Genomic DNA, 461373 nt, shown 5'->3' with positions numbered 1-461373 from the left:
GGAAGACCGCGAAGAAGGCCGCCGTGAAGACCACCCCGGAGATCGTGGCGACCTCCTTGGTCAGCAGGTTGGCCATGGAGGCCATCGCCAGCACCAGGAAGATGAGCGTCATGCCGACCGGGACGTCGACCCGGCCGATCCGGATGTTGAACGGCACCTCGTATTCGCGCTCGCCCGGCCGCCGGAACCGCAGGATCAGCATCGACAGCGACATGAAGACGAAGCTCCAGATCACGCCGAAGGCGTACGCCTCGCCGAGCGTCAGGACGTGGCCCCGGCTCAGCAGGATCGTGACGATCTGGAGGACGCCCACCAGGTTGATCAGCCGCGAGGTCGTCCCGTACCGGGGGTGCGGCTTGAGGAACCAGTCGGGCAGCACGCCGTCCTCGGAGACCCGGTTGAGGATGCCGTTGGAGCCGATGATCGCCGTGTTGACCGCGCCCGAGAGGATCAGGAAGCCGACCACCACCACCAGCGCGTTGAGCCCCAGCCGGGCCCACTGGGGCCCGATCACGTGCATCGCCAGGCCGCCGATCAGGTTGCCCGAATACTGCGACATCCGCACGTCGTCGGGGATGATCATCACGGCGAAGAAGCTGATCAGCGACGTCAAGAGCAGGCTGTAGACGAAGACGATGAACGCCGCCTTCTTGAAGTTCTTGAGCTTCGGGCTCTCGACCTCCCGGTAGACCTGCGCCAGCGTCTCCTCGCCGCTCATGGCGAGCACCGAGTGGCCGAAGGCGACGACCAGGCCGAAGACGCCGACGAGGCTCCACCAGTGGCCCGTGATCGCCTCGGGCCGCAGCGCCTCGGCGACCGCCGTGTGGCCCAGGAAGCCCAGGGGGTCCACCTGCCGCTCGAACGGGTCGAGCACCGGCTTGCCCTGCGCGTCGACCTTCCGCGAGAAGTCGGGCGTGACCGGCGGCAGGTGCCGCTTCGAGCCGTCGACCGCCATCGTCGCCAGGCACCAGACGATCAGGACCACGGCCATCACGGTCGTCGCCCCCATGATCTTCAGCGCCTGGTCGCTCGACTCGTGGATCCCCTTGATGTTCACCCGCCAGAAGTAGACCGTCACCGCGATCGCGATCAGCGACGAGAGCAGGTCCTGGTTGGCGATAATCGGGCTGGCCGGCCCCAGGTTCAGCAGGTCGTTGACGAGGCCGATGATGTACTGGCCGGCCGTGACGCCGCTGATCGGGCCGGTCAGGATGAAGTCGAACAGCAGGGCCGAGACCGCCAGCCCCGCCGCCTGCCGCCCCATCGCCTCCTTGACGATCCGGTAGACGCCGCCGCGCACGAACATGGCGCAGCTCTCGATGTAGACGTTCCGCACGGCGTAGCTGAAGAGCATCACGCCGAGGATGAACCAGGGGGCCGCCCGGCCGATCTGCGACTCGACGATGCCGCCGATGTAGTACGCGGTGCTCGCCAGGTCGCACAGCACGATCGCCGCCGTGCGCCAGTACGAGATGAAGGTGAACATCACGCTGGTGACGACCAGCACCTGGCTCGCGCTCGGCCTCGGCTTCGAGGCGGGCTGCGCCGAATCGTCTCCGACGGGCATGGGGGGCCGTTCTCGGGAAGGGCGGCCCGCGGGCCGGGGGATTCGTCCCCCTCTTCGGCCGCGGGCTCGTGGGCCGTCGCCCCGCGACGTCGGCCTGGGGCCGGCGGGCGTGCGCGAGACTCGATTACAAGGTGTGAAGGGCGGGCCGTCAAGTGGGCCGCGGCGCACCCGGCGGCGGGGCGGTCAGGCGGCCGGCGGCGGCCCGGCCTTCTCGCCGACGCGGCGGGCGACCTCCTTCGCCACGGCCTCGGTGAACGACTCGGTCGACTCGCCGCCGCCCAGGTCGGGCGTCCGGACCCCCTCGCGCAGCAGGTCGAGCGTCGCGTTCTTCACGGCCTGGCCCAGGCCGATCTCGCCGAGCTGATAGAGCAGCATCGAGAACGCCAGGAAGATGGCCGTCGGGTTCGCCAGGTGCTTGCCGGCGATGTCGGGCGCGGTGCCGTGGGCGGCGTCGAACAGGGCCACGCGGACGACGGCCGAGGCGTCGAACGCCAGGTTCGAGCTGGCCCCGATCCCCAGCGAGCCGGCCAGGCCGCAGGCCATGTCCGAGAGGAAGTCGCCGTACTCGTTGAGCACCAGCACGATCTGGAACTTCTCCGGCGCCATGATCACCTTGCCGAGCAGGGCGTCGAACAGCTCGACCGAGTGCGGCACCTCGGGGAACTGGCCGGCGACCTCCTGCGCCACCTTCTCGAACAGGCCGTCGGTCGCCTTCTGGATGGTGTACTTCGACGCGCTGGTGACCCGCTTGCTCGTCTTACGCGCCAGGTTGAACGCGTAGCGGGCGGCCTCGCGGACCGGCCGCCGCTCGACGATCCGCAGGCTCACCGCGCCGTCGTCGCCGATCATCCGGCCGGGGTCGTCGTAGGTGCCGCCGGTGGCGATCCGCACGATGTCCAGGTCCAGCTCGCGGCGGAAGTTGGTCGGCACGCCGGGGATCGTGTAGACCGGCCGGTGGATGACCGAGAGGTCCAGGCGGCGGCGGAGCACCGCGTTGGGGCTCTCCTCGGTGGTCGCCGTCGGGTGCTTGAGCGCCACCTTGGTCTCGAGGATCGTCGCCACCGCCTCGTCGTAGAGCGCCTTGCCCCGCGCGCGACGGTTCTCGACGCGGAGGTCGACCGGGACGAACTCCAGCTGGACGGGGAGCGCCTCGGCCAGGCGGTGCACCGCCTCGGACAGCTCGGCCCCGATGCCGTCGCCGAGCAGCTCCGTGACGCGATAGGACGGACGGTTCATCGACTTCCTCTCTCGCTGCGGCCTCTCGGATGCGGGATCGACTTCCCACCCGATTATATCCGCGGGCCGCGCCCCGCCGTAGCCTGCGCCCCCCCCCGGCCGCGCTCAGCGCGGCAGTTCGAGGACCTCCAGCCGCGAGGGGGCGGCGGGCTCGTGGAAGACGCGCTGGACGGCCTTCTGGAAGTCTTCCGGCTTGGCCGCGTAGACGTCGACGTACTTCTGCGGGTTGCGGTCGACCAGCGGGAACCAGGTGCTCTGGACCTGGATCATCAGCCGGTGGCCCGAGCGGAACGTGTGGTCGACGTCCTGCATCGTGAAGTTCACCGCGGTCGGCTGGTTGGGGACGAAGGGCTCGGGGGCCGAGAGGCTGTTGCGGTAGCGGCCCCGCATGACGTCGCCGCGGACCAGGCCCTGGAAGCTCGCCAGGGGCGTCCCGGCCGTGGTCTCGCCGGCGTGGTCGTCGGGGAAGACGTCGACCAGCTTGACGACCCAGTCGGAGTCGCCCCCCGAGGTCGAGACGTGGATCTTCACCTGGATCGGCCCCACGAGCGTGAGGTCTTCGGCCAGGGGCCCGGTCTGGTAGACCAGAACGTCGGGCCGGCGCGAGGCGAACCGCTGGTCCTGGATCATGTAGTCGCCGGTCATCCGGTTCGAGACGGCGTCGATGAACGGGACGGGCTTGGCCGGGTCGCTGACGTACTCGTCGAACGACGGCGAGGCCGCCGACTCCGGCGGCGAGAACGCGACGCCGCCCCCGGCCGCCAGGTAGAGCGTCTTCGGCTTGGCCGCCTTGGGGGGCCAGGCGTCGAACGTCCGCCACTGGTTCGTCCCGGTCTCGAAGACGCGCGCCTCGGGGAGGGCCGCCGGGCCGTCGCCCCCCTTCAGGATCGTCTGGAAGAAGGGGAACTCGATCTGGTCGCGGTAGTACTCGGCCGTGTTCGAGTGGAAGGCGATCGGCCCCAGCGACGCGCCGTCGCCGCCCGACCAGCTGCCGTGCGACCAGGGGCCCATCACCAGGACGTTCGTCGCCTTCGGGCTGGACGCCTCGACGGCGCGGTAGGTCTCCAGCGGGCCGTAGAGGTTCTCGGCGTCGTACCAGCCGCCGACGTTGAGGACGGCCGGCTTGATGTTCTTGAGGTGGGGGCGGATGTTGCGGGCCTTCCAGAAGTCGTCGTAGTCGGCGTGCTTCATCATCTCGTTCCAGAACGGGACGTCCCCCTTGTAATAGCGGGCGTCGGCGTTCGCGAGCGGGCCCAGGCCGAGGAAGAAGGCGTAGCCGTCGGGCTTGTCGTTGTACATCGTGCGGTCGAACGCGTTCTTCTTCACCGGGGCCGGCCGGGGGTGGCCGAAGCTCGACATGAAGTTGAACGCGTGGGCCAGGAAGAGGGCCCCGTTGTGGTGCCAGTCGTCGCCGGCGAACCAGTCGGCGATCGGGGCCTGCGGCGACGACGCCTTGAGCGCCGGGTGGGCGTCGATCATCCCCATCGAGGTGTAGAAGCCCGGGTACGAGATCCCCCACTGGCCGACCTTGCCGTTGTGGCCTCCGACGTTCTTCAACAGCCAGTCGATCGTGTCGTAGGTGTCGGTGCTCTCGTCGATCTCGTTGGCGTCGGTCTTGATCGCCAGGTGCGGGCGCATGTTGACGTATTCGCCCTCGGACATGTACCGCCCGCGGACGTCCTGATAGGCGAAGATGAAGCCGTCGTCGCTGAACCTGGGCGAGGGGCCGAGCGCCGCTCGATAGGCGTCGGGGCCGTAGGGGGCGACGCCGTAGGGGGTCCGGTTGAGCATGATCGGGTAGACGCGCGAGCGGTCCTTGGGGACGTAGACCGCCGTGAACAGGCGGACGCCGTCGCGCATCGGGATCAGGAACTCATACTTGGTGTAGCTCGCCTTGACGTCGACGGCCTCCTCGCCGATCGCCGTCGCCGCGGGGAGGAGGAACGCCGCGGCGCAGGCCGCCAGCAGGGCTCGACTCGTACGGACCGACATCATGCGATTCTCCCCGCCCGGGGGCGGATCCGGTTCCTTGGACGGCGCGCCGACCCGTCCGTGGAGGGGGCCGGCGCGTTGGGCCAGGGAACCAGCGTACGAGAATCGCCCGGCCGGTGTCAGCGCCCCAGTCCCAGCCGGTCGCGATGGTACGCCAGCCGGTCCGAGGGGCTCATCCGCGCGAAGTCGGGCCGCCCGTCCGGGGCCTCGGCGGCCGCCGAGACGCCGTTGCGGGTCTCGCGCGTCGACCGCGACTCCGTCACCAGCGGCCGGGCCGGCGCGTGGAAGCCGTCGCCGTTCGTACCGGCCGAGCCGTTCGTCGCGTGGAAGCCGTTCGTCGAGGGCTTCGCCGCGAACAGCGAGGGCGCCGCGGTCGGCGCGGCCGCGGGGGCCGCCTGCGGGGGCGGGACGGTTACGCTCTTGCCGCCGGCGTAGCTCATCGACTGCTCGGTGACCTTGAGGTCGTCCTCCAGGGGCCGATGCGGGGCCACGCCCAGCTTGCCGAGCACCGCGTGGTACGCCTTGACGGCGTCGACGGGCTGGATGACGCCGTCGACGATCAGCCGCAGGAACTGCACGAACGCGAGCTGGTTCTCGGCGTGGTTGATCTTGCGGCCGAACAGGGCGACCTTCGCGCCGTGCTTCTGCGCGTCGTGCAGGAGCTGGAAGGCGTCGCGGGTGGTCCCCGACGAGCCGCCCAGGATGCCGACGACGAGCTTGCGGTCGAATCGAACCAGCTCTTCCATGGCCTTGGGGCCGTGGTAGACGATCTTGAGGAAGACGGGCCGGCCGGCCGGGGCGACGCCCGCGAGCATCCGGGTGATCATGTCGTTGAGGTAGAACGGCAGGACGTCGGGCGCCAGGCCGGTGGCGACGTTGGGGTCGAAGACCTCCAGGAAGTAGCGGAAGCCCTTGCGCTCGGCCTCCTCGCGGAAGGCGTGGAAGCGTTCGAGCGTCTCCAGGTCGCGCCTCAGGTCGTTGTTGAAGGTGACGCTGTAGAGGCCCAGATTCGAGCCCAGCGTCCGCTCCTCGGGCTTGCAGTCGAGGTGGCCGCACATCGCGTGGTCGAGGCTGGCGGTGCGGAAGGGGAGGGCGGGCTCGGCGGCGTACGACGAGCCCCGCGCCAGGTGGATGTCGGTCGTGTCGTTGGCGCGGATGGCGGGCGTGACGGCCGAGCCGTCGAACAGCCGTTCGCCGAACGTCAACGCATAGTTGGAACTGGCCGACATGAGCATGATGTCGACGAGCCCCTGGCGGGTGATGAGCCGCATCTGGTCGCGGTACTCTTCGAGCGTCTTGAACCGGACCTCGCCGGCGTGCAGCTCGGGCGACTTGCCGGGCGCGCCCAGGCCCAGGGCCATGTCGGCGTCCTTGGCGTCGGCCAGGATGAACTCCCGGCAGTCGGGATTCGCCAGGATCGCGGCGAGCTTTCTGTCGAGCGACTTCACCATCTCAGCGGCCCCCTCGGCCGTAGCCGTTCCCGTTGCCATTGCCGCTCCCCAGGCCGGAGACCGTCACGCGCGACGCCGCGCCGACGATCGGGCCGCCGCCCCCGCCCCCCATCGTGACCCGCACCGGCCGCGGGCCGGACTCGGCGGGCTTGCCGGCCGCGGCCGGGGCCTTACCGGCCGCCTTCGGGTTGCCCTTGAGCACCAGGTCGATCGTCTCGCGGAGCACCTGCGCCGAGCGCTGGAGCGACGCGGTCTCCTTCGTCCACAGCTCGATCTCGCGCTGGGCGACGACCCCCGAGCGGCCGACGACCGTGGGGATCGAGATGCAGACGTCGCGGATGCCGTAAGGCCCGTTCACCAGCGACGACACCGGCAGGATGCGGCCGGAGTCGAGCGCGATCGCGTGGACGACCTCGCGGATCGACAGCCCGACGGCGAACCCCGCGCCCCCCTTGAGCTTGATGACCTCGGCCCCGCTCGCCTTGGCCCGGGCGAAGAGCGACTCGCCCAGCGCGGCGGTCCAGCCCGGGAACTTCTCCAGCGGCAGCCCGGCGGCCTGGGCGGCCGACCAGATCGGCACCATGCTGTCGCCGTGCTCGCCCAGGATCGTCGCCGTCACCTGCGTCGGCGGCAGCTTGAGCGCCTCGGCGATCAGGCTGCGGAACCGCGCCGTGTCGAGCTGCGTCCCCAGGCCGATGACCTGCGAGGCGGGCAGGCCCAGCCGGTTCGTCGCCAGGTACGTCAGCACGTCGACCGGGTTCGAGACGACCAGGACGATCGCCTCGCGCTTCAGGCCGGCGGCCTTGACGTCGTCGAGGATCTTCAGGAACAGCTCGACGTTGCGGTTGATCAGGTCGAGCCGGCTCTCGTCGGGCTTGCGGCGGAGCCCGGCCGTGATCATGACGAGGTCGCTCTGGGGGATCGCCTCGTACCCCGTCGCCCGGATCACCTGGTCGGCCGTCAGCGACGCGCCGTGGAGCAGGTCGAGCGCCTGCCCCTTGCACAGGTCGCCGTTGACGTCGATCAGGTCGAGCCCGGCGACCACCCCGCCGCATTGCAGGGCGAACGCCGCGCACGAGCCGACCAGGCCGCCGCCGCCGATGATGCTGACTTTCAAGGGTTCGTCCTCCCGGACGCTGACTACGATCGCCTACGTGAAGATAATTGGGACGGCTTACTTCGCCGAGCCGTTGAGGGCGCTCATGACCTGGTCGGTGATCGACTGGACGAGGGCGTCGACGTTCGGGCCGGCGGGGGCGCCGTTGCCGTTGGACGACGTCCGGCCGTGGGCCGAGGAGCCGTTGCCGGCGCGGTCCTCGCCGGTCGAGCAGCCGCAGGCCGAGGTCTCGCCGCCCTGGGCGGCCTGGTCGATCAGCTTGGGGTGGAGGAAGACCTTGGGCTCGGGGCTGAACGAGCCGTAGCCCTCGCGGAAGAGGCTGTTGCCGCAGAGGTCGCAGTTCTCCAGCCCGCGGGTGAGCCGGGCGTCGGGGATGCCCAGGCCCGGCTTGAGCTTGATCAGCTCGGCGGCCTTGTCGTCGCCGTAGTAGTTCACCCGGCCGAGTTGCTTGGCCAGCAGCAGGATCCGGCAGTAGGCGTCGATGATCTCGGTCTTGAAGTACGCGTCCTCGAGGTCGACCCCCAGGGTGATCGTGCCGTGGTTGGCCAGCAGGATCGTCTCGGTGTCCTTGACGTAGGGGAGGATCGTGTCGGCGAACTTCTGGCCGCCGGGGGTCTCATAGGGCGAGATGGCGACCTCGCCCAGGAAGACCTCGATCTCGGGCAGGACGCACTTCGGGATCGGCTCCTTGGCCACCGCGAAGGCCGTCGCGTGGGGCGGGTGGCAGTGGACGCACGAGCGCATGTCGGGGCGGGCCTTCAGCGCGGCGAGGTGCAGCAGCATTTCGCTGGAGCGCTTGCGCTTGCCGGAGATCTGCTTGCCCTCCATGTCGATGATGCAGAGGTCGTCGGGCTTCATGAAGCCCTTGGAGACCCGCGTCGGCGTGCAGAGGACGCGGTCCTCGCTCAGGCGGTAGCTGATGTTGCCGTCGTTGGCCGCCGCGAACCCCTTGTCGTAGATCCGCCGGCCGATCTCGCACATCATCTCCCGCAGTTTCCACTCGTTCATCGCGCTCATGGCCGCTCCTCGCTTCGCCGTCGTGGGATGGTCGTTTGGGTCGAATTCGTGTGAATGCGTATATGGGTTAGAAGGAGATCGCGTCGAGCAGGCAGGCGCAGTAGGCGTCGACCGGGGTCTTCACCTTGCCGAAGGGGTTGGCCGCCTCGCCCCCTTCGCTCAGGCCGACCAGGTCGCCGGGGCCCACGCCCAGCTTGTCGTAGGCGACCAGCTCCTCGCCGCGGTCGGGCGCGCCGTCGCGGAGGGCCGTCAGGGTCATCGGCAGGACGATCGGGAACCGGGCGCCGGTCAGGCTCGGGTGCATCCGCGACAGCGTCACGCGGCCCACGACCTCGACGATCCTCATGACGTCCCCCCGTGTGCGAGTTCCAGGCCCATCACGTCCCGCGGGGCGCCGGCCCGGCGGAAGGCGGTCGCGAGCTGCTTGATCCAGGCGATCGACTTGCCGGCCGGGTCGACGACGATCAGGTTGGCGCCCAGGGAACGCGTGGCGCGATGGACGTCGGCCGGCTCGCTCGCGAAGGCCGCCCGAACGCCGTGCGCCCGGCACGACCGCCAGACCGCCGTCGCGCCGTCGGTCGTGACGAGCAGGGCCCCGCGGCCTTCGCCCGCGCCGAGCCACGCGACGACCGCGTCGACCGACGGCTCCAGCTCGTTCCACAGCCCGCCGTCCTCGAGGAACGACCGCTGCAGGGCGTGCAGCCAGCCCGCCGCGGCCTCGACGGCGAAGGCCCACTCGCCCCGGGCCGTCGCGGCGACCTCGGCCATGCCGGCGAGCCGGACGACGACGCCTCGCCGCTTGAGGAGGTCGCGGGCCAGGGGGGTGACGACGGTCCCCGCCGCGACCCGGATCGACGTCGCGCCGGGCGCGAGCGCCTCGGCGTGCTTCAGGCCGAACAGGCGGTCGGCGAAGACCGCCTCGGCGGCCGCCGTCGTCGCCCGCCGCGTGGCCGTCCCGAACAGCTCGGCCAGCACGGACCGCACGGCCTCGTCCACGGCGCGGATCGGGTCGAGCACGCGCGAGGGGGCGAAGGCCGCGGGGATGATCCCCGGGGCCGTCGCCCGCCGCATCGCCTCGTATCCGTTCCAGGTCGCCTGGGTCATCGCCTTCGTTCCCGCCTTGGCTTGGACTTCGGATTCACCGCGCGTCGGGCACGCCCATGACGCTCCAGCGCCCCGGGGTGTCGCGGCCGAGCAGCTCTCGCAGCAGGGCCCCGTCGCTGGTCAGGACGACCCGGTCGCCCTTGCCCGCGCCCAGCCGGTCGAAGGCGAGGACCGGCTCGCCGTCGGGCCGGCCGTCGACGCCTTCGAGCTGGACGACCAAAAGCCGCTCCTTCTCGAACGACGGGTGCTTCACCGTGGAGGTCGCCGTGGCGACCACGCGGCCGATCTGCATCGGGGCGGCCTCCTCGATCGAACGGGTCAGGAGAACCGGAAGCCGCCGGCGATGGCCGTCCGGCGCTGGCGGGTGAACGTCAGCGGGGTGGTCACGCCCTCGCCGGTCGGGCCGGCGATGGAGAACGACGGCACGGCCTCGCCCCCCAGCCCGGCCAGGCTGGAGCCGTTGACGACGAAGATGGTGCAGTCCATGAGCTTGCCCATCTTGGCCATCACCGCCACGTCGCGCGAGTGCAGGATCGCCGTGTGGCCGTAGCCGTGCTCGCTGGCGTGAGCCAGCGTCAGGGCGCGGTCGACGTCGGGCACCCTCACGAACGGGATGAACGGCATCATCTGCTCTTCCTGGACGAACGGGTGGTCGGCCCCGGTCTCGCCGTAGAGGAGCTGCGTGGAGGCGGGGATCTTGACCCCGGCGTGGGCCGCCAGGATGGCCGGGTCCTTCCCGACCAGCTCCTTGCGGACATGGGGCTTGCCGTCCGACCCGTTCTCGAACGCCGCCCGGGTGAGCGACTCGACCTGCGGGGCGGTCAGGCGGAAGGCCTGGTACTTGGGCATCGTCTCCATCAGCTTGTCGAAGATGGGGGCGACGGCGAAGACCTGCTTCTCGCCGATGCAGAGCAGGTTGTTGTCGAACGCCCCGCCCTCGACGATCGACTTGCACGCCAGGTCGAGGTCGGCCGTGGCGTCGACGACGACCGGCGGGTTGCCGGGGCCGGCGACGATCGCGCGACGCTTGCTCCCCAGGGCCGCGCGGGCGACGGCCGGGCCGCCGGTGACCACCAGGAGCTTGACCTTGGGGCTGGCGAAGAGGCCGTTGGCCGTCTCGATGGTCGGCGGGTCGATGATCGTCAGCAGGTTCTCCAGGCCGGTCGCCTGGGCGATGGCCTTGTTGAACTTCTGGACGCCCAGGGCCGCGATCGCCCGGCCCGAGGGGTGGGCGTTGAAGACGACCGTGTTGCCCGCCGCCAGCATGTTGATCGCGTTGGCGGCCAGCGTCGGCAGGCTGTGGGTGACCGGCGTGATGGAGCCGATCACGCCGAACGGCGTGTAGTCGGTGAAGGTCACGCCGGCGTCGCCGCTGGCGTTCTCCGTCCGCAGGTACTCGACGCCCGGGATCAGCGGGATCGAGTCGCGGAGCTTGGCGATCTTGTGGTCGAGGCGGCCGATCTGGGTCTCTTCCAGCTCCAGCCGGCCCAGCTCCTCGGCCTGGCCGACGCAGATCTTGCGGATCTCGGCGATCGCCTTCTTGCGGTCGAGGAGGGGCCGGTTGCGGAAGGCCTGGTACGCGGACTCGGCCGCCGACGTCGCCGCCTCGACGGTCGGGAAGACCCCGAGGTCGCCGGCCGTCGCCTTGCCGTTCGCGTGGCCGTTGGTCGGGGAGGCCCCGTTCCCCATCTGGGAGAGGACCTGGTGGACCACGTTGCGGATCAGATCTTCGGTCGTTTGCATGACGGGCACCGGGGTTCCTGGGCTGGGGCGAAGTCCATGCGTCGATTGTGCGGTTCGAGGCGGGCGGGGCGGCCCCGCGTCGGTTCGAGTCGTGATCGGCTCACGAGCCGGGCTTGTTCGAGAAGACGACGCGGCCCCGGACGTCGACCGAGTCGACCAGGCCGATCACCACGGCGTCGATGGGGAGCTTCTCGGTCTCGGGGGTCAGGCGGGCGCTCGACCCCTGGCAGACGAGGACCATCTCGTCGACCCCCGCGCCCAGGGAGTCGACGACCACGAACGTGCGGCCGGTCGGGACCAGGCGGTCGCCCCCCTTCTCGTCGACCCGATAGGGCTCGACGAGGAGGAGCTTGTGGCCGGTCATCGAGGCGACCTTCTGGGTCGCCACCAGGCTTCCCGTCACGCGGGCCAGGAACATCGGCGAGGGGTCCTGTGGGGCTGTTGGGGGGCGGCGTCCGTCGGCCGGGGCTCAGGCGATGGCCGAGCGGCCCGACTTCAGGAGTTCCTGCGACTGCCGGGCGACCACGATCTCCTCGTTGGTCGGCACGGTCCAGACCTGCACCCGCGAGCCCTCGGCCGAGATCCGCCGCTCGGCGGGGCCCCCGGCGTTGAGCGCGGGGTCGAGCTCGATCCCGAACCAGCCCAGGTCGCGGCAGGTCATCGAGCGGATCCGCGACGAGTTCTCGCCGATCCCGCCCGTGAAGACGATCGCGTCGGCCCCGCCCAGCTCCAGGAGGAAGGCCCCCAGGTAGTGGCGGATCGAGGCGACGAAGACGTCGAGCGCGAGCTGCGAGCGGATGTCGCCCTCGCCGGCGGCGGCCTCGACGTCGCGGACGTCGTTGGCCCCGCAGATCCCCTCCAGGCCCGACTTGCAGGCCAGGATCTGGAGGATCTCCTCGAGGCTCTTGCCCGTCTCGCGGAGCAGGACGGGGAGGGCGAAGACGTCGAACTCGCCGACCCGGTTGTTGTGCGGCAGGCCCGACTGCGGGCTCATCCCCAGGCTGGAGCCGACCGAGGCGCCGTCGCGGATCGCCGCCAGCGACGAGCTGCCGCCGAGGTGGCACGAGATCACCTTGAGGTCGGTCCGCCCCAGCAGTTCGGCCGTCCGCCACGAGATGTAGCGGTGGCTCGCCCCGTGGAACCCCCAGCGCCGCACGCCCAGCGCGGTGGCCCACTCTTCGGGGATGGCGTAGCGCTGCGAGGCCTCGGGGATGGTGCGGTGGAAGCCGGTCTCGAAGGCGGCGACCAGGGGGAGGCCCGGGAACCGGTCGCGGAGCATCCGCATGGCCTTCACGTACGGCGGGTTGTGCGCGGGGGCGACGTCGGAGAAGGCCTCCATCGCCTCGAGTACGGCGTCGTCGACCAGGTGGACGCCGGTCAGGTTGCGAGCGTGGACCGCCTTGAAGCCGATCGCCGAGACCTCGGAGGCGTCGGCCAGGACGCCGGTCTCGGGGTCGGTGAGCTGGTCCAGGCAGAGCTGCACCGCGTCGCCGTGGTCGGCGACCGGGCGGCTCGTCTCGCTTCCGCCCTTGGCCGTCTTGACGACGACCTTGGACGAGGGCGAGCCGATGCGCTCGATCGCCCCCCGGGCCAGGACCGGCTCGGCCGGGTCGCCCAGGTCGAACAGGCGGTACTTGAAGCTGGTGCTGCCCAGGTTGGCGACGAGGATCTTCAACGCGAGGCTCCCAGATAGGCGCGGAGGACGGCGGCCCCCGGACGCGGGATGACGTGCGCCGCACGCAGCTCGCCGGCCTTGGAGGCCGCCTCGGCCCCCGCCTCGACGGCGGCGCGGACGCTGCTGACGTCGCCGCGGACCATCACGCTGACGACGCCGCCGTCGAGCTTGATGATCGGGCTGGCCAGCTCCACGGTCGCCGCCTTGAGCATGGCGTCGATCGCGTTGATGAGGCAGACCAGGCCCATCGTCTCGATGAGGCCCAGCGCGTTGCCGTTCATGTTCGAGGCTCCCTGTCGTTTGTGTGGTTCGTAAGGAAGGAGCCCGGGCTCAGCCCAGGAACGTGCGGAGGACCGCCGCGTCGGGCCGCGGGATGACGTGGGCGCTGACCAGCTCGCCGACGCGGCTGGCCGCCTCGGCCCCGGCCTCGACGGCCGCGCGGACGCTGCCGACGTCGCCCCGGACCAGCGTCGTGATGAACGAGCCGCCCACCGAGACCTTGCCGGCCAGGGTGACGTTCGCCGCCTTGAGCATCGCGTCGGTCGCCTCGATGACGCCCACGAGCCCCTTGGTCTCGATCAGTCCCAGCGCCTCGCCGTTCATCCCCAGGCTCCCGTTGCTCCCGCGGGTCGCGGGCTTCTGTGTCGTCGTGGCCATGGCTGGGGGCTCCTCAGGAGGCCTTGGGGGCCGTGACCTTGGTGAACGAGAGGATGCCCGCGAGGTCTTCGTGGGGACGGGGGATGACCTGCACGCTGACGACCTCGCCGATCCGGCTGGCCGCCGCGGCCCCGGCGTCGACCGCCGCCTTCACCGCCGCCACGTCGCCGGCGACGAACGCCGTCACCAGGCCGCTGCCGACCTTGTCCCAGCCGACCAGCTCCACGTTGGCCGCCTTCAACATCGCGTCGCTGGCTTCGACGAGCGCGACGAACCCCTTGGTTTCGATCATTCCGAGCGCTTCGAGGGATGCAGAGGCCACTGGGGCCCTCCTTCCGCGGGTGGGTTCGAGAGAGAAACTTCCGACCGGTCCGGTTCGATCAGGCCTTGCTCAGGATCACGTCGGCCGCGTGCGTCAGGTCGCACGCGTTGGCCTCGTCGGTGTCGATGTGGACCTCCAGCTTCCAGTCCGGGTGGGTCCGCACGAGCAGGCCCTCCAGGGTGCTGGGGCAGGGGCTCTCGACCCGCATGTTCATCCGGTCCAGGTGCTTGACGCCGTAGTACTCGGCGTCGCGCGGGCCCATGTGCACGTGCCGCTCGGCCCGGATGACCCCCTTGGGCATCACCAGCGACCCCTTGGGGCCGATCAGCAGGCAGCCGGGCGTGCCCTCGACGTCGCCCGAGAGCCGAACCGGCACGTCGATCCCCAGGCTGATGGCGTCGGTGAACGCCAGCTCGACCTGGCTGAACTTGCGGCAGGGCCCCAGGATCCGCACGCCCGGGATCATCCGCTGGCGGGGGCCGACGACCGCCACGGTCTCCTCGGCGGCGAAGTCGGTGTCCTGGTACAGCCGCTTCATCGGCGTGAGCTGGTGGCCCTTGCCGAAGAGGACGTCGACGTCGTCCTGCGTCAGGTGGCAGTGCCGGGCCGAGATGTTGACGATCACCTTCGGCGGCCCGGCCGCGCCGGCACCGGCGCCGTTGGCCGGGGCCGGGGCGCCCATGCTCTTGAGGATGATCGACCGCACCAGGCTCTCGATCTGGTCGCGGGTCGTCGCGGTCGCCGTCGCGCTCATGCCTCGGTCCTCTCGTCGGTCGCGTTGCGTGTGGATTCCGCCGCCGCCTTGCCTTCGGGCCCGGCGTGGCCGTTGCGGCCCTCGAGCCCGGCCGTGTGCACGATCACCCCGGCCGCCTCGATCATCTTCCGCTGGTTTTCGGGGGTCCGGGCGTCGCAGACCAGCCGCGTGACCTCGTCCAGCCCGCAGAGCCTCGCCAGCGCCATCCGGCCGAACTTCGAGTGGTCGGCCGCGATCACGACCTCCTGGCCGCAGGCCATCATCCGCCGCTCGGTCTCGACCAGGAGCAGGTTCGAGTTGTACACCCCGTCGGCCATGATCCCGCCCGCCCCCAGGATCGACTTCCGCACCCGGATCCCCTGCATCATCGCGATCGCCAGGGGCCCCAGGGCGACCCCGGTCCTCGGGTAGACGTAGCCCCCGATCAGGATCAGGTCCGTCTGGGGGCTCGACGCCACGAGCTGGGCGATCGGCAGGCTGTTGGTCACCACCTGGACGTGGATCTCCCGGGCCAGGAGCGCCCGGGCCACCTCCAGGGTCGTCGTGCCGCCGTCCAGGAGGACGGTGTCGCCGTCCTCGATCAGGTCCGCCGTCGCCTCGCCGATCGCCCGCTTCTCGGCCATCGCCGTGTGCGTCCGCTCGTCGAAGGCCGGCATCCCTCGGGCCTCCCCTGAGTAGACCGCCCCGCCGTGCGTCCGCCGCACCGCCCCGGAGAGGTCGAGCGCCTCGAGGTCGCGACGCACCGTGCTCTCGGAGACGTTGAGCGCCCGCACCAGCTCGTCGAGCGTCGCGTAGCCCTGCTTCGAGATCAGCTCGCGGAGCCGGCGGCGACGGGTCTCTGGCAGCATGGGCGACCCGCTCTGGAAGGTTTCTTGCACGATCACCGGAGGTTAGTTTCCATCGTGGCGTGAGGCCTGTCAAGAACTTTCGTCGATCGTGACGGATTCTGATGGCGTCTGCGTCGAATCTTCACGAAATCCTGCCCGCTTCCTCGCGAGGCGGTTTCATCCGTATAATCTTCGGTGTCGTTCGCGTCCTGCTCGTTTCCTTTTTAACTAAGCCGCACGAGGCGTCGATGCCGGAGCTTCCCGAGGTCGAGACGATGGTGCGCGGGCTCCGTCCCGCGTTGACGGGGCGCGCGGTCGATCGCATCGAGCTGCACGACCCGACGATGCTCCTGGGGTGCACGGCGGCGGAGTTCGCGGCGCGGGGCGTCGGGGTGCGGGTCGCGGGGGTGGGGCGCCGGGGCAAGTGGGTCGTCGTCGAGCTGACCGACGACAGGGGGATGATCGTCATTCAGCCCCGGATGACTGGAGGCTTTTGGCTCGTCGAACCGCCCCGTCCCGAGCACGTCCGCCTGACGTTCCGGCTGGCGAACCCGGAGGCGTCGGTCTGGTTCTGCGACGCCCGCAGGCTGGGCCGGATCCTCTGGTTCGACGGCCCCGACGCGGCCGCCGCCGCCTTCGCCCGCGCCCACGGCCCCGACGCCCTGGCGATCGCGCGCGACGACCTCGCCGCGAGGCTCAAACGCACGCGGCGCGCGGTCAAGCCGACGCTCATGGACCAGAAGGTGCTCGCCGGGATCGGCAACATCTACGCCGACGAGATCCTCTTCGAGGCCCGCCTGCACCCCCTGAAGGTCGCGGCCGACCTGACCCCGCGCGAGGTCGACCGCCTGCACGCGGCGATCGTCCCGATCCTGTCGAAGGCGATCGCCGCCGAGGGGTCGAGCTTCGACGCCGGCTATCGCACGGTCCTGGGCCTCGAAGGCGGCTTCCTCGCCGTCAACTCGATGTACGGCCGCGCCGGCCAGCCCTGCAAGGGCTGCGGCGCCCCGGTCGAGAAGACCAAGATCGCCGGCCTGATCGGCCGCCCCACGTACCTCTGCCCGAAGTGCCAGCCCCTGCGACGACCTGGTGCGAGGCCGAAGAAGGGCTGACGCCGAGGGACGCGATCCGACCGGCCGCCGTTCGTGCGGTTCCCGGCATCTTCCAGGCGAGGCTCATCCTGGCCGCATGCGGAGACGGTGAAGAGGGCGTTCGGGTCAGTAGCTTCCCGCGTCCGTGACCTCGCCGCCCGAGCGCGTCGAGAGCGCCCGCCAGACGTTCAGTTCGACGGCGCCTCGTATGAAGCGAGCATGCCCGTCTGCGAAAACCGCCTGCGCGCCGTTGGGATGATAACTCCCGGCCGTCCAGGCCCCATTCGGCACCCCGTTCGCGTTCTGGCAGGTCGTCTCGTTGACGACGAGGTCGTGATTGTAGAGGCACTTCCCTTCGCTGACGTCCATCCAACCGATCCCCTTCGACCTGGATCCGAATTTCGCTCGCCCTGGCTCGGCGCGGCGGCAGGCGTCGACGAAGCGGTCGTAGTCCCCCTTGCCCCAGAAGGGCTCCGTGTTGAACGTGTAGGCCCTCCGGTCGTGGGACGTCGATTTGTCGATCATCGTCGGCCCGAGGACCCATTCCGAAAAGGCGACGGTCTGGCCGGCCCCGTCCGAGACGCTCGCCAGCGAGGTGGCGGGCCTGAAGTTGAAGACGCCGTTCTTCGGCGAGGTCGACTGCAACCCGTGCCCGACGCATCCAGCGTAGGAAGTGCATCCCAGCCCCTTGCCCGAAGGGTCGTCCGACGGGCAGAGGAGGATCGACAGGTTCAGCGTGACGAACGTGCGGTTCGGCGAGTCCGGGTCTTCAAGAGGGCCGATGTCCATGTTGATGGCCGCGTACAGGGCCGACGACTCCAGGAAGGGAAGAAGCCCCACGAGGAAGGAGAATCCCCGGCCCGTGTTCAGGCCCGGAAAGGTCTCATGCACCGAGTGATAGCCGTGGATGGCCAGGCCAAGCTGCTTGAGATTGTTCAGGCAATTGACCCGGCGGGCGGCCTCTCGGGCGGACTGGACCGCAGGGAGCAGGAGCCCGATCAGCAGGCCGATGATCGCGACGACCACCAGGAGCTCGATGAGGGTGAAGCCTCGTCGATCGATTTCCCGCATGTCATCCTCCGTGACAGGAATGCCAAATCTCGATTCATCATGCGAATCGCGGCTCGCTCCGATGGCGAGGCGTTTCATTTGGACGAATCGATGCTTATTGAATCACGCGGCGGCGGTTGGGTCCACAGTCGCGTCGGAAGCAACGTTCCGCGGCCGCCGAGCGCTGCACTGCGATGTGAGTTCGCCTCAGCCGTCGTACATGCCGATCCGCTCGCCCTCGCCCAGGACGTAGCCGCGCTGGCCGTGCTGGGTGACGTCGAGGCCCAGCTCCTCGTCTTCGGGGCTGACGCGGAGGCCCATCGTGCGGTCCACGATGAAGAGGATGGCGGCGGTCGCGGCGACGGTGTAGGCGACGACGGCCGCGACGGCGGCGAGCTGGGCGACGATCAGCTCGATGCGGCCCTCGAACAGGCCGACGACGCCCGGGTCGAGCGCGGAGTCGGCGAGCAGGCCCAGGCCGAGCGCGCCGGCGATCCCGCCGACGCCGTGGACGCCGAAGACGTCGAGCGAGTCGTCGTAGCCGACCCGGCCCTTGACCAGGATCGCGCCGTGGCAGACGAGGGCGACCGTCGCCCCCAGCGCGGCCGCGGCGGGCGGGGCGACGTAGCCGGCCCCGGCCGAGACGCCGACCAGGCCGGCGACGACCCCGGTGCAGGCGCCCAGGAACGTCGCCTTGCCCGTCGTCGCATATTCGAGGATCGACCAGGCCACCATGCCCGACGCCCCCGCGACGATCGTCGCGACGAACGCCGCCGCGGCCCCCGCCGAGACGCCCCATGCGTGCCCGGTGTTGAACCCGAGCCAGGCGAACCAGAGCAGGGCGGTCCCCATCGCCGTGAGCGGCAGGTTGTGCGGGCGCAGGCTCTCGACGTCGGCCCCGCGTCTCTGGCCCACGGCCACCGCGACGCAGAGCGCCGCCGCGCCGGCCGCGGCGTGCACGACCAGGCCGCCGGCGAAATCGCGCGCGCCGAACCGGTTCAGCCAGCCCTCGGGCGACCAGACCCAGTGCGCCACCGGGTCGTACACCAGCGTCGTCCACAGGAAGACGAAGGCGGCCGTCGACGCGAACTTCGCCCGCTCGGCCCCCGCGCTCGAGACCAGGGCCGCCGCGAAGGCCGCCGCCAGCAGCTCGAACGCCAGGAAGAGTGGCTCCGGGACGGTCGTCGCCAGGTCGCCGCGGGGTTCGAACCGGAGCCGGAACATCGCCCCGTCGGGGACGCCGATGAGGCCGCCGAACAGGTCGCGTCCGAACGCCAGGCCCTGGCCCACGACCAGCCACTGGATCGTCACGACGCCCAGCGGCATCAGGCAGCCCTGGAACACCGAAAGCACGTTCTTGCGCCGGACCATCCCCGCGAAGAACAGGCCCATCGCGGGCGTCATCAACAGCGCGAGCGCCGCGCAGCACATCACGAGCAGCGTATCGGCCCGATCGATCATCAACGACTCACCCCCGCCCTCGGCGTCCGTCCCCCCGGGATCGGTCTCATCTTAGCGGCCGGCGCAGGCTTGGGAAGATGGACGCGACGGGGGAGGCTCGTTTCCCACCTCGCCCGATCGAGGCGTTTTTTACAAACCGCGCGAAACCGCCTTGGCGTATGTCCGGAAATGGGCAGACTCCCGCATGGTGCATCGGGAGGGCGGCCGTCCGCGCCGCCTCGACCCGATCCGGGCGGGTTTTCCGAGCCGAGGGGGCCATGGCACGATTTCGGTCGCGTCGACGGTGGGCTGCGAAGCGTCTCGTCCTGGGGGCGATGCTGGCGACGGCCGGCGGCTGCTCGACGGTCCCGAGGTCCTGGATGGTCCCGACGAGCCTGGCGCGGCCCGACGCCCAGCCGTCGCTCCTGCGCGTCGAGCAGATGATCGACGACCTCGACCGCAGCATGACCCAGCAGGGGACGATCGGCGTCAAGTCGCCCGACGTCTGGGGGCAGGACCGGCTCGCCAAGTTCCGGTCCGAGTACGAGCTCCAGATGGCGCAGTGGCTCAAGGTCGGGTTCAAGGGGGTCATCAACGCCTCCATCAACCGCAACGAGGCCAAGGCCCAGCGCCTGCAGGCGGCCGCCGGCCTGGGCGACCCGAAGGCCCCGGCCGGGGCGGCGACCTCGACCACCACGACCACGACGACCGACGAGGACCAGACGAAGGCGCTCCTGGCCCTGATCGCCGCCCAGAACGCGACGTCCTCCACGGCCGCCGCGGCGACGGCCGCCGCCGCCAAGGCCGGGGCGTCGCCCGTCACGGCGGATCCCTCGGCCGGCGGGATGCTGGAGCCGACGGTCGTGCTCGACGAGCACTCGCACTACCTGAACCACCTGAACCAGCTGCGGCGGATCAACGCCGGCGACGACCTCACCGACCGGCCGGGGTACGGGCTGTACCTGGTGCGGATCCCGGTGACGCTCTCGCCCGGCCCGAAGAACCGCAGGGGCAGGGGGGCGAGCATCACGGTCTCGGCCAAGTCGCTGATGGACCGCGACACGATGCGGTACACGCTCCGCAACGCGGTCATCAACGAGGCGGTCGGCAGCCTGACGCAGGCGATCTGCAACGAGCCCGGCAAGGACGACGACCCCAGCCCCGGGCCGGGCCTCGGCCCGCTCTCGCTCGTCGCCTACGCCGACTCCGAGGTCTTCTACGGCGTCGACAACATCGCCTTCCTCCGCAAGGAGTCCCAGCGTCAGCTCTCGCGCGAGCTGTCCGACGAGCCGTACCACCGCGGCGCGCGGATCGCCGATTGGCTCCGCGGCGAGTTCGAGGCCTCGTACGCCCTGCTGGAGCAGGCCGCCGCGCCGGCGGCGTCGGGCCAGGCCGCCGCCACGGGGCAGGGCCAGGGCCAGAACCAGGCCGCCTCGGAGGTCGACCCGCTGGAATCGCTCGGGACGATGATCGCCCGCCGCGACTTCCCGAAGCTCGCGGCGATGCGGCCCCGCGCCGACGACTCGTCGGTGATGCTCGCCTCGGGCGCGAACGATCCGCCCGACGAGGCGGCGTCCAACCGCCGGCGGACCCTCGACGCGCTGGGCTTCGTCCTCCGCATCCAGGCCGCGGCGCTCAACGCCCGGCTCAAGCAGGACATCGTCGACCAGGTGCCCGAGATCCGCCGCGAGGACCTCCGTCACGTCAACTTCTTCCGCGCCGATTCGTCCGACGAGGCCTTCGCCGTCTTCCAGAAGTACACCAACGTGAAGTGGCCGCTGCGGGTCTACGCCATCGAGCCGGTGATCGCCCAGCAGAACGTGGCCGACTCGGTCGCCCGGCGGTCCACCTCGGGGCTGGACCTGATCGGCGGCGTCCCCCTCGGGCCGTTCCGCGCCGCGGGGGTCTTCTCGAACGAGGCGGCGCTCGCCGAGGAGGAGGCCGCCATCCGCCTCAACCCGACCATGGTCGGCTTCGGCGCCGGCGAGAGCACGTTCGGCTGGATCTTCTACCCCCGGCTGCAGACCGCCCGCACCGGCCTCTCCGGGCTGGCCTCCGTCTCGCACATGGTCCAGGCCGGCCTGGGGCGCGAGGACAAGGTGCAGAGCATCGAGCCCGGCCAGCGCGAGTGCACGGCGCTCATCGTGATGCCCAACTTCATCCCCAAGATCGAGTTCATCACCGTCGCCAACTGGTTCAAGACCAGCGAGCTGAACGACGGCCGGACCGCCGTCATCGAGAAGGCGTCCGACCTCGCCGCCCGGCTCGTCGAGGCCGAGAAGGCGATCAACAACGTCCGCTCCGTCGACGACAACCGGCCCGAGGAGCTGCAGATCGCCCTCGAACGGCTCAACCAGCTCAAGAGCCTGATGCCCACCCAGCGCCTGGTCGTCCGGGTGCCCTTCTCGGCCGACAACAACGACTCGCGGGTCTTCTGCTCGCGCGGGGGCCAGCTCCGGCCCGCGCTCCTGGCCTGGCACGGCAAGCCCCCCGAGCCCGGCGAGGAGTCGACCATCTTCCTCGAAGGCAAGAACTTCAGCGTCCACGACACCCACGTCATCGCCGGCGGCAAGACGGCCGAGTCGGTCCTGGTCAGCCGCAACCTGATGCAGGTCACCATCGCCAAGGACGCCCGCCCCACCCCCAACGACCAGGGCGTCCCGCTTTTGGAGATCAGCGTCGCCACCCCCAACGGGGCGTCGAACCACCTGCTCATCCGCATGCGCCCGCAAGCGGCCGAGCCCTCGAAGGTCCCGCCCCCGCCCGCACCCGCCCCCCGGACCGCCGCCGTCGAGGTCGGCCCCCCCCAGCTCGAAGCTCCCCGGGCCGTCGCCGCCGCCGACCCCGAGGTCCACCGCGCGTCCGAGGCCAAGCCCCCGTCCCAGCCCGCCGCGCCCCCGAAATGACCGTCAGGTCCAGCCCGCCAGCCATCCTCGGCGCCCCACGGCGGGTTCCCGGACTCATCCCTCGGACGTCCTGCGATGACGCCTTTGGAAGCAGATCTGCCAGCAGGCGCGACAACTCCGCCCGCTCGTGAAGACATGTTCGGACGGCTCCCATGAGGTCGACCGGCGACCTTCAGATTTTAAGTTCTTAAGAATTCGATCGTTAGAGCGAGTCGATCTCGCGTCCGGATCGACTGGCACCCGATTTGCACGAATTCCTTAGTCCTCGATCCTTGCGACAACCCCTTGCGTCGAAGGGACATCGAGGAGTCGGCGGCCGATGCGCCCGTCGATTTCGAATCCTTCCATGGAGGTTTCGGCGCATTCACGCAAGGGCGGTTGGAGTGCGCCGGACGTCCCCAGGACGAGTCGCCTGTAAGGCCGCCTTGCGAGGAATCAAGACGCCCCGGCATCGCCGACGTCGCCGCGTCCCCCCCGGGATCGCGGTGTCGGCGATTTGCCTTGTTATGCGTTATTCCGGTTTTCTCTCTCCGAGTAGAAGAGGATTCGCCTCTCATGAAACGTCGATCCGATCGCGGTTTCACCCTGATTGAGCTTCTCGTCGTGATCGCGATCATCGCGGTCCTGATCGCGCTGCTGCTCCCGGCCGTGCAGTCGGCCCGGGAGGCGGCCCGGCGCATCCAGTGCACCAACAACCTGAAGCAGCTCGCCCTCGCCGCCATGAATTACGAGAGCGCGAACGGGATCCTCCCCGCCCACTCGATGGCGGCTTCCGACAAATCGGCCGCCGGGCTCCCCTGGAACTGGACGCCCGCGCTGCTCCAGTACACCGAGCAGAACGCCCTCTTCAACGCCTGCAATTTCCTGGTCGAGCCGATGGGCACCGCCCTCGGGGGCTGGGCGAACACGACGGCGTCGACGACGAACATGGCGATGCTGACCTGCCCGTCGGACAGCAACTGGCAGCCCCTGCGGACGTGGGGGACGGGGACCAACGGCCAGACGTACTACTACGGCATGACCAGCTACGTGGGCAATTACGGCGGCCCCGGCGTGCTGCAGGTGGCCACGGGCACGATCGTCCCGGTCAAGAGCCCGCTGGTCTCGTCATACCCCAGCGCCTCGTTCGGTCCGGTCACGATCGCTTCGATCACGGACGGCACCTCGAACACCGCGATGTTCAGCGAGCGGCTCGTGGGCGTCAACGCGACGATCACCCGGAGCAGCCCCATGGCCCGCCGCGGCGTCTTCCGCAGCCCGACCGGCATCGGGCTCACGGGCAATCCGGCGGACGCCCTGACCTTCTTGCAGGCCTGCAATTCCGTCCCCGCGACGGACACCGCCCGCTCGGCGCGGCTGAACGGCCAGATGTGGATCGCGAGCTTCCCGGTCTGGCTGGCCATCAGCTCTTACAACCACTTCGGCACGCCCAATCAGGTCAGCTGCTCCAACAACTCGGACGTCGGGACGGTGGACGGCGGCAGCGTCACCTGGGTCGGCTACTACGTCGGCGGCATGGGGAGCGCGCCCCCGAGCAGCAACCACCCGGGCGGGGTGAACATCTCGTTCTCCGACGGCTCGGTCCACTTCGTCAAGGACGCCGTCAGCCCGCAAGCCTGGTGGGCGATCGGCACCCGCAACGGCGGCGAGGTCGTCAGTTCCGACGCGTATTGATCCCTCGATAGGAATCCCGATCGTTCCGCGGCCCGCCCCGGCTGAATCCGTCCGGGGCGGGCCGCCTCACATATCGCTCCGAGAACATCCATGCCCGCGAAAAAAGCGATGCCCCTGTTCCTGTGCGCCGCGCTGCTCCTGCTCCAGGGCGGCTGCGGCGAGTCCCTGCCCCCGCCCTCGGCCCCGGGGGACATGTCCACCATGACCGAAGAAGAGATCGCGGAGCAGGCCGCGTTCCAAAAGAAGATGGACGACAACATCGCCAAGGCGGCGGCCAAGGACAAGGCGACGAAGGGTAAGGCGGCCAGGAAGCCCTGACGCTCGCGCCCGTCTCTCGACGCCCCCCCGCGAGGCGGCCGCCGTCCAGGGACGGGGCCGCCTCGCGGGGGGGCGTCAGCCCCGGGTGCGGTCGAAGAAGTCGGCGACGGCGTCGCGAGAGGCGTCGGCCATGGCGAGGTGGACGAGGCGGGCGACGGTGGCCTCTCGGGCGGCCTCGGGGCCCTGGGCCAGGTCGATCTCGATGACCTCGAAGATGGCGGCCTGGGCCTCGGGGAAGTCGACGGCCTGCTGTTCGAGCTTGGCCCGCGCGAAGGCCAGCTCGTCGGCCCAGGCCTCGGCGAGGAAGGGCCGCTCGGCGGGGGCCTCGGCGGAGAGGGTCTCGACGAGCCGATCGGGCTCGTCGGCCGAGATCAGGCGCGAGACGACCCCCTGCGAGCGCGACTGCAGGAAGCCGATCGGGTGGCCGTAGAGCAGCAGGTCGAACGCGTCCTTGGGGGCGAGCAGGCGGGGCAGGTGCTCGATCGCGCCCCAGCCGGGGATCAGGCCCAGCCGGGCCTCGGGCACGCCGATCTGGAGCGGCACGCTCGACGCCAGGGCCGCGCGGTGGCGGCAGGCCAGGGCCAGCTCCAGCCCCCCGCCCAGGCAGGCGCCGTGGAGCACGGCCGTCGTCGCCGGACCCAGCCGCATCAGGCGGTCGAGCACGTCCAGGCCGCGGCGGACGTAGGCCTCGACCTCGGCCGCCGTCCCGGCCTTCTGGAAGAGCCGCAGGTCGGACCCGGCGCAGAAGCCGGCGGGCTTGCCGCTGCGGATCAGGACCCCGAGCACCGAGGAGTCGCCCTCGACCTCGGCGAGCCGCTCGTCCAGCTCGTCGAGGGCCGGCCCGTCGAGCACGTTCTGGGGGCGGCCGGGCTGGTCGAACCAGAGGGTCCAGACGCCGCCGTCGCCGCGCTCCCACCGCCAGGCCGTCCCACGCGCATCGTCGGTCATGGTTTTCGCCTCGCCGGAGAGTTAGGATCGTTCCAGGGCTTTTCCCCAGGGACCGCGGCCTCTAGAGGAGCGACCGACCGATGACCGCGCCGAACCGGATCGCCGAAGACCTCGCGGGGGCGCTGGGAGCCCTGCTCGGCGCGACCCTAGGATATTACACGTTCCAGTGGCTGTACCAACGGGGATTCTACGGGATGATGATCCCCGGCGCCCTGCTCGGCCTGGGCTGCGGCCTGGCGGCCCGCCGGCCCTCGCAGGCCCGGGGCGTCGCCTGCGGCGTCGCGGCCCTGGCGCTGGGCCTGTTCGTCGAGTGGAAGTTCTTCCCGTTCAACGCCGACCCGAGCTTCCGGTACTTCCTCGCCCACGTCGCCGAGCTGAAGGGCGTGACGATCCTGATGATCGCCGCCGGCGCGGGCTTCGGGTACTGGCTCGGCCGGGACGGCTCCGCGGGCCGATTCCGCGCCGCCGCGCCGCCCGTGCGATGAGCCCACTCCCTGGCTTTCGGCCCCGCGGCGGGCCGGCCTCCATCGAAAAGGGTCCGGCCTGATGGCGATCGAGACGGATGCGCGGGGAGCCGAGGCCGGGGCGGGGGGGGACGCCGCGGCGGGCGTCGGCCCGGGCTTCGTGCTGGGCCTGTTCTTCGGCGAGTTCCGCGGCGACCTCGTCTTCCCCTACCCCGGTCCGCCCCTCGCGGCCGCGCCCGGGGATTTCCCGAGGCGCGACGGGGCGGCGGTCGGTTACTGTCGAAATATGGGGGAACGGTTCGCGGAGCTGGTGAAGGACGGCCCGGCGGCCGCCGCGGAGGGCCTCGAGGCCTGGGGATGCGGATTGGTGCCCGTCGGCGACGCCGCGAGCTTCGACCACGTCCTCCGCACCGCCCGCCTCGGGCTCCTGGCGAGGGCCCAGCTCGGGGGGGCCGTCGCGCGGGTGCGGGGCGAGACCTGGCTCCTCGGATCGGAGAGCGCCGCAGCCGTCCTGGCGAGGCTGGCCGGGGCCGCCTACGCGCTGGAAGCCTCGGCGTTCGAGGCGGCCGGGTGGCTCGACCGCGGCGTCGTCGACTTCCGCACGGCGGCGCGGGCCTCCGCGGTCGACCCGCGCGTCTCGCACATCGGCGTGGAGACGTCGTTCCTGGAGACGCTCTGCGACCGAGTGGCGACGCCCGCGGCCCTCGACGCCCTCCAACTCCACGAGCCGTTCGGCCGCGCGATCCTGGGCCGGCGCCGGGTCGACGCCTCGCCGGCGGGCTGGGGGCTGGCGGCGGTCGGTCGGTCGTTGCCGAAGTCGCTCGGCGGTTTCTGGTCGTTCGTCGGCCGCCGCCTCGCCCGCTCCGCGGCCCCTCCGCTCGCGCCGGTCGCGACCCCGATGCTGCGGCCGCTCGGCGAGGCCCTCTGCCGCCGCACGGCCGCCTTCGGCCGGGCCGTCGAGCGCGCCTGGGCGGCCTTCGGCGGCTCGATCCTCGCGCGGGACGGCCTGCTCGGGCACGTCGACGGGGCGGTCGTCGAGCTGGCCTCCTCGGCCTGCGTGCTCGCACGCCTCGACGCCTCCGCCGCCTCGGGGACGGCCCCGGCCGAGGAGCATGCGATCGCCGAGCTGTACCTCCGCGACAGCGGCCGCCGCTTCGACGCGGCCCTCCGCGCCCTCGCCCGCGACCCGGACCGCGAGGCCGTCGCCGCCGGCCGGACGCTCCTCCTCAAGCACCCCAGGAGCTGAGGACGCCATGCCGGGATCGCCGATTTTCGAGAGCCCTTCTCCCGCCGGGAGAAGGCGCCGCGCAGCGGCGGATGAGGGTCGCCGGAGTTCGGCGGGAGCGGGGTTGACAGATTCCTTCGGCCTTTTCGAAGCGCCGCGACCCTCACCCGGCCCTCCGGGCCGCGCTCTCCCGGCGGGAGAGGGGGAAGTCGGGCTCGCCTTCGCCGCCGCGCGGAGGCATGTCGCATCGCCTTATTCCCATCCGATCCTCAACAGAAAGGACCTGTCCATTTATGAATCGACCCCTGCGCATCGCCGCGGTCGCGGCCGCACTCCTCGGAGCTGAAGCACGACTCATGAGAGCCGACGAACCCGCCGCCAAGCCGTCGAAGTACCCCGAGGCCCCGAAATCGGACGCGGTCGACGTGTACCACGGGACGAAGGTCGCCGACCCGTTCCGGCCGCTGGAGGACCCCGACTCGGACGTCACCCGCGCCTGGGTCGAGGCCGAGAACAAGGTCACCAACGCCTTCCTCGGCTCGATCCCCCAGCGCGAGGCGCTCCGCGCCCGCGTCACCGAGCTTTGGGACTACGAGAAGTTCAGCCCGCCCGGCAAGAAGGGGGGCAAGTACTTCTTCACGCACAACACGGGCCTGCAGAACCAGGGGGTGCTGTTCGCCCTCGACGCGATCGACGGCGAGCCCCGGACGCTGCTCGACCCCAACGGGCTCTCGGCCGACGGCACCGTCGCGCTGGCGGGCACCGTCGCCAGCGACGACGGCGGGCTGCTGGCCTACGGCGTCGCCGAGGCCGGCTCGGACTGGAACGTCTGGAAGGTCCGCGACGTGGCCGCCGGCAAGGACCTCGACGACCACCTCGAGTGGATCAAGTTCTCGTCCGCCGTCTGGACGCCCGACGGCAAAGGGTTCTTCTACGGCCGCTTCCCCGCGCCCGAGAAGGGGCAGGACCTCAAGGGGGCGAACTACTACCAGAAGGTCTACCTGCACCGCGTCGGCACGACCCAGGCCGAGGACGTGCTCGTCTGGGAGGACCCCGAGCACAAGGAGTGGGAGGCCTCGCCGACCGTCAGCGACGACGGCAAATACCTCGTGCTGACCCTGCACAAGGGGACCGACGCCAAGTACCGCGTCCTGTATCGCCCGTTCGACGCCGTCGGGGCCAAGCCCACCCACCTCGTCGGCGAGTTCGACGCCGAGTACGACTTCCTCGACAACGAGGGGCCGGTCTTCTGGTTCAAGACCAACAAGGGCGCCGAGCGCGGCAAGGTCGTCGCGATCGACGTCCGCGACCCCCGGCCCGAGAAGTGGGTCGAGCTGATCCCCGAGGCCGCCGAGACCCTGGAGGGCGTCGACGTCGTCGGCGACCGTTTCATCGCCAGCTACCTCAAGGACGCCCACACCGTCGTCCGCGTCTTCGACCTGGCCGGCAAGCCCCTCCGCGACGTCGACCTGCCGGGCCTGGGGACCGCCTCGGGCTTCGGCGGCAAGCGGTCGGACAAGGAGACGTTCTACGCGTTCACCTCGTACACGACGCCGGCCACGATCTACCGCTACGACGTCGAGACCGGCGCGAGCACCGTCTGGCGCAAGCCGGCCCTGAAGTTCGACCCGTCCGCGTACGAGACCGTCCAGGTGTTTTACACCAGCAAGGACGGCACCAAGATCCCCATGTTTCTGACGGGCAAGAAGGGGATCGCCAGGACCGGCGCGAACCCGACCTTGCTCTACGGCTACGGCGGGTTCAACATCCCGCTGACGCCCGGCTTCAGCCCCTCGGCGCTGACCTGGATGGAGATGGGCGGGCTCTACGCCGTGGCCAACCTCCGCGGCGGCGGCGAGTACGGCGAGAGCTGGCACCAGGGGGGCACCCGGCTGAAGAAGCAGAACGTCTTCGACGACTTCATCGCGGCGGCCGAATGGCTCATCGCCGAGAAATATACGAACCCGTCGAAGCTGGCGATCTCGGGCCGGTCGAACGGCGGCCTGCTCGTCGGGGCCTGCATGACGCAGCGGCCCGACCTCTTCGGCGCGTGCCTGCCGGGCGTGGGCGTGCACGACATGCTGCGGTTCCACAAGTTCACGATCGGCTGGGCCTGGGTCGACGACTACGGCTCGTCCGACCACCCCGAGGAGTTCAAGGCCCTGCACGCCTACAGCCCCCTGCACAACGTCAAGCCGGGGACCTGCTTCCCGCCCACCCTGGTGACGACCGCCGACCACGACGACCGCGTCGTCCCGGCCCACAGCTTCAAGTTCGCCGCCACCCTGCAGGCGGCCCAGTCGTGCGACAACCCGGTATTGATCCGCATCGAGACCAAGGCCGGCCACGGCGCCGGCAAGCCGACCGCCAAGGTCATCGAGGAGGCCGCCGACCAGTGGGCCTTCCTCGTGAAGGTCCTGAACGTCGAGGCCAGGCCGTGACCGAACGGGCGGCGAGCGGCCGGCGTGTCGGCGCCCGGGGCTGGGAAGCCCTCCTCGCGCTCACGGCGGTGCTGGTCGTCGGCGGCGTGATCGTCTACGCGTTCCGTCTAAGCGGATTCCGGCTCCAGGCCGCGGTCGACGAGGCCGCCCGGCTCGACCCGGCCTGGCGTCTGGACGAACTGCTGGCGGCGCGCGACCTGGTGCCCGACGCGGAGAACGCGGCCCTCGTGGTCGCCGACGCGGCGTCGCGGCTGCCGAAACCCTGGCCGCCGTCATCCCCGCGCGCACCCGCCTCGACCGCGGCCGAGGCGGGGCCCGCCGCCGATTCGCTCGATGTTGGGACGGCCTTCGAGCGTGCGAGCGCCATCGAGGACTCCCGCCGCCTGGACGACGAGGCGGCCGGGAGCCTGCGCGCCGAGCTGGCGGAGCGCCGGGAACCCCTGGAGATCGCCCGCAAGGTCGTCGGGTACGCCCGGGGCCGGCACGAGGTGGCACTGGGGCCGGCGCTCATCGACACGAACCTGGAGGAGACGCAGGACGCTCGGAGGGTCGCCCGCATGCTTCAGGCCGACGCCATGCTCGCGGCCCACGACGGCAGGCTCGACGACGCGATCGAGGCCTGCCGGGCCCAGCTCGGCGTGGCTCGCTCGATCGGCGATGAGCCGTTCATCGTCTCGCAACTGGTCCGGCTGGGAATCGACGTCGCGGCGGCGCGGACGGCCCGCCGGGTCCTCGCGCTGGGCGAGCCGTCCGCCGGGGCCCTCGCCGCCTTCCAACGCGACCTCCTCGCCGAGCGCGAACAGCCCCTCGCCCGCTACGCTCTCCGAGGCGAGCGCGCGATCCACTTCGAGCTGCTCGACCGGCTCGCCCAGAACCGGACCCCCGGTGGCCCCGTAAGCGGGGGCTCGGCCCCGTTCGGCCTCAATGGGGCCGGGTTCCTCGCCTTCGGCGGGCGGGCCCTCCTGCTCGAATGGATGAACGAGCTGAGGACGATCGCCGATCGACCGACCCCCGAGTGGCCGGCGGCCCTGAAGGCGTGGAGGGCCCGGATCGCCGAGGTCGAAGGTTCACGCATCGCGAGACTCAGGGCCATTTTCCCGCTCCTCCTCGTGCCCGGAACGGAATCGTTCCTCCCCTCGCTCCTGCGGTCGCGGGCCGAGCTGGGGGCCGTCGCGATCCTCCTGGCCGCCGAGCGCAATCGCCGCGCGACCGGCGCGTGGCCTGCGTCGGTCGCCGAGATCCCCGGGGAGATCCTCCCCGGGCCCCCCGTCGATCCCTACACCGGCGGCCCTTACCGCCTTATCCGCACCGAAAGGATGTTGCGCGTCTATTCGATCGGCCCGAACCTGATCGACGAGCGAGGCCTTTACGACGAGAAGAAGTGGGGGCGGAGCCCGACCGACGACGACGTCGGCGCGGTCGGCTACGACCCCGAGCTTCGCGGCCGACCGCCGAAGGCCGCGTCGCCGTGAACGAGCCCGGATCCGCCCACGAACTCCCGACGGACGAGCCCCCGGACGATGAGACGCCCAAACCGTCACAGTGGCGGGCGGGCCTGCGCCGGATGGCTCGCGGGGCCTGGCGGGGGCTAGTCATCGAGGCCGCCCTGTTGGCGTCCTTCGTGATCGTGGTGGTCGTCTGCGTCCTCTCGACCTGGCCCCTGGAACGTCCGATCGGGAGGATCGTCGATTTCGTCCGGACGCTGGCCTTCGATTTCGAGAGGCAACCGGGCGTCTTTCTCGCGGCCCTGCCGGCGGGGGCGCTGTTCGCTTGGGCGGCATACGAAGTTACGGCCTGGGGGCGGTCGCGGCAGCCCAGGACGGCGCCGACGGGGATCGTCCGCAGGGGGTGGCGAAGGCTGGAGTGGCCCGCCGCCCTGGCTTTCTTTTTCCTCCTGTTCTTCATCCCGGCCTGGAGGATCGCGGCCCGGATCGACGCGGCCGTCGCCGAGGCCGACCGGATCGCTCCGGGATGGCGGCTGGATCATCTGGAGGCTGTCCGCGAACGCGTCCCCGACGCGGAGAACGGGGCGCTCGTCGCCGCCGAGGCCGTCGCCAAGACCCCGTCGGGCTGGGTGACGACCGCCGGCGGCTCGCCCGAGTTCGACCGAGTCCTGGACGCCGTCCCCGAGCACGGCCGGCTCGACCTCGCCGACGTGGCGATCCTCCGCGACGCCCTCGGGGCCGTCCCGGAGGCGCTGTCCGCGGCGAGGCGGCTCGCCGAACGTGACCGCGGCCGGTACGAGATTCGTCTGGCGACATTGCTCTGGGCCACCGACTCGCCCGACGTCCGGACGGCGCAGCGGGTCGCCGGACTGCTGAAGCGGGACGTCGCGCTCGCAGCCCATGTCGGCGACGCGGACGCCGCGCTGCGGTCCTCCCTCGCGATGCTCGGGGTCGCCCGGTCGTTTGGCGACGCGTCGCGCGTGGGCCCCCAGGCCTGCCGCCTGTCGATCGACGCCTTGGCCGCCCGGTCCATCCGCTGCACGCTCGGTCAGGGCGAGCCCTCGGATGCGGCGCTGGCCAAGGTCCAGGCAGCCCTCCTCGCCGAGGCCGGACGCCCCATCGCCCGCGACGCGGTGCTGGCGTTGCGGGCGATGGACTACGAGGTCTACCGTCGCCTGGAGTCCGGCGTTCCCTCGCTCGACTCGATGATGTACGGGTCGTCGGGAGGGGTCGTCGACCACTTTGCGGCCTGGGTGCCCATCTTTCCACTCTATTGGGGCCACTTGCGGGCGTCGCTTCTCGAATGGTCCAACGAGCTGCTGGCGATCCTCGATCAGCCCGAGCGGGATTGGCTCGCGGCCGTGATGGACTGGGAGACGCGGAGCGCTCGGGAGTCAAGTCGGTGGCGATTTCTCGACCCGATGAAGCTGCTCGCCGGCACGTTTCGGCTCATGCCGAGCTTCGTCTTCCAGCAGCTCCAGCGCCGGGCCGAGTTGCGGTCGCTGGCGGTCGTGATCGCCGCCGAGCGGCATCGCCTGGCGACCGGCGCATGGCCGGCGTCGCTCGCCGAGATTCCTGCGTCGATCCTCCCCGAGCCCCCGACCGACCCCTGCACCGGTCAGCCCCTCAGGATGGAGCGGTTCGACGGCGGCCTGCGCGTCTACTCGGTCGGCCCGAACCGGCTGGACGAGCACGGCGTTGACATCTATAAGAGCTGGCAGTTGCGATGGCGAGGGATCGCGCCGAATGACGACGTCGGCGCGACGGGATGGGACGTCGGCCGCCGCGGGCTGCCGGCCGAGCCGGCGGGCTCCCGCGATGCGGCCCCTTAGCAGCGAGGGAGGATAGGCGCGACCGTCCGTGTCACTTCGCCGCCTCGCCGAAGAACGGGAAGAACTCCAGGAGTTCGGCCCGGTTGGGCTGGCGGCCGTATTCGCAGACCTGGAAGGCCTCGGCGGTCTGGACGGCCTTGCCGCGCTCGGGGCCGAGGAGGTCGACGAGCTTGTCGCGGAAGCGGTCGGCCGAGGCGCCGTAGCGCTTCAGGACCTGCTCCTTGAACCAGGTCTTGCGCGCGGCGGCGTCCTTCGGGACCTGGTCGAGGTAGCCGTCGATCCAGGGGAGCCACTCGAAGAACTGGCTGTCCATCTCGGCCAGGGCGGCGACCTTGCGGTCGAACACCGGGTCGATCGGGACGACGACGTCGGGGCGGAACGGGTTGGGCTGCTGGAAGCGGTCGGCGACGTAGAGGAAGACCGGGTTGGTCTTCAACGCCGGCGTGTCCGGGCAGAAGTTGGGGACGGCCACCATGTAGGCCGTGTCCTGCACGAGGATGCCCGTGTAGCGGTGGTCGGGGTGGTAGTCGTTGGGCCGGGGGGCGAGGACCAGGTCGGCCTTCCACTCGCGGATGGCGCGGGCGACGGCCTTGCGGTTCTCCAGGGTCGGCAGCAGCTCGGCGTCGTGGTTGTCGAGCGTCTGCGACTCGACGCCCAGGATCTTCGACGCCCGGACCGACTCCTCGCGGCGGCGGCGGGCGAGCGGGCCGCCCGAGATCTCGTGGTGGCCGGCGTCGCCGTTGGTCAGGCTCACGAACTTGACCGCGTGGCCGGCGTCGACCCAGCGCGCGGCGGTGCCGCCGGTGGTCAGCTCGCAGTCGTCGGGGTGGGCGCCGAAGACGATGATCCGGTAGGTCTTCTTCGATTCCATCGCGGTCTCTCCGCCGCGGGCCGAGGGGCCCCGCGCGTCCGTAAGAAGCAGGCAGGCCAGGGCGAGGGTCAGGGCGGGGGCCAGGGCGGTCGGCCTCCGGCCGCCGGGGGGGTGGTTCATCGAGGAAGCTCCTTGGGGGATGGGTCGGCCGCGGGCGGCCCGGGCGGGGCCGCCGGGAACGCCAGCGTACCACGTCCGGCCGGAGAGGCGACGGGGCGCCGGCGTCCGCTTGTCGGGCGCGAAAGCCGATCCGTACAATCAAGGCCATGAGACTCCACCCGGCAGCCCGGCCCGGACTCGCGCCCCTCCGGCCCCTCGTCGTCGCCCTGGCGGCCTGCGGGGCGGCCGCCGCCGCGCCCCTGCGCGCGCGGGCCGACGGGCCCGGCCCCGACCGCCTCGAACGTCCCGGCGGGCCCACCGTCGAGGGCCGGCTGCTGTTCGACCCCCAGGCCGGTTTCCGGTTCCAATCGGCCGGCGAGTCGGGCGCCCCGGCGCAGGTGCGGGCGGTCGGCCCCGGCGGGGTGGTCGGCTTCGCGCCCGGCCCGCCGCCGGCGACGACGGTCCCGCCGCTGTTCCAGGCCGGCCTGGGCGAGTCCGGGCGGATCTCCGGGACGCTGCGGGCGATCGCCGAGGACGCCGTGACGCTGGCCGTCCCCTGGCAGGCCGTCGACGTCGTCGTGCGGCGGCCGGGCGTCCAGTCGCTGGTGCAGCGGCTGGGCGAGGCGCGGGTCCTCGCCGACGGCTTCGACGCGCTCGACGCGGCCGCCTGGGGCGTCGTCGGCCAGCCCCGCGCGGTGGCCGAGGGGGGCGAGACCGCCGTGCTCCTGCCGCCCGGGGGGTCGTCGATCGAGCGCCGGTTCGAAGAGCCGATCGAGTCCGGGCGGGTCGACCTGACCTTCCGCGACGACGGCGTCGTCCGCCCCGGCCAGCGCTGGACGCTCACGCTGACCTTCCGCGCGCCGGGGGGGCCGGCGGACCTCCGCGTGCTGCTGGGCTGGGCCGAGGAGAGCCTGGCGGTCGAGGCCCCCGACGGCCCGGCGCTCCCCGTCCAGCGGCTCGCGCGCACCGACGGCTGGCGGCGGCTGTCGATCCGGTTCGGCGGCGACCGCACCGAGGTCTCGGTCGACGGCAAGGACCTCGCCCACGGCCGGGGGCCGGCCGGCCCGCTGGAATCGATCCGGGTCGCCACGGTCGGCGAGCCGACGAAGGACGCCGGGCCGGGCGGCTACGTCGGCGCGATCCAGGCGGCCCGGTTCGCGCCGGTCGCCTCCAGCCTGGAGATCGACCCGACCCAGGACGAGGCCCGCCTGGTGGTCGGCGACCAGTTCTACGGCACGGTCCGCCGCGGCGATCGCGACCGCGTCGAGATGCTCGTCGACGACCGCCCGCTCGCGCTCGACTGGAAGGACCTCGCCGGCCTCTTCTTCCGCCGCGCCCCGGCCGCGGGCGCCCCCGTCGCCGGGGCCCTGGCGCGGGTCGAGTGGCGGGCCGGCGGCGACGAGCCGGGCCGCGCCGCCGACTTCGCCGAGGGCGCCGTCACGGCCCTCACCGACGCCGCCCTCACCCTGGCGACCCCCTTCGCCGGGACCCTGACGATCCCGCGCGACCGCCTCGTCCGGATCCGCGTCGCGGAGCCCGGCCTCCGCCTGGTCGTCGACCCCTGCGCCCACCACCTGGGGAACGAGTTCTTCTCCAAGCCCCCGCTGCTCGACCCGCCGATGCCCGAGGGGGGCGTGCTCGAGCGGCCGTTCGTCGTCCCGGCCGACGCCGGCGCGGGCCCGGCGTTCGTCGTCCTCGACGTGCTCGGGGTCGTCGGCGAGGCGACGGGCCTGGCGTTCTCGGAGAACATCCGCCGCGGCGAGCTGAAGACCTACGTCGCGATCGACGGCCGGCGGGTCGACTACCTCAACCGCCACGTCGCCGGCTCCAACGAGTCGCCCGAGCGGATCCGCGTGCCGATCCCGGCCGACGCCCTGCGCCCCGGGCCCCACGTCCTGCGCATCGAGCAGACGGGGCTGGCGGCGAGCCCGACCGAGTACGACGACATGGGGATCCTGGGCGTGGCGATCGAATTCGCCGCGGCGGGCGCCCCCCGGGCCGACGCCGGCCCCGCGGCCGCGCCGGCACCCCCTCGGCCCTGACCCGACTCCGACCCCGATCCGACCCCGTCCTCCGACATCGACGAATCGACGGCGCGCCCATGAAGATGCTCACGCGCAGCATGGTCCGACACGCCCACGCGATCGCCCGCGAGGTCGGCGCGCGGGTCGTGCTGCTCCACGCCGACGTCATCGAGGAGGACGCGGACCTCAACGCCCTGATCGAGGACGTCAACTTCCGGATCATCCTGGTCTCGCGGCGGTGCGACTTCACCCTGCCCGAGGAGCTGCGCGACGTCTGCCGCGTCGTCCAGCTCCCCGACATCGCCATGACCCGCGCCGGGCAGGTGAAGGTGGCCACCCTCGTCGCCGCCGCCGAGGACCTGGTGCACGCCGGCGACCGGATCCTCTGCCTGACCGGCGTCGACCGCTCGGGGTCGCTGGACACGATCATGGTCCTGGACATGGGGACCGAGATCGAGCTCTTCTCCGCCGGCGCGGCCGACCCGCTGCCCCCCGACGTCAGCCCGGCGGTCTTCGAGCGGATCCTCAACGTCGCCAGCGAGCTGGGGGTCGAGGGCCGCGAGGGCCGCCCCGTCGGCGCGCTCTTCGTCGTGGGCGACTGCGAGCGGGTCCTCTCCCAGAGCCATCAACTGGTGTTCAACCCCTTCCACGGCTACCCCGAGGAGGAGCGGAACATCCTCGACCCCCGGCTCGAGGAGACGATCAAGGAGTTCTCGGCCGTGGACGGCGCCTACATCATCCGGGGCGACGGCGTGGTCCTCTGCGCCGCGCGGTACCTGGCCCCCCGCGGCAAGCTCGAGGAGCCGCTCCCCCAGGGCCTGGGGGCCCGCCACGAGGCCGGCGCGGCGATCACCGTGACCACCGAGGCGATCTCGGTCTGCGTCTCGCAGTCCACCGGCACGGTCTCGATCTTCAAGCGGGGCCGGATGATCCTCGACATCCAGAAGCCCCGCGGCCGCCACGCCGACGGGCTCTGACGGACGGCGGGCCCGCGTCGCTTCAGGCGGCCGACCCCGGCCCCGGGAGCGACCCCAGGAGGAACTCGCCCAGGTCCTTCGCCACCGCCTCGAAGTCGGTGCTCTCCTCGTCGTGGACCTCGTGGTCGAAGCGGACGATCGGATACTCGCCCCGGCCGTCGGGGCTGCGGGTGTCGAAGCAGTACTCGTCCCCGTCGCCGGGGTCGACGAGCTGGATCAGGAACGGCGGGGAAGCCTTCAGCGCCGGGTCGTTGATCGAGACGATGTCGCCGCCGAAGACGTCCGGGCCGAGGACCCAGTAGATCGGGAAGTTGTCGTAAGGCTCGGTGGTCGTGACCAGCTTCTTGTAGCTCGGCGGCAGGGGGACGCCCAGCGCCTGCTCGGCGGCGGCGACGAGCTTCTCGGTGGCCCGCGTCCCGTCGTCGGTCATCGGGCCGGCCTCGCCGACGTGGTTCAGTTTGCGGTGCCAGGCGCGGACGGCGGGGTCGTCCAGCCGCTCGATGTACTTGTCGATCGCTTCCATCTGTCGGCCTCGCGATAGGTGGGGGACGGCGGCGGGCGCGTCGCGCCCCGGAAGCGTCCTCGCCCCCCGACCGCGCGGCGGCTCATCCGGGCGACGGACGGCGGGACTCGCGGGGCCATGAGCGGCGGCCTCGTGGTCCCGGAAGCCGAGCCGGCGACATCCAGGCTATCACGGCCGTCGACCAGGTCAAGACGCACCATCACCGGCGATCGCGTTCGGCGGCCCTCGCGGGCGACGGACCGGGCCGCATGCCTGCGGAACGGAGCGGGCGGGGCGCACCAGCGCCCCGCCCCTTCGACGTTCGGCGACGATCCGGGAGCGGCGAGGGCCGCTCAGGTCGAGAGCGAGCCGACGCGATTCTGCATGTCGTAGGCCCCGTACTTGCGGAAGATCGCGCTCGCCTCGGCGGCGCGTTCGCCCGCGGCGACGGTCACGACCGTGCGGCCCGCCTCGAACTCGCTCTGGTAGTAGGTGGCCTCCTCCTCGGGGATGCCGGAGCCCACCAGCGCCCCGACGAGCCCGGCGACGCCGGCCCCGGCGGCGGCGTTGGAGAGCACGACCCCCAGGGTGCCGGCCATGATGGCCGGGCCGATGATGGGGATGACGCCCGAGAGCACCCCGAGCCCGGCGAGGGCGCCCAGCCCGAGTCCCGCCAGGGCACCCGTGAGGGCCCCCGACTCGACGGCCGAGCCTCCCGCCGTCTCCGCGACCCCGGTGGCCGCATCGGCGGTATGCCGGGTGGCGACGCCGATCTGCTGATCGGTGAATCCGGCCTCGGCGAGCTCGGTGATGGCCTGGTTGGCATGGCGGCGGTCTTCGAAGACGCCGACGATGGTGGGGGATGTCGTATTCATGTCATTGACATGAGCAAATCAAGCGCCGAAAAACTCCACGGCCGCCGGGGATCGCCGACGAGCCCGCGGCGTCGCCGCGATCCCGTGCGCTTTGCGGACCCCCGGGAGGCTCTCCGGAGGCTCTCGGCTTCGACCCGCAAGATCGACCGTCGCCCGGTTCCGGTGCATCCACACGCCCCCTCGGCGGCGCTCCCACGCCCGCACGCCGAGGCCGGCGGCGTCCGCGAGGAAGCCCGCGGCGCATGAAAGCACAAGCCTCTTCTTGTTCGTCGATTCGCCTTCGTCACGACCCGGCCTGGTCTTCGAAGCGTGCTCGGGCCAGGCGGCGGTTCATCCGGGGGATCGCGAGCAGGGCCGGCAGGGTCATGAGCTGCGCAGCCTGGTTCCACGGGCGCGGGGCGAGGAGCATCCAGGCGACCACGACCGCCAGCCAGGCCCACGTCAGGGCGGCGAGCCGGATCGCCACGCCCCGCTCCCGAGGCCTCGACGTGTTGGCGACGCCGAACCAGGTGCCGACGACCCCGCCCATGAGCCCGACGACGCTCCCTGCGATCGCCCCGGCCGTCCCCGCGTCCATCCGGAACCCCCCGGCCGGCCGTCCCTCACCGCCCCTTGTTGAGCTGATCGTAATAAGACCGGACGTGCTTCTCCAGGCTCTTGGGGATCCGCTGGTTCGAGAGGGCGTCGGCCGCGCCGCCGGAGGCGGCCTCGAGCTCGGCCTGGATGTTGATGCGGGCCTCGCCCTTGACGGCCTTGCCGGGCTCGCCGAAGCCCTGGAAGACGGCCTTGCCCTTCTGGATCTGCTGGTCGGTCTTGGTCTTGAACGTGGCCGTGTCGTCGGCCGCCTCGGCGCGGTCGCCGGCGCCGCGGCCCCGGCCGGACCCGTTGTTGTTGTTGCTCCGGCGGTTCGAGAACATGTCGTTCATGCCGGGCAGGCCCTCGCCGAGCTGGTTCAGGCCCTCGGCCATGCCGTTCTTGGCGTCCATGACCTCGGCCAGGGCGTCGTCGAGCGCCTGCATCTCCTCGGCGTTCTTGGCCATGTCGGCGAGCTGCTGCCGGGCCTCGCCCATGGCCTCGGCGGCCTGCTTGGACTCGCCCTTCTGCATGGCCTGCTGGGCCTGGCCCAGCTTCTCGGCGAGCTTCTGGAGCTGCTGGAGGTTCTTGGCCTGCTGCTTGAGCTTCTCGACCTCGCGCTCGTACTGCTCCTGGTTCAGGCCGCCGTTCTTGCGGGCCTCGTCGAGCTGCTTCTTGCGGTCGGCCATGTTGGCGACCTCCGAGAGCTTCTTGGCGGCCTCGCCGAGCTGCTTCTCGAGCGCCTTCTTCTCGGCCGCGGTGAGCTTGTCGGACTTGAGCTTCTCCTGCAGCTCCTTGACCTGCTCCATGGCCTTGGCGAAATCGCCGCGGGCCAGATCCTTGGCGAGCTGATCCATCGGGCCCTTCTCGCCCATGTCCTTGAGCTGCTGGAGCTGCTTGGCGATCTGCTCGGGCGTGCCGAGCTGCTTCTGGCGGTCCTTGAGGGCGTCGCTGAGCTTGTTCATCTCGACCAGCAGCTTGTCCTTCTGCGCCGGCGGGGCCTTGCCCAGCTCGTTCGACTTCTTCTCGATCTCGGCCAGGATGTTCTCGGCCTCGGGGAACTTCTCCTTGTCGATCGCCTCGCGCTTGGCGGCGACCTTCTTGGCCAGCGTTTCGCTCTGCCTGGCGACGGCCTTGGGGTCGACGGCCTTCGACGGCGACGCCGCGCGGACCGAGCCCGGGGCCCAGCCCGGCACGAAGAGCAGGCCGAAGGCGAGCAGGGCCGGGGCCGCGGCCACCCAGGCGCGCCTCGGCAGCTTGAAGCCGAACGCCGAGGCCACGTCGAGCGCCTCGACCCGGCGGATGGCGTCGGCCACGAGGGCCCGGCCGGCGGGGGTGTCGCGGAAGTCGTCGGGCAGGGTCAGGGCCGAGCTGACCCGCTCGTGGAGGTGGAACGCCCGGTCGAGGGCCGTCGCCGCGTCGAGCCGGCTGGGGCCGGTCAGGATCGCGACCAGGGCCGCGATCAGCAGCCCCGCGCCCGCCGCCGCGGCGAACGGGACCCAGTCGGGGCAGGGGAGGGGCCGGTTCAGGACCTTGAACGCGGCGATCGCCGCCGCCGCCGCCAGGAAGGCCCCGGCCCACGCCCAGACCGTCGCCCCCAGGAAGCGCTGGAACCGCAGCCGCCGGAAGACCCGCCCGACCGGCCTCTCCAACTCCCGCAAGCCGACCATGTGCCCGTCCCCCCAACCCTGGACGTGGATCCGAACCGAGCGGTTCTCCGACGAACGTCGTACCGAGTCAGTCTAGGCGCGGGACGGCCCGATCGCAAGCGGGAAAGTCGGACTGCGGCGAATGCCCGACCCCGGCCGACGGCCTTCGCGACGCCAGGCCGGCCCGTCGGCTTCCTTTTGGGTTCGTCCCTGCGCATCGAGCTGCGCTATCATGAGACATAAGTTGATACAGGAAATGGCTTGGGTCGAATTTGCCGTTTTGAAAATTGGCTTCGCTCGTTCATTTCGATGCGATTTCCGGCCATTCTTTCGATCCGCGGCCGTCCGACCGGGCGTGCGGAGCTTTCAAGAGACTATGCGCCCGGAACGTCGATCGCGGACGCCGGCTCGCGGAGAAAAACGGGGCCGGCGCGAAGAATCCGAGATTGAGGGGCCGGCTCGCTGCAGTAACCTCGGGAAAGGGGAGGGACGGGGTCATGCTGAGGTCGAGCCGGCGGACGGGGAGGGAGGTCGAGCGGCTGCTTCGCGACGGGGTCGACCCGCCCGGTGGGGACGCGCGGCTCCTGCACAGATACCTGGCCGAGCGCGACGAGGCCGCCTTCGAGGCGATCGTCGACCGCCACGGCCCGTCGGTGCTGGCCCTCTGCCGCCGCTACCTGCGCGACCCGGCCGACGTCGAGGATGCGTTCCAGGCGACCTTCCTGATCCTGGTCCGCAAGGGCCGAAACCTGCGCGACGGCGACGCGCTGTCGAGCTGGCTTTACGGCGTGGCCTACCGCGTCGCCGTCCGGGCCCGCTCCGAAGCCTTCCGGCGCCAGGCCCGAGAGGGCAAGCGTGAGGCCGTCCGCGAGGCCCTCGCCGACCCCGAGCCCGCGCCCGACGACTCGCTGGAGACCCTGGACCGTGAGCTGTCGCGGCTGCCCGAGAAGTACCGCGCCCCGCTGGTGCTCTGCTACCTGAAAGGCCGGACGCACGACCAGGCCGCGGCCGAGTTGGGCTGGCCCGTCGGCACGGTGCGCAGCCGGATGGCCAGGGCCCGGACGGTGCTCCACCAGCGCCTGATGCGCCAGGGCGTGGACGCCTCCGCAAGCCTGGCGATGCTGCGGGCCGACCTCGCCGGCTCGTCGATCGTCCCGTCGTCGCTCGTCGCGACGACCGTGGCCGCCGTCGGCCGATTCGTCGGCCTCTCCGCGGGCCTCGTCGGCCTGCTGTCGGCCTCTCCCCCGTCGTCCTCGTGGCCCGCCGCGGCCCTGGCCCAAGGAGTGCTCTCGACCATGTCGACCCCGCCCTGGAAGCTGCTCGGATTCGCCTTCGCCTCCGTCGGCCTGACCGCCGGCGCCTTCGCTGTCGCCGCCGGCACGCTCGACGCCGGCCTTCAAGAAGACCCGCCCCGTCCTCCGGCCCCGCCGGTCGTCGAGAAACCCGTCGACAAGGCGGCGGGACAGCCGTCCGGAACCAGGTCGGCCGAGGACCGGCTCTCCCAGGTGGAGGAGAAGCTCGACCGTCTCATCGGCCTGATGGCGAAGCCGACCGACGCGCCTCCGCCGGCAGTCCCCCCGCCCGTCGCCAGCCGATCACTCGCGATCGCCCCCTCGACCTCGTCGATCAAGGACGTCGGCGAGGCCATCGGCCTGAAGCCGGCCGCCCTGTCGCCCTCCGACGCCCGCAGCCTCCGCGAGATCGAGGCGCAGCTCGTGAGCGCCTACCGGAAGTACAAGATCACCGAGAGCTACCTGGGCAAGACCAACGACTTCCTCTCCGAACTCCAGGCGCAGAGCCTCCGCGAGGACGCCGTCGCCCCGGCCCGCGTGCTGCTGGCCCGGCTTCGGGAGCTGGAGGATCAGGCATTGGTGGAAGAGGCGGAGAGCCGGAATACCCTCAAGGACCGGGCGGGGCACGTCGCCGAGGCACGCAAATTACTCCAGCGGGAGGAAGCACAGCACCAGCAAAACAGGGAACTGGAGGCGAAGTTTGTAGAACGTCCGGAGGAGCTTGGAAAGCGGATGGACCGTCGTACTGTTGATCGAGCCCTTGAGAAGTCCGAGCTTCGATTCAAGGACGCAACGGAGGCGCTGAACTCGGCCGAGCGGGAGAGCAACGCCGCGGAGACAGGCCTCAAATATAGACAAGAGCGGATCACGGCCGTCCGCAGGTTGCTCACCTGGGCGCAGGAGCATTTCCAGGACGTTATGCTCACGATCGACGACGCCGCCCCCGTCGCGAAGTGAGGGGAAGCCGCTCCTCGTCTGGATCATCCATCAAGGCCTTCCCCCCTCGCGGCGGAAGGTGGCCGAAGGCCGGAAGAGAGGGTGACGAGCCAAAAAGCTTTCGCGCTTTCATGCGATCGTCTTCCCTTCTCCCCCCGGGAGAAGGTGCCGCGCAGCGGCGGATGAGGGTCGTCGGAATTCGGAGGGCATGTCGGTCCACGGAGGCGTCCGCGAAGCGCCATGACCCTCATCCGGCCCTTCGGGCCACCTTCTCCCGAGGGGAGAAGGAGAGGGCTCCGCTCAAACAGGTTCCTTCACCAGGCCGCTGATCGCCTTGAACTCGGGGCGGTCGGCGGTCGCGCACCATTCGAAGAGGACGGCTTCGGTGGTGGAGATGGTGGCGCCGGCGGCCTCCAGGCGGCGGAGGGCGACGTCGCGGTCGAAGGGGTTGCGCGAGGCGACGGCGTCGGCGGGGACCTGGACGCGGAAGCCCAGGTCGAGCAGGTCGAGCGCGGTCTGGGCGACGCAGACGTGGGCTTCCAGGCCGGCGAGCGTCACGTGGCGGGTCAGGCGGCCGTAGAACTGCTCCAGGACCTGCGGGGCGGAGCAGCAGGCGAACGTCAGCTTGGAGGCGCGTTCGGGGATCAGCTCGGCGAGCGGCCCGACGGTCGCGCCGAGCCCCTTGGGGTACTGCTCGGTGGCCTGGACCGGGACGTGCAGGAGCCGCGCGCCGCGGACCAGCCGGAGGACGGCGGCGACGACCCTGGGCCCGTCGGCGACGGCGGCGACGAGCTTCTCCTGGACGTCGATCACGAGCAGGGCGCCCTGGTGGGCGGTCAGGCGTTGGGTGGAGCGCATGGAATCGGTCCTTCCGGGGCGGGTTCGTCGGTCATCACGCTCCAGTCTAGCGGATCCTTGCCCGGGGGGGGCGTGCGGCATTAGGATGGCTGGGGATCGCCCGCATGGACGCCCTCTCCCCGATCCCGTCGCGGATCGACCGCCGATCGCCGCCTCCGTTTCGTTCGTCTAGAAGCACTGGGTTGACCACGTGGCCGAGAAGCCTCGCATCCTTGTCATCGAGCGCGAAGCGTCGCACGGCGAGGCGATCCTCGACAAGCTGGCGGACTCCGTCGACGTCGTGTCGGTCCGGTCGATCTCGAAGGCGCTCTCGCTGCTGCGCGACGGCCGGTTCGAGGGGGTCTACGTCGACGCCTCGCAGCTCGCCGCGGCGCGCTGGGTGGGGATGATCATCCAGGCCGAGGAGATCCTCGACGCGATCGCCGACGGCGTGGCCGTGGTCGACCCCGACCTGCGGATCATCTGGGCCAACCCCGAATTCCTCTCGTTCACGGCCGACCCCGACCGCGTGGTGGGCTCGCGGTTCTACCAGGCGCTCGTGGAGGCCGACATCCTCGGCCCCGAGCCCTGCCCGTTCACCACGGCGGTCGCCTCGCGGGCGCCCTCGAACACGGTCGTGAAGATCCGCAACAACCGCTACCTGCGGGTGACGGTCACGCCGGTCTTCGACTCCAAGCACGTCCTGACGCACCTGATCGCCCTGACCCGCGAGATCACCGACGAGACCCAGCAGCAGCTCAAGGTCAACGCCATCGCCCAGGCCGGCGACGAGCTGGCCGACCTCACGCCCGACGAGCTGTCGCAGATGGGCGTCGAGGAGCGGACCGACCTGCTCAAGTACAACATCGCGCGGCACATGAAGGACCTGATGGGGCTGGACTTCATCGAGATCCGCCTGCTCGACCGCACCAACGGCCGGCTGATCCCGCTGTTGACCGAGGGGATGACGCCTCTGGCCGCCATGCGCGAGCTGTCGGCCTCGAAGCAGGGCCAGGGTGTGACCGGCCTGGTGGCGGCGACCGGCCAGAGCTACCTGTGCCCGGACACGACCAAGGACCCGTACTACCTCGAAGGGGCCGAGAACGCCCGCAGCTCGCTGACCGTCCCGTTGATCTACCACGGCACCGTGATCGGCACGCTCAACGTCGAGAGCCCCCAGCCCGACTCGTTCGACGAGCGCGACCGCCAGTTCCTGGAGATCTACGGCCGCAACGTGGCCTCGGCCCTGAACACGCTGGAGCTGCTGCAGGCCGAGAAGGCGAGCACCGCCAACGCCTCGATCCAGGCCATCAGCCGCGAGGTCGCCCTGCCGCTCGACGACGTGATCACCGACGCCGTCACGGTCCTCGACCGCTACGCCGGCCACGACGAGGACGTGATCGCCCGCCTCCGCCACCTGCTGTACCGGGCCCGCGAGATCCGCGGCATCATCCAGAAGGTGGGCTCGACCCTCGCGCCGACCCCCTCCACCAGCCGCCTCCCCCCCGCGCCCGCCGCGCGGCTGGCCGGCGCCCGGCTGCTGGTGGTCGACGCCGACGAGGCCATCCGCCGCTCGGCCCACCAGCTTCTGGGCATGCAGGGCGCCGTCGTCGAGACCGCGCGCGACGCCCGCGAGGCCGTCGCCCTCGCCCGCCAGGAGGCCTACTCGGCGGCCCTCGCCGACATCCGCCTGCCCGACATGGACGGCTACGCCATCTTCAAGCGGCTCCGCGAGGTCCAGCCCGACACCCCCGTCATCCTCATGACGGGCTTCGGCTACGACCCCACCCACTCCATCGTCAAGGCCCGTCAGGAGGGCCTGCAAACCGTCCTCTACAAGCCCTTCCGCTCCGACCGCCTGATGGAGGCCGTCGAACAGGCCCTCCACATCCAGGCCCCCCGCGCCGAGGACGCCGCCCCCCCCAAGCCCGCCGCCGAGGCCCCCGCCGCCCCGACCGACGGTGCGCCGTCGCCCGGCTGAACGAGCCCATCACGTCCTTCCCCCTCGCGGGGAGCAGCCCGAGCGTGGGCTTCCGAGGCCGGCCCTCCGAATCCTTCTCCCGCCGGGAGGAGGCGCCTCGCAGCGGCGGATGAGGGTCGTGGGAGTCGGGAATGAGTGAGGGATCACGGAGGCTTTCTCGAAGCGCCATGACCCTCATCCGGCCCTTCGGGCCACCTTCTCCCGGGGGGAAAAGGAATTTTTATACATACACGCGTCGATTGTAGATGTACCACTCCAGGACCAGCACGCCCAGGGCCGCCAGGGCGGCGAGCTTCCACCAGTCGCGGCGGACGTCGGGGACGATGCGGGCGCCCTCGACGGGGGTGTAGCCGATCTTGATCTTGTACGATTCGGCGCGGCTCTCGGGGGCGCCGGCGGGGACGAGGCCGCGGGTGGCGAGGTCGCTCTCGCGGGGGTCGAACAGGTTGACGGCGAACGGGGCCGCGCCGCCGGTCCAGCGGGCCTCGTACAGGCCCGTGGCGACGGCGGCGTCGTCGACGAAGGCGCCTTGCGCGTTGCGCCCGATCGTCTTCGGGGACGAGCCGTCGGGCGGGGCGACCTGGATCGTCTTCTCGGCGGTCTCGGCGCGGATGAGGATCGGCCGGCCCGGCCTCGCCGGCGCGGCGTCCTCGCCGCCCGCCGCGCCCCCCATGGACTGGACGGCGTTGAACAGGAAGAGCGGGAAGCTGATGTAGCGGAACCATGTGGTGTTGGGCGTCGTCCCGTCGAGCAGCGGGAAGGTCGTCACGGCGTCGAGGAACCCCCCGCGCGGGACGACGAAGGCCAGGGCCCCGGCGTCGCCCTCGATCAGCGGGACGGCCGCCGTCGGCAGCGGGTCGATCACCCGGGCTTTGGCGACGTACACGAGCGAGAGGTCCCGCAGGTACTGCATCAGGGGGTGGCCGACGTTCCAGTCGAGGATCGCCGGATGCTCGACGTCCTTCGGGGCGTCGTATCCCGCGCCGGGGGGGAAGACGCCGAAATACAGGGCGTTCGACTCGGGGGGCTCGTCGGGCCGCCAGCCGTCGAAGACCACGAGGTCGTAGCGCCCGCCCTTCATGTCGCGGGCGACGGCCTCGCCCTTGGCCTCGTCGGGCGTGACGGTCGTCACCTCGGCCTTCTCGACGATCGTGGGCGTGTTGAAGGCGTCGATCAGGTAGCGGTCGTTGGCCGAGACGACCAGCACCCGCGCCTTGCGGGCGTCGCCGACGACCACGAACGCCCGGTCGTCGACGGCCAGCGAGTCCTTCACGGTCAGCCGGACCTCGAACGCCGCGACGCCGGGCTCGGGCACGTCGAACTGGAACGCCTGCTCGCCCCGCGCGGGAATCTCGAGCGCCACGGCGTCGACCAGCCCCCCCTCGTCGCCGGGGCGGTCGAGCCGCTTGCGGACGAGCTGGGCCTCGGTCGTGACCGCCTCGGCCCGGTAGTTCTTGACCCGGCCGAAGACCTGGTGCAGGTCGGCCTTCTCCTCGATCCGGCGGGACTGGAGCGCGACGAGCGCGACGTTGTCCGAGGGGTCGCCGGCGGTCGCGGGGCCGGCGGCCGGGGCGGCGCCCTCGGAGGGGGGCGTGTAGGGCGGGGGCGGCGGGCCGATCACGACGACCTCGGGCTCCAGGTTGCCGAGGCTGAAGCCCTCGACGTCCGGGAAGCCGCCGTCGGTGTAGATGAACAGCTTGGGCGTGATCTGCGAGGTCGTCGCGACCACGCCCTCGCCGACCTGCTTCGACGGGTTCGCCAGCCCCGCCGCGACCTGGAGCGCCTCGCGGAGCGACGTCGTCCCCTGCGTCGCCGCGATCGCGTCGATCCGCTGGAGCAGCAGGCGCTGGTCGCCCGTGTAGTTCGAGACCACCTTCGCCGCGTCGGCGAACGAGACGATCATCGCCAGGTCGTCGCCCTGCATGTCGCGGACGACCTTGCGGGCCTCCTCCTTGGCCTTGTCGAGCCGGCTGGGGCCGCCCGCGTCGTCGACGGCCGTCATGCTCGCCGAGGCGTCGACCAGCAGCACGAACCGCCGCCCCTGGCCGCCGGCCCCCTTCATCTGCGGCCCGGCCAGCGCCAGCATCGCCAGCGCCGCGATCAGCAGTTGCAGGAACAGCAGCAGGTTCCGCCGGAGCCGCTGGAAGAGGCTGTTGACGTGGATGTCCTCCAGGCTCTTGCGCCAGAGCAGCGTGCTGGCGACCCGCACCGGCCGCCGCCGCAGCTTGAGGAAGTACAGAGCGACGATCCCCAGCGGCACCATCCCCAGCGCGGCCCAGAACGGCCACCCGAGCGGCGAGCTGAACTGCAGCGATCCCAGGCGGCTGAACAGGTTCCCCGGCATCCCCGCGACCTCCCAGGCAGTGACCTATCCAGAACATCGAGTCCTTCCCCGATCGCGGGAGAAGGTGGACCGAAGGGCCGGTCGTCGGCGATCTCCATGCTCGCGAACAGGGACTTACGAGCCGTCCCTCATTTTGGATTCACAAACGGCCTGGACCCTAGCTCCTCGGAGCCTGGATGCGTCCTCGATCGTCAAAGATACGAACATGCCGAATGTTATATGGGGGAGGTCGACCGGGTCGATGAAGATCGGGTGACATTCGACGACGCGGGTCCTGATCCTCCCCCCGTCGGCGATCAGCAGATCGACTTCTTCATCGGCGATGAATTCAGGAAACCCATCCGAACCCGCCCGCGGAAAACGTGAAAAGAGCCAGAGTCCACCCTTCTTGGGATTCCGATGCGTCGAGTGAACGATGAATCCTCGCTCGTCCATCGGGAGGCTCACCTGAGTCAGGATGCATTCGGCGACACGATGACGAACTCCGCCGACCCTCATCCGCCGCTGGGCGGCGGCTCCTCCCGGCGGGAGAAGGATTCGGAGGGTCGGCCTCGAAAGTCCACGCTCGGCCTGCTCGTCTCCCCCTCATCCGGGCTTCGGCCGCCTTCCCCGACGAGGGGGGAAGGACTTTAGAATTACAGCTCCGGCTCATGCCCCGCGTGGCCGGGGCGTTCGCCCTTGCGGCGGGCGATCATCATGTAGAGGACGTAGGCGACGATCAGGCCGCCGGCCGTGTAGAACGTGAGCGGGTTGGTGATCCAGAAGCGGTTCATTTGAGGAGCCCACGCTCGCGCAGGTAGTTGAGCACGAGCTTGTCGAAGGGGTACTGGTTGGTGGTGAAGACGTACGTGATCCCGCGTCGGGTGCAGTAGTCGCGGAGGCCGCCGACGAAGGCGTCGAGGTTCTCCTTGTAGCGCTTCAGGAGCGGGGCGGAGACGGTGACGTCGGCCTCCTCGTCGTCCTCGCAGTCGACCAGGCGGAGGTCGCCGACCAGCTCGGGCTCGACCTCTTCGCGGCTCAAGACGTGGATGACGAAGACGTCCATCTTGCGCGCCAGCAGGTAGCGCAGGGCGTCCTCGTAGCCGTGCTTGTCGAGGAAGTCGGAGATGACGACGACGACCCCTTTGCCCCCGCGGCGGAGGGCGAAGTCGCGGGCGGCGGCGGTGAGGTCGCTCTCGCCCGACGGCTGGAGCCGCTCCAGGTAGTCGACGATCCTCCACATTTGCGAGCGGCCCCGGATGTTGGGGATCCCCGCCTGGAGCCGCGAGGCGAACGCTTCGAGGATGATCCGGTCGTTGTTCACCAGGCCGACGAACGCCAGGGCCGCGGCCACCTGCTTGGCGTAGTGCAGCTTGGAAGGCTCGCCGAAGCCCATCGACAGGCTGGAGTCGACGAGCGTGTGGACGTGCAGGTCCTCCTCCTCCAAAAAGAGCTTGAGGAAGAGGCGGTCGAGCCGGCCGTAGGCGTTCCAGTCGATGTGCCGCAGGTCGTCGCCGGCCGCGTACGGGCGGTGCTCGGCGAACTCGACCGAGGTCCCCCGCCGCCGGCTCTTGCGCTCGCCCTTCATGCGGCCCACGATGATCTTGCGGCTGACCAGCTCGAGCTGTTCGAGCTTGTGCAGGAACTCGGGGTCCAGGAGCGGCGTCGCGGCCTCGGCGGTCATGATGCGGTCCCCTCTCGCTCGCTCGCGGCCCCGGCCGTCAAATCAACAGGAAACGATCCGAGGCCCAGAAGAGCGCGAGCAGGAACGCCACGGCGGCGGCCACTCCCACGATCCAGGGCAGGAGCGCCGCGAGGAAGACCGTCCAGCGGGCCCGCAGGCTCAGCGGCGGCCGGCGGTGGAACGAGCCCAGCGCCGTGAGCCAGCTCTCCATGACGATCAGCGACCCCGCGCCGGCGGCGATCACGGCCACGATCGGCTCGCTCCGCCAGAAGGCCGCCGACGCGAGGAACAAGAGCAGGCAGAGCGCGATCAGGCAGGCGAGGTCGCCGCGCGAGACGATCAACGGCTCGCGGCCGGGCCCCTCCCAGTCGATCTCGGGCGCGGGGGGCGGGTCGTAGACGTCGTGCATGGCGGAATCGCGTTTCTGGTCGAGCGGCATCGGTCGGTCCTCGGCTCACGCCACGGCGGCGCTGGTCTCGGCCTTCTCGGGGACCGAGTCCAGAACCTTCAGGAGCACCTCGTCGGGGTCGATCCCCTCGGCCTGGGCCTCGAAGTTGAGGAGGACCCGGTGCCGGAGGGCCGGGAGGTAGACCCGGCGAAGGTCTTCGAACGACACATTGTACCGACCGTCGAGCAGGGCGCGCACCTTGGCCGCCAGGACGAGCGTCTGCACCCCGCGCGGGCTGCTGCCCCAGCGGACGTACTGGTTCGTCACGGCGGCCGCGAACGGGCCCTGGGGATGGGTGGCCAACGCCAGGCGGATCGCGTAATCCTGGACGTGGGGGGCGACGATGATCTCGCGGACGAGCTTCTGGAAGCGGATCAGGTCGTCGCCGTCGAGCACCTTCTCAGCCTGGGGGCGATCGTTGCGGGTCGTGCGATCGAGGATCGTCGCCAACTCCTCGCGGGTGGAGTAGCCGACGACGAGCTTGAACAGGAAGCGGTCGAGCTGGGCCTCCGGCAGCGGATACGTCCCTTCCTGCTCGATCGGGTTCTGCGTCGCCATGACGAAGAACGGCTCCTTGAGCCGGTGGATCGTGCCGCCGACGGTCACGGAGTGCTCCTGCATGGCCTCCAGCAGGGCCGACTGGGTCTTGGGCGTGGCGCGGTTGATCTCGTCGGCCAGGACGATCTGCGAGAAGATCGGCCCGCGCTGGAACTGGAACTCGCGGCGGCCGTCGGGCGTCTCGGCGATCACGTTGGTGCCGACGACGTCGGCCGGCATCAGGTCGGGCGTGAACTGGATGCGGTTGAAGTCGAGCGAGAGCGCGTCGGCCAGCGTCCGCACCAGCAGCGTCTTGCCCAGCCCCGGCACCCCCTCCAGCAGCGCGTGGCCGCCGACGAACAGGCAGGTGAGCACGCCGTGGACGATCTCGTCGTGGCCGACGATGACCTTGGCGATCTCCCCCTTCACCTGGTTGTAGCGGTCGCGGAACTCGCCGGCCCGCGCCTCCATGTCGGCCCCTCTCGAGGGCGCGTCGTCAGCCATCGCCGAGGCTCCTTTCGCGAAAACGTATGTGTATAAGTATTGAAACGCCGAAGTATGGTTCGGCGTCGCGTTGATCACCATAATCTGGGGAACTGCGGAGGGCTCGGAAGCGGTCGGCCCGTCCCGATGGAGGTTCGACAGAAGGCTGTTTGAATCCCGGGCGACTCGTCCAGAACGCCCCAGGTTGTCTCGTCCGGCCAGGAGGCGAAGGTTTTCACAAGGCTGTCATAGTTCGCCACAACGTCCTTGGCATTCTCGATCCGGCAAGGCAGCATGGCCGCGAAAGGCCCGCGGGGACCGACGTCGATGGCGGAGGACACCGCGAGCAACGTCGCCGGCCCCGGTCTGTCGGGGCTCGCTCCTACGCGTCCGTATCGGGCTTGATGAAACTCCCAGGGACCGAGCCTGCGGATATATAGATGCCTCGGCCGATCCAGCAATCCGGCGTCGAGATCCGGTTCATCGAAGATGACCACCGCGTCGGGGTGCCCGCCGATGCAGAACCGGACGGAATGGACCTCGTAAGTGATGTCATCCTCGCTCCTGATCTCGATGCCGGTGATTCCGTCGATGCGGTCGAGCTGGGACTGGAGTCGGATGTACTCTTCGTAATACGTGCCGTGCAGCAGGCGACTTGCGCCTAGGGCCAGGCCTAGGAAGGCGACAAGCTTCATCGTCCCCACGGCCGTCATCTGGAACGAACGTCGCGGCGGAATCATTCCGCGTCCCCCTTGTCCCGCTCTTCCCAGACGCGGCGTTTGGCCTTGAGGAGGCGGTTGGTGTAGCCGGCCTCCTCGGGCTTCAGGGCCTCGGGGGCGAGGCCGGCGCCGGCCTCGCCGGGGCCGGGGCGGGCGGGCTTGGGGCGGTCGGCGGCCGGGGCGGAGGTCGGCGGCTCGGCGGCACCTGCCGTCGCGGCCTCGGGCGCGTCGGCGTCCTGGAACCGCGAGGCGAAGCGGGAGCGGTCGAGCTGCTCGCCGACCTCGGCCTTGCGCGACTTGAGCTGGTCGAGGTAGTCGCTGCGGACCTCGACCTCCTCGCCGCGGAACCGCCGCCAGGCCTCGCCCAGCTTGCGGAAGGCCCGCTCGAAGTCGACGGCGATCCGCCGCACCGCGACGTCGCCGAGGAAGAGCAGGGCGGCCGACCAGAGCAGGACCGGCCAGAGCGGGCGGAAGGCCCGGGGGATCGTCAGGCCCGGGTCGCGCCGGAAGTGGTCGACGCCTTCGAGGGTGCGGGCCAGGTCGATGCGGCCGTCGGGCGCGGTCTTCCACGCCACCTCCAGGCCGTCGGTCAGGCCGGCGGCCGTCTGCAGCGTCGTCGGGTTCGAGCGCAGCTCGCGGTACTCGTCGGAGTAGGGGACCGAGATCCCGCTGGAGACGACCCCCTGGGCCTTGTCGGGCCCGCGGTAGCCCAGGTTCACGAAGTAGTTGCCGCGGCGGTCGGCGCCCTCGAAGGTCGCCTCGTAGCGCCCGGGGGCGGTCTGGCTGAGGACGATGGGCGACGCCTTCAGGTCGGGGTCGACGACGTTCCCCTGGATCTGCAGGAAGTTGAGGAACTGGTCCTCCTTGTCGAGCGCGTCGACCGCGATCTTGATCCGGCCGTCCTCGCGGCGGACGCTCATCGTCAGGTTGCCCTGCTCGGCGGGCCGCATCGCCCAGCGGACGACCTGCGACCAGAAGGCGGCGTAGTTGTCCCAGTCGGGCCAGGTGCGCGCCCACCGCCGTCCGGCGTCGGACGTGAACGCCACCGAGCGGCCCAGGCCGTAGGTCCAGTGGGCGAGCACCGGGTTCACCTGCCCGCCCGGCAGCGGCGAGAGGATCGGCGCCTCGACCAGCTCGTTCTCCTTCAGGCTCGTCAGCACCAGGCCCGAGATCGGCGGCAGCGCCCCGGTCAGGCCCATGACGGGCTCGGTGATCGGGCTCTGCAGCTTCGCCAGCCAGGGCGTCTCCTGCTCGAAGATCAGGGGGCGCGAGATCGTCCTCGCCTCCTTCTGGTAGATCTGGGGGAGGGCCTTGGGATTGGTCACGTTGTAGAACCGGCCTTTGGTGCGGCGGGCGATGTTCTGCATGACCGAGAACGCGCCCGGGTCGCTGCCGTGCGCGGCGGTGAGGACGGCCGTGACGGTGATCTTGCTGGCGGCGAGCTGGCTGAGCACGCCCGGGGTGGGGGGCGTGGGGTCGCCGTCGCTGATGATGACGATGTGCTTGCTCATGGCGTCGCGCACGGCGTTCAGGCCGGTCATCGCCTTGACGAGCGAGGGGTCGAAGTCGGGCATGTCGCCGGGGGTCATGCGGTCGACGGCCCGCAGCATGCTCGGCCGGCCCGAGCCGATCGGCCGCAGGGTGAACAGCCAGGCCTCCTGGCCCTCCCAGTGGAGCATGCCGGCGTAGTCGTAGGTGGAGAGGGCGTTGATGGCCGCCTTGGCGACGACCTTCTGCCAGTAGTTCCCCTCGGGGATCTCGCTGGCGTGCATGATCAGGACCATCGCCCCCAGGCCCTGCACCTTCAGGGCCTTGATCTGCATGTCGACCGGCAGGGCCTTCTCGACGGGCGTGTTCATCCAGCCGCCGGCGCCGAAGCTGTCGCGGCCCCCCAGCATGATCAGGCCCGCGCCCAGGTCGTGGCAGTTGGAGGCCAGCAGCTGGTGCTGGGCCTCGGTGAACGCCTCCTTGGGGACGTTGGCGAGGATGACGGCGTCGAACGGCTGGAGCTGGGCGACGTCGGTCGGCAGGGGGTCGCCGCCGACGCCCCCGGAGCCGTCGATCCGCGGGGCCGTGAGCGTCCGGACCTCGATCTCCTTCTCGCGGAGGGCCTTGACCAGCTCGGCGTGCTCGCCGGCGGTCCCCTCGATCAAGAGCACCTGCGCCTTGCCGCGGGCGTGGGTGAAGCCCTCGGCGACGTTGTTGATCGCCCGCCTGTCGCCGCCGCCGGCCTCGGGGGTGAACTCGGCGGTGAACGTGTAGAAGTTCGATTCCGTGATCAGCTGCTTGAGCGTGAAGACGTTGATCCCGCGCTGCAGCTCGACGGGCGTGGGCTTCTCGTTGCCGGCGGCGACTCCCGTGTGGCCGTCGGTCTTCTGGAAGACCTGGAGCGAGCCGCGCGAGGGCTCGCTGGCCCGGACGACGACGTTGATGTTGACCGTCTCCCCCTTCTTCACGTCGGGGGGGATCGCCACCTTCTCGACGAGCACTTCCTTGTCGTAGTGATACTCGATCGGGACCACGTCGACCTGGACGTTCAGGCCCTTGGCGGCGAGCGCCTGCTCCAGCAGGCTGCCGCGGTTCTCGTTGCCGTCGGAGAGGATCACCACCCGCCGCGCCGTGTCCTCGGGGAACGAGGCCAGGGCCAGCTTGAGCGCCGCGGCGACGTCGGTGTTCTCGGCGTCGATCGACGACTCGATCCCCATCAGGTTCAGCTCGCTGGGGGCGGGCGGGACCTCGACGCGCGGGCTGGCGCCGAAGACGACGACGCCGACCAGGTCGTCCTTCCGCCGCTTTCGCGAGGCCTCGGCCGCGTAGTCGAGCGCCGCCTTCTCCTGCTCGCGGGGGATGCTCTGCGAGGCGTCGATCAGGAACATGGTCGTCAGCCGCTCGGACCGCCGCACCGACTGCATCTCGGCGAGAGCCAGCACGATCAACGTCACGACCGCCGCCCGCAGGAGGATCGCCAGGGCGCGCCGGCCCCGCCCCATCCCCGACAGGCCGCCGCGGCCCATCGCGATCAGGGGGATCAGGATCAGCGGGATCAGCACCAGCCAGAGCGGCCGGCCGAAGCTGATCGAGAGGTTTCCCAGCATCCTCCCCACGCCCTCCCAAGGTCGAGGCCCGCCCGTCGATTCAGAGCCGGAACCGTTGCACGCGGTGGTTGTTCGAGTCGATCACCGAGACGACGCCGCGCGAGTCGACGGCCAGGGCCCAGGGGTTGTACAGCTCGCCGGGCCGGCGGCCGGGTCCTCCCCAGGTCGCCAGCGACTTGCCCTCGCGGCTGAACTTCTGGACGCGGCTGTTGCCGTATTCGCAGACGATCAGCGAGCCGTCGGGGGCGAGGGACAGGTCGTAAGGATAGCTCATCTCGCCGGGCCCCGCGCCCCGCGTCCCCCACATCCTCAGCAGTTTGCCGTCGACGTCGAAGACCTGGATCCGGTGGTTGCAGGAGTCGGCGACGTAGATCCGGTCGTCGGCGTCGATCGCCATGGCGCGCGGGCGGAGGAACTCGCCGGGCTCGTAGCCGTGGCCGCCCCACTGGCGGAGCCACCGGCCCTCGGGCGAGAAGACCTGGATCCGGTCGTTCTCGCCGTACTCCGACACGTAGAAGTTCCCCGCCCGGTCGATCACCACGTCGGTCGGGTAGCCGAAGCGTCCCGGGGTCGTCCCCTGCACGCCGTCGCCGATCTGGAGCAGCAGCCCGCCCTTCGCGTCGTACACCAGGACGCGGTAGAAGTGGGTGTCGGCCACGAGCAGTCGGCCGTGGCGGTCGACCGTCAGGCCGCTGGGGCCGTCGACGTTGAAGTCGGGCGTGCGCCAGCCGCGGAGGTAGTTGCCGTCGCGGTCGAAGACCTGGATGCGGTCGGTGAGGTCGGCGAGGTAGAGGTGGTCCTCGTCGTCGAACGCCGCGACGCGGGGCTTGTGCAGCCAGCCGGCCTTCGTGCCGTGGACGCCCCAGACGAGGTCCGCCGTCGACGCCCCGCCGCCGTCGCAGCCGACCGCCGCGCAGGCGATCGCGAGGCTCGCGAGTCGCCGGACCCATCCCGGATTGGCCCCCGCCTGCTTCACGCGCCGTCCCTTCCCCGCCGTGCCGATCCGCACCCGCCGCCCGCCTGCTAGAATCTAATGGCGGCGCGACCTCGGACGCAAGTCCTAGGTCGCGGCCGCGGGTCGGAATCGGGGCTCGTGAGGATCGCGCCGATGGGCGGATGGCTCTATCTCTGCCGGTTCGACGAGATCCCCGAAGGCCGCGGCCGGACGGTCGAGGCCGCCGGCGCGCGGCTGGCGGTGCTCCGCGACGGCGACGCCGTCACGGTCCTCTTCGACCGCTGCCCGCACGCCGGCGGCTCCCTCGGCTCGGGCTGGATCGAGGACCACGAGGTCCTCTGCCCGCTGCACCGCTGGCGGTTCCGCCTCCGCGACGGCCGCTGCACCACCATCCCCGGCCACTCGGCGAACGTCGTCGAGAGCCGTGTGGAGTCGGGCGAGGTCTGGGGGCGGATCGGCCAGGGATGATACCCGCGGATGGCCTGACTCCGAATTCTCTCGGAGTCTTCACGGAATCTGCACGGCTTCGCGGTAGGATCGGTCCTGCGAGCCGAGCAGAGGCTCGTCGAGGCCGCCCCCCGTCGCGGCGCGCCATGGTCCATGATGCCGAGAACATGTCTCGACATGGCGTGGACGACTCCGATAGAATTCGTTTTCGCCCCCGATCCGATCGCGATCGAAGGGGGCGGGGACGGCGCCGCTCGCGAGACGTTCGGACGCGACTGCGAGGCGGGCGCGATTCACCGCGATCGAGACGAAGTATGAGGAACGGCCGATGGGATTGAGGATCCGGGGAATTCGCGGCCTGTCGATGCTGGCCCTGGGGGTCGGCCTGGGCGCGACGGCGGGCTGCGAGTCGAGCAACCCCAACGCGTCGGAGATCGAGAAGCCGATCGTCACGAGCGACGCCCCGCAGACGTCGGAGGAGGCGGCCGCCCAGGCGGAGCCGCCGGCGATCCAGTACAAAAGGCGACCGCGCTGAGCCGGCCCACGCCCGGCCTCGGGGTCGCTTTCGAGCCTTGACGGTCGAGGTCCGGCTGCGAAGTCGGGCCTCGATTCCATTTCCATCCCGGAGGAGAACGAGAACGTGTCGCGACGAGCCTTTACGCTGATCGAGCTGCTGGTGGTGATCGCCATCATCGCCGTCCTGATCGCGCTCCTATTGCCCGCCGTGCAGTCCGCCCGCGAGGCGGCCCGCAAGATCCAGTGCACGAACAACCTGAAGCAGCTCGGCCTGGCGATCCACAACTACATCCAGGCGAACGGCGCGGTGCCGCCGACCGGCGGCTACTATACGGCGGCCAACCTGGTCTGGCAGCGGCACTCGATGAAGACGCGGATCCTGCCCTACATGGAGCAGACCGCGGCCATGAACGCGATCAATTTCGACGTCTCGCCGGTCAAGCCCAGCACGGGCGCCGGCTACGCCGTCGGCCGGCTGATCAACGGCACGGCCGGGGCCATCCAGATCAGCAGCTTCCTCTGCCCGTCCGACGCCAACGCGGGCAACACCGGGCTGAATCAGGCCAGCGGCAGCCCGATCAGCTTCCCCATCGGCCTGTCGAACTACCCGAACAACGTCGGCACGAACCGCGCCTACACCGGCGGCCGGATCAACGGCCCGGCCTATTACGTCGGCGGGAGCGCCCACTCGGCGGCCACGAGCGACTCGCCGGCCGACGTCGGCTCGGCGGCCACCATCGCCTCGATCACCGACGGCCTGAGCAACACCGTGATCTTCAGCGAGTGGGTCAAGGGGAGCGACGGGGCCCGCAGGGCCGGCCTGAACCTCATGTACTATCAGGCGGCCGGAATCGGGACGTCGGGGTCGAACGAGGCCGACTACCAGATCTGCCTGCGGACGAACTCCGCCAACCCCTGGGACTACAAGGGCGAGTACTGGATGTCGGGCGACGTCGGCCGGGGCGGCGGCTACCACCACATCAGCCCCCCCAACTCGAAGTCGTGCAAGGCCGACGGCTCGTTCTCCGACGGCTGGAACTCGGGCTGGCTCATCTCCGCCAGCTCGTTCCACCCCGGCGGCGTCAACACGGCCTTCTGCGACGGCTCCGTCCGGTTCATCAAGAACTCGATCGACCGCGAAACCTGGCGCGCCCTGGGGACTATGGCGGGCGGCGAGATCGTCAGCTCCGACGCCTACTGATAGACTGGACGGTCGATCCCGGCCCCGGCCGGACGTCCCGCGACGGGCGTCCGCCGGGGCGGTACGACGGTCCGCCGCTCTGATGAACCTCGCCGACGACGTGGACTACCCGATCATCGCCGTCGGCGACCTGCACGGCCGCCGGCGCGAGCTGGAGCGGCTGGTCGCCGCGCTCGAACGCCGGCCCGAGTGGCCCGACTGCGCCCTCGTCTTCCTGGGCGACTACGTCGACCGCGGCCCCGACTCGCGGGGGACGATCGACCTCGTCCTGGAGCTGCTCCGGCGGCCGGCCGGGGGCTCGGCCGTCATGGGCAACCACGACCTGGCCCTAATCCGCTCGGCGAGGCTCGACGGAGGCCCGCTCTCGCCGTACTGGATCGACCGCTACAAGGCGATCTACGACTGCGAGGCCACCTTCGCCTCGTACCTGGGCCGTCCCGCGCGGCTCGGCGTCGACGCCGGCCCCGAGCCCTTCGACGCCCTCCGGGAGGCGATGCCCGAGGCGCACCGGGCGTTCCTGACCGGCCTGCGCTGGGTCGTCGAGGCGCCGGGACACCTCTTCCTGCACTGCGGCCTCTCGCCCGAACTGGAGGCGGGGGCCGTCGAGCAGGTCGCGGCGCTTCGGGCCCGGCGCTGGGATCGGGCGGCGATGCGGCCCCGGGCCGACTCGGTGACGGCGATGCTCTGGGAGGACGAGTACCCCGTCTGGCTGGGGGCCGACCGCAGCCTCTCCGCCTCGCCCTCGCCCTTCCCGGGCAAGGTGCAGGTCACCGGCCACGAGCGCGTCGCCCGGCCCGAGGCCGACGCCGTCCGCATCCGGCTGGACACCGGCGGCGGCTACGGCGAGCCGACCGCCTGCCTGCTCCGCTCGCCAGACGCCGCGCCCGAGTTCATCCGGGGGCGATGACGGCGCTCACGGCGGGGCGAGAGGCCGGGTAAAATCACCTCGGGCCTCCCGGAACCGGACGCGAGGACGCGCCGGGGCGGGCGCTCTCCAGACGAGGATCTTCGATGGCAGCACGAGATGATCTCGCGGCGCGAGCGGTGTATTCGATCGTCGGCGACCGTTACGTGTTCCTCGCCACCGGCGCGGAGACGGCCGGGGCCTGCTTCATCTTCGAGGCGTACGTGCCCTCGGGCAACGGCTCGCCGCCGCACGTCCACCACCGCGAGGACGAGTTGTTCTACGTCGTCGAGGGGGAGTTCGAGTTCACGGTCGCCGGCGCGACGATGCGGCTCACGGCGGGCGGTTCGCTGCTCGGGCGTCGCGACGTCCCGCACCGGTTCCGGAACGTCGGCCCGGACGCCGGCAAGCTGATCATCGCCGTGACGCCCGCCGGCCTGGACGACTATTTCATGGAGGTCGGCGCGAAACTGGAAGGGCCCGACTCGCCGCCGATCCCGCCGACTCCCGAGGACGTCGCGCGATTGCGCGAAGCCGCCCCGAGATACGGGCTTGAGATCCTGGACCATGCCTGAACGATCCCGGCGCGGCGGTCGACCCGCGAGCCGCGAGAAGCCCTCCCAGGCCTGGTTCGTCGACGTCCTCGAGCGGCTCTCCCCGCTGGGCGAGGTCACGAGCCGGGCGATGTTCGGCGGCCGCGGGATCTATCAGCGGGGGAGGATCTTCGCGCTCGCGTTCCGGGAGCGGCTCTATTTCAAGGTCGACGTGGAGTCGGAGCCGGAGTACCTGGCGGCCGGCATGGGGCCGTTCCGGCCCAGCGAGCGGCAGACGTTGAAGTCGTATTACGAGGTGCCGCAAGGGGTCCTCGGCGACCCGGAGCTGCTCGTCTCCTGGGCCGCCGAGGCGATCCGTGCGGCTCAACGGTCGGCCCGAAGATGAAGAGGCCGGCGGACGGGGCGCGTCGGCTCAGGCCGCGCGGCGGGGCGACCTCGGCGGGCCGAACCAGCCGAGGACGGGGGCGTCGGTCGCCAGCAGGCGTCGGGCCGCCTTCTGGATCGTCGAGTGGTCGGGGACCTTGCGGAGCCCCAGGGCCTCGCGCAGCTCGGCCCACTCGCGGAGGAGGACTTCCAGGCCGCGGTAGTCGAGCTTCAGGAAACGACGGACGGCCAGCATGGCGAAGAGCTGATGCTGGGTGAAGTCCTTGCGTGAGAACTTCGACGAGTACGCTGGCAGCGTCTCGCACGCGACGGTCAGGGCCGCCCTGGCCAGCGCCACGGGCGATTTCGTGGTCGGTCGATCGATGGTGATGCTCATAGGAATACTACGATCTCGACGGCCCGAAGGTTCTCGACGAAATCGCCGGAAATGGGCCGCGAAATCGCGGCGTCGACCCGACTTGCGCAAGCGTCACTTGGCCGCGACTTCGTCCACGACCATCGTCGCCGATCCATTCTTGCGAATGGCGTCGATCATCGCCTGGCAATCCCGCTTGTCCTTGTAGCCCTCGCTGCTGGTGGCGATGATCTTGCCGTTCGAGGCCACCAGCCGCCACCGATATTCGCCGCGCTTATCCCGATACAGGACGAACTTCATCGTTGACCCTCGCAAGTGGGGGACGCGTGCATGGTTCATCCAGTAGCCTAGATCGATATAAGGCGCGCCGCAACACCCCAGATTGCGGAATTCCCCGACATTCCGAGATCTCGTCGATACGCGCCGCCGCGGCCGTCTGGCTTCGCGGGATCGGCCTGGATCCGGACGACGAGGGCGCGCCCGTGATCGGGGCGACGGGGGGGACTTCGGCGTCCCCGATGAGTCTCATGGAGATGCGAGAAGCACGCCCTGCGTCGGGTCGTGCGACGACCGCGTGAAGAGGGTCGGTTCAGGGAGCGTCACGCCGATCTATGAGGTCCGCGTCGGCGGCGACGTGGTTTTCGACCGTCGGCCCGGCGATCTCGGTGATCGTCCTCTTGACCTCGTTGACGACCTGCCGCGCCTTGGCCTCCGCCACGGCGGCGACGATCTGGGCCAGCTCGGCCGCGGCGCACGTCCTGTTGGTCGAGCTGAGCGCCTGGCTCGCCTTGGCTTCCGCCGCGAAGGCGGCGAGCTGGGCCATCTCGGCGGCGATGCACGCCGTGTTGGTCGAGCAGAGCGCCTTGCCCGCCGCGGCTTCCGCGGCGAGGGCGGTGAGCTGGGCCGACTCGGCCGCGGCTCGCGCCTGGTTGGTCGCGTGGAGGGCCAGGCCAGCCTTGTCTTCCGCCGCGATCGCGGTGAGCTGGGCCGTCTCGGCGGCGGCTCGCGACCTGTTGGTGAGGTAGAGGGCCTGGCCCAGCCCCGCGGCGCCGCAGAGCAGCGCGATCGCGTCGATGGTATGCCCCTGGGCGTAGAAGGCGAGGACGCAGGTCAGGACCAGGATGGCCGACCAGTACATCTTCAGCCGGGAGCACAGGCCGGCGGCGGCCGCTCGCACGACGTAGTGTAGGTTCGCAACACTCACGAGGAATCTCTTTCGGGTGACGGCCGAGGCCGCTCGATGCGGAATACGAGGCCTGACGGGCCCTGGCCTGGGGAGAGGAGGGGCCGTCGCGGACGGAGGCATCCAGGACGCCTCACCGCCGCGACGCGGCTCGTTCGAGATGGATGGCGGCGGGTCTCCCCGGTGCGTCCGAGTCGAACGAGCCGCTCGCGGCGACGGGCGGCCGCGGGGTCAGCGAAAGGGCCCGGGCCCGGTCGGCGGCGTCGCCGCGGGGGCCGAAGTCGCGACGGCGGGAGGGGCGGCCGGCGCGATCCAGCTTCCGAGTCCGGGCAGGACCCAGGCCCCGCAGGCCGCGGCGGCCAGGGCCAGGATCGCGGTCGTGAGCAACGAGGGCCGACCCGGGGCGTCGGCGTGCGACGTCCAACCGATTTCAGCGCCGGCGGACTCGGGCGCGACCAGGTCGGTCGGGCTCGCGGCCGGCACGAGGCTCGTGAGGTCGGTCGGCTCCGCGGGCGCGCGCCAGAAGGCGACGCCCTGGATGATCAGGATGCGATCCACGCCCGGGACGGAATATTCCCCGGGGGGGACCTCGACGACGTGGGGCTCGGCGGCCATGAGCGTCCCTTCGATCTGGTGGACCTCGGGGGCCGTCGTCAGGCCGCCAGCGACTTCAGCCGCTCGATGAGCACGTCGATCGTCGACTCCTGGTCCGCCGACAATTCCCCCGGGCCGGCCCCGAGGTTGTTGATCTGGTCCTGGAGCGAGGCCTTCTCCATCAGGAGCTGCTGCACCTTGATTTCGACCGCGGCCGCCGCGTCGGTCAACTGCTGCATCTTGTCGCTGAGCTTCGCCATGGATCGCCTCCTCTGGGGATGAAGACCCGCTTACGAGCAGGGTCATTCCAAGAGGACTATGGATCAAGATGCGAAGATGCAGAACGAACCCACGGTCGTCGGACGATCGAAACGGCCCGGATCCGGAGGGATTCGAAGCTTCCACCGAGCGGAGGAACCCCGTCGAGAAGAAGGCGGAAGGGCGGGGCCGGGCATGGCATGGCGCGGGGGGAGGGGATCGTGCCGGAAGCCACCTCAGGGACTCGAACCCTGGACTTCAGCTTTACGAAAGCTGCGCTCTACCAGCTGAGCTAAGGTGGCAAGGCGTGCGGCTCGCGCGGGCTCCGCACGCAGGACACAGATTATCGGGGGTCGGGCCCGGCTGTCAAGATCGACGGACGCCCTCAGCGCGGGCCGAGCGTCACGGCGCGGCGGTAGACGTCGAGGTAGCGGTCGACGTTGCGGGCCATGCCGAAGTACTCCTCGGCGACGGGGCCCGCGGCGGCCGCGAGGCTCGCGGCGAGGTCGGGATCGTCGAGGACTTTCAGGACGCCGGCGGCCAGCGGGCCGGGGGCGACGGCGGTCAGGACGCCGGCCCCGGTCTCGCCCAGCAGGCGCTGATAGTCGCCGAAGTCGGTCGCCACGATCGGCCGACGGGCGGCGAGGTAGACGGCGAGCTTGCTCTGCACGGAGTAGTTCTCGCGGCAGGCGAGGCGGGGGTGGACCAGGACGTCGGCGCGGCGGCTGAGGGCCACGACCTGCTCGGGGGTGGTCCCGGTCAGGACGACCAGGCGGTCGCCGTATTCGCCGAGCCGTCGGCGGTACTCCTCGCCGGCCTCGGCCGGGCCGCCGACCAGGACGCAGCGCGCGTCGGGGCGGGCGGCGAAGATCTCGGGCAGGGCGTCGATCAGGATCGGCACGCCCTGGTTCGGGTGCACGATGCTGCCGATGTACATGACGACCTTGTGCTCGGGCCCCACGCCCGGGATCGGCGCGTCGGGGGCGGGCCGTTCGTACTCGCCCAGGTCGATGCCGGGGTAGATGACGCTCACCCGGTCGGCCGGCACTCCCTTCTCGCGGACGACGACGTCCTTGACGGGCTCGCCCAGGGCGATGACCCAGGCGGCGTGCTCGACGACCCGACGCTCGAGCGCCTGGTACGCCCGGAAGACGACGCCCCGCCCCAGGCGGTCGCGCTCGACCTCGTCGCCCAGGAGCGAGTGGATCTCGTAGACCATCGGCCAGCGGTTGCGGCGGCAGGCGAAATAGGCGCGGGTGGCCCCGCCGTAGTGCTGGGCGTGCACGACGTCGAACGGGTGCTCGCGGGCGATCCGCTCCAGGCCGCGGCCCGTCAGCCAGGCCGAGGGGGGCAAGGTGTAGACGGGCGTCCCCTCGAAATCCTCGCGCGTCGCCGACAATCCGCCGGGGGGGCGGAGCCGCAGGTGGGCCACCACGACGTCCACCCCGCGCGGCTTGAGGGCCCGGAGGATCTTGATCGGCAGCATCGCCGTGCCGTCGTACTGGCCCGGGATCGGGAACGAGGTCACCATCAGAACGCGCATCGAAGCCACTCCTCCTTGACCCGGGCGTCCCGGCCCGGGGCCTCAAGGATAGTGGCTGGCGAGCCGGGCGCGAACCCGGTAGCGGCCGCGACCCGGCCTGGGGCTCAGGTGGCGTCGCCGGGCGGCGTGATCAGGCGGGTGGGCTCGCGGCGGTGGCGCTTGTCCTGGCAGAGGACGCCCCCCATGCGGCGGTCGAGGGCCTCGATGGCGGCGTCGAGCACGCCCCGCGCGGTGTCGAGGTGGCGGGGACGCAGGGCGTACGGGTCGCGCGGCAGGCCCGTGCGCGGGAACGTCAGGGACTCGGTCCGGACGACCCGGCGCAGGGCGGGGGGGACCTGATGGGGCTCCAGCGGCTCGTAGTCGCCGTCGCGGCGGGACGAGCGGTAGAAGGCGCGGCGCGTCGAGGGCGGCCCGGGGTAGACCCAGGACGTCTCGAGCATCAGCAGCTCGGCGAACTGGGGCCAGGGGGGGGCCTCGAAGTTGAACGGCTGGGTGGGGACTCCGGGCTCGGCGACGATCGCGGGCAGCAGCCGCCAGGCCTCGGCCGGCGGCAACGGCCGGCTGGGGTCGGCGAGGAGGCCGCGCAGCTCGGGGCGGCCCAGCTCGACGGCCGCCTGTCGGACGAGGGCCTCGGCCGACGCGATGTAGAGCATGAACGACGCGCGGGCCAGCCGGGCGGCCTCGGCCTCGGTGTAGGCCAGGCGGCTCTGGGTGTGGAAGTGGAGCGCGTCCTGATAGAGGCAGTGGAACGGGCTGACGATGGTCTCGACCACCCAGCCGGGGTCGTCCCCCTCGGCCCCGGCGCGCGACGCCAGCGAGACGCCCGCCTGGGGAGCCTTCCCGTCGCCGGGACGGCCGCCGGGCCGCGAGGAGCCGTTCGAATACGGGCCTGGTTCGGCGAGGTCGTCGGGCATGGGCCTCTCGATGCGACGGTCTCGATGACGTGGGGGAAGGTTATCGCGGGCCGCGAGGTCTTCGCCTCATTCTACCACACCCGACCCGGCCGGCGGATTCGAAGTCGCGGGCGGCGCGGGATTTCCCGACGGGGCGGGCGCGGCCGCTTCCGGCTTGGACGCCTCGGCCGGCTTGGGGGCGGGGGCCTCGGCGGCGGGGGCGGCCGGCGCGGCCATGCGGGTGAAGGCCTTGGGGGCCGCCGGGAGCGGGGCGGGGACGTCCTGCATCGGGTCGCGGAAGACCAGCCCGCGGGCCCGCAGCAGGTTGCCGTGGTACTGCATGGTCGGGTCGGCCGCGGTGTAGTGCTCGACGGCGCGGACGGGATCGCCCTGGGCCTCGTAGATCCGGCCCAGATTGGCGTGGGCGCCCCAGCGGAACATGTAGTACGGCGGGTCGTTCGGGCTCGGCTCGGGGAGCATCTCCAGGACCTTGCGGAACATCAGCTCGGCCTGGCGGTGGTCCTTGCGCTCCAGGTGGGCGAGGGCGAGGTAATAGCTGGAGTAGGCGTCCAGGCCCTCCTGGATCGCGCCCGGGATGGCCATGTTCTTGTTGTTCACGAAGGGGACGTTGTCGGAGAACCGGAACGAGACGTAGTCGGAGACGGCCTCGGCCAGGTCGCCGCGGAGGTGCTTGATCCGGGCGTAGAGCAGGGGCATCTCGCCCCGGAAGAAGAGCAGCGACTGCTGGGTCGCGGCGACGAAGTTGGGGTCGGTGAACAGCCGGGTCTCGACCTCCAGGGGGAGCGTCCAGAAGGCGACCGAGCCCAGGCGCTTGCCCAGGACCTCGGCGAAGTGGGCCTCCTGCGCGGCCGGGTCGTGGAAGAGGATCGTCCGGTTCTTGCCGGCGAGCTCGCCCTGGAGCAGCCGCATCTTGGGCGTGTAGTAGCCCTGGCTGGAGTCGATCAGGACGCCGATCCGGGTCGGGCTGGCGAGCAGCGTGGCCCGGCTGGTCTCGTACGGCGAGAGCCCGGGGAGGCTCATGGCCTCGAGGATCGCGGGGTCGGCGAGCGCCTGCCGGAGCGTCGCGACCCCCTCGCCGCCGGGCCCGGGGACCGGCAGGCCGACGCGGGCGTCGAACAGGTAGGCCTCGCCGTCGATCAATGCGGCGCAGATCCAGATGTTCGGCGGCCGCTCGGAACGCGGCCGGCCGAGAGGCGAGAGGGCGTCGCCCGTCTTGGGGATCAGGGGCTCGACGGTGTTGCCCCGGGAGTAGGTCAGCAGGCCGACGTCCACGCCGAGCTGGCGGCAGAGGGCCATGAACATCCACGACCGCTCGGCCCAGAAGCCCTGCGACTCGACCGCCATCCCGCGCAGCAGGAGGTCGTAGGGCCGGGCGTAGACCTGGGGCAGCTGGGGCGTCCCCATGCTGCCGGCCGGGACGAGTTGGACCTGCTCGACGGTCCAGTCGAAGACGCGACGGACGCGCGCGAGGTCGTCGCCCGACCCCCCGACGCGGCCCGCGATGTCGTTGTACATCATGCAGTCTTCGATGTGCCGGGCGTCGCGGCTCTCCGACCACCGCTGGGCCTGGATCTCCTCCATCATCTTCCGCGGCAGCTGACGCGCGAGGAACCGGAGGACTTCGGGCTTCATCACGTACTCGACGGGGGGCGTCCCCTCGAAGTACTGGGTGAGCTTCTGGGTCGCCAGCCGGAAGTTGTCGCCGCCGGGCTTCAGCGCGGCGCTCTTGATGAGCTGGATGGAGCTTTCCAGGATCGCAGCGCGCTCCACGTCGTCGCGACGGTTGCGGGCGTCCGCCTTCGCGCGGGCCGCCTTCGACTTGGCCGTGGCCTCGCCGGGCTGGAACGTGCCCACGCTCGCCGTGGTGCGGCTCGGCGGCGTGTAATTGCAGCCGGAGAGGATCGCGAGGGCCGCGGACGTGAACCCGAGCAGGGCGGCCCGGGCGACGCCTGCACAACGATTGGACCCCATCACAGTCGGTCGCTCCTGGTGAGATGCTTCGGGCCGCGCCTTGGTGGGGATGATTGATCAAATCCGGGCGCGGGCTGGATGCGGGCGGGCCCCGGCGAAAGACCCAGCCCCCGTTCGTCGCGGGCCGGTTCCGGCGTGCGGGCGGGGCCGGCTTCCCGCGGGAAGGGCCCTCGGCGCTCGATCCAACGTCTCATTGTGTCGCCGATCCGCGAGGCCCGCGAGGCCTTTCCGGGGTTCCCCCGGGGGAAATACGTCGTGGGACGCCTCGCGGTTCGACTCGACGCGGCGAAAATCGCGGAGGGCCTCAGCCCAGGATCGCCTCGCGGATTCTCAAAAGGGTCTTCAACAGGCCCGCCAAGTCGTCCAGGCGCAAGGAGTTGGGGCCGTCGGAGAGGGCCCGCTCGGGCTCGGGGTGGACTTCCAGGAAGAGGGCGTCGCAGCCGGCGGCGACCGCGGCCCTGGCGAGCGGCGGGATCATCTCGCGCTGGCCGGAACTGGTCTTGCCCCCCTCGCCGGCGCTCGGGAGCTGCACGGAGTGGGTGGCGTCGAAGACGACGGGGGCGCCGGTCGCCTGCATCTGGGGGATGGCCCGCATGTCGTTGACGAGCCGGCCGTAGCCGAAGGTCGTCCCGCGCTCGGTGAGCAGCGTCCCGGCCGCGCCGAAGTCCTGCAGCTTCTCGACGACGTTCTTCATGTCCCAGGGGGCCATGAACTGCCCCTTCTTGACGTTCACCGGCCGCCGGGTGGCCGCCACGGCCTCCAGCAGGTCGGTCTGGCGGGCCAGGAAGGCCGGGATCTGGAGCAGGTCGACGGTCTCGGCGATGGGGCCGGCCTGGATCGTCTCGTGGACGTCGGTCGTCACGGGCAAGCCGGTCTCGGCCTTGACCTTGCGGAAGACCTCCATGCCCCCCGCGAGCCCCGGCCCGCGGTAGCTCGACCCCGACGAGCGGTTGGCCTTGTCGAACGACGCCTTGAAGATCAGGGGGACGCCCAGCTCGCCGCAGATCTCGACGAGCCGCGAGGCGATCCGCAGGGTCATGTCGCCCGGCTCCATCACGCAGGGCCCGGCGATCAGGGCCAGCGGCTCTCCGCGGCCGATCTTGACCGGGCCGACCGTCACCGGGTTGGGGACGACGTTCACCGTGTTCGACTCCTGGTTGGCGAGGACGTGGCGCTCCATGCGACGCGACGCCCGGATCTTAGCGGAAGAGCCCGCCCCCGGCGAGGGCAGCCGGCCGGGCGCCGGGAGACCACGCCGGGTCGACGAGGACGCGTAGGGCCCGGGGGAGGACCTCGATCGACCAGAGGTCCCGCGTCGTGGGGGCGTCGCGGGCGGTCGCGTCGGGGCGGGCGTGCGCCGGGGTGATCGGCAGCAGCCGGCCGCCGGGGTCGCCGTCGATCTGGACGGGGACGGCCCCCCGGGCGGACAGGGAGACCTTGCGCACCCGGCGGTGATAGACGCCCGAGAGCTTCAAATGGGTCCCCAGGACGACCCGCCAGAGGTAATAGAGCGCCTGGAACGGGCCGGGGTCGCGGAAGACGACGAGGTCGAGCAGGCCGTCGTCCTGGCGGGCGGACGGGGCGAAGGGAAGGTTGAGCGCGTAGCGGGGGAGGTTGAAGACGAAGACCGTGGTGCCGACGAGGGTCTCCTCGGCCCCCGGATCCTCGACCCGGACGGCGATCGAGGGGAAGCGGTAGCTGAAGCTGGAGCGGAGGATCGGTTCGACGTAGGCGGCGCGGTGGGTGGTCCGCAGCACGCCCGTGGCCGTCCGCATGCCGTGGTGCCGGGTGACGACGTCGCCGTCGAAGCCGAAGCCCGTCATCAGCAGGAACCGGCGGCCGTTGGCGAGGCCGACGTCGACCGGCACGGCCTTGCCGGCGGCGATGGTCCGCGCCAGGCCCTCGGCGTCGACCCCGACCTGGAAGTGGCGAGCCGCGAGGTTTTCGGTCCCGGCGCGGAGGACCGAGATCGGCGTGCGCGGCTTCTCGTTGATCAGGGCCGAGACGGTGCCGTCGCCGCCGACCGCGACCAGGCAGCGGCACGAGGGGTCGGCGTCGGCCCGGGCGACCAGGGCCGTGCGTTCGGCGGGGGTCCAGGCGGCCTCGGCGTCGAGTCCGTGGTCGTCCCGCAGCGCCGTCATGAGCCGCTCGGCCTTGCGCCGGCTGGCCCCCGAGCCCGAGGCCGGGTTGGCGACCACGCCGACCCAGCCCCCGCGGGGGCCTGGAGACGGTGCGTCATCCGGGGGCTCGTCGTCGAGGTGTGTCATGAATCCCCTGGGGCCGCGACGCTCCCTCTCACCCCGCCCCTGGTCAGCGGGCGGAACTGGCGACCTTGCCGACGTTCTCTTTGAACGTCTTGTCGAACTCGGTGCGGAGCGAGGCCAGCCGGTCGGTCAGCTCGGCGTCCCGGCCCCGGAGGCGCTGGACCTCGGCGCGGGCTTCGGCCAGCAGCCGGGTCTCGGCCTCACGCTCCTGCTTGCGGACGTCCAGGTCGTGGCGGGCTTCCGCGACGGTGTTCTCCACCGTCTGGAGCTGGGCCAGCATGTTGTTCAGGACGCCCTTGAGCCGCGAGCTGGCCGCCTCGACGTCGCCGGTGCGGGCCCGGATGACGGCGATCTGGGTGTCCGTGTTCTCCTGGAACCGCGCCGTGTCGTCCTTGATCTTGACCAGGTCGACCTGGGCCTGCTGGAGGCCGGCCTCGGCCTTCTCGAAGTCGGCCTGGAGCTTGGCCAGGGCCGCATTGCCGTTGCGGTTCAACTGCGCGACGCCCGCGCCCAGGAAGATCCAGCCCAGGCTGGCCAAGAGGATCAAAACGACGAGCACTTTGCCCGCGGTCGACATCGGACGTCTCCTGCCACAAGGCCCTTATGGGAAACCGCCGACGACGCCCCCGGGCGGACCGGCCGAGGCGCAAGCGGGGATGGGAAGTCGATGGCACTCTTCAATATACCCCCCGATCCCCGCCCTCGCCAATCGCCCTCGAAGTTTCTCGCGGAAAGGTCGATGCAATCGTCCGGGTCGTCAGAAGGCGTCGCCGCCGCGAAGGTCCTGCCGCACCCGTTCGCCCGAGCGGTCGGTCGCCCCACCCCATGGGGCGGGAGAGCGTCGAGGGGACCCACTCAAAACGCGTCCTTGTCGACGACCTCGCCCAGGTCGCGCGTGATCATGGCCTTGAGTACGACGGGATTGATGGAGTTCTTGAGGAACTTCACGTGTCCGTCGGCGAACAGGGCGTTGAAGCCGCCGGGATGCTTGGAGCCGGCCCCCTTGAGGGTTGGGGCGGCGTCGGGGTCGAAGGCGATGTCGCCTGGCTTCGACCATGGGACGTCCTCGGCCCCCTCGACCGCCAGGAGGGTCGTGGACGTGCCGTCGGGGATCTCGGTCAGCTTGATCTTGCGGCCGGGTTCGAAGAGCGCGTGCGGCCCGGCGAAGCCCTGGTAAGGGCTGCGCGTCTTGTCGGTCGTGGGGCGGCTCGGGCAGAGGAAGGACCTGGGCATCTCGTCCAGGAGCGGCTTGTTGTGGGGCGAGTCCCAGGGCTCGTCGAGCTTGAACTTGCCGTAGAGGGCCTGCTCTTCCATGTAGGGGAGGATCGCGACCCGCCAGCTCAGCAGCGGCTTGCCGTCCTTGTCGACGATGTCGGCGGGGAGGGCGCCCGCGACGCTCTCGTAGTTCAGGCAGGCCAGGCCGATCTGCTTCAGGTTGTTGACGCACTGGGCCCGGCGCGCGGCCTCGCGGGCCGACTGGACGGCGGGGAGCGTGAGCGCGACGAGGACGCCCAGGTTGGTCGGCGAGGTCACGCTGGGGATCGACTCGCGCTGGTGGATCAGGATCCCCTCGTCGTCGACGGCCAGGGCGGACGAGGAGGGGAAGAGCAGGGGGCGGAGCTGGTCGGCCGGCGGGACCTTGTCCGGGTCGACGTCGATGAACTCTTCGTTGCGGCCCGTCTGCTGGGCGATCTGGGCGTTGGCGATCGCCGCGAGCTGGGGCAGGCCCTCGACGATCGCCGGGATGGTCTCGCGGATGTCGCTGACCGCCAGCGCGATCATCCCGGCCGGCAGCCGTTTCGCCATCGGCGCGAAGGCCCCTTCCGGCTTCCAGCGGCCGTCCGGCCCCGATCCCGCCGCGACGGCCTGCCGCGCCCCGTCGCGCGTCGCCGCGACGACGAGCCAGCCGTCGGCCAGGGCGACCGTCGGCGAGAAGGCCTGCTCGAAGATCGGCGGCATGCCCAGGCCCGCCAGGTCCATGCCGTACTCGAACTTCGGCCCCTTGACGCGCTCGAAACGGGGGGGCTGCGGGGCCCCCCGGGCCTGGGCCGCGAGCGCCTTGTTGAGGATCGGCATCAACGCCTCGACCCGTGCGGCCAGCGCCGCCTCGTCGCTCGTCTGCACCGAGGCGACCAGGCCGGCGTAGGCGAAGACGCCCGCCATGCGGAGGTCGGGGAAGCCCCCTTCGGGCGGCTCGACGGGCAGCATGGAGGCCGCGGCCCGGGGCCCGAGGAGCTTGAGCAGGTCGATGCGCAGGTCCAGTCCCAGCCGCCCGCGGACCGCGTCCTCCAGCTCGGCGACCTGGCGTGCGCCGTCGGGATCGTTCTCCTTGACGAGCCGGACGACCCGGTCGTAAGTCCCGAGCGCATCGATCGAGAAGGCGCCGAACGCGTCCGGGGAGGTCGGGATCGGCGGGATGGCGTCGAGGTCGAACGTGGGCTGGTCGACCAGGGCGACGAGGCCGCGACGAGGTTTCGGTGCGACCACCCGGACGGCGGTCACCAACGCGTCGTCCTGGAACCCCCAGCGGACCTCGACCCGCTTCACGCCGTCGAAGCCGAGCTTCGCCGCGTCGGGCGGCATCGGCGGCAGGGCGGCCAGGTCGAGGAACCCGTAGGCCGCCGGCTCGAAACCGTCGTCGAGCCGGGCGAGCGCCGCCCGCCGGGGATGGTCCAGCACGCTGGGGGCCTTGCCGTCCAGGGTCGCCATCACGGCGTCGGCGGCCTGCGGATCGGCGAAGATCAGGTCGTCCTTCTCGATCCACCAGACCGCGTCGCCGCTGGCGTGGACGGTCCGCCCGTTCGTCGTCGCGGGCGGCGCGACCGCGTCGAGATCGGCCAGGGGCTTCACGAACTCCGGCCGGTTCGCCCCGGGCAGGACGACCGCCCAGCGCGGGTGGTCCGGGTCGCCGAAGAGGCCGACGGCGAATCCCGCGTCCTTGACGTGGGCGAGGGCCTGCTCGACGGCCGCCCGGACCCCGGCGAATCGCGGCTGGTTCTCGGCGATCGCGTCGAACCCTTGCTCCGCCAGGTCTTCCAGCAGCTCGCCGAGCTTCGTCTCGTGGAGCGCCTTCCACGCGGCCGTCTTCTTCCAGGCGGCCTCGTGGGCCTTCAGGCCGTCGAACTCGAAGAAGGCGATCAGCTTCTCGGCCGGCACGCAACGCGCGGCCGAGGTCCGGGTCGCGGCGGCCGGCTCTTCCGCGGCGGCCGAGCCGATCGCGACCAGCCCGAGCGCCAGGCCCGCGGCGATCTTCATGCGGCGACGCGACGCCCGCCCCGACTCGACGCCCAGTTCGCGACCCATGAGCGACCCCCCGGCCCGGATCGGGCCGCAATCCCCGTGCAGCATACCTCGACCCAGGGGCAGGATACGGGCCGTCGCGGGCGGGGTACAAGCCGAATCCCCGGGCCACGGAAAATGCTGTCACGCCCGGTGCGTTCAGGATGGGGCCGGGCGACGACGCGGGATCGACCGCGACGCACCCGGCGACCGTCGCGTCCCGTCCCCGTCCTCGCAATTCGGGAGGTCCCGACCATGCCGAGCATGCTGAATTCCCTCGCCCAGGGCTTCAAGAACTACAAGAAGATCGCCCAGTTCCAGCTCAAGAACAACACCGTCAAGGGGTGCTACGACGAGGCGACGAACCGCGGTACGAGCCGGCCCAGGGCCGTGGGCCTGGCGATGGGGATCGGGGCGGCCACGTTCCTGGCGCCCCCGGTGATCATCGGTGCCCAGGCGGTCAAGGACTACCACGACAAGCAGCGGGCGGAGATGCAGCGGAACAACCGCTCGGCCTTGATCCACACCCTCCAGAGCAACGGCATCTCGCAAAACGGCGCGATCGAGATCGCCGAGCTGGTCATCATGAGCCGATCGGCGGGAAACTACATCAGCATGGCCGATTTCAAGATGTGGAAGATCGTCTCCTGCGTCAAGGAGCCCTCGCTCGAGCGGTACACGCACCTGCTGCTCGGCCGGCTCGAAACCGAGAAGCCCGAGCTCGGCCTGGCCTGAGCGCCCCGCCCGCACCGGCCCTCCTGAATCGAACCCCGACGAATCCCGAGAACCCGGTCGCACGCTCGCGTGTCCGGCGTATAGTCATGCTTCGGGGCGACGGACGCCCGCGCGGCTGGCCGGGGCGGGGGGAAGGGGACGATGTCGGCGACGATCGAGGGACACGGGGCCGTCGCGGCGGCCCCGGCCGATCTGGGGCGGATCCGCGAGCTATACGAGGCCGGCGACTACCTGGGCGCCTTCGAGGTCGCCCGGGGCCTGGGCCCGATGACGCGGTGGCCGGGCGCGTCGGCGAAGGTGCTCGCCGGACGCCTGGCCTGGCAGCTCGGGGCGGTCCGCCTGGGGCTGGCGCTCCCCCTGCGCGCCTGGCGGGACGACCCCCGCGACCCCGAGGCTCTCTACTACCGGGCGCGGGCGATGCTGGGCCGCCGCGGCCCGCTGGCGGCCTGGCGGTTCCTGGGTCGCGTCGGGCCGCTGGACGCCGCCCCGGACGAGATCCGCGCCGACTGGGAGGCCACGCACGCCATGGCCCTCGGCGGGCTCCGCGACTTCGAACGCGCCGAACTCCGGCTGGCCGAGGCCGAGCGGATCACGCCCGGCCGCGCCTGGCTCCGGGTCGAGCGGGCGAGCCTACTGGAGATGGAGGACCGTTACGAGGAGGCCCTGGCCGCCGCCCGCGAGGCCCTGGCGCTCTCGACCTGGTATCGGCCGGCCGTGCAGTCGACGGCCCACCTGCTGCAACTGCTCGACCGCGAGGCCGAAGCCCTGGAGTTCCTGGCCGAGGCCGACCGTCGCATGAATTCGGGCGTGATCGTCGGGCAGCTCGCGGGCTTCCAGTTCGAGGCCGGGCTCCACGCGGAGTCGATGGCGAGCCTCGACCGCTACGAGGCGCTCTCGCCGATGATGGACGCGACGACCCGTCGCTGGCTGGCGGCCCGCCGCTCGGACGCGGCCTACCGCCTTGGGGACGTGGCGGCGGCCGTGACGTACGCGCGGGAGGCCGGCGAGGGCTTCTTCCGGGAGGTCGCCGACCGAATGCAGGCCGCCGAGGACGACCGCCGCGTCCGGCTGGGCGTCCGGTTCGTCCGCCAGCACCACCAGACCTGCGCGCCGGCGACCCTGGCGGCGCTGGCCCGGTTCTGGGGCCGCGAGGCCGACCACCTGGAGGTCGCCGAGGCGATCTGCTATGACGGCACGCCCGACCATCGCGAGCGGTCGTGGGCCGGGGCGAACGGCTGGCGGGCGCGCGAGTTCACCGTGACCTGGGACGCGGCCGTCGCGCTGCTCGACCGGGGCGTGCCGTTCACCCTGACGACCGTCGAGCCCCAGAGCGCGCACCTCCAGGCGGTCATCGGCTACGACGCCCGCCGCGCGACGCTCCTGATCCGCGACCCGACCCTTCCGCACGAGGGCGAGGCCCTGGCCGGGCCGTTCCTCGAACGGTACCGATCCGTCGGCCCGCGGGGCATGGCCATGGTCCCCTCCGCACGCGCCGAGCTGCTCGACGGCGTCGACCTCCCCGACGCGGGGCTGTTCGACCGCCTGCACCGCATCCAGGTCGCCCTGCGGGGGCACGACCGCGATGCGGCCGCGGCCGAGCTGGCGGCGATGCGCGCCGAGGCGCCGGACCACCGGCTCACGCACCAGGCCCGCCGCCACCTCGCCCTCTACGACGCCGACGGGCCGACCAACCTGGAAGTGGTGGCGGCGATGCGCGCGCAGTTCCCCGACGACGTGAACCTGCGGCTCTTCCACCTCTCCTGCCTGCGCGAACTGGGCCGGCGCGACGACCGCCTGGCCCTCTACCGCGAGGCCTGCGCCGCGCCGACGGCCGACCCGATCCTGTTCCGCCAGTTCGCCGAGGAGCTGCTGGCCGACGCCCGCGATCAGGAGGCCGCGGGGCGGATGGTCGCCCGGGCGATGCGGGCCCGGCCGACCGACGCGGCCTCGATCTCCATCCTGGCCCGGCTCGCCTGGAACGCGGGCCGCCGCGACGAGGCCCTGGAGCTGCACCGGTTCGCCTCGTGCCTGAGCGACAAGGACGAATGGCTGGCGCGGGCCTACTTCGGCGCGGCCCGAATGCTGCGCCGCCAGGAGGAGCCGCTGGCCCTGCTGCACGACCGCTCCCGCCGCTACGGCGCGCGGTCGTCGGCGCCGGCGCGGACCCTGCACGCCGCGCTGGCGATGCTGGACCGGTCCGCCGAGGCCCAGGCCGTGCTCGACGAGGCGCTGAGGTTCCGCCCCGACGACGGCGAGCTGCTGCTGTACGCCGCCGAGGCCGACGCGGCGGCCGGCGAGTTCGAGCGCGCCTCGGCCCGGGTCGAGGCGGCCCGCCCTCATTGCCGCCGGGGCGACTGGCTCCGCGCCGCGGCGGCGCTGGCCTCGGCGCGCGGCGACCTCCCCGGCTCGCTGGCCCTCTGGCGAGACGTGCTCCGCGCCGAGCCGGCGGCCCTCGACGCCAACAGGGCGGCGGCCGGGCTGCTCGCCGAGACCGAGGGCCGCGCCGCATCCTACGCCCACCTGGAGTCCGCCTGCGGCCGGTCGCCGCACAACTACGCGCTGCATCAGGCGCTCGTCGAGCAGGCGCGGGGCGAGGGCCCGGAGGTGGCCGAGCCGGCCCTCCGCCGACTGCTGGAGATCCACCCGGCATCCGCCTGGGGGCGTCGCGAGATGGCGATGTTGTTGAGCCGGACCGGCCGCCATGACCAGGCGGCGGCGGAGATGGCGGTCGCCGCGGCCCTCGAACCCGACTCGACGTACGAGGCCGGGATCCGCGGCCGGATCCACGAGGACGCCGGCCGGCCCGCCGAGGCCCGCGCGGCCTACCGCGAGGCGGTCCGCCGCGACGTCGACAACGAGGACGCCGTCGCTCGCCTGATCGCGATCTGCGACTCCCAGGCCGACCGCCTCGACGCGATCGCCTTCGTCGCCGCCGAGCTGGAGCGCCAGGTCATCTTCGGCGACGGCCTGCTCGTCTTCGCCCGATACGCGCGGGGGCATCTCGGATCGGACGGCCTGCTCGCCACGCTCGTCGCCGCGTGGGAGGCGCGTCCCGACCTCTGGCACGCCTGGTCCGCCCTGATCGACGAGCGCGTCGGCCGCGGCGAGCTGGACGAGGCCGAGGGCCTGGCGCGACGGGCCGCCGAGCGGTTCCCGCTCCTCCCCCGGATCCACCTCGACCTCTCCGCCGTCCTCCGCGTCCGGGGCGACGTCGAGGGCGAGCGCGCCGCGCTTCGGCGGGCCCTGCAGATCAGCCCGGGATGGGGCCGGGCCGCCTGCCAGCTGGCGCAGTCGCTGGAGGGGGAGAAGCTGTTCGAAGAGTCGCGCGGCGTGCTGGAACGGGCCGTCGCCTCGGCGCCGCTGGACGCCCAGGTCAACGGCTATCTCGCCGACGCGCTCTGGAGCCTGGGCGAGAAGGACGCGGCGCGGGATCGGATCGCCGTCGCGCTGCGGCTCGACCCCGGCTACGCGTGGGCCTGGCGCGCCTTCGCCGCGTGGTCGAAGGAGGTCGGCTCGCCCGACGCGGCGGTCGCGCTCGCCCGCGAGGTCGTCGCGGCCCGCGCCGGCGACGCGCGGGCCTGGAAGGCGTTGGAGGGAGCCCTCGAAGACCGTCCCGAGACGCTCGACGAACGTCTCGCCGCCCTCGATCGGGCGGCCGCGCTGGCGCCCCGCGACGACGTGGTGCACGACCGCAGGGCCGAGATCCTGGCCGAGGCGGGCCGCTTCGACGAGGCCGAGGCCGCCTGCGCACCGCCGGGTTGGGGCGACCGGCCGCCGTCGAACCTGCGGGGACGGGCCGCCTGGGTCGCCGCCCGCCGGGGCGACCGCGCCGGGGCCCGGGCCCGGATGCGGCCGATCGTCGAGGAGGAGCCCGACTACGCCTGGGGCTGGCGTCGACTGGCCGAATGGGCCCGCGAGGACGGCGACGCGCCGGCCTACCTGGAGGCTGCCGAGCAGCTCGCGCGGCTCGACTCGGGCGATCCTTACAGCCTCGGCGCGCTCGGCGAGGCCCGGCTCCGGAACGGCGACCGCGCCGGGGCCAAGGAGGGATTCCGCCGCGCCCTGGCGATCGACCCCGCGTACGACTTCGCGGCCCTGAACCTCTTCACCCTGGAGCTGGCCGACGGCCGTCTCGACGCCGCCGAGGAGGCGCTCCGGCCCCTGATGGCGCCCGAGTACGAATACCCGGCCTACGTCGTCGCCCGCGAGGTCCAGCTCCATGCAGCCCGCAAGGACCGGCCCGCCGCGATCGAAGCCCTGGAGAGGCTCTGCGTCGCGGCCGACCCCGGCTCGGAATGGCCCTGGCGGGCGGCCGACGCGGCGCTCGTCGCCGCCGGCTGGAGGCGGGCGGCCGACCGGGCTTTCCAGGCCGCCCTCGCCCGGCCCGGCGCCGCCCCGAACGTGGGCGAGATGTGGGCGTCCCGGCGCGGGGCCCTGCGGGCCTGGCGCGTCGGCCGCACGCTGCGCCGGCTCCTCCCCACCGGGGGCGAGGCGGCCCGCCGGGCCCTGGAGGCCCACGTCAAGGTCCTGGGCGAAGCCCGTTCCGGGGCTTTGCTCCGGCTCACGGTGTGGAGGCATCGCGCCGCGCTCCGCGCCCATGCCGACTGCTGGGGCATGGTCGGCTACGCGCTGGGGCGGGCCTCGCGGCCCCGCGCCGTGGTGCGCTGGCTGGAGGATTGGACCAACCGCCAGGGCGTCAAGCCCTGGATGCTCGTCGCCCTGGCGCTCGCCCAGCGGTCGCTCGGACGCGACGTCCAGGCCAACCGCATCGATCGCGCCGCGATGGACCTGCCCGAAGACGGCCGACGCCCCTGGCACGCCGCCTGGCTGGCGCTGGACGCGCTCTGCGAGGGCGATGCGGCCGCCGCGGCCGCCTGGCTCGCCGTCCCGGGGGCTCCCGATTTCAACGGCCTGCACGCGTATGTCCACGGCCTGGCGACGATCCTCCTCGAAGTCGAGCGGGCCGATCCCGGCGCTCGCGTCATCGCCGCGGGGTCCGGCCTCAGACGGCTCCGCGAGCTGGGCCGATCCTCGCTCGTCGATCCGGTCGACCGGGCCCTGGCGATGCGGGCCTGCCGTCGCGTGGGCCGACGCCTGGCCGCCCACGTCCCGGTCTGGCGCCGGCCGCTGGTCCGGGTGGGCCTCGAACTCCAGCCGCCGCGCGTGGCCGGGCGGGCCTGAGCGACCGCCCGGGCCGCGCCTGCAGGCGGATGTTCAGTAGTTGATCTTCAGCTTCGGCAGCGCGACGCGCAGCTCCTCGACGGCGGTCGGCGAGATCCCGGATTCGACGACCTCATCGTCGAATGCCAGGTGGCGCAGATTCCTCATGTTTTTGAGATGAGCCAGCCCGGCGTCGCCGATCCGCAGGTTCCCGAGGACGAGCCATTCGAGCCTGGGATACGACTTCAAATGGAGGAGGCCCGCCTCCGTGATGCGGGTTCTCAAGAGGACCAGGGCTCGCAAGTTGGGCAGGCCCTTCATTTCGGCCAACCCGGCGTCGGTCACCCGGGTGCCGCCGAGGTAGAGCGTGCGCAGCTCGCCGAGGCCCTTCAGGTGGGCCAGTCCGGCGTCCCCGACCTTCGTCCCGTTGAGATAGAGCTCCTCAAGGGCCGCCAGGCGTCCAACGTGCATGAGACCCGCGTCCCCAATGTCGGTCCCGCCGAGTTCGAGGTATCCGAGTCGCTGCAATCCCTCCAGCGCCGCGAGGCCCGCGTCGGTCACCCCCGAACCCGAGAGATCCAGCCGCCTGAGCCGCGTCAGCCGTCCGATCGGGACCAGATGCGCGTCCACGGTCTGCCGCGAGCAAGAGGCGCAATAGACGGCGTCGGAGAAGACGTCGACCCCGAGGTGGTCGGTCAGCCATCTCGGGAAGATGGGCTCGCCGCCGACGTCGGCGACCCGATGTGCGGCCTGCCAATCGTACAGGACCCCGCCGCCGTTCCGCTCGACGTCCCGGACGGCGTCGCGCTGGATGCGGGCGCCGTGGGCGATCCAACCGAGCCAGGCGGCCGCCAGCAGGACCAGGCCGAGCGCGGCCTGAAGGCTCATCCGCACACGGAGTCGCGGTGGGCGTCGTGGGGACTCGTTCGAGGTCGGCATGATGGTCCCTCCCGGTCCGCGATCGAGGCGCGAGGCGTCGCTTCCATCAGGAGGACGTCGAGCCCCGTCGCGATATTCGGGGCCTGCCGACGTCGGGCGCTGAATGGTTCCCGGCCGACGGGTGGATGTCCGGGACGTATCCCGACCGGATCGCGACCACGGTGGAGGAGGGCGTCAGGACCGGGAGGCGCACGCCCCGAGGGCGAGGGCGGCGTCCCGCATAGCCGCCCGGGGTCCAGGCGAGGAGGGTGTCTCCCAGGACGAGGTGGGGGGATTCCTCGACCGTGACGAAGACGCCGTCCAGCAAGGCGTCGAGGTCGGCCTCGAACGTCCGCTTCGCGCGGCCGGGGCCGACCCGCTCGGCGTGCAGGCGGCCGTCGATCGCCGTGGCGCGGGGGCGAGCGCCGTCGCCGGGCGCCCAGGCGTCGCGGAAGGCCAGGAACCGGGCGCGTCGGCACTCCGCGCAGGGGCGGTGGCCTGCGGCCAGGCCGGTCGCCTCGTCGAGGAAGAACAGCTCCGTGTAACGATTCGGGGTCATGACTGCCCGCCGCCGCCCCCGGAATTCCAGCACGCAGAGGATCCAACGCCGGAGCTGCCAGGGGCGGCGGATGCGGCCCCGGTCGTCGTGGAGGACCCCCCGATTCCCGAGGAAGGTCCCCGTTCCGGGACGGCGACGATCGCGCCGGTCGGCGTGACGCGGTTGCATCGGGGCATGGCTTCTCCTCGTCGCTCGGGCTCGCGGCGACCAGTCCGGGGGTTCCCGCATGATGCGCGGATCGCCGGCGGATGGGGAGAACCCGCTCCACACCCGTTGGGCATATCCTTCGTCGCGGGTATCTTAAGGACTTCGTACCGTCGATCGCACCACGCCCCTCCCGCCCGGTCGCCGCGACCGAAGGACCGCCGATGCACCGCCTCGCGCCGCTGCTCTCATGGATCATCATTTTGCCGGCATCCGCCTCGGGAGGCGATCCGGTGGCGGCCGTCGTCGATTCGACGCTCGGCACCGCCGGCGACCGCATCCGCCAGTACGCCTTCGACGGCGACGACGCGACGTCCTACGCGACCTCGGCGACGCCCGGCGAGAACGACTCCGTCTCGCTCGTGTTCGACGAGCCGGTCCTCGTCAAATCGGTCGAGGTCCGGACCGGCGGGCCGGACGGCGCGGGCCGGCTCGACGTCGGGTCGCTCGAAGGTTCGTCCGACGGCAAGTCGTTCGAGCGGCTGGCGGGGTTCGGCGACGGGCTCGCGAAGGCCGAGCCCGGGCGGGCGCTCAGGGCGATCCGCGTCCTGCCGGGGAAGGACGCCAAGGGGCCGCTGGCCGTCCGCGAGATCGTCGTCGATTCGGAGCCGGCGCTGAAGCGGTTCGCCTACCCGGTCGAGGTCGTCGTCGACGAGGTCGACGCGCCGGCGATGCGGGGCTGGGCCGAGAACGCCGCGAAGGCGTGCGAGCGGTCCTACGGCCTCATCAACGAGGCCCTGCGCAGCGACGGATTTCGGGCCGCCCGGGTCATCCGCTTGTCGCTCAAGGATGGGATCGACGTCCCGGCCTTCGCCTCCGGGAACCGGATCACCGGCTCGGTGAAGTGGTTCCAGGACCACCCGGACGACGTCGGCGCGATGATCCACGAGACGACCCACGTCGTCCAGCGCTATCGCGGCCGCGGCAACCCCGGATGGCTCGTCGAAGGCGTCGCCGACTACGTCCGCTTCATCCTCTACGAGCCCCAGAACATCGGCGGCCTCAATCCCAGGACCGCCCGCTACGACCAGAGCTACCGCGTCACGGCCCGGTTCCTCGACTACATCAATCGCAAGTACGACAAGGAATTCGTCCTCAAGCTCAACCGGGCCATGCGCCGGGGCGACTACTCCGACGACCTCTTCAAGGAGTCGACCGGCAAGTCCAAGGCGGAGCTGGGCGAGGAATGGCGGGCGACGCTCCAGAAGTGAGCCCGCGACGCCGCGGCGTGGGGCCCTCAGGCGATGCCCGCGCGCCGGGCCGCCCGGAGCGCATCGTTCAGCGCCGCGGAGTAGCCGACCGCGGGCGCCTGGTGCAGACGAACCAGGAGCCGTCGCTCGGGCGAGTTCCAGATCCCCTGGGCCACCCGGTACGCCGAGGCGCCGGCCAGGAGACGATCGACCCAGTAGGCCAGGCCGGCGGGCTCCGGCTCGCGACCGAGCATCGCGCGGTAGAGGGTGGTCACGAAGCCGACGTCCCGCCGGCGGGGCGTCGGCTGGGCGGGGACGACGCCCGCCGCGGCCTTGGCCGCCTGGAGCGAAGCGTTCAGCGCGGCGGAGAAGCCGACCGCCGGCGCCCGGTGCTGCTGCACCAGCAGCCGGCGCTCGGCCGAGCCCCAGATCGCCTGGGCCGTCGCGTATGTCGAGATGCCGGACGACAGGCGAGCGACCCAGTAGGTCAGGTCGGCCGGCTCCGGGCTGCGGCCGAGCATCTCGCGGTAGATGGTGATGATGAACGTCCTGTCGTAGGCCTCGCGGGCCGAGGCGGGGGGCGCCGCCGCGACGTTGATCCGGACCGACGTCCCGACCGCGATGAAATTCGACGGGTCGGACGGGGTGAAGGCGACCGTGAGCGCCTGGCCCGCGCCGGCGTTCAGGACCGTGCCCGCGGCCGGGGTGTAGGTGAAGACGCCCGGGACGGACGCGGTCGCGTCGAGCTGCTTCGCGCCGAGGGGGGCCCCCTGGACGATGTCGGCGGGGTTGGACCAGGCGAGGGCCGGGATCGCCCTGGTGATCGTCAGCCTGCCGTCGACGTAGTCGATGTCGTAGTTGCGCAGGAACGCAGGCTCGGTGATTTCCGTCGGATGGATGGCGTAGACGCCCGCGGAACTGGTCGTGGCGGCGGCGCCGTCGGCGGTCCAGGGCGGGTCGGCTTCCACCCAGCCGGAGCCCTGGGCGATGAAGATCGCGCTGGTCAGGTCGGGGTCGGCCTGGCCGTAGACCCGGGTCGCGTCGAGGGCCCGGATCTGCAGATGTGCCTGGACGACGTCGATGGACGCCGTCGTGACGACGCTCTCGTAGTCGGCCGCGTCAACCGGGGTGAAGGTGACCGTCAGATCGTAGTGGCCGACGTCGAGCACGGTCTCGGTGACGTCGTTCGTTGCGTCGGCGAACCGGAAGACGCCCGGGACGGCTTGGCCGTCGGCGTCCAGGACCGTCGTCGGGTTGGTCGCGAAACCCAGCGTCGTGCCGTAGGTCAGGGTGTCCTGGACCGTGCCGATCTGCAGCGACGACGGGGTCCCATTCAGGAGCTGCCGCCCTTCGAGGGATTCGCAAGCCGGCTTGAACAACATCCTGTGTTCGCGCCGCGTGGCTGCGCGCAGCATTTTCTTCCTTGGTGGAGGAGTGGTGAGCCTGGGCCGGCCGAGACGGGCACGTTCGATGTGAGCGGCGATGTCTCTAGGCGAAGCCGATCGTCGCACGAACCCGGACGCCCCGGGCGAACCCGGGGCGTCCAGGGGGGTAGGACGCGGTTAGCAACCACGCGCCGCGGCCGTCGTCACTTCTTCTTCGACGGCGGGAGGCCGATGACGATCGGCTTGAAGGGGGTGACGGTCAGCGTGCCGGGGTCGTAGACGATCGTGTAATCGGACGACGTTACGCCGCCGTTCGTCGTGATGGCGGTGTTGCCCACGACCGACGTGTTGCCGGGGGTCAAGGTGAGCGTGTTCAGACTGCCAAGGTTCGACCTATTATCACCGTTCACGAAGCCGGTGTAGTAGGCCGACAGGGTCGGGACCGGCCCCCCGAGGATCATGGTCGTGTTGTTGGCCGTGATGATCAGCCTGGCCTTGTTGACGATCAGCTCGCCGCCGCCGTACCTGATGTCGTAGTTGTCCAGGCCGGCGCCTTCCGCAGCGTCGGCCACGATGACGTAAGGCTTGGTGCCGACGTGGACGCTCGCCGCGGCACCGATGCTAGACAAGGCCACGCGGGTCACGTGGTCGCTGTTCACCAGGCCGCTGGCCGTGAACTCGGTCCCGGCGAAGATCACCGCGTCGCCGTAGGTCTTGCTCGCGTCGTTGGCCCTGACGTTCAGCACAGCCTTGTTGATGTTCAGCGAGCCGGTGGTGAAGGAGATGTTGTAGTTTTCCAGGCCGCTTCCCACCGCGGCGCTGGCCCCGATGGCGTAGGGCGAGTTGCCGACCTGGGCCGTCGCCGCCGCACCGTCGCTGACGAGCGTCACGCCGCTCACGCTGTCGCCTTCAACCAGGCTGCTGGTCGCGAACTCGGTCCCGGCGAAGGTCACGGTCTGGCCGTAGGTCTTGGTCGTGCTGGCGGCCGTGATCATCAGATCGGCCTTGGACACGGTCAGCTCGCCGCCGGCGTAGGAGATGTTGTAGTTGTCCAGCCCGAACCCATCCGCGGCGCTGGCCACGATGGCGTAAGGCGAGCCGACGACCTTGGCCGTCGCCGCCGCACCGGCGCTGTTCAAGGCCACGCTGAACACATCGTCGCCGTTGACCAGTCCGTCGGTCGAGAACCCGGACTCGTCGAAGTTCGCCTCCTGGCCGTAGATCTTGCTCGCGTCGTTGGCCTTGATCGTCAGGTCGGCCTTGTTCACGGTCAGCAGGCCATCGACGTAGGAGATAATGTAGTTCCTCAGGCCGGACCCCGCCAAGTCGACGACCTCGATGTGGTAGGGCGAGCCGGAGACCTGCGCGTACTCCGGCTGGCCGTCGCTGATCATGTGCACGCGGTCCACGGTGTCGCCGTTGATCAGGCCTGTGGACGTGAACCCGTTCTCGGCGAAGTTCACCCAGGTTCCGTAGGTCTTGCTCGCGTCGTCGGCCGTGATGGTCAGCGTGGCCTGGCCGATGGTGAGTTGGCCGTCGACGTACATGATGTCGTAGTTGGCCATCCTGGCGCCTGTCGCGGCGGAGGCCACGATGTCGTAGGGCGAGCCGTCGACCTGCGCCGTCGCGCCCGCGCCGTCGCTGGCCAGACTCACCAGCCCCGCGGAGTCGCCGTTGACCAGTCCGTCGGTCGAGAACTCGGTCCCGGCGAAGATCACCGCCTGGCCGTAGGCCTTGCTGGTGCTTTCGGCCGTGATGGTGAGCAGCTTCTGGTCCACGGCCAGCGAGCCGTCGGTGTAGGAGATGTGGTAGTTGCCCAGGCCGTTCCCCTGCGCATTGCTGGCCGCGATGGCGTAGGGCGAGCCGCCGACCTGGGCCGTCGCCGCCGCACCGTCGCTGGCGAGCGTCACACTGCTCACGCCATCGCCTTGAAACAGGCCGTCGGTCGAGAACTCGGTCCCGGTGAAGTTCACCGTCTGGCCGTAGATCTTGGTCGTGCTGCCGGCCGTGATCATCAGCTCGGCCTGCTTCACGGTCAGCTTGCCGTCGACGTACGTGATGTCGTAGTTGACCAGTCCGGAGCCGAACGCATCGTCGGCCACGATGTCGTAGGGCGAGCCGGCGACCGGGGACGTCGGCGCCGCGCCGTCGCTGGTCAGGTGCACCCAATCCACACTGTCGCCTTCGACCAGGCTGCTTGTCGCGAACTCATCCCCGTTGAAGTCCATCCCGTCGCCGTAGGTCTTGCTCGTGCTGTCGGCCGTGATGGTCAGCGCGGCCCTGTCGACGGTCAGAAGCCCGGGGCCGTAGTAGACGACGTCGAAGTTGTTCAGGAAGTCGTTACGCGGAGTCTGTCAGCGACGAATTGGATGTCTGTCGGGCCGACTTCGTATTCGCCGGCTGGCAGGATGGCGCCGGGGAAGGCGTTGATGGAGGCGGCAGGATCGTCGCCCAGCGCGCTGGCGTAGGCGATTGGAGCCAGGTCGGTCGGCGAGTCCAGAAGCACGAAGGACTCATCGCCGTTCTCTGGGTTCCTCCAGAGTTCGGCATAGAACGTGTTGGTCAGGGACGTGGGACGCGCGGTGCCGTAGGTGATGTCTGCGGGGCTGTCGGCTACGACGGCGATCCTGGCCTTCGCGACCTCGACGTCCACCTCCGACGCGGTGTAAGTGTCGGTGTACGTGACGATGTCGTCCGGGAGGAAGGTCGCATTAATGTCCGTGGTGTGGCTGCCGCCCCGCAGCACGACGTCCGTGAGGTCGGCGCCGTTGCTGGCGGCGGAGAAACTCCACGTGCCGGTCGCACCCACCCCGTTGATGGTGGCTTCGGCGTGCGTCATGCCCCCGTTGACCACCGCGCCCAGGGTCTGGCCGTAGGTGATGTCGATGTCGAGGGCGCCGAGGGTGGTGGCGAGGAGCTGCCGGCCCTCGAGGGTTTCGCAGGCCAGCTTGAATCGGTTGTGCTTGCCGTGCTGCTGCCGCCGGGCGTGCCGCGAGCGACTCGGGAAGATACGGGTGTCCATGTCGGGCCTTGATCCCCCGAGTTGTGGGGGAATTCGAAAGCGGAGGCCAAAAAACGCGTGGCAAACGTCGCCAGCGTCCCTCGACCGTGGACCGGCCCGTTTGTGTGCGGTCGTCCAGCGAGTCGACGGGTCCTCGGAAGCCGGCGTGGGTTCGCGGCCGCCTACCCGTACCTAAAGCAGTAGGGCGGTTATTTCGCTTGTCAAAGCGAGAAATGATTATGCGAGGATAAAAATCGGCGGATCGGCCCCCTGCGATAGGGAGGGCGCGTCGGGCGGCCATCGGGGTCGGGACGTCCGCGGTGGGGGCCGAGGAGGGCGGTGCGTCGCCCCCCCCGGTCAGGTCAAGGCTGCGTTCCATGGGGGCGCCGAGGAACGGCGCGGGCGGAGTGGGGGGCGGCGCGAATCGTCCTTCTCCCACGGGGGGAGAAGGACGATCGCCCGCGCCCGCGAACGACCCTTCGACGGGGCGTCCCGCGGGCCGAGAGGGGCGATCAGAGGCTGTCGCCGCTGATGACCTCGCCCCCCTCGCGGGTGCCGAGCGCGGCCCAGGTCTGGTAGTTGATCGAGTCCTTGATGAACTTGACGGACCCGTCGAGGAACAGCATGTTCACGCCGCCGTTGTGGTTGGACGACGGGGCGATGATCGAGTCGGCGTTGCGGTTGGGCCCCCAGTTGCCGTCCAGGGCGCACGACTTCTGATTCGGGGTGGCGATGTGGTGATAGCCGCCGCCCCGGGCGGCGTCGCCCTGGATCCAGCGCTCGCCCTTGTAGTCCCAGGCGCGCACGGTGCCCTGGTTGCGGCAGGCCTGGAAGAGCTTGAAATTGGCGTCGACGTCGCCGGCGAAGTCGCGGATGCCCAGGTTCGGCGCCTGGTACAGCATGTGGCGGCCGTCCCTGCTGCCCGAGCCGATGCCCCTGCCGGTCCCCTTGAGGACCTCGCTGAAGATGGCCGTGGTGCTCGTGCCGTCGACGATCTTGGCCAGCGTGACGATCTTGTTCAGGCCGCCGTCGCTGCCCAGCCACCACGAGGGGCCGTCCGACGCCCAGTCGTTGTAATAGCGGTTGCGCCCCAGGTTGTTCGCATAGCTGGCCGCGACCTGGTCGTCCCAGCCGTCGTTCTGGTCCGAGGGGCAGACGAGGCCCGCGACCCGCGTGTGGCCGACCGTCCAGTTCTCGGTGCGGCCGGTGTCGACGTAGGACGAGAGGACGATGTTGCAGGCGTTGAAGAGCGCCTGCTGCTCCATGAACGGCAGGATCCGGAGCTTCATCGAGAAGTGCGCGTCCAGGACGTCCGAGCCGGGCCAGGGGCTGAGGCCCGTCGGCGGGAGCGCCCCGTTGGAGCCCTCGTAATTCTCGACGGCCAGGCCGAGTTGCTTCAGGTTGTTGACGCACTGCGAGCGGCGGGCGGCCTCGCGGGCCGACTGGACCGCCGGCAGCAGCAGGGCGATCAGGACCGCGATGATCGCGATCACCACCAGCAGCTCGATCAGGGTGAACGCACGGCGTTTTTCGTGGGACATGAGAGAGGTTCCTGTGCGGGATGAAATCGACGAGGCGAAAAATTCCGAAGGGCCGGCCGGCGTCACTTGTGGCGCGTCTTCTGGAAGGCCGCTTCCTGCTCCATCTGCTTCTTGCGCGATTCCTCCTGCGACCTGGGGGCGTCGGGGGCGTTGACGCCCGCCGCGCCGATGCCGGCGTCGGCGACGCCCGTCCTGTCGGGGTTGCCGTTCTCGCAGCCGATCGGGATCGAGACGGCGACCAGCGCCGCGGCGCACGCAAGGCTGAAACGGTGTCTGGACATGGGTCGTTGAATCTCCCTGATGAGCTCGACGGCCCCGGACCGCCGTCGTTCGGCGGCCCGGCGACCGATGCGCGGACCGAGATCCGAGGCCTCCGGTCGCCGCCTGCGGGATCGGAACCCGTGACGATCTCGGGCCAACCGCCGAGGGGCGGCCGCGATCGAGGGACGGATAAAGATTTCTGTGTTGTCGGGAAAAACTGAAAACACGATCGTGATTATGGCCGGCTCCTCGCCCATGTCAAGGAATTCTTACGACTGATTTCGAGAGTCGTTGAGATCAAGATATCAGGGAATCCGAGTAATTCTGATCGAAGGCGACGCCGCGGGGCGCGCGTCGACGCCGGCGGGCCGGGGCCGCTATGCTGGGGCGTCCCCGCGGGCGGGGCTCGCGGGGGCCGTCGAACGGGATCGGGGGCGTGATGGCGATCGAGCGGGCCGAGGCGTACACGGCGATCGGGTCCGAGGACTTCGAGCGGTCGATCGCCTTCTATTCCGGCCTCTTCGGCCGCGAGCCCGACGAGCGGCTCGGCGACGTCTACGGGGCGTTCCGGATGCCGGGGCTGCACCTGGGGATCTTCCGTCCCAGGCGGGGCGGGGGGGGCGACTTCCGGAATCCGACCGATCGGCGGGGCGGCCTGAGCCTCGTGCTCGCCGTGCCGAGCGTCGAACGCGCGGCGGCCGAGGTGGGGCGGCTGGGCGGCTCCGCGAGCCCGGCGTTCGAGACGTCGCACGGCCGCGAGGCGTACGCCTACGACCCGGACGGCAACCGCCTCATCCTGGTCGAGCGCGGCGGCCCGACGGATCCGCCGGCCTGACGGGCGGAGGCGGCCACCCATCGACATCGGCCACGGGGCGACATACGCTGAGGTCCTCGCCACCCCCCTCGAAGCAGAGGACCCACCCCGTGCAAGACCGTACGAGACGAAGCGCGGCCGCGGTCGCGCTGGCGGCGTTCCTGGGCGTCCTGGCCCCGGCCGACGCACGCTCGCAGGAACCCGGCCGTTCCAACCTCTGGACCCCGCCCGCGACCCTCGCCCCCCGCCTGAACGGGCCGGCCGTGTACGGTGTCCGCCCCGGCCGCGAGGTCATCCACCGCATCGCCTGCACGGGCGAGCGGCCGATCGCCTTCGCCGTCGAGGGCCTCACCGAAGGCTTGACGTTCGACGCCGCCGCGGGCGTCATCCGCGGCAAGGCCCCGTCGCGCGAGGGCCGCCACCCCCTGAAGATCACGGCGCGGAACCGACACGGCGAGGCGTCGCGGTCGCTCGCGCTGGCCGTCGGGCCCACGATCGCGCTGACGCCGCCGATGGGCTTCAACGACTGGTACACGTGGGCCGACCGGATCACCCAGAAGGACATGCTCGCCGCGGCGAAGGCCATGATCGACAGCGGCCTGGCCGACCACGGCTACGAGTACGTGAACGTCGACGACTGCTGGATGGTCAAGCCCGGCTCGGCCGACCCCGACCTTCGCGGCGACTCCGCCGACCCCGCCGCGGCCATTCGCCCCAACCGGCGCTTCCCCGACATGAAGGGGTTGGCCGACTCGGTGCACGCGCTCGGCCTCAAGGCGGGGCTCTATTCCTCGCCCGGCCCGCTGACCTGCGCGGGGTTCGCCGGCTCGTTCGGCCACGAGGCGGCCGACGCCGCGGAGTTCGCCGCCTGGGGCTTCGACTTCCTCAAGTACGACTGGTGCTCCTGCGAGCAGGTGGCCGTCGGCCCGGGGCTGGAGAAACACCAGAAGCCGTATCGCCTGATGGGCGAGCTCTTGGCGAAGCAGGACCGCGACATCGTCCTGAACCTCTGCCAGTACGGCGTGGCCGACGTCTGGACCTGGGGCGCCTCGGTCGGCGGCCAGTCGTGGCGCACCACCGGCGACCTCGGGCTCGAGCCGGGCTCGCGGCTGCCCGGCTTCTACGCGATCGGGCTGTCCAACGCGAAGCACGCCGAGCACGCCGGCCCCGGGCGCTGGAACGACCCGGACTACATCCTGATCGGGATCGTCGGCGACGCCGGCGACTTCACGCGTCCTCCCCGCAAGGCGCCGCTGACGGTCGAGGAGCAGTACAGCTACATGTCGCTCTGGTGCCTGATGGCGGCCCCCTTGTTCTACTCGGGCGACGTCACGCGGATGGACGAGCAGACCCTGAACGTCCTGGGCAACGACGAGCTGATCGCCATCGATCAGGACGAACTGGGCCGCCAGGCGCGGGTCGTCCGGCGCACCGACGACGAGCTGGTGCTGGCGAAGCCGCTCGCCGACGGCGGCCTCGCGGTCGGCCTGTTCAACCTGTCCGAATCCGAGCGGACCGTCGCCGCATCGTGGCCCGAGCTGGGCGTCGACGGCGCGCGGACGATTCGCGACTGCTGGCGGCGGCGCGACCTCGGCTCGTCCGACGCTCGCTGCGAATCGAAGCTCGCCCGCCACTCCGTCGCCGTCGTCCGCGTCCCGCGCGGCGGGTGACCGGCGGGCCGGTCGGTCGATTCGCGGCCGGGGGCGGCTGGCCGCTCGACTCGACTTTCGGGCTGTGTTAGCCTCCAGGGGACGCGTGGACGAGGCGGCCGCAGGGCCCGCCCGGCGTCCCCTTTCGCGTTCGAAGAGGGTCGCGTATCACGCCGGCGATCGTGCGGTCGTCGTGGGCCCGCGACCGCGCGGTCGGCCGGAGGCTGATGAGGATGTTCAAGGTCCTGGCCGTCGGCGAGGTGCTCTGGGATCTGCTGCCCGGCGGCAAGCAGCTCGGCGGCGCGCCCGCCAACTTCGCCTACCACTGCCGGTCGCTCGGGGCCGATGCGCGGATCGTCTCGCGGGTCGGCGACGACGACCTGGGGCGCGAGGTGCTGGAGCGGTTCCGGGGACTGGGCCTGCCGACGGACACCGTCGAGGTCGACCCCGAGGCCCCGACCGGCACCGTCTCGGTCGAGGTCGACGCGACGGGCCAGCCGCGCTACACGATCCACGAGGGCGTGGCCTGGGACCGCATCGAGGCCGGCCCGACGGCGACGGCGCGCGCGGCCGAGGCCCACGCCGTCTGCTTCGGCAGCCTCGCCCAGCGGGCCTCGAAATCGCGCGACGCGATCGCGCGGATCGTCGCCGCGGCGCGTCCCGACGCATTGCGGATCTTCGACGTCAACCTGCGGCCGCCGTTCGTCGACCGCGATGTGGTCGCGCGGTCGCTGGAGATGGCGAGCGTGTTCAAGCTCAACGACCAGGAGCTGGTCGTGCTGGCCGACATGTTCGGCGTCGCCGGACCCGCCGAGGCCGTCGTCGAGTCGCTCGCGGATCGGTTCGGCCTGGCCTGCGTCGCCGTTACGCGGGGGATCGCCGGCAGCCTGCTGTTCGCCGAGGGCCGCTGGTCCGACCACCCGGGGCTGGAGGTCGAGGTCGTCGACACGATCGGGGCCGGCGACGCGTTCACGGCGACGCTGACGATGGGCCTGCTTGCGGGCCGGCCGCTCGACGAGATCAACCGGCGGGCCAACGCCGTGGCCGCCTTCGTATGCACCCGGCCGGGGGGGACGCCCGCGCTCCCCGCGTCGCTCCTCAGCGGGTTCTGAATCGGCCGGGCCGTGCCTTGGAGGTTCGCGTGGACGTCTCTTTCGATCGCTCGACGCCCGTCGACCCGGGCGCGGCCGGGGTCCGGTCGCTCTCGGGGCTCTTGCTCTTCAGCACGTTCGTCGCCAGCCTCGGGGGCCTGCTGTTCGGGTTCGACGTGGCCATCATGTCGGGGACGACCGACGCCCTGACGCGGGTCTTCGGCCTGACCGGCCTGACGCTCGGCTTCACGATCGCCAGCGCCCCGCTGGGCACGGTGCTGGGGTCGCTGGTGGCGGGCAAGCCGGCCGACGTCTGGGGCCGCCGGCCCATGCTGGCCGTGCTGGCGGTCGCCTACCTCGTCTCGGCCCTGGGCTGCGCGCTGGCGTGGGACTGGTGGTCGCTCCTGGCGTTCCGCATCCTGGGCGGCGTGGCGGTCGGCGCGGCGTCGGTGATCGCCCCCCTGTACATCGCCGAGATCGCCCCGGCGCGGTATCGAGGCCGGCTGGTGGCGACCGTGCAGTTCAACATCGTGCTCGGGATCCTGCTCGCCTACCTGTCGAACTACGTCATCGACCGGATGGGCCTGGGCGAGAACGACTGGCGCTGGATGCTCGGCGTGCAGGTCTTCCCCTCGGCCTTGTTCTTCGCGCTGGCCTTCCTGATCCCCGAGAGCCCGCGCTGGCTGGTCGCCAAGGGGCGGATCGACGAGGCCCGCCGGGTGCTGACGGCGATCGGCGCCGACGAGGCGGTCGAGGTCGAGCTGGCCGACATCCAGGAGTCGCTCCGGGACTCGGGCGTCAAGGACGACGACGCCCTCTTCCAGCGGGCCTACCGCAAGCCGATCCTGCTGGCCGTGGCGGTCGCGGCGTTCAACCAGCTCTCGGGGATCAACGCGGTGATGTACTACGCCCCGACGGTCATCGAGATGGCCGGCGCCGGGAAGAAGGCCGCCCTGCTGGGGGCGGTGGCGATCGGCGCCGTGAACCTGGTCTTCACGATGCTGGCGATGACGATCATCGACCGCTTCGGCCGCCGAGCGCTGATGCTCGTCGGCTCGATCGGCTACATCCTCAGCCTGAGCGTCATCGCCGGGGCGTTCTACGCCTACGGGTCGAGCTTCTCGGGCTACGGGGCCTGGATCGTGCTGGGCGGCCTGCTGGTCTTCATCGCGTCGCACGCGTTCGGCCAGGGGGCGGTGATCTGGGTCTACATCAGCGAGGTCTTCCCCAACCGCGTCCGGGCCAAGGGCCAGGCGCTGGGGTGCGTCACCCACTGGGTCGGGGCCCTGGCCATCACCCAGACCTTCCCCATGATCGCCGAGAAATCCGGCGGACACGCGTTCGCCTTCTACGCGGCGATGATGGTCCTCCAGCTCCTCTGGGTCCTCTTCGTCATGCCCGAGACCAAGGGCGTGCCGCTCGAGGAACTGCAGAAGAAGCTGGGCCTTTCGTAATCACGAAGAGAGTGAGCGCGACGATGATCGATCGACGAGGATTCCTGGGCGCCGCAGGGGCGCTGGGCCTGGGCGCGGCGGGGCTCGCGGGCGCGTCGAGGGCGGCGGCGGCCGGCGCGACGGTGGACGTCCTCCTGGACGAGCCGATCGGGCGGATCCGGCCCGAGATCTACAGCCACTTCACCGAGCACATCGGCGGGGTGATCTACGACGGGATCTGGGTCGGCCCCGACTCCAAGGTCGAGAACGTGGGCGGGATCCGCAAGAAGCTGGTCGACCACATGCACCGGCTGGGCAAGGTCGTCATCCGCTGGCCCGGCGGCTGCTTCGCCGACTCGTACCACTGGCGCGACGGCATCGGCCCGGCCGAGAAGCGGCCCCGCCGCTTCGGCCGCTGGAAGGAGGTCACCGAGCCGAACTCGTTCGGCACCCGCGAGTTCATGCAGTTCTGCCGGCTCTGCGGCGACGAGCCCTACTTCGCGGCCAACGTCGGCGCCGGCTCGCCCACCGAGTTCCAGAACTGGGTCGAGTACTGCAACGGCCCCGCCGGCTCGACCTCGCTGGCCGACGAGCGCGTCGCCAACGGCGACCCCGAACCGTTCAAGATCGCCTACTGGGGCGTCGGCAACGAGAGCTGGGGCTGCGGCGGCAAGTTCACCCCCGAGGACTACTGCGAGGAGTATCGGCGGTTCACCGAGTGGGTCCCCGGGTACGGGGTGAAGCTCTACCTGACCGCCGCCGGCCCCAACAGCAACGACCTCGACTGGACGCGCCGCTTCTTCGCCAAGTGGGTCGACGGAGCCCGCGCCCCGCTCCAGGCCTTCGCCGCCCACTACTACTGCGGCACCACCGGCCACGCCCTGAAGTTCAGCGGCGACCAGTGGTATGAGATGCTCCACAAGGCGAACTACATGGAGACCCTGATCCGCGAGCAGTGGGCGGCGATGGGCGAGTTCGACCGCGAGCGCAAGGTCAAGCTGATCGTCGACGAGTGGGGCTGCTGGCACCCCGAGGGGACCGGCAATCCCAAACACCTGTTCGAGCAGATGGGCTGCCTGCGCGACGCCCTCGTCGCCGCGCTGACGCTCGACGTCTTCAACCGCCACGCCGACAAGGTCGACATGGCGAACGTGGCCCAGCTCATCAACAACATCCACTCGCTGTTCCTCGCCGACGGCGACAAGTTCGTCTGCACGCCGAACTTCCACGTCTTCGAGATGTACCGCCCGCACCACGGCGCGACGTGCGTCCGCCTGGTCGCCCAATCGCCCGACGTCGCGTTCAAGATCGGCGCGCGCGACGAGAAGATCTTCCGCGTCGCCGGCTCGGCCTCGAAGGCCGACGCCAAACGGCTCACGATCACCCTGGTCCACTCGCACGCGACCGAGCCCGTCGAGACCGAGATCCGCCTCAAGGGGGCCGAGGCCGCCTCGGTCCGCAAGACCGTTTTGGCTCACTCCGAGCTGAACGCCCACAACACCTTCGAGAAGCCCGACGTCGTGACCCCCAAGACCTCCGAGACCGACCTCAAGGGGGCCTCGCTCCGCGTCGTCCTCGACCCGGCGTCGGTGACCCGGTTCGACGTCGTCCTGGCCTGAGCGCCGTCGCGTCCCGAGAGGGCTCAGTCGAGCGTCGCGGGCTCTCCGCCCGCGGCGCTCCCCAGGGCTCGCCAGACGCTCTCCGAGACGGACTCTTTCGCGAAGGCCGCATGGCCGTCGACGAAGAGCGTGTGCGCCCCGCCGGCGTGCAGGCTGCCCGCCGTAAGAGCCGACCACGCGACGATTCCCGCGTTGGTGCAGGAGAGGGCGTTCGGGGGGGCCAGGTGATTGTAAGCGGCGTACCCGAGACTGGCGTTCGTCCAGTCGGTCCCCTTGCCGGGGAGGTCCATGGGGAGCGTGCGGTAGTCCGCGTCCCGGCACCTCGCGAGGAAATCGAGCAGCGGGGCCGGGGAACGAGTCGCCCGGAACACGTTGCGGTTCCGCTCCATCGACCCATCTCCGGCGACCCATTCCGAGATCGCGATCGTCTGGCTCAGGCCGTCGGCGATGCCGGCGAGGGAGGGGGCCGGCACCGCCCCGGACGCGAAGACCCCCTGGGAATCCGGCCGACCATAGCCGTCGCCGCCGTTTCCGGGGTAGCTCAGGCGGGCCCGCCTCCTATCCGAGGCGTTCGACGGGCACACGTAGGCCGTCAGCGTGATCCGCTCGGCCGTCGCGTTGCTCGCGGCCCAAGAGAGGACCGCGGCCGCGCCCGATCCGGGCTTGCCAGGGCCAGGGCCCACCAGGTTGATGCCGTTGTAGAGTTGCAACTGCTCCAGGTAGGGCAGGAGCAGCACATGCGGGCTCAAGGCGCCGCCGCTGTTCGGCAGGCTTCGCTCGATCGACGCGTAGGCGTTCAGGGCGAGCCCGATCTGCTTCAGGTTGCTCAGGCAGGAGACCCGCCGAGACGCCTCCCGGGCGGCCGTCACGGCCTGCAGGATCAGCGCCGCGAGGACCGCCACGACGCCGACGACGACCGCAAGTTCGATCAGGGTGAGGCCACGATGGTTCACTCGGTTGGCGTCGTCGGCGATCATGGGGACCTCGGTGTTCGTGTCGAGGGGCGTCCGATGACGGCTGCGGAAGCGGACCCAGGATCGCAGGGCGTCCGAAGCCCCGCCTGGACGCGATCCCTGGCATCTCGAGAGGGGAACCGTCCGTTGGGGCCTTGAGCCTAATCGATGTCTCCGTATTTATTGAGACGGGAGCCCGCTTTCTCGGCGGGGCACGTCCTTCAAGGGGCCTCCCGGCTCGCACGGCGCACGTCCGATCTCGGCTCCCAACGGGGGGGCGGAGCGTCGCTCCCCCTAGACCTCGGAAGGCGATCGGCACCCTTCGCGAAGTGGCCGAAATGAAGGCCGGGTGACTCGTCAGGGGCCGGGGCGGACGTTAACCTGGATGCGGTCCGACGTCCGTCCTACACCCTTCGCGGCGAGCCCCGGCATGATGTGGATGCGCGAGAACCCCGTCCTCAACCGCGAGCTGATGACGACGCTGCGGTCGCCGCGATCGTTCGTGCTCCAGTTCGCCTACGTCGCGGCGCTGGGGGCGCTGGTCTATTTCTACTGGCCGGCGGGGGGCGACGACGGGGCGCGGATGGTCGGGCCGGGGGTGGCGAAGCGGCTGTACGACATCTTCTTCCTGGGCCAGTTCTGCCTGGTCGCCCTGCTGGCGCCCACCTTCGCGGCCGGGAGCATCACCGGCGAGAAGGAGCGGAAGACGTACGAGATGCTCCTGGTCAGCCCGCTCAAGCCGCACACGATCCTGATCGGCAAGCTGCTCAGCTCGCTCACCTACCTGGTGATCCTGATCGTCTCCAGCCTGCCGCTGATGATCCTCTGCTACCTGCTGGGGGGCCTGCTGCTGTCGGAGATCGCGCGGAGCTACATCGTCCTGATCCTGGCGGCGGGGACGTTCGGGTTGCTGAGCATCGCCTGCTCCAGCGGCTTCAACCGGACCAGCTCGGCGCTGGTGGTCAGCTATCTCGTGGTCCTGCCGCTGGCGGCGATCTGCGTGGCCCTGACCCGCGCCGACGACCCCTCGACGCGCGACTTCGCGTCGGTGGCGGTCCTGCCGCCGTGCTGTCTGATGATCTGGACCGTCGTGGGGATCGTCGTCAACGCCCGCCTGCTGCGGCCGACCGACCTGGGGGGGCAGGGCGGGGGCGTCGTCGACGAGGAGGAGGAGATGAAGTACGCCATCGGCGTCGTCATCGACCGCGACGCGTTCCCCGACAAGCTGTTCGCGCCGGCGAAGCGGACCGACCTCATGCCCGACGGGACCAACCCGGTCCTCGACAAGGAGCTGCGCAGCGAGATCTTCAGCCAGGGGACGCTGATGCTCCGGGTGGTGATCCAGGTGAGCATGCTGCTGTCGATCCCGCTGATGGCCGGCCTGCTGTTCCTGCGGTCGGACCTGGCGTCGTACTACGTGGCGTACGTCGTGACGTTCAACCTGTTGGTCGGCCCGGTCTTCTCGGCGGGGAGCGTCACCCAGGAGCGCGAGCGGCAGACGCTGGCGCTGCTGCTGACGACCCTGCTGACCCCCAGCCGGATCGTGCTCGCCAAGCTGCTGGCGGCGCTCCGGGTCTCGACCGTTTTGACGTTCCTGCTGACCGAGCAGATCCTCCTCGCCTATATCTTGCTCCCCGAGCTGCGGAACCGGTTCTGGACCCTGATCGTCTTCCTGCTGATCATCGCGGCGACCTGCCTGACGACGTCGGCGGTCGGCCTGATGTGCTCGGCCCTGGCGCGGCGGACGGCGACGGCGATGGTCCTGTCGTACCTGACCCTGCTCGCCCTGTTCGTGCTGCCGATCGGCGTCCGCTGGTACCTGCAGGGCGTGGCCGGCGACCTGCGGCTCTCCCCCGGCCGGCTCGCGGCCATGACGGTGCTGAGCCCGTACGCCGCCGCCGCCAGCGTCCCCATGCACGCCTACCAGGCCGGCGGCTGGGGCGGCGACCGCATCGACGTCGTCACGCCCCCCCTCGCCGACTTCCCCGGCGGCGCCGACGCTCCGGTCTGGCTCGTCTTCCTGCTCGTCGGCCCGATCCTTGCCCTGATCTTCGCGGGCGTCGCCTGCGTCGTCTTCCGCTGGAAGTGGTGGCGCGCCGGCGACGGGCTCTGAGTTTGCCCTTGCCAGCCGGGCCGGGTTCTGGAATAAGGCACGCATGGGCGCGATGGCTGCGCCTTGATGAATGGGACGCCGGGACGGATTCTCGAAGGGGCTTGCGATGTTGCTTTCGCTCTTGCTGGCGGCCGCCGGGGCCGGTCTGATCCAGGACGATCGGCCGACCGAGACGGAGTTGCGGAGGGCCCGCCAACTGCTCGCCGGGGCCTGGACGATCGTCGCCGCGACCGACGACGGCGACGAGATCGGCCTGGACCTGGTCCGCCGGCGGATGGTCAAGGACGGTCGGGTCGTCGTCACCTCGCGGACGATCACGCACGTCATCCCCGACACCGGCGAGAAGCAGGTGGTCGGCTTCACGCTCAACCCGGGCAAGCAGCCGCGCGAGATCAACCTGATCTCGTCCGACGAGCGGACGATGCCGGGCATCTACAAGATCGAGGGCGAGCAGCTCTGGGTCTGCTTCACCGACGGCCGCGACCCCGTCCGGCCGACCGAGTTCGAGTCGAAGGTCGGCTCGTCGCGGATCCTCCTGCGGCTCGACCACGCCTCCGGGCCCGCGGCGACCGTCGCGGCGGCGGAGCTGGAAGAGACCGTCGACGTCAAGGACGAGGTCCCCGTCCCGGCGACCCCGGCGGCGCCCGGCCGCAACCGGGCCACGCCGGCCGAGATCGCCCGCGACCGCGGGATCATGGCGGGCCTGTGGGACATCGTCTCGATCCGCGACGACGGCGAGTCGCTGGGCGCGTCGCTGATCCGCCAGAAGATCGCCGAGAACGGCCGCGTGCGGATCGGCTCGCGGGGCGTCTCGGTCGTCTCGCCCCTCAACGACGCCAAGCGGCTCTGGGCCTACCGGCTCGACCCGGCGACCACCCCCAAGGAGATCGACCTCGTCACCGAGACCGACTCGATCCTCAAGGGGATCTACACCTTCGACGACGACAAGCTCCTGGTCTGCGTCGCGAAGACGGAGGACATGGGGCGCCCCGCCACGTTCGAGGCCCCGACGGGCTCGGGGCACATCCTCTACACCATGAGGACCGTGAAGCCCGAACGCGTCGCCGCCCCGGCCCCGATCGCCGCGACCCCCGCGGCCCCGACGCCCACGCCGGCGGAGCTGAAGGCGATGCGCGAGGAGCAGATCCGCGAGATGCTCGCCGGCTCGTGGTCGATCACCGACTCGCGCGGGACCCTGGTGACCGTCCTCCGCCCCGACGGCACGTTCTCGTCGACCCGCACGCTCTCGCGGCCCCGGCTGTTCTCGCCGTCGGTCATCTCGTACGGCGGCGCCTGGACCTACGCCGACGGCGTCTTCTCGGGCCGGGTCTCGGGCACGAACGACCCGAACATGCTCGGATACTCGTACGTCAACCGGCTCCAGTCGATCAGCCCGACGTCGATGGTCATGGGCGGCGGCGGCGGGGCGCTCAAGACCTACCGGAAGCTCTGATCCGACGCCTCGGCGCGGGGGCTCAGCCGGCGTCGACGGCCGGCCTGGCGGCGCGTTCGGCCAGGGTCCCCTCGTCGAGGTACCACATGTTGTCGGGGCCCTTGGCGAAGGTCCCCTCCATGGGGAACGACCAGATCGGGCCCTGCTCGCGGCGGCCGCGGACGAAGACCCGGATCGTCCAGGTCGCGTCGATCGTCGCCTTGCCCCCGCTCTTCTCGGACTTGAACTCGGCCGGGACGAACACCAGCGGGGCCGAGCCCTTGACGCGGCCGACGCGGAGCTGCTTGAGCTTCGCCTTCCAGTACCGCTTGAAGCCCTCGTACGAGGCGAACTTGGACGTCGTCCGGCCCGCGTTGCTGAGCAAGAGCCACATCCGCTTGTAGTGCGGGAAGTGGTGCGACAGGGCGTAGAAGTAGTCCCGGAGCGCCTGCTCGGGGGTCATCCGGATCGGTCGTTCCAGGGTGATGATGATCGGGTAGAAGAGGGCCAGGCCGACGACCGTGCCGATCGCGAAGGCCGCGAGCGCCGCGGCGTACATCTCCGAGGCGATGCAGACGTAGATCGCGAACCAGGCGGCGGCCGCCCAGGCGATCATCGCGACGATCGTCGGCCCCCACTCCGCGCCCCGCGACCACGCGTGGTCGACGGCCGGCGCGGCGTCGAGCCGCCGCGCCGCAGGGCGTTCGCGGCCGGCCGGCTCGGGCTTCCCCGCCGGCTTCGCGCGCGCCTCGGCCTTGGCGGCGTAGGCGGACTCGGCGGCCATCTCCCACTCCGAAGACGGGGGCGGCGCGACGCCGCGGGGCGCGGGCACGGGGGTGTCCGAGTCCGCCAGGTCGAAGCTCTCGCCCCCCGGGGCCACGACGGTCGGCTGCGGGCCCTTGGCCGTCCCCGGGTCGTCCTGGAACAGCCATTCGGCCGCCGCGTGCTCGTCGTCCTTCTGGGGCTCGGGATCGGTCGAGGTCTCGGACATGCGGTGCAACCCCCTGCAGGGCCTCCGTTCGTCGTCGAAGCGTCTGGCGTGGGGTCCATCGTCGCAATCGTCGGCCGTCGCCGGCAAGCCCCGACCGCCCGGCCCCGGCCCCGCTTCAGCGGCGTTCGAACTCGACCAGGACGGCCGCGTGGTCCGAGGGCCAGGCCCCCTCCGACTGGTCGATCCGCCTGGCCGAGAGGGGGAAGATCGCGTCCCCCTTCCAGAACACGAAGTCGATCCGATCCTGGATCTGCTCCGGGAACCGGGGCGACCAGGTGCGATCCTTCGCGCGATCGACCGCCGGGTTGCAGACGCGGTAGGCGTCCCGGAACCCCGCGTCGGCGACCGCCTTCGTCACCGGCCAGGGGACGACCATCCCGTACTGGTCGCGCGCAGTCTCGGCGTAGTCCAGGTGCGAGTTGCTGTTGAAGTCGCCGGCCACGATCGTCGCGACGCCCGGCGCTTCGGCCGTCTTCTCGGCGACCCCGTCGAGGATCGCGCGGACCTCGACGACCCGGCTCGCGCCGTCGTCGGCGACGAGCTTCTCGGCCGAGCGGCCGTCGCGCGATTTCGGATCGGTCCAGACGTCGTCGACGTAGTGGATCCAGACCGAGTAGACGGCGATCGGCGGCCCGCCCGGGGGCTCGATCATCGCGCCGACGCAGTGGAACGGCTTATACACCGAGAGGTCGCGGCCGATCGGCCAGCGGCTGAGGAGCGAGACGTTCGTCCCCCGGGGCCGGAAGTGGAACCCCAGCTCGCGGGCGATCGCCTCGCCGCTGCCGTAGGTCTCGACCATTGCCACCACGTCGGCCCCGCTCGCCCGGATGACGTCCGCCACGCGCTTCTGCTTGGCGAGCTTCGCCTCGGCCGCCGCCTCGTCCATGGCCCGCTCGCCGCCGCGCCAGATGTTCCAGGTCAGGACGCGGACCACGCGCGCGCCGTCCTCGCCGCGGGCCGACGAGGGGGCCGCGAGCAAGGCCGCGAGGATCGGGGGCAGGAGGCGGAGTCTGCGCATCGTCTTCGTCCCTCGTCAGTCCTTCAGGCGGCGGAACTGGTAGGTCGCACCTTCGCCGAACTTGAGCTTCTGCGGCTCGCCTTTCGAGGTGAAAGCGCGGGGCGCGGCTCCTTCGGAGGTCACTTCCCAACGGCCTTCGGGGAGCCAGACCGAGAACTCGGAGCCGTCGACGACGCGGGCGGTGAGGCGGACGACGTCGGGCTCGGCGGCGAGGTCGAGGACGTGGCCCTGGGCCTGGACGCGGGTGATGGTCAGCGATGGCCAGGTCGACGGCAGCCTGGGGTCGATCTTCAGCCCGCCGGGCCTGGGCTCGACGCCGAGGAAGCCGTAGAGCATGACCTGGGGCACGAGCACGCTCTCCATGAATTCCTGGTCGAGGCCGAGGCCCCCCGCCGGCCCGCCCCCCTGGAGCGTCCCCCGGCCGGGCTTGGCGTAGTAGGCGCGATAGCCCCCTTCGGACTGGACCTCTCCGAACCAGTCGAGGATCGTCCGCAGCCGCTTCCAGGCGTCGTCGGGGCCCAGCGTGCGGAGCCTGCCCATGACGTCGAAGTACGAGAAGCCGAGGACCGCGCCGCCGTCCTGGACCTGCCCGCCCCAGGGGATTCCCTCGGGGTTCGACCAGACCCAGGTGTACGTCTCGACGTTGCGGCGGGTCGTCGATCGGGGGCCGAACCGCCAATGGTAGATATCCTCGCCCTGCGACGTGTCGCCGGCGACGACGCGGCGGCCGTCGAGCCAGTCGAAGACCGCGCGGGCCTGCTCGTCGGTCGCCAGGCCGTAGGCGACGGCCTCGGTGTTCACGAACACGAAGCCGTAGTCGTACGCCTTGCCGTCGCGGTCTCGCCAGCCGGCGAACCGGCCCGTCGCGGCCTCCCAGAAGGTCGCGCCGAACTTCGCCTTCACCGCCGCGGCGAGCGTCCGCAGGGCCTCGGGCGGGAAGGGTCCGCCGTCGGCCGGGATCGCCCACTCGGGATGGGCGGCGATCGCGGCCTCGACGTCGGCGAAGAGGCGGAGGGCGTCGTACAGGTAGATGGTGGCCAGGCCGTCGTCGCCGCCGAAGGGGAGCAGGTCCCAGTAGTTGTTGCCGACCCCCGTGCCGTGCAGCAGCGTCTTCTCGCCGCCGGGCCCGAACGCCAGCCCCGTCCGGCCGTCGTGGCCGGCCCAGGGGACGCGGACCAGGTGGTGCTCCTCGACGCCGAACTCCCGGAGCGCGTACCGCAGCGACCCGCGCATCCGGCCGACGATCGCCCTCAGGAAGGGCAGGTCGGTCGTCCAGTCGAAGTACTCGGACGTCCCGCGGACGAAGTTGATGTTGGTGATCGGATGCCGGGTGTCGATCGCCGAGATGATCGACTTGAGGGTCACGGTCGCCCCCTTCGCCGCGTCGAGCTGGAACCGGACGCGGGTCAGGGCGGCCGCGTCCAGGTAGCCCGGCTGGCGGTAGAGCGGCACGTTCGCGAAGGCCTGGGCGCCCGTGGCCGGGGGGGCGGCCATCGCGATGCGGCGGTCGGCCTTCCAGTCGGCCTCGCCCTGGACGAGCCACGAGAGCGACGGCCGGGCGTCGGCCTTGAGGCCTTCTGCGCCCCATTCCAGGCGGACGTAGGGGGCGACGAGCGTCTTGCAGGCGAACGCGGGCGTGGCGATCGAGGCGGCGTCCTCGGTGATCCGGAGTTTGAGCCCGCGCTCGGGGTCGATCCCCTCGACGACCGCGCCGCGGATCTCCCAGCCGTCGGCGTTCGCCAGGGCCTTCGTCGGGAAGTACTCCATCAGGTAGGTCTCGCCGGCCGTCGAGAAGTACCAGCCGACGCCGCCGGCCTGCTGAATCGTGGGGAAAGGCCAGCCGTCGCTGTGCGCCAGGCCGCGGTGCTGCTGCATCGCGACGTAGCCCTCGTCGTCGATCCGCCGGGTCAGGAAGGCGTTGCGGTAATAGTCGCGCGCCGCCCGCGACGAGGGGGGCGACCCGACGGCCGGCCAGAGCGTCGCGTGCGGCAGCCAGGCGTCCCAGAGGGTGCAGTCGGTGGCCGCCCGGCCGTGGTGCAGCCGGAACAGCTCCTGCATCCGCGCCATGGCGGCGTCCTCGCCGGGGACGACGAACCGCGGGAAGTCGTCGGCGGGGGCGGGGGGCTCGCCGCCGGCCGCGGAGGCGGCCGGGCCCGCGAGCAAGGCGAGGGCGAGTGCGAGGAGGGTTCGGCGGCTCATGGGGGCGTCCCGGGGTGGGTGAGGTCGTTCGTGGGACTTCGGTATATCACGCCTCCCCCGGCCGATTCCAGGGCGCGGCGGCCTCGCGCTTGCGTCCCGCCTCCCGCGCTGCCACGATGAGGCTCGGCCGTTCGGGACGCGGAGACGACATCGGAAAAGGCGGGACTCATGCGGCGATCGACGACGATCCATCTGCTCCTCGGCGCGGCGCTGGCGGGGCTGTTCGGCGGGGCCGGGGCCCGCGCGGGCGACCTGCGCATCGAGCGGATTTTCGGGCCCGAGGTCAAGACGGGCCCGTACAAGCACCCCGCCGGGCTCACCGAGCTGTCGAACGGCGACTTCTACCTCGTGTATTACGGCGGCGAGGGCGAGTACGCCACCGACACCGGCGTCTTCGGCTCGCGGCTCAAGAAGGGCGAGACCGCCTGGACGGCCCCGAAGCGGATCGCGCACGACCCCTTCCATTCGGTCGGCAACGCCGTCGTCTGGGAGGCCCCAGACGGCCTGGTCTGGCTCTTCTACGTCGTCCGCTTCGGCGACACCTGGTCGAACTCGCGGGTCGCGGCCAAGGTCTCGTCCGACACCGCCGAGACCTGGTCGGACTCCTCGCTCCTGGTGCTGGAAGAGGGGACCCTCGTCCGCAACCGGCCGATCGTCCTGAGCAGCGGCGAGTATCTGCTGCCGCTCTACCACGAGACCGGCGCCGACACCGAGTTCACCGGCGCGGACACGTACTCGTTCTTCCTGCGCTACGACCCCAGGACGAAGGCCTGGACGCCGACGGGCCGGATCATCTCGCCCAAGGGGAACCTGCAGCCCGCCCCCGAGGAACTGTCGCCGGGGAACGTCGTCGCCTATTGCCGGCGCGCGGGCGACTACAAGCCCGACACCGTCGGGTATGTCGTCCGTTCCGAGTCCCGCGACGGCGGCCGGACCTGGTCCGAGGGCCGCGACTCGGCCTTCCCGAACCCCAACGCGGCCGTCGACCTGCTCAGGACCCGCAAGGGGAACCTGCTCCTGTTCTTCAACGACAGCATGAGCCGGCGCACGCCGCTGACCGTCGCCCTCTCGCCCGACCTGGACCGCTCGTGGCCCGTGCGCCGGAACGTCGTCGAGGGCGAGGGCGACTTCGGCTACCCCATGGCCTTGCAGGCCAAGGACGGCTCCATCCACCTCGTCTACACGTCGGAGCGCCGGTCGGTCGTCAACCGGGCGATCTTCGACGAGGACTGGATCAAGGCGGCCCGCTGAGCCGCCTCGGGAGGCCAACTCGTAGGTCTTCCGACGCCTTCCCCCCTCGCGGGGGAAGGCAGACCCCGCAGGGGTCGGATGAGGGGGGGCGAGCACTGCGGCCGTCGGGATCCGCAACCCGGCCGGATGATACGCCGACGGTCGACTCGCTTGTCTTCCCCCTCATCCGGCACTTCGTGCCATCTTCCCTCGCGAGGGGGGAAGGCCGTTGCTCGGCTCGCCGGAGCCCTCTCGGGACGGGCTCCGAGCCGCCTCGGCGTCCTCAGAAGAAGCCGGCGCCGATATTGACCATCAGGGCCAGGATGGTGGTGTTGAAGAAGAAGGCGATGATGCAGTGCAGCGCCGTCAGCCTGCGCATCAACCGGGAGGCGACGTTCACGTCGGCGGTGGCGCAGGCGGTCCCGATGACGAACGCGTAGTACATGAAGTCCCAGTAGTCGGGGTCGTCGTCGCCGGGGAATTCCAGCCCCTCGGACGCGCCGTCGCCTTCGGGGCTGTAATACTCGTGGGCGTAGTGGACGGCGAACATGGTGTGCAGGAACGTCCAGGAGAGGACGACGGTCATCGCCGCGAGGGCGACGTGCCGCCAGGAGTCGCGGCCTTCGAGCGACTTGGCCGTGGCCAGCTCGAACATGATGCCGCCCAGGCTGACCAGCGCCGTGACCGTGGTGAGCCCCAGGATCACCAGCTGTCCCTCGTCCTGCGACTCGGCCCGGCCGCGGATCCGGTCGATGGTCGAGCGGGCCATCATCCCCATCGCCAGCACGAGGTAGAGGCCCGTCGAGCAGTCCCACGCGGCCAGCAGCCGCGTCGACGGCGGCCAGCCCGGCAGGACGAACCACAGGAGTACGCCCAGCACGACCGCCGTGACCAGCCGGGGCTGGGTCTTGAGGGAGGCCAGGAGGTTCATCCTCATCGCGGCGGGTCCTCCGGAGGTCGCCCCTCGCGACGGCGGCGGGTCGAGGCCGCTCGAATCTACGGCGTCCCTCTCGGTTCCTCAAGGCTCACCCGGCCGTCGACTTTCTGGAAGTCTTGACCGGGTTGCGTATGATTTCGACGTACATCCCATTTTCCAATTCGGCTTAAGCGGGTGAACTCCATGTCCGCCACGCAACTCAAGCATCTGCACCTGCGGGACGTCGCCGGCGTCGCGCTGGTCGGCTTCGTCGATTCCGAGCTGATCTACGCCACCGACCTGGTGCTCGACATCGGGCTCGAGTTGAAGTCCATCCTCAAGGACCTGAACCACAACAAGATCCTGCTGGATTTCGACGCCGTCCAGTACGTCTCCAGCACGATGCTGGCGCAGCTCGCCCACCTCGACCGCGAGATCCGCAACGCCAAGGGCCAGCTCAAGATCTGCGGCCTGGGGCCGATCCTGAGGGATACGTTCCACATCGGCCGGTTCGACTCCCTCTTCGCCATCTACGACGACGAGGCGTCGGCCCTGAAGAGCTTCCACTGATCCCCGACGCCGCCCCGCCCCCTTACGGCCGACCCCCCCGGATCGTTATGATCCCAGGGAAGGATTCGTAAGGTCGACCGTCCCGATCAGGACGTCCCGAGGCCGACGGCCGCCCCGCCAGGGGGCGCGCTCGGGCCTCGCGGCAGGGGTGAGACATGCTCTTCGCGATCATCATGGCGGGTGGAAGCGGGACCCGGTTCTGGCCCAAGAGCCGCCGCAACCGGCCGAAACAGCTGCTGAACCTGCACGGCGACTCCACCATGCTCCAGCAGACGGTGGCCCGGATCGCCCCCCTGGTCCCCGCCGAACGCATCCTCATCATCACCGGGGCCGACCAGGCCGAGGCCACCCGCGCGCAGCTCCCCCAGCTCCCGGCGTCGAACGTCATCGCCGAGCCCTGCCCGCGCGACACGGCGCCCTGCGTCGGCCTGGCCGCCGAGATCGTCGCCGCCCGGGATCCCCGGGGCTCGATGATCGTCATGCCAGCCGACCACGTCATCGGCCCCGAGGCCGTCTTCCTGAAGACCGTCAAGGCGGCCGTCGCCGTCATCGACGCCGCCCCCTCCTCGCTCGTCACCTTCGGCGTCAAGCCGACCCGCCCCGAGACCGGCTACGGCTACATCCAGCGCGGCGAGCTGATCGAGACCCGCGACGGCGTGGCCGTCCACCGCGTCGTCCAGTTCCGCGAGAAGCCCGACCGCGACACGGCCGAGCAGTTCCTGGCCTCGGGCTCGTTCGCCTGGAACGCCGGCATCTTCCTGTGGCGGGCCGCGACGATCCTCCAGGAGATCCGCCGCCACAAGCCGCTCCTGGGCGCGGCGCTCGACCGCGTGGGCGCGGCCTGGGGGACCGAGGCCGGCCCGGACGTCCTCGCCGCCGAGTTCCCGGAGATGGAACGGACACCGATCGACAAGGCCGTCATGGAGAAGGCCGCCGACGTCAAGGTCCTCGAGGTCGTCTACGACTGGAACGACGTCGGCGACTGGCGCTCGCTCCGCCCGCTCCTCCCCGCCGACGCCGACGGCAACGCCCTGCAGGGCGACGTGATCGCCCGCGACACGAAGAATTCCATCATCATCTCCGACGACGGCGGCCTGATCGCGACCATCGGCCTCGACGACGTCGTCATCGTCCAGTCCGGCGGCGCGACGCTCGTGGCCCGCCGCGACCAGCTCGACAAGCTCAAGGCGGTGGTCGAGAGCCTGAACGAACGCGGCCACGGGTCGTACCTCTGAGCCTGGGGGGGCGTCGCATGGGCCGGGTGCTGGGGATCGATTTCGGGCTGAGGCGGGTCGGCGCGGCCGTCAGCGACCCCATGCGCTCGATCGCCACCCCGCTGGAGGTCTACGAGCGCCGCGACCCCGCCCAGGACGCCCGCCACTACAAGAAGCTGACGGCGGAGGACGAGATCGAGCGAATCGTCATCGGCCTCCCCGTCCACACCACGGGCCGCGAGGGCGAGTCCGCCGCCCGGGCCCGCGCCTGGGGCGCCTGGCTGGCCGAGGTCACGGGGCTGCCCGTGGTCTACTACGACGAGCGGTACACGACCGTGCTGGCCGAGGACGTCCTGATCGAGGTCGGCTTCTCGCGGCAGAAGCGGAAGGGGATGCGCGACATGCTCGCCGCCCGGATCCTGCTCCAGAACTACCTCGACGCCGGCTGCCCGGAGGCCGAGGCCCCGATGCGGTCGCTTACCGACGAGGAAGGCCAACCTTCGTGAGCCTGCTCGTCGTCGGCTGCGGCTACCTGGGGCGTCGGGTCGCCTCCGAATGGGTCGGCCGCGGCGAGGCCGTCTTCGGCATGACGCGCTCCGCCGAGGGGGCCGCGAGCCTCGCCGCGCTCGGCGTCCGCCCGGTCCGGGCCGACGTGCTCGACGCCGCCTCGCTCGCCGGGCTGCCGGCCGTCGACCGCGTGCTCTACGCCGTGGGTTACGACCGGGGCGCGGGACCGTCGAAGCGGTCGGTCTACGTCGACGGGCTGAGGAACGTCCTCGAACACCTCCCGGCCGGCGTCGCGCGGCTGGTCTACGTCGGCTCGACGAGCGTCTATGGCGACGACGACGGCGGCTGGGTCGACGAGGATTCCCCCGCCGAGCCGATCACCGAGTCCGGCCGCATCTGCCTCGACGCCGAACGCGTCCTGACGGCCTGGGCCCGCGAGTCGGGCGTCTCGACGGTGATCCTCCGCTGCTCCGGCCTCTACGGCCCCGGGCGGATCATCCGCCGGACCCTGATCGAGCGCGGCGAGCCGATCCCCGGCGATCCCGAGCGCACGCTGAGCCTGATCCACGTCGACGACGCCGCCCGCGCCGCGACCGCCGCGCTCGACGCCGCCTCCCCCGGCCGTTTGTACCTCGCCAGCGACGACCGCCCCGTCCCCCGCCGGGAATACTACCGCGTCGTCGCCGCCCACCTGAACGCCCCGCCCCCTGCGTTCATCCCCCCCGCCCCCGGCTCGCCCGAGGCCGCCCGCGACGTCGTCGACCGCAAGATCTCCAACCGACGACTCAGGGCCGAGCTGGGCGTCGTGCTGCAATATCCCGACGTGACGGTCGGGGTGCCGGCGGCGCTCGACGGCTGACGACCGGCCGATCCTTCTCGACGACCCCCTGGACAGGGCGGCAGGCGCGACCTAGGGACTGATAGGGGGCGGAAAGCCTCGACCGCGGCCGCCTCGGCCGCCTGCGGCGACGTCGCCGCCCACCACGGCTCTCCCGGGAGCAGTCCGCTACCATGTTGCACACGACCGATTCGCCTCGGCACTCGCTGGCCTTCCTGGTGCAGGTGCTCGACACGCTGCCGGCCGCGGCCTACACCTGCGACGTCGACGGGCTCATCACCTATTGCAACCGCAACGCCATCGACGTCTGGGGCCGCGTCCCCAGGATCAACGACTCGTCCGACCGCTATTGCGGGTCGTACAAGCTCTTCTTCGCCGACGGCCGGCCGATGCGCCACGACGAGTGCTGGATGGCCCGGGCGCTCATCGAACGGGGCCCCTTCAACGGCCAGGAGGTGCTCATCGAGCAGCCCGACGGCCGCCTGCGTTCGGCCCTCGCCCACGCCAACCCCATGCTCGACGAGGACGGCCGGTTCGTCGGCGCCTCGAACGTCCTGGTCGACATCACCGACCGCAAGCAGTTCGAGGAGCGGCTGGCCTATCAGGCGACGCACGACGCCCTGACCGGGCTGCCCAACCGCTCGCTGCTGCTGCGGACGATCGAGCAGGCGCTCGAGGAGGCCGGGGCGACGGGGCGGCGGTTCGCCCTGCTGCTGCTCGACCTGGACCGCTTCAAGGTGATCAACGACACCTTCGGGCACGGCTGCGGCGACGAGGTCCTGCGGCGCACGGCGCCCCGCCTCAAGCACGCCGTCGGCGACCGCGGCCTGGTGGCCCGGCTCGGCGGCGACGAGTTCGGGATCCTGCTCTCGGGGGCCGATCGCCCGGCGGCCGAGCGCGCGGCCGCGACGATCCTCCGGGCCGTCGCGCGTCCCATCCCGATCGACGGCCGGACGTTCGACGTGGGGACGAGCATCGGGATCGCGCTCTGCCCCGAGCACGGCCGCGACGCGGCGACGCTGCTGCAGCACGCCGACGTGGCGATGTACGCCGCCAAGCGTTCCCGGTCCGGGGCCGCCCTCTACGCCGACGATCGGCAGGAGGCGACCTCGAGCCGGGCCTCGACGGCGGCCGAACTGCGGGCGGCGATCCGGGGCGGGGGCCTGACGCTGCATTACCAGCCGATCCTGGACCTCGCGACCCGCAAGGTGGTCGCCGTGGAGGCCCTGGCGCGCTGGCCCCATCCCGAACGCGGGCTGATCCCGCCCGGCGAATTCGTCCCGCTGGCCGAGGCCGAGGGCCTCTCGACCCGGTTGGACCTCTGGGCGCTCGGCGAGGCCCTGCGGCGGCGGCGGGGCTGGCGGCGGCAGGGCCTGGACCTGGCGGTCTCCGTGAACCTCTCGACCGCGAGCCTGCTCGACGAGGCGTTCGTCGAGGCCGCCTTCAGGCTGCTGGTCGAGGAGCCCGGACCCCTGGGCGGCCTGACCCTCGAAATGAGCGAGCGCGGCGTGCTGGAGGATCCGGCGCGTGTGAAGACGGCCCTCGACCGCTTCCGGTCGCGAGGCGTCCGGGCGGCCCTGGACGACTTCGGCTCCGGCTCCTCGTCGCTGGCCCACCTGAAGCAGCTTCGCGTCGACGAGCTGAAGCTCGACCCGACGGTCGTCCGGGGCCTGCCGGCCTCGCGCCCCGACGCCGGCATCGCCGAGGCGGTCCTCGGCCTGGGCCGCAGCCTGGACCTGATCGTCACCGCCGAGGGCGTCGAACACCCCGAGGCCCTGGACTGGCTGGCCGCCCGCGGCTGCGACCGCGTCCAGGGGTTCCACCTGTCCCCGCCCCGGCCGCCGGACGAGCTGCGGGCGTGGCTGGCGTCCCCGACCCAGCCCTCGCTGCCGCCGCGACGACGCGACCTCCTTCGCGCCGACCGGGACCCCGCTTCATCGCGAGGCTGACGTCGCTCCCTGCGTCGAGAGGCGCGGGCCGGCTCCGCCCGGGGCGGATGGATCGGGCCGTCGTCTCGAATCGGGCTGACGAGTTGCGACCGGGGCCGCGATCCCCGCCGTCGCGAGGCCGACCGTGCGGGCCGCGGGACTCACTCAGCCGGCTCGATGTAGCAGCCCAGGGGGCCGCGGGACTCCTTCATGCGGGGGTCGGCGCCGTAGGAGACGACCTGCTCGCGCTTGAGCTCGGCCTTCTCCTTGTGGGTGGTGTAGACGACGGCCCGGCCCCGGTTGTGGATCTGCCAGGTGAGGGCCTCGGCGGCGGGCTTGGAGTGGGCGAAGAGCCTGATGAGCAGGTCGATCACGTACTCGAACGTGTGCTCCTCGTCGTTGAGGATGATCACGTTGTAGGGCGGGAGCTTCTTCGTCCGCGTCTGCTGCTCCTCGGCGACGGCGACGGCGACTTCCGGCTCGGCGGCGACGCTGGCCTCTCCCTGCTCGTCCGACATCGTGCTTGGCTCCTGAAGGCTTTCGCGCACCGAACCCTGGAAACTCGTTATACTATTTCCTCGCAAGAAAAGAACCGGAAATGCGCCGGCGACCCCTCGCCGGGACGGGAGAGACGCGGATGGCGGAGATGACACCGGGCACGGCGCTTCGGCAGCTGAAGCAGGCGCACGCGACCCTCAAGAAGGCCCGGCAGGCCATGCGGATGGCGAGGGAGAACCCCGCGTTCGGCCCCAAGGTGGTCGACGCCGGGTGGGACGCCCTCATGCAGGCCCACAGCCTGATGGCCGCCATCCCCCGGACGGCCGTCGACGAGGAGGTCCTGACGCAACAGCTGTCCGTCCAACGCTATGCGACGTCGCTCCTGGTCCGCCTGCGACGCCTGCTGCGGAAGGGCGAGGTCGGCCCCGACGACCTGGACGACCTCGACGCGGACGACGACGAATGAGCCAGCCCCCACCCCGCCCCCGACCGAAGCCCAAGGGCCGCCCCCCCGAGCCCCCCGCGCCGCCGATGCCGGTCCCGGACCGCTCGCTCGATCCCGAGATGCCGCTGCCGGCCGTGGCGATCCGCTCGCCGGGCAACCACCCGTTCATCTTCCGGAAGATGATCGACGGCGTGACCGGGCCGCTCGTCGCCCGGCTCGGCGACCTCGTGCAGGTCCTCGACCGCGACGGCGCGCCTTTGGGCTACGGCCTGTGGAACCCGCGGTCGCAGATCAGCCTGCGGATGCTCTCGCGCGAGCCCCAGGCCCCGGGCGTCGACTTCTGGACGCGGCGGATCGACGAGGCCGTGAAGCTCCGCGTCGACCAGCTCGGCGTCGAGCGCGAGTCCAACGCCTACCGCGTCCTCCACGCCGAGGGGGACGGCCTCTCGGGCCTGATCGTCGACCGCTTCGACGACGTGCTCTCGGCCGAGATCTTCAGCCTGGGCATGTACCAGCGGATCGGGCCGATCCTGGGCCTGCTGGCCGAGCGGCTGGGGACCAAGCACTTCCGCGTCCGGGTCGACGAGCGGGTCGCGCTCCAGGAGGACTTCGCCGGCCGGCCGATCTCCAGCCCCCAGCTCCCGCCCCGGGTCACGATCGCCGAGCACGGCGTCCGCTACCGCATCCACTTCGCCGAGTCGCACAAGACGGGCTTCTTCTGCGACCAGCGCGACAGCCGCCGCGAGCTGGCCAAGTTCTGCAAGGGGCGGACGGTCCTCGACGCCTGCTGCTACACCGGCGGGTTCGGCCTCAACGCCCTGATCCGCGGCGAGGCCCGCGAGGTCACCTGCATCGACCTGGACGAGAAGGCCGTGGCGCTGGCGAAGGAGAACGCCAACGCCAACAACGTCCGGCTCGACGTCGTCCACGCCGACGCCTTCGGCTACATGCGGCAGATGGGCCTCAACGGCCGCGAGTACGGCGTCGTCGTCCTCGACCCCCCCAAGCTGATCCTCGACCGCGACGACGTCTCGGCCGGCAAGCGGAAGTACTTCGACCTCAACGTCCTGGGCATGGGCCTGGTCGAGCCCGGCGGGCTGCTGGTCACCTGCTCGTGCTCGGGCCTGCTCGACGCCGCCGAGTTCCAGCAATTGCTGAAGGCCGCCTCGCGCAAGGCCAACCGGAGCGTGCAGCTCCTCGCCATGACCGGCGCGTCGGCCGACCACCCCGTGGCGCTCGACGCCCCCGAGGGCGCGTACCTGAAGGTCGCCTGGCTCCGCATGGGCGAGCGGCTCCCCGAGCCGATCGCGGCGTCGCGGGACCGGGAATCGCCCGCGGACTTCGACGAACCCTCCGAACCGACTCCGTGAGCGAGGCGAGGACCGCCGTGGCCAGCCTGACCGTCGAGAACTACGTCAAGACGATCGCCCTCATCTCCGACCGGCACCCGGCGGGCGTCGCCGTCGCCACGGGCGAGCTGGCCCAGGCGATGGGGGTCTCGCCGGGGACCGTCACCGGCATGCTCAAGACGCTGTCGGAGGCGTCGCTGGCGACCTACACCCCTTACGAGGGGGCCCGGCTCACCGAGGCCGGCCAGCGGCTCGCCCTGATGGTCATCCGCCGCCACCGCCTGCTGGAGCTGTTCCTCGCCCGGACCCTCGACATGACCTGGGACGAGGTCCACGAGGAGGCCGAGCACATGGAGCACGCCGTCTCCGAGCGGCTGATCGACCGCATGGAGCGGTTCCTGGGCCACCCCGCCGTCGACCCCCACGGCGACCCCATCCCCGCCGCCGACGGCTCGCTGAACGAGCCCAAGGGCGTGCCGCTGGCGCGCTGCCGTCCGGGCGCGACCTTCCGGGTCGTCCGCGTGATGGACCAGGACCCGGCCTTCCTCCGCTACCTGACCGAATGCGGCCTCGACCTGCACGCCGAGGGGACCCTCCGCGAGAACCGCCCCGAGGCCCGCGCCGTCGTCTGCCGCCTCGGCGAACGCGACGTCGCCCTGGGCATCGCCGCCGCCGAGAAGGTCCTCGTCGACGCCCGCTGAGCCGTCACGACCGGAAGACGTCGTCGCCGGCCGGGGCGGGGTCGCGGCCGATGCGGAAATAGGAGAGGTCGATCCGGGGCGGCCGGCCCAGGATCAGGTCGGCGACCAGCTCGGCGGTGGCGGGCGAGAGTTGCAGGCCCGCGCGTTTGTGGCCGGTGGCGACCACGAGGTTGCGGAAGCCGGGCGCGGGGCCGATGTAGGGCCGGGTGTCCAGGCTGCCGGGGCGGAGGCCGGCCCAGGTGGCCTCGATCTCGGCGTCGCGGAGCACGGGGCAGAGGGCCCCGGCGACCTCCAGCAGGCCCCGGAAGGCGTCGGCCGTGGGGAGGACGTCGAAGCCGGCGTCCTCCTCGGTCGCCCCGATCAGCACCCGGCCGTCGTCGCGCGGGACGAGGTAGTGTTTGCCGTACTCGACGATCCGCCGCAGCAGCGGCCGGCCGCCGTTCAGCAGGACGATCTGACCCTTCACCGGCGGCGTGGGGGCGCGGACGCCGATCCGTTCGAGCAGGCCGCCCGACCACGCGCCGGCGGCGACGACCACGTGGTCGGCCTCGATCGGGCCCTCGGTCGTGAGGACGCCCGTCACGCGGTCGCCGACGGTCGCGAAGCCCTCGACGCCCCGATGCGACGCGATCACCCCGCCGCGGTTCGCGACGGCCGTCGCCAGCGCCCGGAGGTGCCAGGGGTTCCGGACCTGGGCCCGGTCGGGGAGGAAGTACGCGAGGCGCAGCCCCGGGTTCAGGGCCGGCTCGACCCGGCCGAAGTCGCCGGGCGCCAGCCGCTCGTAGGCGATCCCCTCGACGCGCCAGCGGCCGGCGGTGGTGCGCAGGGCGTGCTCCTCGGCCTCGGTCGCGGCGACGTCGACGCCCCCGGTGCGGCGGTAGCCGTTGTCGATCCCGGTCTCCTCGCGGAGGATCGCCGACCATTCGGGATAGAGCCGGGCGCTCCAGGCCCGCAGGGCGAGCGTGGGGTGCGACGGCCGGCGGTCGGGGTCGCTCTGGGCGGGGAGCAGCCCCGCGCCGGCCCACGACGCCTCGCGGCCGGCCTCGCGACGGTCCAAAACCGCGACCGAGACCCCCGCGCGGGCCAGGGCGAAGGCGATCGAGAGGCCGACGACCCCACCCCCCGCCACGACGACGTCATACCGCTCGGCCATCCTCGGTCGCCTCCTCAACGGGACGTCTTCGCGCCGGGGCGGCGGGCCTTCCAGGTCGACTCGGCCAGGCGGTCGAGGCCGCCCCCCTCGCCGGCGACGATCAGGTCGCCGTCGTCCCAGGCGATCCCCTCGACGTTCAAATCGCCCGCGAGCGGGACCTCGGCCGCGAGCCGCAGGTCGTCCCACGCGGGAGGATTCGGCCGCTCGTAGACCCGGACGATCCGGATCCCGCAGACGGCCAGCCGCCGGCCGTCGGCCGAGAGGTCCGCGCCGGTGGCCGGGTCGACGAAGCCGGGCAGGACGCCTATTTTGAGGGCCTTCGTCGGCCGCAGGAGCGGGGCGGGGGGCGTGAACGCCACCTCGCGCAGTTCGGCCTCGCGGCCGTCGAACCGCTTGGTCACGATCACGGCCCGGTCGCCGTCGATCACCAGGCCCTCGGCGTCGAAACGGTCGTCGCCCGACCGGGCGTAGAAGGTGGCGGCCGTCGGCTTCAGCGGCCCGCCGGCCGGCCCCGACGGGTCGGGCTCGTCGACGCGGTAGATCGCCCGCAGCCGCAGGAACCCCTTGTTGTCGCCGATGTCGCCGATGTAGAGCCGGCCCCGGTCGTCGATCGCCACGTCCTCCCAGTCGAGGTTCGGCGCGGCCACGTCGAACGCGCGGAGGACCTTCCCGTCCTTGCGCACGGCGAACAGGACGGGGGCGTTGCCGGAGTCGTTGTGGACCCAGAAGACGTCGGGCCGCCGCCGGCTGCGGACGACGCCCGAGGCCTCGGGGATGAGCCGGGCGTCGAACCGCCCGAGCGGCTCGGGGCGGACGCGGGGCTCGTCCCGACCGAGCAGGACCAGGCAGAGCAGGAGGGGGACCTTCATGGGGCGGCGACCTTTCCGGCGGAGGTCGCTCCATCGTACCAGCGGACGGCCGCCGTCGACCACGCCCGCGCGCGACGGTCGGCCCTCGCGATGTGGAAGCTTCAGGTCTCATCGGGCTCCAAGCCGACGGTCGGCCGGGGGCCCGGTCCACGCCTCGACCTCGACGCCGGCCGCGTCGGCGTAATGCTTCGCACGCCCCGGGCCTTCGGCCGACAGGAACTCGAGGAACGCGCCCTCCTGGACGTGCACCACGTCGATCTGGATCCTCGGGTCCTCGCCGGTCGTGTTCCTTTTGACGTAGGCGGCCACGGGATAGCGGTATTCCTCGCCGGCCGGCGGCTCGGGCGGGCTGAGGAAGGGATCGAAACCGTCGCGGTACCATCCCGGGATCCAGCAATGCCAGGCCCGGCCCCACGAGTTGAGTCGGGGCCTCAACGCGTCGAACTTGTCGGGTCCGTCGCCCGCGTAGAATTGCGAGTTGAGCACCACGTCGGTCGACGTCCATCCGAGCCGTTCGAGCCCTTCCACGAAGCCGTCGAGCAGGGAAGGCCGGGCCGGCAGCCCGGTCAGCAGCACGCTCCCTGTCGAGCCCGTGCTGGCGGGAAGCGAGGATTTTTCGGATGCGCCCAGGCGGTCGAGCCCCATCGCGGCGAGGAAGCCCTCCGCCCCGAGGCGATCGTCCTCCCTGGGGAAGTACGTGAGCTGCATGATCCCCTGCAGCTCCGACCCGCTTCGCATCATGTCGAGGTGGATCACCGCCTCGGCAAAGAACCGGGGCGTCCTCAGCTGCAGTCCAAGTCCGGCGCGCTGCGCCCGAGCGTTCAGGCAATCCGCCCACAGGCCCGCGGCCCGGGGATCGGCGGGGCCGTCGAGGGGGAGGTGCCCACCTCTCCCGTCGTCGCCCATGTGCGGGTCGACGATGAAGGGGCGGGTGCCGTCGGGAAGGTGGACCGGCGGCAGCGGGCAATCCAGGAAGTGGAAGTCGACGCTTCTCCCTTCGGCGGCGTCGCCCGCCCCCGACCCCGGTAGGAATGATCGAAGCCGCGGCTCCGCGAGCGAGACCCGTCGAGCGATGTTGCGCATCTCCACCCGGGCCCCCCGGCCCCGTCGAGGGGCCGTCCGCACGCACGCCAATCGTCGCTTCATGTGGTCTACCCCACTCCCTCCGCCCGGACGCGGGAGCCGTCGGGGCTCCTTGGAAACGTCATCGTTCCCGTCGAGGTCGAGGTTCCGACGATTCAACGGGTCGATCCCGGTAGAACGTCGGGGATGGCGTCGAACGCCTGCCACAAGATCGTTCCGTCCGGGGATCGATCTTCCCAGACATCCTGCATGGAGTCGATGGAGCTGGAATCCGCACCGTAGGGGGGGCCCAATTATCCCTGGTCGCCCGGCGTGGTGGAGATGGTCGATCATCGGCCTCATCAGCCCCCGCTTGCGGGCCGCCCCGGACGCGGTCAAACTGGTCCCTGTCGCGGCCCGCCGACGTCGGCGTCGCATGAACCCGCGATGGTCCGAACGCCCCCGCCCTCCCAACCTCCCGCACGGCCTTCACCCATGGAAACTCCCCTGATCCGCCCCGGCGCGGTCTTGAGCCCGGAATCGCCGCTCCGGCTGGTCGTCCACTTCGACAACGCCGCCGAGGGCAACCTGGCGATCCAGATCCTGACGACGCTGGGGATCCCGGGCGACCGGATCGGCGTCGTCGACCCCGACCGGATGGAGCGGAAACGGGGGATGATCCTCTCGGCGAGCTGCCCCGACGAGGCCGTCCGCGTCCGCGCCGAGGACGTCTGCCGCAAGCTCGGCGGCCGCGTCCACCGCTGGCGAGGTTGATCCAACCCCCCCTGAAAGGCGACCCCCGACATGCCCACGACCCGATCCCTTGCGGCCCTGACGGCTCTCGTCCTGGCCCTGAACCTCGTCCCCGCGGCCGCCGCCGCCGACCCCGCGCCGCTGCTCCGGTTCAACGGCAAGGACCTGACCGGGTTCTACACCTATCTGCACGACCACAAGTACGAGGACCCCGACAAGGTCTTCACGGTCGTCGACGGCGTGCTGCAGATCTCCGGGAAGGAGTGGGGCGGGGTCGTCACCCGCGAGGAGTACTCGAACTATCGACTGATCGCCGAGTTCCGCTGGGGGACGAAGACCTGGCCGCCCCGCGTCGAGAACGCCCGCGACTCGGGCGTCCTGCTGCATTGCTTCGGCGGCGACTCGGTCATCAGCGGGCACTGGATGCAGTCGATGGAATGCCAGCTCATCGAAGGCGGCACCGGCGACCTCCTCGTCGTGGCGCAGCCGGAGGGGACGCGGATGAGCCTGACGAGCGAGGTCCGCAAGGGGGAAGACGGCCAGTGGTACTACCAGCCGGACGGTGCCGGCGCGGTCGTCCGCACCTTCAACGGCGGGCGGATCAACTGGTGGGGCCGCGACCCGGCCTGGAAGGACGTGGTGGGCTACCGCGGGCCGAAGGACGTCGAGAAGCCGCTGGGCGAGTGGAACACCCTGGAGGTCGTCTGCGACGGCGACTCGATCACCAACATCCTCAACGGCAAGGTCGTGAACGTCGGGGTCAAGTCGAGCGTGACCAAGGGCAAGCTCACCTTCCAGTCGGAAGGCGCCGAGGTCCACTTCCGCAAGATCGAGATCCTGCCTCTCGTCAAGAAGTGACCCGGACCCGCCGGGGAAGGGGCCGGGCCCGCGCCGGGCTCAGTCCTCGACGTGGACGAAGCGGTCGATGGCCTCGCGGGTCGGCAGCGCCGCCTGGGCCCCGGGCCGGGTGACCGCCAGGGCCGCGGCGGCCGTCGCCCAGGCGAGGGCCTCGCCCAGGGGCCGGCCCTCGGCGAGGACCGCGGCCAGAGCGCCGTTGAAGGCGTCGCCCGCCCCCACGGCGTCGACGGCGTCGACCTTGCGCGAGGGGATCTCGTAGACCTCGGCCCCCGTCGTCGCCAGGCAGCCCTCCCGTCCCAGGGTGACGATCACGGTCTTCGGGCCCTTGGTCCGGATACGCTCGGCGTTGGCGAGCGGGCCGGCGTCGCGCTCGGTCCCGGCCAGGGCGCGGGCCTCGATCCGGTTGGGGGTGACGACGTCGGCCGCCGCCAGCAGCTCCTCGGTCGCCGGGTCGCCGGGCCTGGGCGCGGGGGCCGGGTTGAGGATCACGGTCATGCCGGCGGCCCGCCCCCGCCGCATGGCGGCGAGCGCGGTCGGCCGGGGGATCTCCAGGCCGGTCAGGAGCAGGTCGCCGGGTCGGAAGAGGGCGTCGGGGAGCGCGGCGACGTCCTCGGGCGCGAGGCTCATGTTGGCCCCCGAGGCCACCGCGATCATGTTCTCGCCGTCGTCGGCCACCGAGATGAGGGCCACGCCCGAGGCGACGCCCGCGACCACCCTGGCGTGGGCGACGTCGATCCCCTCGCGGCGGTAGCCGTCGAGGGCCCGCCGGCCCAGGTCGTCGTCGCCGACGGCCGCGACGAAGACGACCTCGGCCCCGGCGCGGCGGGCGGCGACGGCCTGGTTCGCCCCCTTGCCGCCCGGCGTCGCGGCGAACCCGTCGCCCAGCACCGTCTCGCCCGGGGCGGGAAGGCGGGCGACGCGGACGGTCATGTCGGTGTTGGACGAGCCGAAGACGACGATTCGGGCCATGTTCGCGGGGACCTCTCAGGGACTCTCGGGAGCGACCGGACGGGGCCGAGCCGCGGGCCGTCGCCCCTGGGTTCGTATCGGCTTCGGATCGGCTTCGGATCGGGTTCGCTCGCCGGCTTGTAAGTCGTTATGAATTTCCGTAAGTCTTTGGTATAATGGTATTTAATTCAGAATTTCCGCGGCCGAAATTGGCTTCGGTCGCTCTTTTTCAAAATCGGAATTCGGTCGTCGCATCGTCGGCCTCGGCTCCTCGTCAACACCTCTCGAACGCGGGGGCTTTAGAAGACAATGGGCCGCGATCGCCGATCACGAACGGGGAATTGCGAAAAAACGGGCCGGGGCGTCGCGGTGCGCCCTCATCCTTCTCCCCTGGTGGGAGAAGGTAGCCCGAAGGGCCGGATGAGGGGGACCTCAATACGGGTCTCGATCCTCGAGGCCGTTGCGGACTGGACTGCGAGAAGCTCGGCGTCGGATGACGAGCCCCTCATCCGGCCTCCGGCCACCTTCTCCCACGAGGGGAGAAGGATGATTCGGCGAGCCCCGCTCCGTGGTAGGGCCTCAGGAGGTCACTCGTCGCCGCCGTAGGTGGCGGCGATCCACTCGCCGGTCTCGGTCAGGAAGCTCTCTCGGTCGGCGCCGTAGACCTCCTTGATGGCGTCGTCGAGCTTCTCTCCCCCCTTGCTCATCTCCTTGAGGAACTGGGGGAAGAGGGGGCGGTACTTGGGGGAGTTCAGGCATTCGACCAGGCCGAAGCTGACGCCCCGGAACTCCTCGGGCGAGACCCCTTCGCCGCCGCCGAGGACGTCGCCGGCCTTGGTGGGCCAGCCCAGGCGGAAGGCGTCGAGGGCCACGCGGCGGAGCTTCACGAAGTGGCCGCTGCGGCGCTCGAGGCCGCTGGCGAGATAGCCGCCCAGGCCTTCGGCGAGCCACCGCGGGGACGAGCCGGTCGCCAGCACCGCGCCCTTGCCCAGGTTCTCGATCAGCAGGCCCGTCAGGGTGCGTCGGCCGTCGGCGGTCTCGGCGTCGCGACGGCCGCGGGCCTTCCGCTTGGGGGCCGCGGCCGAGGCGTCGGCCGGCGAGTCGTGCGGGGCGACGATCACGACGTAGGGCTGGGGCGTCTTGAGGTCGGCGTCGCCTTCCTCCAGATCGTCGACCTCGCGCGGCTTGACCGTGCGGACGAACTCGACGTAGTCCTTGCGCTCCGAGAAGACGTAGAAGCTGACCTTCTCCGGCCACTCGGTCATCTCGGTCCCGAGCACGCGGCGGATCGCGGCGAGCTGGGCCTCGATCGACTTGAGGGCGGCGGTCGCGTGGTCCTTCGGGAGCGTGCTGAAGAGGGCGAAGTGCTCGGACGTCTCCATCTCGGGCTTGAGGGCCGGGTTGGCCTTCTTCCAGCGGTCGAGCCCGGCCGCCTTGACCTTGGCGTCGCGCTCCTCGGGGCTGAGCTGGGCGAGCTTGGCCTTGGAGACGTCCTGGAGCGAGGCGGCGTAGGTCTTGAACGGCACCTTGGGGTCGAGGCCCGCGTCGAGCTTCGCGCCGGCCTTGACCCAGTTCTCGAACGCGGCGATCGCCGGCTCGCCGAGGCGGGCGTCGTTGTTGGGGGGCATCCGCGGCTCTTCCTCGCCCTTGACCCGCAGGATCAGGTGGCTGTCGTCGGCCTTGCCCGCGACCGCGGCGGGGCCGCTCGCGCCCCCCTTCATGAACTTCTCGAACGAACCCATGTCGAGCTTGCCGCGCTTGAAGCCGTTGCCGTTCGGGCTGGTGTGGCAGCCGACGCAGTTGGCGACCAGGATCGGGGCGACGTCGCGCGCGAACGAAGGCTCGCCGGGCTTGGTCTCGGCGGCCTTGGGGGCGTCGGCCTTCGGAGCGTCGGCCTTCGCGGCGTCGGCCTTCGCGGCGTCGGCCGGCTTGGCGGTCGCCGACTTCGCGGCGGCCTTGCGCGCGCCGCCGCGGTTCCGCGTCCGCTTGCGCTGGGGGGCGTTGGGGTCGACTTCCATGACCTCGCCCTGGACGGGCTCTTCCATCACGGCGCCGTCCGCGGTGGGATCCTGGGCTGTGCGGGCGGGGGCGGCCGGCGAGGGGCCGAGCAGCGCCGCCGCGGACGCAAGGAGGCCGAGCGCCAGGGCGCGAGGTCGGATCGCGGTCGTCATCGTGGCATCCCCCCTGAAACGGCGGGCGAAGTGCGTACCCGTCCATCTATTGTCGTCCGCGCAGGCGGCTTTGACAAGGCGCGCAAACCCCGACCGCATGGGGGAAACGGTCTCAGCGGGCGATCGTGACGGGGATCTCGGCGGCGGCGGTCCGCCCGGAGGTCGCGTCGGCCTGATAGAGGCGGAGGGTGTACGCGCCCGGGGCGAGGGTCTCGGGCAGCGTGACGAGGGTGCCGACGTAGGAATCGCGGCGCCGGGTCCGGCAGCGGTCCTCGGCCTCGCCCGCCACTTCCCAAACCTTGTCGTCCCCGCCCGCCCGGACCAGCTCCACCCGGGTCGCGACGTGGGAGACGAACTCGTCGCCGTCGGCCCGGTATTCCAGCCCGCCCAGCTCGCAGTAGACCAGGGCCGAGCGGCCGGGCCTGAGGGCCTGGGCGTCGAGCGGCTCGAACGAGCCGAAGCCGTGGATCTTGCGGCAGAGCCGCACCGCGTCGATCGTCAGCGCCGGCTCCTCGGGAGCCTCGGGCTCGTCGGCCTCCGCGATCGGCCCGGCCGCGAGTTCCGACGGGAGCGTCGGCTGCGGCGGGGTGGCGTCGGCCGCGTCGGCCGCCTCGGCCGAGGCGGTCTCGACGGCCGGGTCGGACTTCGGCGCCTCCCTGGGCGCCTCGGCCGGCGGCTTCGGCGTTTCGGGGGCGGCCTCGGCGGGCGCCGGCTCGGCCTCGGCGGCCGGGGGGAACGGGATCTTGGGCGCTTCCGGTTCGGGCTCGCGCGGCGGCTTGGGCGGGGGGGCCGTGGCGATCTCGACGGCCCGGCGTTCGGCCTCCTCGGAGGCCTCGGCCCGACGCAGGGCGGCGTCGAGGAGCGGCGTGGGGGCCGGCTCGACCGCGGTCGTCGCGACGGCCTCGACCGGGGCGTAGGCCGGGGGCGTCGGGGTGTTCGGGAGCGATCGCGAGGGGAGCGGCGGGGTCGTCGCGGCGACGCCCGGGGCCAGCTCGGGGACCGCCGCGCGTTCGACGCTGGCGACGGGCGCCGCCGGGGCCGAGGGCGTGGGCGAGGCCGCGTGCGGGACGTCGGTGGGGCGGTGGAACGGCGAGTGGCAGCCTGCACCCGCGGCCGCGACGGCCGTGCAGGCCATCACCGCCAGGACGCGCCGGCCTCGGCGAGCATGCGACATCGAACGACCCCTGCCTGGGACACCCAAAAGGCGACGTGGAGAGGCCGTGGTGTACCCCAATCGGCCCCCTCGGGCAAGCTCAACTCGGCCCGTCGCGGGCCGCCGCGGCGATCCGCAAGGTCCGGGCGTGCAGGGCCTCACGCGCCTCCCGATCGAGCCGGCGCGCGTCCGCCAGCGACACGGCCCGGAACCCGACCGCGTCGCCCGGCCGGAGCCTCCCCAGGCGGTCGAGATCGGCCGAAACCACTTGCGCGACATGGGGATAGCCCCCCATCGTGCCGCAGGCGACGCCCAGCACGATCAGCCGCCCTCCGGCCGCCTGGATCGCCCCCGGCGTCACGGCCGCGGAGAGCCGTTCCGGCGTCGGGACGACCGCGACGGGCCCCCCCTCCAGCCGCATCCCCATGCGATTGCTCTGCACGCCGATCCGAAACGACGCGTGCATCCAGGCGTCGGGGTCGTCCAGCAGCGCCCAGTCCGGGCCGGGGAGGACGCGCAGCTCCGCGACGGCCTCGGCCGCGCCGACGTCCGCCGGCCTGCGAGCGGCCAGGCGGCTCGGCCCGGCGGGCAGCACGTCCCCCGCGCGGACGGGACGCTCGGCCGAACGGCTGCCGAGCCAGGAGTCCGTCTGAAAGCCGCCGGGCGTCGCCAGGTACGTCCGCGCGCCGCGACCGGCGCGGCCCAGCTCGATCCGCCCGCCCTCGCGCAGCCAGGCGCTCGACGGCACCGCGATCGAACGCCGGCCGTCCTCGCCGACGATCGTCGCCGCCATCGCCGCCCCCGCCAGGGCGATCCCCAGGTCGCACCGGGCCTCGAACAGGCCGCCGCGGAGCGTCAGCTCCAGCGCGGCGCAGTCGGCGGAATTCCCCGCCAGCGCGTTCGCGACCGCCAGCGACTCGCGATCGCAGGCCCCGCCCAGCGGCACCCCGAATTCTCGCGCGCCGGGCCGGCCCAGGTCCTGCACCGTCGTGAAGAATCCTGGGTCGACCGCGAGCAGGCCCATGCGTCCGGTGCTCACGATCGCCCCGGCACGAACGGCCGGACCGCGATCCCCAGGTCGTCCAGGATCGCGCGGAGCCGCGACGCGTTGGCGAGGGCTTCGGCCTCGTCGCCGTGGATGCAGAGCGTCTGCACGAGGCCGCCCGCGGCTAGCCGCCGGACGTTCGCGGCCAGCTCGTCCGGACTTTCGAGGACGGCCCCGGGCTCGGCGCGGGGCGTCAGGGAGCCGTCGGCGCGGTAGCGGCGGTCGGGGAAGCCCTCGGGGATGTAAACGACGCCCGCCGACCGCGCGAGCGTTTCCGGGAGCGTCCCCGGCTGGCCGAGCAGCGGCAGGCCCAGGGCGACGGCCGCCGCGACGACGCCCCGCGCGGTCGCCTCCCGGCTCTGGGCCTGGTTGTACAGGGCCCCGTGGGGCTTGAGGAAGCGGATCTCGACGCCGGCCTCGTCGGCGAGCCGCCGCAGGTCGGCGACCTGATCGCAGATCAGGCGTTCGACCATTTGGGCGTCGAGGTCCCTGTCGCGGCGGCCGAAGCCCTCGCGATCGGGATAGCCGGGGTGGGCCCCGACGACGACGCCGCGGGCGAGGGCCTCGCGCAAGGTGCAACGGATCGATTCCGGATCGCCGGCGTGGGCGCCGCACGAGATGCTCGCGGAGGTCACCCGTTCCAGGAGCGCGGCGTCGTGGGGGAAGCCCTCGCCGAGGTCGGCGTTCACGTCGATCGACCGGGGTTCAGCGTTCGAGGCGTTCATCGGACCTCGCTTCGAACTCCTCGCGGTCGACGGGCCGGAATTGGATGCGGTCGCCGGCGCGGATGGGGAACCGGCCGGCCTCGGCGTCGGCGATCCGCAGCGGCGTGCGGCCGAGGAGATGCCAGCCGCCGGGCGACGCGATCGGGTAGACGCCGGTCTGCCGCCCCACGATCGCCACCGACCCCGCCGCCACCCGCAGCCGGGGCTCGTCGCGGCGGGCCAGCCCGCGAAGCTCGTCGGGGAGGTAGCCGGCATACGGGAAGCCCGGCAGGAAGCCGACGGCGAAGACCCGGTAGTCGGGCCCCGAATGCCGCGCGACCAGCTCGTCCCGGTCCATCCCCAGCCGACCCGCCGCCTCGTCGAGGTCGGGCCCGTCGTAGAGGACCGGCAGGACGTGACGCACGCCCCCGACCGCGCCGACGTCGACCGGCGCCAGCTCCCCGAGCGCACGCCCGAGTTCGTCGAGGTCGCAGGCCTCGGGGTCGGCGATCACGGCCGTCGAGCGGTAGGCGAGCACGACGTCGACGACCCCGGAGAAGCCCCGCGCACGGACGGCGACGGCCCAGCGGCGGGCGTCGTCCTCGGCGTCGAACCGGGCCAGGAAGGCCCGGTCGCCCAGCGGCTCCAGGTGGGTCGGCATGGCTTCGATCGCCCCGCGGCTCCGGAATTGCAACAGGCCCCCTTGCGGCGGGCGGACCGCTCTATAATAGGGGCGAACCGCCCCTCGCTTGAAGTCGACCGGGAAATCCCGACGAGGTGGATCATGCTCAGCGTCGTGCTGTCGGCGGCCTGCCTGGCGATCGCCCCGCCCTTGCAAGAGGCGAAGAAGCCCCGAGCGGCGAGGCCCGAGGCCGCCCCGCCGGCCCTGACGGTCGCCGACCGCGTGACGCTCCGCGACGGCAAGGTCCTGCTCGGCCTGGTGACGTCGCCCGCCGCCGGGCCGCGCGTCGGGTTCGACATGCTCGTCCGCCGCGACTGGGCCCAGGCCCACGTCCCCGAGCTGGCCGCGAGGTGGATCCGCAACGCCGAGACCATGCGCAAGCCGGCCCTCGCCGAGCGCCGGAAGCGACTCGAAGCCTGGCGCGACGAGCGGGGGAAGGCCGGCGGCGATCGCGTCGCGACCTGGATCGACGGCGAGCTGAAGCGTCTGGACGATCCCAATGGGCTCGACGCCCCCTTGCTCTCGGTGCGCATCGCCCGCGACGGCTGCCGCTCGGCCGAGCGGAACTCCGACGCCAGCCGGCGCATGCTCGCCCTGGCCTGGCTCTGCGGCCTGCCGGACGCCGAGGACCGGCCGCCCGGCGAGGTCCAGGACGCGATCGAGGGCCGGGGCTTCACGGCCGACGGCGACGAGGTCCCGCCGCTCGACAAGCTCATGCCGATCGTCGCCGAGCCCGAGGCGAAATGGCTCGCTCGCCGGGCGGCCACCGAGGTCTCGGTCGACGCCGGCCGCCGGTTCCTGCGATACAACAACCTGCTGCTCCCCGACCCGGCCGACGGCGGCCGGCCGCTCGACGCCCCGCTCGACCTCGGCTCGGCGCTCGGCGAGATCGGCAAGCTGCTCGACCCCGACGCCGCGGCCGTCGACCCGCTCGCCCCGGCGCTGGCGAAGATCGCCGCGAAGGGGGGGGCCGGGGCCGTCGTCACGCGGATGGACATGGCCCCCGACCTCAGCCGCGTCCAGGTCGACGTCGCCCTCTGGGTCCGCGGCCCGCAGGGGTGGGTCCTTTACGGCTCGCGGAACGCGACCGTCCGGCCCGAGGAGGTCGACCCGGGCGCGGCGGCCGACATCGGCCAGGATCCGCAGGTCCAGTCGGTCTTCAAGATCGCCGAGTCCCTCGGCCTCGGCGCCGTGGCCGGCGAGATGCGCGAGCGCAGCCTGCGCATGGGGGCCGCCACCGCCCGCGCCCTGGGCCAGGCGCGCTCGGCCTTCTCGCAGGAGCTCAACGGCCTGGCGTTCCCGGTCCTGGAGGCGTCCCCGGAGACGGCGCCGGCGCCCCCGCCCGCAGGCGGAACACCAGCGGCCCCCGCGTCCAGGCCGGCTCCGCGGCCGTGACGCGGGCCGCGAAGCTGGGGTCGAGCCCGGCGAGCGACCGGGCCCCCGCGGCCAGGTAGGCCGTGCGGCCTTCGCGGTCGTGGAGACGAGCCTCGAACGTCGCGAAGTCGACGACCGGGCCGAGCCGGCCGAGGTAATAGCGGGCCGTCTCGACCTCGACGTTCGGGCGCGACGCCGAGGCGACGAACACGATCGGCCGCAAGCCCGGGTCGCGTTGCACGTCGGACGCGAGTCGCGCGGCGAAGCCCCGCCAGTCGGCCCTGGCGTCGGGGTCGTAGGCCAGGCCGGGGAGCGTCGCGAACGCCAGGGCCGACATCCCCGCGGCGGCCGCCCAGCGGCCCCCGACGGGCAGCCGGGCCAGCCCCTGCGCGATCAGGACCAGGAACGCCGGCGCGCAGAAGAGCGTGTATCGCGACGGACCGAAGATCGGGTTCGCGACCGCGGAATAGGCGTAGAGGATCGTCGGCGGCAGGACCAGCCAGAGCGTCAGGCCGGCCGGCGCGACCCAGACGCCCATGGGCCGGTCCGGGTCCCTTGGGCGATGCGTCAGCCCGTACGCGATCAGGCCCGTCATCGCTGCAAGCGTCAGGAAATTGCCCCCCAGGAAGCCGATGGGCGTCCCCAGCAGGAACCTGATCGGCAGCGTCCCGGTGAGGAACTCGGGCGCGTGGTCGAAGTAGCGGACGAGCCATGGGGCCGCGGCCGCCAGCACCCCGAAGTGCACCGCCGCCCAGGCCCGCCGCGAGCCGAAGAACCCCCGGGCGTCGAGCGCCGAGGCCTTGGCCAGCGTCCCCCACATGAGCAGCCCCAGGGGGTGCGTGAACAACAGGGCCCCGCAACAAACCGCGTAGCCGATCGTCTTCGCCCGCGTCGTCGACGCCCGCAAGGCGAACAGCAGCGTCCAGGCGAGCGTCGTCAGGAAGACGAGCAGGGCGTACATCCGGACCTCGCGCGAGTAGTACACGAGCAGCGGGCTGACCACCCCCAGCCAGGTCGCCCATCGGCCGGTGGTTCGGTCGAAGGCCAGGCGGCCGAGCGGCGCGAGCAACGCGACGGTCCCCAGCCCGAAGAGGACGCTCAGGGCCCGCCCCGACGCCTCCGAGTTCCCGAACGCCCTCAGCCAGCCTTGGAGCAGCAGCGGATGCAGCGGCGCGCGGGTGGCGTCGATCTCGGACAGCAGCCGCAGCATCGCCGCCGGCGTCGGCGTCTCCGCCAGCCGCATCGTCACGACCTCGTCGTACCAGAAGCTCGCCGCACCGAGGTCGTAGATCCGCAAGCCCGCCGCGACGAGCAAGGTCCCCAGGATCGCGACCCAGCCCCCGACGCGCCGGGATTCGAAGGTCATCCTGCCGTCGCCGGATGGGATGGTACGAGCGTCGAGGCCGTGGCCGATCGTCCTTCTCCCCTGGTGGTAGAAGGTGGCCCGCAGGGCCGGATGAGGGGGATCCCAATCCCGGATCCTCGAACCTCGAAGCCGGTGCGGCCCTGGGCTGTGAGAAGGTCGGCGTCGGATGACGAGCCCCTCATCCGGCCTCCGGCAACCTTCTCCCACGGGGGGGAGAAGGACGATCGCCCGGGCTCGTGAAGGCCGAGAGGGACGGCCTCCGGAGTCTTCGGCTTGATCTTGCGCCGGAAGTCCAGGTCGTCCAGAAGGTCATTTTTGAGGTCGCCGTGGGTGTCGAACGGCCGCGACCGCGACCTGGGCATGACCATCTGGTTCCAGAAGATGTCGCCCGCCTGGCCGCCGACGAACGCCAGGGCCAGCACGAGCGTGGCCCAGGGCCGCGACGCCCGGCCGACGGCCGCCATGCCTTCGGCCAATAGCAGGTGGTAGGTCGGCACCAGCGACAGGATCAGCCGGCCGTGGAACGGGTACTGCCGCAGGGCCGACGCCGCCAGGTGCAAGAGCAGGGGAGTCAGCAGCACGAACAGCCCCCCGCGCCAGCGTCTCCCCAGCGAGAAGGCCCCCGCGAACGCCAGGGCCGAGGCCAGGATCGCCGTGCTGATGAAGCCGAAGGGCGTCAGCACGCTGCCGGGGTTGATGAAGACGTTGGCGACGGTCTCGATCGTGAACCGGGCGTCGACCCAGCTCCGGGGCGGGATCGGGAGGAACGAGAAGTTCCACCAGGTCCAGAGGAAGTCCCCCTTGCTCACGATCGCCCGCGAGACGAAGAAGCAGCCCAGGAAGCTTATGAACCATCCCCCGCAGACGGCGACCGCCCGCGCCGCGCCCCGCGCGCCGTCGGCCCGCCAGGCCCGGACGATGAGGTGCAGGCCCACGCCCGCCAGCACGAAGACGACGGGGAACGAGAACCAGGGGGCGACGACCCCCCAGGCCGCCAGCGCCGCCAGGCGACGCCGCGACGGCCCCGCCGAGCCGGGGGGGACGGCCAAAAGCAGCGTCGCCATCGCCCCGATCAGGTCGCACGTGTACGGCTTGATCTCGGCCGAGTAGTAGATCAGGTGGTCGGCCAGCGCGAGCATCCACACGGCGATCGGGACGGCGAGCCGGTCGAGGTAGCGGCGGGCGAGGGGGGCGATCAGCAGCATGCTCGCCAGCCCGCAGAGCAGGGGGAAGAGCCGGCCCGACGCCTCGACGGGGATCGGCAGCCGCACCAGCAGCCGTTCGACGACGAGGAAGCCCGGCGGCGCCAGCTGGTCCTGCTTGAGGATGTGCCCGAAGTCGAAGACCGGCACGTCGACGAGGTTCGTCAGCAGCGCGGCCTCGTCGATGTAGAGCGATCGCAGGTCGGAGTATTCCCAGATCCGCATCGCCAGGCCGACCAGCACGCCGATCCGGACGATCCGCTCCAGGACCGGGCGTCGCGGCGGCGCGGCGGCCCCGGGCGGCGCGGTCGGCACGACGGGTTCGGACGGTTCCGTTTCCAACTCGCCCCTCGTCTCGTCGCGGCGTCGCGCGGGTAAACTGGACGTTGAGCGTCCATCCTCGTGCGGGTATTGTACAGGACTGCGCCCCGGTCGATGAATCGGGGCGGCCTGCAATTCGTGGAAAAGCCGAGAGGCGTCCGAAAGGGAGAAACGATGGGATTGTTCACCGGGAAGAAGGGCGTGGTGCTGGGAGTCGCCAACGATTTCAGCATCGCCTGGGCCGTCACGCGCAAGCTCCTCGACGAGGGCGCGGAGGTCGGCTTCACGCACCTGCCCGGCGACAAGATGGAGCGGCGGGTGCGGAAGCTCGCCGAGCCGATCGGCGCCAAGCTGATCGCCTCGTGCGACGTCCAGAAGGACGAGGACATCGCCCGCGTCTTCGAGCAGGCCGGCGAGACCTACGGCAAGCTCGACTTCGTCCTGCACTCGATCGCCTTCGCCCCGCTCGACGACATCAAGTGCGCGTTCGTCGACGCCAGCCGCGAGGGCTTCAAGACGGCCATGGAGATCAGCGCCTACAGCCTGGCCGCCGTCTCCCGCTACGCCTCGAAGGTCATGCCCGACGGCGGATCGATCCTGACGCTGACCTACTACGGCGGCGAGAAGGTGGTCCCCGGCTACAACATGATGGGCGTCTGCAAGGCCGCGCTCGACGCCTCGGTGAAGTACCTGGCCTACGACCTCGGCCCCAAGAACATCCGGGTCAACGCCGTCTCCGCCGGCCCGGTGAAGACCCTCGCCGCCTCGGCCGTGGGCGACTTCGACGACCTGTCGGGCCTCTACGACGCCGTCGCCCCGATGCAGCGGAACATCACCCGAGAGGAAGTCGGCGCGGCGGGCATGTTCATGCTCTCCGACCTGTCCAGCGGCATCACCGGCGAGATCCTCCACGTCGACTGCGGCTACAACGTCATGGGCTCGCCCGGCCGCGCCCTCGCCAAGGGCAAGGTCTGACATGGCCGCCGACGGCGGGGACGCCCTCATCCTGGGGGGGATCGGCGTCATCCGCCGGGGCGATCGCTTCCTGATCCGCCGCCGCCCCCCGGGGACGGTCTACGCCGGCTACTGGGAGTTCCCCGGCGGCAAGGTCGAGCCGGGCGAGACCCCGGAGCAGGCCACCGTCCGCGAATGCCTCGAAGAGACCGGCCTGGCCGTCGTCGCGACCCGCCTGCGGAGCGTCGTCGAGCACGCCTACCCCCACGGCCGCGTCCGACTCCACTTCTTCGACTGCACGCCCGCCGACCCCGTCGCCGAGCCCGCCCCCGAACACGCCTGCATCTGGGTCCCCGCGAAAGGCCTGGCCGGCTACCGCTTCCCCGAGGCGAACGACGCCATCCTCGCCCAGCTCGTCGCCGAATCCGGATCGCCGTAGCTTTCGGAATTGGTGGGATTTTCGCGTTGTTTGGCCCTTCGCAGGCCGAAGCCGAGGGCCGAAAACGCGGGGGAAACGCAAGGAAACCGGACGAACCAAGCCGGTTGACAGGGCCGCATCCGGGCAGCCTCATTTTTCGTTTCGGGCTCGGAGTTTCCGCAGGATCGACCTGACGACGAGCTTGAAGCCGGCGTCGGCGGACAGGTCGCCGTAGGAGATCTCGCGGCGCGAAATCCGATGCGATTGGCGGTCCAGTTCTCGCCCCTCGGGATCGGCCGCCGCCCACCTCTCCAGTAGCCCGAGCAGGGCGCGTTCGTCGTCCGACCCGACCGGCGTCGTGACGCGCGAGGGGAACACCGAGCCGAATGCGACTTCGGACGGCCGCGGGGGATCGTCGAAGTCGAGGGCGAAGGAGACCAGGCAGAAGCTCCGTTCGACGCCCCGGGCGTCGCGGTACTGCACGCCGACGCTGCCGCCGTCGCTGAACGGCAGGGCTTGGACGATCGCGATCGGCTCGACCACATCGCGGAGGAAGGGGCTGGCGGAGAGGGGCAGGGGGCGGGCGGAAGGGTGCAGCGGCCTGCGGCCAGACCTCATGAAGCATACAGTTGCGAGGACGCAGGCGGCCAGGAGAGCGACCGAGCCCACGATGAAGCCTCGACCGCGTGAAGCCTTCATTGGGCAGCCCTCAGTTCCGGTTGCGGAGGACCCGTAGGATCGCCATCACGCGCGCGTACTTCACCTGGTCCTCGGTCAACGCGTTTCGAAATGCCTGAGTGCTGATCTCGCCGCGCTCGTGTCGATCGGAGAGGCTTTTGACCGGGATGGCGAGAGGGGCGGTAGCCGCCCACCGTTCGAGCAAGCCGAGCAACGCGCGCTCGTCGGGCCCTCGGACGGGGACCGGGTCGCCGTCCCCCCAGGCGTCGAAGGCGATCGCATCAGGACGCACGGCCTTGCCCCAATCCTGGAGCCCGTAATCGACGAGGCAGAAGTCGCAGTCCTTGCCCCGCGCGTCGCGAAAGGAGGCTCCTCGGCTGCCGCCGTCGTCGATCGAGATCGACTCGACGAGCACGATCGGCTCGACGACGTCCCGGAGATGCGGGCTGGCCGACAGGGGCAAGGGGCCGAGCCTGGAGTTCGGGCGACGCGCGGCGACGAAGACGGCGCCCAGGAGAAATGCCGAGAGGAGCATCGCGATGAGGAGCGCCGGCCGCCCGCCGGGCTCAAGATCAGGCAGCCAACGTGCGGGATCGATCATGGTGCGCCCCTCCTTCGCCCGACCCCTCCTCTGTTCTTACAGATGTAGTATAAAGGGGCCGCGAGCCGTATCCAAAGGCGATTTCGGGAGGAAGGGCGAGAGAGGGGCCGCGACCGGGGCGCATGAAAAACGCCGCGCCCGGGACGGACGCGGCGACGAGGATTTCGGCGATCGGGAAAGGCCCGGCGCGGGGGGCGGGGCTCAGATCTTCTCGGGGTTGCCGGTCGGGGCCGGAAAGACGGGGGCGCGGTCGACGACATGGTCGATGAGGCCGTAGTCCTTGGCCTCCTCGGGGGACATGAAGCGGTCGCGGTCGGTGTCTTCCTGGAGGCGTTCGAGGCTCTGGCCGGTGTGCTTGCGGTAGATGTCGTTGAGGGCCTTTTTCATGCGGATGAACTCCTCCGCATGGATCAGGATCTCGGTGGCGGTGCCTTCCATGCCGGCGAGCGGCTGGTGGATCATGATCCGGCTGTTGGGCAGGGCGTAGCGCTTGCCCTTGGCGCCGGCGGTCATCAGGAGCGAGCCCATGCTGGCGCACTGGCCCATGCAGTAGGTGGCGACGTCGCAGGGGACCCACTGCATCGTGTCGTAGATCGCCATGCCGGCGGTCACGCTGCCGCCGGGGCTGTTGATATACAGGTGGATGTCGGCCTTGGCGTCTTGATGGGCCAGGACGAGCATCTGGGCGACCACCAGGTTGGCGACGTTGTCGTCGATGGCGGTCCCCAGGATGATGATTCGGTCCTGGAGCAAGCGGGAATAGATATCCATCGCTCGCTCTTCGCGACCGCTACGTTCGATGACGATGGGAACCAGTGGCATCGGTGATGAGCCTCTCTATCAGTCGGGATGCGAGCCGGCCTTCCGTTCCGCAGCGGTGGATTCGGGGGGATCAATAGCCGCCGGGGGTCGGGGTCGGGGGCGCGACGCCCCCGTCGGCGCCCTTGAGGCCGCCGATCCGGCCCACGACCTCGTCGACCAGGCCGTACTCCTTGGCCTGGGTCGCGGTCAGGTAGCGGTCGCGCTCGGTGTCCTTGGCGATCCGCTCGATGGGCTGGCCGGTGTGGCGGGCGAGGATCTCGTTGATGACGTGGCGGCTCTTGATGATCTCCTCGGCCTGGATCTCGATGTCCGAGACCTGGCCGCCGACCTGGCCGTAGGGCTGGTGGATCATGATCTTCGAGTGGGGCAGCGAGAACCGCCGCCCCTTGCTGCCGCCGGCCAGCAGGACGGCGGCGCCCGAGGCGGCCAGGCCGATGCAGTAGGTGGCGATCTGGCACTCGATGAACTGCATCGTGTCGTAGATCGCCAGCGTGCTGCTGACGCTGCCGCCGGGGCTGTTGATGTAGAAGCTGATCCCCTGGGTCCGGTTCTCGTACTGGAGGTACAGGAACTTCATGACGGCGTTGTTGGCCACGCCGTCGTCGATCACGCCTTCCAGGAAGACGATCCGGTTCTCCAGCAGGAGGTCGCCGAGGGTCATCTGCCTCTGGCGGGCGTAGTCGCGATAGCGCTGAAGCTTCGGCTCCGCGAGCGGGTGGTCGAAGGGCATGGGGCGATCCCTTTCGCAGTCGGCTGCTTGCTTGCTACGAGGTCGTGGGCGAGTCGAATGGAGTCGGTCGCGCCGACCCGTGGGAATATTGGAGGCCGGCGCGACCGAAATTCAAGGGGGGGACGCCGGATTACTCCGCGGCGGCCGCCTCGTCGCCCTCGGGGGCTTCGGCTTCGGGGGTGGCGGCCTCGTCGAGGGTCTCGACGGCGACGTCGGGCTCGTCCGCCGCGACGTCCTCGTACTCGATCGACTTGAGGATGTGGTCGAGCGAGCGGCGTTCGAGGATCTGGGTGGCCATGGCGTCGGCCAGGCCTTCCTTGTCGACCCGGGCGCGGACGCGGCGGACGCTCTCGCCGGAGCGTTCGGCCATGGCCTCGATCTCCAGCTCCAGGTCCTCGTCCTCGACCTTGATGTCCTCGGCCTCGGCGACCTTGGCGAGGATGAAGAACTCCTTGAGGGAGCGGAGCGTCATCTCGTGGGCGTTGGCGCGGATCTCGGCCTGGCGGGCGCGGATGTCCTCGGGCGAGAAGCCTTCCTCGCGCAGCTCCATGACCAGGCGGGAGGCGGTCCCCTTCTCCTGGCGGGAGACGAGGTCGGGGGGCAGCTCGAACGGGGTGGCCTCGATCAGGGCGTCGAGCACCTGGCGGCGGACCGCCTGGCGCTGCTGGGCCTCGATGCGGCGGACCAGGGCGTCGCGGACGGCCCCGCGCAGCTCTTCGACGCTGTCGAAGCCGATCCCCTGGAGGAACTCGTGGTGGACTTCCGGCAGCTGCACCTGCTTCAGGTCGTGGACGGTCGCCTTGACCTTGACCGCCTTGCCCCGCAGCGAGGGGTCGGCGACCGAGGTGCCCAGCTCGGCGTCGGCCTCGCGGGTCTCCTCGGGCTTGATTCCGGCCAGGGCCTTGCCCATCGCGGGGATCCGGCCGTCCTGGAACCGCAGCTCGGGCTGGAGCCGGAACTGGACTTCCTTGACCTCGTTGATGACCGCGCCGTCCTCGCGGAGGAAGGTCAGGTCGGCGGTCAGGTAGTCGCCGATCTCGGCCCCGCCCTCGAGCTTGGGGACGATCCGGGCGTAGCGCTCCAGGAACCGCTCGTACTGGACGTCGACGTCCTTGTCGGTCACGGTCCGGACGGGCCGCTTGACCTTCAGGCCCTGGTAGCTCGGGACGGCGAATTCGGGCCGCACCTCGACCTCCATGTCGAAGGCCAGGGGGCCCTCCTCGGGGAGCTCGATGGCGGCCACGTCCAGCTTGGGCTGGGTGATCGGGTTGAGCTGGTAGTCGCGGTCGATCTGCTCGAGCGACTCCATGAGGAGCGTCGACTTGACCTGGTCGGCCACCTGCTTCTTGAACCGCTTGACGACGAGCGTCTTGGGGGCCCGCCCGGGGCGGAAGCCGGGGACCTGCGCTTCTTTCTGCAGGGCCCCGAGCGATTCCTCGAACTGGCGGTCGATCTCCGCCCGAGGGATCGTGATGGTGATGTGCTTCTTGCAGGCGCCGGCGTCTTTGACCTGGACGTCGAGATCGAGTTTCCGCTTCTCCGGTTCGACCGAAGTCGCTTCGCCCTCGGGCTCTTCGACGCTGGTCGACGTGGTCAGCTCGTTGTCTTCGCCAGGTGTCATGAGAGGCGTTTCCTCGGGTCAAATCGGGCTGGGCGGCTTTGACTCGCCAACACGCACCCGACGCGCTCGAGCGAAAACGGCCAACCCAGATGGCTATTCAGAGAGCGGGAGATGGGATTTGAACCCACGACAACCACGTTGGCAACGTGGTGCTCTACCCCTGAGCTACTCCCGCGAATCGAGGCCGGAGGGCCGCGCCGTCGGCGAGGTGGGGAAGGGCCGCGTGGGCCCCCTCGTCGAGCGGTAGACTCAGTATAGAGACGTCGACGGCGATTGCAAGCCGTCTCCCCCGAAACCCGAAAAAGGCGACGCACGCGGCCGCCGCGGCCGGCCGAAGGCTTTCCATTTGCTTGCCGGCCGTCGAGGATGTACTTTTAAGATGGGCGCGAGCGCCCCGGCGGTCCTCCCCGACCGCCCTCGCGACCCCCCCCTTGCGGTCCGTCCAGCAGCCGAGATCGATTCGCGATGAATTACACACTCAAGGTCGTCAAGGGGCGGAGCGACGTCACCGCCCTCAGGCTGATCGACGGCGTCAACAGCGTGGGCCGTCACGACGATTGCGTGATCCGGATCCGCTCCTCGCAGGTGAGCCGGCGCCATTGCGAGGTCTTCGAGGCCGACGGCCGCCTGATGGTCCGCGACCTGGGCAGCTCCAACGGCACCTACGTGAACGGCAAGCGCGTGCTGGGCCAGCAGCCGCTCAAGGCGGGCGACGTCATCGGCATCGGCGGCGTCGCGCTGCGGGTCGACCCCCTCAAGGCGGGCGCGGCCGCCGCCGACGGCCCGAGCGGCGACACCGCCGAGCTGGATGCGGTCGTCGACGCCGTCGAGGTGGACGAGGCCGACGACTTCGAGGTGAGCGTCGACGCCGCCGACGACGACGGCTTCGACGTCGACGTCGCCGGGCTCGACGACGCCATCCCCCTCGACGACGAGCCCGAGCCGGCCCCCGCGCCCGCGAAGGCCTCCAAGAAGTCGGCCGACAAGAAGCCCAAGCCCGCCGAGGAGACGGTGGACGTCGCCGCCGAGGCCGCCCCCGCCGGCAAGGAGGACGACGCCGTGGCCCAGTTCCTCATGGACCTCAAGCTCGACGACGACGAATGAGCCCGCCGGCGGCCCGACGCCTCGCCGACGGCCTCAGCCCCCGTCCGTCGTGAGGAATGTTGAACTTTTGCAACGTCGGGTCTCCGCAATTGATTTTTTTCGTCTAACTGCTATAAAAGGCTATCGGACGAATGTCCTGCGCGAATAGGGAGTCGCGGGACGCGGGCGATTTCCTAGGAATGGTCGACCTAAAGATTAGGACGGGGCTGACATGGCTCGGCGAAAGACGCTTCCGGATTCGTTGCGCGCCAAGCTCGAACTGGCCGAGCGGCTCGCGATCCTGCGCCTGGAGTTGTTCGGCGAGCGGGGCGGCCCCGAGATGGCGCGTCGGCTCGGGATCCCCGTGCGGACCTGGTATAACTATGAAGGGGGCGTCACCGTCCCGGCCGAGGTCGTGCTCAAGATCATCGAGCTGACGGCGGTCGAGCCCACCTGGCTGCTCCACGGCAAGGGCCCCAAGTTCCGCCCCTCCACCCGCCACGACCGCGGCGACGGCCCGGCGCAGCCGACGGTGATGGTCGGCGCGCTCCTGCGGACGGCCTTGCAGCTCCTCGAAGGCGAGGCGTCGCCGGAGCTGGGCTCGGCGACCGCCCGGTTCCTGGAGTCGGAGCGCTCGCTGACCACGGGCGAACGCGACGTCAAGGGCCTGGGATCCGCGTCGCGTCACGACCACGACACGCTCCGCGCCGAGCGCGGCCGCGGCGAGCGCGAGTGGCTCGAGGCCCGCCGCGAGGGCCGCTGCCTCGCGGTCCCCGACGACGCCATGGAGCCGGTGCTGGCCCGCGGCGCCTCGGTCGCCTTCGCGAAGGACGACGAGGAGTCGCTGACCTCGCTCGACGGCCGCATGGTCGTCGCCTGGGTCGACGGCGTCGCCATGGTCCGCTGGTTCCAGGACCGCGGCGACCACGCCTTGCTCCGCGCCGAGGACTCCGGCGAACGCGCCGTGCGGATCGAGCTGGACGCCGACGGCAAGTCCCCCGTCGTCCAGGTCCGCCGCATCCTCTGGATCGAGGCCGTCCACTGAGGCGACCCGCCCCGGCCCTCCGACTACCAGCATAAGTAGTCGTGGAAGCAGGGCAGGACCAGGATCTTGCCGTCGCCGATCCTCCCCGTGCGGGCGTTGTCGGCGATCGCGCGAACGGCCGCCGCGACGTGCTGCTGCTCGACGAACACGGTCAGCTCGACCTTGGGCAGGAACGACGTGTTGTACTCGCTCCCCAGGTACTGGTGCAGCCGGTTCTTCTGGCGGCCGTAGCCCATCGCCTCGCGCACGGCGCCCCCCAGGATCTCGACCGACTCCAGCGCCGCGAGCACGGCCTGGGCGCGGAACGGCTTCACCAGCGCGATGATCTGCATCGGCCGGCCGGTCTGGACGGGGTCGTCCCCGCAGGGCTCGTCGGGCCTGGGGTCGTCGGGTCCGGTCATCGTTCCGCCTCCGTCGTCAAACCCGGCCGCCGGCTGGCGTCGGCCCGCCCGGGGGACTATGATCTGAAGTTACCACGAACCAGGGTCGACCGGGAACGCGCCGGGGCCGTCGGCGGGCGGGCGAGGCGAATCGAGAGGACCTTCGTTGATGAAACGCGCACGGGCGATGCTGATCAGCTTCGGGATGCTGCTGGCGGTCGGCTGCGGGATGAAGAACTACGACTTCCGCATCGAGCAGACGCTCGACCGCATGAAGTATGAGAAGCGGCTCGACGAGAACCTGGGCGCCCCGGTCGCCAAGGGCAAGCTGGAAGAGCTGGGCATTTACATCCGCCCGCCCAAGAACCTCACCGGCCCGACCCAGACCTTCCAGTTCGCGGCCCTGGAGCCCGGCCGGTTCGACGTCGAGAACACGTTCCTCGAGCCCGAGAAGCAGAGCTTGCACGTCCTGGCGCGGGTCGACCGGCCCAAGGCGGCGGCCAAGAAGGGCGCCGCCCCCCAGCCCGAGCCTCCTCCCCGCGGCGACTTCAACGCCGAGGTGGTCGACCTGGTCCGCACCGCGACCGGGGCCGAAGTCGACCTCGGCCAGTTCAAGCAGGAGAATAAGCAGGTCAAGGAGAAGAAGCAGGCCAACTCCTTCCTGGCGAAGACGATCTCCACCGAGGCCAAGGAGTTGCAGGTCTACCTCTACGGCTCCAAGACGTCCCCGTACAAGGTGGCCCTGATCTTCGAGTATCCCACGGCCGAGAAGAACGCCGTCGTCTCCAAGATCGGCCTCTGCCTGGAGAACTTCATGGTCGGCGACCCCGCCCGCCAGGCCTTCAGCGGCGGCGACGTCGACGAGAGCGCCGAGGGCGGCGAAGGCGGCGAGGCCGGCCCGCCGATCTGATCCACCGCGATCGGCCCCCCATCGTTCCCGCCGCAATCCCCGTCCGCGACCTCTTCGACGACGTCGCGGCGCGGGCGCACGGACGATCGCGGCCCAGGGGCGGGAAGGAAGTCGCCCTCGCGGGGCGTCGCGATCCCAGCCCTCTCCATGGCACGGGTCCGCATCGGCCCGAGTTCGGCCCGCCGGTGTGCGGCCGTCTCTCGGGAATGGGGCGCGAGGGGACGGCGGGCGGCGCCGGGAGATCTCCCGCGTCGCAACGGCCTGGCCGTCGGAGTCGGTGCTCCAAACGCTGAGGAATCGGGCGATCCAGCCCTTCGGGTCTCGCGGCCCGATCGGACCCTCGTCATGGCGACGAGCGATCCTCCAGGTGCGGGGAATCTCCCAGGCCGCGCGGGGCGGCCGTCGGGACGGAGTCGTGAACCCCTCGCTCGCGCGTTCCGTTCAGGAGAGGGGCGCGGCGAATTCCAGGTGTCGGCGTCCGCAGTCGTCGCCGTCTTCCTGGGAGTCGTCGAGCAACTCGCCGCGGAGGATCCTCACGTCCTGCGGGGCCTCGATCCCGATGCGGATCTGATTCCCCTCGACGCGGATCACGGTGATCCGGATGTCCGCACCGATCACCACCGACTGCATCGCTTTGCGGCTGAGCACCAGCATATCGACCTCCTTGTCATGAACCAATCGCCCTGAGGTGGACTCGGGTTGCATTCCGTTTCCATCAGCTCCGTCATCCGATACGACGGAATCCGACCCGTCGAGACGACACCGTCTTTCCAATCCGACGAATTTCGTCGCCGGTCGTGCCCATCCTTACGCCGGCCCCCCCGACTTGGTTCGCGATGACTCCCGGCCGGCGTTCGAGTTTAATGGGACGGAGGCAACGTCAGGCGTCGCCGTCGCCGCGAGGTGGGGAAGATCCCGATGAAGCACGCCCGCCCGCCGATCCGACCGTTCCCCCGGACTCTCCGTAGCAGCATCGCGGCGGCCCTGCTGGGCTTTCTGGCGGCGGCGAGCGCGAGCGTCGGCCTCCGCGGTGACCTGATCTACTTCAAGGACGGCGGCCGCATCCAGGCGCCGGCCGTCGCGGAAAAGACCGGGATCACGATCGACCTCGCCGGCGAACGCTACGCCTTCCGCGCCGAGGACCTGGAGAAGCGCGTCCCCGGCTTCGTCCCCGCCGAGGAATGGGCCGCCCGGCGGAAGGCCCTGGAGGGGAAGGCTCCCGTCCAGCGTTTCGCCGAGGCCTGGTGGGCCCTGGAGAACGGCCTGATCGACGAGGCCGTCGAGGAGCTGACGAAGATCCACGCCGCCGCCCCGGACCACGAGCCGACGCGGCGGATGGTCGCGGTCGTCGAGAAGCTGAAGGCCCCCTGCGACGACCCGGACTTCGAGCCCTTCCGCAAGGCCCTGGGGATCGCCGTGCGGGTCGAGCGGGGGCCGCACGTGGTGCTGCTCCACCAGCATCCCGAGGCCGAGGCGGGCGAGCGCGTCGCCTTGCTGGAGCGGCTGACGACCGCCTATCACCTCCTCTTCGCCGGATCGGGCGTCCCCCTGACCGTCCCTCGCCGTCGCCTCGTCTTCGCCTGGTTCGCCGATCGCAGCGACTACCAGGCCTTCCTGACGACGCACGACGCCTCGGCGTTCGGCTCGACGCGAGGCTACTACCACCCGACCTGGAACGCCGTGGTCGCCTACGACGCCCGCAGCAGCGAGCTGCAACGCCAGGACCGGACGGCCTTCGCCAAACGTCGCGACGAGCTGCAGGCGTTCCGCACGGCCCTCGATCGGCTCCCCCCCGACGGCCGCCTGCGGGTGGGCCTGGCGGGCGAGCGGCCCCGTGTCGTCGGCCGTGCGGAGGCGAAGGCGCTGATCGAGCGACTCGATCGCGAGGTCCGTCGCGGCGAGTTGCTGCTCGAGGCCGAGCGGCGGGCCTACGACGACGGCATGGCGGCCCACGAGTTGGTCCACCTGCTCGCCGTCGACAGCGGCCTGCTACCGCGCCACGACGCCTTCCCGATCTGGCTCCAGGAGGGCCTGGCGATGCAGTTCGAGGTCGTCCGCGGCGGCCGATGGGCCGGGATCGGCCGCCCCCACGACATCCGCCTCCTCGACTGGCGGAAGATCCAGCCCGCGCCGCCGTTGGAACCACTCCTCCGCGACAGGGGCTTCGGCCAGGGCTACCGCCGCGACCCCTACGCCCAGGCCTGGGCCCTGGCCTATTTCCTCCGCGCCCGCCGGGGTGATTCGTTCGTGAAGTTCCTGGACCTCCTCCGCAGCCCCCAGGAGGCCTCGCCGTCGCCGCAGTCCCATTTCGACGCCTTCCGCCGCGCCTTCGGCGAGGACCTCGGCGAGCTGGAACGCGACTGGCACGCCTTCCTCGACGAGGCGCAGACCCCTCTCGAACGCCACGCCCCGCACCCGCCGACCGCCGCCGAATTGAAGTCCCGCGATTGATGCGGTTGACAGATCCCCGCCGCTCGCTATGATGCTCTTCACGCAACATGCAAAACGGGGCGTAGCTCAGCTTGGCTAGAGCGCACGGTTCGGGTCCGTGAGGCCGGAGGTTCAAATCCTCTCGCCCCGATTGGAAGCAAGTCTCGCCGAATCCTGGATTTAGGATGCCTGCCCGGGTCGGGCGGTGCGGCAAAGAGGTCCTGGCCAAAACAGTACATGTACTGTTTTGGCCCCACCCCCATGCCCCGCAGCCATCGCCCCCCCGCCTATCGCCGTCACAAGGCCCGGAACGCCGCCGTCGTCACATCGACGGCCGCGATCGCTACCTAGGACCCTACGGCTCCCCCGCGAGCCACGAGGCCTACGCCCGCCCGATCGCCGCCGTCGGTTCGGCCGTCGACGAGTCGTTCTCGATCAACGAACTCATGCTTGCCTGCCTGCGGCACGTGGAGGGCAACCACGTCAGGGACGGCCGCCCCACCAGCGAGCAGGACGACAACCGCCAGGCCCTCCGATTCCTCCGCCGATCCTTCGGCGCGACCCCTGCTCGCGAGTTCGGCCCCCTGGCGCTCAAGGCCGTCCGCCGGGCGATGATCGAGGCCGGCCGGTCGCGACGGCTGATCAACAAGGACGTCCACCGGGTCCGGGCGATGTTCAAATGGACCGCCGGCGAGGAGCTCCACCCCGGCGCGTCGCTCCGCCGCCCTGGCCGCCGTCGCCGGCCTTGAGAAGGGCCGCAGCGTCGCCAGGGAATCGCCCCCGATTCGACCCGTGGCCGAGGAGACGTTCGAGGCCACGCTGCCCCACCTTTCGCCCCAGGTGGCCACGATGGTGCGGTTCCAACTCCTGATCGCCGCTCATCCGGCTGACGGCCCGACAGTTTTCCTAATTCAGACCCTATCTAGTTTTGACGCCGCTCTCGGGCGAGGAAGGTGACGGCGCAGACCGACTTGATCAGCTCGGAGTCGGGATATCTCCTAACCCTCCCCACGCTGCATCATGGGCGCCGTCCCTTGCCCCTCATCAAAAAGTGTCGGGTCGTCAGCAACGCGACTGGTGCGTCCCGGCCGCCGGGAAATGCTCGGAGTGCTCTTTGGGGAGCGACCACCCGGCGCATCCGATGTGGACGACGCCCGAGCCGCCCGGTCGCCTTGCTCCATCTTTCGCCACCTCAAACCCCTGGTCATGGGCGACAAGTCCTCAATCGACCGTCGCTGAGGCCATTTCACATCGTGAGCCGGCGGGATGCAGCCTGACGGATTGAGAACGAGCCGACCGCCGTGCCCGAGGTTCCTCAAGAGCTCTCCGAATCCCGGATGCCCGCCCGTTGGCCGAGGCAGGCGGACGATTCGCAGATGACGCTCGGTGCGAGCGGGACATCGAGGTTCCAGGCCATGGCCCCGGACCCGCCGAACTGGTCGCGTACGGTGCGGAAGAGCGGTCACATGCTTCACGTTCGGGATGTAGGTCATGTCCGCACCACCTCTTCGTCTCCGCCCTGCCTCGGAACCGCCCTCGCGAGCTGCCTCCGTCCTCAGCCACGGCTTCGCTTCATCCGGCGTCAATCCCGGTGGGCCCGGCCGGTCTCGTAAGCCGCGCGAGGCGCGACATGAAGAGCGATTCAGGACCCGTCAACGGACCTTGACGTTCTCAGCTCGTACGCGTCATCATGGAATTGAAAGTTGCGGCGTTTCCGGGGCGGTCGTGCCCCGGGATGCCCAGCACGATTCGGCGGACCGCGCGACATCCCACAGGCCCGAGGCCTGCGGGACGTGCTTCGGACACGACGTCGCGCAGCGCCCGGACGACTAAAACACAACCTGGTCGCAAAAATTCGGTCGCCACCGACCGCTCCCTCGCCGGCCCTGGCGCGATGATTGCGTGTCGTCGCTTCATTCCGATCGACGTCGCGCCGGCGGATCCACGTCCCGCGTCCGGAGCGGGCGGCCTGGATACACCTCGGCGAATATCAAGGAATCGAAGGATATGCAACGCATGACCCCCACGACGCCTCAGGTGCGACTTGCGGCCCTCACGGCCGTCTTCATCGTCTCGTGGGGTTGTGGCGGCGGCGACGGGTTGCCGCGCCAGGCGGTTTCGGGCAAGGTCGCGCTGGACGGCCAGCCCCTCGACTCGGCCCTGATCACCTTCACCCCCACGGGCGCGGGGGGCGACTCGACGTCGGGCGCGGCGCAGGTCTCCGGGGGCTCGTTCTCCATCCCCCAGGCCGAAGGACTGATCCCCGGCAACTACCGGGTCTCGCTCTCCGTGACCAAAGAAACCCCGGTGAAGGCCTCCCGGAAGAAGGAGACCGACAGCGTCACGGGAGAGGAGATCCCGCCGCCGACGTCGGCCCTGGGGGAGACGCTTCCCGCCCGCTACAACACCCAGAGCGAGTTGAAGGCCGACGTCACCCAGGCCGGCCCGAACGACTTCACGTTCGCCCTCACATCGAAGTGAGAAAACCGAGCCTTAACTTCCGACGGCGATCCATCCCTCTCCTTGCGAAGAGTTTCAGGAGTCTACGCCCGATGATCATCGACAGACGTGTTCGCAATCGTGGCTTCACGCTCATCGAATTGCTGGTGGTGATCGCGATCATCGCCGTGCTCATCGCCCTGCTGCTCCCCGCGGTGCAGTCGGCGCGCGAGGCCGCCCGCCGCATCCAGTGCACGAACAACCTCAAGCAGATCGGCCTGGCCGTCCACAACTACGGCGACACCGTCGGCTCGCTGCCGCCGGGCGCCTCCGGATGTTGCAACGGCACGTGGCAGGCCTTCATCCTGCCGTACATGGAGCAGGGGGCCCTGTCCAACTCGTACAATTTCTCGAACCCCCGGTACGTCAACCTGGCCAACACCACGGTGACGACCAGCTTCATCAGCGCGTTCCTCTGCCCGAGCAACGGCCTCCAGCACAAGCCGATCAGCACGGCCCTCGGGGCCGACGCGACCGGCAAGATCTCGGCGCACAACTACGTGGCGAACTTCGGCTCGACCGACCTGAATCAGCAGGACGTCGCCCTGGACTCCAGCTTCGCCGGGGCGCCGTTCACGTTCATCGCCCCGTACACCAACGCCGACCATCCGGCGTCGGCGAACAAGGGCAAGACGATCACCATCGCCACCATCACCGACGGCACCACCAACACGATGCTGGCCTCCGAGGTCATCATCGTCCCGCTGAACTCGGAATTGCGTGGGATGACCTGGTGGGCCGACGCCACCAGCTTCACCGCCTTGCTGGCCCCCAATTCGCCCTTGCCCGACATGATGTACGGACCCGCGGCCTGCAACGCGACGATCGCCAGGCCGACCCCTTGCGGCCAATCCAGCGGGGCCCCCCGCCTCAACTATCTGGCCGCCCGCAGCCGGCATTCCGGCGGCGTCAACTCCGCGATGTGCGACGGCTCGGTCCGCTTCATGAAAGATTCCATCAGCCTCCCCATCTGGCGGGCGCTGAGCACGACTCAGGGCGGCGAGATCGTCAGCTCCGACGCCTATTGATCGGGGCCGGAACCGCTGTCGACGCAACGCCTCGCTACGGGCGAGGCGGATTGCGATCCGGGGCCTTCTCCGTGCATCCTCTCCTCGACGGGGAGGATGCCGGCCGGAAGGTCCTTCTCATTTCGGAGCATCCAGAGGAACAGGATTCATGATTCGACGCATCCTTCTTTCGCTCGGATTCCTCCTTTCGCCGACGCTGGCCGGGGCGCAGGACGCGATCAAGCTGGCCACGTTCAACATCCACCACGGCGAAGGGACCGACGGCAAGCTCGACCTGAAGCGGGTGGCCGACCTGGTCCGGGGCGTCGACGTCGTTGCCTTCCAGGAGATCGACGTCCACTTCCGCGACCGGAGCGAGGGAGTGGATCAGGCGGAGTGGCTGGGCAAGGAGCTGGGCGGGAACTTCGCCTTCGGGCCGAACCTGGTGGAGGGGGAGGGGAGCTACGGCGTCGCTTTGGTGACGCGGTTCCCGATCACGGCCCACACCAACCACCGCCTGCCGAAATCCGCCGGTCGCGAAAGGGCCGAGCCCCGCGGGCTTCTGGAGTGCCGGCTCGACGTGGCGGGCAGGCCGCTCCGGGTTTACGTGACCCACCTGGCGCACGACTCGCAGGCCGACCGGACGCTGCAGGTCGCCAAGGTGCGCGAGATCGTCGCCGCCAGCCCCGACCCCTGGATCGTGATGGGCGACTTCAACCTCCGGCCCGACACGGCCGACTACAAGGCGCTCACCTCGCCGGAGTCCGGCCCCCGTCTCGTCGACGCCTGGGCCGTCGCCGGCGAGGGGCCGGGTCATTCGATCGGCCTGCGCGGCGAACGGCCGGCGCGGATCGACTACATCTTCGCAGCCGAGCCGCTGGCCGCCGGCTTCGTCGTCGGCTCGGCCCGGGTCAACGTCGCGACCATCGCGTCGGACCACCAGCCGGTCTACGTCGACCTGCGAATGCCGACGGATCGCTGATGATGGACAACCTGAAGACCCGCAAGGTCGCCTCGCTCTCGAGGCGTTCCCGCCCGAGCGGGCCCGAGCGGTAGCCGAGCGGCTGAAGATCCACGACACGCCGAAGCACCGCTCGTGGCTGAACGTGTCCGAGATCGAGCTGTCGGTCCTCTCACGCCGGCGCCTCGACCGCCGCATCGAGTCGAGGGAGGAACTGGAGCGGGAGGTCGCCGCCTGGGAGGAGGAGCGGAACGACCGTCGGGTCGAGACCCGCTGGCGATTCACCACCGCCGACGCCCGCGTCAGGCTCCGTCGACTCGACCCATCATTGCCGCAGTGGTAGCTTTCCGTGGCCTCGGGACCAGCGTTTCGAATGATGGACGGAACCATTTCCTGCCCGCTTCGAGCAACCCGAAGGACGAGTTCGCAGGTCTTCCACGGCCTTACTGACCGCCTCAATCATCGAACCTCTCTTCCGGCCGTTCGGCGCGGCACGCGCGTTCGATCATGCGACTGAACGGGGCGGGAAGTGCTGCGTGGAAAGGCGGCCCTGGGGAATGGTCTGGTACAGTCGCATGAGCCGACCATGGCAGACTCTGGTGCTTCCCGGAAGCGGTTTCTCACGCGGCCGTTTCTAGGGATTCTGAACTATCACGGGAGCGGAACGACCGTTCCCAGCCCTGCGTAGATGTAACGCTCTCCATATGCCCGCTGGAGCGCCGCGAAACCCGGCTCGCTCGTGCAGTGCCCGACGGCGACGCTGGCGACCTTCCACTTGTCACGCAGAGACGTCGCCAACCGCTCGATCTCCGGGTCCGGCGTCGTCACCAGGTGCAGCCCGCCGACGAGGATCTGTATCGGCCGCCCTGCAGCCTTCTCCAGGATGGCCTCGATCCCGGTGTGGGAGCAGCCGACGACGAGTATCTGCCCTTCCGGCACCTTGAGGGAGAGGGACAACTCCGGCATCTCGATCGTACGCGGCACCTTCGACGTCGTCGCGACGACGCTGATCCCCGGCAGGATCTCGCGGGATGCATCGACGGGTATCAGGTTCGCCCCCTTCCACGCCGTGCCGTGCGGCACGTTCACCGGGGTTTCGCCGTCGAAGTAGCGCATGCGTTTCGGGAGGGCCTCGGCCCCCCGGTGGTACATCTGCACCGGGGTCGACGTCATGAACGTCTCGTCCGCGGGGACGTAGACGGGCACGCCCGGGTTGGCCTTCAGTACGCGGGCGAGGCCGCTTGTGTGATCGCCGTGGCGATGCGAGATGACGACGAGGTCGATCGCCTTGAGATCGACGCCCAGCGACTTCACGTTGTGCTCGAACAGGTCCGCATCGTTCCCGGTGTCGAAGAGGATGCGCTTGCCGCCGAACTCCACCAGGGTCGAGAAGCCCCAGTCCTTTTTCAACGCCGAGTGGTCGCCAAAGGCGTCATACAATACGGTGATGCGGTTCGGCGGCGCGGCGACCGCCTCCGCCGAAAGGAGCAGGCCGACGGTCGCGAGGAGCGCAGCAGAACTCTGGCGGAGCATCGTTCTAATCTCCCTGGCGGGCTATCAAGCCCGGACCTCGATTCCGGCACGGCCGAACGCCGACTGCGATCGGTCGCCTCAGGTCCCTCCGGCGTCAGGCCGTCGAGACGACGTTCAAGCGATGGGCGGCATGGCGGCGGTGCATGCGGTCTCGTTCGGGCCGGCTCGGCGGGCCGACCCGCGGGTAGGCGATAGCGGGGCCCGGAGGCGCGTCGTCGTGGGCGATGGCCGAACGCGGGCCCTCCGCCTCAGCACGGTCGTCGAGGCCCTCCGGGGGTACGAACTGCGGGCCGGTCGGGAGGCTCTCGGGTATCTCGCCCCGCTCCAGAACGGCGCTCCTCGTCTCGGCGTCGACCCGCAACGCCTGATCGAATTGCATCGAGGCGCCGGGCCGACCGTGGCGTTCCCTTCGAGGATCCGCTCGACGTCGGGCATGATGTCGTCTAGGCTCTCGTAGCGTATAGCTCATCGTCCGAGAGTCATGGGTGAATCTCCGGGGCCCAATCAATCGGATCCGGTCGTCACGCGAATTCTAGCGGCGGCGGCAAGCGGGGCGAGCCCTCCGGGGCCTCGGGCGTCATGCGCCGACGCCCGCGAGAGGTCGGAGGAATCGTCCCGCCAGGAAACCAGCCACGCCGCGCAGAAACACTCGACCGTCAGCACGCCGCCCACCAGCGCGACCGGGGCGAAGAGGAGGTTGACGCTCCACGCGGTGAAGAACGGCCTGCCCGGCGGCGGTCCTGCGGCGAACTGCTCGGTCAGGGCGACCAGCCACATCACGCCGGCCGTCCCGCCCACCGCCGCATAGGTGAGCAGGAGGACCGAGAATCCCAGCGCCCACGGCCTAGTCACGCGAAACAAGTCCGCCTGCGTCGTCGCGTTGCTCCTATCGCAAGGAGACGATCGCTCTGTTCTGCAAAGCACGCAGCTCGGAATGTTGCTTTGTAGAGCAAAGTACGGCAAGGGCAGGCAGCGGATGCGGGCGGCCGGCCGAGCGAAATCATCGACGACCCCCACCGGACCACGCCACGATTACTTGTCGCCCTTCTCCCTCTTGGCCTCAATGTCCCATTCCCGCTTCTCGCCGCCGAACTCCGTCGAGCCCTTCCCCTCGAGCTGGTCCCCGTCGATCTTCAGCCTGTACTCGACGGTGATGGGGTCGTCCAGGTTCGGCAACTTCCGCTCGGCGGAGAACGTCAGCTCACCGTCCTTCAGCTTCAGGTCTTTCAGCTTCTCGTCCTTCTGGTCCGCCCAGTCCATGGTCCCGACGAGCTTGTCCCCCTCCTTCTTGATCGTCAGGGTGGAGGTCCGCTTCTGCTCGCCGATCTCGTAGCTGCACCGCCATTTGCCGACCGGATCGGCCGCCTTGTCGTCCGCCGCGCCCGTCAGGTCGCATGCACCGAGAATCAACGCCAGGGAGAGAATCGCATTCATGGTCGCCTCCGGGATGGTGGCTCGACGGCGGCCGCCCGACATGGGTCGCCGCCCGCAGCGATTCTATCCGTGCCGGGGACGATGGTCACGCCGGCGGCCGCCGGGACGGTGGAGACAGCCAGGATGCGAGGTCGAGGGCGGAGAAACCCCGATCACTTCGCCGCCCGCCCCCTGGCTTCATCGCGTAACCCGAGTCAGCCCCGGCGCTCAGGGACGGCCCCGGGCTTCTTCGTACGCCGAGCCCCGCCACAAGCCTCACCTCTTCTTGATCTCGCCGTAGTCGACGACCGTCTTGCCCGGCTTGAAGAGCGCAGAGGACTTCGACCGGTACTGGGCGCTCTCGTACTGGACCTCGACGGCCTTATCGACCCCTCCGTTGCGGCGGACGTCGATCGCCACGCTGGGGGGAGCCCAGACGTCGAGCAGCGTGGTCACGTCGTGGTAGGGGCCGTAGTCGACCTGCGAGGTCACGGCCCCTCCGGCGTTGGGGTGCATGGCGATCACGAAGTAGCTCGGCCCCTGGTCGAGGATGTCGTCGCCGCGCGCAGGCGAAGAGGGCCACGAAGCCGAGGGCCAGGAAGCGGCGCATGGTTTTTGACTCTCACGGTTTGCGATCCGCAACTCCCCGTCGTCGGGGATCTTGCCGGTGTCGCGACGAGACTGGGAGTGGCAAAGGGGCCGGTGATCCGCCAAGGAAGGAATAGGCGGGCGTTTTTCAAGATGATCGTGATAGTGCCCCAGAAGGCTTCGAGGATACTCATCCGCCGCCTCCCTTTACGTCGGAAGACGGCGGAACGCGTCCCAGGTGAGAATCACGCCCAGGACGCTCATCACCGCCCCGACGACGCGGTAGACGCCGAACGCCTTCTGCCAGCGGACGGCGTTGTCGATCATGCGGTTCGGGACGGCCGGGAAGATCAGATAGAGCGTCGCCTTCGTCGTCATGCTCCACCCGGCGATGGTGACGAGCACCGGCCAGTCCCAGGCCCACAGGTTGTGCCCGAGCAGGATGACCAGCCCGGTGGGCAACGTGTACATCCCGATGATGAGCGGGGCGAAGCCGGTCCCTTTGATGGCGTCGAAGAACTCAGCCCAGAGGCGGGGCTGGGCCGCGTGCGAGAGGCCGACGATCACGAGCGTCAGGGCGAACCACGCGTCGATGTACGGGGCCACGGTCAGTCTCCTGGAAAGGTTGCTTTCCAGGAGGATAACCGATTTATCGATTTGGCGAAATCTGATTTTTGGGAACCCAAAATTCCCCGCATCCGCGTTAGCGGCGAGGTTTCCAACTCGATGGTCACTTCGCCGCTCGCCGCCGGGCCTCGTACTTGAACAGCCAGGGCACGAAGTAGTAGGCACCGATCCCGCCCGCGATCCCGCCGATGACCATCGGGATGCTGTCGGTAGGTTGGAGGTGCCTGATCCCTGCGAACACCTGGTAGAACCAGATGACGCTCCACGCGATCGAGAACACGCCCAGCACCATCACGCTCTTGTAGAACATCGGTCCGCTCCCCTTGGTTCGCTCTTCCTGCCCCGTCGCCACTCGCACCACGTCAGGCCGCCGCTCGGGCCTGCCGCTTCCGGAGCCACATCATCGTCAGCTGAGCCGTGACGGCGCCGACGACCATGGCGATGAAGTCTTCGCCGTGGCTCGGCACCCCGATCACCAGGCTGCGGAAGATCGCCCAGGCCGCGATGAAGACGAAGAAGTCCAGCAGCATCATCCGGATCGACATGGCTCGCCCCCGTTGGTTCGGGAGGCCGTTCTTCGGCCTCGACAGGGGGTTATCAGAGCCCGTGAGCCGGGCGGACAAAAAGCGCGGACGGCGAGCGTAAGCTGTGTCTTCGCCTGATCACCCCGCCCCGAAACACGTTCGGCAGCCAGGCCAGCACGCCCTCCGGCCGGAAATGGACCTCACTTCCCTGAATCAATTAGTCGAGTAGCTCATTAGCGAATCATGAACCAGGTCTTCAAAGCCCTCTCCGATCCGACGCGTCGCCGCGTCCTGCAGCTTGTGCGCAAGGGGCCGATGAGCGGGGGCGAGCTCAGCGACCAGTTCGACTTCGCTAAGCCGACGATGTCGGCGCACTTCGCGGTGCTGGAGGCCGACCTGGTGCACACCGAGAAGATCGGCAAGTCGGTCATCTACCACCTGAAGTTCTCGGTGCTCGAAGAGGTGCTTCTGGGCTTCGTCCATCCGTTCGGCTTGGGCGCAGAGGCGCCGGAACCCAAGGAGACGCCCGGATGAACGATGACGCGTGGAAGAAAGAAGTGATCGCCCCACTGGCCTGGGGGGGCGGCATCGTCGTCGTGGCGCTCGGCTCGACCCTGGCTCGCAAGCTGTGTTATCTCGACGGCGATACGGTGACACGGCTGGTCATCGGCCTGACCGGGCTGATGATCGCCGCCAACGGCAACCGGCTGCCCAAGGTCGTGGTCCCGAACGCCTACGCCCAAAGGGCCAAGCGGGGGGGCTGGGCCATGTTCCTGAGCGGGCTCGTCTATGCCGGCGTGTTCGCCTTCGCCCCGATCCACACGACCGTCGCGGTCGGATGCGGCGCAGTCGCGGCGGAAATGGTGGTGACGTTAGGCTATTGCCTGTGGCTGAGCGTCAGGGTGAAAGCGGTCTGATGCAGGCTCGCTTCGAAGTGGATCGAGCAGGCCTGAGCTCATCAGCCTTCATCACGAGACGCGGGAAGCCGGTCCGACCGCACCCACTCGGAAACCGGCTGCGGCGGGTCGTCGTACAGCCGCCCCATCGCCGCCTCGGTCGGCGCCCACTCGATCGTGCGCGGCGGACCGAAGTCGGTCTCGATGTGCGCCGCCGCCGACCACCAGTACAGTCTTCGCAGCACTTGCTCGAACTTGCCCAGCCACTCGTCCCAGAGGATGCGGTCGTATGGATCGTCCTTGATGGACAGGCCGAAGTGGATGACCTGACGGCGGTACGTGCCCTGCGGGTACGGCGCAGGCAGGGCGAAGATGTCCCGCACGACCCAAGGCCAGTCGTCGTCTTCGGGCACGGCGGAGAGCGCCTCGCGGTTCAAGTCGTACATGCACCTGAACCGATCGCCGACATTCCAGGTGGCCCCGAGGATCCGGCCGTATACGATCGCTTCGTTCCCCATTGCTGGACCCCTCCGACCGAAGGTGAATGCCTCGACGATGGCGATTTTATCCTCGTCACGGACGTGGGACACGTTGGCGGGTGGGAGGCCGGTGGAGTCGGCATGGAGGACGAATCAGCTCAGCATTTGGCCGTCTTCCGCTTCTTGCCGAGCCTTCCGGCCGCCTGGACCTTCTCGATAGACTCGCGCGCACCGGGGACCTTGCACGCCGTTTCACCCATGCCGACCTTTACGAGGCCGATCCTGTCGGCCGCTTCAAGCGCCCGATCCGTCGATGCAGCCACGAAAGAGCCCGCGTCGATCACGAATCCGTTCATCTGAAGACGCACGCGATCCGGCTGGTCGTGGATCGTCCCGGCGACCCTGTCCAGCAGCTCGCCGATCGTCGCCTGGTCGAGCTCGTCGTCGGGCTTGATCTTGTGCACGGCCCCCAGCGTCGACCAGCCGGCCGCGGCGATCGACTCGACGTCGGATTCGATCCATTCCAGCAAGATCTCCCAGCCGTGCCGGCCCTCGGACGCGACCCATGGGACGGTGGACTCGCTGAGCATGGGCCAGTAGGCGGCCTTCACCCAGCAATCGAGGTCCTCGTTCGTCATCCTGGCGTCGTCGACGATCAGCCCGGCGAGATACATCGCGTCCGAGATGCCGGTCTCGAAAAGCTCCATCGCCAGCGAGTGGTTTATCTTGATGCGATTCTGGATCTTCTTAAGGTCTTCGACGCTCACCCCGAAGAACGGCTCGCGCGCCCCGTGATTGAGCAGCACCTTCTTGATGGAAGGCTTGCCCAGGGCCTTCAGTTGATCGACGACTTCCCGGGCGGTCATGGGCGGCTCCTTCGCTGGTACAGCGGGAGAGTTTCATGGGGGGCGATCTTGCTCACCGATTCAGCCGAGCTGCTCGGCGAGCCCGACGATGATGCCCTCAGGCCCACGGATGTAGGCCAACCGGTACGAGTCCCCGTACCGCATTTCGCCGATGAGCTCGGCCCCGTGCGCGACCATGCGCGCAACGAGAGCGTCGATGTCGTCGACGGCGAACATGACGCGGCGGAAGCCCAGGGCGTTGACCGGCGCGTCCACCGGCCCGAACCTGATCGCGTCGGGCGTGTGGAACTTGTCGAGCTCGACGCCCTGGCCATCGGGGGTCCGCATCATCGCAAGGGTGGCCCGGACGTCCCCCAGCCCGATCAGGCTCCCGACTTCAGGCCCTTCGACCGTCGTCTCGCCCTCGAGCTTGAGTCCCAGTTCGATGAAGAACGCCTTAACGGCTTCGAGGTCGTCGACGACGATGAGGACGTTGTCCATCCGTTCGACTGACATCTTTTTCCCCCTCTCGTATGCCTGAACGCTAGCGCTTCCTGGCGACCCGGTAATGCACGGCGGTCTCGGAAGCCTCGGAGCCGGCCACCTCGTAGTCTTCCTCCACCCCCAGCCCGCCGAGGAGCCGCTCTCCTTCCCCCAAGAAGACCGGCGCCATGACCAGGTGCAGCTCGTCGAGGAGCCGGGCTTTCCAGAAGGCCCGGACCGTGGAGACGCCGCCGTTGACCTTCACGTCCTTGCCATCGGCCGCGGCACGGGCCTGCTCCAGGACCCGTTCCGGCGAGCCGTCGACGAAGTGGAAGGAGGTGCCGTTCTCGAACTCCAGGGTGGGCCTGGGATGGTGCGTCAGCACGAAGACCGGGTGCTTGAAGGGAGGGTCGTCGCCCCACCAGCCCTTCCAGTCCTCGTCGGCCCAGGGGCCGCGGAGGGGGCTGAACATGTTGCGGCCCATGATGGAGGCGCCCACGCCCTCGAAGGCCCTGCCTGCGTAGCTGTCGTCCAGCCCCGTGCCGCCGCCCTCGGCGCCGATCATGGACCTGAAGGTCCGGGTGGGGAAGAACCAGTTCATGATCTGGATGGCGTTCTTGCCGAACGGCTTGGACTGGCTTTGCTGAAGGCCGGCTCCGAAACCGTCAAGGGAACAGGCGAAGTTGCGAACCACGACTTCAGGCATCCAAGTTCCTCCGGGATAGGTCGATGGCCGGACTCGGGGATTGGAACCATTTATCGGCAGGAAGTCAACGGGCGTACAGTGCTGTTTTGACGATGCCTTCGGCACCGGCACCATTCGGAAATCGAGCCGAAATCACGCCCAAACCCACCCCGAAATCCGAAGGAACCCTTTAACCACAGAATATTCAAGGTAGAAAGCGAGGGGGTTGAAACCGGCCGGGCGGCCGAAGAGGGGAAACGGGGATGAGGCGGACGGAGAGCCGGAGGCTTTTTCGTGCGTTGTGATGGCTGGAGAACGGCGCGAAGGAGGCAGGTTTGAAATCCAGGACTCACCAGATGGAGGCGGTGATCTGTTCTGGATGGTGTGTCGGCCGGCCTTGCTGATTCTCTCCCTCGACTGATGACACGCTCCGCCCTCGGCCTTCGATCGGGGAAGCTGAAGCCGGAGCCACGACGAGGCAAGCAGAAAAGGCCGTTTCCCTGCGGGAGCCTCGGCTTTTCAGCCTGCACGCCGCAGCACCACCGGATTCGGTTCGCCCCCGATCAGGCCCGATGGTCGAGCCGGAAACAGATAAGAGAGAACCAATGAGCCAACCCGCGCTCCAAATCCAGGTCGGGGTATTGAAAGTGACCATCGGGCGGAGTTTCAAGAAAAGCCGCGACTACTACACGCTGATCATCATCCGTTCCTTCCGGCGGCGAGACGACACCAGGAAGGAGTCGCACTCCTTCAATACGGTCGACGCCCTGCCGATGGCCGATGTGCTTCGCGAGGCATACGCCTGGATCAAGACGCAGAAGTGTGCCGACGCCAAGGGCCGCCGCGAGCGGGACGACGTGACGGCGAACCAATCAAACCGGTCGGCCCGAGAGGGTCGCCCACCACCATGGAGGAGTTGACATGTCTTAACTCGACTTGTGCAGTTTTGAGCCCGCCTCGGGCGGTACGATGAGAGGTTGAACCGACTTCTCAACGACACCGGCCGAGGACGGACTCAATGGCCATTCGACCCGAGACGCCCCGCGGGTTCTGGGACGACTTCGCCCCGGTCTTCACCCGCCCCACCTTCCGTCGATTCCTGACGCTCGTGGGGTCGGCGATCCTCACCGTCGGCCGTCGCACGGTCGCCAACCTGCTGCGGACGGCCGGCTCGCTGGCTTCCGGGGCCTTCTCCAGCCGCCGACGCGTCTTCTCGCAGGCCCGACGGTCGCCGTTGCGGCTGGCCGAGGCCCTGGCCCGACGCGTCGTCGACCTCCTGCCGGCCGACGCCGAGGTCGTCCTGGTCGGCGTCGACGCGGTCTTCCCCCATCGGGGCAAACACGTCTTCGGCGAGGCCCGGCATCGCGACCCGCTCCGATCGTCGCACGCCTTCACCGCCCGGCGGTACGGCCACAAGCGGGTCGTGCTCGCCGTCCTGGTCCGCTTCCCGTTCGCCGCCCGCCCCTGAACCCTGCCGGTGCTCGTCGCCCTGTATCGCGACCCGGCCGACGACCGCAGCGAGAGGCGTCGCCAGCGCCCACCGGCCCAGCAGGCGATCCGCCCGCTTCGGTTGATGCTCCGCTGGTTCCCCGGCCGTTGGTTCGTCTTCGCCGGCGATTCGGCCTAGGGTCTGTACGGTGAGCACAAAGGCAGTCGACTTCGTAGGACCTTGTTCAGATTGAGCAGGGAGGTACGACGATGCGACGCCATGAGCTGACGGACGCTCAATACGAGGCGATCCGCCCCCAACTCCCCGAGAACGGCGGGCGAGGCGGCCGGTGGACGGACCACCTGAAGATCCTCGACGGCCTGTTCTGGAGGCTGCGCACCGGCTGTCCGTGGCGCGACGTGCCGGAACGATACGGGCCCTGGTCCACGGTCTACGACCGGTTCCGACGCTGGAGCCGCGACGGCACCTTCGACCGCATCCTCAGGGCCTTGCAGGCGCGGCTCGACCGCCGGGGCCGCATCGACTGGGAGTTCTTCTGCATCGACGGGACGTCGATCCGCGCGAGCCTGGCGGCCGCCGGCGGCGGAAGAAAGGGGGCGCGCAGGAGCCCGAGGACCACGCGTCGGGTCGCTCGCGCGGCGGATTCGGGACCAAGATCCACCTGGTCGTGGACGGTCGCGGGCTTCCCCTCGCGGCCGAGGTGACCGCCGGCCAGAGGCACGAATCGACGCAGTTCGAGAAGGTGATGGACCCGGTCCGCGCGCCCCGCCGCATCGGCAGGCCGCGCAGCCGGCCGGCGAACGTCGCGGGCGACAAGGGCTACAGTTACGACCGCATCCGCGTCTGGCTGCGCCGCCGCGGGATCGGGGCGATCCCCCAGCGGTCGGATCAGAAGGCCAGGCATCGCGGCCGGCCCCTGAAGGTCGACGCGGACTTCTACCGCCGCCGGAACGTGGTCGAGCGGTGCGTGAGCTGGCTGAAGGAGTGCCGGAACGTGGCCACTCGCTTCGAGAAGCTGGCCCGCCACTACCTCGGCATGGTCAAAACCGCCATAAGGGGTTCTCCCGCTCTTTCGATGATCGGGGCTCTATCCTGCATCCAGGACGCGTGCTCGGATGAGGTCGAAGCCGGCCCGCCGATGCATCGACCGCTCGATCAGCTTCAGTCGGTTGACGCGCCCCTCGACCGGCCCGTTGCTCCACGGCGACTCGATACCTGCCCGCAGCGCGGCCTCATCCGGCCGCAGCTCGCGAGCGAGGGTCCGGAGTTCCGACGCCGATGAGCCTTCCGCTCGGGTCAGCCACCCGGTCAAGGCGTCCGGGCGACGCCCTCGGATGACGACGGCGAACTCCTCGGCCGACTCGATCGCACACCGGATCGAGTCATCCCCCGCGCTCAGCGCGTCCAAGGCCTGCTGAACTTCCGACGGGCGGTCGCAGGGCCGTATCAACTTCAGGGCCGCGAGCCGGCTCGGCGACGCGAACTCCGCGCGAGGGCCGGCGTCCCCCGAGGCGGCCCGCGGTGCGGTCCCAGCCCCCTCGCACTCGATCCGCCGGACATCCTGCCGAACCGTGCTGATCGCCCCGCGATAGCCCATCGCGAGCAGTTCGCGGCGTATCTGCAGGGTGTTGCGACAGCCCTCTTCGAGCCGTCGGCGGATGAACCCGGCGAACCGGTCCAGGCGGCTCGGATCCTCGGCGTCCGGGCCGCCAGTCGGGGCAGGAGTCCGACCGCACGTACCGCTCGACGGTCTTGTAGTGCAGACCGAGGGCGCGGGCGATCCCCCTCAGCGACTCCCCCGCGCTATGTCGCCGCCGGACCTCCTCGAATCGCGCGCGTCGGCCCTCATGCCGCGTCGATAGCTCGGTGCCCGGGCGGCCCGTCGGCGGTCTCTCGGCGACCGCCGCCTCCGGGGCCGCAGGGCCGTCGGTCGGCCCGCCGAGCAGCCGTCGGATCAACCCGGACCGCTGCTGAAGGGCTCGCCGGAACGCATCCCGGACGTTCTTCATCAGGCGGCATCAGTCGGCCACCTGCACCCCATCCAAAGCTCCCTCGCCGGCCGCCTGGGCATAGGCTTTGGCGCGATCGCGGGAGACGACCTCGACGCCAGGGCGGGCCCGCAGCCAACCGGCCACGGTCGTCGCTTCGCGGTCGGAGAGCAGGTCGATGACGCGGCGTCGCTCCAGATCGACCAAGATGGTCCCGTAGCGCGGGCCCTTGCGGAAGGCGAAGTCGTCCAGGCCGAGCACCCGGCGTGTCGGGGCCGCGCCGATCGGGGCCCGCCGTACCCGCCGGAGGAGGGCGTCCGGGCTGACCGGCTTGGCCAGGGCCCTGGCGAGCCGAGCCGCGGGGTCGCTGCCGAGAGCCATCCCGACCGCGACGAGGGCAGCCCCGAGCCGCGCTGTGGCCCGAGCATGCGGGTCGGCCAGGTCGATAGATCGCTCGGCGAAGATGCGGCGGCCGCACGCCGGGTTCTCGCAGCGGAAGCGGCGGGCGGTCGGCCGCAGCCGCGCGATCCGCCCCCGGCAGGACAGGTCGCGGATCAAGCGGGTATATCGGCCATGGACGCGGGGCGAAACGCGATCGCAAAGCGGGCAGCAGGCGCACGTGGTCGACGAGGAGGGGTCGAGGGCGAGGGGGCTGTCTTCGAGCCCTACGCCGTCGAGGCGAAGACCGGACCGGGACGGGACGGGTTCGAGCAAGTTGGAATGAGATCCTCGAGGTAGGTGCCAGGGGATCGAACGAGGTGTGGATACCCACCCTTGCTACGTCCTCCGCTCATCGAAAGTGCAGAAGGCGTTCCCGACGACGATCCAGAGCATCAAAACCGAATCGGCCGCCAGGTTGAACGCAGCTATTTTCACGGATGTCGCCGAGGCTGATTCAAAAGCCTCCGCGAGGGAATCCTTGATGGCCCAGCATCTCCTGAAAGCCGAACCCGACGACTCCGCGCCAAGTCCCCGGGGCGTCACTTGTTCATTAAATTTGAAATAATTAAAATAATTCAATGATAAGAAACTGGAGGATCCCGGTATAAATCATTCAAACAGGGAGATATGGAACATGTTGGATCGCAGAACGTTTCTTCGGGCGACGACCGCGGTTCCCGGCTTCGCCCTGATCACTCGATCGGAAGCGGGGGAGGAACCGACGGGGCCGTTCTCCAACCCGACCCGGACGTTCGATCCGAAGGATCTGGACGCCATCCCCAACTGGGCCTTCAGCCTGCCGTTTCATCACATCCCCACCATCCGTCCGTGCAGGATCGCGACGTTCGAGGCGCTTCAGGCCGACAAGTTCATAATCCACGAGTCCGATCCCGTCCCGATCGGGGAGGTCTTCCACGGCATCGCGTCGGAGTGGTGGAACTCGCCCAGAATCTGGAAGGCGTTCTTCGGGTGCGACCCCGCCAAGGTCGGCCTCGCGGCCTGGCAGGATAAGCAGCGGTGTTTCGGCACGTTCGCACACCACAAGACCGGACGGCCGCTCAAGAACTGGGGCGAGTTCCCCGTCAAGTGCTACAAGGTGCCGATCCGCGAGGCCGCGGTGAAGCTCCGCCCGGACGGGGCCGCAGAGGCGCGGGTTTACACATATGGCGATCTACTTCCGGGGCCGCTGTTTCGCCACCGCATCGGCCAGCCGGCCGTCGTCCGCTTCGAGAACCAGCTGGAGACGGAGGTCTCGATCCACCTGCACGGCGGCCATTCGCCGTCGCATTCGGACGGCTTCCCGAGCTTCTACGTCCTCCAGAACAAGGCCCGCGACTACTTCTATCCGCACATCCTGCCGCTGCGGCCCGAGGAGGCGGATCAGGCTCCCTGCGAGCTGCCGCTCCGCGACGGGACGAGAAAGCCGGGCTATGACCCGAAGCTCGGTCGAGGCGGCGGGCCCGGCCACGTCCCGGACATGGCCGAGGCGCAGTCCACCATGTGGTACCACGACCACGCGATGGACGCGACCGGCTACAACGTGTCCAAGGGCCTGGCGTCGATGTGCCTCTGCTTCTCCGAGCCGGAGCTGTGGCTCATCGCCAACAACATCCTGCCCAACGACGGCGAGAAGTCGTGCTTCGACCCTGAGGAGCAAGGCCCCGGCTGCGACGAGGAGCTGGAAGACCCGGATCGGCCCGGACACTACCTGCGGGGGAAAGAGCCCTTCCACAACCCATACGACATCCCGATGGTCTTGCAGGACAAGATCATCGACCGCGAGACCGGCCAGATCGCCTTCGACACGCAGGGCCACAACGGCTACCTCGGCACGACGATGTTCGTCAACGGCGTGCCGTGGCCGACGCTCACGGTCGAGAATCGCAAGTATCGCTTCCGCATCCTCGACGGATCGAACGCCCGCATCTTCCGGCTCCGCTTCCTTGCCGAGGAAGACTATATCCGCGCCCGCGACGGGGGGATGACGTCCGACGAGTACGACCGTTGCTCGAAGGAGTTCCTCCAGATCGGCAAAGATACGTGGCTGTGGTCGGAACCGCTGCCGCAGACGAGCGTCGTGCTGGCGATGGCCAAGCGCGTGGATTTGGTGTTCGACTTCACGGAGCGCGGATGCACCCCGCTGTTCCGGAAGGACGGCGACGAGGTCGTGCCGCTGCCGGCGGCGAAGGGCAAGCCGGGCGGCCGCGTGTTCTACCTGGTCAACACGATGCCGCAGAACGACGGCCGCGGGCCGAAGGCCAACCTCGAGGTGCCGGAAGATCCGCGGATGCAGGCCCTGCCGTTCGAGACCGACGCCTTCAAGCTGACGGAGTTGAACAAGCCGATCCCGCTCTTGCGGTTCTGCGTCGAGGGCGACCCGCTCCCGATCGAGAAGGAGGCCGAGGTCGCGGTCGGCGTGCCGCTCATCCGCCCGCGGCGGCGGATCGATGACGCGGACGTCCGGGTCGTCCGCGAGTTCGTCTTCCACAGGGGCAAGGGCTTCTGGATGGTGAACAAGCGGTTCTACGACCCGACGATCTCCAACGCCAGCCCGGTGCTCGGCAGCGCCGAAGAGTGGGTCCTCCGGAACGGAGGCGGCGGATGGTGGCACCCGATCCACATCCACCTGGAAGGGCACCAGATCGTCGCCTATCTGAAAGACTTCGCGGCCGACGCGCTGAAGGACGCCGAGAACGCGACGACGCTGAAGCCGCTGAGCGAGATGACCGACGTGACGCACGCGATCCACCGAACGGAATTGATCGCGAACCACGACACGCAGATCCTCGGCCCGAACACCGCGGTGAGGATCCGCATGCGGTTCCGCACGTGGCCGGGGCCTTTCGTGTTCCATTGCCACAACCTGGAGCACGAAGACATGCGGATGATGTTCAACTTCGAGCCGGTGCCGGACGAGACCTACGAGCCGCCGACGCGTCTCGACCCGCTGCACCATGATCCGGACGCTGCGCCGACGGCCCGCACTCACGGCAACGACCTCACGATGAACGGCTACGACAAGGACAAGAACCCGGACGGCCGCATGGGCGAGCTGCCGTGGGAGTTGTACCCGGTGCCCATCACGCCCGTCGAACGCGGCGGCGAATTTCTGATCCCGCCGCGTAAGAAGTAACGGCCGCGCCGGAGGGGGAGTTATGTTGGGTCTGCTCTTCGAGCTGGCGGCGGCGAGGCAGCGTCGGCCGCACCCGAACGACGGGCGGCTGCGGATCTGCGACCGCTTCGCGGACGTGCCGGTCGTGAATCAGTTCGGATCCCGGTTCCGGTTCCATCGCGACTTCGTCGGCGGCCGGATGCTCGTCGTCAGCACCATGTACACCGAGTGCCGCGGCACCTGCCCGACGACGACCCGGACGCTCCAGAGGTTGCGGGAGGAACTCTCGCCGGCGCTCGGACCGGCGCTGGCGTTCATGTCGATCAGCCTCGACCCGGCGGTGGATCGGCCTGACGTCCTCCGCAGCTATGCGAAGCGGTATGGGGCCGACGCCGCGGCCCCAGGCCTATGCCCATGGCATTTCCTCACCGGAGAGAAGTCGGACCTGGAGAAACTTCGCAAGAGCCTCGGGATGTACGACCTGAATCCGGCGGTGGAGGCCGACATCACCCGCCACGAGTCGACCCTCCTGTTCGGCAACTGCGACCGCGATCGGTGGGCCACGCTGTCGGCGGGCCTGCGACTGCCGCTGTTGATCGAGGCCCTCAGGAGGGTCGTAGGGACCACGCCGGAGCAGCGTTTCGGGTTCAAAATCTAACCGCCGACGCGGAGGCTCGAATCTTGTCGCGGAACACTCGCATCGCAGTGGCCGCCCTAGCGGTCGCGTCGGCCGTCTTCGCCTTGCCGGCGTCCAGCCGTCCCCAGGCCCCCGATGATAAGCCGCCTGCCAGGCAACCCATAAGCGAGTCCGCCTCGAACGTGAGCCACCTCGTGGGCCACGAGGAGGATCCGCTGCTCGACGTCATCCAGAACGCCATCGACGATTGGGACCCACGCGCGCTCGTGAATCCCTATTTGAAGGCCGTCCCACCCGAGGAGCCGACCGGGAACATCCGGCATGCGGTGCGGCGGCAGGATCTACTGGAATTCATCGCAGACGCCGACGCGGCGGTGCAGCTCGGGAAGGCGTTCTTCTGGGAGATGCAGGCCGGCAGCGATTTCCACCGGTCGGCCGACGGGTCGTTCGGCGGCACCGCCTGCGCGTCGTGCCACTACCGCTCCGGCGTCGACCCCCGGGACCGCCACACCACCCGCGTGCCGTACGTCGGCTGGACCGGATACGCCCTCGACCCGGCCCATGACGCGGGCAAGGCCGCAGGCGAGTACGACCCCCAACTGGGTCAATTCAAGCAGCTGGGTCAGAAGAACAACGTCGCCGTCCCGAGCCTCGCCCCGTCGCCGAGCCCCGCACCCGACAAGTTCGATGGCAAGCCGAGGTGGGTGCCCGAGCCGCAGGACGACCCGAGGAACCTGAGCCTGATCTTCGGCTCGCAGGGCGTCGAGCGCCGTGTGTTCAAGGGGTTCACGGCGGACCGCGAGCACACGGCCGCGGACGGGACGAAGTTCAAGTGGCGGCAGGAGATCGGCGAGTCTCCGAAGGGTAGCGGCTCCGACACGGCCGCGAGCCGATTCCAGTGGGAGATGTTCAGGCGCGAGGAGGACGGCCGGGACCTTCGTCAGATCACCAACCGCAACGCGCCGACGGTCGTCAACGCGACATTCGCCGACCGTCTGTTCCACGACGGCCGGGCCGAATCGACCTTCAACGGCTTCTCGATCTTCGGCGACGACGACGGCCGTGAAGTGGTCCACAAGCGGACCAGAGACTTGCCCGCCCGGCTGATCCCGGTGCGGATCGCCGTCTCGCACGCCGCCCTCGCCAGCCAGGCCGTCGGGCCGGTCGTCAACGAGGTCGAGATGTCCTACGCGGGCCGGACGTTCCCGGACCTGGCCGACAAGCTGCTCCCGGCCCGCGTCCTGTTCGCCCAGACGATCGACCCGAACGACTCCGTCTTCAAGGGGACGAACATCCAGGCGAAGACGTATGCCGAGCTCATCAAGAAGGCGTTCCGGGAGGAGTGGTGGAGCGACGAGGGCGTGCTCGACCCTCGAATCGACCTCGAACTTAAGCTTGGGCCGAAGATCTCGGACCCGGACGGAGGGTATCACCGCGACCCGGCGAAGGGGAGCCTCATGCAGGCGAACTTCTCGCTCTACTGGGGCCTCTCGCTGATGCTCTATCAGAGCACGCTGATCTCGAACGACAGCCCGTTCGACCGGATGATGCGGGGCGACGCCCGGGGCGTTTGGGACGCCTGGGAGCGGAACAAGGCCCGCATCGGCGACGTCCGCCTCGACCGGATCGTGGCCGCCCCGCCGGGCGAGCCGGACGTTTCGCCTGTGCCGGCCGACGAACTCGACGAGGACTCGCGCCTCCGCGCCCGGCGATTGGAGAAGGGGCGGTCAGGGACGCCGCCCGACAACCCCAAGATCCTGGCCACGGCCGTGTTCCAGCGGGGGATGCGGGTGTTTCAGAACGCCGACTGCCGCGACTGCCACGACGGGCCGAACTTTAGCGAGCAGTTCGACCGGACGGCCAACAACCAGATCGAATTGCCGATCGGCCGCAGGCTGTCTCACGCGCTTTTCCCGAACTCCCAGGGTGACGCGGCCGCCCTCACGCTGGCGGCCGTTCGGGCGCGTCTCGTGGCCGACCTTGCGGCCCTGGTGAAGGAGAAGAAGAAGGATCTGACCGACGCCCTGGCGCGAGGCGTGGCCTCCGATCTCGTTCGCCGGCTGGGTCAGCTCGAGGGGGAGTTCTGGAAGCTGGACGACGTGGCGAAGCAAGCCTTCGACGGGCACGGCGTCCCGCACGACGTTCCGTTCGTACGGGCCGTCGCCGCCCGACTCATCCAGTTCGAGCTGAGATCGCGCGAAGGCCTCGGCCGCCGGCCGTTCTTCACGGAACGGCAGCGAATCGCCCTGGCGGAGTTGATCACCGCACCGGTGTTGATCGAAAAGATGCTCATCCCCGAGGACCAGGCGTTCGCCCGTCGGCCGCTGCCGAGCGGCGGGGTGCCATCGGACCCGCAGGCGTTTTACGACGCCGGCTTCTACACCCTCGGGCTGACGCACCCGCGGTTCGACTTCGGCGTCGGGGGCATCCCGGACATCGACGCTGACGACGACCACCCGACCAGGGCGAACGTCCGGCAGGCCGCACAGGGGGCCGCCGGCTCGGCCTACCGGTTCCAGGCCGATCGCAAGGGCCGCGGAGCATCGACTCGGGACAAGCACCGGCCGGGCCCGCGACCAGCGAAGCCGGCGGCGAAGGACAAGGTTCCAGCGGACCCTCCACCCCACCCCGACGTATCGTGGAGCCGCACCCAAGTGCCGCCCGAGATCGACTGGCGGCTCATGGTCGAGCCTCGCCGCAGCCGCATGCACTTCCTATCTCGCGCCCGCGAACTGGTGGTGGACGAGGAGGCGTGGGGCCATCGCAAGCCGTTCCTGCACGACAACGAGCTGATGTTCTGGGGCGGGTTCAAGACGCCGGCCCTGCGAAACGTCGAGTTGACCGGACCATACATGCACAACGGGCAGTTGCAATCGCTCGAGGAGGTGATCGAGTTCTACGACGGGGGCGGAATCATCGAACGCAGCGCGGACTTCAACCCGGACAAGCACCCGCGCATCCGTCGCATGGACCTGACGACCGACGACAAGAAGGCTCTCCTGTTCTTCCTCCTATGCCTGACCGACGAAGCCGTCCGGGCCGAGAAGGGCCCGTTTGACCACCCGTCGCTGCGTGTGCCCAATGGCTACGACTCCGACTGGAAGCAGCAGTGGGTCCCGGTCGCGGCCCTCGGCCGCGACGGCGGGTCGGTCGTCGGCCGCCCGAACAACCCGTGATCCTCGAACCGGCCCGGAGGGCGAGCCATGGCCGTCGTGCCCGCAGAACTCGAAGGCATGGTGGGTGTTCAACCCACCCTCGTCGATCCCAATACCGTGACCATGTCCGTTGTGGGGGTAGCGGTGTCGGTGTCGCGGCTGATCCAGGATCCGGACCTGCCCTCCGGTCAGAACATGCTGACGCCGATTCATACGCCGTCCCGCCGCATCTTCCTGGCGGAGCTGGCCGGTCCGGGCGTAATCGACGGCCGCGCCCCGCTCGCCGGTTTCGCCGGGGCGACCGCCATCGTCGCCGGCGACTACGACACGACCACGAAGGTGCTGACCGCCGCGTCGGTCGAGATCGAGCCGGCCGAGAACCTGCTCGCCGGGGCCGTGACGTCGGTGAATCCGCTGACGATCAACGAAGTGGCGGTGATGCCCGTCGTCGACGCCCGGATGGCGTTCGGGGGATTCACGAACGAGTTCGGGTTTCGAGTGACGCCGGTGGCGGCACTGGTCGGGACGGCCGCGTCCGCCGAGGGGTACTTCGTCGGCAATACGTTCTTCGCGCACACCGTCGAACTGGACGCGAGCGCGCCCCTGGTTCCGGGCCAACCGCCGGTCTCGCTGACCCGTTCCCGGACGCGGCGGAGGCCGGGCGGCCCGGCGACCGTGGACATCCGCGGCGGCGTGGACTTCAACGCCCTGCCGGCGTTGAACGTCTTCCAAGTGGCGATCCGTCGCGTGGACAAGAACCCCATCGACCTGACCACCGTCCTTGGCAGCAACCTGATCGGCATCGAGCGGGCGACTCGCGACGCCGCGTTCCCCCGCTTCGGCCTCTGGCGACTCCAGGGGCGGCTGACGCAGCCACCGGAGGGCGTCTCCGCCCGCGAGCCGTTCCCCCTGACGGCCCCCCGGTTCATCCAGGTGTTCCCTGCGATGAGCGGGTCGATTCCCCGGGCGCAGGATGTGGTGGAGCAGGAAGCCGATGTGCGATTTTGACGGATACCGGGCTATCCGACTCCGCGCTTCCCCAGACGAGAACTTGGCGGGGTGGGCTTCATCGCGGACGCTGGGGGGACGAAGCTGATCCGATGAAGAGATGAGAAGTTTCTGAAGTTCATGACCGCCTTATGGGCGGTGCAAGAGCTGCCTCTCCTCGCGGAATTCAGACTCCACGGACCTACGGCCGTGCAAACGTCCACGCCGCGGCGGGGCGTTGTGAAGGCGGCTTTCCGCCTGAGAGGTGGACTTCGACGGCCGCGACGAGGTAGTCGAGGATGTCGCGGGATCGACGGCGGCAGGGGATTCGAGCGTCGTCAGGATGCGTCCCACGAACTGCGATCCGGCCCCGAACCGATACCGAAGCTCTTGTGTCTCCAGCACACGGCGTGGCGCATCACCTGCCCCCCGCATTGTTCGTCGGCACGATGCCCTCGACCTTCACAAAGGTTCACAGCGACGGCTCGCCCTCGACGATCTCGCCGGCAGGTCGCCGCCGGCCGCCTCGAAACGCATCTCGCGACGCGGCCCCGGCCGGGGTCGCGTCTCGAACCTCCGACGCGAGGCCGTCTCGGCCCGAACCTTCGACCAGCCGTCGAACAGGACGCCGAAATGCGTCAGCAGGTTTTCGATAATCGCCGAGCCGGCGTCGCTGCGGTCGATCGTCGCATGGAAATCGCGGCGGAGGTGGGCCCGGCGAAGATGTCTCGACTTGAGGCCGATCCACTGGTACTTGGGGAAGCTGTCAGACATCTCGGCCCGTGGGTGATCTGCTGATTCGCCAAAGGCACGCCGCACTCCACAAACCGCCATTAACGACTTTCGGTCATAGCCCGGCGGGTGGGTCGCTTGACGAGACTCGCGCCACCGCTCCGCTTGATCCCATCTACTCTACGTGACGCTCGCCGCTCCCAGCCCACCCTTTTGAAGTTGAGCGTCCCCTTGTACCGTCTGTACCGTTTTGAGCCCTGCGTACCGCTCAACCGTGAGGCATCCTGAGACGAGGTGCAACGCCTAGCGAATGGGGCCAGTCTGACATAACATGCCGGTGTATTGAGGCCTCTTTGCAATTCGGCTAGGCTCCCGGACTACGGTTCGGGTCCGTGAGGCCGGAGGTTCAAATCCTCTCGCCCCGACTAATCACGAATACGAATCCCGTCGGCAGTCGCATTAGCGACTGCCGACGGGATTCGTATTTTCGCTTTTTGATGAGAAGACTGGTCCAGGCCAAGTTCAGGCTTAGAACCCCCCGAAGGTCATGATTTCACCTCGTATGGCGGTGTCCAACGGAACATCATCACGTGATTCCGTCCCGCATTCTCCAGAAACATCACATATTCCCCATTTTTTCGCAGGATCACATTCAGAGCGTTGTCTGAATCGACGCACCCGCCGCCGCCTTTGAAACCGTTGATGTCCGGACGGAGGGTGCCGACGTACCCGCCGTCCTTGAGGGCGTGAACGCGTATGTAGCCGAATCCGTAAGCCGCGAAGAGATACTCGCCGCAGGCCGAAATCGCCTGCACGCCACCGCCGCCGTAACTGGTCTCGGGGGTGTACATCTTGTCGTCTAGAGGCACTTTGACCGACCACCTCACCTTCCGCTTGGTCGCATCGGTCCAGTCGTCGTAGCAGACGAACAAGTTGCACACGTTCTCGTCGGACCCAGGAGCCCCGCCCGCGATGAGGGTGTCCTCACCGGGCCGATAGAACACCCTGCGGAGACGAGAGGGCGGAAACTCGTTCGGGTTCTCATAGCTCACCTCGGACGCTCGACGGTAGACGGGGTTTCCGCTCTCGTCGAGGCCCTCGCATGGGATGCGCCAGATGGTCTTGTCCGCGCACTCCCAGATGCCGGCCTCGGCATCGAGGTGCATCGACCCCCACCGCGGTTCCTTCTTGGCGTCGTCGAACTCATCGACATCGGCAACACCGTCGTTGTTCTTGTCCGTCCAGACGAAGCTTTCGGCGTCCTCGGGCCACCGCTTCCCGCCGGCGGGCCGCCACGTCGAGGCGCCGCCGACATAGCCGCAGGGCGCGGCGACGAAGCCCTTGCCGAACCTGTAGATCTCCAGATTGCCCGTGCCCTGCGCGCCGCAGAACAAGAAGGGCTTGCCGCCGATCCGCCGGACGCCGTTCACGAGGCGGTGCCCTGGGCCGTGGCCGTCGGTGACGCGGCTGTCGGTCGGGTACTTGAACCGGTCCACCGTGAACCCGGCCAGCGACTGCTCTTCGCCCGCGGCCTTGGTCCAGTCCATCCTGAAGACGTTCTCTTTGGTGTAGACGGTGGTCTCGTCGTCCGGTTCGGTGCACGCGGTGTCGAGCCAGTTTCCCAGACCGTGGACGTCCCAAAGCCTCTCGCCCGACGCGTCGTAGGCCTCGATCGAGACGTTGTACCACGTCCCGTAAACGGAGGCGACGTACACGTTCCCCGCCTTGTCTGTGCCCAGCCCGCGGACCCAGTGGAACTTCTTCGGGGCGTACTCCCCTGGCGTGCCGGAGAAAATGCCGCCCTCGGCCCCGAACGTGTCCACCTTCTTCGGTTTCTCCGACACGTCGTAGATCCAGACCTGGCAGTGCTTGTTCAGCCCGCCGACGAGCAACCGACCCTTCGCGTCCACGGCGAGCGCACAGGGATTCTCGAAGTCCGCGATCTCCGGGCCCTTATCGCCATCGGCTGTACGGGATACGATCTTCGCCCCGCCGGTATAGAACGAGGCGTACGGCTCTTTGGCCGGTTTGCCTTCGATCATCCAGACCCGCCCGTCGCCCCCGACCGCGAGTGGGCCCGGGAGTGGCGCGGCGAAGGTTCGCACTTCCTTCATCGTCGCAGTCGCCAGCACCCGCACTTTCTCCGCGTCGTAATCGCTCACGTAAAGCTCGTCGTCCCGGATCGCAAGGCCGTGAAAATTGCCTTTCAGGATGGGCGTTTTGTTGTAGGCCGCGTCCCCGATGCGCGAGCGGAACAGACCCGCCCCGGTGCCGATGTAGACGAACTCGTCGTCCGCCACGACCGCCGACGAGCTGCTCCCCCAACCGCTGTCGTAGTCGTATTTTGTGACGAAAGCCCCGTTTTTGTATGAGGCAACCCCGCCGAAAGCCTCAGACACTCCGGCCGAGTACACGGTCCCGTCGGGCGTCACGCCGATGCCGCAAACATTGACCGGCACCGATTGGTGCCCGGCCTCGGTGGCGAACGAATTTGCGAGCCAGGAGTGGATGACTTTCCCCGGAAGGTTGTCTTCGGGTCGGGCGTCGGCAGCCCATGTCTGATCGAGGAAATAACCCAGGACTGCGTGCGCGCACACTGTTGCCGATAAGCCATTGAGGATGCAGGTGCGCATGGAACTTCCTTTGGCGTATTGAAAAAACCGAAGCCGCACGCTGGACGAATCTCGCAACCCGTGACTCAAGACCATTATGCGGAAGAGGTTTCATCGTTCAAGAGTCGCAGTCGCACTTCCCAGCCCCGGACTCCAGCCCGAAAAAGTTCAATCGCCGTCTTGTCGCGTCGATTGGAAGCAAATTTCGCCGAATCCCAGGCTCAGGATGCCCGCCTGGTCCGGGCGGTGCGGCAAGGAGGTCCTGCCCGAAGCGGTACATGTCCCGCTTCGGCCCCACATTGGAGCCACGCCCAGGCCCCGCAGCCATCGCCCCCCGCCGATCGCCGTCACAAGGCCCGGAACGCCGCCGTCGTCACCATCGACGGCCGCGACCGCTACCTCGGGCCCTACGGCACCCCCGCGAGCCACGAGTCCTACGCCCGCCTGATCGCCGAGTGGCGGTTCGGCCGGTCGCGACGGCTGATCAACAAGGACGTCCACCGGGTCCGGGCGATGTTCAGGTGGGCCGCCGGCGAGGAACTCGACCCGGGCGCGTCGCTCGCCGCCCTGGCCGCCGTCGCGGGCCTCGAGAAGGGCCGCGGCGACGCCAAGGAACCGCCCCCGATCCGGCCCGTGGCCGAGGCGGCGGTCGAGGCCACGCTGCCCCACCTCTCGCGCCAGGTGGCCGCGATGGTGCGGTTCCAAGTCTTGACCGCCGCCCGTCCGGGCGAGGTCTGCGCGATCCGGCCTGGCGACGTCGACCGTCCGGAGGGCGTGTGGATCGACCGCCCGGGATCCCACCAGACGGAGCACCACGGCCGCGAGCGGGCGATCGCGATCGAACCGAGCGCGCAGGAGGTGCTCGCCCCATGGCTCGATCGCGGCCCGGACGTCCACTGCCTCTGCCCGGCCGAGGTTGTGGCCGAGCGAGGGCCCTCTTGCCGGGGTCGCGCCGCCCGGCCCATGCCGGGGGGCAGGTACAGCCGGAACAGCTATCGCGCGGCCGTTAACCGGGCCTGCGACCGAGCGTTCCCCCACCCGACGTCGACCCCGCCAGCACCGACCAACTCATCGCGAAGATCGCCGAGCCCGACGTGATCGACGCCGAGGCGGCGAAGCTCGCCGGCGGGGCGACCTGAGGGCGGACGGGCCTGATCGCCTTCCACCCGGCCCTTTCGCACGATTTTCGGATTTGAACATCCAGATCCTGAGCACGGACGCGAGGCGTAGGTCGGCGCCTTCCGGGATTCGTCGCCAGGATGCGATTTCGGGGGGAGACGCCGGCCCGCCCGCACGGGTGGCGCAGCCACCATGTGAGTGCCCCGACCACCTCGCGATCGCCTCGTGCGTCGGCGGGTGACAAGCTTCGGTCCGCCAAGCCGACGAGACTCAGGAGAGATCCACCTTCGGGTCGCCGAGCACCTCCATCCTGGGCGTGATCCCCAGGCCCGGGGACGTCGACGCGGCCATCCGGCCGTCCACTCGCCGCGGGGCGCCGTCGGCGGTGTCGACCGTCACGTAGCTGTTGAAGTCGGTGGCCGTGAACCGGAACTCCTCGGGCGTGCTGTGCGCGAGGTGCGCGATGGCCGCCGTCGCGACGTCGCCGCCCCAGCTGTCTTCCAGGGTCATGGCGACGCCCATCGCCACGCAGAGGTCGCGCGCCTGGCGCGTCTTCGTCAGGCCTCCGAGCTTGGAGATCTTCAGGTTCACCACGTCCATGGCCCCGTCGGCGCGGCCCCTCAGCAGCATGTCGAGGCCGTCCACCGACTCGTCGAGCACGAACGGGTGGTCGGTCCGGCGGCGGATCGACAGGCATTCCTCGTAGCCCGGGCAGGGCTGCTCGATGTAGACGTCGACGTCGCGCACGCCGCGTACGACGCGGGCGGCCTCGTGCATGAGCCAGCCGGTGTTAGCGTCGGCCACGAGCACCTCTCCCGGCCCGAGCAGCGCGGCCACGGCCTTGATCCGCGCGACGTCGACGTCGGGGTCGCCCCCGACCTTGAGCTGGAACCGGCGATACCCCTGGCGTCGGTAGCCCGCCACGCTCTCGGCCATCGCGTCGGGCTCGGCCTGGGAGATGGCGCGATAGAGGGTGACGGCCTCGCCGTACCGCCCGCCGAGCAAGGTGCAGACCGGCAGGCCGGCGACCTGGCCGAGGATGTCCCAGCAGGCGATGTCGAGCCCGGACTTGACGTACGGGTGCCCCTTCAAGGCCGCATCCATGATCCGGTTCAGGCGGCCGAGCTGCGTGGGGTCCTCGCCGAGCAGGTGCGGGCCCAACTCGGCGATTCCCGCCCGCACGCCCTCGGCGTAGGCGGGCAGGTAGAAGGGCCCGAGGGGGCAGACTTCGCCGTGCCCGACGATCCCCGCGTCCGTCTCCACGCGGATGATCGTGCAGTCGAAGACGTCCACCGACTTCCCGCCCGACCAGCGGTAGCTCCCCTCGTTCAGGGGCAGGTCGACCCGATAGGCGGCGATGCGTGCGATCTTCATGGGATGCGGATCCGGGAGGGGGTTTGGGGGCGACCAGGACGACAGCGGATGGCGACGGGGCGGGCGATGCGCCGCCGGTCCGGCCGCTTGCTCGCAGTGCCCGGACCGTGTGATACCGAATCGCCCCGTTCGCCATCCTTGAGGTGGAGGCATCCCCCTGAACGGAGGGTCGCGGTCTGCGTCCAGCCCGCCTGGGGGTGGATGACCCGGCTGGGCGTCAGTCTCCAGGTCCCTTGGCCGCCGCTCCGCGAGGCGACGGCGAACCGGGGCTTCGCCGCACTGGAGGCCATGCGGGAGCCGCTGGCCGACCGCTGCCGACGGCTCATGGACCATCCACAGGACATGCGCGGGGCCGACGGCTTTCGCCGGGCCGCCGCCAATGGACAATGTTCAGGACGATTCGGCATCACTCCCTCGTCGGAGGAACCGCCGCCGGCCTGCGATCTGGGAATCCGGGCGATTCCAGCCGATCCGGGGCTTTGGGCAGACAGTCCATGAAAGCCGCCGCGCCGAGATTCGTCATCGCACATCGGTAATACTCGAGCGTGCGCGGGGTGATCTCCGGCGCCGAGCTGACGCCGTAGAACCTGATGTAGCTCTCTCGAACCGCTGCGTTCGATCGTATCCCTTCCGCCAGCCGCCCGATCGTTCCGGCGGAGAGCGAGTCGAAGCCGTAGGCGTCTCGAAAGTCGTACTCGAGGGCCCATCGCCCTTCCGTGGGCCTCCGTCCCTCGCCGAGGCCGTCACGGAAGTAAGTCTGAAAGCCCGAGACCGCCGCGCGGTCGACGTCGTATTGATAAGTCTGGAAGCCCGGGTTGTTGCCGAAGATCGGGCTGACGGCCGGGGCGATCTTGCATGGAATGGACGTCCCGCCGCCCGGACGGATCAACCGGTAGTCGTCCATGTGGGTGTGCCCGGTGAACGCGACGCGGACCACGTCCGGGTGCCGCTCGACGATCCGCAGGAATCTCCTGGTCAATTCCGGTTGCCAGAAGGTCGCGGGCGGGCCGCCTCGCGGGACGCTCTCGGCGGTGTTGAAGCTGTTGATCCCCGGCGGGACGTGCATCAGCAACCACACCGCCTCGCCGGCCGCGGCGGCCCTCGCGAGCGTATCCTCGAACCAATCGAGCTCGTCCAGGGCGGGGACCTGCACCTCGGCGTTGCATGCGTCGTCGTAGTTGACGGAGAAGAAAACGCTGTTGAGCACGATGAGTCGGCAGTTCTTCAGGCGGGGCAGGCGTGTCGTGAAGTAGCCTCCCAGGGGGAACGTCCGCCGAAACGTCCCCGACTCGGGGCCGAGCAGGGGATGCCATACCTCCGCGAACATGGAGAGGAACGGCCCCTCGGGCTCCACCCTGTAGTCGCCGCAGTAGGAGTCCTCGTTGCCGAGGGTCGGCAGGATCGGTGTCTCGGGGAATCGCCGACGAAACTCGAATGCCAGGAATTCGACGACCTTGCGCGTGAAAGCCCGGTACTCGTCGGGATCCGCCTCGTGCGACTTCTCGGCGAGGCGGTCGTACTTGGCCTGCCATCGATGCGCCAGCAGGTCGCCGGGATAGAGGACGAAGTCGACGTCCGGGCCGCGGCGGCGCGCTTCGTCGAGGCTGCTTTTCAGCAAGGCGTAGTTGCTGTCGGTGCCGCGAGGATTGATCCCGGCGGGCCGCGAGTTCTCGAGGATCTCGGCCCAGTTCTCGGCCGGAGAGGTCTTCAGCTGCTGGAACAACGAGGCGTCGTAGAACGGGTCGAAGTGGATGTCGGAAACGAGCAGGAAACGCCCGGGCCGCTCCTCCGCCCGGAGGAGCGATGGTGCGAAGGCGACGAGCGCCGTCAGGAGGAGCGGACGCGCGGCCGCTGACATCGACGTCGGTTTCATGTTCGGAGATCCTCGGTGTGCGTCGGACCTGGCGTCCGGCGTCTTCCGGCTGAGCGAGAAAGACCTGCTCGAGGACAGGCGGATCACCCGGATCAGCAGCATCAAACGCGGTGGCATCGAGAAGATCATCCGACACGCATTCCGGCGGATCTGCAAGCCGGAGACGACGTGAACCGCATCGTCTCCGAGCCCGTGTTCCACCGCCCCTTGGTCGAGATCCTCCCCCCTCTTCCTGACGATAGAGGCAGTGCAACCCTTCCACCACTCCGGCCTCGCCACCTACTTCCCCGCCTTCGGCGAATACCCCTTCCACACCCACTCGATGGCGTGCGGGAGGAACTGCTGCTGGGCGTTGCCGACGCTGTGCTTGGCCCCGCGACAGAATAGGTACTGGTACTCGTACCTCTTGGCCTTGAGCACCTTGGCCATGCGGTGGTTGGCCTCGACCCAGTCGTGCATCCCGTCGCGCATCACGTTGGGGTTGAGCAGGTCCGCGTCGCCGACGGAGATGAAGATCCGGATCGGCTTCTTCGGGCTGTCGGGGATGAGCGTCTCGTGGAATCCCCAGGCCCCGCCCGGGTGTCTCGGGTCGAACGGCCACGCCTGGTTCACGAACGTGCCCGAGGTCGTCAGCACGCGGTGGTAGAGGTCGTTGCGGAACCAGGCCATGATGAGGGCCGCCGAGCCGCCGGAGCTGTTGCCCATCGCCGCACGGCCGTCCGGGTCTTTCGTCAGCTTCACCCCGCAGTGCTGCTCCACCCGCGGCAGCACCTCGGCCTCGATGTAATCGGCGTAGTCGCCGTTCATGTTGTCGTATTCTCTGCCCCGCTCGTGCCCCTGGGCGTCGCCGCCGCCGTTGCCGACGGAGATGAGGACGATCGGCGGGATCCGCTTCTGGTGGATCAGGTTGTCGAGGATGGTCTTGAAGCCGCCGGCCTGGCCGGGGCCGTCATGGACCACCATGAACGGCGCCTCGGTCCCCGCCTGGTACTGGGCGGGTACGTAGACGCCGACCTTCCGCCTGTAGTCGATGGGGTGCGTCTCGACGATCAGCGTCTTCGGGTTGTTCGGGTCCACCGTCCCGAACTTCTCGCGGGCGACGCCGGGGTTGAAGAGCTTGGTCTCCTTCGAGTCGATCTCGAACTGCTCGACCTTCCCTTCGGGCACGCCGTCGACCTTTTTGCGTTCCGGCGCGGGAACGTAATCCGGCCCGATGACGAAGTCGTCGTAGGCGTCGAGCGGAGGATTCTCGCCCGGGTTCAAAACCTTGAAGGGCGGGGCGCCCGTGTCATCGAACTTGCGAACCGGCGTCTGTGCGAAGACGCTGGGACATACGAGAACGGGGATCAAAGCGGCCAAAAGCGATTTGAGCATGGAGTCTCTCGACTGGCGGGGGTCCGTCGCGGCGTTAGGGTGCCTCCTGTTTACCCGATTCCGCTTCGGTCGGCACTAGGCTGGAGGACCCCACCACGGAAGCATGACCAGTCCCGGCCCGCGCGGAACCAGGATAAATCGGCTGCCGCCTGAAGCGCGTGGCGCGACGGCTCAAGCCCAACCGGCCGCGAGCCGATAAAACCCCCGTGCTTTTCCAGCGCCCCGCGCCAAAAACTCACGCTATCCGGCGGTTCGTCCGCCCGATATTGCACCCGCCGCGAGCGGCAGGCGAGGCACCCACGACCGAAAGCCGGGTAGGCGACCCCTACCCGGCTTTCGGTATTTGGAGAGTCCGCTATCGGCTCGGCGTCTTCGCTTGCCCGTCACCTCACCACCCCGAATTCACGCTGCCGCATTGGCGATCAGCAGATCGATGCCGCGAGCGATCCGCACGGTCAACGTGGCGATATAGCCCCGACGGCCGAGCTCGGCCGCGACGAAGCAGGGGCCTGCGGCGCCCGATAAGCCGGGTGGCAGGCGGGTTGGATCTTCCGGCATGCCAATCACCCCGCCGCTTGCCTGAGAGGACCCCGGCGATCCCGCCGATGATCGCTCCGAGCGACCCCGAAAGAGACGCCTACTTCGAGTCTTTCACCTTCGTCAGCAGTTTGTTGACCCGGAGCCACTCCTCGAGGCGGTCCATGAAGTGGTCGGCGCCGCCGCCCTTGTTCCCGAATCCGTGGGCGCCCGTCTGGAAGACGTGCAGCTCGGCCTGGCCCTTCGCCTTGCGGTAGGCGGTGAACAGATCGACCGACTGGGCCACGAACCCCGCGTCGTCGGCGGCCACCGCCAGGAAGAGCGGCGGAGCGGGGTCGGGAATCTCCTTGATCTCGCGGATCCCATAAATGAGCGCCACGAAATCAGGACGCGTCTCCTTCGGCCCGAAGAGCGCCTCCGCCGTGACCATGCCCCCGGCCGAAAAGCCGATCATGCCGACCCGGTCGGCCCGGTAGCCGAACTCCGAGGCCTTCTCCCGCACGAGCTGCACCGCGCGCCTGCCATCCTCGGCCGCGAGCTTGACGACCTCATCCCTGGCCGGGGCTCCCGGGGCATTGGAGGTCAGACGATATTTCAGGACGAAGGCATCGACTCCCATGGCGTTGAGCCGCTTGGCGACGTCCGCCCCCTCGTAGCTCATCATGAGGGCCCGGAACCCGCCGCCGGGGGCGACGATCATGGCCGCGCCGACGGCCTGGCCCTTCTCGGCCGGGTAATGGAGCAGGACGGGCTTGACGACGTCGGTGACGATCGGCAGGCCGTTGGGCGTGGCGGCCGACTTCTCCTCCCAGTCCCACTTCTCCGAGCCGGGTGCGGCGCCCTGGTAGAGCGGAATCTCGGAGGGCGTCTGGGCGCCCGCCGCTGCGGCCCACGCGATGGCGATGGTCGTCAGGCAGATCGTTCGATTCATCGTCGGCTCCCTGTCGTCGACCCGGAGGACGGCCCGTGCGGCCTTCACTGGATGATAACAGAGGGGTAAGCCGGCGGAAGCGTGGGGACGGCCCGTGAGAGAGGATGCGGCGGGCGTCCCCGGCCGCAGGACCTGCCGACGGCGTAGGCCCTTCTTTTCATCGCCGGGAAGCCGGGAGCATCCGCCCACCCCGTGCTTCTCACGCTCGCCCACCAGACGCCGAAGGTGCCGCGATCGGCCCGGCGGTCCAGGAGCGCCGCGAGCCGTAGGCGGCCTCGTCGAGGTAACACCCGCCCTCGGCTTCGTGGATATTTTCCGGCGAGCAGGTGGCGGAGCACCCGGCCGCCCGGCCGATTCTGGACGCGGATCGGAGTGGCCGGGGAGGCGTCGATCGCCCCGGCTTCGCGGAGATGCTCGACAATCCTACCTTACTTCCGCCTTGCGACCGCCGCGACGGCGCCAGAGCTCATCGATCGGCTCCGTGGGAGTGGGTTTCGACTCTTGGACACGGAGAGGATTCTTGCGTAGAGGGCGGCGATCCAGGTCGCTCTGGAGCGGGATCGAGAAGCGACCCGAGCTGATCGTCCAGTTTCCCGGGAACCGAATCCCGATCGTTCCTCGCTCTTCCGTACTGCGGCCCTTCCTGCGCAGGGCGAAAGGCGTCCTTGCGTTGCGAGTTCTGTCGGGACCCCTCCAGAAGGGCCGCGGTCTCACTTCGAGACCCTCTTGTCGCTTCGAAGCAGGAGATCGAGGTTCGCCGACCGCAGGTCCCGCGTCTGGGCGATGAGCGAGTAGACCATCGCCTCACGGAAGAGGCGCTGGGCCGGATGCCCGAGCCCGTTCGCCGCCCCGCCGCCGACGACGACGGCCGCGTTCGACGCGCGCACGCCCAGGTCGATGCACCTGGCCCGCAGGGCGGTCGCGTCACCCCGCTCGTCCGCCGGAGTCGCGGGGTCGTCCCAGCGGTCGACGGCCGCCCGCATCGACTCCACCTCTCGTTCGAGGGCGTCCGCCGCATCGGCGATCAAGTCGTCGCATCGACCGGACCGCATCGACCCGACGGCCGCGCGGGCCGCCCCGAGCGACAGGGCCGTGAAGAAGATGTTCGCCCGGTCGGTGTCCGCGGCCAGCTCCGCCGGCGTCATCGTCTTCACCTGACGCTCCGGCTCGACGCGTAGGGCCCGGCACTCCAGGGAGACCGTGGCCGAGGCGTTCATGGCGCAGAGGCGCGCCGGGGGGGATGCCTGCAGGTCCCCCCGCTCCGAGAGCGGGACCAGCGCCCAGGCCGACCGGCCGTCGGGCAAAACGCCGGCCAGCAGGACGTCGTCGGCGAAGCCCCAGCCGGTCATCCAGGGGGCGGTCCCATCGAAGATCCAGGCGTCGCCCTCCGCCAGAACCCGCAGCGGCGGCGGCCCCGGTCGTCGCAGATGGGAGAAGGCCAGCGAGCAGAATCGTCGGCCCGCCGAGAGATCCGGCATGAGCCGATCTTTCAGCGGCGCATTGGAACAACTCGCGAGATGGCGGCAGCCCACGATGTGCTGGTAGTAGATGAAGGCGGTCACGCCGCATCCCGAGGCCACGGCGGCGAGGCAGTCTCGGACGACGCTCGGCGCGGCCCCCTCGCCGCCGTATTGGGGCGGGGTCGTCAGGCCCAACAGCCCGGCCTCGGCGAGGCGCCGGATCTGCTCGACCGGAGGTCCCGTCGCCATGTCCGCCTGGTCGGCGCGAGGTGACAGGAACTGGGATGCTATGGCCGCGGCTTGTTCGACGAGCGGGACGCCTGACATGTCCTGTCCCCAACGCCGGTCGTTTCGGATGAAGTCGGCGGGACCCCCGGATCCGGGTCGCGCACCTGTGCGGAAGTTATAACCCACTCGGGTCCGTGCCGTCGCGATCGAAAATTGAGGTTCGACGCGGAGGCCGACCGTCGTCGCGACATCGGCGAGCGGTGCATCGCCCGACGACGTTCGCATTCACGCCGGCTTCGGCCTCGAATCAACGTCTGCGGACGAGGGCGGCTTGATTCCCGGCGAACTGCATCGCCAGGGCCGCATTGATGGTGCGTACGCCGACCTAAACGCTCGCCGGCGCCGGCTGCGTCGACGTCAGGGAAGAGGCGCCGCGCGGGCCGTGTTCGATCGAGCGCGGGCCAGATCGCGATCGGCGTCGTAGACGGCGAAGCAGTTCCTGCTCCAGACCTGGCAAAAAGGGCGATTCCAGCAAGCCTGGCCGTTCCTCACCGGCAGAGAGGCCACGGATCGCCCGTTGGACTGCTAGATCGTGACGGTCCCGCCGTGGCGCCTGTTCGATCGCCGCCCGGCCGGCGCGTCGGTCTCGCCCAGGGCGGTCGCCAGGCAGCGGCTATCGGGGGCGAAGCCCAGCCCGTTGAAGTGACACCGGTCGTCCGGGGCCGGTGCCGTCATGAAGTCGGAACTCCATCGCGGCGGGAAGCTGTGCCAGGGGTCGATCGTGCAGAGGCAGGAGCATCGGGTGATGACGAACCAGAGTTCGCGGCGATGCCAGGAGGACCCGACCACCATGGACGGCTCCATGAGTCGTGGGTTGGGGGGTTCGTCGGTGGCCGGCCGCGGGGCGACGTCGCGGAGCGGCAGGCGCTCGGGAGGGAGCTTGAATTCAAGCCAGGGGAGAGCGTCTCTTCCGTATCGGCCTCGACTCCCGAGGAGGCTCCGTCGTCGAGCCCTCTGGGATTCCCGAAAATCCCGCGATCCCGGCCCTTCCAGGAAGCCCGACGCTTGACGACGGGGCGATCGGCCCGCAGGAGCGTCGGCCCCCGTCGCAACGCCGCAGACACCGTTAGAGGATCTTCCAGGCGATCGCCATTTAATACTCAAGATTCATGTATAATGTTACATAGTTATTCGTGTTGATCCTGTCGTGGCGTCGATATCTTCAGCATTAGCACCGTGCCCTACGCGTTGCAAAAGTCGCAACGCAAGATCATCTCGATTTTGCGTGACGCCGGTTCGTGTGCGATCCCCGGACTCTCCATCGGAGGTGCGGATCGCGGCCCGGAACGTCTGCGGCGTGGAGCCGGAGGCTCGGACTCGGGCGACTCGTCACGGCCGCCGTCGAGCGAACCGACGCAGGTCAGGCCGGCGAGCCGCGAGATCGCCGGGCGCGGGCGCGACGTGCGGCCGGGGCATCTCCGAACGAGCGGTTCCGGCCGGGCGCGCCGGGGCGATCGCGGACGCCCGTGGTTTCGACGACCTCGCGTCGCTGGTGGAGTCGCGATCGGGCGAGAGCTTCGGCCCGCACGGTGCGTGGCTCCGCGTTCGATCGGTCCCTCGGGCCGCCCGCCATCCATGTTGCGTACTCGACCTGGAATTCAACCCTCGGCCGCTCCCGTCCGCCGGGCTATGATCCGATCGAGCGCATCGGGGACGAGGCGTTCGGCGAAGCCCGCGGCGAACGACCAGAGCAGCAGCTTGAACCAGTCGACGCCGGACACCGGGCCGGTGTGGCGGATGAAATCCGCGAAGGACAGGTAGCCGTCCGCCGGGCCCGCCGTGGCGATCTCGGGGAATGCGATACCCTTCAGCAGCCCCGCGCCGAAGATCAGGTAGAGGATCGCCGCGAAGATGGCCCCGCTGCACGGGGCGAGCAGCAGGCTGCCCTGCGCCTGCTCCCACGCCAGGCTGGTGGCGATCGGGTCGCCGTCGCCCCGGGCCTGCTCCATCCGGTGCAGGACGCTCATCGTCGCGCCGACCAGTCCCGTGAACAGGACGAGCACCAGGGACGGATTGTGCTCGCGGTGGACGATCGCCAGGTATGCGATGAAGCTCAGCGACAGCGTGAACAGCACGGCCCCGATGTAGCGGACGAAGCGGATGCGGAACCGCTCCCGCACCGGCTGGAGGCCGTAGTACCAGTGCAGCTCGCCCACCAGATGTTCGACGTCGGCTCGCACGGCCGCCTCGGACGCCGTGGCCGGGTCGGGCGGACCCGACGCGAGGTAGGCGTCATGGCGTGCCCGCCCGGCGATGTCCCGCAGGCGGTCGCGGTAGGCCCAGGCGTCGCGCCGCAGGCGGTCGATCGGCCGGAGCTTGAGCAGGGCCAGTTCCAAAGGGTGCAAGTCGGCCCGGTGATGCTTCGGGGCGTGGAGGATCGCCTCGATCGTCCGCCTGGCGTCGACGTCGCCTTCATCGGGCGGCAACCCCTGGTATTCGGAGACCAGGTAGTCGAAATAGACCCGGTCGAATTCGTGCAGCCGGTTGCGACTCGTGCGGGCGGCGTGGTGATGATGGCTCACGGAAGGCTCGACGTTGCTCATGGAAGGGCTCGAAATTCCTCTTCGCTTCCCTGCCCCCGAATCGGGGGTGGATCGCTGGCTGGATATTCGCAAACCCCGGGACGGTATTGGCCCGGTCGGGGACTGGCGTGACGGAAGCGGCATACTCATTCGATCGACTCCGCGTAAAACAGCGAACTCTCCGCGGCGGAGGGGATTCGTGGGTGGAAGGAGAAGATCGACGGCCTGAATTGCCGTCGGGCGGTCCAGCACGGTTGGATCAGTCCTGGAACGGGCTTCACCAGCGGTTCATCTCGACCGTGAGGATGCCGGACCTGACCATGAGGTCGTCGGTCCCCAGCCCGGCGGTGAGAACGGCCGCATCATGGGGCGGCCGCTTCGTCCAGAGGGCGCTGCGTGCGGCCGCTGCCTGTCGCCGGCGGGGGTGAAACGTCCTGCGGTTCCTGACCGATTTTTTCCGCGGGCCCGCTCGCTGCTTGTTTGATCCGGTCGGCGGAGTCCACCGGCGGTCGCCGTCGCATCGACGCGATCGTCGTCGGCTTACGATGTCTCGACTGCGACGAACAGGCGGGGTGAAGATCGATGACGATACCCTTCGGCCGGATTTCCATCCAAACAAGGGGTCGATTCCCCTTCAGACACCGCTTCCGGCTACACCTCACTGAGGCGATAGCAGCCCTCGTAGAACCCTCGCCGAGAAATCGGGGACGACGACGAGCCGCTGTTTCGAGTCAGTGCCAGGAGAAGGCGTGGGTAGCGCTCGCTCCGAGGCTCGGGCGCGGCAAGGACTTCCGCCGCTACCGCCCGGCCGAGGTCGCTCAGTCCGGCTCAAGCCGGGGTCGAGGGAACTCGCGGGGTGCAGGCCCGTGAGGCTCGGGGAGCTTACCTGGAGCGACCGGCAGGCCGTTCGGAAAACCAGGCGGTCGGCTCAGCCACGCGCGGGTGGCGACTCGGCCGGGACGCGTTTCGGCGAGGGGGCGTGCGTTCATGCATCATGTGGAGGAGCCGGTGCTGCGGCCCCAACGGCTGGTTGACGACGTCGCAACGGCCGTCACACCATCACATGCCGGTCCGTCTTGTTTGGTGCGGTCCCATTCCAGCAGCCAGGAGCCTCGCATGCCAGACCTCGATCCCACCGAAATCACCGAGCAGATGCGGACGTTCCACGCGGAGGACGTGGCCGAGCAGTCCTCGTGGATGCTGCACAGCCCGATGTGGCGGACGATCTCGGCGCGTTTCTACAACCTGCACAGCATCGATCTGCGCAAGCACGTCAAGTCCATCGTCAAGGTGAACTCGACGATCAACGCCGGCTTCGACTTCGTGCCGGTCGACGCCGAGAGATGGGCCGACGCGCTGCAGCACGGGGGATTTCAGCCGGATTCGCGCGAGCGGGTCCTGGGCATCCTGCCTTCGGTGGGCGCCATCGCGGCGCTGGCGACCCATGGGCAGGGGTACCGGGAGAATTCCGAGCCGAGCCTGCATTGCGCGGTGGCGAAGGACTATTGCAACGTCCACCTCGACAACATCGGCATCCGCCTGGGCAGCTACAACGCCAACGCGCCTCAACACGTCGCGGACGAGCTGATCTGGCAGGACAAGATCCTCCCGGCGATGCTGACGATCGGCATCTCGAAGCACTTCGTCGACCTCCTGCGCCGCGTCCACCCGATCGTGCCGAACCTCCGGCAGGTGACGGCGGTGACGAAGGAATGGCAGCCGCGCGTCGGGGCCGAGCTCGACCTCGCCCGCGTGCGAAGCCGGGACGCGTCGAAGCAACTTCGGGTCTACATCGACTTCTCGCACGCGTGCAGCAACTCGACGTGCAAGCTGCTCAACAACATGCAGGGCAAGACGTACAACGACGATCGCGTCATGTTCACGATCGAGGTGACGGGCCTGTGAACGTCCATCGCCCATGAGGAGGCCGGTGAGGACACGGTCTCCCCGCAAGGTCGATGATGACGGCACACGGATCCGGCGGTGGGCACACGACCCGGAGCAGGGGCCCCCCACGCAAGGTGACCGGCCCCGCCGGGAAGCCGTCCGGTTTGCACCCCCCGAACCGACCTGGGACTTCGGAGAGCCCGTTCGCCCCAGGTTTCCAGGATGTCGAACGCGTCCCTGGCTGGGGGTCCGACGTCGGGGCGAGGGCGAGTTTCTCGGGACGGTCGGTTACGGGATCCAGCCGGGCAGGGCGGCGGCCTGTTTCAGCCAGTTCGCCAGCTGCGCCTCGTCGAGAAGTTCGCCTTCGCGGACGTCGATCCAGCGCGCATCCTTGCTGCGTTCCGTTCCGCCGGGCGGGATCGGCTGCAACGAGGCGCCGCGAAAGAAGGTCACCTTGATGTAGAGGTTGAAGGCGTGGAATGACAGGAACCAGCCCAGGCCGTCGACGCCGTAGAACGGCGAATTCCACTTCACGGCCTTGCGCACGTCGGGCACGTTCCGCACGATGAGCGCGTCGAGGCGCCGGCCGAGGTCGCGCTTCCAGCCCGGCAGTGCGGCGATGTAAGCCTGCACCGGGGCGTCGCCGTCCGCCTTCGCGATCCGCGGGTTGCCGCCCGAGAGCAGGACGACGTCAGCGTTCTCATCGGCTCGCGCCTTGATCGGCCCGACCGCCTTCGCATCCGGCCCGGCCTTCTTCGCCGGCACCCCGTTCCGGGCCGCCGCAGCCTTCACGAGCGCCCTGAACGCACCCGCGTCGACCTCTTCCCCTTCGGCGATGTCGATCGCCCTTCGCGTCTCGCCGTCCAGGCTGGAATTGAAGAGGTGCGACGGGTCCGGGAGGCTCGCCCCCCGGGCGAACGTGAGCTTGACGACCTTCTTGTACGTCTCCCCGGTGCAGACGATCCCATTGTGCGACCAGACCGGAACGCCCGCCATCGCATTCGACGGCTTCTTCCATTTCCGTTCCTCGACCATCTCGGGGACGGCTTCCAGGATCAGCGCACGCATGCGGTCCAGGGTTTCCTCGCGCCATCCCGCCGAGTCGTGGAGTCGCCGGTCGTCGCCTGCAGAGGGTTCCACCGGCTTGGCTTTACCGCCTGCCTTCGGCGTGGGCCTCGACCTGGCGGCCGACTTGCGCGGCTTGCTCGCATGCGACGTTTCCCCGGACTCGGGCTTGGCGTGGCCCTCACTCATGATTCGTCCCCTATGGGTGGATGTCTTTCAGGTCGTTCGAGGTGTTCATCCCGGATACGACCAAGGTACACCATCCCGTCCCTACAGGACCGGCCCGCGCGGGGACGAGGCGGTCGCGAGGCCGGCATCGAACGGGACACGGAAGCGGTGAGGCAGGGAATTCCTGAAGACGCCGCCGCTCGGCAGGGTTGCGGCTCCGAGCGGCGGCGATCCAGGAGGGTTCATCGCCCCGAGGCGGCGGGCGCGGGCTTAGGCTGCGTTGGGGCCTCGGAGTAGTAGTCGAGGAAGACGTTGTCGCGCTCCAGGCTGAGCTGGAAGCCGTTGGAGACGCGGACCATGTAGTTGCATCGCGAGGCGTAGACCAGGACGTTCACCGCCCGGTCGACGCCGAAGTCGCGCTGGATCGCCTCGACGTCCTCGTGCGTGACCGATGCCGGGCTGCGGGTGAGCTTGCGGGCGAACGCGAAGACGCGCTGCTCCTCGGGGGGGAAGGCCGACCAGTCGTCGCTCGCCAGGGCCTTGCTGCGCTCGGCGATCTCGGGCTTCGTCAGGCCGGCCACCTCCCAGTTCATCTCGCAGTGACCCATGCAGTAGGGACAGTCGATGGTCTTGGTGACGACCCAGAAGAGGCCCTGGGACAGCACGCGGTCGAGCTTGCCGCGCGACTCCGCGCCGGCGGTGCGCATCAGGGTCTCCCAGGCCGAGGCCAGTTCGGGCTGGTGTCCCAGGCAGACCAGCGTCCAGACGATCCGGACCGGGTTCTTGCTGGGCGTGAAGTCCTTCGGCAGGCTGCGGACGACCTCCTCCCAGCTCGGCACGCGCACGCGAGTCGTCCGGCCCCGCTGGCGCTCCAGCTTCTCCTGCAGCGCGTCATAGCCGACCGCGGCCCACTCCGGTTCGTCGGCGATCAGCTCCTTGCCCGTCGGCTTGCCCAGCGCCGTCCTGCTCTTGGGGAAGGAGAGCATGTGCGACTGCGTCGCCGACGGGGCGAAGGCGACGTCGAGGGGGGGCAGGGGGCCGTCGGGTTCCAGGGGCGAGCCCAGGCAGGCGAGCAGCCGATCCTGGAAGTTGGAATACGCCATCAGGAGGACCATCGCGACGACCTTATCCTCGCCGTAATGGCCGACGAGCCTGGCGAACTCGGCGTCGGTGACGTTCGACGACTCGACGGTCATCTTGCGTGCGAATTCGAGGGCCGCCTTCTCGGCCTCGGAGAGCCTGGCGTGATCGGCCTTCTGCAGCGCGTCGATCGTCGAGTCGTCGAGGCCCGCGCGGCGGGCGTCGGCCAGCGCGTAGGCCTCGGAATAGTCGCAGCCGTTGGCGTGCGCGGCGACCCAGCGCATCTGGGCACGGAGCTTGGGGTCGATCGGATTGCGGGTCCGATGGACGAAATCGAGCCGCAGCAGCGCGGCGGTGGTGCGCGGCAGGGGGCCGGCGAGGGCCCGCGCCCACGACGGCAGCGGCTGCCCGGAGCCCGACTCGACCGGCGGCAGGGCGCGCCAGGCGTCCTCGACGCCCAGCAGGGGGATCGTGGGCTCGCGCCCGCGGGAAGGGTCGGCGGACTCCGCGGCGGGGAGCAGCCCCATGGCGAGGACTCCGAAGAGGGCGAATCGCGTGACTCGATACATCAATAAACCTCGGTGTGATGGTCCAGGGGGCGGGTCGTCGAGGGAGAAGCGAGCGGGCCTTCGCAGGCTCATCGCGGCTTGCCCTCGGCCTCGGTCGCCTTGGGGTAGAAGTTGCTGAAGACGTTCTCGCGTTCGAGCGGGAGCTGGAAGCCGTCGGACACGCGGGTCATGTAGAGCCCGCGGCAGAGCCACCAGAAGGTCGCCATGGCGACGTCCGGGCCGAGGTCCTTCTCCAGCACCTTGTAGTCGGCGGCGGTGAGTTCCCACGGGGTCTTCGAGAGCTTGCGGGCGTAGGCGTAGGCCCTTTGCTCCGGGGGGGGGAAGGCCGACCAGTCGTCGCTCGCCAGCCTGCGGGTACGCTCCGCGATCTCCGACCTGTCGAGGCCGGCGACCTCCAGCAGCATCTCGCAGTGGCCCATGCAGTAGTTGCACTGGATCGCCCGCGTCTGGATCCAGAAGAGGCTCTCCTCGAAGATCCGGTCCGGCTTCGTCTCGGCCCACATGGTGCGGGTCGCGTGGTTCCAGGGGATCGCCAGCTCGGGGACGTAGCCCAGGCAGACGAGGGTCCAGACGATCCTGATCGGCCTAACGGTCATCGCGGGAGGGAGCGACTTCTTGACGTCGTCCCACGACGGGATCGGCAGTCGCGGGGTGCGGGCGCGCTGGCGTTCGAGCCGCGACTGCAGCTCGTCGTACGACGCCTGCGCCCACTCGGGATCGCGGTCGACGACCGTCTCGCCGGATTCCAGCAGGTGCTGCTTCGCCTGAGGGGGCATGGGCGGCGGCGTGAGCTGGAGCGCGCCCGGGGCGAACTTGACGTCGATCGGCGGCAGCGGGCCGCCGGCCTCCAGAGGGACTCCCAGGCCGAGGAGGATGCGGTCCTGGAAGTTGCCGTAGGCCGCGAGGAGGACCATCGCGGCCACCCCCTTGTCGCCGTACTTCGCGCGAAGGCTCGCGAAGAGTTCGTCGCGGATCGTCGGCGCGGCGATGGTCAGGAGTCGGGCGAATTCGAGCGGCTCGCGATCGGCCTCGGGCCACTGGTCGGGGTCGCCGACCAGGGCCTTGATCGCGGAGCTGGGGGCGCCGGCGCGGTCGAGGTCGGCCAGGGCGTAGGCCTGGCTGTACGCGCAACGGTTCGACGCGGCGATCACCCACCGCATCTTGGCACGCAAGACGGAATCGAGCGGGCTCCGGGTCCGCTGGGCGAAGTCGAGTTCGAGCATCGCGGCCGCCGTGCGGGGCAGCCGCGCGGCGACGGCCTTGGCCCAGGTCGGCAAAGGGCCCTCGCCCCCGCGTTCCGTCCTGGGCAGGCGTTTCCACCCCTCCGCATCGCTCGTCGTCGTCGCGGCGTCGTCGCCGCGCGCCGTGGGCGGTGCCGGCAGGACGCCCACCAGGAGCGCAGTTCCGATCAGAGGGATTCGCATGGACTTGAAGATCATATCGAGTTCCTGTCCGTCGAGTGTGTAGCGTGCCCGGGATTAGAAGAGGGAGCGGAAGACGGTGACGATCGGGTCGGTGCCGACCTTGTAGACGACCTGTTCGCGGACCTCTTTGCCCTTGGGGTCTGCGAACCAGAGCTTGACCGTGAAGGCGCGTTCCGAGCCCGACGGCTTGCCGCCGCCTTCGACCTCGAACTTCTTGAGCGCGTCGCCGCGCTCCCACCTGGCGTCCGAGACCGTGATCGGCGGCGAGCCGCCCTTCGCGGCCTCCACGCTCTCGCCCTTCAGCCAGGCGGAAAGGGCTTGATCGAGCATCTTCCTGGCCTGGTCCTCGTCGGCCGCGACCGGCGCGGAGCCGTCGCAGCCCGCCGCGACGAGCAGGAGCAGGGGCGCGAGGAATCGCAGGCCGGCCCGGCCGTAATCATGACGACGCATGAGGTTGTCTCCGATTCGTTGGGATGGTGGTCAGTACGAGTCGGACGAGACGACCTCGCCGCCGTTCATCGAGCCGAGGGCCCGCCAGGTGTTGCGGTCGATCGAGTCCTTCACGAACCGGACGGAGCCGTCCGCGAAGCCCACGTTGACCCCGCCGGGGTGCTTGCTGCCGACGGTCATCACCAGCCGCGTCGGCCGGAAGTAGCACGACTTCTTGTTCGGGGTCGAGATGTGCTTGTAGATCGACGTGTGCAGGAAGCCGTCCAGCCAGGGGGCCCCGCTGCCCGACTCGCCGCTCGTGGAGACCAGGGTGGAATCCCAGGCCTCGCAGCTCTGCGACGCTTCCTCCGGGGTCGCGGGGAAGACGTTGGTGTTGTAGACGTCGCGGCTCGGCGTCGCGATCCCCTGATTGAAGTCGCCCAGCAGGCGTTCGGAGGTCAGGCCGGTGTTGCTCGTGCCGTCGGTGATCTGCGAGAGCCGGAGCGATCGCTCGGCGAAGAACGGGCCGTCGGGCGCGGGGAGCATGGTGTTCGTGTTGCCGGTGTCGGTCTCGGCGTAGGAATAGGCGATGCTCGACCCCTCGCTGAACCGGTAGTTGACGCCGGCGGATTCGACGGGCGCGACCTGGCCGTCGGACGGGCAGAGGAACGGCGCGACCACGGTGCGCTGGGCCGTCGTGTTCCCGTCCTGGGTCGTCATCGTCAGGTTGAAGTTGATCGACGAGAAGATCGTCGACTGCTCCATGAACGGCAGGATCATCGAGAACCCGGAGAAGTTGTATCGCGAGGCGACCGTGTAGGGCTGCGGCGGGCGCACGCCGCGGCCGATCGGCAGCCGGCCGTGGACGTCCGCGTAATTGTGGACCGCCAGGCCGAGCTGCTTCAGGTTGTTGGTGCACTGCATCCGCCGGGCGGCCTCGCGGGCCGATTGGACGGCGGGCAACAGGAGCGCGATCAGGACGGCGATGATGGCGATGACGACGAGCAGTTCGATCAGGGTGAAGGCGCGACGGGGCTTCCGCATGGAGCCCTCCTTTCGGGGTCATGGGTGCGATTCGAATCCGTTGAAAATGAGGCACGAGAAGGCGAACGCTCGAGGCGCGGCGTCGGCGTAGACGCCCGCGGCCCGGCGCGGGGACGACGGTTCCTGAGGCATCACCGAGTCGGGACGGCGAGCGTGCCCTGCCGGCGGCGTGCGGTGCCGAGGCGACGGCGACTCACGACGGACCGGCCGCGGTGTACGCGCGATCGCTGGACGGCGCGCCGGTACGTGCCGACGCCGGGCCTGCGGGTGATGCGATCAGGCGATCGAAGGGGCCGGCGTCCATCGCGGCGGGTGGAAGACGGGCTCGCCCCGATGGATCGGGCCGAGGGTGCAGGAGGGTGGGAGGGTCGGCGTCGAGTCGATCCTCGACGGCGACCGGCGCGGGACGAGGCAGGCCCAGGCCTCGACGAGCTTGATCGTCGTGACTGGCGGCGGCGTCGGCGAGGCCGGCTGGCCCGAGCACGAGGGCCCCGAGCAGGGAGCCGGCCGTCGCGGGCCGTCCGGCGTCGACGGGGCGTCCGTCGAGGCTTCGGCCGACCCGGCGACCAGCGGGTCGAGCCGATGGGCGAAGGCGTCCGCCGCCGAACGATGCTTCACATAATGCGCGCAACCGGCCTGGGCCTGCGACGGCGCGATCAGGCCCGTAACCAGGAGCGACAGGATCGCCCCGGCCCAGAGTCCAACCGATCTCGCCGGCGCAAATGCCTTCATGATGCTCGGGATCGCGTCTCGCAGAGGTCGGCTTCGGTGAATCGAAGAGGCGGAGGTGGCGGATCGACCTCGATCGAACAGGTGAAGCTATCCAGATCCGACCCGCGCCGCAAGCCCTCGCTCGCGTGGCCGACGGATTTTCCGAATCGGGGTGCTGCAATCCCCTTTCGCAGGGGCTCGGCGGGCCGTCGGCGTCGCCGCCCGGCCGGGGCGAAGGGCCGCCGACGTCGAGCGACGAATCAATAAATCGATGATTCGCGTGTCCCTTCGCGACGCCGTCGTCCCGGCGGACCGGAGGGACGTCGCGCGGGCGTGGACGAGGGTGTTCGGGGCCGTTCATCCAACAAGATCCTCGGCCGATCGCCTCACGATCACCGCCCGCGTGAACGGGCCGGGCCAGGATGACGACGTGGCTTCGGTCGCCCACTCCGACCAGTTCGACCCGGTCCCCGGGAACAACACCGCCTCGGTCGTCGTGACGCCCCAGCAGGCCGACCTCGTCGTGGCGAAGTCGAACGGCGAGGAAGCCCCGAACGTGGGCGCGACGATCGGCTACCTCGTCACCGTCACCAACGCCGGGCCGAACGACGCCGCCGGGGTCGTGCTCGGCGACCTCCGGCCGTCCGGACTCTCATTCATGTCGGCGACGCCCGGGCAGGGGACCGATGACGCCGGCACCGGGATCTGGACGGCGGGCGCGGTCCGCAACGGGGCGACGCAGAGCCTCACGATCTTGGCGATCATCGTCGCCGCGGCGCACCAGACGAAAGTCGCCGCCGCGGTCTACGCCGACCAGTACGACCCCGACCCCGGCAACAATCGTGCGAGCAGCACGACCTCGCCTCAGCAAGCGGACCTGACGATCATTAAGTCGGTCAGCAATCCCACGCCCGACGTCGGCGAGACGATCACGTACACCGTGACGCTGATCAACGCCGGCCCCGGCGCCGCCACCGGCGTCGCGGTCGCGGACGCCCTCCCGGCCGGTCTGCAATACGTCTCGTCGATCCCCAGCCAGGGAGTCTACGATCAGGCGGCCGGGATCTGGACCGTGGGGGCGATCGGTCCCGACGCCCGTTCGACGCTCCAGATCACGGCCAGAGTGCTCGACCCCGCCGCGCAGACGAATACCGATTCGGCCGCGCATTCCGACCAGTTCGATCCCGAGCCGGGCAACGACGCGGACAGCAGCACCGTGCGGCCTCCAGGCCGACCTCGTCGTGTCGAAATCGGTCGACGACCCGACGCCGAACTTGCGCCAGACGGTCTATTTCAGCGTCCAGCTGCGGAAGGCCGGGCCCAACGCCGCCACGGGGGTCTCGCTGGCGGACCTGCTCCCCGCCGGCCTGCCATTCGTCTCCGCGACGCCGAGCCAGGGGGCCTACGACCCCGGGACGGGCGTCTGGACGGTCGGCCTGGTCACCACGAATGCGGCGCGGACCCTCGTCGTCGCGGCCCAGGTCGTCGCCCCGGGGGCCGGGACCAACACGGCGACCGTCGCCCACTCCGATCACTTCGACCCGAACCCGTCGAACAACACCGCCAGCGTCACGGCGACGCCTCAGCTCGCGAATTTGGTCGTCACGAAGTCGGCCAGCGACCACATCCCCGAGGTCGGCGATCGGTCCATCTACACCGTGACGGTGAGCAACCAGGGGCCCGATTTCGCCGCCGACGTGATCGTCACCGATTCGCTCCCGGAAGGCATGACCTTCCTCGCGGCGAGGACGAGCCTCGGGAGCTACGATCCCGCGACCGGACGGTGGGTCGTGGGCGGGCTGGATCTCGGCGCGGCCGCCACGCTCCACATCCTCGTGAGGGCCGATTCCGCGGGCGTCGCGGTCAATCATGCGGGCGGCTCCGCCGATCAGTTCGACCCCGACCCGTCGACCAGCTCGGACTCCGCGGCCGTGGCGGTCTGCCTGGTGACATCGCTCCAGGTCGACTTCATCGAGCGGTTCGGCTGCCACGCCCAGCCGACGACCCTGGTCCTCGCCTTCAACACGCCGCTCGACCCGACGCGGGCCCAGGACGTTCGCAACTACCAACTCATCCAGATCGACGCCCACGGACGCTCCGTCGGGCCGCCGATCGCCGTCGCCTCGGCCGCGTACGACGCCGCGGCACGGACGGTGACGCTCCACCCGGCGAGGCGGCTCTACCTCTACGGGCGCTTCGAGCTGACGATCAGCGGATCGCCCCCGGACGGCCTGACCAGCACCCTCGGCGTCTACCTGGGCGCGACCAGGCCGGGCGCGCCCGGGACCGACCAGATCCTCGTCTTCGATCGCCAGATTTCGGCCGGGCCGAACCGCGCCCCACGTCGTCGTCAGGCCGTCGCACGCCGTGGTCGTGAACACGGCGCACCGACCGGCGGTCGTCCATTACGCCGCGAGACTCTCCACAAGGGCCGTCGAAGCGGTCCTCGCGACCGCCAGGTTCCGGGTCGCCTGATCGGCGCGAATCGGAGGGCGGGAGTGGCTTGCAGTCATGTCGGCTTCGGGGCATCCTGGGGCCGGTCGCGCCCTCGGTCCCAGCCTGCCGGAGTCCACCTCATGCCTCGCGCCTCGATGATCCTCGCCCTCCTGCTGTCGCTCGCTTCGGTCGTCGCCGCCGCGGACGACCCGAAGCGCTACCTAATCATCCACGCCGACGACGCGGGCATGTGCCACTCGGTGAATCGGGGCACGTTCCAGGCGATGGAAGGGGGGACCGTCTCCTCGTGCAGCGCGATGATCCCCTGCCCGTGGATCAAGGAGTTCGCCGAGTACGCCAAGGCGCATCCCGAGCTGGACTACGGCGTCCACCTGACGCTCAATTCGGAGTGGTCGGTCTATCGCTGGGCGCCGGTCGCCGGCCGCGAGCGGGTGCCGAGCCTGGTGGACGCCGACGGATACCTCCACAGCGGCGTCGAGGCCGTGGCGAAGTCCGCCAAGGCCGAGGAGGTCGAGATCGAGCTGACCGCCCAGATCGAGCGGGCGCGGGCGCTGGGCATCCCGCTCAGTCACGTGGACACTCACATGGGGGCCGTGGTCACCCGGCCGGACCTCCTCGAGGTCTACGTCCGGGTCGGCATGAAGTACGACCTGCCCATGCTGTTCCTTCGCCCGATCGACGGGCCGATCGGCGAGGAGTACCCCGCCTTCCGCGAGCGCGGCAAGGAACTCCTCGCCGCGCTCGATGCCAAGCGGCTGCCGGTGCTCGACAACCTCGTGCAGTTCTACGGCGGCGAGACCCACCAGCAGCGCCTCGAGAGCTACATGAAGGCGTTGCGCGAGCTGCCGCCGGGCGTCAGCCAGTTGATCATCCATTGCGGCGTCGATGACGAAGAACTCCGCGCCGTGACCAACAGCTCCGCGCGCCGCGACGGCGACCGGCGGATCTTCACCGACCCGGCCACGGCCGCCGAGATCAAGAAGCTGGGGATCGAGATCATCACGTGGAAGCAATTCCGGGCGATGGTCCAGAAGAAGGCCCCCTGACGCTGGACCCCGCCCCCCCGCTCGGCGATGAGGGCCTCTCAGCATCGCGCCGGCCGAGGCTCGCCCCCACATGGACGGCCGCTCCTTCGTCGACCCGGCCCGTGGACGCGCGGAGGTCCCGCCGCCTCTTCCGCATTTCTGTCGCGCAGGCGGTGCCGGGCCGCCTCAAGACCCCCGTCGCTTGATCGTCGCGGTCGACGCCTAGGACGCGGAAGCGGTCTCGGCGGCGCGAACCGTTGTTGATCGTTTTCACCACAAAAGAGAATCTTGAGAATTCGCTCGGGTTTGTTAATCTGGGTAAGCCTGCGAAATCTTGGCGACGGATCCAGTGGGGCCTCAGGGGGCTGACTGGATTCGCTCCAACTGTTCCATCGCCGCGCGGCGGCCGGAAGCAGGTCGGAACACCACGAGTGCGTCCTGGGGAGAAGGCTTGACCATGATCAACGAGACTCTGGCCTCGAGGTTCTTTCGCGTCATCAACGGCGGGCTACGTAAGCCTCGGCGTCGCGCCTCGTTCAAGCCCGCGTATCTGATGCTGGAGGATCGCCGCCTGCCGGCCGCGATCGTCCCGATCCCGCAGACTAACCCCAGGGTGGCCCTGTCGACGATCTTCTGGAACGGCGAGCCGACGCCCTTGAATTCGGCCGGCCTGGCGAACGTCCCGGCGCCGGCGTCGGTCGGCGCGGCCAAGACCGTCACGATCACGAACGGCAGTTCCTCGACGATCTATCCCTTCCTCCGGGGCCAGAACGGCGGGATCGATCCCAACGCCACGCCCCAGGCGCCGTACGATCCCCAGGACCTCGCGAACAAGGAGTTCCGGGAGTACATCGGCTACACCGGGCCGGCCGGCCGGCAGTACCTGGGCCTCCCCGCCGGCGCCTCGATCACGATCCAGGTGCCGCTGGCCCTGTGGGACGGGGACAACCTCTTCATCGCGACGGACGGCTCCAAGCTGACGTCGCCCAGCCTGTTCGGGTACAACCCGAAGGCGTCCATCAGCATCGCCGCGGCCGCCCCGGTCAGCGGGACGACGTGGGTCCAGGGGAGCAGCGGCTATGCCGCCGGCTTCAAGCCTCTGGTCATGTTCTATTTCTCCAATCAGCCCCTGACGTTGCCGAACGACGCCCCCGCGCAGCTCACGGAGTTGACCTTCCGCGACCAGTATCTCACGAGGTTCATCAACGATCCGAACCAGACCTTCCCGCTGATCAACTACGACGTGTCCTACGTGAACAACATGGTCGCGCCCGTCTCCATGGAGGCGAGCCACGCCCCGATCACCTACCAGACGAACCCCAGCCCGGCCCCGCCGACGTATTTCGGCTACCAGGACTTCGGCTGGCTGGCGACGAATCGCACCACGACGACCTTCGAGGGGGCGATCTCCAACTTCACGAAGAACGTCGGGAGCGCGAGCGTCGGGCAGTATTTCGGCGGCAAGGGCTGGCCCGAATACTACGACCCCAACCCCGCCAACTTCAACATCCCGTCCGGGGCCAACCTGTTCGACAACAGCCCGCTGACCGTGCACGGCGGCCTCGTGCACACGTCGACCTACGACCCGAACCGGTGGCTCCTCACCAGCAGCGGCAGCGCCCCGATCCAGGCCGGGGGCGGCGGCTTCGGCCAGCAGGGGTTCACCAACGCCCAGTTCCCCAACCGGCTCTACTTCAACAACACCTCCCCGCGGTTCGTCAGCGACTTGCAGGCCATGCTGAAGGCCGGGACCGTCAACCTCACGTATCCCGGCCAGTCCCAGGTCCTCGCGACCGTCGGCAAGCTCGTCCCCAACCCCAACGGCCGGCCCTACGTCACGCTCAGCGGGAAGATCGAGTCCAGCGGCCCCTCCGGCAAGGTCTACGCCTTCACGCGGACGGCCACCGACTACGCGACGACCGCCATCACCAACCTCTGGTATTCCTGGGCGCAGTATTACGTCCAGCAGCAGCAGAGCCTCGCCCCGGCGTCCGCGCAGGGGACCCTCAACTTCGCCGGCGCTTATGCGACCAACCGGATCACGCTGACCTCGGCGCCCACGCTGGCCGTGGGGATGACGGTGTCCGCCCCCGCGGGCGTCCCGGCAGGGACCACGATCCTGAAGATCGTCGGGAACGACGTCTACCTGAGCCAGATCCCCGCCGACGACACGCCGGCGACCCAGGAATACTCGTTCGGCAAGCCGCAGCCGATCGCGTACGACCCCAATTACACGACGCCCTACGCGCTGACCTTCACGGCCGACGCGACCGCCGCCGCCACGCAGTTCGCGGGCTCCGTCTACGAGGCGATGGCCGTCGAGGCCGGCGTTGATCCGCTGCCCCAGCCCTATCTGCCCTACTCCATGGGCGTGGTGGCCCAGGTGATCCAGTTCTACGCGAAGATCCCCGGATACGACCGCAAGAACGACACGGGCTCCGATCTCGTCGGCCAGGTCCGCGACGTCGTGAAGTCCATCCTGCGCGGGGTCTACGATTACCAGGCGGTCCCCGATCAGACGAAGTGGTATCCGAATCCCAGCCAGAAGCCGGTCGGGCTGACGAGCAACCAGAACTTCAACGTGTTCAACCTGGATCCGTACGTCTGGTTCGTGCACGACGTGCAGCAGATGTCGGCCTACGGCTTCTCCGTCGACGACGACGTCTCCAACCCCACCGCGACCGGCCCGCTTTTGGCCGCGGACGGCACCGCGAACCATTATCCCAACGCCCTGCAGATCCAGTTCGGGGGGGCCGACAAGCTCGGCAACAAGAGCCAGTGGTTCCCGACGATCCCGTGGGGGACCCTGAACCCCCCGACGGCGACGCTGAGCTTCCTCGACGCCCCCGGCAACGCGTACGACGGGGCCCCGATCGTCACCTTCCAGGGGGCGAACGCGCTGACGTATTACAATCAGATCAACAATCCCGGCGCCGGCCAGGTCGGGGCGACGATCTCGGCCCCGGGATTCCTGCCGCCGGGCACGCAGCTCATCCACAAGGGCCCGGTCTCGGGACTCAACCCGCAGATCGTCCTGCAACTCCCCAAGAACACGACGATGACGCCGACCGCCACGCCCATCCCGGTGACGATCACCGCGTAGTCCCGGCCTCAGCCCCGGTCGGCCGACGACGCGTCGGCGGGCTCGAATCCCGCCGACGCGTTTTCTTTTCGAACGGTCGATGGGCGGCCGCGCGCGTCGGCCTTCCGGTCGCCGGCGGCGGGGGTGCGATTTTTTCGGCTACGGTCGCCGGGCGAGGTTGGGCTATCATGGGCTCGCGGGAAAGAGCCCTGGCGTCGCATCCGAGAGGAGGCCCAGATCGTGCACCGTTCCTGTGGGGATCGCCCGAGGCTTCGGCGCGTCATGGCCGTCGCCATTGCGGTCGTCTGGGGGGCCGCCGGATTCCCGGCGTCTCCCGCCGAGGCCGCCGACCTCGACGAGGTGCAGCGCCTCTTCCGGACCGGACGGTACGACGAGTGCGCCGCCGAGGCCGCCAGGGAAGTCGCGAAGGGCTGGCGGGGCGACGACTGGTACGTCCTCAAGATCCGGTCGGAGCTGGCGAGGGGCCGCTACGCGGAAGCCGGGGCTTCGCTGACGGAGGCTCGGAAGCGCTACCCCGCGAGCCTGACGCTGGACCTCCTCGGCCGCGAGGTCCGGCGCTACGACGCCCGCGCCGGCGACGGGGCGGAGGCGTCCTCGACGTTGATCGAGCGGATCGTCGTCAACGCGCCCGAGCGTTACGACTCGCCCGACGGCCGGGTCGCCCTGGGGCGTTATTTCCTGCTCCGCGGCGCCGACCCCAAGAAGGTCCTCGACCGCTTCTACGACCCGGTGATGAAGCAGCAGCCCGACTTCGCCGAGGCCTTCTACGCGGCGGCCGAGCTGGCGCTGGACAAGCAGGACTACTCCCTGGCCGCCGACACGTTGCGGGCCGCCCCCAAGGACGCCGCCGAGGACCCGGGATTCCACCTGCTCAAGGCCCGGGCGCTGGCCGAGGGGGACCACGCCGGGTCCGCGGCCGCGCTGGCCGAGGCCCTGCGGATCAATCCCCGATACGTCGACGGCCTGCTGCTGAAGGCCGACGGCCTGGTCGACGGCGAGCGCTACGCCGAGGCGGCGGAGGCGCTCGACCGGATCGACGAGGTCAACCCGCGCGAGCCTCGCGCCTGGGCCTATCGCGCGGTCCTCGCCCACCTGCGGGGCGACCATGACGGCGAGGAGTCGGCCCGGCGCTCGGCCCTGGCCCCCTGGGCCGGCAACCCCGAGGTCGACACGCTGATCGGCCGCAAGCTCGCCCAGAAATATCGGTTCGCCGAGGGCGAGGCCTCGTTGCGGAAGGCCCTGGCGCTCGACCCTCAGTATCCGCCCGCCCGGGTCCAGCTCGCCGAGACCCTGCTGCGGCTCGGCAAGGAGACCGAGGGCTGGAAGCTCGTCGACGAGATTTTCGCCGCCGACGGCTACAACGTGGTCGCCTTCAACCTCACGACGCTCCGCGACCGGCTGTCGAAGTTCCGCACGCTCGAAGCCGACGGGCTCGTCGTCCGCATGGACCCGCGCGAGGCCGACCTCTACGGCGACCGCGTCCTGGCCCTGCTCAAGGAGGCCCGATCGACGCTCGGCGCGCGATACGGGGCCATGCCGCCGACCCCCTTGATCGTCGAGATCTTCCCCCAGAAGCAGCAATTCGCCGTGCGGACGTTCGGGCTCCCGGGGGCCGACGGCCTGCTGGGCGTCTGCTTCGGGCCGGTGATCACCGCCATCAGCCCGGCGTCGCAGGGGGAGCACCCCTCGAACTGGGAGGCCGTCCTCTGGCACGAGCTTTGCCATGCGGTGACGTTGACCAAGACGCGCAACACGATGCCGCGCTGGCTGAGCGAAGGGATCTCGGTGTACGAAGAGGGCCTCAAGAACCGCGCCTGGGCCACCCAGACGACCCCGGCCCTGCGCCAGGCGCTGCTGGGCGAGAAGCTGACGCCGCTCAGCCGGCTCAGCTCGGCGTTCCTGGAGGCCAAGACCGGCCAGGACCTGCAATTCGCGTACTTCGAATCGGCCCTGGCCGTCGAGTTCCTGGTCGAGAAGGCCGGATTCCCCGCCCTGAGCCAGGTCCTGGACGACCTCGGCGCGGGCAAGAATCTGGACGCGGCGCTGCCGTCGCGGACCGGGACGACGCTGGATCAACTAGACGGCGAGTTCGCCGCGTTCGCGAAACGGAAGGCCGAGGCCGTCGCCCCCGGGGCCACCTGGGAGGAAGTCGACCTGCCGGCCGAGGCCGATTCCGCCGCGCTGACCGCCTGGATCGCCAAGCATCCGACGAGCCATCCCGGCTGGCGTCGGCTCGCGACCCGGCTCGTCGCCGAGGGGAAGTGGCCCGAAGCGAAGGCGGCCCTGCTCAAATACCAGGCCCTGTACCCGGACTATGTCGGCGCGGAGAACGCGTATATGCTGCTGGCGGAGGTCGACAAACGCCTCGGCGACGTCCCGGCCGAGCGGGCCGTCCTGGAAGACCTGGCCGCGCGCGACGGCGACGCGACCCCGGCCCAGGCGCGGCTGATCGAGCTGGACGAGGCGGCCGGCGACTGGGAAGGGGTCGCCGCGAACTCGCGACGCCTTCTGGCGGTCAACCCGCTCATCCCCGCCCCCCACCGCGCGCTCGCCCGCGCCGCCGAGAAGTTGGGCCGTCGCGACGAGGCGATCGCCGCCTACCGCTCCGTCGCCCTGCTCGACGACACCGACCCGGCCCAGGTCCACCAGAGCCTCGCCAAACTGCTCCGCGAGGCCGGCCGGCCGGCCGACGCACGGCGCGAGGTCCTCAAGGCGCTGGAGGAGGCCCCGCGGTTCCTCGACGCCCATCGGCTGCTCCTCGAGATCGTCGACGCCGATTCGTCGAAGCCGCCCGAGACGCCCAGGCCCAAGGCCGAGGACGCGCCATGACCCGGATGCGAAGGCTCTCGCTCGTGGCCCTGATCGTCTGCCTGCCGACGCTCGTCGCCGGCGTCGTGCTCGCCCAGCAGTGGGGCCGCCGCCGCCAGTCGCCGATGGACGGCATCCCCGCCGACCGCGCCGGCGTGCCCGACTGGAAGGTGAACGAGCGGTTCGAGGAAGACGTGTTCACCTTCGTGCGCGTGCAATACGGCTCGTACGGACGACGAAGGGGAGGCTGGGGGGGCGGCGGCGACTGGTTGACCGACTGGCCCGACAGCGACCTGAACTTCTCCTACCGCCTGCAGCAGCTCACCTCGCTGAAGGTCGACCCCAAGCCGATCTCGCTCGCGCTCACGGACCCGCGGCTGTTCGACTACCCGTTCCTCTACATGATCGAGCCGGGCTCGCTGGTCTTCGACGAGGAGGAGGTCGTCGCGCTCCGCCGCTACCTGCTCAACGGCGGCTTCCTGATGGTCGACGACTTCTGGGGCGACGACCAGTACGAGAACTTCCACCGCGAGATCAAGCGCGTCTTCCCCGAGCGCGAGCCCGTCGAGCTGCCCCTCGACCACCCCGTCTTCCAGTGCGTCTACAAGCTCAAGGAGCGGCCCCAGGTGCCCAGTATCCACACCTGGATGGCCACGGGGCTGACGTACGAGGACCGCTGGCCCGGTTCGAGCGAGGTCCACTACCGAGGAATCTCCGACGACAAGGGGCGGCTGATGGCGATCATCTGCCACAACACCGACCTGGGCGACGGCTGGGAGCGCGAGGGCGAGGACCCCGCCTACTTCCGGGAGTTCGCCGAGAAGAAGTCGTATCCCATGGGGATCAACATCGTGACCTACGCCATGACTCACTGATCGATCGCGGGAAAGGGGCCGTCGTGACGGGAGAGGTCGAATCGTACGAGGACGAGAAGCGGATCGTCGAGAAGCTCCAGGAGGGCCGCGGCCGGATCGAACGCGAACTCGCCAAGGTGATCGTCGGCCAGGCGGAGGCGACTCACCAGCTGCTGATCGCCCTCTTCGCCGGCGGCCACTGCCTGATCACCGGCGCCCCGGGGCTCGCCAAGACGCTGCTCGTCCGGACCATCGCCCAGGTCTTCCACCTGGACTTCCGGCGCATCCAGTTCACCCCCGACCTGATGCCGGCCGACATCACCGGCACCGAGATCCTCGAAGAGGTCGGCGACGGCCATCGTCGGATGCAGTTCGTCAAGGGGCCGATCTTCGCCAACGTGATCCTCGCCGACGAGATCAACCGCACGCCCCCCAAGACCCAGGCCGCCCTCCTGGAGGCCATGCAGGAGCACCAGGTCACCGCGGCCGGCACGCGCTACCCGCTGGAGGAGCCCTTCTTCGTCCTGGCGACCCAGAACCCGATCGAGATGGAAGGGACGTACCCGCTCCCCGAGGCCCAGCTCGACCGCTTCCTGTTCAACGTGGTCGTCGACTACCTGCCCGAGGACGACGAGGTGGCGGTCGTCCAGCAGACGACCTCGCGGAAGCCCGAGAAGGTCGAGCCCCTGTTCAGCGGCCGGGACGTCCTGGAGTTCCACGAGGTGGTCCGCAAGGTCCCGGTCGCCGAGCCGCTGGTCCGCTATGCTGTGCGACTGGCCTCCGCGAGCCGCCCCGGACCGGACGCCCCCAAATTCGTGAACGACTGGGTGAGCTGGGGCGCGGGGCTCCGCGCGGCGCAGTCGCTGGTGCTGGGGGCCAAGGCCCGGGCCCTGCTGGGGGGCCGCTTCCACGTCGCCACCGAGGACATCCGCGCGCTGGCCCACCCCACGCTGCGGCACCGCGTGCTGCTGGGCTACCGCGCCGAGGCCGACGGCGTGGCCGTCGACTCCGTGATCGACCGGCTCCTCGAACACGTCAAGGAGCCGATCCGGTGACGACGCCGACCGGCCGGCCGCGATCCCCGGAGCCCGACGCCCGCGCCCCCTCGTCGCGCCGCGGGTCGTTCGTCGACCCCCAGACCCTCTTCCGCATCAAGAGCCTGCAACTGCGGGCGAAGGCCGCCGTCGAGGGCTTCATCAAGGGGATCCACCGCAGCCCCTACCACGGGTTCTCGGTCGAGTTCAGCGAGTACCGCCAGTACAGCGTGGGCGACGACCCCCGGTATCTCGACTGGCGCCTCTACGCCCGGTCCGACCGCTACTACGTCAAGCGGTTCGAGGACGAGACGAACCTCCGCTGCCACCTCGTCGTCGATTCGAGCCGGTCGATGGGCTACGGCACGCTCGGCTTCACCAAGGGCGAGTACGCCCGGACCGCGGCGGCCACCATCGCCTATTTCCTGACCCTCCAGCGCGACGCGGTGGGGCTCGCCGCGTTCGAGGACCGGATCGTCGAATACCTGCCCCCTCGACATCGGCCGGGGCACCTCCGCCGGCTCATGGGGATGCTCGACCGCGAGCCCCAGGGCAAGGCGACGGACCTCGTCGGCCCGCTCGACGAGCTGGCGGCGACCGTGAAGAAGCGCGGGCTGATCGTGCTGCTGTCCGACCTCCTCGTCCCCGCCGAGGCGATCCGCGGCCCGCTGGCCCGGCTCCGCGCCCGAGGCCACGAGGTGATCGCCCTGCGCGTCCTCGACCCGGCCGAGGTCGGCTTCACCTTCGCCGGCCCTTCCCAGTTCCGAGACGCCGAATCGGGCCGCGCCCTGTACGTCGACCCCGACGCCGCCCGCGCCGGCTACCTGGAGCGGTTCGCCGCGCACGCCGCCGAGGTCCAGCAGATCTGCACCGGCCTGGGATTCGCGCTCCGGACGATGACGACCGACTCCCCCCTTGAGCTGGCCCTCTTCGACGTGCTGAAGTCGCGGATGATGCGGCTCGCCGGCCCATCCCGTAGGCCCTCCCCGGGCGGAAGGGGAGGCGGGCGGCCATGAGCTTCCTCACCCCCTTCTTCATCCTGGGCGGCCTGGCCGTCGCGGCCCCGATCCTGTTCCACCTGATCCGCCGGACGACCCGCTCCGAGATGCCCTTCAGCTCGCTCATCTTCCTCGCCCCGTCCCCCCCGAGGGTGACGCGGCGCAGCCGGCTGGAGCACTGGCCGCTGCTGCTGCTGCGGGCCGCGGCCCTGGCCATCCTCGCGGCCGCCTTCGCCCGGCCCTTCCTGCGGCAGACGGCCGCGCAGGACCTCGGCGACGTCGGACGCAGCCGGACCGCCCTGCTCATCGACGTCAGCGCCAGCATGCGCCGGGGGACGCTGTGGTCGAAGGCCGTGGCGAAGGCCCTGGAGGTCGTCGCGGGCTGCGGGCCCCAGGACGAGCTGGCGGTCCTCGCGTTCGACGCCTCCTCGCGGCCCGTGCTCGGGTTCGCCGAGTGGGCGAGCCTCGACCCGGCCCAGCGCCAGGCCGCGGCGCGGTCCCGGATCGAGGCCCTCGCGCCGTCGTGGGGCGCGACCCGCCTGGGCCAGGCGCTCATCGACGCCGCCGGCGCGATCGAGGACCTCGGCGACGCCGCCCGCGCCTCCGCCAGGGTCCCGCGCCGGATCGTCCTGGTCTCCGACCTCCAGCAAGGGAGCCGGCTTGACGCCCTGGGCGACTTCGACTGGCCTTCGGACCTCGAGCTGGACGCCCGGCCGGTCGCCGCCGAGGGCTCCAACGCCGCCGCCGAGTGGCTCGCCCCCTCGGACGACGACGCCCGGCCCGACGCCCTGCGCGTCCGCGTCAGCAACGACCCGAACTCGAAGCGCGAGTCGTTCTCCCTCTCCTGGGTCGACGACAAGGAGGCCCGGCCGATCCCCGTCTACGTCCCGCCGGGCGAGAGTCGCGTCGTCCGCGTTCCGCGTCCGACCGCCGGCCCCGCGCGGACCGCGCTGCGGCTCGAAGGGGACGCGCACTCGTTCGACGACGTGCTGTATCTCGCGGCCGACCCCGAGCAACCGGCGACCGTCCTCTTCGTCGGCCCCGACGAGCCCGACGACCCTGAGGGGCTGCTGTACTACCTCGGGCGGGTGTTCGACGCCGCGCCCGGCCGCGCCGTGAAGGTCGAGCGACGGGCCCCGGGCTCGCCCCTGGCGATCGCGGCCGACCCTCCCCCGGCGCTCGTCGTGCTGGCCGCGGAAACCTCGCCCGGCGACGCCGCTTCGCTCGCGGAGTTTGCGAAGCGCGGCGGGACCGTCCTGGCCGTCGTCGCCGCGGGCCGCGCCGCGACCCTCGCGGCGGCGGCCGAGGTGCCGGCGTTCGACGTGGTGGACGCCGAGGTCCGGGGCGATGCGATGCTCGGCGAGATCGCCTTCGACCATCCCCTCTTCGCGTCGGTGTCCGCCCCCCAGTTCAACGACTTCACCAAGATCCGCTTCCGGCGCTACCGGCGGCTCCCCGCCGACGCGCTGGGCGAGGCCCGCGTCGTCGCCCGGTTCGAGAACGGCGACCCGGCGGTGATCGAGAAGCGACTCGGCAAGGGACGGCTCGTGGTCTTCGCCAGCGGCTGGAAGCCGGCCGACGGCTGGCTCGCCCGATCGTCGAAGTTCGTGCCGCTCATGTCGGCCCTGCTCGACGGACCGGGCTCGGGAGAGGCCGCCGGTCCGCTCCTCGTCGGCGGCCCGATCCCGCTCCCCGAAGGCGCCGTCGCCGTCCACAAGCCCGACGGCTCGACGGTCCGGGTCGAGCCCGGGACGGCCGCCTTCCGCGCGGCCGAGGCCCCCGGCGTCTACGGGGTCGATGCTCCCGGAGGCCCCCGGCGCTTCGCGGTGAACCTCGATCCGCTGGAGAGCCGGACCGCGCCCCTGGGCGTCGAGGCGCTGGAGCAGGCGGGCTGTCGGCTCGTCCGGTCCGAGGCGTCGGCCGAGGTCGAGCGCGAGGCCACGAGGCAGTTGCAGAACGCGGAGCTGGAGGGGCGCCAGAAGCTCTGGCGTCCCTTGATCCTGCTGGCGATCGCGGTGCTGATCGTCGAAACCTGGCTGGCGGGGCGGCTCGGCCGCGCCCGGCCCATACAAGCGGGGGCGTCGGCGCCATGAACTACGAGCTGAGATCCGCCCTGGACCGGGTCGCGCTGCGGCTTCGGCGTCGGAGCCTGTGGGCGAACCTGGCCTTCTGCTGGCTCGCCTGGGGCGGCGCGGGCCTCGCTTTGCTGGCGACGGGCCCTTACCCGTCGGGGCTGGTCGCCATCCTCGGCGGCCTGGCCCTGATATCGGGGCTGGGCTGCGCACTGCTCGCGCGGAGGACCGAGAAGGATCCCCTCTGCGTCGCCGGCCGCGTCGAGGCCGCGCATCCCGACCTGGAGGCCGTCCTGCTGACCGCGGTCGAGGACGAGTTCGCCCCCGCGACGCAACCTCGCGGCTTCCTGCGTCAGTCGGTGCTCGACCGGGCGATCGAGCACGGCCGCGGCCACGACTGGCCGAAGGCCGTCGTCTCGCCCTGGCGTCTCGCCGCCGCCCGTTTCGGCCACGCGGCGGCCGGCTGCGGCGTGCTCGCCGTCTTCGGGCTGCTGGCCGTCCAGTCGCGCGAGTTCATCGATCGCTCGCCGCCTCGGTCGAGCGCCGCGGCGTCCTCCGCCGCCGACGCGGGCCTCGAGGTGCTCCCGGGCGATGCCGAGATCGAGCGCGGCACCCCCTTGCTGGTCGTCGCCCGCTTCGGCGGCGTCGCGCCTCCCGAGGCGAAGCTCGTCGTCGAGGGCGGACCCGGGGCCGGCCCGCCGCGGGGGATGACCCGGAGCCTGGAAGACCCCACGTTCGCTGGCCGGGTCGAGTCGGTCGACGCCGACCTGACGTACCACGTCGAGTTCGGGGCCGGCCGCAGCCCGTCGTACCGCGTCCACGTCTTCGAGCACCCCGAGCTGACCCGGATCGACGCCCAGCTCGTCTATCCCGGCTACACCGCGCTCGCTCCCAAGACCGCCGAGGACGTCCGCCACATCTCGGCCGTGGAGGGGACCGAGGCCGCGCTGACGTTCCGGCTCAACAAGGAGGTCGCCTCGGCCGCACTCGTGGACGAGGACGGCGTGGAGACCCCGCTGGAGCCGACGGCCGCGGGGGCCCCGACGCTCCGCGCGGCGCTCAAGCTCGCCGAGTCGCATCGCTACAAGGTCCGGCTCGTCGACCGCGACGGCCGCAAGAACAAGCTGACGGCCGAGCTGGGCGTGAACGTCGGCCGCAACCGGCCGCCGACGATCGCGGTGGCCGCCCCCGGCCGCGACGTCCGGGTCTCGCCCGTCGAGGAGCTGCGGCTCAAGGCGCAGGCCGACGACGACTTCGGGGTCGTCCGCCACGGCCTCAGTTACGTCCACGCCGGCGGCGAGCCCCGCGAGGTCGTCCTCTCCGCGGCGGACGCGGGCGCGAAGCCGGCCAAGAAGGTCGAGTTCGAGTCGATGATCGACTTCGAATCGCTCAAGGCGGCCCCGGACGAGCTGGTCTCGTACTTCGCCTGGGCCGAGGACGTCGGCCCCGACGGCGCGGTCCGCCGCGCCGAGGGGGACATGTTCTTCGCCGAGGTCCGCCACTTCGAGGAGATCTTCCGCCAGGGCGAGCCCCCCCCGGGGACGTCGCAGGAGCAGCAACAGCAGGAAGGCGCCGAGGCGCAGCAGGCCGAACAGCTCGCGGAGCTGCAGAAGCAGGTCGTCAACGGCACCTGGAAGGTCGTCCGTCGCGAGGTCGGCGCGAAGCCTACCGACAAGTTCGCCGCCGACGTCAAGCTCTTGCAGGAGTCGCAGCAGACGGCCGTCGCGCAGGCGGAGGCCCTGGGGGGCAAGCTCCAGGACCCGGCCTCGAAGGCGGATCTCGGTCGGGCCGTGAAGGCGATGGGCGAGGCCGTCGCGGGGCTGGGCGCGGCCCTCGCCGCCAACGACCCGGCGGGGCTCAAGCCGGCCCTGGCCGCCGAGCAGGCCGCGTATCAGGCGCTCCTCAAGCTGCGGGCCCGCGAGTTCCAGGTCGTCCGCGGCGGGGCCCGCAAACGCGGAGGGGGCGGAGGCGGCTCGGCCTCACAGCGTCAGCTCGATCAGCTCGAATTGAAGAACGACGAGGAACGATTCGAGGAGCAGAGCCGGGCCAAGCCAGAAGAGGCCACGCAGAAGGAGCGCGAGCAGCGCGAGACCCGCCAGATCGCCAGCCGCCTGCGCGAGCTGGCCCAGCGCCAGGCCGACCTCAACGCGCGCCTCAAGGAGTTGCAGTCGGCCCTGGAGGCCGCCAAGGACGAGACGGCCAGGCAGGAGGTCGAACGCCAGCTCAAGCGGCTCCGCGACCAGCAGCAGCAGGTCCTCCGCGACGCCGACGAGCTGCAGGAGCGGATGGAGAACGAGCAGAACCGCGACCGCATGGCCGAGGCCCGCCAGCAGGTCGAGCAGGCCCGCGAGCATGCCCGCCAGGCCTCCGACGCCCTGGAGCAGGGCCGGACCTCGCAGGCGCTGACCGAGGGCGCCCGCGCCGGCGAGAAGCTCGACCAGGTCCGCGAGGACCTGCGCAAGCAGTCCTCGAACCGGTTCTCCGAAGAGATGACCGAGATGCGCGACGAGGCCAAGCGGCTCGACGAGGCGCAGGACGGCCTCACCGAGAAGCTCGACGCCTGGAAGGACCGCCCCGAGAAGACGCTCCGCGACTCCGGCGACCGCAAGGACCTGGAGAAGGGGCTCGAACGCCAGCGCGAGGACTTCGAGAAGCTCGTCGACCGGATGAAGGGGACGATCCAGGAGGCCGAGGAGACCGAGCCCCTGCTGGCCAAGACCCTCTTCGACGCTGTCCGCAAGGCCGACGAGCAGGCCGTCCCCGAGGCGCTCCGCGAGGCCGAACGTTTGGCGCAGCTCGGTGTCCCCGAGGAGGCCGCCCGATCGTCGCAACGCGCCGGCCAGGGCGTCGACCAGCTCCGGAAGGGCGTCGAACGCGCCGCCCAGAGCATCCTCGGCGACGAGGTCGCCGCCCTCCGCCGCGCGCAGGGCGAGGTTGACGATCTCGCCGACCAGGTCGACCGCGAGATCGCCCAGGCCGACGGCCAGGGCCGGAAGCCGGGTCGGCCCGAAGGCGAACGCCGACCGGGCGACCCGCGACAAAAAGCCCGGCCCGGCCAGGCCGGCGACTCGGAGCGACCCGACGCCGAAGGCTCTCGCGAGGGTCGACCCGCGGGCCAGGGCGAACCGGCCGAGGCGGGCAAGGCGGGCGACCGACGAGAACGCCAGGGCGAGCCTCAGCCGAAGGGTCAACCCGGTCAGCCGCACGAGAAGGGCCAGCCCGGCGCGCCCCAGGAGAAAGGTCAGCCCGGCGGGGGGCGAGGTCAGCCGGGCGAACTGCAAGAGCCGGGCCAGGGCGACGCCCAGAAAGGGCAGCCCGGTGGTCAGCCGGGCCAGGGGCAGCAAGGTCAGGGCGGTCAAGGCGAGCCTCGCGAGCCGGGCCGGGGTGAAGGTGGGCAGGGCGGCGAGGGGGCGCCGCAAGGCGGAGCGGGTGGCGGCGGCGGTCGGTCGGCAGGCGATCGCCTGCTGGACGGGCTCGCCCGCGGTCCCGGCGCGCCGATCCGGGGCGAAGGCTTCCGCCAGTGGTCGGACCGGATGCGCGACGTGGAGGAGCTGCTGGAGAATCCCGAGCTGCGGGCCGAGGCCGCACGGATCCGCGACCGCGTCCGGGGGGCCCGCGAGGAGTTCAAGAAGCACGCCAAGGAGCCCGACTGGTCGCAGTTGAAGGACATGGTGGCCGAGCCGATCCGCGAGCTTCGCAACCGGATCGCCGAGGAGGTCCGCCGCCGCGAGGAGCCCGACGCCCTGGTGCCGATCGACCGCGACCCCGTCCCGCCCAAATTCGCGGAGGGCGTGCGGCGCTACTACGAGCGCCTCGGGAGCGGACGATGACCTCCCCCTCGATCATCCTCGGCGCACCCGGGTGGTGGCCCTGGGCCGCCTCGCTGGCGGGCCTGGCCCTGGCGCTGATCGTCTGGAGCTACTCCCGGGCCGGCGCGGGCGCCGGGGTCCGCACCGCTTGCGCAATCCTCAAGGCGCTGGCGTTCGCGACGCTCGCGCTGATCCTGCTGGAGCCCTTGCTCTCGGGCCTGCGGCCCCGCCGCGGCGCGAACGCGTTCGCCGTGATGGCCGACGTGAGCGAGAGCCTCTTGATCCGCGACGACGGCTCGGAGCAGACGCGGGGCGATTGGATCCGCGACCGGCTCCGCCGCGAGGCCCCCTGGCGGGCGCGGCTGGGCCAGGACTTCGACGCCCGCGGCTACACCTTCGACACCCACCTCCGCGCCGTCGACGACTTCGACGACCTGGCCTTCGACGGCCCCGGCTCGGCGATCGGCGCCGCGCTGGCGTCGCTCTCCAAGCGGTTCCGGGGCTTGCCCCTGGCCGGCGCGCTCCTCTTCACCGACGGCTGCCGGACGGACGTCGGCGACGTCGACTGGTCGAGTTTGCCGCCGATCTATCCGGTGATCCCCCCCGCGCCGGGGGTCGCCCGCGACGTCGGCGTGCGCGACGTCTCGATCAGCCAGACCAACTTCGAATCCGCCCCGGTCGTGCTCCGGGCCGAGGTCTCGGCCGTCGGCTACGCGGGCCGGCCGATCGTCGCCGTCGTCGTCGACGAGGCGGGCGTCGAGGTCCAGCGTCAGCAGGCGAAGGCCGAGGCCGACGCCAAGCCCCTGAGCTTCCGCTTCCAGTTCCGCCCCGCACGCCGGGGCGTCGGCTTCTACCAGGTCCGCGCCTTCCCGGCCGACGAGGAGCCCAAGCCGGAGGCCGCCGGCGCTTCGCCGGCCTCGACCGAGCAGACGCTCGCCAACAACGGACGGCTGGTCGTCGTCGACCAGGGGGGCGGCGAATACCGGGTGCTCTACGTCGGCGGCCGGCCCAACTGGGAATTCAAGTTCCTCCGCCGGGCGCTCCGGGACGACGAGCAGATCAAGCTCGTCGGCCTGCTGCGGATTGCCCGCAAGCAGCCCAAGTTCGACTTCCAGGCCGCCCGCGACCGCACGAACAAGTTCTTCCAGGGCTTCGACAACCCCGACGCCGAGACCGCGGAGGCCGCCGACCAGCCGGTCCTGGTCCGGCTCGACACGCTCGACGAGGCCGAGCTTCGAGACGGCTTCCCGAAGACGGCCGAGGAACTGTACCGCTTCCACGCGATCGTCGTGGACGACCTGGAGGCCGGCTTCTTCACGCCCGACCAACTCGCCCTGCTGCGGAACTTCGTCGCCGTCCGGGGGGGCGGGCTGCTCATGCTCGGCGGCCCCGACTCGTTCGCCGACGGCGGGTACGACCGGACCGCCGTCGGCGAGCTGCTGCCCGTCTACCTCGGCGGTCGGGCCGAGCCGGCCGACTCCGGCGGGCTGCGGCTGGTCCTGACCCGCGAGGGCTGGCTCCAGCCCTGGGTGCGGACCCGGGCCACCGAGGACGAGGAGCACAAGCGGCTGGCCGCCATGCCGCCGTTCCGGACCCTCAGCCGCGTGGGCCGCATCAAGCCGGGGGCCGTCGTCCTGGCCGAGGTCGCCGACCCCGACGGGGCCGTCGCCCCCGCCCTCGCGGCGCAGAACTTCGGCAAGGGCCGCGTCGCCGCGCTCTTGATCGGCGACCTCTGGCGCTGGGGGATGCGGAAGCAGGACTCCGAGGAGAGCGACCTCGAACGGTCCTGGCGGCAGACCGCGCGCTGGCTGGTCGCCGACGTCCCCCGGCGCGCGGAGGTCGCCGCCCGCCCGAAGCCCGACGCCCCCGCGCCGGCCGTCGAGCTGACGGCCCGGGTGCGCGACCCCGAGTACCGGCCGCTCGACGACGCCAAGGTCGCGTTCAAGGTCGCGCTCCCCGGCGGCGAATCCCTGACGCTCGACGCCGAGCCCGACCCTCGCGAGGCCGGCGCGTACGCGGCGACCTACGTGCCCAAGCGGCCCGGGGCCTATCGCGTCGCGGCGACCGCCGTCGCGGTGGACGGCTCGACCGTCGGCGAGGCCGAGGCCGGCTGGGCGGCCCAGCCCGCCGCCGACGAGTTCGCCCGCCTCGCGCCCGATCGCGCGTTCCTCGCCGAGCTGGCCGCGAAGACGGGGGGCGAGGTGATCGACGGCTCGCGCCTGGACGCCTTCGTCGCCGGCCTCCCCGCGCGCGGGGCGCCGATCTCGGAACCCTGGACGGCCCCGCTGTGGGACCACCCGCTCGCCTTCCTGATCGCGATCGCCTGCCTCACCGCCGAGTGGGGCCTGCGCCGCCTGAACGGACTCGCCTGACGAACCCCACCCCGGTGCACGCCATGCCGACGCTCCTCGCGATGACCCTCTGCCTGGCCCTGGCCGGCCCCGAGTCCGACCGCCCCTCGGTGATCGTGGTCGTGGGCGCGCCCGGGACGCCCGAGTACGCCGCCGACTTCCGCCGCGCGGCCGACGCCTGGAAGGCCGCCGCCGCGAAGGCCCCGGCCGAGTTCCTGGGGATCGGCCTGGATAAGCCCGTCGAGGGCGGCCCGTCCGACCGCGACGCCCTGCAAAAAGCCCTCGCCGAGCGGGCGACGGCCGGGCGCGAGGCCCTCTGGATCGTGATGATCGGCCACGGGACGTTCGACGGCCGCGAGGCCCGGTTCAACCTCCGCGGGCCCGACGTCTCGGCCGCCGAGCTGGCCGCCTGGCTCAAGCCGGCCGCCCGCCCGCTCGCGATCCTCGACGGCTCGTCGGCCAGCGGGCCGTTCCTCAACGCGCTGTCGGCCCCGGGCCGCGTCGTCGCGACCGCGACGCGGAGCGGCGACGAGCAGAACTACGCCCGTTTCGGCCTCCAACTCGCCGAGTCGATCGCCGACCCCCGCGCCGACCTCGACAAGGACGGCCAGGTCTCGCTGCTGGAGGCCTTCCTCACGGCCGGCGGCCGGACCGAGGAGTTCTACCGGTCGAAGTCGCGTCTGGCCACCGAGCACGCCCTGCTCGACGACAACGGCGACCGGATGGGCACGCCGGCCGACTGGTTCCGCGGCGTCCGCGCCACCCGGCGGGTCGCGGGCGGCTCGGCCCTGGACGGCGCCCGCGCGCACCAACTCCACCTCGTCCCCAACGACCGCGACCGGCGGATGTCCCCCGAGGTCCGCGAGCGTCGCGACCGCCTCGAACGCGACGCCGCCGACCTGCTCGCGAAGAAGGATTCGCTGGCCGCCGACGAGTACTACGCCCGCCTCGAACCCATCATGGTCGAGCTCGCCCGCCTCTACCGCGACTCCGAGCCGGGCCGTTGACGGCCGTCGAGGTCGAGGCTCAATCCGGGAACGGCGACGCGTCGATCATCGCGCAGAAGTTGGGGCGGACGTAGCCGAGCAGCAGCCGCTCCAGCACGTCGGCCTTGATGTTGCCGAAGGCGGTCTCGGGCTTGTGGGCGATGCCGTCGGCGAAGGCCCGGACGATGCTCCGCTTGAAGTCCACGCGCGGGAAGGCCGCCAGTACGGCGTCGCGGTCCTGGGCGGAGACGTCGTCGTAGCCGAGCCCGATGACGTCCAGCTCGACGCCCGCGGCGACGAGCGCCACCACGGGCGGCTTCCACTTCGGGATGCCCGGCGTCGTATGCAGGGCGATGGCGTCCCAGACGACGTCGATGGACGCCTCGGGCACCTGGTGCCGCCGGAGGAACTCCCGCGCCGCGTTGGCCCCGTCCACCTCGAAGCGTTCTTTCGGGCTGCGGTACTTCTCCGTCAGCCCCATGTCGTGGAAGAGGGCCCCGATGTAGAGCAGCTCGGGGTCGAATGTCAGGCCGAGCCGACGGCCCTGCAGCGAGCCGAATAAATAGACGCGCAGCGAGTGGTCGAACAGCAGGTCCGACTCGGTGTCGCGCACCAGCTCGGCGGCCTCGACGGCCAGCGCGCCGTCGGGGATGGAGACGCCGGCGATCTCTTTCGGACGGGCCATGGGAGCATGCTCCTTGCCGGGTTCGAGATCGGGGAGATCGTCGGATCGCCCGCCGCGGGCCGAGGTCGGCTCCCCCGACTTGATCGTAGGAGGTGAGGCAAGACGCGGAGCGAGCCCGAAGGCCCGGCGTCCCGCCGCGGTCGCCCGCCGGGACGTCCCCTTTGACACCGCCCCCCGGCGCGTGTCCAATTCATCTCCATGCGGCGCGGCCGCGGTCCGGGACGGAGAGATCGCATTCCTTCGCGAGGGCCGAGTCGATGAAATGGCTCACGATCGGGCTGTTCGCCCTGGGCCCGGCATTCCTGTCGCCGGCCCTCGCCGCCGCGGACGGCCCCGCGACCGGGCCTTTGAAAGTCCATCCGAGCAACCCTCGCTATTTCGCCGACGCGAGCGGCCGGGCGGTCTTCCTGACGGGATCGCACACCTGGGCGAACCTCCAGGATCAGGGCCCCGAAAGCTCGTCGCCGCCGTTCGACTTCGCCCGCTATCTCGATTTCCTGAGCGAGCGCAACCACAACGTCATCCGGCTGTGGGCCTGGGAGCAGGCCCGCTGGGCGCCCTGGTCCGACGGCAAGGGATCCAATCCCGCGGACTGGTTCATCGCGCCCAATCCGTACGCCCGCACGGGCCCGGGGACGGCCCTCGACGGCAAGCCGCGATTCGACCTCTCCCGGTTCGACGAGGCGTATTTCGATCGACTTCGGACGCGGGTGCGGCAGGCGGGCGAGCGGGGGATCTACGTCTCGGTCATGCTCTTCCAGGGCTGGAGCGCGTCCAAGGCCTGGCTGGGCGGGACCCCCTGGCGCGGCCACCCGTACCATCCCGACAACAACGTCCAGCGCTTCAACGGCAACAAGCACGGCGACAGCGGCCCCGCCCTCGACGACCCCCAGGTCCGCGAGCGGCAGGCGGCTTACATCCGCAAGGTCGTCGACACGCTCAACGACCTGGACAACGTGCTCTACGAGGTGACCAACGAGGGCGGCGACAAGAACTGGGACTGGTTCGTCGTCGACGCCGTGCACGCCCATGAGAAGACCCGGCCCAGGCAGCACCCCGTCGGGCTCACAGGCCACGGCTCGGAGAGCAACGACGAGATGACGGCCAGCCCGGCGGACTGGTTCTCGCCGGGATCGAAGGACTGGCCCGACCTCGAAATCGACCCTCGCGCGGTCGACGGTCGGAAGGTCAGCCTGCTCGACACCGACCACGTCTTCGGGGTCGGCGGCGACCCGCAGTGGGTCTGGAAGGCGTTCCTTCGCGGTCACAACATCCTGTTCATGGATCCCTACGACGACCCCGCGTGGACGCCGATCCTCGCCGCCCAGGGGGTGGGCGTGCGGGACGCCGAGGCCTGCCGCCGGGCGATGGGCCATGCGCGCCGGTACGCCTCGCGCATCGACCTCGCGGCCAGCCGTCCCGCCGGCGAACTGGTCTCGACCAGCTTCGCCCTGGCGGTCCCCGGCCGGGAATACCTGGCCTACCTGCCCGACGGCGGCCCCGCGACCATCGACGTCTCGGCGGCGAAGGGGCGATTGGTCGTCGAGTGGATGCACCCGACCACCGGCCGGATCACCCCCGGCGAGCCGGTCGAGGGTGGGGCGATCCGCACGCTGAAGCCACCCTTCGCCGGGGCCGCCGTGGTCTATCTGAAGACCTCGCCCTGAAGTCCCCCGTCCGAGCGGGGTGGGGCGAGACGTCCTTCTCCCCTTCGTGGGAGAAGGCGCCGCGCAGCGGCGGATGATGGGCGCGTCATCCGACGCCGGTCGCCTCGCATCCCGGGCCGACGGCCTCGCGATCCGAGGCGGCGGCGGGCCGCTCGGTCGACGGTGAGGTGACGATCATGGTCCCCTCATCCGGCCCTCCGGGCCCGCGTTCGTCCTACGAGGCGGCCGGCCGGGGCTGTTCCCGGCCCATCGAGCGGACGGTCTCGGCCTTGGAGAGGTGCTTGGTCGTGATGGCGATCGCCAGCATCTCGACCTCCGAGGACGCCCGCAAGATCGAGTCGTCGGGGGCTCCGCGGGTGTAGAGGGGGGCGAGGTTGCCGATGACCGTCAGCATCTGCGTGCAGTAGAGGAGGTACACCTCGTCGATCGCCGGGTTGCCGGTCCCCCCGCCGGAGACGGAGCGGTAGAGGTCGGGCGTGTAGTAGAGCTGGGTCACGTCGATGACGTGGACGAACTCGCGCAGCTCGCCGATGAAGCTCAGCGCCTCCTTGCGCTTGATCCGGGCCTCCAGGGTCACGCAGAACCACAGGGCGCCGGCGAGCAGGACGAGCAGGTTGAACCCGGCGTTCAGGGCCTCGAACACCTCGGTGATCGTGCCGAACGCCCATTTCGTGTGGACGTGGCGGGCGAGGAACCAGAGCCCCAGGAACACCAGCCCGCTGGCCAGGACGGAGAACGCCCGGATGACGAAGATCGGCTCGTTCGCCTTCCGCCCGCGTTCCTCGGTCGCGACGGCGATCTCGGTCAGCTCCTTCGAGAGGGCCGCCAGGGTCGTCCCCGGGAGGCGGCGCTCGACGCGCTCGGCGAGGTGCCTCGCGGCCTCGATGACCAGGCCGGCGGCCAGGCGATGCTTCGGTTTCGCTTCAGGTCGGGCTCGCAACGTGATCCCCCCGGGCCGGCGGCGCCCGCCTTCGGACTTCGATCGTCGGCCTCGCGTCGCCGCGCGGCCTCGCTAGCAGGAGGTCGACGGGTTGGGGAAGGCGTGGGCGTCGTCCGCCTCCTGCCCCGGGGGGCGGTCGAGGCACGCGAAGTCCTTCTCCAGGAGGACGCGGACGACGCCGCCGTCGACGGCCTGCGCGTGGTCGAAGCCGACGCGGCCGCCGAGTCGCCAGGCGCGGGCGTCCTCGGGGTCGATCCGGATCGTGAGGCGGTCGGCGGCGTAGGAGGCCGTCGGCCGCTCGCGGGGGGCGGGGCCCAGCTCCACGGCGTACGAGAAGGCCCGAGCCGGGCCGAACCGCAGGGCGTCCTCGACGCGGCCCTCGTCGAGCAGCGTCTGGAGGTCGCGGCGATCCAGCCGGACGCGGATCGAGTTCCCCTTGAGTCGCAGCTTCATCTAGACCTCCGACCTCGGGGCGGCGAGGCGCGAGGGGACGACCTCGACGACGACGTGCTTCATCAGCGGCTGGTCGCTCTGCGGGCTGTAGTCGCCGATGGGGCACAGGACGTTCAGCTCGGGCATGTAGCCCATGGCCGACCCGCGCGGCAGGTCGTAAGGCAGCGCCCGGTATCCGCGGACGGCCCGCGTGGAGCCGTCCTTCGCGAAGCTCGTCACGTCGATCAGGTCGTATTTCGCCAGCCCGCGCTCGCGCATGTCGTCGGCGTTCATGAAGACGAGGGTCCGCAGGTTCTTCACGCCTCGGTAGCGGTCGTCGTCGGAGTAGATCGTGGTGTTCCACTGGTCGTGCGACCGCATCGTGCCCAGGATCAGCCGGCCGGGCGCGGGGACGGCGTCGGGCAGCGGGACGTCCGAGAACTCGGCGCGGCCGGTCTTCGTCAGGAAGACCAGCTCGCGGGCCGGCTGCTTGAGGCGGAAGCCCAGGGGCTGGCGGACGCGGCGGTTGAAGTCCTCGAAGCCCTCGATCGCCTCGGCCATCGTGTCGCGGATCCGGTCGTAGTCGCCCGCGTAGACGGACCAGGGGGTCTTCGTGCCCGTCAGCGACGCCGCGGCCATGCCGGCGATGATCGCCGGCTCCGGCCGCAGGTGCGGCGAGCGCGGCTCCTTCATGCCGAACGAGAGGTGGACCATGCTCATCGAGTCCTCGACGGTGATCCCCTGCAGGCCGGTCGCGCCGTGGTCCTTCTCGGTCCGCCCCAGGCAGGGCAGGATCAGGGCGTCGCGGCCGTGGACGACGTGGCTGCGGTTGAGCTTGGTGCTCACCTGGACCGTCAGGTCGCAGTTCCGCAGCGCCGGGAACGTGTAGGCCGGGTCGGGGGCGGCTAGCGCGAAGTTGCCGCCCAGCGCGACGAACACCTTCACGTCGCCGCGCGCCATCGCCGGGATCACGCGGACGGTGTCGAGGCCGTGGGCCCGCGGCGAGGTGATGCCGCAGGCCTGATCCAGGCGGGCGAGCCAGGCCTCGCCGGGCCGGTGGTCGATCCCGCACGTGCGGTTCCCCTGCACGTTCGAGTGGCCGCGGATCGGGCAGGGCCCGGCCCCCTCGCGGCCGATGTTGCCCCGTAGGAGCAGGACGTTGACGATCTCGCGGATCGTGTCGCCGGCGTGCTCCTGCTGGGTCACGCCCAGGCACCAGCCGATGATCGCCGCCCGCGCCTTGCGGTAGACCTCGCCCAGCTCGCGGATCCGGGCCGTCGGCACGCCGGACTGCCGCTCCAGCTCCGCCCACGAGGTCGCCTCGACCCGCGAGCGGTAGGCCTCGAAGCCCGAGGTGTGGTTCTCGATGAAGCAGTGGTCGATCGCCTTCGGGTCGGCGGCGACGGCCTCGAACAGGTGCTTGGCGATCCCGCGCATGAGCGCGAGGTCGCCGGCGATCCGGGGCTGGATGTTGAGCGTGCTCGTCTTCGTCGACTGGAAGGTCGCCATCCGCAGGATGTCGTGCGGCACGATCGTCCTGCGGGCGGCCGCCTCGACGAGCGGGTTGATGTGGACGATGCTCGCCCCCCGGCGGTAGGCCTCGGCCAGCGAGGTCAGCATCCGGGGCGCGTTCGAGGCCGCGTTGACGCCCATCACGATCAGGCAGTCGGTCTTCTGCCAATCGACCAGGTCGCACGTCCCCTTGCCGGTGCCGATGGCCGCCTGCATCGCCCGGCCGCTGGCCTCGTGGCACATGTTCGAGCAGTCGGGGAGGTTGTTCGTCCCCAGCTCGCGGGCCCAGAGCTGGAGCAGGAAGGTCGCCTCGTTGCTCAGCCGGCCCGAGGTGTAGAAGGCCGCCCGGTTCGGGTCGCCCAGCCCCCGGACGTGCTTCCCGACCAGGGCGAAGGCCTCGTCCCACGTCACCGCGACGTACTTGTCCGACGCGGCGTCGTACCGCATCGGCTCGGTCAGGCGGCCGGCGTCCTCCAGGGCGAAGTCGGTCCAGGTCGCGAGTTCCGAGACCGTGTGGGCGGCGAAGAACTCGGGGGTCGCCTTCTTCTTGGTCATCTCCCAGGTGGCGTGCTTGATGCCGTTCTCGCAGATGTCCATGGTCAGGCCGTGGCGGTCGTCGGGCCAGGCGCATCCGGGGCAGTCGTAGCCGCCGTTCTCGTGGTTCATGTCGAAGACCACGCGGGCGCCGTCGAGCACCTCGCGCTGCTTGACCAGCACCTTGCCGACGCTGATCGCGGCCCCCCACCCGGCGGCCGGGTGGTGGTAGTCCTCCTGGGAAAAGGCCCCGCCCGCGTTGGGGCCGAATCCGACCGCGGGCGTCGTGGGGGTCTCCTCGGGGCGGCGATCCTCGTCCGACATCGATCGGCTCTCCTTCGGTTCCGGGGCGGGTCTGCCACGCAGCTCAGAGCTGCCTCATGAAGGCGACCAGGTCGGTCTTCTCGCCGGGGGTCAGGTGCAGTTCCAGGATCAGGTTGAAGAACTCCACGGCGTCTTCCAGCGTGAGCAGGCGCCCGTCGTGGAGGTACGGGGGCGATTCCTTGATCCCTCGCAGGGTGAACGTCTTGATCGGTCCCTGGCGGGTCGCGACCAGCCCGTTGATGGTCTGGGTCTGGTAGAAACGCTCGACCTTCAGGTCGTGCATCGAGCCGTCGGTGTAGTAGGGCGCCGGGTGGCAGGCGGCGCACTGGGCTTTGCCCGTGAACAACGCCTGGCCGCGCGCCTCCGGGGTGTCGGGGCCGAACTTCCGGGCGTCGATTCTACCGAAGACGTCAAGGCCCGGGGCGGGGGGGAAATCGATCAGCTCCTGCATTTCCGCCATGAAGTGGACCTGGCTGCCCCGCTCCAGGGGGTTCACCCCCTTGGCCGCGGCCGACACCTGGTCGCCGTCGAAATACGCGCCGCGCTGCTCGAACTCGGTGAAGTCCTCGACCGTCTTGAGCGCCCGTTGCGAGCCGAAGAGACGCTGGACGTTGAGGCCGCGCAGGCTGGTCGTGTCGATCCGGCGGCGATGCGACTGGGGCCGGATGTCGCCCGCCAGGTGGGTCGCCGCCGACGTGTGGCCGTTGACGTGGCAGTCGAAGCAGGCGACCCCCTGCATCCCGAGCGGGTTCTCGGTCTTGCGGTCGGCCGTGGCGTTGAACTGCTGCTGCGGGAACTGGGTGACGAGCAGCCGCATCCCCTCCAGGTCCTTGGAATTGAGGATCCCCGCGAAGATCTGCTGGAAGTTGTCGACCGTGATCACCTTGCCCTGCGAGACGTCGCCGAGGTCCGAGCGGCTGGTCAGGTAGAGGGCCGGCGGGAACTCGGGCAGGAAGTGGTCGGGCAGGTCGAAGTCGAGGTCGAACCGCTCCAGCCTGGGGAAGGCCTTGAGCTGGTTCTGCGGGAAGACCATGCCGCCGACCTCGTGCTTGGGGTGGGGCAGGGGGAGGTAGCCCTTGGGGAAGATCCCCCTGGAGCGGACGTCCTCCGGCGAGGTCGCGGCCAGCGATTCCCAGGTCGTCCCCTCGGCGAGCCGGGCCGTCGGCCCGACCTGCACGGGCTTGCCGCGCGACATCCGCAGCGCGGGGTCGGGCCGGGGGGCGAGGTCGTACCGCGATTCGAGCAGCGCTTTGTGGCGGGCCGCGACGGCGGCCTTCTCGGCCTTGTCCCGGGCCACGACGTCCTGGAACGTCTCCTTGCCCAGCAGGACCGGGGCGAGCTGGTCGTAGCTGGACGCGGCGGGCGGGGCCTGGGCCCTCGCGCCCGCGCCGGCGTTCGAGAGCGACAGGGCCGCCAGGACGATCCAGGCGGCGGGAGCGGCCGTGCGGGCCGGCCGAAGGGAGAACGAACGTCCGCGGAGAGGTCTCATGTGGGGCCGCCCTTTCCTTCTCCAGGATCTTGGTTGACGAGTCGTCGCCGCCGATGAGAGACGCGGAGAATGGGACCGAGCCCCTTCATCAAACGAGGCCCGGCGCGTCGGTCCCCCGTCGAACGTCGAGGGGCCGGGATCTATTCTGATCATTTCGCGGCCGCGCCGCGACCCGTCGGGAGGCTTCGGCCGATTGACGGTCCTCGGCCGCCACCTCGCCCCGGCGAGGGTCCGCGATGACGAAAAGCAACGACCGGCTCCGGGCCCTTGATTCCGACAGAGGTGTACTGTTCAATAGTCCAACATCCGGGTCGGACGGCGGCGTCCGGCCGGGCGTAAGAATCCTCGCAGCGAGGATGGCCATGCTGGAGCGCGCGAGCGTCGTCGAGGGGGTCGTCCCGGCGGGGCGGCGGACGGTGAAGGTCGTGCCGTTCGTGGAACTGGCCGGCGGCCGGGTGCAGGGGGTCGTCTCGAGCGGGTCGGACGTCGACCGCGTCTACGTCTCGTTCGTCGCCGCCGGCGGCGACTATTACTGCTGCACGAACAACAACCGGCCGTGCGGCGGCCTCGGCGGGGGCCCTTGCAAGCACATCCGCGAGATGGTCGACGAGGCCATCCTCCAGTTCGGCGCGGCGCGGGTGGCCGCATACCTCGGGGTGGCGGACGTGGCGACGGCGGACGACGCCCCGGCGCTGTTCGGGGCGCTCCGGGGGGCCGAGCGGAAGGAGTCGCCGGGGGTCGTCTTCAGCCGGTTCCTGAACTACCTGCGCTACTGCGAGTTGACGTCGCGGCCGGGCACCGTGCTGGAGATGGGATGGTTCGTGTCATGAGCGCGCCGACGACGCCGCCGCCGGGGGTGGACGAGGCCCTCGGGCTGGTCGAGCAACTCGACGAGGCGCTGATCCACGGCTTCGCCCGACTGGGCGACGAGCACCGGGACCGGCTGGGGGCCCTCGTCGGCGTCTTCGAGGGCTCGCCGCTGGGAGCGGCGGTGGCGGAGGCCGTCGCGGCCGTCGGCCGCAGCGAGTTCGTCGCGCGGTCGTTCCTCGCGCTGGCGTCGGCGCGGGTCGCCCTCCTCGGCGCCGCTTACGACGCGCTCGTCGCCCAGGCCCGAGAGGCGCTGGGGAGGCCCTCGCCGCCGTCCGAGGAGCCGCCGCCCCCGCCGCCGGGGGGCTCGGCCGCGCTCTTGGCCAGCGTCCAGCAATGGCTCTCCGAGCTGGCGATCGCCGGCCTGAAGCACCTGGAGGAGACCTCGGTGGCCCCTTTCGCGGCGACCCTGGAGAACCTCCAGGCCGACCCCGACCTCACCGGCCTGGCGGCCCTGCTGACGGGCTTCAGCAACGAGCTGATCCGATACGCGCCGACCTCGAAACAGCCGGCCCTGCCCGCCTTCCGCTGGGGCGACCTGTGGTCGGCGGCCATGATCCGGACCCACCAGGCCCCGGGGTCGTCGACCTTCCGCGAGGCGGCCGGCGTCCTCACGCCGCTGGGCTTGGACGTCCAGGCGCACGAGAACTTCCTCTGCGCCGTGCTCTACGGCCTGTTCGACGACGGCGAGCCGCGGACGGTTCGCGTGCCCTTCTCCGGCTACAAGGTGGACGCGCTCGCCGGGGCCGAGGCCTGGGACCTCTTCGGGCCGGTCGCCGGGCCGATCTTGCAGGCGCTCGACGGCCGCAAGACGCTGAAGATCGCGGACGCCGAGCTGCGGGCCGACGGCGACCTGATCCTCCGCTCGCCGCCCGGGGTCGCCGGCGGGGCCGACCCGTTCGCGGCCGCCGACCGGCTGACCGCCCTGCCGCCGCCGCCCGCGCTGTTCCGCCACCCGGTGCACATCGCCGAGCCCGTCCGGCTCGCCGCCGGCCACGGGCTGCCGATCGCCTGGGAACGCCTCCCGGACGGGAGCGAGCTGACCGCGGAAATCGTCGCGGACGCGGCCGAGCTGATCGGGCTGCTGCGCTTCGATCGCGGCGGCTGGCGCGTCCAGCCCCTCTGCGCGGGGACGCGGAAGAAATACGTGATCAGCGGCGAGGACCTCGCGGATCGGCGGAAGAAGCTCAAGAACCCCGCGCTCGACGTCCTGAAGGAGCGGTCCGGCCGGCTGCTCCGGAAAAGTTGAGGTGGTCGATGCCCGACCCGGTCGCGCTCAACCAGCGGCAGATGCTCTACTGGCGGCTCCTCGCGGCGACCAGCGGCCTGGAGGAGGCCGGCGCGGCGTTCGAGGCGACGGCCGTCGAGCTGGCCGACCGGCTCGACCTCCCCCGGGCGATCCTCGACCCCGGGATCGGCGTGGACGTCCTGATCCACCGCCACCCCAAAGTGAAGCCCGATTTCGACGCCGTCCAGGCCTGCATCCAGGAGCTTCCGGAGGGGACGGAGCCGCCGCCGGCCGACGCCGACGCGGACCTCCGCCGCACGTTCGCCTATTCCAAGCTGCTGCTGAACGTCTTCGGCCCGAACACCCGCTCGCCGAACTGCACCGCGGCCCAGTACAACCAGTGGTGCCAGGACGTCGCCGCCCTGGAGCGCTGCATGGGGATGGGCCCGGGGAGCCTGCGCCCGGGCGGCGGCGGGGCGGGGGCTCCCGTGGCCGGCGGCTCCGGCGCGGGCGTCAGCGGCAACGCCCCGCGGGTCGACGACCACCAGCTTCGCGAGGAGCTGGTCGCGATGGAGAGCGACCTCGTCAAGCGCATGGACCTGCGCGAGGTCCTCAAGGACGACCGCCTCGCCGCGCAGCTCAGCCCGACGCTGCCGCTCGTGGAGCAGCTTTTGCGCGACAAGTCGAACCTCACCGGGCCCGCCCTGGCCAACGCCCGGCGGCTCATCAAGAAGTACGTCGACGACCTGGCGGCGGTCCTCAAGCGCCAGGTCTTCAGCGCCAAATCCGGCGAGATCGACGCCTCCGTCCCCCCCAAGCGGGTCTACCGCAACCTGGACCTCAAGCGGACCGTCTGGAAGAACCTGCCGAACTACAACCCGGAAGACGGCCGGCTCTACGTCGACCGGCTCTTCTACCGCCGCACCGCGCAGAAGTCGCTGAACAAGTACCTGATCGTCGTAGTCGACCAGTCGGGCTCGATGGTCGACGCGATGGTCCAGTGCGCGATCCTGGCGTCGATCTTCGCGACCCTGCCGCGGGTGGTCGTCTCGCTCGTGGCGTTCGACACCAACGTCATCGACCTGTCCGCCTGGGCCGCCGACCCGTTCGAGTCGCTGATGCGGACCGACCTGGGGGGGGGCAACGACGGGCCCAAGGCCATGCTCCACGCCCGCGGCCTGATCTTCGACCCCCGGCGCACCACTATGGTCTGGATCTCCGACTTCTACGAGTTCCAGAACGACCGGCCGCTGTTCGAGATGATCAAGGCCGTCAAGCAGTCGGGCGTCCATTTCATCCCGGTCGGCTCGGTGAGCGGCAAGGGGTATTTCAGCGTCAACGAGTGGTTCCGCAAGCAGCTCAAGGGCATCGGCCTGCCGGTGCTCACCGGCAACATCAAGAAGCTCATCGTCGAGCTCAAGAAGCAGCTCAGGTAACCCGACCGGAGTCGAGCCATGTCCAAGGCGAAGTCGGCCGCATCGGAAGCCGAAACCGAGCCCGCGGCCGCAGGCGCGGGCGAGATCCTCCGCGAGCCCGCGGAGGCGAAGTACGCGGAGGAGCTGGCATGGCTCCGCTCCGTCGACGGCGACGCGCGGCCGGCGTCGTGGCGGCTCTCGCCGCGGCTGGTCCGGGTGTTCGTGCTCGGCTCGTCGCCGTCGGACCGGCTGGAGCGCGAGATCCGGCCCAAGTTCTTCGGCGACCCCGGCACGGTCGAGCGCGCGATCGTCACGCTGGCGAGCGACCGGGGCCTGCTCCTGATCGGCGACCCGGGGACGGGCAAGAGCTGGCTCGCCGAGCTGCTCGCCGCGGCCGTCTGCGGCGACAGCACGCGCGTGGTCCAGGGGACCGCCGGCACCACCGAGGACCACGTCAAGTATTCGTGGAACGTGGCGATGGTCATCGCCGCCGGCCAGTCGCGCGAGAGCCTGATCCCCTCGCCGATCATGACGGCCATGCAGGGGGGCCTGATGGGCCGGTTCGAAGAGCTGACCCGGTGCAGCAGCGACGTGCAGGACGCCCTGATCTCGATCCTGTCGGAGAAGTACGTCTCGATCCCCGAGCTGAAGGGAGACGACGTCGTCTTCGCCCGGCCGGGGTTCAACATCATCGCCACGGCCAACGCCCGCGACCGGGGCGTCAACGAGTTGTCGTCGGCCCTCAAGCGGCGGTTCAACTTCGTGCAGATCCCCGTCGTCACCGACAAGAAGACCGAGCGCGAGATCGTGCTCTTCCGGACCAAGGAACTGCTGGCCCGGAACCGGTTCGAGGTCGAGACGCCGCCTGCGCTGTTGGACATCCTGCTCCAGACCTTCGCCGACCTCCGCGAGGCCGCGGCGTCCGCGACGTCCGAGGACGACCGGCTGGAGAGCGCGCTCTCGACGGCCGAGCAGATCGGCGTGCTGGAGGACGCGATCCTCCACGGCCGCTTCTTCGGCGACGGCTCGCTCGCGCCCGGCGTGCTGGCCCGTTCGCTGGTCGGCACGCTGGTGCGGCGCATCCCGGAAGACGTCTCGATCCTCAACAAGTTCTGGCACGCCGGGGTCGCCAAGCGGGCGAAGAAGGAAGGCGGCCCATGGGACCCGTTCGAGGCCGCGGGCAAGGACGCGCTGGAAGGGATGAGGTGACGCCATGACCCGGCCGGCCGACCCCGCCGACGACCTCCCCGTCTCGTTCGCGCCGCTGCGGGACCAGCTCCTCGCCGCCGCCGGCGCGTTCGCCGACGACGCGCGGCCGCTGGGCGCGATCCTCGGCGGCCTCGTCGACGACGTCGAGCGCGCGTTCCGCGAGCCCCTGGAGATCTTCCCGGTCTGCCACCACTCGCCGTCGTCGGCCCTGCACATGGCGCGAAGGCTGGCGGCGCGGCCGCCGCGGACGATCTTCTTGGAGTGCTGCGAGGACCTCCGGCCGGTGATCGAGGGCCTCCGCGACTGCCGCGCGCCGGTCGCCCTCCAGGCGTTCGCCTCGTCGTCCGAGCACTTCCCGGCGGCCTGGGCGCCGCTGAGCCTCGTCTGCCCGCTCACCGAGTTCTCGGCCGAGTACCAGGCGATCGCCTACGCGCTCGAGAACCCGGGGACGGACCTGGTCTTCGTCGACCGCTCGGCCGACCACGTCTTCCAGTGGATGCCCCAGGAGTCCGACGCCCTGGAGAAGGCCGTCCCCGACGAGCCCGGCTCCGACGACGAGGAGGCCGGCATGCACGGCTCGGCCGTCGGCGTCGAGATCGGCTCGCTCGCCCCCACGTTCGACGTCTTCCGCCGGGTCCTGCTGAAGAACGCCCGCGTCCAGCACTTCAGCGAGTGGTACGACCAGTACGTCGAGGAGGCCGTCGTCGACGCCGGCTATCCGGCCTACCGCCAGGTGCTCTTCCTGATCGGCAGCCTCTTCCGCCGCCTGGGGACCACCGACCGCGACCGCCGCTCCGACGAGCTTCGCGAGCGCCACATGTGGACGCGCATCAAGCAGGACCTGCGGGCCTCTTCGGTCGACCCCCGCGACGCCCTCTACGTCTGCGGCGCGGCCCACGCCGCCAGCCGCGTCGCCGAGTTCGGGCTGGCGACCGACGCCGTCTGGGACGTCCCCCCGAGCACGCCGACCACCTGGCTCTACGGCCTGCTCCCCAGCAGCTACAGCGCGATCTGCCACCAGTTCGGCCACCCCCGCGGCGCGGTGACGCTCGCCGAGGCCCGCTGGCGCAAGAGCCTGGCCCGGCACTCGCTCAAGCCGTTCGCCCTCAAGCCGACCGAGAAGAAGCGGGCGCGCAAGGACGGCGACGCCGCCGCGCCCGAGGCGGTGCCCGAGCCCGAGGCCCCGGCGAAGCCGAAGCGGAAGGTCAAGGCCGTCGCGGCCGCGGCCCCGCCCCCCCTGGAGACCGGCGCCGCGCCCGGCCGCCTACTCGACTACCTCCAGGGGCCGCCGGCGCAGGTCGAGTCGGACGAGGAGGAGCTGCTCAAGAACTGCGTGCGGATCGTCGAGCTGGCCCGCAAGGACGGCTACCTCGCGTCGACGGCCGACGGCATCGCGACCTACCAGACGGCCGTCCTGCTGGCGAACCTGCGCAACCGCCGGCACCCGACGCCGTACGACTTCCGCGACGCGGCGATCACCTGCCTCGAGAAGGACGTCGTGCCGGGCAAGCGCGACGTCGGCCGCCTCTGCGACATCCTCCTGGGCGGAGACCGGGTCGGCCGGATCGGCTTCGAGTCGCTGCCGCCGCTCGCCCGCGACGTCTACGACCGGCTCGCGCCGCTGCCGATCGCGCTCGAATCGCGGACGATCCAGCGCGCCCTGCTGGACTTCCGCAAGTCGCCCGAGCTGCTGCCGTGTTCCGACCTGCTCTGGAAGCTCCTGTACCTGATGCCGCCCGGCGTCGTGCGGCCGATCATGGGCCAGCGGCTGCTCGGGCACGTCCCCCGGCAAGAGAGCTGGGACCTGGCGATCGGCAAGAACCAGGGGCAGGTCATCCAGCTCGGATATGAAGGCGTGACGGTCGAGCACGTCCTGGAACGCCGGCTGAAGAAGGCGGCGTTCGGCCCCGACGCGAACGCGGTCGACGCCCTCCGCGCGGCCGAGGACGGCTTGTTGTTCCTCAAGAGCGACCGGCTCGTCGAGGAGCTGGGCGATCGGGCCGTCGACCTGCTGGTGAAGGAGCCCGACGCGCGGCAGGCGCGCGAGATCCACGCGCGGATCGCCCGGCTCGTCCACTACTACCGGACGACCGCGGCCGGGCTCCCCGCCTGGCTCCGGCGGTTCGTCACGACGGGGTATTCCCACTACGCGACGATGCTGCCCAACGCCTTCGCCGACCGGGGCGTGCAGCCGGGCGACCTGGCGGCGATGCTCCAGTTCATCTTCACCCTGGAGAGCCTGGCCCTCTCGCTGGGCTGCGAGCGGAGCCAGCTCGTCATCGCGGTCCGCCAGGCGGGCCCGGTCACGGCCGACCCGCCCAAGCTCGCGCTTTTGTGGGCGGCCGAGTGCGTGCTCCGCCTCCGCGACGTCGCCTCCCTCCGCGCGCGGTTCGACGCCCTGACGGAGAACGAGCTGACCCTCCCCGCGCTCCCGGAGTACCTCGAAGGCCTGCTCCTCGCGCTCGTGTTCACGCCGCTGGTCGGCGGCCTGACGGTCGAGCTGCTGAGCAAGGCGTTCGAACGCCTCCCCGACCGCCTGCTGATGCCCTGGATGCCCAAGCTCCTGAGGATGCTCCGCCCCCACGCCGACGCGGCCCTGCCGGTCCTGGTCAAGGAGGCGGCGGCCGTCTTCCCCAGCGGCCTGGACGCCCTCGCGGCCTGGACGCCCCCCTGGAACCGCAATCGCTCCGAGGCCGAGAAGCCCGACTTCGAGGTCGCTTCGCCCGCGCCGGCCCGCGCCGCGAGTGGCCCCGCCGAACGGGCCGCGGCCGCGTTGCTCGCCGCCCACCCGGCGACGACGGACGCCCTCGCGACCGCCATGGGACTCTCCACAACCTGGTCTGAGGCGGAACCGACGCCCGCGTCGCATTCCGCGTCGCCGCCGAATCCCCCCGAGGTCGAGGCGGCCCGGGCGCTGCTCCGGGCCTTCCCCGCGACGTCGCGGGCGGTCGGCTCCCTCCTCGGTTGACGATCGCCCCGGGCCGCCCTATTCGGGCTGGCGCGGGGCCCGGCATTTGCACAGACGTCGGGAGGGGGTATCGTGGGGGCGTCGTGCTTGGGAAAGCCGGTCCCGGACCGGCGAGAGGATGCGGCCGGCCGCGTCACGGCGTCGACCCGATCCTGCCGGCCGGCTTGAGCGCCTGGGTTCCGTCCCGTCCGCGCCGCCGCTCGCGGCGGCGGACTCGTCGGGCGAGGGAGGCGGGCGATGACGCGCGAAACGTATCGCGATCGAAGGGACGCCGGCCGCGTCCTCGCAACCCGGCTGACGCGATACGCCGGGAGGCTCGACGTGCTGATCCTGGCCCTGCCGCGCGGGGGCGTCCCGGTGGCGTACGAGGTGGCGAGGGCCCTGCACGCGCCCCTCGACGTGTTCCTCGTGCGCAAGCTCGGCGCGCCCGGCCAGCCCGAGCTGGCCTTCGGCGCGATCGCGACCGGGGGCGTCCGCCTGCTCAACGCCAACGTCGTCGAGGGGCTCGGCATCGCGCCCGAGGTCGTCGAAGCGATCACTGCGGAGGAGTCGGAGGAGCTGCGACGGCGGGAGCGGGAGTACCGGGGGAGTCGACCCGCGCCGGACGTCCGGGGCAGGACCGTGATCCTGATCGACGACGGCCTGGCCACCGGGGCCAGCATGCGCGCGGCCGTGGCCGCCCTGCGCCGCGGCGGGCCGGGCCGGGTCGTGGTCGCCGTGCCCGTCGCGGCCCGGTCGACGCGCGACGACTTCGGCCGCGACGTCGACGAGATGGTCTGCGCCCGCACCCCGGAGCCATTCCATGCGGTCGGGCTCTGGTACCGCGACTTCTCGCAGACGACCGACGAGGAGGTGTGCGACCTCCTCCGGCGGGCGGCGGAGGATCCCGGGCCGTCGGATCGCGGACGAAGGGAAGGGGAAGGAGAGGTTCGCCATGAATGAGACGTCGACCCAGGGGCTCATCCCGACCTCCGTGCAGATCGACCTCGGCTCGGTGCGGCTCGAAGGGGACCTCGCCGTCCCCGAGAACGCCCGGGGCGTCGTCCTGTTCGTCCATGGCAGCGGCAGCGGCCGACGCAGCACGCGGAACCGCCGCGTGGCCGAATGCCTGCAGGCCGGCGGGCTGGCGACGCTGCTGTTCGACCTGCTCACCGAGGCCGAGGAGTTCGAAGAACGCCACACCGGCCATCTCCGCTTCGACATCGACCTGCTGATCGGCCGGCTCGTGGCCGCGACGGAGTGGGTCGAGGCTCGCGCCGAGACGCGCGGCCTGAAGGTCGCCTATTTCGGCGCCAGCACGGGCGGGGCCGCCGCGCTCGGGGCGGCGGCCGAACGGCCCGAGGTCGCGGCCGTGGTCTCGCGCGGCGGCCGTCCCGACCTGACTCCCGACGCCTCGCTCGCCTGCGTCCAGGCTCCCACGCTCCTGATCGTCGGCGGCGCCGACGCTCCGGTGCTGTCGATGAACCGGCGGACGATGGCCCGGATGAAGGGGCCCGTCGCACTGGAGGTCGTCCCCGGGGCGAGTCATCTCTTCGAGGAGCCCGGCGCGCTGGAGCAGGTCGCGAAGCTGGCCCGAGCATGGTTCGAGCTACACCTCTGAATCGGACATCGTCCGGACGCCGGATCAGCGTGCCATGGCGCGCGACGTGCAGGTGAATCCTTTTTAGCTGGATCGTCCGACGAGGCCGGTCGGCGCATCGGCGCGGCCGCGTCGGACGCATCCAAACACATCGTTTTCTTCTGCAGACGCCGACCTGGCGGGGGAGCACGCACCGATGATCCACGTAGAGAGGCCGCTCGGCAACGCTGCGGATCCGGCTTGGGCCCAACTGCTGGATGGGGCCGTGATCGACGACCTGGACCTCGACCCGGTCCGGCCGCAGGAGGAGCACCTCCACCTCAGGACCGTCGCCGGGGTCGAGGTCGACATGTCGCTGGACCGCGATACGCACCTGCGCGACGGCGACGTCCTGGCCTGGGACGAGCCGAATTTGACCGCGATCGTCGCCCGCGTGAGCCCCGGCGGGTGATGTTCGTCCGCCGCCGCGACGCGCCCGCGAGCGAGGCTCACCCCGGCCTGTCGCCGCCGACGTGGATCAGCTGCTCGACGTCCATCTCCCCTTCCAGCTCGCCGTCATCGACGTATTCGTAGCCGAAGCCGACGGACCACGCGGGCAGGTTGAGCAGCTCGGCGAGCCGTTCGTGACGCTCGGTCGCGAACACGAAGTTCCCGCGCAGGGCGGCCTCGACGGCCGCCGCATCGGCGCCCGCCCTCAGCAGGCCGCAGAGCCTGGCCGCGTCGCCCGACCCCAGCGGGGGCGTCCCTTCCTCCTCCTTGAAGGCGTCGGGGTCGGAGTTGTACGAGTCCGCCAGCTCGCCCTCCGCGAACAGCCAGTAGAAGAGCACGTCGTCGTCGTGGTTGAGCACGGCCAGGACGGTCCGATCCAGCTCGCGGGAGAGCATCGCCCCCACCTCGACGATCGGCCGCGTCGCCTGGGTGTCGGCCTCCTTCTCGTAGGCGACCACGAAGCCCGATTGCACGGGCGTGACGATCGCCCGCCGGCCCGCCCGACCCAGGGCGTCGGCGACCTTGCGCGGATCGGCGCCCTTGACCGAGAAGTTGACGTAGAAGTTGCCCACGCAGGAAGCCTCCGCCAGACGAGCGTCGAGTGATCGATGGCCGGCCGGGCCGGGGCGACGAGAACGGGCCTGGATCGCCGGCCTTATGATATCCTGGATGGGCCCGGTTGGAACTCACCCCGCGATCATTGCGAGGCCGGGGTCCTCGGGCGGCGGCTTCGAGCGGGGGCGTCCCACGGTCGGTCCTCCTCCTTCCTCCTGCAAACCGCGGCCCGGGCACTCCCGCGAACATGAGGGCGAGTCCGGCCGTCTGGGAGATCGGAGGAATGAGATGATCCCGACCCTGATCCTATCTCCCCGCTATTCCGACGATTCGATCACCCTGCGACGCGCCGCGATCGCCCTCGGCTGGGACGTGATGCGGCTGGCCGGCTGGCGGCCTCCCGAGGACTTCGCGCCCGACGAGCCGGTCCTGCATGCCGAGCCGCTTTTCGCCGAGGCGGTCGCCGAACGACTCGGCCTGTCGGTGGTCGAGCCGCCCGAGGACTTCCTCATCCGGTTGCCCGACCGCTATCTGGGCCGCCGACTCCGCCTGATGACGGCCGCGGAGGCGCGGGGGCTCGCGGGGCCCGCGTTCTTGAAGCCGCCCAATCGCAAGATCTTCTCGCCGCGGGTCTACGCCTCGGGGGCGGATCTGCCCGACATGCCCGACGACGACCCGGTGCTGGCGTCGGAACCGGTCGAGTGGGAGGCCGAGTTCCGTTGCTTCATCCGGGACCGCCGTCTCCGCGCCTGGTCGCCGTACTGGCTCGGCGGCGCCCTGGCGCGCGAGGGCGACGACTGGATCGTCGAGCCCGACGCGTGGGCGGCGACGGGCGCGATGGTCGATCGGCTCCTGGCGGATCCCGCCCTGGACCTCCCGGCCGCGTTCGTGCTTGACGCCGGCGTCGTGAGGGGCGTCGGCCCCGCGGTCGTCGAGGCGAACTCGGCGTCGGGCTCGGGCCTCTACGGCTGCGACCCGTCGGAGGTGCTCGACGTCCTGCGGGCGGCCGTCGTGCCGGCCGCTTGATGATCAGGCCTTCGCCTCGGGCTCCTGCACGCTCCACCAGTGGGCGGCCCTGTCCGCGTCCCAGTCGCCCGCGCAGGCGCACGCGGCCAGGGCGCGTTCGAGGTCGCGGACGTCCGGGAAGCGGTCGTCGGGCTCCTTGGCCAGGCACTTGAGGACGATGCGTTCGAGGTCGTCGGGGACGCCGGGCCTGCGGGTCGAAGGAGGTGCGACCGGGTCGCGGGCGACGGCGATCAGGATCCGGATCGTCCCCCCTTCGGCGAACGGCGGGGCGCCGGTCAGGAGGTAGTAGGCGACGGCCCCGAGCGAGTAGATGTCGCTGCGGGCGTCGACCTCGCGGCCGCCGGTGGCCTGTTCGGGCGACATGAACATCGGCGTGCCCAGGATCCGCCCCTCCTCGCTCAGCTCGGGCGAGCGTTCCGGCGCGACGGCCCGGACCAGGCCGAAGTCGAGCAGCTTGGCCACGTCGTCCGCGCCACCGCGGCGCGAGGCGAAGATGTTCGAGGGCTTGATGTCGCGGTGGACCAGGCCCGCCGCGTGGGCCTCGGCCAGGGCCAGGCAGACCTGACGCAGCAGGTAGACCGCCCGCCCCGGGGGGAGCGGCCCGTGGCGCTTGACCAGGTCCTCCAGGCTCAGGCCCGGCAGGTACTCCATGACGTAGAAATACTCGCCGTCCTCGGTCCGCCCGTAGTCGTAGATCTCGACCGTGTTCGGGTGCGACAGCTCGGCCGTGATCCGGACCTCGCGCTCGAACCGCTCCAGGGCCTTCCCCTCGGCCGCGAAGTCGGGCCGGATCAGCTTCAGGGCGCAGGGCCGCTTGAGGAACTGGTGCTCGGCCAGGTGGACTTCGCCCATGCCGCCCGCGCCCAGCCGTCGCACCAGGCGATACTGGCCGAGCCGTCGCGCCTCGCGGGCCTGGCGTCTCAGCCGGGTGATCGTGTAAGCCCCGTGGCTGGACCAGGCGGCCAGGATCAGCAGGAGCATCGCGTCGAAGCCGAAGTGGGCCAGCGGCGTGCTGCCGCGCTCCCGGCCCAGCCGCGACATCCAGCCCATCGCCTCGGGGTGGAGCACCTGGAGCGCGAGGAGCGTGACGAACGGCAGCAGCGCGATCGAGACGACGACCGAGGCCGCCCGCCGCCAGCTCGACGGCGCGTAGATCCCGTACGACAGGATCAGGACCGTCGACACGAGCACCCGGTGGTTGAACACGAGCTGCGCCCGGGTGGCGTCGCCGCGGAGCGAGAAGTCGAGCATCGTCTGGTACTGCGCGAACGAATAGACGACGGCGACCGTCCCGATCATCCCCAGCTCCATCGCCTCGAACGCGGCCGGCGAGAACGGGCGCATCCCGTAGAGCACGACGTCGAGCGTCCCCAGGGCGACGATCAGCATGACGTAGGGGACGGCCTGCAACGGGTCGGGGTCCCGGACCACCGCGTATTTCCAGGCCAGGATCAGGACCGTGATGACGATGCAGGTCGTCGTCAGCCCGCGCAGGCGGCGCCGCGCCAGGTCGCGGGAGCCGAGCGAGGGGTTCGCCCCCGGCTCGTCCTGGATGGCCTGGTACGGCGTGAATCCCCGCCGGCGGCCGCCGGACGAGGCCGGGGCCGCGGCCGGCGCGGGGTCGGGCTGCGCCGGGGCCGGCCGGCGCACCCAGGTCGCCGTGTCGGCCGCCGACTCGGGCGGGGCCAGGAAGCCGTCGCGCTCCGCGCGCTCGTCCTGGGCGAGGAGGCGGCGGACCTCCTGGAAGAGCGTCTCGTCGCCGCCGGACGAGGCGCGGAGCCAGGCGTCGCGGGCGGCGGGGTCGACCCGGACCGCCTCGTCGAACAGCTCGGCGACGCGGCGCCAGCGCTCGGGGGTCATCCGTCCTCCCCGCGGAGCCGTTCGCCCAGCCAGGCCCGCGCCAGCCGCCAGTCGCGCTCGACCGTGACGACCGCGACGTCGAGCGCGGCGGCGACCTCCGGGACGGTCATGCCGGCGAAGTAGCGGAGGGTCATCACCTGCGCCTGGCGCTCGCTCAGCTCGGCCAGGCGGTCGAGCGACTCGTGGACGGCGACCACGTCCAGGCCCTGCTCTTCGAAGTAGTCGACCACGCCGTCGAGCGGCACGCGCCGCCACTTCTTGCCGCCGCGGCGGCCGGCGCCCCGTCGCCGGGCGTGATCGATGAGGACCTCGCGCATGGCCCTCGCGGCCGCGGCCAGGACGAACCCGCGGTCGTCGGCCTTTTCGAAGACGGCCTCGCCCAGCAGGCGGATCACCGCCTCGTGCACGACCGCGGTCGGCGAGAGCGTGTGGTCGGCGCGCTCGCGGGTCATCATCCGCGAGGCGACGCGCTTCAGCTCCTCGTACAGCATCGCGAGCAGCTCGTCGCGGGCCTGGTCGTCGCCGAGGCGCGCCCGCCCGAGGATCTGCGTCAAATCGCCGGGAGGTTCCATCGTGTGGGTCGCCGGTTGTGGCCCGTCGCTCATGCAAGCCGCCACGGGTATTCTCCTGGAGACGCCGGAAGACGGCAAGACGATGAAGGGGAGCATCGAGAATCCTCGCGTCCCTGGTTGGAGCCGCCCGACGAGGCCGGCTCCGCAAGAAAGAGGTGCTGCCATGACGGGTCGCCGGTTGTTGATCTTCTTCGTCCTCGCGACGTCCGCCGCCGCGGCGGACGACGACGGGCTGCTCCCGCAGGCCCGCGAGCATTTCCGGGCGATGCCCAGGGACATGGCCACGCCGGAGGCCCCGACCCCGCCCGAGCGGGTCCGGCTCGGTCGCGCCCTGTTCTTCGAGCCGCGGATCTCCGCCGACGGCACCACGAGCTGTTCGCGCTGCCACCTCCCCGGGCTCCAGGGGGCCGACGGCCTGCCGAAGTCGATCGGGGCCCGCGACTTCCACCTGAAGCGCAACGCGCCCACGGTCTTCAACGCGGCGATCCACTCGGTCCAGCACTGGGACGGCCGGTTCCCGACCGTCGAGGCCCAGGCGAAGGGGGGCGTGACCGGGCCGGCCTTCGGCAACTCGGGGTTCGCGCCGGTGAAGGCCCGCCTCGCGGCGATCCCCGGCTACCCGCCGCTTTTCCGCGAGGCCTTCCCCGGCCAGGACGACCCGATCACCGCCGACAACCTGGGCGCGGCCGTCGGCGCGTTCGAGCGCACCCTGGTCGCACGATCCCGGTTCGACGCCTTCCTCGAAGGCAAGGCCGACGCCCTCTCGCCGGCCGAGCGGAAGGGCCTGCAGACCTTCGTCGAGACCGGCTGCGTCGAGTGCCACAAGGGGGTCGGCGTGGGCGGCGAGGGCTATCGCAAGTTCGGCGTGAAGTCCGACTACTGGAAGGAGACGGGGAGCGACCCGCCCGACGAGGGCCGATTCGGGGTCACCAGGGAGGCCGCCGACCGCTACAAGTTCAAGGTCCCCGGCCTCCGCGACGTCGCCCTCACGGCCCCCTATTTCCACGACGGTTCCGTCTCGGAACTGCCGAAAGCCGTCCGTATCATGGCGAAGGTCCAGCTCGGCGACGAACTCTCCGACGAGGAGGTCGACGCCATCGTCGCGTTCCTCGGCAGCCTGACGGGGGCCGAGCCCGAGGAGTTCCAGAAGGTCCCGGCGCTCCCGCCCGGCGGCTTCACGGCCGGGCCGCCGGCCAAGCGATGAGCCTGCAGATCCCAGAACAGCGGTGCGCCCCGGACGCTCACATCTCAAGATCCAAGGAGTCTTGCATGTCGACACTACCGAGACGAGAGTTCCTGGCCGGGGCGGGGCTCGCCGCGGCGGCCGCGGCCGCGATGGCGACCTCGCGCGAGGCCGTGGCCGGCGACCCGACCTTCATGAACAACGTGCCCGACGAGGTCCTGGCCGGCAAGGAGCTGCCGACCTTCAAGTTCGAGCTGGAGAAGTCCGAGGGCAAGGTCATCGGCGCCAGCTACGGCAAGGAGGCGACCGTCAAGCAGCTCCCCGTCTCCAAGGGGATCGCCGGCGTCTCCATGAAGCTGGAGCCCGGCGCCATGCGCGAGCTGCACTGGCACGCCACGGCCGCCGAGTGGGCCTTCGTGATCGAGGGCCGCGTTCGCACCACCGTCATCGACCCCGCGGGCGGCTCCGAGACCGACGACTTCGGCCCCGGCGACGTCTGGTACTTCCCCCGCGGCCACGGCCACATGCTCGAATGCCTGGGCGACAAGCCCTGCCACTTCATCCTGATCTTCGACAACGGCTACTTCTCCGAGTTCGGCACGTTCAGCATCTCCGACTGGATCGGCCACGTCCCCAAGGCGCTCCTCGCCAAGAACTTCGGCCTGCCCGAGTCGGCCTTCGAGGGCTTCCCCAAGGAGGAGGTCTACTTCGCCCGCGGCGCGATCCCGCCCGAGACGCCCGTCGCGCCCATCCAGGGCTGGAAGGCCCCGGCGCTGACGCACAAGTACGAGCTGCTGAAGCGGCCCCCGCACCGGACCTTCAAGGGGGGCCGCGAGTGGCGGGTCGACTCGACGGCCTTCCCGATCTCCAAGACCGTCACGGGCGTGATCCTCGACCTGGAGCCGGGCGGCCTGCGCGAGCTGCACTGGCACCCGACGTCGGACGAGTGGCAGTACGTGATCGAGGGCGACGTCAGCGTGACGATGTTCGGCTCGCACGGGCGCTACCGGACCGAGCGGCTGTCGCAGGGGGACGTCGGCTACATCCCCCAGGGCTACGGCCACTCGATCGAGAACGTCGGCGACAAGCCGAGCCGGGTGCTGATCGGCTTCAACACGGGCGTCTATGCGACGATCGACCTGTCGCAGTGGATCGCCGGCAACCCGGTCGACGTGCTGGCCACCAACTTCAGCAAGCCGGCCTCGCTCTTCGAGAAGTTCCCGCGCAAGGACGTGTTCATCGCCCCCAAGGACGGCCGCGCCGAGGGCGATCCGGAGCCCCACTGAGAAACCCGAAAACGGCCCGTTCCGACGCCTTCCCCCGCGAGGGGGGAAGGCCGTCGTCGGGAGGCGGCCGACGCTGTGGAAACGGCCTGGGTGCCAGAGGAAGTCCGCGATCGCGCCCTCCGGCCCGATCCCGCGGCCGGGGGGCGGCTCTTCGTCAGAGGGTGGCGAGATAGCCGCCGTCGACGGGCAGGGCGATCCCGGTGACGTAGTCGCTGGCCGGGCTGGCGAGGAAGACGGCCGCGCCGGCCATGTCGTCGGGGCGGGCCCAGCGGCCGTGGGCGATCCGCGCCAGGACGCGCTCGTGGAGGCCGGGGATCTGCTGGCGGGCGGCGAGGGTCATCTCGGTGTCGAACCAGCCGGGGAGGATCGCGTTGACCTGGATGTGGTCGGCGGCCCAGGCCAGCGCCAGGCTCCTGGTGAGCTGGACGATCGCCCCCTTCGACGTGGCGTAGGCGGCCGCGAACGACGACCCGAAGACCGACGTCATGCTGCCGGTGTTGACGATCTTGCCGCCCCCCTGGCGCTTCATCCAGGGATAGACGGCCTTCGACGTCAGGAAGGCGCTCGTGACGTTCGCGTCCATCACCTGGTTCCACTCGTCGAGCGAGAGGTCCTGGGGCGGCTTGCGGATGTTGATCCCGGCGTTGTTGAACAGGGCGTCGATCCGGCCGAAACGCTCGCCGATCTCGGCGACGGCCCGCTCGACGTCCTCCTCTTTGGAGACGTCGGCGGTGACGGCGATCGCCTTCGCGCCGGCCTGCTCCTCGATCGTCGCGGCGGCGGCGCGGGACTTCTCGGCGTTGCGGCCCACCACGGCGATCGAGGCCCCGGCGGCCGCCAGGCCCAGGGCCATGCCCAGGCCGATGCCGCCGTTGCCGCCGGTCACGACGGCCGTCTTCCCCGTCAGGTCGAAGAGCTTCAAGGGGCCGCTCCCTTTCCGGCCGGGGCGCGGCCTCGGTTCGTCGAGGCGCCCCGGCCGCCGCGCGTCTTGCCGTCGCGGTGCGAAGGTTGGATCATGGAGGCGAGACTCGGGGCCGGGGACGCCCTGGCCCCGGCTCGCTCGTCCGTAAGGCTAATCGACGCCCCCGCCGCTGGCAAGCGGGCCGCAGCCCGCCCGCCGGCCTGCCGGGAGGCGACCGGGAGATGCGCAACGATGCCCGACCCGCGCTGGGAAACCCTGGCCGACATCCTCATCGACCATTCCGTCCGCCTGCAGGCCGGCGAGACGCTCTTGATCGAGTGCTTCGACCTCGTCGACTCGACCCTGCCCCGCCTGCTGATCCAGAAGGCCGCCGAGCGGGGCGGGACCGCGCTGGTGGAGACCCGCGACGCCCGGATCGTCCGCGAGCTGGTGTTGCGGGGCTCGGCCGAGGCCATCGAGCGCTGGGGCCGGATCGACCGGGCGAGAATGGACCAGGTCCAGGCGTATCTCGGCCTCCGCGGGGCCTGGAACATCAGCGAGATGGGCGACGTCCCGGCCGGCAAGCTCGACGCCTACAACGCGCTCTACCAGAAGCCCGTCCACTTCGAGCGGCGGGTGACGCACACCAAGTGGTGCGTCCTGCGGCTGCCCAACGCGAGCATGGCCCAGCAGGCCGGCATGAGCACCGGGGCGTTCGAGGACTTCTACTTCGACGTCTGCACGCTCGACTACGCGAAGATGGCCGCGGCCCTCGAACCGCTCGTCCGGCGCATGGACGCGGCGAGCGAGGTCCGAATCACGGGGCCGGAGACCGACCTGGCGTTCTCGATCGCCGGCATCCCGGTCATCCCCTGCGCGGGAAATATGAACATCCCCGACGGCGAGGTCTTCACCGCCCCGGTCCGCGACTCGATCGAGGGCCACATCCGGTTCAACACGCCGACGATCTACCAGGGGGCCTCGTTCGACGGCGTCCGGCTCGAGTTCCAGAAGGGTAAAGTCGTCCGGGCCGAGTGCGCCGGCGGCGACGCCGAGAAGCTGCAGCGGATCTTCGACGCCGACGACGGGGCCCGCTACACCGGCGAGTGGTCGATCGGCTGCAACCCCCGGATCCTCTCGCCGATGCGCGACATCCTGTTCGACGAGAAGATCGCCGGCAGCTTCCACCTGACGCCCGGCAACGCCTACGACGAGGCCGACAACGGCAACCGCTCGAAGATCCACTGGGACCTCGTGCAGATCCAGCGCCCCGAGTACGGCGGCGGCGTCATCGCCTTCGACGGCGTCCCCATCCGCGTCGACGGCAAGTTCGTCGTCGACGACCTCAAGGCGCTGGACCTCGCCTGAAAATCGGCTTCGTCCGCGGCGGCGACCAAGGAAGCCAGCTCGACGTAAGGTCTTTACTGGATGGTACATGTACGCGAAAAACGGGCGAAAAATTTGGCTCCGTTCGTCGTTTTTCGCATGTTTTTTCGAGTCCTTCGCGGGCGTCGACCGTGGGCGGCGGAATGCGGGGCGAGACGGCCCTCATTCTCCTAGGATGGTCCCGATTCGCGGAGTGGGGACGTCGATCCTGGCGAATTGACCGGCCGGTCGATGGGCTATGGCTCCATCCGGAAATCCGGCCGCATGGGAGGTCCCCAGATGCCGTCTCTCCTGCGTCTGTTTGCGGCCGTCGCGGCGATCCTCCTGGCGATCTCCGTCTGGACGCTGGGCTGGAGACTTTATCACGGGCTCGGCGCCGCCTGGTCGGCCCCGGTGCCATTCGCGGCTTCGAGCCCGAGTCCGGCCTTGCGCGACGTGGTCGAGCCGATCACGATCGTCGAAGGCACGTCTTTCGACGACGGCGGCAGCAAGGGCCTCCGTTTCACCGATGCGCGGGGCGTCCTGAGGGAGGTCTGCCTGGAGGACACGCGCGTCTGGGAGGATGATCCGCGCGTCCTGGAAGGCCGTCACAACGTCATCCTGGACAGCTTCTATCCCGGCGGCGAGCGGGCGCGGCGGGTCCCCATCTCGGGACTCGAGGAGCGAGAGCTGCTGGGGCTCCTTGAGCGTTGGGCACGTCAGGATCCCGACGCCGGGGAACTGGAACGACGTCAGCGGCTCCTCGAACGAGGGGAACTCAAGATCGACGCCTTCTGGGAGGGAATGCCAGGCCGAGTTCACTCGAAGGGGACGGCGGTCGACATCCTGCTTGAGCTACGCTCCAGGAATGGAGCGGTCGACCCGCCGCCTTGAGCCTCGCTGCAGCGACGGAGCACGCAACCGATGCGTCCTCCTCGTCCAGGGGCCGACCGCTCCGAGAACGAGGTTCGGTCGACGAACTCGATTGGGAGGGCCGGCCCCATGGCCGGGCGTTCGAGCAAAGCGGCGGATGAGGGCGAGGGCCTCTCGCCGCGTCGCCCGGGTTCGAGATCCCCGGCCCCGAGGGTCCTGGAGTTCGACGTCCATCGGCTCACGTCCGAGGGGGTCGACGTCGTCTCCAGGAAGGCCTCGGCGCCGGGCTGCGCCTCCATTTCGCCGGCGACCCGGGGCGATCGCCCCGCTGCACGGTCGGGTCACCCCCGCCGGTCGGCCGCCGGCCCGCTCGCGGCGACGCGCACCCAACCTCGGCCGGGGACCCACAGCGACGCCTCGGGACCGGCCGGGTCCAGGGCCAGGAGCCTCACCCAACCGTTCTCGACCAGGTCCCCGACGCCGGGCTGGGCCGACATCACCGCCCGGACCTTGTCGGGAGGCGCCTCCACGATCACCTGCAGCCGCAGCGGTTCGTGATACCAGCCGCCGTCGGCCCCGTGGACCGACTGGGCCGGCAGGCCGGTTCGCAAGTCGCCCCCGTTGCCGAGCACGACTCCGAGCGATCCGACGCGGTTGTGCAGCGTCTTGCTGCCGCAGCCGAAGGCGTCGTTGTCCACCGTCGAGGCCAGATACTGGAGGTTGATCCACGAGGCCACCACCATCGGCGCCGCGAGGATCAGGGCGAGCACCGAGCCGTCGGGATCGGCGGCGCTGTCGTACTCGTGCAGGAACGCCCGGCCGTCCAGGTCCACCCCGCGCGTCCGGACGCGCCGCGCCGCGATGAACGCCGCGTTGCGGGCCAGGCCCCATTCGGGCCGGACCTCGGACCAATCGCGGGCGCGACGGTCCAGCCGCCGGCCCAGGGCCCGGGCCGGTCGCCCGGCCAGGCCCAGCTTGGCCGCCCGCTCGGCCCGCACCTCGGCCCCCGCCTGCTCAAGCCAGCGGCCGAGCCGCTCGACGTCGGCCTCGTGTCCCGGGGGAACCTCGTCGAGGTCGAGCAAGGCGACCTCGTCGACCGACGTGTCATGGACGCCCGGGAGGAAATGCATGTCGGCCGGGAGGTCCCAGCCCCGTCCCCGCAGGCCGACGCGCACTTCGGGGTCGTTGAGCACCGCCGCCGCCACCCGCGCGTTGAGCGCGCCGCCGTGCCCCCCGCAGGCGCCGCAATCGAGCCCGGCGGCATGCGGGTTGTTGGCGCTCCGACCGGCATGGCCGCAGAGCAGCGCCAGGCGTGCAAAAGGGGGACGCAACCCCATGTTCTTGAGGATGCCGGCGGCGAGGTCGATCCGGTCCGACGTCGATACGCCGCGCCCCCGCCCGTCGGGCGTCAGCTCGATCGCGACGGCGTTTTCCGCGGGGGCCACGCGCGGCGTCGCGGCCAGCGCGTCGCGGGCGAGGCCGACCCCGTAGGCCAGGCCGAGCAGCTCCACGAACGAGAAGGCCGCCGCGGGGGCGGCCTGGACCTGCTTGAGGACGCCCCGCACGCCCCCGACGCCCGCGGGCGCGGTCGGCCGGAGCCGGACGCTCGGCTTGAGCAGCACGGGGCAGCGGGCGCCGCCGCCCCCGGCCTGCCATTCCAGGGCCACTCCGAAGAATCCCGCGAAGCCGAGCGTGACGATCTCGCCCGCCTGCGCCTCCAGGCGCCGCCGCAACGGCTCGGACCGGACGTCGATGCAGAACACGGCCTGCACCGCAGGGCGCGAGGCGATCGCCGGCTCGGGCGGCGTCGCGAGCCTGCCGAGGAGGGCGCGGTCGAACCCGTCTTCCCAGGCCTCCTGGAACACGAGCGACACCGACTCGTCAGCGGTCGCGATCGTGGCCGTTGCCGCAGCCGCGTCCGGCGGCCGGGCCCCCGGCATGATCGCGGCGAAGACCGCGTCCCCGGCGATCCGGACGGCCATCAGGTCCAGCAAGCCTCCCAGGTCGGCCCCGCCCTCTCGCCAGGATCGACGCCGCAGGTACGACGCCCAGCCGTAGAGGCCGCCGAGCAGGTGATACAGGTAGGGTTCGCGGCCTTCGGCGGGCACGTCCAGCCAGGTCAGGGCCGCCGCGATCGCCTCCTCGGGCCGATCGGGCAGCCGCCCGACCCGGTCGCGCCAACCCTGGAGGCCGGCGATCTCCAACGACCGGTCCACCCGCTCCGCCTCGCGCCACGAAGCATAGAGGCCCGCTCCGGCCGGCGGCCGCCGCCAGTACGAGCCGCCTTCCGTCGCGTAGACGGCGCACCAGCGGGCGGCGGAGCGGATCAGCCGATCGTCCCAGTCGCTGCCGTGCGCGCGGTCGTATCGCTCGGCGAAGCCCAGCGCGGGGCGCTCCGGCCGCCGGGGCTCGTCGCGGCGGCCGTCGAGGATCTCCTCCAGCGCGGCGGCGTCCCGGCCGTGACGGCTCGCGGCGGCGGCGAGGTCGAGCGGGCCGAAGGCGCCCCGCCTCCATCTCTCCCTGTAGTAATCGACGCCCGGAAAGACCCGGGCGCCCAGCCCGTCGCCGATCTCGCGGGCGGCCTCGTCGATCGGGCGGGCGGAGAATCCGAGGAACGGGTTCACCGCGACGTAATCGTCGAGGTCCCAGAGGGGCGGTATCCGCCGGGCGACGCGCGCCGCCAGGTCGGCGACCGGGCCGGCGCTCAGTTCTTCCTCGACGATCGCGGGACTCTCAAGCATGTTCGGCTCCCTTCGGAATTCGACGGCCCCAGGCGCGGTCGACGAGGCGGTCGGCGACCGCGCCGAGATAGAATCCGTGCAAGGCGTGGACGTGGAAGGCCCGGCCCGAGGCCCGACGCCCGAGGGCCGGCAGCAACGCATGGACGACGACCAGCCCGGTGAAGGCGACCGCCGGAATGGTGGCCGCAAGCCACGCGAGCGCCCCTTCCGGGGCGGGCGGGTCGCCCAGCACCGGCGCCAGAAATCTCTCGGCGCCCCGATAGAGGGCGAAGATCGCCACGGACGCAGCCAGGCTCGCCGCCGCCGCCCACGGAAGGCGGATGAACGTCGACCGGCCGGGCCGCGACGGGCCGAGCAGGACCACCCAGAGCTGCCCGATCGACAGGGCCGCGACCGCCGCGAGCGCCAGCTCGCCGGGGGCGTGGTCGGGCCGGAAGCCCGTCAGGGCCGACGCCGCCGCCACGGTCAGGATCCCCCAGCCCGTGCCCAGGGCGGCCAGCCCCAGCGTCCGGGCGGGCGGGACGACCTCGACGGACGGGGCCGACGCGGGCAGCCCCCCCGACCGCAAGAAGCTCCAGGCCTTGTAGCAGCCGTGCCCGAGGATGTGCAGCAAGGCCGCCGGGAAGGCGGCCAGGCCGCACTGGACCATCATGAATCCCATCTGGGCGACCGTCGACCAGGCCAGGGTCCGCTTGACCTTGACCTGCGCCCACATCGCCAGCATCCCCAGCACGGCCGTGATCGTGCCGACGAGCGAGAGCAGCAGCAGCGCCTCGGGCACCCGCACGACCAGCGGTGCGAACCGCAGCAGCAACGCCCCGCCGGCGTTGATGACCCCGGCGTGCATCAGCGCCGAGACCGGCGTCGGCGCCTCCATCGTCTCCGGCAGCCAGCTGTGGAACGGGAACTGCGCCGACTTGGTCAGCGCGGCCGCCGCCACCAGCAGGCAGATCGCCGTGGCCGACGGCCCGACGACGGGGCCGGCGGTCGCCGCCCTCAGGAAGGCGCCGAGGTCGAACGTGCCCCAATCGCGCCAGACCAGCGCGGCGGCGGCGACCAGGGCCGCGTCGCCCAGCCGGCTGATCAGGAATTTCTTGCGGGCCGGACGCCACGCCTCGGCGCGGTCGGGATAGGAGAGCAGGAGCCCGTGCAGGCCGAGGCTGGTCGTCGCCCAGGCGGCGATCAGCAGCCGCAAGTCGGTGGCCAGCATCAAGACATATGCGGAACTGATCGTGAAGGCGAGCCGGCGCAGGAACCGCCGGCGTATGGGCTCGCCGTCGAGGTAGCGCATCGAGAATCGGAAGGTCACGGCCCCGACCCCCCCCACGAGGAGCGTCAGCGCCGCGCCGAGGCGATCCAGCGTGATCCCCGCGAGGCCGATCGCCCGCGGCGTCGCGACCTGCCAGGCCAGCAGGACGGCCGACGACGCCGCCAGGGCCAGCACGCCGCCCAGCATCGCCCACGCCTCTCCGTCGTCCCCGTTTCTCTCATGGCTCTTGACTCCAGCATCATCGACCTGCGACATCGACATCGACGAGGTCTCCTCCCATGGATCCGTCGGCCCGGCCCGAAAACAGATCGGCGAGCCCCAAATCGGCTTGATATGCGACACTGATTTCGTGTAATCTGTATCGTGTCTTTCCGAGGAGTCAAGCGATGCCTTCGAGAAAAGCCGACGAGACGGCCCCGACGTGGACCTTCCTGAGCAACCACGCCCACGTCCTGCTGCTGATCGCGCAGGACCCCGACGTCACCCTGCGCGAGGTCGCCGACCGGGTCGGCATCACCGAGCGGGCGGTGCAACGCCTCGTGGCCGACCTGGAGGAGGCGCGTTATCTGGAACGGCAGCGCGCCGGCCGCCGGAACCGCTACAAGGTGCATCCCGAGCTGCCGCTGCGCCACCCCGTCGAGGCGCACCGCGAGGTCGGCGCCCTGATCGCGTTGGTCATGCCGTCGCACGGCGGAGGTCGGGCGGATCCGCCCCTTCGGTCGGGCGGCCCCGGCGGGGGGGACCCCGCCCGTCCCCCGTCGCGAGCCAGGGCCGGGAAGCCGGCCGACCCCGCCGGCCCGAAGGCCGGCGCCAGGCCGACCTCGCGGGCCTGCGCCGCGCCGCAGTCCCTCCGCGCGACGTCGCCGGCGAGCGTGGTCGGGGGTCGCGCCCGGCCCGCGACCGCGGGCGGCGTTTCCCCTCGGTGAGAGGCGGGAACCCGCGTGGGTGGTGACGAGAAGATCGCCGCCGAAGATTCTCCGGGACGAGGGGCGTTCGCCTCGTCGGGGCGAATCGAGCGGCCGTCCGTCGCGCAAGATGGGCTGGAGCCAGGGCGCGGCCGATCGCCGATCAGCGATCGTAGCGCATATTCTTAATCAGCGGTCGTCGCTCGGATCCGGCCGCTCTGGACGGCGGGATTTGATTCGGGGCGAGCACCGGCGATTGGGGGGGCGGCTTCGCAGGAATCGGGCTTAAATCGAAAACATGAATGGTTTGCGGCCGATGGGTTCGTCCGTCGGTCGGCCGGACGAACCCGAACCGAATCCGATCGTCGGCCGGAACGGGGGAGACGGCTCGGCGGTCGCTCGTCTCCCGCTCGTCGGGCCTTCGATCGCGGGTCGCGAACTTCAATCGCACTAGAGGATCGCGCCGGTGGCGGACTTCTGGTGGCAGGCGAGCCAACCGGTCCGGAACTGGGAAGGGTGAGGCCCTCAGGCTTCGCGGCCGGCGGCGAGTTCCTCGTTGGAGAGACGGACGGACAGGTTGCCGGCGGGGGATGTCGTCGCGTGCGATTCAGCCATGAACCACTGAAGTCGAGGACCGAGGTCGGAATCGGCCCGGTTATCGCGGCCGATCGATGCGAGATCAGATCCCGGGCAGGGGAGAATCGGCCGGACGCGTAGCGCTTTCCCCCAAGGCCGAGCCATGGCCTTCGTACGAAGTGCCGAGCGCGCGGGCGTGCCGGGTCACGGTGTCCGCGGTGCGGCTTGGCGTGTGGAAGTTTCGGGCCGCGGGGCCGGGTCGCCGCCCGCTCGCTCTTGCTCCTTGATGACCGATTTGAGTTGTTTCTCCAGAGCCTCGACCCGCCGCTTGAGGGCGTCGACCTCCCCGGAGTCTCGATCTCGGCGGGCTTCCCGCAATGAGAAGTCTGCGAGCTTGGATGCGGCCCAAGCTTCCACGAAGTCGGTGGCCGATCCCGCTCCCGCCTTCAGGCGATTTTCCTCGGTGCCCGCGAGCTCTCCCATGCGTTCCCGGTGCGCCTCGGCCGCCGCCTCGCGTTGGTCCTGGTTCGGGCTCGCGGCCATTTCGCAGTCCATCAACTGCTCGGATGCGTCGATGAAACGGTCGATCGTGATTCGCCCTTCCTGGAAGAAGTAGCGTTGGGCGTCCAGCCGGATCCGCGCGGCCCTGGCCAACCTTTCGCGTGCCGCCTGTTCCCCGGACTTCTCCGGTGGAGCAAGCACAGGCGGCGCCTTGGTGGTCGTGGTGAAATGGGGACGACGATCCGAGGGGGCGGCCTCCTGCCATGCGCGACCGGTCGCGGAGAAACATAGCGCACCCGCGGCCGTCATCCCGACGGCGAGCGTCCATACCGCAGCCGTCTTGCACCCGTCGAGGATCATCGTCTGAATCATCCCTTGGTAAGAGGAGAGAACCGAACTCGGAACCGCCTCGGCCAACGTCGTCCGGTCCCATCGCAGAGAGCGAACCGCCTTGACGGTCGCTTCGAGCCAGGCCGACCCGTCCAGGAATGAGGCCGATGACGGGGAGAGGGCCGCACTCTGGTCGGGCAGGGACGAAATGATCGCTGCGAGACGTCCCGGGCCGAAGCCGCGACGAGTCAAGCGGACGCGCAGCTGTTCGCGGGCGCGGGAGAGCCGCACGCGGACCGTGCCGACCGGGCAACCGATCGACCTGGCCGCGTCTTCATAGGTCCGTCCCTGGAGATAGCAGAGGACGACCGGCGTCCGGTACTTCTCCGACAGCCGGGCCACCTCATCGTGAAGGGTTCCCCAGTCGTCGGCGGGAGGAGGTTCCAGCTCGCTGCCGCGCTCTCGGGCCGCGTCCCGTTCGGTCCGCCTGAGGGATATGAGCCGTCCTCGCGCTTTCGACGCGACGCGTCGGGCCACGCCGTGGAGCCATGGGGCGAGCGACCCGTCGACCCGGATCGAGGCCGCCTTGCAGGCGAGCACGAGGAAGACGGCCTGCGCGGCGTCCTCGGCGTCCTGCCGATCGCCGAGCACCTGTCGGCACACTCGAAAGACCATCGGGCCATGCCGCTCGACGAGAATCCGGAAGGCCTCTTCCGCCGATTCGTCCCGATCGAAAACGTAGCGGGAGAGCAAGGTCCGATCGTCGACGTCCACGACCGCTCCGAGGGTCCAGAGCGTGCGAACTCGGCCTTCGATCGACGAACGACGTCCTCCGGCCATGGAACTCCCCCTCGCGACACCTGCTGGGCGTTTTCCCATGGTATGCCCGCGAGGGGGCGGTCGGTTCCACTTTTCCCGAGCGGCGACCTGAAAGTCGCTGGTCGAGCCGCTTACGCCCGCATCAGTCGCACTTGAGGATCGCGCCGGTGTCGGCGCTGGTGGCGAGCTTCTGGTAGCGGGCGAGCCAGCCGGTCCGGAACGGGGAGGGGCGGGGCTGCCAGGCTTCGCGGCGGGCTTTCAGTTCCTCGTCGGAGAGGCGGACGGAGAGGTTGCCGGCGGGGACGTCGATGTCGACGACGTCGCCGTCGCGGATCAGGCCGATGGGGCCGCCGACGGCGGCCTCGGGGCTGACGTGGCCGATCGACGCGCCGGCGGTCCCGCCCGAGAAGCGGCCGTCGGTGATGAGCGCGCACTTGTCGTCGAGGCCGACGCCCTTGACGGCCGTGGTGGGGGCGAGCATCTCCTGCATGCCGGGGCCGCCGCGGGGGCCTTCGTAGCGGATGACGATGACGTCGCCGGGCTTGACCTTGCCGAACACGATGCCGTTGTAGGCGTCGATCTCGCTCTCGAAGATGACCGCCGGGCCGGTGTGCCGGAGCATCTTGGGGTTCACGCCGGCCGTCTTGATCACGGCGCCGTCGGGGGCGAGGTTCCCCTTCAGCATCGTCAGCCCGCCGGTCTGCGAGTAGGCCTTGTCGACGGTCCGGATGACGTCGTAGGCGTCGAAGCCGTCGTCCGAGGGGACGTGGCCGTCGCCGCCGCCGGCGTCGGGGACCTCGGACTCGCCCTCGGATTCGAGGACGGCCAGGCCGGCGGCCTGCGACCGGGGGTCGCCGGCCACGCTGGGGACGGTCCAGGCCTGCGACGACCGCTCGCCGCCGGCCCGCACCCGGGTCATCGTCTGGGCGGTCTGGACGGCCGCGGCGCTCCGGACGTCGTAGGCCTCGATGTTCTCGCCCAGCGACTTGCCGGTGACGGTCCGGGCCGTCAGGTCGAGCAGGCCGGGGCAGCCGCGGGCGACCTCGCCGAGGATGGTGTGGATGCCGCCGGCCCGGGCCACGTCCTCGACGTGGTACTTGCTCGACGGGCTGACCTTGCAGATGTTGGGCGTCTTCTTGCTCAGCTCGTCGATCCGGTCGAGCGTGAACGGCACGCCGGCCTCGTGGGCGATGGCCAGGATGTGGAGCACGGTGTTGGTGCTGCCGCCCATGGCCATGTCGAGGACCATCGAGTTGTCGAACGCCGCCGCGGTGGCGATCTCGCGCGGCAGCAGGCCGTGGCCCTCGCCGACGCGGTTGAACTCCATGGCCATCTCGACGATCCGCCTGGCCGCCTTCTCGAAGAGGACCTTGCGGTCGGCCGCGGTGGCCAGGATCGTGCCGTTGCCGGGGAGGGCCATGCCCAGGGCCTCGGCCAGGCAGTTCATGCTGTTGGCCGTGAACATGCCCGAGCAGCTGCCGCAGGTGGGGCAGGCGGCCTTCTCGATCTCGTCCAACTCCTCGGCCGTCATCAGGCCGCGGGCCTTCTGCACGCCGCCGACGAAGGCGTCGATCAGGTCGACCGTCTTGCCGTCGGCCGTCTTGCCGGCCTCCATCGGCCCGCCCGAGACGAAGATCGTCGGCACGTTGACCCGCATGGCCCCCATGAACATGCCGGGCACGATCTTGTCGCAGTTGGGGATGCAGATCATGCCGTCGAACATGTGGGCGTTGATCATCGTCTCGACCGAGTCGGCGATCAGCTCGCGCGAGGGGAGCGAGTACTTCATCCCGCCGTGGCCCATCGCGATGCCGTCGTCGACGCCGATCGTGTTGAAGATGAACGGCACGCCCCCCGCCGCGCGCACGCATTCCTTGACGTAGTTGCCGACCTCTTGCAGGTGGACGTGGCCCGGGATGATGTCGACGTGGCTGTTGCAGATGGCGATGAACGGCTTCTTCCAGTCGTCCTCGCGGACGCCGGTGGCGCGCAACAGGCTGCGGTGCGCGGCGCGCGCGTCGCCTTGCTTGATCGTGTCGGAACGCATGGCATCGTCCTCGGTCGGCGGACCGTCTGGGGGCAGGGGGACCCTCGCTGCGATCCCCCGATCGTAGCAGAAGGCCCGGCCGCCCTCCAAGCCGGCTCGGGCGGGAACGGGGCCGGCGTCTCGCCTTGACGGTCGCGGCGGGTCGGCTATCCTGACGCGCCCGCGATCCGTCTCGGCGGGCGTGGGGGAGGGCTGCGCGATGTCGGACGAGGCCGGCCCGCCGGGGGGACGACCCGCGGGCGCGATCGGCGGGCACTGGTTGTCGACCCTGGGCTTCGCGGCGACGCACGAGCCGGGGATCTCGCGCGCCTGGCGGCTGGACCTCGAGGACGGCTACCTGCTGATCACCGACCTCGGCGGCTACGACCTGCCCGACGTCGGCGCCCCCGCCTCGGCCTACGCCTTCACGAAGTCCGACGACCTGCTGGACTTCGCGGAGTTCCTCGTCGACTCGCGGGCCCTCCACGGCTGGATCCGCAGCGCCCGACGGCGCAGCCGGTGGCGGTCGCGGGGCGGGCGAAGCCCGGATTGAGGCGGCTCAGCGGCTGCGGGCCTTGCGTTTGGGACGAGGCGAGTCGGCGGGCTGGTCGGTGACCGAGGCGAGGAGCGCGGCGAGGCGGCGGCCGGCGTCGCACTCGCAGCGGGCGAGCTCGGCCATCTCGGCGAAATTGAGCTGGGGGTCGGGGAAGGGGAGGCGGCCCTCGGCCCGGCCGGCGGCGGCGGCGAGGACGTAGACCTTCTCCTTGTGCTGGACCTTGAGGCCGCAGCGCTTGAGCAGGTCCAGCTCGCGGTAGAAGGTCCGCAGGCCGATCGTCAGGCCCTTGAGGACCTCGTCGCGGCTGCGCGGCCGCTCGTCGAGGAGCCGGACCAGGCGGTAGAGGCGGGAGGCCCGCTGGCGCGTGATGTGGATCGAGGCCCGCCGTCGGCCGCCCGGAGAGTCGCTCATCGCGAGGCTATCCTTCCCGTCAGCTTCGCGCCCGTCCCTGGGCCTCCGTCGAGCCTCTCGTCCCCCTCGGATCCGGGAAGGCTCGACTTCCGAAGGGCCGAAGGCTCGGCCCCGCACGAATCCCCCGGCCGCCGCTCACGAAACTTGAGCCCCGGGCCGATAAAAGGGATGCCCTTGTTCGTCCTGCGCCGGATGCGCCGATTTTGACGAATTTCTCAAGGACGCCGGTTGGCGAACCGATTATCGAACAAGGTGTGCCGAATCTCCAGGGTCATCCCCCCGCGAGGGATGACTGCATACATCCAGCCGCCCGTTCGGGGACTCATGTCTCTTCCGCCTCGGCGGGGCCGGAGTCTGGATGGAGTCGACGCTTCGGGCCGTCGTTCGGGGGGCTCCCGCGAATCCGACGCCCGGGCGAGCCTCCTGAGCTAAGGGGAATTGATCCATGTCGACGCGAAAGCGAACGCCCTCGAGACGATCCCTCCGGCCCCAGGCCGAGGGCCTGGAAACCCGACAAGTGCTTTCCGCGTACTCGACGATCCCGACGGCCGTGGTCAACGGGACCGACGCCGACGGCGACAAGTGGACCTTGACCCTGTACGGGCCGGGCACCATGAACGTCGTGGACCAGCAGGGGGACGCCTTCACCAAGGCGACCGCGAGCACGCCGGACCTGATCAACACGATCACCGTGGCCGGCACGGTCACCCACTCCAGCCGGCTGGTGGGCACGGTGCAGAAGGGGGACTCGGGAGACGGCAAGGTCTTCTTCCAGAACCTGAACGTCCAGAACAACGGGGCCTTCAGCCAGATCGACGCCAACAACGTCCAGCGCCGGGGGACCCTGGCGCAGAACGGCATCGGCCTGGTCGACATGCCCGACTTCTGGCTGGGCCGCACCAGCACCGCGAAGTCGACGACCTCGTCCAGCATCCATTCGGGCTACTTCCTCGCCGGCGGCATCACCGCCCCCGAGGGGATCAACGTCCTGCGGTTCGGCGGCGTCGACGTCAACTACACGCCGGCCGGGGCCGCGTCGTCGCTGGTCGCCTCGGGCCAGAAGAACGAGTTCGTGGTCAACCTGGGCCTGCCGATCGAGACCGGGACGAGCATCATCCTCGACCGCGTGACGACCAACGCCGCCAGCTCGACCTCGGGCTCCACGACGACGGTCAACCAGCAGAGCGTCACGTTCCTGGTGACGGGCCGGATCAACCTGTTCCAGGCCAACCAGATCGACGGCAACACCGCGAGCGGCCTGGCGCCGACGCAGTTCGACCCGACGGTCGCGAGCGCCAACGCGGCGGCCGGCGGGACGTACCTCGTCTCGCAGGGGGGCGACGTCACGGGCCAGATCGGCTACGTGCGGGTCGGCGGGAACGCCACCAACTTCACCACGTTCGCCCTGGCGTCCAGCATCTTCGCCTCGAGCGCCGGCGACACCCTCGACCCCAAGATCACCAACTTCTTGATCGGCGGCGAGACCAACAACGTCATGCTGATCTCGGCGGGGGGCACCCGCGACGTGTCCTTCGGGCGGGGGATGGACAACGTGGTGATCAACAGCCAGTTCATCCAGCACCTGCACGCCAACCGGGGCGCGGTGAACTCGAAGGTGACGGTGTCGCGGGAGTTGAACGACCTGAAGCTCGGCGGCGACCTGGTGAATTCGTTCATCCAGTCGGGCTACACGCAGTCGCTGTCGGCCGCGGCCAACTCGTTCTCGTCGCTCTCGGGCGGCTCGGGCGCCTTCAACGGCGAGGCCCCGCCGGCGATCGACAGTCGCACGTTCAACGACTTCGCGGGGGCCTCGCTCCCCTCGGCGCACGGCGGCGGCGGGATCAACGCGCAGATCGCCGGCAGCGTCGTGAACTCGGTGGTCTCGGTGTCGGTCGACCCCGACCCCTCGGGGATCAACGACCCCGGCGAGTTCCAGAGCGTCAGCACGATCCGGTTCCCGTTCGGGGCCCCGCAGAACATCGTGCTGCCCCGCGGCACGATCAGCGCCAAGATCGAGGGCGAGGTCGACAACTCGGGCCTGCAGGGGACCATCGTGTCGCCCGACATCCCGTCGAACACGGCGTTCTTCGCCAAGCACGTCAGCGTCGTCAAGGGCGCGGTCTTCCCGCCCAAGGTCGACACCGCGCCGTTCAACCGCAAGCTGCAGTACGGCCAGGCCCAGAAGGCCCTGAAGGGGCTGTACAACCTCAAGAAGTGACGGCCGGGCCCGGTCGGCCGCCGCCGCCCTCGCCGACGTTCTCGGCGATGTCGCGGCGGTAGAAGCCGCCCGGGAACCGGATGGTCCGCACCGCCTCGTACGCGCGTTCGCGGGCCTGGGCCAGGTCGTCGCCCAGGGCGGTGACGTTGAGAACCCGGCCGCCGTCGCTGACGATCCGGGGCTCGCGGCCCGCCTCGGGGTCGGGCCTGAGCTTGGTGCCGGCGTGGAAGACCTTCACGTCGGGGAGCCTGTCGGCGGCGGCGACGTGCTGGATCCAGCGGTTGTGCTCGTAGTGCCCGGGGTAGCCCTCGGACGCCATCACGACCGTGACGGCGGGGCGGGGGTCCCACTCCAGGGCCACCGTGTCGAGCCGCTCGTCGACCACCGCCTCGAGCACGTCGAGCAGGTCGGACTTCAGCCGCATGAGGATCACCTGGGTCTCGGGGTCGCCGAACCGGACGTTGAACTCCAGGACCTTGGGCCCCTGGTTGGTCAGCATCAGGCCGGCGTAGAGGATCCCCCGGAACGGCCGCCGCGCCCGCTTCAGGGCGTGGACGATCGGCACCAGGACCTCGCGCTCGACCTCCTGCATCAGCTCGGGGGTGACCATGGGCGTGGGCGAGAAGGCCCCCATGCCGCCGGTGTTGGGCCCCTCGTCGCCGTCGAGGGCCCGTTTGTAGTCCTGGCTGGAGGCCAGGGGGACGATGGTGCGGCCGTCGGTGAAGGCCAGCACGCTGGTCTCGCGGCCGTCGAGCCGCTCCTCGATCAGCACGCGGTCGCCGGCCTGGCCGTAGATCCGCCGGACCATGATCTGGTCGAGCGCGTCGATCGCCTGGCGGAGCGTGCTGCAGACGTAGACCCCCTTGCCGGCCGCCAGGCCGTCGGCCTTGACCACGATGCCGAGCGGGCAGTTGAGGACGTACTCGCGGGCCTCGGCGAGGGTGCCGAAGACCTTGCGGACCCCGCGGTCCTCGATCTCGACCTGCACGCCGGGGCCGAGCATCTCGCGCGGGTCGAGGATCCGCTCGACGGCCTCGAGGGTCTCGGCGGCGGTGCGGCAGTGGATCGTGTTGCGGATCATCGACCGGCCGCGCGAGCGGACGATCAGGGCGACCTCGCGCGACAGGATGTAGTGCTCGGCGTCGGGCGCGCTGCGGAAGATCCGGTAGTCGGCCGTGGGGATGCCGGCCTGGCGCATCAGGTCCTTGGCGAAGACCTTGCTCCCCTCGAGCTCGGCCGAGTCGCGGCGGGGGCCGAAGACCCGCAGGCCCTCGCGCTGGAAGAGGTCGACCAGGCCCTTCGCCAGCGGCTCCTCGGGGCCGACCACGGTCAGGCCGATCCCCTCGCGCTTGGCGAACTGGGCCAGCCCGCGCTGGTCGTTCGGCTCGATGGCGACGTTCTGGGCGTCGAGGGCGGTGCCCGCGTTCCCCGGGGCGCAATAGACCGCGGTGACCCGCGGCGACTGCTTGAGCTTCCAGCACAGGGCGTGCTCGCGGCCCCCCTTGCCGATGACCAGGACTTTCACGACGTCGACTCCCCGGAGAAAAGCACGAACCTCTCGGGCGACGATCGCGTCGAAGCAGCCAAGGGTCGTCGCGCGCCCCGGGCCGGGCGGCCCGCCCGAGGGGGCCGGCGTCCGACCCGCGGCCAGGCCGAAGGTATTCCGTTTCCGAGCTTCCATTTTAGGATCGTCCCCGCCCGGCGCACAGGACCGACCCCCCCGAGACCGCGCCGCCGGGCCGCTTCGCGTGGCGTCGCCGGCCCCGGGATCGTAAGATGGGGGAGGACCGGCCCGCGCCGGGGGCGGCCCGCAAGCCCGCCCCGCGGGGCCGTCTCCAAGACGCGTCCCGCCTTTCCCGACGTCCGGAGATCCCGACCGTGAAGAACGTAGCCGTCGTCGGTGCCAGCGGCGCCGTGGGCGAGAGGATGATCCGCCTCCTGGAGGAGCGGGCGTTCCCCGTCGCCTCGATCCGGTTCCTGGCCTCCGAGCGGAGCGCGGGCAAGACGGTGACGTTCCGGGGCGAGACGCACACGGTCCGGCCGATCGCGCGGGACGAGTTTCGGGGCGTCGACATCGTCCTCTCCAGCACCCCCGCCGGCGTCTCCCGCGAGTGGAGCCCGATCGCCGCGGCGGCCGGCGCCGTCGTCGTCGACAACTCGAGCGCCTTCCGGATGGACCCCGACGTCCCGCTCGTCGTCCCCGAGGTCAACCCCCAGGACGTCGCCCGCAACAAGGGGATCATCGCCAACCCGAACTGCTCGACGATCCAGATGGTCGTCGCGCTCAAGCCCCTGCACGACGCCTTCCGGATCCGCCGCGTGGTCGTCAGCACCTACCAGTCGGCCTCGGGCGCCGGCCAGCAGGGGATCGACGAGTTCGAGGCCCAGACCCGCGCCTGGGGCCGGGGCGAGGCCATGCCCGCGCCCGCCAAGTTCGCCCACCCGATCTTCAACAACTGCCTGCCCCAGATCGACGTCTTCCTCCCGAACGGCTACACGAAGGAGGAGATGAAGATGGTGCTGGAGACCCGGAAGATCATGGGCGACGAGTCCATCGACGTCTGCCCGACGTGCGTCCGGGTCCCCGTGGCCTACTCGCACAGCGAGTCGATCCTGGTCGAGACCGAGCGGCCGATCACCGCCGCCGAGGCGATCGCCCTCTGGAACACGGCCCCCGGCCTGACCGTCGTCGACGACCCCGGGGCGCAGCAGTACCCGCTGGCGGCGTCGGCCGAGGGCCGCGACGACGTCTTCGTCGGCCGGATCCGCAACGACCTGACGAACCCCAACGCCCTGCTGTTCTGGTGCGTCAGCGACAACCTCCGCAAGGGGGCCGCCACCAACGCCGTCCAGATCGCCGAGGAGCTGCTGAAGCTCGAACCCGCCCGGGCGTGAGGCGGGCGGGGGCGCCTTCGACGTCGAAGTCCGCCCCGACATCGCCTTCTCCCGCCGGGAGAAGGCGGCCCGGAGGGCCGGATGAGGGTCGCGGCGCTTCGAGAACGCCTCCGTGTTCCGTCACGCCCTCCGAACTCCGACGACCCTCATCCGCCTCTTCGAGGCACCTTCTCCCGGGGGGAGAGGGGGGCTGGGCCTCGCCTCCTGGTAAACCTTTGCGCAACATCAAGCTCACGATCGCCTACGACGGCACGGACTTCCACGGCTGGCAGCGCCAGCCCGAGCTGCGCACCGTGCAGTCCGTGCTGGACGAGGCGATCGAGCGGCTGACCGGCGCGCGGCCGAACACCAACGCCAGCGGCCGGACCGACGCCGGCGTGCACGCGATGGGGCAGGTCGTCCACTTCCTCTCCGCGTCCCGCCACGGCCCCGAGGTCTACCTGAAGGCGCTCAACGCGATGCTCCCCCGCGACGTCCGCGTGCTCGACGCCGCCGAGGTCCCCCAGGCCTTCCACGCCACGCTCGACGCGCGGTCGAAGCGCTACCGCTACCGGATCGACAACGCCCCGTACGCCAGCCCGTTCGAGCTGCGGCACGCCTGGCACGTCTTCCACCGGCTCGACGTCGACGCCATGAACCGGGCGGCGGCCGCGCTGCTGGGCCGGCACGACTTCCGCAGCTTCGAGACCGACTGGCCCAACCGCCTCAGCTCCGTCCGGACGATCTTCGACGTCGAGGCGACCCGCGAAGGCGACCTGGTCCGGGTCGAGGTCGAGGCCGACGGGTTCCTCTACAACATGGTCCGGACGATCGCCGGCACGCTCACGCTCGTCGGGACCGGCCGGCGTCCCGAGGGCTGGGTCGGCGAGGTCCTCCGCGCCGAGGCCCGCGTCGAGGCCGGCCCGACCGCCCCCGCGCGCGGGCTGTTTCTGCTCCGCGTCAATTACGACCGAACGCCCGAGAAGGCCGCGCGCCCATGAAGATCGTGCACGTCATCACCCGCCTGATCCTCGGCGGCGCCCAGGAGAACACGCTGCTGACCGTCGAGGGCCTGCACCACCGCTACGGCGACGACGTCACCCTGATCACCGGCCCAGCCGAGGGCCCCGAGGGCGACCTCTTCCGCCGCGCGGAGGAGCAGGGGCTGAAGGTCGAGCTGACCCCCAACCTGATCCGCGCCGTGCGGCCCGCGACCGACTGGAAGGCGTATCGCGAGCTGCGGCGGTCGTTCCGTCGCCTGAGGCCGGACGTCGTCCACACCCACAGCTCGAAGGCCGGGATCGTCGGCCGCGCCGCGGCGTGGAAGGAGGGCGTCCCGGCCGTCGTGCACACGATCCACGGCCTGCCGTTCGGGCCCTTCGAGTCGACCCGGCGCAACGCGCTCTACATCGCCCTGGAGCGTTGGGCGGCGAGGCGCTGCCACGCGATCGTCAGCGTCTGCGACGCCATGACGCAGCAGGCGCTCGCGGCGGGCGTGGGCCGGCCCGAGCAGTTCTCGACGGTTTACAGCGGCATGGACGCCGACGCCTTCCTGCACCCGCGCCGCTCTCGCGAGGACGTCCGCCGCGAGCTGGGGCTGGCCCCGGAGCACGTCGCCTTCGCGACGGTCGCCCGCCTGTTCGAGCTGAAGGGGCACGACGACATCATCGCGGTCGCCCCGGCGATCCTCCGCGCCGACCCGAACGTCCGGTTCGTCTGGATCGGCGACGGAATCCTCCGCGACCGGCTCGTCGCCGAGCTGGAGGCGAAGGGGATCCGCGACGCCTTCATCCTCACCGGCCTGGTCGCGCCCGATCGGATCCCCGAGCTGCTCGCGGGCGTCGACGCCGTGATCCACCCGAGCCTCCGCGAGGGCCTGGCGCGGGTGCTGCCGCAGTCGCTGCTCGTCGGCCGGCCCGCCGTCAGCTACGACGTCGACGGCGCGCGCGAGGTCGTCACGCCCGAGACCGGCGTGCTGCTCAGGCCCCGCGATCTGGACGGCCTGGCCGACGCGGTGCTCCGGCTCGCGGCCGACCCGGCGCTCCGCGAGCGGCTCGGTGCGGAGGGCCGGCGGCGGTTCGCCGACCAGTTCCGGCACGAGACGATGACGGCCCAGCTTCGCTCACTTTACGAGCGCCTGCTCGCCGGCCGTCCCGAGCGCCGTTGAGGGCGGCGAGCCGGCCTTCCGGACGACGACGAGGTGCAGCGTGGGGCTCGTCCCCTTCGCCGGGTTGAAGCCGACGACGTCCTCGATGGTCGTGAAGGTCACGCCGAACTTCTCGGCGAAGATCGGCCGCTCCTCGGGCGTGACGGCGGTGATCATGGCCCCCTGGCGGTCCAGCCGCTCGCGGAGGGCGGCCGGATCGCGGGTCAGGGCGATCGGCGAGCCGTAGGCGTAGACCACGCCCGGCTCCTGGTAGTTCATGAGCAGGGGGTCGAGACCGGTCTTCGCCCTGAGCGCGGCCATCCGCTCGCCGACGACGCGTGAGACCCGCAGGGGCTCGGCGCTGGGGAGAAGCCAGCCGCCGACGAGGAGCATCATCAGGCCGGCGGCGGCGGCCAGCCCGTACGCGCCTCGCCAGGCCCGGCCGCGGTGGAGTTGCAGCAGCCCGGCGGCGGTCCCCAGGCCGAGGACCAGGCCGCAGGCGACCAGCGGCAGGCCCACGCCCGCCGGGGCGGTCACGGACGAGGCCGCCATGCCCACGCCGGCCGCCACGCCGATGCCGGCGATCATCCCCTGCGCCAGCTTGCCCAGCGGCCAGCGCCGGAGCGTCACCTCCTGGCGATCGACCGACTTGATCACCCACGCGGCCAGCAGGGCGCACGCGGGATAGGCGGGCAGGTAGTAGTGGATCAGCTTCGTCCGGACGCATTCGAGCAGGATCATCGGCCCCACGACCCAGGCCATCAGGTAGGCCAGGTTCGCGTCGACCTTCCGCCGCCGCCAGGCCGCGAGCAGCGCCATCGGCGCCAGGCACGACCACGGGAAGAAGAGGGCCGTCGACATCAGGGCGTAGTACCCCGGGATCGAGCCGTGCTCCTCCATCCCCGTCGAGATCCGCTGGACGAACTGCTGCTTGACGGCCACCTCCACGAACTCGCCGCGGGTGGCCGCGAGCATGAGCACGTACCACGGGGCGCTCAGGAGCGTGAAGGCGAGCAGCCCGCGACGCCACTCCAGCCGCCGCCAGACCAGGGCGACGGGGCAGCCCCACCACCAGGCCAGGACGGCCGTCGCCGCCAGCAGCGCCGGGCCGACCGGGCCCTTGGTCAGCATCGCCAGCGCGAGCAGGATCCAGAACGTCGCGGCGATCCGCCGGGAAGGACGCCGGGCCAGCTCCCAGAGGCAGAGCTGGCAGCCGGTCAGCCAGAGCGTGAGGGTCGCGTCGGTCGTCGCCATCTTGGACTCGGCGACCATGATCGGCGAGACGGCCAGCATTAGCGCCGCCAGGAAGCCGGCCCGCGCGCCGAACATCCGACGGCCCAGCAGCCAGACCAGCAGGCACGTCCCCGTCCCCGCCAGCGCCGAGTGCAGCCGCATGCCGGCGGGGCCCTCGCCCGCGACCGCCGTGGCGGCCCCCATCAGCCAGTAGCTGAGGATCGGCTTGTGGTAGCGGGGCTCGCCGTTGAACGTCGGGAAGAGCCAGTCGCCGCGGGCCCGCATCTCGCGGACGGCGACCGCGTTGCGGGGTTCGTCGCGGTCCCACAGGCCGGTCCGCGCGTTCCCCGCGAGGAAGAGGGCCAGGCAGACGGCCGTCAGCGCGAGCGACTCGACCCAGGTGGGGAGCGGCCGGCGTTTCGGGGTCGGATCCGAGGATTCGTCGACGGCGAGAGTGGGGGCGTCCGGCCCCATGAGCGTCATCCTCCATGCGGGCGAGGAGTCGGGGGCGGTCGTCTCGTGCGAACTTCCCGGCGCGAGTCGGCCGACGCCCCATTCCTTGCCGCGCGTAGTATAATCGGGTTTCGGATTCCGGCGAGAGCGCTTCGCCCGAAGGGGCCGGGGGTCGAGTTTCGACGCCCCGGTCGCCGCGGGGCCGTTCGACGCCCGAGGACGCGAGAGGGACGACGCACGATGACCGCGCAGCCGAACGAGGCGGCCTGCCTCCTGGAAAAGGGGGCCCTGTACACCCGTCGCGAGGGGCTCCAGTGGGATGGCCGCGACCTGGTCTTCGCCGGCTTCAAGCAGGGGGCGTTCTCGCTCTACTTCGGCGACGAGCCCATCTATCACTTCGACCTCGAAGGCCGCTGGCAGCGCGCCTACCTCCGCGGACGCCACTACATCAAGCGACTCGACGGCGCCGTCCACGAGGTCGAGCGGCTTCGCGAGGGCGGGGGCCTGGTCATCCATCGCCGGACGCTCGACGGGGCCGAGGCCCGCCGCCTCGACGAGCAGATCCGGGGCGTCGCCGCCGACCTGCTCGCCGACCTGGGCATGGAGCGCGGACGCCGCCTCGACCCGCCCGACGACAAGGCGCGGCCGATCGGCGACGTCGAGCTTCGCGAATTCCTCGGCCGCATCGCCGCCTGGGACGCCGACGCCTGGGACGCGTTCGAGGCCCGCTGCCGCCGGGCCTACGGCCCGCTCCCGCCGCTCCCGCCCGACTGCCCGAATGCGGTGGTGGTGCAGGCGACCCTGGGCGACCGCGACGGCCGCAGCTTCGCCGCCGGGGCGGTCCGCGACCACGCCGTCCGCGCGCCCGAGGAGTTCGAGGGGCACGTCCGCGACGTCGCCGGGCTGCTCGGCCGCCGCCTGCTCCAGACCCGGAGCGTCTTCCTGGCCGGCCCCGACGTCCTCCGCCTCCCGGGCCCGGACGTCCTGGCGTACCTCGACGTCGTCGCCCGCGTCCTCAAGCCCGAGCGCGACGGCGAGGCCGAGGCCCCCGCCTTCGACGACGTCCACGCCTTCCTCGACGACTTCCAGAAGCCGGTCGTCGACGCCGCGACGCTGCGGGCCGCCTACGACCGCCGCCTGACGCGGATCGCGCTCGGCGTCGAGTCGGGCGCGCCCGAGCTGCGGCGGCTCTACGGCAAGGACTGGAGCGACGCCGACCTGCAGGCGTTCGCGGCCGACGCCAAGGCCGCCGGCATCGAGCTGAGCGTCATGACCCTGGTGGGCGCGGGCGGCCGCGGCCGCCGCGCCGAGCACGTCTCGCGGACCACCCGCCTGATCGAGTCGCTGCTGCTGACCCGCGGCGACCTCGTCTTCCTGATGGACGAGCGCGAGCTGGCCGGCCCGTCCGCGTCCCGAACCTTCGAGCCGCTCGACGAGGCCGAATGGCGCGAGCAGCTCGAGTTGCTCCGCCAGGGCCTGTCGAGCCTCCGCGAGCGCGGGGTGAAGGTCGTGCCCTACAGCATGGTCAAGCAGCTCGCCTGACCGACCGACTTCGGGTCAGGCGTGGTAGCGCCGGGTGTGGCGGCCGCCGAGGAAGCTCTCGAAGACGAACTTGCCGAGGTCCTCGGTCGAGCAGTAGGCCGCGACGCCGTTGGAGACGCGGGCCATCTCCTGCACGAAGTTGACCAGGCCCAGGTAGAAGTAGTCCTCGATCAGGGCGTAGCTGGAGACGCGGATGCCGGCCGCGGCGCAGCGGCGGACCTCGGCCAGCGTGTGGGCCGCGGTCTTCTCGGCCGGCGGGTAGATCAACACGACCTCGCGGCCCTCGATGTGGGCCGTGGGCTCGCCGTCGGTGATGACGATGATCTGCTTGTTCCCCGCACCCTGGCGGAGCAGGTGGCTGCGCGCCAGCCGGAGCCCCGCCTGGATGTTCGTGAAGTGCTGGGGGACGCGGCCCTTGGGCTGGTCCATGTCGAACCGCAGGTGGATGCGGCTGTCGTACATGCTCACCGGCTTGGGGGCCGAGTTCAGCAGCTCGCGCTCGTTCATCTTGTTGGCGAACGTGTAGAACCCGATCATCTGGATCGAGTCCTGCGGGTACTGGGACCGCACCATCCCCTGCAGCGCGATGGCGACCTTCTTGGTGGTGTAGTACTTGCCGTATCGCCCCATCGAGCCGCTCATGTCGATCAGCACCACGGTCGCGCAGCGCGACTGGTACTCGGTCTCGTGGACGACGTAGTCGTCCGAGGTGAGCCGGATCGGCACGCCGCCCCCCTGGCGGGTGTAGGCGTTCTTGAGGGTCTCGTGCATGTCGATGTTGGTGAGCGGGTCGCCGAAGACGTAGGGGCGGGTGTCTTCCAGCGAGACCGTCCCCTCGCCCTTCTGCTGGGTCTCGTGGCGGCCCAGGGCGTCGCGGTTGAAGGTCAGGAACAGGTCGTGGAGCGACTTGTCCTGGATCTTCCGCATCCCCTTGGGCGTGACGGTCCAGCGGCCCTCCTCGTCGCGCTCGATCAGGCCGTCCTTCTGGATCATCTCGACGACCTCGGGCAGGTCGTCGTCGTCCACGTCGTCGAGGTTGCGCAGGACGTCCTCGCCGTACTGCATCAGGTACTCGGCGATCTGCTCGAACAGCTTGTCCGCCGACTGCGGCGAGAACTCCTGCGAGCCGTCCCACTTCGAGTATTCGTAGTTCGCCATGGGGGGGTCGAGCCTCGGGGAAGGGGACGCTGGGGTCGTCGGCTTGCTCTCAACGGCCTTCCCCCCTCGCGGGGGAAGGTGGCCCGAAGGGCCGGATGAGGGGGAAGACACGCGAGTATGCCGAGGGATTTTCAGGCCGGATGAGGGTCGTTGGATTTCGGGGTCGCCCGCTCGATCCGAAGCGTCTCTCGAATTCCGACGACCCTCATCCGCCGCTGCGCGGCACCTTCTCCCGGCGGGAGAAGGAGGTTGGTCGTCGGCCTCGCGTCACCTCTGATACGACGTCCCGCCCCCCTTGGAGGCCTTGTTGAGCTTGTTGTGGACGTGCAGGCCTTCGAGGATGAACTCGGCGGCGCTGGCGGCCGCGGCGAGCTTGGCGTCGGGGGACTTCGCGTGGGGGGCCAGCTCGGCGGCGGCCTCCTCGGCGCGCTTGCGGAGGCCGGGGGCCTTGGCGACGCGGTCGAGGATCGCCTTCGACGGCAGCATGTCGCCGGTCTCGACGGTCTGGCCCGACTCGAAGTACTGCACGATCGGCCGGAACTCGCGGGCGTCGAAGTGGAGCGTGAAGACGTTCTTGACGGCCTCGTCGAAGATCCGCTGGATCAGCTTGTCCTCGTGGCCGTCCTCCTCGTTCATCGTCAGCTCCAGCTTGCCGCGCGAGCTGGCCAGGGCCGAGGCCAGGTCGCCCACCCGGGGGACGATCGCCGGCTCGCGATTCAAGAGGGCCCGGCGCTCGGCGTTGGAGACGACGTTCTCCAGGTTGGCGATCGACATCCGGACCGAGACGCCCGACTGCTGGTTCACGTGCGGCGAGCTGCGGGCCAGCCGCGAGACCTCCTCGACGACCTCCTTGACGTAGGCCGGCACGACCAGCTCGGTGCCGTCCTCGGCCTCGCCGTCGGCCCGGTCGAGCCAGGCGTTCTGGTCGTTGACCGCCATGCCGATCTCGCGCGTCAGCGGGTAGTGCGTCCGCACGACCGATCCGATGCGGTCCTTCAGCGGGGTGACGATCCGGCCGCGGTTGGTGTAGTCCTCGGGGTTGGCCGAGAAGACCAGGCAGAGGTCCAGCTCCAGCCGGATCGGGTAGCCGCGGATCTGGATGTCGCGTTCTTCCAAAACGTTGAACAGGCCGACCTGGATCTTGGGGGCGAGGTCGGGCAGCTCGTTGATGCAGAAGATCCCGCGGTTGGTGCGCGGGATCAGGCCGTAGTGCATCGTGGCCTCGCTCGACAGGTAGCGGCCCTCGGCGTGCTTGATCATGTCGACCTCGCCGATCAGGTCGGCGATGGTGACGTCGGGCGTGGCGAGCTTCTCGTTGTACCGCTGGTCGGGGCCGATCCAGGCCACGGGCGTTTCGTCGCCCTTCTCGGCGACGAGCTGGCGGGCGTAGGCCGAGATCGGGTGATAGGGGTGGTCGTGGATCTCCGAGCCCTCGACGATCGGCGTCGCGTCATCCAGCAGGTGGACGAGCTGGCGGAGCATCCGCGTCTTCGCCTGGCCGCGCAGGCCCAGGAAGAGTATGTCGTGCCGCGAGAGGATCGCGTTCTGGATCTGGGGGACGACCGTGTCTTCATATCCCAGGATGTCCGGGAACAGGGGCTCGCCGGACTGCAGCTTGCGGACGAGGTTGCGCCTCATCTCGTCCTTGACCGATTCCAGCCGATGCCCGCTCCGCCGCAGCTCGCCGAGCGTCCGGGGCCGATCCGTCGCCATCAATCGCCTGCCTCTCAGAGTTTCACGCCGGGATGTCGAATCACGAAGGGGAGGGAGCGAGAGGGTCCCGAGTCATGCTAGGGCGGAGCGGCGATCAAGTCAACGAACGCCTTGATGGGCCCATGTTTGCAGGTGCGAGCCCGCGTTGATTCGGCCGGGCGGCTTGCCGTAAGATGCTGGGGTCGTGCGGGTCTGCGGTGGCGGGGCGTCGGCTCGAGGTGCGGGACATGGCGACGGACGCGAACGGGAAACTGCGGGAGACGCTCCCCGACCTCACGGGCCGGATCGTGGCGACCTACCAGGGCTGCGACTCGATCAACCACCTGGGCCACTCGTCGCTGCCGAGCTACCGCGAGGTGGTCGAGATCCTGGGCGACCTCCGCGAGATCCTCTTCCCCGGCTACGGCCGCCGCCAGAACCTGCACATGGGGAACGTCGCCTACCACGTCGGCGACCTCGTCGAGAGCCTGTACGACCGGCTCTGCCAGCAGCTCACCCGCGCCTTCCAGCACGACTGCCGGGCTCGCGAGCCCCTGGTCGACTCCGAGGCCAAGGCCGAGGTCTTCGCGCTCCAGTTCCTGGAGAAGATCCCCGACCTGCGCGACCAGGTCGCGGGCGACGTCAAGGCGGCCTACGAGGGGGACCCGGCGGCGTCGTCCCAGGACGAGATCGTCTTCTGCTATCCGGGCCTCTCGGCCGTCACCGTCTACCGCCTGGCCCACGAGCTGTACAACCTGGGCGTGCCGCTCATCCCCCGCATGATGACCGAGTACGCCCACGGCAAGACCGGGATCGACATCCACCCCGGGGCCCGGATCGGCCGCGAGTTCTTCATCGACCACGGCACCGGCGTCGTCGTCGGCCAGACGACCGAGATCGGCGACCGCGTGAAGATCTACCAGGGCGTCACCCTGGGCGCCCTCAGCTTCCCCCGCGACGAGTCGACGGGCGAGGTCGTGCGCGGCCGCAAGCGGCACCCGACGATCGAGGACGACGTCGTCATCTACGCCAACGCCACCATCCTCGGCGGCGAGACCGTCATCGGCCACCACTCCGTCATCGGCTCCTCCGCCTGGATCACCCGCAGCGTCGCGCCCTTCACGACCGTCACCATCGAGAACCCCAAGCTCCGCTACCGCGAGAGCCCCGACGTCCGCGCCGACGACGCCTACCCCCAGCGGCTCAACTACCAGATCTGAACTGACGACGTCCGGCGTTCAGGTCCCCATCCGGCTGGCGAAGACGAGCCAGCCGCCGGCGCGGAGGCTGGGGAATCGGCCGGGATTCGGGATCGGGGCGGCGGTGACCTCGTCGAGCGGGATCGCCTCGTCGACGCGGAAGCCGGCGCGGGCCAGCTCGCGCCTCAGCTCGCCCCAGCGGTAGAGGTGGACCTCCATCCCGGGGATCCCCCGGTAGATCATCCGCCGGTCGCCGAACTCGTCGCCGCCGCCGAAGAGGCGGAGGGCCTGGCGGAGCAGCCACTTGCGGCCCTGCGAGTCGCGCAGGTTGAGCCAGACGTTGTGTGCGTGGAGCGCCAGCCGCCCCCTGGGCCGGAGCACGCGGGCGGCCTCGCCGAGGGCCCGTCGGCGGGCGTCGCGGCCCCGGATCATGCCCAGGGTGCTGAACATGGAGAGGGCGTAGTCGAAGCTCCCGGACGGCAGGCAGCCCAGGTCGCAGAGGTTGGCCTGGATGGTCAGCAACCGCGTCCCGGCCTCCTCGGCCTTGCGGCCGACCACCTCGAGCATCGGCCGCGCCAGGTCGATCGCGACGACGTCGAAGCCCCGGCTCGCGAACTGGATCGCATGCCTCCCCGCGCCGCAGCCGAGGTCGACGAGCCGGCCGGGCGTGCGGAAGCGGCCGTGGAGCGCCTCGGCGTCGGCGTCGAACAGGGGGTGGTCGGCGAAGTAGGCGTCCTCCTCGGCGGCGAGCCGGGGCGTGTTCAGGTACTCCCACAAGGGCGCATTGACGCCCTGGGGGAGCCGCCAGGCCGGGGGAGGGCGTCGCGTGGCCATGTCGGGGATGCTCCAAACGTTCAAGTCGAGGTGAGCAATCAGGCCGCCGCAATCGTCCCTTCCCCCCCCGGGGGAGGGTGGCCCGGATGGCCGGATGAGGGTCAAGGGATTTCGGGGGCGCCCTCGCGATTCAAACCGCTCGCGAACTCCGACGACCCTCATCCGCCGCTGCGCGGCACCTTCTCCCGGGGGGAGAAGGGGATTTATCTTACGCGCCCAGCGACGTGGCCAGGACCTTGCCCGAGCGGGGGGGGATGTCCAGGCCGCGGACCGAGCCGGCTTCGACCCGTACGCCCTGGTGCGACCAGGGGTCGGCGAGTTCGACGCCGTCGGCGATCCACGCGCCGACGGGCAGGTCGAGACGTTGGGTCGACGCGCCGACGTTGAAGGCGACGACGACGGCCTCGTCGCCGAGCTTGCGGGCGTGGGCGAAGACGTCGCCGGCGGCGTGCAGGACGTGGAACGAGCCCCGGCGGAGGGCCGGGCGCGTCCGCCGCAGGGCCGTCAGGCGCTGGAACTCGTGCAAAAGGTCCTTGTCCCAGGAGTCGCGGTCGTGCCAGGGGAAGGCCCCCCGGTTGGCCGGGTCGTGGGACCCTTGCAGGCCGATCTCGTCGCCGTAGTAAATCGAGGGGGCGCCGAGGTACGTCATCTGGAAGAGGGTCGCCAGCCGCAGGGCCGCGACGTCCCCCCTCGCCAGCGTGACGAACCGCGCCGTGTCGTGGCTCCCCAGCAGGTTGAGCATGACGGCGGTGATCTCGGGGGCGTAGATCCCGTGCAGGCGCTCGATCGAGCGGGCGAACGCCTCGGCTCCCGGCTCGGGGGTCGGGTGCAGGCTCGTCTTCTGGAGCTCGCCCTGGTCGACCTCGCCGCGGGCGAAGAAGGCGAGGCAGGCGCGGGTGAAGTGGTAGTTCATCACCGCGTCCCACATGTCGCCCTGGAGCCAGCGCTGGGAGTCGGTCCAGACCTCGCCGACGATGTAGGCCTCGGGGTTCGCCCGGCGGACGCGGCGGCGGAACTCGCGCCAGAAGTCGTCGTCGTCGATCTCGTTGGCGACGTCCAGCCGCCAGCCGTCGATGCCGAAGTCGACCCAGCGCACGGCGACGTTCAGCAGGTACTCGCGCACGTCCGGGTTGCGGACGTTGAACTTGGGGAGGGCCGGCAGGTTCCACCAGGCCTCGTAGTTGGGGGCGACGTCGAGGTGGTAGGCGTTGACGGGGAAGCCGCTGACCTTGAACCAGTCGAGGTAGGCCGAGTCCGGGCCGTTCTCGAGGATGTCGTGGAACTGGAAGAACCCCCGGCTGGCGTGGTTGAACACGCCGTCGAGGACCACCCGCATGCCCCGGTCGTGGGCCGCGTCGAGCAGCCGCCGGAGCGCGGCGTCGCCCCCCAGCATGGGGTCGACCTTCTCGTAGTCGTGGGTGTGGTAGCGGTGGTTCGAGGCCGACTGGAAGACGGGCGTGAAGTAGACGGCGTTGACGCCCAGGTCCTGGAGGTAGTCGAGGTGCTCGGCCACGCCCGCCAGGTCGCCCCCCTGGTAGCCGTGGTACGTGGGCGGCGAGCCCCACTCGTCGAGGTTCTTCGACTTTGGCACGGTCAGGCTGCGGGCGAAGCGGTCGGGGAAGATCTGGTAGAAGACGGCGTCTCGGACCCAATCCGGCGTGTCTGGTCTCTCCATCGTCACGAAGCGCTCCCGGGCTCGGCTATCGGATCGTGGGCTGCAAAGCAGAGAAGGTCTATTCGAGGTCATATTGTCAAGACATTGCTGCCTTGACAATGCGGTAGTTAGCGTGTGACGCGTCACTAGTTACAGCTTAGTTCAAAATACGCTTGTCTCTAATTTGCATTTAATAGTCTGACATTGTTATGCACGTGTCGGACGTCGTAGTTCCATGGCGAACGTCTGACTTCCTCGGTGAGCCATTTGTCTGCAAGTTCGAGGTAGCTTTTAGAGATATCATCGGAATACACATTATGGAACTCGACCGCCTGTTTGCCAAACACTATAGCGTGGTATAGCTTGCGCCTGTCCTGAGTATGGCACTCGTTGAGTATTTCCATGCTTCGGCAGAGGGTGGCGCGCACTGTCTTGTCATCGTGATCCTGCAAGATGTTGGCTTGAAACAAGAGCATCGCATGCGTGTTTCGAATCGAGAAAATCCTGCCCCTGCTCATTGAGATGGCTTCGTCAATCAAGCGGAATGCTTCGGGGAAGCGTTTCTTTTTGGAGAGGTAAAGCGCGCCTTGCTGCTTGGTGAAGTACGATCCGTCTCGTTTATATGCCAGCTCATAAAATTCGATGCCTTCTTCCCAGTTTGAGAAGGCTCGGTAAGCGATATCGGCATCAAACGCCTTTCTTCGAAAAATATCGTATCTGCATATCTTGACAATCGAGACATTTCTGTGGAACTTGAGGAGAACTCGTTTGAGCGACTTGGGGGGTAGCTGTTGAAAAATCGCTTCGGATACCAAGCTCGACCGGGGAGTAAAGTAATCCTGAGGTGGGTCCAACAGTGGCCCGACATCTTCTGAAATAAGAGTGCCGAGTTGCTCGAGCCATGTATAGGCCTCCATGTAATCGGACAACACATCGCGGAGAAAGGCCGCTATCGTCTCCATGGAGACGGGACATCGGCAATAGTGCACATAGCAGCACATGCCAAGCAAGTCGAGGTGGTTTGGGCTGCTCCCTTCGAGCTTTCGGAGCATTTCTGCAAATCGCTTTCGAAGTGATGGCTTAGTTATGTTCGATTCGATAATCTCGTAAAGAGATGGATGAAGCCCTCTCGCCACTTTTGGTCTATTTAGATGAGAGGTTCGAATGTCGAGGGGGACGTTTTCGAATATCTTTTGGATATCAGGTTCGCTTAAATCGGTAATATTGATAACGCTTATGTCGTTGAGTGGCAAGAGGTGTGACGTTACTTCGAAATTAAAGTCGCGATCAACTCCTACTGCGACTACGTTTGCGGCGCCAGTGAGTGCTACGAATGCGTCCACGCTGTCCGTGTAATTGTCGACGAAAATCAATGCAGGATCTGGCCCCAGTCGACGCAGTAGAAGTTGCACTTTTTCAGGAGTCAGTGAATTGCAGACAAGTTTATGTCCGGTGAATTTGACGTGCGCCGCCGCTTGCATTAATAGAGTTGTCTTGCCTGAGGCCGGCATTCCCACGATTATTGTGTCTCGGTGTGCATTGATTGAATCGACGACCTTTGCGTAGTGTGAAGTTCGTTGCAGTCGCTGTGAGTATATATCGCTCCACGACGGTGGGGCGCCGAAGAAAAATTCCTGAAGCGGTCGAACTGGAACAGAGCCGATTGCAGGAATTGCCTCCTCGGGAAAGAGTTCCTCGGTCGACTTGGAGACTGGGGAAGCCGCTGGATGCACGGCTAAACCTAGGCCTCGTATATAGTCGAGCATTTCATTCGTCTCGGCAATAAGGATTTGAAATCCTAACGCCGTGAAATACCTGATCTCTGCATCGTCTCTTGTTCTAAGTACGATCCATTTGTCCTCGTGCTGACGCATGTTGATAGAACTAGGGTTTAATGCTTGCAGAACCCCGGCGTCGCTGAGGCTGTATCCCCAGAAGAGTGTGGGGAACAATTGGATGCTTCTCATGAAGAAGCTCCAGAGATCTTGGTCAGATGCGAACGCCGTGGCTAGATCGAGGGTCCCGAAAGTCAACTGGCGTGTTTCGTCAGTGACCGATCCATGTAGGGGTGCGAAATCGATCGCCCTTTTCTCGTTGAAGGACGCACCTCTTAGTGTGATATTGTTCAGGTAGTGGGTTTTGCTGGCGGCGTACATAGACTGTATTAGGTCGTCTATATTGGTGGTGAATATATTCTTGATATTCAGTGTTTGTACAGCCGAATATCTCGGGTCGAACGACTTCACTCTATAGCGGCGTCGCAGATAGTCGTCCAACTCCTGACGTCTTTCCGACTGGATGATCGTGCAGAGTTGGGCGAGAGTCAAATGATCCACTCCGTCTACTTTGAAAAGGGTGCCGAGCTCCTCGTTAAGTGTCCGACCTACTGGAAGCGCCCGTCCCTCGGCATTCTTGGCCAGCACTGAGAAGCCGGCACCGAGAAACAGATTGATTCCGCCGGCAAACGCCTTTCTTAGAGTATTCTCGTTCGTGACTTGCATGGATTCCTAGCCCTTTCTCTTTTGCGAGCTCTTTTAGATGTCCTTGATCAACTTTGACGTATTCGAGCGAGACTTGCAACATCGTGTCAAACCGAATGGTCGTCGATCATCGTTTAGCAAGGTGATGCGGCCGCAGGAATGGTTAGGATGCTTGATTTCTCATTTGGTGCATGCAAAGCCGGTGAGTCATTAGGGCAGATCAGCCGACCTCGATCTTCACCCAGTACATCTGGCCGCGGTCGCCCCGCAGGCGGAGGTCCTCGAGCATCGGCCGCAGGTCGAGCTTCGGCTGGCCCTTGTAGAGGGCCTTGCGGTTGACCCGGACCTCCAGCTTGCGCTTGAAGTCGACGAGCTTCGGGTTGAGCCAGACGTCAAGCTTGTCGACGCCGCTCACGGTCAGGTCGACGAGGTTGCTGAGGCTGCTCGTCCGCATCTTGAGCGTCGCCGGGTTGAGGTTCCGGCCCAGCGGCTCGACGGCCTCGGCGGCGGTCGTGCGGCCCTCGGTGAAGCCCTTGACGACGATCCCGTGGCGGCGGTCGTCGCAGGTCCGCGCCGTCGACGCCTCGAACGACTTGGGGAAGGGTTCGCGGCGGCGGGGCTCCATCCAGTCGAAGTACGTCGGGACGTCCTCGGGGAACTCCTCAAGGCCGCGGCGGTAGACCTCCATGTAGGTGACGTCCCAGACCTTGAGGATCATCGGCTTCAGGTAGCTGCCGAAGACGACCTCGTTCGCGGCCGGCGCCAGGTCGCCCAGGACGCAGAGCAGGGGGAGCCGCTCGTGCTGGGCCAGGCTGCGGGGGACGTACTTGGCCGGGAAGCCGGAGACGACCACGACCCCCGCGAACAGGTCGGGATGGCCCAGGCCGAGGTCCCAGGCCATGTTGCCGCCGGCGAGCTGGCCCGCCACGAAGACCCGGTCGGGGTCGATCGCGTACCGCCGCCGCGCGTCGCGGAGCGCCAGCTCGACGGCGGCGTGCTCGCCCGGGGTGTAGTGGTAGTCGGTCGCGCCCTCGGCCGCCCCGTACTCGGGCGCGATCAGGACGTATCCCCGCCGCGCCGCCTCGGCCTGCCACTCGTCCACGGCCGCCTGCGGGCCCGTCCCCGAGTGCAGGACCACGACCGCCGGGTACGACCGCGAGTGGTGGTATTCGGGCGGCAGCTTCGCCAGGTAGGTCGTCGGGATCGAGTCGTCGGCCTCGACCACGTTCTTGATGACGCCCTTTTCGGCCTCGTCGGCCGCACGTCGCAGCGGGGGCGGCATGAGCCGGCAGATGCGCTCGGCCAGCTCCATCTTGCGGAAGCCGGGCGCCTCGGGGGTCCCCTCGGGCCATTCCAGGTCGTCGAGCCGGGCCGCGATCTCCTCGCGCGAGGTGTCGTCGGCGCTGGTGAGGTAGGCGGCGATCTCGTCGCGGGCCTGCCAGAGCACGCCGGCCGCGGCGAGGTCGGGGACGGCCGAATCCTGGCCCGCCACGTAGCCCGACATCGCCAGGGCGAACTCGGCCTCGTCGCTCGCGGTCGCCTCGGCCTTCGCCTTTCGCCAGGCGGCCAGGCGGTCGCGGACGGCGTCGGGGGCCTCGGCCAGGGCCCTGTGGACCTCGGCCAGGCGGCCCTTCCAGGCCGCGTGCACCTGGGGGGCCAGCTTCAACTCGACCCGCCGCAGCTCGTTGCCGACGGCCAGGTCCGCCTGCCGCTGATCCTCGTCGCGACGCGCCAGGTCGCGGGCCTCGATCTGCAGCTCGGTGCCGATCTCCTTGTCGTCGAACGTCTTCAGCAGGGCCGCCGCGGCCTTGAACTGCTGGGCGCGGCGCATCGCGTCGACGTCCGACCGGCGCTGGGTCGCCTCGGCCTGGACGATGAACTGGCGGGCGTTCGAGGCGCGCTCGCTCAGGTCGCTGTTCGGGAAGTCCTTGATGAGCCGATCCAGTTCGGACCTGGCCTCGGGATACCAGCCGGCCCCCATCAGGAAGCGGACGACCCGCTCGCGCTCCCCCTGGTTCTGCTGCTCGACGCGGCGGAGCAGGCCCATCAAGACCTCGCGGGGGACGCCCCGGGTCGCGATCTGGCCTTGCCAGAAGCCGTCGACGCCGCGGTAGCGGATTACGTTCGGGCTGATCTCGTTGATCGCTTGTTCCATGACGATGGGCTTGCTCGACCGCCCGAGGTACTGGAACCGCCGCCGGCCCTTCTCGTTCCAGGGCTCGGCCGTCACGCTCACGACCTCTTTCGGCATGAGCCCGGCGTGGACCGTCATCGGCTGCACCAGCGAGAACTTCTCGCCGGTGCGCAGGACGTTGTCGGCGACCACGCGCTCGATCTTGGAGTCGCGGACCACGATCTTCTTGAGGCCGTCCCACAAAAACACGAGCGTGTTGTCGCGGTCCGGGGCCGCCACCGTCCGGTAGGTCACGCCGTTCTTCATCACCACGGTGTCGCCGCGGACGGCGAGGCCCGCCGCGATCGCCAGGGCGAGGGCCGCCGCCAGGGCCGGCCGCGCCGGGATCCCGCCGGCCCGCGCTCTCGTCGATGAGTCGTGCATCAAGGCCGCCGCCTCCCTGAGCTGAGCGAGTCCAGGACCTCCGCCGTCGCCGCCGGGCGGCGCGCTCCATCGACTGTAATCATAGCCGACGGAGTCCCGGCGCGTCCCGGCGTCCGGGCGCGGAATCCACCGATCCTGCCCGACTTCGCGGTCGTGGTCGTTCTAGAGACGCTCGCGGGCCCCCGGTTATTCTGATCGCCCGACCTCGTCCGCCTTGCACGCCCCGCCCCGGGAGTGGCGTCGCCCGCGCGGGGGCGGTAACCTGGGACGACGACCCCCACCGAATACGCCCTCCGACGCGACGAGGCGTGCGATGTCCGACGAGCCCATCAAGTTCCGGTGCTACCGCTGCGGCAAGCTGCTCGGCGCCCCCACGCGACGCGCGGGGGCCGTCGTGACCTGCCCCCAGTGCCGGGCCGAGATCCAGGTCCCCGAGCCCTCGGCCGGCGACCCCACGCCCCCCGACCTGGCCTTCCTCGGCTCCGAGGAAGTGGCCGTCGAGCCCGAATTCGCCGCGACCGCCATCGCGAGCCCGGAACGCGCCGGCGATCCGGTCATCCCCGCCATCCGCTACGACGCCACGCCCTTCCCGACGAACTCCCCCTCGACGCCCCGCGCGCCCGACGTCGTGCTCGCGCCGGCCGTGGTCCTGGCCTGGTCGCTCCTGGTGCTCGCCGCGATCCCCATGACCTTCACGGCCGGGCTCCTGGTCGGCCACTTCCTCTGGAAGTGACGAGGCTCGCGCCCCGGCTCGCTCGGCCCTCCTGGAATTCGGCGCCGTAAACCGGCGGCGGGCCGCCGCTCGGCTTGCATCTTGCATGAAGCGGATGACCGGGATATCCCGTCGCGGTTCGACGACGCGAGTCCCGACGAGCAACCAGGGCGCACCATGTCACAGATCCTCGACCCCCGGCCCCAGGCCGATCGGGACCCCGGCCCGCTCGCCCGCTGGCTTCTGGAGGGGCACACGAAGGGCATCGAGGGGCCCGACGCCAAGGCCGACGGCCGCCACGAGCACACCTGGTGGCAGGTGATGTGCCTCACCGGCGTCGACTACTTCTCGACCCTGGGCTACCAGCCCGGCATCGCCGCGCTGGCCGCCGGAGCCCTCGCGCCCGTCGCCACCCTGATCCTCGTCCTGCTGACGATCCTGGGCGCCCTGCCGATCTACGGCCGCGTGGCGCGCGAGAGTCCGAACGGCGAAGGGTCGATCGCCATGCTCGAACACCTGCTCACCTGGTGGAAGGGCAAGCTGTTCGTGCTGGCCTTGCTCGGGTTCGTCGCCACCGACTTCATCATCACCATCACGCTCTCGGCCGCCGACGCCACCGCCCACATCGTCGAGAACCCCTTCACGCCCCGCTCCCTCCACGGCCACGAGATCGCCGTCACGCTGGTCCTCGTCGCCGCGCTCGGGGCGGTCTTCCTGAAGGGGTTCAAGGAGGCGATGGGCATCGCCGTGGCCCTCGTCGCGGTCTACCTGACCCTGAACGCCGTGGTGGTCGGCCACGCGCTCTACCACGTCGCGACCCATCCCCACCTCCTGGGCGCGTGGAAGGGTCGCCTGTTCCACGAGCACGGCAACCCCCTGGCGATGCTGGGGATCGCACTCTTGCTCTTCCCGAAACTGGCCCTGGGCCTCTCGGGCTTCGAAACCGGCGTGGCCGTCATGCCCCTGGTGCAGGGCGACCCCTCCGACACCCCCGATCGTCCCGACGGGCGGATCCGCAACACCCGCAAATTGCTGGTGGCCGCCGCGCTCATCATGAGCGTCTTCCTGCTCAGCAGCAGCCTGGTCACGACCCTGCTGATCCCGCCCGAGGAGTTCCTGGCCGCGGCCGGCGACCGGCCGGCGGGCAAGGCCAACGGCCGAGCGCTGGCCTACCTGGCGCACGCGACCTTCGGCGAGGCCTTCGGGACGGCCTACGACCTGGCCACGATCCTGATCCTCTGGTTCGCCGGGGCCTCGGCGATGGCCGGCCTGCTGAACATCGTGCCGCGCTACCTGCCCCGGTTCGGCATGGCCCCGGAATGGACCCGCGCCGCGAGGCCGCTGGTCTTGATCTACACGGCGGTCGCGTTCGCCGTCACGGTCATCTTCCGGGCCGGCGTCGACGCCCAGGGCGGGGCGTACGCCACGGGCGTACTGGTGCTGATGACCTCGGCCGCGGTCGCCGTCACGCTCTCCGCCCGGCGGCGAGGCGCCCGGGGCGCCGCGGTCGGCTTCGCGGCCATCGCGGTCGTGTTCGCCTACACCACGGTCGTCAACGTCATCGAACGGCCCGAGGGCGTGAAGATCGCCGGCTTCTTCATCGCCGCGATCGTGGCCGTCTCGCTCGTCTCGCGGCTCTGGCGGACGATGGAGCTGCGCGTGGGCCGGATCGAGCTGGACGCCGAGGCCCGGCGGTTCATCCAGGAGGTCGGCGACGAGGAACTCCACCTCATCGCCAACCACCCGGACAACCAGGACTTCGCCGAGTACGAGGCGAAGGAGCGCGAGACGCGGGAGGACTTCGTCATCCCGTCCGACTGCCCCGTGCTCTTCCTGGAAATCTACGTCCGCGACCCGTCGGACTTCGCCGAGGCCCTGGAGGTCAGGGGGGTGGCCGTGGGCGACCACAGCGTCCTGCGGGCCGAGGCGACGGCGATCCCCAATGCGATCGCCGCGCTCCTGCTGCACCTCCGCGACGAGACCGGCCGCCGGCCGCACGCCTACTTCAACTGGACCGAGGGCAACCCGCTGCTCTACCTGATCCGCTACGTGCTCTCCGGCCGGGGCGACGTGGCCCCCGTGACCCGCGAGGTCCTCCGCCAGGCCGAGCCCGACCCCGCCCGACGCCCCGCGATCCACGCGGGCGTCTGAGCGGTCCGGGCCGATCGACGGGGGCGACGGCGGGTCAAGACCGCCGGCGACGCTTCAGGGCGCGGCCGAGGAGCCCCAGGCCGCCGACGCCCGCGAGGGCCAGCGACGAGGGCTCGGGGACGGCCTGCGCGTCCGTCATCCGGATCCCGACGTGGAAGCCGTTGACCGTCGCGGGGTCCATCCCTCCCGAGCTGATGAAGCTGTAGGGCGATGAGAACGCGAACGCGTCGAACGAGCTGAGGGGGCCGTAGGGCGGGAAACCGACGACGACGTAGGCCGATCCGGCCCCCGGGTCGGTGGGGATCGGCGCGATGCCGCCGAACGAGCCGAAGGGGAAGATCGGCGTGACCGGGGCCCCATTCATCGTCCAGTAGAAGTAGAAGCCGCTCCCCAGGGCGGGCGTGGTCACGTCGACGCCGGTGACGTCGATCCGCCAGGTGCCGTTGAGGTTCGACGCGAGCGGGCCGCCGTCGATCGTCTCGAAGTTGAAGTCGATCCACTGCGATGACGGGCCGTCCTGGAAGATCTGCTCGGTGACGGTCAGGTTGGTGTTGACCGTCTTGGTGGTGAGGTCGAGGGTCGCGGTGGTCGAGCCGTCCACCGGGAAGTTGGTGAAGTCGAGTTGATACGAGCTGCCGACCATCCAGCCCGCACGCGCCTCGTGGGCCGCGGCCGAGAGGAGCAACATCGTCAGCAGGGCCAATCCCCGTCGCGTTTTCGTCATGGAAACCGCTCCTTCAGCGTGTCGAGAAGGGTGCATTTCGGAATCAGCGGATTCGTGATTCCCATGGTGGAAGTGCGCGAGCGGGATGATCCTTTCATCGAAAGGGGTCGAATGTGCGAAAAAGTCCGCGGCGCGAGCGGCGCCGGCGATCCGCCACCGCTCGCGACGGGTCTCCCCGGCCCGGAACACCGGTGCCAAGGGGTCGACATCCGTGCCCCCGGCGGCGTGAGGCGGTATGCTGGCGGTCCCCTGAACTTGAGGAGCCGATGATGAGAAGACTCCGCCGAGCGGTCGTGGTCGGGATCTTGATGCTGGTCGCCGGGTTTACGGCGGTCGGGAGTTCCGATGGCGGCGAACCGCCCTGGAAGGCCGGAACGGCCACGGTCATGATCACGCCCGATCGGCCCCTGACCCTGCTCGGCTACACCACCCGCAAGGGGCCGTTCGAAGCGGTGTCCGACGACTTGTCGGCCCGCGCGCTGGCCCTGGAGGACGCGCAGGGACGCCGCGCCGTGCTCGTCGCGGCCGACCTGGTCGCGTTCCAGTCCGTCGTCGTCACCGACGCCGTGACGCGCCGGATCGCCGAGCGGACGGGGCTGGGCCGCGAGAGGCTGATCTTCAACGCGTCGCACACCCACACCGGGCCGGTCGTCAGCCTCGACCCGAACCTGAAGCTCAACGTCGCCCACCCGGACATGACGCCCGAGCAGGCCGAGGCGACGATCGCCTACACCCGCCGGCTGCAGGACCAGCTCGTCGACCTGGTGGAGCGGGCGCTCGCCGACTTGAAGCCGGCGCGGCTCTCCTGGGCGACGGGCCGCACGACCGTCCCCACCAGCCGCCGGCTCCCGAGGCCTGAAGGGGTCGTCATGTCGCCCAACCCGGCCGCGCCGGTGGACGACGCGGTCCCCGTCCTGCGGGTCGACTCGACGGAAGGCAAGCCCATGGCCGTGGTCTTCGGATGCTCCTGCCACGCCGTGGCGGCCGGCTTCCAGAACGCCATCAGCGCCGACTACCCCGGCTACGCCCGCGCGGTCGTCGAGGCGCGTCACCCGGGCGCCACGGCCCTGTTCCTGGCCGGTTGCGGCGGCGACGCCAACCCGGAGCCTCGCGGCTCGATCGACCAGGCCCGGACGCACGGCGAGGCGCTGGGCCGCGAAGTCTGCCGGGTGCTCGACGGGCCGCTCGCCCCGGTCGTCGGGCCGCTCCAGGTCGCTTCTGCGCAGGTCGACCTGCCGCTGCAGCAACTGTCCCGCGAGCAGATCAAAAGCTACCTGGATCGGCCCAATTTCCAGGCGTGGCAGGCCCGGCACATGCTTGAGGTGCTGGACGCGGGCGAGCGGCTGCCGACCCGCTACACGGCGCCCGTGACCGTCTGGCGCCTCGGAAAGGGCCTGACGCTGGCGGCGCTGCCGGGCGAGCCGGTCGCCGAGTATGCGACGCTGTTGCGCCAGGCTCTCGGCCCGGACGGGCTCTGGATCTCCGGATACAACAACGACTGTTTCGGCTACCTGCCGTCGGCTAAGGTCGTCGCCGAGGGAGGGCACGAGGCGATCGGCGTGACGCTCTGGGCGTGGAGTCGAAGCCTGGGCCCCATGGTCGGCTTCTTCGAGCCTCGCGTCCAGGACGTCGTCGTCGACGCCGTGCGTCGATTGGCGAACGAAGCCCAAACCGAAGTGAAGTAGCGTAGCGCCGCCCGCGATCCTGCGGCGTCGGAGGGTCCGAGGCGTTCGTCTCGATCGTCGACCGCCTCGACACCCTGCTCCCGCAGCCGCTCCAGACGACCCTTCATCGCCTTGAGCCGTTCGGGGGAGCGTTTTCAACCCTTGAATGATCGGATCACGACCCTAACCGCTACCTCCGCCCCTCAGGCGAGATTCCCGATCCACCACTCTGCTACAATCTTCTCCTTCCTCGCACGAATCCTCTCCGTGTCGAAGAGCTCACCCATTCCCACGGAGACGATTGATGAGCACTGCCGCCATCGTGGCGATCGCAAGGAAGAAGGAACGCCGGATCGTCGAGCATCTCCGCGAAGCCGGGGCGGTCGACGCAGCTTCGGCCACTCCGGTCCCCGTCCAGAACTGGCTGGGGAAACGGGTGCTTCGCCACCTGCTCGCCGGCGGAGCGGTGCACGAGGCCGAAGGCGGCTACTACCTCGACGCCGCCGCCTACGCCGCATATCGCTCTCGCCGCGCCCGGACGGCGGGCCTGATCGTCGTGCCTCTGGCGATCGCCGCGGCCTTCGTGATCTGGTGGGCGAGCATCAGGGGAGCCGGTTGAGCCCGAGGCGACGGGAGGCCGTCATGAAGAAGCAACCCACCTGCCCCCTGTGCGCCACGCTCATGGAGCGGCGCAAAGACGTGGTGGTTTCCTATGGGGCCGCCGGCATTACATACGACTTCGCCTGGGTCTGCCCCGGATGCTCCGCCGCATACCCCATCGCGGTCGACGTCAGCGGCTTCTTCGGCAAGGCCGAGCCGATGTACGAGCCGTCGAAGGAGGAAGAGTGAGGCAGGGGTCGGCTACGGCCTGCGACTCGACTCCGTGGCCGTCTTGGCCGCAGGCCGGATCGACACCGGCCTGCGGCCGATCCCGCTCGGGTCACAAACTCCTGAAGGCTTCTTTGTCCCCGGCCTTGTACGCATCGAAACGCTTCTCAGCGAATCCTTCGAAGTCCTGGGTCAAGTCCGTGTACACGCCGTGCTCGACCTTCGCCGCATCACGAAGGGCGATCAACGACTTCCTTCGACCGTCCTGATTGATCAGGATCCCGCCGAAGTAGTAGGCGGGGTGTTCGAACGGGGTCGCCTCCACCTGGAGGACGAAGGCCTCTTTCGACTTTCGGTAGATGATCTCGGACATGGCGATGAACCGCCCTGCGCTTGCTTCGTCGCCGGCCGCCTTGATCTCCTCCTGATGCTCCAGGACCGTCTGCCGGATCCGCTCCTGCTGGTAGTCGTTCACCGGGTAGCAGTGCGGCTCCAGGGGCGCGATCGTCCCTTCCTCCAGGGCTTTCAGGGCGGCCGCCGCCGCCCCGCAGCACGTCGTGGCCTTTCCCTGGCCGGGACGGACGACCATGCCTACTTGCTGGTCGTCCGTGATCCCCACGTGCGGACCGAAGAGCATCAACGCCACGCCACAGTCGGGAATGTGGTGGGAGAATGCACCGAGGCCGGTGATCCCCGAAAACGGATAGCCATCCAGGCCGCCCTGGTTGAACGGGCCGATCATATCCGTCTTCGGCATGCTCACGCTGTTGAGGTCGTCGCTGCAGATGCTGGCCAGGAAGGCGACCTGTTCCTCTTTCGCGCCGTGAAGGACCTTGGCATAGAGGAGGAACAGCTCGATGTAGAACGACGACCACCTGGCTTTGGGGTAATAGGGACGTACGTGATCGGGAGGTCCGATGTCTTCCATGGCCAGCCTTTCTGGAGGCGGTTTCAGTACTTGTTCGCACCGATGCGAATCTCGGCCTCATTCTCGCCGGCCGAGAGAGTGCGGGCAATGACGTAGTCCGCTCTTCGAGGCCGGGGGGTCGCCGATCACGCCACCGACTCCATCTCACGGAAACGTCTCGTGCACATGATTCTCAAGAGTGGATGAGCACATCTTCGCCTGAGACGATCCCATGCCGCTTCAGAAGCCTGCCCGTCTGATCCCCGGCCTCGCCGGCGCGGCCGGAGCTTGCTTCGTGGCCGCCGAGCTCAGCCGCCGCGGATACATCGCGCGCCTGACCATGAGGAATGCCCGCGGCGTCGACCTGCTTGTCGCCCACGCGGCGGCGACTCGGTCGGTGGGCATCCAGGTCAAGACGAACCAGGATTCGGCTAAAGCGTGGATTTTAAACTCGGGCGCCGAGACTCTGGTCGCCGAGACGCTCGACGACGCATTCGTGAACCTGAATGGTCGATCAGCACCGGCGTTGCACGTCGTTGAGTCTTCGACCGTGGCGGAAGATTGCATCCGGACGCAACGCGAAGGGCTGGATCGTCCAGGGCGAGACTCGACCTCTCCACCTACCTCCTCGACGACGTCGCAGTCCCGTTCACCGTTCACCCCGCCGGATCTCAGTGCGGCGGGCCCCGGTCAGCCTGTTTGGGATGGCGCCGATCCTCGTCGACACGCGGACGGGGGCGTTCCTGAACGGCGACGTCACGGTCGTTCAGACCGCAATCCGCCGTGCCTGAACCCTCGTCCCACGCCCTCGCCGGGGTCGCGTCGTCATGGATCGGCCGCCGGGCCTTGCGGAGGCGTTCCAGACGACGGGAGGGCCGCGACTCACTCGTCGTGCGAAACGTGCTTCAGACCGGTGAGCTTCGGCAACTCGATGATGTCCTGGCCGCCCCTGGCGGCGACCTGGCCACGGCACTTCCCGCCATTCGCAGTCCTGGGTCCGAGCGGACCTGACTCGCCGCCGAGTGGACGCAGCGATCCGCCGCGGCGCCGACCGGGATAACTTCCCGAGGTACCTGGCCGAGCACGAGTTCCGGTACAATCAACGTGACGAGCATCCTCTTCGCCGGGTTCTACAGACCGAGACCCACCTCGGGCCTCTCGCCCTGCTACATCCCCGGTCACCGGAATAAAAAGGCAGGATTCGCATGGGACGGATCTTCGAGAAGCGCAAGGCGTCGATCTTCAAAACCTCCGCTCAGAAATCCAAGCTCTTTTCCAAGTATGGAAGACAGTTGTACATGGCCGCCAAGAATGGAGTGCCCGACCCGGAAGCCAATCCGGCCTTGCGCGCACTCGTCGAGAAGGCCAAGCGCGACAACGTGGCCAGTCATGTGATTGACAAGGCGATCCAGAAAGCGGCCGGCGCGGGGGGCGAAGACTTCCAGCCCGCGCGTTATGAGGGGTTTGGTCCCGGCGGCTCCCTGGTCATCGTCGATTGCTTGACCGACAACAATACACGCACCATCTCCGATATTCGCAACTGCTTCAGCAAGACGGGGTCCAAATTGGCCGCCAATGGATCCGTGGTCATGTCGTTCGACCACCTGGCGGTGCTTTCTTTCAGCGGCGACGACGAGGAAAAGGTCATCGAGGCCCTGTTCGCCGCGGATGTCGCCGTCGAAGAGGTCGAATGCAAGGATGGCGGCATCACGATTTTCGCTCCTCCCGCCGAGTTCTACAAAGCGAAAATGGCCCTGCTCGAGGCGTTCCCCGGTCTGGAGCTGGAGGTTCAGGAGATCACTTTCCTCCCGCAGGTCGGCAAGATTCTCAGCGGGGACGATTTGGCCGTGTTCGAGAAATTGCTAGGCATGCTCAACGATTGCGACGACGTGCAGGAGATCTACCACAACGTCGACCTTCCCGGCGAATCGACGTCCGGATAGACCCATCATCAACGATCTTCGATTGGATGGGACGAAAGCAGCCCCATGACGGGACTGACCATCGACCGTGGGGATGCATCCTTCGCCGCGGCGCCTGCCGCACAGTCCCGTCCTCGGCCCCTCGGGCTGGACGGCGATCCCGCCATGCCCCTCGCATGCGGGTCAGGTCGCCTCAAGGAAGACCGGCTCCAACGGTCGCTCCTCGGTATGGCTGGAGCGGTTCGCACGCGCCTGGCGCACGCCTCACGGCTTGATTGACAATTGTCATTGAAGAACCGTCACTCATGCCACTACAATTGTCGTTAACGGCGATGCGGCGTCGCCGGGCGGGGAGTCGAATGAGCGGGTAAACGCCATGAGTGCGACGATTCTGATCTGTCCTTGCGGACGGCGGTTGAATGCGGCGGGGATGGCGCCCGGCAAGAGCGGGCGCTGTCCAGGCTGCGGTCGCACGTTCCGAATGCCCACAGGCGCCAAGGCCCCTCCGCCCGAGGCGGTGTCGGACGACGAGGTGCTAGAGATGCTCCGGCAGGGCCCCGAAGTCGCTCCGGCCGAGCCCGCGACGGCCCTGGCGATCGAGGAGGACGAATGGGACTGGCAGGGGGCGTACGACCTCGCCCCGGCCGAACCGCCTCGCGCCACGTCTAGTGCGCTCGACCGGGCGACTGTGCGCGGGCCTCTGGGGCCGTGGCCCGACGAGCCCGAAGTCCCGAACGAGCCTGCGCCGCCCGCCGAAACGGCCGAGGCGACCGACGGCGAGTGGACCTGGCAGGGCCACTATGAACTGGGCGCGCACCCGCCCGCGTCGACGTCGGTGCAGCTCCCAGAGGAGCCTCGAGGGACGGTCGAGGACGCCGAGTCCCACCCGCCTCTCGCCCCGCGGGCTGCCGGCGCGAAGAGGGAGCCGGAGGAAGCCGAGCCGCAGCGCCTGGATCCGTGGTGGCCTCCGCAACTCCTCTACCCGTCGCGGGGGGTCGAGGGCCTGGCGATGGTCGCGGCGATCGGGGGCGCGGCCTGGGTGATGGGCACCCTGGTTCCGGAGTATTGCCTGGCCATCCTCGCCGACGGCGAACTGATGGGGACGCCCTCGATGGGCCGCCTGATCGCCCTGATCTCGGCGTTGCCCGTCCTGATCCTGTCGCCCCTGGTCATGGTCTACGATCTCCAGTACCTGGCGCGGGTGCTTGTGGCCTCGAGCGAGGGGGAGCCCCTGCCGCCTCGCCCGCCCGACCGCAACGCCGACGGCCTCCTGGACGGCATGGGCACCTGGCTCCTCTGGATCGTGCTCGGGGCGGGCGTCGGCCTGCTGCCGCTGGCGACCTACCGAATGACGCTGACCTCGTCGGGCGGGACGTGGAGTCCCGGCGTGGCCGCGGCCCTCGGGCTGGCCGGGCTCCCTTACGCCCTGATGGCTCTCATGTTGACCTTCCTGCACGACGACGACCTGGCGGCCCGGCCGGGGGCGGTCTTCGGCGCGATCGCGCGGCTCGGCCCGTCGTTCCTCGGGCTCAACCTGACCATCGCGGCCCTCTTCGCCCTCGTCGGGATCGCCTTCGCGGCCGCGCTGGCCCTGCGCGACCGGGCGTTCTGGGCCTACATCCCGGCGAGCCTGGCCTGCTGGCTGCTCGCGGTCTGGCTCTCGATCGTCGCCATGCAGACCCTGGGGTCGTACTACGCCCCACGGAAGAGTCGTCTCAAGTGGAGGCGGAAGCGGCGGCGCTGGGGCGCGGGTTGAGCGTCCGGCCTGTTCCCGGATCCTCGCGGGATGCCGTGAGACGGGCGAGCGTGATCCGCTCCGGGGTGGAATACGGGACGAATCGAGCCCGGAGCGCCCAGGCGGAAGGCACCGAGGCGAGGCCCCCCCGAAAGCTCTCGTCCAACTGCGAACCTGGTGAGCACCCTCTGCGTCAGACCTGCAACTGGCCTCTCGTTCTCAAGCCATGATGCGGTTCGATTATGAACACCCATCCCGAACAACTCGCCACCTCTCTCGTGCTCCCGGCGCGATCCGTGAGTTCGCGTTCGCGGTATCCCGGTCGGGGCCGCCTGTCCTCATATTGACGCACGGCCCGTGCTCGCCGGTTCGACGTTGCTCGCCCTGTCGAGCGCCTCGATCCTCGCCGTCATCGTGATGCACGGCTCCGATTCGCCGGTGGGACGCCGGCCCCGATCCCAGACGTCCGTTCGGGATCCGAGACGATCCGATCGTCCTCCTTATCGCAGGTGGACGCTCGGCCGGTCTCGTCCACGCCAGACGGAGGGATAGCCTAACTGGTAAGGCAGTAGTCTCGAAAACTACCGTCCGCAAGGACTTGGGGGTTCGATTCCCTCTCCCTCCGCATCTTGGAAGCGCGTCAGAGAGGCTTATCGTGCCTGGTTGCTGTCCAGGTGCGGGCAACCACCGCAGGTTCGAATCCTGCCGCTTCCGCTCTTCGGGTGTGCGCCGGAGTTGGAGAGCCGGGCCGCGCTCTAAACGCGGTGTCCCTGACTGAGGGGGTTCAAATCCCTCCACACCCATCAGTCCACGAGGAGGCGGCTGGGCGGCATCCCGACCCTCCCGCACCGAACCTCCCCAGGGCTCTGCGCAGGAACGATCAGAGCGGCGTCCCGCGAACGGGCGTGAACGGGGTGAAGGAGCCGACTCCGTGGACCGTGAGTCTGCGGCGATAGATCCGGTCGCCGCAGAAGGCGTAGAGGACATCGTGGTCGCGGCCGCCGAAGCAGAGCCCCAGCGGCCTCGAGCGGCCGGGGAGCGGCATGATGGCCTGGCTCGGCCCGTCGTCGGCGCAGGACTGGACGCCGAAGCGAGTCGCGATCAGGAGTTGTCCTTCCCTCGCGTAACAGACGCCCTCGGCCTCCGCGTCGTCCTCCCAGTCGGGGACATGTAACCAGAAGTACCGCTCGCGGTCGGCGAGCGAGCCGTCGGGGTTGATCCGGTAGCTGTACGCCCACTTCGACCCAGCGTCGGCGACGGCCAGGAGCCAGCGGTCGGGGGCGCCGACGACCTCGAGGGTCAGGTTGGTCGAGCTGGCCGGCACGATCGCGTAGGCGCCCCAGTCCTCGGCGTCGGCGTGACCGGCGGTGATCGCCACCAGGAGGATCAGCGCGGCGACCTGGCGTTCGAGTCGATCGGGCATCATGAGATTTCTTCCGCACCGCTTGTTCGTGGAGGTGCCCCGAGCGGAGTGCATCACATCGAGCCCGGCGGGTCAAGCGGCCCACCGCCGATCCTCCCGGAGCGGATCGACGGGAAGTCGACCTTCCCGCCCACTTTGAGAGAGGCATCATGCGAGGATCGGCGTCGCTTCATCATTCCCCCCCCGGCCACCAGAATCGCCGCGGTCGCCCACGTCGAAGCGAGCGGAGGCGACGATGGACCCGGCGAGGGCGCCGTGATCGCTCTTCTCGCGGGTCTCGTCGAGGAGGACCGGGTTTCGTGCGGGCGCGTCGGCGGTCACACTGGAGGGGGCCTCGCGTGAGAGGCCGACCCGGGGCTCGGCGTCCGATCCGGATCTCCCGGGCGTTTCGCATGGGCGGGCTCGATTCCAACCCATGCGAGAGAGTCTCGACGGAGTTCCTGACGACCAGCCCGGGAGATTGCGGCCGATGCCGTTGGAGATTCCGACTCGCGACGAGCTCTACGTGCGGTATGTGGACCAGCTGCCCTACCAGCCCTACCCCGTCCAGGACGCGGCGCTGGCGGCCTGGTTCGAGTCCGAGCAAGGGGTCCTCGTCTGCGCGCCGACGGGCACGGGCAAGACCCTGATCGCCGAGGCGGCCCTCTTCGAGGCGCTCCATACGGGGAAGGTCGCCTACTACACGACGCCCCTGATCGCGCTGACCGAGCAGAAGTTCCAGGAGATGCAGGACCGCGCGGTCGAGTGGGGCTTCCGCCGCGAGGACGTGGGGCTGGTGACCGGCAGCCGGAAGGTGAACCCCGACGCCCCGGTGCTCGTCGTCGTCGCCGAGATCCTGCTGAACCGGCTGCTCAACCGGGACGACTTCTCCGACGTGACGGCCTGCGTCATGGACGAGTTCCACAACTTCGCCGAGATCGACCGCGGGATCGTCTGGGAGCTGTCGCTCGGCATGCTCCCCAAGCACGTCCGGCTGCTCCTGCTCTCGGCGACGGTCGGGAACTCGGCCGAGTTCGTCGGCTGGCTGGCGAGGCAGCACGACCGCAGGATCGCCCTGGTGGAGGGCAAGGAACGCCGGGTGCCGCTGACCTACGAATGGGTGCCCGACAAATTCCTCGACGAACAGCTCGTCGCGATGGCGGCCGGCGACGAGGAAGGCCCCCGGACGCCCGCCCTGGTCTTCTGCTTCGACCGCGAGGAGTGCTGGAGCGTCGCCGAGAACGTCATGGGCAAGGACCTCAACCTGTCCGACGAGAAGAAGAAGGACCTCCACGACAGGGTCAACGGGCTGGACCTGCGCCAGGGGGCCGGCCCCAAGCTCAAGCGACTGCTCCACCGGGGGGTCGGCGTCCACCACGCCGGGCTCTTGCCGAAGTATCGGCTGGTCGTCGAGGACCTCTTCCAGCGCAAGCTCCTCCCCGTCGTCGCCTGCACCGAGACCCTGGCGGCCGGCATCAACCTCCCGGCTCGCTCGGTGGTCCTCTCGTCGCTGGTGAAGGGGCCTTTCGGCGCGAAGAAGCTGATCGGCGCCAGCATCGCCCACCAGATCTTCGGCCGGGCCGGCCGACCTCAGTTCGACGACCGAGGCTTCGTCTACGCCCTCGCCCATCCCGACGACGTCGACCTCGCGAGATGGAAGGCGAAGTATGACGCCATCCCCGAGGACACCCGGGATCCGGGCCTGATGAAGGCGAAGAAGGCCCTCAAGAAGAAGCGTCCGAAGCGCCGCGAGACCGAGCAGTACTGGGTCGAGGGGCACTTCAACCAACTCCAGGCGGCGCCGCCCGGCAAGCTCTACAGCAAGGGGCCGCTCCCCTGGCGGCTGCTGGCCTATCTGCTCGAGGTCTCGCCGGAAGTCGAGCGCATCCGCGCCGTGGTCCGCAAGCGGCTGACGGACGACCCGCGGATCGCCGCGGGCGAGAAGGCGCTCGACCGGATGCTCCTGGCCCTGCAGGACGGCGGTTTCGTGACCCTGAGCCCCGAGCCGCCGGGCCCGCCCGAGGACGGCCGGCCCCCGACGCCCTACGCGCCGACCCTCGCCCGGCCGACGCATGCGCTGGGGAGGCTGCTGGCCTTCCGGAGCATCCATCCCCTCTACGGCGCCTTCCTGACCGAGCTCCTGGCCGAGGCCGACGCCGACGAGCGCCTGCAGGCGATGGAGAGCTCCCTGGAGGTGCCCGGGCCGGTCCGCAAGCGTCTCCGGGTCCCGCTCAAGCTGCTGGAGTCGGGCGCCCTCGCCGCCTCGAAGATCGACGCCGAGCTGATCCGCCGCGGGCTCATGATCGCCAAGGTCGAGGAAGATGAGGAGGACGACGACGACGAGGACGATTGGGAGAAGCGGCCCCCCAGCTTCGCGGAGAAGCTCCGGTCCTACTTCGACCACCGCTATCCCGAGGTGGCCGACGTCCGCACGCACCCGCTCTGGTGCGTCGGCGAGATGGTCGAGTTCGGCGGCGACTTCAACAAGTTCGTGACGACCCTGGACCTGACGAAACAGGAGGGGATCATCTTCCGCCACGTCCAGCGCATGGTCATGCTCTGCGGCGAGTTCGAGCGGGCCTGCTCCCTCGACGTCGAGGCCGACGCCGACCCTTCCAACCTCGCCTGGCGGGCCGACCTGCGCGAGCTGGCCGCGAAGCTGACCGAGTGCTGCCGGGCCGTCGACCCCGCCAGCACCGACCAACTCATCGCGAAGATCGCCGAGCCCGACGTGATCGACGCCGAGGCGGCGAAGCTCGCCGGCGGGGCGACCTGAGGGCGGACGGGCCCGATCGCCTCCCTCCCGGCCCTTTCGCACCGGCCGTGAACCGGAACCCCTCGGGCGTGCTGTGCGCGAGGTGCGCGACGGCCGCCGTGGCGGACCTCGCCCCAGCCGTCTTCCAGGGTCGTGACGACGCCCGTCGCCGCGCAGAGGTCGCGCGCCTGGCGCGTCTTCGTCGGGCCTCCGAGCTTGGAGATCTTCAGGTCCACCACGTCCATGGCCCCCTCGGCGCGGCCCCTCGGCAGCATGCCGAGGCCGTCCGCCGGCTCGTCGAGGGCGAACGGGCGGCCGGTCCGGCGGCGGGTCGACGGGCGCTCCTCGTAGCCCGGGCAGGACTGCACGACGTGGACGTCGACGTCGCCCGCGCCGGGCGCGACGCGGGCGGCCTCGCGCATGAGCCGGCCGGTGTTGGCGTCCGCCGCGAGCACCTCGCCCGGCCCGCCGGCTCGACGAAGGACACGGCTTTCGGGGGATCCGTGGCGTCCCAGGTGGCGGGAATCGAGGCCCAAGAGGGTGACGACGGCCTGGCCCGACGGCCGGTGATGGCGGTAGGCGGTCGTTCGGCCGCGGGCGATGGGCACGGCGAGACCTCCGGAATCCGGTGACGACCGGCTTCCGGATCAGTCAGGCCGCACCGCCCAGGTTGGGCGGGTGTCCGTAAGTACGGATTCAGCAGGTACCCGAGCGAGTGACCGGGGTGGGGCTCGAACCCACGACCAACGGATCGACCTACATCAACTCGATTCCGGTGACACTAAACCGACCAGCGGTTTACGGCGATCGTCGACCAGCGTCGCCCACCTTCTGCCCACCGAAACGCGTCGAAGTGCTCCCGACGTCGATCTTGCAGAAGTGACGGCAGCCTGGCCGCAGCTGCCCGAGGCGATTCGCTCCGTCGTCGTGGCGATGGTCGGAACTTCTGTCGGATCGACAGGTGGTTCGGCCTGAGACGCCGCCCTTTGGGGGATGTGGGGAAAGCTTGGTCGAGCAGACTGTCCGGGAATCGTGGGCGACGTCAGGAAGTCCGCCCAAACCGACGGCATGAGGGCCTATCCCGATGCGTAAACTTCATCCTTCCGACCTGGCCGGCGATCGGGACTGAACGCTTTCGCCAACCAGGTCCGTTAGGCCTGTCGGCGAGAAACGAACCCGCACGAGTTCTCGCCTCCCCCGCTCGCCGGTCGACTGTTCTCCGGACGGCTTATTCGGGCGGCTCTCTCAAAGACCGGATGGCGTTGGGCAAGTTCAGGTTCGAGTCCCGCCGGTCGGCGGGGGATTCCGTAGTCGCGGCTTCCGCAGGCTCGCCGCCCGGCAAGGCTTTTCCCAGGTGAAGATACAAGATGCGCCGTAGCTCCCGGAGCGTCTCCGCCTCATCCTGACAACCGTGGTCGCCCTCGACCACCAGTTCGGACGAGGCCCAGTCGAGGTGCGAACTCGAATAGGGGACCACGCCGTCGCTGCCGTATTCGATCGGCAGATTCGGATCGATCTGGCCGATGATCGAGTGCGCGGGGACGGGCTTGCGCGGCAGCCCCGCCAGGGTCAGGAGCAGCCGGTTGTCGGTCCGGAGCTCGTCGATGCTCGAGGGGAGTCCGCCTTCGCGGATCTCGGACGTGAAGAAATCGGCGCCGTTCTGGGCGAGCAGGCTCTTGTAGAGCAGTCGCATCGAGATCGGCAGGCGGATCAACCTGTCGGCGAGCCGCCCGATGAACTGGTCGCCCAGGTCGCTGCCCCGGTGGGGAGTGGCGATGAAGACGACCCTGGCGATCGAGGGGTGCGGCTCGAAGAAGAACACCCGCCGCAGCATCGCCTTGTGCTCCTCCTCGGCCTTAAGCTCGTCGAAGGGCCGTCGACCGACGAGCTTCCAGAGCTCGTCGCCGCTCCGCTCGATCATCATCTTGGAGATCAGGCCGCCCATGCTGTGCCCGATCAGCACGGCCCGGTCGAACGCGGCGTCCGCATGGGCGGGGTCGACGACTTCGCGGAGTTCGTCCAGCCCCTTGCGGAGCTTGGCCGCGGAGGCGGGGAACGGCGTCCCGGTGGGATACATGAAGAGCCAGACCTGGTATCGCTCCCGGAGGACCGGGTCGCCCCGCAGGTCGTTGATCACGTGCATCCACGCCGCGGGGCTGGAGCGCAGCCCGTGCACGAGCACGACCGGGATCTTGCCCGGCTCGTAGGGGTGCAGCATGTAGAGGCCGGCCACCTTCTCCAGCCATTGCGGGTCGAGCAGTCCGATCTCCTGGAGGATCGGCAGCGGGCTCTGGACGAAGTGATAGACCAGCGGCGTGGTGAGATCGGCGGCCAGCGGTTCCGCCCGGTCGCCGAGGTCGACGTCGCTCTCGACGAGCGGATCATGCAGTTCCAGCCGGAGGTTGTACGCCCCGCCCGGAGCGGTCGGCTCGGGCTTCAGGACGGCGGTCATCGGGTAGACCTGCCGGGGCATGAGGAATTTCTCCTCTCCCTCCCGCGATTCGAGCTTCTTCAGATCGAACCTGCGCAGCGCGATCAGCGGCACGCCGATGCCTTCGGTCTTGTGCTGGTCCTCGAGGTTCTTGACGGCGAAATCGTCGTCGAAATAGAAGCGATCGAACGATTCGGGCGAGAGGAAATGCGAATCACGCGCGATCGTCAGGCGGATTCCCTTCTCCTCCAGCCCCGCACGCCAGTCCTCGTCGAGCCGGACCGAGCGGCCGCTCGTGACCCGCAGGAATTCCTCTTGCGCGGAGCTGTGCAAGGCTCGAGCCCTGGCGAGCCTCGGGTCCGCCTCCCGACCGCCGGGTCCTGGGAGCATGCCCCGGATGGCGGACGTGACGTCCCGGAGGGCGTCGACCTGGTAGCGGGCGTCGATCTCGCTCGCGCCGCGTCCGGCCTGGAAGCCGGCCCGATAACTACGCTCGGCGCGGGCGAGCAGGAGGTCGGGGTCGGAGAGGTCCTCGGCGCCGGGCCCGAGCGCGGCTCCTCGCAGCGGGGGCGGCGTACCGGCTTCGGTCTTCTGGCGGGCCGCCCATCGGCCGATCCGCTCCATGCGGCCCGCCGAGGAGAGGGCGGGTGCCCCCCCCACCTTCCTGATCGAGACGTCCTGGCATCCGCCGGCCAGGAGCGGCGACGAGGCGACCAGGAGCAGGCAGCCGGCACGCCATTCCATGGCGCTCCTTCGTCTAAGACTCGGACGGTCCCGGGACGGAAGAGCCGTCAGGACGCGAATGGGGGCCTCGGCCGGATGCGAGGGTTATCGAAATCCGCCTGCGCTTTCGTTCAGCCTTTTAAGAATGCGTCGATGCGACGGCGGTCGAAACCAGCCGCAACTCATGCCGGCATAAGCAAAAGAGCGCCGAGGAGACCACGTGAAGTCGAGGGTCGGATCAATCCTACGACATCCGCGGCACGGTGTAGACCTTCAGCACCTCGTCGCCGAAGTGGTTGATGACCTTCACGGCGATCTTGCTGGTGCTCGGCGGGTCGAACGGCTGGCTCGTGGCGCTGTAGAGCTTGGACCATTCGCCCTCGTCGATCTCGGCGCGGAGGGCCTTCTTGAGCTTGTCGTAGGGGCCCTCGGTCGTGTCCTTTCCGCCGTACAGGAGGTAGGCGTGGCGGACGAAGAAGCTCTGGCCGTCGTAGTCGGTGTCGATGAACCAGCAGGCGATGTCGTCGACGTCGCCGGTGCGTACCGCGCCGGTGCTGGGGTCGAAGACGTCGACGCCGCGGATCTCGACCGTCGCCTTGCCGGCCGCGGTGGTCAGCTTGACGTCGGGCTCGCCGAAGACGGTGAACAGGTTGCCGGTCCCGGTCTTCTTCAGCAGCTCGTCGCCCATCGCCAGGTCGGGGTTCATCCGCACGGGCAGGATCGCCAGCTTGCCGAACTTGATCTCCTTGGTCAGCTCGGCGGTCTGCTCGTGGACGCTCGCCTCGAACGCGAAGGCGCAGACGAGGAGCAGGTCGCAGCGGCTCCCCTGGATCGCCTCCAGCGCGGCCTTCTTGACGTCGGCGTCGCCGAGGGTGCCGAACTCGGGGCCGACGCACACGCGGACGGCCGCGCCGGCGTCGGTCTCGCCCTCGGCGTGGATGAACTCGCCGGGGAACGGGTCGAGCCGGACGAGCGTGATCCGCTGGGCCCTGTCCGTCCCCTTCACGCCGGCCGCGCGGAGGTTGTCGAGGTGTCGCTGGACATCGGCGGCATCTTCGAGCCCACGCCGTTCTGCGACCTCGCGAGCACGACGCTCGCCGGGGGCCGCGGGGAGTACAAGGCCGCGTTCCTGAGCTTCCTCGGCGTCATTCCGTACCTCGGCGACGCCGCGAATGCCGGCAAGTTCGGGACGTATATCCAGAGCGTCTACAAGGCCATGGACTTGGCCGTCAAGAATTCGCGGTTCATGGCGTTGATCCGGCCGATCTTCACGAGCCTGTGCAAGATGCTCGACACGGTCCCGATCAACAAGCTCCTCGAGTCGATCGCCCGCCCGCTCGAGTTCATTCGCGGCCGGCTGAAGGCGATCCTGGGCGGCTGCTTCGCCGCCGGGACGCCGCTGCTGACTCCTGAGGGCGAGAAGCGGGTCGAGGACTTCCGCCCCGGGGACTGGGTCCTGTCGGCCCCCGAAGACGATCCCGACGGGACGCCCCAGCCTCGTCTTGTCCAGGAGGTCTTCGAGGATTATCTCCCGCTGTTGGAGCTGCGGATCGGCTCGGCATCGATCAAGACCACGGCAGAGCACCCGTTCTGGGTCGAGGGGCGCGGGTGGACCCCGGCCAACATGCTGCTGGAAGGCGATCGCCTACGGACCCACGACGGGTCGACGGTGATCCTCTCCGGCGTGGGGGATCTGGCCGAGTCGGGGGCGGTCTACAACCTGCGGGTCGCCGACTACCACACGTACTTCGTCGGCTCCTCGGAGTGGGGCTGCTCGGTCTGGGCGCACAACTCCTGTACCGGCCCGTCCGCCCTCAAGGCGGGCGACGTCAGCGAGGAGTTCATCAAGAAATACGACTTTGGGGCCCACCTCAAGCGAATCATCGGCGACCCCCGAAGGACATGCCCAATCCGCACGCCCACCACATCCTCTTCAAGAAGGGCCTGGGGGCGGACCAGCAAGCCCTGGTCCAGGCAGGAAGGCCAGGAGATCCTGAGGAAGCATGGCATCGATCCGATATTCGGCAAGGAAAACCTGGTCTGGGCGCCGAACAAGATCGAGGGCCAGCACGCCTATCCGACGCTGGAAAAGGTCGTCAACAAACTGAAGGAAGTCGATGCCGGGGGAGGGGGATACGACGATATGGTCGACGCCCTCAAGGAACTCGGAAAATCGCCGCGGGAAGAAGGTGATCGATGAGCGACCAGCAGACCGGCAATGACATTCGCGCCGCCATACGCAAAGGGGATGCGGAGAAGGTCGCCGCCCTGATCGGGGGCGATAAGGCGATCCTTGACATGATGACGCCGTTCGGGACCTTCCTGCATTTCGCCGCGAACAAGGGGCAGCTCGAGATCGTCAAGCTGCTGGTGAGCATGGGGGCCGCTGCCGACGTCGACGGCGGGATCTCCGGCGGCACGGCCCTCGACCAGGCCGCGTCCGAGGGGCATCTAGAGATCGTGAGGTTCCTCCTGGACAGCGGTGCGAGGATGGACACGAGCGTCCCCGAGAAGAATCCCCTATTCGCCTCCATCGTCGGCGGGCACACGGACGTGGCGAGGCTGCTCATCGAGCGCGGCATCAACACAAAGCCCGGCGCGGACGACCCCGAAGAGACTAAGCCGCTGAGCGTCGCCCGCAAAGGGAACCGGGAGGAGATCATCGCCCTACTGACCTCGGCCGAGAGGAACTGAGAGGGGCGCGGAAGCGGCCCCGCACAAGATGGATCGACCGATCGGCGGACGACCTTTGTCCCTAGGCGGTCGACCCAAGCCCGCACCGCCGATCGTTCCAAGCTCGCCGACAGATGGTGCCGCCCCGAGGGCTTTCCCATGGCTGAAGTCGATTTCGAACTCCTGCGTCGGCTGCTCGCCGAATCCGCCCGTCGCGCATTCTCCAAGTTGCGAGAGATGCGACCCAACGAGACGTTCTACGCCTTCGCCCTGTACACGGTGGACGACGCGGTCGTGTTATCTCCGTCGGCCAACACGGAAGAGGCCTACGCCCGGGTGCGGTCAAAGTACGCCTCGAGCGGCAAGTTCACCGAGGCGGGCCTCCTGGGCAATTTCCGCTGGTCGCCCTACGACTGGGAGTGCGACTGCGTGGGGGTCGAGGCTTTCGATCCCGTGATCGCCCTGATCAATGATCGGGGGGTGCGGCCGATATGACGAGTCGGACGACGGCGCATTCGTCGAATACAAGGCGAACGTGTTCGCTGCGATGGTTCTGGCCCTCTCCGACTTAGAGGCGGAAGGATTCTTCGGATCGGGCCGCGACCGTCGATCGGTCGCGGTCTTCTGCTCCGTGGCCGACTCGATCTGCACGGCGTGGCTCGAGGCCGACTCGGCACGCCGACTGAACCCGCCTGAGGTGTTCGAGGCGTTTCAAGCCGAGCGCATTGAGTACATCTCCGAGGGGGCCGACGACCTGGCACCCCATGACGACGAGGTTTTCGAGGAGTATCTAGTCCTCGTCAGGGGGGGGAGGGGTCGATTGACCCAGACCGGCGGCGTCTGCTCCTGAGGAGACCGCCGTTCAACGGGCCATATACACACCGCTCAGCACCTCCAACCAGGCCTCGGACGCGGCGATAGTCGGAGGGTTCATCGGGGGCGAGGGAGCCGGCGGTGCAGAGGAGGTTGGCGATGGCGCGTAGCCCGACGGCCAGGATCGCGGCGGCGAGGGGGGCCAGGACACCCGGGAAGTGGTCCGGGTGAAGACCGGGCGAAGTCGTGCCACAAGGCACGAGGCGAATCGGGTAGGATGGCCATTGAGTCCGTCCTCGGCCGGTGTCGGTGAGAAGGTCGTCCCTCCCTCATCATAGCAACCGGGGGGGCAAAAACGGCACGAGTCGGGCTCAGACCTTGTCCAGAAGAGGGGGCCGATAGTCTGGATGGCATGAGCCGGACACCCTACCCGACCGACCTGACGGACCGCCAATGGCGGCTTATCGAGCCCTACGTCCCCCGCCCCAAGCCGGGCGGCCGGCCCGCGCGGTATGAGCGGCGGGATTTAATCGACGCGATCCTGTACCAGACGCGGAACGGCTGAACCTGGCGGGCCCTGCCGCACGACCTGCCGCCGTATCGAATCGTCTTCCATTACTTCCGGGCCTGGCAGGCCGACGGTACCTGGGACCGCGTCCACGACGCCCTCCGCGCCAAGGTGCGACGGGCCGTCGGCAAGAAGCCCAAGCCGTCGGTCGCCATCGTCGACGGCCAGACGGTCAAGGGGACCGAGTACAGCTCCCCCAACGGCTACGACGGGGGGGAAAAGACGGCGGGCCGCAAGCGATTCGTGGCCGTCGACACTCGCGGGCTGATCTGGGCGTTGATGGTCGTACCGGCCGACGTCCAGGATCGCGCCGGCGGGCCGCCGCTGATGGACCGGCTGCGTGAGGCGGTCAAGAGACTGAAGGTCGTCTGGGGCGACTCGCATTTCGACACGGCCCTGACGCACGGCCGGATCATGTGGGCCTGGGTCGGCGTGGCGGTGCGGAAGTTGGCCGGCCAGGTCGGGTTCGTGGTCCAGCCGAAACGCTGGATCGTGGAGCGGACGTTCGGATGGCTGGGCCGCTCCCGCCGGCTCTCCAAGGAGTACGAGCGGACGATCGAGAGCAGCGAGGCCTTCATCAAGATCGCCATGATCCACCTGATGATCCGACGCCTTCGCCGGTGAAATCAGCCCTTATTGGACAGGATCGAGATATCAGCACGTCTAACCGAAATACTAGCCAGCCAGTCGGTATCGAGCCCATGCCGAGTTCCCAGGTGTCGCGGAAGGCCTTGATCTGCTCGGGCTGGCGGGTGAGGTCTTCGGCCTTGGCGTCCTTGACGTCGCGCTTGCGGGTGCTGACCTGCCAGTTGCTGCCGAACTTGATGCCGTAGGGCGGGTCGAAGTAGATGCACTGGACCTGGCCGCGGAGCCGCTCCTTCTCGGCGAGGCTGGCCATGACGAGCAGGCTGTCGCCGAGGATGAGGCGGTTGGTCCAGTGCTGGTCGTGCTGGTAGAACTCCAGCTTCTTGGCGAAGTCGTCCAGGCCGTTGAAGTCGGCGAACAGGTCGAGCTGGGTGTTCGCGGCGGGCCTGGCGCCGGCCGCCCGACGCTTCACATCCTCGACGATCGCCTGCGGGTGGATCTTCTCCTGGACGTGCAGCGGCACCGCGGGGACCTCGAACGGCCGCGCGTCCTGCTCGTCCTTCCCCTTCCAGACGAGCTGCGGGTCGAGCGAGCGGTCGCGCTGATACACGGCCCGGCCGATCCCGTCGTCGGCGAACGCCGCCGTCTCCCGCGTCGGGATGTTCGGCCGCGTGTCGGCGACGTGCTTGTGCGAGTCGACGGGGACGGAGGCGGCTGCGGGCTTCTTCTTCGCCATCGTGGCACCTTCAGGGCGTGGGAGAGTCGTCGGTCAGCGGCTGGTCGAGCAGCCCGAGTATCTGGTCGGCACGGTCGATCCGTTTGCGCCGCGGACAGGGGTTTCACGAGGCGTCCCGGCTCCTTCGGGCGTATTGACCGATGTGAGCGGGAGGCGGTGCAAAGTCTTCTGCAAGTCGCGGATGCAGGCTATTCACGCGAACGCCGATGGCCGAAAGCGTGTTTACCCAAAGGGCCTGTTTGGGTAAACAGCCCCGTGGATCTACCCGTCGAGGAGCTTGCGGATCTCCTGCTTCGTCTTGTGGAGGTTCGAGCCGTCGATCTCCAGGAACGCCCATCGGCCGAAGGCTCCGAGGTTGTTCACGCCCGGCACCCACATGGTCTTCGTCGTCTGCACCTTCGCGTCCTTCTCCTTCTTCCGCTGCCCGGACACTTCCAGGACCAAATTGAGGAGGTCCGTCGTCCCGCGGCCGTCGTCGAGCTTGACGATCAGGTCCGGGTAGTAGTTGCCGGGCCGGCCGTCGCAGGTGTAGGGGATGCGGAAACCGATCCCCTGGTTCTTGGCGTAGGCTCGCACCTCGTCGATCTCTTCGAGCTTCTGGCAGACGATGGTCTCCCAATCGCTGTCCTGCGGGACGAGGTTGATGTGGCATTTCGTCGGCTCGGTCGTCCAGCAGGTCTTCACGGTGTCGAAGGAGACGCCGGCCGTGGTCCCGAGGGCGTCGTCGCGCTGCGTCTCGGCCCGGAGCCGCTGGGCCCCGCCCGACGCCGCGATGATCGCCCGGCTGATCTTCTCGCAGACCGCGTGCTTCTTCTCGCCGAAGAGGAGCAGGCCCGGGAACGTGTCGTCGCCGTAGTCGACGTTCGGCGAGTCGCCGTCGGGGTCGCCGAGCCAGTCCCGGACGATGCCGACCAGTTGCGGGAACAGCCAGGACTTGTCGGGGAAGTGGCGCTGTTGCAGGTGGGTGGCGAGCCGGAAGGCGACCGCCTGGGGCCGCATCCCCCGCGCGTCGCCCAGCGTCAGCTCGGCGTTCTCGCCCATGATCGGGGCGTTCAGGGTGGTCGTCGGCATGTCCTGGGTGGTCAGGACCTCGCGGTGCGAGGCGTCGAACCGCGCCGAGAGGCGATCGGCCGGGACGTCGAACCGGTAGCCGACGACGCGGGGGAAGGTCACTTCGAGCCAGGGCGCGCCAACCAGGCGTTCGGGGACCGCCCGCACGGCTTTGCCGGGCTTCGGCGTGGCCGGCGCGCGTTCCTCGGGCAGCCCGGCGACCGGGAAGCCGCTGAACGGCACGCCGAAGATGTCGGCGTACTCCGGGACCATCATCCCGTCCTCGCCGACGGCGTAGCTCCGCCGTCGCAGCCCGCGGCCCATCACCTGCTCGCACAACAGCCGGGTGCCGAACGCCCGGACGCCGAGGATGTGCGTGACCGTGTTGCAGTCCCATCCCTCGGTGAGCATCGACACCGACACGACGCAGCGGATCTGCTCGCCGAGCTTGCCGGGCTTGCCGACGGTGTTCAGCACCTCGCGCATCAGGTCTTCGTCGGTCAGGTTCTCGGCGTCCCGCCCGGGGAACCGCCGCCGGTACTCGGCCTTGAAGTCCTCGATCTGGTGCTTCGCGAGCTTCTTGAAGTCGTCGGACATGCTCTCGCCGGATTCGAGCTGTCGGCTGTCCACGAGGATCGTATTGGGCCGGTGCATCCAGCGCTGATTCTTCACGTTGCCGAACAGCGGCAAGACGTCGCCCCCGGCGACGACGGGCTCGCCGTCGGGGTGGTGGCGCCCCGATTCGTATCCCGAGACGTAGTCGAACACGGCCTTGCTGACGTTCGTGTTGTTGCACACGACGATGAACACGGGCGGGGTGCCGCCGTTGGATCGCGACTCCTCGTCGGCCTCCCATTCCTCGAACTTCCGCGCGTAGTGGCCGTACAGGCTCCGGAGCGCGCCTTCGAGCAGGCCGGGCAGGAGGGGGGGCGTCCCGGCATCCTCCGGCCCCCGGCGCACGTCCTTCAGGCCGTCGCGGATGTGGACCCAGAGGTCGCGATATTTCGGGTAGTCGCCGGTCATCGCGTTGTCGGCGACGGGGACGCGCGGGATCTTGACGATGCCCGACTCGATCGCGTCCATCAGGGAGAAGTCGCTGACCACCCAGGGGAACAACGTCCCCTCCGGGTAGCCGGACCCCTTGAGGTAGAACGGCGTGGCGGACAGGTCGAAGACGGTCTTCACGCCGATCTTCCGATGGACCGGCTCCAGGCCGGTGATCCACAGGCGGGCCTGCTTCTCGGGATCGCCTCGCAGGAAGCGGTAGGTCGGCCGATACGGCCGGATGTCGTGCTTGCGGCAGAAGGCCTGCATCGCCGACTTGCCGACCCGGATGCCATGGGTGCGGAACAGGTGAGCGGCCAACTCGGCGTGGGTCCAGTTGGCCCGATCCAGCCCCTAGGCCTGCGGCCCCTCGATGACCCAACTCTGGAGCACTGGGGCGAGTCATGTGGTCAGCTTGGGTCGGGGCTTGCCCGGCTTGCGGGGCCGGAGGGCGTCGAGGCCCCGCTCCGGGTAGGCGTTGAGCCAGCGTTGGACGGTGCTGCGGGAGGTGGCGGTGTCGCAGGCGATCTGGCCGTGGGGGCGGCCCCGGTGGGCCATCAGGACGATCTGCACCCGGGTGCGGAGCTTCGGGTCGGTGGTCCCCCGCAGGTCCGACTCCAGGTCCTCGACCTCCTTGGCTGGCAATTGGATGCGGATCATCGGTGCCCCCTCGGCAGACCGCCTGGCGACCTCCCTTCGGGTAGATTAATCAGTGACGGGTGGATTGTGAATCAGACCCCAGGCTCCACCACCTTGCCGCTACGGTTCGGCCAGGCCGCTTCGAGCGCCTCGCCCGCAGTCGTCAGGGCCACGCCCAGCAGCACGATGTCTTTCAGGACGAACTGGCCCGGCATGGCGGAGAGGGCCGGGAAGCCGCCCAGGCTCGGCTCCCAGCCAGGCGTGGTGATCAGGAAGGTGAGCGTGGTCGCGAACATGCCCACGGCCAGCCCGCTGCCGACGGCTGAGCCGAGGGGCCAAACGCGGCGCGCGGCGATGAGCAGGCCGACGGCGATCTCCACGACGCCGAGGAATGCGGAGAACCCGCCGACGGACGCGAGCCGGTACGCCCAGCCCATCAAGGGGCTGTTCCTCACCATCGGCTCGATACCCTGGGCCTCATAGGCGGTGAACTTCATCCCCCCGATCCAGAGGAGGACGATCACCAAGCCATAACGCGAGACATGCAGCCCGATGGCTTTCAGCCGGTCGCTCATCGATCCCCATCTCCTGCGGCGGCCCCTTCGTCGATTCAGGGGAAGTCCCTGCAATCCGCCGACCGCCGGGGCGAATCATCCAGCGAAGAGGGTATCACCCGGGCGGCCGGCGATCTGTCATCTGGATGACAGCCTCGGGAAACAGGCCCGGGCGATCGGATCGAGGTCAACCATCGGCGATGCGATTCAGTCCCTCCAGATCGTCCACGCAGAAATAGCACCGGGTGTACTCGAGCAAACCCTCCTTCCGCAACCGGACCAGCTCGGCGCCGACCACCGGGCGGGCCGCCCCGACGAGTTCCGCCAGCTCCTGGTGGCTGAGCCGGACGTCGATCGTGTGGCCGTGGGTGCAGCGATCCCCCTCGTAGCAGATCAGGTCTCTCAACGTAGCCGCCACACGCACCCGCATCGGCGTCGTGCATTGCCAGAGCAGGCGTCGCTCGATGAATTCCGACCGCACGGCCGCCGATTCGAGCAGCCGTCTCGTCAGGACGGGGTCCGCGAGCGCGGCGTTCTCCATGGCGGTCCTTTCGAATTCGAGCACTTCGGCCGGACCATGGGCCACCGCTTGTTCGAGCTGGACGGTCTTGAAGCCATGAAACGCCTTCGACGCGAACGGTCTGGCGCCGATCAAGCCGCCGCGGCCATGGATCAAGCGGATGACGCTGTTCCCGTCAGGACGCGGGTCGATCAGTTTGACGTATCCGGAGGTCACGACCCAGCAGCGGCCCCCAGGCGTGCCCGAGTAGATGAATTTCCCTGACGGGAGCGAGCTTCGCAGCGATGACGGGATATTCGCGCAGGCCCCGGCGAACTGCTCGGCCCATTCCTTGTCGAGTTGCATCGAGGCCCCTTCGGTCAAGGCTCCGCGTGAGATGCTAAACGGACTTCGGCCTGGGGGAAGCCGGGCCCATCTCGTGGTCGATCCGCTGCGGAAATCCTGGCGATGGTACCCGCTTGCCTCGGGCTTTCGCAAATCGCTCCTGCTGAACCTGAAATCACGGGCCTTCGCTCGATCGAATCGAAAGGCTCAACATCAAAATTTGAACAATTTGTCATCCAAATGACAGCAGCCCCATGAGGGCATCTGTATACTCCGAAAAATCCTGTGCGACGACCGGCCGGACCTGCAACGCGGAACCCGCGTCGCGGCACGGACGAATCGTCGCCAAACTTCGTCGACGGACAAGGATAATGGGAGCGAGCCATGAACAGACGATGGTTGATGTGGGCCGCGTTGATCGGCGGGGCTTTCATCGCATCCGCCTGGACGGCCGGGGAGTCGGAGTCGCTGGCCCGGCAGCCCGCCGCGAAGGGTTCGCTCGTGGAGTTCAACGAGGACGGCTCGATCAAGCAGCCGGCCGGCTTTCGCAAGTGGGTCTTTCTCGGGGCCCCCGTCACCCCGAACGACATGAACGAGGGCGAAGCCAGCTTCCCTGAGTTCCACAACACATACATGGACCCGGAGAGCTTCGCCTACGTCGAGCAGCATGGCGAATACCGCGACGGAACCGTCATCGTCAAGGAGCTGACCTCCGTCGGCTCGAAGGTTCAGCCGAGCGGAAATGGCTACTTCCAGGGGGGTTTCACCGGCCTGGAAGTGTCGATCAAGGACGGCAAACGCTTCGCGGAGGAGCCCGGCAACTGGGCCTACTTCAGCTTCGGCCACAAATACCCCCTGAAGACGGGGGCATCCAGGAACAAGGTCGCGTCATGCAACAGCTGTCACGACCAGAATGCAACGAACTTCGTGTTCTCCGACGTGTACCCCGTCCTCAAGGACGTCCTGACCAAGGCCAGGACGGAGCAGCGATGATCGGCAAGCCGGTCGTCTCCGCGAAGGCGAGGATTCCCCAGGCTGGGGTGATTCAGTCGGGCCTCGTCGCCGAGCGATATCGCACCGGCTGCCGCACGCCGGCGGGGCCGTTCACCCCGGCTTACGACCCGCAACGTCAAAATGCGGCGTCAGCTCCTTCATACTCATTCCTATCTCCGAGGCGTTCAGCATGAAACACCGTAGGATGCAGGCCGTTACTTTCGGGCTGTGGGCGGCCCTTCTGTCCAGCAGCCCAGTCATCGCTCAGGAGGGTCGATATCTGTTCCTGCAGACCAACGACATCCGAGAGGGTCAAAACGCCGTCCTCGGCTATTCCCGCCATGACGACGGCTCCATGTCTCCTCACCCTGGGAATCCGTTCCACACCGGCGGCACCGGCATCAACAACGATACGCATGGCAAGCTAGGACCAAATGACAACGACACGCCGCTGGTGATCAGCGCCGACGGACGGCGGCTCTTCACGGTCAATGGCCACAGCAACACGGTCGCGGTCTTTGACATTACTCGCGACGGCTCGCTGAAGCATGTCCCCGGATCGCCGTTCCCGTCCCACGGCATAGCCCCCAACAGCCTCTCCGTAAGCGGCGGCACGTTGCTCGTGTCGAATCGCAACGGCGACTATCACCAGGCCGAGGATCTGAAGGGCAGGTCGAAAGCGAGCTACTGCTCCTTCCGGATCGAGGCGACCGGGTCGCTACGGTTCGTCTCCAAGGTCGAGGTCGAAGACGGGCACAAGCCGACGCAAGTTCACGTATCTCAGACGAACCCGGCAATCGCCTTCGGCAATGACTTCGAGGTCGATGCGGATTTCGACGGCGAAGGCAAGCGGTCGTTCCTGGCGGGCGACGAGGCGAGCGTCAAGGGACAGATGCACGTATTCAAGATCGGACCCGACAGCGTCCTCTCCGAACTCGCACTTGTCCAATTGTCGGAAACGGATGCGAGCTACAAATACAAAGGTATGCCCGGCGTTCCTTCCATGCCGCTGGGGCTCTGGACGCATCCCAAGTTGCCGCTACTGTATGTCGGATTCGTTACGCGAAACAACCTCGGGGTCTTTCGGTATACGGCAGACGGCGGCATTCAGTTCCGCGGCTCGGTGCCCAACAGCGGCCAAGACATTTGCTGGGTGCTTCCGAACAAAGCAGGGACACGCCTGTATACAGTCAACAACTTGCCTCGTCCCGACCTGAAGCAGGGGGCGGCCACGGTGTCGACCTACGACATTTCGGGCGATCACGCGGAAAGACCCGTCGAGATCGGTGCGATTGAAGTGCCTCAGCCCGGCGGCCGGTTCATCAACAACCGAAACTTCGAACAACCCGACAGCACCGCGTTCCAATGCACGCTCTCCCCGGACGAGCGCTTCCTGTATGTCATCAGCCAGCGAGTCAACCAGACCGAGGAGAATAAAAGCGAGGCGGGCAACATCCTCCATAGCTTCAGGCTGAACAACGATGGCCTGCCCCAATTGGCCCATTCTCGCCCGCTGGGACCGGATGGCGTTGACTTCCGCTCTCGTCCTCAGGGGGTAGGTGCGGTCGATCGCTAGTGGTCCGCCACACCTGAGTTTACGGTTTCCAGGGCCGGGTACAGCCGCTTGAGCTTGACCCGGGCGTCCGCCGTCGTGAACTGCCAGTCGACCTTCACGGCGGCCGCGTTCCGGTCGGCCTCCCAGGCCGCCACCTCCCGCCTGAGAGCCCCCATGTCGGGGATGCGGCGGTCGAGACGCTGCCGGGCCAGGACCGACAGCTCGCACTCCGCCACGTTCAGCCAGCTGCCGTGCTTGGGCGTGTAGACGAACTCCAGGCGGCCCAGGATCCGCCGCGCCTCGGCCGGCTCGAACGCCTCGTACAGGACGGCCGGCCTGTGCGTGCTCAGGTTGTCCATCACCAGCGCGACCCGCTCTGCCTCCGGGTGCCACTCGTCGGCGACCCGCTTCAGCAGCCGGGCGAAGTCGGCCTTGGTCTTCCTCTCGGTCACCTCGACCCGCCGCCTGCCGGCCAGCGGCTCGAAGGCCATGAAGAGGTCGGCCATGCCGTGGCGGACGTACTCGTAGTCCTCCTTGGCGGTGCTGCCCGGTCGGGTGGGCGGCGGCGGCCGGGCTTCGCCGATCAGCCGCTTGCCGCCCTCGTCGACGCAGACCACCGGCCGCCTCGGGCCGTGCGGGCGGGCGTAGACCTCCAGCACGCCCTCCATCGCGCGGACGAACTCGGCGTCCGCCTTGGGCGGGATCACCCACTGCTGCTTCAGCCAGGGCTTCGGCGCGTTTTTTTGAGGACCCGGCGTACCGTCTCGTCGCTGACGGCGTCCACCGCTTCGACTTCGACGAGCCGGTCGGCCAGCATCTTCAGCGTCCAGCGGGCCTTGCCGTCGGGCGGTGCCGAGCAGGCCAGGGCGACGAGCCGCGCCTCCTGGGCCCCGTCGAGCTTGCGGTATTGTCGGCCGGTCGGCTTCCTGCGGTGGACGGCCGCTTCGAACCCGCCCTCGGCGAACCGCTTGCGGACGCGGGCGACCGTGCCCTCCGAGCACTCGACGGCCTCGGCGATCGCGGCGTCGCCCCATCCGGGACCGCCGGGGCCGACGTCGGCCTTGAGCAGGATGCGGGCGTGGACGAGGGCGGCCGCGGCGTGGCGGCCCCCGGCGGTCATCTTCTCCAGCTGCGCCCGCTGAGCGTCGGTCAACCGGACGAGGCGCTTGTCCTTCAGGGCCATGGCGGATCTCCTCCTTATTGGGGGAGATCCTACCACAACCACAAACTCAGGTGTGGCGGAACACTAGCTCCGAGGTGGAAACTTCAGGGGTTCGACCTGGAGGATGGACGTTCGGAACGCAAGCATGGCCGAAGTTCGTGGGATGTTGATCGGCCATATGATGGCGATGGGCATGGCGACATTCGGCTCGATCATCGGGATCACCTCGATCCCCTCGATGGCTAGGACGGCCTGACGAGGCATGATCGTCGCGTAAGCTCCTCGACGGACGGTTTCGAGGATGGTGTTCGTGTCGTTGATCTCGAGCATGATCTTCGGACTGATCTCACGCTCCTCCATGACCTCGTCGAGCCGGAGGCGACTCGTGCAGTCGATGTCGGTGAGGATCAGCGGCTCGCCGTGGAGTTCGGCGAAGCGGATCGATCCCCGGCCGGCGAGCGGATGGCCCGTCGGGCAGACCAGCACGAGCTCGTCGTCCAACCAGGGCTCTAGGTCGACTTCCTTGGCATCCGTCATCGTGTAGGAGATGCCGAGGTCGAAGCGACCCGAGGCGACCCCGTTGCGGATGGCTGGCCCGCTTGTATTGGTGATCAGCAGGCTCACACCAGGATGCCGGCGAATGAAATCGGCGACGATTTCGGGCATCAGGCGCGTGCCGAAGCAATGCGTTACCCCGACGCGCAGATGGCCGATGTCGGCGGCAAGTATCGCCTTGACCGCGTCGCGGCCCGCCTCGGCGTCGCGGAGCGTCCGGTAGGCGTGCTCCAGGAACGCCTTGCCCGCCTCGGAAAAGCGGACCGCTCTCCCGGTCCGATCGAACAGGGGGGTTCCCAGGTCGCGTTCCAGCTCCTTGACCTGGGCCGAGAGGGTCGACTGCGAGATGCCCAGCGCCTGGGCCGCCTTGGTGAAGTGTTTCGCCTCGGCGACGGCGAGGAAGTAGCGGATCTGGCGCAGTTCCAAGGGACGAACTCCTCGATCGCCTTGCGCGATCCGACAATCGTTTTCGGCTGTTGGACGCCGTTGTGTGCTCCATGGTAACCATAAACGTCTCCGATCGTCCTCGACAACGAGGCGGAGTCGCGCTTCATCCCGTCGTGAAGTGCCGGTCCGCCTCCGACCAGTTAAAGGAAGCCCATGAGCGACAACACAGGCGAGAACTATCCTGGCGACGGAATGAGCCTCCCCCCGTTTCCAAACCCCAGTCCGGACTGGTCGCAGGACGACCCGTCCCACCCGGGCTTCGTCGTCATCGGCCTCAACGACACGCCCGGACAGAAGGCCTACTACATCCACATGGAGGCCAAGCCGGGCAAGGAGGAGCTGCTCCTGGCCTTCCTTCAGGACATCCACGATGGGATCGACAAAGAGCCGCTGACCGGACCTTGGTTCGCCCTGCGCTATTCGAAGACGACGTTCGGCATCTTCGAAGCCTTCCCGAACTCCCAGGCCAGGCACGACCATGATAATGGCCCGGGCGGCCAGAACTTCTTCACTCGCCCCGAACTCCTCCATGATCTGTTGGCCTACCCGGCGCAGCTTCACCGGCTCGACATCCTTCATGGAAAGTTCGGGGTCATGCTGGGCCAGCCAGTCAAGCCCGCCTGATAAGGATTATCCTTGGTCGTGTTGCACCGCCAACACGATGAAGCCTCGATAATAAGCTCCGACCTTCGACACCACCGGCGTCAACCTGACGAAGCTGGGGATGAATCGGAGAAGGTCACGAGCCTCATGTCCGCTCACTGCCGCCCTTGCCGTGCAAGTTGTTCAGCCGATGAGGTCGATCCGCCTCTTGAACTTCTCCATGCAAAGGCCGTCCACCGGCGGCTTGAGAGCCTCCGGCGACTCGAGCAGGTCGACATCGCCGCCGTTTGGTTATCACTTGTGCGGCGGTGCAACTTGCAGGCACACGGGAAGCGGGCCATGGTCCTGGGCCCAGGTGGTTTTCCATCCAGAGAACATCAATGAGGGTATCGATGAAAACCGCGCTGATCACGGGAGCGGGGTCCGGGTTCGGGCTTGAGGTCGCGATGCGGCTCGCGGAGAAGGGCTTCGACGTCATCGCCTCGGTCGAGATCTACGCTCAGGTGCAGACCCTGAAACGCGAAGCCGCGGCGCGCGGGGTCGGCCTTCGGGTCGAGAAGCTCGACGTCACCGACGAAGGCGATCGCAGGAAGGCATTGGGGTGGGACGTGGAGATCCTCGTGAACAACGCCGGGGTCCTGGAAGGTGGATCCGTCGTCGACATCCCGGCCGCCAACATGCGTCGTGAATTCGAGGTGAATGTCATCGGGCCGCTCCTGTTGACCCAGGGCATCGCCAGGCAGATGGTCAAGCGAGGCCGGGGGAGGATCGTGTGGGTGTCGTCCCGGGAGGGCATCAATGTCAACCCATTCACCGGGATCTACTCGGCGTCCAAGCACGCCGTCGAGGCCATCGCGGAGACCATGAGCCTGGAACTCCGGGAATTCGGGATCGAGGTGGCGACCATCAACCCGGGCCCGTTCCTGACCGGCTTCAACGATCGCGGGTTCGAGACTTGGAAGAGCTGGGAGGATGAACCCTCCGAAAGGCTCTTCGACTACTCGAAACTCGCATTCCCCCGGGCGCAGTTCGATCCCGAGCCGGTGTACGCCACCATGACCGCCGTCGCGGCGGGCGAGGTCGACACCTACCGCAATCTCGAGCCCAAGTCGATGATCCCCGAGACGAAGGCCAACATCGAAGCCGTCTGGGACAAGAAGATCAAGGACGGCCTCGGCACCAGGCCGCCGAGCCTCCAGAAGTCTTACGAGATGAAGCCGGAGACCCCCGCCGCTGTTGATCCCGGGCCTTGAACGTTCATGCCAACCGGAGGTCCTGGGCAACCAATCGCCGACGGATCGGCAGATCACACAAAGGGCATCATGAATTCATCCACATTTTCTACCATAAATCCGGCCACGGGTCGGCAAGTCGAAACATTCTCGTTTTTCACACCAACGGAGACGGAAGCCGCGCTCATGCGCGCCGAGCGGGGCTACCGGACGTATCGGAAACTATCCGTGCACCAGCGTGCGCGGTCCCTCTCGGATCTCGCCGCGACACTGAGGGAGAACAAGGCCCCGCTCGCGAGATTGATCACGACCGAGATGGGCAAGATCCTCGCGGAAGCGGAAGCCGAGGTGGAGAAGTGCGCGCGGGAAGCGGATTGGTATGCCGAGCACGGGCCGCAGATGCTCGCGGATGCACCCGCGCCGACGGGCAGCGTCGACGCCTACGTCTCGTATCTGCCGCTCGGGCCGATCCTGGCCATCATGCCGTGGAATTTCCCGATATGGCAGCTGACTCGGATGGCCCTCCCGACGCTGCTGGCGGGCAACGTGGTCCTGGTGAAGCACTCGCCCAACACGCAGGGCAGTTCGCTCGAGTTCGAACGACTGATGCGTGAGGCCGGCTTCCCTGAAGGGGTGTTCCAGAATCTGATCCTTAAGACGGAAGATGTCGTCGACGTCATCAATGATCCGCGAGTCCGGGGGGCGTCCGTCACGGGGAGCGTTCGGGCCGGTTCCGCGGTCGCCTCCGAGGCCGGGAGGGTGATCAAGAAGACGGTCATGGAGTTGGGCGGCTCCGATGCATTCATCGTCTGCGAAGATGCGGACATTCCCGGGGCCGTCGCGGCGGGCATCAAGGGGCGCTTCAGCAACGCCGGTCAGGTTTGCCTCGCCGCGAAACGGTTCATCCTGGTGGGGAATATCGCCGACGAGTTCGAGGAGTTGTTCGTCGAGGCGGCGAGGGCGATCCGAGTCGGCGACCCGATGGATCCCGCGATGCGGATGGGACCGATGGCACGGATCGACCTGCGTGACTCCCTGCATCGGCAGGTCGAAGGCAGCGTCGCGAAGGGCGCGAGCGTGCTGTGCGGGGGCAAGCCGATGGAAGGGGATGGGGCATTCTACATGCCCACGGTGCTGGGCGGGGTGGCCGAGGGGATGCCTGCCTTCGACGAAGAGACATTCGGCCCAGTCGCGGCGATGACCCGCGTCCCGGACGTCGATGCGGCCATCGTCGCGGCCAATGCGAGCCAGTTCGGCCTGAGCGGCAATCTCTGGACCAGTGACGTCGCCTTGGCCCGCAAGATCGCCCGTGACCTCGATACCGGGGGAGTCTTCATCAATGGCGTCACGGCGTCGGATCCTCGGGTCCCGGTCGGCGGCGTCAAGAACAGCGGCTATGGCCGGGAGCTCTCTCATTTCGGCGCCCACGCCTTCGTGAATGCGCAAACCGTCTGGATCGAAAACTCTTGACAGAGCCTCCATCCGGAAATCGGGACGGATGTTTCAATCGACGCTCTTTCCAGGGTGCGAGTCAAGCCGGGGGTAAACATGAGCAAAGTCGCAGTTCTCGGGCTGGGCGCGATGGGCTCGCGCATGGCGGCCAACCTGCTGAAGGCGGGTCACGAACTCACGGTCTGGAACCTGGTGCCGGAGGCCGCCAAGGACCTGGCCTCCTCGGGCGCGAAGACGGCGGCTTCCCCCCGCGAAGCGGCGGCAGGCAACGAGTTCGTCCTGACGATGGTCCGCGATGATGAGGCCTCGCGACAGGTCTGGCTGGATCCGGCGAACGGTGCCCTGGCGGGAATGGAGCCGGGGGCCGTCGCCATCGAGAGTTCCACGCTGACCCCCGCGTGGGTCCGCGAACTCGGCGATGCCTTCAGCAAGGCCGGGATCGCACTGTTGGAAGCACCGGTGGCCGGCAGCACTCCGCAGGCGGAGGACGCCCGGCTGATATTCCTGATCGGGGGCGATCCGGAGACGATGAAGCGGGCGGAGCCGCTGCTCAAGGCCCTCGGTTCCGGCATCCACCATGCGGGGCCGCTGGGCGCCGGGGCGCTGGCGAAGCTGGTCACGAATACGCTCATGGGCGTCCAGTCGGCGACCATCGCGGAGATGATCGGCATGCTGAAGCGGCAGCGTGTCGACCCGAAGCGGGTCCTGGACGCCGTGGCGGGCACGGCGATGTGGAACCCGCACCTGACGAGCGACACGGAATCGATGCTGAGCGGCAACTTCGAAGCGCATTTCCCGATCAAGCTCCTCGAGAAGGACCTCGGCTACACGGTGACGACCGCGGGCGGGAGTGCGTCGGCGCCGATCGCGAGCGCGGCGAGCGGCGTCTTCCAGAGGGCGATCGACGAGAAGCTGGGTGATCTCAACATGACCGCCGTCGTGAAGCTGTTCGACAAGGCGCCTTGAGCCCACCGCCGCTCGAAGTGGTCTTACCAAGATGCACTCGGGCGGCGGTTCGAGAGGGATTATCGATGAATATCGGCCTGTTCGTCCCATGCTACGTGGACGCCCTGTTCCCGGAAGTCGCAATTGCCACCCTCGAGCTGCTCGAAGGGCTGGGCATCGACGTGGGCTACCCGGCCGATCAGACCTGCTGCGGCCAGCCGATGGCCAACAGCGGCTGCCAGCCCGAGTCGGCGGCGACCGAAGCCCATTTCGCCGCCTGTTTCCGCGACTTCGAAACGGTCGTCGGCCCGTCGGGGAGCTGCGTCCATCACGTCCGGTTCCACCTCGACGCGACCGAGCAGACGTCCGAGGTCGTCCGGGTCCGGAGGGCCGTCCGCGAGCTGGTCGAGTTCCTCCACGACGACCTGAAGGTCGGCGCATTTCCCCGTGCGAGGTTCCCCCACAAGGTCGGCCTGCACGACAGTTGCACGGCGATCCGGGGGCTCGGACATTGCCGGTCCTCGGAACACCCGACACGGCCGGCCTTCTCCAAGACGCGGGACCTGCTGGCGAAGGTCGAGGGCCTGGCGCTCGTCGAGATCGACCGGCCCGACGAGTGCTGCGGGTTCGGCGGCAGCTTCTGCGTGACCGACGAGGCGGTCTCGTCGAAGATGGGCGAGGACCGCGTCCGCGACTTCCACCGCCACGGGGCCGAGTACATCGCCTCGGCCGACATGTCGTGCCTGCTGCACATGAAGGGGATCATCGACCGGCTCGGCCTCCCCTTGAAGGTGATCCACGTCGCCCAGATCCTCAACGGAGGCCCCGCATGAGTCGGCCCGTCGACGCCGCCGCGAACGCCGCCTTGTTCATCGCCGACCCGGCGCACCAGGAGACGCACGACAGGCTGGTCTGGGGGATGCGCCAGCACCGGGATAAGGCCGTGGCCGCCATCCCCGAGTGGGAACGCCTCCGCGACCTCGCCTCGAAGCTCAAGGAGCATACGCTCACCCACCTCGACCGCTATCTGGAGCAGTTCGAGGCCAACGCCACGAAGCGAGGCGCCCAGGTCCACTGGGCCCGCGACGCCGCCGAGCACAACGAGATCGTCGCGCAGATTTTCCTGGATCGCGGGGCCAGGCGGATCGTCAAGAGCAAGTCGATGCTCCAGGAGGAATGCGGCATGATGCCGTACCTCGCCGGGCGCGGCCTCGAAGTCGTGGAGTCGGACCTCGGCGAGCGCATCCAGCAGCTCGACCATGAGGGGCCGAGCCACATCTTCGTGCCGGCGATCCACAAGCTGCGGACCGACGTGGCGGCCCTCTTCGCCAAGAACCTGGGGACCGACCCGGACGACTCCGAGCCGCACCACCTCGCCGAGGCGATGCGGCAGAACGCCCGGCCGAAGTTCCTCAGGGCGGATGCCGGGATGACCGGCGCCAACTTCGCGGTGGCCGAGACCGGCGGGTTCGTCGTCTGCACCAACGAGGGGAACGCCGACATCGGGGCGACCCTGCCCAAGCTCCACGTCGCCAGCGTCGGGATCGAGAAGCTGGTCCCCCGGGCCCGCGACCTCGGCGTCTTCGTCCGCCTGCTGGCGCGGAGCGGCCTCGGCTCGGCGATGACCCAGTACACGTCGCATTTCCACGGGCCCAAGCCGGGCGGCGAGCTCCATATCGTCCTGGTCGACAACACGAGGAGCGCCCGCCTGGGGTCGCCCGAGTTCTGGGAGGTCCTCAAGTGCATCCGCTGCGGGGCCTGCATGAACACCTGCCCGGTCTATCGGCGCAGCGGCGGCCTGGCCTACGGGGCGACCTACTCGGGGCCGATCGGCGTGATCCTCGACCCGGGGTTCGACCACCGCAAGTACGGCGAGCTCCCCTTCCACTCGACGCTCTGCGGGTCGTGCACCGAGGTCTGCCCGGTAAAGATCGACGTGTCGGGCCAGATCGCCAAGTGGCGTCGGGTGATCGCCTCGGAAGGCCTGATGGCGCCGGGCGAGTCGATCGGGATGAAGGCCCTGGGGGCGACCCTGGCCCATCCGGCGACGTTCCACGCCGCCGAGGCGATCGGCCTGGCGGCCATCGCGCACCTGCCGAGGGCTGTGGTCGACAACCCGCTCAACCCCTGGACCAAGCACCGCGAGATGCCCACGCCGCCGGCCGAGACGTTCCGATCGTGGCACGAGCGGAATCGAGGTGGCGCATGACCGCCCGCGAGACGATCCTGGCCACGGTCCGCGCCAACCTGCCCAAGCCGGCGGTCTCCATGCCCGAGGTGCCGACGTCCACGGATCACTCCGGGACCGAAGGGGGCGTCGGCTGGCGCCGGAGCCTGGACGACCTCGGCGAGGTGCATGACTTCCCCGACGAGGGGGAGTCGCCCGTCCCCTACTTCCGACGTCACCTGGACGCGATGGGGGGCCGGTCGTTCGAGGTGGCCGACGCCGCCGCCGCCCGGGCGAAGGTCGCCGAACTCTTCCCCGACGCCAAGGTCGTCTGCTCGGCCGCGGATGAGGTCCCCGGGACCCGGCGGATCGCCGACGTCGTTGATCCTCACGACCTGGCCGACGTCGACGTTGGCATCGTCCGGAGCCGGCTCGGCGTGGCCGAGGCGGGGGCGGTTTGGCTCTCCGGTACCGACCTGGTCGTCGACGCGCTGGGCGTCCTCGCGCAGCACCTGGTCGTCCTGCTCGACCCGTCGGCGGTCGTGCCGACGCTCCACGACGCCTACGGCGCGCGCCTCGACCTGGCGAGCAGCCCCTACGGCGTGTTCATGGCAGGGCCGTCGGCCACCGCCGACATCGAGGGGGTGGTCATCTACGGCGCGCAGGGTGCGCGAACCATGACCATCCTGCTCCTGGCCGCCGACGCAACCGGAGAAATCTGATGCCGACCGTGACCGATCGCTGCTTCGAGGTCTTCCGGTCCGCCGGGATGACGACCATGTTCGGCAACCCGGGCTCGACCGAGGAGCCGTTCCTGATGAACTTCCCGGACGATTGCCGGTACGTCCTCGGGCTTCACGAGGCGAGCGTGGTCAACATGGCCGTCGGCTACGCCCTGGCGGGCGACCGCGCGGCCCTGGTGAACCTTCACACGGCGGCCGGGATGGGCAACGCGATGGGGGCGATCATCAATGCCCACCACGCCAAGGCCCCGCTGGTCATCACCGCCGGCCAGCAGCACCGGGCGATGGAGCTCATCGAGCCGTTCCTCTGGGGCCGCCAGGTGGAGATGGTGCGCCCGTACGTCAAGTGGTCCTACGAGCCGCACCGCGCCGTCGACGTGCCCGCCGCGCTGGCCCGGGCCTACCACACCGCGATGAGCGCCCCGCGCGGGCCGGTCTTCGTCTCGATCTGCATGGACGACCTGGAGCAGGAATGCCCGGCCCTCACCGGCCGAGCCGTCGCGGGAGGGCCGGTGCCCGGTCCGGCGGCCATCCAGTCCATCGCCGCGGCCCTGGGCGAAGGCCGACGCATCGCCATCGTCGCGGGCGAAGAGCTGGACGACCCCGACACGTGGCCCCGGACGATCGCCCTGGCCGAACGGCTGAATGCGGCGGTCTTCGGGCCCCCGGAGAACTTCCGCGGCGGATTCCCGACCGGCCACCGGCTCTTCCACGGCTTCCTCCCTCCCGCGATCAAGCCGCTGGCCGACCGCCTCGAAGGCTTCGACACGCTCTTGATCCTGGGGACGCGGGTGTTCGCCTATTATCCTTACGCCCCCGGCTCCTATCTGCCCCCGGGCCTTCGCGCCTTCCACGTCACGAGCGACCCGTCCGAGGCGGCGCGGGCCCCGTTCGGCGACGCCGCCATCGGCTGCGCCCGTGCGGCCGTGAGGCAGCTCCTGGACCTGGTGGCCGAAGCCGGTCGGCCCGATCCGCCGCCCGCCCCGACGCCGCCGCCGGCCGATCCGTCCGTGCCGATCACCGCGGCTTTCGTCTACAAGACCCTGGCGGACGCGATGCCTCCCCACGCCGTGCTCGTCGAGGAGAGCCTCTCCAGCCTGGCGACCAACCAGAAGCTCATCCCCCGCGACGAGCCGGGCGGCTTCTATTGCTCGGGCAACGGCATCCTCGGCTCGGCCTTGCCCATGGCCGTAGGGGTCAAGCTGGCCCGCCCCGATCGTCCGGTCGTCTGCGTCCTCGGCGACGGCGCGACCCAGTATTCCGTCCAGGGTTTCTGGACGGCCGCCCGGGAGAAGCTGCCCATCGTCTTCCTGGTGATTGACAATGCGGAGTACGCGATCCTCAAGGCGTTCGCCAACTACCTGCACACGCCCGGAGTGCCCGGCCTGGACCTCGGAGCGATCGACTTCGCCGGCCTCGCGGCGGGGTATGGCCTGGCGTATCGCCCGGTCGACCGGCCCGATCGCCTCGCTCCGACCCTGCAAGAAGCATTCGGCCTGGAAGGCCCGAGCCTCGTGCACGTCCGGATCGATCCCGCCGTACCACCGCTGATCGGCTGAAGGGACCAAGTGGTCCCGGACCCTCCCAGATCACCCATGAATCTGGCGGCCCGATCTGCCCTGGAATCTGGTCCAGGCGAGCCCCCTCCGACAGCCCCCGGATCTTTGGAAGGATGACGATGGCCGACGCGATGACCTCCGGTCCTGTGCTGCTCAACGACCCGCTCCGCAACAAGGGGACCGCGTTCACCACGGAGGAGCGGCGCGACTCCCGGCTGGAAGGCCTGCTCCCCGCCGCCGTCGAGACGCTCGGGCGTCAGGTCGAGCGGGTGCTCGGCCACCTCGAAGCCAAGCCGAATGACCTGGAGCGGTACATCTACCTCCAGAATCTCTGCGACATCAACGAGACGCTCTTCTATGCCACGGTGATGTCGGACCCGGCGCGGTTCGTGCCCATCGTCTACGACCCGACGATCGCCGACGCCTGCTTGCAATACGGCCACATCTTCCGCAGGCCGCGCGGGATGTACCTGACCAGGCACATGAAAGGGCGGTTCGCCGCCATCCTGGGCAACTGGCCGATCCGGGACGTCCGCTTCATCTGCATCTCGTCGGGGGGCCGGATCCTGGGGCTGGGCGACATCGGCGTCAACGGTGCGCCGATCCCGATCGGCAAGCTCCAGCTCTACACCGCCTGCGCCGCGGTTCCGCCCGATTGCCTGTTGCCGATCCACCTCGATATCGGCACCACCAACGCCACGCTCCGGGCCGATCCGCTCTACCCGGGCCTGCGCGAGGAGCCTCCGACTCCCGACGAGGTCGATGCGCTGGTCGACGAGTTCGTCGCCGCGGCGAACTCGGTGTTCCCCGGCGTCTGCATCCACTTCGAAGATTGGAAGGGCTCGGACGCCATCCGGCTGCTCGCCCGCTACAAGGACGAGCACCTCGTCTACAACGACGACATCCAGGGCACGGCGAGCGTCACGATCGCGGGGCTGACCACGGCGCTCCAGATCAAGGGCGAGAAGCTCGTCGACCAGAGGATCCTGTTCGCCGGCGCCGGCTCGGCGGGGATCGGGATCGCCGACATGATCGTCGAGGCCATGATCGACGAAGGACTCGGCAAGGACGACGCCCGCGCCCGGATCTCCCTCTTCGACGTCAACGGCCTGATCGAGCAGGGCCGCAAGGACCTCAACCCCTCGCAGCAGGCCTACGCGCGCGATCTCAAGCCGACCAAGTCGCTGGCCGACTCGGTCGAACTGCTCAAACCCACCATCCTGATAGGAGTCAGCACCGTCGGCGGACTCTTCACCGAGGAGGTGGTCCGGAACATGGCCAAGCATGCGGATCGGCCGATTATTTTCGCTTTGTCGAACCCGACCGACAAGGCGGAATGCACGCCGGAGCAGGCCTACGGGTGGACCGACGGCAAGGCGCTGGTCGCGACGGGCGTGCAGTTCCCCGACGTCGAGATCGGCGGCAAGACCTTCCACCCGGGCCAGGCCAACAACTTCTACGTCTTCCCGGCGGTCGGCCTGGCCGTCTACGCGACCCGGCCCGAACGCATCGACGACAAGCTGTTCATCCAGGCCGCTCGGGGGAGCGCCGACCAGGTCGGCCGGTCCGATCGCGACAAGGGGATGTTGTTCCCCCGGCAGGAAAACATCCTCGAAACCGAATTGACCACGGCCACGAGGATCGCCGAATACCTCTTCGATCAAGGCCGGGCGACCGTCGAGCGGCCCCCCGACGTCCGGGCCTGGATCGAGGGCATGATCTACAAACCGGCCTACGGCGCCAGTCGCACGTGAACGACCTCCAGGCGGCACGCATTCCCCCTCGGAAACCCGGATCAGACACCATGGCAAACCATCCCGCCATCAGCGACGTGCCCATCGGGATCGCCGCGACGGGCCAACGGCATGAGTTCGACAGCATGGGGACCGTCGAGGTGCCCGCGGACAAGTACTGGGGAGCACAGACCCAGCGTTCGTTGCGTCACTTCTCGATCGGCCGCGACAAGATGCCGATCGAGGTCTACCATGCTTATGGGATCGTCAAGAAGGCCTGCGCGCTGGTCAATCAGGCCGGCGGCCGCCTGCCCGGGTGGAAGGCCGAGGCCATCATCCGGGCGGCCGACGAGGCGATCGCCGGCCAGCTCGACGACCACTTCCCGCTCTTCGTCTGGCAAACGGGCTCGGGCACGCAGTCGAACATGAACGTCAACGAGGTCCTGTCGAATCGGGCGATCCAACTCCTCGGCGGCCGACTCGGCAGCCAGGAGCCGGTCGGGCCGAACGACGACGTCAACATGGGGCAGTCGTCGAACGACAGCTTCCCGACGGCGATGCACATCGCCGCGGTCCAGCTGATCGACGATCGACTCCTCCCCGAGCTCGACCGACTGGCCTCGGCGATCGAGGCCAAATCCCGGGGCTGGATGGACGTGGTGAAGATCGGCCGGACCCACCTCGAGGACGCCGTACCCCTGTCGGTAGGCCAGGAATGGTCGGGCTGGGCCTCGCAGCTGCGCGCCGGGATCGCCGAGGTCGAGCGGAGTCGCACGGGGGCCTACGAGCTGGCCCTGGGCGGCACGGCGGTCGGCACGGGACTCAACGCCCCCCGGGGTTTCTCGCGGGAGGTCGCCGCCCGGATCGCCGAGTTGACCGGCAGGCCCTTCGTCACGGCGGCCAACAAATTCATGGCCCAGGGGTCGCTGGACGCGATGGTCCGCGTCTCGGCGGCCTTGCGAGGGCTCGCCGTGGCCTTGATGAAGATCGCCAACGACATGCGCTGGCTGGCGTCGGGTCCCCGCTGCGGCCTGGGCGAGCTGAAACTGCCACAGAACGAACCGGGGTCGTCGATCATGCCGGGCAAGGTGAACCCGACCCAGTGCGAGGCGATCGTGATGATCGCCATCCAGGTCCTCGGCGACGACACCGCCGTGGCGTTCGCCGGGAGCCAGGGCAACTTCGAGCTGAACGCGATGCGCCCGATCATCATCAACAACGTCCTGCACTCGGCGACGATCCTCGCCGATGGCTGCGCGAGGTTTCGCGAGTTCTCGGTGGAGGGGACCGACCTGGATCGGGCCAAGATCGCCGGCTACGTCGACGACTCGCTGATGTTGGTCACGGCCCTTTCGCCGGTCATCGGATATCAGGCCGCCGCTCACATCGCCGAGAAGGCCGCCGCCGACGGCTCCAAGCTCAAGGAGGTGGCCATCGCTTCCGGGAAGGTCAAGGAGGACGAGTACGACCGGATCATGGATCCCGGGAAGATGATCGGCGAGGGCCTTGCCGGCGCCTGAACGGGATCAAGACATGACTACTCCCACGAACTCCACGAATCTACCAAGGTAAGGTTCGGGACACCCTCATCAGCCCATCCTGGCAGGGTGCGAATCGGCCGACTTTCGTCATCGTCCTCTCGACGCCAGGGCCTGCGGAATCGAGATCGAACGGATCTTTCGAAACAATCTGCCAAGGCTGTTTCCATGACCGCACCACCCGGCTTGGCGCCCACCATTCGTGAGGAAAGCCATTGCGGACCGCTCATTGCAAGCCGGCGCGTCGTCCCTATTATCGGAGCTGACTGGCGTGGTGCGCGCTTCGGTCCGCGATACGAATGGCACTTAGATTTTCACAAACGGTTCCCCCGCCGCAGGATAGGAAGCCACGGGCATTCTGGCTCTGATGAGGGCGTACAACCCTCACCGGCTCGGAGCCAGATTGATGTTCAACTACGCGCAGGGACGTCTTCGGCATCAGATCGACCTCCTCCGCCAACAGTTCGTCCAGGAAGGCGGACTCCCCTTCGCCGACGTCCTATCCGCCAGCGGCCTCGAGGAGGCCCTCCGTGAGATCGAGGCGACCTGGAATGACCGCATCTACGCCCCGTTGGTAACCCTCTGGGTGTTCATCGGACAGGTGCTCAACGCCGACCAGTCCTGCCGCGCCGCCGTCGCGCGGCTGATCGCCCACCGGGTCTCACAGGGGCTCGAGCCGTGCAGCTCCGAGACGGGGGCGTATTGCCAGGCGCGGAAGCGCCTGCCCGAGCGGTTCTTCGCCGCCGTGGCCCGCCTCGTGGGGCGGAACCTGGACGCGCGAGTCGACCCGCAGTGGCTTTGGAAGGGCCGCCGCGTCTGCCTGTTCGACGGCTCGACGGTCTCCATGCCCGACACCCCGGAGAACCGCCGGGAATACCCTCTGGCCTACAACCAAGTGCCCGGGACGAGCTTCGCCCCCGCCCGGATCGGGGCGATCATCTCGCTGTCCTGCGGCGCGATCCTCGACCTGGGCGTCTGCCGCTACGCCGGCAAGGGCCAGGGCGAGGTCAGCCTGCTGCGCCAGCTGTGGGACGTGCTCCGCCCCGGCGACGTGCTGCTGGGCGACCGCCTGATGTCGGGCTGGGTCGGAATGTACCTGCTCAAGCAACGCGGGGTCGACACCGTCAGCCGCCTGTCGGCGCACCGCCGGGCCGACTTCCGCAAGGGGACCCGCCTGGGCAAGGACGATCACGTGGTCGTGTGGAAGAAGCCGTCGTCGATCCGCTCGGTGGACCGGGCGACGTACAACGCGCTGCCCGAGGCGATCACCGTCCGCGAGGTTCGCTTCCGCGTAGTGCAGCCCGGGTTCCGGACGCGGTCGGTCGTCGTCGTGACGACCATCCTGGACCCCGGGCTGGCGAGTGCGGAGGAGCTGGCTTCGCTCTACCGGGCCAGGTGGAACAACGAGTTGGATTTGCGTTCGATCAAAATCACCTTGCAGATGGATGTTTTGCGGTGCAAGACGCCGGAGCTGGTGCGCAAGGAGATCTGGGCCCACGTCCTGGCGTACAACCTGATCCGCACGGTGATGGCACAGGCGGCGACCATCGAAAATGTGGAACCTCGCTCGATCAGCTTCAAAGCGACGCTCCAGGTTCTCGAAGCGTTCCGGCCGCTGATCGCCTACCGGGCGCACAGCGGTGCGGACGACCAAGAGGAACTCTACGAGCAACTGCTCGGGGCCATCGCCGTGCATCGCGTGGCCGACCGGCCCGACCGGTTCGAGCCCCGCATGACCAGGAAGGGGCCGAGAGGGTATGAGGAATTGAAGCGGCCGCGAAGGGAGATCAAACTCCATATGCTCAAACGAGCTAGCAAAATCTAAGTGCCATTCGTCCGCCAGACCGGCGCATTCTCTTTCTCAGCCAAGCCCGATCGGAAATCCCGCCTGGGCTGCCGCGTGACAGGGCCCCAGTCGCGCACGGTTTTCGATCCAGGAAGTCGAGGTTCAACTGGTCGGCCGTCGTCACGCCGACCCTGCCCCATACCCTAAAGACGGCTACCTGTCGGTCCAATCCGAGTGTCGCACTTCACAGTCTCCTGGCACGATCCTGCCCGGTTTCCCCATGCAAGAGGAGGGACGTCGAATCCACGCTCTTTGAGACAAGCACCATGGACGCCGAGGCGGCCAATCGGGTCGAGCCCGGCGATCCCGTCGTCGCCAAGTCCACGACCAGCAGGACCATCCGGCTCGTCATCCGCCTCTCGATCCTCGCCGGGGCGGCCCTGGCGTCCCATTTCCTGATCTTCCAGGGTGGATTCCTGCTGGCGTTCGGCGTCCTGTTCGAGCTGCTCGCCTTGCTCGCGGTGCCGATGGGAGACGAGGAGAGCATCGGTTCGATGGTCATGATCACCGCGGCCATGATCGTCTCCGGCGTGTGCCTGGCCTTCGGGCTGCTGGACGTCGCCTTCCGGGGGATCATGCGACATCCCCTTCCCGGGCGTGGCACCCTGCTGCGGTTCGGCCCGGTCACCGTGACGCTCGTCGTCGCCGTCACGCTGGCGGTCGGCATCCTGGCGCGTGGGTGGGGGGTCTTACGTGGGACCTGGCGATCCCCCAGCCTCACAGCCGGCGGCAGTCACCCTGCACCGGGACGTGAAGGACGAACGCCGAGCGGGCCGAATCGCGCGGCGGCCGGTCCGTATTGCCGGTCGGCGGATCGAGGGAGCGTGCGGCGGATTTCGCTCCCCGGCCAACGAGACGGACGAAGGCGGCCGGCGGAAGATCGCAGGTCAGGCAGACCAGCAGCATGCCCGGGAGACCGTTCACGCCCCGGGTAGGAGGAGCGAAGGCGGCTTCAACGAGGAAGTCGAGCAGGTCGCGGGACTGGCGGCGGGATTCGATCGTCGTCAGGATGCGTTCGAAGAAGCGCGAGCCACTCGACGAATCGGTCCCGAAGCTGATCGTCCTCCAGCAGACCGCATGAAACAACATCCGCTCCGCCGCGTTGTTCGTCGGCTCGACGCCCGACACCTGCAGCCCGATGCACGGCCGAGGTGCGGCACGCCACGCCGGCGGCGTGAGCCCACTGCTGCAGCGTGGCGTCGTCGTCGGCCTGGACCGCCTCGTGGATCCGCGAGGCGGCCTCGGCGTCGAAGGCCGGCGCCCGCCCGCCGTCGCGAGGCCTGGGCCGATCGAGCCGGTCTCGCGCCGCCGGCGGGTCAGCTTGCGGATCCATGCGAGAGACCCACCGAGAAGTGGGCGGCGACCTGCTCGCGGGTGGCGTCGCCTGCGTCGCAGGCCGCCACTTGCTGGCGGAGGTCGGTCGAGCAGGCTGTCATCCCTGGGGCCCTCCATGGCCACCCAGGGATGACCGCGTCAATCGACATGATCGACAGGCGCCCACGCTGGTCGACGGCGTGCCTGGCCGGGTGTCGCCGTCAGCCGATTCGTTCCATCGCGGCGACGGCCTCGTGCGGGTCGATCTCGGCATAGATTTCGGTCTCTGCGGTGGAGCCGTGACCGAGGACCGCCCTGGCCGTCTCCAGGCCGAACTCCTTCCGGAGCAGCGTGGCCGCGTTGTGCCTGAGTTGGTGAGGGTGCCATTTGGGCAGGCCGGCCTTGCGACAGGCGTAATCGATCGCTCGATTGTAAGCGGACACGTCATAACGGTCGCGCGGGCTGCGGGCCGGGTCGGCCTTCGATCGATCGAGCTGCGACGGCTGGACGGGCGACTTGCGGCGCGCCCGCATGGCGGCCAGCCGCTCGGCCACCGCTTCGGCCGGAGAGAACAGGAACGCCGTCGAGTCTCGCAGCAGCCAGGGCAGGAGGACCTCGCGGGCTCGGGGGCCGAAATAGATCCTCCGGACCTTGCCGTGATGCTCGGTATTGTGGCTGTCCGGGGTGTAGGTCCAGGTACGCTCGCCCCGATCGACGTCGCACGGTCGAATCTGGCAAACCTCGCCGGGCCGCATGCCGGTCAAGCGTTGGAGCTCGATCATCGCCCACACCTGGCGCGAGGCGTATGGACGTATGGCGTCCACCGCGGCGTCGGGGACGGGCCTCACGGGGCGGACTCCCGGGCCTCGGTCCCCTCCCCCTGGAGAGCCCCCCCGGACGGCCTTCAGCGCCGCGTGGACCGTCGGCGCGACCAGCTCGTTCTCCACCGCCCACCGGAACATGCGGACGATGTGGCGGATCCGCTTGTTGACCTCCTTGCGGCAGATCCCCAGCTCGATCGTCGCCTGACGGACCGCCTTCAGCGCGAGCGGCCCGAAGTCGGCTGGGGCCGTAGAGCCATCGAAGCGGGCGGAGGGCGAGCTTGATGTTCCGGACTTCGGAGGCGGGCGAACCATTCTTCGTCTAGTAGCCGTCGGCGAAGTGGATGTAGGCGAGGATGACCTCGGCGACGGATCGACCGGCGGGGTCGTCCCCCGATGGGACTCCGAGACCGGGGACCCTCCGGCCTCTGGACAACCATTCGGCCACGAGCCGATCGTACTCGCCGCGGCTCTCGGGGGAGCCGTGGCGTCCCAGGTAGAAATCGCGGCCCGATAGGGTGACGACGGCCTGGCCGGACGGCCGGTGATGGCGGTAGGCGGGCGTTCTGACGCGGGCGGTGGGCACGACGAGACCTCCAGAATCCGGTAATTACCGGCTTACGGATCAGTCAGGCCGCACCGCCCAGGTTGGGCGGGTATCCGTAAGTACGGATTCAGCAGGTACTTGAGCGAGTGACCGGGGTGGGGCTCGAACCCACGACCAACGGATTAACCTACCTCATCGGCTTTCACCGACCACCGTTCCCCGGGGGGATCGGCTTGATGGTCTGGACTATCTCTTCGCCGTCGCAGGCGTGCCGCGTGTAGTCTCTGAGGCTGAAGCCGGGGATCCCCCGGTTCCTTGCCTGCTGATGACCCAATCCCCCCGCTTCTCGAGCCGTCACGTTCGCCGTCGCCGGCCGCGTTGTGGCGCGAGGGGCTCTCAGGGCGTCCCAGCATATAGCGGCATCCACTCGCGCGGTTCGGTTTCTTCCCGCGCGAGGCTCCTATTCCGCGGCCGAGGCCGCGCTTGAAGTCCGTTGCTCTACCGACTGAGCTACCCGGTCGCTGGTTGTCAAAGATTCCACCAAGGTACGGTCCGCGGGCCGGTTCGTCCAGCCCGCGGGTCAGGAAGCGGGGGCGGCGGCGGGCTTCGAGGTCCGCACCAGGCGGGCGAGGAAGCGGGACTCGCAGTCGTGGACCTGGGGCCACAGTTGGACCATCCCCGTCGTCGGGGTCTCTTCCAGGGGGTGCGGGAACGGGTCGAGGCGGAACTCGGGATGCTCCTGGAGGAACTCGTTGATGAGCCCCTGGGTCTCGCGGAGCGTGGCCGTGCCGACGGTGTAGACGAGCGTCCCGCCGGGCCGGACGGCCGTGGCGGCCAGCTCCAGGAGCTGCTTCTGACGCGCGGCCAGCTCGGCGAGCTGCTCCTTCTTGACGATCCAGCGGACCTCGGGGTGGCGTCGCCACGAGCCGACGCCCGAGCTGGGGGGGGCGACCAGGACGCCGTCGAAGGTCCCCGGCTTGCCGGGCGGCCGGCGGCCGTCCCAGGCCTTGGCGGCGACGTTGCGGAACGGGCTGGTGCGCAGCCGCAGGGCCGCGGCGCGGCGGGCCGGCTCGTGCTCGAACGTCGAGACGATCGTCCCCTTGCCGTTCATGGCGTCGGCCAGGCCCAGGGTGAGCAGGCTGGAGCCGTCGCCCAGGTCCCACCAGCGCTCGCCGGGGTCGGGGTCGCAGACGTGGGCCACGGCCTGTGACCCCAGGTCCTGGGCGACCAGGGCCCCGGCCTGGAAGGACTCTAGCGGACGCAGGTCGACGTCGCCTTCGAGCCGGGCGGCCGAGTCGATGTGGCGCTGCACCCAGGGCTCGTGGCCGGCCTCGACCAGCTCGTCCCAGACCTCCTTCGGCGGCCGGCCGCGGACGGCCACCCACAGCGAGGGCGGGGCCTGGACGGCGTGCAGGAACGTCAGGCGGCGGGCCTTGGCCGACTCCTCGCCCGGGGGCAGGGGCAGCTCGTCGCGGAGCCAGGCCGGGAAGAGCATCCAGGGGTCGGCCGTCACGGCGCGGCCGGCCACGAACCGCTTCAGCGTCTCGGCGCGGGCCGTCCAGCCGGGGGCGTCGCCGCCGGTGGAGAGCCGGGAATACTCGCGGGCCGTCTTGCTCGCCCAGATCCGGGGGACGGCCGGCAGCTCGGTCGAGTCGAGCAGCCAGGCCAGCAAGAGCTGGTCCTCGACCTGCACGAGCTTGAGGGGCTCGATCCAGCCCCACCAGCGGACGAGCGACGCCAGCGACTTGTTGATGAGCTTGCGGTCGGACCGGGTCGAGCGCTTCTTGGCGTCGGCCCCCTGGGCGTCGACGATCGCCGATTCCAGCCGCTTGCCGCGGTCCAGGACGTCGCGGAGGACCTTCGGGGCCAGCGTCGCGATCAACGACGCCAGCGCCGGCATCGACTTGCCGCGCGGGGCGGTCTGGGGCGTGGGCCGGGGCCGTTCCCCCTTCGGCTTCGCGCCGGACGGTTTCGGTCCGGACGACTTCGGGCCCGTCGACGAGGGGCCGCGACGGGGGGTGTGGGCGTACTTGCGGGCCATGGTCGGGACGATCTCGGAAAGGAAGGGGCGCGGGATCCGGGCCTGTTCGAGCTGACGTGCCTCAGCGCGGCTTGCGCTTCTGGGCGGTGCGGCGGTGAGGCCGATAGCCGGGGCCGGGCTTGGCGGCGGGCCTCGTGTCGGGAGCGGGCTGGGCCCGGGGGGCGGCCGGCGGCTTCGCCGGGCCCTCGGCGTCGACCTGGTGGACGTAGCGGCCTTCGCCGAGGCTGCGGCGGGCTTCGGCCTGGCGGGCCTGCACGGCGGCTCGCGGGGGCTGGTCGGGGATGAGGGCGTCGCACCCGCCGCCGATCAGGTCGGCCCGGCCGGCCTGCAGCAGGGCCTTGCGGACCTCGAAGTAGTTCTCCGGGCGGAAGTACTGGAGCAAGGCGCGCTGGAGCTTGCGGTCGCGGAGGTGCTGGGCGACGTAGACTTCCTCGCCCGTGAACGGGTCCAGGCCCGTGTAGTACATGCAGGTGGCGATGTCGAAGGGGGCGGGGATGAAGTCCTGCACCTGGTCGGGGCGGTAGCCGTTGCGCTTGAGGAAGACGGCCAGGTCGATCATGGCGTTCAGGTCGCTGCCGGGGTGCGAGGCGATGTAGTAGGGGACCAGGAACTGCTTCTTGCCGGCCTTGCGGCTGGCCTCCTGGAAGGCCTCGGCGAAGCCCTCGTAGTCTTCAGAGTTGGGCTTCTTCATGAGCTTGAGCACGTTGGGGTCGGTGTGCTCGGGGGCGACCTTCAGGAGGCCGCCGACGTGGTGCATCGCCAGCTCCTCCAGGTACTCGGGCGACTTCTGGGCGAGGTCCATGCGGATGCCCGAGGCGACGTGGACCTTCTTGACGCCGGGCGTCTCGCGGCTCTTCTTCATCAGCTCGATGAGCGGGCCGTGGTCGGTCCCCAGGAGCTTGCAGACCTTGGGGTGGACGCACGAGAGCCGCTTGCACTTGGCCTCGACCTCGGGCTTGGTGCAGCGCATCTCGTACATGTTGGCGGTCGGGCCGCCGATGTCGGAGACGACGCCCGAGAACTTGGGGTCTTGGCCCATCTGCCGCAGCTCGCCGAGGATCGACTCCTGCGACCGCGACTGGATGATCCGGCCCTGGTGGGCGGTGATCGAGCAGAAGGTGCAGCCGCCGAAGCAGCCCCGCATGATCGTCACCGAGTCCTTGACCACCTCGTAGGCCGGGATCCGCTCGCCCTTGTACATGGGGTGCGGCCGGCGGGTGTACGAGAGGCCGTAGACGCGGTCCATGTCCTCCTGGCTGATCGGCAGGGCGGGCGGGTTGACGACGACGGCCTGGCGGTCGTGGTACTGCACCAGCCGCTTGGCGTTGAGCGGGTTGGTCTCCAGGTGGATCCGCTTGGTGGCCTCGACGAACCTGAGCTTGTCGGTCTTCACGTCGTCGTAGGTCGGCAGGACGAGGGCGTCCTGCGGCGGGGTCTCGCTGGCGCCCATCGCATAGGCGACCCCGCGCATGTCGCGGAGGTCCTTCGCCGACTCGCCGGCCTTCAGCCGCCGGGCGATCTCGACGATCTGCTGCTCGCCCATGCCGAAGACGACCAGGTCGGCCTTCGAGTCCAGCAGGATCGACCGCTTGACCGTGTCGCTCCAGTAGTCGTAGTGCGCCAGCCGGCGGAGCGAGGCCTCGACGCCTCCGGCGATGATCGGCACGCCGGGGAAGGCCTCGCGGGCGCGGTGGCAGTAGGGGATCGTGGCGCGGTCGGGACGGAGGTTGATGCGGCCGCCGGGGCTGTAGGCGTCGTCGTTGCGGACCTTCTTGTTGGCCGTGTAGTGGTTGATCATGCTGTCCATGTTCCCGGCGCTCACGCCGAAGAACAGGCGAGGCCGGCCGAACTGCCGCCAGGCGTCGGCGCTCTTCCAGTCGGGCTGGCTGAGGATCGCCACCCGGAAGCCGGCCGCCTCCAGAACGCGTCCCAGGATCCCCATCGCGAAGGCCGGGTGGTCGACGTAGGCGTCGCCGGTGACGAACACCACGTCGACGGCGTCCCATCCCCGCGCGTCCATCTCGGCGCGGGAGGCCGGCAGGTGCGGCAGCGTGATGGGGACGAGCGGCAGCACCGGCAGTTGCGTCGGCGCCTCGTTCCGCGAAGAGCAGGGGGGTGGGGCGATCGCCTCAGGCGTCATGGTGGTCGATCAAAGCCTCGGATGGGCGTGGGGCGCGGGCTCACTCGTGGGGAATCCTATCATTATGCCCCGGACGTCAATCCCCCGACAAGGCGACGCGACGATCGCCCCCGGCTTCGGTTGGGTTCGAAATCGGCTTCGTTACTGCGCAGGTTTTGCGACGCGTTAGGATCGCATTGCATTGATGTTAAATGGCTTAAGTCAGATTCGACGGCCTCGGAAATTGGGTTCGCTCGTCCATTTCGCACTCCTGAATCTGGGCCGGATCCTGTCGTCGCGAGGCCAAGGGGTGAGACTTCGAGGAGATCCCCATTATGGACAGTGGATCCGAAATGCGCGATCCCAAATGGCGATGCTCCGGAAATGCGAGCCGGCCCTCGGCCGTCCGTCTCCTAGAGAGAGGACGCGGCCGCCGGGCCGGAGGCGTGCGAGGACGTCGAGAATCCGTCGGTCAGACCCCGCCGCAGGGCTGACGCATCTTAAGTTTTGACCGCAGAGGGGGGTGATCTCTATCGCTGTGAGATAAGGTGGGATCACCGCCCCGCTTCTATGTCCTCGATATGGAGCGTTTTCAGGGCCTCCCGAAGCTCGTCCACGGTGTCTCCATCCTCGGGGCCGACGAATTGCCCGACGACCACGAAACGGGAGCCGAGTGCCCTTAGTCGCACCGGAATCAACTCGGTTGGGACGTCCCACTCCCCGCCGTCGGCCATGCCATTACCCTCGAATCGCTCCAGCACGATTCGGGAGTGCGTATTGAGATGGAAGAGCAGCCGGGCCGGCTCTCGGAACGGCGTCACCCGCATACCTGACCTCCGACCAATCCGCCACCTCGCCGGGCCTCCGACGGTGGACGTTGTGGTGTAGCATGCCGGTCGTGACGCCCCCGAGCAAGAGCCCGGCTCATACCAGGAGGAGGCCCGTCCGCGGCGGTCGATCGCTCGGGCGAGGTGCTAGCCGGCGGGGGATGAGGACGACCCGTCATGCCGAGTCCGGAGATATCGCTCGCTCGTTACTTCGCCGAGTTGCCGGACCCCCGGGTCGACCGGACGAAGAGGCACGGCCTCACCGACATCCTGGTCATCGCCCTGTGTGTGGTCATCGCCGGGGCCGACTCGTGGGAGGAGGTCGAGCGGTTCGGGAAGGCCAAGGAGGGATGGCTGAGGCGGTTCCTTGCCCTTCCCAACGGCATCCCGAGCCACGACACCTTCTACCGCCTCTTCGCCCGGCTCGACCCCAAGAAGTTCGGGGCGTGCGTCGCCGGGTGGTTGGGGTCGGTATGTCAGGCCACCGGCCTGCGACACATCGCCATCGACGGCAAGGCGGTCCGGTCGGCCCCCGGCGACACGTTCAGCGAGTGCCTCCACCTGGTCAACGCCTGGGCGGCGGAGAACCGGGTTATCCTCGGGCAGGAGACGGTTGCCGCCGGGTCACACGAGATCGCCGCCATCCCCGAACTCCTGAAGGTGCTGGCACTGAAAGGGGCATTAGTGACGATCGACGCCGCCGGGTGCCAGAAGGGGATCGCCGGGCACATCCGAGGCGAGGGCGGGGACTACCTGCTGGCCGTGAAGGGGAACCAGCCGAGCCTGCTCGAGGCGGTGCAGGCGGTGTTCGACCGGGCCTGCGAGGCGGACTTCGCCGGGTTCGAGCACGACGGCCACGAGCAGGTCGAGGACGGCCACGGGAGGCATGAGGAGCGGTATGTCACCGTCGTCTACGACCCCGGGGAGATGCCGCCCGAGTGGCCGGACGTGGCGGCGGTGGTGCTGGTCGAGCGGGAGCGGTCGGTCAAGGGGAAGAGCACCAGCACGGCCCATTACTACATCACCAGTCTGCGGGGGACGGCGGAGGAACTCGGGCGGCTGGTCCGGTCGCACTGGACGATCGAGAACGAACTGCACTGGGTGCTCGACGTGGCCTTCGGCGAGGACTCGAACAGGACGGCGGCGGGCCATGCCGGGGCGAACCTGGGCCTGATCCGAAGGGTCGCCGCATCGCTGCTCCAGCAGGACCCGGGAAGGGGCAGCATCAAGGCCAAGAGGCTCAGTGCAGCCCTCGACGAGAGCTATCTCATACGTGCATTACAAGGTTTTCCGGCGAATTAGATGCGTAGGCCCTGGGCCGGGACGAGGGCGGCGGCGAGGATCTCCTGGCGGGGGCCGAAGAACTCGAAGCGGATGCGGTCGTCGTCGACGCTCAGCTCCTTGAGGATCGCGTAGACCGACTGCATGAACGGCTTCGGGCCGCAGAAGCAGAAGCTCGCGTCGTCGATCGGGGCCCAGCGCCGGAGGAAGTCGGCGTCGATGAAGCCGGTGGAATCGCAGCGGCCGGTCGTCAGGTCGTCGGCGAGCGGGGCGTCGAACATGACGTGGGTCGTCACGGCGTCGGACGAGATCTCCAGGGCCCGGATCTCGTCGTTGAACGCCTGGACGCGGCCGTTGCGGGCGGCCTGGAGGAAGTAGAGCGGGGCGTGGCCGCCGCGATGGACGAGGTCCTTGGCCATCGCCAGCAGGGGCGTGACGCCGATGCCGCCGGCGAGCAGGACGATCGGCCGATCGGCGGCCGTAGCGGTCGGGATCGTGAACTCGCCGCAGGGGGGGCCGATTTGAAGCTCCTCGCCGGCGAGGACGACGTCGTGCAGGTGGTTGGAGATCAGGCCGTCGGGCGCGCCGGCGGCGAGGCCCGGCTCGCGCTTGACGCTGATCCGGTAGTGGTCGAGGCCGGGCCGGTCGGACAGGCTGTAGTTGCGCGGCGACGTCGGCGTCTCGGGGAGGTCGACCTTCACCGTGACGTACTGGCCCGCCTCGAACGCCGGCAGCGGGCCGCCGTCGGCCGGGCGGAGGTAGAACGAGGTCACGAGGTCGCTCTCGGGGACCTTGCGGTCGACGATGAACGAACGGTAGCCGTTCCAGCCGCCGACGGCCTCGCGCTGCTGTCGGTAGATCTCCTCCTCGCGACGGATGCAGACGTCGGCGAGGAACCCGTAGGCCTCGGCGACGGCCCCGAGGATCTCGTCGGTCGCCGCGTCGCCCATCACGTCCTGGATCGCCCCCAGCAGGTGCTTGCCGACGATCGGATACTGGTCCGGGCGGATCCCCAGCGAGCAGTGCTTCTGGGCGATCAGCTCCACCGCCGGGCCCAGGACCGCCGGGTCGTCGATGTGCGAGAAGTAGGCGCAGATCGCCCCGGCGAGAGCCCGTTGCTGGCCGCCCGAATGCTGGTGGGCCTGGTTGAAGAACGCCTTCACCTCGGGGTCGCCGGCGAACATCCGCGGGTAGAACCGCCGCGTGATCGCCTCGGCGTTCGCGGCCACGACGGGCGTGATGCGCTTGATGATCTCGATCGTTTCGGGACTGAGCATCGCGGGCTCTCCAAGGGGGCCGGGGACGCCTCACGCCGCCGACCCTCGGCGACGGCGGCAAATCTACACCTGAATATACAGATTTAAATCTGGACGTCAAGGTGTAGGATTGAGCAGAGGTTTTGGTGAGGGCGTATGTTAGGCTGGAAGAGGCGGGCGGCCGGGGTTTGGAAGAGTCGCGGGCCGAGCCGAAGCCGTGATCGATCCGCGGAGGTTCCATGCTGCCGAAGACGGCCGAGTATGCGTTGAGGGCGGCGGTCTGCCTGGCCGGCCTGCCGCCGGGGCCGGCGTCGGCCGACGTGCTGGCGAAGCGGACGAAGACCCCTCGCTCGTACCTGAACCGGGTCTTGCAGGACCTGGCGGCGGCGGGCCTGGTGCAGTCGCGTCCGGGGCCCGGGGGCGGCTATGAGCTGGCGAAGCCCGCCGCCGCGGTGACGATCCTCGACGTGGTCAACGCGGTGGCCCCGATCGAGCGGATCCGCCACTGCCCGCTCGGCCTGCCCTCGCACACGTCGCTCTGCCCGCTGCATCGCGAGCTGGACCAGGCCTATGCGACGTTCGAGGACGCCTTCCGGAACGTGACGTTGCAGGACCTGCTGGACTCGACGAACCCAGTCGTCCCGCTTTGCGACGTCGGCCTGCCGTCCTAGGAAGTTGATTGCCGATGTGCTGTCAGTTCAATCGTTCGCTTGCGACGCCGCGCGTAACTGGCTTGGCTTGACGCCCAACCAGACCTGCTTTCGATGGTCGTCGGTGTGCCCCAGGACGACGCCTTCGATCGACTCGCCGAGCCGAGGGTATTGCTCGGGGGTCATACGCCCGCTGTCCACGAAGTCCGTGATCTGGACCAGGCCGGTCGCGATCGGGTCGCCTAGATCGACGAAGATCCCGAAGGGGTGATGGGCGATCACCACTCCCCGGACGAGGCGGCCGGTCGGGAATCGGAGCTTGGCCGCTTCCCACATCGCCGTGATGCTCCACTTCGGGCCCCGGGCCGTTTCACCGAGGATCGTGTCCCGGCCCCGGGAAGACGGGGCCCGGCATGGGCGGGATGATGGCGGTCCCCACACCTGCCGGTCTTACGGAGCCGGCCGCCATGGCATCGTCGCACTCAGCTCCGGCATCCGACAAGTGGCTTGCCCGGGAGCGATTCGCACCCCGGCCGTTATCGAGCGAACCAGCGGCGGGCCAGGCTGGGCGCGAAGGTCAGGGCGGTCATCTGGGCGGCCAGGCGGGGGTCGGCTAGGATCGTGGTCAGGATGGCGGGGGAGAGGTGGACCGAGCGGCCCAGGGCGGTGCGGGCGAGGTCGGCCCGGCCGGCGCGGAGGGCGTCGTGGGCGCGGTTGAGGTAGGCGCGGGCGAGGCGGCGGCCGGGGCGCTGGTCGCGGCGGGTGAGGAGCCGCTCGGTCTCTTCCAGGTCGTCCAGGCCGAGCTTGAAGCGGTGGGTCTCGCTGGCGGCGTGCCAGCGGACGGAGACTTTCGGCTCGCCGGCGATCCAGGCGACGCCGAAACGGTCGGCGACGCGGAGCCAGAAGTCCCAGTCGACGACGTAGCGGTACGTGGGGTCGAAGCCGCCGACCTCCTCATGGGCCCGCTTGCTCGTGGTCACGGCCGAGCAGCGCAGGATGTTCGAACCCTCCAGCCGGGGCGAGAAGCCGCCCGGGGGGAAGTCGAGGAAGCGGCCCGGGACGGGGTCGGACAGGCCGCCGGGCTTGACGACCGTCGGCGGGACGGGCCGGCCCTCCTGGTCGACGACGTCGGCCGGGCCGGCGATCAGGCCGAGGTCGTCCCCGCCGGGACGCTCGATGGCTTCGAGGCGCCCGGCCAGGTCGCCGGGGCGCATCAGGTCGTCCTGGTGGAAGACGGCGACCCAGGGGGTCCGGCTGAGCGCAACGCAGCGGTTCCAGTTGCCGGCCAGGCCCAGGCGCTCGGAATTGACCTCGATCCGCGCGCGATCTCCCGCCAGCGCGCGAACGATTTCGAGCGTCCGGTCGTCTGAGCGTTCGTCGCAGACGAGCAGGTCGAACGCGGCGCGTTCCTGGGCGAGGATCCCCGCGAGGGCTTCGGCCAGGTGGGCCTCGCCGTTGTACGTGGGGATCGCGACGGTCAGCCTGGGCGCGGGGCGGTCCAACGGCGGGTCATCCCGGCTTCGGGAGGCTGCGGGCGGCCTCCCGGAGCAGGTCCCAGGTGAGGATGCCGCTGGAGTGGCCGTCGCTCCAGGAGGGCTTGAGGGCGTAGTTGCCGACCATCTCCAGGCCGTCGAGCTTGATGTCCTCGGCGACGTGCTCGATCTGGATGATCCGCGCCCCGGACCACTCGTCGCGGCAGCTGGCGCAGGGGCATTCGGCCCGCAGGCGGCGGTAGGGGAGGCGGTCGACCGAGCCGTCGGGCCAGGCGACTTCCAGGACCTGATCCGCTTGATGGGCCCTGATGTTGCTGGGAGGATCGATCATGGGACGGTCGACTCGGGGGACCGGGATCGGGCGCGAAGGCTTCGACGGGGGCGCGATCATGGACATCCAGATTACCACGGGACGGCCCGGGGACGTAGGGGGGGCGGAGGCCGCGATCGCCGAGGACGCGGCGACGGCGATGCGTTTCTACGTCGCCGCGCCCAGCGTCAGCGCCGTGCGGAGGGCCCTCTTCCGCGCCCCGGGGGGCGCCCGCGTGGTGGGCCGGCACGACCGCGAGACCATCGCCTGCTCGCACACGATGGACGGGCACAGCTTCGGCCGCCACTGGCCGGTTTTGCTCAGCCGGCTCGACAAGGCGGGCCTCCGCGTCGTCGGCCGGCCCGCGGCGTCGTGATCGAGGGGGGCGGTCAGGGCTGCGAGGGACGTCGGGGCTGGGGGTCGTACTCGCGCAGGTTGATCATCCGGACCAGGATCGGGCCGACCTCTCCGGCCGCGACCTGCGGCGGCCGCGGCGACGCCAAGTTCATCATCTGGAAGCTGCCCAATCGAACGGGGCCGTCGGGCAGGACGCTGAAGCGGAACCGGCCGTCGCCGTCGGTGGCGGCCTCGGCCCGGATCCACGCGCCGTCGTGGGCCGCGGCCAGGAGGCTGACGCCCGGGATCGGCCAGCCGGTGACGGCCTCGACCACGCGCCCTTCGAGCGTCCGCCCGCGTTCGACGCGGAGGACCAGGGCGGGCGCGCCGGGCTGAAGGGGGGCGGAGCCCGTCCGATAGTCCTTGTCGAAGGTCGCCCTGACGCTGTAGCCCGTCTCCCCCTCCGCCAGGTCGTCGAGCGCGACCCGGCCGTCGGCGTCGGTGCGGCCCCCGTCCCAGGCTTGCCGATCCGTCTCCGCCCGTCGCAGCTCGACGACGACCTGCGCCCCGGGGATGGGGCGGTCGTCGGGGCCGACGACGCGGACCTCGGCCTTCGCCCGCCTGGGGAGCCGGATCTCGACCTCGCGCTTCGGCTCGCGGGCGTCGGGGCGGACGGGGTCGACGAGCATCCCGAACCGCCCGCTCTCGACGGCCAGTCGGCATCCCACGTTCAGGGGCCAGGCGGGGATGACGAACCGGCCGTCGGCGTCGGTCGTCGCGACCTCGGGCGAGCGCGGCGGGGCCGTGGGTCGGACCGGATCGGCCACCTGAGGGTTGATCCCGCCCATTCGCGGCGGCGGCCCGGCCAGGCGGGCCGGGGGGCTCTCGGCGGCCCATGCGGGGTCGAAATCGGCCCGGATCTTCGCCCCGGCGACGGGCTCGCCGTCGGCGTCGAGCACCCGGCCGCGGATCGTCCCGGCGGCGAAGACGCGGACGTCGATCACGCGGTCGCCGCCCCCCACCACCGAGGAGATCGTCCCCGGCGAGGTCCAGTAGCCGGGGATCGCCGACGACTCGAACCGGAAGGCGTCGGCGTTCAGGCAGCGGAAGGTCCCCCGGTCGTCCTGCAGCTCGACCAGCCGCGGGACCGTCTGGAGGGCGCGCTCGGGAGGGCCGTTCGCGAGGAAGAGCGTCATCGAGCCCCGGATCGGCCGGATCGAGGCGTCGGCCGCGATCCGGATCTGCACCGAACTCTCGGCGGTCGGAGCGGGAGGGTCGATCGCGATCGGCTCCTCCGGCGGCGGCCAGGGGACCGGCACGGTGCGGCCCTGGACCAGCAGCTCGCTGTCGATCGAGCCCCAGGACGGATATTCGAACCGGCCCTCCTCATCGCAGAGGACGGAGTCGGTCCGACTCGTCACGGCCCATTCGTCCCCCTGCTGGCCGCGGCCCTCGAACCCCGTCGCCACCGAGCTTCGGACCGACAGGAAGACTCCCGTCGCGTAGCCCCGGACCCCCTTCACGAATCCGCGCACCATGCGTCGGGGCCTCAGCGTGACCCGGACCTCCGGATCCTTCAGGCGGACCCCCGGGGCGAATCCGAGGGAGCCGTCGGCCCCTTCGGCGCGGATCAGGTGGACGGAGTCCTTGTGGAGGTGCGGCAGGGGGAATCGGCCCTCGGCGTCGGACCGGGCCACGATGATCCTCTTGGATATGTGCTTGTCTTCGCGTTCGACGCGCTCGTCGAGTTCGGCCGCGACGAGGATCAGGGCGTCGGCCGCCGGCCGCCCCTGCTCGTCGACCGCGACCCCCTTCGTCGAGCCGCGGTCGAGCGTGATCGTGGTGTCGACGCCGGGGTGGAGGCTGGCGAAGACCGTGTCGTCGGGGAGGACGAAGTCGTGGACCTTGACGTCGAACTCGTAGTCGGCCTCCCTGACGTGGGGGATCTCGGCCCAGCCGTCGTCGTCGGTGAACCAGGTCGCCCCGAGGGGGACGGGGCGGTGCTCCAGGGTCAGGCTGGGGTGGACCTCGGCCCCGGCGATCGGCGCGCCCTCGGCGTCGACGACGCGGACGCGGTGCGGAAAGCCCTCCTCCAGCTTGACGACGATCGGCTCGTCGCCGGGCCTGACGGCCCCGGCCTCGATCGGCCCGGCCAGCGCCGGGGCGTAGTCGTCGGAGTCGACCACGATCCAGGTCCGCTCCCCGCGCGGCGTCACGACGAAGTCGGGGGTCGAGTGGTCGCCGACGAGCCCCGACGAGTGCGAGAACCGGGAGATCTCGAACGTCCCGAGGCGGTAGGGCCGGTCGAGCGGCGAGCCGTCGGGCTTGCGGATCGTCCCCCGGATCTCGGGCTGCGCGATCGGCGCGGTCGCCGGCGACATCTTGGGCGTCGCCATCATGAGCGAGCCCGGGCGAGGTCGCTGGGTCGGGATCGGATCCCAGAGCCGGGCGACGCCGTCCATCAGGCCCACGACCTGCTGGGGCCACATGCTGATGGCCCCCGCGACCCCCATCACCAGGATCGGCGGCGCCAGCAGGCCCGCCCACAGGTACCGCGAACCCGTCGCACCGCTCATCGTCCACGCTCCTGGGCCTCGCGGCCGTCCCCGGCCCGCGCGGTCGTCACCGACGCTCGTCCCGACTTCACGATCCCGATCCGCGGCGAGGATCGCAAGGGGATCGGTTCGATTCTTGCATGATCCTCGGCGGGCTCGTCAAGGGAGCGCCGGCCCGCTACGATGCACCGGGGCCCGCGCCGACCGCCGCCGGATCCGGGCCGCCGGGTGGACATGAACCAACTATCTTTGTTCGACTCCCAGGACGACACGCCGCCCCAGGCCGCCGCGCTGGCCCCGAAGCTCCGCGCGCTGGCCGAGAAGGGCCTCTTCTTCGGCACCTCGTCGTGGAAGTACGAGGGCTGGCTGGGGACGATCTACAACCCCGAGCTCTACCAGACCCGCGGCAAGCTCTCGCTCAAGAAGTTCGAGTCCGAGTGCCTCCGCGAGTACGCGCGCGTCTTCCCGATCGTCGGCGGCGACTTCAGCTTCTACCAGTTCCCCTCGGCCGGCTACTGGAAGACCCTGTTCGAGGGGACGCCCGAGGGCCTGCGGTTCGGCCTCAAGGTCCCCGAGGAGGTCACGGTCCCGCGCTGGCCCAAGCACGCCCGCTACGGGACGCGCGCCGGGAAGGACAATGCGGGCTTCCTCGACCCCAAGCTGTTCAAGGAGCTGTTCGCCCGCCCCCTGTGGAAGCACCGCGACCGGGTGGCCGTGCTGATGTTCGAGTTCGGCACGATGGCGAAGTCGACCATGCCCGACCTCGACGCCTTCCGCGACCGCCTGGGCGCGTTCCTCGACGACATGCCCCCGGGCTTCCGCTACGGCGTCGAGATCCGCAACCCCGAGTATCTGGGCGAGCCCTATTTCGAGACCCTGCGCGCCCGCAACGTCGCGCACGTCTTCAACTCGTGGACCCGCATGCCCGAGCTGATCGAGCAAATCGACATGCCGGGCTCCCGCACGGCCGACTTCACCGTCGTCCGCGCCCTACTGCGGCGCGGCCAGCCGTACGAGGACGCGGTCAAGCGGTACAGCCCCTACCGGAGCGTCCAGGAGCCCAACCCGGCCGTGCGCGAGGCGCTGCGGGCGCTCGCCGAGCGGGCCTGGCGCGAGGCCCAGCCGGCGTTCACGTTCGTGAACAACCGGCTGGAAGGGAACGCGCCGGGGACCATCGAGTCGGTCGCCGACGCGCTGATCGTCTGACGGGGCGGGAGGCTTACTTGGTCTCGTCCGCCGAGATGGTCTCGCCGCCGTTTCGGGTCATGAGCTTGTTCAGGACGGGCTTGGCGATCGTCGCGCTGACGGTGCGGACGCTGCCGTCGCAGTTGACGAAGTTGACCAGGCCCGGGTGCTTGCTCGACCAGTACGTGTAGTAGTTCTGGCCGTTGGAGACGATCGGCCGGTTGATGGTCCGGTCGTTGTTGGTCCGCACGCAGCAGCTCGTGGCGGGGGCCCAGACGCCGTTGGGGGCGATGGTCTCGCCCATCAGGCAGGTGTTGGTGGAGCCGTCGGTGATGTCGGCCATGCCCACGCTGGAGTTCTGATAGGTCATGCCGTTGTCGAAGTTCAGGCAGTAGACGTTGGTCGGGTCCTGCGTGGGGCAGTTGCCGGCGGAGTCGGGCAGGATCATCCCGGCCGCCATGTTGCCGCGGTAGTCCGACGGGCCCATCTTCTGGGCGGATCCGGTCTGCGTCGTCGTCTCGGGGCGGCGGTTCGAGGGGCAGACGAAGTTGGTGAGGGTCCGGCGGACGGCCGTGGTGTTGACGACGTGGTTGGGGGCGTAGCTGAAGTTGATCTCGTTGAACAGGTTGCCCTGCTCCATCTTGTTGAACACGCCGACCAGGCCGCTCCACTGGTAGGGCTGGTACGGGGTGCCCGTCGTGGCGCAGCCGGTGACGTCGCCGCCGATCACCGTGTTGGGGTTGGCCGTGTCGTAGACCGGCGGCATGCAGTACCAGCCGGCGGGGAAGGCGTTGAACGAGTCGTGGTATTGCTGCGCCGCGAGGCCGAACTGCTTCAGGTTGTTCTGGCACTGCGAGCGGTTGGCCGCCTCGCGGGCCGACTGGACGGCGGGCAGGAGCAGGGCGACCAGCACGCCGATGATGGCGATGACGACGAGCAGCTCGATCAGGGTGAAGCCCGATTTCCGGTGCCGTCCGAGAGGATTGCGGCGCATCGAGATTACCTCGGCCAGGGGAAAGGCGACTGCGGTCCGGGCCGTCCGTTCAGCCGGACAAACGTCCTATCGTCAAATTACACGATTCCCGCGCAACCCGCCACGCGATTGAGCGACGACTGATAAATCATCGTTCGATTGCATGCTTGATTCAATTGTCGATGCGGGCCGGGCGGGAGTCAAGGGCCTTTCCCGAGGCGAGACGTCCGCTCAGTCCAGTGCGTCGCGGACGGCGTTCCCCACCTCGACGGTCGAGGCCTTGCCCCCCAGGTCGGGGGTCTTGGGGGCCCCGGCGGCCAGCACCCTCGCCACGGCGCGGCGGATCCGGTCGGCGGAGGGGGTCGCGCCGACGTGGTCGAGCATCATGGCGGTCGAGAGGATCGCGGCCAGGGGGTTGGCGATCCCCTTGCCGGCGATGTCCGGGGCAGAGCCGTGCACCGGCTCGAACATGCTGGGGGCGGTCTTCGTCGGGTTCAGGTTGCCCGACGCGGCCAGGCCCATGCCCCCCTGGAGCACGGCGCCCAGGTCGGTGATGATGTCGCCGAACATGTTGGTCGTCACGATCACGTCGAACCACTCGGGGTTCGTCACCATCCGCATGCAGCAGGCGTCGACGTGCATGTAGCCCGGCTTGACGTCCGGGTAGTCGGCGGCGACCTCGTTGAAGGCGCGCATCCAGAGGTCGTGGGCGAACGTCAGGACGTTCGTCTTGGCCACGAGCGTCACCTGGCGCGTGTAGCCCCCGGCCTTGTCGGCCTCGGACAGGCCCTTGAACGCGCCCCGCGCGGCACGGCCGCGGGCCGCATCGAAGGCGTAGCGGATGCAGCGCTCGACGCCCGGCCGGGTGTTGATGGAGGTCTGGATCGCGACCTCTTCGGGCGTCCCCTTGTAGGTGAAGCCCCCCGCGCCGACGTACAGGTCCTCGTTGTTCTCGCGGACGACGACCATGTCGATGTCGTCGGGTCCCTTGCCCGTGACGGGGCAGGGGGCCCCGGGGAAGAGGCGGACCGGGCGGAGGTTGATGTACTGGTGGAAGTCGAACCGGAGCTTGAGCAGGATCCCCTTCTCGAGGACGCCCGGCGGCACGCCCGGGTGGCCGACGGCCCCCAGCAGGATCACGTCGCAGGCGCGGAGGCGGTCCTGGTCGGCCTGCGGCAGGACCTCGCCGGTCCGCAGGAAGCGCTCGCCGCCCAGGTCGAAGGGGTGCAGCTCGTAGACGAGGCCGTCCCGCTTGGCGACCTTCTCCAGGATCCCCAGGCCGACCTCGGTCACTTCCGGCCCGACGCCGTCGCCGGGGATCACGCCGATCTTCAACAGGGACATCGCGGCTCCAGACGAATCGAGAGGTTCGAAACGAAAATCCGGGCCGGGCCCGGAGGATTCGCCCCCGACGGCCGGCCCGTCTCTTCGTCGATGATAACCGGCCCTCGGAGGGCTCACAAGGAACCCCGGGGCTGCGGCCCGGTGCGGCGGTCAGTCGCCCTTGCGGTCGGCGGCGGGTTCCTTGGCGAGCAGCTCGGGGATCATCTTGTCGAGCTTGCCCCGGCCCTCGGTGGAGACGAGGAGGCCGTCGGGGCCGACGACGAAGAGCTGCGGGATGCCGGTGATCCCCCAAGACTTCGAGAAGTCGCTCTCCCAGCCCTTGCCCTGGTAGTACTGCGGCCAGGCGATCTCGTTCTTGGCGACGTACTCCTTGAGCTTCGTCAGGCCGTGGCCCTGCTCCTCGGGGTAGTCGAGCGAGACGCCGATGAACTCCACGCCCCTGTCCTTGAACTGGGCGTAAAGCTCCTTCATGCGGGGCATCTCGGCGACGCAGGGGCCGCACCAGGTCGCCCAGAAGTCGACGACGACCACCTTCCCCTTGAGGTCGGCCATGCGGATCGACCGGCCGGTGACGGCGTCGGCGAACTCCAGCTCGAACGGCTTGCCCACCGCCTCGCGGAGGCGGCGGGATCCCCGCACGCGCTCGGCGCACTTGGGATAGTCCTTCAGGACGCGCTCCTCGATCGCCAGCCGCTGCGCGGCGTCGGGCGTGCGCTCGGCGATCGTGCAGAGGAACCCGCCGGCCCGCACATCGTCCTTGGGGGCGAGGGCGGCGTAGGCCTCGACGGCCTTGAGCCGCCGGGCCTCGGGCTCGCCGGGCCGCGAGAAGGCGTGGATGACCTTGACGTAGGCCCCTTCGGCCCGCAACGTCGCGTCGCCCGTGCCGACGGCCGACTCCTCGATCTCGCGGTCCAGTTCCTCCGGCTTGTCGCCCATGTCGCGCCAGCGCTCGAGCAGGAGCTTCGGCAGGCGAGGGTTCTTGGGCTCGATCTGGAAGAGTTCCCGCGTCAGCGCCCCGCGCTTCTCGCGGACCTTCCCCATCTCGGCGAGGAAGGTCTCGACGTAGCCCTTGTCCTCCTGCCGCGTGGGGTCGAAGGCCGGGGGGCGGGCGGAGTCGAGGTCCTTCAGAACGGCCTCGGCCGTGCGGGGGGCGGCGGCCTCCTGGGCGGCGGCGGTCGTCGCGAACGCGACGAGGGCGAGCGCCAGGAGACGGGGTGCGGGTCGGGGGATCACGTGGGCTCCTTTTCGTCCTTGGAACGCCGGCCGGGCGGGCGCGAGGCCGTAATGTTTCGGAGAGGCCGCATCCAGGTTAAGATCGTCGGACCTCGGCCGTCAATCGGCTCGCGCGGGGCGGTCGCCGAGGCGGCCGGGGTGGGGGCGACACAAACCGCTTCGGCTCTGGTATCTTGATGGGGGCGTCGTCGGGCGGGCGCGTCGTCGTGCCGTCCGCCGGCCCCGGCGCGATCCTTGCATCTCTCGTCTCGTCCCGAATCGCGTCGCCGACGAAAATCGCCAGAAGTCCCGTGGTATCCAGACAAAGCCCCCTCCCGCCGGATCGCTCCGATCCGACGCGGTCGCGGGCGCGGAGACGTCCGCATGGCCGCCCCTGCCGACGCCGAGAAGCCCAGCACGTCGACCAGCGCCTCGAACACGGCCTCGAACCCGAAGGACGAGCGCGGGCTGTCGTCGCTCGACGAGTCGAACCTCGAACGCTCGATCATCCGCCGGGGGCTCGCCACCCCCGCCGAGGTCGACGCCTGCAAGGCCTATCGCGCCAAGCTCGCCGCGCAGGGGGACGGGACGCCGGCCCACGGCCTGCTCGACGTCATGGTCGGCGCCAAGGTCCTGACCAAGAGCCAGATGTCCCGCCTCTTGCAGGAGCGCGGCGAGGCGACGCGGAAGCTGGAGATCCCCGGCTATACGATCATCGAGAAGCTGGGGAAGGGCTCGATGGGGGTCGTCTTCAAGGCCCGCCAGAACAGCGTCAACCGCACCGTCGCCGTCAAGATCCTGCTCGACACCCTGGCGCAGAACAAGGAGTTCATCCGCCGCTTCGAGCGCGAGGCCCAGATCGCCGCCAAGCTCTCGCACAACAACATCGTCAACGCCATCGACGCGGGCGAGGCCGGCGGCCGCTACTTCTTCGTCATGGAGTACGTCGAGGGGCCGACGATCAAGGACTTCCTCGACAAGAACAAGATCTTCGAGGAGAAGGACGCCGTCCGCATCGCCATGGCCGTCGCCGAGGCCCTCAAGCACGCCAACCAGCGCGGGCTGATCCACCGCGACGTCAAGCCCGAGAACGTGATCCTCACGAAGGACGGCAGCGTCAAGCTCGCCGACCTCGGCCTGGCGCGGCTGACCGGCGACGAGACCTGGGGCCTCTCCGAGGCCGGCATGGCGATCGGCACGCCGTATTACATCAGCCCCGAGCAGGTCCGGGGCCAGACCGACGTCGACATCCGGGCCGACATCTACAGCCTCGGCGCCACGCTTTACCACATGGTGACCGGCAAGGTCCCCTACGGCGGCGACACGCCGGCCGAGGTCATGCGCAAGCACGTCGACCCCCGCGTGGAGCTGGTGCCGCCCGACCACCTCAACAGCAACATTTCGAGCGGCTTGGGCATGGTCATCGAGACCATGCTGTCCAAGAACCGCGAGAACCGCTACTCCACGCCCGACGACCTGATCCTCGACTTCAAGTGCCTGCTCCAGGGCGACAGCCCCATGATCGCCGCCCAGAAGCCCGACAGCCTGGAGGCCCTCGCCGAGGGCGAGGCCGACGCCTTCGCCCCCTCGGCCGTCGACGAGGCCCAGATGAGCGAGATGGCCGGCTACGTGAACGCCCGCAACCAGATCATCGCCGCCCTCGCCGTCATTCTGGCGGTCTCGATGGTGACGAACGTCATCATGCTCGTGGCGAAGTAAGCCAGGTCGACGGATCCTCCTCCCTCCGGGAGACGGCGCCGCCCAGTGGCGGGCGAGGGCCGTCGGAGCTCGGAGGAGAGAGTGCACGGGGTCGTCCGCGAACCGCCGCGACCCTCATCCGGCCGTGCCGGCCACCTTCTCCCGGGGGGAGAAGGGACGGGCGGCGGCTGCCTGAGTCGTCACCCCTCATGCCCCGCGAGGAGGGAACTCCCTATAGGATCGGATTTTTCGGTCCCGGTTCCGGGCGTCCGCGCGGATAAAGGGCATGGGGACCCTCGATGGATAGGACGCTCGGCGACTCGACCGACCCGATCGTCCGGCTTCGCGGCGGCGACCGCGGGGCCCTGGCGGAGCTTTTCGACCGGCACCGCGACCGGCTCCGGCGGATGGTCGAGCTGCGCCTCGATCCGCGCCTGCGGGCCCGGCTCGACCCGTCGGACGTCGTCCAGGAGGCCTTCCTCGACGTCGACCGCGACCTCGACGCCTACCTCGCCGAGCCGGTTTTGCCCCCGCTGCTCTGGCTGCGGCTGCACGTCGGCCGGCGGCTGACGACCTTGCATCGCCAGCACCTGGGGACGCGGATGCGGGACGCGAGGCTGGAGATCTCGCTGTACCAGGGAGCCCTTCCCGAGGCCAGCTCCGCTGCGTTAGCCTCGATGCTCCTGGGCCGGCAAACCTCGCCGACCCAGGCGGCCTTGCGCGCCGAGCGGCTGCTGCGGGTCCAGGAGGCGCTGAACGGCCTCGACCCCATCGACCGCGAGGTGCTCGCGCTGCGACACTTCGAGCAACTCGGCCGCGCCGAGACGGCCCAGGTCCTGGGGATCACGCTGGCGGCCGCGGCGAAGCGGTACTTCCGCGCCTTGCAAAGGCTGAAGGACGCCCTGGCGACGCCGCCGGGCGGCTGGGAGGGCCTCTGATCATGGACACCTCATCCGATTCCCGCGACTACGCCCGCTTCGACGAGCTCGCCGAGGGCGACGCCCGCGGCGACGAGCCTTCGCCGCCCCCGACCCTCCCGCGGCTGCGCCAGGTGGGGGACTACCGGATTCTCCGCGAGGTCGGCCGCGGGGGCATGGGGATCGTGTACGAGGCCGAGCAGGTCTCGCTGGGCCGCCGCGTGGCGCTGAAGGTGCTGCCCGCCCGCGTGGCCGGCGACCGCTTGGCCCTGCTGCGGTTCCGGCGGGAGGCGAAGGCCGCGGCGCGGCTGCACCACACGAACATCGTGCCGGTCTACGAGGTCGGCCGCGACGGCGAGGTCGCGTTCTACGCCATGCAGTTCATCCACGGCCAGGGGCTCGACCAGGTCGTCGACGAGCTGCGACGGCTCCGCGACCACGATCGCAAGTCCGGCCCAGACCACCAGGGTCGGCCCTCGTGCCGGGCGGGGATCGTCGCCGGCCGATACAGCCCCGCCACGTCGACGATCGAATCGAACCGGTTGCAGCTCGACCGGGTGGCCGGATCACTCCTGACCGGGCTGCTCTCGACCGACGCGCTCGCTTCGCCCGAGGGCCGGGCGGCCCCCGCGTCCGATCCAGCTCCGACCGAGCGGTTCGACCCCGATCCGGACGCGGGCTCCCAGCCGCGCGATCCGCCCCCGGACCTGGACGAGACGGAGCCCTCGCTCCCGGGATCAAGCTCGGCCGTACTGCCGGGGGGCACGCTGGTCTCGGCGGTCGAGTCGTCCGGGCGTCGCCAGCCGTATTTCCGCAGCGTGGCGCAGATCGGCCGGCAGGCGGCGCAGGGGCTGGCCTACGCCCACGCCCGCGGCATCGTGCACCGCGACGTCAAGCCGTCGAACCTGCTGCTGGACACCGCCGGGATCGTCTGGATCACCGACTTCGGCCTGGCGAAGACCGACGACGACGGCCTGACGGCCACGGGCGACGTCCTGGGGACGATCCGCTACATGGCTCCGGAGCGGTTCCGGGGCGAGGGCGACGCCCGCGCGGACGTCTACGCCCTGGGCCTGACCCTCTACGAATTGCTGACGCTCCGGCCGGCCTACGACTCGCCGGACCGGCTGAAGCAGATCGAGCGGATCAAGGCCGAGGAGCCGCCCCGGCCCCGGCTGGTCGACCGCCGCATCCCCCGCGACCTGGAGACGATCGTCCTGAGGGCGATCGCCAAGGACCCGGAGCGACGCTATCCGACGGCCCGGGCGATGGCCGAGGACCTGCGGCGGTTCCTGGCCGACGAGCCCATCCTGGCGCGGCAGGCCTCGGCGGCCGAGCGCTACTGGCGATGGGCGCACCGCAACCCCGTCGTCGCCGTGATGGGCGGCGTGCTCACGGGGGTCCTGGTGCTCGCCACGATCGGCTCGCTGCTGGCGGCCCGGCGGTTCCACGCCCAGGCCGAGACCGAGCACAAGCTCGCCGACGACCGCGAGACGCGGCGACGCGAGGCCGACCAGGCCAACGTCAGCCTCCGCGCCACCCAGGAGGAGCTGCGGCGGACCGTGTACGCCACGAGATCCAACCTCGCCCTGTCGGCCTGGGACGCCGCCGACGTCGGCCGGCTCCGCAATCTCCTCGACCTGTTGCGCCCGGCCCCGGGCGAGGCCGACCTCCGCGGCTGGGAGTGGCGTTACCTCTGGCGGCTCGCCCACGAGGATCGGCTCACCCTGCGGGCGAAGGACGACTTCTTCGCCGACGTGGCGTTCAGCCCCGACGGGCGGGCCCTCGCCAGCCTCCAGTCGAAGGGACTCATCCAGCTCTGGGACCGCTGGACCGGAAGTCTGATCCGCTCGATGGGCGTCGCGTCGGGGGGCCGGCGGGCGGACCTGGGCGGCGGCGTCGGGGCCCTCGCCTTCAGCCCCGACGGCCGGACCCTCGCGGGGCCCGGCCCCGGGCCGGACGACGGCCTCGCGCTCTACACGGTCGACACGGGACAGGTCGCGCTCCGCTTCGAGGGCCCCTCCGGCCCGGTCCAGGGTCTGGCCTGGAGTCCCGACGGGGGCACGCTGGTCGCGGCCCTCTCGGTCCACCACATGCGTATGTGGGACGCCCGCGACGGCCGTCGGATTCACAGGGTCTTCGGCGGCCACAAGGCCCCGGTCGCCGCCGTCGCCTACAGCCCCGACGGCCGCACCATCGCCTCCGCCAGCTATGACCGCACGGTGAAGCTCTGGGACCCGCGGGACCCGGTCCACCCGCGGGCCGTCCTCGAGGGGCACGCCGACGAGGTCCGCGCCGTGGCCTTCAGCCCCGACGGCCGGCGGGTCGCCTCGGGCGGGCTCGACCGGACCCTGCGGATCTGGGACGCCGCCTCGGGGACCCCGATCGCCGTGTACTGGGGCCACCCGAGCGCGGTGGTGAGTCTGGCCTACGGTCCCGACGGCGCGCGGATCGTGACGGGTTCCGCCGACGAGACGGTCCGCGTCTGGGACGCCGCCACGGGCGAGGAGCTGCACGTCTTCAAGGGCCACGCCGACGAGGTCGTCGCCGTCGCCTTGAGCCCCGACGGTCGCGACCTCGCCTCGGCGGGCGCCGACGCGACGGTGCGGCTCTGGGATTCCGCCAGCCCGCCGCAACCCCGCGCGCTCCAGAGCCCCTCGGTGCTGACCTACGGCGGCGACGTGGAATGCCTGGCGTACAGCCCCGACGGCAGCCGGCTGGTCTCGGGCCACGACGACCACGCCCTGCGCCTCTGGGAGCTTCCGTCGGGACGGCTGCTCCGGGTGATCAAGGGGCACGCCCGGGACGTCATGTGCGTCGCATTCAGCCCCGACGGCCGCACCCTCGCTTCCGGCTCGCTCGACAATACGGTGCGGCTCTGGGACGCCGCGACCGGCGAGCCCCGCATCACCTTCACGGGGCACACGGCCGATCTCCGGGCCGTGGTTTTCGCGCCCGACGGCCGGACCGTCTTCTCGGGCGGCGCCGACCATGCGATCCAGGCCTGGGACCCCGCGACCGGGGCCGTGCGCTACGTCCTGCGAGGCCACGACGACATGGTCCACGACCTGGCGTTCAGCCCCGACGGCCGCACCCTCGCCTCGGCCGGCTACGACCGGACGTGCATCCTCTGGGACCTCGCCGCCGGGCGGCCGCGCGCGACGCTCCGAGGGCATGCCGACCGGGTCAACGCCGTCGCCTTCAGCCCCGACGGCCGGAGCCTCGCGACGGCTTCCTCCGACCACACGGTGCGGCTGTGGGACGCCTCGGACGGCGCGCCGCGAGGACGGCTGGAGGGACACGTCGCCGCCGTCGACGGCGTCGCCTTCGGCCTCGACGGGCGACTCGCCTCGTCGGCCGAGGACAAGACCATCCGGCTCTGGGAGCCCGCCGGCGGCCAGACCTTGCTGGTCCTCAAGGGGCACGCCGGGCGCATCCGCTGCATCAAGTTCAGCCCCGACGGCCGGACCCTGGCCTCGGCCAGCTACGACCGCACCGTGAAGCTCTGGGAGGCCGCCCCCGCGGACGTCCTCCAGCCGGCCGGCGGGGCCGGCGTCGGTCGCGAATAGGGCCGCTCCCGAGGGGCGGGGCGGCCCGGTCGCGGGCCTCGGATCAGTTCTTGCTGAAGTCGAACACGTTGGCGTGCGACTTGCCGAGCGGGTCGCGCAGGAACTTGCCGTGGCAGGAGGGGCAGAGGTCGAATCGGAAGCCCTTGCGGCGGCAGGCGTCGTCGGCCGATTCGTGGTCGAGGGGCCCGAAGGCCTCGTCGCGCTGGATCATGTCGGAGACGGCCTCCATGGGGTCGTCTTCGAGGTCTTCTTCCTTGATCTCGTTGGGGTCGAAGCCGGGGAAGGCTTCCATCTTGACCACGAAACGGTCTTCCCCGGAGGAGGTGATGTCCTTGCCGCAGAGATCGCACGTGAAGTGGACCATCAGCGTTTCATCCTCAATAGCGACGTGCCGGTCGACTGCCCCGGCCGAGATCGATCTGGCTCGATCTTAACCGGCGGGCTCGGGTCCGTCCAAGCCCCCTCTCGGCCTTTCCATCAATCCCCAACGGGGGCGTCCTGTCAAGCCGAGTAGCGCCGCCGCGAGCGCCGCGGCCGAGGCGAAAAGGCCCAGGCGCACCGACATCGGCTGATATGCAAGCTCGACGACGTGCGAATCCGAGACCCCGGATTTCGAAACGACGGATACCGTCATGAACACGTCGTCGTATTTCTGGACGTCGACGGCCGCGCCGTCGACGCGCGCCGTCCAGCCCTCGTCCCATGTCTCGCGGACGACGAGGCGGCCGGGGCCGTGGGCGTGGACCTCGACGCGGATCGCGGCGGCCGTCGAGCGGCGGTCGAGCGTCGCGCGGCCGGGGCCCTCGAAGGCGATCCGCTCGGGGGCCGCGGTCCAGGCGATCCAGGCGTCGCCGACGCGTTCGACCTTCGGGAAGAGCCCCGGGTCGGGGGGCGGCGCGGCGGCGACGACGGCCCCGACGGCGGCCGCTTCGAGCTTCGGCAGGGCGCGGCTTACGGTCCGCCACGAGACCGTCCGCCGGCTGCTGCGGGCCTCGTCGGTCTCCTCGTACAGCGGCTCGAACCAGTCGAGGCTGCGCGACAACTCGACCGAGTCGTAGTTGCGGGCGTCGGCCAATCCGAAGCGCATCAGCACGTTCGGCGGCAGCTCTCCGCCCACGCCGATCGCGCGTCGGCCCGACCCCAAGCCTTCTCGAAGGCGGACGATCAGGGGGGGCTCGTACGCCTGCACGGCGCGGTCGATCGCCGGGTTCAGGCCCATGCCGAACGCGAAGAGGTCGGCGAGCGTCGCGACGAGCAGCAGCCCCGGGACGGCGCGGAGGATTTCCGGCCGGCGCCGCGCGGCCTCGGCCGTCGCGGCGAGCGCGATGAGGGCCGCCGCGGCGATCCCGAGGTATCGCGGCGTGAAATCGAGAGTCGTCCCGACCTGCAGGTCGACGCGGCGGGCGATCTCGGCGGGTTCGAGGGGCTCGGTCGCATTTCGGTAGTGTCGCTCGGCCCGTTGTCGCAAAGGGCCCGCGGCGAACGGCACGGCGATCGCCGCCCCGGCCAGGAGGAGCCCCGCCGCGAGCCAGGCGCGCGACCACCGCCCCGAGAGCAATCCGCCCCGCGCGGCGAGGTCGAGCCCGAGGCCGCCCAGGAACGTCAGCGCGAACGCGACCCACAGCGTCAACCGGCGGTTGTCCGTCACGCCCAGGACCGGCAGCGCCCGCAGGATGTTGTCGACCGGAGGGATCCGGAAGGCCGCCGCCGCGCCGATCGCCAGCATCATCAGGAGGAAGGCCGCCTCGGGCCTGCGCCGGGCCCCGAGCCCGGCCAGGGGCGCGAGCCAGGCCAGGGTGACGAGCCCGGCGAAGCCCCCGGCGGATTCGTTGAGATTGTCGACGCCGAGCCCGCGGGCCAGGTTGGGATGCCCCCGGCGCTGGCTGCCGTAGAGGTAGGGCAGGGCGGTGCACGCGGCCTCCAGAATCCGCGGCCGGGTCGGCTTCCACCACGGCGGATGTTCGCGGCGACGCTCGCCCCAGACCGGACTCTTCGTCAGGTACTCTCCCAGCGGGACGACCTGCGCGGCCGCGATCCCGACCCCCAGCACGATCCCCGCCCCCCAGGCGATCGCCGGCCGCCGTCGCTCGGTCGCCCAGGCCAGCCGCCAGATCGCCAGGATGCCCGCGGCGAGCAGGACGTGGGCGCTCGTCTGGACGTGCCCCGCGACCAGCACGCCCCCCACGGCCAGCGCCAGCAGTCCCGTCGCGCGGGCGGTCGGCGCGGCGAGCGCGCGGTCGGTGGCGAGCAGGATCCAGGGGAGCCAGATCGCGGCCGGCGTGACGGGATACAGCAGCCAGACGACGAGGAACCCGCAGAACGGAAAGGTCAGGCCCGCGAACCAGCGGCCCCAGGGGCCGAACCCCCACGACCTCGCCAGCAGGAACGCCCCCAGGCCGGCGAACCAGAGCCGCGCCGCGGCCGTCCAGGCCAGGGCTCCGGGCCAGGGGCCGAGGACGATGATCAGGTTGAACGGGTCGAACACCGCGCTCTGGCCGTTCGCCAGGTGCGAAACGCCGCAGCCGGCGTAAGGGTTCCAGAGCGGCAGCCGCCCCGCCCGGATCTCCTCGCGATTGAACGCCAGCCAGGGCTGGAACTGGAGGACGGGGTCCATCAAGAGCCGATTTTGCGGCTCGTAGGGCGCCCCGTCCGGCTCGCGGAAACTCGCCTCGACGAGCAGGACGTCGGCCGGGCTGAGGACGCGACCCGGGCGGAGGCCGTCGTGCAGGAAGGCCGCGACGCACGCCGCCAGCACGAGGCCGAAGGCGGCCGATTCGGCGCGTCGCGAAAACATGGGGCGGGCTCCCGGCTCCCTGGGGCGTCGTTCGTGGGACGCGGCAGGATACGCCGACCCGACGACCGCGGGCAAGGCGAAGCCCAGGTCGGGCTTGAAAGTTCCGCCGGCGTCGCGATAATGGGACTCTTTCCCGCGGATCTCCGGTGCGCGCTGCGCCGAGGAGGAAGCCCGCGGGCCTCGCGGCGACGGCTACCGTCGCGGAGGATGCGTCCACACGCTACGGAATCGCAAAAGACACGGCGTCCGCCCCGGGCGTCGGCAGGGCAGGAGTCAGGAACGATGGGCCGCGAGTGTCAAGTCAGCGGGAAGAAGACGTCGTTCGGCAACCACAAGACCGAGCGCGGCAAGGCGAAGTACCTCGGCGGCGTCGGTAAGAAGACGACGGGCATCAGCCGCCGCACCTTCAAGCCCAATCTGCAGTGGATCAAGGTCTGGCTGCCCAACGGCAAGACCTCCTACATCCGCGTGGCCACCTCGGTCATCCGCAGCGGCCAGTTGACCCTCGAGGTCGACGGCAAGATGCAGACCTTCCCCCTGATCAAGGCCTCCAAGGGGAGCGCCGCCGCCCGCGCCAACCTGAAGAACCTCTACCCGATCTGATCGGGTCGAGGAGCCGGCGCCCGACCATCAAGCGGAGCCTCGCGCCCGACGCGCGAGGCTCCGCTTTCGCGCGCGCTTCGCGTGATCGAGCAGGTTGTGGAACCTACGTCCGCCGGGCCCGGCGCGCGCGAAAACGCCGAACCATCCGGGCGTGGCTCGGCGGGATCCGCGTCTTCGGGGAAAAATGCGCCGCGATCGGTCGAGGTCAGAAGGGCATGCGGCCCGGAGCACCGTTCTTGAAGTGCTCGGCCAGGCATTCTTCGTGGACCTTGTGGGTGGGGACCGACAGCTTGCACATCGGGCAGATCGTCAGGTTGATCGGCGTCAGGGCGTCGTGACTCCGTCGATGACCCTTGGCGGATTTGGATTTACGTCTCTTGGGTACGGCCACGTCAGCATCTCCGACTTTCAAAGCGATCAGCGCGGACTTGGGACGAAAGGACTATTATCCGGGATCCTCCGGGAATTGCAACGCGATCCGCGAGATCAAGGTCGCGTCGGAGCCTTCTCCGGCAGCCTGACCCGGGCCAGGTAGATCGCCGTCTTCCCCTCGTGCGAGGCGTAATAGCTCACCCAGAGCGTCCCCTCGTGCAGCGCCAAACCGGGGTAGCTGGTGTCGCCGCCGGAGGGGAGGGCGAGGAACTCCGTGAGCGTATCGGCGTCGGGGTCGAGCCAGCAGAGCGCCGTGTGGACCCTGGGGGCGAGGAGCCGACCGCCGGCCACGATTCGGCCGTCCGGAAGACGGAGTAGGGCGGGGCCGCCGAGGTGGACGCCCAGGTCCTTCCAGGTCCATTCCGTGTACGGCGGCCGGGATCGGCCGAGCTGGTCCGTGTTGGGCCGGCCGTCGCGACGCAGCAGGCAGAGCGCGGTCCCGTCGGGCAGCCAGGCCAGGGCCGACTCGTTGGGCTGGCCCTGATCGAACAACGTGGGGACGAGTGGCGCGAAGGTCGCGCCGTCCTTGCTGGTATAGAGCCGGGTGGAATGCGAGCCGTCGGTCGCGTAGCCCACGGCGTAGGCCGTCCCTTCGTGCCAGGCCGGCCGCCAGATCCAGACGTTCGGGTCGCCGATCGGATGCGGCTCCGACCAGTCGCGGCCGTCGCGCGAGAACCAGGCGAACGACTGATGCTTGTGCGTCGCCGGCGGGCGCTGCGTCAAGGCCGCCGCCAGCATCAGCCGGCCGTCGGGCGTGATCGAGAGCTTGGGGTCGCGCAGGTCCCCCGGCTCGGACGCGATCCGCGCCGCCGACGTCCAGGCCTCGCCGTTCGTCGACGTCAGGACCCGGATCGCCCCGTCCGGCGAGACGTGCCCCGTCCCCTCGCGGAAGGTCAGGAACCATCGGTCCCGGAACCGGACCAGGTCGGTGAACGCGTTGTGATTCGCCCCATCCCAGACGCGTCGCACGTCGACGATCTCGGCCCGGGAGGGCTCCGCCTGGAAGCTCGCGAGGCCCAGCGACAGGAGGACGAAAGGCGTCATGGGGAGGACTCCGGAGGGGCGATCGTCAGGGGCGTCATCTTCAGGATAACGCGTGCAACCGTCGATTCCGACCGGGCATCCCCCGTGGGCGGAGCGGTTCGGGACGGGATAAGCCAGGCCGCCTGGAAAGGCGGTTTCGGCCCGCGGTTTCTCGTAGTCGCCGTTCGTGAACGGCGGGACGCGACGCTGGACTCGGAAGTCGGACGCCGACTCGACCGCAAGGCACGGCGAAGGGTCGTGCGAGACATCGAACCTCGCGATTTCGGCAGCCGTCCCTCATGGCGGCGATCGAAGACTTCTTCGACTTACGCGGCGGTTTCGGACCCGACCGGCATGTCGACCGGATCCCGCGCCGAGCCCGCCGGATCCCTCCCCGACGGGGCGGCCAGGCCGCCCGGCCCCCGAGTCGGAGGGATGGATTGACTGATCCGATTGATGGAAATATGAGTTTTAACGAGTTTGACGGCGAATAGCTGGACTTTTCCTAGAAAGTAGGCCTGGGGGGTTGGCATTCGGGGATTCATCTTATACCCTACGTTTCAGCACCCCTGCGAAGCCACCGTCGTCCTTCCTGGTGGTTTGAACCACGATTCAGAGATTCGACACACACTCGATTTCCATCCCCGTAGGAGATTTGATGATGAAGCGGCACCTGATGGGTCTGGCTCTTGGCGCGCTGGTCGGTTCTTTCGTCCTCGGCGGCAGCGCCCAGGCCTGTCACAAGAAGAAGGCCTGCGCGGCTCCGACCCCGGTCTGCGCCGCCCCGGTCGTCGAGACCTGCGCCCCGGCCCCGGTCGTCGAGACCTGCGCCCCGGCCCCCAAGAAGCATTGCTTCAAGCTGCCCACGATGAAGCTGCCCAAGCTCGGCTGCGGCGGCTTCAAGCTCCACGGCCACAAGGCCGCCCCGGCCACCTGCGCCCCGGCCGCCGAGGTCGCTTACTCGGCCCCCGTCTACGAGGCCGCCCCGGTCTACGCCGCTCCTCAGCAGATCCTGGCCGCCCCCCAGGCGACCGGCCAGAACTGAGCATTGGTCCGCGATCTGCGATCGCAGGCATGAACCCCGGCCGGCTGCGAGCCTCCTCGGCTTCGCTCCCGGCCGTGTTCATTTCGAAGTCGCCGCCGACCCCGCCGGTCTCGACCCGGTGGGCGGTCGCCGGTTGGCCGGCCGCACGGAGTCGGCGATACTCGACCCGGGGCGGGATCGCCGCGATTCCTCCCGGGGCGGATCGCCGCGGGGCGGCGTCATCGGCCCGACTTGCGAGGCATCCATGAAAACGCATCAGTCTCCGCGCTCGTCGTCACGGTCCGCGGCGTTCGCGATGGCGACGGCCGTCGGCCTCGTCTCGGCGGCGGCCCTCGGCGGCGACGAGGCGAAGCTCGCCAGGCCGTTCGCGGCCGAGTACTACTACAAGGCCAAATGGGGGGCCGCCGACGAGTTCCTCGCGCTCTTCCGCAAGAACCACTACCCGGTCCTGAAGAAGCGGATCGAGAAGGGGGACCTGCTGAGCGTGACGATGATCAAGCCCCGATACCACGGCACCGAGGACGGCCGATGGGATTACAAGGTCACCATCGTCTTCAAGGACGTGCAGGCCGCCCACGCGCCGGCCGAGGAGGAAGAGGCCATCAAGGCGCAGCTCTTCCCCGACCAGAAGACCTTCAAGGCCGAAGAACGCCGACGGTTCGAGATCCTCGACGCCCACTGGGACGTCCCGATCGAGGAAGTCAAGCTCGATCCCTGATCCGACGACCGGCCTGTTCAGGCGCGACCGGCGGTCCCCGCCGGTGAGCCGATCGGGGCCCGGTCGCGCCTCGGGCGGGAACGCCTACTCGCCGGAAACGACCGGCACCGCTCCCATCCGCGTCGGGGCGCGGCTGAGGAGGTTCTGGTAGCTCGCGAAGGGGAGCCGGACCGGCACCTGGCCCTCGTCGATCGGCACGAGCGTGATCCCGCCCTGGCCGATCTCGAACTCGCGGGTGACGAAGCCGTGGTTGCTCCCCCGCGCCTTGGCCACCGTCATGGCGCGGTGCATCGTGTCGCCCAGCTCCACGAAGTTCAGCAGGATGATGTTGTCGAGCAGCGGGGCGATGGGGAAATCGGGCGTATAGCTCGATATGCCGAACAGCTCGGGGTTCTCGCAGTTCAGGAACGTCGTCATCAGCCGTTGCTTGCAGTAGCCGACCAGCGCGTGGCAGAAGTCGCGATACATCTGGGGATCCTGCACGGCCATGCTGTAATTGGTCATGCTGTCGATCACCAGGCGGTCGATCTGCTGCTCCTCGATGGCCCGGATGATGCGATCGAAATGGACGTCGATCTCCAGCTCCTGGGGATTCTCGTAGAGGAGCTGAACCATGCCGGAGTCGACGTGCTCCTGGAGGTCCAGGCCGATCAGCCTGGCGTTGCGGAGGATCTGCGCGGGATGCTCGTCCACCGAGACCAGCAGGCCGCTCTTGCCCTGGTTCTTCGCCCCTTCCACGAGCAACTGGGCCCCGAAGACGGACTTGCCGATCCCCGAGACGCCCACCAGCATGGTGACCGATCCGGCCAGGAGGCCGCCGCCCATCAGGACGTCGAGCGGCTCGAAGCCGATGGCCGAGCGCTGGATCAGCGACGTCGGCTGGACGTGCGACTCCATCCGCCGGACGCGGGCCTGGACGCGGCGGAACACGAGCAACCCCCGGCCGTCCTCGATGCGCAAGGTGTGCAGCCCGGTGTCGTAGTTCTGGCCCCGGCTCTTCTTGACCTCGAGGCTGCGGAACATGCCCCGCCGCCGGTACTCGCGCCTCAGGACGATGACGGTGTCGGCCACATACTCGGAAACCTCCAGCGCGACGGAGTGTTCCTGGTTTGCGAGCATCTCGTGCGAGAGCATCACGGTGAGGTTCTCGCGCTGGAACGCTTCGGCCAGCAGTTGCAGCATCTCGCGGTAGTTGGCCAGCCCGCCGACGCCGTTGGGGGCGACGGCGACCGCCTGCAGCAGGGAGACGCCGTCGATGAAGATGCGATGGGCCCCGATCTCGGACACGGCCTCCAGCAGCAGGCTGTCGGGCGAGCGCACTTCCTGGCTGAGGACCTGGGGCGTCGTGAAGACGAACTTCACCCGACCCTCTCGCTGCAGCTCGTCGAAGTCCCAGCCGAAGCAGTCCGTGTCGCGGATCAGCTTCTGGGGGCTCGTCTCGAACAGCACCACCACGCCGGGCTCGTCGAAATCGACGGCGCCCCGGTAGATGAACTCCAGGCCTATCAGGGTCTTGCCGGTGCCGACGGACCCTTCCACCAGGATCAGGTTCCCCTTGGGGATCCCGCCCAGCAAGATCTCGTCGAGGCCCGAGACGCCGGTCTGGATCAAGTCAGCTTGAGCCATGGTCGCCCTCCCCCCCCGCCGGGGCGCGGCCCGGTGATCTGGGGGCGATTTCCATCGCGCCGCAGGATGTCCATCATCTCCAGCCGTCCCTGGCGATGATCCGCCATCTTGAGGAGGTGATCGAGGATCTGATCGCCGCGAGGGTCGCCCGGTCCCCGAAATTCGTACAGCCGGACCCCTTGCGAGGCCCGTGAACGCTTCGCCAGCATCAGGTGTTCCAGCCGGCTCAGGGTCTCCATGACCGCGGCGACGGTGTAGCCCAGGAGGTGGGCGATCTGCTCCGCGCCGGCCAGGCTCGCGTGATGCCGATGCAGGAAGACCAGAACGTCCCACTGGCAAAGCTGGTCGATGCCCAGGGCCTGGAGGCAGTCTTCGGTCCCCAGGTCCACCGCGTCGTCTTGATCGGCCATGTTCGACCCTCCTGGTCGCCAGGCGACCGAGGTCGGCCGGATCGTTCGGACTAAATCACGTATGCTTGATGATATCCAAGAGTGTTGAAGAAAGATAGGGGGGTGGCCTGGGTTTGTCACGCACCGTGCCGAAGGTCGAAACGCCCGGTGCGGCCGGATCGGACCGCGACCAACGTCGCCTTGCCACGGCGCCCTTGAGTCGGCAGGAACCTCGTCCGGTCGTCGATTTCCAGCCGGTCGGCCTGCATGATCGCCCGCCGATCCTTCCCGTCCCCCTCCGATCGCCCGACGCCGAAACGCAGTTCGCTTCGCAGGAAGCCCTCGACCAGGTCTACGACGAGGCGAGCTACGCGCAGTTCCTGAACGGGGCCGTCCCGAGCCGCCGTCATCCCCCAGGGATGAGGCGTGGGCGCGGGAGATCTTGCCGGTCGCGGAGCGAGGGCTCGGTCGGGGTCAGAATTCCCAGACGCGGCGGCCCTTGAGGAACATGGTGACGTAGCCGTCCTCGCTGACCTTGAGGACGGGGCCGTACTGCGAGGCGGCGAGGGCGGCGAGGGTGCGGGCCCCCTGGACGGAGCGGCCCAGGTCGAGGACCTCGGGGTTGATGCGGAGGATCGCGCCGAAGGTCACGAGCATGCCGTCGGGGTCGGCGACGACGGCCCCGTCGAGGCTTGCGATCGCCTCCAGGACCGTGGGCTCGAGCTGGCTGACGGTCATCCCGCGGACCGCGTGGTGGAGCGCCCGCTTGGCCAGCCGGGGCGAGAGGTTTTCGGGGTCCTGCGGGTCGTCGACGGCGATCTCCTCGTTCATGCGGTCGATGGGCGCGATGAGCTGGGGGATCGACTTCTCGGGGTCGCGCACGACGACGAGCAGGGCGCCCACGCGGGCCTCGCTGAGGTTGAGCGCGGCCTGGAAGAGGCGGCGGGCCAGGTCGCCGCCGCTGGAGTGCTCGACGGCCTCCTGCCAGACGGCGAACTTGGTGGGGATGTCGAGCAGCCGCCAGCGGCCGTCGCTGAAGCTGAAGGCCAGCTCGCCCTCGGCGAAGACCTTGATCTCCTGCGAGGGGGTCAGGACCACGCAGACGTGGCCGCCCGAGATCGTGGCGCGGGCGTGGCTCTGGTAGGGGCGGGGGCAGAGGTGGTCCTGGCAGCGCTGGACCTGGGTCCGCTCGGCCCAGCGGGCGATGTCGGCGATCCGGACCAGCTCCCCCTGGGGGTCGACGACGAAGACCGTGCGGACGCCGTCGCAGAGCCGGTGGAAGCCCTTGATGGCCGTCAGCCGGGCGTTGAACTGGGGCGCGCCTTGCAGGTTCTCGCGGCCGGGCGTGGTCGGGTCGTGGGACGTCCCCAGGAGCAGGGCGCCGGTGGTCACCCGCCGATTTTCATACGTCGAGAGCGCGGCGACCCGGAGCGCTTCGAGCGCGGCGGGGATGCGGAAGGGGCCCACGGTCGCCAAAAAATCGGCGATGATCAGGTCTTCGGTGAGGTAGTTGAACCGCTCGACGCGGTCGGCGATGTCCAGGTCGAACAGGGCGCGGAAGCGGTGGTCGAGGGCCCGCACGATGACGTCGATCATCCGCCGTTCGGCGAGGAAGAGCGGGATCGGGCTTCCGGGCTGGAAGGTCAGCCGCGTCCCCCGCCACTCGATGTCGATCGCCAGGCGGTCGGGGTCGTCGGTGATGCGGTAGGGGGCTTCCTGCATCACGACGTCCCAGTCGATGATGCTGCGGTCGCCCTGGATCTCGAGCACGGAGTCCGGGAAGAAATGCTCCAGCGTCCGCCGCATGACCGCCTGATAGAGGCCGACGACCTTCGAGGCGGGTCCGAAATGACGGTCGGGTCGCGCCTGCAAGGTCTGCTCCGCCATCGTCGCGGTCGCCGGCGCGTCGAATCGGACCGCCTTCCGCATCGTTTGTTCCGTCATCGCCGTACGGCCCTCCGTCCACCCGCCGACGTCCACCCAATCCTAGGGTCGGCCACCGAGAATACCAAGGGGCGGAGATTTGACGACGGGAAAAACCGATCCGCCGGGGCCGGGCGGTGATTTTCCTCAACCCGGGGGCGCAGGGGTCCGATGTTCGAGGGAGGCCCGCGTCCGTCTTGTCCCCTTCGGCGGCTCTTGCTAGGATTCGCCGCCCTCGCCCGGCCGACGGCCGCGGCCGAGAAGCCCCAGGGAAGGGCAGGCGCGTTGCGGCGGGCGATCGATCCGTCGGCCGGCTGACAGGGAGTATTCGCCCGATGTCCACTCGTCGTATATGGCTGCGTTCCGCGTCGGCGATCGGCCTCTCGGTCCTGGCGGGGCACCAGCTCTGGCGGCACGGCCACGACTACGTCTTCGCGGAGCAGTTCGCGGAGGTCGTCCCCGGCCGGATCTACCGCGGGGCCTGGCAGAAGGAATGGCCGATGCGGCGGATCGCCCGCGACTGCCGGATCAAGACGATCCTGGCCCTCGCCCACCCTTACGACAGCGCCATCGCCGTCAAGGAGCGGGCTTTGGCGAAGGAGCTGGGCATCCGCTGGGTCCACGTGCCGATCATCGACCAGCGCGACGCCGAGAACCCCAAGACGATCTTCGACCTCCTCGACGAGGCCGCCGGGGTGCTCAACGACTCGGCCAACCACCCGATCTTCTTCCACTGCCACCACGGCCTGAACCGGGTCTCGATGGTGCAGATCGCCTACCGGACGAAATACTGCGGCTGGAGCCTCGATCGGGCCAGCGACGAGGTGGCGTCGAGTTTCGGGCTGATCAAGGTCAACCACGGCCCCGACTACCGCACGATGGTCCAGTACTACGCCCAGAACGTCCTCCCCTACCGCGAGCCCGAGAAGGCCGTCGCCGCCGCGACCGAGGCGGCCCCCAGGGCCGGGACCGCGCCCACGCCGGCCGATTCCGTCCGCCGCTGACCGCCTCGCCGGGAGCCGGCCGGCGGAACTTGTCGAAAGGCCGCTTGATTCCCCGCCCCTGCGCCCTAGAATCAATGTTCATGGCGGGCCCTCGCCTGGGGCCCGCCTGAACGCGCGCTCTCGTCGGTTCGGCGTCGCTTTTGCATCGATACGCAGGTTTCCAAAGACACGGCTCGAAGGCCGATAAGGGAGGTTCCTCGATTGAACATCCGCCCCGCACGCGTCGGCGACGTCGCCGCCATCTACGAGTTGATTCGCAAGTTCGCGGACCGCAAGGTGATGATCCGCAGGTCCCTGGGCGAGTTGTACGAGTCGATCAGAGAGTTCCTCGTCGCGGTCGATGATGAGGAAGGCAGGGTCGTGGGCTGCGTGGCGTTGCACGTGTTCTGGGAGGACCTCGCCGAGTTGAAGTGCCTCGCCGTGGCCGAGGAGGCCCAGCGGGCCGGGGTCGGCCGCATGCTGGTCGACGCCTGCTGGGAGCAGGCCCGCGAGCTGGAGATCAACTCCGTCTTCGCGCTGACCTACGCCGTCGGCTTCTTCGAGCGCTGCGGCTACGGCCAGATGGACAAGGCCGACCTGCCGCACAAGATCTGGAACGAGTGCGTACGCTGCCCGCTCTTCCCGAACTGCACGGAAGTCGCCCTGATCCGCTCCCACAAGCCGGCGTCGAAGGCGGTCGAGGCCGTCGACGCCCTGGCGTTGGCCCCCGTCTGATCCCGGAGGGGGGCGGCTTCTTTGAGCGGCCTGGAATCGACTCGAAACCGCCCGGGCTCCCCGACCGATCCCGTCGGGGCGCCCGGGCTTTCGCCTTCCCAGGGACCTTCGCGCGGGCGATTGCTCGTCGCCTCGCTCCTGGTCGGCCTGGCGACGCTCGCCGTCATGCTGGCGACCGAGCCCCGGCTGGCGATCGTCTGGGACGAGGGCTACAGCCTCGGCCGCGAGGCGCGGCTGCGGACCTGGTTCCGGGCGCTCCGCGATCCTCAGGCGTTCGCGGCCACCTGGACGCCCCCGGTCGAGGAATACGTCCAGCAGCAGGGGGCGGGACCGCCCCGGCCCGACCAGGTCGACACCCGGACGAAACTCCTGTTCGACCCGGCCGTCCTGGCCTGGTTCTGGCCCTTCGCCCGCGAGGAGCCCCACGGCCACCCGCCGTTCTACGCGCTCCTCGGCCTGGTCGGCGACCTCTTCACGCCGGACCGCTCGGAGCTGGCCCGCGGCCGCCTGGGGCCGATCCTGCTGTTCAGCTTCGTCGCGGGCGCGCTGTTCCACTTCGTCGCCCGCCGCTGGGGATGGTGGGCCGCCGCGGCCTCGGCCGGCGCCTGGGTTTTGCAGCCCAACCTGTTCGGCCACGGCCACTATGCGTCGTACGACGGCCCGTTGAGCGCCCTTTGGCTGCTGGCGATCTTCGCCTTCGTCGCGGCCGTCGAGCGAGACGAGGACGGCAAGCGCCGTCGCCTCGTTTGGGCCTGGGCGGTCGTGCTGGGCCTGATCTTCGGCTGCGCGATGGCCGACAAGCTGACGGGCTGGTTCCTGCCGCTCCCCTTCCTGGTCTGGGCCGTCATCTTCCGGAGCCGCCGGGCGTTCGTCGCGCTGGCGGTCGGCCTGGCGGTCGGCCTGCTGGTCACGTACCTGCTCCAGCCCGCCTGGTGGTCGGAGCCGCTGGCGGGTCCCGTCCGCTTCTTCCGGTCGAACCTGACCCGGCAGCAGACGATCATGATCCCGATCCGGTTCCTGGGGCAGATCTACCGGACCCCGAATGAGTCGCTCCCCTGGTACAACACGGTCGTCCTGACCGCGTTCGCCACGCCCGTCGGGTTCCTCGTGCTCGCCCTGGCCGGGGCGTACCGGGCGCTGGCGAGGTGGAAGGCTGAGCCGGTCCTGCTGCTGATCCTCGGCCACTGGGCCTTCCTGCTGGCGCTGCGGGCGATGCCCCACACGCCCGGGCACGACGGCGTCCGGCTCTTCCTGCCGGCGTTCGGCGTCATCGCCCTGCTCGCGGGCCCGGGCGTCGAGCAGGTGCGGGCCTGGGTGGGGAGGGCGTCGCGCTGGCTCGTCTCGGCGAGCCTTCTTGAGGGGGTCGTCAGCGTCCTGGTGATGATGCCCGTGCCGCTGGCTTATTACAGCCCGATCGTGGGCGGGCTCCCGGGGGCGGTGGGGCTCGGCATGGAGCCGACGTACTACTGGGACGGCCTGGGCCCCGAGGCCCTCGCCTGGCTCCGCGCCGAGACGGCGCCCGGCCGGACGATCCGGTTCTCGACCTTCCCGACGTCGTGGATCTACCTTCGCACCACCGGCGAGCTGCCCCGGAAGGTCGCGCCGATCGACCGGGGCGAGCCGCAGTGGTACGTCCTGCAGAACCGGCCCGGGATCCTGAACCCCTGGGACCTCGCCCTGATCGAGCGGGCGAAGCCGGCCTACACCGTCGCCAAGCTGGGCGTCCCCCTGATCTGGATCTTCCCGTTCGAGGCCTACCAGGAGGCCTCGCGCGAGAACGCTCGATGAGCCTCGCGGCGGAGCATCGGGCGGTCTATCTCGCGGGCCCCACGGCCTCGGGCAAGTCGGCGGTCGGCGTCCACCTGGCGCGTCGGCTCGACGCCGAGATCGTCGCCCTCGACTCGATGACCCTCTACCGCGGCATGGACGTCGGCACGGCCAAGCCGACGCTCGCGGAGCGAGGAGGCGTGCCTCACCACCTGATCGACGTCCTCGACCCCTGGGAATCGGCCAGCGTCGCGCAGTTCCGGGAACTGGCTTTGGACGCGATCCGAGACGTCGAATCGCGGGGCCGGCGGGCGCTGTTCGTCGGCGGCACGGCGCTCTACCTGAAGGCCATGCTCCGCGGCCTGTTCGACGGCCCCGGGGCGGATCCCGAGGTTCGCAGCCGTTTGGAAGCCGAGGCCAAGGCCTCGGGCGACGCCGCGCTCCACGGCCGGCTGGCGGCGCTCGACCCGGCGACCGCCGCGCGACTGCACCCCAACGACCGCCGGCGGATCGTGCGGGCGCTCGAGGTCATCGAGCTGACCGGGATCCCCTTCAGCGAACTCCAGCGCCAGCACGGCCGCCCCGCGCCGGCGGCGACGCGGGTCTTCGCTTTGGAGCTTCCCCGACCGGTGCTGTACGACCGGATCAACGGCCGAGTGCTGGCGATGGTCGAGGCCGGCCTGCTGGACGAAGTCCGCCGCCTGCAATCGGCCCCGAAGCCGATGGGCGCGGTGGCGGCTCAGGGGGTCGGCTATCGCGAGACGATCGCCCACCTGGCCGGCGAGACCGACCTGCGGCGGACGATCGAGCTGATCCAGACGCGGACCCGCCAGTTCGCCAAGAGGCAGGGGACGTGGTTCCGGGGGCTCGCCGAGGTGACGCCGTTCGCGGTCGACACGGGAGAGCAGCCCGAGGCCGTCGCGGAGCGTCTCGCCGCGGCGATTGCGGCCGACGTCGAGCCCCCGAATCGCCGCGATTGACCTTCCGGGTCGGGCGGCGTTGTGCTATCTAACCGGCGGCGGCTCGACCGAGGTCCCGGACGCGCGGAGATGCGCGCCGATCGACCGACGACGGGCCTGACCGGAGTGCACTCGCACCCGTCGCGACGCGCGCGGCGTCGACAAGGACGGGCGTCCCAAGGAGGGGATGGATGACCATGGGCCGGCGACTCTTCTTCGTGCTCGGCATGGTGCTGTTGATCGCCTGCGGTCCCGCGCGAGTCCTCGGCGCGCAGGATGGGCTCTCGGACCCGGCGGAGGCGCCCGCCTCGCTGCCTCCCGCGGCCGCCGTCCCCGCCCCGGAAGAGCCCGCGGACCTCCCCCCGGCCCGGGATCCGCTCCCCGGCATGGACGATGCGGCGGCGCCCGCCCCCGCGCCCGCGCCGTCGCGGGCGAAGGCGAAGGCCGCGCGCCCGGATCCGGCGGTCGAACGCACGCAGGCGCCCGCGGCCGCCCCCGCCGCGGCTCCGGCCCCCGCCCCCGCGTCGGCCCCGGCGGGCGACGGCGCGTTCCTCCAGCCGAACGAGCGGCTCCCGCTCGGCAAGCACGAGGTCCTGGTGAGCGTCGAGGTCCAGGCCCCGGCCGAGATGAACCTCAACCGCGAGGCCGCCGCCAAGATCATCGTCGTCAACAGCGGCTCGGCCGACGCCTTCAACGTCGTCGTCCGCGACGAGCTGCCGCCGGGCCTGACCTTCGTCTCCAGCTCGCCCGCCCCCGAGGGCGCGCAGCAGGGGGTGCTCACCTGGCGGCTGGGGACGCTGCCGGCCGGCCAGAGCAAGACGATCCCCATGCGGGTGACGCCGACCCAGGTCGTGCACGTGGACCACGGGGTCACCGTCTCCTTCCAGGCCGGGAGCAAGGCCCGGACCCTGGTCCGCGAACCCAAGCTGAAGGTCGAGGTCGTCCAGTCGCCGAGCATCCCCAAGCAGCTCAAGGGCAAGCCCGTCGAGTTCCGGATCTCCGTCACCAACACCGGCGACGGCCCGGCGCGGAACGTCCTCGTGCTGGCGAAGCTCAGCCCCGGCCTGAGCCACGAGAGCGGCGAGCGTAACGACCAGAACAGCCTCGAACACCCCATCGACCGCCTGGGCGCCGGCGAGCGCGTGGACCTGCCGGCGCTGCGGGTCGACGCCAAGCAGGGGGGGCGGCAGGCCTGCACCGTGAAGGCCACCAGCCCCGACGTCGTCCCCAATCCCGCCGACGCCGAGGTCGAGCGCGTGGTCGACGTGGTCGAGGCCAAGCTCAAGATCCTGCTCACCGCGGTTGAGAAGCGGTTCACCGACACGATCGCCCCGTACGAGGTCTCGATCGAGAACCCCGGCACCGCGCCGGCGCGGAACGTCAAGGTGCAGGTGGCGCTGCCGGTCAGCGGCCGGCTCGTCGCCCAGCCCCCCGACGCCCTCTGGGACCGCAAGACCCAGCGCCTGAACTGGTCGATCGCCGAGCTGGCCCCCGGCGAGCCGCCCCGCACGCTGAAGTTCGACGTCCGCATGGGCGACGTCGGGTTCTACGAGGTCACCGCCGAGGCCAAGGCCGACAATGTCGCCGTCGAGCGCGACAAGCGGTCGACCGACGTCCAGGGCATGGCCGACGTCGACATCGTCGTCCAGGAGCGGCGCAGGGTCGTCGACGTGGGTAACGAGACGACGTTCCTCGTCAAGCTCCACAACTACGGCACCAAGGAGGCGGTCAACGTCGACGTCAACGCCGCGGTTTCGCCCAACCTCCAGATCACCGAGACGTCGGGCGGGCCCGAGGGAGAGAGCAAGGGGCCGGCGGACGGGTCCCAGGTCAGCTTCCCCAAGATCGACCGCCTCGGCCCCAACGCCTCGGTCACGCTCGGCATCAAGGTGAAGGCGAAGAACCTCGGCGACGGGATCGGCGTCTGCACGGTCTCGGTCAAGCACAACGACCTGACGACCGAGCTGAAGGGCATGGCGAACGTCAAGGTGACCGAGGGCCGGCGCACGGCCGACGCGGCGGAGCCCAGGGCGAAGTGACCCCCGCCGCGGCCGCCGGCCGGACCGGCTCGACGCGGGTCGGGTTGGTTCGGGGGGCGGAACCGCGTACAATCGGGTCGCCTCGTCCGCCCGTCGCGCCGGGACTCGCCGCGAGGGCGTCGCAACCTGGGCCGAGATTCGCTGATGCCACGATCGACGTCCGCTCGCACGCCCGGGATCACGGGGTCGCTGCTGGTCGCCCTAGCGGCGTGCCTCTCCCCGGCCGCCGCCCAGGATGCCCCGGCCGGCCGCGGGGCCGGGAACCAACTCGCCCGCGAGACCAGCCCGTACCTCCTCCAGCACGCCGACGACCCCGTCGACTGGCGGCCCTGGGGGCCCGAGGCGTTCGCGAAGGCGAAGGCCGAGGACAAACCGATCTTCCTGTCGATCGGCTACCGCGCCTGCTACTGGTGCCACGTCATGCACCGCGAGTGCTTCCGCGACCCCGAGATCGCGCGGATGCTCAACGCCGGCTTCGTCTGCATCAAGGTCGACCGCGAGGAGCGCCCGGACGTCGACCAGGTCTACATGACGGCCCTCCAGGCGTTCAGCACCGGAGGTTGGCCGATGTCCATGTTCCTGCTCCCCGACGGCCGGCCGTTCTACGGCGGGACGTATCACCCCGCGCACGCGAAAGAAGGCTTCACCGGCTTCGACACGGTGCTCAAGGGGATCGCCAAATCCTGGCGCGAGGAGCGCCCGGAGATGGAGCGCGCCGCCGACGGGCTCACCCAGATCGTCCGTCGCAAGCTGGGCGACGGACGGCCCCGCCGCCGGGCCCCGCTGCCGACGAGCCTCGTCGCCGACGGCCTGGCCGCGCTCGCCGAGCGGTTCGACCCCGAGTACGGCGGCTTCGGCTACAACCGCGACAACCCGCGTCGGCCCAAGTTCCCCGAGCCCGTGAACCTCGCCTTCCTGATCGACCAGCACCGCCGCGGCCCGGCCAAACGCGCCGGCCGTGACGACCCCCTGGCCATGGCCCTGACGACGCTCGACGCCATGGCCCGCGGCGGCATCCGCGACCAGCTCGGCGGCGGCTACCACCGCTACGCCACCGACCGCTACTGGGGCTCGCCGCACTTCGAGAAGATGCTCTACGACAACGCCCAGCTCGCCTCGGCCCTCGTCCGCGCCTTCGAGACGACCGCCGACCCGCGCTGGAAGGCCGAGGCCGAGGCGACCTTCGCGTTCGTCGCCCGCTCGCTGACCGCCGCCGAGGGGGGCTTCTTCTCCTCGATCGACGCCGAGAGCGAGGCCGGCGAGGGGGCGTATTACGTCTGGACCCGCTCCGAGGCCCGCAAGGTCGTCGGCGACGACCCCGACGCCGAGGCGTTCCTGCAGGTCTACGGCCTGAAGCGCGAGCCCAACTTCGAAGGGGGCCGCTACGTCCTGACCGAGCCCCGGGCGCGAGCCGAGCAGGCCGAGGCGCTCGGCCTGTCCGCGGCCGAGCTGGCGAGGCGGCTCGAAGGCCCCCGCGCGAAGCTGCTGGCCGCCCGCGGCCGCCGCCCCGCGCCCGCCTGCGACGACAAGGTCCTGACCGCCTGGAACGGCCTCATGATCGCCGCCTACGCCGAGGGCGGCCGCGTCCTCAAGGACGCCTCGTACCTCCGCGCCGCCGAGAAGGCCGCCGACTTCGCGCTCGAACGCCTCCGCGAACCCTCGGGGCGGCTGCTGCGGACCTACCGCGGCGGCTCGGCGAAGCTGCCGGCCTACCTGGAAGACTACGCGTTCCTCGTGCACGGCCTGCTGCGGCTCCATCAGGCCGGCGGCGACCCCAAACGACTGGAGCAGGCCCGCACGCTGGCCGACCGCATGATCGCGGATTTCGGCGACGACGCCGAAGGCGGCTTCTTCTTCACCGCCGACGACCACGAGACCCTGCTGGCCCGCTCGAAGGGCCCCCTCGACGACGCGCTGCCGTCCGCCAACGCCGTCGCCGCGCTCGACCTGCTCGCCCTCCACCGCGCGACGGGCGAGGCCCGCTACCTGGACCTCGCGGGGCGGACGCTCGACGCCTTCAGCAGCTTCCTCACCCAGGACCCGGCGTCGATGCCGACCATGCTGACGGCCCTGGCGGAATACCAGGACCTTCGGCCAACCCCGCCCGGCGGACAGCCTTGAACCTCCCGCACCCGACCCGATCCCTGAACGAGGACCGTCCCGACGCCCGCCGCGCCCTCCGGCGGGGGCTCCGGATCATCGCGCCGGCGGTCCCGGCCGCCCTCGCCGTGCTGGCGGTGGTCGCCCTGCCCGGGTGGGTCCCGATCCTGTCGCGCGACGCCCGCCGGGCGCTCGCCGAGGGCCTGCTCGGCGGCACGATCCTGCTCCGCGCGATGCTGGCGATCGCCGCCCTGGTCGTCACGCCGCTCGCCGGCCGGGCGTTCCTCCACGCCCGCCGCCAGGGCCGGCCCGCGGCCTGGAGCGGGCGGATGTTCCTGCTCGGCCTCTCGTGCGCCGCGTCGCTGGCCGCGCTGGAACTCGGCGCGGCGACGGTCCTGGCCCGGGTCCACCGATTCCCGACGTTGCGGACCGCTTTCCCGGCCGACGACCCGGGCGTCTACCGGATCCTCGTCCTGGGCGAGTCGAGCGCGCTGGGCGAGCCCTATCGGCCCTGGGTCTCGGTCGGGCAGATCGTGGCCTGGAAGCTCGGCGAGGCGGTCCCCGGCCGTCGCTTCGAGGTCGAGACGCTCGCCTGGCTGGGCGACTCGCTCGAGTTGCAGCACCAGAAGCTCGCCGGGATCGCCCGCCGTCCCGACGCCGTGGTCGTCTATTCCGGGCACAACGAGTTCGCCGCGCGGTTCGAGGAGGATCGCGTCCACGAGGTCGGCCTGGAGTCGACCTCGGCGCTCGCCCGCGCCGCGCACCGGCTCGACGCGGCCTCGCCGCTCGTCCGCCTCGTGCGCGAGCTGATCAGCAAGAACCGGCTCGACGCGCCGCCGTCGCTGAAGGACCGCCATCAGGTCGTCGACCCGCCCCTTTGCGGCCCGGCCGAGGCCGCCGCGGTCCTCGCCGACTTCGCCGCGAGGCTGGAGGCGATCGTCGCCTACTGTGAACAGATCGGCGCCCTGTCGATCCTGGTCGTCCCGCCGGCCGACGAGGCCGACTACGAGCCCGGCCGCTCGACCGTCGAGCCCGGGACCGGCCCCGACGAGCGGCGACGGATCGCCGACGCCTTCCTCGAAGCCCGAGCGATCGAGGCCTCCGAACCCGCCCGCGCCGAGGGCGTCTATCGGGCGATCCTCGATCGTCATCCCGGGTTCGCCGAGGCCCACTACCGGCTCGGCAAGCGGCTGCAGGCCGGCGGGAGGCTCGACGAGGCCCGCGGCGAATTCCTCAAGGCGCTCGACCTCGACGGCCTGCCGATCCGCTGCATGGCGCCCTTTCGCGAGGCCTATCGCCAGGTCGCCGCGGGCCGCGCCGGCTGCATCCTGATCGACGGCCGCCGAGAGCTGACGGCGGCGAGCCCGACGGGGATGCTCGACGAGCACGTGGTCGAGGACACGCACCACCCCAACCTGAAAGGCTACGTCGCCCTGGCCGCCGCCGTGCTCCGCGAGCTGAAGGCCCGCGCCGCGTTCGGCGAGGCCTCGGCCGCGATCGCCGCGCCCGACGTCGCCGGCTGCGCCGCCCGCTTCGGGATCGACGCCGAACGGCTGGCCCTGGCCTGCGACCGCACGAGCATCCACTACCGGCGCGTGGCGGGCTACCGTTACGACCCCACCGAGCGACTCGCCGACTCGCGGCGGTTCGCCGAGGCCGCCCGCAACCTCCGCGCCGGGGCGTCGATCGACGCGGTCGGCCTGCCCGCATTCGAACCCGAGGGAAGCGCCCCGTGAGCCTGGACGACGTCGACGAATTGCCCGTGTGGGAAGGGATCCTGAGCCTCGACAAGCCGCCGGGCGTGACCTCGCGCGACGTCGTCAACCGCGTCGGCCGGCTCCTGCCCAGGAAGGTCAAGGCGGGCCACGCCGGCACGCTCGACCCCCTGGCGACCGGGGTGCTGGTGATCTGCATCGGCCCCGCGACCCGCCTGATCGAGTACGTCCAGCGGATGGGGAAGACGTACCGTTCGACCTTCCGCCTGGGCGCCCGCAGCGACACCCACGACGTCGACGGAACCGTCGTCGCCACCCCCGACCCCCGCGTCGCCGACCGCGACGAGATCGAGGCGGCGCTGGCGTCCCAGACCGGCGAGGTCCTCCAGCAGCCTCCCGAGTTCTCGGCCCTGAAGGTCGCCGGCCGCCGAGCCTACGACCTGGCCCGCGCCGGCGAGGCCGTCGAGCTGGCCCCCAGGCCCGTGCGCATCGACCGGATCCGGGTCCTCGACTACGCCTGGCCGCGGCTGGAGGTCGAGATCGACTGCGGCAGCGGGACCTACATCCGCTCGATCGCCCGCGACCTCGGCGAGGCGCTGGGCTGCGGCGCGGTGATGGAGACGCTCGTGCGGACCCGCATCGGCGTGTTCGCCCAGGCCGACGCCGCCGCGCCCGGCGACCTCGACCGCGAGACCCTCGCCGAGGCGCTCCGGCCGGCGCTCGACGCCGTCCCGGACCTCCCCCGGGTCGCGCTCGACGCCGTCGCCCTCGCCGACGTCCTCCTGGGCCGGAAGATCGCGGGCGACGCCCCCCCCGAGAGCGAGGTCGCCCTGATCGGCCCCGGCGGCCGGCTCGTGGCCCTCGGCCGGGCCGACGCCGACGGCCGCTCGATCCAGCCTCGGAAGGTCCTGGGCTGACATGCCGGGCGACGCGACCGCGCCCCTCCTTGCACGCCTCCAAGCCTTGCCGGCTGCCCGTTTTGGAGACTGTAGGAATTAAGGGGGGTCCCCCCTTGATGTCGGCCGACTCGTCGCCTACCATGTACGTGGTTTCATGAAGGGCATCGATCGTCCTCTCCCCGCCTCGATCGAGACCCTCACCGCCGACGGCCCTCGCGCCTCCCCCTTCGGCCCCCCAAGCCGGAGTTCCGGTGAGAGTCGATCCCCGCCGTGGAGTTGATCAGGCCCCGCAACGCGGGCCGAGCTTCCTCCCTGGTTCCTCGCTGACTCAATCTTTTTCATTAACCTTGCAAGCATTGTTTCGTGGGCTTCGTCGGCCGTCGCGCCGGCGGATTCTTCAAGGCGACTTCGTGTTCTTACGCTGAATCCGGCCGCGCAGCGCGTCTCTCCCCAGACGCTCGCGAGGCCGTCGGCCTGAAACACCGGCTCCCCTGCGCCTCTTGATTTTTCGCAGAGGAAACGCGCCCGGACCCGGGAGCCGGCCGATCGGGGGGCGACGGAGCTTCCCGACGCGGTCCTCCGGCCTTCGCCGCCGCACCCTCTCGCATTCATGGGTCCTTTCTTATGAGGATATCGATGTCTCCAACTTCGGGTCGACGACGCGGCTTCACCTTGATCGAGCTGCTGGTGGTGATCGCCATCATCGCCGTCCTCATCGCGCTCCTGCTGCCGGCCGTGCAGTCGGCCCGCGAGGCCGCTCGGCGGTCGCAGTGCGTCAACAACCTCAAGCAGATCGGCCTGGCGCTGGCGAACTACGAGAGCGCCAACGGCACCTTCCCCCCCGGCTCGATCGGCTACGGCAGCAAGCCCACCGCCGACTGCGCCGTGAAGCGGCGGCACACCTTCCTGACGCTGATCCTGCCGATGATGGAGCAGGGGGCGGTCTACAACGCGGTCAACTTCAGCGTGCCCGCCGTCGCCACCGTCGGCCCCTACGGCACGGCGGTCAGCGGCTCGGTCACCAACAGCACGGCCCTGACCACGACGATCTCGTCGCTCATCTGCCCGTCGGACCTCGTCGTCGCGCCGGGGACCATCGTCCCGCCGGGCGGGACCGGCGTGAAGGGCTACGGCCAGTCGTCCTATTCCGGTTCGGTCGGCCATAAGGACGTCATCCACTGGTGGTACGGCTGCCCGGCCGAGCCCTCGCAGATCGAGTCCGACGGCGTCTTCAACGCCGACTACAACTACCCGGGGGCCGAGATCTCCGACGGCCTGAGCAACACCCTGTTCGTCGGCGAGGTCTCGAAGTTCCGCAAGGATCCGGACCCGGCCCTGTGCAACCAGTGGGGCCACGACTACCTCTCGTACTCGAGCATCGCCGGGGTCACGCGTCCCAACGCCCTGGCGTTCACCCTGGCCAAGCCCAACTCGCCGATGATCGTCCCCGACCTGCCGACCGACAGCTACGGCGGCGACTGGGACCGGAACCCGACGACCCGGACCCAGGACTTCGGCCAGTGGGGCTTCCGGAGCATGCACCCCGGCGGCGTGAACTTCGTGTTCGGCGACGGCAGCGTCCACTTCATCAAGGACTCGATCGAGGTCGTCGGCGCCCCCAACCCCACCAACGGCTGGTCCTCGCCGGGCGTCTATCGCAAGCTGGCCACCCGACAAGGCTCCGAGACGGTCAGCGCCGACGCCTACTGAGCGACGACGTCCTCCCGGTCCCTCGCAAAGAGTTCTTGATTCGAGGCTTGCCGTTCATGATTGCACGACGATCATTCTTGTCGGTCGCGGCGTCCCTGGCCCTGGCCGCGGCCTTCTCGGGCTGCGGCGGCGAGGAGGGGTCCGCCGGGGGCGCGACGGCCACCGCCGCCAGCGGCTCCGCGGCAGGCTCCGCCCCCTCCAAGGCGCCCGCCCCGCCCCCGGTCCGCGCCAAGTTCAAGTCGGCGCCGACGGCCATACCGGACTAACGCCGACCATCCCTCCAAGAGATCTTCCGAGCGTTCAATCCCTATTCCTGGAATTTGCTAAAGGTGTCCCGGACCATGAGCCCTATCGCAAGTCAACGACGCGGCTTCACGCTGATCGAGCTGCTGGTCGTCATCGCCATCATCGCCGTGCTCATCGCCCTGCTGCTGCCGGCCGTACAGTCGGCCCGCGAGGCCGCCCGCCGCGCCCAGTGCACCAACAACCTCAAGCAGATCGGCCTGGGGTTGGCCAACTATGAGAGCGCCAACGGCACTTATCCGCTGGGCTCGGTGCGCGACGGGGTTGGCGCCGTGCAGGATTGCTCGGTCTCCCGCCGGCACACGTTCTTCGCCCTCATCCTGCCGCAGATGGAGCTGTCGACCGTCTACAACGCGATCAACTTCAGCGTCCCGTCGCTGGATAGCGCTCCCCCCTATGGTAAGGGCAACGCCAACGGCGCTGCCATGAACAGCACGGCCTACAACTCGGGCGTGAACTCCTACGTCTGCCCGTCCGACATCAAATCCCGCCCGCACCCGACCAGCGTCGCCGGCCGCTCTCAGTCGTCGTACGGAGGCGTGCTGGGTAACAAGGACGTCATGCACTGGTGGAACGGCTGCCCGGCCGACGGCCCGCCGACGGCCGAATCCGACGGCATGTTCAACGCCGACTACTGCTACAAGGTCTCCTCGGTGAGCGACGGGTTGAGCAACACCCTGTTCGTGGGCGAGACCGCGAAGTTCCGTAACGACGCCGACGGCGACTGGTTTTACCAGTGGAACCAGGACGCCTGGTACGGCTCGTGGATCGCCAACGGCGTCAGCCGGATCTTCGCCTTCGCCACCACCGTGGCCAAGCCCAACGCCGGCGTCCTCATCCCCGAGCCCGACGGCGACAGCACGTATTACACCGACTGGGACCTGAGCCCGACGCTCCAGCTCCAGAACCTGGGCCAGTGGGGCTTCCGCAGCATGCACTCCGGCGGGGTGAACTTCCTGTTCGGCGACGGCAGCGTCCGTTTCATCAAGGATTCGATCGAGGTGGCCGGCGGCCTCAACCCCGCCAACGGCCAGCGTCTGGGGGGCGTCTATCGGAAACTGGCGACCCGCGCCGGCGGCGAGATTATCAGCTCCGACGCGTACTGAGCCTCGATTCGATCCGCGGCCCACAGCCTCGCGGAGTCAGGAGCCCTGAACGAGATGAAACTTCGACACATGGCGGCGGCGAGCGTCGCCTGCGCCTTCATCCTGAGCCTGGTCGGGTGCGATTCCGGCGGCGTGGACGCGATCTCCGCCGGCAGCGTCAACAACTCGCCCGGGGCCACGGCGGGGGGCGGGACGGTGCCCAAGACCCTCCCCAAGCACAAGCGGCGGGGGCCCGTCGAGGCCCCCGGCCCGAAGCCGCCGCCCGACGTGTGATCGCCCCCGCCAGGAACTGATCGACTCGCGACCAAGGCCCGGATGGGATCCATCCGGGCCTTGTTGCGTCTCGGGGGGACGGCCCGTCACTCCGCGCGGCCCGGTGGTGCGTCGCGTCGCTCGGCGGCCATCCTGACGGCGATCAGCTTGCGGAGTTCGGGGGAGGGCCGGTCGGGCTTCGGGCCGCTCAGGCCGGTCAGCCCGCCGAAGTTTCGGAGCAACTGGGCCGGCGTGATCATGATCCCGAACGGGAACCCCCACCAGCCCAGGACGAGCGAGAACGCCCCGTCCTTCGCCTGGTTCCTCCGCGCGCAGGATCGGCAGCAAAGCTCCGACCGGCTTCCGTACCGGCTGAAGAGGACGGCCGAGTAGATCCAGTGCGAGGCGTGGATGTCGACGGGGCCGGGTCCCCCGCATTTCGGGCACGCGCCCTGATGCTCGCGACTCAGCCGCTCGTCGATCTCGGTCTCCGGGATCGCCTGCAGCTTGGGACCCCAATAGGCCTCGTGGGCGCAGTCTTCGCCGCAGAATCGGCGAAATCCCTGCTGGACGCCGCCGAACAGGATGGTGGAGCCGCAGTGGTCGCAAGAAGCCATGTTCGTCCTTCCCCGTTCGCGTCAATCGGCCCCGGCGGTTTCTCGTGGGCCCATGATCCCATGGTAGAAACCGGGCCGACGGGTGGCCGCAAGAATTCGGGCGGCCTGGGGCGAATGGCCGCGAACCCGGCGGCGCGAGTGGTCGTCTAGATGTATGTTGATGGTAGAAGGGGTGGGGGGACGGAATCCCGGCGTTGCGGTCGTCGTTGACGCCTCGCAGCCGGTCCTCTAGAATCCCCGGGCCGCGTCGGGCTTCCTTTCCCGGTCCGAACACCAGTCCTAAGCGAGGTTTCAGCCTATTTTGATCGACACGAGCCGAAACGAGCGTGCGGGGCGCGGCGAGCGCGCCATCCTGGTCGGGGTGATCCTGCCGGGGGCGAGCTACAATATCGACGACCCCCTGGACGAGATCCGGGGGCTGGCCAAGACGGCCGGCCTGGAAACGGTCGGCACCATGCTCCAGAAGCGTCCCCAGGTGGACGTCGCGACCTACATCGGTTCGGGGAAGGTCGAGGAGCTGAAAGAGCAGGTCGAGGCGTTCGAGGCCGACGTCGTCGTCTTCGATTCGGACCTGGGCGCGGGCCAGATGCGGAACCTGGAGAAGGCGCTCGGGGCCAAGGTCGTCGACCGCACCGAGGTCATCCTCGACATCTTCGCGACCCACGCCAGGACCCACGAGGCCCACTTGCAGGTGGAGCTGGCGCAGCTCGAATACGCGATGCCCCGGCTGAAGCGGATGTGGACCCACCTGTCGCGCTACAAGGGCGGCATCGGCGTCCGCGGCCCTGGCGAGAAGCAGCTTGAAGAAGACAAGCGGCTGGTCGTCCATCGGATCCAGGAGTTGAAGGCCAAGCTGTCCAAGATCCAGGCGCGGAAGGAGCGCGAGGTCGCCGGCCGCGGCGACTTCCCCACGGTCTCGCTCGTCGGCTACACCAACGCCGGCAAGAGCACCCTGATGAACGCGCTGACCGACGCCGGCGTGCTGGTGGAGGACAAGCTCTTCGCCACGCTCGACACCCGCACCCGCAAGTGGCGGTTCCGGGGCGGCGGCGCCGCGCTGCTGTCGGACACGGTCGGGTTCATCCGCGACCTGCCGCACTCGCTGGTCGCCTCGTTCAAGGCGACGCTCGAAGAGGCCCGGCAGGCCGACCTGCTGCTGCACGTGGTCGACGCGTCGAGCCCCGACGCCGAGCAGCAGGTGAAGGCCGTCGAGGAGGTCCTCGACGAGCTGGGGCTCAAGGACCACCCGACCCTGCTCGTCCTCAACAAGGCCGACAGGGTCCCCGACCGCTCGTTCCTCGACGTCCTCCGAGCCCGGCATCGCGACTCGGTCGCGATCAGCGCCGCGAAGGGGGAGGGGCTCGAGGCCCTGGAGAACGCCGTCCGCGTGGCCCTGCTCGAATCGGCGGTCGACGCCGAGGTCGAGACCAGCGTCGCCGACGGCCGGGTCCTGTCGTACCTGGCGCAGTTCGCCCAGGTCCACGACCGCACCTACGACGAGGAGCGCGACCGCGTCGTCCTCCAATGCCGGCTGCCGCGCCGCTGCCTGGACTTCCTGTACGAGCACGGCGCGACGGTCCGGATGAAGGAAGCTCGGGCCTACGCCTGAGAGCCGCCCGACGGCCCGTCAGATCAGGTCCCCGACCTCCTGCTTGAGACGGCGGAGGACGCGGGACTTGGCCTGCCGCACGGCGGCCGGCGCGACGCCGGCCTCGCGCGCGACGGCGTCGACGGTCAGGCCGTCGACGGCCACGCGCCAGAAGGTCCGCCAGGTCTTCTCCTCGAACTCGCTCCGGACCAGCTCGAGCGCGCGATGGTAGAGGCCGGAGACCTGTTCGATCGGGTCCTCGTCGGCCTCCGCCTCCGGGCCGGGGGCCTGGGCCAGACGCCACTGGGCCTCGGTGCCCCCCTGCGCGACCGGGTCGCGGTCGCCTCGTCGGAGCGCGTCGAGCCGCTTGTTGCGGGCGATCGTCCGGAGCCAGCCGCGGAAGGTGTCGCCGGCGCGTTCGCGGCGGAAGCCGGGCAGGCCGGCGGCGACCGCCAGGAAGATCTCCTGGACGAGGTCGTCGGCGTCCGCGCCGACGCATCCCCAGCGCGCGCACCAGTGGCGGACGAGCGGGCCGTAGAGATAGACCAGGCGCGCCCAGGCGTCGGCGTCCGAGGCGCGGGCGCGGTCGAGCAGCGTCGCGGAGGTCGGCACGTCGTCGCCCAAGGTCGTCGGGGCCTCCCTTGTCGTCGATGCACGGGGCTGATCATGATATTGACGTCGCCCCGGCCCGTCGACAACCGCCGGGGCCGATTTCGGAGCCCTTTCCGTGTCGATCGCCTTCGACGCCTGCCCCGACGACGATGAACTTGTCGCGCTGGCCGCGGGGTCTGCGGACGAGGCCGACGAAGGGCGGTTGCTCGCCCACGTCGACGCCTGTGGGGCGTGCTCCGCCCGGCTCGCCGAGCTGGAAGGGGCGACTCGGGCCACCCTCCACGCCCTACAACTCGGCGGCCGCGAGACGCCGGTCGGCTACTCCCCTCCCAGTCGCCGCGACGAGGCGGTGCCGGGCTACGAGATCCTGGAGCGGATCGGCGAGGGCGGGATGGGGGTCGTCTACAAGGCCCGCCACCGCCGGCTGGGGCGGCTGGTCGCGCTCAAGCGGCTGCGCAGCTACGCGCCCTCGCCCGAAATCCTGCGGCGGTTCCTCCGCGAGGCCGAGACGTTCGCGGCCCTTCAGCATCCCAACATCGTGCAGATCCACGAGGTGGGCGAGCACGACGGCCGGCCCTTCCTCGCGCTGGAATTCGTGGCCGGCGGCTCGCTCGCCCCGTTCGCGTGGGGCCGCCCCGCGGCGCCGAAGGAGGCCGCGACCCTGGTCGCGGACCTGGCCGACGCGGTCCATCACGCCCACTGCCGGGGGGTCGTCCACCGCGACCTGAAGCCGGCCAACATCCTGCTCCAGGTCCCCGACGACCGTCCCCGGCCGATCGACTCGCTTGAGGGGGTCGCCCCCAAGATCACCGACTTCGGCATCGCCAAGTGGATCGAAGGGTCGGCGGAGTCCGGGGTCGAGGACTGGTCCACCCAGACGGGCCTCCTCCTCGGCACGCCCGCCTACATGGCCCCGGAACAGCTCTCGGGCGGGAGCGTCGGGCCGCTGGTCGACGTCTACGCGCTGGGGGTGATCTTCTACCAGCTCCTGACGGGCGGGCACCCGCTGGGCCTGAGCGGATCGGAGAGCTTCCACCAGGCGATGATGGCCGATCGGGAGCCCGAGCCCCCGTCGCGCGTCCGGCCCGACCTGCCGCGCGACCTCGGCGTCGTCTGCCTGAAGTGCCTGCGGAAGGACCCCTCGCAGCGGTACGCCTCGGCGGCCGAGCTGGCCGCCGACCTGCGACGGTTCCTCGCCGGCCGGCCGATCCTCGCCCGCCCCGCGCCGCTCTGGGAGGTCGCCTGGAAGGGGGCGAAGCGGCGGCCGGCGGTCGCGGCGGCGCTGGTGGTCGCCCAGGGGGCGCTCGTCGTGATGGCCTTCGGAGCCGCCTGGTACAACGGCCGGCTCCGCGACGCGTTGCGGTCGACGCAGGCCGCCGAGCGCCAGGCCGAGGCGAACGCCCGCACGGCCCTCGACGCCCACTCCCAGCTCGTCGAGCAGGTGCGGACCGCGCTGCGGGACGCCCCCGCGACGCGCAATCTCCGGCGGGGCCTGCTGGAGACGGCCGTCGCCGGCCTGCGGAACGTCACCACGGCCGACGCGACGGCTCCCCGGCTGAGCCGGGCCTCGGCCCATCAGTTGCTCGGCGAGGTCCACTGGGAGCTGGGCCGGGCGGGCGAGGCGATCGCCGAGATGGATCGCTGCCGAGCCGTGGCGACGGCCCTGCTCGCCGTCGACCCCGCGCTCGCCGACGCCCGCGACCAGCTCGCCCTGGCCTGTCGGCGACTGGGGATCTTCCACCTTCGCGGCGACCGCCCCGACCTGGCGCGCTCGCTCTTCCGCGAGGCCCTCGACGTCGCCGAGGCCTGGCTCAAGGACTCGCCCGACGACCCGCGCGCCGAGCTGGCGGTGATCGAGGGCCTGGAGCACCTCGGCCACGCCGCCCATTGGGTCGGCGACTTCGCCGGGGCCCGGCCGCTGCTCGAGCGGATGCTGGCGATGACCGAGGTCCGCATCGCCGCCCGCCCCGACGACCCTCGCTCCGAGCCGCTCCTCGGCAAGGCCCTCGACCTGCTCGGCGGCGTCGACGAGAGCCTCGGCGACCTGCGGTCGGCGCGCGACAAATACCGGCGCGCCCTCGACCTGGAGCTGGCCGCCGAGGTCCGTCGCGAGGATCGCGACCGGGCCGCCGGCGTCGATCGCACGCCCGAGGGGGACTCCGCCTTCCGCAACATCATCGTCTCGCTGAACAACCTGGCGCTGATCGACCTCCAACTCGGCGACCTCCCGAAGGCCCTGGCCGGGCTGGACGCCGGCCTGGAGCGGGCGCGGCGGTGGGCGGCCCGCGACCCCGAGGACGTCCAGCGCAAGCTCGACCTGGTCGAAGCCCTGGGCAATCGAGGGGTCGTCGAGATGCGCAACCTCCGGTTCGCCGCCGCCGTCCCGTTCCTGGAGGAGGACTGGAACCTGCTGGAGGGGCTCCGGGCCGCCGGCAAGCTGGCCGGGCTGCCGATCTACGGGCTGGAGCGACGCGACGAGATCGCCGACAATCTGGCGATCTGCCGCCTGGCCGACCGGGCGGCGAAGGACGAGGCCGTCGCCTGGTCGGCTCCCGAACGCATCGCCCCCCGCGTGGCCGACGCGCGGATGGCCCTCTTGCTCGCCGAGGGCCGGAAGGCCGCCGCCGTCGCCACCGCCGAACGCCTGGCCGCCTATCACCCCGAGGGCGCGATCGGCTGGCTCGTCAAGGCGCGGGTGTGCTCGCAGCGGGTCGAGTCGTTCGAGGCCGAGACGGCGGCCGGGCTGCTCGACGCGTCGGTGCAGGCGCTCGGGCGGGTGTACGACCTAAGCGTCGCCCCGCCCAGGCGACGGGAGCTGGAGACCGACGAACGCCTCGCCGCCGCCCGCCGCTCGCCGGCCTTCGCCGCCGTCCTCGCCCGGGCGCCCGCCGACAAGGACGCGCCCGGGCCATGAGGACTGTGCGGCGTCAGGGCTTGCCGGTCGAGGCCAGGGCCGGCACGCCGTCGAAGGGTTTCTCGACGGGCTCGACGAAGCCGTTGTCGTGGGCGATCACGCCCGCCTCGCCGACGCAGTAGTTGTCGCCACCGGAGAGCAGCAGGTTGAACACGGGCTGGACCTTCTCCTTGTCCGCCGAGACGACCTCGACCACGCCGCCGACCGTCCGCAGCCGGTCGCCGGGGCGGACGTCGCGAGCCATGATCCAGCCGTGGCCCGCCTTCCAGAACCGGTGGATGCCCGTGGGGTGGACCGTCTCCGTGCCGAGATCGATCGAGTACGTCCAGTTGGGCGGGTTGTGCATGACCTCGACGACCGGCTGGTAGCCGAGCCTACCGGTGGTCGTGTCCTGCGTGAGCACCTGGTCGCCGGGGCGGATCTGCTCGATCGGCCGCGGCCCCCGCAAGGTGCGGACGGGCGTCCCGCCGGCGAAGCAGGAGGGGCCGATGCGGAAGCCGAGCAGCGCGTAGGAAGGAATGACCAACGCCTGGGGCTGATAGGCGATGGGGACGTCCTCGACGATCGTGGGCGGGGGCTGGGATTCATACCGCAGCGGGAGCCCATAGCCCTGGAGGTCGACCACCCAGTCCGCCCATTTCTCGCGATCGCAGCCGATGTCGAGCCCGCTGACCGCCTTGAGGACGACGACGGACCGCTCGTTCACGTCGCGGATCGGGGCGTTCATCGCCTCGATCTGCCGGACGTCCGACGCGAGCTGATCTCGTGCAACCAGGGCTGAGGCTTTCGCATCGGCCTGGAGGGCTTCAAGCGAGGCCTCGAGCGTCTCAATGTAGATGGGCCTCACGGTCTTCCCGACGTTTGGCGGCCCCTCGTTCAGCCAGGCCACCTGCTTCGGAAGGGATGTCAGGCGTTGAGCGAGGTCGCGGCTCAACGGGGCCGGCACGCCGCCGGCCTGGAACGCCGCGAACGCGTTTGCCGGCGAGGTGTTGAAAACGAACCCCGCCGCGGCCAAGGAACCGGCCGGATCCCTAGCATAAGCCTCGGGGGTGAAGGTTTCGGGCGAGAGGCCAAGGATGGGTTCCCCGCGGATGACGCGGTTGCTCCGCTTCACGACGAGATTCCCGTAATCGTCCACTCCGATCCGATCCTGGAACGTGAAGGCCGGCTGCTGCATGGGTGTGTACCGCCGCTGGACGTTCGCGTCCTTCCCCTCGATGAAGAGGCCCCCCTGCGAGCCGGGGCCTTCCACGGGCTTCACCTTGTACCTGACCTCGTCCCGGATCAGGCCGGCGAGGAGGCCGGCGAACTCGCGGGGGTCGCGTTGCTGGAGGAGTCGAGCGGCGTCGGAGCGGAGGTCGGCGTGGGGGCTGAAGACGGCGATCAGCGCCAGGGCGGCGGAGGCGGAGGGGGCCTCGATCCGGCTCAGGACGTCGACCGCGACGCGCTGACGGCGCTCGTCGCCGCTCTGGACGAAGACCTGCCACAGCATCGGCACGGCGCGGGGGTCCGTGATCGCGGCGAGCCTCTCCTGGGCCTCGATGCGCTTGGCCTTGTCCTTGCTTGAAAGGGCGCTGCGGAGCTTTTCGAGGCGGGGCTTCCAGGCCTTGTCGGCCTGGGCCTGGCCCTCGCGGCCGGCCTTGAGGGCGGCCTCGGCCTCGGGGTTCACCCAGCGGCCCTTGACCTTTTCGAAGCCCAGCCGCCGCCAGGCGCCCTCGCGGCCGGGGTCGAGCTGGACGACCCGGTGCAGGTGGGCGACCATCGGCTGCGTCAGCCCCTTTTCCTCGCACCAGAGGGCGAGACGGTACTGGCCGTCGGCGTCGTCGCGGGCCTTGCTGCGGCGGTCGACGTACTCGCGGAGCAGGGCCTGGCGCTCGGGCGATCCCTCGACGGCGCGGGCGATCTCGTCGGGACGCAGCCACCGGCCCTCGTGCTTGACGTAGCCGAGCAGGCCGCGGGCCCGGGCGTGGTCGGGGTCGAGCAACACGGCCCGAGTGAGGTGGGTCGTCTTCTCGGCGCCCATGCCCCGCGACTCGCACCAGAGGGCGAGGTCGACCTGGGCGTCGGCGTCGCGGCCGGCGCGGCTGCGGGCGTCCTCATAGGCGGCGCGGTCGGCGTCGGGGCCGACTCCTGAGGCGATGCCCACGGCGAGGCTCAAGGCCCATGCGGCGATCATGGCGTCCTCCGGCGGGGTCCGGCCCCGCGTCGTTCGGCTTCCCGACCCATCAGTCGACGTCCCACTCTCTTATACTTCCAGTCGATCGAACGCTCAAGCGAATCCACTAATTCCTTCGAGGTTTCGTGCGGATGGGGGATTCCCGCCAAGACGTTTTCTCATGAGATGAGTTGGATCAATGGTGCGGGGACGACTGGCGACGGCGGAATCGCGATTCCTGGCACGCACGGTATGGATTTCGCCATGCTTCTAACGAGGGCCAGCGAGGTTAAATTCGAACAGGCGCGACTGAAACGCGTAAAATACAACAGCGACGATCGACGACGGGCGGGGCTGCTGGAAGGGGGCGCACCATGATACGGCGACATCGGAGTTTGGCGATCGCGACCGGCCTGGCCACGATCCTCGCCTGCTTCCCTGGCATGGAAGTCCTGGCCCAGCGCGGCGGCGGAGGGCGCGGCGGCGGTGGCGGCGGCATGCGCGGCGGCGGCGGCATGGGTGGCGGTGGTATGCGTGGCGGCGGCATGGGCGGCGGCGGTATGCGCGCGGGATGCCGAGCGGTGGCGGCATGCGCGGCGGGATGCCGAGCGGTGGCGGTATGCGCGGCGGGATGCCGAGCGGTGGCGGTATGCGCGGCGGGATGCCGAGCGGCATGGGAGCCATGCGAGCGCCCGGCGGGATGTCGGGCGGCATGCGCGGCGGGATGCCCGGTGGGATGGGAGCCATGCGATCACCCGGCGGCAACATGGGGGCCATGCGTTCGCCCGGCGGCAATACGGGGGCCATGCGTGCGCCTGGCGGCTCGATCGGCGGGATGCGCGGGGGGATGCCCGGCGGCGTGGCGAACCGCGGCGGGGCCGGGATGGGCGGGATTTCGCGGCCGGGGATGGCGAATCCCGGCGCGATGAACCTCGGCAATCGCGGCGGTATGGCCGGCGGGATGCGGCCCGGCGTCGGCGGCTCGAACTTCGGCGGCACGCGGCCCGGCATGGGCGGCGGCGCGGGATCGATCAACTGGGGCAACCGCGGCCCCGGCGCGGGCGGCGGCATGCGAGCCGGCGGCGGCCCTGGCCTCGGCGGACGCGGGGATGGGCGGGCGGGCTCGGTCGCAGGCATGCGGCCCGGCGGGGCGGGCGGCCCGGCCTCGGAGCCCGGCCCGGCATGGGCGCGCGGGCGGCCCTGGCCTGGGCGGGCGTCCCGGCGGTGGACCGGGCTCGATCAACTGGGGAGGTCGCGGCGGAGGCTCGGTTGCCGGAATGCGGCCCGGTGGAGGCCCCGGCGGCGGCGGGCCCGGCCTCGGCGGACGCCCCGGCGGGGCGGGGGGCCCCGGCTTCGGCGGCCGTAACGGCCTGGGCGGCGGAGGCGCCGGCGTGGGAGGCCGTTCCTCGTTCGCCAACATGCGGGGACCCGGCGGCAACTACACCCGGACCAGCTTCAATCAAAACAACATCAACAACTTCAACAACATGGGCTCGCGCGGCCTCGGCTGGCGCAACAACTACGCGGGCATGCACGGCAACTGGAACCACGGCGGCGGCTGGAACAACGGTTGGGGAGGCGGAGGCTGGAACCGCGGTGGTTGGGGCGGCGGCGGCTGGAATCGCGGCTGGGGCGGTGGTTGGAATAACGGCTGGGGAGGGTACGGCGGCTACGGAGGCTACGGAGGATACGGCGGCTTCGGCAATGGATTCGGCTGGGGCCTCGGTCTCGGGCTGGGCAGCAGCCTGGGCTGGGGCCTCGGCGGCTGGGGGCTCGGCGGCCTCGGCTACGGCGGTTGGGGTTTGGGAGGAATCGGCTGGGGAGGGTACGGCCTGGGCGGCTGGGGCCTGGGAGGTCTCGGCTGGGGCGGGCTCGGCTGGGGCGGCTACGGCATGTCCTCGTGGGCGTACGGGCCGATGCTGTACGACTGGGGGTATTCGAGCTACGTGAATCCGTACTACGTCGTCCCCCAGACGGTCGTCGTCGACCAGCCGGTCGTCTACGACTACAGCCAGCCGATCAACCCGTCGGCGCCCCCGCCGGACGCGACCGTGGTCGACGGTGCGGACGACCTGTTCACCAAGGGTCGCGACGCGTTCAAGGCGGGCCTCTACACGTCGGCCCTGAACTTCGCGAACCAGGCCCTGCGGCAATTGCCGAACGACCCGACGCTCCACGAGTTCCGGGCCCTCTCGCTGTTCGCCCTGGGCCAGTACGACGACGCCGCGGCGTCGCTCTACCCGGTTCTCTCCGTCGGTCCCGGCTGGGACTGGCCGACCCTGATCGGGCTCTACGGCGACGACGCGGGCGTCTACACGAACCAGCTCCGCGCCCTGGAGGCGAAGGTGAAGTCCGAGCCGAACACGGCCTCGGCGCACTTCCTCCTGGGCTACCACTACCTCGGCCAGGGTCACGGCGACGAGGCCCTGAACCAGTTCCGGGCGGCGTCGAAGCTCCAGCCTCGCGACACGCTCTCGGCGCAGGTCGTCCAGCAGCTGGACAAGGCCCGTCGCGAGGCCCTCGGGGCTGCTGCCGATCCCCAGCCGGCCCCCGACGCGGCACCCGCGGGGGCCCCGGCTCCGGCCCCGGAACTCGCGCCTCCCGCGGCTGAACCGCTGCCGACCGTCGTGGTCCGGGAGAATGCGATCGAGGGCGTGTGGATCGCCGCGCCCGACGGCGATACCAAGATCACGCTGGACATGGCCCAGGCCGGCAAGTTCGCCTGGAGCGTCGAGCACGGCGGCTCCACCAAGCGGTTCACGGGCGTGCGGACCGGCAACAGCACCCTGCTGACGCTCGTCCAGGACGCCGACGCAACCCAGCCCCCCATGGTCGGCCGCATCGCCTGGAAGGACGAGGATCACTTCGTCTTCCAGCTCATGGGGACGGCCGCCGGCGACCCTGGTCTTTCCTTCAGTCGTTCCCGATAAGTCGGGAACGACCGATGGGTTCCCCCTGATGATCGCCCGGGGGGATGAGTATGATGAGAGAGTCGGATCGAAACTCTCCTACTCATCCTCCCGGAAGGTCACGATGTCCGTCCGATCATCAGGCGCGTGCGGCGTCGCCTTGCTCATCGCCGCCTGGGGCCTCGCCCCTTTCGCCGCCGCGGCGGGCCCGCCGCGCAGCCGCGAGTCCTTCAACGCCGGCTGGAAGTTCGCCCGCTTCGGGCCCATGCCCGACGGCTCGCGGCTCCCCGAGCCCGGCGCGCCCCGTTGGAAGATCCCGGCTCGGGCGTCGAGCGAGGAGACGGGCAAGAACAACACGGCCGACGCGGCCCTGGACGGCGACCCCAAGACCCGCTGGTGCGCCGCCAGCGGTCGGAAGGACGAGTGGCTGGCGATCGACCTCGGCCCCTCTCCCAAGGTCGCGGCCCTGGCGATCGACTGGGAGTTCCCGGACCTTCGCTACGCGTACGCCGTCGAGGCGAGCGACGACGGCCAGGCCTGGGAGGTCGTGAGATCGGTCGAGGCCGATCACCCGGTCGAGAAGATCGCGATCAACCCTGGCCGACGCCTCGTGCGCATCCGAGTCGCCGCCCCGCCCGCCGGCAAATGGGCGAGCGTCGCCGAGGTCCGCCTCTTCGACGCCGCCGCGAAACCGGTCGTCAACGAGCGGGTCGACCAAGGCGAGACCCCGGCCGCGACCGGCTTCGACGACGCCGGCTGGTGGACGCTCGACGTCCCCCACGACTGGGGGATCGAGGGGCCCTTCCGCGACGACCTGCCGAACGACACCGGCAAGCTCCCCTGGAAGGGGATTGGCTGGTATCGCAAGGCCTTCGCGGTCCCGGCCGCCGACCGCGGCCGGCGCGTCTTCATCGACTTCGACGGGGCCATGGCGAACTCGCAGGTCTGGCTCAACGGCCGGCTCGTCGGCGGCTGGCCCTTCGGCTATCAGGCGTTCCGCCTGGAGTTGACGCCCTACCTGAAGTATGACGCCGAGAACGTGCTGGCCGTCCGGCTGGACGCCGAGAAATGGGGGTCGCGCTGGTATCCCGGCGCGGGGATCTATCGGAACGTCTGGCTGGTGAAATCGTCGCCCCTGCACGTCGCCCACTGGGGCGTCTTCGCGACCATCCCCGCGCTCAACGACGACGCCGGGACGGTCTCGCTGGCCGTGACCGTCGACAACCAGCTCGACGTCGACGCCCTGGCCGTCGTCAGGGCCGTAATCTATGAGCTGGACGAACACGGGGCCGTGTCCGCCGAGGTCGCCGAGGCGAAGGCCGTCGAGCGGTCGATCCTGACGGGCGGCCAGGCGCAGGCGTCGCTCTCGGCGGTGGTCCCGAAGCCGAGGCGATGGGACCTCGAATCGCCTCGTCGCTACGTCGCCCGCGTCGTGGTCGAGCGTAGCGGCGAGGTCGTCGACGTCTACGACCAGCCCTTCGGCTTCCGCACGATCGAGTTCACCGGCCGCGAGGGCTTCAAGCTCAACGGCAAGACGGTCTTCCTCAAGGGGACCTGCAACCACCACGACCTCGGCCCCCTGGGGGCGGCCCTGAACGTGCGGGCGCTGGAGCGTCAGCTCGAGATCCTGAAGGAGATGGGGTGCAACGCCCTGCGGACCTCGCACAACCCCCCCGCGCCCGAGCTGCTGGACCTGGCCGATCGGATGGGGTTCGTGGTGATGGTCGAGGCGTTCGACTGCTGGAAGACGGGCAAGACCGCCGGCGACTACAGCGCCCTGTTCGACGAGTGGCACGCGCGCGACCTGGAGGCGATGGTCCGCCGCGAGCGGAACCACCCCAGCGTCGTCATGTGGAGCATCGGCAACGAGGTCGCCGAGCAGGACGGCCCCGAGCTGGCGAAGGCCCTGGCCGACGTCGTCCGGTCGTACGACGCCACGCGGCCGGTCACCGCGGGCTGCAACAACCCGGAAGCCGGCGTCAACGGCTTCCAGACGGCCGTCGACGCCTTCGGCCTGAACTACCACACCGACGACTACGCCCGGATCCTCGAGCACCCGGGCAACGCGAATAAGCCGATCTACACGAGCGAATCCTCGTCGTGCGTCAGCTCGCGCGGGGAGTACTTCTTCCCGGTGAAACGAGGCCGAGACTCCCAGGCCAATTTCCAGATCTCGTCGTACGACGTCGACGCCCCGCCCTGGGCCCAGCCCCCCGACGAGGTCTTCGCGGCGCTCGACCGCAACCCGCGGTTCTTCGGCGAGTTCGTCTGGACCGGTTTCGATTATCTCGGCGAGCCGACGCCTTATAACAGCGACGCCACCAACCTGCTGAATTTCTCCGACCCCGCGAAGCGCGAGGCCATGAAGGCCGAGCTGGCCCGCCTGGGCTCGCTCAAGGTCCCCTCGGCGTCGAGCTACTTCGGCATCCTCGACCTCTGCGGGTTTAAAAAGGATCGCTTCTATATTTATCAGGCGCGATGGCGTCCCGACCTGGCCATGGCCCACATCCTCCCCCACTGGAACTGGCCCGAGCGCCAGGGGCTGGTCACGCCGGTGCACGTCTACACGTCGGGAGACGAGGCCGAGCTGTTCCTCGACGGGGTCTCGCTGGGGCGGAAAAAGAAGGCCGAGTTCGAGTACCGGCTCCGCTGGGACGACGTGACGTATCGGCCCGGCGTGTTGAAGGTCGTCGCCTACAAGGCCGGTCGCGAGTGGGCGACCGACGTCGTCGCGACCACCGGCCCGGCGACGAAGCTGGCGCTGGCCGCGGACCGGGCCGAGATCGCAGCAGACGGTCGCGACCTGAGTTTCGTCACGGTCACGGTGGCCGACGCCGAGGGACGTCTCGTCCCCCGGAGCGCGAACCTCGTGACGTTCGCGATCGACGGCCCCGGCGAGATCGTCGCGGTCGGCAACGGCGACGCCGCCAGCCACGAGCCCTTCCAGGCGACCCGGCGCGAGGCTTTCAACGGCCTCGTCCAGGCGATCGTCCGCATCAAGCCCGGCCAGGCCGGGCCGGTCATCCTCAGGGCGGAGTCCGAGGGGCTCGACGCGGCCCAGGTGGTCATCAAAGGCCGGTGATCCTCCCTCCTCCCGCCTCCGCCCGGCCGGCCCCCCCCGGCCGGGCGATCCCCGAGTTCCTTCGCACTTCTCGAAACACAACCGATCGTTCTTGATTCGGACGGCGTCTCGGGTAGAATCCCGGCTGGCCTGTCCCCCAACCCGGCTCGCCGAGTGCGTCGACGATCGGCTCCCAGCATCAAGACGACCTCCGCCCCGCACGCGACGATGCGACCGCGGCGGATCCGGCGGAACTCTCGACCCCCGTTCGAACAGGGGATTCGCATGCTCAACTTCACGACCAGCGAGGCGGCCGGCGTCCTGATCGTCTCCTTCGAGGCCGTGGACGAGGAGAACATGGAATGGCAGTTCTCCCAGCGCGACTGGCTCTATAAGGCCATCGAGTCGCGCGAGGACGGGCGGTTCGCGCTGGACCTGACCGACATCGGCTATCTCGCCAGCTCGGAGATCGGCTTCCTCGTCACGGTCAAGCGGCGAGTCGACCGTCGCAAGGGGCAGCTCGTCCTCTTCGGAGTGGCGCCCTACGTCTTCGACATCTTCAAGACGATGAACCTCCAGAAGATCCTCGACGTCGCCGACACCCGCAACGCCGCCCTGGCGAAGCTCAGGAACTGACGCCCCCCCGCTCGCCGCTTTTCCTGGACGCCGGGCCCCCCGAGGCCCGATAGAGAGCATGCTCCGGCGCGCCCGCAGGCAGGACCGCCCCCGCCGCGCGCCGGTCGCCCTCCACCGCCGTTCCAGGATTGGGTGAACATGCTTCATGCGCACTTGGGCGAGCCGCCCGTCGGCTCGGGCGGGGATGCGTCCTGGGCCCCGTTCCGCCGTCGCATCGGGGCGTTGCTGGCGACGCTGGTGGTGGCCCGCGGCCTGATGCTGATGTGCGCCATGCCGCCTTTCGAAGGCTGGGACGAGTACCAGCACGTCGCCTACGTGCAGCACCTCCGCGACGGCGGCAAGACGCCGGTCATCGGCGAGACGAGGGTGCCGCCGGCCGTGCTGGCGCAAGCCGTGTCGTTCCCCCAGCCCGGCTCGGCGGTCCGCGACGGCCTCTCCGGGGTCGGCGCCGTCGGCTACCAGCAGTTCTGGGCCGATCGCCAGGACGGGACCGCCCCGGCCTTCCGCGACGCCAAGGTGATGCTCTATCAGTCGCAGCACGGGCCGTTGAGCTACCGGATGCTCCAGCCCGTCTACGCGGCGTTCGGCGGCCTCGGTTCGGTGCGGTCGTCGGTCGCGGGCATGCGGCTGATGAACCTCTTGCTGACGGCGGGGGCGGTCGCGGCGACCTTCTTCTGCCTCTCGCGGCACCTGGCGGAACGTCGAGCCGCGGCCTGGGTCGGCCTGGCGCTGGCGACGTACCCCCTGTTCCTGATCAACGGCGTCCGGGTGGCGAACGACGCGCTCGCGGTCTTCCTGGCGACGCTCACGATCTGGCTGGGCCTCTCGCTCTCGGCGAAGCCCTGGGCGACCCCGGGCCGGCTGGCGTGGGGCTGCCTGGCCGCCGGCGTGCTGGGCGGGTTCGCGGTGCTGGCCAAGGCGACCAACTACGCGCTCGCCCCCTTCCTGGGCTTCTGCGTCCTCGCCGTGGCGGCGCGGCCCGAGGTCTCGTTCCGGCGTGCGGCGGGTTGCGGGCTGGCCCTGGCCGTGGGCTTCCTGGCGGTCACGCAGGCCGAGATGCGGTTCAACCTGGCCCACTACGGCTCGATCAGCTCGATGCAGGAGGCCGCGGTCAACCACAGTCGCGGGATGGGCCGGGCCGACCTCTTCCGAACGGCCCTGGCGATCCCCTGGGCGAGTTGGGTCGCCGAACTCTGGACGCGCCTGGTCTTCTTCGCGGGCGGCTGGAGCTTCCAGGGGACGCATCCGAAGGCGGTGCTATACCATCGCGACCTCGTCGCGTTCGGCCTGCTGGGCTGGCTCTGGGGCGCCGCGGCCTGGGTCGCGAGCCGCCGGCGCGGCGAGCGGCCGGCCCCGGTCTTCGCGAATCCTCGCCTGCCGATGGCCTGCGTGGTGATCGCCGGCGGCTACACGGCGGCCCTGGGCTACCACATGGTCCAGTCGAAGCTGGCCTGGGGCCAGTGGTCGACGGGCGCCTGGTACGCGAGCGCCGCGATGCCCTGGTTCCTGACTCTCGTCGTCCTCGGCCTGATGCGCTGGCCGCTCGCCGGCCGCCTGCGGGCGCTGCCGCCGCTGGCGCTCGTGGCGACGTCGGTCGCGGCCGAGGCCCTCGCCGTCCACGGGCGGATGATCCCGTACTACACCGGGTTCGCCTCCTGGTCGGACGGCATGAACCGGCTGGCTACGTTGCAGCCCGCCTGGCTCGGCCTGCCGACGATGCTCGCCGCGGCGGGCGTCGAGGTCGTCGCCTTGGCGGCCCTGATCCTCGTCCTGCGGGACGACGCGCGGGCCGAACAGATGCCGAAAGCCGAGGCCGTCCCGATCGGGACGCGGGCGAGGCGGGCCGGCGTTCAGCGGGTCGTCGAACGCGAGTCCCGCGCGGCGGCCTGAACCGCGGCCGGCCAGGCGGCCTCCATCGAGGCGAAGAAGGCTTGCCTGGCCCCGGGGCGGCGGAGATTGTAGACGAAGATCGAGGAGCCGGCGCGATCCTGCGGGGGGATCCGGCGGAGCAACTTGTAGAGGTCGACGTGCGGATCCAGCGGCCCGTCCGGCCGCGGATACACGGAGTTGAGCTGGGTCACCGAGACGGCCAGGGCGTCGTACTCGTAGAGCGGCCGGTGCAGGGCGGTGATCGGATCGGCCTCGATCCCGTAATCGGCCAGCGAGGCGGTCCCGAAGTAATCGACGGCCAGGGTCTTGATCTGCTTGCGATCCACCAACTCTTTGAGCGCAGGGAGATCCTGGCCCCAATCGATGTTGGAGTCGGCGAGGTATTGCCAGGCCGCGTCGGGGCCCCCGAAGAGGGGGTTGAAATAGGAAAGGTAGCCGGGCGCGGCCAGGAGGCTCGTCGCAAGCTGACCCCCGATCAGCACCGCTCCCCACAGCTTCCTCATGCGACCGGCGCGGATGGCCTGGGCCGTGGCGTCGACCGCGAGCAGGATGATGGCCGGGTACAGGGCCAGCGTGTAGCGATGCCCCAGGCAGAGCGGCGAACGCATGAGAGCGACAGCCAGGAGCATGACGAACCAGATCAGGATCGCACGCTCGCGGTCGATCCGCAGGCCGCCGCGAGTCGGGCTCCGCAGACCGCGCAGGGCCGCCCAGAACCCGCCCATCGCCAGGGCCAGCTCGGGGAGCGTGCTCTTCGCGAGCATGGTGAAGGGATAATACGACCACCAGCCCTTGAGCGCCCGCACGCCCGCGTAGAACGTCGGGTGTCCGCCCTTGTTGTGGTTAAGCTGATATTCGAATGATCGCATGAACGCCGGCAAATGCAGGCCGCGCCAGGTCCGTTCGGGGTCGAGCTGGAAACCGTGGCAGGCCCAGGCGGTCAGGACGGCGATCGCCAGGCAGCCCGCGACGTCGACCGCGTAGCGGGCCGCGAGCCGGGTCCGGCCGCCGGAACCCGTCCACCAGGCCCGGACGAAGTCGAACGACCGGGCGAGCACGAAGCAGGGGATCAGCAAGACCCCGGTGTACTTGGCCGCGAACGCCATTCCGATCGCCGCCGCCGCGAGGGCCAGCCGCAGCGGGCTGGGGGCTCGGAGATAGAGGCCGATGGCCAGTGCGGCGAGGGTGGCGAGGAACGCGAAGGCCGCGTCGGTCGTCGCCAGCGACGCGTGGGCCAGCAGGCTCGGCGAGGTCGCGAGCATCCCGGCCCCCAGCGTCGCCGCCAGCAGGCCGCGGCGGTGATGCAACCAGCCGAAGGCCAGCAGGATGAGCGGCACGAGGGTGGTCAGGGTCGTCAGCATGCGGGGGACGTCGATGAGGCGACGGTTGTCGGGTCGCGGGGCCCAGACGTCCTGATGCGGCGAGGCCCCGGCCAGCCAGACCCCGGGGACCATGTTCAGCGCCAGCGGCAGGGGCGCCACCCCGAACTTCGTCAGATCGGCGTCGAGGCCGCCCCCGTGGAGGGTCTTGACCCCGACCCCGATGTAGAACGTCTCGTCATAGGTGATGCTGCTCGACCTGCGGGACAGGCTGGTCTGCGCCGCCACCGCCAGCGTCAGCAAGATCGGCACCCCGATCAGGGCGATGCGGCGCAGCCGCACCTCTCGCGACGATCCGATCGGGTCCCGGCCGGGCTCGGTCATGTCGATCATCGCTACGCATCCCTTCGGAAGAGTGTCTCGGCGGACCGTCCGAGGTAAGGCTTTCAGCGGCGGGCGGGGCGGCCCTCGCCCACGCCTGCGATCGCGGCGGGGACGGCGTCGCGGTCGAAGATGCGGACCTGCACCTGGCCCGGCCGGGGGGCGCCGGGGAGCGTGGCGACGGGGGAGCGATCGCCGATCAGGGCGCGGAGGTGTTCGGAATAGGTCGAGGGCTCGTCGACCTGCGAGCCCGTCGCGACGACCCAGCGGACGTTCGCATTGGCGGCGGCCTCGCGGACCTGGGCGAACGACGAGCCCGAAAGCCGGCTGAAGTAGAGCGACCAGTCGGTCAGGTCGAGGACCTCGCCATCGGTCGCCGAATCCGCGAGCCAGCGGCCGGCGTCCCAGTAGACGTTGAACGGACCGGGAGTCTCGACGACCGGCTCGCGGAAGCGCGGCAGGATCACGCCCAGGGCGACCGCCGCGGCCCAGACGACCGGGCCCGGCCGCAGCCGCTCGCGAGGCAGGCCGAACAGGCGGCCGGGGACGGCGACGCGGCGGATCAGCCAGTCGAGGCCGCTCGCGCCGATCAGCGTCAGGATCATGCCCGGCACCAGGGCGTTTCGCGCCGCGCAGTAGCCGGCCGTCGCGTGCAGGCGGATCAGGGCCAGAGCCGACGCCGCGAGCACGGTCGCCAGGAACAGCCAGGTCCGCGCCGGGACGGACGTGGCGCGGACCGTCGCGACCCCGATCAGGGCCGCCGCCAGCAGCGCAAGTGGGATGTTGGCGAGCACGACCTCGATCATCCGCAGCGTCGCCAGGCGGTAGGTCTCGTAGGTCGTCTGGCCCGCGGCCATCGGTGCCTCGCGCTCCAGCGCCAGGGCCGGCGATCGCGGTTCGAGGCCGAGCACGCGGGCCGGGCCGGGCTTCGCCGTGAGCGTCCCCTTGGCCGCCATGTACGGGCCGGCCAGTGCGATCGCGCCGAGGACCAATAGGGCCGTCGCGCGACGCCAGCGCGGCCAGTGGATCCGGGTCGAGCGGTGGAAGGGGATCAGGAGCAGCGTCGCCAGCAGGCTCGCCGGCAGGAGGAGCCCCTCGGGGCGGGCCAGGTAGGCCAGGGCGCCGAACGCGACGGCACCCAGCAGCCGGCCGAACGCTCCGTCGCGGAGGAACCGCACCGACGCCCACAGCCCCCACGTCCAGGCGAGCAGGAAGGTCGACTCGCTGAGGACGTTGACGACCACCGAACCGGCCAGGGGGTTCGCCAAAAAGAGGACGCAGCCCAGCCACGCCGCGCGGTCGCCGAACAGGTCGCGGCCGGTCAGGTAGAGCGGGATCACCAGCAGGACGACCGCCGCGAAGCTCGCCGCGACCGCCGCGCGCTGCCACCATTCGGGGCCCTCGCCGCCGATCAACCGATGCGCCGCGACGATCGCCAGAGGGTGCAGCGGGTGCTCGACCGCCCGGACGCCGTCGCGCCAGTCGCCGGCGTCGATCTGCCGCGCCACCAGGATCGACCGCAGGCCGTCGCGCAGGCCGGCCTCCGAATGCCTTAGCGTCCAGCCCAGGAAGCCGGCCGTCGCCGCCATGAGCAGGACGATCCGGATCCCATGCCGGAACGGGCCGCCGGCCTCGGGGATGAGGTGGGGCGCGAGGACGAGTCCAGGGGCTGCGGTGTTCACGTCGACACTCCTTCGTCTGATCGTGCCGTCAATGCGTCGCGGCCGGCTCCGAGCGGGCCAGGGCCGGCGTCAGCTCGAAGACGTGGACCTGCGCGACGCCCTTGCGCCGGGTCGGCGGGAACGAGGCGATCGGGGGACGTCCGGCGACGTGGTCGCGGACCGCCTGGCAGTACGGCCATTCGCCGATCAGGAAGGCGTCGTGGGCGACGAGATACCTCAGGTTCGGGTCGCCGTCGGCGGCCGGGAAGTCCGCGAACGAGTACCCGGGGCGCCGGCCGTAGTAGAGCGCCCAGCCCTTGAGGTCGAAGACCTTGGCGTCGGGGGGGGCGTGGGCGGCGAGCCAGTCGCCGGCCGCGCGGTAGCCGTTGTAGTCGGCGTTGATCGGGGCCAGCGTCTGCGGCCCCCACACGCCCGCGACGAGAGCCAGGCACGCCGCGTAGGTCAGGCGCGGGGCGAGCCGACGGGCGTCGGTCGCGGTCGTCGGCAGGCGGTCGGCGATCCGCCCGGCCAGGCGCACCAGACCGTGCGCCGCGGCGGCGATCAGCGGGAAGGCCAGGATGAGCGCGTGCCTCGGCGTGCAGTACCCGCCCGTCGCGTACAGGCGGACGAGGGCCAGCATCCAGAGGCCGCTGTACATCGCGACGAAAAGGCGGCCTCGCGCCTGACCGGGGTCTCGCGCGGGGCCGCGGAAGATCAGCCCGAAGGCGGCGAGCGCCAGCAAGGGGGTCGTGACGGCGGCCTGCACCGCGCGGAACATGCCGCGCCAAGCGACGGCGAACGCCTTGAGGGCCGTCTGGTCGGGGTCGAGGGGCCGTTCCCGCTCGACGGCCGTCGCCGAGGACTTCGGGGCCGTCCCCAGCAATCGGGCCACGGCCGGCTTGGTGCCGACGCCCCCCTTGATCGCGACGTAAGGCCCGACGAGCAGCACCGGCCCGACGATCACCAGGGCCGACGCCCGGATCCAGGCGGGGCGGGGGAGTCGCAAGCGGGCCGCCAGCGGCGTCAGGGCGAGCGTCGCCGCCAGCGCCGCGGGCAGAAGCAGGCCCTCGGGCCGCGTCAGGTAGGCCGCGGCCGCGCAGGCGATCGTCGGCGCGAGCCAGCTCGTCGCCCCTTCGCGGAAGAACCGCAGGGCCGACCAGCAGCCCCAGGTCCAGAAGAGGAGGAAGAGGCTCTCCGAGAGCACGTCGGCCATGACGTGGCCGGTCGTGGGGACCAGGAACGTCAGCAGGCACGCCAGCCAGGCGGAGGTGGGCCCGAACAGCTCCAGGGCGACGAGATACAGCGGGGCGACGAGCGCCGCGCCGGCGAGCACCGAGACGGCCTGCGCGGCGGTCTGCCAGCCCTGGGGGCCGTCGTCGAGGCCGAGGAGCCGGTGCGCGGCGGCGACGGCGATCGGGTAGGCGGGGTGGTCGACGGACCGGACGACCGACGCGGTCCAGTCGCCGCGGACGACGGCCTGGGCGGCGGCGACGTATCGCAGGCCGTCGGCGTACATGACCTCGGTGGTCGCGGCCAGCCGGCCCAGGAGGGCTGCGGCGAAGGCCGTCAGCAGGGCGATCCGCAGGGCGTGTCGCGCGGGTGTCACGTCGGTTCCATCCTTTCGCCCATCCGTCGCGGGCGGATCCTCCGCCCGTCGTCGTCAGCCGCCGGGCGATCGCGAGCCCCGGGGCGAGCGCCGCGGCCTGGGCCGGCTAGGGCCGTCGCCCAGGCGCCGGGGACCGTCGTCGGGGTCGTCCCCGCGTTCGGCCCGCTCGGCCAGCTCGAGGACCTCGCGGCCGAGCGGGCCTCGGCCTCGGCGAAGGCCTCGTGCGATCGCGCCGATCGTCTCCCAGGCCCGGCGTTCGGCGGCCGCCTTCCGGAGCGCCGCCCAGGTCCCCCGCGCCGCCGCCTCCAGCTCGACGATCCCCGTCAACGCCAGGAACTGCCGGCGGGGGGCGTGTTTGCGGAAGTAGAGGAGCTTGCTGTGGCGGATGACGACGCGCATCTTGGGCGAAATCGGCCGATCCTGCAAGGGCGCTCGATGCACCACCGACACGGTCGGGTCGTACTCGACGCCCCAGCCCCGGTCGCTCGCCACGCGGCAGAAGGCGACCTCTTCGTGGTAGAGGAAGAAGTCCTCGTCCATGCCCCCCAGCTCGGCCATCATCCGGGCGTTGACGAGCATGCAGGCCCCGGTCGTCCAGTCGACGGGGCCGGGCCGCAGGCGACGTCTCGGCACGTACTTGCGACGGCTCCGCGGGCTGAGCTGTTCCCGGAACGACCGCGCCAGGCTGGGGAAGACGCCGACCGAGCCCTGCGGCGAGCCGTCGGCGTTGCTCAGGCCGAAGCCGACGACGCCCGGCGGGCCCTCGGGCCGGGCCTCCAGGGCGGCGATGCGATCGAAGATCCGGCCGATCGTTCCGGGCTCGACGGCGACGTCGGGGTTGAGCAGGAGCAGCCAGGGGCTGCGCGACCCGCGCCAACCCGCGTTGACACCGGCGGCGAATCCGCCATTATCGGGCCTCAGCACCAGCCGGAGGCCGGGGCGTCGCAAGGCGTCCGGGGCCGGCGAAGGCGAGGCGTTGTCGACGACGGCGATCCGGCACGCGCCCGAGAGGAACTCGGGCTCGTGCCCGAGCCGATCCACCAGGCCCAGCACGTCCGGCCAGCCGTCGTAGTTGACGACGACGACGGTCAACCGGGCGTCGGGCCGGGTCTGAGGCTCGCGGGGGGATGCGTCCAATCGGTCGACCTCGCCAGGTTTGCCGGGCTTGCTCAGTTCCGGCGGATTTCCGGTTTCACTGGATGATTCCGTCGGCCGGGCCGATGGAAAAGCTTGAACGAAATGCCGCGCGGGGCGGCCTACGCCAAGGATGGTACGGGGAACGGCGGAGATCCGCAAAGGCCAATCGGGCGACCGAGTCGGCCCTGCGATCGTCCGGAGTCCGACCGAGGGATCGGTGGCGCCTCATGAATGATTCCCTGGAAGTCGTGGGACGGGAGCGGATCGGCGAATTGGCCGGGCGGCCGCGCCAGCGGATCGTCATCGTCGGGGCCCCCCGCGACGCGCGGATGCTGCTGCGCGACCTCCACTCGCGCCCGGTCCCGATCATCGGCTTCGTCGACGCCGGCCACCATCGCAAGACGGGCCCGCGCTCGCGGGGCCGCCACCTGGCCGTCAACCCCCGCACCAGCCCGCTCCCCGTCCTGGGCGACATCGACCGCCTGGACGAGATCGTCGACGAGGCCGGCGCCACCCACGTGCTGGTCGCGCACTCCCGCCCCCGCAAGCACCTGCGGCCCCGGCTCGCACGCCTGTCGAGCGCCCGCGTGAGCATCCATTGGGTCGCCGTCGGCGGCGAGGCCCCCGACCTGACCGGACTGGACCTCGACGGCTACGGCCCGCCGAGTCGGCCCGCGCTCGACTGGCGGACCGCGTCGGCCGGCGTCCGCAAATGGCTGCGCACCGACGGCGCCCGGCTCGCCAAGCGCGCCGCCGACGTCCTGGTCTCGGCGGCCCTCCTGACCCTCTTCGCACCCCTGTTCCTGGCGGTCTCGGCGGCGATCCTGCTCAGCTCGGGCCGGCCGATCTTCTACACCCAGGAGCGGATCGGGCAGGGGGGGCGGCGGTTCCGGATCGTCAAGTTCCGGAGCATGAACTGCGGCGCCGAGGACGCGACCGGGCCGATCTGGGCCTCCGACCACGACGCCCGCTGCACCCGCATCGGCGACTGGCTGCGGCACACGAACGTCGACGAATTGCCCCAGCTCTTCAACGTGCTCAGGGGGGACATGAGCCTCGTCGGGCCCCGGCCCGAGCGGCCGGTCTTCGTCGAGCAGTTCTCCGCGGGCATGCCCGACTACAACCTCCGGCACGCCGTCCCCTGCGGCATGACCGGCTGGGCCCAGGTCCACGGCTGGCGGGGCCGCACCTCGCTCCGCAAGCGCATCCAGTACGACCTGGACTACATCAACCGCTGGTCGTTCTGGATCGACTTCCGCATCCTCTTCATGACCTTCCAGCACGTCGCCTGGGGAAAGACCTCGTGGAACATCTCGCGCCCGCCGAGGAAGCCGGAAGCCTGAACGGGGCCGGGCCCCGACCCGCCTGCTCGATCGTGATCCCCACCTATCACGGCCGGTCGCTCTTGGAGCCCTGCCTGGCGAGCGTCTTCCGGCACCTCCCGCGCGATCCCGCGTTCGACTGCGAGGTCGTGGTCGCCGACAACGGCCCGGACGACCAGACCCGCCGCTGGTTGGCGCAGGTGCATCCTTCGGTCCGCGTCGTCCGGCTCGCCCCCGGACAGGGCTTCTGCCGCGCCGCCAACGCCGGCGTCGAGGCCGCCCGCGGCCGGTTCGTGCAGGTCCTGAACGACGACACCGAGGTCACGCAGGGCTGGATCGAGGCGGGCCTCGAACCCTTTCGCGATCCGAGCGTCGCCGCGGTCACCCCCCTGGTCCTGGTCCGCTCGACGCCCGACCGCGTCGACTCGGCGGGCGACAGCTACAGCCTGGCCGGCTGGCCCTCCAAGCGGGGCCACGGCCAGCCCGCCGTGCGATGGGCCTCGCGGCCCGTCGAGGACGTGATGAGCGCCAGCGGCTCGGCCTCGTTCTACCGCGCCGACGTCCTGCGCCGGCTGGGCGGCTTCGACGCGACGCTGGTCTCGTATTACGAGGACGTCGACCTGGGCTTCCGCCTGCGGTGGGCGGGCCTTCGCGTCGTCTTCACGCCCCACTGCCGCATCCTGCACGACATCTCGGCCACCGCCGACCACCGCAGCCCCCGGCTCCAGCGGCTGATGGCCCGCAACGCCGAGCTGGTCTTCTGGTCGAACCTGCCCGCGCGTCGACTGGCGGCGGCCGTCGTGCCGCACGTCGGCCTGCTGTTGGCCCAGTCCGCCTGGCGGTTGGCCCGGCTGCGCTTCATCCCCTTCTTCCTGGGCAAGGTCGACGCCGTTCGCGAGCTGGGCAAGCTCCCGGCCCGACGCAAGGCCCGCGCCGACCTGGGCCGTCGGGCCGTCCGCCCGCCCCACTTCCCCGTCGGCCTGGGCTCGCTCCAGGACGTCGTCAACCACCTCCGCCGCCCCCGCGAAGCCTCGGCCCTCCGCGACGACGCCCGGGGCTGAGACCCGTCCCCTCGGATCGTTCGGCCGATCCCGGCATCGGTGCGCGCAAATCGCGCGGATCCGACGCCTTGACATCCTCTCACCGGTTGGTACTGTGTATCGCATGGTAGCGACGGATGGGCGCGGGGGATAGGTGCGATGAGTCCTTGGGAGACGCAGCTGCGCAAGGGGCTGGTGGAGCTGGCGGTGCTGGCGACGATGGTCGGCGGCGAGGCGTACGGCTATGGGATCGTCGAGCGGCTGCGGAAGATCGAGGGCCTGGAGTTCACCGAGAGCACGGTCTACCCCGTGCTGGCGAGGCTGGCCCGCGAGGGCTTCCTGGCGATCCGCGCCGAGCCGTCGCCGGCCGGGCCGATGCGGCGCTACTACCGCCTGACGTCGGAGGGGGAGCGACGGTTCCGGGAGATGACGCGGAGCTGGCGAACGGTCTCCGCGAGCCTTTCCAACTTACTCGAAGGGGTGCAAGGATGAGCACGGCGGAGATGAGCGCGACCATGAATTCCACGCGGATGCTGATCGACGCGCGGCTGGATGCGATCGACCGGGCGCTGCTCGGCCGGGTGTCGCGGGCCGAGCGGATGGACGTCGTCGGCGAGGTCGAATCGCGGATCGACGAGCTGCTGCGCGAGCGCGTCGGGCCCGGCCGGGAGCCTTCGCGCGACGACGTCCTGGCCGTGCTGGCCCGGATCGACCCGCCAGAAGCCTACCTGGGGGACGAGGGGGTTGAGCCTCGTCGCGATCCGGTCGCCCTGCGGCCGGCGGCAGCGACCGGCCGGCTCGACGCTGCGGGCGACTCGTCGTCGAATACGGCCAAGGCGTCGGCGATCCTGGGGGCGATGGCCGCGGCCTCGTCGGCCCTCTTCCCGATCGGGTACGGCCTGGGAGCCCTGCTCAGCTCCGAGCTTGCTCTATTCCTGCTCTGGGGGTTCGCCGGCCTATTCATGACGTTGGCCGGGACGATGGCCGTGGTTCTGGCGATCACGGGCGGCGTCTGGAGGCCTTCGACGCTTGTAGGCCTCTCCTGCGGGTCGGCGGCCCTGGGATTCGCCCTCGCAGCGGCCGACATCCTGTTCTTTTACTTCCTTTTGAGTTCTTGAACCGAGGGAGCCGCGTGCTCGGGCACGGCCGACGACCGCCGCGCTTCAGTCGTAGAGGATCTCGGCCAGGTCGAGCGTGAAGCCTGGCAGGACGTCCTCTCCCGACAGCTCCCTGGGCGAGACGAGCGTCTCGGGCTCGCGTCCGGGACGGTAAATCTCCACCGTTCGCGACTCCGGGTCGATCAGCCAGCCCAGGCGCACGCCCTGGGCGAGGTAGCCGGCCATCTTGGCGCGGAGGTCGGCGATCGAGTCGCTGGGTGAGCGGATCTCGGCCGCGAAGTCGGGGATGATGCGGGAGAAGCGCCTTCGCTCGCGCGCCTCGACGGCCTCCCAGCGGTCGCGGCGGATCCAGGAGGCGGCCGGGGCGCGGATGGACCCGTCGGGCAGGGTGAACCCCGTCGAGGGGCTGAAGGCCTTGCCCAGCCCTGTCGCCTTGTTCCAGTTCCTGAGCTGTGCGCCCAGCTCAAGCTCCCGGCCTCCTCCATCGGGCGATGCGGGCGTCATGACGATCAGGCCTCCGTCGGCCGCACGTTCGAGCCGCAGGTCGGGGTTGGCGGCGGAAAGGCGTGCGAAGCCTTCGGCGTCGACGGCGAGGTGGACGTCGGCCGGGATCCACAGGGATGTTGAGACGTCGCGGCCGGTCTCGGCCCGGACGTGCTCGATCGTGCTCGTCGCCATTCGGCTGCGCCCGTCACCATCGATAAGATTCGGCGTCCCGCGGCCTTCAATCTGGCCCCGGGATCCGGGGGCGTCAAGTCCTCGTCTCGGGCAGCGTCGTCGGCCTCAGCCGCCCGTCGAGCCGGCGAGCAGGGGGGGCCGCGGCTTCGTCATCTCGTCGAGGATCGTCGGATGGTCGGGGTCGCCGACGAACGTGCCGTGGCATTCCACGACCTGGCTGCCATAGGCGTCGTGCTGCTCCTTGAGCAGCCCGTGCAGCTCGGCGAGCTTGTAGTGCGGGACGGTCGGGAAGAGGTGGTGGGGGATGTGCATGTCCTGGCCGTAGATGAACACCGCCCAGCGCGTGAAGGGATCGACGAAGAAGACCCGCGAGTTGGTCAGCCGCCCGGAGTCCGCGTTCGAGTGCTGGTAGACGTCCCGCAGCAGCATGAAGAACGGGAAGGTCGAGAGCAGGGGGACGATCCAGAGCAGCACCACGTAGGCGGGCGAACGGCCGTCGGTGGCCCATCGGGTCATCGCCAGCGTCGCCAGCACGACCGTGAAGAACCAGAGCCGCGACGAGCCAGCGAAGCGCGTCGAATAGGCCTGGTGGAACGGGGACTGAAATACGGCCCGGTCCGGCAGGGTGTAGGCGACGAGCGTCCCCAGGGCCCCCGCCACCAGCGCCGCGGGGACGATCCAGCCCGGCCGGCCGGTCGTCGTCAGGAACACGAACATCGCGTTGATCGCCATGACGTAGAGCACGCCCAGGCACGTCGAGAGCCGGGGCAGGTAGACGTCGCACCACCGCCCGCCGACCGTGCCGGTGTAGATGCTCCGGCCCTTGCCCAGGGTGTTGACCGTCATGTAGGCGAACTGGTATTCCGCGAACCGGATCGGCGCGACGAACATGCAGAAGTAGATCAGGGCGATGAATCGCTGGCGCGTCATCGGGAACTCGAACGCCCGCTTGCCGCGCCCCAGGTTCAGCAGGTCGGGGTCCTTCTCGGGGTCGTTCGTGTGCTGGTGGTGCGCCATGTGGAAGACGCGGTAGAAGTGCACCGACGTCAGGATCGGGAACATGCAGAACAGGTCGGGGATCAGGTCGTTGAGGAACCGGTTCTTGACGAACGTGTAGTGCGACGACTCGTGCCCCAGCCCCGCCAGCCGATGCTGCAGGGCCCCGACCAGGACCATCGCCGCGGCGAACACCGGGACGTTCCACCACCACGACCATCCCCAGCCCGCACGCGACTCCGCGAAGACGACTGCGCCGCCGATCGCCAGGACGAGGCACGCGTACTCCCGCGCAAGGTACAGCAGGTTCGTCACGTCGTCCGGCCGTCGCAGTTGCATGATCCGCCGCTGCAGGACGACGTCGTCGAACGACGGCCGTGCGGTCTCTGAGACGCTCATTCTGGCTCCCCCCCCGATCTCCGGGCGAAGTCTCGACGTTGAAACCCGCCCAGCCCCTGGGAATCTACTCCTTTAAATCGGGATTCTGTTTTCTCTATTCCATGTATTTTGCCCGAATATCCAATCCTACGTAAAGGTCGCTTAATGCCAGGACGAGTGGGCACAGCCGCTCGACGGCGGCGGACGGACTTCGGCGCGCGACGACTTTACATGGGACGCGAGGGTTTTCTCCTGATCCCTACGTCATTTGGGACGGGGCCGCGTCGGCGGCGCGGGCACGCGGGCGACATGGTCACGGCAAAATCTTCTCGCGAAATACTTTCCGTCAAACGCCCTGAATTCATGCGGGGGAATGAAATGAAGGTGGCGAGGGGGCGGGGAGTGTATTCCATATAAATTCTATAGAAATTATAGAACTAACCTTGATCCCCTACCGATCCCTCGTTATGTTTAGGTCGTCCTGGCCGACGTCGGGTTTCGAGACCTCTTCCCGCTCGCACCTCGTCGGCCTCTCAGGAGTGCAGAGCATGCCGAGCCGAACGAATCGAGGCTGTTGTTGACGCCCATCCAGTAGGGCGTCCGGGAAGGACCTCCGCCTCCCGGCGTTGCAGGCCCCCGTCATTCGCGGGCGATCGACGGACTTCGATCGACTCGCGGTCCGCACCGAACACGAGAACCCGGAGGCTCCGGGACCGCCGCGGCGCGAAGGTCGCGCCCGGGTCCCGTCGGAGCCCCCTCGCTCCCAAAACGTGAAAGCGAAATCGAGACGTCTCATGAGCAAAAAATTCCTGTCGGTCGGCGACACGTTGATCAATCCGGAGCTGCTGGCCTACGCGGTCGTCGACGGCGACGGTCCGGAGGGGCCCGAGCTGCGGCTGGGCTTCTCCTCGCAGGCCGGGGGCCGGAACGACCTGCTGGTGAAGGGCGAGGCGGCCGGCGAGATCCTCCGCTGGCTGCGGCTGAACGCCGACTTCCTGACCAAGCAGGGGACGTTCGGCCCCAACGGCCCGACCCGCCACGCCCATCGCGAGTACCGTCGGCTCGACCCGCCGGCCGCGCTCCACGAACTCCCCCCCGCGCTCGGCCGCTCGCCGGACCTCGTGGGCCGTTATTGACGAATCACCCCGCCCGTTCGGGCTTCGATGCACCCTTTCGCGGGGGCCCCTCTTAGCAAGGGGGAGGGGCTTTCGCCCGACCTGATCCCGCCACGCACAAACGGGGTCCTCCTTTTTGCAAGGGGGGAGGCCTCCGAACCACTTCCCGACATCCCGCCTCCGAGGGCGGACCATCCTCAGCAAGGGGGGAAGGTCCGCCCTTTCTCGTTGCGCCCCGGGCTCGCTCGGGCCCTCGACGGTTGCGACGCGACGCGGCGAGGGGCACGATAGGGGCGCCGGAACCGACCCCGCCCAGGAGCCGCCCCGTGATCCCCCACCCTGCGCCCCGTGCCTTCCGCACACCCAGCCTGATCGCGTTCACCCTACTGACGCTCGCGCTCGGGGGCCCACAGGGGCGGTCCGCCGAGCCTCCCGACGGAGCGGTCGCCAAGGCGGTCGTCCGGATCCGCGAGGGCGGGAGAAACCGGCTGGAAGCCGCGAAGTGGACGCCCTGGGACCAGGGCTACGTCGTCGAGGGCGACGCTTTTGTGTGCGACAACGGCGAGTCCGCCGGGGCGCGGCGGGGGGCGTCGCAGCGGGTCGTCCTGGACCAGAAGCGGGCGATGCCGATCGTCGCGACCGCGTGGAGCAAGGCCGAGGGCGTCTCGGGCGGCCCCGACGCCGATTACTCGCTCTATCTGGACCTGGTCTACGACGACGGCACGGCCGTCTGGGGCCGGTCGTCGCCGTTCAAGGTCGGCTCGCACGATTGGCAAGAGGCCCGCGTGGCGTTCGTCCCCGCCCGGCCGATCAAGGAGCTTTCGGTCAACCTGCTGATGCGGGGCCACGCGGGCAAGGCCTGGTTCCGGGGCGCGCGGCTGGAGGTCGTCGAGGCCGGCGCGGGCGGGGTCGTCTTCGACGGCGTGCCGGTCGTCCCGAAAAGCCCGGCGAAGGAGGGCTTCCAGGTCCGCGACGTCGCGGCCGACGGCGATTTCGTCCATCTCGCCAGGCAGGCCGTCGGCATCGAGCTGACGGGCGGCCGAGACGTGAAGGACGCCGAGTCGTTCGACGTCGTCCTCCGCGACAAGACCGGACGCGACCGCGCGGTCACCCTGGTCTACACGACGCCCGTCGCGGCCTCGGGAGCCCGCTGGCTCGACGACCCGCGGCGGGCCTCGGCCGTCGAGCCGGGCCGGGAGTACCTGAGGTCCGCGCCCTCCCAGTTCCGGGCCGGCGCGAACGGGCGGATGTCGGCCTACCCGTTCGGGGCCGTCGTCCAGGGCGGTCGTGGGACGGCCCTGGGGCTCGACATGGCGCGTCCGGCTTTCTTTCGGGTCGGCTACAACGCCGGGACCGAGGAGCTGTTCATCGCGTTCGACGTCGCCCTGACCGCCGAGAAGAACGAGGCCCGGCTGCGGTTCCGCCGGTTCGGCTTCGATCCCGCGTGGGAGTTCCGCGCCGCGCTCGACGCCTACTACCGGCTGTTCCCGGAGGCCTTCGAGCGGCGAGTGGCCGAGCAGGGGCTCTGGATGCCCTTCACCCCGATCAGCCAGGTCAAGGGCTGGGAGGACTTCGGCTTCCGCTTCAAGGAAGGGAGCGACGAGCCCGAGTGGGACGACGCGCACGGGATCCTGACGTTCCGCTACACCGAGCCGCTGACCTGGTGGATGCCGATGCCCGCCGGCATGCCCCGCACGCTGGCCGCCGCGACGGCCGAGGCCGAGCGGCTCGCGGCCTCCGGCAAGGCCGAGGCTCGCGCCTGGCGATCGAGCGTCTACCACGACCGCGACGGCGGGCCCGTCGCCCTCTTCCGCGACGAGCCCTGGAACAAGGGGGCCGTCTGGAGCATGAATTCGACCCCCGGCCTCGCGTCCGACGACGACTTCGCCGTCAAATGGAACCCGCGGATCCGCGACCGCCTCTACGGGCCCGGCCGCACGAAGGGCGACCTCGACGGCGAGTACGTCGACTCGAGCGAGGGCTACGTCACCGACGAGCTGGACTTCCGCCGCGACCATTTCGCGAGGTCGGAGGCGCCGCTGGTCTTCGCGCTGGAGGACCGCCGCCCGGCCGTCTTTCGTGGGACGATCGCCTTCGAATACGTGCGGGGCATCGCCCGCGACGTCCACGGCATGGGCAAGCTGATGATGGCCAACTCCACTCCCGACCGCCTCTGCTGGCTGGCCCCGCTGCTGGACGTGATGGGCACCGAGTCCGACTGGAACCCGGGCGGCCGCTGGCGGCCGATGCCCGACCCCGAGCTGCTGCTCCGCCGCGCCCTCTGCAAAGGGAAGCCCTTCTGCTTCCTGATGAACAGCGAGTTCGACCGCCTCGGCCCCGACAAGGTCGAGAAGTACATGAAGCGGTCGGTCGCCTACGGGATGTTCCCCGGCTTCTTCAGCCACAACGCCTCCGAGGGCGCCTACTTCACCCGCCCCGAGCTGTACGAGCGGGACCGACCCCTGTTCCGCAAGTACGTCCCGCTGGCCAGGCTCGTCGCCGAGGCCGGCTGGGAGCCGATCACGAGGGCCCGCTCGGGCGACGAGCGGGTCTACGTCGAGCGCTTCGGCGACCGCCGCCTGACCGTCTTCAACGACTCCGCCGAGCGGATCTCGACGACGATCACGCTCGACGCCGCGAAGACGGGCGAGGGTCGTGAGCTGGTCCGGGGGACGGCCGTCTCGTGGCGGGAAGGGAAGGCCGCGCTGGAGCTGGATGCGGAGGACCTCGCGGTCCTGGAAATCCCCTGAGCCGCCCTCGACGGGATGGGGCGATGCGACGAGGACGTTGAAAAGGCCGCGGATTTAATCCAGAATCCAGGGAGATTGATACCGGAGAGGCCGTCCCCGATCGTCTCGCCCGCCCCTCCTCGAAGAAAGGCCCACGCCCCGATGTCTTCGCCCGCCGCCCCCGCCACGACGAGCGCCCGCCCTCGCGTCCTGATCGTCTCCGAGAACATCTCGATGAAGAGCGGCGGCGAGACGGCGATGGGCTACTTCTACGCCAAGCTCTTCCGGGCCCGCGGCGTCGAGGTCTGGCTGGCCTGCCACGAGCGGGTCGGCGCCGAGCTGAAGGCCGGGTTCCCGGACGACCTCGACCGGATCTACCTGGCGAGCGACACGCCCTTGCAAAAGACCCTCTACCGCATCTCGCAGTTCTTCCCCGCCCGGCTCCGGGAGATGATCTTCGACCAGCTCATCCACTACCGCACCCAGATGCGTCTGCGCAAGCACGCGATCGACCTGGGACGCCGCGGCCTGATCGACGTGGTTTTGGAGCCCGCGCCCATCACGCCCCGCGGGCTGAGCTTCATGTACGACCTGGGCGTGCCGGTGGCGATCGGGCCGCTCTGCGGCGGCCTCGACTTCCCGCCGGCATTCCGCCACCTGGACTCCAGGCTGACGCGGGCGACCTTCATGTTCACGCGCAGCCTGTCGAACCTGGCGAACCGGCTGGTGCCGGGCAAGCGCAAGGCCGACGTCCTGATGGTCGCGAACCGGCAGACCGCCTCGGCCTTGCCGAGCGGGTGTCGGGGGCGGGTGATCACCGTGATCGAGAGCGCCGTGGACCTCTCGCTCTGGGGCGCGCCGCAGGACGGCCCAGCCCCGGCGAGCGACGGCGACGAGCGGCCGCGGTTCGTCTTCTCGGGGCGGTTCGCGGACTGGAAGGGGATCGGCTACCTGGTCCGGGCGTTCGAGCTGGTGCTCCAGAAGCGGCCCGACTGCGTCCTCGACCTGATCGGCGCCGGCGACATGTTCGAGGAGATCAAGGGGACCGTCGAGGGCTCGCCGGCGCTGCGGTCGGCCGTGAACCTGCACGGCTGGATCTCGCGGCCCGAGGCCATGAACATCATCCGCCGGGCCGACGTGTTCGTGATGCCCTCGATCCGCGAGTGCGGCGGGGCCGCGATGCTGGAGGCCATGGCGCTGGGGAAGCCGGTCGTCGCGACGAACTGGGCGGGGCCGGGCATCTACGTCAACGACAGTTGCGGCATCCCGGTCGATCCCGGCTCGGAAGAGGGCTTCGTGAGGGGCCTGGCCGACGCCATGCTGCGGCTCGCCGACTCGCCCGAGCTGCGCGAGCGACTCTCCCGCGGGGCGCTAGCGCGGGTCCACGAGATGTACCTCGACTGGGATGGCAAGGCCGACCGCGTCCTGGAGATCCTCACGGCGCTGGTCGAGAAGCGGCCGATCCCCGAGGGCCAGCCGGTCGACGTGTGACCGACTCGTCGGCCGCCGCCGGCTCGCCCGACGGGACGGGGACGTCGACGCCGGTCCCGAGCGGGACGCCGAAAACCGGCGTGCCCTCGGCGTCCCAGGTGAACTTCTGGGCGCGCGTGGATCGGTCCGCGTAGCCCACGGCCTTGCCCGGCTTGGCGTGGTAGGCGATCCAGTCCTCGCGGCCGTCGGGCGACTTGAAGAACGAGTTGTGGCCCGGGCCGTAGACGCCGGAGGCGTCGTTCCGCTCGAAGGCCGGCCGGATCCGCGGCTCCCACGACTTGCTCTTCATCGGGTCGGCGTCGGGGGCGATCGAGGCGATCCCCAGCTTGTAGTCGGGCGTGTCGGCGGAGCAGGTCGAATAGGCCAGGAAGATCCGGCCCTGGTCGCCGCGCCGCAGCGCGACGGGCCCCTCGCGGACGACGTCGCACCCCAGGCCGTCGACGTCCAGGTAGACGCGGGGCCCGACGAGCGTCCACGGGTCCGTCATCCGGCTGATGTAGAGCCCCTGGCCCGAGGGGCTGGGCCGGCCGCACCAGACGAAATAGAGCGCGTCGCCGGGCATCGTCAGGACGGTGCCGTCGATCGCGTAGAACTCGTCTTTCGGGTCGGTCTTGAGCTTCGCCTTGAACGCGTACGGCCCCATCGGGTCGTCGGCCGCCGACTCGGCGACGTACATCCGGTGGCTCGGCTCGCGGCCGTCGCCGGCCGTGAAGTACAGATACCAGCGCGGCCCCGCGCCGGCGTCGAGGCGATGGAACTCGGGGGCCCAGAGGTCGCGGTTGCGGGTCGCATCCTCCTCCCGCCAGACGATCCGATCTTCGGCCGTTTTGAGGTCCTCCAGCCGCCGGGCCCGGCGGAGCCGGACGTCGCGGCCGGTGGTCGTCGCCAGGTGGTACCAGCCGTCATGGACCATCAGCCAGGGGTCGGCCCCCTGGAGCTTGATCGGGTTCCGGAACGTGGCGGGCTTCCCGACCTCGGCCTGCGCCCGCGCCGGGGCCTCCGCGGTCGCGAGCCAGCCGCCGAGGGCCAGGAAGAGGGCCGCGATCCGAGGCGTCCTGAGGGAGAGGACGGTCATGGCATTCGTCCTTCGGGATCGAGGGTTGATCGGGGCCTCGGGATCTCCGAGGCCGGCGCGGCGTTGTGGAAAATCCGGAAGGCCGGCGTCGGACGACGAGCCCCTCATCCGGCCTTCGGCCCCCTTCTCCCACGAGGGGAGAAGGGAGTCTGGCGGCGGCTTACGGGGTCGCATCACGCATAGCGGCGGACGTCGGGGTCGACGTTGATCGACCAGGCGTCGATGCCCCCTTCGAGGTTCAGGACGCCGGCCAGGCCGCGGTCGGCGAGCCAACGCGCGACCATCATCGAGCGGACTCCGTGGTGGCAGTAGGCGACGACCGGGCCGCGGTCGAGCGCCTCGCGGATCGCGTCGAGGCGGGCCGGGACCGTACGCATCGGGATGAACAGGTCGCCGGCCGATGCCGGCGCGGCGATGGCGGCGAAGGCCCGCTCGTGGGTCTCCCGGACGTCCAGCAGGGTGATGGGCTCGCCGGCGTCGAGCCGCTCGCGGAGCGTCCGGGCGGTCAGCTCGACGATCGGCCCGAGGGCTTCGGTCGACATCGGGGGGCGGCCCTCCCTGGGCCGGAGCGGTCAGCTCGCGTCGAACTGGGCCTTGAGGAACGCCAGGTCGAGTTCCGGGTAGACCGGATACGATTCGAGGAGCTTGGCCACGCGGTCGCTGGCCTGCTTCTCGGCGGCCTGATCGAGCGTGTACTTGGCCTTGTCCTTGCCGCCCGACTTGCCCTCGGCGGGGACGATGTGGGTGAGGACCAGGTGGACGACCTCGGCGATCTCGCGCATCTCGGCCCGGCCCATGCCCAGGGTGGTGACGGCGGGGGTGCCGAACCGCAGGCCGCTGGTGTACCAGGGGCCGTTGGGGTCGAACGGGATCGGGTTGCGGTTGAGAGTGATCCCGCAGCGACGGACGGCGTCCTCGGCCTGGCGGCCGGTGACTCCCAGGGCCGAGGCCACGTCGACCAGGACCAGGTGGTTGTCGGTCCCGCCCGAGATCACGTTGAGCCCGACCGACACGAAGGCCTCGGCGAGCGCCCGGGAGTTCTCGACGATCTTGGCGGCGTAGGTCTTGAACTCGGGCCGCAGGGCCTCGGTGAACGCGACCGCCTTGGCCGCCATGACGTGGGGCAGGGGGCCGCCCAGCACGAGCGGGCAGCCGCGGTCGACGTGCTCGGCGAATTCCTTCTTGCAGAGCACGAGCCCGCCGCGGGGGCCGCGGAGCGTCTTGTGGGTGGTGGTCGTCACGACGTCGGCGAAGGCCAGCGGGTCCTCGTCGCCGGTCAGCACCTTGCCGGCGACCAGGCCCGAGAAGTGGGCCATGTCGACCATCAGGACCGCGCCCACCTTGTCGGCGATCTCGCGCATCCGGCGGTAGTTGATGTTGCGGGGATAGGCGCTGAAGCCCGCCAGCAGGATCAGCGGCCTCACTTCGAGGGCCTGGTTCTCGATGGCGTCGTAGTCGAGCAGGAAGGTCTCGCGGTCGACGGTGTAGCCGTGGGCCTCGAACATCTTGCCCGAGACGTTCAGGCGGTAGCCGTGCGTGAGGTGGCCGCCCGAGGCCAGGTCCATCCCCAGGAGCCGCTGGCTCCCCAGGGCGACGCGGACCTTGTTCCACTGCTCCAGGGGCATCTTGTTCCAGTCGGCCGGCGCGAGCGCGGCGGCGTTCTCGAGGCCGAGGATCTCGGCCATCGCGGGCAGCTCGACGCGGGCCCGGAGGATGGCCCAGAACGCGACCATGTTGGCGTCGGCCCCGCTGTGGGGCTGGGCGTAGGCGTGCTCGGCGCCGAACAGCTCGCAGGCCCGGGCGTTGGCCAGGTCCTCGACCGCGTCGACGTTGTCGCAGCCGGCGTAGAAGCGGTGGTGCGGGATCCCCTCGGCGTACTTGTCGGTCAGCAGGTTGCCCATGGCGAGCTGGGTGGCCAGCGACGAGTAGTTCTCGCTGGCGATCAGCTTGATGTTGCCGCGCTGGTCGGCCAGCTCCGCGACGATCGCGCGGGCGACGTCGGGGGCGACCCCCGCGACCGTCTCCAGGCTGGCGAGGTAGGCGAGGAACGCGGGGGAGACGTCGCCGGCGGCCTTGCCGGACAGGTAGCTCTGGATCAGGGAAGGTCGCATGTCGTGCCTTGGACTCGTGCCGAGGGATGGGCCGACGGCCCCGGACTGTCGCGTCGAGACCTTCCGGTTATAATCGACCCGTCGGAAAGCTCAATTGTATCGCCGGGCTCTCCGAAGGCTCAAGACCACGAGGCCCCCGCGGCCGCGAGGACCCGACCCATGGACCTGCGCATCGAACCCGGGAAGACGCGGATCGGCTGGATCGGGACCGGAGTGATGGGGACGTCGATGTGCGGCCGGCTGCTCGCCGCCGGCTACGCGGCGACCGTCTTCAACCGGACGCCGTCGAAGGTCGAGCCCCTGGTCGCGAAGGGGGCGAGGGCGGCGGCGTCGCCGGCCGAGGTCGCCGCGACCTCGGACGTGGTCTTCTCGATCGTCGGCCACCCCCGCGACGTCCGCGAGGTGATCCTGGGGGATCGCGGCGTGCTGTCCGCGGCGGCGGCCGGCTCGGTCCTCGTCGACATGACGACCAGCGAGCCCGCCCTGGCCGTCGAGATCGCCGAGCGGGCCCTCGCGGCGGGCGTGCACGCGCTCGACGCGCCGGTCTCCGGCGGCGACGTGGGCGCCCGCGAGGGCCGGCTGTCGATCATGATCGGCGGCGAGGCCGCGGTCGCCGAGGCCCTCCGGCCCCTGTTCGAGGCCATGGGCAAGACGATCGTCTTCCAGGGCGGGCCGGGCTCGGGCCAGCACGCCAAGATGGTCAACCAGATTCTGATCGCCGGCAACATGGTGGGCGTCTGCGAGGCCCTGCTCTACGCCCGCAAGGCCGGCCTGGACCTGGAGACGGTCCTCCGCAGCGTGGCCACTGGCGCGGCCGGCTCGTGGAGCCTGAGCAACCTCGCCCCCCGCATGATCGCCGGCGATTTCGAGCCCGGCTTCTTCGTCGAGCACTTCCTCAAGGATATGGGGATCGCCCTGGCCGAGGCGCGGCGGATGGGCCTCGCCATGCCCGGCCTGGCGCTCGCCGAACAGCTCTATCGGGCCGTCGCGGCGCAGGGCCGGGGACGCAAGGGGACCCAGGCCTTGGTGCTGGCGCTGGCCGACCTCTCGCGCGTCCCGTGGGAGGACCGCTTGAGCCCGGACGCCTCCTGAGGTATAAAATGGAGTTTTGAATCGGAGCGCGCCCCGCGGCGCCCTCCCGCGTCCGTGTCGATTCCGGAACCCAAGGAGAACGCATGGCCAGTCGTCGTCGAGGCAAAGGTCGCCGCAAGGTCGGTCGCAAGAAGCGCCGGATGCGGAGCAAGATCCGTCATCGCAAGAAATGAGCCGCCGGACTCAGGCCCCGCCGCAGCAGCCGACCGGTCGACGCCACGTCCCCGCCGGCCCGCCGCAGGACTGACTCCCCCCCGCCCAGGCAGAGCATTCGCGGTCAGCCTCGCCCCGAGGATCCCTCGGCGTGAGGCTGTTCGTGTTTTCGAAGCCGGCCGGATCGGGCGAGGGGCCGAAAATCGCCGAGTCGGGTTTCCGGAGGGGCGGGTCGGGCCGTATGATTGAGGCGACTCCCGCGATGCGGACCCGTCGCCAGCTCGCTCTTGCCTTCCCTGGGAGCAAGGCCATGGACAGTGAACCGGCTCATCGCCCTTCGTTGGAACTCCTCGAATCGACGCACCTGTTCCCCGGCAGCTACATCATCAAGGCGATCGGCCGGGCCGAGGACGATTTCGAGGGGCGGGTGGTCCAGGCCGTGTCGTCCCACCTGGCCGCGCCCTCCGACCTGGATTACTCGGTGCGGATCACGCCGGGGGGCCGCCACATCGCCGTGACGCTCGAGCTGACCGTCCAGAACGCCGAGCAGGTCCTCGCCATCTACGAGCAGCTCCGGGACGTCGGCGGCCTGGCCTATCTGATCTGATCCGATCCGACCGTCTCCCCCCGCGATCCTTTCCGCGCCGAAGCGCCGGACTTTTCGAATCTCCATGACGGACAGCCCCGCATCGCCCCAGTGGATCGACCTGTCGCAGTGCGACGACGCCCGCGACGTGGTGCATCGGGCCGTCGCCTGCCTGGCCCAGGGGGGCGTCGTCGGCCTGGCGACCGAGACGGTCTACTGCCTGGCCGCCAGCGCCCTGAATCCCGAGGGGGTCGCCCAGCTCCGTCGGCTCCGGGGCGACGCCGCGCCCCGGCCCCTGACCATCCTGGTGAAGGGCCCCGCGGAGGCGGCCGACTGGGTCCCGGGGATCCCCGCGATCGGCGGCCGATTGGCCCGCCGCTGCTGGCCCGGCCCGGTCGCCTTGATCTTCCCGCGCCCCTCCCGCGACGGCCTTTTCGACCGCCTCCCGGCACCGGTCAAGGCGATGATCTCGCCCGAAGGGGACGTGGCCCTCCGCTGCCCCGAGGATCCGCTGATCCGGCACCTCCTTCGGTTCTGCCCGGCCCCGCTGGTGCTCAGCCTGGTCCGCAACCCCGACCGCTCGCCGGCGACGACCGCCGACCCCCTGCGCGCCATGGCCGGCGTCGACATGGCCATCGACTCCGGGCCGACCCGCTTCGGCCGGGTCGCGACCGCCGTCCGCGTCCAGGACGACCGCTGGTCGATCGTCCGCGAGGGGGCCGTCGACGCCGCGACGCTCTCCCGACGCTCCGGGATCGTCCTGGCCTTCATCTGCACCGGCAACACCTGTCGCAGCCCGATGGCCGAGGCCATCTGCAAGGTCCTGCTCGCCCGCCGCCTGAACTGCGCCGTGGCCGACCTGGAGGAGCGGGGCTACCTCGTCGTCTCGGCGGGCGTCGCGGCCTCTCACGGCGCGCCGGCGGCCCCCCACGCCGTCGAGGTCCTTCGCGCCATGGGGGGCTCGCTCGACCAGCACCGCAGCCGCGCCGTCAGCCTCGACCTGATCCGCCAGGCCGACCGCGTCTTCGCGATGACCCTCGACCACCTGGACACCCTCCTCGACGCCGCCCCGGAGGCCGAAACCTTCGCGACGCTCCTCGACCCCGAGGGCGACGACGTCCCCGACCCGATCGGCTCCGACCATCAGACCTATCGCCGCACCGCCGAGGCCCTGGAGCGCATGCTCGACCGGCGGCTGGACGAACTCGGCGTTCCTCGGCCTGCCGTCGCCTGAGCACGAGGCCGCTGCTCGTCGCGACCGCTTCTTAAGCCCCGACCCGCAACGCGTTACGACGGTCCCGCCCCCCTAACGAATTCATCTCTCGAAAACGCGGAAAAAAATAGCTGTACACCACGCGTGAGGGCGTTATATTAAAGTTCGACCCACACGAGCAAGCATACATTGTTTCGGTTTGATGTATGAACTTCCGCCGAGTGTGGTGCCCGTCCCGGCATGGCCGCCGTCTCGTCGCCTAGCAGTCGCCTCATCCCGCCTCGATCGACTTGTAACAGGTCCTGGATCCGAATCGCCTTCTGAATCCGCCGGAAATGCCGTACCACCCAGGATCGCAGGGGATCCGCCGGTCACGGTGCACCAAGAGAGTTTGCCCGCTCGATGAGAGGATTCGCGATCCCCCGTGCAGCCATTGCGAGTCCCCGCCCGCGGGAGGCGCCGTTTCTCAAGGATATTCCAACATGTCCGAGACCCTTCCCTTCGCCTCCCTCCCCGCCCTCCGCCCGACGTCGATGGAGCCGTCTCCGCGACGCTCCGTAGCCGAACTGGTCCACGACCTGCTGGGCGGCCTGGCCCGCCTCGACGCCCGGAAGGGCTCGCGGCGCCTGAAGCAGTCGGTGCATCGCTATCACGACGCCGAGTTCAACTACATGGAGGTCGCCCTGCCGGGCCTCGACGGCGTCGAGGCCGATATCTGCATCCACGACGGCTGCATCTACGTCCGCATCCTTCGCTGAGGCGGGGCGCCCCTCTCCCGGACGGTCGAGGGCTCGTCGCGGCCCGGGGTTCGGCCTACGCCCGCTGCGAGCGGCCGCCGGCCCGGCCGAGTTCGGTCGGGCTTGCCAAGGGATCGAAGAATGTCGAGAATGGCCGGGCCGTCGCCGGACCTCGTCCGCGATCGACGCGTCGCGCCTGCGCCCGACGCGGGGGCGGATCGCGGCGGGATCGTGGGATCGACCCGACAGGAGTGGCAAGGATGGCCGTGGCGGCGCTGAATCTCGAAGAGGACGCGGTCGAGGGCCCGGACACCGCGGTCCATCGCCTGGGGCGGCACGTCTTCGAACGGGTCGCCGAGATCGGCGACGTCGGCCTCTTCTCGGCCCGGACGCTGGGCTGGATCTTCCGCCGCCGACCGCGCTGGTCGGTCCTGGTGCCGATCTTCTACGCGATCGGCGTCCAGAGCGTCTCGGTCGTGGCGATCACCGGCACGTTCATCGGCATGGTGCTGGCGGTCCAGGCGTACCACGAATTCCAGATGATGGGGCTGGCGACGCGGCTGGGCTCGGTGATCAACATCTCGCTCGTGAAGGAGCTGGGCCCGGTGCTGGCGGCGACGATGCTCGCCGGCCGGGTGGGCTCGTCGATGGCGGCCGAGCTGGGGACGATGCGGGTCACCGAGCAGATCGACGCCCTGTCGGCCCTGGGGACCGACCCCATCTATTACCTGGCGGTCCCCCGGTTCCTGGCCTGCCTGCTGCTGATCCCGCTCCTGACCCTGATGGCCGACTTCATGGGGGTCATCGGCGGCGCGGCGGTCTGCACCCAGGTGATGGGGGTCGACTCGTTCGCCTACTGGAAGCACTCGCGCGACTACGTCGAGGGGCTCGACATCCTCGCCGGCGTGCTCAAGAGCCTCTTCTTCGGGTCGGCGATCGCGCTGATCAGCTGCCATCGCGGGTTCAACTCGACCGCGGGGGCCGAGGGCGTGGGCAAGGCGGCGACCGAGGCGTTCGTCTTCTCGTTCATGGCGATCCTGTTCCTGGACTTCGTGCTCGGGCTGCTCTGGAACACCGCCTACCGCTCGATCTGGCCCCAGGCCTCGGGGCTCTTATGAGCGCCGGCCCGCCCCAGCCGACCCCCGCGCCGTCGAAGGGCCCGACGCCGGCCCCCGGCGGCGAGATGATCGAGTTCCAGGACGTCTGCATCCAGTTCCGCCAGCAGAAGGTCCTGCGCAACCTGAACCTGACGATCCGCCGGGGCGAGACGGTCTGCGTCATCGGCGAGAGCGGCTGCGGCAAGACGGTGCTGCTGAAGCTGATCATCGGCCTGCTGCACCCCACCAGCGGCCGGATCCTCTTCGACGGCGAGGACGTGACCCGCATGAACGCGCGGGCCATGGTGAAGCTGCGGCTGCGGTTCGGCTTCCTCTTCCAGATGGCGGCCCTGTTCGACAGCCTGAGCGTCTACGACAACGTGGCGTTCGGCCTCCGCGAGCACAAGGTCTGCGACGAGGAGCACGTCGCCTCGATCGTCGCCGAGCGGCTCCAGGACGTCGGCCTCCCCATGGGCCTGGAGCGCAAGAAGCCGGCCGAGCTTTCCGGCGGCCAGCGCAAGCGCGTGGGCCTGGCGCGGGCGCTGGCCCTCGACCCCGAGGTGATGCTCTACGACGAGCCGACCACGGGCCTCGACCCGATCATGACCGACGTCATCAACGAGCTGATCCTCCAGACCCAGCGGGGCGGCCACAAGTCGGGCGTGGTCGTCACCCACGAGATGCGGACGGTGGCCAAGGTGGCCGACCGGGTCGTCATGTTCTTCCCGCTGGCGCGGACCGGCCGCGGCCAGTCGCAGGTGATCTACGACGGCCCGCCCGACGGCCTGGAGGAGGCGGCCGACCCCCGCGTCCGCCAGTTCGTCAAGGGCGAGGCCGGCGAGCGGCTCCGCGAGCTGGCGGCCCAGAATCGCGCGGCGGGGCCGTGACCGACGCGGCCCCTGAAGTAGCAAGTCGAGGGTGCTCATGAATGAACGCGTCATGCAGTTTCGGCTGGGCATGTTCGTCATCGTCGCCGGCCTGGTGCTAACGATGCTGGTGGTCTGGTTCGGCGAGTCCCCCCAGATCCTCCGCGAGCGCGGGTTCCTGAAGGTCCACTACGCCGAGGCCCCGGGCGTGCTCCAGGGCGTGGCCGTGCGCAAGAGCGGCATCCGCGTGGGCGAGGTCGTCGGCATCGACTTCGACGACCGTCCCAACCAGCCCGACGGCGTGCTCGTGACGATCGCCCTGGAAAGCCGGTTCAAGCTCCGTAAGGGCTCGATCCCCCGCCTCACCCGGTCGTTGATCGGCGACGTCACCGTCGACCTGCTCCCCGGCGAGGGCGAGGGCCTGCTTGAGACCTCGACCACCCCCGCCACCGCGCCGATCATCGAGGGCGAGGTCGCCGCCGACCCGTCCAAGGCCCTGGCCGCCGCGACCAAGGTCTTCGAGAGCGCCGGCGACACCCTCAAGACGATCCAGGAGGCCGCCGCCGGCCTGTCCAAGCTCTCGTCGAGCGCCGGCAAGCTCGACGAATTCCTCGCCACCTGGAACACCACCGGCAAGGACCTCTCGTCCGCCTCGACCGGCATCCGGACCTTCGTCGACGAGAACCAGACGGCCGTGAAGGAGGCGCTCGCCAACATCCAGAAGGCGTCCGACCGCCTCAACTCCACCCTCGACCCCGCCACCCAGGACGCGCTCAAGACCGGGATCGCCAAGTTCTCCTCGGCCGCCGGGCGGCTGGACGTGGCGCTCGCCGACGCCGCCCCGCTGATGAAGGACCTGGGCGCGCCGGTCGACAAGACGCCGGCGACCGACCTCGGCCAGACCGTGCGGCGGGTGAACCGGATCGCCTCGGACGTCGAGCTGCTCTCCAACACCCTCCGCAACGGCCGCGGCGGGCTCAACACGTCGGGCTCGATCCAGAGGCTGCTGACCCAGTCCGAGCTGTACGACAACTTCAACGCCATGGCCGTGTCCGCCAATCAGGCGCTCGTCCAGCTCCGGGTGGCCCTGGCGTCGTTCCGCGACTTCGCCGAGAAGGTCTCACGCGACCCCGGCGCGATCTCGCGCGGCGCCCTCAGCGGCGGCCGCTGAGCCGCGTCCGCCCCGGCTCACCCCGGCGGCCGCGCCGCCGACTCGCCGGCGAGCCAGCCGGTGCTCCAGGCGGCCTGGAAGTTGTACCCGCCGATCAGGCCGTCCAGGTCGAGCACCTCGCCGGCCAGGTGGAAGCCGGGCGCCAGGCGACTCTCCAGGGTCTTCGGGTCGACCTCGTCGAGAGCCACGCCGCCGCTGGAGACCTCGGCCTTCTCGAAGCCCAGCGTCCCCGCGATCGGCAGGGCCAGCCCCTTGAGCGCCGCGACCAGGCGGATCCGCTCGGGCCGCGACAGGTCGGGCCCGGTCCGCGAGCGGGGGACGCCGCAGTGGTCGAGGACGCACTCCGCCAGGCGGTGCGGAAGGTCGGCCGACAGGATCGAGGCGATCCCGGCCTTGCCCCGCCGCGCCGCCTCCTGGATCCGCCGGTCGACGTCCTCGCGCGACTCGTCGGGCCGGAGGTCGATCCGCAGCTCCAGGCGCTCTTCGCCCTCGCGGCGGGCCTCGGCCCGGCTGACGTCCAGGATGGCCGGCCCGCTCAGGCCGGTGTGCGTGAACAGGACCGCCTCACGCCGCTGCGCCAGCGCCGGGCCGGACGGGCCGTGGACCGAGACGACGACGTCGGGCAGGCTGAGTCCCCGGAGCGTCGGCACCCACTCGGGGACCACCCGCAAGGGGACCAGCGCGGGCCGGACGTCGACGATCGTATGCCCGAGCGCCCGCGCGATCGCGTAGCCGTCGCCCGTCGTCCCGCACCCCGGGAACGACCGGCCGCCGACCGCCAGGACGACCGCTCGCGCGTGGATATGTCCATCGCCCGCCGCGATCCGCCAGCCGTCCTCGACGCGCTCGACCGACCGCGCCGGGCTCAGGTAACGCACCTCGGCGCCCGATCGGCCCAACCGTCTCAGGAGCGCCTCCAGGACGTCGACGGCGCGGTCGGAGACGGGGAAGAGCTTGCCGTTGGCCTCGACCTTCAGGGCCACGCCCTCGGCCTCGAACAGCCGGACGCTCTGGTCGACGTCGAACTTCCGGAGCGACGGCCCCAGGAACGGCCCGCCCGGCCCGAAGGCGTCCTGAATCGCGCGGACGCCGCGCAGCAGCTTCGGGTCGAAGCCCGGGTCGACCGGCCCCGAGACCGCCTCCAGCCGCCGCAGCCCCCGGGCGTTGGTGACGTTGCACCGCGTGCCGCCCGACATCAGGATCTTCACGCCCGGCTTGCGGTTCTTCTCCAGCAGGACCACCCTCGCCCCGCACTCCGCCGCCCGCGCCGCCGCGACCAGCCCGGCCGCGCCGGCCCCCAGGACGGCCACGTCGAACAGGTCGGAGTCTTGCTGATGCGTCACGAGGATCGGAGCCGCCGAGGGTTGGGGAATCTCACCGACCACGATACCCGCCCGCCCCTCGGTGTTCCAACTCGGGCCGTTCGCGAGGCCCCGCGAGATCGGCTTCGAATCGGCTTCATTCGCATCGGAGACCAACAAAGCCATCGGACGTAAGGTGAATTTCGATGGTAGTTTAAGGCCGGCTTTTCGGGGTTTTCGTCGGCCGCGGTTTTTTCATTTTCTCCCCTTTTCGCGTCGTCGTGAGGGCTTGCCGCTGCGTTCGATCGGACGGTTTAGACTCCCGAGTAACCATACTCTCATTCGGGCGATTAGGGAGAGCCGGATCCCTCTCCCGGTGGGAGAAGGGTGATTTCATCCTTTGACGTCGAGGCCGGATCGCCCGGTCACTTCGCGTCCTTGAGGTGCCTGTCGAACCAGGCGAAGGCGTCGCGTTGCATCTCCAGGTCGAAGCGGTGGCCGCCGGGGTAGAACTTGCCCTCGTAGGCTTCGGGGGCGCCGCCCCTGGCGAACGTCTCGCGGAGGATGGCGTCGGCGCGGCGCATCTCGGGGAGGGTGTAGAGGCCGTCCTCGCTGCCGTTCAGGACCATCGTCGGCGATGGCGCCCGCAGGGCGAGGATCTCGGGGAAGTCGAGGTCGCGGGGGAGCAGGGGGGCGTAGGCCATCCAGGTGTGCGTATACGACTTGTTGAGGATGAAGTCGCGCCAGGTCGTCATGAAGCCGACGGCCACCGCGCACCGGATCCGGTCGTCGAGGCCGCCGAGGTAGACGGTCCGCATGCCGCCGCCCGAGAGCCCCGCGCAGCCGACCCGGCCCGGGTCGACGTCGGCGCGGGCGCACAGGACGTCCAGCGCCCGCTGGTCCTCGACGACGTACACGCCCGGCCAGGTCGTGCCGGCGCTCAGGAGGCCCTTCTCCATGACGTCTTCATGGGCGGAGGCGAACTTGTTGTAGCGCTTCACGCCCTCGGCGTCGGTCGGCTCGGGGTCGACGCCGTCCTCGCGGATCCGCTCGGGGACGTCGGCCACCCGCACGCGGCGGCTGGCGAACGGGAAGGTGTCGTGGACCAGGACGGCGTAGCCCCGCTTCGCCAGCGCGTTGGCCCACGCGACGCCGCCGTAGTACTGGTCGTGGTGGTCGACCAGGATCGGCCAGAGCGTCTCGTCGATCCGGGCGATCTTCCGCCAGCCCAGGAACTTGTTGCCGCCGTGGTCGTGCAGCCCCAGCACCGCGGGCAGCCGCCCCGTCGCGCCGGCGGGCTTGAGGAACACCGCCTCCGTCCGGGGCCCCCCGGGAAGCTGCCACGACAGCCGCTCGACGTGGAGCCCGTCGTACTCCCGCGACTCCTCGACGCGGACCTCCGGGACGCCCCCCTGGTCGACGGGCGCGAGGCATTCCCAGGTCCGCTCGCGGCCGACCTTCCGCCATTCGTCGAGCGTCCTCCAGCGCCCCGTGCGGAACGACAGCCGCGCCGGCCCGTCGCCGAGGACCTTGTCCGACAACCAGGGCCCATACGCCCCGACCAGGTTGGGCCGGGGCCCGTCCGGCGCGGGAGCGGGAGCGCCGTCCTCGGCGCCCGCCGTCGTCAGGAAGGCTCCCAGCATCAGGATCACGGTCGGCGTGGCGAGCTTCGGCGCGCGGTACGTCATGGTCCGTCCTTCGGTGCGTCGGAAGGGGGCGTGAGGAGGTTCGCGAGGCGTTCGAGGGCGTCGTCGGGGGCGGCGAGGCGGACGGCGCGGCGGGCGGGGTCGACCGGCTCGATCGTGATCCACCAGGCGTCCGGGGGCAAGGCGGCGGCGACGCGGTCGGCCCACTCGACGAGGCAGATCCCGCCGGCCGTCCAGTAGTCGGCCGGGCCCAGGTCGTCGAAGGCGGCGGTGGAGGTGAGGCGGTACACGTCGAAGTGATAGATCGGGATCGCGCCCTCGTATTCATGGATGAGCACGAACGTCGGGCTGGCGATGGCGAGGGGGTCGACGTCGAGGGCCTCGGCGATCGCGCGGACGAGCCGGGTCTTGCCGGCCCCGAGCGGGCCGACGAGGCCGACGACCGTGTCCGGCGCCAGGACGGCGGCGAGGGCCCGGCCGAGCGCGTCGGTCTCGGCCTCGCCGTCGAGTTCGATCCGCAGGCCGTCCTCGTCGCGCGCGACGTTCATGGGGGGGAGGGCCCCCGGAAATGGTCGAAGCCCCGGGGCTCGACCGCGGTGATTCGGCCGTCGGACCCGCGGAGGCGGACGCCGGGCGTCGCGACGATCGTCCCGATGCGGTGGAGAACGACCCCATCGGGCGGCCCGTTCACGATCGCCTCGGCCGCGTCGGCCGGGACGGTGAAGCACAGCTCGAAGTCCTCGCCGTCGTCGAGCGCGTGCCGGAGTGCGGGGACGCCGTCCTCGCGGGCCATGTCGATCGCGTCGGGATGGATCGGGATCGCGTCGGCGTCGAGCACCGCGCCCAGGCCGCCGCTCTCGTCGAGGATGTGGCCGAGGTCGGACGAGAGGCCGTCGGACAGGTCGATCATCGCGTGCAGCGTCGTCGCCCTCAGCAGGGCGGCCGCCTCGGCGACGCGGGGCTCGGGCCGGAGGTGGCGGCCCCGGAACAGGCTGCCGCCGAGCGGGCCGGTGACGAAGACCGCGTCGCCGACGCGCGCGTGCGAGCGGCCGGGCGATCCCAGCGGGGACGCCTCGCCGATGAGCGTCACCGACACGACGAGCGGGCCGTCCCAGGCGTTGGTGTCGCCGCCGACGATGTGGACGGAGAAGCGGTCGGCCATGCGTCGCAGGCCGGCGTCGAGCCCCTGGCCGACGGCGACCGCGTCCCGCCGCGGCAGCGCGACGGCGACCGTCGCGAACCGGGGGACGCCCGCCATCGCGGCGACGTCCGAGATGTTCACGCCCATCGCCTTGTTCCCGACCGCCTCGGGGCCGACCTCGGCGAGCCGGAAGTGGCGGCCGTCCATCAGCATGTCGGTCGTCACGAGCGTCAGCCGCTCGCGCAAGCCGACCGTCGCGCAGTCGTCGCCGACGTCGCCGAAGACGCCGTCCTCGGGCGTGAGCGCCGGCCGCCGGCCCCGGATCCACTCGATCAGGCCGAATTCGCCCGTGATGGGTTGTTCACTCATGGACGTGAATCCGCTTCGACGATGGGCGGACTCCCGCCAGGAAGCCGCGCACGGCCTGCTCGGCGGCCCGGGCGAGCAGGTCCGGGGCCCGGGCCATCGCGTCGTCGAGGCTCATGGGGCCGGGGCATATGGGGAAGTAGGCGTCGAGCCCTTGCGCGAGGCATTGCTCCGCCCCTTCGCCGATCGAGCCCACGAGGGCGAACGTGGGGACGCCGAGCGAGCGCGCCAGCCTCGCCACGCCGACGGCCGTCTTGCCGAAGGCGCTCTGGGCGTCGAGCGACCCTTCGCCCGTCAGGCAGAGGTCGGCGCCGCGGAGCTTGTCCGCCAGGCCGACGGCCTCGATCACGAGGTCGATGCCCGGCTCCAGACGGCCGCCCGCGAACGCGACCAGCCCCGCGCCGAGGCCGCCCGCGGCCCCCGCGCCGGGGATCTCGGCGACCGCGACGCCCAGGTCGCGCTCGATCGCCTCCGCCAGCCGGGCGAGGTTGCGGTCGAGTTGCTCGACCATCGCCGGCGTCGCCCCCTTCTGGGGGCCGTAAACCGCCGAGGCGCCCGAGGGGCCGCATAAAGGGTTGGTCACGTCGCAGGCCACGGCGATTTCGACGCCCGTCAGGGCGCGCGCGGCCCCGTCGCGCTCGATGCGGTCGAGGTCCGCGAGCGGGCCGCCGCCGGGGCCGATCTCGCGGCCCTGGGCGTCGATCAGGCGATAGCCGAGGGCCTGCGCCAGCCCCGCGCCGCCGTCGTTGGTCGCGCTGCCGCCGATGCCGACGATCAGTCGGTGGACGCCCGTGCCGGCCGCGGCCAGGATCAACTCGCCGACGCCCCGCGTCGTGGCCCGGAGCGGGTCGCGACGGTCTTTGGGGACGAGGACCAGCCCGGCGGCCTTCGCCATCTCCACGACGGCCGTGCGTCCGTCGCCGAGCAGGCCGTAGCGCGCCGCGATCGGCTCGCCCATCGGGCCCGTCACGCGGATCTCGCGGAAGGATCCGTCGGTGGCCGCGACGAGGGCCTCGACGATCCCCTCGCCGCCGTCGGCCATGGGCGCGGCGACGACATCGGCCTTAGGGTCGGCCGCGTGCACGCCTCGCGCGATCGCCCGGGCGGCCTCGGCGGCCGTCAGGCTCCCCTTGAACTTGTCTGGAGCGATCACGATCCGCATCGACGCCCACCCGGAGTCGGATGCGAGGCCGACCGGTCGGCGCTCGTCATCCTCCCCAGTGTGGGCGCGCCGGGCGGGGGAGCGTCAAGCGCCGACCGCCTGCATGAGCCGATCGGCCTCGCGCTCGTTCGGCAGCTCGAAGCAGATCTCCTGGCGCTTGATCGAGACGCTCATGGGGGCCTCGATGCCGATGCGCACCTGGTGGCCGTCGATCTTCGCGACCACGATCCGGATGTCCGACCCGATCTGGATGACCTCGCCCAACTTCCTGCTCAGGACCAGCATGATCTATCCTCCATGTTCGATTCGATCGGTTTCGGTCGCCGGTGAGCCCGGCGTCTCCTCACGCTTGGGGCTCGATGGCTTGAGTAAAAGCACCTCCCGTGCCAAGACCCGGTATGGGCTGGGCGAGTTCGCGGCCAGGCCGGATTTTCGGCCCAAACTAGGCCTCCGTGAGGTTCCGAGGTCGCCCGGGCCGTGACGGTCAAGCCGGATTTCTGTAAGATCGCCCGGAGATTTGCAAAAGTTACCTGCAGCGAGAGGTCGACCAGGCGTGGCAGAGGCGACGAAGGCGGTCCCGGTCGGCGCACCCGCGCAGGAGTTCGCGCCCCGGAGCCCGGTCGTCGCGGTCGTGGTGATCCTCGCGCTTCTCGTTTGGCTCTTCCCCTTCAGTTTGGGAACGGCCATGCCGGTCGGGGGCGACGTCACCCAGTTCTTCCTCGGTTTGATGAGCGTTTTGGCGACCTCGCTGGCCGAACGCCGCATCCCAGTGTGGAACGACCTCTGGGGTTATGGCTTCCCGGGCGTCGGCGAGAGCCAGATGGGGGCCTTCTATCCGCCCCACCTGGTGCTCTACGGGCTGCTGGGCGTCGAGCGGGCGTACGTCGCCAGCCTGTTGCTGCACACCCTGTGGGGAGGGCTGGGCGGATACTGGGCTTCCCGAAAGTTCGGGGCGGGCCGACTGGGGGCGGGGCTGGCCGGTTTCGCGTTCGCGGCGTCGGGATTCTTCGTCATCCACATGCCGCACCCCTGGGGATACACGACGGGCTCATGGCTCCCCTGGGCCTGGGGGCTGGTGTGGGGCCTGCTGAAGGATCAAGGGCCCGGGACGGCCCGCAGGCTGTTCCTGCTGTCCGTCGTGCTGGCGATCCAGGTGCTGCCGGGACATTTCCAGGTCGCCTTCATGACCCAGGCGACGGTCGCGGTCATAGCGGCCTGGACGCTGCTGGAAAGGGCGGCGAGACGGACGCCCGGCGTCGCGGCCGGGCGGTCCGGGCTGGTCGTGCTGGGGCTGACGGTCGTCTTGCCGATGGCCGCGGCGCAGGTCTGGCCGACGGCCCGGCTGGCGGGGCTCGCGGCCGATCGTCGCGACTACGAATACCTCTCGGGTTTCGCCGCGACGCCCTTCCACCTCGTCAGCCTCGCCGCGCCCAACCTGTTCCACCGCTCGCCGCTGTGGCGACCGCTGGTCTGGGACCCGTTCCACACCTCGCCCGAGGAATACCTGGCCTACGTCGGGATCGCTCCGTTGTTCCTGGCGGTGCTGGTCGTCGTCCGCGAGGCCCGACGGGATGCCGCCGTGCGATGCCTGGCCGTCCTGGCGGCCGTCTGCCTGGTGCTCAGCCTGGGGCCGTACGTGCCGGGATTCGGGTGGCTGATCCGGCTGCCCGGCTTCTCGTTCTTCCGCGCCCCGGCCCGCTGGGGGCTCCCGATGTCGCTGGCGCTGGCCATGCTGGCGGGCCTCGGGGTCGATCGCTGGCGGACGTGGGAGCGGCCCGCGCGGGGCCTCTTGCCGTTGGCGGTGCTCGCCTTCCTGTGGATCGGCGCGGCCGTGGGGCTCGTCGAGCTGGCGCTCTGGTCGACGTCGCCTTCGGGGAGTCGCGTCGCGGCCGACCTGTACGAGCGGGCCTTCAGGATCCGGCCCTGGGAGGGGGATCCCGACTTTCGCAGCGTGGCGAGCCTGGCGCGGCGGCCTTCGACCGACCCGCTGATCCCGCCGGCCCTGGAACGGGCGGGATATCGCCGGGAGACGGCCCCGCGCGACGCGCGGTCGTTCGAGCAGCGCCGGTTCGAGATCTACCGCGCGGAGCTGGCGGGGACGCTGGCGATCCTCGCGGCCGTCGCGGCGCTGGCGTGCGTGCCCAGGCTGCACCCCCACGCGCCGATCGTCCTCGTCGCGTTGACGGCGGTCGACCTGATGCTGCTGGGGCGACATCGCCTGGTCGACGTCGGCCCGCTCCGGCCGCTGGGCGAGCAGAGCCCGGTGCTGGCGAGGCTGGCGAAGGAGCCGCGGGGCACGCGGATTATCGACCCCCTGCGCAACCTGCCCATGGCCGCCGGCCTGGCCCCGGTGCAGGCCTACCGGACGCTCGACCTGCCCGCGCTCACGCCGCTCGCCACGGTCGCCCGAGGGTCCCTCGAAGCCGGGCCCGGCCGGGACGCCGTCCTCCGCGCCCTCCGCGCGACCGGCGCGGGTCTGCGCCTGCTCGACCCGATCGAGGTCGCCGCGATGCGCATGCGGAACGCCGAGCCGCCCGGGACGGTCGAGTCGATCGCCGACCCCGACCTCGCCCGCTGGCTCTTCGGCGCGGACTGGAACCCGTCCCGCCAGGCCTGGGCCGACGAGTTCCAGATCGTCCGGCCGGCGGCCGAAGGCCCCCGCGCCTGGCTGCCGGCCTCGGACGTCCCCGAGGACTGGGACGGCGACCCGAGGCCGGTCCTCGACGCGCTCGACCGCGCCCGGCCGCTGAAGGCCGAGTCGAGGTCGCCCGTCGAATGGGAGATCGCGCTGGAGGGCGTCGCCCGGCCCGGGCCGGTGCTGGTCTCGGTGTTGTACGACCCCCAGTGGCTGGCCGTGGTGGTCGACGGCGGCCGCGAGACGCCCGCGAACATCGGGCCGGCGTTCCGGGTCGGGAAGGGGGGCGGGGCCTGGATGCGGATCGGGCTCGCCGCCGCGCCGGGGCCGGGGGCTGTGCTGCGGCTTCGGTACGACGCGGCCGACGTCCGCCAGGGGCTTTGGGCCTCGGGAGCTTGCTGGACGGCCTGGGGCTTGGCGATACTTTATGCATCGCGGCGGGGGCGTCGAGTCGCCCGGCCCGCGGCGGACTGACCCGGTAGCGGAGAGGGGATCGAGACGTGGCGGAACCTGTCGGCGCGGCGATCGTGGGGGCCTCGGGGTACGCGGCCCGCGAGCTGATCCAGATCCTGTTGAGGCACCCGGGCGTGAAGGTCGCGGTGGCGACCTCGCGCCAGGACGAGCGGCTCGACGCGCTCCACCCCGGGCTGACGAAGCGCATCGACCTGGCCTGCGAGCCCTTCGACGCCGACCGGATCGCCGAGCGCGCGGGCTACGCGTTCCTGGCCCTGCCGCACACGGCGAGCATGGCGATCGCGCCGTCGCTCCGCGAGCGCGGCGTCAAGGTCATCGACCTGAGCGCCGACTACCGGCTGGACGACGCCCAGGTCTATGAGGATTGGTACGGCCACGAGCACACCGACGCCGAGGGCCTGAATTCGGCCGTCTACGGCCTGCCCGAGCTGTTCCGCCAAAAAATCCCGTCGGCGACCCTGATCGCCAACCCCGGCTGCTACACCTCGGCGAGCATCCTCGGGCTCGCGCCGCTCGTGGCGGAGGGGCTGATCGAGCGGACCGGGATCGTCATCGACGCCAAGAGCGGAGTCTCGGGCGCGGGGCGTTCGCCGAAGCTGAACACGCACTTCCCCGAGTGCAACGAGAGCCTCTCGGCCTACAGCGTCGGCCGCCACCGCCACACGCCCGAGATCGACCAGATCCTCACCACGGCCTCGGGCGGCGGGGACCCCGTCGAGGTGATCTTCACGCCCCACCTCGTGCCGATGGACCGCGGCATCTTCGCCACCATCTACGCGAAGCCGCTGGGGACGGCCGTGGAGCACGACCTGATCGAGCTGTACCGCTCGTTCTACGCCGACAGCCCGTTCGTCCGCGTCGTCACCCACCTGCCGGCGACGAAGGACTCGGCGTACACCAACTTCTGCGACATCACCGTCCGCGTCGTCCGGGGCCGGATCCTCATCCTCTCGTGCCTCGACAACCTCATCAAGGGGGCGGCCGGCGTCGCCGTCCAGAACCTCAACCTGATGCTGGGCGCGCCCGAGGCCACCGCGCTATTCTGACCCCAGCATCAACATCGGCTTGAACGATCGGCCCGACGCCTCGAACGCCGCCAGCGCCCCGCGCCAGTCGCGGAGCGGGAAGCGGCGCACGTCGGGCAGGTCCGCGGCGCGGAGCAACGGCCAGAGCCGCTCGAACCAGCCCCGCCAGGTCGCGGGGTCGACGCCTTCCAGGCGGTCGCGCAGATGGAAGCGGTGAATGCTCGCCCCATCCGCACGGGGGCGGAAGGTCTCGCCGGACAGGAGGCCGTAGGAGACGAACGCCGCGTCGCGGGGCATGGCGGCCAGGATCGCGTCGGCGATCGGGCCGCCGACGGCGTCGAAGGCGACGTCGGCCCTGGCCGCGTACGACGCGAGCGCCGGGTCATCCTGCCGGATCGGGATCAGGCCCAGTGCGGCGAGCGACCCGGCGTGCGCGGGGGAGCGGTGGACGGCCACGACCTCGCGGGCGCCGGCGGCGAGGGCCCACGCGCCGAGCAACCGTGCGCAGGCGGATCCGCCGGCCGTCAGCAGCACGCGACGGCCGGCGACGGGCTGGCGCTCCAGCATCAGCATCGCCGCGAGGGGGTTGATGTAGGCCCGCGCGGCCAAATCGTCGGGGATGTCGTCCGGGACGGGCACGAGCCACGTCGGGTCGGCGTCGACGAACCGTTGCCACGTGCCGTCGCCCCGCAGGGGGAGCACGCGGCGGCCCTCGAGCGATGCCTCCGCCGCGGCGACGACCATCCCGCAGCCCTCGTATCCGGCGACCCGCGGCGGGACGACCCGGTGTCGGTACGCCCCCGTGATCGGGATCAGGTCGGACGGGTTGATCGCCGCGGCGGTCATGGCGACGCGGACGCGACAGGCCGCGAGCGGCGGGAGTTCCGACGTCTCCCGTTCCAGCACGTCCACCGGCGGCCCGAAGCGGCGGAACCACAGAGCCTCGTTGGACGCGGGATGGACGACCATGCGAACCACCCACGCCGAGGGAGTCCGGGCGGATCGGCCTTCTCCCCTTCGTGGGAGAAGGTGGCCGAAGGCCGGATGAGGGGCCCTTCATCCGACCCAGACCTTGCGCATGTCACGAGGCCGCATCGCCCTCGAAGTCCGAGTACCCCACGATTGGGGTCCCCCTCATCCGGCCCTTCGGGCCACCTTCTCCCACGTGGGGAGGAGGACGTTTAGCCTCGCTTCAAGACCGGTCAGATGACCTGGTCGCCGCCGGCGGAGGTCTTGTGGCCCTTGGCGTCGTGGAGGCGGCCGAGGGTCGTCTCGATGGCGCGGAAGAGCTTGTCGGAGGCGCCCTCGACCGACTCGTCGACGGTGGCGGCCTGGTGGCTGGCGACGATCGGCTGGTGGCCGGCGAGGCGGGCCTCGATCAGGCAGCGCTTGTCGTTGTCGGCACCCTTGGGGCCGTTGACGTCGGCCAGGTGGACCTCGACGCGCGTGATCTGGTGGTCGTATCGCTTCAGGGCGCCCTGGAGGCCCTCGCTGATGTCCGCGATGAGCCGCTCGCCGCCGTGGATGTGATTGTCCGTCGTGACCTGGATCTGCATCATACACCTCGCAGTCGCTGCCTTCGGAGCGGAGGGGTTCGCACGGCCCTCCGCTGTCAAGGGTACGTCACGCGGGGCCGAATTCAAGCGACGGCCCCGGCGACGCCCCGAGGAGGATCATGCAATTCACGAGCCCAGTTTGGGGAAGGGGTCGCGGTCGCCCAGGCCCCCCTTGAGGGGCACCTTGCGCTCGGGCTTGGGGGGCGGCGGCGGGGCGTCCGGGTCCTCGGCCTCCTCCTCGACGACCTGGTCCTTGGGCAGGGGGATCAGCGACAGGCTGATGCGGCGGACGTCGGCCTCGACCTTGAGCACGCGGACCTCGACCTCCTGGCCGGGCTGGACCACGTCGGCGATCCGGCGGACGCGGTTGGGGGAGAGCTCGGAGACGTGGATGAGGCCCTCGACGCCCGGCTCCAGCTCGACGAACGCGCCGAACTCCATGATCTTCGTCACCTTGCCGGTGAGGGTCGCGCCCCGCGAATAGTTGTCCTCGGCGTCGTCCCAGGGGTTCTTCTGGAGCTGCTTGAGGCCGAAGGTGAGCTTGCGGGCCTCGCGGTCGATCTTGAGGATCTTGACCTGCACCTTGTCGCCGGCGCGGATGACGTCCTCGACCTGGGCGACGCGGACCCAGCTCATCTCGCCGATCGGCAGCAGGCCGTCGACGCCGCCGACGTCGACGAACGCGCCGAAGGGCTTGACCGAGCGGACGACGCCCTCGCGGATCTGGCCCTCTTCGAGCGTGAGCCAGGTCTTCTCGCGCAGCTCGGCGCGCTCCTGTTCGAGCAGCTCGCGGCGGGAGACGACGAGGTTCTTCTCGCGGGGGTTGGCCTCGGTGACGATCGCCTTGACCTTCTGGTTGACGTAGTCGGCGCCGTCCTCGACGCGGTTGAGGTCGATCTGGCTGATGGGCATGAAGCCGCGGATGCCGTCGACGTCGACCTCGACGCCCCCCTTGACGGTCTTGGTGATCTTGGCCTCGACGATCACCCCCTGGCGGAGGTTGCTCCAGTCGGCCTCGATCGCCGACCCCTTGAGGCGGAGGTGGACGATCCCCTCGGAGCGATCGAAGTGGTCGACGACCACCTCGATCTCGGAGCCGGGGGCGGGGACCTCGCCTACGAACTGGTCGAGCGGGACGACGCCCTCGCTCTTGCCGCCCAGGTCGACGAACAGGCTGCGGCCCCGGACGGAGATCACCTTGCCCATGCGCGGGCCCTGGCCTTGCCGGCCCTCCTGGCCGCGGTCGCGGCCGTCGGCCGGCAGCCGCTCGGCGCGGGGGCGGCGGGCGGGGGTCGCCACGTCGAACGCCTTGGGGTCGAAGCCGCTGAGGGCCGCCTCGAGCTCGGCCTCCAGCTCGGCGTCCCACTGCTTCTTGAGCGGGCCCTCGGCGACCGGGGGGGCGGTCGGGCGTCCCATGGCGGCCTCCATCGCCTCGTCGACGGCCGCGTCGCGCGAGGCCCGCGCGAGCGGGGCGCGCTCGGGGCCGGCGGGGGGCTTGGGGGGCGATCCGGGCGTGATCGAGGCGTTCGTCGGTTCGTCGGGCATGGGATCAGGTCCGTCTTCTCGGGCGGTTACATGACAGTGGGACGTCGGCCGATCGCGGGCGAATCCGGCGCATCCTCGGCGGGGTCGCTCGAACCCAGCCTATCCAGTCGGCGGAATCGAGCCAAGGCGCGGCCCCGTCCGGCGCGGCGGCGGGGGGCCCCTCAGCCGACCCGGCGGGGGTTGGGGTGGACCACCGCGACGGGCTCGTAGCGGCGGTTCCGGCCCACGGCCTCGTCGGGCCGCACCTGGTCCAGGCGCTTGCCCTCGGCCCGCCAGCGGCCCTTGTGGAATTCGAAGACCGCCGTCGCGTGGCGACGCACCTGCGGGGTCTCGAACGGGTCGGGCTCGAAGTGGACGCAGACCAGCGCGAGGAACCGCCGGGTCTGGCGGTCGCGCGCCCAGAGGACCTCGTCGTGCCACTGGGCGTCGTCCCAGCGCAGGCCCTCGTCGCGGTCGAAGCGGCCCAGGCTGGCGACGAATTCGGCCTCAAGGCGCTCGCGGCGGCGGCGGAACGCCAGGCGGGCCTGGTCGACGTGCAGATCTTCGAAAAAAATCCGCAGCGGGCGATGCAGGATGCACCACGCGGCGAAGATGCAGACGGGCAGGACGCCGGCTCCGATCAGCCATGCCATAGTGTAGAACCCTCGCCCCTCGCCCTGGACAGGTCGGCAGGATAATGCATTGTAGGAGGGGATCGGCCCGATCCGCAAGGGACGCTCCGCGGGGAACGTCGCGGATTCGGCCCCTTTCCGCTTCCGGACCCGTCGCATGCCGCGAAAGCCGAAGCCGACCCCTCCCCAGCCCGCGGCCCCGGCCGCGCCCGGTCTCAAATTGGGCGCGCACATGTCGATCGCCGGCGGCTACGACCGCGCCGTCCGGGCGGCGCACGCCGTGGGCTTCGAGACCGTCCAGCTGTTCACGAAGAACAACAACCAGTGGAACGCCCCGCCGATCACCGACGCCCAGGCCGACGCCTTCCGCGCGGCGCTCGCCGAGACGGGGGTCGTCGACCCGATTTCACACGCATCGTACCTCATCAACCTGGCGAGCCCCGACGACGTCCTGTGGAACCGGTCGATCGACGCCCTGGCGGTCGAGGTCGAGCGCTGCGCGCGGCTGGGGATCGCCGACCTGGTGGTCCACCCGGGGGCGCACGTCGGCGCCGGCGAGGAGGAAGGGCTGCGGCGGGTCGCGCAGGGGCTCGACCGGGTGATCGCCAAGACGGCCGGCCTGGCGGTGACGATCGACCTGGAGACGACCGCGGGGCAGGGGACCTGCCTGGGCCATCGCTTCGAGCATCTCCAGGCGATCCTCGAACTTACGGCGGGACGCTCGCGCCTGGGCGTGTGCGTGGACACCTGCCATATTTTCGCGGCGGGCTATTCCCTGGACGTCCAAGATTTGTACGATGGGACCTTCGACGAGCTGGATCGGGCGGTCGGCCTGGACCTGGTCCGGGTCTTGCATCTCAACGACAGCCGTCGCGAGCGCGCCAGCCGCGTCGATCGCCATGCGGGGATCGGCGTCGGGATGCTCGGCCTGGAACCCTTCCGCTTCGTCCTCAACGACCCGCGGCTGCGGGGCCTGCCGATGATCCTGGAGACCCCCAAGGGGGTCGAGGACGGCGAGGATCTCGACGCGCGCAACCGGCGGGTCCTGCGCGGGCTGCTGGCGTCGTGAGCCGACGCGACCCGCCGCGGCCGGGCCGACCCGCGCCCGACATTGAAACCCTGGACGGTGGTCATCGCGTGGGCAAGACGAAGAACCCCCCCCCCGAGAACGGCCCCTCGACGAGCCAGACCCTCCCGGCGGTCGCCGTCGACTCCAGCCTGTTCATCAACCGCGAATTGAGCTGGCTCGAATTCAACGAGCGCGTCCTGGAGGAGGCCCGCGACCTCTCCAACCCGCTGCTCGACCGGCTCAAGTTCCTGGCCATCTGCTCGTCGAACATGGACGAGTTCTTCGAGGTCCGCGTCGCCGGCCTCCAGGCCCAGCTCTACGAGAGCCTGGAGCCCCAGGACCCGCCCCCCGACGGCATGGGCCCGCTCGCCCAGCTGCTGGAGATCTCGAAGCGCGCCCACGACTTCGTCGCCCGCCTGTACGACGTCTGGCTGCACGAGGTCCGCCCCGAGCTGGAGCAGCACGGGATCCGCATCTGCACCCCCGAGGAGCTGACCGAGAGCCAGGTCGCCTTCCTCGACGACTACTTCCAGGTCCAGGTCTACCCCGTCCTGACCCCGCTGGCGATCGACCCCGCGCACCCGTTCCCGCACGTCCACAACAAGAGCCTGAACCTGCTGCTGCGGATCGAGTCGATCCACCAGAACGGCCGGCTGCTCTACGCCGTGCTGCAGGTCCCCTCGGTCATCAGCCGGCTGGTTCCGCTGCCCGACGAGGAGGGGGGCGGCAAGAAGTTCGTCCTTCTCGAGGACGTGATCGGCCCCCGGCTCGACTCGCTCTTCGGCGGCTACCGGACGGTCGAGCGCGTCGCCTTCCGCGCCACCCGCAACAGCGACCTCTCGATCCAGGAGAACGAGGTCAAGAGCAGCCTGCTCTCGACCATCGAGGAGACGCTCCGCCAGCGCAAGTGGGGCGCCCCGGTCCGGCTGGAGATCTCCGAGCGGGCCGACACCGACTTCCTCGCCCAACTTTTGGCCGCCTCGGCCCTGGAGCTGGAGGAGCGCGACGTCTACAAGGTCCCCGGGCCCGTCGACCTGACCGTTTTGGGCGGCCTGTACAAGCTCGAAGGCTTCCGCGACCTCCGCGAGCCCCCCTTCGAGCCCAAGATGCCCCCGGCCTTCACCGGCCGCAAGAGCGTCTTCCGGGCGATCCGCGACCAGGACTTCCTGGTCCACCACCCGTACGAGTCGTTCGGCACCGTCGTGCAGCTCATCGAGCAGGCCAGCGAGGACCCCAACGTCCTGGCCATCAAGATGACGCTCTACCGCACGGCCGACTCCAACCCGATCATCACCGCGCTGGCCCGCGCGGCCGAGAACGGCAAGCAGGTCACCGCCCTGGTCGAGCTGCAGGCCCGGCTCGACGAGGAGAACAACATCGACAAGGCCCGGATGCTCCAGAAGGCGGGCGTCCACGTCGTCTACGGCATCGTCGGCCTCAAGACCCACTGCAAGGCCGCGCTCGTCGTCCGCCGCGAGCACGACGGCATCCGCCGCTACGTCCACCTGGGGACCGGCAACTACAACCACACCACGGCCCGGCTCTACACCGACTTAAGCTACTTCACCTGCCGCCCCGAGATCGGCGAGGACGCCAGCGCCCTGTTCAACCTGCTGACCGGCTACTCGCAGGGCCACGCCTGGAAGCGGCTGGTGATCGCCCCCATGAACCTGGCCGACCGCCTCACCGCCCTGATCCGCCGCGAGGCCGACCACGCCCTGGCCGGGTTGCCGGCGCGGATCGTCGCCAAGATGAACTCGCTGGTCGACCCCCGGATCATCACCTCGCTGTACGAGGCGTCGCAGGCGGGCGTCAAGATCGACCTGATCGTCCGGGGCATCTGCTGCCTGCGCCCGGGCGTCCCCGGCGCGTCGGAGAACATCACCGTCCGGAGCATCGTCGACAAGTTCCTGGAGCACTCCCGCATCGCCTACTTCGCCAACGGCGACGAGCCCGAGGTCTTCCTCTCCTCGGCCGACTGGATGCCCCGCAACTTCCGCCGCCGCGTCGAGTTGATGTTCCCCATCGAGGCCCCGGCGCTCCGCTCGCGCGTCATCGACGAGATCCTCGCCATCGCCCTGGCCGACAACGTCAAGACCCGCGAGTTGCAGGCCGACGGCACGTATCGCCGCCTCAAGCCGAAGCCCGACGCCCCGGCCGTCCGCTGCCAGGTCGAGTTCCAGAAGCTGGCCATCGAGCACGCGTCGAGCATCCCGATGACCCCCGTCGCCGTGCCCGAATCCGAGATCGGCTAGGCCCCTTCTCGCGAATCGAACCGGGTCCGGGCCCGTCGGCCGTTCCGGGGATGATCGGATCGAGATTGTGGGCGGATCGCCGACCCGGGAGTCCAACATGCCGGGCATCAGGCAGGTCGGGGACTGGATCGCCGACCGATTCGAGATCTTCGAGGTCAACCAGGGCGGCATGGGGGTCGTCTATGCGGTCAAGGACCGCCTGGGGACCGCCGATCGGCCCATCATCGCCCTCAAGACGCTCCACGAAGAGCTGTTCCTCGATCGCGAACGTGGGGCGCGGTTCTCCTCCGAATGCCACCTCTGGGTCCACCTCGGGAACCACGCGAACGTCGTCCAGGCCTACGCGGTCGAGGAGATCGAGGGCCGTCCGCACATCCTGCTCGAACTCGTCACCGGCGGCGACCTGAGGCGGCGGATCGGGACGCCGGAACTCGACCCGCCCCGCGCCCTCCGCCACGGGTTCGAGTTCTGCCTGGGCATGGAGCATGCGATCCGTCAGGGGCTCCGGTGCCACCGCGACATCAAGCCCGCCAACCTCCTCCTCACGCGGGCGGGCGTCCTCAAGATCGCCGACTTCGGCCTCGCCGGCATCCGCGACGAGATCATCGGCGCCGGGCCCGAGCGGGCCGACGAGCCGATCCCCCTGGACGAGTCGTTCGAGGAGCGGCCGATCATCTGGGACGACCCCCGGGACCGGGTCCCTGAGACGTTTCCCCGCGTCCGTCCTCGGCTCGATCCGCCCCCTGAAGAGAGCGAGCCCGCCGGCGCGGCGAGTGGACTCACCGGCCTTCCCGCCCCGCCCCGGCCCTCGAGACCGGTCCCCGCCGAGACGAATCTGGAATCCACGTTGGACCCGGAATCGACGATCGAGCACGTCCCATTCTCTCGGACGAGCATCCCGGAAGGGGCCGTCTCCCGCCTGACGCGGACCGGCGTGATGGTCGGGACGCTGCCGTACATGGCCCCCGAGCAGTTCCACGACGCCAAGTCCGCCGACGTGCGCGCGGACGTCTACTCCTTCGGCATCGTGCTGTTCCAGATGCTGACGGGAAGGCTCCCGTTCCGGGGCGACACGGTCGCGAAGCTGGAACGCCAGCACTGCCGGGCCGACCCGCCCTCGATCGTCCCCGCGATCTCGCGCCGGTTCGCCCGCGAGGCCGGACGGATCGACGAGATCGTCCATCGCTGCCTGGCGAAGGACCCGGCCGACCGGTACGCGACGATTCCCGACCTTCGTCGCGCCCTGACCGAATCTCTGCGCCGGATCGATCGCCATTTCGATCCCCGGCGTTGAGGGGGAATTCCCAGGGATGCCTAATTTAGGACTCGCCGCCGCCCTCGCGGGGGCCGGCGGCCGCGATCGCCGCGATGAACGCGAGCATCAGGACGAACATCGGCAGGCCGACCCAGTCGACCATGATGTGGACCGACTCGCGCGCGATCCGCACGTCGAACCAGGCGACCAGCGCGAAGCCGGCCGCGTAGGCCGCCGCGAGCCATCCCCGGTGCGTGAGGGTCGCGTAGTCGCGGACGAACCAGTACGGGGCGAGCAGGAACAGGACCATGTAGTACTGCGGGAACCCCACCTTGTAGAGCAGCAACGTCGTCGCGACCGCCAGCACGCACGAGGCGAGCGTCCCGAAGCCCGTCCGCCGCGTCCACCGCCAGGCCCCGAACAGGGCCAGCAGCAAGAGCGGCGTCGCGTATTCGTCGGGCGTGAAGAAGAGCGCGTCGCGGCCGATGGGCGTGTAGCTCCCGCGCAGGACGCGGAAGATCGAGAGGGCCGCCGACTCGCGGTTGACCGCCAGCGTGATCGGCCGGAAGACCGAGGCCCCCCAGATCGCGCATGCGGTCGCCATCCCCGCCAGCGGAAGGCCGGCCGCCGCCGCCAGGTAGCCCCAGCGGATCCGCCCGCGATCGAGCGCCAGGAAGGGCGCGAGCACGCCCGGGAAGAACTTCAGGAGGACCCCCGACGTCAGCCAGACGGCGCTCGAGGCCCAGCGGTCCTGGACCCGGGCCTCGGCCGCCGCGATGCAGAGGAGCCCGACGAGGACGTCGAAGTGGCCGAAGTACGCGATCTCGACCCAGGCGAAGGGCGACGCGAACCAGAGGGCCAGCCCCAGCCCCGCCCAGGCCGGCAAGCCGCGCCGTCGGCCGAGGCCCAGGATCAGCCAGGCGACGAAGAACCAATACGCGGCGGCGAAGATCAGCTTGGGGCCAAGGGGGTTCCAGAGCGTCGGCAGGGCCAGCAGGTTGTAGAGCGGCCCGTAGGCGTTGAGCGAGTAGGAGCCCATGGGGCTGCCTACGACCAGATACCAGGGGTCGTGGCCGCGCAGCACCTCGCCCCAGATCTGCTGGTAGAGGTAATAGTCCTGCACGGCGCCGCAGAGGACCGTCGCCGGCAGGAAGGCCAGGCTGACGACGATCAGGACGGCCGACGTCGCCCGGTCGAGCCGGGCGTCGCGAGGGCTCGCCGCGCCGTCGCGACGACCCCAGCGGCCGATGGCCAGCACGAGCGCCGCGTGGACGATCAGCGCGGCCGCGACGGCCGGCGTCGCCACCTCCCACAGCCCGAGGACGTCCTTGAGGGGACGCGGGCCGCCGAACAGCCGCAGGGCGCGGTCCAGCGGCGACGAGCCCTCTCCGGCGTAGGCCGTCGCGAACAGGCCCGGCGCGATCCTCGTCGCGAACCAGGCCCAGGCCGCCAGGGCGGCCGCGCAGCAGCCGAGGACCCAGGCCGTTCGTCGCCAGGCGATCGCGGTCATCCCGTCGTTCCCGAGGACCATGCGGATCGTCCGCCCCGGCGCGGACTTTTCGCCATTATCCGGCGCGATCGGCCCGGGGTGGCAACTTCCATTTTCGGGGGTCGCACGTTTCTCGCACGAATTTTTCGATTTCGCGCGAACTTGTTCCCGAGTTAAGATGTCTACGGCCGTGAATCGACCACGGGATCTCCCGAAAGCCGACCGTGCGAGCTACGCACGGACCGGGAGGCCGGAAGGTCGGCTCGCGAAGCGAACGCAGCAACCTAGGGATTCGGGCGCGTGCCCGGTCCCATCGAGACCCGGAGGCCGAACGCCTCCGGCTCGGTGAACGCTCTCGGGACGGTCAGGAACCGTCCCTTCCACGTGGGATTTCGCCGCCGTCGCGGCCGCCGGCCTCGGTTTCATCGACCGGGCCGCACGAGCGACGATCACGACGAAGCCCCACCACCTGATCCCGCCCCACCTGAAGGCGGATGCGAGGGTACTGCCATGTTGAACCGCAACAACCTGACGCTGTCGGCTCTTTCCAACCGGCTGAATCTCGGGACGCGGTCGTTCGCCGTCGTGGCGAACGTCAACAACGGTACGGCCCTGCGCATCCGTCACGCCCATCAAGACGTCATGCGCAACCATATGGCGGATTTCGGCGTAGGCGACCCCTTCGTAGTCGCCTATCCCATGCCGCCGATTACCGACCCGGCGACGACGGAAACGCCATGCCTCACGGCGTGCGAAGCTCCGAAGTCGCCGGCCGCCGCCGACGCGTCCCCCGGAACGGCCCTTAGCTGGCGGAGGTTGCGGCTATGCCGTTCCTCCGCGAGTCCTAAGGTCGCTTCCCGCCCGTCTTCCCGATCTCGACGAGCTTCCGCCTCGGAGCGGATCGTCGCTACCAAGCCCCGGCTCGGCCGGGGCCTGGGTCAAGAGGGTAAGGCCGGCGCGGCTGGGGCCGCAAGTCGTCGGACGGCGAGGATCGCTGCAATAGCGGCGACCGCCGGGTTCTAACGAGTCGAACGTCCTGGAGAAAGAGGCTCGCCGCCGGTGAGGACCGGCGGGGCGACGCGTGAGGAGAGGGGCCCGGCCCCGACTCTTCGACGCCGCGTCCCGTCCCTTCCACCCGAGGCCGGCCGATCGATCCGGCGAAAGACGACTCGGCGCGGGTGCCTTCGGAATCGGGTTTCTTGAACTCGAACCGGTCGCACCGCGCCGCGCAGGCTTAGCGTCGCCGCGTCCCGACGCGCGAAGGCCCTCGGTCGCCCTCCGGATCTTCCGGGAGGCCCGTCCGGCCGTTTCGCGTCCGCCCGCGAGCGTTTCAGGTTCGTGACGTCGCCGGAAGCTCGCCCTACGAAGTCGGACCCGTGAAGACGGGCCCGATGGCGCGAGTCGCCGGCCGCCCCCCGGAGCGGGGAAGGTGGATCCCTTGTTCGCCACGATGCAGACGCGAGAGGAAGAGACTCCCAGCTGGGTCGAGGTCGCCGCCCTGGTCCGGAGCGCCCAGGCCGGCGACCGCGAAGCCTTCGGCCGCCTGGTCGAGCAGTTCGAGCCCACGGTCCGGGCGATCGCCCTGCGCCGGCTGGGGAACGTCGGCGAGGCCCTGGAGTTGACGCAGGAGGTCTTCTTGCACGTGATGCGGCGGCTGGAGCAGCTGCGCGAGCCCGAGCGGTTCGCCGGCTGGCTCCGGCAGGTCGCCGTCCGCATGGCGATCAACCACGTCACGCGGCGGTCGGCCCCGTTCACGGTCGAGTCGTCCGTCCTGGAAGGGGCCTTCGAGGCCGTCGAGGAGCCGATCGACGCCCTGATCGCCCGCGAGCGCGCCGAGCGGCTCTGGCAGGCGCTGGGCCGCCTCAAGGCGCTGGACCGCGACACCCTCGTCGCCTTCTACATCCGCGACCTGTCGCTGATCGAGATGGCCGACGAGCTGGACGTCCCGATCGGGACCGTCAAGCGTCGCCTCCACACCGCCCGCAAGCGGCTCCGCGTCGAGCTGGAGTCCACCGCGCCCGACGACGAGTGGACCGAGCGGCTCGACTTCGACGCGGACGCCGACGACGACGAGGCCGACGCCCTCGGCTGCGTCGGAGCCGGCTCCGCCCGCGGCTGGTGACCGACACGTAAAGCGATGACCAGGGCCGGATGAAGGGGAGACGCCGAGAGGCCGTCCTCCTTTCATCCGGCCTTTTTCGTTTCCCGGCGATCCGTCAGAGGTAAGCGAGCCAGGCCGATCCCCGGTGCCGCTCCTTGTATCCCGCGAACCAGGCGCACGGGAAGTACAGGATCGCCAGCACGAGCATCCACCAGCCGTAGAGGGCGAGCAGGCTGTAGGGCCACGACGGCGGGGGCTCGAAGGGGAAGGAGCCGACGAACAGCCAGCCGGTCGGCTCGCCGCGCAGGAAGGCCACGACCAGCGCCAGGCCGTGGGCCGCGTACCACTGGAGCAGGTAGAAGAACAAGGGCACCCGCCCGAGCGTCACGAGGGGCTTGCCGAGCGCCCCGGCGCCGCGGTCGAACGCCGCCAGCGCCAAGAGCGCGGGGCCCAGGGTCATGAGCAGGAACTGGAGCGACGGCGGATACTTCGTGCAGTTCAGGAACTCCAGCGCGACCCGCGTCGCGTCGCCCTCGCGGTTCCAGGGCTGGGGGTCGCCGTAAACGCCCGAGGCCCGCAGGGCGATGAAGAGCCCGATCGCCGCCAGCCCGGCCGTCGCGAGGATCGCCCGACGCCGCCGCGGGTCGAGCCGGTAGACGCCCCCCAGGCCGTAGCCGACGGCCACGACCCCGAACCACGGCAACAGCGGATAGCCGACGAACGCCCGCATCCCCCCCGGCAGCGCGATCACGCCGGGACGGAACAGGAAGTTCACGACGGGCCGCAAGGCCCCGCCGACGTCGGGCGGGATCGCGTCCAGGGCGTTGTGGCCGACGACGATCAGGAGCCCGATCGCCCCGATAAGCCACGCCGAGGCCCGCGCCGCCACGAACGGCGAGAGCAAAATGAAGGCCCCGCCGATCGACCAGAGGACCAGCCCCAGATAGAAGTTGGGGTCGAACCGGAAGAAGAGGCCGAGCTTCACGACCGTCTCCTCCAGCAGGATCAGCCAGAGGCCCCGCGTCAGCAGGAGCCTCGCGAGCGAGCCCGAGTCCGTCCCCCGATTCGCCGCCAGCCGGACGCCCACGCCCGCGAGCAGCGCGAACGTCGGGGCGCAGTAATGGGTGATCCAGCGCGACAGGAAGAGCGCCGGCGACGCCTGGGTCAGGTCGGTGGGCTCGATCGTCGGGTCGACGAAATAGTCGCGCGTGTGGTCCAGCACCATCACGACCATGACCAGCCCGCGCAGCAGGTCCACGCCTTCGAGGCGGGCCGAAGCTGCGGCGGGCGAAGGGGCTGGCTCGGGGACGCCGGTCGATTGCATCATCGAGAATCCTCGTCAACGTGCCGACCGGATCGCGCCCTCGTTTCCGACGCTCCGCGACGCCGGCGGGTTCAGGTCCGCCCGGCCTCTTCGTCTTGATACGCCCTCGCGATGCGGGCGAGCCGGGCGTGGTCCCGCCACGACAGGCCGACGATCGGCACCCAGAACGCGGCCGCCAGCGCCAGGCCCACGCCCGGGCGTTCGAAGGCCGCGAAGAGCGCGACGAACGCGGCGCCGATGGCCGTCGTGACGGCGGTCAGGGCCCAGCAGACGCCGCGGTGGCGGGCGAGCTGGACGTCGAGCGGCTCGGCGTCGAGCCGGAGCCGGCCGAGCCTGCGCTGCCATTCCGCCCGACGGGGGTCGAGTTCGAGAGGCGTGTGGTCCATGGTCGGTCAGCCCGCCAGTTCGCGGAGGCGTTTCAGCAGGTCGACAGCCTGCTCGGGGGTGATCGCGCCGGGGTCGACCTGGCGCAGCTCGGCGAGCATGGGCTCGGGGAGCGAGGCGAAGAGGCTCCCCTGGAGGGCGCGGCCGGACTTGACCTTGCGGCGGATCGGCCCTTCGGGCTCGGGGAGGCCGGGGTCGGGGCCGTGCTGCTTCTCCAGGAACGCCAGGATCTCGCGGGCGCGGTCGAGGACCGGGCCGGGGACGCCGGCCAGCCGGGCGACGTGGATGCCGTAGCTCTGGTCGGCCCCGCCGGGGGCGATCCGGTGCAGGAAGACGATCTCCCCCTGGCTCTCGCCGACCGCCACGTTGGCGTTGCGGAGCCGGGGCTTGGTCTTCTCCAGCTCGACCAGCTCGTGGTAGTGGGTGGCGAAGAGCGCCCGGCAGCCGACGACGTCGTGGAGGTGCTCGGTGATCGCCCAGGCGAGCGAGACGCCGTCGAACGTGCTGGTGCCTCGGCCGATCTCGTCGAGGATGACGAGGCTCTGCTTCGTGGCGTTGTTGAGGATGTTGGCCGTCTCGGTCATCTCGACCATGAACGTGCTCTGGCCCCGCGACAGCTCGTCGGTCGCCCCCACCCGCGCGAAGAGGCGGTCGACGACCCCGATCTTCGCCCGGCGGGCCGGCACGAAGCCGCCGATCTGGGCGAGGATCGCCATCAGCGCGACCTGGCGGATGTACGTGCTCTTGCCCGCCATGTTGGGGCCGGTGATCAGCAGCAGGTCCCCTTTCTCGGGGCTGAGCATCGTGTCGTTGGGGACGAACTCGCCGCGGGGGAGGATCGCGTCCAGGACCGGGTGGCGGCCGGCCTCGACCTCGAAGACGGGCTCGGCGACGACCTCGGGCCGGCAGTAGCCCTGCCGCGCGGCCAGCTCCGCGAGCGCCGCCAGGACGTCCACCTGCGCCAGCGCGGAGCCCGCCTGGATCAGACGCGGGGCGTCGGCGGAGACCCGGTCGCGGAGGGCCAGGAACAATTCATATTCGAGGGCGTTGGCGCGTTCGTCGGCGTTGCGGACCTCGTTCTCGAACTCCTTCAGCTCGGGCGTGTAGTATCGCTCGGCGTTCTTGACCGTCTGCTTGCGGATGTAGTCGGCCGGGATCTCGCCGCGCTGGGCCTGGGCGTGGGAGATCTCGATGTAATAGCCGAAGACGTTGTTGAAGCCGACCTTCAGCCCCGCGATCCCGGTGCGGCGGATCTGCTCGGACTGGTACCGGGCGATCCAGGACTTGCCGTCCTTCGAGGCCGACCGCAGGCGGTCAAGCTCCTCGTGGCAGCCGGGGCGGATGAGGCCCCCTTCCTTGATCGCCAGCGGCGGGTCGTCGACGAGGGCCGTCTCGATCGCCGAGCGGACCTCGGGGCAGAGTTCGATGGCGGCCTCCAGCTCGGAGAGCCGCTTCGACCGCCGGGCGGCCAGCCGGGCCTTGACCCGGGGCAGCAGGGCCAGCGTGCGGGCCAGGGAGCAGAGGTCGCGCGGGGTGGCGCGGCCGGTCGCGGCGCGGGCGGCGAGCCGCTCCAGGTCGTACGCCTCGCCGAGCGCCTGGCGGAGGTCGTTGCGGAGGCCGGAATCCTGGAACAGCTCGTCGACGGCGGCCAGCCGCTCCTCGATCAGGGCGGGGGAGGTCAGGGGCGACGTGACGTACTCGGACAGCAGCCGCGCCCCCATCGGCGTGGCGGTGCGGTCGATCACCTGCAGCAGCGAGCCCTCGCGCTTGCCCTCGCGGAGCGTCTTGGTCAGCTCCAGGCTGCGTCGGGTGGTCTCGTCGAGCGCCAGGACCTCGGCGCGGCGGTACGGGGTCAGGCGGGCGATGTGGCCGAGGGCCGACTTCTGGGTCTCGCGGAGGTAGGCGACGAGCGCGCCGGCGGCCTGGATCTCGGGGCTGCGGTCGTCGACGCCGAAGCCCTCGACGGTCGCCACGCCGAACTGCTCGAACAGGGTCTTCCGCGCCTGTTCGAGCTGGAAGTCCCACGAGGGCCGGATCGTCACGGGGTGCGACTGCTGGCCGCGGAGCGCGCGGAGCCAGGGGGCGTCGACCGCCAGCTCCGAGGCGATCGTCTCGGCGGGGTCGAGCCGCGCCAGCTCGTCGGCCAGCTCGGTGCGGAGGAGGCTCGTCAGCGAGAACCGGCCGGTCGACAGCTCGACCCAGGCCAGGCCCATCCGCGCGCCCGACTCGACGACGGCGGCGAGGTAGTTGGCCGCGCGGGGGTCGAGCAGCGCCTCGTCGGTGAGCGTGCCCGGCGTGACCACGCGGACGACGTCGCGCTTGACCAGCCCCTTGGCGAATCGGGCGTCCTCGACCTGGTCGCAGACGGCGGCTCGTTGGCCGGCCTGGACGATCTTGGCGAGGTAGGTCTCGAGCGCCTGGTGGGGGAAGCCGGCCATGGGGACGGCCTGGTCGCCCTTGTCCTTGTCGCGGGTGGTCACGGCGATGCCGAGCAGGGCCGAGGCGCGGACGGCGTCGTCGCCGAACATCTCGTAGAAGTCGCCCATCCGGAAGAGCAGCAGCGCGTCGGGGTCGCGCGCCTTCATCTCGCGGTACTGCTGCATCATCGGTGTCGGCGCGGGATCGGCCATCAGCGCTCCGCCAACGAAAAAGCGGTCCGCGTCCCCCTGGGGGCGCGAGACCGCCACGCCGGAAATCGCTCGATCGTCGGGTCGACCCCCGCCCCAGCGCGGGGGCTGTCGGACGCGGACGCAGGGCGTGCGAGCCCCGGGATCAGAACTTGTCGAGGGCCGTCTGCTCCTCGGGATAGATCTCGAAGACCTGGTCGAGGCGGGTGATCCGGAAGACTTCGAGGAGATCGGGGTGGATGCAGCAGAGCTTGAGCTTCCCCTTGACCGCCGAGACCTTCTTCTTGAGGTTGATCAGCTTGCCCAGCGCGGCGCTGGAGAGGTACTGGACGTTGCCGAAATTCAGCAGCAGGCTCTTGTGGCCTTCGTCCTCGACCAGGCTGTAAAGCTGTTCGCCCACTTCCTGGATCTGCTCTTCGGTCACGATCTTGGTGTCGACGAAGCTGACGACGGTCACTCCGTCGACGGTTTCCAGGCGGAGGAGACGGCGAGGGCCTTGGGACATCGGGAAACTCCTGTCGGGGGCGGAACCGCACCAGGTCATTCGAATTACTGGGAAGCGAACAGGTCGGTCCCGCACGCGAAGCCCCCGGGCGGGGCGCGAAAGGCGCACACGAGCCCGCGGAGGCCAGAAACCTGCGTTACCAACACATTTAGCAAAAACCGCCGGGGAATCAAGGGGGCTGCCAACGAAAAGCCTCGACGTCCGACGACGCCTCCTCCGGAGGGCCGAGGTCCCGGGCCGGACCCGGCCGGCGAAGGGCCCATCATACCACGCCGCCCCGACCCTCCGCCGCGCGAAAATCCCGCCCGGAGGGGCCGCATCCGGCCCCGGGACGACTACGCTTCGCCGCCGGCGCAGCCTAGAATGGGAGCGAAGGGCCGGCCGGCCCCGTGCGTCGGCCGCGTGCGGACCCCCAGGCGAGAGTTCCCCGGCGAAGGACCCGATCGACATGCCAGGCGCGGTGGAGACGTTCCCCAACCAGTTCCCGGATCGCGGCTACGAGATCGAGATCACCTGCCCGGAGTTCACGGCGGTCTGCCCCAAGACGGGCCAGCCCGACTTCGGCACGATCGTGATCGCCTACGTCCCGGCCGAGACCTGCCTGGAGCTGAAGAGCCTCAAGCTGTACCTCGGCGACTTCCGCAACCGGGGCATCTTCTACGAGCATTCCATCAACACGATCCTCGACGACCTGGTGGCCTCGTGCCGGCCGCGGCGGATGACGGTGGTCGGCCACTTCAACCCCCGGGGCGGGATCACGTCGAAGATCACCGCGACCCACGAGGCGTCGCGACCCTGACCCATCGATATCGATAAGGCGAAAAGAAGAGGCGCGAGCGAGACGATCAGCGGAGGCCGCATGACACCGGGAATCGTCACCCTCACCACCGATTTCGGCCTCGAAGGGCCCTACGTCGCGGCCATGAAGGGCATCCTGCTCGGCCTGGCGCCCGGCGTGACGATGGTCGACGTCTGCCATTCGATCGCCCCCCAGAACGTGCTGGAGGGGGCCTTCGTCCTGGACGGGATCGTCGCCGCCTTCCCCCCGGGGACGATCCACCTGGCCGTCGTCGACCCCGGCGTGGGGACCAGACGCCGGCTGCTGGCGATCAAGGCCGCGGGCCAGTGGTTCGTGCTCCCCGACAACGGCCTGATCACCGGCGTGGCGCACGCGCACGGTGTCGAGGGGGCCTGGGAGGTCTCCAACCGCGCCCTGGCCCGCCGCGAGATCGCGCCCACGTTCCACGGCCGCGACGTGCTGGCGCCGGCCGCCGCCCACCTGCTGAAGGGGGGCGACCCGGACGAACTGGGCCCGACCACGACCCGGTTCGTCACGATCCGCAACTTCGAGGCGACGCCGGCCGACAACGGCTGCATCGGCGAGGTCATCTTCAAGGACGCCTTCGGCAACCTGATCACGAACATCAAGGAGGCCCAACTCGCGGCGCGGCCGGCGGACGCCTGGGTCGTCGAGATCGGCGGGCGTCGGATCGAGGGCGTGGCGAGGACGTACGGCGAGAGCTCGCCGGGCGGCCTCATCGCCCTGCTCGGCAGCAGCGGTTGGGTGGAGGTCGCCGTCGTCAACGGCGACGCCGGACGCCTGCTCTCGGCGGGGCCCGGCACGACGGTCTGGCTGCGTCCCAGGTCCTGAAGCCGCGACGTCCGCGGCTGTCCGGGGGAATCGTCCATGAGCCCCAGAACGCCCCGCTCCTCCGACGAGCTTCGCACCCGCTCCGACGACCCCGACGCCCCGCCGGGACCCAAATCCGCCCGGCCCGGCCGCTCGTCGTCCGACCCGTTCGACTCGCGCACCACCGACGAGATCAGCGCCATGCTCTCCTCGTCGATGGAGCTGCCCCAGCCCGACCCGATGCTCGGCGGGTCGAGTTCCTGGGACCTGGAACGGGCCGCCGCCCAGGATTCGCCGGGCGCGGCGCCCCGCCTGCGGTCGGCCGACGGCCTGGACATCGGCGTCGAGACGGCGCCCCGGCACGCGGCCGCCGGGCCGAGGCGCGAACGGGAAGAGGGCGCTTCGTGGACGAGCGTGATCCTCAAAAGCTACGCCAGCGCCGTCACGCTGGCCCTCGCCTGGCTGCTGTGGTCGGGGCGGACGACGCCGAAGGCCGTGCCGGCGCGCGAGGCCCCGGCCCCCCGCCGCCCGGCCGTCGAGCCGACTGCGCCGACCGCCTCCTCGGCGGCGGTCGCGGACGTCCCGGCCGGCCGACTCACCTCCCTGGGCAAGCCGATCGTCGTCGGCGACCTGGAGATCACGCCCCTGATGGTCCTGCACCGGAGCGTGCGGACGAGCCGAAACCTGGGCGAAGAGAATCTGGTGCGCGATCATGACGGCTGCCTCGCCCTGACGCTCCGCCTGAAGAACCTCGCGACCGAAGACTCCCTCCAGCCGCTGGCCGCCGAGGACCTACGCGACGGCGAGGCGTTCGCGATCGACGCGCCGCCGGCGGGACGGATCGGCATGTTCGCACTCGCGGCGGGGAGCGCCTGGACGATCGAGGAACAGCAGTTCCCGACCCTGGATCCCGGCGCGGTCGAGGACGTCGTGCTCGTCAGCGAGCCGATCCCCGCGGAGCGCCTGGGCCCGGCGATGACCTGGCGGTTCCGGGTCGCGGCGGACGCCGGCCGCACGGAGCGGGCGGACGTCGGCGTCCGCTTCGGCCGCGACCAGGTTCACGGCGACGGAGGCTGACGACGCGTGGTTTCGCGGCGGGCGTCGAGCGAGGCCGCCCAGGCCGTCCACTCGGGGAGGCGGTCGAGGATCCCCTCGGCGGCCTCGCGACGCGCGAACTTGATGCGGTCGCCCGCGACCAGGATGGCGGCGAGGCGGTCGCGGTCGTCGCCGAGGAGCTGGGCGACGCGGGGGTCGGCCGTCACCTCCTCGGTCGTTCGCGCCCGCAACGACGGCCCCAGCCGCGCGGCCAGCGTGGCGCGGAGGCGGTCGCAGAGGGCGAGCAGCCGGCCCTCGGGCGAGTCGTCGACCGCCGCCGGCGATCCGGCCGTCGCGGGAAGGCTCGCGCGTCGTCGCCGCCGGCGCAGGACCGTCGCGGCGATCAGCCCGGCCGCGACCAGGATGGCGACGGGAACGAGCCAGGGGGCGGAGTCGTCGCGCCAGGGCTCGGGCCCGAGGTTGGGGCGGGGCGGCACGATCGTCGCCGTCCGGGGGACCTCTTCGGGTTCCTGCGCGACGAGGCCGTTCACGGCCGGCTCCGACGCGCGGCGCGGCGCTCGAAGACTTCCATCAGGGTCTGGAGCGGCTCGGTCTCGGTCGACATGTCGTGGCCGTCGATGGCGGCGGACGTGCACCAGCGGACGAACGCCTGCCGGTGCTCCTCGGCGCGGCGGGCGTAGACGCGGCGGCGGCGCGGGCGGTGGGTGTCGACGGTGAGCCGGCCCTCGCCCTCGGCGTCGCGGACGGCGAGCAGGCCGACGTCGGGGAGGTCCTCCTCCAGCGGGTCGACGATCCGCACCGCGACGACGTCGTGCCGCCGGCTGGCCTGCCGCCAGGCGCCGATCGGCTCGTCGGCCGGGAAGTCGCTCAGGACCACGAGCATCGCCCTCCGCGAGGTCCGCCGCAGCCGGGGCAGGGCGGCCGGCAGGTGGGTCTTCCGCGAGGTCGTCGGCGTCGCCACCAGCGCGCGGACGACCTGCGCCAGGTGCCGGACGCCGCCGCCGGCGGGGACCTCCAGCTCGATCCGGTCGCTGACGATCAGCAGGCCGACGCGGTCGCCGTTGTGGACGGCCGCCGTGGCCAGCAGGGCGGCGGCCTGCGCGGCGCGGTCGGCCTTGGTGCGGCCCTCGCGGCCGAACCGCATGCTGGCCGAGGCGTCGACGACCAGCCAGAGGACGAACGACCGCTCCTCGACGTAGCGCCGGACGAACGGCCGGCCCTGCCTCGCGGTGACGTTCCAGTCCAGGTGGCGGACGTCGTCGCCGGGCTCGTAGGCGCGCAGCTCGGCGAACGTCAGGCCCTCGCCCGGCCTCGCTCCGTGGTAGGCGCCGGCGAGCTGCAGGACGCTCTCCGGCCGGACGCGGAACCGCAGCCGACGCGCCCGGCGGACGATCGCCGCCGCGTCGATCGCCCGGCGCTCGGGGGGCTCGGGCGTCGGGCGTCGCCGGAACGGCCAGAACATGCGCGACTCCTCGGCTCGGCTCAGACCTCGGCGAGGCTCGCCCGACGCTGGGGCGCGGGCTCGGCCGCGGGCTTGCACGCGTCGAACGACATCGTGACGGCGACCTCCCAGCGGCCCGACTCGTCGCCGACGACGTGCCAGTGGGGGATCACCGCGGACGACTGGTAGACCCCCTCGAAGCCCCCCTCGCTCTGGCTGACGGTCTCGATGGGGAAGCACCAGAGGCCGCAGGGTTTGGTCCAGCCCAGGTCGACGGCCAGGTCGAGCCACTCGTCGGCCAGGGTCAGCCCCTCCATGTGGGGCCGGTCGATGCGGGCGTCGAGCATCCCCAGCTTCTCGCCGGCGAGCGTCGCGTAGTAGCGGTCGTCGGCGTGGCCGGCCATCGCCGCCAGGTTGATCTCGACGGCGAAGTGCAGGCAGACGTCGGGCGGCAGGTCCTCGATCTCGTAGCGGATCTCGAGCGTCGACGAGCCGGCCGCCGCCTCGATCGTCTTGCGGAGCCGGATCGGCCGGCCGTCGGCGACGCCGGGCCGCTCCATCACCAGCCCGACCTTCGGGCCCTCGCGGCGGACCCGCGCCAGGTAGGCCCCGGTGACGAAGTCGCCGCGCTCGACGTCGCGCGAGGAGGTCAGGTCGTCGAGGGTGACGTCGAGCGGGTAGAAGTGGTCGACGAGGGCCTTGCGGGAGTGGTCGTCGTAGACGATCCGGTCGTCCAGGTGGTCCTGCTTCAGGACGACGCGGTCCTCGACCCCCGCGTGCGCCGCGTCGTGCTCGGCCGAGCCCCGGGCGCGGATGACGTCGAGGATGGTCTGGTGGTACGCCTCGGGCCGGCGGTCGAGCGTGGCCAGCACGTTTACGCCGGCCTTGCGGACGTCCAGCTCGTAGAGGTGCCCCCCCTGGGCGGGCCGGACGAAGGCGATGAGGCGGTCGTTCTCGATCCGGACCTCCTGGCGGGCGTCGAGGTTGAAGTCGCCGATCTCCAGCGAGGCCCGCGGGCCGGTCTTCCCCTCGGCCTCGTCGAGCGCGTCGTGGCAGGCGATCAGGGCCTGGTAGATCGCCCCCCGGAGGTGGGGCAGGTACAGGCCGCCGAACGCGCCGTGCCAGTAGGGGCAGTTGCACTGGCCGCGGTACAGCTCGCGGCGGGCGGCCTCCAGGTAGTCGGGGTCGACCTCGGGGCGGGCGGCGACGTCGGCGAGCCGTCGCGAGAGGCCGAGCATCCGCGAGTACATCTCGTCGCTCTCGGGGTAGCGGGCCTTGAAGTTCCGCCAGTAGCCCCCGGCGCGGACGAAGGGGCGGATCTCGGTCGAGCGGTCGTGCTGGCGGACCAGCTTCGCCGCCTGCTCGTACGCGTGGTGCCGGGCCGGGGGCAGCGCCCACTCGGTCATCTCGCGATAGGAGCCGTCGGCGATGTAGAGCTTGCCCAGGGGGAGCGTGGCGTCGACCGTGCGGCCCAGGGTCGTCGAGGTCAGCCAGTCGCGGTTGCCGACGATCATGTCGCAGAACCGGGTCAGCCAGCCGCGGGTGTAGACGTGGTTGTAGGTCTCGGGCCACGAGCCGAACTTCTCGCCGTCGTCGGCGAAGACCACCGTCGCCCCGGGACGCCGCGAGGCCAGACCGCGGAGGAACTCGTAGGTCGCGTGCGGCTCCTGGAAGGGGATCGTGTACCGGAGCGTCTCCGACCCCGGGAAGATCTTCAGCAGCCGGCCCTCGTCCTCGGTCAGGTAGTAGCCGAAGAGGTCGTCGCCGGCGATCCCGGCGCGTTCGAAGTGGAAGTCGTCGAGCACCGTGTACTCGACGCCCGCCTCGGCGATCGCCGAGACCATGTGCTGCTCCCAGACCCGCTCGGGCGTCCACATCCCCCGGACCTTGGCGCCCAGGACCTCCTGCAGATAGGCCGAGAAGGCCCGGATCTGGCCCACGCGGTCGACGTGGGGGATCATCGTCATGATCGGCTCGAAGTAGCCGCCGCCCAGGATCTCGACCCGCCCGGCCTCCACCAGCGCCCGCACCCGCGCGACGTAGTCGGGCCTCTGGTCGACCAGCCATTCCAGCAAGGGCCCCGAGGTGTGCAGCGCGAAGGCGATCTCGGGATAGCGCTCCAAGACCTCCAGGAACGGCAGGTAGCTGTCGCGGTAGGCGGCCTCGAAGACCCCCTCGAAGTTCCCCACCGGCTGGTGGTTGTGCAGCGCGAGGATCAGGCGCAGGTTCGACATGGAGGTGCCTCGTGGGGGCCGGTTCCCCCCGCCGCCGGCCGTGGCGACGAGGGGCGTGAAGCTGGGGCGGTCGCGGAGAATCTTCCGGGCGGGACGTCTCGTGCGGGGAACGGCCTGGGATTGCGCCGGGAGGGCGGGGCGACAAGGCCGGTAGATAGGTCCATCGCGCGTCCCGCGGGGGCCACGGATCGGCGTCGATCCACTGTCGCTCAGGGGACCTTCGACGCGAGCGGCTGAGGCCGACCCCCCGACGTCCGCTCCCGCGCGGCGACGCCCGGGTGGGACGTCGCGATCTCGACCTCGCGCAGGAAGGCCGCCGCGTGCTCGGGCGGGACCGGGTTGATGTAGAACCCCGAGCCCCACTCGAACCCCGCGACCTTGGTCAATCGGGGGATCACTTCGACATGCCAATGATAGTGCGGCAGCCCCGAATGGTCAAAGGGAGCGGTGTGCACGATGTAGTTGTACGACGGCGCGTCGAGCGCCAGCTCCAGCTTGTTGAGCACCTGGTGCATCACGTGCGCCAGGTCGTCGACGGCCGGCTTGGGGATGTTCTCGAAGTGGCTCTCGTGCGCCTTGGGGACGATCCAGGTTTCGAACGGGAAGCGGCTGGCGTAGGGGCAGAACGCGGTGAAGTGCGGGGTGTCCAGGACGACCCGCTTCTCGACGGCCGCCTCCTGCTGGACCATGTCGCAGTAGATGCAGCGGCCGCGGTAGTTGAAGAACTCCAGCGAGCCGGTCATCTCCTCCCAGACCGAGATCGGCACGATGGGGGTGACGATGAGCTGGCTGTGGGTGTGCTCCAGGCTCGCCCCGCCCCCCTCGCCGACGTTCTTGAAGAGCATGCCGTGCACCAGCCGGCGGTCGCGCTTGAGGTCGACCAGGCGGTCGCGGTAGACCCACAGCACGTCGCGGATGTTCTCCTCGGGGAGCGTGGCCATCGTGACGTGGTGGCGGGGGCTCTCGATGATGACCTCGTGGGCCCCCACGCCGGCCATGCGGTCGTAGATGCCGTCGCCGCGCTTGTCCAGCTCGCCCTCGATCTTCAGGGCGGGGAACCGGTTGGGGACGACTCGCACCCGCCAGCCCGGCCCGTTGGGGCGGCTGCCCGAGTCTCGGTAGGCGAGGATCTCGGGCGGGGTCATGTCCTCGTTGCCCTCGCAGAACGGGCAGACCTTGGACTGCGCGTGGCTCGTCGGCTCGGCCTTGAAGTCGTGGGGGCGGCGGGCCCGCTCGTGCGCGATGATCACCCAGCGGCCGACGATCGGGTCCTTCCGAAGCTCGGGCATCCGTCTCCCCCTTCCTGGCTCAGGTCAGACTTGCCACATGATCCGTTCGAAATCCGGCGAGGGGGAGGTCAGCTCGAAGACCCCCTCCCGCGGGGCGCGGTCGAGGCTCGACTCGCCCTTGAGCAACTCGACGTAGAACCGGATCGGGTCGCCCGGCTTCAGCTCCAGCCGATCCAGCGGCACGGCCAGCTCGAAGATCGCCCCGGTCGCGGCCGAGACGGTCGAGCCGTTCACCGAGGGACGCCCCGCGTGGTTCAGGTAGCCGACGGGCCGTTCCAGGCAGGGCTGGACGACGACGATCTCGCGCTCGGCGGGGTCGACGAAGCCGATCCGCAGGCGGTCGATCTCGGCCAGCCGTTCGGCGGCCGGCGCGCCCTCGGTGTCGATCCGGACGAGGAACCGCTCGGCGTCGAATCCGAACCAGACGACGTGCATCAGGCCCCGGGTGACCAGCGTCATCGTGCCGCGGTCGTTGCCGCAGACGTAGCGCGCCCCGTCGATCCACTCGAAGTACGTCGCGCGGCCGTCGACCTTCACGTTGAGGAAGCTCCGGGGCTGGTCGTTGACCGACCGGGGGCTCGCGGCCCGCGAGATCGGCTTGAACAGCGAGCCCGGCGGGTCGCAGCCGAGGAACGCGTAGACGTTGCGCAGGTGCTTGCGGAAGAGGTGGTCGAACAGCGCGTCCTGGGCGCACGAGTGGTCGTCGCCGTACCACCAGAACCAGTCGGAGCCCTCGGCGATGTAGATCTCCTCCCAGGCCCGGGCCAGGTGCGCCGGGTCGTGGCGGCCCGACTGCTGCTCGCGGACCAGGAACTCGCGGGTCTCGTGGAGGGCGTCCCAGCCGCTGTTGTCCTCGGGGTGGCCGACCCAGATGGCGAAGTTGTGGCTGATCCAGCTGCCGGCGAAGAGCCGCTGGAGGGTGTCGGTCGGCCGATTCTCGCGGAGGTGGTCGCCGACCTTGACGGGCCGCACGCGGGGGTCGCGGACGGCCTCCTGATAGAGCGACCGCAGGAACGAGACGCCGCCGTCGGGGTAGTATTCCCAGCAGTTCTCGCCGTCGAGCACGACCGGGACGACCGTCGCCGGGTTGTGGCGGCAGGCGTCGCCGATGGCGTGCAGCTTGGCCAGGAAGTCGGCCGCCGCGATCGGCCCCGGGCTGCGCTGGTAGTGGAAGCCGACCTGGTCGGACATCGAATGGTCGCGGAAGACGATCCCGAGCTGCGAATCCCCCTCGCGGACGTTCCAGCCGCGGTAGAGCAGCTCGGGGCGGCGGACGTGCCCCCGGCCGTCGCGGCCGACGACGCCCCCCGTCGAACAGCCGAGGATCTCCTCGTCGGTCGCGATCCACTCGATGCCGTGCCTGGCGAGCAGCGGGATGAGGGCCTGGCAGACCGACCCCTCGCTCGGCCACATCCCCCTCGGGGCCGTCCCGAACCGCCGGATGTGGCTCTCGACGGCGCGGCGGACGTGGACCTCGGCGTCCTCGGGGTAGCCCTCGCGATACGCTGGCAGCGCGACCTCGGGCATGGCCTCGCGCGCCAGCTTCTTGTCGAGCAGGAGCGGCAGGATCGGGTGGTAGTACGGCGTGGTCGTCAGCTCGACCTGGCCGCGCTCGGCGAGCTTGCGGTGCAGCGGGACGACCTGGCCCAGCAGCTCGCGCTGCTTGTCGAGCAGCCACTGCTTGTCGTCTTCCGAGTAATCCCGGCCCTGCTCCTTGAACGCGGCCAGCTCCGGGTCCTTCTCGAAGAGCAGGGGGTGGAACCACGCCAGGTTCGACCAAACCTGCAAGTCGCGGAAGTCCCTGGGGCGGAACCGCGTCCGGGCCTGCTCGCCGCTGAGCGACCACGACGAGCGCAGCAGGTACAGCTCGTGGTACCGCGGGTGGGGCCGGATCATCGAGTCCGGGAAGGCCATGAAGAAGTTGTCGAGCAGGTAGAAGACGTCCTCGCGGTCGAGGCCGTCGACCGGCTTGCGCGAGACGATCAGGTGCTTGTCGGTCGCCCCGCCGACGTACGCTTCGAGCTGCTGCAGCAGGCTGGGCACGAGGTTGATCGTGCAGTGGAACTCGGGGACCTCCTCGAGATGGAGGGCCATCCCCAGGTAGTCCTTGACGGCGTGGAGGCGGACCCAGGGCATGGGGTTCTCGCCGGTCGCGTCGTCCGGGTAGTAGGGCTGATGCTGATGCCACATCAAGGCCAACGCGACGTCCGACATTCCACGGTCCCTCGCCCAAGTCACTCCGGCCCGTCCCTGGCGTGCGCCGAAGGGTACGCTAGTTAGGCTCGGAATGTGGGACGGAGGACTTGAAGCGATTTCGCCGGATCAGGTCGAGACCGGGGTCTCCCTGGGATCCTGGGCAAGCTGCGGGTGACGGCGCCGCTGGATCTCGCGGTAGATCTCGACGTATCGCTGGGCGCTGCGATGCCACGACCAGTCGCCCGACATGCCCGCGCGGACGAGCTTGCGCCAGGTCTCGCGGTCGCCCCAGGCGTCGAGGGCCCGTTCGAGGGCCCCCCAGAGCGCGGCGGGCGAGGCGTCGCGGAACACGAAGCCCGTCGCCCGGCCCTCTGCGAGGCTCGTCGGGTCGAGGTCGACGACCGTGTCGACGAGGCCGCCCGTCGCGTGGACGACCGGGACGGTGCCGTGGGCCAGGCTGTAAAGCTGGTTCAGGCCGCAGGGCTCGAAGAGGCTGGGCATCAGGAAGACGTCGGCGCCGGCCTCGATCTGATGCGCCAGGTCGTCGGAGAAGCCCAGGTACGCCCAGACCTTGCCGGGATGGCGGCGGGCCAGCGATTCGAGGAGGTCGTGGTACTTGGGATGGCCCGTCCCCAGCACGACGAGCTGGACGTCCCGCGCCAGAAGCCGCTCGGCGACGTCGGCGAGCAGGTCCCAGCCCTTCTGGGGGTCGAGGCGGCCGATCTGGGCGAAGAGCGGCACCTCGGGACGGACCGGCAGCCCGGCGTGCTTTTGGAGCCAGGCCTTGCAGGCGGCCTTGCCGGACTCGACCGTGTCGAGGTCGTATCGCGCGGCCAGCATGGTTTCATGGGAGGGCGTCCACGACCGGGCGTCGATGCCGTTGACGATGCCGCGGAGGTCGGCCTGACGGTCGCGGAGCAGGCCGTCGAGTCCCGCGCCCTGCATCTGGGTCTGGATCTCGCGGGCGTAGGTCGGGCTGACGGTGGTGAGCAGGTCGGCGAAGACCAGGCCCGCCTTCATGAAGCTGAGCTTGCCGTGGAATTCGAGCCCGCGGTAGTTGAACAGGCCCCAGTCGAGGCCCGTCAGGGGCAGGTCCCAGTGCCAGAAGAGGCCCTGGTAGGCCAGGTTGTGGATCGTGAACAGGGTCCCGGCCCCGGCCAGTTCGGGGACGTCCCGGTACAACGTCTGGAGATAGATCGGGATCAGGCCGGTCTGCCAGTCGTTGCAGTGGAAGACGTCGGGCTTCAGCTTCAGGGCGGCGACCGTTTCGAGGACGGCCCGCTGGAAGAAGACGAAGCGCTCGCAGTTGTCCTCGAAGTCGTGCCCCAGGTGGCCGTAGAAGCCCTCGCGGTCGAAGTAGTGGGGCTGGTCGATGAGGAAGACGGGGACGTCGGAGCCGGGCAGGCGGCTCTCGTAGACGTGCCCCAAAACGGTGGCGGCCCCCACGGGGACGTGCAGGGGGATGCCGGTGCCGACCAGCTCGGGGTCGGTCTCCCAGACCTTGCGGTAGCAGGGGATGAAGAGGGACGTCGTGTGACCGAGTTCCGCCACGGCCCGCGGCAAGGCTCCCGCGACGTCGGCAAGGCCCCCGGTCTTGGCGAACGGGACGCCTTCCGAAGCGACGAAGACGATGTTCACGACGGACGATCCCTCGGGAGTGCTCGACCGCCGCTCCCCGATCGATCGCACGATGCCGGGAAAGGCGTCCGCGTCCGGGGCTGCTCGACAGCGGCGATCGGAGCGATCCCAACACTGTAGAGCAGCCCCCGGACCGTCACAAGCACTCATCGGCGGGAGGCCGGGGCCGACTGAAGGGCCGGCCCCCGGGCCCGCCTCAGCGGCGCTGGGATGCGCCGGCCATGGCGGGCGACTCCGACCGCATGGTGGTCAGCACGCGGAGGGCCTCCGAGTGGCCCTGGTCGACCTGCTCGCCGCTCCACTGGACCATCCGGGCGGGGAAGTGGTTGTTCTTGCCCCAGTCGCTGAGGGTCTTCAGGAGATCGACGCCGAGCTTCTCGTCACGCTCCTTGATCCAGGCGAACAGGGCCTTGCCCGACTTCGGCGGGGTGCCGCCCACACTCACCTCCGGGGCCTGCCGCAAGGGCTGGAGCGACTCGGCGGCGCGGGCCTCGACGGCCTCCGCGACGGTCGGGGCGGCGGCGACCGGGGCCGGCGCGGCGGCCTGATGCTGCTGTTGCTGCTCGCGGGCGGCCTGCTGCTGCTCGCGACGCGAGCGGATCAGGGCGTCGCGGATCGACTGCGGGACGCCGTCGCCGTAGAGGTAGCGGGCCACGCCGAACTTCACCGCGGCGCGCTTGAAGGCGTCCGAGAAGCCGCTCTTCTCGTAGTCGCTGGTGTCGGCCGTGGTGGTGAACCCGCCGGCGTCGCTCTTGGTCAAGGCCGTGCCGTCCGGGAGCCGGATCGACAGCTTGCAGATGACCGCGTTCTCCATCGGCGTGTACTCGTCCCACCAGTTCTCGGGGCCGAGCACCTCGTCGAGGCGGTTCATGACGGTCCTCGCCGTCACGTACTGGAAGTCGCGGCCCCCCTGGCTCCGGGACCGCACCTCGTCGTTCGCGAACGGGGCGGCGAGCGCCGCGAAAATCTCGATGTGCTGGGACATGGGTGGTCGTGCTTTCCGTGAAATCCTGGGAACGCGACGATATTCGAGCGCCCTGTTCCTACGGCCGGGCGATTCGAGCGACGATCCATCTCGGCTCCATCGTCATTTCCCTACACGACCATTGTATACTGTTCGCACGTACAGTAAAGAGGGTTCCCCAAAAAAATCGCCCGTCCCCGACGACCGGCAAGGTCGACGCGAGGGCGGGCGAGGATTCGGTCGGATTCGGGGCGGCGGTCAGCAGCGGGCCGGGAGGGCGGCGGGGGCGGTCGAGGCGAGCTGGACGACGTCGGTCGCGAGGGCCGAAGGCGTGGGGGCGGCCGACGAGACGGAGATCTTCCAGTCGTACCGCATCAGCAGCAGGACCATGAGGATGCAGCTGATGAGGATCGCGGCCAGCGAGATGCCCAGGAGGGCCACGTAGATGTCGCTCTTGGCGGCGGGGACGAGCACGCCCCGCGCCCGGGGGGCGGAGGCGGTGCGGGACGCCCCGGAACTAGAGGCGCGGCTTGATCGTAGACGAGACAATGTCGCCCTCCTTCAGCTTCTTGCCCTGGTAAGTGTTGCCGATGACCTGGAGAACCGACTGGTTCGGGTCGACGGTGAGGACTTTCGCCTTGCCCAGGTACTCGGGGGTCGGCGACATGCGCATCAGGTTCAGTTCGTGGCCGGGGACGAGGCCGTCGTTGGAGCCGATCGAGGCTTCCAGCTTGCGGTTCGTCGCGTCGACCCGGGTGACCTCGCCGACGACCGGCGGGGGGCTCTCGATCCCCTTGATCTGGGCGATGTCGTCGGACAGGCCCTGCGACCGCAGGAGGGTCGAGTACTTCGCCACCCGCTCCTTGAGGTCGCCGTTGTTCTTGGTGGCCGTCTCCAGCGCCCGCTCCATCTCGCGGATCTTGTCGTTCAGCTCGGCGACGTGGAGCTTGAACTCGTTCGCCTGCTGCTCGACGGCCGACTTCAGCTCGCGGAGCTGGAGGGTCTCCTTGCGGTTGGCCTCGGCCTCTTCGAGCGCGGTCTTGGCGTTCTGCTGGGCGGTGGCCACCTGGCCGCCGGCCGTGGTGATCTGCTGCTGGGCGAGCTGGTTCTGGTTCTCGATCGCGGTGATCTTGTCGTTCAGCTGCTTCGCCTGGGCGTCGAAGTTGGCCTTCTGGGTGTCCATGTCCTTCTGGGCGGCGGCGGTCTTGGCCTCCGCGTCTTTGAGCTTGGTCGTCAGCTCGCCGACCTTCTTCTTCTCCGCCTCGGTCGCGACCTTCCAGTTCTTCGACGTGGTGAACGCCACCGAAGAAATCGCGCTCAGGATGAGCGAGAAGGCCATGATGAAGAGGACGAGTATCTTTCCGACGGTAGTCATGGTCCCATCCTACCATTCAAAGTAAGACGGCCGGCCAACCACCCGCGCGACGTATCCGCCGTGCGTCTAAGGCGGGATTGGGCTGGACCGTGGTAATCCCTGGAGATATGGCGGGACCCCCCGCCGACGCCGGGCCGTGGGGGCTTTTCCCTCATTCGAATGTAATGCCGCGTCGCCCGGAACGACAAGCCCCACTCATGTCGGAACACGAGAAAGCCACACGAGAAATCGACTCTCGCGATCGTCGGCGCAACTTGCCCAAAATCTACCCCACGACTGGAACAAAGGCAAACGGCGCAGTCTGGAGATAAAGGGCGAACGGGCGAATGTTCAGGCGAGCCGGAGGGCCGCGGGGCGGATCTTCTTGTAGAGGAATCCCGTCGGGACCAGTCCGACGGCCACGGCCAGGCAGGCCAGGCCGAGCCAGTCGCCCCAGGCCGTGTACAGGCTGGTGCGGGGATCCAGCGGAACGCGGGTCGAGAGGACGCCTTCGGTGTCCCGGGGGAGGACCTCCAAAATCCGGCCATCGCCGTCGATCAGGGCCGACAGCCCGGTGTTGACGGCGCGGGCCAGTGGCACCCGGTTCTCGATCGAGCGGAAGACGCTGACCGCGAGGTGCATGTCCAGCTCGGCCGAGCCGTGGAACCAGCCGTCGTTGGACATGTCGACCAGGACGTCGGGCTGGCGGCCGTCGGGGGCCTCGCGGAAGAACCGGCGGATCAGGGGCGGGACGGTGTCCTCGTAGCAGATGCCGACGGCGATCCGGTAGGGCCCGAGTTCGAGCGCGTTCGCCTCCTCGCCGAAGGTCAGGCTGGGGACGTAGCCGTTGCGGTAGGGGGTGAAGACCGTCAGCCAGGGGAGGGCTTCGAGCAGCGGGATGTACTCGCCGAACGGCACGAGCTGGATCTTGTTGTAAACCTGGAAGGCCCGGACGAGGGGGGCGGCGAGGATCGCGGAGTTGTACTTGCGGAGGCCGTCGGGGCGGTGGTCGTGGCGGAGGACGCCGATCAGCATCGGCACGCCCACGGAGTCGACCATGGCGTGGATGTAGTCGTCGACCTTCTGCTTTTTGTCCCGCCACTCGGCGACCGTGATCTGATCGGAGATCTGCCGCACCTGGAGGCCGAAGGCGTCGGCGGAAATCGCAGGGTCGACGGCGATCATCCCGTAGGGGTACGACGTCTCGGGCCAGACGATGAGGTCGGGCCTGGGGTCGCGGGCGGCGGCCTTCAGCACCAGGGCCTCGATCCGGGTGAGGATCTTCATCGGGTCGGCGTTGGACTTGTAGCGCTGTTCGAAATTGGTCTGGAGCAGGGCCAGCCGGGGGCCGTCGACGAACCGGGCGTTGGCGACGCGATACGAACCGTAGGCCAGCGTCGCCGCCACCGCCCCGACGACGATCCCGAGCCGGAGCTTCTGCCGCGGCCGCAGCCGCGCTCCGGCGGCCGTCTGGTGGAGCAAAGGCAGCGAGAGCAGGTCGACCGCCAGGGCGTTGACCATCGCGATCAGGAAGCTGACGCCGAGCGCCCCGGTCACGTCGGCGATCTGGATCAGGGGGATCGCCTGGAACTGGGAGTGGCCCAGGTAGTACCAGGGGAACCCGGACAGGATGAACGATCGAGAGTGCTCGAACCCCACCCACAAGATCGGCGCGGCCATCAGCAGCGGGATCTTGAGCCCGAAGACGGCGTACCGCGTCAGCCCCAGGAAGGCCGGCCACCAGGCCGAGAAGATCAGGGCCATGGTCACCCAGGCGATCCACGCGGTGGCGTCGGTCAGGCGGACCCATTGCAGGCTCGCCAGCCAGAAGACCAGGCCGCCGGCCCACGCCCCCAGGTAGACCCGCCAGCGGGCGGTCGGCTCGACGACCAGGCGGAAGAGGGGGGCGAGCGCCACCCAGGCCAGCCAGCTCCACTCCATCGGCGGGAAGGCGGCCCAGAGAGCCAGGCCCGAGAGCGCGCCGGCCCCGATCGGGTGCCGCGACGTCCGCTCGCTCAGGCTGAGCCGTCGTTCCTCTGCCACGTTCATGTCGGCGTCCTTCCGGGCGGTTCCAGGTCGGGTCGGTCGGGCCTGTACCTTAATCCAAAGGCAGGAAACCGACAATTTCACCTGGCTCGACCGTCGTCTCGCGGTCGGGGAGGACGAGGAAGCCGTCGGCGCGGACGACCGAGGCCAGGTCGGCCGACCCGCCGTAATCGACGGGCTCGACGGTGGGCGGGGCGGTCGGCGTGCGATGCGCGTCGACGATCCGCACGGGCAGGTAGGTCTCCAGGTCGCTGCGGTGCTCCAGCCGCACGGCCGAGTACGCCGGGAGGATCCCCAGCCCCCGCGCCGGCCGGCCGTCGAGGACGTCGAGCGCCGGGGCGACGAAGATGAGGAAGTTCACCAGGCCGCTCAGCGGGTTGCCCGGGAGCCCGAAGACGAGGGCCGGGGGCCGCTCGCTACGGGCCGGGCCGACCCCGAACCAGAGCGGCTTGCCGGGCTTGATCCGGACCTTGTGGAAGACCTCGCGGACGCCCAGCTCGCGGAGCGTCGCGGGCACGAGGTCCTTCTGGCCGGCCGAGACGCCGCCGATCACCAGTACCACGTCCAGCTCGAGCGCCCGCTTCAGGCCGTTGCGGAGCACGTCGGCCTCGTCGCGGAGGATGGGCGAGGTCCAGGACGCCAGGCCGCGGCGGGCCAGCAGCGTTTCGAGCATCAGGGCGTTCGAGTTGCGGATCCGGCCCGGACCCGGGACTTCGCGGAAGTCGACGAGCTCGTCGCCGGTGGGGACGACGGCCGACCGGGTCCAATCGACGATGCGAACCCGGCTCGCCCCGGCCGCCGCGAGCAGGCCCATCCGCGCCGGCGTCAGCTCGACCCCGCCTTCCAGCAGCCGGTCCCCGGCGCGGTAGACGCGGCCTCGCGGCAGCCGGTTCATTCCCGGCTTGATCGCCTGTTCGAGGATCTCGACCGAGTCGAAGCCGGGGGCCGTGCGCTCGACCATGACGACGGCGTCGGCGTTCGAGGGCAGGGGGGCTCCGGTCATGATCGTCGCCGCCTCGCCCGGTGCGAGGGGTCGCGAAGGGACCTGGCCGGCGAGGATCGTCTCGCCCAGTCGGAGGCGCTTCGGGAGGCCTTCCAGGTCTTCGCAGCGGACGGCGAAGCCGTCGACGAGGGCCTTGTCGAACGGCGGCTGGTCGGCGTCGGCCCAGACGTCGGCGGCGAGCCGCCGGCCGAGGCAGTTTTCGAGCGGCCGTTCGGCGACCGGGAGGGGCGCGGCGTGTTCGAGCACGCGGGCGAGGGCTTCCGGGACTCTCAGCATGTCGTCGCCTCGCCGGGCCCGATCCGATCCGGGCTCACGCCTGCCATTCGAGGAAGTTCCGCAGCAGCTTGATCCCTTCGAGCGTCAGGAAGCTCTCGGGGTGGTACTGCACGCCTTCCATGGGGTACGTCTTGTGGCGGACCCCCATGATCTCGCCCTCCTCGGTTTGGGCGACGACTTCCAGCTCCTCGGGGAGCGTGCCGGGCTGGATGATCAGGCTGTGGTAGCGGGTCGCCTGGAACGGGTTCGAGACCCCCTGATACAGCCCCTTGCCGTCGTGGTGGATCATCGAGGTCTTGCCGTGCATGATCCGGCCGGCCCGGACGACTTCCGCGCCGAAGGTGTGGCCCATGCACTGGTGGCCGAGGCAGACGCCCAAAAGGGGGATCCGGGGGGCGAAGGCGCGGATGACGTCGTTCGAGATCCCGGCCTCGCGGGGGGTGCAGGGGCCGGGCGAGATGATCAGGTGCGAGGGATGCCGGCTCTCGATGTCGTCGATCGTGATCTGATCGTTGCGGACCACTTCCAGGTCGACGCCGGGGTCGATCTCGCCGAGGCGCTGGACGAGGTTGTAGGTGAAGGAGTCGTAGTTGTCGATCAGCAGGATCATGACGGCGGCATCCGAGGCGCGGGCTGTTTCGGTCGCGGGCGACGGGTCGATCGTAGCGTCCGCGACGGGCGCCGGGAAGAGAAGCCGACCGGGTTTCCCCGCCCCGGGCCTGAGCGCGTGCTAGAGTCTCCTGGAGTCTCGCCCGGAGGCGGGGGTTCGCGCGCTTTTCGACGGGTTCGACAAGGAGGATCGAAGATGACCGCCGCGATCATGACGTTGGGGTTGGCGCTGGCCGTCGGCGGCGTGGGGCAGGGCCCCGCCTGCGAGGGATGCGCCCAGAGGCAGGGCCACCACCACCATCAGGTGCATCAGCACCAGGGCGGCCACGGCCGCTCGGGGGGCTGGATCCTCCCCCCCGGCCCCGGCGACGGCTACGGCTTCCCCAACGGCGACCCGTACAACGCCGGCTGGTATTCGCCCGCCCCCTATCTCCCCCTGGGGGCCGACCGGACCTCCGACTACTACTTCCCGCGCTATTATGCGGTCCCGCCGATCCAGATGTTCCCCGGGACGGACTACAACCCGTACGTGAACCGCGGCCAGCGCTACCTGCCCTTCGCGGGCGCGGGGGGCGAGCACCCGGCGGGCGGCGAGCCGCTCGACTCCTCGACGTCGCCGGTCCAGCCGTACACGTCGATGGACGGCTCCAAGCCCACCAGCGCCGTGCCGACGCTGCGGGGCCGGGTCGCCGCGCCGCCGCTGCCGGCCTCGGGCGGCACCGGCCTGACCCCCTGATCGCCGGGTCTTCGCCCCGGATCCCGGCGGCCCACGCCGGGATCCGGCGACCTCGCCGCCGTCGGCGGCGCTTGCCATCGTCCTGCCATTTCTTTAGGATCGATCCGTCCGGGTCGCACCCCGCCGACGCCGCTCCGAAGTCGGCGCCGGGAAAGTGAGCGAACCTTTCGGCCCGCGGCGTCGTAGCACCCCCAAGCGATGATTCGCCGAGGCCCCGCGAGCGGCCCGACGCCGGCCCGACCGCGGGCCCGGCGTCGACGCGTTTTCGAGCCGTCGGGGGGTTCGTCCGGCCGCCCCGCCGATTCCACGTGCGCGACGGACGCGTCGCGGTCGTCGCGCCAGGGACATTCGCCCTCATCCATCGAGTATTCTTGAGCATCGTCGGATCGTCCCCGACAACGGCCTCGGCCGACCTCGCCCGCCCCCGGGGCGTCGATCGGCTTCCCCTTTCCGAGTTCCACCCCGAGTTGAGGCTCCGTCTTCCATGAGTTCCGAAGTCATCATCGAGACGCGGAATCTGACCAAGGTTTATCGCGACTTCTGGGGACGGCCCAAGGTCCAGGCCCTCAAGGCCCTCGACCTCCAGGTCCACCGCGGCGAGATTTTCGGACTCCTGGGCCCCAACGGCTCGGGCAAGACGACGACGATCAAGCTTTTGCTCGGGCTGCTCTTCCCGACCGAGGGCGAGGCCCGGATCTTCAACGAGCCCACCTCCAACGTCTCCAAGAACGAGCGGATCGGCTACCTGCCCGAGGAGACGTACCTCTACAAGTTCCTCAACGCCGAGGAGACGCTCCAGTTCTACGGCCGGCTGTTCAAGATGCCGGCCTCGGAGCGGAACAAGCGGGTCGGCCAGCTCATCGACATGGTCGGCCTCACGGCGGCCAAGCACCGCCAGCTCCGCGAGTACTCCAAGGGCATGCAGCGCCGGATCGGCCTGGCCCAGGCGCTCATCAACAACCCCGAGCTGATCCTCCTCGACGAGCCGACCTCGGGCCTCGACCCGATCGGCACGGCCGAGATCAAGGAGCTGATCCGCGAGCTTCGCGAGCAGGGCAAGACGGTCGTCCTCTCGGGCCACCTCTTGGCCGACATGCAGGACATCTGCGACCGCATCGCGATCCTCCACCGCGGCGAGCTGAAGGAGCTGGGCAAGGTCACCGACCTGTTGACGGTCCAGGACGTCACCCAGATCAAGGCCCGCAACCTCGCCCCCGAGGCCCTGCAGGAGATCCGCGAGCTGATCGCCCGCCACGGCGGCGAGCAGATCACGATCGACCACCCGACCACGACCCTGGAGGAGCTCTTCCTGCGGATCGTCCGCGAGAGCGAGCTGCACCCCGGCCGCCGCAAGGTCGCGGCGACCGCCGCGCCGACCGCCGCGGAGCTGGCCGAGGCGGCCGCCAAGTCCTCCTGAGTCGCGGACGACGCCCGGGCCCCCTCGGGCCCGGCGCGAACCCGTCCGTCCCGTCGATCGGCCTCGTCGTGATCGCGTGAAGTCCCGATTCATCCCCGTCATTCGCAACGCCCGGCGTCGAGCCCGGCCCCCGACGGACCCCTCGCGGCCCGGTCGCGGAGCCTCGGCGTCCCGGGCCACGGACGCGACCCGTCCGGCACCGAGGAGCAACCCCACCGATGTCCGCGTTCCTTAGCTGGCCCCTCCTCTGGGCCCAGGCGGCCGCGCCCGCGGCCACGCCGCCGCCCCTGCCGCCGCCCGAAATCTCCGAGGGCCTCCGCAACGCCCTGATCTGGTTCTTCCTCGCGGGCGAGCCCAGCCTGAGCCTCGCCGGCCTGCTCGGCGGCCTGCTGACCTGGGTCAAGGCGGTCGGCCTGCTCTCGCTCATCGGCTGGGTCGGCTACTGGGTCGTCACGGCGATCAAGGAGCGGTTCGTCGGCGTCGGCAAGTGGTACGACTTCCTCGGCCTGGCCGCCCTTCTGCTGATCCCGGCGACCGTCTTCGTCCAGGTGATGGAGACGGAGAAGTGGATCCGGGCCTTCTCGGCCGGCCCGTTGCCCCTGACCACCCTCATGGCGTTCACGGCCGCCGTCTTCCTGGGGGTGTGGATCCTCGTCGGCGTCTCGCGGGCCATCGGCCGGCTGGGCGCGCGGGTCGACTACCTGGTCCTCGTCGGCCTCGGCCTGGCCTTCCTGCTGGGCCTGGGCGTCGGCCTGGTCATGGCGCAGGTGCAGCTCCTGCCGCAGATCATCGGCTCACCCACGAGCCGCCTGACCGACGGCCTCGTCTACGGGGCCCGGCTGAGCATCACCTACATGGGCTTCGTCGTCCTGGCCCGGGTGGCGTCGCTTTTGCTCGGCGAGCTGGCCTCGGTCCGCGCCCGGCGGCTCTACGCCATCGCCCGCGTGACCCTCTACGAGTCGAACCGCAAGATGTGGGCCCCCTGGGTCGTCGTCATCGTCTTCGGGATGGTGCTGGCGTTCACCCACTGGTTCCTCCAGCCGCCGCGGGCGGCCGAGATGGGCCGGCTCTACGTCGGCACGCTCACGCTCCTCTGCTCGCTGCTGCTCACCGCGATGGTGACGATCCTCGCCCCCATCAGCCTGCCGACCGACATCCAGCAGCAGACGATCTACACCGTCGTCACCAAGCCGGTGCGGCGGATCGAGATCATCTGGGGCCGGATGCTCGGCTTCATGGCCCTGGTGACGGTCCTGGTCGCCGTCTTCGGCGGCGTCAGCCTGGCCTACCTCTGGCGGACCGTGAAGGGCCAGATCGACCGCACCGTCGCGGCGGCCGAGAAGGCCGAGGCCGACGGCCGCACCCGCGACGCCAACCAGCTCCGCGAGCAGGCCGGCCAGCTCGCCTCGCGCATGGCGGCCCGCGTGCCGGTCAAGGGCTCGCTCTCGTTCCTCGACTCCAAGGGGACGCCCCACGCGATGGGGATCGACGTCGGCCAGGAGCAGTCGATGAAGGAGCCCCGAAGCCACATCGAGGGCGCCACCGCGGCGACGGCCATCTGGCGGTTCGGCGTGGTCCCCGACCCGTTCTCGCCCCCCAACCGGCCCATCCTCCTCGACCGCCGCATCGACGTCGCCCAGTTCCTCCCGGACGGGACCGTCGAGGCCGAGCAGAACAAGATGCTGGAGCTGCAGGCGCAGGTCGCCGCGGCCGAGCAGGAGAAGGCCCAGCCCAACGTGGCCCCCGCCCAGGCCGGCCGGCTCGACGCCTCGATCGCCCGCCTCAAGGCCGACTCCGACCGCGCCAAGGCCGCCTACGAGGCGCTCGCGGCCCGGGCCGAAGAGCTGGACGCCGGCGGCAAGGCCGAGGACGCCGCCGCGCTGCACGCCCCGCCGGTCACCGTCGAGATGACGTTCAACATCTACCGCACGACCAAGGGCGAGGTCGGCAAGCCCGTCTTCGCCGAGATCGAGGTCAACAACTCGGCGACCGGGGCCAAGTTCGCCAACGTCTTCCCGATCAAGGAATACTACACGAACCGCCTGGAGGTCCCCGCCGAGCAGCTCGTGGGGTCGCTGGGCTCGCTGAAGATCGAGGTCCGCTGCATGAGCCCGACCCAGTACCTGGGGATGGCCGAGAGCGACCTGTACCTGCTCTCCAGCAACGGCAACTTCGGCCGCAACTACATGAAGGGCCTGTTCGGCATCTGGCTGCAGGCCATGGTGCTCACCGCCATCGGCGTGTTCGCCGGCACCTTCCTGAGCTGGCCCGTGGCGCTGCTGACGACGATCGCCTTCTTCATCGCCGGCCAGCTCGCCTTCGGCTTCCTGATCGACTTCACCCGCCAGGCCGTGCTGGGCGGCGGCCCGTTCGAGTCGCTCATCCGGCTGGTCACGCACGACAACCAGATGTCCGAGCTGGCGCCGACCGCGGGCGTCGTGGTCGCCAAGTCGCTCGACTCGCTGGTGATGCCGCTGATGTCGATGCTGGTCTACGTCGTCCCCAACTTCCAGGTATTGGACGTCACCAACACGGTCGCCGACGGCTTCGCGGTCGACTGGCGGCTGATGGTCTCGAACACGCTGCTCGCCCTGGCGTACGCCCTGCCTTTCTCCATCGCCGGATACTTCATCCTCAAGAATCGCGAGGTGGCCGCATGAGGCCGTCCAACCAGACCAAGAAGATCATCTACGGCCTGGTCATCGTGCTGCTCTTCAGCGCGATGTATCCCTACACCCAGTGGCTCAACCGGGTGAAGACCGAGAAGGACCTCGGCGAGGCCGCCATCGGCCAGATCGACACCGGCAGCTTCATGATGAAGCTGTTCCTGCTCGGCGGGTTCCGCGGCATCGTCGCCAACTACCTGTGGATCCAGGCCGAGGACTACAAGAAGAACCACGACTGGGACCGCCTCAAGGCCACGGTCGACCTGATCACCAAGCTCCAGCCCCACTTCCTCTCGATCTGGACCTTCCAGGGCTGGAACCTGGCCTACAACGTCTCCGTCGAGTGGGACGCCCCCGAAGACAAGTACGAGTGGATCAAGCAGGGGATCAAGTTCGTCCAGAAGGGCGTCGAGAACAACCAGCGGTCGCCCGACCTGATCTGGGACACCGCCTGGTTCTACTACCACAAGCTGGGCTTCTCGGACGAGTCGATCATCCTCCGCCGCCTCTTCCGCGACGACGAGGACGAGGCCTTCAAGACCTACCGCGACCCCGAGACCGGCCAGGAGGTCGTCCGCAACGACAACTTCCAGCTCGGCTACGGCTGGTTCAGCCGCGCCGTGAAGCTCGTCGACGAGGGCGGCACCCGGCTCGGCGGCGGCACGGCCGACACCATCCAGTACGTCGACCGCAGCCCCCAGCGCAAGGGCCGGGCCGACGACATCGCCTTCCGCTCGATGCCCTCGCACGCCCAGACCCACTACGCCGCGGCCCTCGAGAAGATGAGCATGACCGGCATCGAGGCCACCTTCGGCGAGGTCGCCAAGAACGAGTGGGCGAAGGCCCTCAAGGAATGGGTCGAGTTCGGCTCGCACATGTTCATGTCGCACAACGAGGTCATGCGCGACGGCAAGCTGGTCCGCGACGAGGTCCGGCTCGACGACGCCACCGTCCCCGAGCGCTACAAGACCCTCACCGAGAACGGCCAGTACTGGACCAACCGCTGGGCCGACCAGATGAACTACCGCTACTGGAAGGAGCGGTGCCAGGCCGAGATGACCCCCGAAGGGGTCAGCGCCCGCCAGCTCTTCTACGAGGGGACCAAGGCCTACAAGACCGGCGACTTCGCGCTGGCCTCGGGCAAGTTCCACGACGGCCTGGCCATCTGGAACGAGAACCTCAAGAACTTCCCGACCTACCGCGAGGACGACCTGAACAAGAAGGACACGGGCCTGGTCGTCAAGCGCTACGTCCGCGTCCTGCGGCAGCTCGGCGAGCCGGTCCCCGACACCATGCCGTTCAAGGACCTGCTGGCGGCGGCCGAGGCCGACAACACGGTCGACCCGTTCGACGCCATCGAGATGCTGGGCGTCGGCGGCGGCGAGACCACCTCCGCCCCCGCGCCGACCCCCGGCCGCGCGCGGCCCCGCGCTGGCGCCGGCCCAGGCCCCGGCGGCGGCCGCGGCCGCGGTCAAGCCCGGCCAGTGACAGGCCCCCGCCCGTCGTGAGAACTTCCTCCGCTTCCCCCGCCGGCTCCGGCGCCCTCCCCAGGGCGACCGGGGCCGGCGTGTTTTTCCCGGGCGACGCCCCCCGTCCCCGTCCGAGAAAGGCCCTTCGATGAGCACCGGCGAGACGATCATCCGGGTCGGCCACAGCCCCGACTCCGACGACGCCTTCATGTTCTACGCCCTGACCCACGACCGCATCGACACCGGCGGGCTCCGCTTCGTGCACCAGCTCGAAGACATCCAGACCCTCAACAAGCGGGCGATGGCCGGCGAGCTGGAAGTCTCGGCGATCAGCATCCACGCCTTCGCCTACGTCGCCGACAAATACGCCCTGCTGGCCTCGGGCGCGAGCATGGGCGAGGGTTACGGCCCCAAGATCGTGACCCGCGAGCCCATGACGCTGGAGCAGCTCAAGGGCAAGACGATCGCCGTCCCCGGCACGATGACCTCGGCCTTCCTGGCGCTGCAGCTCTGCCTCGGCAAGGACGTCCCGGTCGTCCAGATGGAGTTCGACGCCGTCCTGCCGGCGGTCGCCTCCGGCGAGGTCGCGGCCGGCGTGATCATCCACGAGGGCCAGCTCTACTATCAGGAGAAGGGCCTGCACCAGGTCCTCGACCTGGGCGTCTGGTGGAACGAAGAGAACCGCGGCCTGCCGCTGCCGCTGGGGGGCAACGTCGTCCGCAAGGACCTGGGCGACGAGCTGATCGCGAAGATCGCCCGGCTCCTCAAGGAGAGCATCCAGTACGCCCTGGACCACCGCAAAGAGGCGCTCGACTACGCCCTGACCTACGCCCGCGACCTCGACCCCGCCCTCGCCGACGAGTTCGTGGGGATGTACGTCAACCAGCGGACGGTCGACTACGGCCCCGAGGGCCGCGAGGCGGTCAAGCTGTTCCTCGACCGCGGGGCGGAAATGGGTTTGGTCCCGGGGCCGCTTCCCATACAATTTGTGGGATGATCCCGAAGGCGAGGCCGCGGCCGGGCGCGTCGACCGCGCCCGGCCGGCCCCGGTCGCCTCGCCCTCGCACCGACGGAATCAACCCGAGGCCCCCTCCCGGATCGGACGGGGGCCTCCGCATGTATCGAAGGGACGGGCGATGCCCAAGTCGTTCGGCGCTCAGGCGCCGCTGTCCGTGGACGGTCGGACCTACCAGTATTACCGCCTGGGCGCGCTGGCCGACCACGGCCTGGACGCCTCGCGCCTGCCGTTCTCGCTCAAGGTGCTGCTGGAGAACCTGCTCCGCTTCGAGGACGGCTCGACCGTCACCGCGGACGACGTCCGCGCCCTGGCGCAGTGGGATCCCAAGGCCGACCCCGACCGCGAGATCGCCTTCCGGCCCAGCCGCGTGCTCCTGCAGGACTTCACGGGCGTCCCCGCCGTGGTCGACCTGGCCGCCATGCGCGACGCCGTGAAGACCCTGGGCGGCGACCCCCGGCGGATCAACCCGCTGCAGCCGGTCGAGCTGGTGATCGACCACTCGGTCCAGGTCGACGAGGCCGGCACCTCCCGCGCCCTGATCGTCAACGCCGAGCTGGAGTTCGCCCGCAACCGCGAGCGCTACGCCTTCCTGCGGTGGGGCCAGAACGCGTTCGACAACTTCAAGGTCGTCCCGCCCGACACCGGGATCGTCCACCAGGTGAACCTGGAGTACCTCGCCCGCGTGGTGATGGTCGACGACGAGGCCGCCGAGGGCGCGACGGCGTACCCCGACACGCTCGTCGGCACCGACTCGCACACGACGATGATCAACGGCCTGGGCGTGCTGGGCTGGGGCGTCGGCGGCATCGAGGCCGAGGCCGCGATGCTGGGCCAGCCGGTCTCCATGCTCGTCCCCCAGGTCGTCGGCTTCATGCTCTCGGGCAAGCTCCCCGAGGGCGCCACGGCCACCGACCTGGTGCTGACCGTCACCCAGATGCTCCGCAAGAAGGGCGTGGTCGGCAAGTTCGTCGAGTTCTACGGCCCCGGCCTGATGCACCTGCCGCTGGCCGACCGGGCGACGATCGCCAACATGGCCCCCGAATACGGCGCGACCTGCGGCATCTTCCCGGTCGACGCCGAGACGATCCGCTACCTCCGCCTCTCGGGCCGCCCCGAGGCCGCGATCCGCCTGGTCGAGGAGTACTACAAGGCCCAGGGCATGTTCCACGAGCTGAACACGCCCGCGCCCGATTACACCGACACCCTGTCGCTCGACCTCTCGACCGTCGAGCCCAGCATCGCCGGCCCCCGCCGGCCCCAGGACCGCGTCGCGCTCAGCAACTCCAAGCCGGCCTTCGAGGCCGCCCTGAAGGAGATGGTCGAGGCCCGGCCCGCCAAGGTCAAGCCGGCCGATCAGGCCGAGGTCGACACGAACGGCGAGGGGAGCGA

The 461373-nt window shown here is 70.2% G+C and carries 379 protein-coding genes, 5 tRNA genes and 8 pseudogenes (2 of these 392 running past the window's edge); 187 read left to right on the top strand and 205 right to left on the bottom strand.

The window, feature by feature from the left end; translation table 11 throughout:
* From PZE19_RS12130 to PZE19_RS12050, 17 genes and pseudogenes are all read right to left on the bottom strand, one after another.
* On the bottom strand, positions 1-1567 hold the 5' portion of the coding sequence (locus PZE19_RS12130) for an amino acid permease (RefSeq protein ID WP_277860880.1). It extends 1073 nt beyond the left edge of the window; 1567 of the gene's 2640 nt are visible here — the first part of the coding sequence; the start codon lies at positions 1565-1567; the stop codon falls past the left edge of the window.
* 183 nt (positions 1568-1750) lie between these two features.
* Entirely contained in the window at positions 1751-2803 is a 1053-nt protein-coding gene (locus tag PZE19_RS12125) for an isocitrate/isopropylmalate family dehydrogenase (protein WP_277860879.1), read from the bottom strand.
* 105 nt (positions 2804-2908) lie between these two features.
* Positions 2909-4798 carry a CocE/NonD family hydrolase gene (locus PZE19_RS12120; RefSeq protein ID WP_277860878.1) on the bottom strand — a complete coding sequence of 630 codons (1890 nt, stop codon included), beginning with the start codon at positions 4796-4798 and terminating at the stop codon, positions 2909-2911.
* A gap of 116 nt (positions 4799-4914) precedes the next feature.
* A complete protein-coding gene (locus PZE19_RS12115; RefSeq protein ID WP_277860877.1) occupies positions 4915-6246 on the bottom strand; it encodes a hypothetical protein in 1332 nt (443 codons plus the stop codon).
* Between the two features lie 196 nt (positions 6247-6442).
* Positions 6443-7363, bottom strand: a pseudogene (locus PZE19_RS12110) (lactate/malate dehydrogenase family protein); the annotation flags it as partial.
* Positions 7364-7420: 57 nt separating this feature from the next.
* Complete coding sequence (locus PZE19_RS12105; protein ID WP_277860875.1) at positions 7421-8380, bottom strand: class II aldolase/adducin family protein; 960 nt, start codon at positions 8378-8380, stop codon at positions 7421-7423.
* Between the two features lie 67 nt (positions 8381-8447).
* Complete coding sequence (locus PZE19_RS12100) at positions 8448-8726, bottom strand: EutN/CcmL family microcompartment protein (RefSeq protein ID WP_277860874.1); 279 nt, start codon at positions 8724-8726, stop codon at positions 8448-8450.
* Positions 8723-9484, bottom strand: coding sequence for a hypothetical protein (locus tag PZE19_RS12095; protein WP_277860873.1), 762 nt, complete (start codon positions 9482-9484; stop codon positions 8723-8725). The genes PZE19_RS12100 and PZE19_RS12095 overlap by 4 nt, the downstream gene beginning before the upstream one ends.
* A 34-nt stretch (positions 9485-9518) precedes the next feature.
* Complete coding sequence (locus tag PZE19_RS12090; protein WP_277860872.1) at positions 9519-9776, bottom strand: EutN/CcmL family microcompartment protein; 258 nt, start codon at positions 9774-9776, stop codon at positions 9519-9521.
* 26 nt (positions 9777-9802) lie between these two features.
* On the bottom strand, positions 9803-11227 hold the full coding sequence (locus PZE19_RS12085) for an aldehyde dehydrogenase (RefSeq protein ID WP_277864347.1): 1425 nt from the start codon (positions 11225-11227) through the stop codon (positions 9803-9805).
* A gap of 100 nt (positions 11228-11327) precedes the next feature.
* Positions 11328-11645 (bottom strand): EutN/CcmL family microcompartment protein, encoded by a 318-nt coding sequence (locus PZE19_RS12080; protein ID WP_277860871.1) that lies wholly within the window; start codon positions 11643-11645, stop codon positions 11328-11330.
* A gap of 51 nt (positions 11646-11696) precedes the next feature.
* Positions 11697-12902: an acetate/propionate family kinase gene (locus tag PZE19_RS12075; RefSeq protein WP_277860870.1), complete on the bottom strand. Its 1206-nt coding sequence runs from the start codon at positions 12900-12902 to the stop codon at positions 11697-11699.
* Positions 12899-13183 carry a BMC domain-containing protein gene (locus tag PZE19_RS12070; protein WP_277860869.1) on the bottom strand — a complete coding sequence of 95 codons (285 nt, stop codon included), beginning with the start codon at positions 13181-13183 and terminating at the stop codon, positions 12899-12901. The genes PZE19_RS12075 and PZE19_RS12070 overlap by 4 nt, the downstream gene beginning before the upstream one ends.
* 49 nt (positions 13184-13232) lie before the next feature.
* Entirely contained in the window at positions 13233-13505 is a 273-nt protein-coding gene (locus PZE19_RS12065) for a BMC domain-containing protein (RefSeq protein WP_165252575.1), read from the bottom strand.
* A gap of 67 nt (positions 13506-13572) precedes the next feature.
* Positions 13573-13851 (bottom strand): BMC domain-containing protein, encoded by a 279-nt coding sequence (locus PZE19_RS12060; RefSeq protein WP_277860868.1) that lies wholly within the window; start codon positions 13849-13851, stop codon positions 13573-13575.
* 88 nt (positions 13852-13939) lie between these two features.
* Positions 13940-14635: a PduL/EutD family phosphate acyltransferase gene (locus PZE19_RS12055; RefSeq protein WP_277860867.1), complete on the bottom strand. Its 696-nt coding sequence runs from the start codon at positions 14633-14635 to the stop codon at positions 13940-13942.
* Positions 14632-15519, bottom strand: coding sequence for a DeoR/GlpR family DNA-binding transcription regulator (locus PZE19_RS12050; RefSeq protein WP_277860866.1), 888 nt, complete (start codon positions 15517-15519; stop codon positions 14632-14634). Before PZE19_RS12050 ends, PZE19_RS12055 begins: the two co-directional genes overlap by 4 nt.
* A 191-nt stretch (positions 15520-15710) precedes the next feature.
* Here PZE19_RS12050 and mutM point away from each other — a divergent pair, with 191 nt between their 5' ends.
* Entirely contained in the window at positions 15711-16574 is an 864-nt protein-coding gene (gene mutM, locus PZE19_RS12045) for a DNA-formamidopyrimidine glycosylase (RefSeq protein ID WP_277860865.1), read from the top strand.
* 105 nt (positions 16575-16679) lie between these two features.
* On the opposite strand, the gene PZE19_RS12040 is transcribed toward mutM, so the two are convergent.
* Complete coding sequence (locus PZE19_RS12040; RefSeq protein ID WP_277860864.1) at positions 16680-17624, bottom strand: DUF1559 domain-containing protein; 945 nt, start codon at positions 17622-17624, stop codon at positions 16680-16682.
* Between the two features lie 186 nt (positions 17625-17810).
* On the bottom strand, positions 17811-19064 hold the full coding sequence (locus PZE19_RS12035; RefSeq protein ID WP_277860863.1) for an ammonium transporter: 1254 nt from the start codon (positions 19062-19064) through the stop codon (positions 17811-17813).
* 257 nt (positions 19065-19321) lie between these two features.
* On the opposite strand from PZE19_RS12035, the gene PZE19_RS12030 reads away from it, so the two are divergent.
* The 3 genes from PZE19_RS12030 to PZE19_RS12020 all read left to right on the top strand — a co-directional run bounded on the left by PZE19_RS12030 (position 19322) and on the right by PZE19_RS12020 (position 23941).
* Positions 19322-21949 (top strand): hypothetical protein, encoded by a 2628-nt coding sequence (locus PZE19_RS12030; protein WP_277860862.1) that lies wholly within the window; start codon positions 19322-19324, stop codon positions 21947-21949.
* A 555-nt stretch (positions 21950-22504) separates the two neighbouring features.
* Positions 22505-23623 (top strand): DUF1559 family PulG-like putative transporter, encoded by a 1119-nt coding sequence (locus PZE19_RS12025; protein ID WP_277860861.1) that lies wholly within the window; start codon positions 22505-22507, stop codon positions 23621-23623.
* A 90-nt stretch (positions 23624-23713) separates the two neighbouring features.
* Positions 23714-23941, top strand: a complete 228-nt coding sequence (locus PZE19_RS12020) for a hypothetical protein (RefSeq protein ID WP_277860860.1) — start codon at positions 23714-23716, stop codon at positions 23939-23941.
* A 75-nt stretch (positions 23942-24016) separates the two neighbouring features.
* Here PZE19_RS12020 and PZE19_RS12015 read toward each other — a convergent pair whose 3' ends face one another.
* Positions 24017-24889 (bottom strand): enoyl-CoA hydratase-related protein, encoded by an 873-nt coding sequence (locus PZE19_RS12015; protein WP_277860859.1) that lies wholly within the window; start codon positions 24887-24889, stop codon positions 24017-24019.
* Between the two features lie 80 nt (positions 24890-24969).
* On the opposite strand from PZE19_RS12015, the gene PZE19_RS12010 reads away from it, so the two are divergent.
* The 5 genes from PZE19_RS12010 (at position 24970) to PZE19_RS11990 (ending at position 32296) form a co-directional block, all read left to right on the top strand.
* Positions 24970-25374 (top strand): hypothetical protein, encoded by a 405-nt coding sequence (locus PZE19_RS12010; RefSeq protein WP_277860858.1) that lies wholly within the window; start codon positions 24970-24972, stop codon positions 25372-25374.
* Between the two features lie 61 nt (positions 25375-25435).
* Positions 25436-26599: a hypothetical protein gene (locus tag PZE19_RS12005; RefSeq protein ID WP_277860857.1), complete on the top strand. Its 1164-nt coding sequence runs from the start codon at positions 25436-25438 to the stop codon at positions 26597-26599.
* A gap of 335 nt (positions 26600-26934) precedes the next feature.
* A complete protein-coding gene (locus tag PZE19_RS12000) occupies positions 26935-29019 on the top strand; it encodes a prolyl oligopeptidase family serine peptidase (protein WP_277860856.1) in 2085 nt (694 codons plus the stop codon).
* Positions 29016-30491 carry an amino acid adenylation domain-containing protein gene (locus PZE19_RS11995; RefSeq protein WP_277860855.1) on the top strand — a complete coding sequence of 492 codons (1476 nt, stop codon included), beginning with the start codon at positions 29016-29018 and terminating at the stop codon, positions 30489-30491. The genes PZE19_RS12000 and PZE19_RS11995 overlap by 4 nt, the downstream gene beginning before the upstream one ends.
* Before the next feature lie 137 nt (positions 30492-30628).
* A complete protein-coding gene (locus tag PZE19_RS11990; protein WP_277860854.1) occupies positions 30629-32296 on the top strand; it encodes a hypothetical protein in 1668 nt (555 codons plus the stop codon).
* 31 nt (positions 32297-32327) lie between these two features.
* Here PZE19_RS11990 and PZE19_RS11985 read toward each other — a convergent pair whose 3' ends face one another.
* Positions 32328-33287: a PIG-L deacetylase family protein gene (locus tag PZE19_RS11985; RefSeq protein WP_277860853.1), complete on the bottom strand. Its 960-nt coding sequence runs from the start codon at positions 33285-33287 to the stop codon at positions 32328-32330.
* A 146-nt stretch (positions 33288-33433) separates the two neighbouring features.
* Between PZE19_RS11985 and PZE19_RS11980 the strand changes: the two genes are divergently transcribed.
* Entirely contained in the window at positions 33434-35308 is a 1875-nt protein-coding gene (locus PZE19_RS11980; protein WP_277860852.1) for a hypothetical protein, read from the top strand.
* A 59-nt stretch (positions 35309-35367) separates the two neighbouring features.
* Complete coding sequence (locus PZE19_RS11975; RefSeq protein WP_277860851.1) at positions 35368-36267, top strand: DNA integrity scanning protein DisA nucleotide-binding domain protein; 900 nt, start codon at positions 35368-35370, stop codon at positions 36265-36267.
* Positions 36268-36289: 22 nt separating this feature from the next.
* Here PZE19_RS11975 and PZE19_RS11970 read toward each other — a convergent pair whose 3' ends face one another.
* The 4 genes from PZE19_RS11970 to PZE19_RS11955 form a co-directional block, all read right to left on the bottom strand.
* Positions 36290-36790: an SMI1/KNR4 family protein gene (locus PZE19_RS11970; RefSeq protein ID WP_277860850.1), complete on the bottom strand. Its 501-nt coding sequence runs from the start codon at positions 36788-36790 to the stop codon at positions 36290-36292.
* A 332-nt stretch (positions 36791-37122) separates the two neighbouring features.
* A complete protein-coding gene (locus PZE19_RS11965; protein WP_277860849.1) occupies positions 37123-37644 on the bottom strand; it encodes a hypothetical protein in 522 nt (173 codons plus the stop codon).
* A gap of 283 nt (positions 37645-37927) precedes the next feature.
* On the bottom strand, positions 37928-38221 hold the full coding sequence (locus PZE19_RS11960; protein ID WP_277860848.1) for a hypothetical protein: 294 nt from the start codon (positions 38219-38221) through the stop codon (positions 37928-37930).
* Between the two features lie 25 nt (positions 38222-38246).
* Positions 38247-39887: a hypothetical protein gene (locus tag PZE19_RS11955; RefSeq protein WP_277860847.1), complete on the bottom strand. Its 1641-nt coding sequence runs from the start codon at positions 39885-39887 to the stop codon at positions 38247-38249.
* 476 nt (positions 39888-40363) lie between these two features.
* Between PZE19_RS11955 and PZE19_RS11950 the strand changes: the two genes are divergently transcribed.
* Entirely contained in the window at positions 40364-42115 is a 1752-nt protein-coding gene (locus PZE19_RS11950) for a sigma-70 family RNA polymerase sigma factor (protein ID WP_277860846.1), read from the top strand.
* Positions 42116-42394: 279 nt separating this feature from the next.
* Here the strand turns inward: PZE19_RS11950 and PZE19_RS11945 are convergent, their stop codons facing one another.
* Complete coding sequence (locus PZE19_RS11945) at positions 42395-42952, bottom strand: isochorismatase family protein (RefSeq protein ID WP_277860845.1); 558 nt, start codon at positions 42950-42952, stop codon at positions 42395-42397.
* Positions 42953-43142: 190 nt separating this feature from the next.
* Here PZE19_RS11945 and PZE19_RS11940 point away from each other — a divergent pair, with 190 nt between their 5' ends.
* Positions 43143-44912, top strand: coding sequence for a response regulator (locus PZE19_RS11940; RefSeq protein WP_277860844.1), 1770 nt, complete (start codon positions 43143-43145; stop codon positions 44910-44912).
* A gap of 220 nt (positions 44913-45132) precedes the next feature.
* Here PZE19_RS11940 and PZE19_RS11935 read toward each other — a convergent pair whose 3' ends face one another.
* The 8 genes from PZE19_RS11935 to PZE19_RS32935 all read right to left on the bottom strand — a co-directional run bounded on the left by PZE19_RS11935 (position 45133) and on the right by PZE19_RS32935 (position 55177).
* A complete protein-coding gene (locus PZE19_RS11935) occupies positions 45133-47256 on the bottom strand; it encodes a vWA domain-containing protein (RefSeq protein WP_277860843.1) in 2124 nt (707 codons plus the stop codon).
* Positions 47257-47891: 635 nt separating this feature from the next.
* Positions 47892-48029, bottom strand: coding sequence for a hypothetical protein (locus tag PZE19_RS11930; protein ID WP_277860842.1), 138 nt, complete (start codon positions 48027-48029; stop codon positions 47892-47894).
* Complete coding sequence (locus PZE19_RS11925) at positions 48026-48919, bottom strand: DUF58 domain-containing protein (RefSeq protein ID WP_277860841.1); 894 nt, start codon at positions 48917-48919, stop codon at positions 48026-48028. Before PZE19_RS11925 ends, PZE19_RS11930 begins: the two co-directional genes overlap by 4 nt.
* A gap of 37 nt (positions 48920-48956) precedes the next feature.
* Positions 48957-49358, bottom strand: a complete 402-nt coding sequence (locus tag PZE19_RS11920) for a hypothetical protein (protein ID WP_277860840.1) — start codon at positions 49356-49358, stop codon at positions 48957-48959.
* 15 nt (positions 49359-49373) lie between these two features.
* Positions 49374-50408 carry an AAA family ATPase gene (locus PZE19_RS11915; protein ID WP_277860839.1) on the bottom strand — a complete coding sequence of 345 codons (1035 nt, stop codon included), beginning with the start codon at positions 50406-50408 and terminating at the stop codon, positions 49374-49376.
* 74 nt (positions 50409-50482) lie between these two features.
* A complete protein-coding gene (locus PZE19_RS11910; RefSeq protein ID WP_277860838.1) occupies positions 50483-51127 on the bottom strand; it encodes a hypothetical protein in 645 nt (214 codons plus the stop codon).
* Positions 51124-54201 carry a VWA domain-containing protein gene (locus PZE19_RS11905; RefSeq protein ID WP_277860837.1) on the bottom strand — a complete coding sequence of 1026 codons (3078 nt, stop codon included), beginning with the start codon at positions 54199-54201 and terminating at the stop codon, positions 51124-51126. Before PZE19_RS11905 ends, PZE19_RS11910 begins: the two co-directional genes overlap by 4 nt.
* A 40-nt stretch (positions 54202-54241) precedes the next feature.
* Positions 54242-55177 (bottom strand): NHL repeat-containing protein, encoded by a 936-nt coding sequence (locus PZE19_RS32935; protein ID WP_277860836.1) that lies wholly within the window; start codon positions 55175-55177, stop codon positions 54242-54244.
* A gap of 132 nt (positions 55178-55309) precedes the next feature.
* On the opposite strand from PZE19_RS32935, the gene PZE19_RS11895 reads away from it, so the two are divergent.
* The 6 genes from PZE19_RS11895 (at position 55310) to PZE19_RS11870 (ending at position 59163) form a co-directional block, all read left to right on the top strand.
* On the top strand, positions 55310-55624 hold the full coding sequence (locus PZE19_RS11895; protein WP_277860835.1) for a Rieske (2Fe-2S) protein: 315 nt from the start codon (positions 55310-55312) through the stop codon (positions 55622-55624).
* Between the two features lie 307 nt (positions 55625-55931).
* Positions 55932-56138: a hypothetical protein gene (locus PZE19_RS11890; RefSeq protein WP_277860834.1), complete on the top strand. Its 207-nt coding sequence runs from the start codon at positions 55932-55934 to the stop codon at positions 56136-56138.
* A gap of 105 nt (positions 56139-56243) precedes the next feature.
* Complete coding sequence (locus PZE19_RS11885) at positions 56244-57320, top strand: DUF1559 family PulG-like putative transporter (RefSeq protein WP_277860833.1); 1077 nt, start codon at positions 56244-56246, stop codon at positions 57318-57320.
* An 82-nt stretch (positions 57321-57402) separates the two neighbouring features.
* On the top strand, positions 57403-58227 hold the full coding sequence (locus PZE19_RS11880) for a metallophosphoesterase (protein WP_277860832.1): 825 nt from the start codon (positions 57403-57405) through the stop codon (positions 58225-58227).
* A gap of 104 nt (positions 58228-58331) precedes the next feature.
* Positions 58332-58799, top strand: coding sequence for a cupin domain-containing protein (locus tag PZE19_RS11875; RefSeq protein WP_277860831.1), 468 nt, complete (start codon positions 58332-58334; stop codon positions 58797-58799).
* Positions 58792-59163, top strand: a complete 372-nt coding sequence (locus tag PZE19_RS11870; RefSeq protein ID WP_277860830.1) for a TfoX/Sxy family protein — start codon at positions 58792-58794, stop codon at positions 59161-59163. The genes PZE19_RS11875 and PZE19_RS11870 overlap by 8 nt, the downstream gene beginning before the upstream one ends.
* 27 nt (positions 59164-59190) lie before the next feature.
* Here the strand turns inward: PZE19_RS11870 and PZE19_RS11865 are convergent, their stop codons facing one another.
* The 13 genes from PZE19_RS11865 to PZE19_RS11805 form a co-directional block, all read right to left on the bottom strand.
* Positions 59191-59499: a transposase gene (locus tag PZE19_RS11865; RefSeq protein ID WP_277860829.1), complete on the bottom strand. Its 309-nt coding sequence runs from the start codon at positions 59497-59499 to the stop codon at positions 59191-59193.
* Positions 59500-59631: 132 nt separating this feature from the next.
* On the bottom strand, positions 59632-59817 hold the full coding sequence (locus PZE19_RS11860; RefSeq protein WP_277860828.1) for a YegP family protein: 186 nt from the start codon (positions 59815-59817) through the stop codon (positions 59632-59634).
* 289 nt (positions 59818-60106) lie between these two features.
* Positions 60107-60721: a hypothetical protein gene (locus PZE19_RS11855; RefSeq protein WP_277860827.1), complete on the bottom strand. Its 615-nt coding sequence runs from the start codon at positions 60719-60721 to the stop codon at positions 60107-60109.
* Between the two features lie 210 nt (positions 60722-60931).
* Complete coding sequence (locus tag PZE19_RS11850; protein WP_277860826.1) at positions 60932-61315, bottom strand: hypothetical protein; 384 nt, start codon at positions 61313-61315, stop codon at positions 60932-60934.
* Between the two features lie 38 nt (positions 61316-61353).
* Entirely contained in the window at positions 61354-61554 is a 201-nt protein-coding gene (locus PZE19_RS11845; RefSeq protein WP_277860825.1) for a hypothetical protein, read from the bottom strand.
* A 227-nt stretch (positions 61555-61781) separates the two neighbouring features.
* Positions 61782-61854: transfer RNA gene (locus PZE19_RS11840), tRNA-Thr, on the bottom strand.
* Between the two features lie 83 nt (positions 61855-61937).
* Positions 61938-63095 (bottom strand): glycosyltransferase family 4 protein, encoded by a 1158-nt coding sequence (locus PZE19_RS11835; RefSeq protein ID WP_277860824.1) that lies wholly within the window; start codon positions 63093-63095, stop codon positions 61938-61940.
* A 104-nt stretch (positions 63096-63199) separates the two neighbouring features.
* On the bottom strand, positions 63200-64009 hold the full coding sequence (locus tag PZE19_RS11830) for a hypothetical protein (RefSeq protein ID WP_277860823.1): 810 nt from the start codon (positions 64007-64009) through the stop codon (positions 63200-63202).
* A 66-nt stretch (positions 64010-64075) separates the two neighbouring features.
* Entirely contained in the window at positions 64076-65980 is a 1905-nt protein-coding gene (locus PZE19_RS11825; protein WP_277860822.1) for a tetratricopeptide repeat protein, read from the bottom strand.
* Positions 65981-66284: 304 nt separating this feature from the next.
* Entirely contained in the window at positions 66285-67160 is an 876-nt protein-coding gene (kdsA, locus tag PZE19_RS11820) for a 3-deoxy-8-phosphooctulonate synthase (RefSeq protein WP_277860821.1), read from the bottom strand.
* Between the two features lie 19 nt (positions 67161-67179).
* Positions 67180-68247 (bottom strand): diacylglycerol/lipid kinase family protein, encoded by a 1068-nt coding sequence (locus PZE19_RS11815; protein ID WP_277860820.1) that lies wholly within the window; start codon positions 68245-68247, stop codon positions 67180-67182.
* A 43-nt stretch (positions 68248-68290) separates the two neighbouring features.
* Entirely contained in the window at positions 68291-68821 is a 531-nt protein-coding gene (locus tag PZE19_RS11810; RefSeq protein WP_277860819.1) for a hypothetical protein, read from the bottom strand.
* Between the two features lie 278 nt (positions 68822-69099).
* Positions 69100-71547: a DUF1559 domain-containing protein gene (locus tag PZE19_RS11805; RefSeq protein ID WP_277860818.1), complete on the bottom strand. Its 2448-nt coding sequence runs from the start codon at positions 71545-71547 to the stop codon at positions 69100-69102.
* Positions 71548-71778: 231 nt separating this feature from the next.
* Here PZE19_RS11805 and PZE19_RS11800 point away from each other — a divergent pair, with 231 nt between their 5' ends.
* Positions 71779-72258, top strand: coding sequence for a hypothetical protein (locus tag PZE19_RS11800; RefSeq protein ID WP_277860817.1), 480 nt, complete (start codon positions 71779-71781; stop codon positions 72256-72258).
* Between the two features lie 141 nt (positions 72259-72399).
* On the top strand, positions 72400-77439 hold the full coding sequence (locus PZE19_RS11795; RefSeq protein WP_277860816.1) for a C39 family peptidase: 5040 nt from the start codon (positions 72400-72402) through the stop codon (positions 77437-77439).
* A gap of 33 nt (positions 77440-77472) precedes the next feature.
* Here PZE19_RS11795 and PZE19_RS11790 read toward each other — a convergent pair whose 3' ends face one another.
* A complete protein-coding gene (locus PZE19_RS11790) occupies positions 77473-78357 on the bottom strand; it encodes a leucine-rich repeat domain-containing protein (protein ID WP_277860815.1) in 885 nt (294 codons plus the stop codon).
* 46 nt (positions 78358-78403) lie between these two features.
* Positions 78404-79063, bottom strand: coding sequence for a hypothetical protein (locus PZE19_RS11785; RefSeq protein WP_277860814.1), 660 nt, complete (start codon positions 79061-79063; stop codon positions 78404-78406).
* Positions 79064-79263: 200 nt separating this feature from the next.
* Between PZE19_RS11785 and PZE19_RS11780 the strand changes: the two genes are divergently transcribed.
* Positions 79264-80310: a basic secretory protein-like protein gene (locus PZE19_RS11780; RefSeq protein WP_277860813.1), complete on the top strand. Its 1047-nt coding sequence runs from the start codon at positions 79264-79266 to the stop codon at positions 80308-80310.
* Positions 80311-80336: 26 nt separating this feature from the next.
* Here the strand turns inward: PZE19_RS11780 and PZE19_RS11775 are convergent, their stop codons facing one another.
* The 5 genes from PZE19_RS11775 to PZE19_RS11755 form a co-directional block, all read right to left on the bottom strand.
* A complete protein-coding gene (locus PZE19_RS11775; RefSeq protein WP_277860812.1) occupies positions 80337-81671 on the bottom strand; it encodes a DUF4214 domain-containing protein in 1335 nt (444 codons plus the stop codon).
* 206 nt (positions 81672-81877) lie between these two features.
* On the bottom strand, positions 81878-83941 hold the full coding sequence (locus PZE19_RS11770; RefSeq protein ID WP_277864346.1) for an MBG domain-containing protein: 2064 nt from the start codon (positions 83939-83941) through the stop codon (positions 81878-81880).
* A 62-nt stretch (positions 83942-84003) separates the two neighbouring features.
* Positions 84004-84696 carry a hypothetical protein gene (locus PZE19_RS11765; RefSeq protein ID WP_277860811.1) on the bottom strand — a complete coding sequence of 231 codons (693 nt, stop codon included), beginning with the start codon at positions 84694-84696 and terminating at the stop codon, positions 84004-84006.
* Positions 84697-85187: 491 nt separating this feature from the next.
* Positions 85188-86216, bottom strand: coding sequence for a DUF1559 family PulG-like putative transporter (locus PZE19_RS11760; RefSeq protein ID WP_277860810.1), 1029 nt, complete (start codon positions 86214-86216; stop codon positions 85188-85190).
* 62 nt (positions 86217-86278) lie between these two features.
* On the bottom strand, positions 86279-86497 hold the full coding sequence (locus PZE19_RS11755) for a hypothetical protein (RefSeq protein WP_277860809.1): 219 nt from the start codon (positions 86495-86497) through the stop codon (positions 86279-86281).
* A 419-nt stretch (positions 86498-86916) separates the two neighbouring features.
* On the opposite strand from PZE19_RS11755, the gene PZE19_RS11750 reads away from it, so the two are divergent.
* The 5 genes from PZE19_RS11750 to PZE19_RS11730 all read left to right on the top strand — a co-directional run bounded on the left by PZE19_RS11750 (position 86917) and on the right by PZE19_RS11730 (position 93083).
* The gene (locus PZE19_RS11750; protein ID WP_277860808.1) at positions 86917-87312 is read left to right on the top strand and encodes a VOC family protein; all 396 of its coding nucleotides are present in this window, start codon (positions 86917-86919) and stop codon (positions 87310-87312) included.
* Between the two features lie 89 nt (positions 87313-87401).
* Entirely contained in the window at positions 87402-88961 is a 1560-nt protein-coding gene (locus PZE19_RS11745; RefSeq protein WP_277860807.1) for a glycoside hydrolase family 27 protein, read from the top strand.
* Positions 88962-89173: 212 nt separating this feature from the next.
* Positions 89174-90052, top strand: coding sequence for a carbohydrate kinase family protein (locus PZE19_RS11740; protein WP_277860806.1), 879 nt, complete (start codon positions 89174-89176; stop codon positions 90050-90052).
* Between the two features lie 29 nt (positions 90053-90081).
* On the top strand, positions 90082-91485 hold the full coding sequence (locus PZE19_RS11735; RefSeq protein ID WP_277860805.1) for a sugar porter family MFS transporter: 1404 nt from the start codon (positions 90082-90084) through the stop codon (positions 91483-91485).
* 23 nt (positions 91486-91508) lie between these two features.
* Positions 91509-93083 carry an alpha-N-arabinofuranosidase gene (locus PZE19_RS11730; RefSeq protein WP_277860804.1) on the top strand — a complete coding sequence of 525 codons (1575 nt, stop codon included), beginning with the start codon at positions 91509-91511 and terminating at the stop codon, positions 93081-93083.
* Between the two features lie 23 nt (positions 93084-93106).
* Here the strand turns inward: PZE19_RS11730 and PZE19_RS11725 are convergent, their stop codons facing one another.
* On the bottom strand, positions 93107-94060 hold the full coding sequence (locus PZE19_RS11725) for a DUF1559 family PulG-like putative transporter (RefSeq protein WP_277860803.1): 954 nt from the start codon (positions 94058-94060) through the stop codon (positions 93107-93109).
* A gap of 406 nt (positions 94061-94466) precedes the next feature.
* On the opposite strand from PZE19_RS11725, the gene PZE19_RS11720 reads away from it, so the two are divergent.
* Positions 94467-96149 carry an ABC transporter permease gene (locus PZE19_RS11720; protein ID WP_277860802.1) on the top strand — a complete coding sequence of 561 codons (1683 nt, stop codon included), beginning with the start codon at positions 94467-94469 and terminating at the stop codon, positions 96147-96149.
* A 106-nt stretch (positions 96150-96255) separates the two neighbouring features.
* Complete coding sequence (locus PZE19_RS11715; RefSeq protein ID WP_277860801.1) at positions 96256-97602, top strand: TIGR03067 domain-containing protein; 1347 nt, start codon at positions 96256-96258, stop codon at positions 97600-97602.
* A 22-nt stretch (positions 97603-97624) separates the two neighbouring features.
* Here PZE19_RS11715 and PZE19_RS11710 read toward each other — a convergent pair whose 3' ends face one another.
* The 3 genes from PZE19_RS11710 to PZE19_RS11700 form a co-directional block, all read right to left on the bottom strand.
* Entirely contained in the window at positions 97625-98572 is a 948-nt protein-coding gene (locus tag PZE19_RS11710; protein ID WP_277860800.1) for a hypothetical protein, read from the bottom strand.
* Positions 98573-98687: 115 nt separating this feature from the next.
* On the bottom strand, positions 98688-99590 hold the full coding sequence (locus PZE19_RS11705) for an endonuclease/exonuclease/phosphatase family protein (RefSeq protein ID WP_277860799.1): 903 nt from the start codon (positions 99588-99590) through the stop codon (positions 98688-98690).
* Positions 99591-99605: 15 nt separating this feature from the next.
* Positions 99606-101789 carry a glycosyl hydrolase family 65 domain-containing protein gene (locus PZE19_RS11700; RefSeq protein ID WP_277860798.1) on the bottom strand — a complete coding sequence of 728 codons (2184 nt, stop codon included), beginning with the start codon at positions 101787-101789 and terminating at the stop codon, positions 99606-99608.
* 168 nt (positions 101790-101957) lie between these two features.
* Here PZE19_RS11700 and PZE19_RS11695 point away from each other — a divergent pair, with 168 nt between their 5' ends.
* Positions 101958-103040: a sialidase family protein gene (locus PZE19_RS11695; RefSeq protein WP_277860797.1), complete on the top strand. Its 1083-nt coding sequence runs from the start codon at positions 101958-101960 to the stop codon at positions 103038-103040.
* 262 nt (positions 103041-103302) lie between these two features.
* On the opposite strand, the gene PZE19_RS11690 is transcribed toward PZE19_RS11695, so the two are convergent.
* Entirely contained in the window at positions 103303-103956 is a 654-nt protein-coding gene (locus PZE19_RS11690; protein ID WP_277860796.1) for a DUF1345 domain-containing protein, read from the bottom strand.
* Between the two features lie 183 nt (positions 103957-104139).
* Here PZE19_RS11690 and PZE19_RS11685 point away from each other — a divergent pair, with 183 nt between their 5' ends.
* The 5 genes from PZE19_RS11685 to PZE19_RS11665 all read left to right on the top strand — a co-directional run bounded on the left by PZE19_RS11685 (position 104140) and on the right by PZE19_RS11665 (position 109013).
* Positions 104140-104505 carry an STAS domain-containing protein gene (locus tag PZE19_RS11685; RefSeq protein ID WP_277860795.1) on the top strand — a complete coding sequence of 122 codons (366 nt, stop codon included), beginning with the start codon at positions 104140-104142 and terminating at the stop codon, positions 104503-104505.
* A 155-nt stretch (positions 104506-104660) separates the two neighbouring features.
* Positions 104661-105740: a mannose-1-phosphate guanylyltransferase gene (locus PZE19_RS11680; RefSeq protein WP_277860794.1), complete on the top strand. Its 1080-nt coding sequence runs from the start codon at positions 104661-104663 to the stop codon at positions 105738-105740.
* 17 nt (positions 105741-105757) lie between these two features.
* Entirely contained in the window at positions 105758-106225 is a 468-nt protein-coding gene (gene ruvX / locus PZE19_RS11675; protein WP_277860793.1) for a Holliday junction resolvase RuvX, read from the top strand.
* Positions 106222-107085: an NAD-dependent epimerase/dehydratase family protein gene (locus PZE19_RS11670; RefSeq protein ID WP_277860792.1), complete on the top strand. Its 864-nt coding sequence runs from the start codon at positions 106222-106224 to the stop codon at positions 107083-107085. The genes ruvX and PZE19_RS11670 overlap by 4 nt, the downstream gene beginning before the upstream one ends.
* Positions 107086-107237: 152 nt before the next feature.
* A complete protein-coding gene (locus PZE19_RS11665) occupies positions 107238-109013 on the top strand; it encodes a putative bifunctional diguanylate cyclase/phosphodiesterase (RefSeq protein ID WP_277860791.1) in 1776 nt (591 codons plus the stop codon).
* A gap of 140 nt (positions 109014-109153) precedes the next feature.
* On the opposite strand, the gene PZE19_RS11660 is transcribed toward PZE19_RS11665, so the two are convergent.
* On the bottom strand, positions 109154-109510 hold the full coding sequence (locus tag PZE19_RS11660; RefSeq protein ID WP_277860790.1) for an ATP-dependent Clp protease adaptor ClpS: 357 nt from the start codon (positions 109508-109510) through the stop codon (positions 109154-109156).
* A gap of 119 nt (positions 109511-109629) precedes the next feature.
* Here PZE19_RS11660 and PZE19_RS11655 point away from each other — a divergent pair, with 119 nt between their 5' ends.
* Genes PZE19_RS11655 through PZE19_RS11645 form a run of 3 tightly spaced genes read left to right on the top strand, consistent with a single transcriptional unit; the run spans position 109630 to position 111985 of the window.
* Positions 109630-109956, top strand: a complete 327-nt coding sequence (locus tag PZE19_RS11655) for a hypothetical protein (RefSeq protein ID WP_277860789.1) — start codon at positions 109630-109632, stop codon at positions 109954-109956.
* The gene (locus tag PZE19_RS11650; protein ID WP_277860788.1) at positions 109953-111305 is read left to right on the top strand and encodes a class I SAM-dependent rRNA methyltransferase; all 1353 of its coding nucleotides are present in this window, start codon (positions 109953-109955) and stop codon (positions 111303-111305) included. Before PZE19_RS11655 ends, PZE19_RS11650 begins: the two co-directional genes overlap by 4 nt.
* Positions 111306-111322: 17 nt before the next feature.
* On the top strand, positions 111323-111985 hold the full coding sequence (locus tag PZE19_RS11645; protein WP_277860787.1) for a metal-dependent transcriptional regulator: 663 nt from the start codon (positions 111323-111325) through the stop codon (positions 111983-111985).
* 4 nt (positions 111986-111989) lie between these two features.
* On the opposite strand, the gene thiO is transcribed toward PZE19_RS11645, so the two are convergent.
* The 3 genes from thiO to PZE19_RS11630 all read right to left on the bottom strand — a co-directional run bounded on the left by thiO (position 111990) and on the right by PZE19_RS11630 (position 115153).
* Positions 111990-113138, bottom strand: coding sequence for a glycine oxidase ThiO (gene thiO / locus PZE19_RS11640; protein WP_277860786.1), 1149 nt, complete (start codon positions 113136-113138; stop codon positions 111990-111992).
* A 14-nt stretch (positions 113139-113152) separates the two neighbouring features.
* A complete protein-coding gene (locus tag PZE19_RS11635) occupies positions 113153-114007 on the bottom strand; it encodes a hypothetical protein (protein ID WP_277860785.1) in 855 nt (284 codons plus the stop codon).
* Between the two features lie 108 nt (positions 114008-114115).
* Positions 114116-115153: a hypothetical protein gene (locus tag PZE19_RS11630; RefSeq protein ID WP_277860784.1), complete on the bottom strand. Its 1038-nt coding sequence runs from the start codon at positions 115151-115153 to the stop codon at positions 114116-114118.
* Between the two features lie 411 nt (positions 115154-115564).
* On the opposite strand from PZE19_RS11630, the gene PZE19_RS11625 reads away from it, so the two are divergent.
* Positions 115565-115843: a hypothetical protein gene (locus PZE19_RS11625; protein ID WP_277860783.1), complete on the top strand. Its 279-nt coding sequence runs from the start codon at positions 115565-115567 to the stop codon at positions 115841-115843.
* A gap of 30 nt (positions 115844-115873) precedes the next feature.
* Complete coding sequence (locus PZE19_RS11620; RefSeq protein ID WP_277860782.1) at positions 115874-116680, top strand: 3-keto-disaccharide hydrolase; 807 nt, start codon at positions 115874-115876, stop codon at positions 116678-116680.
* Positions 116681-116719: 39 nt separating this feature from the next.
* Here the strand turns inward: PZE19_RS11620 and rbsK are convergent, their stop codons facing one another.
* The 6 genes from rbsK to PZE19_RS11590 all read right to left on the bottom strand — a co-directional run bounded on the left by rbsK (position 116720) and on the right by PZE19_RS11590 (position 123362).
* Entirely contained in the window at positions 116720-117649 is a 930-nt protein-coding gene (rbsK, locus tag PZE19_RS11615; RefSeq protein WP_277860781.1) for a ribokinase, read from the bottom strand.
* Positions 117650-118215: 566 nt separating this feature from the next.
* Entirely contained in the window at positions 118216-119799 is a 1584-nt protein-coding gene (locus tag PZE19_RS11610; protein WP_277860780.1) for a c-type cytochrome domain-containing protein, read from the bottom strand.
* Positions 119800-119911: 112 nt separating this feature from the next.
* Complete coding sequence (locus tag PZE19_RS11605; protein WP_277860779.1) at positions 119912-120973, bottom strand: hypothetical protein; 1062 nt, start codon at positions 120971-120973, stop codon at positions 119912-119914.
* Positions 120974-121052: 79 nt separating this feature from the next.
* Positions 121053-121991 (bottom strand): 5-oxoprolinase subunit C family protein, encoded by a 939-nt coding sequence (locus PZE19_RS11600; protein WP_277860778.1) that lies wholly within the window; start codon positions 121989-121991, stop codon positions 121053-121055.
* Entirely contained in the window at positions 121988-122722 is a 735-nt protein-coding gene (locus PZE19_RS11595; RefSeq protein WP_277860777.1) for a 5-oxoprolinase subunit PxpA, read from the bottom strand. The genes PZE19_RS11600 and PZE19_RS11595 overlap by 4 nt, the downstream gene beginning before the upstream one ends.
* Complete coding sequence (locus PZE19_RS11590; RefSeq protein ID WP_277860776.1) at positions 122703-123362, bottom strand: 5-oxoprolinase subunit B family protein; 660 nt, start codon at positions 123360-123362, stop codon at positions 122703-122705. Before PZE19_RS11590 ends, PZE19_RS11595 begins: the two co-directional genes overlap by 20 nt.
* A gap of 123 nt (positions 123363-123485) precedes the next feature.
* Between PZE19_RS11590 and PZE19_RS11585 the strand changes: the two genes are divergently transcribed.
* Entirely contained in the window at positions 123486-124778 is a 1293-nt protein-coding gene (locus PZE19_RS11585) for a hypothetical protein (protein ID WP_277860775.1), read from the top strand.
* On the opposite strand, the gene PZE19_RS11580 is transcribed toward PZE19_RS11585, so the two are convergent.
* Positions 124666-126123, bottom strand: a complete 1458-nt coding sequence (locus PZE19_RS11580) for a glycosyltransferase family 39 protein (RefSeq protein WP_277860774.1) — start codon at positions 126121-126123, stop codon at positions 124666-124668. The two genes, PZE19_RS11585 and PZE19_RS11580, sit on opposite strands and share 113 nt — an antisense overlap.
* On the bottom strand, positions 126120-127667 hold the full coding sequence (locus PZE19_RS11575; RefSeq protein WP_277860773.1) for a glycosyltransferase family protein: 1548 nt from the start codon (positions 127665-127667) through the stop codon (positions 126120-126122). Before PZE19_RS11575 ends, PZE19_RS11580 begins: the two co-directional genes overlap by 4 nt.
* Positions 127668-127820: 153 nt before the next feature.
* On the opposite strand from PZE19_RS11575, the gene PZE19_RS11570 reads away from it, so the two are divergent.
* Both PZE19_RS11570 and PZE19_RS11565 read left to right on the top strand, forming a co-directional pair.
* Positions 127821-128621: an enoyl-ACP reductase FabI gene (locus PZE19_RS11570; RefSeq protein WP_277860772.1), complete on the top strand. Its 801-nt coding sequence runs from the start codon at positions 127821-127823 to the stop codon at positions 128619-128621.
* A 1-nt stretch (position 128622) separates the two neighbouring features.
* Positions 128623-129039, top strand: coding sequence for a (deoxy)nucleoside triphosphate pyrophosphohydrolase (locus PZE19_RS11565; protein WP_277860771.1), 417 nt, complete (start codon positions 128623-128625; stop codon positions 129037-129039).
* Positions 129040-129168: 129 nt separating this feature from the next.
* Here PZE19_RS11565 and PZE19_RS11560 read toward each other — a convergent pair whose 3' ends face one another.
* The 6 genes from PZE19_RS11560 to PZE19_RS11535 all read right to left on the bottom strand — a co-directional run bounded on the left by PZE19_RS11560 (position 129169) and on the right by PZE19_RS11535 (position 133645).
* Complete coding sequence (locus PZE19_RS11560) at positions 129169-129717, bottom strand: hypothetical protein (RefSeq protein WP_277860770.1); 549 nt, start codon at positions 129715-129717, stop codon at positions 129169-129171.
* A 10-nt stretch (positions 129718-129727) separates the two neighbouring features.
* Entirely contained in the window at positions 129728-130297 is a 570-nt protein-coding gene (locus tag PZE19_RS11555) for a hypothetical protein (protein WP_277860769.1), read from the bottom strand.
* 201 nt (positions 130298-130498) lie between these two features.
* The gene (locus PZE19_RS11550; RefSeq protein WP_277860768.1) at positions 130499-131119 is read right to left on the bottom strand and encodes an ATP-dependent Clp protease proteolytic subunit; all 621 of its coding nucleotides are present in this window, start codon (positions 131117-131119) and stop codon (positions 130499-130501) included.
* A 70-nt stretch (positions 131120-131189) separates the two neighbouring features.
* Positions 131190-131849, bottom strand: coding sequence for a ClpP family protease (locus PZE19_RS11545; protein ID WP_277860767.1), 660 nt, complete (start codon positions 131847-131849; stop codon positions 131190-131192).
* 130 nt (positions 131850-131979) lie between these two features.
* Positions 131980-133470, bottom strand: a complete 1491-nt coding sequence (gene tig / locus PZE19_RS11540) for a trigger factor (protein WP_277860766.1) — start codon at positions 133468-133470, stop codon at positions 131980-131982.
* Positions 133471-133573: 103 nt separating this feature from the next.
* Positions 133574-133645, bottom strand: a tRNA-Gly gene (locus PZE19_RS11535).
* Between the two features lie 290 nt (positions 133646-133935).
* On the opposite strand from PZE19_RS11535, the gene PZE19_RS11530 reads away from it, so the two are divergent.
* Both PZE19_RS11530 and PZE19_RS11525 read left to right on the top strand, forming a co-directional pair.
* Entirely contained in the window at positions 133936-134574 is a 639-nt protein-coding gene (locus tag PZE19_RS11530; protein ID WP_277860765.1) for an FHA domain-containing protein, read from the top strand.
* Between the two features lie 211 nt (positions 134575-134785).
* Entirely contained in the window at positions 134786-135598 is an 813-nt protein-coding gene (locus PZE19_RS11525; protein WP_277860764.1) for a S24 family peptidase, read from the top strand.
* A 23-nt stretch (positions 135599-135621) separates the two neighbouring features.
* On the opposite strand, the gene PZE19_RS11520 is transcribed toward PZE19_RS11525, so the two are convergent.
* Positions 135622-135999, bottom strand: coding sequence for a P-II family nitrogen regulator (locus tag PZE19_RS11520; protein ID WP_277860763.1), 378 nt, complete (start codon positions 135997-135999; stop codon positions 135622-135624).
* Positions 136000-136147: 148 nt separating this feature from the next.
* On the opposite strand from PZE19_RS11520, the gene PZE19_RS11515 reads away from it, so the two are divergent.
* Complete coding sequence (locus PZE19_RS11515) at positions 136148-136888, top strand: hypothetical protein (RefSeq protein WP_277860762.1); 741 nt, start codon at positions 136148-136150, stop codon at positions 136886-136888.
* 441 nt (positions 136889-137329) lie between these two features.
* Here PZE19_RS11515 and PZE19_RS11510 read toward each other — a convergent pair whose 3' ends face one another.
* Entirely contained in the window at positions 137330-137542 is a 213-nt protein-coding gene (locus PZE19_RS11510) for a carbon storage regulator (protein WP_277860761.1), read from the bottom strand.
* A gap of 264 nt (positions 137543-137806) precedes the next feature.
* Between PZE19_RS11510 and PZE19_RS11505 the strand changes: the two genes are divergently transcribed.
* The 7 genes from PZE19_RS11505 (at position 137807) to PZE19_RS11475 (ending at position 144128) form a co-directional block, all read left to right on the top strand.
* Positions 137807-139339, top strand: coding sequence for a DUF1570 domain-containing protein (locus PZE19_RS11505; protein WP_277860760.1), 1533 nt, complete (start codon positions 137807-137809; stop codon positions 139337-139339).
* A 55-nt stretch (positions 139340-139394) separates the two neighbouring features.
* Positions 139395-139469 (top strand) — tRNA-Pro (locus tag PZE19_RS11500).
* A gap of 295 nt (positions 139470-139764) precedes the next feature.
* Positions 139765-140067, top strand: coding sequence for a hypothetical protein (locus PZE19_RS11495; RefSeq protein WP_277860759.1), 303 nt, complete (start codon positions 139765-139767; stop codon positions 140065-140067).
* A gap of 1267 nt (positions 140068-141334) precedes the next feature.
* Positions 141335-141799, top strand: a complete 465-nt coding sequence (locus PZE19_RS11490) for a hypothetical protein (RefSeq protein ID WP_277860758.1) — start codon at positions 141335-141337, stop codon at positions 141797-141799.
* A 71-nt stretch (positions 141800-141870) separates the two neighbouring features.
* Positions 141871-142845, top strand: a complete 975-nt coding sequence (locus PZE19_RS11485; RefSeq protein ID WP_277860757.1) for a DUF1559 family PulG-like putative transporter — start codon at positions 141871-141873, stop codon at positions 142843-142845.
* Between the two features lie 148 nt (positions 142846-142993).
* On the top strand, positions 142994-143806 hold the full coding sequence (locus PZE19_RS11480) for an endonuclease/exonuclease/phosphatase family protein (RefSeq protein ID WP_277860756.1): 813 nt from the start codon (positions 142994-142996) through the stop codon (positions 143804-143806).
* Positions 143807-143930: 124 nt separating this feature from the next.
* Positions 143931-144128, top strand: coding sequence for a hypothetical protein (locus tag PZE19_RS11475; protein WP_277860755.1), 198 nt, complete (start codon positions 143931-143933; stop codon positions 144126-144128).
* Positions 144129-144436: 308 nt separating this feature from the next.
* Here the strand turns inward: PZE19_RS11475 and PZE19_RS11470 are convergent, their stop codons facing one another.
* From PZE19_RS11470 to PZE19_RS11440, 7 genes are all read right to left on the bottom strand, one after another.
* Complete coding sequence (locus tag PZE19_RS11470; protein WP_277860754.1) at positions 144437-145318, bottom strand: MBL fold metallo-hydrolase; 882 nt, start codon at positions 145316-145318, stop codon at positions 144437-144439.
* Between the two features lie 504 nt (positions 145319-145822).
* On the bottom strand, positions 145823-146170 hold the full coding sequence (locus tag PZE19_RS11465; protein ID WP_277860753.1) for a hypothetical protein: 348 nt from the start codon (positions 146168-146170) through the stop codon (positions 145823-145825).
* Between the two features lie 180 nt (positions 146171-146350).
* On the bottom strand, positions 146351-146752 hold the full coding sequence (locus PZE19_RS11460; RefSeq protein ID WP_277860752.1) for a DUF2147 domain-containing protein: 402 nt from the start codon (positions 146750-146752) through the stop codon (positions 146351-146353).
* Positions 146753-147007: 255 nt separating this feature from the next.
* Positions 147008-147256 (bottom strand): hypothetical protein, encoded by a 249-nt coding sequence (locus tag PZE19_RS11455; protein WP_277860751.1) that lies wholly within the window; start codon positions 147254-147256, stop codon positions 147008-147010.
* 270 nt (positions 147257-147526) lie between these two features.
* The gene (locus PZE19_RS11450) at positions 147527-147925 is read right to left on the bottom strand and encodes a hypothetical protein (protein WP_277860750.1); all 399 of its coding nucleotides are present in this window, start codon (positions 147923-147925) and stop codon (positions 147527-147529) included.
* Positions 147926-148049: 124 nt separating this feature from the next.
* Entirely contained in the window at positions 148050-148256 is a 207-nt protein-coding gene (locus tag PZE19_RS11445; protein ID WP_277860749.1) for a hypothetical protein, read from the bottom strand.
* Between the two features lie 52 nt (positions 148257-148308).
* Positions 148309-148491, bottom strand: coding sequence for a hypothetical protein (locus PZE19_RS11440; protein WP_277860748.1), 183 nt, complete (start codon positions 148489-148491; stop codon positions 148309-148311).
* Positions 148492-148713: 222 nt separating this feature from the next.
* Here PZE19_RS11440 and PZE19_RS11435 point away from each other — a divergent pair, with 222 nt between their 5' ends.
* Together PZE19_RS11435 and PZE19_RS11430 are read left to right on the top strand one after the other, a co-directional pair.
* Positions 148714-149004, top strand: coding sequence for a metalloregulator ArsR/SmtB family transcription factor (locus PZE19_RS11435; protein ID WP_277860747.1), 291 nt, complete (start codon positions 148714-148716; stop codon positions 149002-149004).
* The gene (locus tag PZE19_RS11430) at positions 149001-149387 is read left to right on the top strand and encodes an ammonium transporter (RefSeq protein ID WP_277860746.1); all 387 of its coding nucleotides are present in this window, start codon (positions 149001-149003) and stop codon (positions 149385-149387) included. The genes PZE19_RS11435 and PZE19_RS11430 overlap by 4 nt, the downstream gene beginning before the upstream one ends.
* A 41-nt stretch (positions 149388-149428) precedes the next feature.
* Here PZE19_RS11430 and PZE19_RS11425 read toward each other — a convergent pair whose 3' ends face one another.
* The 4 genes from PZE19_RS11425 to PZE19_RS11410 all read right to left on the bottom strand — a co-directional run bounded on the left by PZE19_RS11425 (position 149429) and on the right by PZE19_RS11410 (position 151879).
* Positions 149429-149884 carry a hypothetical protein gene (locus PZE19_RS11425; protein ID WP_277860745.1) on the bottom strand — a complete coding sequence of 152 codons (456 nt, stop codon included), beginning with the start codon at positions 149882-149884 and terminating at the stop codon, positions 149429-149431.
* A gap of 119 nt (positions 149885-150003) precedes the next feature.
* Positions 150004-150711 (bottom strand): DNA alkylation repair protein, encoded by a 708-nt coding sequence (locus PZE19_RS11420; protein WP_277860744.1) that lies wholly within the window; start codon positions 150709-150711, stop codon positions 150004-150006.
* A 60-nt stretch (positions 150712-150771) separates the two neighbouring features.
* Positions 150772-151206 (bottom strand): VOC family protein, encoded by a 435-nt coding sequence (locus PZE19_RS11415; protein ID WP_277860743.1) that lies wholly within the window; start codon positions 151204-151206, stop codon positions 150772-150774.
* 28 nt (positions 151207-151234) lie between these two features.
* Positions 151235-151879, bottom strand: coding sequence for a dihydrofolate reductase family protein (locus PZE19_RS11410; protein WP_277860742.1), 645 nt, complete (start codon positions 151877-151879; stop codon positions 151235-151237).
* 584 nt (positions 151880-152463) lie between these two features.
* On the opposite strand from PZE19_RS11410, the gene PZE19_RS11405 reads away from it, so the two are divergent.
* The 4 genes and pseudogenes from PZE19_RS11405 to PZE19_RS11390 all read left to right on the top strand — a co-directional run.
* Positions 152464-152778: a hypothetical protein gene (locus PZE19_RS11405; RefSeq protein WP_277860741.1), complete on the top strand. Its 315-nt coding sequence runs from the start codon at positions 152464-152466 to the stop codon at positions 152776-152778.
* 98 nt (positions 152779-152876) lie between these two features.
* On the top strand, positions 152877-153326 hold the full coding sequence (locus tag PZE19_RS11400; RefSeq protein WP_277860740.1) for a transposase: 450 nt from the start codon (positions 152877-152879) through the stop codon (positions 153324-153326).
* 9 nt (positions 153327-153335) lie between these two features.
* Positions 153336-153485 carry a hypothetical protein gene (locus tag PZE19_RS11395; RefSeq protein ID WP_277860739.1) on the top strand — a complete coding sequence of 50 codons (150 nt, stop codon included), beginning with the start codon at positions 153336-153338 and terminating at the stop codon, positions 153483-153485.
* A gap of 71 nt (positions 153486-153556) precedes the next feature.
* Positions 153557-154359: pseudogene (locus tag PZE19_RS11390) on the top strand (IS5 family transposase); the annotation flags it as partial.
* 36 nt (positions 154360-154395) lie between these two features.
* Here PZE19_RS11390 and PZE19_RS32930 read toward each other — a convergent pair.
* Together PZE19_RS32930 and PZE19_RS11385 are read right to left on the bottom strand one after the other, a co-directional pair.
* On the bottom strand, positions 154396-154905 hold the full coding sequence (locus PZE19_RS32930; protein ID WP_368411291.1) for a transposase: 510 nt from the start codon (positions 154903-154905) through the stop codon (positions 154396-154398).
* Positions 154906-155326: 421 nt separating this feature from the next.
* The gene (locus PZE19_RS11385) at positions 155327-156010 is read right to left on the bottom strand and encodes an ISL3 family transposase (RefSeq protein ID WP_277860738.1); all 684 of its coding nucleotides are present in this window, start codon (positions 156008-156010) and stop codon (positions 155327-155329) included.
* A 361-nt stretch (positions 156011-156371) separates the two neighbouring features.
* Here PZE19_RS11385 and PZE19_RS11380 point away from each other — a divergent pair, with 361 nt between their 5' ends.
* The 4 genes from PZE19_RS11380 to PZE19_RS11365 all read left to right on the top strand — a co-directional run bounded on the left by PZE19_RS11380 (position 156372) and on the right by PZE19_RS11365 (position 163649).
* Entirely contained in the window at positions 156372-158870 is a 2499-nt protein-coding gene (locus PZE19_RS11380; protein WP_277860737.1) for a multicopper oxidase family protein, read from the top strand.
* 22 nt (positions 158871-158892) lie between these two features.
* Complete coding sequence (locus PZE19_RS11375; protein ID WP_277860736.1) at positions 158893-159507, top strand: SCO family protein; 615 nt, start codon at positions 158893-158895, stop codon at positions 159505-159507.
* A gap of 161 nt (positions 159508-159668) precedes the next feature.
* On the top strand, positions 159669-162662 hold the full coding sequence (locus PZE19_RS11370; RefSeq protein WP_277860735.1) for a cytochrome c peroxidase: 2994 nt from the start codon (positions 159669-159671) through the stop codon (positions 162660-162662).
* Positions 162663-162689: 27 nt separating this feature from the next.
* Complete coding sequence (locus tag PZE19_RS11365; RefSeq protein WP_277860734.1) at positions 162690-163649, top strand: hypothetical protein; 960 nt, start codon at positions 162690-162692, stop codon at positions 163647-163649.
* 441 nt (positions 163650-164090) lie between these two features.
* Here PZE19_RS11365 and PZE19_RS11360 read toward each other — a convergent pair whose 3' ends face one another.
* Positions 164091-164402 (bottom strand): hypothetical protein, encoded by a 312-nt coding sequence (locus tag PZE19_RS11360; RefSeq protein WP_277860733.1) that lies wholly within the window; start codon positions 164400-164402, stop codon positions 164091-164093.
* Positions 164403-164905: 503 nt separating this feature from the next.
* Positions 164906-166993, bottom strand: coding sequence for an NHL repeat-containing protein (locus PZE19_RS11355; protein ID WP_277860732.1), 2088 nt, complete (start codon positions 166991-166993; stop codon positions 164906-164908).
* 159 nt (positions 166994-167152) lie between these two features.
* Between PZE19_RS11355 and PZE19_RS11350 the strand changes: the two genes are divergently transcribed.
* The gene (locus PZE19_RS11350) at positions 167153-168070 is read left to right on the top strand and encodes a site-specific integrase (RefSeq protein WP_277860731.1); all 918 of its coding nucleotides are present in this window, start codon (positions 167153-167155) and stop codon (positions 168068-168070) included.
* 291 nt (positions 168071-168361) lie between these two features.
* Here PZE19_RS11350 and PZE19_RS11345 read toward each other — a convergent pair whose 3' ends face one another.
* Together PZE19_RS11345 and PZE19_RS11340 are read right to left on the bottom strand one after the other, a co-directional pair.
* Complete coding sequence (locus PZE19_RS11345) at positions 168362-169465, bottom strand: cis-3-hydroxy-L-proline dehydratase (protein WP_277860730.1); 1104 nt, start codon at positions 169463-169465, stop codon at positions 168362-168364.
* 406 nt (positions 169466-169871) lie between these two features.
* Positions 169872-171338, bottom strand: coding sequence for a metallophosphoesterase (locus tag PZE19_RS11340; protein WP_277860729.1), 1467 nt, complete (start codon positions 171336-171338; stop codon positions 169872-169874).
* On the opposite strand from PZE19_RS11340, the gene PZE19_RS11335 reads away from it, so the two are divergent.
* Positions 171337-171510, top strand: coding sequence for a hypothetical protein (locus tag PZE19_RS11335; protein WP_277860728.1), 174 nt, complete (start codon positions 171337-171339; stop codon positions 171508-171510). The two genes, PZE19_RS11340 and PZE19_RS11335, sit on opposite strands and share 2 nt — an antisense overlap.
* Before the next feature lie 107 nt (positions 171511-171617).
* On the opposite strand, the gene PZE19_RS11330 is transcribed toward PZE19_RS11335, so the two are convergent.
* From PZE19_RS11330 to PZE19_RS11305, 6 genes are all read right to left on the bottom strand, one after another.
* Entirely contained in the window at positions 171618-172712 is a 1095-nt protein-coding gene (locus PZE19_RS11330; RefSeq protein WP_277860727.1) for an alpha/beta hydrolase, read from the bottom strand.
* A 402-nt stretch (positions 172713-173114) separates the two neighbouring features.
* Positions 173115-173270 carry a hypothetical protein gene (locus PZE19_RS11325; protein WP_277860726.1) on the bottom strand — a complete coding sequence of 52 codons (156 nt, stop codon included), beginning with the start codon at positions 173268-173270 and terminating at the stop codon, positions 173115-173117.
* 79 nt (positions 173271-173349) lie between these two features.
* Positions 173350-174180: an alpha/beta hydrolase gene (locus tag PZE19_RS11320; protein ID WP_277860725.1), complete on the bottom strand. Its 831-nt coding sequence runs from the start codon at positions 174178-174180 to the stop codon at positions 173350-173352.
* 710 nt (positions 174181-174890) lie between these two features.
* A complete protein-coding gene (locus PZE19_RS11315) occupies positions 174891-175967 on the bottom strand; it encodes an acyl-CoA dehydrogenase family protein (RefSeq protein ID WP_277860724.1) in 1077 nt (358 codons plus the stop codon).
* A 486-nt stretch (positions 175968-176453) separates the two neighbouring features.
* Positions 176454-176720, bottom strand: a complete 267-nt coding sequence (locus PZE19_RS11310) for a DUF4915 domain-containing protein (protein ID WP_277860723.1) — start codon at positions 176718-176720, stop codon at positions 176454-176456.
* Positions 176721-177526: 806 nt separating this feature from the next.
* Positions 177527-178471, bottom strand: coding sequence for a hypothetical protein (locus PZE19_RS11305; RefSeq protein ID WP_277860722.1), 945 nt, complete (start codon positions 178469-178471; stop codon positions 177527-177529).
* A gap of 1095 nt (positions 178472-179566) precedes the next feature.
* Here PZE19_RS11305 and PZE19_RS11300 point away from each other — a divergent pair.
* Positions 179567-180355 carry a hypothetical protein gene (locus PZE19_RS11300; RefSeq protein WP_277860721.1) on the top strand — a complete coding sequence of 263 codons (789 nt, stop codon included), beginning with the start codon at positions 179567-179569 and terminating at the stop codon, positions 180353-180355.
* A gap of 270 nt (positions 180356-180625) precedes the next feature.
* On the opposite strand, the gene PZE19_RS11295 is transcribed toward PZE19_RS11300, so the two are convergent.
* The 6 genes and pseudogenes from PZE19_RS11295 to PZE19_RS11270 form a co-directional block, all read right to left on the bottom strand.
* Complete coding sequence (locus PZE19_RS11295) at positions 180626-181591, bottom strand: DUF1801 domain-containing protein (protein ID WP_277860720.1); 966 nt, start codon at positions 181589-181591, stop codon at positions 180626-180628.
* A 221-nt stretch (positions 181592-181812) separates the two neighbouring features.
* A complete protein-coding gene (locus PZE19_RS11290; RefSeq protein ID WP_277860719.1) occupies positions 181813-183219 on the bottom strand; it encodes a carboxymuconolactone decarboxylase family protein in 1407 nt (468 codons plus the stop codon).
* Positions 183220-183287: 68 nt separating this feature from the next.
* Positions 183288-184619 (bottom strand): annotated as a pseudogene (locus PZE19_RS11285) (carboxymuconolactone decarboxylase family protein); the annotation flags it as partial.
* Between the two features lie 78 nt (positions 184620-184697).
* Positions 184698-185093 (bottom strand): hypothetical protein, encoded by a 396-nt coding sequence (locus tag PZE19_RS11280; RefSeq protein WP_277860717.1) that lies wholly within the window; start codon positions 185091-185093, stop codon positions 184698-184700.
* A 30-nt stretch (positions 185094-185123) separates the two neighbouring features.
* Entirely contained in the window at positions 185124-186116 is a 993-nt protein-coding gene (locus tag PZE19_RS11275; protein WP_277860716.1) for a DUF1559 domain-containing protein, read from the bottom strand.
* Between the two features lie 276 nt (positions 186117-186392).
* Positions 186393-186848 (bottom strand): hypothetical protein, encoded by a 456-nt coding sequence (locus tag PZE19_RS11270; RefSeq protein ID WP_277860715.1) that lies wholly within the window; start codon positions 186846-186848, stop codon positions 186393-186395.
* A 250-nt stretch (positions 186849-187098) separates the two neighbouring features.
* Here PZE19_RS11270 and PZE19_RS32925 point away from each other — a divergent pair.
* The 11 genes and pseudogenes from PZE19_RS32925 to PZE19_RS11215 form a co-directional block, all read left to right on the top strand.
* Positions 187099-187986 (top strand): annotated as a pseudogene (locus PZE19_RS32925) (DUF11 domain-containing protein); the annotation flags it as partial.
* A gap of 82 nt (positions 187987-188068) precedes the next feature.
* Complete coding sequence (locus PZE19_RS32920; protein WP_277860713.1) at positions 188069-190330, top strand: ChbG/HpnK family deacetylase; 2262 nt, start codon at positions 188069-188071, stop codon at positions 190328-190330.
* Positions 190331-190766: 436 nt separating this feature from the next.
* A complete protein-coding gene (locus PZE19_RS11255) occupies positions 190767-193412 on the top strand; it encodes a hypothetical protein (RefSeq protein ID WP_277860712.1) in 2646 nt (881 codons plus the stop codon).
* A gap of 261 nt (positions 193413-193673) precedes the next feature.
* Positions 193674-196241 (top strand): tetratricopeptide repeat protein, encoded by a 2568-nt coding sequence (locus tag PZE19_RS11250; RefSeq protein WP_277860711.1) that lies wholly within the window; start codon positions 193674-193676, stop codon positions 196239-196241.
* A complete protein-coding gene (locus tag PZE19_RS11245) occupies positions 196238-197095 on the top strand; it encodes a DUF4159 domain-containing protein (RefSeq protein ID WP_277860710.1) in 858 nt (285 codons plus the stop codon). Before PZE19_RS11250 ends, PZE19_RS11245 begins: the two co-directional genes overlap by 4 nt.
* Positions 197096-197118: 23 nt before the next feature.
* Positions 197119-198129 (top strand): AAA family ATPase, encoded by a 1011-nt coding sequence (locus PZE19_RS11240; RefSeq protein ID WP_277860709.1) that lies wholly within the window; start codon positions 197119-197121, stop codon positions 198127-198129.
* A complete protein-coding gene (locus PZE19_RS11235; RefSeq protein ID WP_277860708.1) occupies positions 198126-199124 on the top strand; it encodes a DUF58 domain-containing protein in 999 nt (332 codons plus the stop codon). The genes PZE19_RS11240 and PZE19_RS11235 overlap by 4 nt, the downstream gene beginning before the upstream one ends.
* The gene (locus PZE19_RS11230; protein WP_277860707.1) at positions 199121-201199 is read left to right on the top strand and encodes a BatA domain-containing protein; all 2079 of its coding nucleotides are present in this window, start codon (positions 199121-199123) and stop codon (positions 201197-201199) included. The genes PZE19_RS11235 and PZE19_RS11230 overlap by 4 nt, the downstream gene beginning before the upstream one ends.
* A complete protein-coding gene (locus tag PZE19_RS11225; protein WP_277860706.1) occupies positions 201196-205008 on the top strand; it encodes a DUF4175 family protein in 3813 nt (1270 codons plus the stop codon). Before PZE19_RS11230 ends, PZE19_RS11225 begins: the two co-directional genes overlap by 4 nt.
* The gene (locus PZE19_RS11220) at positions 205005-207359 is read left to right on the top strand and encodes a glutamine amidotransferase (protein ID WP_277860705.1); all 2355 of its coding nucleotides are present in this window, start codon (positions 205005-205007) and stop codon (positions 207357-207359) included. The genes PZE19_RS11225 and PZE19_RS11220 overlap by 4 nt, the downstream gene beginning before the upstream one ends.
* A 23-nt stretch (positions 207360-207382) precedes the next feature.
* A complete protein-coding gene (locus PZE19_RS11215; protein WP_277860704.1) occupies positions 207383-208345 on the top strand; it encodes a hypothetical protein in 963 nt (320 codons plus the stop codon).
* A 19-nt stretch (positions 208346-208364) separates the two neighbouring features.
* On the opposite strand, the gene PZE19_RS11210 is transcribed toward PZE19_RS11215, so the two are convergent.
* The gene (locus tag PZE19_RS11210; protein ID WP_277860703.1) at positions 208365-209009 is read right to left on the bottom strand and encodes an HD domain-containing protein; all 645 of its coding nucleotides are present in this window, start codon (positions 209007-209009) and stop codon (positions 208365-208367) included.
* Positions 209010-209266: 257 nt separating this feature from the next.
* Here PZE19_RS11210 and PZE19_RS11205 point away from each other — a divergent pair, with 257 nt between their 5' ends.
* Positions 209267-210676 carry a DUF6298 domain-containing protein gene (locus PZE19_RS11205; protein ID WP_277860702.1) on the top strand — a complete coding sequence of 470 codons (1410 nt, stop codon included), beginning with the start codon at positions 209267-209269 and terminating at the stop codon, positions 210674-210676.
* Positions 210677-210890: 214 nt separating this feature from the next.
* On the opposite strand, the gene PZE19_RS11200 is transcribed toward PZE19_RS11205, so the two are convergent.
* The 4 genes from PZE19_RS11200 to PZE19_RS11185 all read right to left on the bottom strand — a co-directional run bounded on the left by PZE19_RS11200 (position 210891) and on the right by PZE19_RS11185 (position 215907).
* Positions 210891-211616, bottom strand: coding sequence for a hypothetical protein (locus tag PZE19_RS11200; protein ID WP_277860701.1), 726 nt, complete (start codon positions 211614-211616; stop codon positions 210891-210893).
* 72 nt (positions 211617-211688) lie between these two features.
* The gene (locus tag PZE19_RS11195; protein ID WP_277860700.1) at positions 211689-212069 is read right to left on the bottom strand and encodes a DUF7009 family protein; all 381 of its coding nucleotides are present in this window, start codon (positions 212067-212069) and stop codon (positions 211689-211691) included.
* Positions 212070-214418, bottom strand: coding sequence for an FdhF/YdeP family oxidoreductase (locus PZE19_RS11190; protein ID WP_277860699.1), 2349 nt, complete (start codon positions 214416-214418; stop codon positions 212070-212072).
* Between the two features lie 43 nt (positions 214419-214461).
* Entirely contained in the window at positions 214462-215907 is a 1446-nt protein-coding gene (locus PZE19_RS11185) for a cytochrome B6 (RefSeq protein ID WP_277860698.1), read from the bottom strand.
* A 362-nt stretch (positions 215908-216269) separates the two neighbouring features.
* Here PZE19_RS11185 and PZE19_RS11180 point away from each other — a divergent pair, with 362 nt between their 5' ends.
* From PZE19_RS11180 to PZE19_RS11145, 8 genes are all read left to right on the top strand, one after another.
* The gene (locus PZE19_RS11180) at positions 216270-216737 is read left to right on the top strand and encodes a hypothetical protein (RefSeq protein WP_277860697.1); all 468 of its coding nucleotides are present in this window, start codon (positions 216270-216272) and stop codon (positions 216735-216737) included.
* Positions 216734-218023, top strand: coding sequence for a hypothetical protein (locus PZE19_RS11175; protein ID WP_277860696.1), 1290 nt, complete (start codon positions 216734-216736; stop codon positions 218021-218023). The genes PZE19_RS11180 and PZE19_RS11175 overlap by 4 nt, the downstream gene beginning before the upstream one ends.
* Before the next feature lie 8 nt (positions 218024-218031).
* Positions 218032-219438: a vWA domain-containing protein gene (locus tag PZE19_RS11170; protein WP_277860695.1), complete on the top strand. Its 1407-nt coding sequence runs from the start codon at positions 218032-218034 to the stop codon at positions 219436-219438.
* Positions 219439-219522: 84 nt separating this feature from the next.
* A complete protein-coding gene (locus tag PZE19_RS11165) occupies positions 219523-220626 on the top strand; it encodes an ATP-binding protein (RefSeq protein WP_438269987.1) in 1104 nt (367 codons plus the stop codon).
* Positions 220627-220630: 4 nt separating this feature from the next.
* Positions 220631-223594, top strand: a complete 2964-nt coding sequence (locus PZE19_RS11160; protein WP_277860693.1) for a DUF5682 family protein — start codon at positions 220631-220633, stop codon at positions 223592-223594.
* 237 nt (positions 223595-223831) lie between these two features.
* The gene (locus PZE19_RS11155) at positions 223832-224536 is read left to right on the top strand and encodes a phosphoribosyltransferase (RefSeq protein ID WP_277860692.1); all 705 of its coding nucleotides are present in this window, start codon (positions 223832-223834) and stop codon (positions 224534-224536) included.
* Complete coding sequence (locus tag PZE19_RS11150) at positions 224529-225194, top strand: dienelactone hydrolase family protein (protein ID WP_277860691.1); 666 nt, start codon at positions 224529-224531, stop codon at positions 225192-225194. Before PZE19_RS11155 ends, PZE19_RS11150 begins: the two co-directional genes overlap by 8 nt.
* Before the next feature lie 175 nt (positions 225195-225369).
* Positions 225370-225624, top strand: a complete 255-nt coding sequence (locus PZE19_RS11145) for an urease accessory protein UreE (RefSeq protein ID WP_277860690.1) — start codon at positions 225370-225372, stop codon at positions 225622-225624.
* A gap of 37 nt (positions 225625-225661) precedes the next feature.
* Here the strand turns inward: PZE19_RS11145 and PZE19_RS11140 are convergent, their stop codons facing one another.
* The gene (locus PZE19_RS11140; RefSeq protein WP_277860689.1) at positions 225662-226234 is read right to left on the bottom strand and encodes a hypothetical protein; all 573 of its coding nucleotides are present in this window, start codon (positions 226232-226234) and stop codon (positions 225662-225664) included.
* Positions 226235-226505: 271 nt separating this feature from the next.
* Between PZE19_RS11140 and PZE19_RS11135 the strand changes: the two genes are divergently transcribed.
* On the top strand, positions 226506-227243 hold the full coding sequence (locus PZE19_RS11135) for an ATP-grasp domain-containing protein (RefSeq protein WP_277860688.1): 738 nt from the start codon (positions 226506-226508) through the stop codon (positions 227241-227243).
* Positions 227244-227246: 3 nt separating this feature from the next.
* Here the strand turns inward: PZE19_RS11135 and PZE19_RS11130 are convergent, their stop codons facing one another.
* Both PZE19_RS11130 and PZE19_RS11125 read right to left on the bottom strand, forming a co-directional pair.
* Positions 227247-229103, bottom strand: coding sequence for a serine/threonine-protein kinase (locus PZE19_RS11130; protein ID WP_277860687.1), 1857 nt, complete (start codon positions 229101-229103; stop codon positions 227247-227249).
* Positions 229100-229771, bottom strand: coding sequence for an ECF-type sigma factor (locus PZE19_RS11125; RefSeq protein ID WP_277860686.1), 672 nt, complete (start codon positions 229769-229771; stop codon positions 229100-229102). Before PZE19_RS11125 ends, PZE19_RS11130 begins: the two co-directional genes overlap by 4 nt.
* 67 nt (positions 229772-229838) lie before the next feature.
* On the opposite strand from PZE19_RS11125, the gene PZE19_RS11120 reads away from it, so the two are divergent.
* The gene (locus tag PZE19_RS11120; protein WP_277860685.1) at positions 229839-230879 is read left to right on the top strand and encodes a cytochrome-c peroxidase; all 1041 of its coding nucleotides are present in this window, start codon (positions 229839-229841) and stop codon (positions 230877-230879) included.
* 65 nt (positions 230880-230944) lie between these two features.
* Positions 230945-232144, top strand: coding sequence for a cupin domain-containing protein (locus tag PZE19_RS11115; RefSeq protein WP_277860684.1), 1200 nt, complete (start codon positions 230945-230947; stop codon positions 232142-232144).
* Positions 232145-232298: 154 nt separating this feature from the next.
* Here PZE19_RS11115 and PZE19_RS11110 read toward each other — a convergent pair whose 3' ends face one another.
* The gene (locus PZE19_RS11110) at positions 232299-233066 is read right to left on the bottom strand and encodes an SDR family NAD(P)-dependent oxidoreductase (protein ID WP_277860683.1); all 768 of its coding nucleotides are present in this window, start codon (positions 233064-233066) and stop codon (positions 232299-232301) included.
* A gap of 231 nt (positions 233067-233297) precedes the next feature.
* Between PZE19_RS11110 and PZE19_RS11105 the strand changes: the two genes are divergently transcribed.
* A complete protein-coding gene (locus tag PZE19_RS11105; RefSeq protein ID WP_277860682.1) occupies positions 233298-234413 on the top strand; it encodes an aminopeptidase in 1116 nt (371 codons plus the stop codon).
* A 297-nt stretch (positions 234414-234710) separates the two neighbouring features.
* On the top strand, positions 234711-235304 hold the full coding sequence (locus PZE19_RS11100; protein ID WP_277860681.1) for a hypothetical protein: 594 nt from the start codon (positions 234711-234713) through the stop codon (positions 235302-235304).
* 320 nt (positions 235305-235624) lie between these two features.
* Here the strand turns inward: PZE19_RS11100 and PZE19_RS11095 are convergent, their stop codons facing one another.
* Together PZE19_RS11095 and PZE19_RS11090 are read right to left on the bottom strand one after the other, a co-directional pair.
* Positions 235625-238024 (bottom strand): DUF2309 domain-containing protein, encoded by a 2400-nt coding sequence (locus tag PZE19_RS11095; RefSeq protein ID WP_277860680.1) that lies wholly within the window; start codon positions 238022-238024, stop codon positions 235625-235627.
* The gene (locus PZE19_RS11090) at positions 238017-239555 is read right to left on the bottom strand and encodes a proton-conducting transporter transmembrane domain-containing protein (protein WP_277860679.1); all 1539 of its coding nucleotides are present in this window, start codon (positions 239553-239555) and stop codon (positions 238017-238019) included. Before PZE19_RS11090 ends, PZE19_RS11095 begins: the two co-directional genes overlap by 8 nt.
* A gap of 125 nt (positions 239556-239680) precedes the next feature.
* Here PZE19_RS11090 and PZE19_RS32915 point away from each other — a divergent pair.
* A pseudogene (locus PZE19_RS32915) lies at positions 239681-239971 on the top strand (helix-turn-helix transcriptional regulator); the annotation flags it as partial.
* Between the two features lie 1008 nt (positions 239972-240979).
* On the opposite strand, the gene PZE19_RS11080 reads toward PZE19_RS32915, so the two are convergent.
* Complete coding sequence (locus PZE19_RS11080) at positions 240980-242446, bottom strand: RNA polymerase sigma factor (RefSeq protein WP_277860677.1); 1467 nt, start codon at positions 242444-242446, stop codon at positions 240980-240982.
* Between the two features lie 121 nt (positions 242447-242567).
* Positions 242568-244472 (bottom strand): dihydroxy-acid dehydratase, encoded by a 1905-nt coding sequence (ilvD, locus tag PZE19_RS11075; RefSeq protein ID WP_277860676.1) that lies wholly within the window; start codon positions 244470-244472, stop codon positions 242568-242570.
* A gap of 199 nt (positions 244473-244671) precedes the next feature.
* Here ilvD and PZE19_RS11070 point away from each other — a divergent pair, with 199 nt between their 5' ends.
* A complete protein-coding gene (locus tag PZE19_RS11070; RefSeq protein WP_277860675.1) occupies positions 244672-245004 on the top strand; it encodes a hypothetical protein in 333 nt (110 codons plus the stop codon).
* A gap of 6 nt (positions 245005-245010) precedes the next feature.
* Here PZE19_RS11070 and PZE19_RS11065 read toward each other — a convergent pair whose 3' ends face one another.
* Positions 245011-245418, bottom strand: a complete 408-nt coding sequence (locus PZE19_RS11065) for a hypothetical protein (RefSeq protein ID WP_277860674.1) — start codon at positions 245416-245418, stop codon at positions 245011-245013.
* A gap of 517 nt (positions 245419-245935) precedes the next feature.
* Between PZE19_RS11065 and PZE19_RS11060 the strand changes: the two genes are divergently transcribed.
* Positions 245936-247636, top strand: coding sequence for a hypothetical protein (locus tag PZE19_RS11060; protein ID WP_277860673.1), 1701 nt, complete (start codon positions 245936-245938; stop codon positions 247634-247636).
* On the opposite strand, the gene purD is transcribed toward PZE19_RS11060, so the two are convergent.
* Complete coding sequence (purD, locus tag PZE19_RS11055) at positions 247626-249161, bottom strand: phosphoribosylamine--glycine ligase (protein ID WP_277860672.1); 1536 nt, start codon at positions 249159-249161, stop codon at positions 247626-247628. The two genes, PZE19_RS11060 and purD, sit on opposite strands and share 11 nt — an antisense overlap.
* A gap of 353 nt (positions 249162-249514) precedes the next feature.
* Between purD and PZE19_RS11050 the strand changes: the two genes are divergently transcribed.
* The 3 genes from PZE19_RS11050 (at position 249515) to PZE19_RS11040 (ending at position 252677) form a co-directional block, all read left to right on the top strand.
* Positions 249515-250531 carry an aspartate-semialdehyde dehydrogenase gene (locus PZE19_RS11050; RefSeq protein WP_277860671.1) on the top strand — a complete coding sequence of 339 codons (1017 nt, stop codon included), beginning with the start codon at positions 249515-249517 and terminating at the stop codon, positions 250529-250531.
* A 215-nt stretch (positions 250532-250746) separates the two neighbouring features.
* Positions 250747-251511: a tRNA pseudouridine(38-40) synthase TruA gene (gene truA, locus PZE19_RS11045; RefSeq protein WP_277860670.1), complete on the top strand. Its 765-nt coding sequence runs from the start codon at positions 250747-250749 to the stop codon at positions 251509-251511.
* Complete coding sequence (locus PZE19_RS11040; RefSeq protein WP_277860669.1) at positions 251508-252677, top strand: glycosyltransferase family 4 protein; 1170 nt, start codon at positions 251508-251510, stop codon at positions 252675-252677. Before truA ends, PZE19_RS11040 begins: the two co-directional genes overlap by 4 nt.
* On the opposite strand, the gene PZE19_RS11035 is transcribed toward PZE19_RS11040, so the two are convergent.
* On the bottom strand, positions 252633-254363 hold the full coding sequence (locus PZE19_RS11035) for an ArnT family glycosyltransferase (RefSeq protein ID WP_277860668.1): 1731 nt from the start codon (positions 254361-254363) through the stop codon (positions 252633-252635). The two genes, PZE19_RS11040 and PZE19_RS11035, sit on opposite strands and share 45 nt — an antisense overlap.
* 219 nt (positions 254364-254582) lie before the next feature.
* Between PZE19_RS11035 and PZE19_RS11030 the strand changes: the two genes are divergently transcribed.
* Entirely contained in the window at positions 254583-255884 is a 1302-nt protein-coding gene (locus PZE19_RS11030; RefSeq protein ID WP_277860667.1) for a hypothetical protein, read from the top strand.
* 15 nt (positions 255885-255899) lie between these two features.
* Here PZE19_RS11030 and PZE19_RS11025 read toward each other — a convergent pair whose 3' ends face one another.
* Both PZE19_RS11025 and PZE19_RS11020 read right to left on the bottom strand, forming a co-directional pair.
* Entirely contained in the window at positions 255900-257042 is a 1143-nt protein-coding gene (locus PZE19_RS11025; RefSeq protein ID WP_277860666.1) for a VWA domain-containing protein, read from the bottom strand.
* A gap of 267 nt (positions 257043-257309) precedes the next feature.
* Positions 257310-258755, bottom strand: a complete 1446-nt coding sequence (locus tag PZE19_RS11020; protein ID WP_277860665.1) for a sigma 54-interacting transcriptional regulator — start codon at positions 258753-258755, stop codon at positions 257310-257312.
* 227 nt (positions 258756-258982) lie between these two features.
* Here PZE19_RS11020 and epsC point away from each other — a divergent pair, with 227 nt between their 5' ends.
* Positions 258983-259954: a serine O-acetyltransferase EpsC gene (gene epsC / locus PZE19_RS11015; protein WP_277860664.1), complete on the top strand. Its 972-nt coding sequence runs from the start codon at positions 258983-258985 to the stop codon at positions 259952-259954.
* Positions 259955-259972: 18 nt separating this feature from the next.
* On the opposite strand, the gene PZE19_RS11010 is transcribed toward epsC, so the two are convergent.
* From PZE19_RS11010 to PZE19_RS10995, 4 genes are all read right to left on the bottom strand, one after another.
* Complete coding sequence (locus PZE19_RS11010) at positions 259973-260767, bottom strand: class I SAM-dependent methyltransferase (protein WP_277860663.1); 795 nt, start codon at positions 260765-260767, stop codon at positions 259973-259975.
* Between the two features lie 208 nt (positions 260768-260975).
* Positions 260976-262442 carry a glycoside hydrolase family 13 protein gene (locus PZE19_RS11005; protein WP_277860662.1) on the bottom strand — a complete coding sequence of 489 codons (1467 nt, stop codon included), beginning with the start codon at positions 262440-262442 and terminating at the stop codon, positions 260976-260978.
* A gap of 158 nt (positions 262443-262600) precedes the next feature.
* On the bottom strand, positions 262601-264922 hold the full coding sequence (locus tag PZE19_RS11000; protein ID WP_277860661.1) for an SIR2 family protein: 2322 nt from the start codon (positions 264920-264922) through the stop codon (positions 262601-262603).
* A 199-nt stretch (positions 264923-265121) separates the two neighbouring features.
* Positions 265122-267458, bottom strand: a complete 2337-nt coding sequence (locus PZE19_RS10995; RefSeq protein WP_277860660.1) for an alpha/beta hydrolase family protein — start codon at positions 267456-267458, stop codon at positions 265122-265124.
* A gap of 313 nt (positions 267459-267771) precedes the next feature.
* On the opposite strand from PZE19_RS10995, the gene PZE19_RS10990 reads away from it, so the two are divergent.
* Positions 267772-268191 (top strand): hypothetical protein, encoded by a 420-nt coding sequence (locus tag PZE19_RS10990; RefSeq protein WP_277860659.1) that lies wholly within the window; start codon positions 267772-267774, stop codon positions 268189-268191.
* A 156-nt stretch (positions 268192-268347) separates the two neighbouring features.
* Complete coding sequence (locus PZE19_RS10985; RefSeq protein WP_277860658.1) at positions 268348-270321, top strand: APC family permease; 1974 nt, start codon at positions 268348-268350, stop codon at positions 270319-270321.
* 34 nt (positions 270322-270355) lie between these two features.
* Here the strand turns inward: PZE19_RS10985 and PZE19_RS10980 are convergent, their stop codons facing one another.
* The gene (locus PZE19_RS10980; RefSeq protein WP_277860657.1) at positions 270356-271045 is read right to left on the bottom strand and encodes a PEP-CTERM sorting domain-containing protein; all 690 of its coding nucleotides are present in this window, start codon (positions 271043-271045) and stop codon (positions 270356-270358) included.
* A gap of 269 nt (positions 271046-271314) precedes the next feature.
* Between PZE19_RS10980 and PZE19_RS10975 the strand changes: the two genes are divergently transcribed.
* From PZE19_RS10975 to PZE19_RS10965, 3 genes are all read left to right on the top strand, one after another.
* Positions 271315-272730, top strand: coding sequence for a neutral/alkaline non-lysosomal ceramidase N-terminal domain-containing protein (locus PZE19_RS10975; RefSeq protein ID WP_277860656.1), 1416 nt, complete (start codon positions 271315-271317; stop codon positions 272728-272730).
* Between the two features lie 283 nt (positions 272731-273013).
* Positions 273014-273328: a hypothetical protein gene (locus PZE19_RS10970; protein WP_277860655.1), complete on the top strand. Its 315-nt coding sequence runs from the start codon at positions 273014-273016 to the stop codon at positions 273326-273328.
* Positions 273329-273351: 23 nt separating this feature from the next.
* Positions 273352-273558, top strand: coding sequence for a hypothetical protein (locus PZE19_RS10965; protein WP_277860654.1), 207 nt, complete (start codon positions 273352-273354; stop codon positions 273556-273558).
* A gap of 91 nt (positions 273559-273649) precedes the next feature.
* Here the strand turns inward: PZE19_RS10965 and PZE19_RS10960 are convergent, their stop codons facing one another.
* On the bottom strand, positions 273650-274465 hold the full coding sequence (locus PZE19_RS10960; RefSeq protein WP_277860653.1) for an LCIB family protein: 816 nt from the start codon (positions 274463-274465) through the stop codon (positions 273650-273652).
* Between the two features lie 172 nt (positions 274466-274637).
* On the bottom strand, positions 274638-274823 hold the full coding sequence (locus PZE19_RS10955) for a hypothetical protein (RefSeq protein ID WP_277860652.1): 186 nt from the start codon (positions 274821-274823) through the stop codon (positions 274638-274640).
* Between the two features lie 826 nt (positions 274824-275649).
* Between PZE19_RS10955 and PZE19_RS10950 the strand changes: the two genes are divergently transcribed.
* From PZE19_RS10950 to PZE19_RS10935, 4 genes are all read left to right on the top strand, one after another.
* The gene (locus PZE19_RS10950) at positions 275650-276387 is read left to right on the top strand and encodes a YebC/PmpR family DNA-binding transcriptional regulator (RefSeq protein ID WP_277860651.1); all 738 of its coding nucleotides are present in this window, start codon (positions 275650-275652) and stop codon (positions 276385-276387) included.
* A gap of 520 nt (positions 276388-276907) precedes the next feature.
* Entirely contained in the window at positions 276908-278122 is a 1215-nt protein-coding gene (locus PZE19_RS10945) for a hypothetical protein (RefSeq protein WP_277860650.1), read from the top strand.
* 521 nt (positions 278123-278643) lie between these two features.
* Positions 278644-278726, top strand: a tRNA-Ser gene (locus PZE19_RS10940).
* A gap of 6 nt (positions 278727-278732) precedes the next feature.
* Positions 278733-278815 (top strand) — tRNA-Ser (locus PZE19_RS10935).
* Positions 278816-278981: 166 nt separating this feature from the next.
* Here the strand turns inward: PZE19_RS10935 and PZE19_RS10930 are convergent.
* Complete coding sequence (locus tag PZE19_RS10930) at positions 278982-279527, bottom strand: SMP-30/gluconolactonase/LRE family protein (RefSeq protein WP_277860649.1); 546 nt, start codon at positions 279525-279527, stop codon at positions 278982-278984.
* Between the two features lie 466 nt (positions 279528-279993).
* Between PZE19_RS10930 and PZE19_RS10925 the strand changes: the two genes are divergently transcribed.
* Positions 279994-282279 carry a DEAD/DEAH box helicase gene (locus PZE19_RS10925; protein ID WP_277860648.1) on the top strand — a complete coding sequence of 762 codons (2286 nt, stop codon included), beginning with the start codon at positions 279994-279996 and terminating at the stop codon, positions 282277-282279.
* 194 nt (positions 282280-282473) lie between these two features.
* Here the strand turns inward: PZE19_RS10925 and PZE19_RS32905 are convergent.
* A pseudogene (locus PZE19_RS32905) lies at positions 282474-282713 on the bottom strand (cis-3-hydroxy-L-proline dehydratase); the annotation flags it as partial.
* Here PZE19_RS32905 and PZE19_RS10920 point away from each other — a divergent pair.
* Positions 282630-282890: a hypothetical protein gene (locus PZE19_RS10920; RefSeq protein ID WP_277860647.1), complete on the top strand. Its 261-nt coding sequence runs from the start codon at positions 282630-282632 to the stop codon at positions 282888-282890. The pseudogene PZE19_RS32905 and the gene PZE19_RS10920 overlap by 84 nt on opposite strands.
* Positions 282891-283486: 596 nt before the next feature.
* Here the strand turns inward: PZE19_RS10920 and PZE19_RS10915 are convergent.
* Both PZE19_RS10915 and PZE19_RS10910 read right to left on the bottom strand, forming a co-directional pair.
* Positions 283487-285433 carry an esterase/lipase family protein gene (locus PZE19_RS10915; RefSeq protein WP_277860646.1) on the bottom strand — a complete coding sequence of 649 codons (1947 nt, stop codon included), beginning with the start codon at positions 285431-285433 and terminating at the stop codon, positions 283487-283489.
* A gap of 223 nt (positions 285434-285656) precedes the next feature.
* Positions 285657-286418, bottom strand: a complete 762-nt coding sequence (locus PZE19_RS10910; RefSeq protein ID WP_277860645.1) for a hypothetical protein — start codon at positions 286416-286418, stop codon at positions 285657-285659.
* Positions 286419-286442: 24 nt separating this feature from the next.
* Here PZE19_RS10910 and PZE19_RS10905 point away from each other — a divergent pair, with 24 nt between their 5' ends.
* From PZE19_RS10905 to PZE19_RS10880, 6 genes are all read left to right on the top strand, one after another.
* Positions 286443-287612 carry a polymorphic toxin-type HINT domain-containing protein gene (locus tag PZE19_RS10905; protein ID WP_277860644.1) on the top strand — a complete coding sequence of 390 codons (1170 nt, stop codon included), beginning with the start codon at positions 286443-286445 and terminating at the stop codon, positions 287610-287612.
* On the top strand, positions 287609-288106 hold the full coding sequence (locus PZE19_RS10900) for an ankyrin repeat domain-containing protein (RefSeq protein ID WP_277860643.1): 498 nt from the start codon (positions 287609-287611) through the stop codon (positions 288104-288106). Before PZE19_RS10905 ends, PZE19_RS10900 begins: the two co-directional genes overlap by 4 nt.
* Before the next feature lie 138 nt (positions 288107-288244).
* Positions 288245-288580: a DUF4303 domain-containing protein gene (locus PZE19_RS10895; protein WP_277860642.1), complete on the top strand. Its 336-nt coding sequence runs from the start codon at positions 288245-288247 to the stop codon at positions 288578-288580.
* Positions 288555-288935, top strand: coding sequence for a DUF4303 domain-containing protein (locus tag PZE19_RS10890; protein ID WP_277860641.1), 381 nt, complete (start codon positions 288555-288557; stop codon positions 288933-288935). Before PZE19_RS10895 ends, PZE19_RS10890 begins: the two co-directional genes overlap by 26 nt.
* Before the next feature lie 375 nt (positions 288936-289310).
* Positions 289311-289463 (top strand): transposase, encoded by a 153-nt coding sequence (locus tag PZE19_RS10885; protein WP_277860640.1) that lies wholly within the window; start codon positions 289311-289313, stop codon positions 289461-289463.
* Between the two features lie 12 nt (positions 289464-289475).
* Entirely contained in the window at positions 289476-290090 is a 615-nt protein-coding gene (locus PZE19_RS10880; RefSeq protein WP_368411355.1) for an IS5 family transposase, read from the top strand.
* On the opposite strand, the gene PZE19_RS10875 is transcribed toward PZE19_RS10880, so the two are convergent.
* From PZE19_RS10875 to PZE19_RS10855, 5 genes and pseudogenes are all read right to left on the bottom strand, one after another.
* Positions 290044-290787, bottom strand: coding sequence for a hypothetical protein (locus PZE19_RS10875; protein ID WP_277860639.1), 744 nt, complete (start codon positions 290785-290787; stop codon positions 290044-290046). The genes PZE19_RS10880 and PZE19_RS10875 overlap by 47 nt on opposite strands.
* Before the next feature lie 261 nt (positions 290788-291048).
* Positions 291049-293079 (bottom strand): annotated as a pseudogene (locus PZE19_RS10870) (restriction endonuclease); the annotation flags it as partial.
* Positions 293080-293283: 204 nt separating this feature from the next.
* Positions 293284-293541 carry a helix-turn-helix domain-containing protein gene (locus tag PZE19_RS10865; RefSeq protein ID WP_277860637.1) on the bottom strand — a complete coding sequence of 86 codons (258 nt, stop codon included), beginning with the start codon at positions 293539-293541 and terminating at the stop codon, positions 293284-293286.
* A 71-nt stretch (positions 293542-293612) separates the two neighbouring features.
* Entirely contained in the window at positions 293613-294095 is a 483-nt protein-coding gene (locus tag PZE19_RS10860) for a YkgB family protein (RefSeq protein WP_277860636.1), read from the bottom strand.
* 166 nt (positions 294096-294261) lie between these two features.
* Entirely contained in the window at positions 294262-294939 is a 678-nt protein-coding gene (locus PZE19_RS10855) for a Crp/Fnr family transcriptional regulator (protein WP_277860635.1), read from the bottom strand.
* A gap of 363 nt (positions 294940-295302) precedes the next feature.
* On the opposite strand from PZE19_RS10855, the gene PZE19_RS10850 reads away from it, so the two are divergent.
* Both PZE19_RS10850 and PZE19_RS10845 read left to right on the top strand, forming a co-directional pair.
* Entirely contained in the window at positions 295303-295911 is a 609-nt protein-coding gene (locus PZE19_RS10850) for a cytochrome P460 family protein (RefSeq protein ID WP_277860634.1), read from the top strand.
* A 190-nt stretch (positions 295912-296101) separates the two neighbouring features.
* Entirely contained in the window at positions 296102-297487 is a 1386-nt protein-coding gene (locus PZE19_RS10845; RefSeq protein WP_277860633.1) for a lactonase family protein, read from the top strand.
* On the opposite strand, the gene PZE19_RS10840 is transcribed toward PZE19_RS10845, so the two are convergent.
* Positions 297484-298649, bottom strand: a protein-coding gene (locus tag PZE19_RS10840) for an IS630 family transposase (RefSeq protein ID WP_277860632.1) whose coding sequence is annotated in 2 segments (ribosomal slippage) — positions 297484-298199 and positions 298199-298649 — 1167 coding nt in all. Because the reading frame shifts where the segments join, the coding sequence is not laid out codon by codon here. The two genes, PZE19_RS10845 and PZE19_RS10840, sit on opposite strands and share 4 nt — an antisense overlap.
* 63 nt (positions 298650-298712) lie before the next feature.
* Positions 298713-299609 carry a LysR substrate-binding domain-containing protein gene (locus PZE19_RS10835; RefSeq protein WP_277860631.1) on the bottom strand — a complete coding sequence of 299 codons (897 nt, stop codon included), beginning with the start codon at positions 299607-299609 and terminating at the stop codon, positions 298713-298715.
* A 174-nt stretch (positions 299610-299783) separates the two neighbouring features.
* Here PZE19_RS10835 and PZE19_RS10830 point away from each other — a divergent pair, with 174 nt between their 5' ends.
* The 11 genes from PZE19_RS10830 to PZE19_RS10780 all read left to right on the top strand — a co-directional run bounded on the left by PZE19_RS10830 (position 299784) and on the right by PZE19_RS10780 (position 313427).
* Positions 299784-300254, top strand: coding sequence for a putative quinol monooxygenase (locus tag PZE19_RS10830; protein WP_277860630.1), 471 nt, complete (start codon positions 299784-299786; stop codon positions 300252-300254).
* A gap of 371 nt (positions 300255-300625) precedes the next feature.
* Entirely contained in the window at positions 300626-301486 is an 861-nt protein-coding gene (locus PZE19_RS10825) for an SDR family oxidoreductase (protein ID WP_277860629.1), read from the top strand.
* Between the two features lie 69 nt (positions 301487-301555).
* Positions 301556-302935 carry an NAD-dependent succinate-semialdehyde dehydrogenase gene (locus PZE19_RS10820; RefSeq protein ID WP_277860628.1) on the top strand — a complete coding sequence of 460 codons (1380 nt, stop codon included), beginning with the start codon at positions 301556-301558 and terminating at the stop codon, positions 302933-302935.
* A 78-nt stretch (positions 302936-303013) separates the two neighbouring features.
* Positions 303014-303883: an NAD(P)-dependent oxidoreductase gene (locus PZE19_RS10815; protein WP_277864344.1), complete on the top strand. Its 870-nt coding sequence runs from the start codon at positions 303014-303016 to the stop codon at positions 303881-303883.
* Between the two features lie 65 nt (positions 303884-303948).
* Positions 303949-304695 carry a (Fe-S)-binding protein gene (locus tag PZE19_RS10810; protein ID WP_277860627.1) on the top strand — a complete coding sequence of 249 codons (747 nt, stop codon included), beginning with the start codon at positions 303949-303951 and terminating at the stop codon, positions 304693-304695.
* A complete protein-coding gene (locus PZE19_RS10805; protein ID WP_277860626.1) occupies positions 304692-306071 on the top strand; it encodes a lactate utilization protein B in 1380 nt (459 codons plus the stop codon). Before PZE19_RS10810 ends, PZE19_RS10805 begins: the two co-directional genes overlap by 4 nt.
* Complete coding sequence (locus PZE19_RS10800; RefSeq protein WP_277860625.1) at positions 306068-306751, top strand: LutC/YkgG family protein; 684 nt, start codon at positions 306068-306070, stop codon at positions 306749-306751. Before PZE19_RS10805 ends, PZE19_RS10800 begins: the two co-directional genes overlap by 4 nt.
* Complete coding sequence (gene mdlC / locus PZE19_RS10795; protein WP_277860624.1) at positions 306751-308331, top strand: benzoylformate decarboxylase; 1581 nt, start codon at positions 306751-306753, stop codon at positions 308329-308331. The genes PZE19_RS10800 and mdlC overlap by 1 nt, the downstream gene beginning before the upstream one ends.
* Before the next feature lie 119 nt (positions 308332-308450).
* Entirely contained in the window at positions 308451-310085 is a 1635-nt protein-coding gene (locus PZE19_RS10790; protein ID WP_368411354.1) for an NAD-dependent malic enzyme, read from the top strand.
* Between the two features lie 50 nt (positions 310086-310135).
* Complete coding sequence (gene fumC / locus PZE19_RS10785; RefSeq protein ID WP_277860622.1) at positions 310136-311584, top strand: class II fumarate hydratase; 1449 nt, start codon at positions 310136-310138, stop codon at positions 311582-311584.
* Positions 311585-312008: 424 nt separating this feature from the next.
* Positions 312009-313427, top strand: coding sequence for an IS4 family transposase (locus tag PZE19_RS10780; protein ID WP_277858735.1), 1419 nt, complete (start codon positions 312009-312011; stop codon positions 313425-313427).
* A gap of 205 nt (positions 313428-313632) precedes the next feature.
* Here PZE19_RS10780 and PZE19_RS10775 read toward each other — a convergent pair whose 3' ends face one another.
* From PZE19_RS10775 to PZE19_RS10745, 7 genes and pseudogenes are all read right to left on the bottom strand, one after another.
* Entirely contained in the window at positions 313633-314025 is a 393-nt protein-coding gene (locus PZE19_RS10775) for a hypothetical protein (protein WP_277860621.1), read from the bottom strand.
* A 353-nt stretch (positions 314026-314378) separates the two neighbouring features.
* Positions 314379-314579, bottom strand: a pseudogene (locus PZE19_RS10770) (IS66 family transposase); the annotation flags it as partial.
* Between the two features lie 404 nt (positions 314580-314983).
* Positions 314984-315898 (bottom strand): tyrosine-type recombinase/integrase, encoded by a 915-nt coding sequence (locus tag PZE19_RS10765; protein WP_277860620.1) that lies wholly within the window; start codon positions 315896-315898, stop codon positions 314984-314986.
* A 7-nt stretch (positions 315899-315905) separates the two neighbouring features.
* Positions 315906-316169, bottom strand: a complete 264-nt coding sequence (locus tag PZE19_RS10760) for a hypothetical protein (RefSeq protein WP_277860619.1) — start codon at positions 316167-316169, stop codon at positions 315906-315908.
* A gap of 541 nt (positions 316170-316710) precedes the next feature.
* Entirely contained in the window at positions 316711-318171 is a 1461-nt protein-coding gene (locus PZE19_RS10755; protein WP_277860618.1) for an RsmB/NOP family class I SAM-dependent RNA methyltransferase, read from the bottom strand.
* Positions 318172-318232: 61 nt separating this feature from the next.
* Entirely contained in the window at positions 318233-320311 is a 2079-nt protein-coding gene (locus tag PZE19_RS10750) for a YgiQ family radical SAM protein (RefSeq protein WP_277860617.1), read from the bottom strand.
* A gap of 533 nt (positions 320312-320844) precedes the next feature.
* Complete coding sequence (locus PZE19_RS10745; RefSeq protein ID WP_277860616.1) at positions 320845-321117, bottom strand: hypothetical protein; 273 nt, start codon at positions 321115-321117, stop codon at positions 320845-320847.
* Positions 321118-321294: 177 nt separating this feature from the next.
* On the opposite strand from PZE19_RS10745, the gene PZE19_RS10740 reads away from it, so the two are divergent.
* A complete protein-coding gene (locus PZE19_RS10740) occupies positions 321295-322419 on the top strand; it encodes an ISAs1 family transposase (RefSeq protein WP_277860615.1) in 1125 nt (374 codons plus the stop codon).
* Here PZE19_RS10740 and hmpA read toward each other — a convergent pair.
* Entirely contained in the window at positions 322416-323675 is a 1260-nt protein-coding gene (hmpA, locus tag PZE19_RS10735; RefSeq protein WP_277860614.1) for an NO-inducible flavohemoprotein, read from the bottom strand. The two genes, PZE19_RS10740 and hmpA, sit on opposite strands and share 4 nt — an antisense overlap.
* A 218-nt stretch (positions 323676-323893) precedes the next feature.
* Between hmpA and PZE19_RS10730 the strand changes: the two genes are divergently transcribed.
* Positions 323894-324325: an RrF2 family transcriptional regulator gene (locus PZE19_RS10730; RefSeq protein WP_277860613.1), complete on the top strand. Its 432-nt coding sequence runs from the start codon at positions 323894-323896 to the stop codon at positions 324323-324325.
* 27 nt (positions 324326-324352) lie between these two features.
* On the opposite strand, the gene PZE19_RS10725 is transcribed toward PZE19_RS10730, so the two are convergent.
* The 3 genes from PZE19_RS10725 to PZE19_RS10715 all read right to left on the bottom strand — a co-directional run bounded on the left by PZE19_RS10725 (position 324353) and on the right by PZE19_RS10715 (position 326128).
* Positions 324353-324640, bottom strand: a complete 288-nt coding sequence (locus tag PZE19_RS10725; protein WP_277860612.1) for a S1 RNA-binding domain-containing protein — start codon at positions 324638-324640, stop codon at positions 324353-324355.
* A 200-nt stretch (positions 324641-324840) separates the two neighbouring features.
* Entirely contained in the window at positions 324841-325806 is a 966-nt protein-coding gene (locus tag PZE19_RS10720) for a glycosyltransferase (protein ID WP_277860611.1), read from the bottom strand.
* 7 nt (positions 325807-325813) lie between these two features.
* Positions 325814-326128 carry a DUF971 domain-containing protein gene (locus tag PZE19_RS10715; RefSeq protein WP_277860610.1) on the bottom strand — a complete coding sequence of 105 codons (315 nt, stop codon included), beginning with the start codon at positions 326126-326128 and terminating at the stop codon, positions 325814-325816.
* Between PZE19_RS10715 and PZE19_RS10710 the strand changes: the two genes are divergently transcribed.
* A complete protein-coding gene (locus PZE19_RS10710) occupies positions 326127-326483 on the top strand; it encodes a hypothetical protein (RefSeq protein ID WP_277860609.1) in 357 nt (118 codons plus the stop codon). The two genes, PZE19_RS10715 and PZE19_RS10710, sit on opposite strands and share 2 nt — an antisense overlap.
* Positions 326484-326496: 13 nt before the next feature.
* On the opposite strand, the gene PZE19_RS10705 is transcribed toward PZE19_RS10710, so the two are convergent.
* Positions 326497-329019, bottom strand: a complete 2523-nt coding sequence (locus tag PZE19_RS10705) for a carboxypeptidase-like regulatory domain-containing protein (protein WP_277860608.1) — start codon at positions 329017-329019, stop codon at positions 326497-326499.
* A gap of 213 nt (positions 329020-329232) precedes the next feature.
* Here PZE19_RS10705 and PZE19_RS10700 point away from each other — a divergent pair, with 213 nt between their 5' ends.
* A complete protein-coding gene (locus PZE19_RS10700; protein WP_277860607.1) occupies positions 329233-330204 on the top strand; it encodes a DUF72 domain-containing protein in 972 nt (323 codons plus the stop codon).
* Positions 330205-330217: 13 nt separating this feature from the next.
* On the opposite strand, the gene PZE19_RS10695 is transcribed toward PZE19_RS10700, so the two are convergent.
* The 3 genes from PZE19_RS10695 to PZE19_RS10685 all read right to left on the bottom strand — a co-directional run bounded on the left by PZE19_RS10695 (position 330218) and on the right by PZE19_RS10685 (position 333733).
* Complete coding sequence (locus tag PZE19_RS10695; protein ID WP_277860606.1) at positions 330218-331177, bottom strand: DUF1559 domain-containing protein; 960 nt, start codon at positions 331175-331177, stop codon at positions 330218-330220.
* Positions 331178-331387: 210 nt separating this feature from the next.
* Entirely contained in the window at positions 331388-332500 is a 1113-nt protein-coding gene (locus tag PZE19_RS10690) for a 3-isopropylmalate dehydrogenase (protein ID WP_277860605.1), read from the bottom strand.
* A gap of 150 nt (positions 332501-332650) precedes the next feature.
* Positions 332651-333733, bottom strand: a complete 1083-nt coding sequence (locus PZE19_RS10685) for a TlpA disulfide reductase family protein (RefSeq protein WP_277860604.1) — start codon at positions 333731-333733, stop codon at positions 332651-332653.
* Positions 333734-334096: 363 nt separating this feature from the next.
* Between PZE19_RS10685 and PZE19_RS10680 the strand changes: the two genes are divergently transcribed.
* The 3 genes from PZE19_RS10680 (at position 334097) to PZE19_RS10670 (ending at position 339896) form a co-directional block, all read left to right on the top strand.
* Positions 334097-335431 carry a serine/threonine-protein kinase gene (locus PZE19_RS10680; protein WP_277860603.1) on the top strand — a complete coding sequence of 445 codons (1335 nt, stop codon included), beginning with the start codon at positions 334097-334099 and terminating at the stop codon, positions 335429-335431.
* A 278-nt stretch (positions 335432-335709) separates the two neighbouring features.
* Positions 335710-336348 (top strand): sigma-70 family RNA polymerase sigma factor, encoded by a 639-nt coding sequence (locus tag PZE19_RS10675; RefSeq protein WP_277860602.1) that lies wholly within the window; start codon positions 335710-335712, stop codon positions 336346-336348.
* Between the two features lie 2 nt (positions 336349-336350).
* On the top strand, positions 336351-339896 hold the full coding sequence (locus tag PZE19_RS10670; protein WP_277860601.1) for a WD40 repeat domain-containing serine/threonine protein kinase: 3546 nt from the start codon (positions 336351-336353) through the stop codon (positions 339894-339896).
* A 43-nt stretch (positions 339897-339939) separates the two neighbouring features.
* On the opposite strand, the gene PZE19_RS10665 is transcribed toward PZE19_RS10670, so the two are convergent.
* Together PZE19_RS10665 and PZE19_RS10660 are read right to left on the bottom strand one after the other, a co-directional pair.
* Entirely contained in the window at positions 339940-340260 is a 321-nt protein-coding gene (locus tag PZE19_RS10665; RefSeq protein ID WP_277860600.1) for a hypothetical protein, read from the bottom strand.
* 66 nt (positions 340261-340326) lie between these two features.
* Positions 340327-342690, bottom strand: coding sequence for a putative glycosyltransferase family protein (locus PZE19_RS10660; RefSeq protein WP_277860599.1), 2364 nt, complete (start codon positions 342688-342690; stop codon positions 340327-340329).
* 282 nt (positions 342691-342972) lie between these two features.
* On the opposite strand from PZE19_RS10660, the gene rpmB reads away from it, so the two are divergent.
* Positions 342973-343293, top strand: coding sequence for a 50S ribosomal protein L28 (gene rpmB / locus PZE19_RS10655; protein ID WP_277860598.1), 321 nt, complete (start codon positions 342973-342975; stop codon positions 343291-343293).
* Between the two features lie 205 nt (positions 343294-343498).
* Here the strand turns inward: rpmB and rpmF are convergent, their stop codons facing one another.
* Complete coding sequence (gene rpmF / locus PZE19_RS10650; protein ID WP_277860597.1) at positions 343499-343684, bottom strand: 50S ribosomal protein L32; 186 nt, start codon at positions 343682-343684, stop codon at positions 343499-343501.
* A gap of 95 nt (positions 343685-343779) precedes the next feature.
* Positions 343780-344769: a sialidase family protein gene (locus PZE19_RS10645; protein ID WP_277860596.1), complete on the bottom strand. Its 990-nt coding sequence runs from the start codon at positions 344767-344769 to the stop codon at positions 343780-343782.
* 637 nt (positions 344770-345406) lie between these two features.
* On the opposite strand from PZE19_RS10645, the gene PZE19_RS10640 reads away from it, so the two are divergent.
* Positions 345407-345793, top strand: a complete 387-nt coding sequence (locus PZE19_RS10640; RefSeq protein ID WP_277860595.1) for a hypothetical protein — start codon at positions 345407-345409, stop codon at positions 345791-345793.
* Positions 345794-346037: 244 nt separating this feature from the next.
* Positions 346038-346511, top strand: coding sequence for a hypothetical protein (locus tag PZE19_RS10635; RefSeq protein WP_277860594.1), 474 nt, complete (start codon positions 346038-346040; stop codon positions 346509-346511).
* Positions 346512-346595: 84 nt separating this feature from the next.
* Here PZE19_RS10635 and PZE19_RS10630 read toward each other — a convergent pair whose 3' ends face one another.
* The gene (locus PZE19_RS10630) at positions 346596-348137 is read right to left on the bottom strand and encodes an ATPase domain-containing protein (protein WP_277860593.1); all 1542 of its coding nucleotides are present in this window, start codon (positions 348135-348137) and stop codon (positions 346596-346598) included.
* Positions 348119-348547: a hypothetical protein gene (locus PZE19_RS10625; RefSeq protein WP_277860592.1), complete on the bottom strand. Its 429-nt coding sequence runs from the start codon at positions 348545-348547 to the stop codon at positions 348119-348121. The genes PZE19_RS10630 and PZE19_RS10625 overlap by 19 nt, the downstream gene beginning before the upstream one ends.
* 125 nt (positions 348548-348672) lie before the next feature.
* Here PZE19_RS10625 and PZE19_RS32900 point away from each other — a divergent pair, with 125 nt between their 5' ends.
* On the top strand, positions 348673-349029 hold the full coding sequence (locus tag PZE19_RS32900) for a DUF4058 family protein (RefSeq protein WP_368411353.1): 357 nt from the start codon (positions 348673-348675) through the stop codon (positions 349027-349029).
* Here PZE19_RS32900 and PZE19_RS10620 read toward each other — a convergent pair.
* Positions 349001-350470: a diadenylate cyclase gene (locus tag PZE19_RS10620; RefSeq protein WP_277860591.1), complete on the bottom strand. Its 1470-nt coding sequence runs from the start codon at positions 350468-350470 to the stop codon at positions 349001-349003. The genes PZE19_RS32900 and PZE19_RS10620 overlap by 29 nt on opposite strands.
* 314 nt (positions 350471-350784) lie before the next feature.
* Between PZE19_RS10620 and PZE19_RS10615 the strand changes: the two genes are divergently transcribed.
* The 12 genes from PZE19_RS10615 to PZE19_RS10560 all read left to right on the top strand — a co-directional run bounded on the left by PZE19_RS10615 (position 350785) and on the right by PZE19_RS10560 (position 365038).
* Positions 350785-351453, top strand: coding sequence for a protein-tyrosine phosphatase family protein (locus PZE19_RS10615; protein ID WP_277860590.1), 669 nt, complete (start codon positions 350785-350787; stop codon positions 351451-351453).
* A 201-nt stretch (positions 351454-351654) separates the two neighbouring features.
* On the top strand, positions 351655-352167 hold the full coding sequence (locus PZE19_RS10610) for an N-acetyltransferase (RefSeq protein ID WP_277860589.1): 513 nt from the start codon (positions 351655-351657) through the stop codon (positions 352165-352167).
* Positions 352168-352287: 120 nt separating this feature from the next.
* Entirely contained in the window at positions 352288-353955 is a 1668-nt protein-coding gene (locus tag PZE19_RS10605) for a glycosyltransferase family 39 protein (protein ID WP_277860588.1), read from the top strand.
* On the top strand, positions 353952-354914 hold the full coding sequence (gene miaA, locus PZE19_RS10600) for a tRNA (adenosine(37)-N6)-dimethylallyltransferase MiaA (protein WP_277860587.1): 963 nt from the start codon (positions 353952-353954) through the stop codon (positions 354912-354914). The genes PZE19_RS10605 and miaA overlap by 4 nt, the downstream gene beginning before the upstream one ends.
* A 170-nt stretch (positions 354915-355084) precedes the next feature.
* Positions 355085-356932 (top strand): DUF11 domain-containing protein, encoded by a 1848-nt coding sequence (locus tag PZE19_RS10595; protein ID WP_277860586.1) that lies wholly within the window; start codon positions 355085-355087, stop codon positions 356930-356932.
* A 144-nt stretch (positions 356933-357076) separates the two neighbouring features.
* Positions 357077-359053, top strand: a complete 1977-nt coding sequence (locus PZE19_RS10590; protein ID WP_277860585.1) for a thioredoxin domain-containing protein — start codon at positions 357077-357079, stop codon at positions 359051-359053.
* A complete protein-coding gene (locus PZE19_RS10585; RefSeq protein WP_277860584.1) occupies positions 359050-360768 on the top strand; it encodes an SGNH/GDSL hydrolase family protein in 1719 nt (572 codons plus the stop codon). Before PZE19_RS10590 ends, PZE19_RS10585 begins: the two co-directional genes overlap by 4 nt.
* The gene (truB, locus tag PZE19_RS10580; protein ID WP_277860583.1) at positions 360765-361664 is read left to right on the top strand and encodes a tRNA pseudouridine(55) synthase TruB; all 900 of its coding nucleotides are present in this window, start codon (positions 360765-360767) and stop codon (positions 361662-361664) included. The genes PZE19_RS10585 and truB overlap by 4 nt, the downstream gene beginning before the upstream one ends.
* Positions 361665-362282: 618 nt before the next feature.
* Positions 362283-363356, top strand: coding sequence for a DUF1559 family PulG-like putative transporter (locus tag PZE19_RS10575; protein ID WP_277860582.1), 1074 nt, complete (start codon positions 362283-362285; stop codon positions 363354-363356).
* A 77-nt stretch (positions 363357-363433) separates the two neighbouring features.
* Entirely contained in the window at positions 363434-363622 is a 189-nt protein-coding gene (locus PZE19_RS10570) for a hypothetical protein (RefSeq protein WP_277860581.1), read from the top strand.
* A gap of 75 nt (positions 363623-363697) precedes the next feature.
* Entirely contained in the window at positions 363698-364765 is a 1068-nt protein-coding gene (locus PZE19_RS10565) for a DUF1559 family PulG-like putative transporter (RefSeq protein WP_277860580.1), read from the top strand.
* Positions 364766-364819: 54 nt separating this feature from the next.
* Positions 364820-365038 (top strand): hypothetical protein, encoded by a 219-nt coding sequence (locus PZE19_RS10560; protein ID WP_277860579.1) that lies wholly within the window; start codon positions 364820-364822, stop codon positions 365036-365038.
* An 86-nt stretch (positions 365039-365124) separates the two neighbouring features.
* Here the strand turns inward: PZE19_RS10560 and PZE19_RS10555 are convergent, their stop codons facing one another.
* Positions 365125-365634, bottom strand: coding sequence for a hypothetical protein (locus tag PZE19_RS10555; protein ID WP_277860578.1), 510 nt, complete (start codon positions 365632-365634; stop codon positions 365125-365127).
* 301 nt (positions 365635-365935) lie between these two features.
* Between PZE19_RS10555 and hflX the strand changes: the two genes are divergently transcribed.
* On the top strand, positions 365936-367243 hold the full coding sequence (hflX, locus tag PZE19_RS10550; protein ID WP_277860577.1) for a GTPase HflX: 1308 nt from the start codon (positions 365936-365938) through the stop codon (positions 367241-367243).
* A gap of 18 nt (positions 367244-367261) precedes the next feature.
* Here the strand turns inward: hflX and PZE19_RS10545 are convergent, their stop codons facing one another.
* A complete protein-coding gene (locus tag PZE19_RS10545) occupies positions 367262-367846 on the bottom strand; it encodes an RNA polymerase sigma factor (protein ID WP_277860576.1) in 585 nt (194 codons plus the stop codon).
* Positions 367847-367949: 103 nt separating this feature from the next.
* On the opposite strand from PZE19_RS10545, the gene PZE19_RS10540 reads away from it, so the two are divergent.
* Positions 367950-370748 (top strand): protein kinase domain-containing protein, encoded by a 2799-nt coding sequence (locus PZE19_RS10540; protein ID WP_277860575.1) that lies wholly within the window; start codon positions 367950-367952, stop codon positions 370746-370748.
* 13 nt (positions 370749-370761) lie between these two features.
* On the opposite strand, the gene PZE19_RS10535 is transcribed toward PZE19_RS10540, so the two are convergent.
* Entirely contained in the window at positions 370762-372924 is a 2163-nt protein-coding gene (locus tag PZE19_RS10535) for a polymorphic toxin-type HINT domain-containing protein (protein ID WP_277860574.1), read from the bottom strand.
* Between the two features lie 1370 nt (positions 372925-374294).
* On the opposite strand from PZE19_RS10535, the gene PZE19_RS10530 reads away from it, so the two are divergent.
* The 4 genes from PZE19_RS10530 (at position 374295) to PZE19_RS10515 (ending at position 381399) form a co-directional block, all read left to right on the top strand.
* Positions 374295-375833: a tetratricopeptide repeat protein gene (locus PZE19_RS10530; protein ID WP_277860573.1), complete on the top strand. Its 1539-nt coding sequence runs from the start codon at positions 374295-374297 to the stop codon at positions 375831-375833.
* Positions 375834-375936: 103 nt separating this feature from the next.
* Positions 375937-378894: a beta-galactosidase GalB gene (gene galB / locus PZE19_RS10525; RefSeq protein WP_277860572.1), complete on the top strand. Its 2958-nt coding sequence runs from the start codon at positions 375937-375939 to the stop codon at positions 378892-378894.
* Between the two features lie 264 nt (positions 378895-379158).
* Positions 379159-379509 carry an STAS domain-containing protein gene (locus tag PZE19_RS10520; protein WP_277860571.1) on the top strand — a complete coding sequence of 117 codons (351 nt, stop codon included), beginning with the start codon at positions 379159-379161 and terminating at the stop codon, positions 379507-379509.
* A gap of 138 nt (positions 379510-379647) precedes the next feature.
* Entirely contained in the window at positions 379648-381399 is a 1752-nt protein-coding gene (locus PZE19_RS10515) for an ArnT family glycosyltransferase (RefSeq protein WP_277860570.1), read from the top strand.
* On the opposite strand, the gene PZE19_RS10510 is transcribed toward PZE19_RS10515, so the two are convergent.
* The 4 genes from PZE19_RS10510 to PZE19_RS10495 are packed head-to-tail and all read right to left on the bottom strand — an operon-like array spanning position 381360 to position 387503.
* Positions 381360-383111, bottom strand: coding sequence for a hypothetical protein (locus tag PZE19_RS10510; protein ID WP_277860569.1), 1752 nt, complete (start codon positions 383109-383111; stop codon positions 381360-381362). The two genes, PZE19_RS10515 and PZE19_RS10510, sit on opposite strands and share 40 nt — an antisense overlap.
* A gap of 53 nt (positions 383112-383164) precedes the next feature.
* A complete protein-coding gene (locus PZE19_RS10505; protein WP_277860568.1) occupies positions 383165-384781 on the bottom strand; it encodes a glycosyltransferase family 39 protein in 1617 nt (538 codons plus the stop codon).
* Positions 384782-384809: 28 nt separating this feature from the next.
* Positions 384810-386366, bottom strand: coding sequence for a glycosyltransferase family 39 protein (locus PZE19_RS10500; RefSeq protein ID WP_277860567.1), 1557 nt, complete (start codon positions 386364-386366; stop codon positions 384810-384812).
* Positions 386367-386420: 54 nt separating this feature from the next.
* Positions 386421-387503, bottom strand: coding sequence for a glycosyltransferase (locus tag PZE19_RS10495; protein ID WP_277860566.1), 1083 nt, complete (start codon positions 387501-387503; stop codon positions 386421-386423).
* Positions 387504-387730: 227 nt separating this feature from the next.
* On the opposite strand from PZE19_RS10495, the gene PZE19_RS10490 reads away from it, so the two are divergent.
* The 4 genes from PZE19_RS10490 (at position 387731) to PZE19_RS10475 (ending at position 390983) form a co-directional block, all read left to right on the top strand.
* Complete coding sequence (locus PZE19_RS10490) at positions 387731-388846, top strand: sugar transferase (RefSeq protein WP_277860565.1); 1116 nt, start codon at positions 387731-387733, stop codon at positions 388844-388846.
* On the top strand, positions 388807-389886 hold the full coding sequence (locus tag PZE19_RS10485; RefSeq protein WP_277860564.1) for a glycosyltransferase family 2 protein: 1080 nt from the start codon (positions 388807-388809) through the stop codon (positions 389884-389886). The genes PZE19_RS10490 and PZE19_RS10485 overlap by 40 nt, the downstream gene beginning before the upstream one ends.
* 138 nt (positions 389887-390024) lie before the next feature.
* The gene (locus PZE19_RS10480) at positions 390025-390357 is read left to right on the top strand and encodes a PadR family transcriptional regulator (RefSeq protein ID WP_277860563.1); all 333 of its coding nucleotides are present in this window, start codon (positions 390025-390027) and stop codon (positions 390355-390357) included.
* Positions 390354-390983 (top strand): hypothetical protein, encoded by a 630-nt coding sequence (locus PZE19_RS10475; protein WP_277860562.1) that lies wholly within the window; start codon positions 390354-390356, stop codon positions 390981-390983. Before PZE19_RS10480 ends, PZE19_RS10475 begins: the two co-directional genes overlap by 4 nt.
* A 45-nt stretch (positions 390984-391028) precedes the next feature.
* On the opposite strand, the gene PZE19_RS10470 is transcribed toward PZE19_RS10475, so the two are convergent.
* Both PZE19_RS10470 and PZE19_RS10465 read right to left on the bottom strand, forming a co-directional pair.
* Positions 391029-391661, bottom strand: coding sequence for a Uma2 family endonuclease (locus PZE19_RS10470; RefSeq protein WP_277860561.1), 633 nt, complete (start codon positions 391659-391661; stop codon positions 391029-391031).
* A 105-nt stretch (positions 391662-391766) separates the two neighbouring features.
* Positions 391767-393056: a fatty acid desaturase family protein gene (locus PZE19_RS10465; RefSeq protein ID WP_277860560.1), complete on the bottom strand. Its 1290-nt coding sequence runs from the start codon at positions 393054-393056 to the stop codon at positions 391767-391769.
* A 773-nt stretch (positions 393057-393829) separates the two neighbouring features.
* Here PZE19_RS10465 and PZE19_RS10460 point away from each other — a divergent pair.
* From PZE19_RS10460 to PZE19_RS10450, 3 genes are all read left to right on the top strand, one after another.
* Positions 393830-394171: a hypothetical protein gene (locus PZE19_RS10460; RefSeq protein ID WP_277860559.1), complete on the top strand. Its 342-nt coding sequence runs from the start codon at positions 393830-393832 to the stop codon at positions 394169-394171.
* 305 nt (positions 394172-394476) lie between these two features.
* Positions 394477-396900 (top strand): hypothetical protein, encoded by a 2424-nt coding sequence (locus PZE19_RS10455; RefSeq protein WP_277860558.1) that lies wholly within the window; start codon positions 394477-394479, stop codon positions 396898-396900.
* A 141-nt stretch (positions 396901-397041) separates the two neighbouring features.
* Positions 397042-398370 (top strand): glycosyltransferase family 4 protein, encoded by a 1329-nt coding sequence (locus PZE19_RS10450; protein ID WP_277860557.1) that lies wholly within the window; start codon positions 397042-397044, stop codon positions 398368-398370.
* Here PZE19_RS10450 and PZE19_RS10445 read toward each other — a convergent pair.
* The 3 genes from PZE19_RS10445 to PZE19_RS10435 all read right to left on the bottom strand — a co-directional run bounded on the left by PZE19_RS10445 (position 398315) and on the right by PZE19_RS10435 (position 401556).
* Entirely contained in the window at positions 398315-399445 is a 1131-nt protein-coding gene (locus PZE19_RS10445; RefSeq protein WP_277860556.1) for a glycoside hydrolase family 43 protein, read from the bottom strand. The genes PZE19_RS10450 and PZE19_RS10445 overlap by 56 nt on opposite strands.
* Positions 399446-399618: 173 nt before the next feature.
* On the bottom strand, positions 399619-399987 hold the full coding sequence (locus PZE19_RS10440; RefSeq protein ID WP_277860555.1) for a rhodanese-like domain-containing protein: 369 nt from the start codon (positions 399985-399987) through the stop codon (positions 399619-399621).
* A gap of 30 nt (positions 399988-400017) precedes the next feature.
* Positions 400018-401556, bottom strand: a complete 1539-nt coding sequence (locus tag PZE19_RS10435) for a glycine hydroxymethyltransferase (protein ID WP_277860554.1) — start codon at positions 401554-401556, stop codon at positions 400018-400020.
* A gap of 159 nt (positions 401557-401715) precedes the next feature.
* Between PZE19_RS10435 and PZE19_RS10430 the strand changes: the two genes are divergently transcribed.
* From PZE19_RS10430 to PZE19_RS10400, 7 genes are all read left to right on the top strand, one after another.
* Complete coding sequence (locus PZE19_RS10430) at positions 401716-402648, top strand: NAD(P)-dependent oxidoreductase (RefSeq protein ID WP_277860553.1); 933 nt, start codon at positions 401716-401718, stop codon at positions 402646-402648.
* Between the two features lie 463 nt (positions 402649-403111).
* Positions 403112-403408, top strand: coding sequence for a YbeD family protein (locus tag PZE19_RS10425; RefSeq protein ID WP_277860552.1), 297 nt, complete (start codon positions 403112-403114; stop codon positions 403406-403408).
* Positions 403409-403472: 64 nt separating this feature from the next.
* Complete coding sequence (locus PZE19_RS10420) at positions 403473-404621, top strand: Sua5/YciO/YrdC/YwlC family protein (protein ID WP_277860551.1); 1149 nt, start codon at positions 403473-403475, stop codon at positions 404619-404621.
* A gap of 461 nt (positions 404622-405082) precedes the next feature.
* Positions 405083-405358 (top strand): hypothetical protein, encoded by a 276-nt coding sequence (locus tag PZE19_RS10415; RefSeq protein ID WP_277860550.1) that lies wholly within the window; start codon positions 405083-405085, stop codon positions 405356-405358.
* A gap of 239 nt (positions 405359-405597) precedes the next feature.
* Complete coding sequence (locus PZE19_RS10410; RefSeq protein WP_277860549.1) at positions 405598-406455, top strand: MlaE family ABC transporter permease; 858 nt, start codon at positions 405598-405600, stop codon at positions 406453-406455.
* Positions 406452-407321 (top strand): ABC transporter ATP-binding protein, encoded by an 870-nt coding sequence (locus PZE19_RS10405; RefSeq protein WP_277860548.1) that lies wholly within the window; start codon positions 406452-406454, stop codon positions 407319-407321. Before PZE19_RS10410 ends, PZE19_RS10405 begins: the two co-directional genes overlap by 4 nt.
* A 37-nt stretch (positions 407322-407358) precedes the next feature.
* The gene (locus PZE19_RS10400; RefSeq protein ID WP_277860547.1) at positions 407359-408471 is read left to right on the top strand and encodes an MlaD family protein; all 1113 of its coding nucleotides are present in this window, start codon (positions 407359-407361) and stop codon (positions 408469-408471) included.
* A gap of 17 nt (positions 408472-408488) precedes the next feature.
* Here PZE19_RS10400 and PZE19_RS10395 read toward each other — a convergent pair whose 3' ends face one another.
* From PZE19_RS10395 to PZE19_RS10370, 6 genes are all read right to left on the bottom strand, one after another.
* Positions 408489-409814: a BaiN/RdsA family NAD(P)/FAD-dependent oxidoreductase gene (locus PZE19_RS10395; protein WP_277860546.1), complete on the bottom strand. Its 1326-nt coding sequence runs from the start codon at positions 409812-409814 to the stop codon at positions 408489-408491.
* Positions 409815-410197: 383 nt separating this feature from the next.
* Positions 410198-411460 carry an alpha/beta hydrolase family protein gene (locus PZE19_RS10390; RefSeq protein WP_277860545.1) on the bottom strand — a complete coding sequence of 421 codons (1263 nt, stop codon included), beginning with the start codon at positions 411458-411460 and terminating at the stop codon, positions 410198-410200.
* Positions 411457-411966, bottom strand: a complete 510-nt coding sequence (gene tsaE / locus PZE19_RS10385; protein ID WP_277860544.1) for a tRNA (adenosine(37)-N6)-threonylcarbamoyltransferase complex ATPase subunit type 1 TsaE — start codon at positions 411964-411966, stop codon at positions 411457-411459. The genes PZE19_RS10390 and tsaE overlap by 4 nt, the downstream gene beginning before the upstream one ends.
* A complete protein-coding gene (gene thiL / locus PZE19_RS10380) occupies positions 411963-412928 on the bottom strand; it encodes a thiamine-phosphate kinase (RefSeq protein WP_277860543.1) in 966 nt (321 codons plus the stop codon). The genes tsaE and thiL overlap by 4 nt, the downstream gene beginning before the upstream one ends.
* A complete protein-coding gene (locus PZE19_RS10375) occupies positions 412921-414087 on the bottom strand; it encodes a glycerate kinase (RefSeq protein ID WP_277860542.1) in 1167 nt (388 codons plus the stop codon). The genes thiL and PZE19_RS10375 overlap by 8 nt, the downstream gene beginning before the upstream one ends.
* A gap of 84 nt (positions 414088-414171) precedes the next feature.
* Positions 414172-414372, bottom strand: a complete 201-nt coding sequence (locus PZE19_RS10370) for a carbon storage regulator (RefSeq protein ID WP_277860541.1) — start codon at positions 414370-414372, stop codon at positions 414172-414174.
* A gap of 268 nt (positions 414373-414640) precedes the next feature.
* On the opposite strand from PZE19_RS10370, the gene PZE19_RS10365 reads away from it, so the two are divergent.
* Positions 414641-417196 carry a putative glycosyltransferase family protein gene (locus tag PZE19_RS10365; RefSeq protein WP_277860540.1) on the top strand — a complete coding sequence of 852 codons (2556 nt, stop codon included), beginning with the start codon at positions 414641-414643 and terminating at the stop codon, positions 417194-417196.
* Positions 417197-417222: 26 nt separating this feature from the next.
* Positions 417223-418242 carry an N-acetyl-gamma-glutamyl-phosphate reductase gene (argC, locus tag PZE19_RS10360; protein WP_277860539.1) on the top strand — a complete coding sequence of 340 codons (1020 nt, stop codon included), beginning with the start codon at positions 417223-417225 and terminating at the stop codon, positions 418240-418242.
* On the opposite strand, the gene PZE19_RS10355 is transcribed toward argC, so the two are convergent.
* The 4 genes from PZE19_RS10355 to PZE19_RS10340 form a co-directional block, all read right to left on the bottom strand.
* Positions 418234-419190 carry a zinc-dependent alcohol dehydrogenase family protein gene (locus tag PZE19_RS10355; RefSeq protein ID WP_277860538.1) on the bottom strand — a complete coding sequence of 319 codons (957 nt, stop codon included), beginning with the start codon at positions 419188-419190 and terminating at the stop codon, positions 418234-418236. The genes argC and PZE19_RS10355 overlap by 9 nt on opposite strands.
* A 233-nt stretch (positions 419191-419423) precedes the next feature.
* A complete protein-coding gene (locus tag PZE19_RS10350) occupies positions 419424-419780 on the bottom strand; it encodes an HPF/RaiA family ribosome-associated protein (protein ID WP_277860537.1) in 357 nt (118 codons plus the stop codon).
* A 123-nt stretch (positions 419781-419903) separates the two neighbouring features.
* The gene (locus PZE19_RS10345; protein WP_277860536.1) at positions 419904-421322 is read right to left on the bottom strand and encodes a 30S ribosomal protein S1; all 1419 of its coding nucleotides are present in this window, start codon (positions 421320-421322) and stop codon (positions 419904-419906) included.
* A 161-nt stretch (positions 421323-421483) separates the two neighbouring features.
* Positions 421484-421954: a hypothetical protein gene (locus PZE19_RS10340; protein ID WP_277860535.1), complete on the bottom strand. Its 471-nt coding sequence runs from the start codon at positions 421952-421954 to the stop codon at positions 421484-421486.
* Positions 421955-422090: 136 nt separating this feature from the next.
* Here PZE19_RS10340 and PZE19_RS10335 point away from each other — a divergent pair, with 136 nt between their 5' ends.
* The 3 genes from PZE19_RS10335 to PZE19_RS10325 all read left to right on the top strand — a co-directional run bounded on the left by PZE19_RS10335 (position 422091) and on the right by PZE19_RS10325 (position 426551).
* On the top strand, positions 422091-423002 hold the full coding sequence (locus PZE19_RS10335; RefSeq protein ID WP_277860534.1) for a deoxyribonuclease IV: 912 nt from the start codon (positions 422091-422093) through the stop codon (positions 423000-423002).
* A gap of 68 nt (positions 423003-423070) precedes the next feature.
* The gene (gene ppk1 / locus PZE19_RS10330) at positions 423071-425257 is read left to right on the top strand and encodes a polyphosphate kinase 1 (protein WP_277860533.1); all 2187 of its coding nucleotides are present in this window, start codon (positions 423071-423073) and stop codon (positions 425255-425257) included.
* Positions 425258-425354: 97 nt separating this feature from the next.
* On the top strand, positions 425355-426551 hold the full coding sequence (locus PZE19_RS10325; RefSeq protein WP_277860532.1) for a serine/threonine-protein kinase: 1197 nt from the start codon (positions 425355-425357) through the stop codon (positions 426549-426551).
* Positions 426552-426576: 25 nt separating this feature from the next.
* Here PZE19_RS10325 and PZE19_RS10320 read toward each other — a convergent pair whose 3' ends face one another.
* Entirely contained in the window at positions 426577-428043 is a 1467-nt protein-coding gene (locus PZE19_RS10320; protein ID WP_277860531.1) for a hypothetical protein, read from the bottom strand.
* Between the two features lie 1387 nt (positions 428044-429430).
* Between PZE19_RS10320 and PZE19_RS10315 the strand changes: the two genes are divergently transcribed.
* A complete protein-coding gene (locus PZE19_RS10315) occupies positions 429431-430123 on the top strand; it encodes an RNA polymerase sigma factor (protein WP_277860530.1) in 693 nt (230 codons plus the stop codon).
* A 94-nt stretch (positions 430124-430217) separates the two neighbouring features.
* Here PZE19_RS10315 and PZE19_RS10310 read toward each other — a convergent pair whose 3' ends face one another.
* The 4 genes from PZE19_RS10310 to PZE19_RS10295 all read right to left on the bottom strand — a co-directional run bounded on the left by PZE19_RS10310 (position 430218) and on the right by PZE19_RS10295 (position 434942).
* Positions 430218-431429: an acetyltransferase domain-containing protein gene (locus tag PZE19_RS10310; RefSeq protein WP_277860529.1), complete on the bottom strand. Its 1212-nt coding sequence runs from the start codon at positions 431427-431429 to the stop codon at positions 430218-430220.
* Positions 431430-431497: 68 nt separating this feature from the next.
* The gene (locus tag PZE19_RS10305; RefSeq protein ID WP_277860528.1) at positions 431498-431812 is read right to left on the bottom strand and encodes a hypothetical protein; all 315 of its coding nucleotides are present in this window, start codon (positions 431810-431812) and stop codon (positions 431498-431500) included.
* A 6-nt stretch (positions 431813-431818) separates the two neighbouring features.
* Positions 431819-434440 carry a DNA mismatch repair protein MutS gene (gene mutS, locus PZE19_RS10300; protein ID WP_277860527.1) on the bottom strand — a complete coding sequence of 874 codons (2622 nt, stop codon included), beginning with the start codon at positions 434438-434440 and terminating at the stop codon, positions 431819-431821.
* 142 nt (positions 434441-434582) lie between these two features.
* Entirely contained in the window at positions 434583-434942 is a 360-nt protein-coding gene (locus PZE19_RS10295) for an STAS domain-containing protein (RefSeq protein ID WP_165249713.1), read from the bottom strand.
* A 448-nt stretch (positions 434943-435390) separates the two neighbouring features.
* Between PZE19_RS10295 and queF the strand changes: the two genes are divergently transcribed.
* From queF to PZE19_RS10280, 3 genes are read left to right on the top strand one after another with little or no spacing between them, the layout of a single operon-like run.
* Positions 435391-435741: a preQ(1) synthase gene (gene queF / locus PZE19_RS10290; RefSeq protein WP_277860526.1), complete on the top strand. Its 351-nt coding sequence runs from the start codon at positions 435391-435393 to the stop codon at positions 435739-435741.
* Positions 435742-435801: 60 nt separating this feature from the next.
* A complete protein-coding gene (locus PZE19_RS10285) occupies positions 435802-436593 on the top strand; it encodes an SAM hydrolase/SAM-dependent halogenase family protein (RefSeq protein WP_277860525.1) in 792 nt (263 codons plus the stop codon).
* Between the two features lie 36 nt (positions 436594-436629).
* Positions 436630-437649: a hypothetical protein gene (locus PZE19_RS10280; protein ID WP_277860524.1), complete on the top strand. Its 1020-nt coding sequence runs from the start codon at positions 436630-436632 to the stop codon at positions 437647-437649.
* On the opposite strand, the gene PZE19_RS10275 is transcribed toward PZE19_RS10280, so the two are convergent.
* The 12 genes from PZE19_RS10275 to PZE19_RS10220 all read right to left on the bottom strand — a co-directional run bounded on the left by PZE19_RS10275 (position 437631) and on the right by PZE19_RS10220 (position 452679).
* Positions 437631-438158: a hypothetical protein gene (locus PZE19_RS10275; RefSeq protein ID WP_277860523.1), complete on the bottom strand. Its 528-nt coding sequence runs from the start codon at positions 438156-438158 to the stop codon at positions 437631-437633. The two genes, PZE19_RS10280 and PZE19_RS10275, sit on opposite strands and share 19 nt — an antisense overlap.
* Entirely contained in the window at positions 438155-439090 is a 936-nt protein-coding gene (locus PZE19_RS10270; protein WP_277860522.1) for a DUF58 domain-containing protein, read from the bottom strand. Before PZE19_RS10270 ends, PZE19_RS10275 begins: the two co-directional genes overlap by 4 nt.
* Before the next feature lie 20 nt (positions 439091-439110).
* Entirely contained in the window at positions 439111-441303 is a 2193-nt protein-coding gene (locus tag PZE19_RS10265; protein WP_277860521.1) for an alpha-amylase/4-alpha-glucanotransferase domain-containing protein, read from the bottom strand.
* A gap of 209 nt (positions 441304-441512) precedes the next feature.
* Positions 441513-442592 carry a galactose-1-phosphate uridylyltransferase gene (gene galT / locus PZE19_RS10260; RefSeq protein WP_277860520.1) on the bottom strand — a complete coding sequence of 360 codons (1080 nt, stop codon included), beginning with the start codon at positions 442590-442592 and terminating at the stop codon, positions 441513-441515.
* Between the two features lie 24 nt (positions 442593-442616).
* Positions 442617-444806 (bottom strand): glycoside hydrolase family 57 protein, encoded by a 2190-nt coding sequence (locus PZE19_RS10255; RefSeq protein ID WP_277860519.1) that lies wholly within the window; start codon positions 444804-444806, stop codon positions 442617-442619.
* Between the two features lie 108 nt (positions 444807-444914).
* Entirely contained in the window at positions 444915-446426 is a 1512-nt protein-coding gene (gene glgA, locus PZE19_RS10250; protein ID WP_277860518.1) for a glycogen synthase GlgA, read from the bottom strand.
* A 196-nt stretch (positions 446427-446622) separates the two neighbouring features.
* Entirely contained in the window at positions 446623-447411 is a 789-nt protein-coding gene (locus PZE19_RS10245; protein WP_277860517.1) for a Rad52/Rad22 family DNA repair protein, read from the bottom strand.
* Between the two features lie 237 nt (positions 447412-447648).
* The gene (locus PZE19_RS10240; RefSeq protein ID WP_277860516.1) at positions 447649-447864 is read right to left on the bottom strand and encodes a hypothetical protein; all 216 of its coding nucleotides are present in this window, start codon (positions 447862-447864) and stop codon (positions 447649-447651) included.
* A 43-nt stretch (positions 447865-447907) separates the two neighbouring features.
* The gene (locus PZE19_RS10235; RefSeq protein ID WP_277860515.1) at positions 447908-448765 is read right to left on the bottom strand and encodes a hypothetical protein; all 858 of its coding nucleotides are present in this window, start codon (positions 448763-448765) and stop codon (positions 447908-447910) included.
* Between the two features lie 330 nt (positions 448766-449095).
* Positions 449096-450793 carry an apolipoprotein N-acyltransferase gene (lnt, locus tag PZE19_RS10230; RefSeq protein WP_277860514.1) on the bottom strand — a complete coding sequence of 566 codons (1698 nt, stop codon included), beginning with the start codon at positions 450791-450793 and terminating at the stop codon, positions 449096-449098.
* A gap of 49 nt (positions 450794-450842) precedes the next feature.
* Positions 450843-452069, bottom strand: coding sequence for a molybdopterin molybdotransferase MoeA (locus tag PZE19_RS10225; protein ID WP_277860513.1), 1227 nt, complete (start codon positions 452067-452069; stop codon positions 450843-450845).
* Between the two features lie 34 nt (positions 452070-452103).
* The gene (locus PZE19_RS10220; protein ID WP_277860512.1) at positions 452104-452679 is read right to left on the bottom strand and encodes an anthranilate synthase component II; all 576 of its coding nucleotides are present in this window, start codon (positions 452677-452679) and stop codon (positions 452104-452106) included.
* 195 nt (positions 452680-452874) lie between these two features.
* On the opposite strand from PZE19_RS10220, the gene PZE19_RS10215 reads away from it, so the two are divergent.
* The 6 genes from PZE19_RS10215 to acnA form a co-directional block, all read left to right on the top strand.
* Positions 452875-453414: a hypothetical protein gene (locus tag PZE19_RS10215; protein ID WP_277860511.1), complete on the top strand. Its 540-nt coding sequence runs from the start codon at positions 452875-452877 to the stop codon at positions 453412-453414.
* 484 nt (positions 453415-453898) lie between these two features.
* Entirely contained in the window at positions 453899-454831 is a 933-nt protein-coding gene (locus PZE19_RS10210; protein ID WP_277860510.1) for an ABC transporter ATP-binding protein, read from the top strand.
* Between the two features lie 218 nt (positions 454832-455049).
* Positions 455050-457491, top strand: a complete 2442-nt coding sequence (locus PZE19_RS10205) for an ABC transporter permease (RefSeq protein WP_277860509.1) — start codon at positions 455050-455052, stop codon at positions 457489-457491.
* Positions 457488-459005, top strand: a complete 1518-nt coding sequence (locus PZE19_RS10200) for a hypothetical protein (protein ID WP_277860508.1) — start codon at positions 457488-457490, stop codon at positions 459003-459005. The genes PZE19_RS10205 and PZE19_RS10200 overlap by 4 nt, the downstream gene beginning before the upstream one ends.
* 109 nt (positions 459006-459114) lie before the next feature.
* Positions 459115-459963: a menaquinone biosynthesis family protein gene (locus PZE19_RS10195; RefSeq protein ID WP_277860507.1), complete on the top strand. Its 849-nt coding sequence runs from the start codon at positions 459115-459117 to the stop codon at positions 459961-459963.
* A gap of 139 nt (positions 459964-460102) precedes the next feature.
* Positions 460103-461373 carry the 5' end (the start) of an aconitate hydratase AcnA gene (acnA, locus tag PZE19_RS10190; RefSeq protein ID WP_277860506.1) on the top strand. It continues 1447 nt past the right edge of the window, so the window shows 1271 of its 2718 coding nt (coding positions 1-1271); its start codon is at positions 460103-460105; its stop codon lies off the right edge, out of view.

The organism is Paludisphaera mucosa (genome assembly GCF_029589435.1).
Classification (GTDB): domain Bacteria; phylum Planctomycetota; class Planctomycetia; order Isosphaerales; family Isosphaeraceae; genus Paludisphaera; species Paludisphaera mucosa.
The sequence above is the reverse complement of the archived record's forward strand: the minus strand, read 5'-3'. Positions and strand labels throughout refer to the sequence as shown.

Excerpts from the sequence above, each read along its gene's own strand:
- PZE19_RS12125 (WP_277860879.1), bottom strand. The coding sequence starts at position 2,803 with ATGAACCGTCCGTCCTATCGCGTCACGGAGCTGCTCGGCGACGGCATC.
- PZE19_RS12120 (WP_277860878.1), bottom strand. The coding sequence starts at position 4,798 with ATGATGTCGGTCCGTACGAGTCGAGCCCTGCTGGCGGCCTGCGCCGCG.
- PZE19_RS12115 (WP_277860877.1), bottom strand. The coding sequence starts at position 6,246 with ATGGTGAAGTCGCTCGACAGAAAGCTCGCCGCGATCCTGGCGAATCCC.
- PZE19_RS12105 (WP_277860875.1), bottom strand. The coding sequence starts at position 8,380 with ATGAGCGCGATGAACGAGTGGAAACTGCGGGAGATGATGTGCGAGATC.
- PZE19_RS12100 (WP_277860874.1), bottom strand. The coding sequence starts at position 8,726 with ATGAGGATCGTCGAGGTCGTGGGCCGCGTGACGCTGTCGCGGATGCAC.
- PZE19_RS12095 (WP_277860873.1), bottom strand. The coding sequence starts at position 9,484 with ATGACCCAGGCGACCTGGAACGGATACGAGGCGATGCGGCGGGCGACG.
- PZE19_RS12090 (WP_277860872.1), bottom strand. The coding sequence starts at position 9,776 with ATGCAGATCGGCCGCGTGGTCGCCACGGCGACCTCCACGGTGAAGCAC.
- PZE19_RS12085 (WP_277864347.1), bottom strand. The coding sequence starts at position 11,227 with ATGCAAACGACCGAAGATCTGATCCGCAACGTGGTCCACCAGGTCCTC.
- PZE19_RS12080 (WP_277860871.1), bottom strand. The coding sequence starts at position 11,645 with ATGTTCCTGGCCCGCGTGACGGGAAGCCTGGTGGCGACCCAGAAGGTC.
- PZE19_RS12070 (WP_277860869.1), bottom strand. The coding sequence starts at position 13,183 with ATGAACGGCAACGCGCTGGGCCTCATCGAGACGATGGGCCTGGTCTGC.
- PZE19_RS12065 (WP_165252575.1), bottom strand. The coding sequence starts at position 13,505 with ATGAACGGCGAGGCGCTGGGACTGATCGAGACCAAGGGGCTCGTGGGC.
- PZE19_RS12060 (WP_277860868.1), bottom strand. The coding sequence starts at position 13,851 with ATGATCGAAACCAAGGGGTTCGTCGCGCTCGTCGAAGCCAGCGACGCG.
- PZE19_RS12055 (WP_277860867.1), bottom strand. The coding sequence starts at position 14,635 with ATGAGCGCGACGGCGACCGCGACGACCCGCGACCAGATCGAGAGCCTG.
- mutM (WP_277860865.1), top strand. The coding sequence starts at position 15,711 with ATGCCGGAGCTTCCCGAGGTCGAGACGATGGTGCGCGGGCTCCGTCCC.
- PZE19_RS12040 (WP_277860864.1), bottom strand. The coding sequence starts at position 17,624 with ATGCGGGAAATCGATCGACGAGGCTTCACCCTCATCGAGCTCCTGGTG.
- PZE19_RS12035 (WP_277860863.1), bottom strand. The coding sequence starts at position 19,064 with ATGATCGATCGGGCCGATACGCTGCTCGTGATGTGCTGCGCGGCGCTC.
- PZE19_RS12030 (WP_277860862.1), top strand. The coding sequence starts at position 19,322 with ATGGCACGATTTCGGTCGCGTCGACGGTGGGCTGCGAAGCGTCTCGTC.
- PZE19_RS12025 (WP_277860861.1), top strand. The coding sequence starts at position 22,505 with ATGAAACGTCGATCCGATCGCGGTTTCACCCTGATTGAGCTTCTCGTC.
- PZE19_RS12020 (WP_277860860.1), top strand. The coding sequence starts at position 23,714 with ATGCCCGCGAAAAAAGCGATGCCCCTGTTCCTGTGCGCCGCGCTGCTC.
- PZE19_RS12015 (WP_277860859.1), bottom strand. The coding sequence starts at position 24,889 with ATGACCGACGATGCGCGTGGGACGGCCTGGCGGTGGGAGCGCGGCGAC.
- PZE19_RS12010 (WP_277860858.1), top strand. The coding sequence starts at position 24,970 with ATGACCGCGCCGAACCGGATCGCCGAAGACCTCGCGGGGGCGCTGGGA.
- PZE19_RS12005 (WP_277860857.1), top strand. The coding sequence starts at position 25,436 with ATGGCGATCGAGACGGATGCGCGGGGAGCCGAGGCCGGGGCGGGGGGG.
- PZE19_RS12000 (WP_277860856.1), top strand. The coding sequence starts at position 26,935 with ATGAGAGCCGACGAACCCGCCGCCAAGCCGTCGAAGTACCCCGAGGCC.
- PZE19_RS11985 (WP_277860853.1), bottom strand. The coding sequence starts at position 33,287 with ATGAACCACCCCCCCGGCGGCCGGAGGCCGACCGCCCTGGCCCCCGCC.
- PZE19_RS11980 (WP_277860852.1), top strand. The coding sequence starts at position 33,434 with ATGAGACTCCACCCGGCAGCCCGGCCCGGACTCGCGCCCCTCCGGCCC.
- PZE19_RS11975 (WP_277860851.1), top strand. The coding sequence starts at position 35,368 with ATGAAGATGCTCACGCGCAGCATGGTCCGACACGCCCACGCGATCGCC.
- PZE19_RS11970 (WP_277860850.1), bottom strand. The coding sequence starts at position 36,790 with ATGGAAGCGATCGACAAGTACATCGAGCGGCTGGACGACCCCGCCGTC.
- PZE19_RS11965 (WP_277860849.1), bottom strand. The coding sequence starts at position 37,644 with ATGAATACGACATCCCCCACCATCGTCGGCGTCTTCGAAGACCGCCGC.
- PZE19_RS11960 (WP_277860848.1), bottom strand. The coding sequence starts at position 38,221 with ATGGACGCGGGGACGGCCGGGGCGATCGCAGGGAGCGTCGTCGGGCTC.
- PZE19_RS11955 (WP_277860847.1), bottom strand. The coding sequence starts at position 39,887 with ATGGTCGGCTTGCGGGAGTTGGAGAGGCCGGTCGGGCGGGTCTTCCGG.
- PZE19_RS11950 (WP_277860846.1), top strand. The coding sequence starts at position 40,364 with ATGCTGAGGTCGAGCCGGCGGACGGGGAGGGAGGTCGAGCGGCTGCTT.
- PZE19_RS11945 (WP_277860845.1), bottom strand. The coding sequence starts at position 42,952 with ATGCGCTCCACCCAACGCCTGACCGCCCACCAGGGCGCCCTGCTCGTG.
- PZE19_RS11935 (WP_277860843.1), bottom strand. The coding sequence starts at position 47,256 with ATGCCGGGGAACCTGTTCAGCCGCCTGGGATCGCTGCAGTTCAGCTCG.
- PZE19_RS11930 (WP_277860842.1), bottom strand. The coding sequence starts at position 48,029 with ATGAACCGCTTCTGGATCACCAACCCGCTCACGTTCTACACGGCCGGC.
- PZE19_RS11925 (WP_277860841.1), bottom strand. The coding sequence starts at position 48,919 with ATGACCGCCGAGGCCGCGACGCCGCTCCTGGACCCCGAGTTCCTGCAC.
- PZE19_RS11920 (WP_277860840.1), bottom strand. The coding sequence starts at position 49,358 with ATGCCGCTCGACCAGAAACGCGATTCCGCCATGCACGACGTCTACGAC.
- PZE19_RS11915 (WP_277860839.1), bottom strand. The coding sequence starts at position 50,408 with ATGGCTGACGACGCGCCCTCGAGAGGGGCCGACATGGAGGCGCGGGCC.
- PZE19_RS11910 (WP_277860838.1), bottom strand. The coding sequence starts at position 51,127 with ATGATTCCGCCGCGACGTTCGTTCCAGATGACGGCCGTGGGGACGATG.
- PZE19_RS11905 (WP_277860837.1), bottom strand. The coding sequence starts at position 54,201 with ATGCTGGGAAACCTCTCGATCAGCTTCGGCCGGCCGCTCTGGCTGGTG.
- PZE19_RS11895 (WP_277860835.1), top strand. The coding sequence starts at position 55,310 with ATGGGCGGATGGCTCTATCTCTGCCGGTTCGACGAGATCCCCGAAGGC.
- PZE19_RS11890 (WP_277860834.1), top strand. The coding sequence starts at position 55,932 with ATGGGATTGAGGATCCGGGGAATTCGCGGCCTGTCGATGCTGGCCCTG.
- PZE19_RS11880 (WP_277860832.1), top strand. The coding sequence starts at position 57,403 with ATGAACCTCGCCGACGACGTGGACTACCCGATCATCGCCGTCGGCGAC.
- PZE19_RS11875 (WP_277860831.1), top strand. The coding sequence starts at position 58,332 with ATGGCAGCACGAGATGATCTCGCGGCGCGAGCGGTGTATTCGATCGTC.
- PZE19_RS11870 (WP_277860830.1), top strand. The coding sequence starts at position 58,792 with ATGCCTGAACGATCCCGGCGCGGCGGTCGACCCGCGAGCCGCGAGAAG.
- PZE19_RS11860 (WP_277860828.1), bottom strand. The coding sequence starts at position 59,817 with ATGAAGTTCGTCCTGTATCGGGATAAGCGCGGCGAATATCGGTGGCGG.
- PZE19_RS11850 (WP_277860826.1), bottom strand. The coding sequence starts at position 61,315 with ATGGCCGCCGAGCCCCACGTCGTCGAGGTCCCCCCCGGGGAATATTCC.
- PZE19_RS11845 (WP_277860825.1), bottom strand. The coding sequence starts at position 61,554 with ATGGCGAAGCTCAGCGACAAGATGCAGCAGTTGACCGACGCGGCGGCC.
- PZE19_RS11835 (WP_277860824.1), bottom strand. The coding sequence starts at position 63,095 with ATGCGCGTTCTGATGGTGACCTCGTTCCCGATCCCGGGCCAGTACGAC.
- PZE19_RS11830 (WP_277860823.1), bottom strand. The coding sequence starts at position 64,009 with ATGCCCGACGACCTCGCCGAACCAGGCCCGTATTCGAACGGCTCCTCG.
- PZE19_RS11825 (WP_277860822.1), bottom strand. The coding sequence starts at position 65,980 with ATGGGGTCCAATCGTTGTGCAGGCGTCGCCCGGGCCGCCCTGCTCGGG.
- kdsA (WP_277860821.1), bottom strand. The coding sequence starts at position 67,160 with ATGGAGCGCCACGTCCTCGCCAACCAGGAGTCGAACACGGTGAACGTC.
- PZE19_RS11815 (WP_277860820.1), bottom strand. The coding sequence starts at position 68,247 with ATGACACACCTCGACGACGAGCCCCCGGATGACGCACCGTCTCCAGGC.
- PZE19_RS11810 (WP_277860819.1), bottom strand. The coding sequence starts at position 68,821 with ATGTCGACCGCGGGCAAAGTGCTCGTCGTTTTGATCCTCTTGGCCAGC.
- PZE19_RS11805 (WP_277860818.1), bottom strand. The coding sequence starts at position 71,547 with ATGGGTCGCGAACTGGGCGTCGAGTCGGGGCGGGCGTCGCGTCGCCGC.
- PZE19_RS11800 (WP_277860817.1), top strand. The coding sequence starts at position 71,779 with ATGCCGAGCATGCTGAATTCCCTCGCCCAGGGCTTCAAGAACTACAAG.
- PZE19_RS11795 (WP_277860816.1), top strand. The coding sequence starts at position 72,400 with ATGTCGGCGACGATCGAGGGACACGGGGCCGTCGCGGCGGCCCCGGCC.
- PZE19_RS11790 (WP_277860815.1), bottom strand. The coding sequence starts at position 78,357 with ATGCCGACCTCGAACGAGTCCCCACGACGCCCACCGCGACTCCGTGTG.
- PZE19_RS11785 (WP_277860814.1), bottom strand. The coding sequence starts at position 79,063 with ATGCAACCGCGTCACGCCGACCGGCGCGATCGTCGCCGTCCCGGAACG.
- PZE19_RS11780 (WP_277860813.1), top strand. The coding sequence starts at position 79,264 with ATGCACCGCCTCGCGCCGCTGCTCTCATGGATCATCATTTTGCCGGCA.
- PZE19_RS11775 (WP_277860812.1), bottom strand. The coding sequence starts at position 81,671 with ATGTTGTTCAAGCCGGCTTGCGAATCCCTCGAAGGGCGGCAGCTCCTG.
- PZE19_RS11765 (WP_277860811.1), bottom strand. The coding sequence starts at position 84,696 with ATGGACACCCGTATCTTCCCGAGTCGCTCGCGGCACGCCCGGCGGCAG.
- PZE19_RS11760 (WP_277860810.1), bottom strand. The coding sequence starts at position 86,216 with ATGTCCCACGAAAAACGCCGTGCGTTCACCCTGATCGAGCTGCTGGTG.
- PZE19_RS11755 (WP_277860809.1), bottom strand. The coding sequence starts at position 86,497 with ATGTCCAGACACCGTTTCAGCCTTGCGTGCGCCGCGGCGCTGGTCGCC.
- PZE19_RS11750 (WP_277860808.1), top strand. The coding sequence starts at position 86,917 with ATGGCGATCGAGCGGGCCGAGGCGTACACGGCGATCGGGTCCGAGGAC.
- PZE19_RS11740 (WP_277860806.1), top strand. The coding sequence starts at position 89,174 with ATGTTCAAGGTCCTGGCCGTCGGCGAGGTGCTCTGGGATCTGCTGCCC.
- PZE19_RS11730 (WP_277860804.1), top strand. The coding sequence starts at position 91,509 with ATGATCGATCGACGAGGATTCCTGGGCGCCGCAGGGGCGCTGGGCCTG.
- PZE19_RS11725 (WP_277860803.1), bottom strand. The coding sequence starts at position 94,060 with ATGATCGCCGACGACGCCAACCGAGTGAACCATCGTGGCCTCACCCTG.
- PZE19_RS11720 (WP_277860802.1), top strand. The coding sequence starts at position 94,467 with ATGATGTGGATGCGCGAGAACCCCGTCCTCAACCGCGAGCTGATGACG.
- PZE19_RS11715 (WP_277860801.1), top strand. The coding sequence starts at position 96,256 with ATGTTGCTTTCGCTCTTGCTGGCGGCCGCCGGGGCCGGTCTGATCCAG.
- PZE19_RS11710 (WP_277860800.1), bottom strand. The coding sequence starts at position 98,572 with ATGTCCGAGACCTCGACCGATCCCGAGCCCCAGAAGGACGACGAGCAC.
- PZE19_RS11705 (WP_277860799.1), bottom strand. The coding sequence starts at position 99,590 with ATGCGCAGACTCCGCCTCCTGCCCCCGATCCTCGCGGCCTTGCTCGCG.
- PZE19_RS11700 (WP_277860798.1), bottom strand. The coding sequence starts at position 101,789 with ATGAGCCGCCGAACCCTCCTCGCACTCGCCCTCGCCTTGCTCGCGGGC.
- PZE19_RS11695 (WP_277860797.1), top strand. The coding sequence starts at position 101,958 with ATGCGGCGATCGACGACGATCCATCTGCTCCTCGGCGCGGCGCTGGCG.
- PZE19_RS11690 (WP_277860796.1), bottom strand. The coding sequence starts at position 103,956 with ATGAGGATGAACCTCCTGGCCTCCCTCAAGACCCAGCCCCGGCTGGTC.
- PZE19_RS11685 (WP_277860795.1), top strand. The coding sequence starts at position 104,140 with ATGTCCGCCACGCAACTCAAGCATCTGCACCTGCGGGACGTCGCCGGC.
- PZE19_RS11680 (WP_277860794.1), top strand. The coding sequence starts at position 104,661 with ATGCTCTTCGCGATCATCATGGCGGGTGGAAGCGGGACCCGGTTCTGG.
- ruvX (WP_277860793.1), top strand. The coding sequence starts at position 105,758 with ATGGGCCGGGTGCTGGGGATCGATTTCGGGCTGAGGCGGGTCGGCGCG.
- PZE19_RS11665 (WP_277860791.1), top strand. The coding sequence starts at position 107,238 with ATGTTGCACACGACCGATTCGCCTCGGCACTCGCTGGCCTTCCTGGTG.
- PZE19_RS11660 (WP_277860790.1), bottom strand. The coding sequence starts at position 109,510 with ATGTCGGACGAGCAGGGAGAGGCCAGCGTCGCCGCCGAGCCGGAAGTC.
- PZE19_RS11655 (WP_277860789.1), top strand. The coding sequence starts at position 109,630 with ATGGCGGAGATGACACCGGGCACGGCGCTTCGGCAGCTGAAGCAGGCG.
- PZE19_RS11650 (WP_277860788.1), top strand. The coding sequence starts at position 109,953 with ATGAGCCAGCCCCCACCCCGCCCCCGACCGAAGCCCAAGGGCCGCCCC.
- thiO (WP_277860786.1), bottom strand. The coding sequence starts at position 113,138 with ATGGCCGAGCGGTATGACGTCGTCGTGGCGGGGGGTGGGGTCGTCGGC.
- PZE19_RS11635 (WP_277860785.1), bottom strand. The coding sequence starts at position 114,007 with ATGAAGGTCCCCCTCCTGCTCTGCCTGGTCCTGCTCGGTCGGGACGAG.
- PZE19_RS11630 (WP_277860784.1), bottom strand. The coding sequence starts at position 115,153 with ATGAAGCGACGATTGGCGTGCGTGCGGACGGCCCCTCGACGGGGCCGG.
- PZE19_RS11625 (WP_277860783.1), top strand. The coding sequence starts at position 115,565 with ATGGAAACTCCCCTGATCCGCCCCGGCGCGGTCTTGAGCCCGGAATCG.
- PZE19_RS11620 (WP_277860782.1), top strand. The coding sequence starts at position 115,874 with ATGCCCACGACCCGATCCCTTGCGGCCCTGACGGCTCTCGTCCTGGCC.
- rbsK (WP_277860781.1), bottom strand. The coding sequence starts at position 117,649 with ATGGCCCGAATCGTCGTCTTCGGCTCGTCCAACACCGACATGACCGTC.
- PZE19_RS11610 (WP_277860780.1), bottom strand. The coding sequence starts at position 119,799 with ATGACGACCGCGATCCGACCTCGCGCCCTGGCGCTCGGCCTCCTTGCG.
- PZE19_RS11605 (WP_277860779.1), bottom strand. The coding sequence starts at position 120,973 with ATGTCGCATGCTCGCCGAGGCCGGCGCGTCCTGGCGGTGATGGCCTGC.
- PZE19_RS11595 (WP_277860777.1), bottom strand. The coding sequence starts at position 122,722 with ATGAACGCCTCGAACGCTGAACCCCGGTCGATCGACGTGAACGCCGAC.
- PZE19_RS11590 (WP_277860776.1), bottom strand. The coding sequence starts at position 123,362 with ATGCCGACCCACCTGGAGCCGCTGGGCGACCGGGCCTTCCTGGCCCGG.
- PZE19_RS11585 (WP_277860775.1), top strand. The coding sequence starts at position 123,486 with ATGCTCAGCGTCGTGCTGTCGGCGGCCTGCCTGGCGATCGCCCCGCCC.
- PZE19_RS11580 (WP_277860774.1), bottom strand. The coding sequence starts at position 126,123 with ATGACCTTCGAATCCCGGCGCGTCGGGGGCTGGGTCGCGATCCTGGGG.
- PZE19_RS11570 (WP_277860772.1), top strand. The coding sequence starts at position 127,821 with ATGGGATTGTTCACCGGGAAGAAGGGCGTGGTGCTGGGAGTCGCCAAC.
- PZE19_RS11565 (WP_277860771.1), top strand. The coding sequence starts at position 128,623 with ATGGCCGCCGACGGCGGGGACGCCCTCATCCTGGGGGGGATCGGCGTC.
- PZE19_RS11560 (WP_277860770.1), bottom strand. The coding sequence starts at position 129,717 with ATGAAGGCTTCACGCGGTCGAGGCTTCATCGTGGGCTCGGTCGCTCTC.
- PZE19_RS11555 (WP_277860769.1), bottom strand. The coding sequence starts at position 130,297 with ATGATCGATCCCGCACGTTGGCTGCCTGATCTTGAGCCCGGCGGGCGG.
- PZE19_RS11550 (WP_277860768.1), bottom strand. The coding sequence starts at position 131,119 with ATGCCACTGGTTCCCATCGTCATCGAACGTAGCGGTCGCGAAGAGCGA.
- PZE19_RS11545 (WP_277860767.1), bottom strand. The coding sequence starts at position 131,849 with ATGCCCTTCGACCACCCGCTCGCGGAGCCGAAGCTTCAGCGCTATCGC.
- tig (WP_277860766.1), bottom strand. The coding sequence starts at position 133,470 with ATGACACCTGGCGAAGACAACGAGCTGACCACGTCGACCAGCGTCGAA.
- PZE19_RS11530 (WP_277860765.1), top strand. The coding sequence starts at position 133,936 with ATGAATTACACACTCAAGGTCGTCAAGGGGCGGAGCGACGTCACCGCC.
- PZE19_RS11525 (WP_277860764.1), top strand. The coding sequence starts at position 134,786 with ATGGCTCGGCGAAAGACGCTTCCGGATTCGTTGCGCGCCAAGCTCGAA.
- PZE19_RS11520 (WP_277860763.1), bottom strand. The coding sequence starts at position 135,999 with ATGACCGGACCCGACGACCCCAGGCCCGACGAGCCCTGCGGGGACGAC.
- PZE19_RS11515 (WP_277860762.1), top strand. The coding sequence starts at position 136,148 with ATGAAACGCGCACGGGCGATGCTGATCAGCTTCGGGATGCTGCTGGCG.
- PZE19_RS11510 (WP_277860761.1), bottom strand. The coding sequence starts at position 137,542 with ATGCTGGTGCTCAGCCGCAAAGCGATGCAGTCGGTGGTGATCGGTGCG.
- PZE19_RS11505 (WP_277860760.1), top strand. The coding sequence starts at position 137,807 with ATGAAGCACGCCCGCCCGCCGATCCGACCGTTCCCCCGGACTCTCCGT.
- PZE19_RS11495 (WP_277860759.1), top strand. The coding sequence starts at position 139,765 with ATGCTTGCCTGCCTGCGGCACGTGGAGGGCAACCACGTCAGGGACGGC.
- PZE19_RS11490 (WP_277860758.1), top strand. The coding sequence starts at position 141,335 with ATGACCCCCACGACGCCTCAGGTGCGACTTGCGGCCCTCACGGCCGTC.
- PZE19_RS11485 (WP_277860757.1), top strand. The coding sequence starts at position 141,871 with ATGATCATCGACAGACGTGTTCGCAATCGTGGCTTCACGCTCATCGAA.
- PZE19_RS11480 (WP_277860756.1), top strand. The coding sequence starts at position 142,994 with ATGATTCGACGCATCCTTCTTTCGCTCGGATTCCTCCTTTCGCCGACG.
- PZE19_RS11470 (WP_277860754.1), bottom strand. The coding sequence starts at position 145,318 with ATGCTCCGCCAGAGTTCTGCTGCGCTCCTCGCGACCGTCGGCCTGCTC.
- PZE19_RS11460 (WP_277860752.1), bottom strand. The coding sequence starts at position 146,752 with ATGAATGCGATTCTCTCCCTGGCGTTGATTCTCGGTGCATGCGACCTG.
- PZE19_RS11445 (WP_277860749.1), bottom strand. The coding sequence starts at position 148,256 with ATGTTCTACAAGAGCGTGATGGTGCTGGGCGTGTTCTCGATCGCGTGG.
- PZE19_RS11440 (WP_277860748.1), bottom strand. The coding sequence starts at position 148,491 with ATGTCGATCCGGATGATGCTGCTGGACTTCTTCGTCTTCATCGCGGCC.
- PZE19_RS11435 (WP_277860747.1), top strand. The coding sequence starts at position 148,714 with ATGAACCAGGTCTTCAAAGCCCTCTCCGATCCGACGCGTCGCCGCGTC.
- PZE19_RS11430 (WP_277860746.1), top strand. The coding sequence starts at position 149,001 with ATGAACGATGACGCGTGGAAGAAAGAAGTGATCGCCCCACTGGCCTGG.
- PZE19_RS11425 (WP_277860745.1), bottom strand. The coding sequence starts at position 149,884 with ATGGGGAACGAAGCGATCGTATACGGCCGGATCCTCGGGGCCACCTGG.
- PZE19_RS11420 (WP_277860744.1), bottom strand. The coding sequence starts at position 150,711 with ATGACCGCCCGGGAAGTCGTCGATCAACTGAAGGCCCTGGGCAAGCCT.
- PZE19_RS11415 (WP_277860743.1), bottom strand. The coding sequence starts at position 151,206 with ATGTCAGTCGAACGGATGGACAACGTCCTCATCGTCGTCGACGACCTC.
- PZE19_RS11410 (WP_277860742.1), bottom strand. The coding sequence starts at position 151,879 with ATGCCTGAAGTCGTGGTTCGCAACTTCGCCTGTTCCCTTGACGGTTTC.
- PZE19_RS11405 (WP_277860741.1), top strand. The coding sequence starts at position 152,464 with ATGAGCCAACCCGCGCTCCAAATCCAGGTCGGGGTATTGAAAGTGACC.
- PZE19_RS11400 (WP_277860740.1), top strand. The coding sequence starts at position 152,877 with ATGGCCATTCGACCCGAGACGCCCCGCGGGTTCTGGGACGACTTCGCC.
- PZE19_RS32930 (WP_368411291.1), bottom strand. The coding sequence starts at position 154,905 with ATGGGCTATCGCGGGGCGATCAGCACGGTTCGGCAGGATGTCCGGCGG.
- PZE19_RS11380 (WP_277860737.1), top strand. The coding sequence starts at position 156,372 with ATGTTGGATCGCAGAACGTTTCTTCGGGCGACGACCGCGGTTCCCGGC.
- PZE19_RS11375 (WP_277860736.1), top strand. The coding sequence starts at position 158,893 with ATGTTGGGTCTGCTCTTCGAGCTGGCGGCGGCGAGGCAGCGTCGGCCG.
- PZE19_RS11365 (WP_277860734.1), top strand. The coding sequence starts at position 162,690 with ATGGCCGTCGTGCCCGCAGAACTCGAAGGCATGGTGGGTGTTCAACCC.
- PZE19_RS11360 (WP_277860733.1), bottom strand. The coding sequence starts at position 164,402 with ATGTCTGACAGCTTCCCCAAGTACCAGTGGATCGGCCTCAAGTCGAGA.
- PZE19_RS11355 (WP_277860732.1), bottom strand. The coding sequence starts at position 166,993 with ATGCGCACCTGCATCCTCAATGGCTTATCGGCAACAGTGTGCGCGCAC.
- PZE19_RS11345 (WP_277860730.1), bottom strand. The coding sequence starts at position 169,465 with ATGAAGATCGCACGCATCGCCGCCTATCGGGTCGACCTGCCCCTGAAC.
- PZE19_RS11335 (WP_277860728.1), top strand. The coding sequence starts at position 171,337 with ATGTTCGGAGATCCTCGGTGTGCGTCGGACCTGGCGTCCGGCGTCTTC.
- PZE19_RS11340 (WP_277860729.1), bottom strand. The coding sequence starts at position 171,338 with ATGAAACCGACGTCGATGTCAGCGGCCGCGCGTCCGCTCCTCCTGACG.
- PZE19_RS11330 (WP_277860727.1), bottom strand. The coding sequence starts at position 172,712 with ATGCTCAAATCGCTTTTGGCCGCTTTGATCCCCGTTCTCGTATGTCCC.
- PZE19_RS11325 (WP_277860726.1), bottom strand. The coding sequence starts at position 173,270 with ATGCCGGAAGATCCAACCCGCCTGCCACCCGGCTTATCGGGCGCCGCA.
- PZE19_RS11320 (WP_277860725.1), bottom strand. The coding sequence starts at position 174,180 with ATGAATCGAACGATCTGCCTGACGACCATCGCCATCGCGTGGGCCGCA.
- PZE19_RS11315 (WP_277860724.1), bottom strand. The coding sequence starts at position 175,967 with ATGTCAGGCGTCCCGCTCGTCGAACAAGCCGCGGCCATAGCATCCCAG.
- PZE19_RS11310 (WP_277860723.1), bottom strand. The coding sequence starts at position 176,720 with ATGGTGGTCGGGTCCTCCTGGCATCGCCGCGAACTCTGGTTCGTCATC.
- PZE19_RS11305 (WP_277860722.1), bottom strand. The coding sequence starts at position 178,471 with ATGAGCAACGTCGAGCCTTCCGTGAGCCATCATCACCACGCCGCCCGC.
- PZE19_RS11300 (WP_277860721.1), top strand. The coding sequence starts at position 179,567 with ATGCCAGACCTCGATCCCACCGAAATCACCGAGCAGATGCGGACGTTC.
- PZE19_RS11295 (WP_277860720.1), bottom strand. The coding sequence starts at position 181,591 with ATGAGTGAGGGCCACGCCAAGCCCGAGTCCGGGGAAACGTCGCATGCG.
- PZE19_RS11290 (WP_277860719.1), bottom strand. The coding sequence starts at position 183,219 with ATGTATCGAGTCACGCGATTCGCCCTCTTCGGAGTCCTCGCCATGGGG.
- PZE19_RS11280 (WP_277860717.1), bottom strand. The coding sequence starts at position 185,093 with ATGCGTCGTCATGATTACGGCCGGGCCGGCCTGCGATTCCTCGCGCCC.
- PZE19_RS11275 (WP_277860716.1), bottom strand. The coding sequence starts at position 186,116 with ATGCGGAAGCCCCGTCGCGCCTTCACCCTGATCGAACTGCTCGTCGTC.
- PZE19_RS11270 (WP_277860715.1), bottom strand. The coding sequence starts at position 186,848 with ATGAAGGCATTTGCGCCGGCGAGATCGGTTGGACTCTGGGCCGGGGCG.
- PZE19_RS11255 (WP_277860712.1), top strand. The coding sequence starts at position 190,767 with ATGATCAACGAGACTCTGGCCTCGAGGTTCTTTCGCGTCATCAACGGC.
- PZE19_RS11250 (WP_277860711.1), top strand. The coding sequence starts at position 193,674 with ATGGCCGTCGCCATTGCGGTCGTCTGGGGGGCCGCCGGATTCCCGGCG.
- PZE19_RS11245 (WP_277860710.1), top strand. The coding sequence starts at position 196,238 with ATGACCCGGATGCGAAGGCTCTCGCTCGTGGCCCTGATCGTCTGCCTG.
- PZE19_RS11230 (WP_277860707.1), top strand. The coding sequence starts at position 199,121 with ATGAGCTTCCTCACCCCCTTCTTCATCCTGGGCGGCCTGGCCGTCGCG.
- PZE19_RS11225 (WP_277860706.1), top strand. The coding sequence starts at position 201,196 with ATGAACTACGAGCTGAGATCCGCCCTGGACCGGGTCGCGCTGCGGCTT.
- PZE19_RS11220 (WP_277860705.1), top strand. The coding sequence starts at position 205,005 with ATGACCTCCCCCTCGATCATCCTCGGCGCACCCGGGTGGTGGCCCTGG.
- PZE19_RS11215 (WP_277860704.1), top strand. The coding sequence starts at position 207,383 with ATGCCGACGCTCCTCGCGATGACCCTCTGCCTGGCCCTGGCCGGCCCC.
- PZE19_RS11210 (WP_277860703.1), bottom strand. The coding sequence starts at position 209,009 with ATGGCCCGTCCGAAAGAGATCGCCGGCGTCTCCATCCCCGACGGCGCG.
- PZE19_RS11205 (WP_277860702.1), top strand. The coding sequence starts at position 209,267 with ATGAAATGGCTCACGATCGGGCTGTTCGCCCTGGGCCCGGCATTCCTG.
- PZE19_RS11195 (WP_277860700.1), bottom strand. The coding sequence starts at position 212,069 with ATGAAGCTGCGACTCAAGGGGAACTCGATCCGCGTCCGGCTGGATCGC.
- PZE19_RS11190 (WP_277860699.1), bottom strand. The coding sequence starts at position 214,418 with ATGTCGGACGAGGATCGCCGCCCCGAGGAGACCCCCACGACGCCCGCG.
- PZE19_RS11185 (WP_277860698.1), bottom strand. The coding sequence starts at position 215,907 with ATGAGACCTCTCCGCGGACGTTCGTTCTCCCTTCGGCCGGCCCGCACG.
- PZE19_RS11180 (WP_277860697.1), top strand. The coding sequence starts at position 216,270 with ATGCTGGAGCGCGCGAGCGTCGTCGAGGGGGTCGTCCCGGCGGGGCGG.
- PZE19_RS11175 (WP_277860696.1), top strand. The coding sequence starts at position 216,734 with ATGAGCGCGCCGACGACGCCGCCGCCGGGGGTGGACGAGGCCCTCGGG.
- PZE19_RS11170 (WP_277860695.1), top strand. The coding sequence starts at position 218,032 with ATGCCCGACCCGGTCGCGCTCAACCAGCGGCAGATGCTCTACTGGCGG.
- PZE19_RS11160 (WP_277860693.1), top strand. The coding sequence starts at position 220,631 with ATGACCCGGCCGGCCGACCCCGCCGACGACCTCCCCGTCTCGTTCGCG.
- PZE19_RS11155 (WP_277860692.1), top strand. The coding sequence starts at position 223,832 with ATGACGCGCGAAACGTATCGCGATCGAAGGGACGCCGGCCGCGTCCTC.
- PZE19_RS11150 (WP_277860691.1), top strand. The coding sequence starts at position 224,529 with ATGAATGAGACGTCGACCCAGGGGCTCATCCCGACCTCCGTGCAGATC.
- PZE19_RS11145 (WP_277860690.1), top strand. The coding sequence starts at position 225,370 with ATGATCCACGTAGAGAGGCCGCTCGGCAACGCTGCGGATCCGGCTTGG.
- PZE19_RS11135 (WP_277860688.1), top strand. The coding sequence starts at position 226,506 with ATGATCCCGACCCTGATCCTATCTCCCCGCTATTCCGACGATTCGATC.
- PZE19_RS11130 (WP_277860687.1), bottom strand. The coding sequence starts at position 229,103 with ATGACCCCCGAGCGCTGGCGCCGCGTCGCCGAGCTGTTCGACGAGGCG.
- PZE19_RS11125 (WP_277860686.1), bottom strand. The coding sequence starts at position 229,771 with ATGCTCCCCTTCATCGTCTTGCCGTCTTCCGGCGTCTCCAGGAGAATA.
- PZE19_RS11120 (WP_277860685.1), top strand. The coding sequence starts at position 229,839 with ATGACGGGTCGCCGGTTGTTGATCTTCTTCGTCCTCGCGACGTCCGCC.
- PZE19_RS11115 (WP_277860684.1), top strand. The coding sequence starts at position 230,945 with ATGTCGACACTACCGAGACGAGAGTTCCTGGCCGGGGCGGGGCTCGCC.
- PZE19_RS11105 (WP_277860682.1), top strand. The coding sequence starts at position 233,298 with ATGCCCGACCCGCGCTGGGAAACCCTGGCCGACATCCTCATCGACCAT.
- PZE19_RS11100 (WP_277860681.1), top strand. The coding sequence starts at position 234,711 with ATGCCGTCTCTCCTGCGTCTGTTTGCGGCCGTCGCGGCGATCCTCCTG.
- PZE19_RS11095 (WP_277860680.1), bottom strand. The coding sequence starts at position 238,024 with ATGCTTGAGAGTCCCGCGATCGTCGAGGAAGAACTGAGCGCCGGCCCG.
- PZE19_RS11090 (WP_277860679.1), bottom strand. The coding sequence starts at position 239,555 with ATGTCGATGTCGCAGGTCGATGATGCTGGAGTCAAGAGCCATGAGAGA.
- PZE19_RS11080 (WP_277860677.1), bottom strand. The coding sequence starts at position 242,446 with ATGGCCGGAGGACGTCGTTCGTCGATCGAAGGCCGAGTTCGCACGCTC.
- ilvD (WP_277860676.1), bottom strand. The coding sequence starts at position 244,472 with ATGCGTTCCGACACGATCAAGCAAGGCGACGCGCGCGCCGCGCACCGC.
- PZE19_RS11070 (WP_277860675.1), top strand. The coding sequence starts at position 244,672 with ATGTCGGACGAGGCCGGCCCGCCGGGGGGACGACCCGCGGGCGCGATC.
- PZE19_RS11065 (WP_277860674.1), bottom strand. The coding sequence starts at position 245,418 with ATGAGCGACTCTCCGGGCGGCCGACGGCGGGCCTCGATCCACATCACG.
- PZE19_RS11040 (WP_277860669.1), top strand. The coding sequence starts at position 251,508 with ATGAAGATCGTGCACGTCATCACCCGCCTGATCCTCGGCGGCGCCCAG.
- PZE19_RS11035 (WP_277860668.1), bottom strand. The coding sequence starts at position 254,363 with ATGGGGCCGGACGCCCCCACTCTCGCCGTCGACGAATCCTCGGATCCG.
- PZE19_RS11030 (WP_277860667.1), top strand. The coding sequence starts at position 254,583 with ATGACCGCGCAGCCGAACGAGGCGGCCTGCCTCCTGGAAAAGGGGGCC.
- PZE19_RS11025 (WP_277860666.1), bottom strand. The coding sequence starts at position 257,042 with ATGGCGAACTACGAATACTCGAAGTGGGACGGCTCGCAGGAGTTCTCG.
- PZE19_RS11020 (WP_277860665.1), bottom strand. The coding sequence starts at position 258,755 with ATGGCGACGGATCGGCCCCGGACGCTCGGCGAGCTGCGGCGGAGCGGG.
- epsC (WP_277860664.1), top strand. The coding sequence starts at position 258,983 with ATGGCGACGGACGCGAACGGGAAACTGCGGGAGACGCTCCCCGACCTC.
- PZE19_RS11010 (WP_277860663.1), bottom strand. The coding sequence starts at position 260,767 with ATGGCCACGCGACGCCCTCCCCCGGCCTGGCGGCTCCCCCAGGGCGTC.
- PZE19_RS11005 (WP_277860662.1), bottom strand. The coding sequence starts at position 262,442 with ATGGAGAGACCAGACACGCCGGATTGGGTCCGAGACGCCGTCTTCTAC.
- PZE19_RS11000 (WP_277860661.1), bottom strand. The coding sequence starts at position 264,922 with ATGCAAGTCACGAACGAGAATACTCTAAGAAAGGCGTTTGCCGGCGGA.
- PZE19_RS10995 (WP_277860660.1), bottom strand. The coding sequence starts at position 267,458 with ATGCACGACTCATCGACGAGAGCGCGGGCCGGCGGGATCCCGGCGCGG.
- PZE19_RS10990 (WP_277860659.1), top strand. The coding sequence starts at position 267,772 with ATGTCCGACGAGCCCATCAAGTTCCGGTGCTACCGCTGCGGCAAGCTG.
- PZE19_RS10985 (WP_277860658.1), top strand. The coding sequence starts at position 268,348 with ATGTCACAGATCCTCGACCCCCGGCCCCAGGCCGATCGGGACCCCGGC.
- PZE19_RS10980 (WP_277860657.1), bottom strand. The coding sequence starts at position 271,045 with ATGACGAAAACGCGACGGGGATTGGCCCTGCTGACGATGTTGCTCCTC.
- PZE19_RS10975 (WP_277860656.1), top strand. The coding sequence starts at position 271,315 with ATGAGAAGACTCCGCCGAGCGGTCGTGGTCGGGATCTTGATGCTGGTC.
- PZE19_RS10970 (WP_277860655.1), top strand. The coding sequence starts at position 273,014 with ATGAGCACTGCCGCCATCGTGGCGATCGCAAGGAAGAAGGAACGCCGG.
- PZE19_RS10965 (WP_277860654.1), top strand. The coding sequence starts at position 273,352 with ATGAAGAAGCAACCCACCTGCCCCCTGTGCGCCACGCTCATGGAGCGG.
- PZE19_RS10960 (WP_277860653.1), bottom strand. The coding sequence starts at position 274,465 with ATGGAAGACATCGGACCTCCCGATCACGTACGTCCCTATTACCCCAAA.
- PZE19_RS10950 (WP_277860651.1), top strand. The coding sequence starts at position 275,650 with ATGGGACGGATCTTCGAGAAGCGCAAGGCGTCGATCTTCAAAACCTCC.
- PZE19_RS10945 (WP_277860650.1), top strand. The coding sequence starts at position 276,908 with ATGCTCCGGCAGGGCCCCGAAGTCGCTCCGGCCGAGCCCGCGACGGCC.
- PZE19_RS10930 (WP_277860649.1), bottom strand. The coding sequence starts at position 279,527 with ATGATGCCCGATCGACTCGAACGCCAGGTCGCCGCGCTGATCCTCCTG.
- PZE19_RS10925 (WP_277860648.1), top strand. The coding sequence starts at position 279,994 with ATGCCGTTGGAGATTCCGACTCGCGACGAGCTCTACGTGCGGTATGTG.
- PZE19_RS10915 (WP_277860646.1), bottom strand. The coding sequence starts at position 285,433 with ATGGAATGGCGTGCCGGCTGCCTGCTCCTGGTCGCCTCGTCGCCGCTC.
- PZE19_RS10900 (WP_277860643.1), top strand. The coding sequence starts at position 287,609 with ATGAGCGACCAGCAGACCGGCAATGACATTCGCGCCGCCATACGCAAA.
- PZE19_RS10895 (WP_277860642.1), top strand. The coding sequence starts at position 288,245 with ATGGCTGAAGTCGATTTCGAACTCCTGCGTCGGCTGCTCGCCGAATCC.
- PZE19_RS10890 (WP_277860641.1), top strand. The coding sequence starts at position 288,555 with ATGATCGGGGGGTGCGGCCGATATGACGAGTCGGACGACGGCGCATTC.
- PZE19_RS10885 (WP_277860640.1), top strand. The coding sequence starts at position 289,311 with ATGAGCCGGACACCCTACCCGACCGACCTGACGGACCGCCAATGGCGG.
- PZE19_RS10875 (WP_277860639.1), bottom strand. The coding sequence starts at position 290,787 with ATGGCGAAGAAGAAGCCCGCAGCCGCCTCCGTCCCCGTCGACTCGCAC.
- PZE19_RS10865 (WP_277860637.1), bottom strand. The coding sequence starts at position 293,541 with ATGATCCGCATCCAATTGCCAGCCAAGGAGGTCGAGGACCTGGAGTCG.
- PZE19_RS10860 (WP_277860636.1), bottom strand. The coding sequence starts at position 294,095 with ATGAGCGACCGGCTGAAAGCCATCGGGCTGCATGTCTCGCGTTATGGC.
- PZE19_RS10855 (WP_277860635.1), bottom strand. The coding sequence starts at position 294,939 with ATGCAACTCGACAAGGAATGGGCCGAGCAGTTCGCCGGGGCCTGCGCG.
- PZE19_RS10850 (WP_277860634.1), top strand. The coding sequence starts at position 295,303 with ATGAACAGACGATGGTTGATGTGGGCCGCGTTGATCGGCGGGGCTTTC.
- PZE19_RS10845 (WP_277860633.1), top strand. The coding sequence starts at position 296,102 with ATGAAACACCGTAGGATGCAGGCCGTTACTTTCGGGCTGTGGGCGGCC.
- PZE19_RS10830 (WP_277860630.1), top strand. The coding sequence starts at position 299,784 with ATGAGCGACAACACAGGCGAGAACTATCCTGGCGACGGAATGAGCCTC.
- PZE19_RS10825 (WP_277860629.1), top strand. The coding sequence starts at position 300,626 with ATGAAAACCGCGCTGATCACGGGAGCGGGGTCCGGGTTCGGGCTTGAG.
- PZE19_RS10820 (WP_277860628.1), top strand. The coding sequence starts at position 301,556 with ATGAATTCATCCACATTTTCTACCATAAATCCGGCCACGGGTCGGCAA.
- PZE19_RS10815 (WP_277864344.1), top strand. The coding sequence starts at position 303,014 with ATGAGCAAAGTCGCAGTTCTCGGGCTGGGCGCGATGGGCTCGCGCATG.
- PZE19_RS10810 (WP_277860627.1), top strand. The coding sequence starts at position 303,949 with ATGAATATCGGCCTGTTCGTCCCATGCTACGTGGACGCCCTGTTCCCG.
- PZE19_RS10805 (WP_277860626.1), top strand. The coding sequence starts at position 304,692 with ATGAGTCGGCCCGTCGACGCCGCCGCGAACGCCGCCTTGTTCATCGCC.
- PZE19_RS10800 (WP_277860625.1), top strand. The coding sequence starts at position 306,068 with ATGACCGCCCGCGAGACGATCCTGGCCACGGTCCGCGCCAACCTGCCC.
- mdlC (WP_277860624.1), top strand. The coding sequence starts at position 306,751 with ATGCCGACCGTGACCGATCGCTGCTTCGAGGTCTTCCGGTCCGCCGGG.
- PZE19_RS10790 (WP_368411354.1), top strand. The coding sequence starts at position 308,451 with ATGGCCGACGCGATGACCTCCGGTCCTGTGCTGCTCAACGACCCGCTC.
- fumC (WP_277860622.1), top strand. The coding sequence starts at position 310,136 with ATGGCAAACCATCCCGCCATCAGCGACGTGCCCATCGGGATCGCCGCG.
- PZE19_RS10780 (WP_277858735.1), top strand. The coding sequence starts at position 312,009 with ATGTTCAACTACGCGCAGGGACGTCTTCGGCATCAGATCGACCTCCTC.
- PZE19_RS10775 (WP_277860621.1), bottom strand. The coding sequence starts at position 314,025 with ATGATCCCCCGGAAGGCGACGTCCAGCAGCCCGAAGGCCAGGCACACG.
- PZE19_RS10765 (WP_277860620.1), bottom strand. The coding sequence starts at position 315,898 with ATGGTTCGCCCGCCTCCGAAGTCCGGAACATCAAGCTCGCCCTCCGCC.
- PZE19_RS10755 (WP_277860618.1), bottom strand. The coding sequence starts at position 318,171 with ATGGCCCGCAAGTACGCCCACACCCCCCGTCGCGGCCCCTCGTCGACG.
- PZE19_RS10750 (WP_277860617.1), bottom strand. The coding sequence starts at position 320,311 with ATGACGCCTGAGGCGATCGCCCCACCCCCCTGCTCTTCGCGGAACGAG.
- PZE19_RS10745 (WP_277860616.1), bottom strand. The coding sequence starts at position 321,117 with ATGCGGGTGACGCCGTTCCGAGAGCCGGCCCGGCTGCTCTTCCATCTC.
- PZE19_RS10740 (WP_277860615.1), top strand. The coding sequence starts at position 321,295 with ATGCCGAGTCCGGAGATATCGCTCGCTCGTTACTTCGCCGAGTTGCCG.
- hmpA (WP_277860614.1), bottom strand. The coding sequence starts at position 323,675 with ATGCTCAGTCCCGAAACGATCGAGATCATCAAGCGCATCACGCCCGTC.
- PZE19_RS10730 (WP_277860613.1), top strand. The coding sequence starts at position 323,894 with ATGCTGCCGAAGACGGCCGAGTATGCGTTGAGGGCGGCGGTCTGCCTG.
- PZE19_RS10725 (WP_277860612.1), bottom strand. The coding sequence starts at position 324,640 with ATGTGGGAAGCGGCCAAGCTCCGATTCCCGACCGGCCGCCTCGTCCGG.
- PZE19_RS10710 (WP_277860609.1), top strand. The coding sequence starts at position 326,127 with ATGGGACGGTCGACTCGGGGGACCGGGATCGGGCGCGAAGGCTTCGAC.
- PZE19_RS10715 (WP_277860610.1), bottom strand. The coding sequence starts at position 326,128 with ATGATCGATCCTCCCAGCAACATCAGGGCCCATCAAGCGGATCAGGTC.
- PZE19_RS10705 (WP_277860608.1), bottom strand. The coding sequence starts at position 329,019 with ATGAGCGGTGCGACGGGTTCGCGGTACCTGTGGGCGGGCCTGCTGGCG.
- PZE19_RS10700 (WP_277860607.1), top strand. The coding sequence starts at position 329,233 with ATGAACCAACTATCTTTGTTCGACTCCCAGGACGACACGCCGCCCCAG.
- PZE19_RS10695 (WP_277860606.1), bottom strand. The coding sequence starts at position 331,177 with ATGCGCCGCAATCCTCTCGGACGGCACCGGAAATCGGGCTTCACCCTG.
- PZE19_RS10690 (WP_277860605.1), bottom strand. The coding sequence starts at position 332,500 with ATGTCCCTGTTGAAGATCGGCGTGATCCCCGGCGACGGCGTCGGGCCG.
- PZE19_RS10680 (WP_277860603.1), top strand. The coding sequence starts at position 334,097 with ATGGCCGCCCCTGCCGACGCCGAGAAGCCCAGCACGTCGACCAGCGCC.
- PZE19_RS10675 (WP_277860602.1), top strand. The coding sequence starts at position 335,710 with ATGGATAGGACGCTCGGCGACTCGACCGACCCGATCGTCCGGCTTCGC.
- PZE19_RS10670 (WP_277860601.1), top strand. The coding sequence starts at position 336,351 with ATGGACACCTCATCCGATTCCCGCGACTACGCCCGCTTCGACGAGCTC.
- PZE19_RS10665 (WP_277860600.1), bottom strand. The coding sequence starts at position 340,260 with ATGGTCCACTTCACGTGCGATCTCTGCGGCAAGGACATCACCTCCTCC.
- PZE19_RS10660 (WP_277860599.1), bottom strand. The coding sequence starts at position 342,690 with ATGTTTTCGCGACGCGCCGAATCGGCCGCCTTCGGCCTCGTGCTGGCG.
- rpmB (WP_277860598.1), top strand. The coding sequence starts at position 342,973 with ATGGGCCGCGAGTGTCAAGTCAGCGGGAAGAAGACGTCGTTCGGCAAC.
- PZE19_RS10645 (WP_277860596.1), bottom strand. The coding sequence starts at position 344,769 with ATGACGCCTTTCGTCCTCCTGTCGCTGGGCCTCGCGAGCTTCCAGGCG.
- PZE19_RS10640 (WP_277860595.1), top strand. The coding sequence starts at position 345,407 with ATGATGAAGCGGCACCTGATGGGTCTGGCTCTTGGCGCGCTGGTCGGT.
- PZE19_RS10635 (WP_277860594.1), top strand. The coding sequence starts at position 346,038 with ATGAAAACGCATCAGTCTCCGCGCTCGTCGTCACGGTCCGCGGCGTTC.
- PZE19_RS10630 (WP_277860593.1), bottom strand. The coding sequence starts at position 348,137 with ATGGCTCAAGCTGACTTGATCCAGACCGGCGTCTCGGGCCTCGACGAG.
- PZE19_RS10625 (WP_277860592.1), bottom strand. The coding sequence starts at position 348,547 with ATGGCCGATCAAGACGACGCGGTGGACCTGGGGACCGAAGACTGCCTC.
- PZE19_RS10620 (WP_277860591.1), bottom strand. The coding sequence starts at position 350,470 with ATGACGGAACAAACGATGCGGAAGGCGGTCCGATTCGACGCGCCGGCG.
- PZE19_RS10615 (WP_277860590.1), top strand. The coding sequence starts at position 350,785 with ATGTCCACTCGTCGTATATGGCTGCGTTCCGCGTCGGCGATCGGCCTC.
- miaA (WP_277860587.1), top strand. The coding sequence starts at position 353,952 with ATGAGCCTCGCGGCGGAGCATCGGGCGGTCTATCTCGCGGGCCCCACG.
- PZE19_RS10595 (WP_277860586.1), top strand. The coding sequence starts at position 355,085 with ATGACCATGGGCCGGCGACTCTTCTTCGTGCTCGGCATGGTGCTGTTG.
- PZE19_RS10590 (WP_277860585.1), top strand. The coding sequence starts at position 357,077 with ATGCCACGATCGACGTCCGCTCGCACGCCCGGGATCACGGGGTCGCTG.
- PZE19_RS10575 (WP_277860582.1), top strand. The coding sequence starts at position 362,283 with ATGTCTCCAACTTCGGGTCGACGACGCGGCTTCACCTTGATCGAGCTG.
- PZE19_RS10565 (WP_277860580.1), top strand. The coding sequence starts at position 363,698 with ATGAGCCCTATCGCAAGTCAACGACGCGGCTTCACGCTGATCGAGCTG.
- PZE19_RS10560 (WP_277860579.1), top strand. The coding sequence starts at position 364,820 with ATGAAACTTCGACACATGGCGGCGGCGAGCGTCGCCTGCGCCTTCATC.
- PZE19_RS10555 (WP_277860578.1), bottom strand. The coding sequence starts at position 365,634 with ATGGCTTCTTGCGACCACTGCGGCTCCACCATCCTGTTCGGCGGCGTC.
- PZE19_RS10535 (WP_277860574.1), bottom strand. The coding sequence starts at position 372,924 with ATGATCGCCGCATGGGCCTTGAGCCTCGCCGTGGGCATCGCCTCAGGA.
- galB (WP_277860572.1), top strand. The coding sequence starts at position 375,937 with ATGTCCGTCCGATCATCAGGCGCGTGCGGCGTCGCCTTGCTCATCGCC.
- PZE19_RS10520 (WP_277860571.1), top strand. The coding sequence starts at position 379,159 with ATGCTCAACTTCACGACCAGCGAGGCGGCCGGCGTCCTGATCGTCTCC.
- PZE19_RS10515 (WP_277860570.1), top strand. The coding sequence starts at position 379,648 with ATGCTTCATGCGCACTTGGGCGAGCCGCCCGTCGGCTCGGGCGGGGAT.
- PZE19_RS10510 (WP_277860569.1), bottom strand. The coding sequence starts at position 383,111 with ATGATCGACATGACCGAGCCCGGCCGGGACCCGATCGGATCGTCGCGA.
- PZE19_RS10490 (WP_277860565.1), top strand. The coding sequence starts at position 387,731 with ATGAATGATTCCCTGGAAGTCGTGGGACGGGAGCGGATCGGCGAATTG.
- PZE19_RS10480 (WP_277860563.1), top strand. The coding sequence starts at position 390,025 with ATGAGTCCTTGGGAGACGCAGCTGCGCAAGGGGCTGGTGGAGCTGGCG.
- PZE19_RS10475 (WP_277860562.1), top strand. The coding sequence starts at position 390,354 with ATGAGCACGGCGGAGATGAGCGCGACCATGAATTCCACGCGGATGCTG.
- PZE19_RS10470 (WP_277860561.1), bottom strand. The coding sequence starts at position 391,661 with ATGGCGACGAGCACGATCGAGCACGTCCGGGCCGAGACCGGCCGCGAC.
- PZE19_RS10465 (WP_277860560.1), bottom strand. The coding sequence starts at position 393,056 with ATGAGCGTCTCAGAGACCGCACGGCCGTCGTTCGACGACGTCGTCCTG.
- PZE19_RS10460 (WP_277860559.1), top strand. The coding sequence starts at position 393,830 with ATGAGCAAAAAATTCCTGTCGGTCGGCGACACGTTGATCAATCCGGAG.
- PZE19_RS10450 (WP_277860557.1), top strand. The coding sequence starts at position 397,042 with ATGTCTTCGCCCGCCGCCCCCGCCACGACGAGCGCCCGCCCTCGCGTC.
- PZE19_RS10445 (WP_277860556.1), bottom strand. The coding sequence starts at position 399,445 with ATGACCGTCCTCTCCCTCAGGACGCCTCGGATCGCGGCCCTCTTCCTG.
- PZE19_RS10440 (WP_277860555.1), bottom strand. The coding sequence starts at position 399,987 with ATGTCGACCGAAGCCCTCGGGCCGATCGTCGAGCTGACCGCCCGGACG.
- PZE19_RS10435 (WP_277860554.1), bottom strand. The coding sequence starts at position 401,556 with ATGCGACCTTCCCTGATCCAGAGCTACCTGTCCGGCAAGGCCGCCGGC.
- PZE19_RS10430 (WP_277860553.1), top strand. The coding sequence starts at position 401,716 with ATGGACCTGCGCATCGAACCCGGGAAGACGCGGATCGGCTGGATCGGG.
- PZE19_RS10425 (WP_277860552.1), top strand. The coding sequence starts at position 403,112 with ATGGACAGTGAACCGGCTCATCGCCCTTCGTTGGAACTCCTCGAATCG.
- PZE19_RS10420 (WP_277860551.1), top strand. The coding sequence starts at position 403,473 with ATGACGGACAGCCCCGCATCGCCCCAGTGGATCGACCTGTCGCAGTGC.
- PZE19_RS10415 (WP_277860550.1), top strand. The coding sequence starts at position 405,083 with ATGTCCGAGACCCTTCCCTTCGCCTCCCTCCCCGCCCTCCGCCCGACG.
- PZE19_RS10410 (WP_277860549.1), top strand. The coding sequence starts at position 405,598 with ATGGCCGTGGCGGCGCTGAATCTCGAAGAGGACGCGGTCGAGGGCCCG.
- PZE19_RS10405 (WP_277860548.1), top strand. The coding sequence starts at position 406,452 with ATGAGCGCCGGCCCGCCCCAGCCGACCCCCGCGCCGTCGAAGGGCCCG.
- PZE19_RS10400 (WP_277860547.1), top strand. The coding sequence starts at position 407,359 with ATGAATGAACGCGTCATGCAGTTTCGGCTGGGCATGTTCGTCATCGTC.
- PZE19_RS10390 (WP_277860545.1), bottom strand. The coding sequence starts at position 411,460 with ATGACGTACCGCGCGCCGAAGCTCGCCACGCCGACCGTGATCCTGATG.
- tsaE (WP_277860544.1), bottom strand. The coding sequence starts at position 411,966 with ATGAACGTCGCGCGCGACGAGGACGGCCTGCGGATCGAACTCGACGGC.
- thiL (WP_277860543.1), bottom strand. The coding sequence starts at position 412,928 with ATGAGTGAACAACCCATCACGGGCGAATTCGGCCTGATCGAGTGGATC.
- PZE19_RS10375 (WP_277860542.1), bottom strand. The coding sequence starts at position 414,087 with ATGCGGATCGTGATCGCTCCAGACAAGTTCAAGGGGAGCCTGACGGCC.
- PZE19_RS10370 (WP_277860541.1), bottom strand. The coding sequence starts at position 414,372 with ATGCTGGTCCTGAGCAGGAAGTTGGGCGAGGTCATCCAGATCGGGTCG.
- PZE19_RS10355 (WP_277860538.1), bottom strand. The coding sequence starts at position 419,190 with ATGGTCGTCCATCCCGCGTCCAACGAGGCTCTGTGGTTCCGCCGCTTC.
- PZE19_RS10350 (WP_277860537.1), bottom strand. The coding sequence starts at position 419,780 with ATGATGCAGATCCAGGTCACGACGGACAATCACATCCACGGCGGCGAG.
- PZE19_RS10345 (WP_277860536.1), bottom strand. The coding sequence starts at position 421,322 with ATGCCCGACGAACCGACGAACGCCTCGATCACGCCCGGATCGCCCCCC.
- PZE19_RS10340 (WP_277860535.1), bottom strand. The coding sequence starts at position 421,954 with ATGGCATGGCTGATCGGAGCCGGCGTCCTGCCCGTCTGCATCTTCGCC.
- PZE19_RS10335 (WP_277860534.1), top strand. The coding sequence starts at position 422,091 with ATGCCGCGAAAGCCGAAGCCGACCCCTCCCCAGCCCGCGGCCCCGGCC.
- PZE19_RS10325 (WP_277860532.1), top strand. The coding sequence starts at position 425,355 with ATGCCGGGCATCAGGCAGGTCGGGGACTGGATCGCCGACCGATTCGAG.
- PZE19_RS10320 (WP_277860531.1), bottom strand. The coding sequence starts at position 428,043 with ATGGTCCTCGGGAACGACGGGATGACCGCGATCGCCTGGCGACGAACG.
- PZE19_RS10310 (WP_277860529.1), bottom strand. The coding sequence starts at position 431,429 with ATGATGCAATCGACCGGCGTCCCCGAGCCAGCCCCTTCGCCCGCCGCA.
- PZE19_RS10305 (WP_277860528.1), bottom strand. The coding sequence starts at position 431,812 with ATGGACCACACGCCTCTCGAACTCGACCCCCGTCGGGCGGAATGGCAG.
- mutS (WP_277860527.1), bottom strand. The coding sequence starts at position 434,440 with ATGGCCGATCCCGCGCCGACACCGATGATGCAGCAGTACCGCGAGATG.
- PZE19_RS10295 (WP_165249713.1), bottom strand. The coding sequence starts at position 434,942 with ATGTCCCAAGGCCCTCGCCGTCTCCTCCGCCTGGAAACCGTCGACGGA.
- queF (WP_277860526.1), top strand. The coding sequence starts at position 435,391 with ATGCCAGGCGCGGTGGAGACGTTCCCCAACCAGTTCCCGGATCGCGGC.
- PZE19_RS10285 (WP_277860525.1), top strand. The coding sequence starts at position 435,802 with ATGACACCGGGAATCGTCACCCTCACCACCGATTTCGGCCTCGAAGGG.
- PZE19_RS10280 (WP_277860524.1), top strand. The coding sequence starts at position 436,630 with ATGAGCCCCAGAACGCCCCGCTCCTCCGACGAGCTTCGCACCCGCTCC.
- PZE19_RS10270 (WP_277860522.1), bottom strand. The coding sequence starts at position 439,090 with ATGTTCTGGCCGTTCCGGCGACGCCCGACGCCCGAGCCCCCCGAGCGC.
- PZE19_RS10265 (WP_277860521.1), bottom strand. The coding sequence starts at position 441,303 with ATGTCGAACCTGCGCCTGATCCTCGCGCTGCACAACCACCAGCCGGTG.
- galT (WP_277860520.1), bottom strand. The coding sequence starts at position 442,592 with ATGCCCGAGCTTCGGAAGGACCCGATCGTCGGCCGCTGGGTGATCATC.
- PZE19_RS10255 (WP_277860519.1), bottom strand. The coding sequence starts at position 444,806 with ATGTCGGACGTCGCGTTGGCCTTGATGTGGCATCAGCATCAGCCCTAC.
- PZE19_RS10245 (WP_277860517.1), bottom strand. The coding sequence starts at position 447,411 with ATGTCCCAGCACATCGAGATTTTCGCGGCGCTCGCCGCCCCGTTCGCG.
- PZE19_RS10235 (WP_277860515.1), bottom strand. The coding sequence starts at position 448,765 with ATGACTACCGTCGGAAAGATACTCGTCCTCTTCATCATGGCCTTCTCG.
- lnt (WP_277860514.1), bottom strand. The coding sequence starts at position 450,793 with ATGAACGTGGCAGAGGAACGACGGCTCAGCCTGAGCGAGCGGACGTCG.
- PZE19_RS10225 (WP_277860513.1), bottom strand. The coding sequence starts at position 452,069 with ATGCTGAGAGTCCCGGAAGCCCTCGCCCGCGTGCTCGAACACGCCGCG.
- PZE19_RS10220 (WP_277860512.1), bottom strand. The coding sequence starts at position 452,679 with ATGATCCTGCTGATCGACAACTACGACTCCTTCACCTACAACCTCGTC.
- PZE19_RS10215 (WP_277860511.1), top strand. The coding sequence starts at position 452,875 with ATGACCGCCGCGATCATGACGTTGGGGTTGGCGCTGGCCGTCGGCGGC.
- PZE19_RS10210 (WP_277860510.1), top strand. The coding sequence starts at position 453,899 with ATGAGTTCCGAAGTCATCATCGAGACGCGGAATCTGACCAAGGTTTAT.
- PZE19_RS10205 (WP_277860509.1), top strand. The coding sequence starts at position 455,050 with ATGTCCGCGTTCCTTAGCTGGCCCCTCCTCTGGGCCCAGGCGGCCGCG.
- PZE19_RS10200 (WP_277860508.1), top strand. The coding sequence starts at position 457,488 with ATGAGGCCGTCCAACCAGACCAAGAAGATCATCTACGGCCTGGTCATC.
- PZE19_RS10195 (WP_277860507.1), top strand. The coding sequence starts at position 459,115 with ATGAGCACCGGCGAGACGATCATCCGGGTCGGCCACAGCCCCGACTCC.